The organism is Chitinophagales bacterium, from assembly GCA_017303835.1.
Taxonomy (GTDB): Bacteria; Bacteroidota; Bacteroidia; order Chitinophagales; family Chitinophagaceae; genus JAFLBI01.
The window spans coordinates 2,132,605-2,593,977 of sequence record JAFLBI010000001.1; the positions used below are offsets into that span (position 1 = coordinate 2,132,605).

433 protein-coding genes and 4 tRNA genes (2 of these 437 cut by a window edge) are annotated in these 461,373 nt (G+C 42.8%); 187 read left to right on the top strand and 250 right to left on the bottom strand.

Annotated features, from left to right (window positions below; genetic code table 11):
• The 15 genes from J0L83_09550 to J0L83_09620 form a co-directional block, all read right to left on the bottom strand.
• A protein-coding gene (locus J0L83_09550) for a hypothetical protein (GenBank protein MBN8664808.1) crosses the window boundary here: on the bottom strand, positions 1–342 show its 5' portion. It extends 108 nt beyond the left edge of the window; the window shows 342 of its 450 coding nt (coding positions 1–342); it begins with the start codon at positions 340–342; its stop codon lies beyond the left edge, outside the window.
• Position 343: 1 nt separating this feature from the next.
• A complete protein-coding gene (locus tag J0L83_09555) occupies positions 344–886 on the bottom strand; it encodes a DUF420 domain-containing protein (GenBank protein MBN8664809.1) in 543 nt (180 codons plus the stop codon).
• A gap of 42 nt (positions 887–928) precedes the next feature.
• Complete coding sequence (locus J0L83_09560) at positions 929–1,747, bottom strand: SCO family protein (GenBank protein ID MBN8664810.1); 819 nt, start codon at positions 1,745–1,747, stop codon at positions 929–931.
• 73 nt (positions 1,748–1,820) lie between these two features.
• Positions 1,821–2,273, bottom strand: a complete 453-nt coding sequence (locus J0L83_09565) for a cytochrome C oxidase subunit IV family protein (protein ID MBN8664811.1) — start codon at positions 2,271–2,273, stop codon at positions 1,821–1,823.
• Positions 2,274–2,295: 22 nt separating this feature from the next.
• Positions 2,296–2,976 carry a cytochrome c oxidase subunit 3 gene (locus J0L83_09570; protein MBN8664812.1) on the bottom strand — a complete coding sequence of 227 codons (681 nt, stop codon included), beginning with the start codon at positions 2,974–2,976 and terminating at the stop codon, positions 2,296–2,298.
• A 77-nt stretch (positions 2,977–3,053) separates the two neighbouring features.
• Positions 3,054–3,632, bottom strand: coding sequence for a cytochrome c oxidase subunit 3 (locus tag J0L83_09575; protein MBN8664813.1), 579 nt, complete (start codon positions 3,630–3,632; stop codon positions 3,054–3,056).
• Positions 3,633–3,646: 14 nt separating this feature from the next.
• Positions 3,647–4,555, bottom strand: coding sequence for a heme o synthase (gene cyoE / locus J0L83_09580; protein ID MBN8664814.1), 909 nt, complete (start codon positions 4,553–4,555; stop codon positions 3,647–3,649).
• 95 nt (positions 4,556–4,650) lie between these two features.
• Positions 4,651–6,465: a cbb3-type cytochrome c oxidase subunit I gene (locus tag J0L83_09585; protein ID MBN8664815.1), complete on the bottom strand. Its 1,815-nt coding sequence runs from the start codon at positions 6,463–6,465 to the stop codon at positions 4,651–4,653.
• A gap of 61 nt (positions 6,466–6,526) precedes the next feature.
• Complete coding sequence (locus tag J0L83_09590; GenBank protein ID MBN8664816.1) at positions 6,527–7,579, bottom strand: cytochrome c oxidase subunit II; 1,053 nt, start codon at positions 7,577–7,579, stop codon at positions 6,527–6,529.
• A 59-nt stretch (positions 7,580–7,638) separates the two neighbouring features.
• On the bottom strand, positions 7,639–8,868 hold the full coding sequence (locus tag J0L83_09595; protein ID MBN8664817.1) for a quinol:cytochrome C oxidoreductase: 1,230 nt from the start codon (positions 8,866–8,868) through the stop codon (positions 7,639–7,641).
• 33 nt (positions 8,869–8,901) lie between these two features.
• Entirely contained in the window at positions 8,902–9,558 is a 657-nt protein-coding gene (locus J0L83_09600) for a cytochrome c (protein MBN8664818.1), read from the bottom strand.
• Between the two features lie 18 nt (positions 9,559–9,576).
• On the bottom strand, positions 9,577–10,164 hold the full coding sequence (locus J0L83_09605) for a DUF3341 domain-containing protein (GenBank protein MBN8664819.1): 588 nt from the start codon (positions 10,162–10,164) through the stop codon (positions 9,577–9,579).
• A gap of 46 nt (positions 10,165–10,210) precedes the next feature.
• Entirely contained in the window at positions 10,211–11,653 is a 1,443-nt protein-coding gene (nrfD, locus tag J0L83_09610) for a polysulfide reductase NrfD (GenBank protein MBN8664820.1), read from the bottom strand.
• A gap of 65 nt (positions 11,654–11,718) precedes the next feature.
• A complete protein-coding gene (locus tag J0L83_09615; GenBank protein ID MBN8664821.1) occupies positions 11,719–14,832 on the bottom strand; it encodes a TAT-variant-translocated molybdopterin oxidoreductase in 3,114 nt (1,037 codons plus the stop codon).
• Between the two features lie 59 nt (positions 14,833–14,891).
• Positions 14,892–16,145: a c-type cytochrome gene (locus J0L83_09620; protein ID MBN8664822.1), complete on the bottom strand. Its 1,254-nt coding sequence runs from the start codon at positions 16,143–16,145 to the stop codon at positions 14,892–14,894.
• A gap of 238 nt (positions 16,146–16,383) precedes the next feature.
• On the opposite strand from J0L83_09620, the gene J0L83_09625 reads away from it, so the two are divergent.
• Genes J0L83_09625 through J0L83_09635 form a run of 3 tightly spaced genes read left to right on the top strand, consistent with a single transcriptional unit; the run spans position 16,384 to position 17,953 of the window.
• Positions 16,384–16,671, top strand: a complete 288-nt coding sequence (locus tag J0L83_09625) for a hypothetical protein (protein MBN8664823.1) — start codon at positions 16,384–16,386, stop codon at positions 16,669–16,671.
• Positions 16,668–17,240, top strand: coding sequence for a phosphoribosylglycinamide formyltransferase (purN, locus tag J0L83_09630; protein ID MBN8664824.1), 573 nt, complete (start codon positions 16,668–16,670; stop codon positions 17,238–17,240). The genes J0L83_09625 and purN overlap by 4 nt, the downstream gene beginning before the upstream one ends.
• A gap of 38 nt (positions 17,241–17,278) precedes the next feature.
• Positions 17,279–17,953: a hypothetical protein gene (locus J0L83_09635; protein ID MBN8664825.1), complete on the top strand. Its 675-nt coding sequence runs from the start codon at positions 17,279–17,281 to the stop codon at positions 17,951–17,953.
• A gap of 12 nt (positions 17,954–17,965) precedes the next feature.
• Here the strand turns inward: J0L83_09635 and J0L83_09640 are convergent, their stop codons facing one another.
• The 5 genes from J0L83_09640 to J0L83_09660 all read right to left on the bottom strand — a co-directional run bounded on the left by J0L83_09640 (position 17,966) and on the right by J0L83_09660 (position 23,080).
• On the bottom strand, positions 17,966–18,436 hold the full coding sequence (locus J0L83_09640; protein ID MBN8664826.1) for a DoxX family membrane protein: 471 nt from the start codon (positions 18,434–18,436) through the stop codon (positions 17,966–17,968).
• A 221-nt stretch (positions 18,437–18,657) separates the two neighbouring features.
• Positions 18,658–20,454, bottom strand: coding sequence for a long-chain fatty acid--CoA ligase (locus J0L83_09645; protein MBN8664827.1), 1,797 nt, complete (start codon positions 20,452–20,454; stop codon positions 18,658–18,660).
• A gap of 9 nt (positions 20,455–20,463) precedes the next feature.
• Positions 20,464–20,763: a 2TM domain-containing protein gene (locus J0L83_09650; GenBank protein MBN8664828.1), complete on the bottom strand. Its 300-nt coding sequence runs from the start codon at positions 20,761–20,763 to the stop codon at positions 20,464–20,466.
• Between the two features lie 84 nt (positions 20,764–20,847).
• Positions 20,848–21,843, bottom strand: coding sequence for a hypothetical protein (locus J0L83_09655; GenBank protein ID MBN8664829.1), 996 nt, complete (start codon positions 21,841–21,843; stop codon positions 20,848–20,850).
• A gap of 4 nt (positions 21,844–21,847) precedes the next feature.
• Positions 21,848–23,080, bottom strand: coding sequence for a DUF1015 domain-containing protein (locus J0L83_09660; protein ID MBN8664830.1), 1,233 nt, complete (start codon positions 23,078–23,080; stop codon positions 21,848–21,850).
• A 115-nt stretch (positions 23,081–23,195) separates the two neighbouring features.
• Here J0L83_09660 and J0L83_09665 point away from each other — a divergent pair, with 115 nt between their 5' ends.
• Complete coding sequence (locus J0L83_09665; protein MBN8664831.1) at positions 23,196–23,597, top strand: hypothetical protein; 402 nt, start codon at positions 23,196–23,198, stop codon at positions 23,595–23,597.
• Here J0L83_09665 and serC read toward each other — a convergent pair.
• Positions 23,594–24,670: a 3-phosphoserine/phosphohydroxythreonine transaminase gene (gene serC / locus J0L83_09670; protein MBN8664832.1), complete on the bottom strand. Its 1,077-nt coding sequence runs from the start codon at positions 24,668–24,670 to the stop codon at positions 23,594–23,596. The genes J0L83_09665 and serC overlap by 4 nt on opposite strands.
• Positions 24,671–24,797: 127 nt before the next feature.
• Here serC and gltB point away from each other — a divergent pair, with 127 nt between their 5' ends.
• Positions 24,798–29,315 carry a glutamate synthase large subunit gene (gltB, locus tag J0L83_09675; protein ID MBN8664833.1) on the top strand — a complete coding sequence of 1,506 codons (4,518 nt, stop codon included), beginning with the start codon at positions 24,798–24,800 and terminating at the stop codon, positions 29,313–29,315.
• Between the two features lie 53 nt (positions 29,316–29,368).
• Positions 29,369–30,877, top strand: coding sequence for a glutamate synthase subunit beta (locus tag J0L83_09680; GenBank protein MBN8664834.1), 1,509 nt, complete (start codon positions 29,369–29,371; stop codon positions 30,875–30,877).
• On the opposite strand, the gene J0L83_09685 is transcribed toward J0L83_09680, so the two are convergent.
• Positions 30,874–31,488 (bottom strand): DUF502 domain-containing protein, encoded by a 615-nt coding sequence (locus tag J0L83_09685; GenBank protein ID MBN8664835.1) that lies wholly within the window; start codon positions 31,486–31,488, stop codon positions 30,874–30,876. The genes J0L83_09680 and J0L83_09685 overlap by 4 nt on opposite strands.
• 158 nt (positions 31,489–31,646) lie before the next feature.
• Here J0L83_09685 and J0L83_09690 point away from each other — a divergent pair, with 158 nt between their 5' ends.
• From J0L83_09690 to J0L83_09710, 5 genes are all read left to right on the top strand, one after another.
• Positions 31,647–32,264 (top strand): TetR/AcrR family transcriptional regulator, encoded by a 618-nt coding sequence (locus tag J0L83_09690; GenBank protein MBN8664836.1) that lies wholly within the window; start codon positions 31,647–31,649, stop codon positions 32,262–32,264.
• On the top strand, positions 32,261–33,673 hold the full coding sequence (locus J0L83_09695; protein MBN8664837.1) for a TolC family protein: 1,413 nt from the start codon (positions 32,261–32,263) through the stop codon (positions 33,671–33,673). The genes J0L83_09690 and J0L83_09695 overlap by 4 nt, the downstream gene beginning before the upstream one ends.
• A gap of 23 nt (positions 33,674–33,696) precedes the next feature.
• Positions 33,697–34,893, top strand: coding sequence for an efflux RND transporter periplasmic adaptor subunit (locus tag J0L83_09700; protein ID MBN8664838.1), 1,197 nt, complete (start codon positions 33,697–33,699; stop codon positions 34,891–34,893).
• A 46-nt stretch (positions 34,894–34,939) separates the two neighbouring features.
• Positions 34,940–38,479, top strand: coding sequence for an efflux RND transporter permease subunit (locus tag J0L83_09705; protein MBN8664839.1), 3,540 nt, complete (start codon positions 34,940–34,942; stop codon positions 38,477–38,479).
• Positions 38,480–38,610: 131 nt separating this feature from the next.
• Positions 38,611–39,408, top strand: a complete 798-nt coding sequence (locus J0L83_09710; protein MBN8664840.1) for a TIGR00266 family protein — start codon at positions 38,611–38,613, stop codon at positions 39,406–39,408.
• 35 nt (positions 39,409–39,443) lie between these two features.
• Here J0L83_09710 and J0L83_09715 read toward each other — a convergent pair whose 3' ends face one another.
• Positions 39,444–40,589: an aminotransferase class I/II-fold pyridoxal phosphate-dependent enzyme gene (locus J0L83_09715; GenBank protein ID MBN8664841.1), complete on the bottom strand. Its 1,146-nt coding sequence runs from the start codon at positions 40,587–40,589 to the stop codon at positions 39,444–39,446.
• Positions 40,590–40,748: 159 nt separating this feature from the next.
• On the opposite strand from J0L83_09715, the gene J0L83_09720 reads away from it, so the two are divergent.
• Entirely contained in the window at positions 40,749–40,910 is a 162-nt protein-coding gene (locus J0L83_09720; GenBank protein ID MBN8664842.1) for a hypothetical protein, read from the top strand.
• On the opposite strand, the gene J0L83_09725 is transcribed toward J0L83_09720, so the two are convergent.
• From J0L83_09725 to J0L83_09755, 7 genes are all read right to left on the bottom strand, one after another.
• Entirely contained in the window at positions 40,907–42,205 is a 1,299-nt protein-coding gene (locus J0L83_09725; protein ID MBN8664843.1) for a TolC family protein, read from the bottom strand. The genes J0L83_09720 and J0L83_09725 overlap by 4 nt on opposite strands.
• 58 nt (positions 42,206–42,263) lie before the next feature.
• Entirely contained in the window at positions 42,264–42,980 is a 717-nt protein-coding gene (locus tag J0L83_09730) for a UMP kinase (GenBank protein MBN8664844.1), read from the bottom strand.
• A gap of 107 nt (positions 42,981–43,087) precedes the next feature.
• Positions 43,088–43,927, bottom strand: a complete 840-nt coding sequence (locus J0L83_09735; GenBank protein MBN8664845.1) for an elongation factor Ts — start codon at positions 43,925–43,927, stop codon at positions 43,088–43,090.
• A gap of 100 nt (positions 43,928–44,027) precedes the next feature.
• On the bottom strand, positions 44,028–44,888 hold the full coding sequence (gene rpsB / locus J0L83_09740; GenBank protein ID MBN8664846.1) for a 30S ribosomal protein S2: 861 nt from the start codon (positions 44,886–44,888) through the stop codon (positions 44,028–44,030).
• Positions 44,889–44,978: 90 nt separating this feature from the next.
• Positions 44,979–45,368: a 30S ribosomal protein S9 gene (rpsI, locus tag J0L83_09745; protein ID MBN8664847.1), complete on the bottom strand. Its 390-nt coding sequence runs from the start codon at positions 45,366–45,368 to the stop codon at positions 44,979–44,981.
• Positions 45,369–45,395: 27 nt separating this feature from the next.
• On the bottom strand, positions 45,396–45,839 hold the full coding sequence (rplM, locus tag J0L83_09750) for a 50S ribosomal protein L13 (protein MBN8664848.1): 444 nt from the start codon (positions 45,837–45,839) through the stop codon (positions 45,396–45,398).
• A 169-nt stretch (positions 45,840–46,008) separates the two neighbouring features.
• The gene (locus J0L83_09755; protein MBN8664849.1) at positions 46,009–46,890 is read right to left on the bottom strand and encodes an alpha/beta hydrolase; all 882 of its coding nucleotides are present in this window, start codon (positions 46,888–46,890) and stop codon (positions 46,009–46,011) included.
• A gap of 75 nt (positions 46,891–46,965) precedes the next feature.
• Here J0L83_09755 and J0L83_09760 point away from each other — a divergent pair, with 75 nt between their 5' ends.
• Complete coding sequence (locus J0L83_09760) at positions 46,966–48,108, top strand: amidohydrolase family protein (protein MBN8664850.1); 1,143 nt, start codon at positions 46,966–46,968, stop codon at positions 48,106–48,108.
• On the opposite strand, the gene recO is transcribed toward J0L83_09760, so the two are convergent.
• Both recO and pheS read right to left on the bottom strand, forming a co-directional pair.
• Positions 48,105–48,839: a DNA repair protein RecO gene (recO, locus tag J0L83_09765; GenBank protein MBN8664851.1), complete on the bottom strand. Its 735-nt coding sequence runs from the start codon at positions 48,837–48,839 to the stop codon at positions 48,105–48,107. The two genes, J0L83_09760 and recO, sit on opposite strands and share 4 nt — an antisense overlap.
• 8 nt (positions 48,840–48,847) lie before the next feature.
• Complete coding sequence (pheS, locus tag J0L83_09770) at positions 48,848–49,879, bottom strand: phenylalanine--tRNA ligase subunit alpha (protein ID MBN8664852.1); 1,032 nt, start codon at positions 49,877–49,879, stop codon at positions 48,848–48,850.
• A 79-nt stretch (positions 49,880–49,958) separates the two neighbouring features.
• Between pheS and J0L83_09775 the strand changes: the two genes are divergently transcribed.
• The 8 genes from J0L83_09775 to J0L83_09810 all read left to right on the top strand — a co-directional run bounded on the left by J0L83_09775 (position 49,959) and on the right by J0L83_09810 (position 58,152).
• The gene (locus J0L83_09775) at positions 49,959–50,711 is read left to right on the top strand and encodes a DUF4290 domain-containing protein (GenBank protein ID MBN8664853.1); all 753 of its coding nucleotides are present in this window, start codon (positions 49,959–49,961) and stop codon (positions 50,709–50,711) included.
• 75 nt (positions 50,712–50,786) lie between these two features.
• Entirely contained in the window at positions 50,787–52,091 is a 1,305-nt protein-coding gene (murA, locus tag J0L83_09780; GenBank protein ID MBN8664854.1) for a UDP-N-acetylglucosamine 1-carboxyvinyltransferase, read from the top strand.
• A gap of 28 nt (positions 52,092–52,119) precedes the next feature.
• A complete protein-coding gene (gmk, locus tag J0L83_09785; protein ID MBN8664855.1) occupies positions 52,120–52,695 on the top strand; it encodes a guanylate kinase in 576 nt (191 codons plus the stop codon).
• Positions 52,696–52,736: 41 nt separating this feature from the next.
• On the top strand, positions 52,737–53,555 hold the full coding sequence (locus J0L83_09790; GenBank protein ID MBN8664856.1) for an NAD(P)-dependent oxidoreductase: 819 nt from the start codon (positions 52,737–52,739) through the stop codon (positions 53,553–53,555).
• A gap of 65 nt (positions 53,556–53,620) precedes the next feature.
• On the top strand, positions 53,621–54,271 hold the full coding sequence (locus tag J0L83_09795; protein ID MBN8664857.1) for a DUF2807 domain-containing protein: 651 nt from the start codon (positions 53,621–53,623) through the stop codon (positions 54,269–54,271).
• 90 nt (positions 54,272–54,361) lie between these two features.
• The gene (locus tag J0L83_09800) at positions 54,362–55,585 is read left to right on the top strand and encodes a DNA cytosine methyltransferase (GenBank protein MBN8664858.1); all 1,224 of its coding nucleotides are present in this window, start codon (positions 54,362–54,364) and stop codon (positions 55,583–55,585) included.
• Entirely contained in the window at positions 55,561–56,430 is an 870-nt protein-coding gene (locus J0L83_09805) for a Bpu10I family restriction endonuclease (GenBank protein ID MBN8664859.1), read from the top strand. Before J0L83_09800 ends, J0L83_09805 begins: the two co-directional genes overlap by 25 nt.
• A 267-nt stretch (positions 56,431–56,697) precedes the next feature.
• Positions 56,698–58,152 (top strand): amidohydrolase, encoded by a 1,455-nt coding sequence (locus J0L83_09810; GenBank protein ID MBN8664860.1) that lies wholly within the window; start codon positions 56,698–56,700, stop codon positions 58,150–58,152.
• Positions 58,153–58,219: 67 nt separating this feature from the next.
• On the opposite strand, the gene lysS is transcribed toward J0L83_09810, so the two are convergent.
• Positions 58,220–59,740 carry a lysine--tRNA ligase gene (gene lysS, locus J0L83_09815; GenBank protein MBN8664861.1) on the bottom strand — a complete coding sequence of 507 codons (1,521 nt, stop codon included), beginning with the start codon at positions 59,738–59,740 and terminating at the stop codon, positions 58,220–58,222.
• 58 nt (positions 59,741–59,798) lie between these two features.
• Positions 59,799–60,389, bottom strand: coding sequence for a pseudouridine synthase (locus J0L83_09820; protein ID MBN8664862.1), 591 nt, complete (start codon positions 60,387–60,389; stop codon positions 59,799–59,801).
• A 429-nt stretch (positions 60,390–60,818) separates the two neighbouring features.
• Here J0L83_09820 and J0L83_09825 point away from each other — a divergent pair, with 429 nt between their 5' ends.
• Positions 60,819–61,763, top strand: coding sequence for a UDP-3-O-(3-hydroxymyristoyl)glucosamine N-acyltransferase (locus J0L83_09825; protein ID MBN8664863.1), 945 nt, complete (start codon positions 60,819–60,821; stop codon positions 61,761–61,763).
• Here the strand turns inward: J0L83_09825 and J0L83_09830 are convergent.
• The 5 genes from J0L83_09830 to J0L83_09850 all read right to left on the bottom strand — a co-directional run bounded on the left by J0L83_09830 (position 61,753) and on the right by J0L83_09850 (position 64,787).
• A complete protein-coding gene (locus J0L83_09830; GenBank protein ID MBN8664864.1) occupies positions 61,753–62,304 on the bottom strand; it encodes a hypothetical protein in 552 nt (183 codons plus the stop codon). The genes J0L83_09825 and J0L83_09830 overlap by 11 nt on opposite strands.
• Positions 62,305–62,363: 59 nt before the next feature.
• The gene (locus J0L83_09835; GenBank protein ID MBN8664865.1) at positions 62,364–62,609 is read right to left on the bottom strand and encodes a hypothetical protein; all 246 of its coding nucleotides are present in this window, start codon (positions 62,607–62,609) and stop codon (positions 62,364–62,366) included.
• Positions 62,610–62,699: 90 nt separating this feature from the next.
• A complete protein-coding gene (locus J0L83_09840) occupies positions 62,700–63,677 on the bottom strand; it encodes an NAD-dependent epimerase/dehydratase family protein (protein ID MBN8664866.1) in 978 nt (325 codons plus the stop codon).
• 21 nt (positions 63,678–63,698) lie between these two features.
• On the bottom strand, positions 63,699–64,118 hold the full coding sequence (locus tag J0L83_09845; GenBank protein ID MBN8664867.1) for a transcriptional repressor: 420 nt from the start codon (positions 64,116–64,118) through the stop codon (positions 63,699–63,701).
• 9 nt (positions 64,119–64,127) lie between these two features.
• Complete coding sequence (locus J0L83_09850; GenBank protein MBN8664868.1) at positions 64,128–64,787, bottom strand: SCO family protein; 660 nt, start codon at positions 64,785–64,787, stop codon at positions 64,128–64,130.
• Positions 64,788–64,890: 103 nt separating this feature from the next.
• Here J0L83_09850 and J0L83_09855 point away from each other — a divergent pair, with 103 nt between their 5' ends.
• On the top strand, positions 64,891–65,283 hold the full coding sequence (locus J0L83_09855) for a MerC domain-containing protein (protein ID MBN8664869.1): 393 nt from the start codon (positions 64,891–64,893) through the stop codon (positions 65,281–65,283).
• Between the two features lie 2 nt (positions 65,284–65,285).
• On the opposite strand, the gene J0L83_09860 is transcribed toward J0L83_09855, so the two are convergent.
• The 7 genes from J0L83_09860 to rlmD form a co-directional block, all read right to left on the bottom strand.
• Positions 65,286–66,074, bottom strand: a complete 789-nt coding sequence (locus tag J0L83_09860; GenBank protein MBN8664870.1) for a 5'-nucleotidase, lipoprotein e(P4) family — start codon at positions 66,072–66,074, stop codon at positions 65,286–65,288.
• A 42-nt stretch (positions 66,075–66,116) separates the two neighbouring features.
• The gene (locus tag J0L83_09865; protein ID MBN8664871.1) at positions 66,117–66,431 is read right to left on the bottom strand and encodes a YHS domain-containing protein; all 315 of its coding nucleotides are present in this window, start codon (positions 66,429–66,431) and stop codon (positions 66,117–66,119) included.
• Between the two features lie 10 nt (positions 66,432–66,441).
• Positions 66,442–67,950 carry a cysteine--tRNA ligase gene (locus J0L83_09870; GenBank protein MBN8664872.1) on the bottom strand — a complete coding sequence of 503 codons (1,509 nt, stop codon included), beginning with the start codon at positions 67,948–67,950 and terminating at the stop codon, positions 66,442–66,444.
• Positions 67,951–68,058: 108 nt separating this feature from the next.
• Positions 68,059–69,177 (bottom strand): endonuclease/exonuclease/phosphatase family protein, encoded by a 1,119-nt coding sequence (locus tag J0L83_09875; protein MBN8664873.1) that lies wholly within the window; start codon positions 69,175–69,177, stop codon positions 68,059–68,061.
• Positions 69,178–69,206: 29 nt separating this feature from the next.
• A complete protein-coding gene (locus J0L83_09880) occupies positions 69,207–70,145 on the bottom strand; it encodes a rhomboid family intramembrane serine protease (GenBank protein ID MBN8664874.1) in 939 nt (312 codons plus the stop codon).
• A gap of 10 nt (positions 70,146–70,155) precedes the next feature.
• Complete coding sequence (locus J0L83_09885) at positions 70,156–70,992, bottom strand: rhomboid family intramembrane serine protease (protein MBN8664875.1); 837 nt, start codon at positions 70,990–70,992, stop codon at positions 70,156–70,158.
• A gap of 5 nt (positions 70,993–70,997) precedes the next feature.
• Positions 70,998–72,416 (bottom strand): 23S rRNA (uracil(1939)-C(5))-methyltransferase RlmD, encoded by a 1,419-nt coding sequence (rlmD, locus tag J0L83_09890; GenBank protein ID MBN8664876.1) that lies wholly within the window; start codon positions 72,414–72,416, stop codon positions 70,998–71,000.
• A gap of 92 nt (positions 72,417–72,508) precedes the next feature.
• Between rlmD and J0L83_09895 the strand changes: the two genes are divergently transcribed.
• Positions 72,509–73,939: a DUF5106 domain-containing protein gene (locus J0L83_09895; GenBank protein MBN8664877.1), complete on the top strand. Its 1,431-nt coding sequence runs from the start codon at positions 72,509–72,511 to the stop codon at positions 73,937–73,939.
• Between the two features lie 22 nt (positions 73,940–73,961).
• Here the strand turns inward: J0L83_09895 and J0L83_09900 are convergent, their stop codons facing one another.
• Positions 73,962–74,915: a methylenetetrahydrofolate reductase gene (locus tag J0L83_09900; protein MBN8664878.1), complete on the bottom strand. Its 954-nt coding sequence runs from the start codon at positions 74,913–74,915 to the stop codon at positions 73,962–73,964.
• A gap of 101 nt (positions 74,916–75,016) precedes the next feature.
• Between J0L83_09900 and lptB the strand changes: the two genes are divergently transcribed.
• From lptB to can, 7 genes are all read left to right on the top strand, one after another.
• A complete protein-coding gene (gene lptB / locus J0L83_09905; GenBank protein ID MBN8664879.1) occupies positions 75,017–75,808 on the top strand; it encodes an LPS export ABC transporter ATP-binding protein in 792 nt (263 codons plus the stop codon).
• Between the two features lie 56 nt (positions 75,809–75,864).
• A complete protein-coding gene (locus tag J0L83_09910; protein MBN8664880.1) occupies positions 75,865–77,373 on the top strand; it encodes a GH3 auxin-responsive promoter family protein in 1,509 nt (502 codons plus the stop codon).
• Positions 77,348–78,211 carry a DUF3667 domain-containing protein gene (locus J0L83_09915; GenBank protein MBN8664881.1) on the top strand — a complete coding sequence of 288 codons (864 nt, stop codon included), beginning with the start codon at positions 77,348–77,350 and terminating at the stop codon, positions 78,209–78,211. Before J0L83_09910 ends, J0L83_09915 begins: the two co-directional genes overlap by 26 nt.
• A gap of 42 nt (positions 78,212–78,253) precedes the next feature.
• Positions 78,254–79,009, top strand: coding sequence for a 3-oxoacyl-[acyl-carrier-protein] reductase (gene fabG, locus J0L83_09920; protein ID MBN8664882.1), 756 nt, complete (start codon positions 78,254–78,256; stop codon positions 79,007–79,009).
• A 98-nt stretch (positions 79,010–79,107) separates the two neighbouring features.
• Positions 79,108–79,410: a hypothetical protein gene (locus tag J0L83_09925; GenBank protein MBN8664883.1), complete on the top strand. Its 303-nt coding sequence runs from the start codon at positions 79,108–79,110 to the stop codon at positions 79,408–79,410.
• Between the two features lie 42 nt (positions 79,411–79,452).
• Positions 79,453–81,018 (top strand): SulP family inorganic anion transporter, encoded by a 1,566-nt coding sequence (locus J0L83_09930; GenBank protein ID MBN8664884.1) that lies wholly within the window; start codon positions 79,453–79,455, stop codon positions 81,016–81,018.
• Positions 81,015–81,647 carry a carbonate dehydratase gene (gene can / locus J0L83_09935; GenBank protein MBN8664885.1) on the top strand — a complete coding sequence of 211 codons (633 nt, stop codon included), beginning with the start codon at positions 81,015–81,017 and terminating at the stop codon, positions 81,645–81,647. Before J0L83_09930 ends, can begins: the two co-directional genes overlap by 4 nt.
• Here can and J0L83_09940 read toward each other — a convergent pair whose 3' ends face one another.
• Positions 81,648–82,607, bottom strand: a complete 960-nt coding sequence (locus J0L83_09940; GenBank protein MBN8664886.1) for a sodium-dependent bicarbonate transport family permease — start codon at positions 82,605–82,607, stop codon at positions 81,648–81,650. It abuts the gene before it with no gap.
• A gap of 119 nt (positions 82,608–82,726) precedes the next feature.
• Here J0L83_09940 and J0L83_09945 point away from each other — a divergent pair, with 119 nt between their 5' ends.
• From J0L83_09945 to J0L83_09955, 3 genes are read left to right on the top strand one after another with little or no spacing between them, the layout of a single operon-like run.
• Entirely contained in the window at positions 82,727–84,427 is a 1,701-nt protein-coding gene (locus tag J0L83_09945) for an ABC transporter ATP-binding protein (GenBank protein ID MBN8664887.1), read from the top strand.
• A 4-nt stretch (positions 84,428–84,431) separates the two neighbouring features.
• Positions 84,432–85,793, top strand: coding sequence for an HlyD family efflux transporter periplasmic adaptor subunit (locus J0L83_09950; GenBank protein ID MBN8664888.1), 1,362 nt, complete (start codon positions 84,432–84,434; stop codon positions 85,791–85,793).
• 3 nt (positions 85,794–85,796) lie between these two features.
• Complete coding sequence (locus J0L83_09955) at positions 85,797–87,197, top strand: TolC family protein (GenBank protein ID MBN8664889.1); 1,401 nt, start codon at positions 85,797–85,799, stop codon at positions 87,195–87,197.
• A 2-nt stretch (positions 87,198–87,199) separates the two neighbouring features.
• Here J0L83_09955 and J0L83_09960 read toward each other — a convergent pair whose 3' ends face one another.
• From J0L83_09960 to J0L83_09985, 6 genes are all read right to left on the bottom strand, one after another.
• Positions 87,200–87,958: a DUF2490 domain-containing protein gene (locus J0L83_09960; GenBank protein ID MBN8664890.1), complete on the bottom strand. Its 759-nt coding sequence runs from the start codon at positions 87,956–87,958 to the stop codon at positions 87,200–87,202.
• Positions 87,959–88,002: 44 nt separating this feature from the next.
• Positions 88,003–88,764: an enoyl-CoA hydratase/isomerase family protein gene (locus tag J0L83_09965; protein ID MBN8664891.1), complete on the bottom strand. Its 762-nt coding sequence runs from the start codon at positions 88,762–88,764 to the stop codon at positions 88,003–88,005.
• 10 nt (positions 88,765–88,774) lie between these two features.
• Positions 88,775–90,823 (bottom strand): phenylacetic acid degradation bifunctional protein PaaZ, encoded by a 2,049-nt coding sequence (paaZ, locus tag J0L83_09970; GenBank protein ID MBN8664892.1) that lies wholly within the window; start codon positions 90,821–90,823, stop codon positions 88,775–88,777.
• Complete coding sequence (locus tag J0L83_09975) at positions 90,824–91,912, bottom strand: lipase family protein (GenBank protein MBN8664893.1); 1,089 nt, start codon at positions 91,910–91,912, stop codon at positions 90,824–90,826. It abuts the gene before it with no gap.
• Positions 91,905–92,381 carry a hypothetical protein gene (locus tag J0L83_09980; protein MBN8664894.1) on the bottom strand — a complete coding sequence of 159 codons (477 nt, stop codon included), beginning with the start codon at positions 92,379–92,381 and terminating at the stop codon, positions 91,905–91,907. The genes J0L83_09975 and J0L83_09980 overlap by 8 nt, the downstream gene beginning before the upstream one ends.
• Positions 92,382–92,488: 107 nt before the next feature.
• Positions 92,489–93,067 carry an adenylate kinase gene (locus J0L83_09985; protein ID MBN8664895.1) on the bottom strand — a complete coding sequence of 193 codons (579 nt, stop codon included), beginning with the start codon at positions 93,065–93,067 and terminating at the stop codon, positions 92,489–92,491.
• A 172-nt stretch (positions 93,068–93,239) separates the two neighbouring features.
• On the opposite strand from J0L83_09985, the gene msrB reads away from it, so the two are divergent.
• Positions 93,240–93,800 carry a peptide-methionine (R)-S-oxide reductase MsrB gene (msrB, locus tag J0L83_09990; protein ID MBN8664896.1) on the top strand — a complete coding sequence of 187 codons (561 nt, stop codon included), beginning with the start codon at positions 93,240–93,242 and terminating at the stop codon, positions 93,798–93,800.
• A gap of 188 nt (positions 93,801–93,988) precedes the next feature.
• Here msrB and J0L83_09995 read toward each other — a convergent pair whose 3' ends face one another.
• From J0L83_09995 to J0L83_10015, 5 genes are all read right to left on the bottom strand, one after another.
• The gene (locus J0L83_09995) at positions 93,989–95,194 is read right to left on the bottom strand and encodes a hypothetical protein (GenBank protein MBN8664897.1); all 1,206 of its coding nucleotides are present in this window, start codon (positions 95,192–95,194) and stop codon (positions 93,989–93,991) included.
• A gap of 179 nt (positions 95,195–95,373) precedes the next feature.
• Positions 95,374–95,970 (bottom strand): hypothetical protein, encoded by a 597-nt coding sequence (locus J0L83_10000; GenBank protein MBN8664898.1) that lies wholly within the window; start codon positions 95,968–95,970, stop codon positions 95,374–95,376.
• Positions 95,971–95,975: 5 nt separating this feature from the next.
• Entirely contained in the window at positions 95,976–96,632 is a 657-nt protein-coding gene (locus J0L83_10005) for a hypothetical protein (GenBank protein ID MBN8664899.1), read from the bottom strand.
• Between the two features lie 242 nt (positions 96,633–96,874).
• Complete coding sequence (locus tag J0L83_10010) at positions 96,875–97,303, bottom strand: hypothetical protein (GenBank protein MBN8664900.1); 429 nt, start codon at positions 97,301–97,303, stop codon at positions 96,875–96,877.
• Between the two features lie 143 nt (positions 97,304–97,446).
• Positions 97,447–97,995: a hypothetical protein gene (locus J0L83_10015; protein MBN8664901.1), complete on the bottom strand. Its 549-nt coding sequence runs from the start codon at positions 97,993–97,995 to the stop codon at positions 97,447–97,449.
• A gap of 9 nt (positions 97,996–98,004) precedes the next feature.
• Between J0L83_10015 and J0L83_10020 the strand changes: the two genes are divergently transcribed.
• The 6 genes from J0L83_10020 to J0L83_10045 all read left to right on the top strand — a co-directional run bounded on the left by J0L83_10020 (position 98,005) and on the right by J0L83_10045 (position 105,146).
• Entirely contained in the window at positions 98,005–98,469 is a 465-nt protein-coding gene (locus J0L83_10020; GenBank protein MBN8664902.1) for a nuclear transport factor 2 family protein, read from the top strand.
• Positions 98,470–98,654: 185 nt separating this feature from the next.
• On the top strand, positions 98,655–99,533 hold the full coding sequence (locus J0L83_10025; protein MBN8664903.1) for a ChaN family lipoprotein: 879 nt from the start codon (positions 98,655–98,657) through the stop codon (positions 99,531–99,533).
• Positions 99,533–100,111, top strand: a complete 579-nt coding sequence (locus J0L83_10030) for a pentapeptide repeat-containing protein (GenBank protein MBN8664904.1) — start codon at positions 99,533–99,535, stop codon at positions 100,109–100,111. Before J0L83_10025 ends, J0L83_10030 begins: the two co-directional genes overlap by 1 nt.
• A 343-nt stretch (positions 100,112–100,454) precedes the next feature.
• The gene (locus tag J0L83_10035; GenBank protein MBN8664905.1) at positions 100,455–103,823 is read left to right on the top strand and encodes a hypothetical protein; all 3,369 of its coding nucleotides are present in this window, start codon (positions 100,455–100,457) and stop codon (positions 103,821–103,823) included.
• Between the two features lie 157 nt (positions 103,824–103,980).
• Entirely contained in the window at positions 103,981–104,382 is a 402-nt protein-coding gene (locus tag J0L83_10040; GenBank protein ID MBN8664906.1) for an META domain-containing protein, read from the top strand.
• Between the two features lie 179 nt (positions 104,383–104,561).
• Positions 104,562–105,146, top strand: a complete 585-nt coding sequence (locus tag J0L83_10045; GenBank protein MBN8664907.1) for a DUF4136 domain-containing protein — start codon at positions 104,562–104,564, stop codon at positions 105,144–105,146.
• A 56-nt stretch (positions 105,147–105,202) separates the two neighbouring features.
• Here J0L83_10045 and J0L83_10050 read toward each other — a convergent pair whose 3' ends face one another.
• Complete coding sequence (locus J0L83_10050; GenBank protein MBN8664908.1) at positions 105,203–106,333, bottom strand: hypothetical protein; 1,131 nt, start codon at positions 106,331–106,333, stop codon at positions 105,203–105,205.
• A gap of 139 nt (positions 106,334–106,472) precedes the next feature.
• Here J0L83_10050 and J0L83_10055 point away from each other — a divergent pair, with 139 nt between their 5' ends.
• Positions 106,473–107,738, top strand: a complete 1,266-nt coding sequence (locus J0L83_10055; GenBank protein ID MBN8664909.1) for an aminotransferase class I/II-fold pyridoxal phosphate-dependent enzyme — start codon at positions 106,473–106,475, stop codon at positions 107,736–107,738.
• Here the strand turns inward: J0L83_10055 and J0L83_10060 are convergent, their stop codons facing one another.
• Complete coding sequence (locus J0L83_10060; GenBank protein ID MBN8664910.1) at positions 107,739–107,996, bottom strand: hypothetical protein; 258 nt, start codon at positions 107,994–107,996, stop codon at positions 107,739–107,741.
• A gap of 197 nt (positions 107,997–108,193) precedes the next feature.
• Here J0L83_10060 and J0L83_10065 point away from each other — a divergent pair, with 197 nt between their 5' ends.
• Together J0L83_10065 and J0L83_10070 are read left to right on the top strand one after the other, a co-directional pair.
• Entirely contained in the window at positions 108,194–109,291 is a 1,098-nt protein-coding gene (locus J0L83_10065) for a glycosyl transferase family 28 (GenBank protein MBN8664911.1), read from the top strand.
• Positions 109,292–109,300: 9 nt separating this feature from the next.
• Positions 109,301–110,215: a DMT family transporter gene (locus J0L83_10070; protein ID MBN8664912.1), complete on the top strand. Its 915-nt coding sequence runs from the start codon at positions 109,301–109,303 to the stop codon at positions 110,213–110,215.
• On the opposite strand, the gene J0L83_10075 is transcribed toward J0L83_10070, so the two are convergent.
• Positions 110,186–110,671: a histidine phosphatase family protein gene (locus J0L83_10075; protein MBN8664913.1), complete on the bottom strand. Its 486-nt coding sequence runs from the start codon at positions 110,669–110,671 to the stop codon at positions 110,186–110,188. The genes J0L83_10070 and J0L83_10075 overlap by 30 nt on opposite strands.
• Positions 110,672–110,709: 38 nt before the next feature.
• Here J0L83_10075 and mnmH point away from each other — a divergent pair, with 38 nt between their 5' ends.
• Both mnmH and J0L83_10085 read left to right on the top strand, forming a co-directional pair.
• Positions 110,710–111,756: a tRNA 2-selenouridine(34) synthase MnmH gene (gene mnmH, locus J0L83_10080; GenBank protein MBN8664914.1), complete on the top strand. Its 1,047-nt coding sequence runs from the start codon at positions 110,710–110,712 to the stop codon at positions 111,754–111,756.
• 331 nt (positions 111,757–112,087) lie between these two features.
• Complete coding sequence (locus J0L83_10085) at positions 112,088–112,597, top strand: transposase (GenBank protein MBN8664915.1); 510 nt, start codon at positions 112,088–112,090, stop codon at positions 112,595–112,597.
• 222 nt (positions 112,598–112,819) lie between these two features.
• Here the strand turns inward: J0L83_10085 and J0L83_10090 are convergent, their stop codons facing one another.
• From J0L83_10090 to pxpB, 4 genes are read right to left on the bottom strand one after another with little or no spacing between them, the layout of a single operon-like run.
• Positions 112,820–113,947, bottom strand: coding sequence for a divalent metal cation transporter (locus J0L83_10090; GenBank protein ID MBN8664916.1), 1,128 nt, complete (start codon positions 113,945–113,947; stop codon positions 112,820–112,822).
• Positions 113,948–113,990: 43 nt separating this feature from the next.
• The gene (locus J0L83_10095; GenBank protein ID MBN8664917.1) at positions 113,991–114,731 is read right to left on the bottom strand and encodes a LamB/YcsF family protein; all 741 of its coding nucleotides are present in this window, start codon (positions 114,729–114,731) and stop codon (positions 113,991–113,993) included.
• A complete protein-coding gene (locus J0L83_10100) occupies positions 114,719–115,639 on the bottom strand; it encodes a biotin-dependent carboxyltransferase family protein (protein MBN8664918.1) in 921 nt (306 codons plus the stop codon). Before J0L83_10100 ends, J0L83_10095 begins: the two co-directional genes overlap by 13 nt.
• Positions 115,636–116,361, bottom strand: a complete 726-nt coding sequence (gene pxpB / locus J0L83_10105) for a 5-oxoprolinase subunit PxpB (protein ID MBN8664919.1) — start codon at positions 116,359–116,361, stop codon at positions 115,636–115,638. Before pxpB ends, J0L83_10100 begins: the two co-directional genes overlap by 4 nt.
• An 89-nt stretch (positions 116,362–116,450) precedes the next feature.
• Between pxpB and J0L83_10110 the strand changes: the two genes are divergently transcribed.
• Positions 116,451–119,648: a PD40 domain-containing protein gene (locus tag J0L83_10110; GenBank protein ID MBN8664920.1), complete on the top strand. Its 3,198-nt coding sequence runs from the start codon at positions 116,451–116,453 to the stop codon at positions 119,646–119,648.
• A gap of 43 nt (positions 119,649–119,691) precedes the next feature.
• Here J0L83_10110 and J0L83_10115 read toward each other — a convergent pair whose 3' ends face one another.
• The 8 genes from J0L83_10115 to uvrB form a co-directional block, all read right to left on the bottom strand.
• Positions 119,692–120,144: a hypothetical protein gene (locus J0L83_10115; protein MBN8664921.1), complete on the bottom strand. Its 453-nt coding sequence runs from the start codon at positions 120,142–120,144 to the stop codon at positions 119,692–119,694.
• Between the two features lie 107 nt (positions 120,145–120,251).
• The gene (locus tag J0L83_10120) at positions 120,252–120,632 is read right to left on the bottom strand and encodes a hypothetical protein (GenBank protein ID MBN8664922.1); all 381 of its coding nucleotides are present in this window, start codon (positions 120,630–120,632) and stop codon (positions 120,252–120,254) included.
• A 17-nt stretch (positions 120,633–120,649) separates the two neighbouring features.
• Positions 120,650–124,171, bottom strand: coding sequence for a T9SS type A sorting domain-containing protein (locus tag J0L83_10125; GenBank protein ID MBN8664923.1), 3,522 nt, complete (start codon positions 124,169–124,171; stop codon positions 120,650–120,652).
• Positions 124,172–124,241: 70 nt separating this feature from the next.
• Positions 124,242–124,856 (bottom strand): response regulator transcription factor, encoded by a 615-nt coding sequence (locus J0L83_10130; GenBank protein MBN8664924.1) that lies wholly within the window; start codon positions 124,854–124,856, stop codon positions 124,242–124,244.
• Entirely contained in the window at positions 124,853–126,640 is a 1,788-nt protein-coding gene (locus J0L83_10135) for a tetratricopeptide repeat protein (protein MBN8664925.1), read from the bottom strand. The genes J0L83_10130 and J0L83_10135 overlap by 4 nt, the downstream gene beginning before the upstream one ends.
• The gene (locus tag J0L83_10140; protein ID MBN8664926.1) at positions 126,637–128,778 is read right to left on the bottom strand and encodes a tetratricopeptide repeat protein; all 2,142 of its coding nucleotides are present in this window, start codon (positions 128,776–128,778) and stop codon (positions 126,637–126,639) included. Before J0L83_10140 ends, J0L83_10135 begins: the two co-directional genes overlap by 4 nt.
• A 69-nt stretch (positions 128,779–128,847) precedes the next feature.
• A complete protein-coding gene (locus J0L83_10145; protein ID MBN8664927.1) occupies positions 128,848–129,240 on the bottom strand; it encodes a hypothetical protein in 393 nt (130 codons plus the stop codon).
• 87 nt (positions 129,241–129,327) lie between these two features.
• Positions 129,328–131,364, bottom strand: a complete 2,037-nt coding sequence (uvrB, locus tag J0L83_10150; GenBank protein MBN8664928.1) for an excinuclease ABC subunit UvrB — start codon at positions 131,362–131,364, stop codon at positions 129,328–129,330.
• A gap of 73 nt (positions 131,365–131,437) precedes the next feature.
• Between uvrB and J0L83_10155 the strand changes: the two genes are divergently transcribed.
• Positions 131,438–132,604, top strand: a complete 1,167-nt coding sequence (locus J0L83_10155) for a glycosyl hydrolase 53 family protein (GenBank protein MBN8664929.1) — start codon at positions 131,438–131,440, stop codon at positions 132,602–132,604.
• Here J0L83_10155 and J0L83_10160 read toward each other — a convergent pair whose 3' ends face one another.
• From J0L83_10160 to J0L83_10170, 3 genes are all read right to left on the bottom strand, one after another.
• The gene (locus tag J0L83_10160; GenBank protein MBN8664930.1) at positions 132,605–133,720 is read right to left on the bottom strand and encodes an esterase-like activity of phytase family protein; all 1,116 of its coding nucleotides are present in this window, start codon (positions 133,718–133,720) and stop codon (positions 132,605–132,607) included. It abuts the gene before it with no gap.
• Positions 133,721–133,725: 5 nt separating this feature from the next.
• Positions 133,726–135,927 carry a M28 family peptidase gene (locus J0L83_10165; GenBank protein ID MBN8664931.1) on the bottom strand — a complete coding sequence of 734 codons (2,202 nt, stop codon included), beginning with the start codon at positions 135,925–135,927 and terminating at the stop codon, positions 133,726–133,728.
• Positions 135,928–136,009: 82 nt separating this feature from the next.
• Entirely contained in the window at positions 136,010–136,513 is a 504-nt protein-coding gene (locus J0L83_10170) for a hypothetical protein (protein MBN8664932.1), read from the bottom strand.
• A 143-nt stretch (positions 136,514–136,656) separates the two neighbouring features.
• On the opposite strand from J0L83_10170, the gene J0L83_10175 reads away from it, so the two are divergent.
• Entirely contained in the window at positions 136,657–137,799 is a 1,143-nt protein-coding gene (locus J0L83_10175) for a serine hydrolase (GenBank protein MBN8664933.1), read from the top strand.
• Between the two features lie 42 nt (positions 137,800–137,841).
• Here J0L83_10175 and J0L83_10180 read toward each other — a convergent pair whose 3' ends face one another.
• The 12 genes from J0L83_10180 to recA all read right to left on the bottom strand — a co-directional run bounded on the left by J0L83_10180 (position 137,842) and on the right by recA (position 154,628).
• Positions 137,842–139,497 (bottom strand): amidase, encoded by a 1,656-nt coding sequence (locus tag J0L83_10180; protein MBN8664934.1) that lies wholly within the window; start codon positions 139,495–139,497, stop codon positions 137,842–137,844.
• Between the two features lie 10 nt (positions 139,498–139,507).
• The gene (locus J0L83_10185) at positions 139,508–140,011 is read right to left on the bottom strand and encodes a GNAT family N-acetyltransferase (protein ID MBN8664935.1); all 504 of its coding nucleotides are present in this window, start codon (positions 140,009–140,011) and stop codon (positions 139,508–139,510) included.
• Positions 140,012–140,029: 18 nt separating this feature from the next.
• A complete protein-coding gene (locus J0L83_10190; protein ID MBN8664936.1) occupies positions 140,030–140,929 on the bottom strand; it encodes a 1-acyl-sn-glycerol-3-phosphate acyltransferase in 900 nt (299 codons plus the stop codon).
• Between the two features lie 48 nt (positions 140,930–140,977).
• Positions 140,978–141,820, bottom strand: a complete 843-nt coding sequence (locus tag J0L83_10195) for a hypothetical protein (protein MBN8664937.1) — start codon at positions 141,818–141,820, stop codon at positions 140,978–140,980.
• Between the two features lie 73 nt (positions 141,821–141,893).
• Complete coding sequence (locus J0L83_10200; protein MBN8664938.1) at positions 141,894–142,712, bottom strand: hypothetical protein; 819 nt, start codon at positions 142,710–142,712, stop codon at positions 141,894–141,896.
• Positions 142,713–142,715: 3 nt separating this feature from the next.
• Positions 142,716–144,443: an acetylxylan esterase gene (locus J0L83_10205; GenBank protein ID MBN8664939.1), complete on the bottom strand. Its 1,728-nt coding sequence runs from the start codon at positions 144,441–144,443 to the stop codon at positions 142,716–142,718.
• Positions 144,443–145,648: an acyltransferase gene (locus tag J0L83_10210; protein ID MBN8664940.1), complete on the bottom strand. Its 1,206-nt coding sequence runs from the start codon at positions 145,646–145,648 to the stop codon at positions 144,443–144,445. The genes J0L83_10205 and J0L83_10210 overlap by 1 nt, the downstream gene beginning before the upstream one ends.
• A 127-nt stretch (positions 145,649–145,775) precedes the next feature.
• Positions 145,776–146,603 (bottom strand): hypothetical protein, encoded by an 828-nt coding sequence (locus J0L83_10215; GenBank protein MBN8664941.1) that lies wholly within the window; start codon positions 146,601–146,603, stop codon positions 145,776–145,778.
• Between the two features lie 3 nt (positions 146,604–146,606).
• Complete coding sequence (locus J0L83_10220; protein ID MBN8664942.1) at positions 146,607–148,355, bottom strand: acetylxylan esterase; 1,749 nt, start codon at positions 148,353–148,355, stop codon at positions 146,607–146,609.
• A 227-nt stretch (positions 148,356–148,582) separates the two neighbouring features.
• Positions 148,583–151,981, bottom strand: coding sequence for a glycosyltransferase (locus J0L83_10225; GenBank protein MBN8664943.1), 3,399 nt, complete (start codon positions 151,979–151,981; stop codon positions 148,583–148,585).
• A 78-nt stretch (positions 151,982–152,059) separates the two neighbouring features.
• Positions 152,060–153,388 carry an acetylxylan esterase gene (locus J0L83_10230; GenBank protein MBN8664944.1) on the bottom strand — a complete coding sequence of 443 codons (1,329 nt, stop codon included), beginning with the start codon at positions 153,386–153,388 and terminating at the stop codon, positions 152,060–152,062.
• A 220-nt stretch (positions 153,389–153,608) separates the two neighbouring features.
• Positions 153,609–154,628, bottom strand: a complete 1,020-nt coding sequence (gene recA, locus J0L83_10235; protein ID MBN8664945.1) for a recombinase RecA — start codon at positions 154,626–154,628, stop codon at positions 153,609–153,611.
• 426 nt (positions 154,629–155,054) lie between these two features.
• Here recA and ric point away from each other — a divergent pair, with 426 nt between their 5' ends.
• Positions 155,055–155,789 carry an iron-sulfur cluster repair di-iron protein gene (gene ric / locus J0L83_10240; protein MBN8664946.1) on the top strand — a complete coding sequence of 245 codons (735 nt, stop codon included), beginning with the start codon at positions 155,055–155,057 and terminating at the stop codon, positions 155,787–155,789.
• Positions 155,790–156,002: 213 nt separating this feature from the next.
• A complete protein-coding gene (locus tag J0L83_10245; protein MBN8664947.1) occupies positions 156,003–156,425 on the top strand; it encodes an SRPBCC family protein in 423 nt (140 codons plus the stop codon).
• Between the two features lie 68 nt (positions 156,426–156,493).
• On the opposite strand, the gene J0L83_10250 is transcribed toward J0L83_10245, so the two are convergent.
• Together J0L83_10250 and J0L83_10255 are read right to left on the bottom strand one after the other, a co-directional pair.
• A complete protein-coding gene (locus J0L83_10250) occupies positions 156,494–156,751 on the bottom strand; it encodes a hypothetical protein (protein ID MBN8664948.1) in 258 nt (85 codons plus the stop codon).
• Between the two features lie 77 nt (positions 156,752–156,828).
• On the bottom strand, positions 156,829–158,967 hold the full coding sequence (locus J0L83_10255; protein ID MBN8664949.1) for a hypothetical protein: 2,139 nt from the start codon (positions 158,965–158,967) through the stop codon (positions 156,829–156,831).
• A 110-nt stretch (positions 158,968–159,077) separates the two neighbouring features.
• On the opposite strand from J0L83_10255, the gene J0L83_10260 reads away from it, so the two are divergent.
• From J0L83_10260 to J0L83_10310, 11 genes are all read left to right on the top strand, one after another.
• A complete protein-coding gene (locus tag J0L83_10260) occupies positions 159,078–160,187 on the top strand; it encodes an acyltransferase (GenBank protein ID MBN8664950.1) in 1,110 nt (369 codons plus the stop codon).
• A gap of 10 nt (positions 160,188–160,197) precedes the next feature.
• A complete protein-coding gene (locus J0L83_10265; GenBank protein MBN8664951.1) occupies positions 160,198–160,896 on the top strand; it encodes a hypothetical protein in 699 nt (232 codons plus the stop codon).
• Between the two features lie 70 nt (positions 160,897–160,966).
• On the top strand, positions 160,967–161,512 hold the full coding sequence (locus tag J0L83_10270; protein MBN8664952.1) for a hypothetical protein: 546 nt from the start codon (positions 160,967–160,969) through the stop codon (positions 161,510–161,512).
• 100 nt (positions 161,513–161,612) lie between these two features.
• Positions 161,613–162,200: a hypothetical protein gene (locus J0L83_10275; protein ID MBN8664953.1), complete on the top strand. Its 588-nt coding sequence runs from the start codon at positions 161,613–161,615 to the stop codon at positions 162,198–162,200.
• A 9-nt stretch (positions 162,201–162,209) separates the two neighbouring features.
• Positions 162,210–162,647: a RidA family protein gene (locus J0L83_10280; GenBank protein MBN8664954.1), complete on the top strand. Its 438-nt coding sequence runs from the start codon at positions 162,210–162,212 to the stop codon at positions 162,645–162,647.
• A 2-nt stretch (positions 162,648–162,649) separates the two neighbouring features.
• Complete coding sequence (locus tag J0L83_10285; GenBank protein MBN8664955.1) at positions 162,650–163,363, top strand: hypothetical protein; 714 nt, start codon at positions 162,650–162,652, stop codon at positions 163,361–163,363.
• Between the two features lie 99 nt (positions 163,364–163,462).
• Positions 163,463–164,893 carry a hypothetical protein gene (locus J0L83_10290; GenBank protein ID MBN8664956.1) on the top strand — a complete coding sequence of 477 codons (1,431 nt, stop codon included), beginning with the start codon at positions 163,463–163,465 and terminating at the stop codon, positions 164,891–164,893.
• A 76-nt stretch (positions 164,894–164,969) separates the two neighbouring features.
• Entirely contained in the window at positions 164,970–165,503 is a 534-nt protein-coding gene (locus J0L83_10295; GenBank protein MBN8664957.1) for a DUF3575 domain-containing protein, read from the top strand.
• Between the two features lie 57 nt (positions 165,504–165,560).
• Positions 165,561–166,118 carry a c-type cytochrome gene (locus tag J0L83_10300; GenBank protein MBN8664958.1) on the top strand — a complete coding sequence of 186 codons (558 nt, stop codon included), beginning with the start codon at positions 165,561–165,563 and terminating at the stop codon, positions 166,116–166,118.
• Positions 166,119–166,140: 22 nt separating this feature from the next.
• Positions 166,141–166,671 carry a dihydrofolate reductase gene (locus tag J0L83_10305; protein MBN8664959.1) on the top strand — a complete coding sequence of 177 codons (531 nt, stop codon included), beginning with the start codon at positions 166,141–166,143 and terminating at the stop codon, positions 166,669–166,671.
• Between the two features lies 1 nt (position 166,672).
• A complete protein-coding gene (locus tag J0L83_10310) occupies positions 166,673–167,563 on the top strand; it encodes a carbohydrate kinase family protein (GenBank protein MBN8664960.1) in 891 nt (296 codons plus the stop codon).
• A gap of 5 nt (positions 167,564–167,568) precedes the next feature.
• Here the strand turns inward: J0L83_10310 and J0L83_10315 are convergent, their stop codons facing one another.
• The 5 genes from J0L83_10315 to J0L83_10335 form a co-directional block, all read right to left on the bottom strand.
• Positions 167,569–167,976, bottom strand: coding sequence for a hypothetical protein (locus J0L83_10315; GenBank protein MBN8664961.1), 408 nt, complete (start codon positions 167,974–167,976; stop codon positions 167,569–167,571).
• Between the two features lie 249 nt (positions 167,977–168,225).
• Positions 168,226–168,663, bottom strand: a complete 438-nt coding sequence (locus J0L83_10320; GenBank protein MBN8664962.1) for a VOC family protein — start codon at positions 168,661–168,663, stop codon at positions 168,226–168,228.
• Positions 168,664–168,758: 95 nt separating this feature from the next.
• The gene (locus J0L83_10325; protein MBN8664963.1) at positions 168,759–169,547 is read right to left on the bottom strand and encodes a hypothetical protein; all 789 of its coding nucleotides are present in this window, start codon (positions 169,545–169,547) and stop codon (positions 168,759–168,761) included.
• Between the two features lie 57 nt (positions 169,548–169,604).
• Positions 169,605–170,141 carry a GrpB family protein gene (locus tag J0L83_10330; GenBank protein ID MBN8664964.1) on the bottom strand — a complete coding sequence of 179 codons (537 nt, stop codon included), beginning with the start codon at positions 170,139–170,141 and terminating at the stop codon, positions 169,605–169,607.
• An 11-nt stretch (positions 170,142–170,152) separates the two neighbouring features.
• Positions 170,153–172,519: a UvrD-helicase domain-containing protein gene (locus tag J0L83_10335; protein MBN8664965.1), complete on the bottom strand. Its 2,367-nt coding sequence runs from the start codon at positions 172,517–172,519 to the stop codon at positions 170,153–170,155.
• Between the two features lie 53 nt (positions 172,520–172,572).
• On the opposite strand from J0L83_10335, the gene J0L83_10340 reads away from it, so the two are divergent.
• From J0L83_10340 to J0L83_10355, 4 genes are all read left to right on the top strand, one after another.
• Complete coding sequence (locus J0L83_10340; protein ID MBN8664966.1) at positions 172,573–173,286, top strand: DUF92 domain-containing protein; 714 nt, start codon at positions 172,573–172,575, stop codon at positions 173,284–173,286.
• A gap of 17 nt (positions 173,287–173,303) precedes the next feature.
• The gene (locus tag J0L83_10345; GenBank protein ID MBN8664967.1) at positions 173,304–173,879 is read left to right on the top strand and encodes a peptidylprolyl isomerase; all 576 of its coding nucleotides are present in this window, start codon (positions 173,304–173,306) and stop codon (positions 173,877–173,879) included.
• Entirely contained in the window at positions 173,876–174,394 is a 519-nt protein-coding gene (locus J0L83_10350; protein MBN8664968.1) for a GNAT family N-acetyltransferase, read from the top strand. Before J0L83_10345 ends, J0L83_10350 begins: the two co-directional genes overlap by 4 nt.
• A gap of 320 nt (positions 174,395–174,714) precedes the next feature.
• Complete coding sequence (locus tag J0L83_10355; protein MBN8664969.1) at positions 174,715–176,265, top strand: hypothetical protein; 1,551 nt, start codon at positions 174,715–174,717, stop codon at positions 176,263–176,265.
• Here J0L83_10355 and J0L83_10360 read toward each other — a convergent pair.
• The 3 genes from J0L83_10360 to J0L83_10370 are packed head-to-tail and all read right to left on the bottom strand — an operon-like array spanning position 176,262 to position 179,442.
• Positions 176,262–177,308, bottom strand: a complete 1,047-nt coding sequence (locus J0L83_10360; GenBank protein MBN8664970.1) for an agmatine deiminase family protein — start codon at positions 177,306–177,308, stop codon at positions 176,262–176,264. The genes J0L83_10355 and J0L83_10360 overlap by 4 nt on opposite strands.
• A 26-nt stretch (positions 177,309–177,334) precedes the next feature.
• On the bottom strand, positions 177,335–178,210 hold the full coding sequence (locus J0L83_10365; protein ID MBN8664971.1) for a carbon-nitrogen hydrolase: 876 nt from the start codon (positions 178,208–178,210) through the stop codon (positions 177,335–177,337).
• 47 nt (positions 178,211–178,257) lie between these two features.
• Positions 178,258–179,442 carry an alpha/beta hydrolase gene (locus tag J0L83_10370; protein MBN8664972.1) on the bottom strand — a complete coding sequence of 395 codons (1,185 nt, stop codon included), beginning with the start codon at positions 179,440–179,442 and terminating at the stop codon, positions 178,258–178,260.
• Positions 179,443–179,536: 94 nt separating this feature from the next.
• Between J0L83_10370 and trxA the strand changes: the two genes are divergently transcribed.
• The gene (trxA, locus tag J0L83_10375; GenBank protein MBN8664973.1) at positions 179,537–179,917 is read left to right on the top strand and encodes a thioredoxin; all 381 of its coding nucleotides are present in this window, start codon (positions 179,537–179,539) and stop codon (positions 179,915–179,917) included.
• Positions 179,918–180,115: 198 nt separating this feature from the next.
• Positions 180,116–183,661, top strand: coding sequence for a pyruvate:ferredoxin (flavodoxin) oxidoreductase (nifJ, locus tag J0L83_10380; protein MBN8664974.1), 3,546 nt, complete (start codon positions 180,116–180,118; stop codon positions 183,659–183,661).
• Positions 183,662–183,719: 58 nt separating this feature from the next.
• On the opposite strand, the gene J0L83_10385 is transcribed toward nifJ, so the two are convergent.
• From J0L83_10385 to J0L83_10395, 3 genes are read right to left on the bottom strand one after another with little or no spacing between them, the layout of a single operon-like run.
• A complete protein-coding gene (locus tag J0L83_10385) occupies positions 183,720–184,328 on the bottom strand; it encodes a DUF3267 domain-containing protein (GenBank protein ID MBN8664975.1) in 609 nt (202 codons plus the stop codon).
• Positions 184,325–184,960 carry a hypothetical protein gene (locus tag J0L83_10390; GenBank protein MBN8664976.1) on the bottom strand — a complete coding sequence of 212 codons (636 nt, stop codon included), beginning with the start codon at positions 184,958–184,960 and terminating at the stop codon, positions 184,325–184,327. The genes J0L83_10385 and J0L83_10390 overlap by 4 nt, the downstream gene beginning before the upstream one ends.
• Positions 184,957–185,439, bottom strand: coding sequence for a sigma-70 family RNA polymerase sigma factor (locus J0L83_10395; protein ID MBN8664977.1), 483 nt, complete (start codon positions 185,437–185,439; stop codon positions 184,957–184,959). The genes J0L83_10390 and J0L83_10395 overlap by 4 nt, the downstream gene beginning before the upstream one ends.
• Positions 185,440–185,654: 215 nt before the next feature.
• On the opposite strand from J0L83_10395, the gene J0L83_10400 reads away from it, so the two are divergent.
• Both J0L83_10400 and J0L83_10405 read left to right on the top strand, forming a co-directional pair.
• Complete coding sequence (locus J0L83_10400) at positions 185,655–187,484, top strand: hypothetical protein (GenBank protein ID MBN8664978.1); 1,830 nt, start codon at positions 185,655–185,657, stop codon at positions 187,482–187,484.
• Entirely contained in the window at positions 187,481–188,080 is a 600-nt protein-coding gene (locus tag J0L83_10405; protein ID MBN8664979.1) for a response regulator transcription factor, read from the top strand. The genes J0L83_10400 and J0L83_10405 overlap by 4 nt, the downstream gene beginning before the upstream one ends.
• Here J0L83_10405 and J0L83_10410 read toward each other — a convergent pair.
• From J0L83_10410 to J0L83_10480, 15 genes are all read right to left on the bottom strand, one after another.
• On the bottom strand, positions 188,077–188,469 hold the full coding sequence (locus J0L83_10410) for a hypothetical protein (GenBank protein ID MBN8664980.1): 393 nt from the start codon (positions 188,467–188,469) through the stop codon (positions 188,077–188,079). The two genes, J0L83_10405 and J0L83_10410, sit on opposite strands and share 4 nt — an antisense overlap.
• 83 nt (positions 188,470–188,552) lie before the next feature.
• Complete coding sequence (locus J0L83_10415) at positions 188,553–188,867, bottom strand: DUF3784 domain-containing protein (protein MBN8664981.1); 315 nt, start codon at positions 188,865–188,867, stop codon at positions 188,553–188,555.
• 5 nt (positions 188,868–188,872) lie between these two features.
• The gene (locus J0L83_10420) at positions 188,873–189,235 is read right to left on the bottom strand and encodes a hypothetical protein (protein ID MBN8664982.1); all 363 of its coding nucleotides are present in this window, start codon (positions 189,233–189,235) and stop codon (positions 188,873–188,875) included.
• Between the two features lie 9 nt (positions 189,236–189,244).
• Positions 189,245–190,645: an NADH-quinone oxidoreductase subunit N gene (locus J0L83_10425; protein MBN8664983.1), complete on the bottom strand. Its 1,401-nt coding sequence runs from the start codon at positions 190,643–190,645 to the stop codon at positions 189,245–189,247.
• Positions 190,642–192,126 (bottom strand): NADH-quinone oxidoreductase subunit M, encoded by a 1,485-nt coding sequence (locus J0L83_10430; protein MBN8664984.1) that lies wholly within the window; start codon positions 192,124–192,126, stop codon positions 190,642–190,644. Before J0L83_10430 ends, J0L83_10425 begins: the two co-directional genes overlap by 4 nt.
• A gap of 10 nt (positions 192,127–192,136) precedes the next feature.
• A complete protein-coding gene (nuoL, locus tag J0L83_10435; protein ID MBN8664985.1) occupies positions 192,137–194,056 on the bottom strand; it encodes an NADH-quinone oxidoreductase subunit L in 1,920 nt (639 codons plus the stop codon).
• Between the two features lie 9 nt (positions 194,057–194,065).
• A complete protein-coding gene (gene nuoK / locus J0L83_10440; protein MBN8664986.1) occupies positions 194,066–194,374 on the bottom strand; it encodes an NADH-quinone oxidoreductase subunit NuoK in 309 nt (102 codons plus the stop codon).
• A 1-nt stretch (position 194,375) separates the two neighbouring features.
• A complete protein-coding gene (locus J0L83_10445) occupies positions 194,376–194,879 on the bottom strand; it encodes an NADH-quinone oxidoreductase subunit J (protein ID MBN8664987.1) in 504 nt (167 codons plus the stop codon).
• 26 nt (positions 194,880–194,905) lie between these two features.
• Positions 194,906–195,382: a 4Fe-4S binding protein gene (locus J0L83_10450; GenBank protein ID MBN8664988.1), complete on the bottom strand. Its 477-nt coding sequence runs from the start codon at positions 195,380–195,382 to the stop codon at positions 194,906–194,908.
• A gap of 9 nt (positions 195,383–195,391) precedes the next feature.
• A complete protein-coding gene (nuoH, locus tag J0L83_10455) occupies positions 195,392–196,468 on the bottom strand; it encodes an NADH-quinone oxidoreductase subunit NuoH (protein ID MBN8664989.1) in 1,077 nt (358 codons plus the stop codon).
• Between the two features lie 25 nt (positions 196,469–196,493).
• Positions 196,494–197,630 carry an NADH-quinone oxidoreductase subunit D gene (locus tag J0L83_10460; protein ID MBN8664990.1) on the bottom strand — a complete coding sequence of 379 codons (1,137 nt, stop codon included), beginning with the start codon at positions 197,628–197,630 and terminating at the stop codon, positions 196,494–196,496.
• A gap of 21 nt (positions 197,631–197,651) precedes the next feature.
• Positions 197,652–198,104 (bottom strand): NADH-quinone oxidoreductase subunit C, encoded by a 453-nt coding sequence (locus J0L83_10465; GenBank protein MBN8664991.1) that lies wholly within the window; start codon positions 198,102–198,104, stop codon positions 197,652–197,654.
• Between the two features lies 1 nt (position 198,105).
• Positions 198,106–198,663, bottom strand: a complete 558-nt coding sequence (locus J0L83_10470) for an NADH-quinone oxidoreductase subunit B (protein MBN8664992.1) — start codon at positions 198,661–198,663, stop codon at positions 198,106–198,108.
• 13 nt (positions 198,664–198,676) lie between these two features.
• Positions 198,677–199,027: an NADH-quinone oxidoreductase subunit A gene (locus tag J0L83_10475; GenBank protein MBN8664993.1), complete on the bottom strand. Its 351-nt coding sequence runs from the start codon at positions 199,025–199,027 to the stop codon at positions 198,677–198,679.
• Between the two features lie 160 nt (positions 199,028–199,187).
• Entirely contained in the window at positions 199,188–200,081 is an 894-nt protein-coding gene (locus tag J0L83_10480; protein ID MBN8664994.1) for an OmpA family protein, read from the bottom strand.
• A gap of 250 nt (positions 200,082–200,331) precedes the next feature.
• Here J0L83_10480 and J0L83_10485 point away from each other — a divergent pair, with 250 nt between their 5' ends.
• Positions 200,332–202,188 carry a phosphoenolpyruvate carboxykinase (GTP) gene (locus J0L83_10485; protein MBN8664995.1) on the top strand — a complete coding sequence of 619 codons (1,857 nt, stop codon included), beginning with the start codon at positions 200,332–200,334 and terminating at the stop codon, positions 202,186–202,188.
• 61 nt (positions 202,189–202,249) lie between these two features.
• Here J0L83_10485 and J0L83_10490 read toward each other — a convergent pair whose 3' ends face one another.
• Together J0L83_10490 and J0L83_10495 are read right to left on the bottom strand one after the other, a co-directional pair.
• Positions 202,250–202,804 (bottom strand): 1-acyl-sn-glycerol-3-phosphate acyltransferase, encoded by a 555-nt coding sequence (locus tag J0L83_10490; GenBank protein MBN8664996.1) that lies wholly within the window; start codon positions 202,802–202,804, stop codon positions 202,250–202,252.
• Between the two features lie 24 nt (positions 202,805–202,828).
• Entirely contained in the window at positions 202,829–205,228 is a 2,400-nt protein-coding gene (locus J0L83_10495) for a response regulator (protein ID MBN8664997.1), read from the bottom strand.
• Between the two features lie 259 nt (positions 205,229–205,487).
• Between J0L83_10495 and J0L83_10500 the strand changes: the two genes are divergently transcribed.
• Positions 205,488–206,750: a glycoside hydrolase family 5 protein gene (locus tag J0L83_10500; GenBank protein MBN8664998.1), complete on the top strand. Its 1,263-nt coding sequence runs from the start codon at positions 205,488–205,490 to the stop codon at positions 206,748–206,750.
• Between the two features lie 249 nt (positions 206,751–206,999).
• Positions 207,000–208,472, top strand: a complete 1,473-nt coding sequence (locus J0L83_10505; GenBank protein ID MBN8664999.1) for a glycoside hydrolase family 5 protein — start codon at positions 207,000–207,002, stop codon at positions 208,470–208,472.
• A gap of 1 nt (position 208,473) precedes the next feature.
• On the opposite strand, the gene J0L83_10510 is transcribed toward J0L83_10505, so the two are convergent.
• Positions 208,474–208,995: a RidA family protein gene (locus J0L83_10510; protein ID MBN8665000.1), complete on the bottom strand. Its 522-nt coding sequence runs from the start codon at positions 208,993–208,995 to the stop codon at positions 208,474–208,476.
• 67 nt (positions 208,996–209,062) lie between these two features.
• Between J0L83_10510 and J0L83_10515 the strand changes: the two genes are divergently transcribed.
• Complete coding sequence (locus tag J0L83_10515; protein MBN8665001.1) at positions 209,063–210,277, top strand: TlpA family protein disulfide reductase; 1,215 nt, start codon at positions 209,063–209,065, stop codon at positions 210,275–210,277.
• Here the strand turns inward: J0L83_10515 and J0L83_10520 are convergent, their stop codons facing one another.
• Positions 210,278–210,769, bottom strand: coding sequence for an asparaginase (locus J0L83_10520; protein MBN8665002.1), 492 nt, complete (start codon positions 210,767–210,769; stop codon positions 210,278–210,280).
• 109 nt (positions 210,770–210,878) lie between these two features.
• Here J0L83_10520 and J0L83_10525 point away from each other — a divergent pair, with 109 nt between their 5' ends.
• Entirely contained in the window at positions 210,879–211,970 is a 1,092-nt protein-coding gene (locus J0L83_10525) for a class I SAM-dependent methyltransferase (protein MBN8665003.1), read from the top strand.
• Here J0L83_10525 and J0L83_10530 read toward each other — a convergent pair whose 3' ends face one another.
• From J0L83_10530 to J0L83_10550, 5 genes are all read right to left on the bottom strand, one after another.
• Positions 211,971–212,468 carry a dCMP deaminase family protein gene (locus J0L83_10530; protein ID MBN8665004.1) on the bottom strand — a complete coding sequence of 166 codons (498 nt, stop codon included), beginning with the start codon at positions 212,466–212,468 and terminating at the stop codon, positions 211,971–211,973.
• Positions 212,469–212,530: 62 nt separating this feature from the next.
• Positions 212,531–213,394, bottom strand: coding sequence for a ChbG/HpnK family deacetylase (locus tag J0L83_10535; protein ID MBN8665005.1), 864 nt, complete (start codon positions 213,392–213,394; stop codon positions 212,531–212,533).
• Positions 213,395–213,441: 47 nt separating this feature from the next.
• On the bottom strand, positions 213,442–214,185 hold the full coding sequence (locus J0L83_10540) for a hypothetical protein (GenBank protein MBN8665006.1): 744 nt from the start codon (positions 214,183–214,185) through the stop codon (positions 213,442–213,444).
• A gap of 47 nt (positions 214,186–214,232) precedes the next feature.
• Positions 214,233–214,556, bottom strand: coding sequence for a hypothetical protein (locus J0L83_10545; protein ID MBN8665007.1), 324 nt, complete (start codon positions 214,554–214,556; stop codon positions 214,233–214,235).
• Positions 214,557–214,614: 58 nt separating this feature from the next.
• Complete coding sequence (locus J0L83_10550) at positions 214,615–215,340, bottom strand: polysaccharide deacetylase family protein (protein MBN8665008.1); 726 nt, start codon at positions 215,338–215,340, stop codon at positions 214,615–214,617.
• Positions 215,341–215,445: 105 nt separating this feature from the next.
• On the opposite strand from J0L83_10550, the gene J0L83_10555 reads away from it, so the two are divergent.
• The gene (locus tag J0L83_10555; protein MBN8665009.1) at positions 215,446–215,877 is read left to right on the top strand and encodes a hypothetical protein; all 432 of its coding nucleotides are present in this window, start codon (positions 215,446–215,448) and stop codon (positions 215,875–215,877) included.
• A gap of 5 nt (positions 215,878–215,882) precedes the next feature.
• On the opposite strand, the gene J0L83_10560 is transcribed toward J0L83_10555, so the two are convergent.
• Complete coding sequence (locus J0L83_10560) at positions 215,883–216,818, bottom strand: LysR family transcriptional regulator (protein MBN8665010.1); 936 nt, start codon at positions 216,816–216,818, stop codon at positions 215,883–215,885.
• Positions 216,819–216,979: 161 nt separating this feature from the next.
• On the opposite strand from J0L83_10560, the gene katG reads away from it, so the two are divergent.
• Entirely contained in the window at positions 216,980–219,178 is a 2,199-nt protein-coding gene (katG, locus tag J0L83_10565) for a catalase/peroxidase HPI (protein ID MBN8665011.1), read from the top strand.
• Between the two features lie 54 nt (positions 219,179–219,232).
• Here the strand turns inward: katG and J0L83_10570 are convergent, their stop codons facing one another.
• The 25 genes from J0L83_10570 to nadA form a co-directional block, all read right to left on the bottom strand.
• Positions 219,233–219,772 carry a hypothetical protein gene (locus J0L83_10570; GenBank protein MBN8665012.1) on the bottom strand — a complete coding sequence of 180 codons (540 nt, stop codon included), beginning with the start codon at positions 219,770–219,772 and terminating at the stop codon, positions 219,233–219,235.
• A 153-nt stretch (positions 219,773–219,925) separates the two neighbouring features.
• Positions 219,926–221,032, bottom strand: coding sequence for a linear amide C-N hydrolase (locus J0L83_10575; GenBank protein MBN8665013.1), 1,107 nt, complete (start codon positions 221,030–221,032; stop codon positions 219,926–219,928).
• Positions 221,033–221,054: 22 nt separating this feature from the next.
• The gene (locus tag J0L83_10580; GenBank protein ID MBN8665014.1) at positions 221,055–222,779 is read right to left on the bottom strand and encodes an amidohydrolase; all 1,725 of its coding nucleotides are present in this window, start codon (positions 222,777–222,779) and stop codon (positions 221,055–221,057) included.
• Positions 222,780–222,920: 141 nt separating this feature from the next.
• Positions 222,921–224,123 (bottom strand): AraC family transcriptional regulator, encoded by a 1,203-nt coding sequence (locus J0L83_10585; GenBank protein ID MBN8665015.1) that lies wholly within the window; start codon positions 224,121–224,123, stop codon positions 222,921–222,923.
• Positions 224,124–224,199: 76 nt separating this feature from the next.
• Positions 224,200–224,754, bottom strand: coding sequence for a DUF4256 domain-containing protein (locus tag J0L83_10590; GenBank protein MBN8665016.1), 555 nt, complete (start codon positions 224,752–224,754; stop codon positions 224,200–224,202).
• A gap of 11 nt (positions 224,755–224,765) precedes the next feature.
• Entirely contained in the window at positions 224,766–225,155 is a 390-nt protein-coding gene (locus J0L83_10595; GenBank protein MBN8665017.1) for a DUF1801 domain-containing protein, read from the bottom strand.
• Between the two features lie 96 nt (positions 225,156–225,251).
• On the bottom strand, positions 225,252–225,869 hold the full coding sequence (locus J0L83_10600) for an NAD(P)-binding domain-containing protein (GenBank protein ID MBN8665018.1): 618 nt from the start codon (positions 225,867–225,869) through the stop codon (positions 225,252–225,254).
• Positions 225,870–226,074: 205 nt separating this feature from the next.
• On the bottom strand, positions 226,075–226,578 hold the full coding sequence (locus J0L83_10605; GenBank protein ID MBN8665019.1) for a 2'-5' RNA ligase family protein: 504 nt from the start codon (positions 226,576–226,578) through the stop codon (positions 226,075–226,077).
• Positions 226,579–226,589: 11 nt separating this feature from the next.
• The gene (locus J0L83_10610) at positions 226,590–227,270 is read right to left on the bottom strand and encodes a DUF4386 domain-containing protein (protein MBN8665020.1); all 681 of its coding nucleotides are present in this window, start codon (positions 227,268–227,270) and stop codon (positions 226,590–226,592) included.
• Positions 227,271–227,343: 73 nt separating this feature from the next.
• A complete protein-coding gene (locus J0L83_10615) occupies positions 227,344–228,585 on the bottom strand; it encodes a hypothetical protein (GenBank protein ID MBN8665021.1) in 1,242 nt (413 codons plus the stop codon).
• Positions 228,586–228,635: 50 nt separating this feature from the next.
• On the bottom strand, positions 228,636–228,935 hold the full coding sequence (locus tag J0L83_10620) for a transcriptional regulator (GenBank protein ID MBN8665022.1): 300 nt from the start codon (positions 228,933–228,935) through the stop codon (positions 228,636–228,638).
• A complete protein-coding gene (locus J0L83_10625; GenBank protein ID MBN8665023.1) occupies positions 228,935–229,543 on the bottom strand; it encodes a hypothetical protein in 609 nt (202 codons plus the stop codon). The genes J0L83_10620 and J0L83_10625 overlap by 1 nt, the downstream gene beginning before the upstream one ends.
• A 164-nt stretch (positions 229,544–229,707) precedes the next feature.
• The gene (locus J0L83_10630) at positions 229,708–230,373 is read right to left on the bottom strand and encodes a fibrobacter succinogenes major paralogous domain-containing protein (protein MBN8665024.1); all 666 of its coding nucleotides are present in this window, start codon (positions 230,371–230,373) and stop codon (positions 229,708–229,710) included.
• A 192-nt stretch (positions 230,374–230,565) separates the two neighbouring features.
• Entirely contained in the window at positions 230,566–230,865 is a 300-nt protein-coding gene (locus J0L83_10635; GenBank protein ID MBN8665025.1) for a type II toxin-antitoxin system RelE/ParE family toxin, read from the bottom strand.
• Positions 230,858–231,109, bottom strand: a complete 252-nt coding sequence (locus J0L83_10640) for a type II toxin-antitoxin system ParD family antitoxin (GenBank protein MBN8665026.1) — start codon at positions 231,107–231,109, stop codon at positions 230,858–230,860. Before J0L83_10640 ends, J0L83_10635 begins: the two co-directional genes overlap by 8 nt.
• A gap of 278 nt (positions 231,110–231,387) precedes the next feature.
• Complete coding sequence (locus J0L83_10645) at positions 231,388–231,969, bottom strand: hypothetical protein (GenBank protein ID MBN8665027.1); 582 nt, start codon at positions 231,967–231,969, stop codon at positions 231,388–231,390.
• Between the two features lie 153 nt (positions 231,970–232,122).
• Entirely contained in the window at positions 232,123–233,535 is a 1,413-nt protein-coding gene (locus J0L83_10650) for a hypothetical protein (protein ID MBN8665028.1), read from the bottom strand.
• Positions 233,536–233,786: 251 nt separating this feature from the next.
• Complete coding sequence (locus J0L83_10655; GenBank protein MBN8665029.1) at positions 233,787–234,323, bottom strand: hypothetical protein; 537 nt, start codon at positions 234,321–234,323, stop codon at positions 233,787–233,789.
• A gap of 177 nt (positions 234,324–234,500) precedes the next feature.
• Entirely contained in the window at positions 234,501–234,857 is a 357-nt protein-coding gene (locus J0L83_10660) for a hypothetical protein (GenBank protein ID MBN8665030.1), read from the bottom strand.
• 453 nt (positions 234,858–235,310) lie between these two features.
• Positions 235,311–235,829, bottom strand: coding sequence for a helix-turn-helix transcriptional regulator (locus tag J0L83_10665; protein ID MBN8665031.1), 519 nt, complete (start codon positions 235,827–235,829; stop codon positions 235,311–235,313).
• On the bottom strand, positions 235,826–236,071 hold the full coding sequence (locus J0L83_10670; protein ID MBN8665032.1) for a DUF4160 domain-containing protein: 246 nt from the start codon (positions 236,069–236,071) through the stop codon (positions 235,826–235,828). The genes J0L83_10665 and J0L83_10670 overlap by 4 nt, the downstream gene beginning before the upstream one ends.
• A 1-nt stretch (position 236,072) precedes the next feature.
• On the bottom strand, positions 236,073–237,206 hold the full coding sequence (locus J0L83_10675; protein ID MBN8665033.1) for a tyrosine-type recombinase/integrase: 1,134 nt from the start codon (positions 237,204–237,206) through the stop codon (positions 236,073–236,075).
• Between the two features lie 106 nt (positions 237,207–237,312).
• Positions 237,313–237,612 (bottom strand): type II toxin-antitoxin system RelE/ParE family toxin, encoded by a 300-nt coding sequence (locus tag J0L83_10680; protein ID MBN8665034.1) that lies wholly within the window; start codon positions 237,610–237,612, stop codon positions 237,313–237,315.
• The gene (locus J0L83_10685; protein ID MBN8665035.1) at positions 237,596–237,856 is read right to left on the bottom strand and encodes a type II toxin-antitoxin system ParD family antitoxin; all 261 of its coding nucleotides are present in this window, start codon (positions 237,854–237,856) and stop codon (positions 237,596–237,598) included. The genes J0L83_10680 and J0L83_10685 overlap by 17 nt, the downstream gene beginning before the upstream one ends.
• A gap of 86 nt (positions 237,857–237,942) precedes the next feature.
• Positions 237,943–238,950, bottom strand: coding sequence for a quinolinate synthase NadA (nadA, locus tag J0L83_10690; protein ID MBN8665036.1), 1,008 nt, complete (start codon positions 238,948–238,950; stop codon positions 237,943–237,945).
• 591 nt (positions 238,951–239,541) lie between these two features.
• Between nadA and J0L83_10695 the strand changes: the two genes are divergently transcribed.
• From J0L83_10695 to J0L83_10715, 5 genes are all read left to right on the top strand, one after another.
• Positions 239,542–241,641, top strand: a complete 2,100-nt coding sequence (locus J0L83_10695) for a SurA N-terminal domain-containing protein (protein ID MBN8665037.1) — start codon at positions 239,542–239,544, stop codon at positions 241,639–241,641.
• Positions 241,642–241,752: 111 nt separating this feature from the next.
• Positions 241,753–242,274, top strand: a complete 522-nt coding sequence (locus tag J0L83_10700) for a DUF2480 family protein (protein ID MBN8665038.1) — start codon at positions 241,753–241,755, stop codon at positions 242,272–242,274.
• 107 nt (positions 242,275–242,381) lie between these two features.
• On the top strand, positions 242,382–242,777 hold the full coding sequence (locus J0L83_10705) for a hypothetical protein (GenBank protein MBN8665039.1): 396 nt from the start codon (positions 242,382–242,384) through the stop codon (positions 242,775–242,777).
• Positions 242,778–242,812: 35 nt separating this feature from the next.
• Positions 242,813–243,400 carry a penicillin-binding protein activator LpoB gene (locus J0L83_10710; protein ID MBN8665040.1) on the top strand — a complete coding sequence of 196 codons (588 nt, stop codon included), beginning with the start codon at positions 242,813–242,815 and terminating at the stop codon, positions 243,398–243,400.
• Positions 243,401–243,460: 60 nt separating this feature from the next.
• Complete coding sequence (locus tag J0L83_10715) at positions 243,461–244,873, top strand: hypothetical protein (protein ID MBN8665041.1); 1,413 nt, start codon at positions 243,461–243,463, stop codon at positions 244,871–244,873.
• On the opposite strand, the gene J0L83_10720 is transcribed toward J0L83_10715, so the two are convergent.
• Genes J0L83_10720 through polA form a run of 3 tightly spaced genes read right to left on the bottom strand, consistent with a single transcriptional unit; the run spans position 244,844 to position 248,936 of the window.
• Positions 244,844–245,623 carry a sterol desaturase family protein gene (locus tag J0L83_10720; GenBank protein MBN8665042.1) on the bottom strand — a complete coding sequence of 260 codons (780 nt, stop codon included), beginning with the start codon at positions 245,621–245,623 and terminating at the stop codon, positions 244,844–244,846. The two genes, J0L83_10715 and J0L83_10720, sit on opposite strands and share 30 nt — an antisense overlap.
• Before the next feature lies 1 nt (position 245,624).
• Complete coding sequence (locus tag J0L83_10725; protein ID MBN8665043.1) at positions 245,625–246,101, bottom strand: nuclear transport factor 2 family protein; 477 nt, start codon at positions 246,099–246,101, stop codon at positions 245,625–245,627.
• A gap of 9 nt (positions 246,102–246,110) precedes the next feature.
• Entirely contained in the window at positions 246,111–248,936 is a 2,826-nt protein-coding gene (gene polA, locus J0L83_10730) for a DNA polymerase I (GenBank protein MBN8665044.1), read from the bottom strand.
• Positions 248,937–249,082: 146 nt separating this feature from the next.
• Between polA and J0L83_10735 the strand changes: the two genes are divergently transcribed.
• Positions 249,083–249,682, top strand: a complete 600-nt coding sequence (locus J0L83_10735) for a NifU family protein (protein ID MBN8665045.1) — start codon at positions 249,083–249,085, stop codon at positions 249,680–249,682.
• Between the two features lie 71 nt (positions 249,683–249,753).
• On the opposite strand, the gene J0L83_10740 is transcribed toward J0L83_10735, so the two are convergent.
• The 4 genes from J0L83_10740 to J0L83_10755 are packed head-to-tail and all read right to left on the bottom strand — an operon-like array spanning position 249,754 to position 253,062.
• Entirely contained in the window at positions 249,754–250,164 is a 411-nt protein-coding gene (locus J0L83_10740) for an OsmC family protein (protein ID MBN8665046.1), read from the bottom strand.
• On the bottom strand, positions 250,161–250,775 hold the full coding sequence (locus J0L83_10745; protein MBN8665047.1) for a DUF1211 domain-containing protein: 615 nt from the start codon (positions 250,773–250,775) through the stop codon (positions 250,161–250,163). The genes J0L83_10740 and J0L83_10745 overlap by 4 nt, the downstream gene beginning before the upstream one ends.
• A complete protein-coding gene (locus tag J0L83_10750) occupies positions 250,747–251,544 on the bottom strand; it encodes a DUF481 domain-containing protein (protein MBN8665048.1) in 798 nt (265 codons plus the stop codon). The genes J0L83_10745 and J0L83_10750 overlap by 29 nt, the downstream gene beginning before the upstream one ends.
• A gap of 6 nt (positions 251,545–251,550) precedes the next feature.
• A complete protein-coding gene (locus J0L83_10755) occupies positions 251,551–253,062 on the bottom strand; it encodes an alpha/beta fold hydrolase (GenBank protein MBN8665049.1) in 1,512 nt (503 codons plus the stop codon).
• Between the two features lie 108 nt (positions 253,063–253,170).
• Here J0L83_10755 and J0L83_10760 point away from each other — a divergent pair, with 108 nt between their 5' ends.
• From J0L83_10760 to J0L83_10775, 4 genes are read left to right on the top strand one after another with little or no spacing between them, the layout of a single operon-like run.
• Positions 253,171–253,563, top strand: coding sequence for a helix-turn-helix transcriptional regulator (locus J0L83_10760; protein MBN8665050.1), 393 nt, complete (start codon positions 253,171–253,173; stop codon positions 253,561–253,563).
• Positions 253,560–254,189, top strand: a complete 630-nt coding sequence (locus tag J0L83_10765; protein MBN8665051.1) for a nicotinamide mononucleotide transporter — start codon at positions 253,560–253,562, stop codon at positions 254,187–254,189. The genes J0L83_10760 and J0L83_10765 overlap by 4 nt, the downstream gene beginning before the upstream one ends.
• Complete coding sequence (locus J0L83_10770) at positions 254,186–254,743, top strand: DNA-3-methyladenine glycosylase I (GenBank protein ID MBN8665052.1); 558 nt, start codon at positions 254,186–254,188, stop codon at positions 254,741–254,743. The genes J0L83_10765 and J0L83_10770 overlap by 4 nt, the downstream gene beginning before the upstream one ends.
• Positions 254,719–255,279 (top strand): ATP-binding protein, encoded by a 561-nt coding sequence (locus J0L83_10775; protein ID MBN8665053.1) that lies wholly within the window; start codon positions 254,719–254,721, stop codon positions 255,277–255,279. Before J0L83_10770 ends, J0L83_10775 begins: the two co-directional genes overlap by 25 nt.
• Here J0L83_10775 and mtgA read toward each other — a convergent pair.
• The 10 genes from mtgA to ybeY all read right to left on the bottom strand — a co-directional run bounded on the left by mtgA (position 255,263) and on the right by ybeY (position 266,630).
• Entirely contained in the window at positions 255,263–255,964 is a 702-nt protein-coding gene (gene mtgA / locus J0L83_10780) for a monofunctional biosynthetic peptidoglycan transglycosylase (protein MBN8665054.1), read from the bottom strand. The genes J0L83_10775 and mtgA overlap by 17 nt on opposite strands.
• A gap of 11 nt (positions 255,965–255,975) precedes the next feature.
• Entirely contained in the window at positions 255,976–256,524 is a 549-nt protein-coding gene (locus J0L83_10785) for a hypothetical protein (GenBank protein ID MBN8665055.1), read from the bottom strand.
• Between the two features lie 42 nt (positions 256,525–256,566).
• The gene (locus J0L83_10790; GenBank protein ID MBN8665056.1) at positions 256,567–257,202 is read right to left on the bottom strand and encodes a LysE family transporter; all 636 of its coding nucleotides are present in this window, start codon (positions 257,200–257,202) and stop codon (positions 256,567–256,569) included.
• A gap of 88 nt (positions 257,203–257,290) precedes the next feature.
• Positions 257,291–258,613 (bottom strand): amidohydrolase family protein, encoded by a 1,323-nt coding sequence (locus J0L83_10795; GenBank protein MBN8665057.1) that lies wholly within the window; start codon positions 258,611–258,613, stop codon positions 257,291–257,293.
• A 10-nt stretch (positions 258,614–258,623) separates the two neighbouring features.
• A complete protein-coding gene (locus J0L83_10800; protein ID MBN8665058.1) occupies positions 258,624–261,755 on the bottom strand; it encodes an amidohydrolase family protein in 3,132 nt (1,043 codons plus the stop codon).
• 76 nt (positions 261,756–261,831) lie between these two features.
• On the bottom strand, positions 261,832–262,854 hold the full coding sequence (locus J0L83_10805) for a proline iminopeptidase-family hydrolase (protein ID MBN8665059.1): 1,023 nt from the start codon (positions 262,852–262,854) through the stop codon (positions 261,832–261,834).
• Between the two features lie 58 nt (positions 262,855–262,912).
• Positions 262,913–264,781 carry a tRNA uridine-5-carboxymethylaminomethyl(34) synthesis enzyme MnmG gene (mnmG, locus tag J0L83_10810; GenBank protein MBN8665060.1) on the bottom strand — a complete coding sequence of 623 codons (1,869 nt, stop codon included), beginning with the start codon at positions 264,779–264,781 and terminating at the stop codon, positions 262,913–262,915.
• 41 nt (positions 264,782–264,822) lie between these two features.
• Positions 264,823–265,428 carry a hypothetical protein gene (locus tag J0L83_10815; protein ID MBN8665061.1) on the bottom strand — a complete coding sequence of 202 codons (606 nt, stop codon included), beginning with the start codon at positions 265,426–265,428 and terminating at the stop codon, positions 264,823–264,825.
• A gap of 111 nt (positions 265,429–265,539) precedes the next feature.
• On the bottom strand, positions 265,540–266,202 hold the full coding sequence (locus J0L83_10820) for a CAP domain-containing protein (GenBank protein MBN8665062.1): 663 nt from the start codon (positions 266,200–266,202) through the stop codon (positions 265,540–265,542).
• Complete coding sequence (ybeY, locus tag J0L83_10825) at positions 266,199–266,630, bottom strand: rRNA maturation RNase YbeY (protein MBN8665063.1); 432 nt, start codon at positions 266,628–266,630, stop codon at positions 266,199–266,201. Before ybeY ends, J0L83_10820 begins: the two co-directional genes overlap by 4 nt.
• Positions 266,631–266,708: 78 nt before the next feature.
• Between ybeY and J0L83_10830 the strand changes: the two genes are divergently transcribed.
• Positions 266,709–266,936 carry a ferrous iron transport protein A gene (locus tag J0L83_10830; GenBank protein MBN8665064.1) on the top strand — a complete coding sequence of 76 codons (228 nt, stop codon included), beginning with the start codon at positions 266,709–266,711 and terminating at the stop codon, positions 266,934–266,936.
• A 23-nt stretch (positions 266,937–266,959) separates the two neighbouring features.
• Positions 266,960–267,526, top strand: coding sequence for a nicotinate-nucleotide adenylyltransferase (locus tag J0L83_10835; GenBank protein MBN8665065.1), 567 nt, complete (start codon positions 266,960–266,962; stop codon positions 267,524–267,526).
• Between the two features lie 4 nt (positions 267,527–267,530).
• Here the strand turns inward: J0L83_10835 and bcp are convergent, their stop codons facing one another.
• On the bottom strand, positions 267,531–268,004 hold the full coding sequence (bcp, locus tag J0L83_10840) for a thioredoxin-dependent thiol peroxidase (GenBank protein MBN8665066.1): 474 nt from the start codon (positions 268,002–268,004) through the stop codon (positions 267,531–267,533).
• Between the two features lie 112 nt (positions 268,005–268,116).
• Between bcp and carB the strand changes: the two genes are divergently transcribed.
• From carB to J0L83_10855, 3 genes are all read left to right on the top strand, one after another.
• Positions 268,117–269,763: a carbamoyl-phosphate synthase large subunit gene (carB, locus tag J0L83_10845; GenBank protein MBN8665067.1), complete on the top strand. Its 1,647-nt coding sequence runs from the start codon at positions 268,117–268,119 to the stop codon at positions 269,761–269,763.
• A gap of 120 nt (positions 269,764–269,883) precedes the next feature.
• On the top strand, positions 269,884–272,727 hold the full coding sequence (locus J0L83_10850) for a tail fiber domain-containing protein (protein ID MBN8665068.1): 2,844 nt from the start codon (positions 269,884–269,886) through the stop codon (positions 272,725–272,727).
• Positions 272,728–272,817: 90 nt separating this feature from the next.
• Positions 272,818–273,798: a c-type cytochrome gene (locus J0L83_10855; protein ID MBN8665069.1), complete on the top strand. Its 981-nt coding sequence runs from the start codon at positions 272,818–272,820 to the stop codon at positions 273,796–273,798.
• A gap of 6 nt (positions 273,799–273,804) precedes the next feature.
• Here the strand turns inward: J0L83_10855 and J0L83_10860 are convergent, their stop codons facing one another.
• The 5 genes from J0L83_10860 to J0L83_10880 all read right to left on the bottom strand — a co-directional run bounded on the left by J0L83_10860 (position 273,805) and on the right by J0L83_10880 (position 281,285).
• Positions 273,805–274,962, bottom strand: a complete 1,158-nt coding sequence (locus tag J0L83_10860) for a PDZ domain-containing protein (GenBank protein MBN8665070.1) — start codon at positions 274,960–274,962, stop codon at positions 273,805–273,807.
• A gap of 28 nt (positions 274,963–274,990) precedes the next feature.
• Positions 274,991–275,815 (bottom strand): hypothetical protein, encoded by an 825-nt coding sequence (locus tag J0L83_10865; protein MBN8665071.1) that lies wholly within the window; start codon positions 275,813–275,815, stop codon positions 274,991–274,993.
• A gap of 7 nt (positions 275,816–275,822) precedes the next feature.
• The gene (locus J0L83_10870; protein MBN8665072.1) at positions 275,823–277,973 is read right to left on the bottom strand and encodes a hypothetical protein; all 2,151 of its coding nucleotides are present in this window, start codon (positions 277,971–277,973) and stop codon (positions 275,823–275,825) included.
• A 105-nt stretch (positions 277,974–278,078) separates the two neighbouring features.
• The gene (locus J0L83_10875; GenBank protein ID MBN8665073.1) at positions 278,079–279,608 is read right to left on the bottom strand and encodes a GH3 auxin-responsive promoter family protein; all 1,530 of its coding nucleotides are present in this window, start codon (positions 279,606–279,608) and stop codon (positions 278,079–278,081) included.
• Between the two features lie 111 nt (positions 279,609–279,719).
• Positions 279,720–281,285, bottom strand: coding sequence for a glycosyltransferase (locus J0L83_10880; GenBank protein ID MBN8665074.1), 1,566 nt, complete (start codon positions 281,283–281,285; stop codon positions 279,720–279,722).
• Between the two features lie 40 nt (positions 281,286–281,325).
• Between J0L83_10880 and J0L83_10885 the strand changes: the two genes are divergently transcribed.
• A complete protein-coding gene (locus tag J0L83_10885) occupies positions 281,326–282,105 on the top strand; it encodes an inositol monophosphatase (protein ID MBN8665075.1) in 780 nt (259 codons plus the stop codon).
• Complete coding sequence (gene thiL / locus J0L83_10890; protein MBN8665076.1) at positions 282,102–283,136, top strand: thiamine-phosphate kinase; 1,035 nt, start codon at positions 282,102–282,104, stop codon at positions 283,134–283,136. The genes J0L83_10885 and thiL overlap by 4 nt, the downstream gene beginning before the upstream one ends.
• A gap of 25 nt (positions 283,137–283,161) precedes the next feature.
• On the opposite strand, the gene J0L83_10895 is transcribed toward thiL, so the two are convergent.
• Complete coding sequence (locus tag J0L83_10895; protein MBN8665077.1) at positions 283,162–283,413, bottom strand: hypothetical protein; 252 nt, start codon at positions 283,411–283,413, stop codon at positions 283,162–283,164.
• A 156-nt stretch (positions 283,414–283,569) separates the two neighbouring features.
• On the opposite strand from J0L83_10895, the gene J0L83_10900 reads away from it, so the two are divergent.
• A complete protein-coding gene (locus tag J0L83_10900) occupies positions 283,570–285,036 on the top strand; it encodes a hypothetical protein (protein ID MBN8665078.1) in 1,467 nt (488 codons plus the stop codon).
• On the opposite strand, the gene nagA is transcribed toward J0L83_10900, so the two are convergent.
• From nagA to J0L83_10920, 4 genes are read right to left on the bottom strand one after another with little or no spacing between them, the layout of a single operon-like run.
• Positions 285,026–286,096: an N-acetylglucosamine-6-phosphate deacetylase gene (nagA, locus tag J0L83_10905; GenBank protein ID MBN8665079.1), complete on the bottom strand. Its 1,071-nt coding sequence runs from the start codon at positions 286,094–286,096 to the stop codon at positions 285,026–285,028. The two genes, J0L83_10900 and nagA, sit on opposite strands and share 11 nt — an antisense overlap.
• Positions 286,089–286,880, bottom strand: a complete 792-nt coding sequence (locus J0L83_10910) for an amidohydrolase (protein ID MBN8665080.1) — start codon at positions 286,878–286,880, stop codon at positions 286,089–286,091. The genes nagA and J0L83_10910 overlap by 8 nt, the downstream gene beginning before the upstream one ends.
• Before the next feature lie 19 nt (positions 286,881–286,899).
• A complete protein-coding gene (locus J0L83_10915) occupies positions 286,900–287,850 on the bottom strand; it encodes a lipid A deacylase LpxR family protein (GenBank protein ID MBN8665081.1) in 951 nt (316 codons plus the stop codon).
• A gap of 14 nt (positions 287,851–287,864) precedes the next feature.
• On the bottom strand, positions 287,865–288,353 hold the full coding sequence (locus tag J0L83_10920) for a RecX family transcriptional regulator (GenBank protein ID MBN8665082.1): 489 nt from the start codon (positions 288,351–288,353) through the stop codon (positions 287,865–287,867).
• A gap of 68 nt (positions 288,354–288,421) precedes the next feature.
• Here J0L83_10920 and J0L83_10925 point away from each other — a divergent pair, with 68 nt between their 5' ends.
• The 4 genes from J0L83_10925 to kdsB all read left to right on the top strand — a co-directional run bounded on the left by J0L83_10925 (position 288,422) and on the right by kdsB (position 291,892).
• Complete coding sequence (locus J0L83_10925) at positions 288,422–288,874, top strand: response regulator (protein ID MBN8665083.1); 453 nt, start codon at positions 288,422–288,424, stop codon at positions 288,872–288,874.
• A gap of 112 nt (positions 288,875–288,986) precedes the next feature.
• Positions 288,987–290,102, top strand: coding sequence for a DNA polymerase III subunit beta (gene dnaN / locus J0L83_10930; protein MBN8665084.1), 1,116 nt, complete (start codon positions 288,987–288,989; stop codon positions 290,100–290,102).
• A gap of 198 nt (positions 290,103–290,300) precedes the next feature.
• A complete protein-coding gene (locus J0L83_10935) occupies positions 290,301–291,140 on the top strand; it encodes a sterol desaturase family protein (GenBank protein MBN8665085.1) in 840 nt (279 codons plus the stop codon).
• 26 nt (positions 291,141–291,166) lie between these two features.
• Positions 291,167–291,892, top strand: coding sequence for a 3-deoxy-manno-octulosonate cytidylyltransferase (kdsB, locus tag J0L83_10940; protein MBN8665086.1), 726 nt, complete (start codon positions 291,167–291,169; stop codon positions 291,890–291,892).
• A gap of 717 nt (positions 291,893–292,609) precedes the next feature.
• Here kdsB and asnS read toward each other — a convergent pair.
• On the bottom strand, positions 292,610–294,061 hold the full coding sequence (gene asnS / locus J0L83_10945) for an asparagine--tRNA ligase (GenBank protein MBN8665087.1): 1,452 nt from the start codon (positions 294,059–294,061) through the stop codon (positions 292,610–292,612).
• Between the two features lie 280 nt (positions 294,062–294,341).
• Between asnS and rho the strand changes: the two genes are divergently transcribed.
• The 4 genes from rho (at position 294,342) to pdxH (ending at position 300,999) form a co-directional block, all read left to right on the top strand.
• Positions 294,342–295,943 carry a transcription termination factor Rho gene (gene rho, locus J0L83_10950; protein ID MBN8665088.1) on the top strand — a complete coding sequence of 534 codons (1,602 nt, stop codon included), beginning with the start codon at positions 294,342–294,344 and terminating at the stop codon, positions 295,941–295,943.
• Between the two features lie 179 nt (positions 295,944–296,122).
• Positions 296,123–297,139 (top strand): efflux RND transporter periplasmic adaptor subunit, encoded by a 1,017-nt coding sequence (locus tag J0L83_10955; GenBank protein ID MBN8665089.1) that lies wholly within the window; start codon positions 296,123–296,125, stop codon positions 297,137–297,139.
• A 20-nt stretch (positions 297,140–297,159) separates the two neighbouring features.
• Entirely contained in the window at positions 297,160–300,228 is a 3,069-nt protein-coding gene (locus J0L83_10960) for an efflux RND transporter permease subunit (protein ID MBN8665090.1), read from the top strand.
• A gap of 120 nt (positions 300,229–300,348) precedes the next feature.
• On the top strand, positions 300,349–300,999 hold the full coding sequence (pdxH, locus tag J0L83_10965; protein ID MBN8665091.1) for a pyridoxamine 5'-phosphate oxidase: 651 nt from the start codon (positions 300,349–300,351) through the stop codon (positions 300,997–300,999).
• A gap of 37 nt (positions 301,000–301,036) precedes the next feature.
• Here the strand turns inward: pdxH and J0L83_10970 are convergent, their stop codons facing one another.
• The 3 genes from J0L83_10970 to J0L83_10980 form a co-directional block, all read right to left on the bottom strand.
• Positions 301,037–302,002 (bottom strand): transketolase family protein, encoded by a 966-nt coding sequence (locus J0L83_10970; GenBank protein MBN8665092.1) that lies wholly within the window; start codon positions 302,000–302,002, stop codon positions 301,037–301,039.
• 71 nt (positions 302,003–302,073) lie between these two features.
• Positions 302,074–303,519 (bottom strand): SLC13/DASS family transporter, encoded by a 1,446-nt coding sequence (locus tag J0L83_10975; GenBank protein ID MBN8665093.1) that lies wholly within the window; start codon positions 303,517–303,519, stop codon positions 302,074–302,076.
• A 64-nt stretch (positions 303,520–303,583) separates the two neighbouring features.
• Positions 303,584–304,657 (bottom strand): iron-containing alcohol dehydrogenase, encoded by a 1,074-nt coding sequence (locus tag J0L83_10980; GenBank protein ID MBN8665094.1) that lies wholly within the window; start codon positions 304,655–304,657, stop codon positions 303,584–303,586.
• Positions 304,658–305,224: 567 nt separating this feature from the next.
• On the opposite strand from J0L83_10980, the gene J0L83_10985 reads away from it, so the two are divergent.
• The 4 genes from J0L83_10985 (at position 305,225) to J0L83_11000 (ending at position 307,582) form a co-directional block, all read left to right on the top strand.
• Positions 305,225–306,013: a DUF3050 domain-containing protein gene (locus tag J0L83_10985; protein ID MBN8665095.1), complete on the top strand. Its 789-nt coding sequence runs from the start codon at positions 305,225–305,227 to the stop codon at positions 306,011–306,013.
• A gap of 231 nt (positions 306,014–306,244) precedes the next feature.
• Positions 306,245–306,317: transfer RNA gene (locus J0L83_10990), tRNA-Phe, on the top strand.
• A 219-nt stretch (positions 306,318–306,536) separates the two neighbouring features.
• Positions 306,537–306,995, top strand: coding sequence for a mobile mystery protein A (locus tag J0L83_10995; protein ID MBN8665096.1), 459 nt, complete (start codon positions 306,537–306,539; stop codon positions 306,993–306,995).
• On the top strand, positions 306,986–307,582 hold the full coding sequence (locus tag J0L83_11000) for a mobile mystery protein B (GenBank protein MBN8665097.1): 597 nt from the start codon (positions 306,986–306,988) through the stop codon (positions 307,580–307,582). Before J0L83_10995 ends, J0L83_11000 begins: the two co-directional genes overlap by 10 nt.
• Positions 307,583–307,661: 79 nt before the next feature.
• On the opposite strand, the gene J0L83_11005 is transcribed toward J0L83_11000, so the two are convergent.
• On the bottom strand, positions 307,662–309,869 hold the full coding sequence (locus J0L83_11005) for a DUF2075 domain-containing protein (GenBank protein MBN8665098.1): 2,208 nt from the start codon (positions 309,867–309,869) through the stop codon (positions 307,662–307,664).
• Entirely contained in the window at positions 309,866–310,186 is a 321-nt protein-coding gene (locus tag J0L83_11010; protein MBN8665099.1) for a nucleotide pyrophosphohydrolase, read from the bottom strand. The genes J0L83_11005 and J0L83_11010 overlap by 4 nt, the downstream gene beginning before the upstream one ends.
• A 311-nt stretch (positions 310,187–310,497) precedes the next feature.
• On the opposite strand from J0L83_11010, the gene J0L83_11015 reads away from it, so the two are divergent.
• The 5 genes from J0L83_11015 (at position 310,498) to J0L83_11035 (ending at position 319,073) form a co-directional block, all read left to right on the top strand.
• Positions 310,498–311,739, top strand: a complete 1,242-nt coding sequence (locus J0L83_11015) for a DUF418 domain-containing protein (protein MBN8665100.1) — start codon at positions 310,498–310,500, stop codon at positions 311,737–311,739.
• A gap of 1,418 nt (positions 311,740–313,157) precedes the next feature.
• Entirely contained in the window at positions 313,158–315,059 is a 1,902-nt protein-coding gene (locus J0L83_11020) for an FAD-dependent oxidoreductase (protein ID MBN8665101.1), read from the top strand.
• Positions 315,060–315,530: 471 nt separating this feature from the next.
• Positions 315,531–316,994 (top strand): calcineurin-like phosphoesterase C-terminal domain-containing protein, encoded by a 1,464-nt coding sequence (locus tag J0L83_11025; protein ID MBN8665102.1) that lies wholly within the window; start codon positions 315,531–315,533, stop codon positions 316,992–316,994.
• Positions 316,995–317,493: 499 nt separating this feature from the next.
• Complete coding sequence (locus J0L83_11030) at positions 317,494–318,396, top strand: tetratricopeptide repeat protein (GenBank protein ID MBN8665103.1); 903 nt, start codon at positions 317,494–317,496, stop codon at positions 318,394–318,396.
• Positions 318,393–319,073, top strand: a complete 681-nt coding sequence (locus tag J0L83_11035) for a DUF4918 family protein (GenBank protein MBN8665104.1) — start codon at positions 318,393–318,395, stop codon at positions 319,071–319,073. Before J0L83_11030 ends, J0L83_11035 begins: the two co-directional genes overlap by 4 nt.
• Here J0L83_11035 and J0L83_11040 read toward each other — a convergent pair.
• The 4 genes from J0L83_11040 to J0L83_11055 form a co-directional block, all read right to left on the bottom strand.
• Positions 319,060–319,707: a response regulator transcription factor gene (locus J0L83_11040; protein MBN8665105.1), complete on the bottom strand. Its 648-nt coding sequence runs from the start codon at positions 319,705–319,707 to the stop codon at positions 319,060–319,062. The genes J0L83_11035 and J0L83_11040 overlap by 14 nt on opposite strands.
• A 156-nt stretch (positions 319,708–319,863) precedes the next feature.
• Entirely contained in the window at positions 319,864–322,128 is a 2,265-nt protein-coding gene (locus tag J0L83_11045) for a tetratricopeptide repeat protein (GenBank protein ID MBN8665106.1), read from the bottom strand.
• A gap of 110 nt (positions 322,129–322,238) precedes the next feature.
• On the bottom strand, positions 322,239–322,466 hold the full coding sequence (locus tag J0L83_11050; protein MBN8665107.1) for a hypothetical protein: 228 nt from the start codon (positions 322,464–322,466) through the stop codon (positions 322,239–322,241).
• Between the two features lie 20 nt (positions 322,467–322,486).
• The gene (locus tag J0L83_11055) at positions 322,487–323,767 is read right to left on the bottom strand and encodes a M20/M25/M40 family metallo-hydrolase (GenBank protein MBN8665108.1); all 1,281 of its coding nucleotides are present in this window, start codon (positions 323,765–323,767) and stop codon (positions 322,487–322,489) included.
• A 101-nt stretch (positions 323,768–323,868) separates the two neighbouring features.
• Between J0L83_11055 and J0L83_11060 the strand changes: the two genes are divergently transcribed.
• The 4 genes from J0L83_11060 to J0L83_11075 all read left to right on the top strand — a co-directional run bounded on the left by J0L83_11060 (position 323,869) and on the right by J0L83_11075 (position 327,795).
• Positions 323,869–324,414 (top strand): hypothetical protein, encoded by a 546-nt coding sequence (locus J0L83_11060; GenBank protein ID MBN8665109.1) that lies wholly within the window; start codon positions 323,869–323,871, stop codon positions 324,412–324,414.
• Between the two features lie 115 nt (positions 324,415–324,529).
• The gene (locus J0L83_11065; protein ID MBN8665110.1) at positions 324,530–325,084 is read left to right on the top strand and encodes a hypothetical protein; all 555 of its coding nucleotides are present in this window, start codon (positions 324,530–324,532) and stop codon (positions 325,082–325,084) included.
• Positions 325,085–325,121: 37 nt separating this feature from the next.
• A complete protein-coding gene (locus J0L83_11070) occupies positions 325,122–326,159 on the top strand; it encodes an alkaline phosphatase family protein (protein MBN8665111.1) in 1,038 nt (345 codons plus the stop codon).
• A 226-nt stretch (positions 326,160–326,385) separates the two neighbouring features.
• Complete coding sequence (locus J0L83_11075) at positions 326,386–327,795, top strand: MATE family efflux transporter (GenBank protein MBN8665112.1); 1,410 nt, start codon at positions 326,386–326,388, stop codon at positions 327,793–327,795.
• On the opposite strand, the gene J0L83_11080 is transcribed toward J0L83_11075, so the two are convergent.
• Positions 327,796–328,173 (bottom strand): hypothetical protein, encoded by a 378-nt coding sequence (locus tag J0L83_11080; GenBank protein ID MBN8665113.1) that lies wholly within the window; start codon positions 328,171–328,173, stop codon positions 327,796–327,798.
• A 207-nt stretch (positions 328,174–328,380) separates the two neighbouring features.
• On the opposite strand from J0L83_11080, the gene J0L83_11085 reads away from it, so the two are divergent.
• The 3 genes from J0L83_11085 to J0L83_11095 all read left to right on the top strand — a co-directional run bounded on the left by J0L83_11085 (position 328,381) and on the right by J0L83_11095 (position 330,550).
• Complete coding sequence (locus J0L83_11085) at positions 328,381–328,725, top strand: single-stranded DNA-binding protein (GenBank protein ID MBN8665114.1); 345 nt, start codon at positions 328,381–328,383, stop codon at positions 328,723–328,725.
• A gap of 179 nt (positions 328,726–328,904) precedes the next feature.
• Positions 328,905–329,414 (top strand): SET domain-containing protein, encoded by a 510-nt coding sequence (locus tag J0L83_11090; GenBank protein ID MBN8665115.1) that lies wholly within the window; start codon positions 328,905–328,907, stop codon positions 329,412–329,414.
• Complete coding sequence (locus J0L83_11095; protein MBN8665116.1) at positions 329,396–330,550, top strand: hypothetical protein; 1,155 nt, start codon at positions 329,396–329,398, stop codon at positions 330,548–330,550. The genes J0L83_11090 and J0L83_11095 overlap by 19 nt, the downstream gene beginning before the upstream one ends.
• On the opposite strand, the gene J0L83_11100 is transcribed toward J0L83_11095, so the two are convergent.
• Positions 330,538–331,494, bottom strand: coding sequence for an ABC transporter ATP-binding protein (locus J0L83_11100; protein MBN8665117.1), 957 nt, complete (start codon positions 331,492–331,494; stop codon positions 330,538–330,540). The two genes, J0L83_11095 and J0L83_11100, sit on opposite strands and share 13 nt — an antisense overlap.
• Positions 331,495–331,565: 71 nt before the next feature.
• Here J0L83_11100 and J0L83_11105 point away from each other — a divergent pair, with 71 nt between their 5' ends.
• A complete protein-coding gene (locus J0L83_11105) occupies positions 331,566–332,999 on the top strand; it encodes an SET domain-containing protein-lysine N-methyltransferase (GenBank protein MBN8665118.1) in 1,434 nt (477 codons plus the stop codon).
• Here J0L83_11105 and J0L83_11110 read toward each other — a convergent pair.
• The 3 genes from J0L83_11110 to J0L83_11120 are packed head-to-tail and all read right to left on the bottom strand — an operon-like array spanning position 332,989 to position 338,781.
• Positions 332,989–336,924, bottom strand: coding sequence for a PAS domain S-box protein (locus tag J0L83_11110; protein ID MBN8665119.1), 3,936 nt, complete (start codon positions 336,922–336,924; stop codon positions 332,989–332,991). The genes J0L83_11105 and J0L83_11110 overlap by 11 nt on opposite strands.
• Positions 336,924–337,466 carry a heme NO-binding domain-containing protein gene (locus tag J0L83_11115; protein ID MBN8665120.1) on the bottom strand — a complete coding sequence of 181 codons (543 nt, stop codon included), beginning with the start codon at positions 337,464–337,466 and terminating at the stop codon, positions 336,924–336,926. The genes J0L83_11110 and J0L83_11115 overlap by 1 nt, the downstream gene beginning before the upstream one ends.
• Before the next feature lie 10 nt (positions 337,467–337,476).
• Positions 337,477–338,781, bottom strand: a complete 1,305-nt coding sequence (locus J0L83_11120; GenBank protein MBN8665121.1) for a sigma-54-dependent Fis family transcriptional regulator — start codon at positions 338,779–338,781, stop codon at positions 337,477–337,479.
• Between the two features lie 401 nt (positions 338,782–339,182).
• Here J0L83_11120 and J0L83_11125 point away from each other — a divergent pair, with 401 nt between their 5' ends.
• Positions 339,183–342,386, top strand: a complete 3,204-nt coding sequence (locus tag J0L83_11125; GenBank protein ID MBN8665122.1) for a hypothetical protein — start codon at positions 339,183–339,185, stop codon at positions 342,384–342,386.
• Positions 342,387–342,434: 48 nt separating this feature from the next.
• On the opposite strand, the gene J0L83_11130 is transcribed toward J0L83_11125, so the two are convergent.
• The 4 genes from J0L83_11130 to J0L83_11145 form a co-directional block, all read right to left on the bottom strand.
• Positions 342,435–343,208, bottom strand: coding sequence for a hypothetical protein (locus tag J0L83_11130; protein MBN8665123.1), 774 nt, complete (start codon positions 343,206–343,208; stop codon positions 342,435–342,437).
• Between the two features lie 91 nt (positions 343,209–343,299).
• Entirely contained in the window at positions 343,300–344,031 is a 732-nt protein-coding gene (locus J0L83_11135; GenBank protein MBN8665124.1) for an esterase, read from the bottom strand.
• A 69-nt stretch (positions 344,032–344,100) separates the two neighbouring features.
• Positions 344,101–344,844: an AAA family ATPase gene (locus J0L83_11140; GenBank protein MBN8665125.1), complete on the bottom strand. Its 744-nt coding sequence runs from the start codon at positions 344,842–344,844 to the stop codon at positions 344,101–344,103.
• A 30-nt stretch (positions 344,845–344,874) separates the two neighbouring features.
• Positions 344,875–345,378 (bottom strand): DinB family protein, encoded by a 504-nt coding sequence (locus J0L83_11145; protein ID MBN8665126.1) that lies wholly within the window; start codon positions 345,376–345,378, stop codon positions 344,875–344,877.
• 93 nt (positions 345,379–345,471) lie between these two features.
• On the opposite strand from J0L83_11145, the gene corA reads away from it, so the two are divergent.
• From corA to J0L83_11185, 8 genes are all read left to right on the top strand, one after another.
• Positions 345,472–346,578 carry a magnesium/cobalt transporter CorA gene (gene corA / locus J0L83_11150; protein ID MBN8665127.1) on the top strand — a complete coding sequence of 369 codons (1,107 nt, stop codon included), beginning with the start codon at positions 345,472–345,474 and terminating at the stop codon, positions 346,576–346,578.
• 10 nt (positions 346,579–346,588) lie between these two features.
• Complete coding sequence (locus J0L83_11155; GenBank protein MBN8665128.1) at positions 346,589–347,368, top strand: hypothetical protein; 780 nt, start codon at positions 346,589–346,591, stop codon at positions 347,366–347,368.
• Positions 347,369–347,399: 31 nt separating this feature from the next.
• The gene (locus J0L83_11160) at positions 347,400–347,771 is read left to right on the top strand and encodes a hypothetical protein (GenBank protein ID MBN8665129.1); all 372 of its coding nucleotides are present in this window, start codon (positions 347,400–347,402) and stop codon (positions 347,769–347,771) included.
• A gap of 83 nt (positions 347,772–347,854) precedes the next feature.
• Positions 347,855–348,172 (top strand): hypothetical protein, encoded by a 318-nt coding sequence (locus J0L83_11165; GenBank protein ID MBN8665130.1) that lies wholly within the window; start codon positions 347,855–347,857, stop codon positions 348,170–348,172.
• Positions 348,173–348,229: 57 nt separating this feature from the next.
• Entirely contained in the window at positions 348,230–348,619 is a 390-nt protein-coding gene (locus J0L83_11170) for a hypothetical protein (GenBank protein MBN8665131.1), read from the top strand.
• A 152-nt stretch (positions 348,620–348,771) separates the two neighbouring features.
• A complete protein-coding gene (locus tag J0L83_11175; GenBank protein MBN8665132.1) occupies positions 348,772–348,957 on the top strand; it encodes a hypothetical protein in 186 nt (61 codons plus the stop codon).
• A complete protein-coding gene (locus J0L83_11180; protein MBN8665133.1) occupies positions 348,938–349,633 on the top strand; it encodes an endonuclease/exonuclease/phosphatase family protein in 696 nt (231 codons plus the stop codon). The genes J0L83_11175 and J0L83_11180 overlap by 20 nt, the downstream gene beginning before the upstream one ends.
• 4 nt (positions 349,634–349,637) lie before the next feature.
• Positions 349,638–350,165, top strand: a complete 528-nt coding sequence (locus J0L83_11185) for a GNAT family N-acetyltransferase (GenBank protein MBN8665134.1) — start codon at positions 349,638–349,640, stop codon at positions 350,163–350,165.
• On the opposite strand, the gene J0L83_11190 is transcribed toward J0L83_11185, so the two are convergent.
• Positions 350,143–350,730 carry an MFS transporter gene (locus tag J0L83_11190; protein MBN8665135.1) on the bottom strand — a complete coding sequence of 196 codons (588 nt, stop codon included), beginning with the start codon at positions 350,728–350,730 and terminating at the stop codon, positions 350,143–350,145. The two genes, J0L83_11185 and J0L83_11190, sit on opposite strands and share 23 nt — an antisense overlap.
• A 75-nt stretch (positions 350,731–350,805) precedes the next feature.
• On the opposite strand from J0L83_11190, the gene J0L83_11195 reads away from it, so the two are divergent.
• Both J0L83_11195 and J0L83_11200 read left to right on the top strand, forming a co-directional pair.
• Positions 350,806–352,869, top strand: coding sequence for a glycoside hydrolase family 97 protein (locus tag J0L83_11195; GenBank protein ID MBN8665136.1), 2,064 nt, complete (start codon positions 350,806–350,808; stop codon positions 352,867–352,869).
• Positions 352,870–352,967: 98 nt separating this feature from the next.
• Positions 352,968–353,387 carry a hypothetical protein gene (locus J0L83_11200; protein ID MBN8665137.1) on the top strand — a complete coding sequence of 140 codons (420 nt, stop codon included), beginning with the start codon at positions 352,968–352,970 and terminating at the stop codon, positions 353,385–353,387.
• 6 nt (positions 353,388–353,393) lie between these two features.
• Here the strand turns inward: J0L83_11200 and J0L83_11205 are convergent, their stop codons facing one another.
• The 8 genes from J0L83_11205 to J0L83_11240 form a co-directional block, all read right to left on the bottom strand.
• Positions 353,394–353,807, bottom strand: a complete 414-nt coding sequence (locus J0L83_11205) for an arsenate reductase ArsC (protein ID MBN8665138.1) — start codon at positions 353,805–353,807, stop codon at positions 353,394–353,396.
• 4 nt (positions 353,808–353,811) lie between these two features.
• A complete protein-coding gene (gene arsB, locus J0L83_11210) occupies positions 353,812–354,879 on the bottom strand; it encodes an ACR3 family arsenite efflux transporter (protein ID MBN8665139.1) in 1,068 nt (355 codons plus the stop codon).
• A 10-nt stretch (positions 354,880–354,889) separates the two neighbouring features.
• Entirely contained in the window at positions 354,890–355,741 is an 852-nt protein-coding gene (locus J0L83_11215) for an arsenite methyltransferase (protein MBN8665140.1), read from the bottom strand.
• A 53-nt stretch (positions 355,742–355,794) separates the two neighbouring features.
• On the bottom strand, positions 355,795–356,127 hold the full coding sequence (locus J0L83_11220; protein ID MBN8665141.1) for a winged helix-turn-helix transcriptional regulator: 333 nt from the start codon (positions 356,125–356,127) through the stop codon (positions 355,795–355,797).
• A 111-nt stretch (positions 356,128–356,238) separates the two neighbouring features.
• Positions 356,239–356,312 (bottom strand) — tRNA-Asn (locus J0L83_11225).
• Between the two features lie 150 nt (positions 356,313–356,462).
• Positions 356,463–356,813, bottom strand: coding sequence for a nitrite reductase (NAD(P)H) small subunit (locus tag J0L83_11230; protein ID MBN8665142.1), 351 nt, complete (start codon positions 356,811–356,813; stop codon positions 356,463–356,465).
• Complete coding sequence (gene hflX, locus J0L83_11235) at positions 356,813–358,000, bottom strand: GTPase HflX (protein MBN8665143.1); 1,188 nt, start codon at positions 357,998–358,000, stop codon at positions 356,813–356,815. Before hflX ends, J0L83_11230 begins: the two co-directional genes overlap by 1 nt.
• Before the next feature lie 102 nt (positions 358,001–358,102).
• Entirely contained in the window at positions 358,103–358,846 is a 744-nt protein-coding gene (locus J0L83_11240; protein MBN8665144.1) for an outer membrane beta-barrel protein, read from the bottom strand.
• 225 nt (positions 358,847–359,071) lie between these two features.
• On the opposite strand from J0L83_11240, the gene J0L83_11245 reads away from it, so the two are divergent.
• The 3 genes from J0L83_11245 (at position 359,072) to J0L83_11255 (ending at position 361,452) form a co-directional block, all read left to right on the top strand.
• Positions 359,072–359,893, top strand: coding sequence for a response regulator (locus tag J0L83_11245; protein ID MBN8665145.1), 822 nt, complete (start codon positions 359,072–359,074; stop codon positions 359,891–359,893).
• Between the two features lie 71 nt (positions 359,894–359,964).
• Positions 359,965–360,038, top strand: a tRNA-Ile gene (locus tag J0L83_11250).
• Positions 360,039–360,156: 118 nt separating this feature from the next.
• Positions 360,157–361,452 (top strand): DUF2029 domain-containing protein, encoded by a 1,296-nt coding sequence (locus tag J0L83_11255; GenBank protein ID MBN8665146.1) that lies wholly within the window; start codon positions 360,157–360,159, stop codon positions 361,450–361,452.
• Here J0L83_11255 and J0L83_11260 read toward each other — a convergent pair.
• Genes J0L83_11260 through J0L83_11270 form a run of 3 tightly spaced genes read right to left on the bottom strand, consistent with a single transcriptional unit; the run spans position 361,437 to position 364,074 of the window.
• Positions 361,437–362,048 carry a haloacid dehalogenase-like hydrolase gene (locus J0L83_11260; protein ID MBN8665147.1) on the bottom strand — a complete coding sequence of 204 codons (612 nt, stop codon included), beginning with the start codon at positions 362,046–362,048 and terminating at the stop codon, positions 361,437–361,439. The genes J0L83_11255 and J0L83_11260 overlap by 16 nt on opposite strands.
• The gene (locus J0L83_11265; GenBank protein MBN8665148.1) at positions 362,048–363,205 is read right to left on the bottom strand and encodes a hypothetical protein; all 1,158 of its coding nucleotides are present in this window, start codon (positions 363,203–363,205) and stop codon (positions 362,048–362,050) included. The genes J0L83_11260 and J0L83_11265 overlap by 1 nt, the downstream gene beginning before the upstream one ends.
• Positions 363,202–364,074: a UbiA prenyltransferase family protein gene (locus J0L83_11270; protein MBN8665149.1), complete on the bottom strand. Its 873-nt coding sequence runs from the start codon at positions 364,072–364,074 to the stop codon at positions 363,202–363,204. The genes J0L83_11265 and J0L83_11270 overlap by 4 nt, the downstream gene beginning before the upstream one ends.
• Before the next feature lie 109 nt (positions 364,075–364,183).
• Here J0L83_11270 and J0L83_11275 point away from each other — a divergent pair, with 109 nt between their 5' ends.
• A complete protein-coding gene (locus J0L83_11275) occupies positions 364,184–365,329 on the top strand; it encodes a hypothetical protein (protein MBN8665150.1) in 1,146 nt (381 codons plus the stop codon).
• Between the two features lie 30 nt (positions 365,330–365,359).
• On the opposite strand, the gene J0L83_11280 is transcribed toward J0L83_11275, so the two are convergent.
• Entirely contained in the window at positions 365,360–365,767 is a 408-nt protein-coding gene (locus tag J0L83_11280) for an META domain-containing protein (protein ID MBN8665151.1), read from the bottom strand.
• Between the two features lie 95 nt (positions 365,768–365,862).
• Here J0L83_11280 and J0L83_11285 point away from each other — a divergent pair, with 95 nt between their 5' ends.
• The 3 genes from J0L83_11285 to J0L83_11295 all read left to right on the top strand — a co-directional run bounded on the left by J0L83_11285 (position 365,863) and on the right by J0L83_11295 (position 368,563).
• Complete coding sequence (locus tag J0L83_11285; protein ID MBN8665152.1) at positions 365,863–367,152, top strand: TIGR00341 family protein; 1,290 nt, start codon at positions 365,863–365,865, stop codon at positions 367,150–367,152.
• Positions 367,153–367,466: 314 nt separating this feature from the next.
• Positions 367,467–368,081: an HAD family phosphatase gene (locus J0L83_11290; GenBank protein MBN8665153.1), complete on the top strand. Its 615-nt coding sequence runs from the start codon at positions 367,467–367,469 to the stop codon at positions 368,079–368,081.
• A gap of 173 nt (positions 368,082–368,254) precedes the next feature.
• Complete coding sequence (locus tag J0L83_11295; protein ID MBN8665154.1) at positions 368,255–368,563, top strand: hypothetical protein; 309 nt, start codon at positions 368,255–368,257, stop codon at positions 368,561–368,563.
• A gap of 116 nt (positions 368,564–368,679) precedes the next feature.
• Here the strand turns inward: J0L83_11295 and J0L83_11300 are convergent, their stop codons facing one another.
• The gene (locus J0L83_11300) at positions 368,680–368,925 is read right to left on the bottom strand and encodes a hypothetical protein (GenBank protein MBN8665155.1); all 246 of its coding nucleotides are present in this window, start codon (positions 368,923–368,925) and stop codon (positions 368,680–368,682) included.
• A gap of 166 nt (positions 368,926–369,091) precedes the next feature.
• On the opposite strand from J0L83_11300, the gene J0L83_11305 reads away from it, so the two are divergent.
• The 13 genes from J0L83_11305 (at position 369,092) to J0L83_11365 (ending at position 382,729) form a co-directional block, all read left to right on the top strand.
• Complete coding sequence (locus tag J0L83_11305; protein MBN8665156.1) at positions 369,092–369,562, top strand: ribosome maturation factor; 471 nt, start codon at positions 369,092–369,094, stop codon at positions 369,560–369,562.
• 38 nt (positions 369,563–369,600) lie between these two features.
• Positions 369,601–370,848, top strand: a complete 1,248-nt coding sequence (nusA, locus tag J0L83_11310) for a transcription termination/antitermination protein NusA (GenBank protein ID MBN8665157.1) — start codon at positions 369,601–369,603, stop codon at positions 370,846–370,848.
• 85 nt (positions 370,849–370,933) lie between these two features.
• The gene (infB, locus tag J0L83_11315) at positions 370,934–373,822 is read left to right on the top strand and encodes a translation initiation factor IF-2 (GenBank protein MBN8665158.1); all 2,889 of its coding nucleotides are present in this window, start codon (positions 370,934–370,936) and stop codon (positions 373,820–373,822) included.
• A 137-nt stretch (positions 373,823–373,959) separates the two neighbouring features.
• Positions 373,960–375,336 carry a peptidylprolyl isomerase gene (locus J0L83_11320; GenBank protein MBN8665159.1) on the top strand — a complete coding sequence of 459 codons (1,377 nt, stop codon included), beginning with the start codon at positions 373,960–373,962 and terminating at the stop codon, positions 375,334–375,336.
• Between the two features lie 80 nt (positions 375,337–375,416).
• Positions 375,417–375,872, top strand: coding sequence for a MarR family transcriptional regulator (locus tag J0L83_11325; GenBank protein MBN8665160.1), 456 nt, complete (start codon positions 375,417–375,419; stop codon positions 375,870–375,872).
• 46 nt (positions 375,873–375,918) lie between these two features.
• Positions 375,919–376,635: a pirin family protein gene (locus J0L83_11330; GenBank protein ID MBN8665161.1), complete on the top strand. Its 717-nt coding sequence runs from the start codon at positions 375,919–375,921 to the stop codon at positions 376,633–376,635.
• A 10-nt stretch (positions 376,636–376,645) separates the two neighbouring features.
• Complete coding sequence (locus tag J0L83_11335) at positions 376,646–377,512, top strand: pirin family protein (protein MBN8665162.1); 867 nt, start codon at positions 376,646–376,648, stop codon at positions 377,510–377,512.
• 43 nt (positions 377,513–377,555) lie between these two features.
• Entirely contained in the window at positions 377,556–378,083 is a 528-nt protein-coding gene (locus J0L83_11340; GenBank protein ID MBN8665163.1) for a YceI family protein, read from the top strand.
• 14 nt (positions 378,084–378,097) lie between these two features.
• The gene (locus J0L83_11345) at positions 378,098–378,478 is read left to right on the top strand and encodes an OsmC family protein (protein MBN8665164.1); all 381 of its coding nucleotides are present in this window, start codon (positions 378,098–378,100) and stop codon (positions 378,476–378,478) included.
• A 1-nt stretch (position 378,479) separates the two neighbouring features.
• Complete coding sequence (locus J0L83_11350; protein ID MBN8665165.1) at positions 378,480–379,190, top strand: pirin family protein; 711 nt, start codon at positions 378,480–378,482, stop codon at positions 379,188–379,190.
• 23 nt (positions 379,191–379,213) lie between these two features.
• The gene (locus tag J0L83_11355; protein MBN8665166.1) at positions 379,214–379,771 is read left to right on the top strand and encodes an NAD(P)H-dependent oxidoreductase; all 558 of its coding nucleotides are present in this window, start codon (positions 379,214–379,216) and stop codon (positions 379,769–379,771) included.
• A 52-nt stretch (positions 379,772–379,823) separates the two neighbouring features.
• A complete protein-coding gene (locus J0L83_11360) occupies positions 379,824–381,671 on the top strand; it encodes an amidophosphoribosyltransferase (protein MBN8665167.1) in 1,848 nt (615 codons plus the stop codon).
• A 32-nt stretch (positions 381,672–381,703) separates the two neighbouring features.
• Complete coding sequence (locus tag J0L83_11365) at positions 381,704–382,729, top strand: ATP-binding protein (GenBank protein ID MBN8665168.1); 1,026 nt, start codon at positions 381,704–381,706, stop codon at positions 382,727–382,729.
• On the opposite strand, the gene J0L83_11370 is transcribed toward J0L83_11365, so the two are convergent.
• Complete coding sequence (locus tag J0L83_11370; GenBank protein ID MBN8665169.1) at positions 382,730–383,464, bottom strand: helix-turn-helix domain-containing protein; 735 nt, start codon at positions 383,462–383,464, stop codon at positions 382,730–382,732.
• A 367-nt stretch (positions 383,465–383,831) separates the two neighbouring features.
• On the opposite strand from J0L83_11370, the gene J0L83_11375 reads away from it, so the two are divergent.
• Complete coding sequence (locus tag J0L83_11375; GenBank protein ID MBN8665170.1) at positions 383,832–385,112, top strand: hypothetical protein; 1,281 nt, start codon at positions 383,832–383,834, stop codon at positions 385,110–385,112.
• Positions 385,113–385,216: 104 nt separating this feature from the next.
• Here J0L83_11375 and J0L83_11380 read toward each other — a convergent pair whose 3' ends face one another.
• The 5 genes from J0L83_11380 to J0L83_11400 all read right to left on the bottom strand — a co-directional run bounded on the left by J0L83_11380 (position 385,217) and on the right by J0L83_11400 (position 388,188).
• Positions 385,217–385,420, bottom strand: a complete 204-nt coding sequence (locus tag J0L83_11380; GenBank protein MBN8665171.1) for a DUF2892 domain-containing protein — start codon at positions 385,418–385,420, stop codon at positions 385,217–385,219.
• A 173-nt stretch (positions 385,421–385,593) separates the two neighbouring features.
• The gene (locus J0L83_11385; GenBank protein MBN8665172.1) at positions 385,594–386,220 is read right to left on the bottom strand and encodes a Crp/Fnr family transcriptional regulator; all 627 of its coding nucleotides are present in this window, start codon (positions 386,218–386,220) and stop codon (positions 385,594–385,596) included.
• Positions 386,221–386,253: 33 nt separating this feature from the next.
• Positions 386,254–386,724 (bottom strand): GNAT family N-acetyltransferase, encoded by a 471-nt coding sequence (locus J0L83_11390; protein MBN8665173.1) that lies wholly within the window; start codon positions 386,722–386,724, stop codon positions 386,254–386,256.
• Positions 386,724–387,386 (bottom strand): hypothetical protein, encoded by a 663-nt coding sequence (locus J0L83_11395; protein MBN8665174.1) that lies wholly within the window; start codon positions 387,384–387,386, stop codon positions 386,724–386,726. The genes J0L83_11390 and J0L83_11395 overlap by 1 nt, the downstream gene beginning before the upstream one ends.
• Positions 387,387–387,417: 31 nt before the next feature.
• Positions 387,418–388,188: a 3-hydroxybutyrate dehydrogenase gene (locus J0L83_11400; protein ID MBN8665175.1), complete on the bottom strand. Its 771-nt coding sequence runs from the start codon at positions 388,186–388,188 to the stop codon at positions 387,418–387,420.
• A 121-nt stretch (positions 388,189–388,309) separates the two neighbouring features.
• On the opposite strand from J0L83_11400, the gene J0L83_11405 reads away from it, so the two are divergent.
• Positions 388,310–388,381: transfer RNA gene (locus tag J0L83_11405), tRNA-Arg, on the top strand.
• Positions 388,382–389,216: 835 nt separating this feature from the next.
• Here the strand turns inward: J0L83_11405 and J0L83_11410 are convergent.
• A complete protein-coding gene (locus tag J0L83_11410; GenBank protein MBN8665176.1) occupies positions 389,217–390,611 on the bottom strand; it encodes a hypothetical protein in 1,395 nt (464 codons plus the stop codon).
• 228 nt (positions 390,612–390,839) lie between these two features.
• Between J0L83_11410 and J0L83_11415 the strand changes: the two genes are divergently transcribed.
• Positions 390,840–391,859, top strand: coding sequence for a LamG domain-containing protein (locus tag J0L83_11415; GenBank protein MBN8665177.1), 1,020 nt, complete (start codon positions 390,840–390,842; stop codon positions 391,857–391,859).
• A 73-nt stretch (positions 391,860–391,932) separates the two neighbouring features.
• Positions 391,933–392,970 carry a hypothetical protein gene (locus J0L83_11420; GenBank protein ID MBN8665178.1) on the top strand — a complete coding sequence of 346 codons (1,038 nt, stop codon included), beginning with the start codon at positions 391,933–391,935 and terminating at the stop codon, positions 392,968–392,970.
• A 214-nt stretch (positions 392,971–393,184) separates the two neighbouring features.
• On the opposite strand, the gene J0L83_11425 is transcribed toward J0L83_11420, so the two are convergent.
• From J0L83_11425 to J0L83_11435, 3 genes are read right to left on the bottom strand one after another with little or no spacing between them, the layout of a single operon-like run.
• A complete protein-coding gene (locus J0L83_11425; protein ID MBN8665179.1) occupies positions 393,185–394,084 on the bottom strand; it encodes a Brp/Blh family beta-carotene 15,15'-dioxygenase in 900 nt (299 codons plus the stop codon).
• A 41-nt stretch (positions 394,085–394,125) separates the two neighbouring features.
• The gene (locus J0L83_11430) at positions 394,126–395,265 is read right to left on the bottom strand and encodes a hypothetical protein (protein MBN8665180.1); all 1,140 of its coding nucleotides are present in this window, start codon (positions 395,263–395,265) and stop codon (positions 394,126–394,128) included.
• Between the two features lie 59 nt (positions 395,266–395,324).
• Positions 395,325–396,068 (bottom strand): bacteriorhodopsin, encoded by a 744-nt coding sequence (locus J0L83_11435; protein ID MBN8665181.1) that lies wholly within the window; start codon positions 396,066–396,068, stop codon positions 395,325–395,327.
• A gap of 406 nt (positions 396,069–396,474) precedes the next feature.
• On the opposite strand from J0L83_11435, the gene J0L83_11440 reads away from it, so the two are divergent.
• The 4 genes from J0L83_11440 to J0L83_11455 are packed head-to-tail and all read left to right on the top strand — an operon-like array spanning position 396,475 to position 399,152.
• Positions 396,475–397,710, top strand: a complete 1,236-nt coding sequence (locus tag J0L83_11440) for a prolyl oligopeptidase family serine peptidase (GenBank protein ID MBN8665182.1) — start codon at positions 396,475–396,477, stop codon at positions 397,708–397,710.
• 40 nt (positions 397,711–397,750) lie between these two features.
• Positions 397,751–398,158 carry a phosphate-starvation-inducible PsiE family protein gene (locus tag J0L83_11445; GenBank protein MBN8665183.1) on the top strand — a complete coding sequence of 136 codons (408 nt, stop codon included), beginning with the start codon at positions 397,751–397,753 and terminating at the stop codon, positions 398,156–398,158.
• Positions 398,151–398,708, top strand: coding sequence for a hypothetical protein (locus tag J0L83_11450; protein ID MBN8665184.1), 558 nt, complete (start codon positions 398,151–398,153; stop codon positions 398,706–398,708). The genes J0L83_11445 and J0L83_11450 overlap by 8 nt, the downstream gene beginning before the upstream one ends.
• Positions 398,709–398,765: 57 nt before the next feature.
• Complete coding sequence (locus J0L83_11455) at positions 398,766–399,152, top strand: hypothetical protein (GenBank protein ID MBN8665185.1); 387 nt, start codon at positions 398,766–398,768, stop codon at positions 399,150–399,152.
• A 147-nt stretch (positions 399,153–399,299) separates the two neighbouring features.
• Here the strand turns inward: J0L83_11455 and J0L83_11460 are convergent, their stop codons facing one another.
• A complete protein-coding gene (locus J0L83_11460) occupies positions 399,300–400,460 on the bottom strand; it encodes an exo-alpha-sialidase (protein MBN8665186.1) in 1,161 nt (386 codons plus the stop codon).
• 126 nt (positions 400,461–400,586) lie between these two features.
• Here J0L83_11460 and J0L83_11465 point away from each other — a divergent pair, with 126 nt between their 5' ends.
• The gene (locus tag J0L83_11465; GenBank protein ID MBN8665187.1) at positions 400,587–401,363 is read left to right on the top strand and encodes a hypothetical protein; all 777 of its coding nucleotides are present in this window, start codon (positions 400,587–400,589) and stop codon (positions 401,361–401,363) included.
• A gap of 61 nt (positions 401,364–401,424) precedes the next feature.
• On the opposite strand, the gene J0L83_11470 is transcribed toward J0L83_11465, so the two are convergent.
• The 5 genes from J0L83_11470 to J0L83_11490 form a co-directional block, all read right to left on the bottom strand.
• A complete protein-coding gene (locus J0L83_11470; GenBank protein MBN8665188.1) occupies positions 401,425–402,846 on the bottom strand; it encodes an efflux transporter outer membrane subunit in 1,422 nt (473 codons plus the stop codon).
• Between the two features lies 1 nt (position 402,847).
• Entirely contained in the window at positions 402,848–406,012 is a 3,165-nt protein-coding gene (locus tag J0L83_11475) for an efflux RND transporter permease subunit (protein MBN8665189.1), read from the bottom strand.
• Between the two features lie 6 nt (positions 406,013–406,018).
• Positions 406,019–407,152, bottom strand: a complete 1,134-nt coding sequence (locus J0L83_11480; protein ID MBN8665190.1) for an efflux RND transporter periplasmic adaptor subunit — start codon at positions 407,150–407,152, stop codon at positions 406,019–406,021.
• Positions 407,153–407,223: 71 nt separating this feature from the next.
• A complete protein-coding gene (locus J0L83_11485; GenBank protein MBN8665191.1) occupies positions 407,224–407,571 on the bottom strand; it encodes a hypothetical protein in 348 nt (115 codons plus the stop codon).
• 133 nt (positions 407,572–407,704) lie between these two features.
• Positions 407,705–408,412: a hypothetical protein gene (locus J0L83_11490; GenBank protein MBN8665192.1), complete on the bottom strand. Its 708-nt coding sequence runs from the start codon at positions 408,410–408,412 to the stop codon at positions 407,705–407,707.
• Between the two features lie 215 nt (positions 408,413–408,627).
• On the opposite strand from J0L83_11490, the gene J0L83_11495 reads away from it, so the two are divergent.
• Both J0L83_11495 and J0L83_11500 read left to right on the top strand, forming a co-directional pair.
• Positions 408,628–409,935, top strand: coding sequence for an alpha-L-fucosidase (locus J0L83_11495; protein ID MBN8665193.1), 1,308 nt, complete (start codon positions 408,628–408,630; stop codon positions 409,933–409,935).
• Between the two features lie 67 nt (positions 409,936–410,002).
• Positions 410,003–411,376, top strand: coding sequence for an aminotransferase class V-fold PLP-dependent enzyme (locus J0L83_11500; protein MBN8665194.1), 1,374 nt, complete (start codon positions 410,003–410,005; stop codon positions 411,374–411,376).
• Between the two features lie 20 nt (positions 411,377–411,396).
• Here the strand turns inward: J0L83_11500 and J0L83_11505 are convergent, their stop codons facing one another.
• Positions 411,397–412,122, bottom strand: a complete 726-nt coding sequence (locus tag J0L83_11505; GenBank protein MBN8665195.1) for a DUF547 domain-containing protein — start codon at positions 412,120–412,122, stop codon at positions 411,397–411,399.
• 94 nt (positions 412,123–412,216) lie between these two features.
• Between J0L83_11505 and J0L83_11510 the strand changes: the two genes are divergently transcribed.
• Positions 412,217–413,797 carry an amidohydrolase family protein gene (locus J0L83_11510; GenBank protein ID MBN8665196.1) on the top strand — a complete coding sequence of 527 codons (1,581 nt, stop codon included), beginning with the start codon at positions 412,217–412,219 and terminating at the stop codon, positions 413,795–413,797.
• A gap of 619 nt (positions 413,798–414,416) precedes the next feature.
• Here J0L83_11510 and J0L83_11515 read toward each other — a convergent pair.
• Entirely contained in the window at positions 414,417–414,929 is a 513-nt protein-coding gene (locus J0L83_11515; GenBank protein ID MBN8665197.1) for a DUF2807 domain-containing protein, read from the bottom strand.
• A gap of 258 nt (positions 414,930–415,187) precedes the next feature.
• Between J0L83_11515 and J0L83_11520 the strand changes: the two genes are divergently transcribed.
• The 4 genes from J0L83_11520 to J0L83_11535 all read left to right on the top strand — a co-directional run bounded on the left by J0L83_11520 (position 415,188) and on the right by J0L83_11535 (position 420,425).
• Positions 415,188–418,235: a hypothetical protein gene (locus J0L83_11520; protein MBN8665198.1), complete on the top strand. Its 3,048-nt coding sequence runs from the start codon at positions 415,188–415,190 to the stop codon at positions 418,233–418,235.
• A gap of 69 nt (positions 418,236–418,304) precedes the next feature.
• Positions 418,305–418,937 (top strand): response regulator transcription factor, encoded by a 633-nt coding sequence (locus J0L83_11525; protein MBN8665199.1) that lies wholly within the window; start codon positions 418,305–418,307, stop codon positions 418,935–418,937.
• A 5-nt stretch (positions 418,938–418,942) separates the two neighbouring features.
• Complete coding sequence (locus J0L83_11530) at positions 418,943–420,055, top strand: acyltransferase family protein (GenBank protein MBN8665200.1); 1,113 nt, start codon at positions 418,943–418,945, stop codon at positions 420,053–420,055.
• A 223-nt stretch (positions 420,056–420,278) separates the two neighbouring features.
• Entirely contained in the window at positions 420,279–420,425 is a 147-nt protein-coding gene (locus tag J0L83_11535; GenBank protein ID MBN8665201.1) for a hypothetical protein, read from the top strand.
• Here J0L83_11535 and J0L83_11540 read toward each other — a convergent pair whose 3' ends face one another.
• The 3 genes from J0L83_11540 to J0L83_11550 all read right to left on the bottom strand — a co-directional run bounded on the left by J0L83_11540 (position 420,426) and on the right by J0L83_11550 (position 423,699).
• On the bottom strand, positions 420,426–421,499 hold the full coding sequence (locus J0L83_11540; protein ID MBN8665202.1) for a ketoacyl-ACP synthase III: 1,074 nt from the start codon (positions 421,497–421,499) through the stop codon (positions 420,426–420,428).
• Between the two features lie 98 nt (positions 421,500–421,597).
• The gene (locus J0L83_11545; GenBank protein MBN8665203.1) at positions 421,598–422,680 is read right to left on the bottom strand and encodes an NTP transferase domain-containing protein; all 1,083 of its coding nucleotides are present in this window, start codon (positions 422,678–422,680) and stop codon (positions 421,598–421,600) included.
• A 59-nt stretch (positions 422,681–422,739) separates the two neighbouring features.
• Positions 422,740–423,699 (bottom strand): KpsF/GutQ family sugar-phosphate isomerase, encoded by a 960-nt coding sequence (locus tag J0L83_11550; GenBank protein ID MBN8665204.1) that lies wholly within the window; start codon positions 423,697–423,699, stop codon positions 422,740–422,742.
• A 238-nt stretch (positions 423,700–423,937) separates the two neighbouring features.
• Between J0L83_11550 and recQ the strand changes: the two genes are divergently transcribed.
• On the top strand, positions 423,938–426,238 hold the full coding sequence (gene recQ, locus J0L83_11555; GenBank protein ID MBN8665205.1) for a DNA helicase RecQ: 2,301 nt from the start codon (positions 423,938–423,940) through the stop codon (positions 426,236–426,238).
• A gap of 69 nt (positions 426,239–426,307) precedes the next feature.
• Here the strand turns inward: recQ and J0L83_11560 are convergent, their stop codons facing one another.
• The 4 genes from J0L83_11560 to J0L83_11575 are packed head-to-tail and all read right to left on the bottom strand — an operon-like array spanning position 426,308 to position 430,444.
• On the bottom strand, positions 426,308–426,811 hold the full coding sequence (locus J0L83_11560; GenBank protein MBN8665206.1) for a hydrogenase maturation protease: 504 nt from the start codon (positions 426,809–426,811) through the stop codon (positions 426,308–426,310).
• Positions 426,811–427,545, bottom strand: coding sequence for a Ni/Fe-hydrogenase, b-type cytochrome subunit (gene cybH, locus J0L83_11565; protein ID MBN8665207.1), 735 nt, complete (start codon positions 427,543–427,545; stop codon positions 426,811–426,813). The genes J0L83_11560 and cybH overlap by 1 nt, the downstream gene beginning before the upstream one ends.
• A 21-nt stretch (positions 427,546–427,566) precedes the next feature.
• Complete coding sequence (locus J0L83_11570) at positions 427,567–429,291, bottom strand: nickel-dependent hydrogenase large subunit (protein MBN8665208.1); 1,725 nt, start codon at positions 429,289–429,291, stop codon at positions 427,567–427,569.
• Between the two features lie 22 nt (positions 429,292–429,313).
• Positions 429,314–430,444: a hydrogenase small subunit gene (locus J0L83_11575; protein ID MBN8665209.1), complete on the bottom strand. Its 1,131-nt coding sequence runs from the start codon at positions 430,442–430,444 to the stop codon at positions 429,314–429,316.
• A gap of 157 nt (positions 430,445–430,601) precedes the next feature.
• Between J0L83_11575 and J0L83_11580 the strand changes: the two genes are divergently transcribed.
• From J0L83_11580 to hypE, 8 genes are all read left to right on the top strand, one after another.
• Positions 430,602–430,796, top strand: coding sequence for a hypothetical protein (locus tag J0L83_11580; GenBank protein ID MBN8665210.1), 195 nt, complete (start codon positions 430,602–430,604; stop codon positions 430,794–430,796).
• Positions 430,797–430,798: 2 nt separating this feature from the next.
• Positions 430,799–431,152, top strand: a complete 354-nt coding sequence (locus tag J0L83_11585) for a hydrogenase maturation nickel metallochaperone HypA (GenBank protein ID MBN8665211.1) — start codon at positions 430,799–430,801, stop codon at positions 431,150–431,152.
• 16 nt (positions 431,153–431,168) lie between these two features.
• A complete protein-coding gene (hypB, locus tag J0L83_11590; protein ID MBN8665212.1) occupies positions 431,169–431,897 on the top strand; it encodes a hydrogenase nickel incorporation protein HypB in 729 nt (242 codons plus the stop codon).
• A 3-nt stretch (positions 431,898–431,900) separates the two neighbouring features.
• A complete protein-coding gene (gene hypF / locus J0L83_11595; GenBank protein ID MBN8665213.1) occupies positions 431,901–434,261 on the top strand; it encodes a carbamoyltransferase HypF in 2,361 nt (786 codons plus the stop codon).
• Positions 434,230–434,478, top strand: coding sequence for a HypC/HybG/HupF family hydrogenase formation chaperone (locus J0L83_11600; protein ID MBN8665214.1), 249 nt, complete (start codon positions 434,230–434,232; stop codon positions 434,476–434,478). The genes hypF and J0L83_11600 overlap by 32 nt, the downstream gene beginning before the upstream one ends.
• Positions 434,479–434,607: 129 nt before the next feature.
• Positions 434,608–434,988, top strand: a complete 381-nt coding sequence (locus tag J0L83_11605; protein ID MBN8665215.1) for a four helix bundle protein — start codon at positions 434,608–434,610, stop codon at positions 434,986–434,988.
• Positions 434,989–435,057: 69 nt separating this feature from the next.
• Complete coding sequence (gene hypD, locus J0L83_11610) at positions 435,058–436,167, top strand: hydrogenase formation protein HypD (GenBank protein ID MBN8665216.1); 1,110 nt, start codon at positions 435,058–435,060, stop codon at positions 436,165–436,167.
• A 7-nt stretch (positions 436,168–436,174) separates the two neighbouring features.
• Positions 436,175–437,212, top strand: a complete 1,038-nt coding sequence (gene hypE, locus J0L83_11615; GenBank protein ID MBN8665217.1) for a hydrogenase expression/formation protein HypE — start codon at positions 436,175–436,177, stop codon at positions 437,210–437,212.
• Here the strand turns inward: hypE and J0L83_11620 are convergent, their stop codons facing one another.
• Both J0L83_11620 and J0L83_11625 read right to left on the bottom strand, forming a co-directional pair.
• Entirely contained in the window at positions 437,213–438,466 is a 1,254-nt protein-coding gene (locus J0L83_11620) for an alkaline phosphatase family protein (protein ID MBN8665218.1), read from the bottom strand. It lies immediately after the preceding gene.
• A gap of 144 nt (positions 438,467–438,610) precedes the next feature.
• Positions 438,611–439,633, bottom strand: a complete 1,023-nt coding sequence (locus J0L83_11625) for a DUF3089 domain-containing protein (GenBank protein MBN8665219.1) — start codon at positions 439,631–439,633, stop codon at positions 438,611–438,613.
• A 148-nt stretch (positions 439,634–439,781) separates the two neighbouring features.
• Between J0L83_11625 and J0L83_11630 the strand changes: the two genes are divergently transcribed.
• Positions 439,782–440,726, top strand: coding sequence for an isopenicillin N synthase family oxygenase (locus J0L83_11630; GenBank protein ID MBN8665220.1), 945 nt, complete (start codon positions 439,782–439,784; stop codon positions 440,724–440,726).
• A gap of 1 nt (position 440,727) precedes the next feature.
• Here the strand turns inward: J0L83_11630 and J0L83_11635 are convergent, their stop codons facing one another.
• The 8 genes from J0L83_11635 to J0L83_11670 form a co-directional block, all read right to left on the bottom strand.
• Positions 440,728–441,114, bottom strand: coding sequence for a group III truncated hemoglobin (locus tag J0L83_11635; GenBank protein ID MBN8665221.1), 387 nt, complete (start codon positions 441,112–441,114; stop codon positions 440,728–440,730).
• A gap of 18 nt (positions 441,115–441,132) precedes the next feature.
• Positions 441,133–441,900: an ABC transporter permease subunit gene (locus tag J0L83_11640; GenBank protein ID MBN8665222.1), complete on the bottom strand. Its 768-nt coding sequence runs from the start codon at positions 441,898–441,900 to the stop codon at positions 441,133–441,135.
• A 2-nt stretch (positions 441,901–441,902) separates the two neighbouring features.
• A complete protein-coding gene (locus tag J0L83_11645) occupies positions 441,903–442,607 on the bottom strand; it encodes an ABC transporter ATP-binding protein (GenBank protein ID MBN8665223.1) in 705 nt (234 codons plus the stop codon).
• On the bottom strand, positions 442,604–443,836 hold the full coding sequence (locus J0L83_11650) for a nitrous oxide reductase family maturation protein NosD (GenBank protein ID MBN8665224.1): 1,233 nt from the start codon (positions 443,834–443,836) through the stop codon (positions 442,604–442,606). The genes J0L83_11645 and J0L83_11650 overlap by 4 nt, the downstream gene beginning before the upstream one ends.
• Positions 443,837–443,838: 2 nt before the next feature.
• The gene (locus tag J0L83_11655; GenBank protein MBN8665225.1) at positions 443,839–444,822 is read right to left on the bottom strand and encodes a nitrous oxide reductase accessory protein NosL; all 984 of its coding nucleotides are present in this window, start codon (positions 444,820–444,822) and stop codon (positions 443,839–443,841) included.
• 16 nt (positions 444,823–444,838) lie between these two features.
• Positions 444,839–445,393, bottom strand: coding sequence for a fasciclin domain-containing protein (locus tag J0L83_11660; protein MBN8665226.1), 555 nt, complete (start codon positions 445,391–445,393; stop codon positions 444,839–444,841).
• 87 nt (positions 445,394–445,480) lie between these two features.
• Positions 445,481–447,469 carry a Sec-dependent nitrous-oxide reductase gene (gene nosZ / locus J0L83_11665; protein MBN8665227.1) on the bottom strand — a complete coding sequence of 663 codons (1,989 nt, stop codon included), beginning with the start codon at positions 447,467–447,469 and terminating at the stop codon, positions 445,481–445,483.
• 31 nt (positions 447,470–447,500) lie between these two features.
• Complete coding sequence (locus J0L83_11670) at positions 447,501–447,977, bottom strand: cytochrome c (GenBank protein ID MBN8665228.1); 477 nt, start codon at positions 447,975–447,977, stop codon at positions 447,501–447,503.
• Positions 447,978–448,212: 235 nt separating this feature from the next.
• On the opposite strand from J0L83_11670, the gene J0L83_11675 reads away from it, so the two are divergent.
• The 3 genes from J0L83_11675 to chrA are packed head-to-tail and all read left to right on the top strand — an operon-like array spanning position 448,213 to position 451,365.
• A complete protein-coding gene (locus tag J0L83_11675; protein ID MBN8665229.1) occupies positions 448,213–448,845 on the top strand; it encodes a Crp/Fnr family transcriptional regulator in 633 nt (210 codons plus the stop codon).
• Between the two features lie 11 nt (positions 448,846–448,856).
• Complete coding sequence (locus J0L83_11680; protein ID MBN8665230.1) at positions 448,857–450,068, top strand: hypothetical protein; 1,212 nt, start codon at positions 448,857–448,859, stop codon at positions 450,066–450,068.
• A 31-nt stretch (positions 450,069–450,099) separates the two neighbouring features.
• Entirely contained in the window at positions 450,100–451,365 is a 1,266-nt protein-coding gene (gene chrA / locus J0L83_11685) for a chromate efflux transporter (protein ID MBN8665231.1), read from the top strand.
• A 3-nt stretch (positions 451,366–451,368) separates the two neighbouring features.
• Here chrA and J0L83_11690 read toward each other — a convergent pair whose 3' ends face one another.
• A complete protein-coding gene (locus J0L83_11690) occupies positions 451,369–452,979 on the bottom strand; it encodes a hypothetical protein (GenBank protein ID MBN8665232.1) in 1,611 nt (536 codons plus the stop codon).
• Between the two features lie 170 nt (positions 452,980–453,149).
• Between J0L83_11690 and J0L83_11695 the strand changes: the two genes are divergently transcribed.
• The 3 genes from J0L83_11695 (at position 453,150) to J0L83_11705 (ending at position 456,359) form a co-directional block, all read left to right on the top strand.
• Positions 453,150–454,355, top strand: a complete 1,206-nt coding sequence (locus J0L83_11695) for a GAF domain-containing sensor histidine kinase (protein MBN8665233.1) — start codon at positions 453,150–453,152, stop codon at positions 454,353–454,355.
• Positions 454,356–454,389: 34 nt separating this feature from the next.
• Positions 454,390–455,250, top strand: coding sequence for a serine hydrolase (locus J0L83_11700; GenBank protein ID MBN8665234.1), 861 nt, complete (start codon positions 454,390–454,392; stop codon positions 455,248–455,250).
• Positions 455,251–455,648: 398 nt separating this feature from the next.
• A complete protein-coding gene (locus J0L83_11705) occupies positions 455,649–456,359 on the top strand; it encodes an IPT/TIG domain-containing protein (protein ID MBN8665235.1) in 711 nt (236 codons plus the stop codon).
• Positions 456,360–456,592: 233 nt separating this feature from the next.
• Here J0L83_11705 and feoB read toward each other — a convergent pair whose 3' ends face one another.
• Entirely contained in the window at positions 456,593–458,710 is a 2,118-nt protein-coding gene (gene feoB / locus J0L83_11710; protein ID MBN8665236.1) for a ferrous iron transport protein B, read from the bottom strand.
• A gap of 132 nt (positions 458,711–458,842) precedes the next feature.
• Here feoB and J0L83_11715 point away from each other — a divergent pair, with 132 nt between their 5' ends.
• The 4 genes from J0L83_11715 to J0L83_11730 form a co-directional block, all read left to right on the top strand.
• Positions 458,843–460,492, top strand: coding sequence for a M28 family peptidase (locus J0L83_11715; protein ID MBN8665237.1), 1,650 nt, complete (start codon positions 458,843–458,845; stop codon positions 460,490–460,492).
• Position 460,493: 1 nt separating this feature from the next.
• Positions 460,494–460,937, top strand: coding sequence for an IPExxxVDY family protein (locus J0L83_11720; GenBank protein ID MBN8665238.1), 444 nt, complete (start codon positions 460,494–460,496; stop codon positions 460,935–460,937).
• Positions 460,938–461,046: 109 nt separating this feature from the next.
• A complete protein-coding gene (locus J0L83_11725; GenBank protein MBN8665239.1) occupies positions 461,047–461,280 on the top strand; it encodes a 4a-hydroxytetrahydrobiopterin dehydratase in 234 nt (77 codons plus the stop codon).
• Positions 461,280–461,373 carry the 5' portion of a class I SAM-dependent methyltransferase gene (locus J0L83_11730; GenBank protein MBN8665240.1) on the top strand. The gene runs 584 nt beyond the window's last position, so 94 of the gene's 678 nt are visible here — the first part of the coding sequence; it begins with the start codon at positions 461,280–461,282; its stop codon lies beyond the right edge, outside the window. The genes J0L83_11725 and J0L83_11730 overlap by 1 nt, the downstream gene beginning before the upstream one ends.

Sequence of the window (461,373 nt, forward strand, 5' to 3'; positions counted from 1 at the left end):
TACCCAATTGCCTGTAAGCTGAAACCCAAGCAGGCCGGCCACTGCGGGCAATAATAGAAACAACAATTTATTTCTGTAGAGTGCAGCATATTCATCGATTAACACTGCTACTTCTAATTCAGCAGCTACTAAGGCTTGCAGCTTCTTACGAAACTGCATAAAGCCAAAATAATATGCTGCCAGTGCAGCAATCAATAATACTATTTGCAAAACTTGAAAAACACTGAAATCAACCGGCTGTGTACGTGCCGTGAAATACACCAATATCAATCCACCCAGCATTGTCCATAGTAAAATGGTATGCAGTGTCAGCAACTGCCTAAGCGCTTTCTTAAACTGCATCTTATTGGTAGTAAGGGCTAATCATCCAATACACAACGGGACCGGTAATTGCTACATACAACCACAGAGGCCATGTGTATTTGGCCAGCTTTTTATGTGTAGCGAATTCGGCGGTTAAAGCACGGTATGCAGTGAAAAGAATGAAGGGTAAGATAATAGCAGCGAGGAAAATATGTGTAATCAGAATGATGTAATACACAGTTCGAATTGCACCCTCACCACCAAACTTAGTATCGCCAGCCAGCAAATGGTGGGCAATATAAGAGACCAGGAATAATACTGATAAAAGTAGTGCCGTCATCATCATCTGCTTATGCAACAGATATTTTTTGGCTTTCACTGCCCATAAAGCAGCTAGCAGCAAAAGAGCAATAATAGAATTGATGACTGCATTAATGGTTGCAAATATGTGTACATCAAACCCCAGATCAACCTCTAGCTTTACACGACCTAGAATAACCACGGCGGCAAATACTACGAAGGAGAAAATACCAATCAGCCACTTGGCTTTGGGATCATTCTTTTGGATAGATGCTTGTAACATAGCAATTAGATTGATGTGATAACAACTACTTAGCAGATTAGTTTATCTAGCTTCCTCCGCTTTTTGCTTGGATCGGAAGAATAGCACAAAACCAGTAACCAAAACAACAATAACCAGCCAGAGCCAGCTCAGGTCAATGATTTGTGTGAACACCGTACTCTTCTTGGTTCTATCTTTTTCCAAAAGCAGTAAGCCAATATCTCTCGCTAATTTCTTCAATGAAGCAGAGTCCAATCCATTATAATAACCGCGAACATGGTATTGCTTATCAATCAAGACAAAGCGATTGGTATGCACAAAATCAGGACTTACCGGCCCTTCAGCAAACTTATCAACCTTTAATTCATTGAAGGCAAAATTATAAATACTATCCCGGCTACCGGTCAGCATCCACCAGTTATCATGATTGACACCCATTTTATCTGCGTATTTTTTCAGCACCTGAGCAGAATCCCTTTCGGGGTCAATGGTAAATGATACAAACTGCACAATTGAGGTATCAATCTTTTTCCTGGTATTACCACCCTTAATAAATGACTGCTGCAGTTTAGACATGTTTTTTGTCATCACAGGGCAAATACCGCCACAACTGGTAAAGAAAAAATCCATCACCATAATCTTCCCGGGTTTATCATATAGATTAACCGTATCACCCAGTTGATTTTTTAGACGAATATTGGCCACTTTATGCCAAACCGTATCTGTTTCCATTTTTCCATCCACCACTTTTGTCAATACTGTATCCGGGAGATACTTCTTAGGCATCACCACTGCATCTGTGCTGTAAAAGCGCACCAACAGGTAACTTATTACCGGAATCATTAGTGCGACCAGCAGGGCCAGAATTGCTTTCTTATTCATGCTGCAAAAGTAGGGTAACAAAAAACCATCGCCGCAGGGCGATGGTAATATCTTTTGTGAAATTCAGGCAGATTTAGTGCTTTTCTTCAGCTTTGTGCTCGCCTTCCTTGTGTTCAGCAGCACCGTGCTCTTTCTTTTCACCTTTTACAGTGCTGGCTTCTTTATGATGTGGATCATAGGTATTGCGCAGGTTTTTGTATGAGTTGCCATCGTACAAGAAGGCAATAATGAACCAGATAAAGAGCGCCAAGGGCACTACGATAGTCATGATCATATTGCGGATCTCATGCTTCAAGTGCATGAAATAAGCAACGATGTAGAAAGCTTTTGCCATCATCAGGATCACAATCACACCTTTCAGTGCAAGGCGTAAGCTTTCCTGATCCAATGGGATTTTAATCATCCAGAAACCAATGGCCAGTTCTACGATAGTCAGAACAGTCAGAATCCAGGTTACGCGCCAAATTTCCTTGGTACCGCCGCCGTGATTCTCTGCGTGTTGTGCGTGAATATTTACAGGCTCCATGAGCTATTACTTATAAGGTTAGTTAAATAAGATAGAAACAAGTGAATACGAATACCCATACCAGATCTACAAAGTGCCAGTACAAACCAGCTTTCTCGATCATCAGGTAATGGCCTCTTCTGTCGAATACACCATTCAAGGTCATGATCAACATGATGATGTTAATCACCACACCACTCAATACGTGGAAACCATGGAAACCTGTGATGGTAAAGAAGAAGTTGGTGAAGTTTGTAGAAATAGCTACAGAACCATCATGGTTCAGGAAAGGATTGCTACCCCACCATGCACCTTCATGATACAGGTGTGTCCATTCCCAAGCCTGACAACCTAAGAACGCTGCACCACCAATGATGGTGAGGATCAGGTTTCTTACCACGCCTTTGCGATCCATGTTATGACCAGCATGCACTGCCAACACCATGGTTACAGAACTGATGATCAGGATAAAGGTCATGATACTTACAAACACCAGCGGTGCGTGTACGCCTTCCGGAGCGAAGGGGAAGCTCTTGAATACTTCGTTGGGGTCAGGCCATCCGTTAGTTGAAAAACGGGTAGTTCCGTAAGCGATCAGGAATGCACCAAAAGTGAAAGCATCGCTCATGAGGAAATACCACATCATGAGTTTGCCATACTCTACGTTGAAGGGGCTTTTACCACCACTCCACCACTTCGTGGTTGCTGTTGTTGTACTTGCCATTCAGGTTTAAATTTCAGGTTCACAAAAATATTGGCTGAGGCTTAAAAAAGCTGCACAAAGCAAGACTTTTTTATTGCTTATCCAACCCAGTTATAAAAAATAAATAGATATATCCAAAGCAGGTCTACAAAATGCCAGTAAGTAGCTGCAATCTCCAGCGGAACAGCGCTATACTGCTTCACTGAAGTACGAAATGCACGGAAAAAGATCACCAACAGTGCAATTACCCCACCCAGCACGTGTACCATGTGCAAACCTGTAATCACCAGCAAGAAGCTGGCTGCAGGGTTACTCTTGGCACCCACGAGGCTGATTCCGGCTTTTTCCAGAGCCTGAAAACCCAGATACTGCAACACAGTAAACAAGACACCCAGTATAGCAGTAACCGTAATCAAGCTGCGGTAACGCTGCATTTCTCTTGCTTTGAAAGATTTCAAAGCCAAATGCATGGTTACGCTACTAATAATAATTACGGCTGTTGAATACCAGAATACCAGCGGCAATTGAAACTCCAACCAGTTACTTTGGTTCTTCTTCACAATATAGGCACTCGTTAATCCGGCAAATGCCATAATAATACTGGCCATGGCCACCCAAAGCGTGAACTTATGTGGGTGAATACGACCGGAGTCTTTCTTGGTTACACTTGTTGCCATCATCACAAACAATTTTATCGCACCTTATCAGCCAGCAATGCTAATAAGACAATCGGTAAATAGATATAACTACTGAACATCACCCTTCTTGCGGAGGGTACATCCATGTTTTGATACAAACGTAAACTCTGCACTACCATGAACAAATTCGCCACCAATACAATCCATAAGCTAATCTTCCCTGACAGGCCAAAGTAGTAAGGTAAAATACCCATGGGTATCATCAGCACGCTATACATCACAGCTTGCATAGCAGTGAACTTAGTGGGGCCTTTATCGCTGGGCAATAATTTGAATCCCACCTTACTGTAATCCTGATGTGCTACCCAAGCAATGGCCCAGAAATGCGGGAACTGCCACAGAAACTGGATGCCAAACAAGATCCAACCACCCGCAGAAAAATCATCATTACCAGCTACCCAACCAATCAAACAAGGAAAAGCACCGGGAAATGCGCCCACCAAAACTGCAATAGAATTGATCTTTTTGAGCGGTGTATAGATATATGCGTAAACGAATAAGCTGAATGCAGAGAGTAAAGCAGAAGACAAGTTGAAGAAATACCACATCATCAGTACACCCACCACTCCGGCAATGAATGCAAACATGTAAGCTTCTTGCTGACTCATTCTACCATCAGCCACAGGTCTTTTACCTGTGCGCTTCATGCGTGCATCAGTATCTTTTTCAACTGCTTGATTGATGGCATTGGCGCTACCGGTTACCAGCATACCCGCAACAAATAGTATGATGATCATCCACCAATCATAGTTCACCACCTTGGGTGCCAAGAGGTAGCAGATCACACAGGAGAATACTACGGTAAAGCTGAGCGTGAATTTGATCAGCTGGTAGTAATCTCTTGCTTTTGCTGCAAGTGAGAAACCGTTAGAAGATGTTGTTACCTGTTCTGCCATAATCATTCGCACCATTCAGTCAGAAAAACAATGCCCTGAATCCTCAGGGCATTGCATTGATATCAGCAGCAGCAGTGCTCACGCACCACTACGCAGTAATATTAGTGATGACTACTTTCATCTGCCCCAATCGGTGTGGTCTGAGGAATGAATTCCTTACCATCCTTACCGTAGTCGTAAGCCCAACGGTGTACTTCAGGAATCTCGCCTTCCCAGTTACCATGACCAGGGTTAATTGGTGTAGTCCACTCCAATGTGTTTGCATTGTAAGGGTTCTGCTCTCTTACTTTTCTACCTTTCCAAATACTGTAGAAGAAGTTGAACAGGAATAATAACTGTACTGCGAATACAATCATCGCAACAGTACTGATGAATCTGTTCAGCTCAGCAAACTGCTTAAAGCTTTCCCAGATGCTATAATCGTAGTAACGACGAGGCATACCAGCCAGACCTTCATAGTGCATTGGCCAGAAGATCAGGTAAGCACCAGCCAGGGTTGCCCAGAAGTGGATATAACCCATGGTGTTGTTCAGGTGGCGACCATACATCTTTGGATACCAATGGTAGATACCCGCGAACATACCGAACATAGAAGCGACACCCATTACAATATGGAAGTGCGCAATTACAAAGTATGTATCGTGCAGGTGAATATCCAATGCAGAGTTACCCAACCAGATACCTGTTAAACCACCAGAGATGAAGAGGCTCACGAAACCAATCGCGAACAACATCGCAGGTGTGAAACGAATATTACCGCGCCACAGGGTAGTTAACCAGTTAAATACTTTGATGGCTGATGGTACTGCGATCAACAAAGTCAACAATACGAAGATTGATCCGAGGAATGGGTTCAAACCGGTTACGAACATGTGGTGTGCCCAAACCAAGAAGGCGAGGATAGCAATCGCAAACAATGAACCAATCATGGCCATATAACCGAAGATAGGTTTACGTGAGTTTACAGAGAGTATCTCTGATACCATACCCATGGCAGGTAACAAGATGATGTATACTTCAGGGTGACCTAAGAACCAGAACAAGTGCTGGTACAAGATGGCGCTACCACCTTCGTTTGGCAGTGCTTTTTCTACACCAGCCAGATAAATATCAGACAGGTAGAAGCTGGTACCGAAGTTTCTATCGAAGATCAAGAGGATGAAACCAGAGAACAATACAGGGAATGACAATACACCCAGGATAGCTGTGAAGAACAGTGCCCAGATTGTCAAAGGCATACGTGTCATGCTCATACCCTTGGTACGCATGTTCAATACAGTAGCGATATAGTTCAGACCACCCAGCAGTGAAGACACTACGAAGAGCGCCATGGAGATCAACCACAAATCCATACCAGTTTTAGAACCAGGTGAAGCATCACCTAAGGCACTCAAAGGAGGATAAGCAGTCCAACCACCACTGAAAGGACCAGTTTCAACGAAGAGTGAAGACAGCATCACGATACTTGCGGCCAGGAAGAACCAGTAGCTCAGCATGTTCATGAAAGGTGATGCCATATCGCGTGCACCAATCTGCAAAGGAATCAGGAAGTTGGCGAAAGTACCACTCAGACCTGCAGTCAAAACGAAGAATACGAGTACAGTACCGTGTGTAGTTACCAATGCATAATATGCAGCAGGTGTAATACGGCCACCTTCAGCCCATTTACCCAAGAGGTCTTCCAACCAAGGGTATGTTGCTTCAGGATAACCCAGCTGAAAACGGAAAAGCACAGACATCAGACCACCGAGTACGGCCCAAACCATACCAGTGATCAGGAATTGCTTCGCGATCATTTTATGATCCTGGCTGAAAACATACTTGGTGATGAATGTTTCATGATGGTGATGCTCATGATGATGGTCTCCATGAACATCGTGTGTAGCGTGTGCTTGCAGAACTGCTTCAGTCGCCATATTGAGATTTCTTTAATACTTACTTAATTACAATCAATTAGGTCAGTCGGTTGACTGATTTTTACATTTTTGCTACAGGGGCAGCGATTTTTGTGCTGTCGGCAGCTGGTTTAGCTGGTGCGTTAGCCGGATCCTTATCAGGGAAAGCTACCAGATAGCTGGCTTTCTTACCTGCCATCCATGCATCGAACTCTTCCTGCGTAACCACTTCAATCACACCCTTCATAGAGTAGTGACCGTTTCCGCACATCTGATCACAACTGATCTCGTAAGCGAAATTTGGATTACCAGTCATCTCCTTCATTTCCTTTGTAGTGTACTTAGGTGTAAACCACATAGTTGTTGGGGTACCAGGTACGGCATCCATTTTCAAACGGAAATGTGACAAACCAACATCATGGATTACATCGCGTGAGCCGATGATCAGCTTTACAGGTTTATCCTTCACGATGTACATAGTACCTTCCAGCACCACATCATCCTGACCGGCTTTGTCATCCCAAAGCAGACCCAATGCGTTGGTACCATCAATATTCTTAAAGTATTTCTTACCGAAAGTTTTGTCTTTACCTGGGTATCGATAAATCCAGCCAAACTGCTTACCCACTACTTCTACTTCCATCGCGCCTTTTGGTGCATCGCTGGTAAACAGGAACCAGTTACGCAAACCAATTACTACCAGCACAGCCAGTACGATAGCTGGCACAACTGTCCAGATAACTTCCAACTTGTTGTTGTGGGGCAGGTAGAAAGGCTTACGCTTATCGCTCTCCTGATATTTGTAAGCAAACCAGAACAGCAGAATCTGTGTAATGATGAACACAGCGCCTGTTACAGCCAGTGTTACCCACAGCATTTCGTCTACTTTCTCACCTTCTTTGCTGGCAGATGGATAAGGCAGCAGGGTTTTACCATAGTACAGCTCATTGCAGTACCATACACCTATCAGACCGAGTACCAGAAACGCGATCATTAGGAAACCATTGATCTTGTTGTTCTGCTTACGGCTGGCTTCTGCACCTTTCAATACCGCAACATATTCGCTGGCTTTTGAGATCTGGAAGATCACAATGAAGATCAGCGTAACGACTGCAATGATCAGAAACATACTCATAATACTATCCGTGTTTTCTTTTCTCTAATCTGTTTAATTAACCGAATACCTTTCATTCATTATGTATGGTGAATGATACTTTCCTTGAGGAAAGGATGGTATTTCGGAATCAGCGGCTTGCTGGCTAATGCACGACCAGTTTGGAAGATCATCACACCAACAAAGAAGCTCAGTATACCAAAGTCCATCCAGCCCAGTGTCACATGCTCCTTGCTGATACTACCCATCACCATCTGATAGAAATCAATCCAGTGACCGAAGATGATGAGTACGGCCATGAAAGTAACCAGTGTATAGTTACGCTTGGCAGCACGCTTCATCAGTATTAACAATGGACACAAGAAATTGATGATCAAATTCAGGAAGAAAATTCCTTTGTAAGGGCCCTGAACGCGGTGCTTGAAGTAAACGGTCTCTTCAGGAATGTTCGCGTACCAGATCAACATGTACTGACTGAACCAGAGATAAGTCCAGAATACAGAGAATGCAAACATGAACTTACCAATATCGTGCAGGTGTTCTTGGTTGGTATATTCCAAGTAACCTTTGTTCTTCAGATAAATTACCCAAAGGGCGATCAAGCTCATACCACTTACAAAAGAACTTGCGAAAGTGTACCAGCTATACATGGTGCTGTACCAGTGTGCATCCAAACTCATCATCCACAACCAAGGGATGGTAGAACCTACAGTTAATGCAAACCATACTACGAACATCGCAGCACGTACCGTATTTCTCCAGATGAAAGAATGACCAGTTTCATGATTCATCGCTGCTTCATCTGCTTCGCTGCTCAGCTGGCGCATTCTCCAACCAAGGATGCTCCAGAAACCGATGGTGAGTGTTGACCAGATCAGGAAGAAAGTAGGATTCAAGAATCCTTTCTTACCATTCAGGATGGGATCAGCAGCAACTGCTTCAGCATCTACCCAATGATAGATGTGGTGCTTGTGGCTGAATACTACATAAATCAGTACAGCAAAAGTGATGCTGCCGAAAATAGGTACCAGTGTAGAAATGGCTTCAGGCACACGACGGAAAGACTGTTGCCAGCCACCCATTGCCAAGGTAGTTACGCAAATGAAGAACATTGCTGCGTTTGTAACCAGTGTCCAGAAGATGGTATTATACATCAGCGTACCCCAGAATACAGCCTGCTCATGTTCGTCGCTGCTGAAACCCTTGGTAAAAAGGCCGATCAGTAATGCGGCAAGACCTACACCCATCAGTGCAAATGACCAGGTGCGCATTTTACCGGGAATCTCGAATTGCATTTTTACAGAAGCCATTATCAGTCGTTTATATCAGTTAGTCGATCTAAATTATTTTTTTGCAGTTGCTGAACTATCCATTGCAGCTGGTGCTTCATCAGCCAGTGGCAGTTTACCACCTTTTGCTTCAGCCTGTTTCATCTTGATGTAGTGTACAATCTGCCAGCGCTGTTTGCGGTTAAGCTGAGATGCATAGCTACCCATGGTGTTCTTACCATAAGTCAATGAATACATCATCTGGCCTTCAGGCATATTGCCCACGATTGGATCGTTGATCAGGTTTTTTGGTGCTGCAGGATACGGACCTTCACCATCTTTCCACAGCGGACCGTTACCATCCAACTTAGTACCATGACAGATACCGCAGTTAATCAGGTATTGACGCTCAGCTTCTTTGTATTCAGCTGCAGTTAAAGCTGCAACAGGATTAGGCACTTTCTTAGAAGCTACATAGTTTACTGTATCTCCAGGCTTGTCCATTTCAATCGGAAAGGGCGCTTCCTCACCACGAGCAATGGTTCCGGCAACAGGCATGCTGGTATAGTTGATACCCTGCTCTTTCAGGTTGCTGTGATCAGCATAGGTTTCATAAGCACGGCTGTAAGCCATATCAGGCATATAGATGCTACCGGGCTTACGCTTTACATCACTGCAGCTCACGATAACAGCACCTGCAGCAAGAACAGCTATGATGGATAATTTTTTCATCTTCTTTAATTCTATTAATTAAGCAGCAACGGTTTTATTCTCAAACATCATTTCGTCTTTGTCGTAACGACCCAACCACCAGCCGTCTTCAGCAACCTGTACATCTGTTTCAACAGCACCTGCATTGCTTAAGAAAGCCTTCAGATCATCGGTATTGGTTTTATCGCTACACTCAATCACCATCACAAACAGATCATCTGTTGCACGTGCATGGAAATGGTGCTTCTTCACAAAAGGAGCCAACTGACACAGGTAGCAGAAAGTCAATACCATACCTACTGCAGCAAACAGTACGGTTAATTCGAACATGATGGGCACCCATGCAGGTAATGCAAAGTGCGGCTTACCACCAATGTTCAAAGGCCAATCCTTTGTAAAGATCCAGCTGATACCACTGATTGCAGTTGTTGTACCGGTGATACCGTAGATAAAACCAGCAGTGTGCAGACTTGTGTCACGCAGACCAAGGGCCTTATCCAAACCGTGTACAGGATAGGGCGTGTACACATCATGGATTTTGTAACCCGCTGTACGCACTTTCTTTACTGCAGCAAAGAGTGTATCCTCTTCATCAAAACATCCTACAGTGAATTTCTTTTTTGCCATACTGTTTATTTATTCCTGGGCTTTCGCTCAAGTAATGTTTTATTGATTAGTGTGCATGCGCTGCGTGTGCAAACTCATCCACCTCTTTGTTTTCGTATTTATCCATTTTGGTTTTGTAGCTCTCACCTGTTGTCTTCAACACATACTTGATTTCGGCAATCGCGATGGTTGGGAAGTACTTCGCAAAGAGGAAGAAGCAAGTAAAGAACAAACCGAATGTTCCGAGATAGAAACCAATTTCCCAGATAGATGGGCTGTAGTATACAGACCAGCTAGATGGCAGGTAATCGCGGTAGAGAGAAGTAACGATGATTACGAAACGCTCGAACCACATACCGATGTTTACGATCACACTCATGAAGAAAGTAACGAAGAGGTTTCTTCTCATTTTGCGGAACCAGAAGATCTGTGGGCTCAATACGTTACATGCCATCATACCCCAGTAGCTCCAGCCATAAGGACTGAACAAGTTGGCACGGCTGTACCAGAAAGTGTAACCTTCATATTTGTTCTGGCTATACCAACCCATGAAGAGCTCTGTTAAGTAAGCAACACCTACGATTGAACCAGTCAATACAATCACCTTGTTCATCGCTTCGATGTGACCCATGGTGATATAATCTTCCAGACCGAATACTTTTCTTACGACTACCATCAGGGTTTGTACCATGGCGAAACCAGAGAAGATCGCACCCGCAACGAAGTATGGCGGGAAGATCGTGGTGTGCCATCCTGGAATTACTGAAGTGGCGAAGTCGAATGATACGATTGTGTGTACAGAGAGTACCAGTGGTGTACTTAAGCCAGCCAGTACGAGTGATAAACTTTCATGACGCTGCCAGTGCTTGGTAGAACCTGTCCAACCAAAAGCGGCAATACCATACAAACGCTTACGCAGTTTGGTAAAAGCACGGTCACGAACAGTTGCAAAGTCAGGCAACAGACCAGAATACCAGAAAAGGAGTGATACAGTAAAGTAAGTAGAGATCGCGAATACGTCCCACAACAGTGGTGAGTTGAAGTTCACCCACAAAGGACCGCGTGTGTTAGGATAAGGCAGTACGAAGAAGGCCATCCATACACGACCCATGTGGAAGATAGGGAACTGTCCGGCGCACATTACCGCAAAGATGGTCATCGCTTCTGCTGCACGGTTTACACCAGTTCTCCAACCCTGACGGAACAACAAGAGGATGGCAGAGATCAATGTACCGGCGTGACCGATACCAACCCACCATACGAAGTTGGTGATGTCCCAACCCCAACCGATGGTTTTGTTTAGGTTCCACTGACCGATACCATAGGTTACTTCACGGTATACACTGTACACACCGAAGAGCAGCAATGCTACCGCGATGTAGAAACCGATATACCACAATTTTGATGGCTTGGCTTCAATGGGGCGTACAATGTCTTCTGTTACCTGGTGGTAGGTTTTGTCACCATACACCAATGGTTCGCGTAACTGTGATTCGTACTTTACACTCATCTGGTCTTATTTATTGCCTGCAGTTTTCACTGCAGAATTTTATTCAATCAGCTTTTCGTTCTCAATTAAGCGTGTGCTCCTTCTTTCTTTTCTGCGCCATGACCTTCATGTGCCATTTCATCTGTGTTGCGCACCTTAGCCAGGTAACTTACGTTAGGCAGAACGTGCAGCATTTCGAGTGAATAGAACTGACGGTTAGGATTATCCATGCGTACCATGGTGATCGCACTTTCATGGCTGTTTGCGTTACCGAATGTGATGGCGTTAGTAGGACAAGCCTGCTGACAAGCCACTTTCACATCGCTGTCGGTGAGCGGACGGCTTTCTTTCTTCGCCTTCAGCTTACCTTCCTGCAGACGCTGTACGCAGAAAGAACATTTTTCAATCACACCACGGCTACGTACAGTAACATCTGGGTTCAGTACCATGCGGGTAAGATCATCGTTCATCATCATTACCACATCATTCACTTTACCTTCCTGATTATCTGGGAAGCTATCAGCACCAGTATAATCAGCCCAGTTGAAACGACGTACTTTGAACGGACAGTTGTTAGCGCAGTAACGTGTACCAATACAACGGTTATACGTCATCTGGTTCAAACCTTCACTGCTGTGGTTAGTAGCAGCAACCGGACAAACGTTTTCGCAAGGTGCGTTGTCGCAATGCTGACACATCAGCGGCTGGAATACCACTTTCGGGTTATCCATATCACCACTGTAATATTTATCAATACGCAACCAATGCATTTCATGGCCGCGCATTACTTCAGGCTTACCAACGATAGGTACGTTGTTTTCTGCGTTACATGCAACCACGCAAGCACCACAACCAGTACATGTGTTGAGGTCAACATTCATACCCCACTTCACACCTGGTCTGTCGAAAACAGGATAGATCGTACCCTGAGATTCGAACTTCTCCAAACCACCCCAAGGCTTCAGTTCTTTTTCACGCTCATCGCGGATTTCCGTTGGGTGCTTCTTGAATTGAGCTAAGCTCAGTTCCTTCATCACTTCAGTACGGTTACCTTGTGCAGTATCGTAACGGAAGTGTGTTTGCGTTAACGCAACCGGATATTTTTCACCAGTTGCTTCAATGCTAGCATCAGCAACAACAAACTGAACAGCTGTGCCATTGAATGATGCTAACGGATAAGCATTCTTACCAGTTCCTACTACAGCCTTACCCAGCTTTTCGCTGCGGCCGTAACCAACAGCAATAGCGATGGTGTTGGCTTCTGTACCAGGCACAATCAAAGCAGGCAGTTCAACAGTTGTTTTACCAACAGTAACTTTCACTACTTTCTTAGGCGGATTCACTTCATAAGCATCAGCTTCACCACCATCATTCAAATCAATATCCAGCAATGTCTTCGCCATTGCAGGAGAAACAATCACATAGTTATCCCAAGTGGCGCGTGTCACTGGATCTGGTAATTCCTGCAACCATGGGTTAGCAGCACCCTGACCCTGACCGATACCTACTTTTTCATACAATACTACTTCTACCTTACCAGCTTTTTTCACGCCGGCAGCTGCAACAGCACCTGCAACAGCAGCACCGTTGAATGATGCACCACCAATGGTTTCAGCAGCAGGGCTGATCACACCATCTTGTAATGCTTTGTTCCATCCGCTTTCGCCACCCAGCTTGGTGCTCCAGTAACCTTTCAGGAAACCGAGATAATCTGTAGTAGCACCAGACCACTTCAACAAGCTATCCTGCCACTGACGTGTTTTGAACAGCGGATAAATGGTTGGCTGAATGAAAGAATAATAACCAGCCTGAGGCTCAGCATCACCCCAGCTCTCGAGGAAGTGGTTATCAGGAATCACATATTTACACAGCTCAGTGGTTTCATCCACTTTCGCGTTCAATGAAATCGTTGCTTTTGCTTTTTTCAGACCAGCTTTGAACTTGTCTGCATCATACCAGCTGTACGCAGGGTTAGCACCATACACCACCAGTGCACCTACGCTACCAGCATTCAGGTCGTCTACCAACTTCGCGAAGTCGGCATCCACACCTTTTCTGTAATTAACAGGAGCAGCCCAGTTAATGGTTTGTCCGTTTGCACCAACAGCTTCGTTGATGGCGTTTACAATGATCTGAACATTTACATCATTGCTGCCGGCAACTACCAGTGCAGCACCTTTGTTTTCGTTCAGGGTTTTAGCCGCTTTTTCGATACCAGCTTTCAGCTTGGCATCAGCGATATTGATCGCCTGACCATTTACAGCTGATAACAATGCCGCAGCAATTGCAGCTGTTTCAGATGGACGGTGCAGGAATTTCTCATCAGCGTTAGAACCAGTTACAGAAGGCACAGATTCAAAGTGAATGTGCTTGCTCATGCTTGGGTTCTTCTCGTCTAATTTCTTACCTGTTGCATATTGCTTTGCAAATTCAACAGGACTAATCCATGTACCAAGGAAATCAGCAGCCAGACTTACAATGGCTTTTGCTTTATCGAACCGGTAAGCAGGAATTGCACGCTTACCATAAGTAGCTTCATTAGCCAGCAACATACCTGTATAAGAAACCGCATCGTATGTTACATGACGGCTGCCAGGATATTTTGCCAAGAACTGATTAATCACTTCCTGAGAAGAAGGAGATACAACTGTACTAGTCAGCAACACAACTGGTGCGCCATTCAAACCAGCCATTGCATCAGCAACAGCTTTATCAACAGCTTCCATTGTTACTTCCTTACCATCAATGGTAGGGAAACGAAGACGTGCACCATCGTACAGGTCTAATACAGCAGCTTGTACACGGGCAGAAGTACCACCTTTGGTTAAAGGCGATAAATCGTTACCCTCTAATTTAATGGGGCGACCATCACGTACTTTGGCAATCACACTCACTGCATCACCATCCTGTACATAAGTAGTTGCGTAGTAATTCGCAACACCGGGCACAATTCCTTCAGGCTTGTTAGCGAAAGGAATGGCTTTCTTTACAGGCATTTCGCAGCTTGCTGCAACAGCAGCTGCAGCAGTGCTGAAGCCGAGGTATTTCAAGAAGTCTCTGCGGGGTGTTTTTGCATCCAGCAGGCCTTTGTCATCCGCTTCAAATGGTAATTCTTCTTTGAACTCGTCCTGCACATCTTTCTTATATGCATCTGACTGATTCAGCTCTCCGAAACTTGACCAGTACTTTTGTTGCTCCATTATATCAGTTTGACAATTAGTAAAATTTCAGGACAGACGGGCTGTCGATCATACATATATTAATAGTGACACTTCTGACACTCTGTTCCACCGATTTTCTCTACAGTAATACCCTTGGTGCTGTCGATCTTTCCGCTCTTCAGATCATTGTGGTATTTCTCGTAGATGCTATAGAAACCATTGTCTTTGAACTGCACTTTGGTTTCGCGGTGACAGTTGATACACCAGCCCATGCTCAGATCGCTGAACTGCTTCACTTCATCCATTTTCTGAATTTCACCGTGGCAGGTTTGACAAGCCACTTTACCAGCTTTTACGTGCTGACTGTGGTTGAAGTATACGTGATCAGGCAGGTTGTGAATCTTAACCCATTCAATTGGCTTGGCCTTAGAAGGATCCCATGCAGCAGCATTGGCAGGATCGAAGCCAGCATATTTATATAATTTCTGAATTTCTGCAGTACCATCAACCTCGTTACCTTCTTCATCATAGAGCTTAGGTCCTTTTACATACTCATTGATGGCTTTGTGACAGTTCATACACACATTCACAGAAGGAATGTTGGCATGCTTGCCTTGCTCAGCACCACCATGGCAATACAGACAGTTTACTTGGTTAGCTCCTGCGTGTACTTTATGTGAGTAAAAGATAGGTTGTGTAGGTGTGTAGTCTTTAGAACGACCCAGTGCCATGGCACCTTTAGAAGTAAGGTAACCACCAACGCAGAACAGGATTACTGTTAAGGTAGCGATATAGGCTTTGTTTCTCCAGAACGGTACTGGCTCAACAACAGGCTCGCCTGCTTTCTCGTCAGCCATTTTCTTCAGGCTGGCATTTACTTGCAGCAAGGTGAAAGAGATCACGGCCAAAATCAGGGTAAGGATACCGAAGAGCAGGGTGTTATCACCTTCTTCGGCAGGCGCACCTGCAGCAGCAGCTGTTGGCTTAGCCTCAGGCTTCCAGGCTTTGATATAACCGAGGATAGCATCGATCTGTGCATCACTCAGGGTTCCTTCAAACACAGTCATAGAGCTTGGGCTCCAGTCTTTGATCTTCACTGCATACGCATCACCTGAAGCAACGGCTTTGTTCCAGTTCTTGATCCAGAGTGCCAACAACTTATCGTTGTTCCAACGGTCGTGCACACCCATCAGGGCCGGACCTGTCAGGTCCTTGTCCATCTTATGACAAGAAGCACAGTTCGCATTGAACAATGCCTTGCCATCCTGGGCTGTTACCTTATTGGCAAAAGAAATACTGAGGAAAAAAATACCTGCTAGGAGGATGCGTGAGATTCTTCTAAACGTTGTCATATTCACAAGCGGTGATTCTGGTGTGGAAAAATATCCGCGAACGGCTGCAAAAATAGGGTAGTAAGCTTACGAAAGAGCAGTTCGTTTAAAAAAAATTTAGCCTTATCTGGCTTGCATTTCAGCGCATTCAGAGCTATGCTCTATAAAATCTGTCATGATTTAGTAAACTGTATTTTTTTGTTGAAGGGTTTTATCGATTTATTGTGTTGAAGCAAGATTTTTTTTCGTCCTTTGCGCCATGCTCCAAAAATTGAAAGCAAAATGGGGCGTGAGCTGGTCGCAGTTCACCCTAATTTTTACCACGTTTGCATTGGGTGGAAGTGCCTGCGGCTGGCTGGGTCGTCAAGTATTACAATACTTCGATATAGACAATGCGGCTATACGTATTCCGCTGTATATCATTATAGTAACCTTGCTTTGGCCCCTCTGCGTACTGGCCATCAGCATTCCACTTGGGCAGTTTCGTTTTTTCAAAAATTACATCAGCAGAATTGGCCGAAAGATGGCCGGCAAAAAAGACGCATGATCAAACTGGCCATTTTTGCTTCCGGATCAGGTACCAATGCACAGGCACTGGTGGAGCATTTCCGCCAAACAGGTTCTGCGGAGGTTTCCTTAATTCTATGCAATAAGGCCGATGCCTATGTATTGGAACGTGCGAAAAACCTAGGTATCCCCTCCTTATTAATTGATAAAGAACGGTTTAGAAACGGAGATGCCCATATGTCTGAGCTGAAAACAGCAGGCATTGAGCTAATTGTGCTGGCCGGATTTCTCTGGAAAATACCCCAGGCCCTGATAGAAGCCTATCCCCAGCGCATCATCAATATCCACCCTGCCCTACTCCCAAAATATGGCGGCAAGGGCATGTATGGCCACCATGTACACCAAGCTGTTATTGAGGCCAAAGAGCAGGAAAGCGGCATCACCATTCATTTAGTGGATGAAGAATACGACCATGGTCGCCACCTCGCCCAGTTCACCTGCCCCGTTTTACCCGATGACACGCCTGATAGCCTTGCAGCACGCATCCATGGTTTAGAGCACCAACATTTTCCTAAAGTGGTGGAAGCTTATTTACAGGAATTAGCCTAATACATTATGGAAATACCTGATATCAGCATCTCAGGTATATGAAACAAGTACTGATACTGCTGCTGGTGACTACAAGTGTGGCTTGTAGGCAAGTCGAACAAGATACAAATACAGTTACCTATGTTTTGAGTGAAAAACAGTTGCCATCATTACGCAACCAATATCTATACCTCATGAATGAGGACAAGCACGTGGTGATTGATTCGCAACTGGTAAGTGATGCAAAAATTGTTTTTCATTATAGCATACATCCAGATTCACCGGCGATTTTTTGCAGCATCCGTTATGTTGATTCAACGAATGCATATAAAAGACCTATGGGGTTTTTGAATACCAAAACACCCAATGCTGTTTTCTCCTTCTTTTATGTGGATCAAAGGCCAACAGTTTTTCAACCCAATACACCAACAGATGAATTCCCCAGCTGGGTAAGTGGCAGTAAAGTGAACGATGCAGATTTCAGTATGGCGCAATTGTATTATTCTAAAGATGCCATTAAACAGGTTGCATTACTAAAGAAGAATATTCAAACCATCAAATCCTATCCAAATTCGATAGGCCTGCTAAAACAATTGTTTTATATTAAAGGCGATTTCAACGCAGCAGAAGCTACTACCATGCTGGAAGCTTTTAACCATACTGTACAAAAGCATCCTATTGGTGAACGCATTCGTCAGTATTACCTTACCGGCAAAGCTGACGACACTTTATAATAGACAAACAGATTATTCGCGCGACAAAGCCATTTCGCTGAAATGCTGATTGGCTTCTTTCTCTCTTTCGGTTTTCCAAAGCACAATACCCGCTGCTACAATGATGATATTCTTCATGATGTATTGCCCAACTAGTGTTAGGCCGTAAGGCATGTAGTGAAAAGTTTCTTTGGGAAAGAAAATGAAAGGTGTGAACGTACATACCATATGCAAAAACAGTAGGATCAGTGTTGGACGAATGTATTTACCAATAATCAGCAATGCCCCAACAATACATTCCCAACCAGCCAGCATGATCAAGTTTACTTTATTATCAATCAACCCAAACGTTAGTTCATGAATGGTATTCATGGCGAGTTGCTCTGCCGGACTCAAGCCATCAAAAAATTTCAATGCACCAAACCACAGGTAAACAATACCTACACTGATGCGCAGTAATGACATGGCGGATAAACGGGAAGCTTGTTCTCTGGGTGTCTGCATGGCAATCGTTTGAGGCTTCAAAACTAAAACCCGCATCCTCCGCAAACACTGACATTGGTCATGCTTATAAAAGGTGATCGCCATTAGTTCGGGTGCGGACACCCGAACGGGCCATCTGCCACAAGCCGGTGTCCTCACCGGCGATAAAGGACATTTACAAATACTCGGGTGTGGACACCCAAGTAGGCAACACAAAAAAGCCGGTCATTGACCGGCTTTACTTAAGAACCTTCATAAATACGCTCTATGGAGGCTTTGTATTTTTCGTTAATTACTTTTCGCTTCAGCTTTAAGGTGGGCGTTAATTCGCCTGTATCCACCGTCCACTCATGAGCCAACAATTCAAACTTCTTGATCTGTTCCACATGGTTGAAAAACTTATTGAAGCTCTCTACCAACTCACGGTAGAGTTCCAATATACGTGGATGATTGATGGCCGCTTCCGGTGTGGTAAATTGAATTTGCTTTTCCTTCATCCACTCACGCAGTGTAGGAAAAGAAGGTACAATTAATGCACCAACGAATTTTCTTTCAGCACCTACCACCATGACTTGCTCTACAAAAAGACTTTCTTTCAAACGGTTTTCAATAGGCTGAGGTGCCACATATTTACCGCCACTGGTCTTGAACAATTCCTTCTTACGATCTGTGATCTTTAGGTATTTGCCTTCATCCCAGATTCCAATATCGCCAGTATGCAACCAACCATCGATCACCGTTTCAGCAGTAATCTCGGGACGCTTGTAATAACCCTTCATAACACTGGGACCTTTCACCAATATCTCACCATCCTCAGCAATCTTCACTTCCTGCCCAACAATGGGTAAACCTACAGAGCCATACTTACAACCGCCGGGTGTTTTTCTGTTTACGGTAATCACCGGACTATTTTCAGTTGGACCATAGCCTTCATACACTGGAATTTGTGCGCCGTTGAAAATGCGTAAAAGTTTTTCCTGACAAGCAGCACCACCTGTAATGATGAATTCAATATTGCCGCCCAATGCTTCGCGCCACTTATTGAAGATGATTTTATTGGCCATGGACAATTGCACATTGTACCACATGCCACCACTCACATTGTTGTCATATTTTTCTGCTAAGCCAACTGCCCAGAAAAATAATTTTCTTTTAGTGCCTTCCAACTCATTACCCTTCGTCATGATTTTTTCAAACACTTTCTCCAACAAACGCGGCACAGTGGAGAAGCCCATCGGCTTTACTTCCTTCAGGTTGTCGCCAATGGTCTCCAAACTCTCTGCATAATAAATACTGATACCACTAAAGAGATAGATATAAGTAATCACTTTTTCAAAAATGTGGTTCAGTGGCAGAAAGCTCAGTGCTTTACCATCGGGCCTATCCTCAAAAGGAAAACTTTCTTTTGAATGAAAGACATTACTTACAATATTCTCATGCGTTAACATCACACCCTTGGGTGTACCCGTTGTACCTGAGGTATAAATAATGGTTGCAAGATTGGATGTTGGTATTTGCGCGCTGATAGCTGCTACCTGAGACAGGCTTTCTGCATCGGCCAGATGTAATAATTCAGACCAATGTGCAGCACCTTCTACTTTATCGAATGTATATACCTGTTGGAGTGTGGGCACATGATCTTTGATGCTCATCACTTTATCCCACAAATTGGCATCGCCGGCAAAAACATATTTCACCTCTGCTTCATTCAGGATGAATTGTAATTCCAGCGGATTGGTGGTTGGATAAATAGGCGTGAGTACTGCACCCGTTTGTTGCACAGCCAGGTCTGTAAAAATCCATTCAGGTCTGTTGGCACTAATCAGTGCTACTTTCTGCGCACCTTCAGGTGAATAATCTCCACCATTGATACCCAGTTTCAGCAAACCTGCCGCAAACCTGATGGCGATATCATTCACTTCCTTTGTACTATACGCTCTCCACTGTCCGTTCTCTTTTGCATTCAGCATATCTGGTTTTGGAAACTTCTCCAGCTGAAACTGCAATACATCAAACAATCGATAATTGGGAAAACTCATGATGAATGATTATAGTGATGTTGATTGATCTTTCTTTTCCTGCTTCAGTTTTTCATACTCCCTTTCTACCAGATCATCCTGATTACCGGCATAGGCTTCGTAATACTGGAAGGCAATTCCAATACCCCAACCAAGCGTTACCCAGATGGGCCATGCAGAAGCTTTGAACTCGAAGCCTTCATACCCGTGGGTAATCCAGTAAATGGTCCACAGAAAAATATTGACCACTACATAGGCAAATGCGCTTTTCTTGAAGTTGGCGCGTTTCTTGGCGATACGCCAGAGTTTATCATTGTCGGGAGTTTGCATGGCAAGCTGTTGAGGGGAACAAATTAGGCAAAACAGCAGAAACAGCAAAGCAGGGCTTCATTGCCACCGGCTATAAGCAGTTTTTTAACGGTAATACTGCCCAGCGGGGATTTTGAACAGATTGCTGCGTTGGTATTTTTTGAACTTTTCTACCTCGGTATCATGGTTATTCAGCCAGATCTGGTAGGCTGATGGACTAGCCACCATACCAAATAACCACTGATGATAGGCATCGAAATGGCCTTCGCGCAGGAGCTGATTCAGGTGTTGAAAGTGTTCAAAAGGGAATTGCTTGTTCAAATCGGACTGCATCCAGGACAATAAGAAACGGGTTCTGATGGCAGTAAGTACCTCGGGGGTAACACCTTCTCGGATCATAGACCCAAACTTGTTGAAATTACCCAGTACTGCTTTTTCAAATGCAGTAGGCTTTCTGCTGGCAGGTATGGCCTGCAGCATATCTGACAATGCAAAGATGCGCTTACATGATTCGTATAAAAGATTCTTAATCTCTGTTGTTCTCTGCGAGAAGCTTTCTAGATTCAAAAAAAGTTCACCGTACAGCATAACAGGAAACCAATCCTCTGCAAGTGCATAATGTTTTACTGCGAAGAAATAATTCGCAGGATAATTAGGATCTGTGGCAATACCCTTTTCCCACTGCACAATAGCCTCTGCTTTTTTACCTGCTGCTTGCAGCATCGCACCATAGTCGGCATACAACACCCCACTGGTTGGAAAACGCTGAATGCCTTTTATGTATAGTTTTTCTGCTTCTTTATAATCAGCGATGGCAGCATAAGTAAGCCCTAATTGTTGAAACACTTGAAAATCAGCATCGTTGCGTTCAATCAGTTGCTTACCCAATTCAATAGCACCGGCAAAATCGCGCTGAAGAAATTGTAAAAAGAGTTTGTCTTTCAGTAAACCCAAATCATTGGGTGCAGCAGCCAAAGCTTTTTCCAACTGTGTTGTTGCAGCTGCATATTCTCCCTGCATGATTAGTTTTTTATGCTCAGGCTGCTGCGCCATCACGCGCAGGCCGAAAAAAACACCAATCAAGAGTAGAGCAACACGCATATGATTAATGAATCAGGTGAGTTAACAAACCATCGCGTAGCTTTGGTTCAAACCAAGTACTCTTCGGTGGCATTACATTACCACTATCGGCAATATCAAACAATTGCTCAATGGTAACAGGATAGAGACTGAATGCCAACTGCATATCACCACTGTTCACGCGCTTTTCCAATTCACCCAAACCGCGGATTCCACCTACAAAATCAATACGCTTATCCGTACGCTGGTCTTTGATATTAAGCAATGGATCAAGAATGTTTTCCTGCAGAATGGTAACATCCAACACACCAATGGGATCGTTTCGATAAACACCAGGTTTTGCTGTAAGGCGATACCATTCTTTATCGATATACATACCAAACTCATGCAGTACAGCAGGCTTTACTGCGGTACTACCATTCAATTCAACGGTGAAATCAGCCGATAAGCGTTCTAATAAATCAGCTTTACTTAACCCATTCAAATCCTTCACCACACGGTTATAATCCAGAATAGCTAGCTGACTGGCAGGGAATAAGGTTGTTAGAAAATAATCTGCTGATTGTGTTGCTGTATTACCCAGCGCAGCGCGCACTTTAGCAGCTGAAGCGGCACGGTGGTGGCCGTCTGCGATATAGGTACAAGGCACTTTAGCTACAAAAAGATCGGTGATCTGCTTACACACATCGCTATCGCTGATGATCCAGATGGTATGCTGAATACCATCATCCGCTTTAAAATCATAAACCGGTGAACGGGCAGTCATCCACTTATCAATGAGTGCATCTACTTCTGCCACATTTCTATATGCCAGAAATACATTACCTGTTTGTGCACCTGTTGTTTTGATATGATTGATTCTGTCCTGCTCTTTTTCCGGACGTGTAAACTCGTGCTTCTTAATGATGTCTTCATTGTAATCATCCACACTGCTTACACAAACCAAACCAGTCTGGCTTCTACCATCCATGATGAGGCGATAGATATAATAGCAGTCTTTGTCTTCCCGAAACAGGATGTCGCGCTTGATGAATGCATCCAGGTTTTCTTTGGCCTTTTCATACACAGGCATGCTATGAATATCTGTCTGCTCTGGCAGATCAATTTCACTTTTGGTGATATGCAGGAAAGAATTGGGATTGCCTTGTGCTTCTACACGTGCTTCTGCACTATTCAATACATCGTAAGGTCTGCTGGCCACTTGTGCAGCAAAAGGTGCGTGCGGACGAAGGGCCTTGAAGGGTTGGATATTTGCCATAATCTGGGCCGCAAGATAATTATTGCAGGTTGATATTCCTGTCGGTGCTATAATATCGGCATGATTTAACAGAATCCTCTATTGTTTTCGCTTAATTTGATCAAAATTCAGTCCCATGTCGCAGCAGGTGAAAGCCATCACAGAAGATGATTTGATTGAATACATTCTCAGACACTTGTACAGCCATCTGGATAAGAATGAGTTACATCTGGAGAGAGATATTCTAGCGCCAGCTCAAGTACAGTTGGATGAACGTCAGCTAGAACATGTACGTGAGATTCTCATGAGTACACAACTCGTAAAAGCTTCCGTAGGTTTTGGAAAAAATGGATTTGTCTATTTAACCGGTACTGGCATTCAAGTGATGAAACAATACAAATCCTACCACAATTTTCTGCAAGCTACACAGGGCTTTACAGCACAACAAACTTTACAAGCTGCAGCACCTGCGCATACACCGGAAGAAAAACCTGCATCGGATCAACCTCATGTGAATTACGATGATATGGCGCATTAGCCATGGCGCTGTGCAAAATCTTTCATCAGATGACAAATCGTTTCTACGCTCTGCATAGACAGTGCATTGTACATGCTTACACGTAAACCACCTACGGTACGGTAACCTTTTACGCCCACCATACCATTGGCTTTACACTCATCCAGAAACTTGTTTTGTAATACTTCATCATTGATAAAGAAAACAGCATTCATCTGACTGCGGTCTTCTTTACGCACTTTACAACTAAATAATGGTAAGCTGTCAATGGTGTTGTATAAGAGATCCGACTTTGCAGTAGCATGTTCAGCCATTACACTTAAACCACCTTGCTGAATAATCCAGCGCAGCGTTAACATGGCTACATATACAGCAAATACAGGCGGCGTATTCATCAGTGAGCCTGCTTCGATATGCTTGCGATAATCCATAATGGTAGGAATCGCTCGGCTGGTTTTACCCAATACATCTTTTCTCACTACCACGAGGTTGACACCTGCTGCACCCATATTCTTCTGTGCACCTGCATAAATGAGTGCAAATTTTTTGAAATCAACTGGTCTGCTGAAAATATCACTACTCATATCACCAATCAGTGGCACATCCACTTCAGGGTATTGGTGCCACTGTGTTCCTTCTACAGTATTATTGGTAGTGATATGCAGATAAGCATAAGCTGGATCAACACTGAAATCCTTGGGTATATAAGTATGTGACTGATCCGCGGAAGAAGCTACCACATCCACCTTACCAAACAGTTTGGCTTCTTTCAAAGCCTTATTACCCCAAATGCCATTGTCGCAATAAGCAGCTGTTGCATTCGCATCCAGCAAATTCATCGGTACCTGCATGAACTGCGTAGTAGCACCACCATGTAAAAACAATACTTCATATGCATCATCCAAGCCCATTAATTGCTTTACAGCATTGCGCGCTTCGTCCAGCACTTCTTGAAACAATGGTGTGCGGTGCCCGATTTCCAGAATGGATAAACCACTGCCATTGAAATCATGGATAGCATTTGCTGCTGCTTCCAGTACTGGTTGCGGTAAAACAGAGGGACCTGAATTGAAATTGTGTTTTTGCTGACTCATACGGCTTGCAAAGTACGTAGAAATCAAGCCCAACAGAAACTCACGCTTGTTAGTGTTATGGTTTTACAAAACGCATTCAGTATATTGGGCATTGCCTGCCATTCACCCTAAAACGGACTGAAAGAATATGTCTATGCATCTTGGTGGCGGGCTTTACGATCCCCGGTTTGAACACGACTCCTGTGGCATCGGTTTTGTTGCCAGCATTAAAGGGAAAAAATCACATCAACATATTTCAGATGCGTTAACCGTGTTGGAAAACATGGAACACCGCGGTGCATGTGGATGTGAAAACAATACAGGTGATGGCGCCGGCATCATGATTCAAACACCACATGCTTTTTTCTTTGAAGCATGTTTGCAACTAGGTATACAATTGCCGGCATATGGTAAGTACGGCGTAGGTGTGCTCTTCTTTCCAAAAGATGTGCAACGCAGAGAAGAATGCCGCGATATTTTCAACAGAGCCACAGAGAAACTGGGGATGGAATTATTGGGTTATCGCAAAGTGCCCGTAAATCCTGCAGATATTGGCCCAACCGCTTTAAGCGTAGAACCAGAAATGGAGCAAGTGTTTGTGCGTTGCCCTGATCAAGTGCATAACCCTGAAGACTTTGAACGCAAGCTCTTTGTATTGCGCAACTATGTAACACATCTTGTCAATAATACTGTACAAAAAGATGCCATTGGTTTTTACATCGCATCGCTGAGTTATAAAACAGTGGTATATAAGGGACAGCTCACCAGTTTACAGGTGCGTAACTATTTCCCTGATCTCAGTGATAAATCCATGGTGAGTGCGTTTGGTCTGGTACACTCTCGCTTTGCTACAAACACTTTTCCTTCCTGGAAACTGGCACAGCCCTTCCGTTACATCGCACACAATGGAGAGATCAATACACTGCAGGGTAATCTCAACTGGTTAAAGACAAGTGAGCAAGGTTTTACTTCTAAATATTTCAGCAAGGAAGAAATGGATATGTTGCTGCCCATAGTGGGCGAAGGGCAGTCTGATTCTGCCTGTCTGGATAATATGATTGAATTGCTTACACTCACCGGCAGATCATTACCACATGTGATGATGATGCTGATTCCGGAAGCATGGGATGGCAATGAGCAGATGGATCCTGTGAAAAAAGCTTTCTATGAATACCATGCATCTATGATGGAGCCTTGGGATGGACCAGCATCTATTTCATTCACCGATGGAAAAATTATTGGTGCAACGCTCGACAGAAATGGCTTAAGACCATCGCGCTATTGCGTTACCACAGATGAGCGTGTGATCATGGCTTCTGAAACAGGTGCTTTACCTGTAGATCCAGCTATCATCAAAGAGAAGGGCAGATTGCAGCCGGGTAAAATGTTTGTAGTGGATATGGAACAGGGGCGAATCATCAGTGATGAAGAGTTGAAAACGAACATCTGCACACAACAACCCTATGGCGATTGGTTGAATAAATACAAGATTCGATTAGAAGAATTACCAGAGCCAAGAGTAATGTTCACCCATTTAGAACATGATCAGGTATTTAAATACCAGAAAGCATTTGGCTATTCCAAAGAAGATTTGGAAACCATTATTCAACCAATGGCTTTGGAAGTTAAAGAACCCATCGGTTCCATGGGTACCGATACGCCACTTGCAGTATTGAGTGATGAACCGCAACACCTCAGCAGTTATTTCAAACAATTGTTTGCGCAGGTAACCAATCCGCCGATTGACCCGATTCGTGAACGCATGGTGATGTCGCTCTCTACATTCGTGGGTAATGTAGGCAACCTGCTGGAAGAAGATCCGCTGGCTTGTCATACCGTTGCACTTAAACATCCTATCCTTACCAATTTTGAGTTAGAGAAAATTCGCAGTATTGATACAGGCATTTTCCAAGCCAAAACATTACAATGCTATTTCAGAGCAGATCAACAACCCGGCTCATTAAAAGCTGGTTTAGATAGAATTTGTCGCTACGCCGTAGATGCGGCGCAGGATGGATTTGAAGTGATCATCCTGCAAGACCGTGCGATAGACTCAGACCATGCGCCTATTCCATCTTTACTTGCTACCGCTGCTGTACACCACCACCTCATTAGAAAAGGACTGCGTGGTAAAGTGGGCATCATCGTTGAAGCAGGCGATGTTTGGGAAGTGCATCATTTTGCTTGTTTGCTGGGTTTTGGTGCTACAGCCATCAATCCTTATCTGGCTTTGTCTTCTATCAGAGTTATGAAGGAGACAGGCATCATGAAAACAGATTTATCAGAAGAACAACTGAAGAAGCATTATATCAAAGCAGTGAATGATGGTTTGCTGAAAGTCTTCAGCAAGATGGGTATCTCTACGCTGCAATCTTATCAAGGCGCGCAGATATTTGAAATCATTGGTATTAATAAAGCCGTGGTGAATCAATATTTCACCGGTGCAACTTCCCGAATCGAAGGCATGGGTCTGGATGAGCTGGCACGTGAAACATTGGCGAAACATTTCTTCGCTTTCAGCAGAAAGGAAATTCCCACAGATCGGTTACCGGTGGGTGGTATCTATCAATGGAAACGCAAAGGAGAGTTTCATTTATTCAATCCGCAAACCATTCATCTCTTACAGCATGCTACCCGCACGAATGATTATGCAACATTTAAGAAATACACCAAGCTGGTGAACGACCAGAGTGAGAAAGCTTGTACGCTGCGTAGTCTATTTGCATTTAAACAAACCAAGCCTTCTATTTCTATTGACGAAGTAGAACCTGCAGAAAATATCTACAAACGTTTTGCCACAGGTGCTATGAGCTTTGGTTCCATTTCATGGGAAGCACATACTACACTAGCTATTGCGATGAACCGTTTGGGCGGTAAGAGTAATACCGGAGAAGGTGGTGAAGATGAAATACGTTATGCACCATTACCCAATGGTGATTCGATGCGCAGTGCGATTAAACAAGTAGCTTCTGCACGATTTGGTGTAACGAGTTTATACCTCACTGAAGCAGATGAGTTGCAAATCAAAATGGCACAGGGTGCCAAGCCTGGCGAGGGCGGACAATTACCCGGTCATAAAGTAGATGAGTGGATTGGTAAAACAAGACATGCCACACCCGGTGTAGGTTTGATTTCGCCACCACCGCATCATGATATTTATTCTATTGAAGATCTGGCGCAGTTAATCTTTGATTTGAAGAATGCCAACAGAGCTGCACGCATCAACGTAAAGTTGGTGAGTAAAGCAGGTGTGGGCACCATTGCTGCCGGTGTTACCAAAGCAAAAGCAGATGTGGTGTTGATCTCTGGTCACGATGGTGGCACAGGTGCATCCCCGCTGAGTTCTATCAAGCATGCTGGTTTACCTTGGGAATTGGGTTTGGCGGAAACACATCAAACCTTGGTGCGGAACAAACTGCGTAGTCGCGTAGTGGTGCAAGCAGACGGACAAATGAAGACCGGTCGCGATATCGCTATTGCTGCATTATTGGGTGCAGAAGAATGGGGTGTGGCCACTGCTGCATTGATTGTAGAAGGTTGTATCATGATGCGCAAGTGTCATCTGAATACTTGTCCCGTTGGTGTTGCCACACAGGATCCAGAGTTGAGAAAAAGATTTACCGGTAATCCGGATCATGTGGTGAATTTCTTCCGCTTCATTGTACAAGAGTTGCGTGAGATCATGGCAGAGTTGGGTTTCAGAAGCGTACATGAAATGGTGGGTCAGGTAGAACATTTACAAATGCGCGAGAACATTCAGCATTGGAAATATAGTAAGCTGGACCTATCTGCTGTCTTGTACAAAGCACCTGCAGATTCTAGTACAGGATTATATCAACAAGAAGCACAGGATCATGGATTGGCCAATGTACTGGATTGGCAATTGTTGCAAGCAGCACAGCCAGCAATTGAGAAACAACAAACAGTTCGTGCTGCATTTCCCATTAAAAATATTGACAGAACAGTTGGCACCATTGTTTCCAATGAAATCACCAAACGCTACAAAGCAGCTGGTTTACCTGATGATACCATTCATTTTCGTTTTGAAGGAACTGCGGGACAAAGCTTCGGTGCATTCAATACCAGAGGTATTACACTGGAGTTAGAAGGTGATGCCAACGATTATTTTGGCAAGGGCTTGAGCGGTGCAAAATTAATTGTGTATCCACCAAAGCAGGCCGCGTACACAGCAGAAGACAATATTATCATTGGTAATACAGCTTTCTATGGTGCTACTTCCGGTAAGGCGTTTATCAGAGGTATGGCTGGTGAACGCTTTGCAGTGAGAAACTCAGGCGTAACAGCTGTTGTAGAAGGTGTAGGCGATCATGGTTGTGAGTACATGACAGGCGGTGTTGTTGTTGTATTAGGCAATACAGGTAGAAACTTTGCAGCAGGCATGAGTGGTGGCATTGCCTATATCTATGATGTACGCAAAAACTTCCAGCAACAATGCAATGCTGAAATGGTAGACCTTGATCCATTGGATGATTTAGATGCGCAACAATTGCATGCATTGCTGACAGAACATGTTGCAAGCACGGGTAGTACTGTTGCCAAATTCATTCTCGGTGACTTTGAGCAGCAGCTGCGCAATTTCGTGAAAGTCTTTCCGAGAGATTACAAACAAGTATTGAAACAACAACTCAGCAAAGCCATTCACTAATCATCCATTCATTCTATCATTCAATCATTCTATCATTCAATCATTCTTCATATATGGGCAAACCAACAGGATTCATTGAGTTTACAAGAGCCACACCGGATAAGCGTCCGGTAGAAGCCAGATTGCAAGACTACAAAGAGTTTGTACAGCCTTTTACAGGACAGCAGTTGCATGAGCAATCTGCGCGCTGTATGAATTGCGGTGTACCTTTTTGTCATTCCGGTTGTCCGCTCGGTAATATCATTCCTGAATTCAACGACGCAGTCTATCGTGAGAAATGGCAGGAAGCTTATGAGATACTCAGTTCTACCAATAATTTTCCTGAGTTCACTGGAAGAATTTGTCCGGCACCATGCGAATCAGCTTGCGTGTTAGGTATTAATCAACCACCTGTTGCTATTGAAGAAATTGAGAAGCATATTATTGAGATTGCTTTCAATAAAGGATTTGTACAGCCTCGTGCGCCACATGTACGCAGTGGTAAAAAAGTAGCCGTGATTGGTTCGGGTCCCGCAGGGTTGGCAGCAGCTGCACAATTGAATAGTGTAGGACATAATGTTACCGTGTTTGAAAGAGATGAAGCGCCTGGTGGTTTGTTGCGCTATGGTATTCCTGATTTTAAATTGGAGAAATGGGTGGTTGACAGACGTATTGATTTGATGAAAGCATCGGGTATTGAATTTCGTTGTCATGCACATGTGGGCGTGAATGTGCCGGTAACAGATTTGTTGCGCGAATACCATGCGACTGTATTAGCGGGTGGATCCACACAACCAAGAGATTTACCAGTGCCCGGCAGAGAATTGAAAGGCGTTTATTTCGCTATGCAGTTCCTAAAACAACAGAACAAAAGAGTTGCTGGTAAAGATCCCTTAGCGAATCTTGAAATTGAAAGTAATATCCTTGATGAAAATTTGACTGCAACGGGTAAACATGTAGTAGTGATTGGTGGTGGCGATACGGGCAGCGATTGTGTGGGTACTTCTAACCGACAAGGTGCTGCATCAGTAACACAGTTTGAATTATTACCGCAGCCACCCAAGAGCAGAACAGAATATATGCCCTGGCCTAGCTATCCAATGTTGCTGAAAACAACAACTTCTCATGAAGAAGGCGCGAATAGATTATGGGCTGTAGCCACCAAAGCATTTATTGGCGATGAACAAGGACAATTACAAGCGATTCAATTGGTAGATCTGGAATGGAGTGTTGGTGCGGATGGCAAACCTGCCAGCTTTGAAGAAGTAGCGGGTAGCGAAAGAACCATTCCTTGTCAGCTAGCTTTACTGGCCATGGGCTTTATCCATCCACAAAAGAAAGGTTTGTTAGAGCAATTAGATATTGAATTGGATGAACGCGGCAATGTAAGGGCCAATGAACAACACTATCAAACCAATATGGCTAAAGTATTTGCAGCAGGCGATATGCGCCGCGGACAAAGCTTAGTCGTTTGGGCCATCAGTGAGGGCAGAGAATGTGCAAGAAAAGTAGATGAATACTTAACAGGAAGCAGCAGACTGGAAACCAAGGACCATAATCTGGTGAACAAAGTATTTATTTAGTCTTCCACATCGGTAACACCACCGCTTACCACAAACTTCATCGCATCAGTACTGCTGACATTAGGTACAGCACGAATTTTTTCTTTAGGAACTATGTATGTAATACCTGAGATCGCATAACTGTGCGGTACATAGACCGTCATATGTTCTGCTAATCCAAACTGGTGTGCATCTTCCTGAGTAATAAAACCGATACGCCATACATCGGGCCCATCCACATTCACCAATACCGGATGGTTGAATTTTTTCTTACTTCCTGCAAATGCTTCAAAAAAGTCTTTGACAGAGGAATAAATGAATTTGATACCCGGCGTTTTCTCCAGCAAGCTGTCGAACATATCAATCAGCCTTTGGGCAAAGAAATTAGAGCTCACAAAACCAATCAGGATCAGCGCAGCTACAATCATCAGAATACCTAGTCCATAATTTCTTGGTATACTATTCCCGTTGATGTCTTTAACCTCGAATATGGGAATCAGGTTGTCGATGGTGGTAACCATCCAATAAATCAAATAACCAGTAATCACCACAGGTGCTACAATCAGCAATCCCTGCAGAAAATACTGAAACAACTTGCGCCAGTGAAAAATGCCTAAGGGATTGGTTGCCATTCTTTGTATTTGTGTGAAGTAAGCAAAAATACGGGCTTGACCCTGCTTTCCTTTCATCGCCTTATGGCGCCACTTAACAAATAATTAATGAAAAAAAACTGCGGAAACTTTTGTTACGATTTAAGTTTCCATAGTTTTGCCCTCCTTTTTACAGGTATATGGAAACCAAGGACAGAATCGCCACCAAAGCCCACGAGCTATTTCTCCGCTATGGCATCCGCAGCATTAGCATGGATGAAATTGCCGCACATCTGGGCATCAGCAAAAAGACCATTTACCAGTTTTACGAGGATAAAGACAGCCTGGTAGAAGCGGTCATAGATATTGAAATTCAAATGAATATGAAAGATTGCTCCCTTTGTCTGGAGCAATCAGACAATGCCATTCACGAAGTATTTCTGGCGGTGGATATGGTTCAGGAAATGCTGAAGGGTATGAACCCCTCCATCATTTTCGATCTGGAGAAATACCACCCCAAGGCTTTCCGGAAGATGAATGAGCACAAAAACGACTCTTTCAGCAGAATCACCAAGGAGAACATCGAAAGAGGTATGCGAGAAGGCTTGTATCGCTCAGATATCAATGCTGATATCATGAGCCGCTTCCGTGTGGGTACCATGTTCATGATTCTCGCACCGGACATGCTGCTGTCTAAATACAATCCGGCAGTGATCCTGCGCGAAATGACCGAAAACTTTCTTTTCGGTATGGCTACACCTAAAGGCACAGAACTGATTCAACAATACAAACAACAAAGACTAAAAGCAACACAATGAGAGCAAGCAACCTGAGATTCATCCTCTGCATGGCCCCGCTGCTGTTGTTTCTTCAGACCGAAGCACAGACCAAAAGAACTGTATCGGCGAAAGAAGCGGTAGAGCTGGCTTTGCAGCAGGTGAACGATTTAAAAAACCTGAAGCTGGACTATGAGGCCCAGCGCGCCAAAAACAAGGAGATTGAAGGATCTGCTTATCCGCAGATCAGTGGTACCCTCAGTACCCAGCATTTCTTTGCAATCCCTACCCAGGTATTACCAGATTTCATTTCACCTTCTGTGTATGGTGTGTTAACCAAAGAAGGCGTGAAAGATGGCAATGGTAATCCTATTCAGATGCCCGGTTCATTCGGTACCATTCCCGCACAATTTGGTGTGCCCTGGCAGGCCAGTGCAGGATTTACTGTACAGCAATTGCTGTTCCAGGCTGATGTATTCGTGGGTTTGAAAGCCAGAAAAACTGCCATGGATTACGCCAGCGCGAACGTACGTGTAGGTGAAGACAAAGTGCGTGAGAATGTGTACACTGCCTATTACGCAATTCTGATTGCACAAAAGCAACAGTATTATGTAAATGAAAGCAAGAAGCGATTGGAAAAGTTGTTGTACGACATGACAGAAATGTACAAGAACGGCTTTGTAGAGAAACTGGATATTGAAAAAACACAGGTATCGCTGAATAACCTGACCACAACTAAAGCCCAACTGGACAACCTATTACAGATTGGCTATGCCAACCTGAAATTACAAATGGGTATTCCACAAGCAGACACGCTGGAACTCACTACGCCGCTGAGCCCAACAGAAGTGAAGCAGGATATTCTTTCTGATGAAAATTTCCGCTACGAAGACCGAAACGAAGTACAAGCTTTACTGAAAGTGAAGAAACTACTTGAACTGGATGTACAACGCAATCAGCTGGGTAGAATTCCAACAGTTGCTGCATACTGGAACTACAGTCAGAATGCCTTGCGTCAGGATTTCAATTTCTTCAAACGCGGTAGTGCTTATCCCTGGTTTCCTACTTCAATCGTTGGAGTGAATATCAACGTACCAATCTTCTCAGGCTTTGCCAGAGATCAAAAGATCAAGCAAGCAAAGATTGCTTTGGAAAAGCATAACAATACCATCAACACAGTTGAACAGGGCATCGACCTGCAGAAATTAGCAGCTAAGAAAAACTTCATCACCAATATTGAGCAGATGGATGCTGCTGAGAAAAATATGCAACTGGCCCAGAATGTGTACAATACCACCAAGAAAAAATATGAGCAAGGTATTGGCAGCAGTTTTGAAGTGCTTACCGCCGATACGGAGCTACAAACTGCACAGAGTAATTATTTCAACGCACTCTACAATGCGGTGCTTGCAAAGATTACTTACTTCAAGGCTTTAGGAAAACTTAATTAAACCAACACTCAACACAGATTTATATGATACGTAATTATACCATCGCAATCGCAACAACAGCTGCAGTACTGTTCAGTGCCTGTGGCGGCGATAAAGCCACCGGCGGACTGGAGGCTAAAAAAGATCAGTTGGCAAAACTGAAGAAAGAGCACGATGCACTCAACACACAGATATTGAAACTGGAAGCTGAGATTGCACAGGCTGATACCTCAAAAGCAAATGCGAATGCAAAACTCGTTGCTGCTGCTACTCTGAATGCAGAGCAGTTTGTTCACTATATCGATCTACAAGCAAGAGTAGATGCTGATGATATTTCTTATATCGCTCCACGCGGCATGGGTGGTGTGGTAAAACAACTGCTGGTGAAAAAAGGTGATTTCGTGAAGAAAGGCCAGTTGGTAGTGGTACTGGATGATGCCATCATGAAGCAGAACGTAGCTGCTGCCAAGCAAAGTCTGGAAACCATTAAAGTACAATTGGATTTTGCCAAGAATCTTTTCCAGCGTCAGAAAAATCTCTGGGATCAGAATATTGGTACAGAAGTACAATTGCTTTCTGCCAAGAACAATGTTGAATCATTAGAGAAAAACCTGAAAGCTGCACAAGAGCAAGTGAAAGTAGCAGAAGAACAACTGAAGACAAGTCTGGTGTATAGTGATGTGAGCGGTGTTGCTGATGAAGTGAATGTACGCATTGGTGAAGCATTCGTTGGTGCTACTGCATTGGGTCCGCAAATCAAAATCGTAAATACCAACAGCCTGAAAGTGATTGCTGATGTTCCGGAGAATTATCTCGGTAAAGTAAAGCAAGGTACTCAGGTGAAGATTGTGTTACCCGATCTCAGCAAAGAATACAACTCAACCGTTTCCTTAGCTGGCAGAACCATTAGTGCTACTACCCGTGCATTTGAAGTGGAAGCCAAGATTCCGTTTGATGCCAATATCAGACCTAATCAGTTGGCCAATATCAAGATTCAGGATTATGCTGCAAATAATGCCATCGCTATTCCGGTAAATACTGTACAAACAGATGAGAAAGGCAAGTTTGTCTATGTAGCAGAAAAAGAAAATGGCAAACTGGTCGCTAGAAAGAAAGCCATTACGGTTGGTGAACTCTACGGTACCAGAATTGAAGTGAAGTCTGGTTTAGCTGTAGGCGTACAATTGATCACAGAAGGCTATCAGGATTTGTATGATGGTCAGGTGATTGAAATCAAATGATGAATCGCCTTCAGGCAGCATTACCTGAAGGACCAAAACACTTATTATGAGCGTATTAAAAGATATCACGCAAAAATTCAAAGAGTTCAAGCCTACCAGCTGGGCGGTGGATAATCGTACAGCCATGTACATTATCACCATCATCATTACCCTGATGGGCTTGCGCACTTTCAATACCTTACCAAAAGAACAGTTCCCTGATATCGTGGTACCCACGATCAGTGTGTCTACTATTTACTTTGGTACTTCTCCTAAAGACATGGAGAATCTGGTTACCAGACCCATCGAAAAACAAATCAAGGGCTTAACCGGTGCCAAGATCAAAAAAGTAAACTCAATCTCTCAGCAAGACTTCAGCTTAATCACTGTAGAATTTGAAACCGATGTAAATGTTGACATCGCCAAAGACAAAGTGAAGAATGCTGTTGATCGTGCAAAGACAGACTTACCTACCGACCTCACTGTTCAGCCAAACGTACAGGAATTTACATTTAGTGAACTGCCTATCATGTTTGTAAACGTGAGTGGTGATTACGATGCGGTTAAACTGAAAGAGTATGCAGACAAGCTGCAGGATCGCTTTGAAGAATTACCCATGATCAGTAAAGCAGAGATCGTTGGTGCACCTGAAAGAGAAATCCAGATTAATGTTGACAAAACCAAAATGGAAGTCTCCAAGGTTTCTTTCAACGATATCGCGCAAGCCATCGCCAATGAAAACAGAGATGTGAGTGGTGGTCTGGTAGAAGTAGGTAATATGAATCGTTCACTGCGTGTGAAAGGTCAGTTTGTTTCTGCCATGGAAATGCAGAACATTATTGTCAAGAATATCTACGGCCAAGCGATTTACCTGAAAGACATTGCACAGGTAATTGATACGGTAAAAGAAAAAGAAAGCTATAGCCGTCTTGATAGAAAGAATGTAGTTACAGTCAATATCGTGAAGCGTGCTGGTGAGAACCTGATTGAAACTGCAGACAAGGTAAAAGAGATTGTAGCAGAAATGTATAAGGCTAAGGAATTACCACAGAGCCTGAAAGTAAGTTTCACAGGTGATCAGAGCAAGCAGACCAAAACTTCATTCAATGAACTGGTGAATACCATCATCATTGGTTTTGTGCTGGTATTGGTAATTCTGATGTTCTTCATGGGTGTAACCAATGCCTTCTTCGTGGCATTGAGTGTGCCACTCTCTGTATTTGTTGCCTTCTTATTCTTACCACTGGGTGATTATATCGCAGGCACTTCTATCACGTTGAACTTTATTGTACTCTTTGCCTTACTCTTTGGCTTGGGTATCATTGTGGATGATGCGATTGTGGTGATTGAAAATACACACCGTATCTACGCCAATGGCCGTGTACCTGTTGTACGCGCCGCCAAAGAAGCAGCCGGTGAAGTATTCATTCCTGTATTAGCTGGTACAGTAACTACACTGGCACCCTTCTTCCCGCTATTGCTTTGGGAAGGTATCATTGGTAAGTTCATGATTTATCTACCAACGATGCTGATCCTGACATTGTCGGCATCCTTGATTGTGGCCTTCATTTTCAACCCTGTTTTTGCAGTATCAACCATGAAGCCGGAAGGACATGAGTTTGATGAACCAAAGAATGCCATCTTCAAAAAATGGTATTGGTGGTTGTTTATTGCATTGGGCTTATTGCTACATCTTGCCGGATGGCATGGTTTTGCCAACTTCCTTTTATTGCTCGCTATCCTGGCAGTAATCAATAACTATGTACTGAAAGCTGCGATTTATAAATTCCAGCACAATTTCCTGCCGCGCTTGATGGATCGTTATGAGAAATTATTGCGCTGGGCATTACAGGGTACCAGACCCGCATGGTCTGTTGCCTTCCTCTTCCTGCTCTTCCCTGTATCATTGATGCTGGTGGTATTGCGCGGACCAGATATTCAGTTCTTCCCAAGCGGTGATCCGAATATCATCTATGCCTACTTGAAAATGCCGGTTGGTACCAAGACAGCTTACACAGATAGCGTGACAGCCGTGTTGGAAAAGCGGGTATTTGATGTGTTGGGCGAAAACAACCCCATCGTAGAAAGCGTAATCAGCAACGTAGCTGTTGGTGCAACCGATCCTAACGATCCGAATAAGAGCACACAAAGCAACCTGGGTCGTATTCAGATTTCTTTTGTGGAATTTGAAAAACGTCATGGCCAAAAAACCATGCCTTACCTGGATTCTATCCGCGCTGCGGTGAAAGGTATTCCTGGTGCGTTGATTACTGTTGACCAAGAACAAGGCGGACCTCCCACCCAGCCTCCTGTAAACATTGAAGTGATTGGTGAGGATTTCGAAGCCATTGCCAGTACGGCAACATCATTAAAGAACTATCTCGATACGGTTCGTGTTGAAGGTATTGAAAACCTGAAACTGGATATTGATCTCAGCAACCCTGAAATCAGTGTGAATGTGGATCGTGAAAAAGCTTTATTGGTTGGTTTGAGCACAGGACAAATCGGTTTTGAATTGCGTACGGCCATCTTTGGACGTGAAGCCAGCAAATTGAAGATTGATGAAGATGAATACAAGATTCAGATTCGCTACAACGATTTGCAGCGTAACAATATCACTGATCTGATGAACATGAAGATCACTTATCGTGATTTCACAACTGGTCAGATTAAGCAAGTACCATTGGGTGCTGTTGCAACCGTTGATTATACAAACACTGCAGGCGGTATCCGTCGTAAAAACTACAAGCGTGTCATTACACTCTATAGTAACGTAACTGGTGGTTACACACCATTTGATGTGAACGAAAGACTCAAACCTGTATTGAACGAGTTCAATGATAAATACAAACCAGCCGGTGTTAGCATCAAACAAACCGGTGAGGGTGAAGAGCAGGCTGAAACCATTTCTTTCTTAGGCTGGGCCATGGCCATTGCCCTTGGTTTGATCTTTATGACATTGGTACTGCAGTTTAACTCGCTCAGTAAACCATTCATCGTATTGAACGAAATCTTCTTCAGTATCATTGGTGTACTCCTCGGTATTGCAGTAACCAAGATGAATGTACCAACCATCATGGTGGGTGTAGGTGTGGTAGGTTTGGCAGGTATTGTGGTGAAGAACGCCATCCTATTGATTGAGTTTACAGATGAACTCCGCGGGCGTGGCATGCGTTTACGTGAAGCAGCGATTCAGGCTGGTAGAATTCGTATCATTCCTGTATTGTTAACTGCTTTGGCAACCATGCTGGGTCTGATACCACTAGCAGTTGGTTTCAATATCGATTTCGTATCACTGTTCCAGCATTTGAATCCGCATATCTTCTTTGGTGGTGATAGTGTGGTGTTCTGGGGACCATTGAGCTGGACCATAATCTATGGTCTGATCCTGGCCTTCTTCTTAACACTTACCATGGTACCAAGTATGTATATCATTGCTGAAAGATTGAAGCGTCCGATGGAAAGATTCTATGGTACCAAGTTTATCGCCTTACTTGGTTTCTTAGGTCCCTTCTTCTTCATCTTCGTTGGACTAATGTTCCTCGTGAGAAGAATCCAAGGCAAAAAAGTATGGATGGGTCAGCTGAAACCAGCCCCTTCCAAATAAACAGCAGTTGGCTTTGATGAGCATATAGCCGTTCCTCCGGGAGCGGCTTTTTTTATACTGTTGGTGAACCGACTGTAATAATTTGTAGCAAGGCACTACTTACAGCTTGCTAATTTTATCAAAACAAGAATATGAGAAGCAATCACGAAATAGACTACCGCATCTTCGGTGAAGAAATGCAGTATGTAGAAGTAGAACTGGATCCGAACGAAACAGCTATTGCTGAACCCGGTGCGTTCATGATGATGGACGATGGTATTCAGATGCAAACCATCTTTGGTGATGGTAGCCAGCAACAACAAGGTGGCTTACTTGGCAAATTATTTAGTGCCGGTAAAAGAATGCTGGTAGGTGAAAACTTATTCATGACTGCATTCACCAATACCGTGCAAGGCAAGAAACGCATCAGTTTTGCCTCCCCTTATCCCGGTAAAATTGTTCCCCTGGATTTGCAAGCGCTTGGTGGCCGAATCATTTGTCAGAAAGATGCTTTTCTCTGTGCTGCTAAGGGTGTGAGCATCGGCATTGAGTTTCAGCGTAAGTTGGGTACAGGCTTATTTGGCGGTGAAGGTTTTATCATGGAAAAACTGGAAGGTGATGGCATGGCTTTCTTACACGCCAGCGGCTTTGTGCAAGAGAAAACTTTACAGCCCGGCGAATTGCTGAAAATTGATACCGGTTGTATCGTTGGCTTCACTGCCGGTGTAGATTATGATATCCAATTTGTAGGGGGCATTAAGAACACCTTATTTGGTGGAGAAGGCTTGTTCTTTGCTACACTGCGTGGCCCTGGTAAAGTGTGGATACAAAGTTTACCTATCAGCAGATTGGCCGGCAGAATTCTTGCCTATGGTACGTATCAACGAAAAGAAGAAGGTTCAATCCTCGGCGGCATCGGCAATATGCTCGATGGCGATGGATGGAGATAAGATAAAAAAGTCCCGAGTGCATCGGGGCTTTTTATTTATAACCGAATCAATTGTTCTACTGCTTTATCCAAAGTCTCTTCCCGCTTCGCGAAGCAGAAGCGAATCACCTGATCATCTTTACCATCTTTATAAAACGCTGAGACAGGAATGGTGGCAATACCAAACTCCTTTGTTAAACGCACTGCGAAGTCTTTATCATTTTCATCGCTGATGCCAGCATAACTGTAGCACTCAAAATAACTGCCGTGCGATGGAATGCATTGCAATCTGGTTAATGCCATCAGCTTGCGGAAATAATCGCGCTTTTGCTGCAGCATGCTTCCTAATGTGAGATAGGCTTCTTTGTTTTGAATATATTCAGCCAATGCTATCTGCTTGGGTGTGTCGCAACAGAAACCATTAAACTGATGCACTTTTCTGTATTCCTTCATCAATGCAGGGCTGCTTATGCAATAACCCAATTTCCATCCGGTACAGTGATAGGTTTTGCCGAAGGAGAAACACACAAAACTTCTGTGCAGTAATTCAGGGTAGCGTAGGATGCTTTGGTGTGGAATACCATCGAAGATCAAGTGCTCATAGACTTCATCACTCAAGATCAGGATTTGTGTATTGCGCACAAGCTCCATTAACTGCAACATGTCCGACTCACTCAACACCGCACCGGTTGGATTATGTGGTGAGTTGATCATGATCATGCGCGTCTTTGGATTGATGGATTCCTTCACTTTATCCCATGGAATAGAATAGTTCGGATAGTTCAGTGGAATGCGCACAGCTATGCCGCCATTGATTTCAATATTGGGAATATAACTATCGTAAGCAGGTTCAAACACAATTACTTCATCTCCCGGTTGCAGCACGGTAGTCAAAGCTGTGTAAATCGCATAAGTACCGCCAGGAGTAATCGTGATATCTGTATCGGGATGTATTTCTGTTCCATACAACATGGCCACTTTGGCTGCAATACGTTCGCGCAGCAGAGGCAATCCGGCCATATGCGTGTATTGATTGAAATTATCGCGCATGGCTTTGGCTACTAAATCAGTCAGATCGCTACTCATCGGAAAATCTGGAAAGCCCTGACCGAGGTTCACAGCACCGTGTTCAAGGGCCAATTGGCTCATCACCGTAAAGATGGTAGTACCAACGGTTGGCAGTTTAGACTGAATCAAAGACATCAGGTTGATTTTACTGCAATATAGTTGATGTAATGCAGGATAGATAAGGATTTCAGCCAATTGTTAAGGAAGTTCGAAAAAGACTTTTCACATCTTTATGTGATGATGAACGGTGTAACGAAATGCTTCATTTGCCGTCAAATATGCAAACAAAACAAAATGAAAAAGATCAATTTTATCAGTTACGCTTTTATCATCCTGATGGTACCAATGGTCATGGTTGCTTATCTCTCTGGCAGTACACCTGCAGCTAAACAATCTGTGCAAACAGAACAGGAAACAGCAGTAAAATCTGTGAAACCAGCGGGTAGCCAGGCTTAATCCTTGAGCAGGGTACTGGACAAACGCTTGAGTTCTATTTCAGCCACTTTGGCTGCATAACTCAGGTTAACCAGTCTGTAACCGGCATCTTCAAAGCTCTTTTGCGCTTCACGCACATCAAGGATTGTTGCTTGATTCAGCTTATAACGCTCCATGATTAAATCAAGCAGGGTTTGTGCAGTTGCATAGTTCTTTAGTTCTGCATCACGTTGCTGCAAGGCATTGCGATAGCCCTGATAAGTTCTTACTGCTCCGGCTTCCAAAGCATTTACGAGATTGTCTCTTTGTAAAGTGGCGTTCTTCACATCAATGCGGGCTGTTTTCTCCTGACGCTTGAGAATACCACCATTGTACAATGGCATTTGCAGGTTGATACCGGCAAATGGACCATAGCTTTGGTTGAGTATGAATAAACCAGCCTGACTATAGTTACGGCTGTAATTAAACCCTGTATTGAAACGAATGGCCGGATAACGCTGTGCCTGAATTTCCTTTTCTGCTTGTTCGCTCACACGAATCATCTGATTGGCAGATAATAATTGTGGATTCAATGGAATCATCTTCATCACACTATCCAGTACGATAGATTTATCAACCAGAATCGTATCCTGAATATCAATTTTCAGATCCGGCTTCAGGTTCATGATGTTCAGCAAATCTGTCTTTGCCTGATCCAGGATTAATTGCTGTGTTTGCAGTTCCTGCTTACGCGCATTCAAATCAACCTCAGCCTGATAAATTTCTACATTATTGGATAAGCCGGCTTCTTTCTTGGCTTGCAAAATTTCTAAGCGCTTTGCAGATAGTTCAATGGATTCACGGATGGTTCTGAAATAACTCTGCTGGCGAACGATATCATAATACTTCACCATGGCTTCTGCCACCACATTCTGAATCTGTGCATTCAGTTGTTCCTTACTCATCAGCTCCAATTCCTGCAAACGCTTTTGCGTTGCTTTTACCCGAAAACCATTGAAGAGTAAAATACTGGCCTGCACATTGGGTGTTAAGGTATTGGCACGCGCACCTGCACGCTCAATAGTATTACCGTTGTTCAGTTTTTGGTTAACGCTGGTAGAGTTCTCGTTATAGTTGGCATTCAGGTTAACAGTAGGTAATCCGCCGGCATTCCCAATATTGTTGTTAATGCTGTTGATCTCCAGATTGTTTTTCGCAATCTCGATATCCAGCGAATTTTTAAGGGTTGTGTTCACCACATCTGTGAGTGTGAACTTTTGCTGGGAATATGCTGCAAAACTGAGCAGCATTGCGGATAGGAATAGTATACGCCTCATGTTGGAGTGAAGTTAGGATGCCCTCCCCTTGCCGGAAAAAAAATTACGTCAGCGGTAATCAGCAAACCAAGGTGCCTACATTCATACCCTGCACCACACTCATGAGGTTACCGGGCTTATTCATGTCAAATACAATGATAGGCAGTTTGTTTTCCATACAAAGTGTGAAAGCGGTCATATCCATCACTTTCAGGTTTTTGCTGATACAATCCTGAAAGCTGATTTTTTCAAATCTTGTTGCAGTAGGATCTTTCTCGGGATCTGCCGTATAGATTCCATCTACACGCGTTCCTTTCAGAATCACATCTGCTTTCATTTCAATCGCACGCAGTGAACCTGCAGTGTCTGTTGTAAAATAAGGGTTACCTGTACCAGCACCAAAGATCACAACACGACCTTTTTCCAGATGGCGCATTGCCTTACGGCGGATATAGGGTTCTGCAACCTGCTCCATATTGATAGCGCTCTGTAAACGGGTATACACACCAATCTTTTCCAGCATGGCCTGCATAGCCATACCATTGATGACAGTAGCCAGCATACCCATATAATCGCCATGTGCACGTTCAATACCACTTTCTGCTTCATTCATACCACGGTAGATATTACCCCCACCAATTACAATCGCCACCTGTACACCCAGATTGATGACTTCTTTGATATCCTGAGCGTATTGCTCAATAATCTTTGGATTAAATGGATCGCCGTTACGCTGATCTCCTAAAAGGGCTTCACCGGATAATTTAAGCAGAATGCGTTTGTACCTGGGTAACATGTTGTGCAGTTGTTTCGCTGCAAAGAACCTGTTTTTTTGAAAGAATGCCAAACGAAAAAGGGACGCAGTTGCGTCCCTTTTCTATATGCCGATATACTTGTATCGAATTAACCCAGTGCTACACGCTTGAAAGCGGTTACTGTTACGTCGCCCGCAGACTTCAAGTAAGCTTCTACTGTAATGCCACCATCCTTCACGAAAGGCTGCGCCAGCAAAGTGTTCTCTTTGAAGAAAGCATTCAGTTTACCTTCAGCAATCTTAGAAAGCATTTCATCAGGCTTACCAGCCATCTTAGGATCAGCTTTCATTGTTTCAATAACAATGGCTCTTTCTCTTTCGATGGTTTCAGCAGGGATGCTGTTGGCATCTACAGCCAGCGGATTCATCGCAGCAATTTGCATCGCTACATCCTTACCAGCTTCAGCTGCTTCTTTATTCAAAGCAACCAATACGCCCATTCTGTATGCACCGTGGATATAAGAAGCCACGTAAGGTGCTTCTACACGCTCAAACTTAGCAACACCGATCTTTTCACCGATTGCAGCCAGCTTGTCGTTGATCATATCAGCAACCTTAGCACCATTGATGGTTACTTCGTTCAGTTCTTCAACGCTCTTCACATCGTTGGCAACAGCTGCGTCTGCAATGCTCTGTGCAAATGCAACGAAATCAGCATTCTTGCTCACGAAATCAGTTTCGCAACTGATACATACAACGAAACCAGTTTTGTTATCTGCAGAAGTCTTAGCAATTACCACACCTTCTTTTGCTTCACGATCGCTACGCTTAGCGGCAACTTTCTGACCCTGCTTACGCAACCAGTCGATAGCTGCTTCAAAATCACCATTGGTTTCTGTTAATGCTTTACGACAATCCATCATACCGGCACCTGTGGCCTGACGGAGCTTGTTGATATCAGCGGCTGTAATAGCTACGGCTGTACTCATAATAATTATGTTTAAGATGTTATGTAGAGATATATGCGAATTGGGTCAGTAATCAAACAGTGTACTGAATGACTAATGACCCAATCACTATCTGATGCAATTATTTACCAGCTGGTCTGCGTGTAGCAGGAACGCGACGCTTAGGTGCGTTACCACCACGACCCTTACCACCACGGCCTGATTCTGCTTCAGCTTCAGCCAAGAGACGCGCAGCTTTACGCTCGTTCTCATTGGTATCATCAGAAGAATCATCATCATCTTTTGAAGCCTGACGCTCAGCCAGACCTTCAGCGATTGCTGCAGTGATGTAGTTGGTGATGATTGCGATACTCTTGGTAGCATCGTCATTCGCAGGAATAGCGAAGTCTACTTTATTAGGATCGCAGTTTGTATCAACCATACCGAAGGTTGTAACACCCAGGCGCTTGGCTTCAGCCAAAGCGATGTGCTCGTGACCGATGTCAACGATGAACAAAGCTGCTGGCAGACGACCCAGCTGAGCGATACCACCCAGTACTTTTTCCATTTTGTCTTTATCGCGGCTCAGTGTCAGACGCTCTTTCTTGGTCAGGCTTTCAGCGCTGCCATCATTCAGCATCTTCTCAATGCTCTGCATCTTCTTCACGCTCTTACGAACTGTGTTGAAGTTTGTGAGCATACCACCCAACCAACGCTCAGTAGCGTAAGGCATGTTTACACGCTTAGCGCACTCGCTCACGATTTCTTTGGCCTGCTTCTTCGTAGCTACAAACATGATCTTCTTACCGCTCTTCGCAATTTGCTTCAGGGCAGCTGCAGCTTCCTGCAGGTGATCAACAGTTTTGTTCAGGTCAATGATGTGAATACCTTTCTTCTCAGCGAAGATGTAAGGCAACATCTTGGGGTTCCACTTCTTACGCAGGTGACCAAAGTGTACACCGGCTTCGAGTAATTGCTGTTGCAATGAAGTGTTATTTTCCATTGTATGATTTGTATAAAAGTTTCAAAATTAGTTTGTCGATAGTCTCGCGAACCATGGACCATCGACAATGGACCATGGACACTGCTGCGATTAACGCTTGCTGAACTGGAAGCTTCTGCGGGCCTTTTTGTGACCGAACTTCTTACGCTCAACACCACGCGGATCACGCTTCAGGTAACCGGCTGCTTTCAAAGCAGGACGGAACTCTGGGTTGATCTCGAGCAATGCACGGGCAATACCCAATTTTGCAGCTTCAGCTTGACCTTTCAGACCACCACCGGCAGCGTTGATGAGTACATCAAACTTACCTACCACATCGGCAGTCTTTAAAGGCGCTTCTACCTGATTCTGCAGGTATACCAGCGGAAAATATTCTTTATAGTCCTTGTCGTTTACAGTGATCTTACCGTCACCCTTGCTGATGAACACACGGGTAACCGCTTCTTTACGACGACCAACTGCGTTTTTTTGTTTTTCCATTTATCTGTATTTGGAATGTTGTTGGAATTAGAATTTCAGCTCTTTGGGATTCTGTGCAGTGTGCGCATGGCTGCTACCTGCATATACAAACAGCTTCTTGTACATCTTACGGCCCAAACGGTTCTTAGGCAACATACCTTTTACCGCTCTTTCGATTACCGCTTCAGGACGACGCTTCAGCAAATCCTTTGCGATTTCTTCTTTCAGACCGCCTGGATAACCAGAGAAGTTCTGATACACTTTGTCTTCAAACTTGTTACCAGTGAAAACAACTTTATCGGCATTAATCACAATTACATAATCGCCGCAATCAACGTGTGGCGTGTAATAGGCTTTGTTCTTACCACGGAGAACAGCCGCAATCTTAGAACACATACGACCCACGGTTTGATTAGTACCATCTACAACGTACCAATTGCGTTGCACGGTAGCCGCATTCGCATGCTTGGTGGTGAAATGAAGTTTACTCATATTAAAAACATTTTAGGTGAACCGGCGCTAACCCACCGGATTACTTCCGAAAAATTTCGGACGGCAAAGGTAGGCACCACCAGACCGTTTCACCAAAGAAAACAGGGATTATTTTTTAGCGCATCTTTACAACTAATTGATTTTCAATAAAATTTTAGCGCAATAAAAATTATTTCCTTGTAAAACCCTGATTTTGCAGCCATTCCCAGAACCTTTCTATCCAAGAATCGCTGGGTAATTGTTGCTTCTTAACGCCAAATCCATGTCCGCCGCTGGCATAAGCATGCAATTCCACCGGCTTTTTGGCGGTATTCCATTTAGTATATAATGCCACAGAATGGCCCTGTAGGTTTAATTGATCGTTGGAAGCCACAGTCAGAAACAGTGGTGGGGCATCGGCAGCAACAGTGCCTAGCATGTCAGGAGGCAAGAAAGCATAAATGGGTGCAGCAAAATCAGGCTTGTTCTCAGGGGTATAACCAAATAAGGCGCTGCCAGCCACAGTACCGCCAGCAGAAAAACCCATAATACCAATTCGTTTTGGATCAATACCAAAATCCGCTGCATGCGAACGCACATAGGCAATTGCTGCTTTTCCATCAGCAATACCCAGCGGCATGGATGCCTGTTGCCTGCTTTGAATGGCTTTATCTGTAAAAGAAGCTGTAAAATCCTTGAGGGGGTCATTACCCGATGCTTTGGCCAAACGATACTTGAGCACAAAACAGGTAACTCCTTTTTCGGCCAACCAGCGCGCTGCGCCAAATCCTTCGCTCTCAATAGAGAGTGCCAAAAAACCGCCACCGGGACAAATCACCACTGCCGCACCATTAGCTTTAGCTGCTGCCGGTTTGAAAACAGTTAATGTGGGATCTGATACATTATAGACAATGGGCGTATTCCAGGCATTTTTCTCTAAGTATTGTTCAGACCAATTCCAATCTTCTGAACCGGGTGCTTTACCTGGATAGAGTTTAATCACTTCCTGTGCTTGCACAAAAACAGTAACAAGTAGGAATAAGCAGAGCAATTTTAGATAATGCGTACGCATACACAAAGTTTTTCAGAAAGTTACACGAATTCAGGTTGCACGAAATAGCTTTGATCAATAATTGATAAGGATCAAATGAAACTAACAGCCACGAGCATTTTTGACGGACAACATTTCATCAATGATCCTATGGTGATTGTAACAGATAATGCAGGTAAGATTCTTGACCTCGTTTCTGCTGCAGAAGCCGGCGACGATGTACAATTTTTCCAAGGCACTATCTGCCCTGGATTCATCAATGCACATTGCCACTTGGAACTAAGCCATATGCAAAACATCCTACCTGAGAAAACAGGTTTGGTGGATTTTCTCATTGGCGTGTTTCAACAAAGACATTTTCCCGAAGCAACCATTGCCTCTGCTATTTCAGCAGCAGATGCAGCCATGCATAATGCCGGTATTGTAGCCGTGGGCGATATCAGCAATACGCCATTTACCATCGAAACAAAAACACAAAGTCAGCTTCGCTATAGAAATTTTATTGAAGTAACAGGCTATGTTCCGGGTATTGCGGCACAGCGCTTCGCGAATATTGAGCAAGTGTATCAAGCATTCACTGATGCTTTACCAAATGTTTCCATCGTGCCACATGCACCTTACTCGGTTTCACCTGAATTGTTTGGGATGATCAATACGCACAGCAAAGGAAAAATCATTAGCATCCACAATCAAGAGACCGCTGCAGAAGATGCACTGTATCAAGATGCCAGTGGCGATTTCTTCCGCTTATACGAGACATTGGGTGTTGATATCAGTTTCACCAAGCCTTATCACCAAAGCAGTGTGCAAACTTATTTGCCTTGGTTGCGCGATACCGCAGCCACATTGTTGGTGCACAACACCTGCATCAGCGAAGCAGATCTGCAGTTCATCAAAGCGCAGCAACAAGCGATTCATTACTGCTGCTGCATAAACGCCAATTTATATATTGAAAACAAAGTGCCGCCAATTGAGCTATTGCGCAAGCATGAGGCGCAAATCTGTTTGGGTACGGACAGTCTCGCCAGTAATCATCAACTCAGTATTGCTTCAGAAATCAAGACTATTTGTGATCAATTCCCACAAATACCTTTCGCTGAAGTATTACAATGGGCTACCTACAACGGCGCAGTGGCTTTGGGTTTTGATGATACACTCGGCAGTATTGAAAAAGGCAAGCAACCTGGATTACTCTTGATTGAAGATGCAAATACGATGGCAGTAAAAAGATTGATCTAACCCAATACTTCCTGCAATACCGGCCAACTTCTGAGTTCGCCAAAATCAGGAATATGCAATGCCATAAAAGTCTGATAGGCTTGTAAGATTTCTCTTCGCTGTACTCTATTAGAAGTGATTACACCCAATTGTGAAACACTATTTGCTTGAATGATAGCTGCTGTGGTTGAAGCGGCCGCACCATCAACATAATACGGATGATCTGGTAAGGTATGGGTAAAACAGCCCTCTTTCAAGTCGAACACAGTTCCGCTCAAATCGCCTGCAATCTGAAATCCCAGCTCTGCACAAAGCTTTAAAGTAAAGTACAAAGGCAGGTTTGCTGCAACACCATCCTCAGCGATATCCAACTCCTGCAAGCTTTCCGCAATCAAGGCAAACATTTCAGGATTGGCCTCTGGCTGTTTCAAACTATGCTGCAACAATTCTATCATATACATAGCTACAGCATGTTTTACCACATCGGTAAACAATTGGCGATACACGTAAGCCCATTGGTATTCTTTGACAAATTGTAATTGCTTGAAATCGCTATGATACACTTCCATATCCAAAATGGAACCGGGCTGAAAATACATAGCGCGACCTGCAGACTTTTTACTGCTTTGTCGAACCCCCTTAATGAGGTAACTCTGAATACCGAATAATTCTGTGTAAGCGGATACAATTAAACTGGTATCTCCATACTTGGTTTGCCTAAGCACTACTGCCCTTGTATGAAATACCTGCATATGCTTGTTTAAACCGCGCCGGTAAACTGCTTGAGGAAGCGCACATCATTTTGTGAGTACAAACGCAGATCGTTCACTCGATACTTTAATTGACAAATACGCTCCATGCCCATACCAAAAGCGAAGCCTGTGTATTTATTGCTATCAATACCGAAGTTTTCTAACACGTTTGGATGCACCATACCACTACCTAAGATTTCTACCCAACCAGTGTGCTTACAAACATTACAGCCCTTGCCTTCACAAATCAAACAACTAATATCCATTTCAGCACTAGGCTCTGTAAAAGGGAAATAGCTTGGGCGGAAACGCACTTTCACATCCTTACCAAACATCTCCTTCACGAAGAAGTACAAGGTCTGTTTCAAATCAGCGAAACTTACATTTTCATCAATATATAAACCTTCTACCTGATGGAAGAAGCAATGCGCGCGTGCGCTGATGGTTTCATTGCGATACACACGACCAGGACATATTACCCGAATCGGTGGTTTCTGGGTTTCCATCACCCTTGCCTGTACACTACTGGTATGTGTGCGCAGCAGCCAGGATGGGTTTTGATGGATATAAAAAGTATCCTGCATATCACGCGCAGGATGATCTTCCGGCAAATTCATGGAACCGAAATTGTGCCAATCATCTTCGATCTCAGGGCCTTCTGCCAAAGCAAAGCCCAGTCTGCCGAAAATATCAATGATCTGCTTGCGCACGATACTCAAAGGATGTCTTGTACCAACAGCAATCGGATCGCCCGGCAATGACCAATCACCTTGAAAACCAGCAGCATCTGCACTGCTTTCTACGGCTGACTTCAATGTTTCATAGCGTGTTTCAGCAAAACCCTTGAACTCATTCAATATCTGACCAAATTGTTTTTTCTGCTCATTGGGCACGTTTTTCATTTCGCCCATGATGGCCTTTACAATACCCTTGGTACCTAAAAAACGAATACGGAATGCCTCAACTGCATCAGCATTTGCAGCTTCAAAAGCCTGCATTTCCTGCTTGTATCCTTCTATCTGATTGATCAATGCGTCCATGCCGCGAAGATAACGAAAGCCCCGGCCTCAACGCCACTGAAGCCAAAATCCTTACATTTGTCTGCACTAAGTAGATTTCATGGAATACAATACAACGAGGAACCACCTCGGTATGCGTGAATATGGCCGTCATATTCAGAAAATGGTTGACTTTCTCCTTACTATAGAAGACAGGGACAAAAGAAACGAACAAGCCAAGGTGGTAGTGGAACTTATGGGTTTTCTAAACCCCCACTTAAAAAACGTAGAAGATTTTCGCCATATGTTATGGGATCACCTCTTTGTGATGAGTGATTTCAAATTGGACGTAGACTGTCCATACCCTATACCTCAACGCGAAACATACAAGGCCAAGCCCGATCCATTGCCTTATCCTAAGCGTCATCCGAAATACTCACACCTGGGTAAGAATTTGGAAACCGTGATCAATAAAGCATTGGAAGAAACCGATCAGGAGAAGAAAGATGGCTTTGCACATACCATTGCTTATTACATGAAGCTGGCTTACAGCACATGGCATAAAGAGTTGGTGCATGATGATACCATCCGTGCAGAACTCAACAGCCTCACCGGCGGTGCATTGGAATTCAGCAATACACCATTTATCAAACACCGCAACCAGATCGAAAGAGATGATTATGGTCGCGGACCACGCAGACAGCAAAACTTTGGCGGTCGCGGTAGAGACAATCGCGGTGGCGGTAGAGACAATCGCGGTGGCGGTGGTGGTAACAGAAACAACCGCAACGGCGGTGGTGGTGGCAATCGCGATAACAGAATGGGCGGCGGTGGCGGCAATAACCGCAACGGCGGTTTCAAAAAACGCTATTGATATAACTAAACCGTGTATAAAAAGAGCGCTGCAATCCGCGGCGCTCTTTTATTTTTAGGCGCTAATTGTTTTGCTATGAGCAGTTTTGAAGTCAGAGGCGGAAAAAAACTCAGCGGTACCATTGTACCTCAGGGTGCCAAGAATGAAGCATTGCAGGTATTGAGTGCTGTCTTATTAACCGATGCACCCGTTACCATCAACAATATTCCAGACATATTAGATGTAAATCTACTGATTGAGTTATTGGAAGATATTGGCGTGCGTGTAACTCGCCACAACAGACATAGCTGCACTTTTCGGGCAGATCAGGTTGATGTGGATTATCTGGCTTCAGATGCATTTCGTAAAAAAGGTGGTCGACTGCGTGGTAGTGTAATGGTAGCCGGTCCAATGCTGGCGCGATTTCGCAAAGCCTATATTCCCAAACCTGGTGGCGATAAAATTGGTAGACGAAGATTAGACACCCATATCATTGGCTTTGAACAACTAGGTGCTGCTTTTTATTACGATGAAGACCATGGCTATTTTCGATTGGATGCGCCACAACTTCGTGGTGCCAATCTTTTGTTGGATGAACCATCTGTAACAGGTACCGCCAATATTGTAATGGCTGCTGTTTTAGCAGAAGGCAGAACAACCATTTACAATGCAGCTTGCGAACCTTATGTACAGCAGCTCTGCACCATGCTGAATCAGATGGGTGCTAAGATTAGCGGCGTGGGCAGTAATCTCTTAATCATTGATGGTGTATCGCAATTAGGTGGAACTGTACATACCATACTGCCTGATATGATTGAAGTGGGCAGCTTTATTGGTTTAGCAGCGATGACACAAAGTGCTATCACTATTGAAGGTGCAGGTGTTGCCCATCTTGGTTTGATTCCGGATAAATTCAGACAGCTGGGTATTGATGTACAAATTCAAGGTGACAATATTTTCATTCCTGAACAAGAGACTTACGAAATACAAACTTTTCTTGACGGTGGAATCCTCACCATTTACGATCATCCCTGGCCTGGATTTACGCCCGACTTGCTGAGTATCGTCTTAGTGGTAGCTACCCAAGCCAGAGGCAGTGTATTGATTCATCAGAAAATGTTTGAGAGCCGGCTCTTCTTCACCGATAAACTCATCGACATGGGCGCGCAGATTATTCTCTGCGATCCGCATCGTGCCACAGTTATCGGCCTTGGCCGAAAACAAGCATTGCGCGGCATCACCATGAGCAGCCCGGATATTCGTGCCGGTGTTGCCTTGCTGATAGCAGCCCTAAGTGCAGAAGGTAAGAGTGTGATTCAGAATATTGAGCAGATCGACAGGGGCTATCAATACATTGATCAGCGATTACAGGCTTTGGGTGCAGATATCAAACGCGTGTAAGCGAAGCGGATTTTTCCGTTCTTTGCGCATGGCTTCACTCAATAAAAAGATCGTCATCATTGCTGCGCCATCCGGCTCAGGCAAAACCTCCATTACCCGATACCTGCTGGGTAAGTACCCCAAACTTGCTTTTTCTATCTCTGCTGCTACACGTCAGCCACGTGGCGCTGAAGTGCATGGCAAGGATTATTATTTCATGAGTGTGGCTGAATTTCAGCAAAAGATTCAGGACAATGCATTTGTAGAATGGGAAATGGTCTACGAAGGCAAATATTATGGCACTTTAAAAGAAGAGCTCGAGCGCATGTGGGCTGCAGGACAAGTGCCTGTACTGGATATTGATGTGAAGGGTGCGCTGCATGTAAAAAAACAGTTTCCCGACCAAACCCTCATCATCTTTATTGAACCACCTTCCGTGGAAGAATTAGAAAAGCGTTTGCGTAACCGCGGTACGGAAACGGAAGAAAGTCTGGCAGCCAGGGTGAACAAAGCCAGTTATGAACTCACCTTCAAAAACCAGTTTGATAAAGTCATCCTCAATGATGTACTGGAACAAGCCTGTGCAGCAACAGAAAAAACAATCAGTGAATTCTTAGGCTGGTAAACGGCTTTTGCAGATATTTAGTCTCCACAAAAACGATTGGTATGTCCATGCAAAACAAAACTGTGTTTATAACTGGTGCCAGTAGAGGTATTGGTAAAGCGATGGCACTTCGCCTCGCCAAGGAAGGTGCGAATATTGTGATTGCAGCAAAAAGCGTGGAAGAAGATCCACGATTGGGCGGCACCATCTATTCTGCTGCGGAAGAAGTAGAAGCTGCTGGCGGTAAAGCATTGGCTATTCAGCTGGACATCCGTTTTGAAGACCAGATTCAATCAGCCGTACACAAAGCGATGGATACTTTTGGCAGCATTGATGTGCTTATCAACAATGCTTCTGCTATTCAACTCACCAATACAGAAAATACAGAAGCCAAACGTTTCGATCTGATGCATAGCATCAACGTACGTGGTACATTCCTCATGACCAAGCATTGTATTCCTCACTTGAAGCGTGGTAAAAACCCGCATATCATCACACTATCACCCCCCATTAATATTACACCCAAGTGGCTGGGACCACATGTAGCTTATACCATGACCAAGTTCAACATGAGTATGATGGCTTTGGGCTGGGCAGCAGAATTAAAAGAAGATGGTGTAGCCTCCAATGCACTTTGGCCAAGAACCACCATTGACACAGCTGCTGTGCGTAATCTCTTAGGCGGTGAAATGCTGGCAAAGATGAGCCGTACGCCAGATATTCTTGCTGATGCTGTTTACCATATTGTCACCAAGACCAATCTGGCTTACACAGGTAATACATTCATTGACGAAGAAGTTTTGGCTAAGGAAGGCATTACTGATTTGTCGCATTACTCTGTTGTACCCGGTGCGCAGTTGTATCAGGACTTATTTGTCTAGTTTCACATAGTTATGTGATTGCATCCACTTATTGCTGAACATAGGTTTGCACAAAACAAGCAACTATGTTTAGAAGTATTGTATTAACTGTAATGGCAGTTGTTTTCTTGTCGTGCAACAAAGAAGCTATCAGAGGAAGTGGAAATACGATTGAACAAACCAGAACAGTAGCAGCTTTTGATGCAATTGAAACCCATTACGATATCAAAGCAGTGATTACCTATGGCACTACGCAAAATCTTCGCGTACGTGGCTATGAAAATTTGTTGGGTATTCTGGAAACAGAAGTAGTGAATGGAGTATTAAAACTCAAATACAATCAGCAGTACAATACCATTCGCAATAGTAATGTGATTGCATATATTCAAATCCCCGCTATCAAAAAAGCCAGCATCCATGGCAGTGGTTATATCGATATCTCGGGCTTTCAGCAGGGACAGGAAATAGAAGCACGCATTCACGGCAGTGCAGACATCAAAATTGCCAACTCAGCTTATCAAAAAGCTTATCTGAATATTTATGGTAGTGGTGATATTGATGCCCAATCTTTATGGGCCAAAGAAGCGGAAGTGAATGTGCATGGCAGTGGTTACTCCTACATAACAGCAGGCGATAAGCTGAAGGCCAATATCTATGGCAGCGGCAATATTTATTATTGGGGAAGTCCGGTTACAGAGGTTAATATCAATGGTAGTGGCAGGGTAATCAAACGTTGATGCAATTGCGCAAAGCAATTCGCTACCTGCAAGCCTAAAGCGACACACCGCTAATATTTTTAGCTTTTATTTTTTATTATCTTTGACTACATGAAAGTTTTAGACACATTTGCTGGTGCAGGCGGTTTCAGTTTAGGGTTTGACCTGACAGGCAATTTCAATATTATTGGTGCAATTGAATTTGACAAATGGGCTGCTGAAACATTTCAGTATAACCATCCTCATGCAACTACTTTGGTCGGGAACATTCAACAATTTGACAAAGAATTTCTTTTAGATAAGTTTCAAGAAAAACCTGACATAATTTTAGGAGGCCCGCCTTGCCAAGGTTTCTCAATTGCAAATAGAAAAGCTGGCGACGCTTCAGACCCAAGAAACTCGCTATTCAAAGAATTTATCCGTTTAGGAGAAATCTTTGAGCCAGAAGTTATGATTATGGAAAATGTTCCTAATCTAATAAAAGCGAAGACTCATTCAAATGAATTTGTTATTGATATTATTGTAAAGGAACTAGAAAACTTAGGCTACAATGTTGACCATACTATTTTATCTGCAACGGATTTTGGAGTACCTCAAATCCGAAAAAGATTGGTTGTAATAGCTTCAAAACAAAAATTAGATAATCCTTTTCCTCAAGCGACACATTCAATAGAAAACGGCTCTTACTCCCTGTTTGGAAATAATTTAATTAAAACTCCTACTCTTTGGGACGCTATTTCAGACCTTCCTCAAATTGAAGCTTGTCAAGGTGGAGAGGAAATGGAATACACTACGTCTCCTAAAAATGATTTTCAAAAATATCTTAGAGGGAAGTCTAATAAAGTTTATAATCATGTTGCAATGAAGCATTCAAAAAGAATGGTAGAACGTTTTGCTTCCATGTCATGGGGACACTCTGTTTCTGATGTTCCTGAACATTTAAAACCAATTAAGCGAAACGGAAAAGGTGAAATTTCCGAAAAAGTATATGACCAAAATAATAGAAGAATGTTTCCTGACAAACCTTGTCACACAATTGCAGCATCTTTCTATGCAAATTTTGTTCATCCTTACATAAATAGAAACTTTACACCAAGAGAAGGTGCAAGAATTCAAACATTTCCTGATTGGTACGTTTTTAAAGGAAAGCCAACTGTTGTAAGTCATAAACTATTACAAAGGGAAGGACGAGATGAAGAAAAATATCTTTGTCAATACAACCAAATTGGTAATGCAGTTCCTCCTTTTTTAGCCAAGGCAATTGCAGAAAATTTATATTCACAGCTATCATATATCAAAACTGACAAAGAATGCTTGTTCACGGAGACAATTTAACTCAAAAGGAAAACCATACTGAGAAATACACTGATAAGGAGGCGAAAAGATTTCTAAAGGAAATCCGCGCAGAATATACCAAATGGCATAAAGCTAATACTAAATTAAAAGGTCCATTTTCTTCTGCATCTGATAGAGATTTACAAATTATTCAGCAACGAGTACAGTTATTTTCCGATTACAAAGAATTTATTGACCAACAAAAATATGCTGAAAAATTTGATTCCCGCTCCAATCTTCATTCATCAGTTTTAGAAGAATTCATTTTCTATTTATTCCGTGATTTAGTTTTTGAATTCTCAAAATCGGCCGTTTTGGGAAAAGCTCATACGTTTAAAGACATCTTCTTCAATTCGGCTTCTTACAAAGAAATGGTATCAAAACCGAACGCAAAAGTTGAAAAGAAAGACCATGACTTTGTAATTGGCGTAAATATTCAAACCAAAATGAACTGTGAAGGGAATGAGGAAGTTGAAGAACATTCATGGCAAATTCCAGCAGTTGCAATTGAATGTAAAACATACCTTGACAAGACAATGCTTGAAGGCTCTTCAACAGCCGCAGAACAATTGAAACACAGAAATCCTAACGCTATTTATATTGTTGTTGCCGAATGGTTAAAGCTGACAGAGCAGGTCAACTTAAAGAAGTTTAAAGTTGACCAAATTTATATCTTAAGGAAACAAAAGAATACGGATAGAGAATATAGATATGCGGCTACCTATAAAAAGAACCCAATTTATGTTGACGTTGTTCAACACCTCTTTGACACAGTAAGAAAACACTTAACTACTGATTGGGAAGGTGGAATCGGCTTTGGATTACAAAAAGGGTATTTGCTTTGACAACGAAGGCCATGCAGGTAACATGGGTATTGCCAAAATGCAGGCTGACGGAAGCCATGTTTCAACTGTAGTAATTCTGTTCAGCCACATATCTAGCTTGACTTTATCTATTTAGATATGTGCATATCATCATCTTTTTTATCTTTACTAAGCAGCGGTCAGCCAGGATCGAGGTAATTCTATTCCTGCACATCGGCAATACCTGACCCTTTTCTTTCAATTGGAGACAAAGCAATTGGCTACATTCGTTTCCTGAATGTAAGACCCATGAGAAAAATGCTACTGCTCTGTGCTTCCTTTGGTTTTCTGGTTCAAGTAAATGCGCAGAAAAAGAAAGCCGAGATCAATCCGGCTGAGAAAATGAAAACAGCTGCCAGCACAGCGCTGGATGCCGCTTATCCCCGCTACAAAGACATTGCACTCAAGATTTGGGACTATGCAGAAGTAGGCTACAAAGAAGTGAGGAGCTCAGCCTTGCATCAAGAAACATTGAAAACAGCAGGCTTCCAGGTGGAAACGGGTGTTGCAGGTATTCCTACTGCTTTTGTTGCCACTTATGGTTCAGGCAAGCCGGTGATTGGTATTCTTGCAGAGTTTGATGCTTTGCCGGGTATTTCTCAGCAGGCCGTTCCGGAAAAAGCCAGCGCAGGTAAGGATGCAGGCCATGCTTGCGGACACCACTTGTTTGGTACCGCTTCTGTTGCAGCAGGCATTGCCATTAAAGATTTGATTGATAGCAAGCAATTCTCCGGAACCATCAAAGTATTCGGTACACCGGCTGAAGAAGGTGGTAGCGGCAAAGTATATATGGTGCGTGAAGGCTTATTCAATGATGTAGATGCGGTGATACACTGGCATCCCGATTCAGAGAATTCCATCACCATGACAAGTGCGCTGGCTAATAAATCAGCCAAGTTTCGTTTTCGTGGTATTTCCGCGCATGCGGCGATGGCACCAGAGCGTGGCCGCTCTGCTTTAGATGCTGTTGAGTCGATGAACTATATGGTGAACATGATGCGTGAGCATATTCCGCAGGAAACCAGGATTCACTATGTGATTACTAACGGCGGAAAAGCACCCAATGTGATTCCTGATTTTGCAGAAGTATATTATTATGTGCGTCACCCTAAACGCGATGTGGTTAAATCTATTTTCGATCGCGTAGCCAAAGCCGCAGAAGGTGCTGCAATAGGAACAGATACGAAGATGGAATTTGAAATCATTGGTGGCACACATGATTTACTATTGAACAAAACACTTGCAGAAGCCATGCAGGCGAATCTGGAAAAAGTAGGTGGTTTTACCTATACAGAAACAGAAAAAGCTTTTGGTCAGAAAATACAAGCCAGTTTCGGCACCAAAGCACCAGCTCTTGAATCTGCCGCAACTGTAAAACCTTTAAAACTTGATATGGATGCCGGCGGTGGTAGTACCGATGTAGGCGATGTAAGCTATGCCGTACCTACCGTTGGTTTGCGTGCTGCTACATGGGTACCCGGCACAGCCGCACATAGCTGGCAGGCTGTTGCTGCAGGCGGAACAGAAATTGGTACCAAGGGCATGCTGGTAGCTGCTAAGACCATGGCACTCACAGCGATTGATCTTTTCACCAATAAGGAGCTGATTCAAAAAGCTACTGAAGAACTCAAGAAAGCCAAAGGCGACTATCAGTATGAAGCATTACTTGGTAACAGAAAGCCGGCTTTGTATTATCGCGATTAATCATCGTATCTCATATAGCAAAAAGGATCGCCGTGGCGATCCTTTTTTATTTATTAAAGCTTTCCAATTAATCCATTTTCTCGGGACGCATCTGTGGAAAGAGCAACACATCCTGAATAGATACCTGGTTTAGCATCATCATACACAAACGATCGATACCAATACCAATACCGGATGTTGGTGGCATGCCATATTCCAAAGCACGCAGAAAATCATGGTCAATAAACATGGCTTCATCATCACCACGCTCCATGAGTTTTACCTGCTCTTCAAAACGCTCGCGCTGATCCACAGGATCATTCAACTCACTATACGCGTTGGCTACTTCCTTACCGTTTACCATCAACTCAAAACGCTCTACCAATCCGGCTTTACTACGGTGCTTCTTGGTCAGCGGACTCATCTCCACCGGATAATCAATAATGAACGTAGGCTGTATATAATTGTGTTCGCTGGTAGCGCCAAAGATTTCATCAATCAGCTTACCCTTACCAATATTACCGGGCACATCAATATGTAATTGCTTGCACACATCACGCAGTCCGGCTTCATCCATAGCAGAAATATCGATGCCGGTGTTTTCCTTAATCGCATCAAAAATGCTGATACGCTTGAATGGTGCTTTATAGCTGATCATCTTATCACCCAACTGCACGTCGGTAGTGCCATGTAAGGCAATCGCTACACGCTCCAACAGCTGCTCGGTGATTTCCATCATCCAGAAATAATCCTTGTAAGCGGTATACCATTCCAAAATGGTGAACTCAGGATTATGCGTTCTATCCATACCCTCATTTCGGAAATTACGGCTGAACTCATATACCCAATCAAAACCACCCACGATCAAACGCTTCAGGTACAACTCATTGGCAATACGCAAGTAAAAAGGTACATCCAATGCATTGTGGTGCGTAATAAATGGTCGGGCAGCAGCACCACCGGGAATAGATTGCAACACAGGCGTATCTACTTCCAATGCACCTTTCTCATTCAGGAACTGGCGAATGGTATTCACCAGTAATGTGCGCTTGGCAAATACTTCTTTTACTTCAGGGTTAATGATCAGATCAGCATAGCGCTGGCGATAACGAAACTCAGGATCGGTTACCGCATCAAACACATTACCTTCTTCATCACGCTTTACCACAGGCAGTGGCTTCAGTGATTTGGTGAGCAGGGTTAAAGTCTGTGCATGCACAGATGTTTCGCCTGTTTTAGTAATGAACACAAAACCGGTAACACCGATGATATCACCCAGATCCAATCCATGCTTCACTAGGTTATCCCAGTATGATTTATCCTCTTCTGGGCAGATATCGTCTCTACGCACATAGAGCTGGATAATCCCCTTGCTATCCTGAATCTTGATGAAGAATACCTTTCCCTTATCGTTGATGCTCATGATACGGCCTGCTACGCAGACATTGGCATAAGCTTCTTTGTTTTCCTCTGTAAAGCCTGCTTTGATATCAGCAGAGTATTGGTTCACCGGATACAAGGGTGCGGGATAGGGTTCGATGCCTGCCTCGCGCAATTTGGCCAGCTTTTCTCTGCGGATGATCTCCTGTTCACTCAGATGTTGACTCATAATGATGTTTTCAAGGCGGCAAAATTAGCGGATTTCGCCTATGCAGTGGGCAAAGGGCTCAGGACTGGCCAAACAGACTGTGGTACAAGGCTTTTTGCTCCATTTCTATGCAATCGCCGGGCTGCATGCCCTCGATGGTGAGACTGCCAATACGATAACGAACCAACCTGAGTGTTGGAAAACCTACTGCTGCAGTCATGCGCCTCACCTGTCTGTTCTTCCCTTCTCGTATGGTGATGCTGATCCATGGTGCGGGAATAGATTTACGAAAACGAATGGGTGGATGACGATCAGGTAATGCAGGATCGGTTGTAAATTTTTTTACTGTCGCGGGTAATGTGCGATGTTGTTTTCCATTCACTTGTATCTGCACACCTTTTTGTAATTGTATGATTGCATCATCAGTAATTGCACCATCTACCTGTATCCAATATTCTTTTTCCTGATGTTGTTTGGGATGCAATAATTTTTGATTCAATGCTGCATCATTACTCAAAATCAATAAGCCTTCACTATCATGATCGAGTCTTCCAACAGGATACACATCTTTCGGTACAGACAAAATATCACGCAAGGTGCGCTGATCACCTTCTGGTGAAAATTGCGATAAGACGAGATAAGGTTTGTATATAATGAAGTAACGATGCATGACGAATGCTGTAAAACAAAAGTCCCGCAGAAGCGGGACTTTGTATATGGATGGGTTAGTAAGTACCGGGAAATAAATTTCCCTACACAATATTAAATATTGTTTTATCCAAAGCAAAAAATTTTTCAAACAATTTTATTCACATTTTTTGGCGCTTTGTGAATTAACCCCATTATCTAAACAGTGATTTGAAGCATTGTATTACTTCATAAATGATGATGCAACATTGCATACAAAAAAATACATCGCTGCAAACATTGATGTAGTAAGCGTTTCAGCTGATGCAATTTTTTTCTCTTTGATTGATGTTTGTATCGCGCGCATCATACACACACATAAACTTGCCTTGATTCTGGCTTGAAAAAGCCAGGAAAAAAAATTTCTGCAGAAAGCCGTCTGCCTACCTTTGAGCGGTCAAAAAACACTGTTATGCAATTTCCCACACCCGTTACCACTTCCTGGCTTGCTGCATTGATCGGTGCAGAACTCATCGGTAATCCTGCACAGGAAGTGTATGGACTGAATGAAATCAATCGCGTAGAAAATGGTGATGTGGTGTTTGTGGATCATCCTAAGTACTACGATAAGTGTTTACACAGTGTTGCTGGTTGCATCATCATCAACAGTAAAGAAGTAACTGTACCAGAAGGAAAAACCATTCTGGTTGTTGATCAACCTTTTGAATCTTATCTCACTATCGCAACACATTTTCGTCCTTTCACACCTGCAGCAACACCCATTAGTACATCTGCTGTGATTGGTGAAGGAACAGTGATCATGCCCAATGTTTTTATCGGTAATCATGTAGTGATTGGTAAGCATTGTGTGATTCATCCCAACGTGGTCATTCATGACCATACCATCATTGGTGATCAAGTAGTGATTCAGGCAGGAACGATTATTGGTAGTGATGCGTTTTATTACAACAGCAAGAAAAACCGCGATGTCTGGTTCCGCAGAATGAAAAGCTGTGGCCATGTGGAGATTGCCAACAATGTAGAAATTGGCGCTAATTGCACCATTGATCGTGGCGTAACCGCAGTAACCAAAATTGGGCAGGGTACCATCATGGATAACCTGGTACATATCGGTCACGACGTACATATCGGCAAAAATTGCCTGTTTGCCGCACAAGTGGGTGTGGCCGGTGCCACCAATATTGAAGACGGTGTTACGCTTTGGGGACAGGTTGGCGTGAGCAAGACCCTAACTATTGGTGCCAATGCGGTGGTTTTGGCACAAAGTGGTGTACCATCCTCGCTGGAGGGTGGCAAAACCTATTTTGGCTATCCCGCAGAAGATGCTGCACAAAAAAGAAGAGAGCTGGTATGGATCAAACGCATACCCGCTCTCTGGAAAAAAGTTATGGAATAGACCCCTCTCGGATAATCTTCCATAGATCTGCTTCTAAAGAAATGGTTGGTGTTTCAATGATTCTTCCAACTTCCTTTTCTCCTTTTCGGATTATAAAAGTGGGCACACGCAGGATATTCTTTCCTGCTTCTTCGTGCTGCGGACTCTTTTTATAGTGTTCTGGGCGACCATCTACAAAAATCAATTCCAGTCTGGTTGAATCCCATCCACAACTATCAAGCACTTTAAGCATGCGCGGCACTTCGCGCCTACTATCACCACACCAGGTGCCTAAGAAAATTTGCATGGTATACTGATGCTGTTGCTCTTTAAGTCCAAGTAAAATGATGCTATCAGGTTTGTATTGCTGGTATTGATACTGATACCAAACCCGAAAAGGTTGTTGTAATAAACTGGCTCGGGGAGATTTGCCAATGATTACCGGCTGACCATTGTCAGCAGTATAAGTATTCATCGCAGATTGCGCATAAGTGCTGGTCATAGAAATATAGCAGAGGCAAGACCACAATAGGGCCTTACCTGTATTAGACAGGTGTTTCATACTAAAAATTGAAGAATGAGGAAATACACCGATTCACTATCGGTGATACATGCAGTTGATTATATCCATACTGCATCAGGCGGTTGAATAGGCTGCTCAGGGAAACCAGCACAGATAGACTGATCTACATGGGGGAAGAAAAACACAAGTGATAATGCGGGTAACTGTTCAGATGTTGAAGTCTGTGTGCAGCATTCCCAATCAAGCTTTAGTTGATCAGGTTTGGCGGGTAAAGCTGCAGTAACCGGAAGACCTGCGTTATACGGTGTTAAACGACACTCGCAATTATCTGCAGCGGCAATCATACAGGAGGTGTAGGAAGCCCACTTCCAGAGTTCCGGTAAACTGATGATTAAAAATAGTAGTATGGTTGCGACTGATTTCAGCAGCAGTGTTTAGTTCAAGTTATGCTTTTTTGCTAACTCGCCGCAAATGCGCTGAATACTTTCTTCTAAGGGTGTGTACTGGAAATCGGGAAACTGTTTCAGCAATTTACTATTGTCAAAACGAACCACCGCCTGTGCTGTATGCGCTGTTTCCTTCGTGAGTAAAGGGTCTTTACCAGTTATCCTACCTTTGATAGCTTCTAAACGCCAAACGATTTCAGCGAGCAAAGGTGTAACCTTTCTGTGTGGTGGTTTTTTGCCAAAGCCTTTGGCGATCATGGTGAATATATCGCGATAGTACCTGTTCTCTCCACTGATGATGAATCTTTGTCCAGACACAGGCGCTTCCATCAACAATACCGCAGCTTTTACAACATCCAGTACATCCACAAAACCACTCATGCCACTGGTATACCAAGGGAATTCATTATAAGCTGAATGAAAAATTTCTGAGGACCCTTTATTCCAATCGCCTGCACCCAGAATAATCACCGGATTAATCATCACTGCTTGTAGGCCTTCACCGATACCGCGCCATACTTCCATCTCTGCGAGAAACTTGGTCTTGCCATATTCGCTATTGCTGGTTTCTTCGCTCCAGTTCATGCTTTCATCCACCATCCCAGATTCTCTGATGCGGCCCAATGCTGCAACAGAGCTTACAAACAAGAGTTTTTGTACGCCGGCTGTTAAACAGGCATTCACCACATTGGCTGTGCCTTCAATATTGGTTTGATGTAATGCAGCTTTTTGTTTGGGACTGAATGAGACAATTGCTGCACAATGGTACACATGGGTAACACCTTGCATGGCAGTTTCTAAAGCAACCACATCCAGGATATCTGCTTGTATCCATGTTACCTGATCGGCACCGGGTATTTGCGGAATAGATTTTCTGTATAAAGCTTTCACCGGTTTACCGGCAGTGGTTAATGTCTGAATCAGGTGTGAACCAACAAGGCCCGTAGCGCCGGTAACAAGTATCATGTAGTTGTTGCTTTAAGGGTATCAGGATTGGCAGTTCTTGCAGACGCCACTCACCACCACATCGGTTTGTTTTGCCTCAAAGCCATTCGGCATATTGAGTTTGGGTACTGTTACATGATCCAGACAATAAGTTACATCACACTGATCACAGATAAAATGTACGTGGTTATCATGGTGATGACCCGCAGAGCATTCATCCTTACACAAAGCATAGCGCACAGAATTGTCCGATGTGGGAATGGTATGAATGATGCCCTTATCAACAAAGGTTTGTAAAGTGCGGTAAATGGTTACACGATCAAAATGCTCGGCAGAACTTTTCTCAATATCTGCATGCGCCAATGCGCCCTTGGATTGATGAAAGAGTTCTAATATCTTTCTTCTGCTCTCAGTAACACTGAGCTGATTGCGTTTGAGTATATCGGTAATCAGTTCCTGCATGGCTCAAATTTACTGGGGATTGTTATTGAAAATACCATTCACGAATCCGCTTTTCCCTGCTTTTTCTTTCAATAACTCACGAACGGTGTTCTTCAGCTCATCAAGCTCCTTTTGTTTCAAGCCGTCATAGATCTGGCCGCGTACTTGTCCGTTCTTATCAACCACCGCAAAAAACTGTGTATGGATAAACTGGTCTTCAATTTTTTCTACACTGTTCTTTGGATCATCCAAGAGATAGCTGTTACGGGCCATATTATAGAGACTATCTTTTCTACCAGTTACCAAGATCCATTTCTTGGTATCAATCTGCATAGAATCTGCGTAGTGCTTCAGGCGAGGCACTGAATCTGTTTCAGGCATACAAGTATGTGCCAGAATTTGAAAGTCAGGCTCATCTTTGAAATCTGCATACACGGTTTTCATGTTGCTGTTCATGCGCGGACAAATACCTTTACAGGTAGTAAAGAAGTACTCTACAACTGTCACTTTTCCCAACAACTGCTGGTCTGTTACAGGCAGTCCGTCCTGGTTGATGAACTGGAACGGCTTTACATAACTGATCACGGGCTTTTTGGCCTTCCACATATCAGTTCCCTGGAACAGGAAATACCAAAAAGCAATTACCAACACAACGAAAAACAGAATATAGCCTATGAGTTTCTTTGACATGGTGCAAATGTACTGCCCAAATGCGGCGGGCAGTGAGCCTGTTCAAGTGAATTACAATCTTTTTGCAACAAAGTTGCGAAATATTGTATATTTGCGGTCCACTATGGGATTTAAGATCAATTGGGACGCTTTAGGTATTAGTGCTTCTTTGGCCTGTGCTATTCACTGCGCAGTACTGCCGCTGGTGATGAGCAGCTTGCCAATATTTGGTATGAACATCATTGACAATATTCGATTTGAATATTTCATGATCTTTCTGGCACTGGGTGTAGGTGTATACTCTTTATACCATGGCTGGAAAAAACATCACCACAGTTTTTTACCAATTGGATTATTTGTTGCAGGTATCGCATTGTTGTTTGCAAAGCAAATCTGGCACCAATGGCAGCTTTGGTTTTTGATACCGGCTGTTGTATTAATTGTACTTGCGCATTACATCAATTATCAGGCATGCAGGGTACATGACCATGCGCATGCAGACGATTGCAATCACTAATATCAATAGCCTTTCAGTTGTGCTTTGTATGCAGAATCTTTCTGTGCATTGTTTAAACCACGCTTATATTGAATCAATGCATTTTCCCATTCGCCATAAATGGCATTGGGTAATACAATGAACTTCTTGCCCCATTCTGCCTGCACTGCATCGGTTTCAGCAAAACGATCCGCAATATTTTTTTTCTCGAATACCTTAGCGAAATCATTGAGGTTATCACCCAACAGCATTACAATATCATACTGTTCAGCCACTTTTTGTCTGCGTGCCTCCTTAGAAGATTCGTTAGACAAGAATAAGAGATGCTCAGCAGTAGCATCAGGGAATTGATATGCTTGCAGGTTCTTCAATGTGGTACTTACTTCAGCTGTATCTCTGTTGGAGATATAAAAAACATGAAAGCCCATTTGCTTGGCTTTCTGAAAAAAAGCAACAGCACCGGGTAAGGGTGTTGCGGCAGCTTTGCTGGTCCAGTTTTTCCAATTCGCAGGATTGTATTCTGCATTTGTTTTGATGGACTGTGCTTCGCTATAGCTATTATCCAAAGCAGTTTCATCAATATCGGTGATGATGGCAAGAGGACGTTTATGCTTTTTTACTTTGATAGAAGCCAGACGCATTTCCGCCAAATTGAATGCCTGATAACAGAGTGCACGATATTCAGCTGCATGCTGATGCCACAAAACCGGCAAAAGCTTATTAGGTGCAGCTGTATGTTGAGCCTGCATGTTTTGAGCAGAAAGCTGCTGTAGCAATAACAGTAAGGCAAAGCTGAAAAGTAGTTTCTTCATATTGAATGTATAGACAAAGAGGCCCGAAGGCCTCCTCATTGATTATTGCTCTTTATTTTCTTTTTCAATCTGCGCAACCATCTCATCTGCATGTGCTAAAAAGTCTTGCTTGCAGCCTTCAGCACAAAAACCATACACTTTCCCTTTGTAGTGTGCTGTATCGCTGATACCTGCAGTAACAGGCATGCCGCAAGAAGGGTCTTTCTTGTTGTAGACCATCGCTGGCGTAAATCTTGCTGTTTCAACAGCAGCACTATCTGTTGAAGCTGGACTCATGGCTTCAGCAGATTCTTTTTTCTCTCCATTCTTACAGGCCACCGCAAGCGCCAATAAGCAAAGCACACTGATCTTTTTCATATTGATGGTTTTAATTGTTGATACTCCAACTCACACTTCCGTCTTTCTCGTCTTTGAGTTGTATCCCCAAAGTTGCCAATTCATTTCGGATTTTATCACTGGTCACATAATCTTTTCTACTCTTAGCATCTTTCCGGATATCAATCAGCAATTGCAATACACCACCCAGCTTGTTATCATCATCCGCCTGCTCTGCTTTTAATCCAAAAATCTCTTCCAGAAACAGGTGAAAGTATTGCTGCATTTTTGCAATCGTACTTCCCGCTACAGCATTGGCAGCTGTTTGTCCATGACGAATGCTATTGATAATCGGTGCCAGCTCAAACAAATTCGCCAAGACCTTCGCTGTATTCAAGTCATCATTCATGAATTCATACAACTCAGCGAGTAATTGCTGTACTTTCTGATCCAATGCTTCATCAGCTGCATTGGCATTATCCGTACTCAACTTCTGGAGGTTCTCATACGCTTCCCACAAACGCTTCATCCCTTTTTCTGCAGACTGCAGTGCCTCATTACTAAAGTCAAGCGTACTTCTGTAATGCGACTGCAGAATAAAGAAGCGAATCGTCATAGGATGATAAGCCTGCTCCAATATTGGGTGTGTGCCTGCAAACAGCTCACTCAGCTTGATCACATTGTTATAACTCTTTCCCATCTTCTTACCGTTGATGGTAATCATGTTGTTATGCAACCAATAGCGCGCTGGTGTTTTGTGGTTGCAAACCGTACTCTGTGCAATCTCACATTCATGGTGCGGAAACTGCAAATCCATACCCCCACCATGGATATCAAATTCTTCGCCCAAATATTTTGTACTCATCGCAGAGCACTCAATATGCCAGCCGGGGAAACCTTCGCCCCAAGGGCTAGCCCAACGCATGATGTGTTCTGGCGGTGCATTTTTCCATAAGGCGAAATCGCTTTTATTACGCTTCTCCTCCTGATTGTCCAGTTCACGCGTGGTATCTAATTGTTCATCCAAATTACGACCACTGAGCATACCATAAGGCATACCCTTGGCACTATAATCGCGGTGATATTTCTCTACATCGAAATACACAGAGCCATTTGCTTCATATGCATAACCATCTTCAATGATCTTTTTGATCATCTCAATCTGCTCTACTATATGTCCCGTTGCAGTTGGCTCAATGCTTGGCGGCAGGTTATTGAACTGTGCCATGGCCCAATGATAGAGATTGGTGTACTTCTGTACCAACTCCATGGGCTCCAATCTTTCTACTGCTGCTTTTTTGCTGATTTTGTCTTCTGCCTCACGACCTTCTTCTTCAAAGTGACCAGCATCAGTAATGTTTCTTACATAGCGCACTTTGTAGCCAAGGTGCATCAGATAACGATACACCACATCAAAAGTGATGAAGGGACGTGCATGACCCAGATGACTTTCGCCACTTACTGTTGGACCGCAGACATACATGCCCACATGACCTTCGGTGATGGGTGTAAATACTTCTTTCTGACGGGTTAGTGAATTATAGACTTTTAATGACATGATGTACTAATTGAACGTTGATGCAATAGAATAATACAGCGGGTTGCGGGAATCAGCAACAACAACAACAAACTATGGACAACTGTATTGGCATCGAGGCTCGAAATTACATCATTTTCGCACACGCAGGTCGGCAATCAGCATCTGGTGATCGCTGAGGCCTTCGTCAACCAGATCGCATTGCAGTACTTCCAGCTGCTTATCGGGCAGGATATAATCGATACGCAGGGTTGGCGCCAAAGAATTATAAGTTCTGCCGATGCCAAAATCCTTTTTCAGAAAAACATCCTGTCTATCACCTTTCACGCGGAAATATGTATATGAACCGGGCACATCATTGAAGTCGCCACATATAAATGAAGGCAAACGATTCTGCATCAACACTTCTTGTATCATATCCGCTTGCGTGCCACGATAACGGAAAGCCTCGCGCATTTTCCGCAGAATAGGTCGCGACGAACTCAATGGATCTGCTTCACCCTCTTTCAGGTCATACATATTGGCATAATCTTCCACACCAAAATTGAAAGATTGCAAGTGAGTTGTATAGACGCGAATAGTATCCTTACCCTTTACCACATCTGCCCAGATCAGGTGTTCTCCGTTGGCATAGCGAATCTTACCTGTATCTACAATGGGCAGTTTGGAAAAAAGTATGGTGCCCGCTTGGTAATGATCACTGAAAGCATAATCGTGCGAGAAATAGTAGTATGGAAATGCTTTTTGAAACAAACCAATATTGTCTGAACGCACTTCCATCTTAGTACTATGGTTAAATTCTTGCAGACAAATCACATCAGCGCCAGATTCATCGATGGTTTTGAATATCTCTTCGCGGATTAGGCGCAGGGTTGACTTAGTACCACTCAATCCATTAAACCCATGGATATTCCAAGTAATGACACGAATGGCATCCGGTGCTTTTGCTATTTGAAACCTTTCTGTAGGATGGAAGGCAAAAATGGATAGAACCTGTTGATAGCCTGCCAGTAATACTATAATTGGAAAAATGGCGACGATGGGACGCATGATCAACCAGAACAAAACAAAAAATAGCAATGTGATGATCAAGTAAGGCATCACCAGCGATACAAAGCCTGATGGCCAGAAATCAACAGGATTCAGTATTGGGGAAAAACATCCCAACACAAAAATTAGTGCTACAATAAGATTGATGATAAGGAAGAAAAGCCTGAAATAATATTTAAAGCCTGAAGCCTTGGTTGCCATGCATTAAAAGTACTAAATCAGTCGTATTCTTACAGCTCTTCTTCGGATGCTCTTTTCAAAAATGCTTTCTCTTCTTCAGTGAGCATTTCATACCCATGCTGATTGATCTTATCCAAAATGGCATCCAGTTTTTGTTGCGTAAGCAAAGGTGTTTTGGTATAAGGCTTTTTATTGGAGCGATAATACAATTGTTCTTTGCGCTTATCTGAGCGATGCTTTTTCTCCGGATTAAACAAATCATCTATCCACTGCACCAAACTGGTCATCCATGCACCAATATCTCTACCCTTACGTAGTTGATGGATATAGATAAAACCAATTGCTGCACCAGTTAAATGTGCGAGCGCAATGCCACCATTGGCACTGGCGATGAAAGCAAAATCAATGGCAACGAAAATCAAGGTAAGCACCCACAAAGGAATACCACCATTGAGCAAAGGAAAGATTCTGTAGTCAGGTGTCAATGTCGTTGTTGCAACAGCAATGGCCATTACTGCAGCACCGGCACCCATGAGATTGGGCATAAACTCGAGGTTGCGTTGAAAAGCAGGAACCAAGTTTACGCTGAGTAAAAAAACCAAACCGCCGATAAACCCACCATATAGATAAACAGGAATAAGCTTATTGTTTCCGGAGAGATCCTGCAGGATATAACCAAATGCCCAAAGCCAAAGCATATTAGACAGAAAAGCCCAGATCTGCATATGCGTAAACATATAGGTAAGCAAAGTCCAGGGTCTCGTAAAAAACATATCCGGATCGGAAGGCAGCACAAACCAATTCAGTATCTGCTTACGGAAGAATAATTCTGCCGTAGCATTATCATCATAAGAAAGAAAATAAGTGATCTTCAGAAAGTTCAACAGGATGAACATAATGCCGTTGATGGCAAAAAGCAATACAAGGCCGTTATTATCCTGCCCCAGCAATAATTGTCTGCCCGATCTTGAATAAGCGCTTGTTTGCACGGCTGTTTTTTTAATAAAACGTTTTTTTATTCTTTTTGTTCCAAGTGAGTACGATGAGGAAGCCTACAATTGCTCCACCAATATGCGCCCAACGGGCTACATTGTCACCGGCTGAATTACGTAAGGCAAACAGCACTTCATACCCGAAATACAACAAACCCAACCATTTGGCCTTGATGGGCACCAAAAAGTACAAATAAATATAGGTGTTGGGGAAGAGATAAATAAATGCGGCCAATACACCAAACACCGCACCGCTGGCGCCGATGGTTGCATTGTTGACGGCAGATTTATATGCTTTGGTAATGCTTTGGAAAAGCAGGTCCACTGATTGATTGTCCTGCGGATTTTCTCTAATAAACTCCAGCGACTGTGCAGGAAAGCCCACATGGTATTTATTGATGAAGTCAATCATGGCATTCACTAAGGCCTGATTACCAGCATCCTGCTTATTGAATACATATTGATAGTCTCGAGCTAACTCAGCGAATTCATAATTCAAGAACAACAAATGAATAAATGCTGCCCCCAAGCCACAAACCAGGTAGAAAGTGAGAAAGCGTTTTGGTCCCCATAGATTTTCCAGAATAGAACCAAACATCCAGAGCGCAAACATATTCCCGAAGATGTGGCCGAAATCGCCGTGCAAAAACATGTGCGTGATTAATTGCCAAGGACGGAACAGCTCACTCTGCCAGGCGTGCAAGGCCAGATTATCTTCAAAAGAGAAACTAGTGGTTGGACCGCTGAAAGTTATCTGCGCCAAAAACATCAGCCCATTAATGATGAGCAGGTTCTTGACGATGAGTGGCAATATTTCAAATCGCGTGGGTCTGAATTCAGTCATGGTAATTAGCGCAATTTCAATTGTACAACATTTTCAATGTGGTGGGTATGCGGAAACATATCCACCGGCTGCATTCTGGTAACTGCGTATTTTTCATCCAGTAAAGCCAGGTCTCTGGCTTGTGTGGCTGGGTTACAGCTTACATACACCACTGTGGGTGCGCTGATCTCCAGCAATTTATTGACGAGTTTTTCATGCATACCGGCTCTTGGCGGGTCAGTAATCAATACATCCGGTTTGCCATGCGTAGCAAAAAATGCGTCATCACAGATATTGATTACATCACCAGCCGTGAAATAAGAGTGCTGAATGCCGTTGAATGCTGCATTGAGTTTGGCATCTTCTATCGCGTCAGCAATCAATTCCACCCCAACAATCTTGGCAGCGCCCTTGCTGCAGAAAATACCAATACTACCTGTACCGCAATACAAATCGTATAAGACTTCTTTTCCCGTTAGGGCCGCGAACGCTCTGGTAACCTGATAGAGTTTTTCTGCCTGACGGGTATTGGTTTGGAAGAAAGACTTGGGACTGATTTTAAAACGAAAATCTTCCAGCTGTTCAATGATATAACCCGGGCCATGATAGACTTCCGGTTTCAAATCATGAATACTATCGTTATGCTTGCTGTTGATTGTATATAGTAACGTGGTAATCTGTGGAAACAACTGCAGCAAATGATCGAGCAGCTGCTCACGCAATGAACGCTGTTCATAGCCCAATACCAGATTCACCATCAGCTCACCAGTAGTCGCAATACGGATGATGATATTACGTAACCAACCTTGGTGCTGGCGGATATCGTAAAATGGTGCATGATGTTGTTCTGCAAAAGCCACAATCGCTTTACGAATGGCGTTGGTAGGTTCTTCCTGTAGATGACAGGTATCAATCTCTACTACTTTATCAAAAAAGCCACGCGCATGAAAGCCGGCTACTTTATCGCTCTCGGGGAATGTACCCGATTCCTTCATCTTGCGAAACTCATCAGTAGGGATATAGCGCTGCGTAGCAAACGTGTATTCAATTTTATTGCGATAGCCTTGCGTTACATCAGCCCCAATAATGGGCGGCATCTCCGGTAAAGCAACTTTACCAATGCGGGTGAGATTATCCAGCACTTGCTGCTGCTTGTATCCCAACTGTTTGGCATAAGGCAGGTGTTGCCACTGGCAGCCACCACATACACCAAAATGTGTACAGAAAGGATTGACCCTATCGGGCGAATATTGATGAAAGCGAATGGGGCGCCCCTCTGCCCAATCTTTTTTACTCTTACCCAGTTGAACATCTACAATATCTCCGGGTACAGTATGTTCCAGAAAAATCACTTTCCCATTAACCCGGGCAAGCGATTTACCCTCGGCAGCATAATCTTCTACCAATACTTTTTCCAGAATAACGGGCGGTTTCTGCTTTCTCACGGCGCAAAAGTAAGGCTTGCCGAATCGAATCTGCTGTGTATTAACAAAAAGCAAGAAGCCAATCCTGTAATTTTAACGCCAGAATGATGCGTATGAAAAGATTGGTACTGAGTCTATTGCTTATCTGGGCGGGCATAGCTATGGCCCAAACGCCTGCGGGCAGAAATATCCAGATTACCCTTAAGCCATTGAAGAACTGTAAAGTGTATTTGGGCAGTTATTACGGTAAAACCAGGGTTCTGGCAGATTCCTGTATATTGAATGCCAATAGTCAGGGTGCTTTCCGAGGCAAAACCAAACTAACCGGCGGTATCTATTTTGTGGTATCGCCAGATTATGTAATTCAGTTTGAATTACTGATGGACAAAGCCCAGCAGTTCAGCATTGTGGCTGATACGGCACAGAAAGACAAAGCCATTATCACCGGCTCGCCTGATAATGATCTTTTCCGGAAATACTCACAATTCTCTGCCAATAAGGGCATGCAGTTGCAAGCCCTGGAACAGCAATTGCAACAAGCACGCACTGCAGCGGATTCATCTCGCTTACAATCACTCATAAATGCGGCTAGTAACGATTTACAGGTATATCGCAAGAACATCATGCAGCAGCAACCAAGATCGATGCTGAGTATGTTGTTCAGAGTGATGCAAACGCCTGCTGCGCCTGCTATCCCCATCGTCAATGGTAAGCCTGATTCGGCTTTTCCATATCGTTATGTAAAAGAACATTTCTGGGACGATGTAATCTTCAACGATGATCGCTTATTGCGTACACCCTTCTTCGAACCCAAGCTGGATGATTATTTCAAATATTATGTTTCACCTGATCCAGATTCTGTGATTCAGGAAGTACAATACTTGCTCCTGTCCGCACGAGGCACCAAGGAATTATATCCTTACCTCTTAACCAAGTTCACCAATAAATACATGAACCCTGAGTACATGGGTCAGGATAAAGTATTTGTGTACTTATTTGAACAACATTACCTCAAAGGTGATACCACTTATCTGAACGCTGCATCGCGCAAAACCATTTTCGACCGTGGCTATAGCATGATCGCGAATCAGCTGGGTCAACCTGCCCCAGTATTGGATTTGACAGATACTACCGGTAAACCGCAGGCTTTGTATGCTATCAAAGCGCCTTTCACTTTTGTGAGCTTTTGGGATCCCCATTGCGGCCACTGCAAGGAAACCATGCCAAGAGTGGATTCTATTTATCGCGCTAAGTGGAAAAATCTGGGTGTAGCACAATATGCTGTGAATGTGGATGAGAAAATTCTTGATGACTGGAAAAAGTTTATTCAGGATAACAAGCTGGAAGGTTGGACGCATGTGTATCAAACCAGAGCAGCAAGACAATTGGAAGAAAAAGCAGGCCTGCCTAATTTCAGGCAGTTGTATGATGTGAAAGTGACGCCAACTTTTTATTTATTGGACAAAGACAAACGCATCATCGCCAAACAGCTTACCATAGAACAGTTTGATGAATTGATCACCGAAAGGTTGAAGAAAAAATAAAGGGGCAAGTGCCCCTTTTTATTTAGATGATTTCTTTTACCACATTCCAAATCACTTTGGGTTTACCCAAAGTATAGTAGTGCAATACAGGTACGCCGAATTTCTTTAATTCGCGGCTCTGATGAATCAGCCATTCTGTACCCACTTTCTCGCATTCCTCGTCAGTCTTACATTTCATAATAGCGTTGCTGAGCTCTGTAGGAATATCTACATGGAAAATTCGCGGCAAAACGCTTAACTGCTTCTTATTGGTAATTGGTTTCAAGCCCGGAATGATGGGTACATTGATACCCATATCACGACAAGCTTTTACATAATCAAAGAATTTCTGATTATCGAAGAACATCTGTGTCATGATATAATCTGCACCAGCATCAACTTTGTCTTTGAGCCTTTGCAGATCAATCTCCAAATTGGGCGCTTCAAAGTGTTTCTCTGGATAACCGGCAGTACCAATACAGAAATCAGTTTTACCACCGTTGCGGATATCGTCGTCCAAATAAATACCACTATTTAGGTTAACTACTTGTCGCTGCAAATCAATCGCGTAACGGTGTCCATCCGCTTCTGGCTCAAAAGAAGCTTCGTTCTTGGCTGCATCACCACGCAACACCAATACATTATCAATACCTAAGAAGTTCAGGTCAATCAGCGCATCTTCACTTTCGCGCTTATTAAAACCACCGCAAATAAAATGTGGCACCGTATCCACTTGATAGTGGTTCATGATGGCCGCACAAATACCCACCGTACCGGGACGCTTGCGCACTTCTACTTTTTCAAAAGTGCCATCAGTCTTCTTTTTAAAAGCCGTTTCACTTCTGTGATAAGTAACATTGATCCAAGATGGTTTAAACTCCATCAATGGATCCAGATGATCATATAAACTTTGGATAGTCTTGCCCTTGAGTGGTGGCAATACCTCAAATGAAATCAGGGTGTCTTTGGCCTGTTGGATGTGCTCGGTTACTTTCATGCTGCTAAATTGCTGCAATATACAGTACAAAATCACTGTTAATGATTGTTGTACAGGGATTATCCTGTTCAATTCACCCTATTTTTGCGCAAATCATTCGTTTGAACCTGACCATCCATACCAAAGACCTGATTAAGACTTACGGCGGCAGAACCGTGGTAAAACAAGTTTCTGTAAACGTAAATCAGGGTGAAATTGTGGGTTTGTTAGGGCCTAATGGTGCCGGCAAAACAACTACTTTCTATATGGTGGTTGGCCTGATTAAGCCAGACCAGGGCCATGTTTACCTGAATGATCAGGACATTACCAAACTGCCAATGTATAAGCGAGCCCAAATGGGCATTGGTTACTTACCACAGGAAGCCAGCGTGTTTCGTAAGCTGAGTGTGGAAGACAATATCATGGCGGTATTGGAAATGACCAAACTCACCAAGGGCGAAAGGCAACACAAATTGGAGACCTTATTGGATGAATTTAACCTGCACCATGTACGCAAAAACAATGGTGATAGCCTGAGTGGTGGCGAACGCAGAAGAACAGAGATTGCACGCGCATTGGCAGTAGACCCAAAATTTATTCTACTAGATGAACCCTTTGCTGGTGTGGATCCGATTGCAGTTGAGGATATTCAAACAGTGGTTGCAAAGCTGAAGTACAAAAACATTGGTATTCTAATTACAGACCACAACGTAAATGAAACCCTGTCTATCTGCGACCGGGCCTATCTCTTGATTGAAGGAAAAATCTTCCAGCATGGTACTGCTGAAGAGCTTGCCGATAATGAGCAAGTACGCAGACTTTATTTGGGTACCAATTTTGAGCTACGCAGAAAAGACTGGATCATTGAAATGGAAAGAGACAATGCTGCCAGACAAAATGCAGAAAACCAATAACTAAACATTCTTCTATTGCTGTTTTTGCCGGGCATTGATTATTTTGCCAACACCGCATGAAGCTGCTCAGCCCCGCCATATCCCGACTGGCCCGTTTACGCTATGCCAATATTGAGCATTGGGTACATGATCCTGTGCACGCACAGCGCGATGTGCTTCAAGACCTTGTTACCCATGGCCAGTACACAGAGATTGGTAGAAAGTATGGCATGAACAAGTTGTTCAAAGTGCGCGACTTTAAACAAGCTGTACCGATTCACGAATACAACGACCTGAAGCCCTATATCGAAAGATTGATGCAGGGGGAGGAAAACCTGCTCTGGAATACGCCAGTTGAATGGTTTGCCAAGAGCAGTGGTACCACAAGCGATAAAAGTAAATTCATCCCAGTGACGGAAGAGAGTTTACAAGATGGCCATTTCAGTGCATCCAAAGATGTACTAACCATGTATTATCACTTCAATCCGGATAGTGATTTATTAACCGGTAAAGGATTGGTAATCGGCGGCAGCCATCAAATTAATAAACTGAATGATAGTCAGCATTACGGCGATTTAAGTGCTGTCTTGTTACAAAACACGCCTTTCTGGGGACAATGGTTGCGTACGCCTGAATTATCCATTGCATTGATGGATGAATGGGAGACTAAAATTGAGCAATTGGCTCAATCAACCATTTACGAAAATGTAACATCAATTGCAGGTGTACCTACCTGGACACTTGTCTTAATTAGACGCATTCTGGAAATTACCGGAAAGCGCACGCTGAAAGAAGTATGGCCGGGACTGGAATTATACATTCATGGCGGTGTTTCCTTTACACCGTATAGGGAACAGTTTGCCAAGTTGATTGGTGCAGATATTCATTACCTCGAAATCTATAATGCGAGCGAAGGTTTCTTTGCGGCACAGGCCAGTCCAGAAGACGATGGTATGCTACTCTTCTTGAATCATGGCATTTTTTATGAGTTCATGCCGCTGGAAGAATACGGTAAAGCAAATCCGGAAACCATTGGTTTGAATAAAGTAGAATTGGGCAAACAATACGCATTGGTTATTTCAACCAATGGCGGTCTTTGGCGCTATTTAGTTGGTGATACTGTTCAGTTTACTTCCTTAAAGCCATACAGAATCAAAGTAAGTGGCAGGATCAAACACTATATCAATGCATTTGGCGAGGAAGTGATTGCAGATAATGCAGACAATGCGATTGCTGCAGCCTGCGCGCAGACTGGCGCTGTGGTGAATGATTATACCGCTGCACCGGTTTACTTCAGTGATCATGGTAATGGTGCACACGAATGGCTGATAGAATTTGAACAGGTACCCGCTGATATGGCCACCTTCACCAAAGCACTGGATGAAGCCCTGAAAGCCGTAAACAGTGATTACGAAGCCAAAAGGCATAAAGACATTGCGCTGGGTATGCCCATTGTACAATCCATTCAAAAAGGTAGCTTTAAGGAATGGTTACGCAGCAAGGGTAAGCTTGGCGGCCAGCATAAAGTTCCAAGACTCAGCAACGACAGAACCTATATTGATGAAATCAAGCAACACCTATCATAACCACGAGGTGATCTGCAAAAACTGTGGCCACACTTTCACAGGTCATTACTGTAATAACTGTGGCGAGAAAGTCTATTCATCACACGATAAATCATTGCTGCATATAGCAGAAGAGTTTCTGCACTTTCTCACACACTTCGAAGGAGCTTTTCTTACTACACTAAGAACAATTATTACCACACCCGGTAAGTTCTCTCTTGATTATTGCAACGGTATTCGTAAAAAGTATTTCAAGCCAGTTTCACTTTTTCTGCTGCTGGTTATTCTATACCTGCTGTTCCCGAAATACCAGGGGTTGAATATGAAACTGAACACCTATGCAAATGATGAGTATGAATACACCTGGTTTTCGGTTCCGTTAATTAAAAATAAGATGCAAAAAGAAGCAGTAACTTATCGAACAATCGCAGATCGTTACGATAAAAAATCACCTGCTGTTTCTAAAATAACTTTGTTTTCCCTCATTCCCTTATCAGCATTGTTTCTAGCTGCTTTGTTCTTTTACAGAAAGAGATTATTATTTGATCATTTCATCATTGCGATTGAGTTGAGTGCATTCTTTATTGCATTACATTTTTTGATCGTTCCATTTATTGCCTTTGTTGTAACAGCTATACACCAACCTTGGGAACGCTTTTTCTGGGATGGTAATTATTGGGTTGAATATCCAGTTTTACTAATGGATACGCTTTACATTACTTTTGCTTTCAGAAGATTCTATGACACCAAATGGTTACTGACAATACCATCTGCAATTGTTTTTCTTTATGTGTATGGTGAGTGGATATTTTACTTATATAAGATAATGGTACTCTACTTCACACTACAACTGTGCTGATGCGTATTATTTGCCTACTTTTACGCTGTTCAAAACCCTTTTATGAAACTACTTGAAGGAAAACTATCCATTGTAACCGGCGCAGCCAGAGGTATTGGCGCGGCCATAGCGCTTAAGCTGGCAGAACATGGCAGTAATATTGCATTTACCTATGTTAGCGACAGCAGTGCAGAAAAAGCTGCTGCACTGGAAGCACAAATTAAAGCCCTTGGTGTAAATGCCAAAGCATACAAAAGCAATGCAGCAGATTTTGCGCAGTGCGAAACCTTTGTCAACGATGTTGTAAAAGAGTTTGGCACCGTAGATGTGTGCGTGAATAATGCCGGTATCAGCAAAGACAATTTATTGCTGCGCATGAGCAAAGAACAATGGGATGAGGTGATTGATGTAAACCTGAGCAGTGTGTTCAATATGACCAAGCAGGTTATTCGCCCTATGATGAAGGCTAAAAAAGGCTCTATCATCAATATGAGTTCCATTATTGGTATTCGCGGTAATGCGGGCCAGGGTAGTTATGCTGCATCCAAAGCAGGTATTATCGGCTTTACCAAGTCTGTGGCACATGAATTGGGTAGCAGAAATATTCGTTGTAATGCCATTGCGCCAGGCTTTATTGAAACAGATATGACGCATTACCTCAAAGAAGGTGCTGCAGCTGAAGAATTCCTGAAAAAGATTCCCTTGGGCAGATTTGGTAAGGCAGAGGAAATTGCAGACACCACTCTTTTCCTGGCCAGCGACATGAGTGCCTATATCACCGGTCAGGTTATCAGCGCCTGCGGCGGATTGAATATTTAATTTTTCAAGCGATAGAAATGATAGAAGTGTGGCAATGCCACACTTTTTTTTGCTCGTTCTTAAAAAAAGTTAGCTTTATGCAACCCTAAACACCCGGCTTGAAGAAACCCTTAATCGCCATATTATTGCTGCATGTACTGTTCATCCAGCTGCTACCTTTTGAGCAAATCGGCAAAGCGCTCATCAGTAATCAGTGGACGGAAGAAATACCTTGTGCAGAAGTACATGAATATGGCACGTTCAAGTCAAGCTTATTGTATTCAGATGAGCTGGGTATATTTCTCTCCGCGAAGAATATCAATGCAACATTAATCAACTGGACGATTGTCGCATTCAAAGAAACCCTGCCACAAAACCATGCTGCCGAAATACTGGTTCCCCCTCCAAATGTTTGTTGTTAAATGTATCCTACAACAAGCTCCTTTTCAAGAACCAGTTAAATCATGAAAAAAAACCATTTGCAGCATCTTGCTGCTGACTTTCCCGCATCTATCGTTGTGCTCTTAGTAGCGATACCGCTTTGTCTTGGTATTGCACTGGGTAGTGGAGCACCTTTATTCTCGGGTATCATCGCAGGTATAATTGGTGGTATCGTTATTGGAATACTGAGTGGATCGCATTTGAGTGTAAGCGGGCCCGCAGCAGGTCTTACTGTTATTGTTGCTGCTGCCATCACAAAACTCCAGGTATTTGATGCATTTCTTTTGGCCGTAGTGTTAGCCGGCTTGTTTCAGATTGTGTTTGGTTACCTGAAAGCAGGTGTGATTGGTGATTATGTACCAAATGCAGTTATCAAGGGTATGCTTGCAGCGATTGGTCTGATCTTAATCCTCAAGCAGCTGCCACACTTGGTTGGTTATGACGCAGACTTTGAGGGTGACATGTCATTTAAACAAGCCGATAATCAGAATACACTCACAGAAATATTGGCTTCCTTCGAACAGTTTTCGCCAGCAGCAATACTCATTGGTTTATTGAGTTTAAGCATACTCACATTATGGGAAACAAAGTTTTTCAAAAAAACCAAATGGTTGCAACTCATCCCTGGTCCACTTGTGGTGGTACTCACGGCCATTGCTTTACACACATGGATTCAGACAAGCTTTCCCGAACTGTCTTTGCAAAAAGAGCATATGGTTAATTTACCTGTTGCTATAGATACCCAACATTTTCTCTCGTTTTTTACTTTTCCTGATTTCAGCCAAATCATCAATCCTGCTGTTTGGTCAGCAGCACTCACCATTGCACTGGTAGCCAGTCTGGAAACTTTACTTGGCATTGAAGCGGTTGACAAACTTGACCCACTAAAAAGAATCAGTCCGTCTAACCTGGAATTAAAAGCACAAGGCGTTGGTAATATAGTTTCCGGATTATTGGGTGGCTTGCCAATGACTTCTGTTGTAGTACGCAGCTCAGCAAATGTTGCTGCAGGAGGAAAAACAAAAATGAGTACCATACTACACGGCATACTGATGTTGTTGTGTGTGGCCTTCATACCAAAATTATTAAACCTGATACCGCTCAGTGCACTAGCTGCTGTATTGATTTTTACCGGATACAAACTGGCTAAGCTTTCTATATTCAAAGAATTCTATTCAAAGGGATGGGACCAGTTTGGTCCTTTCTTAATCACGATCCTGGCAATACTTTTTACCGATTTATTAGTTGGTATCTGTATTGGTATTATTGCTGGTTTGTTCTTTCTGGTGAGAAGTAATTTCCGCAGCAGCGTGCTGATGGTGAATGACAATAATCACTATCTGGTTAGGCTGAGAAAGGATGTATCTTTTCTGAACAAGCCTGTTATCAAAAAGCTATTGGAAGAAATTCCAGAAAATGCATTTGTGATTGTAGATGCAACAAGAGCAGATTTTATTGATAAAGATGTGATTGAAGAAATCAACATTTTTATTCAGCATGCACATTTAAAAAACATCCGTTTCAGCATCAAGAAAAGTCAGCATAAACCAAACCATCTTTTGTTCCTTTCAAATACCCAAGCATCATGAAAGCTTATCAACGTTTACTCTTAGAGAACAAAGCCTGGTCTAAAGAAAAATTACAGGACGATCCTGATTTTTTCTCCAGACTAGAACACATACAAACACCCGAATTTCTCTGGATTGGTTGTAGCGATAGTCGCGTACCCGCAAATGAAATTACCGGTACTCAACCGGGAGAAATCTTTGTACACAGAAATATTGCCAATTTGGTTGTGCATACCGACTTGAATCTACTCAGCGTATTACAATATGCAGTGGAAGTCTTGAAAGTGCACCACATCATTGTTTGCGGACACTATGGTTGTGGCGGTGTGAAAGCATCCATGACGCACCATAATCTGGGTATCATCAATAAATGGTTACGCAATATCAAGGATGTATATCGCATACACCGGGATGAGATCGACACACTTGAAGATGAGGAAGCACGCGTGAATAAGCTGGTTGAATTCAATATTCAAGAACAGGTCATGAATCTGGCCAAGACCTCTATTGTCCAAAAAGCCTGGAAACATGAACATATACCGCATTTACACGGATGGGTATACGATTTAAAAGATGGCATCATCAAACCAGTATGTGAAATTCCTGCTGGCACCCATATTGATCCGCTGTACGAGTTTGATGATCTCTAATCAACCCTGTATCAACCACCAGTAAAAAGGAATACCCACGGTGATGTTGAAAGGGAAGGTTACACCCAAAGCCATTGGAATGTACAAACCCGGGTCGGCCTTGGGGGCTGCCAAACGCATGGCAGCGGGTACGGCGATATAAGAAGCGCTGGAAGCAAGGATGGCCATCATGAGTCTGTCGCCCGCTGAAATATTCCCAAAAGTTGTAAGACCGATGGCTAATAGACCATTAACAGGTGGAATAATTAGGGCTGCAGCGATTGCAAACCAGCCATAATGGCGAAAAGCCTTGAATCTTTTGGCGGCCACCATGCCCATTTCCAGCAGAAAAACAGCTAAAAATCCCTTGAAAATGTCCGAAGTAAAGGGTTTAATGCCCTCTGCCTGCTTGGAATCGGCTATCAGACCAATCAGCAAACTACCCACAATCATGAGTACTGAACCGTTGGTTAATGCATCATGTACTATGGTTCTGAAACGGTGTTGACCCGCAGATTCTTTATCAAATTTGCGCATCAAACCAACGCCCACCACAATAGCCGGTGCTTCCATTAAGGCCATCGCTGCCACCATATGCCCACCATAATGCACCTGGCTTGCTTCCAGAAAGCTGGCTGCTGATACAAAAGTAACCGCACTGACCGAGCCATATGCAGACGCCACGGCGCCTGCGTCGGAAACAGCCATCCTCGTTCGCATGAGGAAAAACACATAAAAAGGCACAATTACAGCCAATAACATGGCCAGTAAAAGCGTTAATCCAACTGTTGCATCCATGCCGCTGTGTGACAATTCCTGCCCACCTCTGAAACCGATAGAAAAAAGTAAATACAAGGAGATGAAGCGGGAGCTGGAAGCGGGTATTTCTAAATCGCTCTTCACGAGTGCAGCCAGAATACCCAGCAGGAAGAACAGCAATACCGGATTCGTCAGATTACTGATGATGATATTTCCGGTCATAAATGTTAATGATTTTTAAGTGTTTCAAGGCGCAACATAGAACAAACTGGCACTATCATTGTAAAGTGAATAGCACTTTTCGTTATTAATTTATATATCGACCTGATTTTTAACAACTTATGGCAAGCACCCCAGTATCTCCTTCGGGAGCGCTAAAGCGATTATTCCAGATACTCAGACTGGACAAAAAAGACATTTCTGCCATTTACATATTTGCCATCTTATCGGGTCTGGTTCAGCTGGCTATGCCACTGGGTATTCAGACCATCATCAGTTTCGTGATGGCCGGCTCTGTTTCAACCTCTATCATCATCCTGATTTTCCTGGTGGTTTTAGCAGTTTTTCTGAACGGACTATTGCAGGTAAGACAAATGCAGATTACAGAAAAAGTACAGCAGAAAATATTTGTACGCTATTCGTTTGAGTTCGCAGACAGGTTACCCAGACTCAATATTGAAAAGTTAGACAATTACTATCTGCCTGAACTGGTAAACCGATATTTCGATGCAGTTACCCTGCAAAAGGGTATCGAAAAATTGCTCTTGGAAATTCCACTGGCTGTTATTCAAATCACTTTTGGTTTGGTCTTACTGGCATTTTACCACCCTGTATTCATTGGCTTTGGCGCAGTATTGATCTTCATCGTTTTCCTGATCATCAAATACACTTCTGCCAAAGGATTTGAAACCAGTTTAAAAGCAAGTGACTATAAATACAGTTTAGCAGCTTGGCTGGAAGAATTGGCACGAGTGATTAAATCTTTCAAATACTCACGCGGCACAGACTTACACATGCAACGAGCCGATAAAATTCTAAGCGGTTACCTCCATTCGAGAACAGAACATTTCAGAATTCTGTTGACGCAGTACTGGAGTCTGGTGAGTTTTAAAATTTTAATCACAGCAGCCATGCTGATTGTGGGTGCATTGTTATTGGTGGATCAGCAAATCAATATTGGTCAGTTTATCGCAGCTGAGATTGTAATTCTTACCGTGATTGGTTCAGTAGAAAAGTTGATCATGAATCTGGACAAAGTATATGATGTGCTTACTTCTGTTCAGAAACTGAATAAAGTAACTGAAAGCGAAACAGAAGTAGAAGGCACAGCATTGATGTCTGATACAGGTAAGGGTGTTTCCATCGACTTCCACAACGTAAACTTCCAATATCAGGATGGCATACAGGCGCTGAAGGGCATGGACCTGCACGTTACACCAGGTCAGAAAGTATGTATCATGGGCGAAAGCGGCGCTGGTAAATCAACCATTCTTCGCTTGTTAACAGGAGCATTCACCAATTTCGAAGGTTCGGTACTCGTAGATAATGTACCTATCGCGAACTATAACCTTACATCGCTGCGTGCGAATACAGGTATTCTATTGAGTCAGCAGGATATTTTCCATGGCACTTTGTATGAGAACATCACCATGGGCAATAAATCAATTCAACTGAAAGACATTACCGAGCTGGCAGAAAGATGCGGACTGGTAAACTTTATTCAATCGCAACCCAAAGGTTTTGATACTGAACTTGATCCAACCGGTAAACGTTTGCCAAGTAAAATCAGGCAGGATATTTTATTGATGCGTGCGCTTCTTGGCAAACGCAGGCTACTCTTATTGGAAGAGCCTTTCCAGCATATGGAGAAACCATATCAGAACCACATTATGGATTACCTGAATGCAGACAGAGAAGCAACTGTATTGATTACAACAGAAGATGCTGAAATAGCAAAAGCTTGTGATATTTTATTGTACGTAGAAAATGGAGCCATCACTTTCCAGGGCAACTGGCAGCAATGGCAGGCAAAAAACAGCTAATCACATGAGCAGATATATTGATATAGAAATTGAATCACAAGTGGATGATCCAAAACTTGGTTCATTCAAAAAAATCTACGAGGTACACAAAACCAGTCAGGTTAGAAAATGGTTGTGGGGAAGCCTCATTGTTTTATTCGTTGTGCTTTTTCTGCCTTGGACGCAGAATATCCGTGCACGCGGCTCAGTAACCACACTATTACAGGAACAAAGACCACAGGAACTGAATAGCATCATTGCCGGTAGAATTGTCAACTGGTATTACAAGGAAGGTGATTTTGTGAAGAAGGGTGACACTATTCTGCAACTGGGTGAAGTAAAAGTTGACTACTTCGATCCCAAACTTCTTGAAAGAACCAAACAACAAATTGACGCTAAAAAAATTGCTATAGACGGTTATCGCAGCAAAGCGCAAACAGCTGCCATACAGGTACAGGCTTTGCAGGAGCAAAGAGATGCCAAGCTGAGAGAGCTGGCCATCAAACTGCAACAACAGGATTTGAAAGTGCAGGGCGATAGTATGGATGTACGTGCGGTAGATAATGAGTTGATGGTAACCAAAAGACAGATTGAAGCTGCCAAGCTCATGTTGGACTCAGGTGTAATTTCTCTGGTAGATTATGAAAGAAGAAAAGTGAGTTTTCAAAATGCTTTGGCCAAAAGAACAGTTGCAGAAAATAAATACCTGCAATCACTGCAGGAGATACAGCGCATTCGCGCGGAACGTGCAGGAACGATTCAGGAGTATATTGATAAGATCAATAAAGCTGAAGGAGAAAGATTCTCTTCTTTATCCAATGCAGCTACCGGTGATGCAGATGTGGCAAAGATGGAGAACCTCTATGCCAATTACGATTACCGTAATCAATTATACTATGTAACTGCACCTCAGGACGGACAGATTGCCAAAGCACGGAAAGCGGGTATTGGTGAAATGGTGAAGGAAGGTGATATGCTGGTGGAGATTATTCCTGACAAGATCAAGTATGCAGTAGAAATGTTTGTATCGCCGATGGATTTGCCTTTGATCTCTAAGGGACAAAAAGTACGATTCATCTTTGATGGTTTTCCGGTAATTGTATTCTCCGGCTGGCCACAAGCATCCTATGGTACTTTTGGTGGTGTGGTCTATGCTGTTGAAAAATCAGTGAGCAGTAACGGCAAGTTTCGTGTTCTCGTTGTAGAAGATCCCAAAGACAAACCATGGCCGCCGCAATTGCGCATGGGTGGTGGCGCCAATGGTATCGCATTGCTGAAAGACGTATTTATCTGGTACGAACTGTGGCGAAACATCAACGGATTCCCGCCTGAATATTATAAAGCATCAGAAGACAGCAAGGATAAAAGTGCAGAAAAGAAAAAATAAGTCATGAAACAGGCGTTGTTCTTCATTCTTTCTTTCATCAATATCAGTTCAGTGGCGGCACAACAAACCCGCAGCACTGAGTTAATGCCTGTTGATCTATACATTGCGCAGGTAAAGCAGAATCACCCGGTTGCCAAACAAGCATCTTTACAGGTAGCTATTGCCGAAGCTGCATTACTGGCTGCTAGAGGTAATTTTGATCCTGCTTTGCAAGGTGAATTCGAAAGAAAAACTTTCGATGCAAAAAACTATTATAACTACTGGAATCCGGAATTAAAAATCCCTACCTGGATTGGTGCCGAAGTAAAGTATGGTATTGAAAGCAATAGCGGCACATTCCTGAATAGCGAAACCACTTCAGGCAATACCAGCTATTTTGGTATTGAAATGCCTGTTGCACGTGGCCTGCTTATGGATAAGCGGCGCGCTGCTGTATTGCAGGCCAAGCAATACCGCAACATGAGCGAGCAAGAACGACTGAAGATGCTTAACGACTTGCTTTTTGATGCATATGTAAGTTATTATAGCTGGGCAGGCAGCTACCAGTTGTTCAATACGTATAACCGCTTTCTGCAGATTGCAAATGAACGCTTGCGCTTTGTACGTATCGCTTGGCAAAACGGTGATCGCTCACCCATGGATACACTGGAAGCATGGACCCAGGTACAAACATTTCGCGCCAGACAAGCAGAAGCTTTCATGCGTTTGAACACATCTCGCTTAGATATTTCTGCATTTCTCTGGATAGATCAGGATAGTGCTGTACTATTATCAGACAGATTCTACCCTGATACAACAAAGTTCAATCAATATGCTCAGGCAGAGCCGATGGAAAGTTTGATCACGCAAGCAATGATTGGTAATCCATCACTGCGTGCCTACGATTTTAAACTGAATAGTCTGGAAATTGAAAGAAAATTGAAGTTTCAAAGCTTCCTACCTTATGTTGACCTGAAATATAATCTACTCAATAAGGATTATTATGCATTCAAAAACTTTGGCGGCAATCTCTTAGAGAACAACTACAAATACGGATTAGATTTCAAAATACCCCTCTTCCTGCGAGAAGGACGAGGTGATTACAGAAAAGCAAAATTGAAAATTCAGGAGACCAAACTGGAACTGAATAATAAGCGCTGGGAAACCGAATTGAAAGTACGTAATTATTATAACGAAACATTTCAGCTGCAAAATCAGCTGGACCAGTACCAGCAAAACTATGTTGCTTTCAACACCTTGTTACGTAATGAAGAGCTTCGCTTTAGCAATGGTGAGAGCTCCTTATTCATGATCAACAGCCGTGAGAACAAAGTAATGGAGACTCAGGAAAAACTGGTTGAGTTGCGCATCAAATACTTCAAATCTTATTACGCCATTCAGTGGTCTGCAGGGTTACTGCGTTAATCCTAATTACCATCATGCAGGTTCGTCACCGGTGCATGTTTCTTACGCCAGTCAGCATTATAATAAAAGAAGAGACGCATGGTATGATTCAGGTCGTACACATTGCCAGATAATCTTTGCTGATATACTTGCATATAGCCAATATCGAAACTCCATTCTTTTGACAAAGCTTGTCGCATTCCAAAGAATAAGCGATTCTGGTCAAAACTATTATACACGATTTCCTTACCGTGCTGCACCAACAGTTCATCGGCCAATACAAGCGATGGTGTAAACGGCTTTTTACTGATGGGATAACTGAAACTCCATAATAAACGCAGGCGATTGGTGAATCTGGTTTGTCCCGTGCGCACATCATTCACCACTTTCTCCTGCCAGCGCTGTTCCAATCTTACTCTCTGTACAATCTGTAGTTTGCCCCATTTGCTATTGTACTGAATCTGTTCATGTAGTCGGTTCTCATTCACAAAATTCTGTCTGCCTGCAACACCTGGCGCCAGCCACATATGCCCATAACCCGCAGATAAAATGGTTTGCTGATTCAACCAGTGATAGGCACCAACACGTATAAAATAAAAGCCCGGATCAGCGATGAAATTATTTCTGCGCATGTGTACATCCGCCATCAAGCCCCAACGATCACTGAAGCGAATTGTGCTGTTCACGGAAGTCCAAAACATGTGTTCCTGATTCACCGTTTTTTGTGCTGTAACAATTCCCCAACAAAAAATGGATAGCATCAGCAGCTGAACCTGTTTCATACTGCGAATGTATCCATCTGTTGAAATAAAAAGACTGAGAAAACTCAGGCTTTCTTCTTAAAAGCAGCAATAAAGTTTTTACTGAACTCGCTTAGGATGAGTCGGCCACTGATGGCAGCGCGCTCCAGCAGTAGCGTATCCCAGTCTTCGGTACCCTTCCAGAATACCTGTTTCATTTCCTGCATAGCAGCAGGATGACTCTTCGCCAAAGTTGTTGCCAATCGGTTGATAGAATCATCCATACCCTCAGCAGTATCATGCAATTCAGCAAACAATCCTTTCTGTTTAGCCCATTCCGCCGGGCGCCACATGGATGCATCTATCGCCAACTGTGAAAAAGCAGATACACCCAACTTCCGTTCTACTGCCGGACCCACCACGAAGGGACCAATACCTACAGCCAATTCGCTCAGTTTCACATCAGCACCTTGCACAGCAATCGCATAGTCAGCAGCAGCAGCAACACCCACACCACCACCTACACATTTACCATGGATACGGGCAATGATGAACTGAGGTACGGTGCGCATCGCATTGATCACTTCTGCAAAACCGCTGAAGAAACGCAGACCCTGTGCTTCATTTTCAATGGCGATTAATTCATCAAAAGAAGCGCCGGAGCAAAATACTTTCTCACCACCTGAACGCAACACAATCACTTTCGTATTAGCATCAGCACCTGCTTTTTGAATGGTAGCCGCTAACTCGCGTAGTAAATCGCCGGGTAGGGAATTTTTCTGTGGATGATAAAACTCAATCGTAGCAATACCATCTACCGTTGTATGATGTACATATGCTTCTTGCATAAAATAATGTTTAAGCTTGTTTCATTTTAACCATAGTGAGAATGGTGGCTACACCCACATGCTCATTGGTTTCATCAATCATTTCTACATACCACTTCACAATACCTTTTGGAATATCATTCGCTTCTTTTTGCTCCTGTGGCACTTTCTCTTTACAAGTAAAACGAATATGAATTTCTGCGCCTGGGTAGACGGGCTTGGTGAAGCGCAATTCATCAATACCATAATTCAGCAATACCGGGCCTAATTCAGAACCATCCACAAATAAGCCCGCAGCAGCACTCATCACAAAATAACCATGTGCTACCTGACGCTCAAACATAGTACCGCTGAAATCAGTATTGACTTTATGCGCGTAGAAATGATCTCCGCTCAAAGCAGCAAAACGATCAATGTCTTCACTAGTAATCAACCGCTTTTCTGTAATCAACTGATCACCGATACGCAATTCTTCAAAATGTTTTCTGAATGGATGTACCCCATCGTGCAGACCCGTTGCATAAGGCTGGTACTGATTGCTGATGGCAGTAATCATATCCGGTGTTCCCTGAATAGCGACACGCTGCATATAATGTTTTACACCACGTGCACCACCCATTTCTTCTCCGCCACCTGCACGGCCCGGACCACCATGCACCAGCAAAGGCAAAGGTGAACCATGACCCGTGCTCTCTTTTGCACAGGCATTATTCAATACCACAATTCTGCCGTGATATGATGCGGCACCCAATACAAATGTTTTCGCAATCTGTGTATCGCTCGTCACCACACTACACACCAACGAGCCCTTACCCATTTTGGCCAACGTTACAGCATCATCGATATGTTGATATGGCATCAAAGTACTTACGGGACCAAACGCTTCTACTTCATGCACGGCTGCACTGTTGAAGGGATTGGTGTTGCACAATAAAAGTGGACTGATAAACGCACCACTCTTTGCGTCAGCATCCATCACTTCTACACTATCCAATGAACCATAAATGAGTTGAGAAGAGGCGAGCAATTTCTGCACCTGCTCTTTCACTTCGTTACGTTGTGTTTGTCCGGCCAAAGCACCCATGCGTACTTTCTCATTCAGTGGATTACCGATGGTGGTTTGTGCCAGAGCCTTACCCAATGCAATCTGTACATCTTCCATTTTATCTTCCGGCACAAAAATTCTTCTGATGGCCGTACATTTTTGTCCGCACTTAACCGTCATCTCTTTGCGCACTTCTTTGATAAACACATCCCAATCGGCACTACCCGGCTCCACATCCTTGCCCAGCACAATACAGTTCAAGGAATCTGCTTCCATGTTGAAGGGTACGGATTCACTCAGAATTTTTGGATGTGATTTCAACATTAGACCTGTAGAAGCAGAACCGGTGAAAGTGACTACATCCTGCGACTGCACATGATCCAACAAATCACCCGCAGAACCGCAGAGTAATTGCAATGTACCATCTGGCAGAATACCCGAGTTGGCAATCTCACGCACCACTGCTTCCGTTAAAAAGGATGTTACCGTTGCTGGCTTCACTACAGCAGGTACGCCTGCAAGTAAGTTCACGGCAATTTTTTCCAACATACCCCACACCGGAAAATTGAATGCATTGATATGAATGGCCACACCTTCTTTCGGCACCAAGAGGTGGTGACCCATAAACGTATTTTGCTTACCCAGCATATGTCCCTCACCATCCAAGGCAAAAGATTCATTCGGGAATTTTCTGCGCAGCGATGCGTTAGCGAACAAATTACCAATACCGCCTTCAATATCAATCCAGCTATCTGCTTTGGTAGCACCAGTCTTGTAACTGATTTGATAAAATTTATCTAGATGATTACGCAAGTGCAAAGCCAGTGCACGCAGCATGAGGCCGCGCTCCTGGAAGCTCATCTTGCGCAATGCCTCACCACCCTTGGTTCTACCGTACTGCAGTACATCTGCAAAATTCAATCCCTTAGTACTAGCGGCTGCAATGGTTTCGCCTGTAACAGCGTGATAGAGTGGCTGACCATCACCATCGCCCGTAATCCATTTTCCGAGTATGTAATTCTCTAGTTTCATCATTTATTTTTTTGCAGGATAATAGATGCGTAATACATCCAGATATGGTTGATACATGTGATGGATGAATAGATTCTTTCCATCAAAAGGATATTTATCTAAATAGGTTTTGTTCGCCATCAAAATCACCGGCGTGCCGGCTGTCATGAATTGCGAGCTGTACACAAACTCCTGCTTACGCAATTGCGGCAGGGTTATGTTGATCTGCGGATAAATCAAATTACCCAGATACTTTCTGTTAATACGTGTGGCTTTGGAAGTGCCTTTGCGCATTCTGTTGAACGCATAGTTCAATCCTACACGCGTAAAGAAAGGTACATTACCCAGCAGGTTGGTGATATTGGCAAAAGGATTCACTGCATTCATGTCTTCTACTTTCTGAATCGTGAATGGTGTTTCCGGCACCCAGTCGGCACTATTCACTACACGAAAACCCCAACCATCGCGGGTGATGTGTTCCAGATCATACGCATATACTTGATTACCCGGTTTGGGTGCTGCACTGAAATAAGCTTTGAAATGATAGGACTGTTGTTGCTGCTTAAAATAATAATGCAGATAAGAAGTCATGAGAAATGCCAATGCGCCACCCTGACTATGCCCCATGATGATCCACTCCTTCATGGGTTGTTGCGCCATTTGTTGTAACACGATGGGTGCGAGATGCGCGAGACCAATCATCCAGCCCGCATGCACATACGCATTGCTATCTGCTGCCAATTGGTATTTAAATACGGTTGAATCATTGATTTGCCAACTGCCATTGGCGCGAATCATGGCTGCATGAAAATTCTCTAACCAGCTTTCGGTTTTCATCACTGTGCCGCGTAGGCTGATGATACCTACACCATCACTACGCTTGAATAGCTCTACTCGATTGTATAATCCTACTTCAGGTGATTGATACAATTTTCTGTAACTGCCTTTCAGCATAGTGGTGTCTTTACCCACATAAGCAGTTTTGTTCATCATGTAGAAATTCATGAAGAGCAGGTCGGCATATTCATCTGCATCAAAGCCGGGCTTAAGCAGCTGTTGTGCTTGTGCAGTAGTTACAAAAAAGAGTAGAATCCAAACAAAATATTTACGCATGGGTCTTTAATCCGAATTGGTGTAAATGATGGGTAACATGTTTGTATAGCAACGCTACTTGTTGGTGAAAGTTCAGTTTACCAAATACCGGATTCAGTATCTCTAACGCAGGGTTGGCTTCGTAAACTGCAAATACGGCTTTGAGTTCTTCTTCCAATTTATCAATAGCCGTTGAAAGACTATCGAATCTTTTGGGCAGCGGCTCATCCGGTAAAGCTGGTGACTTGGTGTTCTCGCGGAAGGGTTTATCCGTCATGATGAAAGCCTGCAGTTTTTCCAAGTGTGCGGTATCGGTGGTTATCATCTCAGTCACTTGAAACTTGCCATTGGCTACTTTGAATGCATTGCGCAGGTGTTCCACCATTTGCTGGGCATCCATTTTACCCCAAGCCGGTTGGGCATTGGGTTGAAGCTGGCGCAGCAGGGGCACAAACTCCTCCTTGAGGAAAAGTATTTTGTCTTCCATCATATGGCAGGCATGAGCTGCGAAGTTAGGCGGCTGAAATGAAAAACCCCCGCAGTATTGCAGGGGCTTAACAACTAGTATTGGTTGAAAAAACTAAAGGATCAATAATATTAAGACAGTCTTGCTTCAATTTCGCTGCACAGGCTATTGAATATTTCATCAATGCTGCCTTCGCCGGGTACTTTTACTACTTTATCGAAGCGGCTGTAGTAATCTGCCACGGCAGAAGTCTTCTTATGGTATTCAGCAATACGGGCGCGAATCACCGATTCATTGGTATCATCGCTGCGGCCGCTGGTGAGTCCGCGGTTGAGTAATCGCTTCACCAATTCTTCTTCACTCACTTCCAAAGCCAGTACCACCAGGATTTCTGTCTGCTTCAGTTTCAGCAGTTTATCCAATGCTTCGCTCTGTGCTTCTGTACGAGGGAAACCATCGAATAAGAAACCCTTGGCTTGGGGATTGTTTTCCAGTGCCGTGCTGATCATACCAATCACCACTTCATCGGGTACCAGTTGGCCTTTGTCCATGAGGTTTTTGGCTTCCATACCCAATGGGGTCTGGGCGGCTATTTCGCTGCGTAGCAAATCGCCGGTGGAGAGATGTTTCAGCCCATATTTTTCAATGAGTCGCTCGCTTTGTGTTCCCTTTCCGCTGCCGGGGGGGCCAAACAGAATGATATTCAGCATCTACTAACTAACCTTGAGTGAGGAACAAATATAACGACTGGATTTTAATAAACCTTTCACAAAACCGGTCAGGCCTTGAAAATGAGGGTGTTTTGACCGATTTTGTTCCGGCAAACTTCCACAAAATCAAACCAAGGCCATTGTTTGCGCGTATATTTCGGGTAACAAATCAATGAAGATGAAAACCATCATCTGTACAGCACTGGCAACCATCCTGTTCAGCAGCTGTTATTCTCAAAGCAATACCAACAAGAAAATGAGCGAGTCAAAACAAAACAACCCCGTATACTCCAGAACAGATAGCAGTAAAGTGGTGCTGAGTGATGATCAGTGGAAGAAAATGCTCTCTCCTGAAGTGTATTATATCGCCCGACAGAAAGGCACTGAAAGACCCTGGACCAGCAAGTTTGAAAACTTCAAGGAAGTAGGCACTTACTATTGTGCTGCCTGCGGCAATCCTTTGTTCAAGAGCGATACCAAGTTCGACAGCGGTTGCGGCTGGCCCAGCTTTTACGAACCCATCAGCAAGGGTGCCATTATTTATACGCCGGATAATAGCCACGGCATGGTGCGCACAGAAACACAATGCGGCCGATGCAAAGCGCATTTAGGTCATGTATTTGAAGATGGTCCACCACCAACAGGTTTGCGTTATTGCATCAATGGTGTGGTGTTGGATTTTGAAAAAGCCAAGGAAGCAGAGAAGAAATATCAGGAGCAGAAGAAAGGATAATTGAAAACGGTCTTTGGCGACTAGTCTTTAGCCTTTGGTTCATTATGAACTGATGCATGTAAGCATTGATGTCATAGGTTTCACCGCAAAGACACAAGGACGCGAGGTTTCGCAAAGAATAGTTTTGTATTTACTTGTAAAAGATTCGCAAATGCTTAGCGCAACTTTGCGTCTTAGCGACTTTGCGGTTAAGGCTTTATAAAACCTAATTCTTGCTTTCCATGTTTGCGCACAAAATAAATAGTCGCAAATAAAGTAATCGCTACACCTGCGATACTTAGAATTTGAACCGACTGTGCAAAGAAGTTAACCCAGTTGAGTTGCACGCGGAACAGTTCCTTGCTCATCAGCACACCCACACTGCCGAGATAGCCGAAGGAATCTGCCACATAAATTAGAAAGCCCACATTCCCGCTGAAGCGGAAAGCCGCAATCATGCGTTCAAAATAAATAGAGTTGAAAGGAATATACACCATGTAAAGTCCCAACCCCACCAGTGTCATCCAAGCAATGGGCGATAATTGCTGATGCAGAAACAACCAAGTGCTACTACCCGCGATGATAAAACCCAATGCAATGATGCCATGCGTGATGAGAAAAGCGCGATAACTGTTTTGCAAGAAGACCATACTGCCAATCAATGCCAGCACAGCTAAAGTGATGGGCAGTTCTGTTCTGGTGAAGATGGCAGGCTGGTTGAGGTAACCCATTTCCTTCCACATGTCTGCACTGAAATTATCGCGGATATCGCGGAAGATCGTGGCAAACAAATAAATAGCTACTGCTGCAATGATGCCCGGCAGAAAGCGACGGATCAATGCTCTTCTTTCTGCACTGCTCATGGGTACACGCTCCATGCGCGCAGCTGCATCTGCATCGGATGGTGCTGGTATTTGTTCCATCATCCATACAAACAATAATAAAGGCAAAGCAAAAACAAGACCTGTACAAAATGGCACCCAAAACTCGCTAATCTGCAGGTGCAGCAAGAGCCAACCACCAACAGTTTTTACAAAGCCGGAGGAAAAGATAAAACTCACTGCTAAAGCTGCACCAATAAAATCAGTACTCTTTCTACCTTCTACATAACTGAAGACCACACCCCAGAGCATACCGAGAGGAAAACCATTCAGAAAAAGAAAGACAATATTGTAGGGTGCAGGCGTAATGGCAAACAATAGCCAAGCCAGCCAGGCAATGCCTACGAGTAAGAGAATGGTTTTGTTGCGGCCCATTCTTTTGAGTTCTGCAATAAAACGGATACCGTAAAACTTGGCGCACATATAACCCAGCACTTGTGCAATCACCAACAAGGTTTTATAGCCTAGTCCCCAGAACCGAAGTCCGTCAAATGTGCAAACGGTAAATGATTTACGAAACCCAAAGATGAGCATGTAGGTTAGGAATGCAGCTACTGCTGCATACACAGCAACAGCAGCGGGTTTCTTGAAAATAGGGTTAGGCAAGGAATGCTTTTGTTTGAAGATACAGGTTTTGGAGAAGCTTACTTCTTGCGTCTAGAACAATCAAGCTTATTTCTTTGGTAAAGATTATAATAAAATTATAGAGACAGTCAACGCTTATTCAGCCATATACCAAAGTTTAGGAAGCCTCCAAATGATACTTTATCAGCAACAGTATATCTAACACCACTCCAAACAGGCCCGGAAAGGATGGCGTCTTGTTTAAATCGATAAATAAGGCCAGCGCCCATGTCTATATAGAATCGCTTTTTGAAGTTTCTTTGAATCCCATAATACAATGCAACATTATTTTCAGGTCTTCTAACCTTGTCGTAGAGATTAGTAGGCAAACTCAGTCGATAACCACCAGCCAAGTAATTTCCACTATTTAAAAAAGTACTTCTATTGAGGGCGGAACGACGTTTCATGTTGTAATACCATCTGTATTGTAAACCAACTGAAGGCGTAAAGGGGTAAGCAAATTGATAGCCAAGACTACTACTATAGCTAAAGTTTATTTGATCAAAAAGATTGATGCTGCCATGAATAGTCTGATTACGCCCAATTGTATGCTCGTAATTAACACCCCAAAAAACAAACTGTGCCCTAAGTACATTTACCGTTTGCTGCTGATAGCTGCTATCTTGTGCCTTGAGCAGATTACAAGTAAAAGAAACGACCGTTAAGAAGACAAATAACTGTTTCATATTGTTTATTTAGATGGGCCAAATACATAGCCAAGACTTAGCCAAGATTGAACGGGAACTAAATAAGCATCTTTTTTTGTGAGATTCACGCGGTACGGACTTACCCCTATTGACCAATTAAAAGATAGGTTTCCAAATTGTTTTTGAAATCCTGTATTGATATAGAAAGCGGTTTTCGCATCAAGTGCTTTTGCTTCCTCAATATTCTGTAGTAATATGGGTGGTGATAATAGATTTTGTTCGGCACTTAAATAAAAGCCCGAATAATTAGCTATTTTTCTTTTTGCAGCAATTCGGCTTCTCATCAAAAAGAAATAGCGTGCTTCAACTGAAGCAAATGCATAATAACCTATTTCTGTTTTAGTTCTTAAGCTTGAAGACCTATTGATATTCGCAAGTTGAAAACATAGTCCGGCTCTGGTGTTAAGAGATATATCTCTGGAAATGCGTGTTTCATAGTTTCCTAAAAGCTGAATATCCCCATAGCCAGGAATAATAAAAGCACTAGATAACTGTATTCGAAAGATGTTTTTACCAATTACAAGCTTAATTGAGTCTGATTGATAGTTATTATTCCAACTACGAACTTGTCCATCTACTTCAAAAGAAATAAGTAAAAACGTAAAAGTAGGTGCTAAAATTTTCACCACAGAATCACTCATTTTAATTAGAGAACAAACTTAACATATTTGATATTACAGGGTTAATACTATGTAGCTTTTTGTGTATAAGCAGAAGTCCTATATAATCCAGATAAGCTCTTCTTGAATAATACGCCACCTATCTACTTCTTTCTTTACCAAGAGTAAAATGTTCTTTTGTGCATTATCTAAAGGCTTACCTATGACAAGGAAATTAACACAAAGAAAATTGGTAAATACCATAAGAAATAAATTTTTGTGCTCTACATATACTTCTTTCTGAGATCTTTTGCAATTCTTAATGCAATTTGATCAACATCTTTACTGTTTCTATATTCCAAACATAAGTTTATTATGACTCTTTTATTTTCAATATGCCAATTCATTTCAGGTCTTTTAGAAAAAACTGATGCTAAGCTATCAATAAGGTGTAAGGTTTGAGCATCATAACCGAGATGCTCTTTATTTGCCGCAGTTGAACCATCAAGAGAGTCTAACGTTACTAATTCTTTCGCATATATCTTCCGCAAACACTGGATAAAAACCTCATTCTTAAAATTAGTACAAATAAATCCTTCATGAATTCTTACTCTTTTTATTTGTTTAGAATCAATACTATAATTATTTCTAAAGCTAGGATTGCATGAAGCAGCAAAACTAAGTAGAATAAGATATTTTAATAATGTTTTCAAGATTTGCTTTTTAAAGTTATAAAACTATATTTTAGTTCAGCTTCCATACATCTATGTATTTTGTAGGTCCATCAAAATGGCAACCACCATCACAAGTTATATTAGATTTTAGTATATCAGCATGCACAGGTTTTGGATAAGCCTTAACCTATCCAGACAAGCTCTTCTTGAATAATACGCCAGCTGTCTGCCTCCTTCTTTACCAAGAGCAAAATGTTCTTTTGTGACTTTGTACCCGGCTTTCCTATGACAACAATATTGATACAGTACTCATCCAGACGTCCATTAACCGCATAAATTCCATTAAGCACAATGCCACCCAGATATTGCTTGATGGGCTTGTAAGGGTTTGCAGCTGTGTCTAATTGACCAGTTTGAATTTTATTAGCACAAGCAATAAATATTGATTGAGGTGATATTGACAGTTGAGTTGCTTGAAAACCGAATGCATTGTTGATGATAGTGGTCATTCCTGTATCTGTTACTAAGTTTATCTGAAAAGCAATACAAGCTTTTACATTTTTGTCGGCAATTTCTCCAGGATAAGGTCTGAGATTACCTGTTTTCAGAAAAAGAGAATCAGTTAAATAGGTATTTAACACGCCAACTACTGCATCTGCTGCCGGATGCGTTTTTGGATGACAGGCAAAAATGAGCCCGAATAAAAAGCATATGCAAATCCGTTTTTTCATATTACTGAGATGCTAAAATTAATATCATCCATAAATCATCCTTATTCTTCATTAATTTCAATTAAGATTTATCAACACATCCACTCACCCTATCATTCAATCATTCTATCATTGACTACTCCCAAACAAGTTTTACAACAATGGGTTGATGCATTCAACCGCTACGATGCGAATGCGTTGGCTGATTTGTATCATGAAGATGCCATCAATCATCAGGTGAATACAGATCCATTGGTGGGCAGGGCTGCTATTCAAGCCATGTTTGAACAGGAGTTTGCTCAGGCAGAAATGGTGTGCATCGTTGAAAACATGTTTGAGGATGGCGACTGGGCCATCATGGAATGGAAGGATCCTAAGGGCTTACGCGGTTGCGGCTTCTTTCAGATCATCGAAGGGAAGATTCGCTTTCAGCGAGGGTATTGGGATAGGCTGAGTTTTCTGCGCCAGCAGGGATTACCGATTCCAACGCATTAAGCAAAGAGCAATAAGCGTTGTCCTCACCGTGCTGAACACGACTAACCAGCAACTAAAAACTAGTACTAGTCTTGTTGGTCGGGCGACCAACAAGGGCATGAGCGGCCAAAGCAGACCGGAAGCAGGGACGAGGCCCAGCGGCCTGAGCGATTGAAATAAACAGTACTTTCACGAAAAGAATTTTCATGCGCGCATTCATCATCACCATACTCTGTCTTACAGGTTTTGCTGCTATTGCACAAACAGATATGCAACAGCACTACAAGATTTATGATACTAGAACAAAACAAATCATCGGTATTGAACAGATTGTTATAGCGATGGCTGATGCAGACGTATTGTTCTTTGGTGAAGAGCATAACGACAGCGCAGGCCATTATCTAGAAGCAACAATCTTCAAAGCATTGCATTCAGTTTATGGCAATAAAATCAGTCTGAGCTTGGAAATGTTTGAAACAGACGGACAATTGGTATTGAATGAATACTTAGCCGGATTGATTGATGAATCGCGAATGAGTAAGGACCTGCGTTTATGGAGTAATTACAGAGATTATCGACCCATGATTGAGTTTGCAAAAGCCAATCAATTAAAAGTGGTTGCTGCTAATCCGCCACGCAGATATGTAACCATGGTAAGCCGTAAAGGCATGGCTTCACTGGATGTATTACCCAAAGAGTCTAGAAAACTCTTACCGCCATTGCCTTATGATACATTAACCGGTCGTTATCGTGAAAAGTTTATGGATATTATGAAAGGTAGTCCGGGCAGTAGCAGTAATAGTATTTACCACAGCCAGAGTCTGTGGGATGCAGGCATGAGTTATAGTATCCATCGTTTTCTAAAAGAAAATCGCGGACAAAAAGTATTGCATTGCGTGGGTAAGTTTCACTCAGATGAAAAATTGGGCACAGCAGCACAATTACAATTGCGCAACAAGAAGCTGCGCATCCTCAATATCAGTTGCTTCTCAGACAAAAGCTTTGTCAATCCAAATTGGGAAAGTTTCAGTCAGCTGGGCGATTTTGTCATTCTGACCAATCCTGAATTGAAACGCACGTATTAATGGCTGAACAATATTTCACAGACCAAACTTTTACGCAAGCTGAGTACACCAAGCAGGGATTAGCAAAAGGCGAGTATGAAAACTGCGTATTCAAGCAGATTGATTTATCTGGCGCTGATCTTTCGCATAGTCACTTTATTGATTGTCGATTTGAACATTGTCAGCTCAGCAATGCCAAGCTGTTTAAAACAGTGTTGCGGGATGTGGTCTTCAACGATTGTAAACTAACCGGACTGGTCTTTAGCGATTGCGATGGATTTCTCTTCAGTGCGCAGTATATCCAATGTCAATTGCAATATGCCAGCTTTCAACAAATGAAGCTGAAGCAGCATGTTTTTCAGAATTGTCAGTTACAAGATGCAGATTTTACTGAAGCCGATTGCAGCGGCGTTGATTTCAGTGGTGCTGATTTAAGCAGAACCATTTTCCATCAAACCAATTTGGAAGGCGCCAATTTCAGCACAGCCCTACACTTTAGCATTGATCCGGAACAAAACAGATTGAAGAAAGCTGTTTTCTCTCCTGATAATTTAGAAGGATTACTGGATAAGTATCAATTGAAGATGAAGCGGGGGTAGAACACAGCCGTCATCAAGTAGTGTCCTCATCGCGCTTGTCACTACTAACCAGAAACCTAAAAAACCATCAACCCCCCTGTTGGTCAGGAGACCAACAGGGGCAAGCAGACCGGAAGCAGGGACGAGGCTCAGCGGCCTGAGCGTTAACAAGCAAGCGCCACTGCGTAGCATATGTTTATAGATCAAACAATGAATACGCGGAGCACTACCAACCAGCAACAAAAAACCAGTAACATCCTTGTTGGTCAGAAGACCAACAAGGGCAAGCAGGTAGCCACTCATCCATGAAATTTTGGCGGGGGCTGTATTATTTCAGAACTTACCGATCCCAAAAATTTTCTGCATGAGAAAACTGATCGGATTAGCAGCTGCAGCACTCTGTTGTCAGCTGGCACAGGCGCAAACAGTTGACCTGAACAAGCATTTCAAAACATGGAAACCCCGCAATATCGGCCCAGCCGGTATGAGTGGTCGTATTACTGCGATTGATGTAGTAGTGAAAGATCCCAATACCATTTGGCTGGGTGCAGCATCGGGCGGTGTATGGAAAACCACCAATGCCGGCAATAGCTGGACACCCGTGTTTGATGAACAACCCATTCAAAACATCGGCGCACTAGCCGTACAGCAATCCAACCCAAGCGTGGTTTGGGTAGGTACCGGTGAGGGTAACCCGCGTAACTCCATCAATATTGGTGAAGGCATTTTCAAAACACTGGATGGTGGTAAATCTTGGAAGCGTATGGGACTGGAGAAAACCAGAAACATCCATCGCATCATCGTTGATCCAAACAATCCAAATACAGTATATGCCGGCGCTATTGGTAATCCTTATGCGCAATATCCTGATAAGGGTTTGTTCAAAACAACCGATGGTGGCGAAACCTGGAACAAGATTCTCTACACCAACGACACATCTGGTGTAGCTGATATGATCATGGATCCATCCAATCCCAATAAATTATTCGTTGCCATGTGGCATCACTACCGCACACCTTACAGTTTGCAGAGTGGTGGCAAGGGCAGCGGCTTATACATGACAGTGGATGGTGGTAAATCATTCACCAAACTGGGTAAGGAACACGGCTTACCTGATGGCAATTATGGTCGTATTGGTCTGGCCATCAGCCGCAGCAATCCCAATCGCGTTTATGCATTGATTGAAGCCACCAAGAATGGTTTGTATAAGAGTGATGATGGTGGCTACAAGTGGGAGTTGGTAACTGCTGATCCTGCTATCGTTACCAATCGTCCTTTCTATTTTCAGGATATCATCTGTGATCCCAAGAACGAAAACAAATTGTGGATGATTCATCAGACTGTAACAGTAAGTATTGATGGTGGTAAGAATTACACAACGGTGATTCCTTACAGTGGTATTCACCCAGATCACCATGCATTCTGGATTCACCCCGATGATCCCAACTTCATTGTAGATGGTAATGATGGTGGTATTGGTATTACGCGCGATGGCGGTAAAGTTTGGATGTTTGATGAGAAATTACCTGTTGGTCAGTTCTACCATATCAATGTAGATAATGAAACACCCTATAACGTTATGGGTGGTATGCAGGATAATGGTAGTTGGCGCGGACCAGCATACACATGGATCAGTGGTGGTATCAAAAACTACTATTGGGAAAGTCTTTGGGGTGGTGATGGTTTTGATGTAATGCCAGATGCTGAAGATGCCAATTGGGTATATGCGATGAGCCAGGGCGGTAATGTTGGCCGTTACAATGTACAAACCGGTGAGCAGTGGCAGATTCGTCCGCCAGCACCTGATGCAAAAACACGTTTGCGTTTTAACTGGAATGCAGCGATTGCACAAGATCCTTTTGATAAGAAAACCATTTACTATGGTAGCCAGCATGTACACAAAAGCACCAACAAAGGCGCTAGCTGGTCAGTAATATCTTCTGATCTTTCAACCAACGACAGCGCTAAGATTGATCAGCGTAACAATGGTGGTCTGAGTGTAGACATCACTGGTGCTGAAAACCATTGTACCATTATTGCTATTGAGCCTTCTGCAAAACAGCAGGGTGTGATTTGGGTTGGTACAGATGATGGCAATGTACAATTGACAACAGACGGTGGTAAAACATGGACCAATTTCCGTGGAAAGATTCCTGGATTGCCTGCAGGTGCATGGGTACCACAGATTCGTGCATCGCGCCACAATGCTGGCGAGGCATTGGTTGTTGTGAATGATTATCGTCGCGGTGATTTCAAACCTTATATTTTCCGCACAACTGATTTTGGTAAAACTTGGACCAGACTGGTAGATGAAAAGAAAGTTACCGGTTATGCTTTGTGTGCATTGCAAGATCCAACAGAACCCAATTTAATTTTTGTAGGTACTGAGCAAGGTCTGTGGATCAGCTTGGATAATGGTGCCACATTCCAGCAATGGAAGAATGGTTATCCTGCAGTATCTACTTATGATTTAGCGATTCAGGAAAGAGAAGCGGATCTGGCTATCGCCACATTTGGCCGCAGCTTGTGGGTGTTGGATGATATTCGTCCGCTGCGCAAACTGGCTGCTACAAAAGGTATTCCTGCAAGAAACTTTATTGTATCTGCACCTGCTGAAGCCATTCAAGCATCATACAAAAATGCACCGGGTTATGAGTGGAGCACTTGGGGCGTATGGGATGCTGAGAACAGACGCAGAGGTTTCCCTGTTTCTTTCTATGTGAAAGAACTGGCTAAAAAAGAAGTAAAGAAAGATGCAGACAATAAAGGTGGAACTGATGAGCGCGTAACACAACTCATCAATATGGCCACTAGTATGGGCATGCCTGTACCACCCGAGATGAAGACGATGAGCTTTGATGAAATCATGAGCAAATATGGTGCGATGATTCCAGCCCAGTTCCGTTCTCAGATTGACGCCATGTCTGGCGGCGGTGGCGGCGATACTGTAATGGTGCGCATCTACAACGATAAGAATGAAATCATCCGCAACCTGCGTTGGAAAGCAGATAGTGGCTTGAACAGACAATACTGGGGATTAGAAGAACGTGGATTCCGTGCACCCGGTGCACCACGTGCCGGCGGCGGCGGTGGTGGTCGCGGTGGTGGCCGCTTTGGCGGCGGCGGAGGCGGCGGCTTTGAGCCGGGCGGTGCGCAAGTATTATCTGGTACGTATAAAATGGTGCTGAGTTTCGGTAAGGAAAAAGATTCGCTGTTTGTTACTGTAAAAGATGATCCACGTATCGGCAATATGAACAGTGTGAAGCTGGCGCAAAAAGCTTTGTATGATCGCTTACGCAAGAGCGGTGATAAACTGAACGCAGCCATGGATCGTTTGCAGGAAACAGATGATGTGATCGCGAAAGTGAATGCATTACTGAAGGATGCCAATGGACGTGATGCGGATACTGTACGTAAAGCAACAACCAAGATTACAGAGGCCATCAAGGAGATCCGTGAGTTTGTGAATGGTAAAACATCAGACAGACAAGGTTATGGTCAGGTACCGCAAGTAACGGTGATGACAGTCGTACGTACAGCACAACAATACATCAGCGGTAAATCTGTTGCGCCGGGTGAACAGGAAGAAAGACTGGTTGCTGAAGCAGAAGAAGTGATTAAGCAAACAGTAGATAAAGTGAACGATTTCTTCACCAATAAATGGACGGGGTACCGACAACTGGTGGAAAGCAAACCACTCAAGTTTTTCCGAGATTATCAACCCATTCAATAAAGAGCAAAACCCACCGAATTCGGTGGGTTTTTGTTTGGGTTTAATCAAGTTTACACAATTAACCCTGTTTAACAGATTTCGTTAATCTGCTGTTACCAATTGAGCGATTCAACTTTGTGGCATAAGCTTTGGCGTGCTTATCATTAAAGTAAATACAATGAAAAAGCTTACTACAATTTTCTTGCTCTCAATACTTAGTTACACAGGCTGGACGCAAAAGAGCCCAACAGGTAAATGGGAACTATCTGAACTCACAGGTGCAGCAAAACCATTGAAAGAAATTTTTCGCAATAAAATGCCCACACTGATGATAGATGCAGCAAACAAACATTTCAGTGGCAATAATGGGTGTAACCAAATTCATGGTAATCTGCGCATCAAAAAAGATACACTCCGTTTTGATAGTAATATGGCATCTACCATGATGGCTTGTCCCGGACGTGGAGAGCAATATTTTAACGCCACACTATTTGATGTAAATCGATATGTCATCAGTAATCATGAATTGATTTTCTATAAGGACCAGAAAGAATTAATGCGCTTTCGCAGTATTAAATAAGCTTTAAAACGGTCATGTCATTGTCAAGGCTCCTAAACGGGACCTTTTCTATTTTATTCATTATCAAGCATCTTAACAGTGTATTGAGATTTCTTTAGGCTCTTTTTAGTAAGCATCGGCACACAGTTTGAATCTGATAGTATGTAAGCACATGATTAATGAACATAAACAAATGCATTATGAAAAAGCAATTCACATGGATCACAGGATTATTTAGTCTGATATTTTTACTTAGCAGTTGTGGCACTATTGCCAAAGTGCAGAAAGATGAAACCGCCAATATCGCTTCTATACAAACTTATGCATGGGCAGAAAAAAATCACGAACAACAAAAGGGTATCAGTGATTTAACAGATAGAAATATCAAACACTCTATCAATAATAAATTGCAAGAGATGGGTTTGCGGGAAGTGAAGTCGAACCCAGATGTATTGGTTACATATGATGTATTACTGCAAAAAGAGCAGCGACAGGATCAGAATGCAATGTATTCTCAACCTTTCACCAATTGGGTATATAGCCCTTTCAACAGAAGATGGGTCCCTATATTTTATCCTTCACAGTTCATGGGATACCAACAGGTAAACAGAACAGTAAATGAAGGTACACTTACAATATCCCTGATTGATGCTTCTACAGATAAAACCATCTGGCAGGGTTGGGCTAGTGACGAAGTCAATAGTAAAAAAATTACCGATAAAGATGTTCAGCCGGTAGTCAATGCGATCATTAAAAAACTTGAAAAAGAAAAAGCCGGCAAATAAAATACAGTGAGGTTTGATGACTGTTTCAACAATGGATCCCGAAATTTCGGGATTCATTATTTCCAGACACCATCGAATCCGGTATAGCCTCTTAAGCGGAATGAATACCTCGGTAAATTCATATCTCCATACCGACCACGCTTTGTGTATATGGCTATTGCTCCTGCAAAACCTGTTGTCATACTGTAATTAAAGGGTGGGTTAAATACTTTGAGCAATGCGATTTCTCTTGGCATAATAGTTTGATGCTCACCTGCCATCATCAGTTGCTCATCAATGAAAATATTACAAATCTCACCCCGCCACTTGAATACTTCGTTATCTGCTGAATCTGTTTCGATAGTGAGTCCCGGAACTTTTTGCTGAAGAAACCAACCCAGAGATGGGGCTTTGGCCAACTCATCAGAATCTATGCCATCAAAAGTCTTGGCTTCACTGCTTTTGAAAAAGGCAGATGTATATTCTTCTTCAAATAGCTGTGCTTTTGTTTTTGTCTTGGCAAAAACCGTTACATCAGGCAATAACTGTGATGCTTCAGGATCTTCCACACTGAACTGATAGGTTTGTGCAGCATAGCCTGCTGCTGGAATATCGCCAACCCGGATAAATCTGGTTGCAGATAGTACAGGCTCAAAAGTTGAATCAATAGGCGTTCTTATGGTTACTGCCAGGTAATTCTCCTTTGATTTGACAGCAGGAGAAAAAATAAAACGGGCAGTATCTTGAAACAACATCGGTTTCATGACAAAGTCACCATTTTTATTCACCGACACTCTGTCAATCAATGAACGTTTGTTACCAGTTTGCATCACATAATTGATAACAGAATCTTTTCTACTGTAATCTGGAATACTTCCATAAATACGATAAAAGCCAGATTGTACTAGAAAATTGATGGCATAATTACCGGTAGGTATGGCATCGCTCACCTGCAAAGCAGCACTAACTTCTCCATTAACGAAAGGATAGCGAAATTTCCAACGCCTTTTAGTTTTTAAATCATCAATCCAAACATGCAGTGTTGCAGCTTTTAGCTTACTCATTTGGCTAGCGGGCAGCTGACAATACAGCTCAAGCGAATCACCATTTTTATAGCTTGTTGAAGAAAGCGCTACAGTTAAACTATCCTGCGCAAAGGATTTAGCACACAAAAAAAATACCATCACCAGGATCGCCAGCTTACGCATCTTTATTCTTTCATTAAAAGTAAGAAAGCTGTAGTGATTCACTGAAAACCATGTTGTTATTTTTACCAAATCAAGTTCAGACAGAACAATGACACGCTATTGCTGCTGAAAACGTAGTTTTGCGACTCAAACAAAAGTCATGGGCAATACCAAACTCAGCAATCTGGCTGAAACACTGATAGGTAGTGAAATTGTTAAACTGGGCAACGCTATCAGTGAGCGTATTCGTAACGGAGAGAAGATCTACAACTTTACGATAGGAGACTTTGATCCGAAAGTATTTCCCATTCCCCAAGAATTAGAAGCAGCCATTATTGAAGCCTATCAACAACACTATACCAACTATCCAACTGCTGATGGTATTCTTGAGCTGCGCCAGGCTGTTTGTGCATTCATCAAAAAATGGGAAGGCATTGATTATGCACCCAACGAAGTGCAGATTGCATCAGGCGGCCGCCCTTTGATCTATACCTTATTCAAGACAATTGTTGATAAAGGCGATAAAGTGATCTATGCTGTTCCTTCCTGGAACAATAACCACTACGTACATCTTACCCAAGGTGAGCATTGTGTGATTGAGTGTAAAGTGGACAATCACTTCATGCCAACAGTAGAACAGATCAAAGAACATATCAAAGGCGCTACCCTGCTTTGCTTGTGTACACCTCAAAACCCAACAGGTACTACACTAAGCAAGGATTCACTTGAAGCGATTTGTGATTTGATCTTAGAAGAAAATGAGCGTAGAGGTGATTATGATAAAAAACTCTACCTCATGTTCGATCAGATGTACTGGACCCTTACTTATGGTGAGACGGTGCATTACAATCCTGTTAGCCTGCGTCCACGCATGAAGGAATACACCATTTTCATTGATGGTATTTCCAAAGTATTTGCCTCAACAGGTGTGCGTGTGGGCTGGGCTTTAGGGCCAACAGAAGTAATTGCCAAGATGAAAGCCATCCTCAGTCACGTAGGCGCATGGGCACCAATGGCTGAACAGAAAGCTGTGGCCAAATACTTGGTACAAAACGAAGCCATTGAACGTTACCTGCAAGATTTCAAAGCCGAGATTGAAGAAAGACTACGCCGTATCCACCGTGGCTTTATGCAACTCAAGGCCAAGGGCTATCAGGTTGATTGTGTAGCGCCGCAAGCTGCTATTTATTTAACCGTTCAACTGGATTTAGCTGGTAAGAAAACTGCCGAGGGCGTATTGCTAGAATCGCAGGCTGACGTGACCTCTTATATTCTTGCTGAAGCAAAAATTGCTGTTGTACCCTTCCATGCATTTGGTGCGGGTAGTACCAGTCCTTGGTATCGCTTAAGCGTAGGTACTTGTAAGAAAGAAGAAATCGATACCATGTTGGGACAGCTGGAAGCAGCTTTGGCCAAACTGCAGTAATCAGTTTCGGCAACAGATAAACACAAAAGGCTTTCTGCCCCTGTCGGCAATTACCTGCTGCACTTTGTGCGGCTTGGTAATTACTTTGAACCGATTTACATCAATCACTTCATGCACGGAACAGAAATGCAGGTGAGATTCTATCGGAAAAAGAATCTTGTGTAACTGCGCAGCTGTGTACTCCAGTTCTTCGGGACTGAGTTCACCAGTTCTAGAAAGTAACAGCAGGTCTCTGTTATTATTGTGTAGTCCGGACATGTGTGTATATGATCAGGGCTTGCGCATGGCTTTCTGATTAGGACAATTACAACCACCCTTATTGGAGCGATTGAAAATGCCACAGGAAGCCGCCATGACAGCTATAATAAACAGCAAAAAAATGATTTGGTTGAACGAGCGTTTCATAACCAAAACTAAAATAGTATTTTCCTACCGTAAAGCATTGATTCTATTGGATGAACGGGAATTTTAACATACCCAGGAAAGTACTCATCGCCCCACTGGATTGGGGACTTGGGCATGCAACCCGCTGCATTCCACTGATTCATGCATTCCTTGACCTAGGTAGCGAAGTTGTATTGGCTGCATCCGGCCCTCAGGCACAGATACTGAAACAGGAGTTTCCCCAACTTAGCTTACTACCCCTCCCCGGCTATGCAGTTCGGTACAGCAAGAAAGGGTCAACCCTGGCTTTACGCTTATTACTACAGGCGCCACGCATCTTGAAAACCATTCGTGAAGAATATCTCTGGTTAAAGCAAGTGCAGAAAACATATCAGTTCAACCTGATTATTGCTGATAACCGCTTTGGTCTATGGCACAGAGCTGTACCTTCTATCTTCATCACCCATCAGTTACAGATTCAGGTACCCAATAGCTGGCTGGAAACAAGAATACAGCGCATCAATTACCGGTATATTCAACACTTCAAGCAATGCTGGGTGCCCGATGATACTACGCAAGCACTGGCAGGTAAATTATCTCATCCACAAATACTGCCCGATATTCCTGTGCAGTACATGGGCCTGCTTTCGCGAATGCGAAAAACGGATACTCCTCTACAATACAAGTATTGTTTTCTGCTATCAGGACCCGAACCTCAACGCACTATACTTGAAAAACACATACTTGAACAAGTAGCGCAACTTGAAACAACTTGCATACTCATCCGTGGTTTACCCGGTGCACAACTAACACTACCTGCAACAAAAAACTGCACCATTATTCAGCATGCTTCAACCAATGAACTGATGCAATTACTCGCTTCCAGCGAATACATCATTTGCAGAAGCGGCTATACTTCTTTGATGGAGCTGATGGCCATGCAGCGAAAGATGATTCTGATTCCAACACCGGGACAAACAGAGCAACAATACCTGGCCGACTATTTTATGCAAAAGGGTTGGGCCTATGCTGCTTCCCAAGATGCACTTGATTTGCGCTACATATTCGCTGATGCAGATAAGTATATGTATCAATTTCCAGACTTGGAATATTTCAACAAATCACGTTTGCTGGAATTATTATCGGCTATTTCCTGGCATCGCCATTAATTTTGCCCGATGCAGTCCAACAAACTCAAAGCACATGCAGCGGTACTGAGTGCCAATTTCTTTTTTGGCGCAGCCGTTTCTGCAGTCAAACATTTGAGTCCGGCTGTGATGGCGCCATATGCTATTAATGGTGTACGCGTACTAACTGCACTGCCCTTATTCTGGTTACTGTATGCAATCAAGCCCGGCAGGGCGGGTATTGATAGAAGCGATATTGTTCGATTTATTGGCTGTGCGTTGTCGGGCGTTGTGGTGAATCAATTATTTTTTATCAAAGGTGTTTCACTAACCAGTCCAATTCATGCTTCATTGCTGGCATTAACTACACCAGTAATGATCACCATTCTTGCTGTCTGGATTCTTCATGAAAAACTTACACTCAATAAAACACTGGGCTTAACGCTGGGCATTGCCGGTGCAGTTGTATTGATATTGAGCAAAGATTTATCAGGTTCGGCCAGCAATCAATTACTAGGCGATAGCTTTATCATCGTAAATGCCATTGCCTACTCGTTTTACTTAGTTTGGGTTAGACCCCTGATGTTGCGCTACAGTCCGGTGCATGTGATTCGATGGGTATTTACTTTCGGCACTGTGATGATGCTACCCTTTTGCTGGCAGCCCATGATGGCAACAGATTGGTCGGCTTTTAACAACACACACTACTTTGCTCTAGCCTTTGCAGCATTGGGTGCTACGTTTTTTGCTTATCTCTTCAATGTATATGGCATCGCGATATTGGGTTCATCTGTAGTTGGTGCTTATATCTACACACAACCTGTTTTCGCCACGATTGTGGCCATGGTATTGATGGGTGAGCAACTCAGCCTTATCAAACTACTCGCAGCAGGATTAATTTTTGCCGGTGTATATTTTGTGAACCGAAAGCCTGTGTCAGATCGCCTTGGGGTAGTCGAAGAATAAAAATTCTTTCTGCGCTGAAGCAAATTCCTTCCATTGATGGCAATGCGCTTTTACCGCGAAAATGCCGCAGGTAGGCATATTATCTAATCGGGCAATGCCCAATTCATTGATATATTCAGTGATACCGGGATTGTGTGAAAACAAGGCAATGCTTGCATACTGTTCATCTGCAGAAGCAATAACAGCGGCGAAGGTTTCCGGTGGAGCATGATAGAGTGCAGGCACGGGAATAATCTTGCTTTTGGCCTCGAAAGTTTCAGCAAAAAATTGGCAAGTAGTGAATGCTCTCTTCGCTGTACTACTAATGAATGCATCAATATGAATTTTACGCTTTAATACACGCTTGGCCATTTCGGGTGCATCGCGCAAGCCACGTTGATTTAATGGCCGATCGAAATCATCTACCCCATAGGGCCAGTCGCTCTTTGCATGCCGAATCAGCAATACTGTTTTCATGCGTAAAAGTTACGCAAACTGAATTACTTTGTGCTTCCATGGCTATTACCCGCCTCAATACCAACGAGTTTCTTGCAATGGCTGCGCAGCATCCTGTATTAGATGTACGCAGTCCGGGCGAATACACCCATGCACATATACCAGGTGCTTATAGCTTTCCGTTATTTAACGACGAAGAGCGCAAAGAAATTGGTACTGCCTACAAACAGCAGAGTCAGCAAATCGCCATCAAGATTGGTTTAGGTTATTTCGGTGGACGCATGGTTGAGATGGTAGAGACTGCTGATAAAATCTTGGCAGCACATAAGAATGCGGATTCAAAAAATAAAACGGTATTAGTGCACTGCTGGCGGGGTGGCATGCGTAGTGCAGGCGTGGCTTGGTTATTAGATCTCTATGGGTTTAAAGTGTACACGCTTGTTGGTGGGTATAAAGCTTATCGAAATCATGTTATCAATATCCTGAGTCAGGATTATCCCATCCGCATCATTGGTGGCTATACAGGTTCTGCAAAAACTGAATTATTACATGCCCTACAGCAAAAAGGAGAACAAATCATTGATCTGGAAGCCCTTGCTGCACATAAGGGTTCTGCTTTTGGTAACTTGGGCATGCCGGCACAACCAACGCAGGAAATGTTTGACAACTTATTGGCCGAAGCGGTTCGCAAGTTGGATTCTAACAAAACCATTTGGTTGGAAGATGAGAGTCAGCGCATTGGTCACGTGAATATTGATTTTCGATTCTTTCGCATGATGCGCACCAAGCCTGTCTTATTTTTGGATATTCCTTTTGAAGCAAGATTGCAACATATCATCAAGGGGTATGGACAGTTTGAAAAAGAGAAATTGCTTACCACCATTGTACGCATCAAGAAAAGATTGGGCGGGTTAGAAACCAAAAATGCGGTGAACTTTTTGCTGGAAGATGATATTGCCAATTGCTTCCGCATTTTGCTGAAGTACTATGATAAATTCTACGAGAAGAGCACTTTTAATCCGGAGGAAAAAAGACAGATACAAAAAATTGCAGTGGAGACAACTGATGCTTTGTTGAATTCATCAATAGTATTAGCGTCAAAATAATGCGCCAGTTAGGACACCGGCTTATGGCAGCATAGAACAACTCAAAATGTAAGATGGGCCAGAACATATTTGAATGCTTCATTCCTCCCGCCAGTCAAGACAGCGGACTTGGGAATATAGAATAACTGTGCCCGTTCGGGTGTCCTCACCCGAACCATTCAATAGCGCTTCTTATTACGCTGGTGAGGACACCAGCTTGTGGCGCGATGATCTAATCGCCAGTTCGGCGTGTCCCCACCCAAACATCTTGAACAAAACTCACTAAATAAGAAGGATATCTTTTGTAAGGTTAATCAGTATTCAGATACTAAGCATATGATCAATAGATGCCATGAAAGATGACTTTTCACTAGAGTTTACTTCAGTAAGTATTTATCAGAGGATAAATCTCTTACATGACAACCTTTTCAAAGAAGTGCTGATCAATAGTTTTAAATGCCTATCTGCCCAACAGAAGATAAAAGTGTACGGATTTGTAATTATGCCGAACCATTTTCATGTATTATGGCAATTGAATAGTAATTATTCCAGATTATCATCTCAGGGCGCCTTTTTTAGACACTGCAGTCGTCAATTTTTACATTATTTAGAAAAAGACAGAAGGCTACAAATGTTCAAAGTATTGAAACATGATAGACAACATCAGTTCTGGGAAAAAGCATATACTAAAATATGCTTTACAAGAAGCTATACCTTACAGAAACTAGCCTATATCCATAACAACCCATGTCAACCGCATTGGCAATTAGCAGATGCTGCTTATCTGTATCCGTGGTCATCTGCTTCATTTTATGAATTAGGTGATAAGAAGTATCATTGGTTGGTTCACATCGATGAGTAATGCAAAAGCGCCGGTGAGGACACCGGCTTGTGGTAAAACTCAACAACTCCACCCGTTCGTGTATTCACACCCGAACAATAATACCTTCTCCTCATTGCGCCGGTGAGGACACCGGCTTGTGGCAAAACTCAACAACCCCGCCCGTTCGGGTGTCCTCACCCGAACTCATTTGCAACAATCATCCTTAATGTTCTTGAATATCCATGCTTGTAGCAATTTGATTTACCACCCTTCCATCATTGCTTTAACGGCCATCCAACCAATTACTATTACTACGAGCCAGCCAGATAACTGCATCCATATTGGATGTTGATAGTTATTCATCAAATGCTTGCGTGTAACAGCAACCAACACAACTGCCAATGCAAAAGGCAAGACCATACCATTGATTAAACCGGCCGCCAATAAGAGTTGTACAGGTTTACCGATTAATACAAAAAGCGTGGTACATATCACAATAAAGCCTGAGATCACCCATCGCTCATAGCGAATAAATGCCGGATGAAAGGTTTTGAAGAAAGATACAGATGTATAAGAAGCACCAACTACAGATGAAATAGCTGCGCTCCACAAGACCACACCAAAAATGCGCAAACCAATATTGCCTGCAGCAAATCCGAATACACTAGCAGGCGGATTACTACTATCCAATACTGCACCTTGTGCCAACACACCAAATGTGGCGAGAAACAATACAAAGCGCATGATGCTGGAAATTACTATACCACTAATCGCACTTCTATTTACTTCGGGAATAGCTGCTTTGCCTTTGATGCCTGCATCCAATAAACGATGCGCACCTGAAAAGGTGAGGTAACCCCCAACAGTTCCGCCTACTATCGTCACAATTGCAGCTGCACTAATTTTCTCCGGCACAAATGTATGGTACACAGCTTCTGCCAATGGTGGATGGGCATTGTATGCAATGAATAGTGTGAGCAGAATCTTGATTGTACCCAAAATCTTGGTGAAACCATCCAGCATGCTACCGATCTCTTTGATCCAAAACAAGAGTAAAGCAACGCCGCCGCTGATGATGGCACCCTGCTCGTAACTCAGGCCAAATAAGACATTTAGACCTAATCCGCACCCAGCTACGTTACCTATGTTAAATGCAAATCCACCTAACACAACTAAAAAAGCGAGCACATAGCCCAAGCCGGGTAATAATTTATTAGCCAAATCTTGTGCGCGCAATTCGCTGATCGACAGAATACGCCAGGTATTCAACTGCGCCCCGATATCTAATAAAGAAGACAACAGGATCACAAAACCAAAGCTTGCCATCAACTCTTTGGTGAAGACAGTGGTCTGCGTAAGAAAGCCCGGACCAATGGATGAGTTGGCCATCAAGAAAGCAGCGCCCAAACCGACGCCACCAAGCGAGCTAATATTAAAGCGGCCTGATGCCAATACCTGCTGTTGTTAAGTAGTGATGAATGTTTTGCGCAAATTCCACTGCATGTGCGCCATCTCCGTGAATACAAATCGTATCTGCAGGAAGGGAAATCATTTTACCTGAAACAGTTTGTACCGTTTTCTCCTGAATCAACTGCATCACTTGTTGCATGGACTGTGCTGCATCAGTGATCAATGCATTGGCTGCATTTCTGGGTGTCAATAAACCATCATCCTGATAGGTTCTGTCGGCAAACACTTCTGCGCCAACACGCAGTCCAGCAGCTTTGGCTTCGCTGATGAGGTGACTGTTACTCAATCCATACAACACAATATTGCTATCGAGTTCTTTGATTACTTCTGCAATGATGCGACTCATCGTTGCATCCTTTGCCGCCATATTATACAGTGCACCATGTGGTTTCACATGATGAATGCGGGTGCCCATTTCAAAACAGATATCCTGTAGTGTCTGCAACTGTTCTGCCACCAAATCATACAAAGCACAATCAGATAATTGTTGATTGGTTCTGCCAAAGTTCGCTCGATCATCAAAACCCGGATGGGCACCAATAGCAACACCATGTTCCAGCGCCCAGTCGATGGTTTGCTGCATGGTTTCCACATCGCCTGCATGTTTGCCACAGGCAATATTGGCGCTGCTGATGAAGGGCATGATGGCTTCATCGGTATCCATCCCTTCACCCATATCACAATTGAGATCTATATACTGCATAAGTATTCCTGTAAGCGGAAGTTACATGCTTGTTGCAGGATGCGCAAATCCCTTTCTTGTTCTTGCAAAGCCTGTAATGCTTCTGGCATATCCATCCATTCAAATTGGAAGGTCTCGCCAATATTGTATTGCGCTGCCAGTGGTTGATCTGCCTGTATCAATACAGCTGGTCTCGGATAGCCACCCGTGGTCTGATGATCCGCCATGAGTAAGATCATTTGTCCGTCTGGCAACAACTGCAACACACCTCTTGACACTGCAGTAGAGATCAGTTCTTGCTGATGCAGTTTCTCCAATGCGATTCCTTGTAAACGATAGCCCATTCGGTTAGATGCAGGCGCGACGGTAAATGCATGTTGTACGAGTGCTTGTTGCGCATCCAATGTTAACCAATCCAATTCCGGCCCTTTCATCAAACGCAATACATGTCTGGGTAAAAGCGCGCAAGCGCGCCAAGGTAATAGCTTGATGTCTGAAGTGTGTTGGAACGGATGGTATGCAAGTGAAATGCCTTTCTGCAAAGGCTTTTGCAATTGATCTGCTCCTATCCACCCACCTTTTACCGCTAAGTATACGCGCGCACCTTTGATTTGCTTAGTGAAAAGTAGTGTGGTGCCTGCGGGAACCAAAGCGGCGGTATTGAATGACCAATCCATATCATCCAGCTTGGCACTAAAATCAGCGCCCGCAATGGCAATCAATGCTGGCTTATCAAAACGAATAGCAGCGGCAGGAAAATGTACTTCTAATACAGCAGTTGCTCTTGGATTTCCTACCAAGCAGTTAGCCACCTGCATTGAATAGGTATCCATGGCACCACCGGGTGTTACACCCCAGTGCTGAGCACCCTTTCGACCAAGATCAACCAGTTGATCCAATAATCCTGCTTTGATAATGACTGCACTCATGAAGGAAAGAATTTTGGTGTAGCCTTCGATAAAAGAGCGAATTCATCTGCATCAATCGCATAGAATTGTACGCGATCGCCTGCTTGCAACAAACATGGCTGCTCTTGCGCAGGATCAAACAAATGATACGGTGTTCTGCCAATGATATTCCATCCACCGGGAGAATCCTGCGGATAAATCCCTGTTTGTTGTCCCGCAATACCTACTGAACCAGCTGCAACCTTGGTTCTAGGTACAGACAAGCGCGGCATTTGTATTGCTTCAGTCACATTACCCATATATGGAAAGCCTGGCATAAACCCGATCATGTATACATGATACACCGTTCTTGTATGCAGGGTAATCACTCCATCTACCGACAAATTCTTTGCTGCAGCCAGTGCAGTAATATCCGGCGCAAAATCTGCCGCATAACAAACCGGTATTTTTTTGATAGGATGTTCAACCTGCTGTTCTGCCGACCATCGCCAAGTATGCAGTTGCGCTCGCAGCCATTGCTCAGGAATTTGGTCAGGATATTGTTGCAAAAAAGCCATTGGGTCAATCACCACACTTACGCCTGTATATGCTGGAATAATATCCTCTACAAAGGGAAAAGCCGCATCATCTAGGTGTCTAGCCAAAGCCATCACTTCTCTATGTGCTTCCGGACTAATGCTATCAGTCAGCTGAATGGTCAGGACAGATTCCCCACAAGCATATATACGTAATGGTTGGTGCATTGCATCACTAAAGTACTGCCTTCCTTTTATCCATTTTCTGAATTTTCAGCCTCACAAGTTCTGTATCTTTCCCTCTTATAATGCTGTTTATGAAAAAATCCTTTTTTACATCATTTTTAGTGTTGGCTGCTTTTATAGGTAAGGCACAAAATGAACCTACCTGGTTACGTCATTCCGCCATTTCACCAGATGGCAAAACCATTGTCTTTACCTATAAAGGCGACTTGTACAAAGTGCCCGCCTCAGGCGGTGATGCCGTTGCACTCACCATGCATGAAGCACATGACTACATGCCCGTATGGAGCCATGATGGCAAGACCATTGCTTTTGCCAGTGACCGCTATGGCAATTTCGACGTCTTCACCATTTCCATCAATGGAGGTGAAGCCAAACGCATTACTTATCATTCTGCAGCAGAATATCCCTATGATTTCTCTCCAGATGATAAGCAAATCTTATTCGGTTCTGCAAGAATGGATATGGCCAGCAACCGTCAGTTCCCAACAGGTTCCATGCCCGAACTCTATACTGTGGGTGTAGGCGGTGGCCGACCAGTGCAAGTATTGACCACTCCTGCTGAGCATGCCAAGTACAGTAAGGATGGTAGCAAGATTATCTATCACGATAAAAAAGGTGGCGAAAACGAATGGCGTAAACACCACACTTCTTCTATCGCTCGTGATATCTGGATTTATGATAGCAAAGCAGATAAGCATACTAAGTTGACTGCTTTTAATGGAGAAGATCGTTCACCCATTTTGACTGATGGTGAAAAAGCGATGTTCTACCTAAGTGAAGAAAGCGGCAGTTTCAACGTACATAAGATGGCATTGACTGGCGGCAAGAGCGAGCAACTTACTTCTTTCAAGAAACATCCAGTTCGTTTTCTAAGTGCTGCCAACGACGGAACACTCTGCTTTAGCTATGATGGCCAGCTCTACACCTTGAAAGCAGGCAGCAAAGCACAACAAGTGAATGTGCGTATTTCAGCTGATGCACGCAGAAATGATGAGCAATTGGTACGCGTGAACAGCGGTAGTGGTATTTCTGTATCTCCTAATGGAAAAGAAATTGCTTTCATCTTCCGTGGTGAGGTATTTGTTAGCAGTGTGGAGGGTGGAATCACCAAACGTATTACCAATACACCGGTTCAGGAAACCAGCGTAGGTTTTGCACCAGATGGCAAATCCATCATTTATGCATCTGAAAGAAACAATAAATGGAGTATCTACGAAACCAAGATGGTGCGTACAGATGAGCTCTATTTCTATGCTTCTACCCTTTTGAAGGAAACAGCTGTGATTGAAAACAATAATGACAATACACAGCCCCTCTATTCTCCTGATGGAAAAGAGATTGCTTTTGTTGAAAATAGAAACTATCTGAAAGTATACAACATCGCTTCTAAGCAAAGCAGAAGCGTGCTGAATACAGAACAAATCTTTGCTTTTGTAGAGAATGATCAATACTTCCAGTGGAGTCCAGACAGCAAATGGTTGTTGTTTGATTATGCTGTACCCGGAAGCGCAGTGAGCGAAGTGGGCCTGGTGAGCAACGATGGTAAGAAAGTCGTTAACCTAACCGAAAGTGGTTTTAACGATTACAGACCTAAGTGGGTAATGGGCGGTAAAGCCATGCTTTGGCAAAGTAACCGTGATGGCCTGCGTGCAGCAGCCATGAGTGGCGGTGCACAAAGCGATGCTTATATGATGTTCTTTACTAAAGAAAGCTTCGATCGCTTTAAACTTAGTAAAGAAGAAATAGCACTGTTGAAAGAAATCGAAGACAATAAAGCAAAAGCCGATACCAGCAAGAAAAAGACGCCTGCTAAAGACAGCGTGGTAATTGACTGGGATGGACTTTCTCAACGCAAAGCCAAGGTAACCATTCACTCTTCTTCAATGGGTGATGCATTGGTAAGTAAGGATGGAGAAACACTCTATTACCTCGCACGCTTTGAAAGAGGCATGAACTTGTGGAGCACTAACCTGCGTACACGTGAAACCAAGATGCTGGTTCCTTTGAACGCTGGATTTGCAGCCATGAGCTGGGATAAGGATCAGAAAAATATCTTCATTTCAACAGATGGTAGTGTTATCAGATTAGATCCCGCATCATCCAAGCAAGATCGTGTAAGCATCAATGGCGAGATGATGGTGAACACGACTGCAGAAAGACAAGCTATGTTTGATCATGTGTGGAGAAGAACTAAGAAAACCTTCTATACCAAAACCTTCCATGGCATTGATTGGGATAGTTATAAGCCCGACTACGATAAATACATCCCTTCTATAGGCAATAACTACGAATTCAGTGAAATGCTGAGTGAATTACTCGGTGAGCTAAATGTAAGCCATAGCGGTAGCGGTTACAGTGGATTCAATCCTTCCGGTGATGCCACTGCATCTCTGGGCGCATTCTACGATGCAGCACACAAGGGTAATGGTGTGAGAATTGCGGAAGTCATCAAAGATGGTCCGCTAGACAAAGCCGGTTTGAATGTTCAGGCTGGAATGATTATCGAATCTATTGATGGCGAAATCATCACTGCTGATAAAGACCTGGCACAATACCTAAACAGAAAATCAGGTAAGCTAACATTACTGACCATCATTGATGGTACCACTAAGAAAGAGGTTACTGTAAAACCCATCTCTACAGGCGAAGAAAACGGATTACTTTACAGACGTTGGGTGAAGCGTAATGCCGACGAAGTAGAAAAGCTCAGCGGTGGTGCTTTGGGCTATGTACATATCCCAGGTATGAATGATGGTGCGTTCAGAACTACTTATGAAGAAATCATGGGTAAGTATTTCCACAAAAAAGGAATTGTAGTAGATACCCGTAATAATGGTGGTGGCGATTTGGTTGCTGATCTTGCTACATTCTTAAGTGGTAAGAAATTCATGGAATATGGTAATGATATTCGTAGCAATGGTTACGAACCTAATTTCCGCTGGACCAAGCCGAGTATTTCTATCGCCAATGAAGCCAACTATAGCGATGGTCACTGCTATGCATATATGGTGAAGGAAATCAATGTAGGTAAACTGGTTGGTATGCCTGTGCCCGGCACCTGTACTTTCGCCGGATGGGAAGGTCTGATGGATACCGGTATTCGTTGGGGTGCACCTCCTGTTGGTGTAAAAGCCAATAATGGTCGCTACTTAGAGAACTGGCAAACAGAACCAGATATCAAAGTGATGAATGAATACGAGCAAGTGAAGAAAGGTGTTGACCAACAGTTAGAAGCCGCTGTAAAAGAATTGATGAAAGATTTAAAATAAAAGAGGTTTCAAAACAAAATCCCCGCAATACTGCGGGGATTTTTTATTTAGCACAGTTTCTACCAACGGCATAGTCTGGCTTTAGTTCTTTGTACACTTCCGCATATTCTTTATTGCCTGCCGACATTCCATTCTTAGAGTGGTGGAAATAAGCTTTGGTTTGTTTCATGATTTCATTACCCAGCATATGTTTGGTGTCTTCCACTTGCTGCCTTACTTTTTCCAATTCTTCTAAAATCTCACTGTATTGTTCATACAAATGCATACAGGTGTTGCAGTGCTGTACATCTACATAAGCCGGTACAGTAGAGGGGTATCTTTTCATAAAGTTCAGGGCCTTACGCACAAAATCAATCCGCTTGGTATTGAGCTTGAACATACTACGACGTTCATGTGGTTTCAGTTCAGTACGTGTGGGTAATGATTGGCGGATACCTGCAATGTTCTGCAAAATGGTTATCAGCTCAGAAGCCATGAGGCTACGGAAAACGGCCATAGGATGTGATTGTAAGCTAATAACGATTTAAAAATAGAAAAATTGTAAAAAAGGGGCCCGCGTACGCAGTGCCCCCTTGCTAATCCCCCTCAAAAAAAAGCGTTTGTCTATTTCCACAATACCCTGAACGAGCCAGCCCAGGTATTAGACGGTGTATTTAGTGAAACAGCAGATATATTGGCCACACAGTAAGTCTGACCAGCAGGCAAACCGGTAATGGTAACATCCGTACTTGCTTGTGTGGCTGTGTACTTCAAACTATACACCTGCGCATTATTATCTTCCCGCTTTACATCAACAGTAATTTCTACGCCGGAAGCAGGCAATTTGCTGGTGATTTCAATCTTAAAAGCATGGCTATTGCTTGTAGATTTTGCCGGGTTATCGGTAACCAGTTTCAAGGCCAGCTGTGCTTCTTTATCTGCTTTCTTACAAGAAAACTGTACGATGCTTAAAAACAGCAGGCCTAAGAGAAATAGCTTTTTCATATTGGTGATTTAGGATGTTATAATTTGATGAATCGCATGATTGAAGTGGTTCCATTCTTCTCAGTAATGCGGAGGAAATAGATACCTGCGGGTAATTGATTTAGCTCCATCTGATCATTACTATTGATCTGTTTTTCAGACTGTACCCTTCCATTCTGCAAGAGAATCTGTGCACTAGCTTTACCAGTTGCAGTAGTTCTTCTACTGATGAATAAAGTATTACCAACTACTGGGTTTGGATACAATTTCCATTCTTTGCCAGTTACATCAATATTGCTCAAAGCGGTGATCACAACAGGGAAGCTGGCTGAAACCTCACTCTTACAACCAAGAGTATTGGTTACCTGTAAAGTATAGGTTCCACTATTCATGATTTTATACTTCTGATTGGTTGCACCACTGATGGCAGCTGTATTGAGATACCACTGATTACCTGAGCTAGCACTGCTGATCAATGTATCTGCCTGCTGACTGATGGTTGGCTTAGGCACAACCGAAGCAAGCACTGTTGTTGATGCAGAGGTAGTGGAACAACTGTTGCTATTGGTTACACGCAATGTATATGCGCCAGATTCTGATGCAGTATAGCTTGCATTGGTAGCACCGCTGACAGCACTATTGTCCTTTAACCACTGATAAGTTAAACCGGTACCAGTATTGCCATTCAATACTACAGAACCCGGTGCGCAAAAGCTGGTGGCACTAGCAGCAGTGATTGTTGCTGTGGGACTGGCTTTCACCGTTACAGTAGTTGCAGCAGATGTATCAACACAACTATTCCCATCTTGCACTCGCACGCGATATGCGCCTCCGGAGGTAGCTGTATAAGCAGCATTGGTGGCGCCACTAACAGCACTATTGTCTTTCAACCACTGATACACATAACCTGTTCCTGATGCAGCAGTGAGTGTAACGCTACCCGGATCGCAGAAGCTAGTGCTGCCGCCTGCAGTTACCGTAGTGGTAGGCAGACTATTCACCTGAACAGTAATGGGTGAGGATACAGTTGTACAACCATTTGATCCGGTAGCACCTACTGTATAACTACCACTACTTGTAGCAGTGTATGAAGCAGCTGTAGCACCTGAGATATTACTGTTGTCTTTCATCCATTGATAAGCAGTGGCTGTAGCTGTGGCAGTGAGTGTAACACTACCACCCTGACAGAAGGTAACGGCTGAACCTGCAGCTGTGGAAAGCGTTGGTCCGCTATTCACCGTAACAATCACTTCATCTGAAGAACCTTGCAAGCCATTGCTTGCAGTAATCACTGCCACATAAGTACCCGCTTGCGTAACACTTAAACTGGCGCTATTTGCTCCCGGGATCAATACACTATCCCGATACCATTTATACGTACCTGTTACATTACTGGTGGCGTTGATACTACCTGTTCCGCCGGAACAGATGGCCACACCAACAATTGGCACGGAAACCCTGGGCAATTCACCAATCGGATTGAACGCATAAAAACCAGTAGAGCCGCCTGCAACCAAAGCATCATAGTATAGGTGATTGGTATATGTTCCTACCGCCAATTGCGAATAATCTTTCAGCACCATAGTACCTTTTGTAATCAATGAATAGGCAATCTTATTATCCTGACTAAGGAACACAGTATCCTTTCCAAGACAGCCCGCATTAATAGAGGTGAGTGATAAGCTACTTGTGTTGACATTAATCTTATACCACTTGTTATCACTGCTGATGATTTTGAAAAAACCATTACCAGAGCCTGCACTACCGCTGGTACCCACAAACAAAACCGTATCGCCGGAAACGCTTACATCCAGATCGCGCACATTGAATGGAAGTGAGATGCCGTCTCCTGAATTAGCCAATGTTGTGTTTTGTGTCAATGTCCACGTACTGGTGCCATCAAATTCTGCTCTGTAAACACCATTATGCGATACCGTATATTCTACACCGATATAAGCTACAATCTTTCCACTCTCTTGTGTAAAGACAATATCGTTCACATCAATATCCGGACCGTCCACACTCGCTTTAATGCGCAACTGTGTCCAGCTAGTACCACCATTCAGTGAGTAAAAACATCCGCCATCACCATTATTCTGAGAATAACCAACCATCACAATATTGGTATTGTATTTGCAAACCTCAATTGCTTCGGCTACGGCACTGCTTGTAAAATTGTAAGGCGCTGTTTCAGGTGTGAAAACCTGATTCCAAGTAGTACCATTATTAAGTGTTTTATATATCCGCACATTACCCACATAAGCCTGATTGGTATTGTCTGCAATCATTTCAGCAGAATAATAAGGTGAACCGTCTCCATTTGGAAACATCGCTGAAGACCAGGTTTTCGCACCGCTATTATAATTGGAAACCCAACGAACACCTGCTTTACTGGCCAGCCAACCATGCGTTTTAGCAGTGTTCATATCAAAATCATTTACCTGCACCGCCTCAATACCATCATTAATTTCTACCGTATTGGCACCGCCATTTCTACTCCATGCCAAACCCTGATCACTTGTCATAGTGACAATACTACCCGAAAGACCGTCTTTGATGTAATACACTACACCATCATTAGGGTGTGTTTGTGAACCTGCATGGCCAAAATTTCGCCAGGTACCGGCAACACCTTTGTTGTTGCTGTAAACAGCTGCGCAATACACATAATAGTTACCAAAAAAGCTGTTATCAAAATCAATATTGGGTCCTATCCCTCCTGCAATACCTGTTGCTACCTCAGTAAACGCCGTTTCATGATAATCTTTATAAGCAAAGACTTTTGTATTCCCAGTACCAGTAGCACCAAGAAATATTCTTCCATCTGGTGCCACGCCCATAACAGACCAGTTATTTGTTGCACCTATTGTGTGTGTTATTGTTGTAGTGGTGGTGGTTGAGAAATTGAGACTGTTGTTAAACTTTGCGTTCACGCGTACAATCTGCGGCCTACTGCCAGGTCCGAGCAAATAAATGGTATCACCATTTTTTGAAATAACCACTTTAGCACCGGGTGTAGTCCATGAATTGATATTCAGACTAGATCCGAGTGTAAAATTACCGCTGGCATCCAGATTGCCTTCTGTGAGTGTGAGTCTGCTGGCAGCAGCATCATAGACTGTATAGAGTAACTTATTGCCTTTAATTTTTAGATCAAGGGTTTGAACACCATTGATGGCTTTTGTTGCTGTAGTAGCTGTTTCAGTAGCAGAATAAATAGCCCCATTATGCCCCCAAAAAATCCTTCTTGAATTAGCATGGTATGCCAATTGCTCTATTCCACTTCCGAATCCTGCAGCACTATTGGCTGCGGGAAGTACTTTAAATGCACCGACAGAGGGTGTTCCCAAACCTGTAACATTGGCGTAAAAAATGGAATTGGCGCTTTCTGTTGCTATAACCAGTTTAAAGCTATCAGCAGTTAGTGCATCGCCGGTAATAGCACGAATTGTTCCACCGTAAATAGCTTCAACATCAGCTACGAAAGCCTGTCCGGAGACAAAACCATGTGAAATGAAGAGTAGCGTGCTGAGCAGCAATGAGCGTAGTAATTTTTTCATGTGATCTTTATTTAAGGCTCCACTAAAGTAGACCACCTTGACGCTCAGCTACTCACCCCAAAGTATGAAATCAGAGACGCCTGATTTTGGCTATGGCTTCTGTTCTGGAAGACACATCCAGCTTGGTATACAGGCTATAAACATGGGTTTTGATCGTATTCACAGATACATAAAACAGCTCCGCCAGCTGCTGGTTGGTTTTGCCCTCATAGAGGGCCTCCAGAATCTCAAATTCCCGCTGACTAAGCGGGTTCTTGAGCACCTTATTAATCGCGATAATTGAAAGCTTCGGCTGTTGTGCATTCTGCAACATGGCGTAATTGTACATGGCTATGTCTAAGCCGGCAAGCAAATCACGCTCATCAAATGGTTTTACGATATATCCTGCGGGTTGCACTTTTTTAGCTCTGGCAATGGTCTGCTTATCTGCATAAGAGGTCAGGAATATGAAGGGTATCTTAATATGTTCCTGAATGAAAGACGCAATGTCCACCCCATCTTTTTCTTCCCCAAGATTCACATCCAGCAGGGCAGCATCAGGCGTGCGGTTTTTTAATTCATCAATCGCATCTGCATAATTGTATACCACCGCAGATACTGCATAATCAATACTGTTCAAACACTGTTCAATATCAGCCGCAATCAAGGGATCGTCTTCAACAATCAAAATGCGAATTTCACTCATGAGGAAAAATTATAAGGGATGATCATTTTAGCCAAAGTGCCATTATTACCTTCTATTGAAATGGTGGCTTTCAGTTTCTGGGTTAATGACTTGATGAGTTGATAGCCCATCGATGCAGGCTTATCCATATTCCAGCTTTCAGGCAAGCCCTTTCCATTGTCTTGTACCTGTAACACCAATTGGTCAAACTCTCTTGTGAGTGAAACTCGCAGCATTCCCCCTTGCTCCACTTGCTCAAATGCGTATTTCAAGGCATTACTAATTAGCTCATTCAAAATCAGCCCTAATGGCACAACAACATCCACATCCAATTGCAGTTCATCAATATGGGTAGTCAAGTGAACCCGATCCTTATTGATATTGTACGAATAAAACAAACTCTGCGTTAGCTTATCAATATAATCACGCACATCAACGCTGGTTAAGTCATCATCCCTGTATAAATTCTGATGAATCAGGGCCATACTTTTTACACGATCTCTTCCATCTCGAATGGCAGCCAATGCATTCTCATCAATGATATTTTTGCTTTGCAGGTTGAGTAAACTACTGATCACCTGCAGGTTATTCTTAACCCGATGGTGAATCTCTTTCAGCAATACTTCTTTCTCCTGAAGCGCTTTACCAATAATATCATTCTTCTCTGCAAGCATACGATTGGAGGCCTGCTTCTGCCTGTAGTAAAAGAGCAGTACTAGGACCAGACCTGTTAGTAAGAGTAAGCCTGTAACATATAAGATCTGTTCAATCTTTTTCTGCTGGATTACAGCATCCTGTGCTTTTAGCTGCGCTTCTTTAATATCCAGCTCATATTTCTTGATGGTTTCCAGCATACGCTGGTCCTTCTCCTGATTGAACAAGCTGTCTTTGATTCGAATAAATTCATGCTGATATTGAAAGGCCAGCCGAAAATCGCCTTTTGCCTCATAGAGCTCGGTTAATGAAGCAAGAACTTGCTTTGTATAATCCAATTGCTCCATTTTTCTGAAGAGTGCATAGCTATTTAAGAGATATTTTTCTGCAGCGCCATATTGCTTCATCGCCAGATAAGTTTCACCCATTCCTGATGCAACTGCACCAAGCATAATATGATCATCTGTTTCTTTCAGCAATTCATACGCCTGTGAGAAATAGCCAAGCGCTTCAGCATAATTTTTCTGTAAGAGTCTGATATTACCTAACTCGTTCAGACACCTAACGATAAACGTTTCATTATTGGTTCTTGAAAAATACTGATAAGCTGTTTTGATATGTGTTTCTGCAGAGTCCAGCTCTTTCAGGTCAATCTGAACTATCCCCAGATTAAATGCAACATTGGCTATCCAGTCTTCCTGCTTTACTTGTCTGAATAGCTGTAATGCTTTCAAGTAAAATATTTCTGTCTCTTTTGGTTTTTCCCTTAAGCGATAGGCGCTGGCAATATTATTCAGGGTTCTTCCTTGATAAAAGACATTACCAGATTGTTCAAACAAGCGCAGGGCTTTTGTAAAAGCAGCAATAGCCGCTTCCGCATCATTGCGGAAGTATTGTACAAGTCCCTGCATCAAAACAGCCCGGCCCTGATAAAATACGTGCGGAATATTTTTGGCGATGGAATCTGCCATATGCGCCATTTGTGCAGCTTTGTCAATATCATTGGCTGCATACTGATTCAGCGCAAGGGAAAGGTTCACAATTTTACTGGTATCCGGAATCTTTGAAAATACAGTTGCAGCAAGGCTATCTGCCTGCTGTGCCTGCAGTATACACGGAAACAGGGTACATATAATCAGTTTTCGAATCATGCTTTTGCTATCAACATTTGCACCTTGGTGCCTTGTTCGTTAACAATATTCAACTCTGCCTTCAGTTTAGCCGCAAAAGATCGTATGAGTTGAAAGCCCATGGAAGATGCAGTTTCCGGCTGAAAACCTGCCGGAAGCCCTTTGCCATTATCCTGCACTTCAAGAAGCAGCCCTCTTGTGTTTTCCTTAAGTATAACACCAATCTTTCCCTGCGCTGTTCCTTCAGGAAATGCATATTTCAATGCATTTGTGATCAGCTCATTTAGAATCAGTCCAAGTGGGATAATGGTATCCACATCCAACTTGATAGGATCCACTTCTGTTATCAGTTCTATTTTTCCCGGTTCTATATTATAAGAATGAAACAAGCTTTCAGATAGTTTTTCGATGTAGTCTTTAACATCTACACTCACCAGGTTTTCATCTGTATATAAGTTCTGGTGAATCAACGCCATACTTCTCACCCGATTACTGCCTTCTTTCAGTGCTTCCAATGCTGCATTATCGCTGATGCTTTTGCTTTGCAGCTTTAGTAAACTACTAATGACCTGCAGGTTATTCTTAACCCGATGGTGAATTTCTTTCAGCAGGGTTTCTTTTTCATTCAAGGCTTTGGAGATAATGGCATTTTTCTCAGCCAACTGCTCATTGGTCTTTTGCTTATTACTGTATAAATAAAAAGCACCACCCGCCAATAGCGTTGTTAAAGCAATACCAAGTGTGTACAGCAGCTTTTGCTTCTTATTATCCCTGATTTCAAGATCTTTTAATTTGGCTTGTTGCTTTAATAACAACAGTTCTTGAGTAGACTGTTTGTTTTGTGCCTGAGAGAGCAATAAGGTTTTTTGCTGCTCTTTAATAGACAGATCCTTTAACTCATTGTCTTTATTCAACAAAATCAATTCCTGTTCTCTTTGCTGAGATTTAGCCGCAAGCAACAGCACTTCATTTCGCTGTCTTTGCAGATCAATCTCTTTCAGCTGATTCTCTTTATTCAATAAAGCAATTTGCTGTTCCTTCTGTGTTGCTTTGTATTTCGCATCCAACTCTTCCAGCATCGCCGTACGGCTATTATTCATCAAAGAGTCGCTATAGCCTTTCAATTGTTCATAATACACCAACGCCTGCTCATAATGCCCCTGTTCTTTTTCTGCCATATACAACAGATTGGTAATAGCAGCTAGTGTTTGAAACTTTGTATTCTTGAAACGCAGCGTGAGGCATTGCTGGAGAATTGGAATGGCTTTGGCATAATCTTTTGTGCCGTAGTAGGCCTGACCTAAACCATAGAGTACTGCATTATTTAAATCTTCGATTTGCTTTACCCTCGGGTCTTTGGAAAGTTCCAGAAAAACAGGCAAAGCTTCTGCATACTTGTATTGGTAGTTTAAGCCCAATGCAATATTGACCTTGGCTGAAAACATGAGATTGGGATCCTTATATCCCTCAGCCAGTTGATATACCCTGTTGAAAACAGCTGTTGCACTATCGTAGCGCTTTTGTAGATTGTACAAAGTAGCAATATTCATCATCACAGAGAGCATACGGCGATCACCGGCTTTTTCATAAATACTCAATGCTTCTGTATAATATTCTCTGGAGGAGCTGATATTGTTGCGCATTCTTTGCACCAACCCTAGGCCATTTAAAGTAACTGCAGCAGATAAGCTATTACCTGCCTGCTTTTTTTCTTCCAAGGCTTTATAATAGTATAACATGGTACTATCGTACACATTCTGCTCATAATAAGCGTATCCCAGGTCGTGATGGATGATGCCTCGTTGCAGTAAGTTGTTGGTAGCCTGATTCAGTTCTAATGCTCTTCGAAAAAACCATACAGCACTATCATATTTACGCAGATTGGTATAGCAAACGCCATATTGATGCAATACCTCTTCCTGTACAAGTTTATTCGCTTTAAGATCTGCACGCTCCCGCAATGGTTTTAGTATATCTAAAAAATCTCTTGGTTTATTTCTTGCAAGAATGCTATTAAGTCGGTCTATCGTTTGTAAGAGGGTAGTTTCATTGGATGCGCTATTCAACTGCTGCTTCAACGCATTCAAATCCTGCTGAGCAACAGCAGTTTGAAACATCAGCAAGAGCATCAGGGTTGTAAAGGGGTAAGCGATTTTCATATGCCTTAAGTTAGGCAAATTCCAAATCTTTCATCCAGCGCAGCTCACCCAAAAGGGTGATTTCCTGATTTACTTCATGATCAGAAAGCCGGTCGTTCCGTATTGGGTCATGACATGATCAATAAAAACAATGTAGTTTCCTACGGGTAACTCCTTCATGTCAATTTCAATTGCATTTAGTCCGGATACAATCGTAACTGGCTTACTGTAAACAACTCCTCTGTCTACACGCTTTAAGTAAATAGTAGAGTTGAACTGCCTAGATGCTTTAAAATGAAAGATTGTTTGCTGTTGATCCTTCTTTCTTTCCAAATGAATCTGGTCAATAATAACCGTATCTGCATATACACTATACGCATCCTCATTGTGGGAAATTGGATGATGAGAAACTGCAGCAGATAACCGAATACTAGCCAAAAACAAGAGGAAGAAAGACAACAGGGAAGTTGTCTTGCTACTCATGTACATTAGGGGTTTCCGTGAAATTGCACAATTTTCGGCAGAACTGCTTAATACTTTAGTACGATTTTATACTCTATGGGTTTTGTTTTACTTCTGCAGGGTTTTTAGCTCTTTTTCATAAGCAAACAACATATCCCGCAGACGGGCAGCTTCCATAAAATCCAGATCGCGTGCGGCTTTTTCCATCTCTTTCCGGGTTTTGGCAATCACTTTTTCCAGCTGAGGAATGGTCTTATACTCATACTGCTCTTCTGCCGCAGCATTAACCACACCCTCATCCACCATCGCATAGGGGTTTTTCTCATCATAACCCTTAATATCCAGTACGCTGGTCTGCTTCATGATCTGCTCAATACTCTTCTTCACTGTCTTGGGTGTGATGCCGTGTTCAATATTGTAAGCGATCTGCTTCTCTCTTCTTCGGTTTGTCTCATCAATGGTGCGCTGCATACTCTCTGTCATGGTATCAGCATAGAATATCACAAGGCCTTCTACATTTCGCGCAGCCCGGCCCGCAGTCTGCGTCAGCGATTTTTCATTGCGCAGAAAACCTTCTTTATCTGCATCCAGAATAGCTACGAGCGAAACTTCCGGCAAATCCAACCCTTCCCGCAATAAGTTTACACCTACCAACACATCAATCTCGCCCAATCTTAATTGACGCAGTATCTCTACACGTTCCAGTGTATCCACATCGCTATGGATGTACTTACTCTTGATGCGAATACGACCCAGGTATTTATCCATCTCCTCGGCCATTCGTTTCGTCAGCGTAGTCACCAATACACGATCACCCTTCTTCACGCGTTTATCAATCTCATCCAGTAAATCATCAATCTGGTTCACACTCGGCCTGATCTCAATTGGCGGATCTAACAAGCCGGTTGGTCTTACGACTTGTTCTACCACAACACCACCTGTTTTCTCTAATTCATAATCACCGGGTGTGGCACTTACAAAAACCGTTTGCCCAATCAGGTTTTCAAATTCATGAAAATTAAGCGGACGGTTATCCAATGCAGAAGGTAGTCTGAATCCATAATCCACCAGCACCATCTTTCTGCTTCTATCACCACCATACATACCCGCTACTTGCGGTATGGTTTGGTGACTCTCATCAATAATGCAGAGAAAATCTTTGGGGAAATAATCCAATAAACAGAATGGTCTGGTGCCCGGTCTTCTCCTATCGAAGAAACGCGAATAGTTTTCAATACCATTGCAATAACCCAGCTCTCGCATCATCTCTAAATCATACTCCACTCTTTCTTTTAAGCGCTGCGCTTCTATAACCTTTCCATTGTTCTTGAAGTATTCCACCTGCAGCATCATCTCATCCTGAATCTCATGCATGATTTGCTGCATCATGTCTTTCGGTGCCAGGTATAAGTTTGCGGGGAAGATGGCTGCATTGTCCATTGTACCGATTCGCTTAGCCGTAGTCTTCTCAATACTTTCAATTTCTTCAATCTCATCACCAAAGAATGTAATGCGATAGCCATAATCTACATAAGGCAGATTGATGTCAACCGTATCACCTTTTACGCGGAAAGTACCACGGTTAAAATCACCTTGGCTCCTGCTGTACAAACTACCCACCAATGCATGCAGAAAACCTTGGCGAGAAATAACCTGACCTTTGTGAATACGAATGATACCATTTTCAAACTCAGTAGGGTTACCCATACCATAAATACAACTCACACTCGCCACTACAATAATGTCTCTTCTGCCACTCAGTAATTCAGAAGTTGCTTGTAATCGCAGCTTATCCAATTCTTCATTAATGCTAAGGTCTTTTTCAATATAGGTATCGCTCACCGGCATATAGGCTTCCGGCTGATAGTAATCGTAATAGCTCACGAAATAGCCCACTGCATTGTTAGGAAAGAATTGCTTGAACTCTCCGTATAGCTGCGCTACTAGCGTCTTGTTGTGTGTTAGCACCAGTGTGGGGCGTTGTACGTTTTGAATCACATTGGCCATGGTAAAAGTTTTACCACTCCCGGTTACCCCCAGCAGGGTTTGGAATTGTTCACCTTCCAGAATTGTATCTGTAAGCTGACGAATCGCGCTAGGTTGATCGCCTGAAGGCTGATAGGGTGCATGTAATTCAAAAGGCATGGAACGAAGTTAGCACCTTCAGCAATCTGATATTCATCATTCTCCAACCTGAATTAATTGGTAATTTCATTGCATGAAAAAGATGCTTTGGCTGATTGTCCCTGCTGCCCTCCTGATGAGCTCCTGTGCCAAATCGCAAACAGCCCCACAAACCGATAGTAACTATACCTGGAACCAGTTTTCCATGGGTGTTGATCTATCTTATGTGAATGCAATTGAAGATGCTGGTGGTAAATATTTTCAAAGTAGTGTAGCCAAAGATCCTTTTGCCATTATGCAGTCGATGGGTGCAAATACAGTACGTGTGCGTATCTGGCATAACCCACAATGGCTGGCAGCATTAAACAACAATCGTTTTTACAGCGATCTATATGATGCAGAAAAAACCATTCGCAGAGCCAAGACTTTGGGTATGGCGGTGAACTTAGATTTTCATTATTCTGATGATTGGGCCGATCCTGCACACCAAAATATTCCAGCTGCATGGCAAAACGCCAATTTAGCCGTACTCAAAGATTCTGTGTATCAATACACTTTGCGCGTACTGAATTATCTCGCTGCAAAAAACCTAACACCTGAGATGGTACAAGTGGGCAATGAAACCAATGGTGGTATGCTCTGGCCTATTGGGAGAATTAACAATGATCAGAACTGGTCTTCCTTTGGTCAGCTCATCAATAGCGGCGTGAAAGCGGTACGCAATTTCTCAGCTTCCAGTAGTATTAAGCCTAAGATTATTCTGCATGTTGCACAAATTCAAAATACAAGGGGATGGATACAATCGCTCCAGCAAAAGGGTAATGTTGCTGATTATGATATTCTCGGCGTCTCACACTATTATAAGTGGAGCGATGTGAACAACATGAACAGTATCAGCGATTCAGTACGCAGCCTGCGCAACTACACCGGAAAAGATGTAATGATTGTGGAAACAGCTTTCCCCTGGACCAACGATAATGCAGACAATTACAACAATATGTTGTATCAAACCACGAGTGAAGTAGCCGGCTATGCGATTAGTCCTGCCGGACAAGCAGCTTATCTGCGCGACCTCACACAAGCTGTCATCACAGGTGGCGGAAAAGGTGTGATGTATTGGGAACCTGCATGGATCACTTCCAATCTGCGCGATCCTTGGGGCGTAGGCAGTACTTGGGAGAATGCCACTTATTTCGATTTCAGAGGCAATCTGCTCACAGGTATTGATTACATGAAACGCAAATACATATTTCCTCGTTGATCAATCCACTTCAAACAAAAAAAACTGTGTCTGCTGTAAGGGGGAGAAATTATTATCCGCTACAAAAATCAAACTGCGTTTTCCATTGGGTAGTTTGGGACCCCAGCAAACACCTTCAATATTGTCTATAAATACGCCCAGACTATCCATATTCAACAACAACTTTTTCGTTGCTGGTGTGAATTGACTGTTTGCTGATAAAGATGTTATGTTACGGATATCTGTGGCCTTACTGAAATCAGCCAGAAATACTTTGATCGTACATTGTACACGACCGGTAGAAAATGAACGTTCAATCACCAGAAACTGTCCGTTACCTAAGGAAAAGATATCTGGTATGCCGTTAACGCGAAACGCATTGGCTGGTGTAGGAATAGTTGCTACGGGATCAAGTTGATAGGCATACTCTCCCTGGAACTTTTTGGTTGCCCAGTTGATATCGTAAAAACGCACATAGGCAGTAGTATCGCGCAGATCAGCTCGCGGACCGTCTTCATATCTCGGCTCTTCCAAACTCACGAATAAATGATGTCCATTGGGATGAAAACTCATACCCTCTAACACACCGTTTTGTCTAGGACCAGCTTCAGTAACACGCATGCGTAAATTATCCGGCAGAGCAATCTTGCTTTTATAACCACCTTGCCGATCCACCACATAAATCGCAGGATCAGACAGAATGGTATCTCTTACATTCACAGTTCGTTCACCCTCACTGCTCCACACCAGTAGATTGTCTTTGTGCGCAATACGCATCGCTTCCGGATCAGGCACGTTGAATTTGTCCTGCTTGTTATTGGGGAAGTTTTGTCCAGCCGCATCTTTCAGAAAGAAAACATCTTTGATCAAAACAGTATCAATGCCTTTGTTACTGAGTTTGATAGAGGCCGTATAAAATCGTGCAGGATTGATAGCACTTCTGTCGTCACAAATCAAATAATACAGATCTTGTTTGGCATCGTAATCAATACCAGATAGGCCGCCCACCAATGTCTGCTGCACATTGGTATTGTAAGGCAATACAAACATACCCTTATAGCGCATGCTAAAAGGCGACTGCGCCTTCGCCAGAAGCAAAGACGCAGTCAACAATATGCTGAAACAAATTCTTTTCAAGTCGGTTATTTTATAGCTGCAAGATAGTTTGCTAAATCTTGAATCGCAGCTGCAGTTATCTTGATTTGCTCCTGTGCTTCTTTCCACTCGCGCTGCTCAATGGCTTCGCGAATGCCGGGTAAGGTTTTCACACCATAGCCGGTATAAAAACCCGGCGCATAAATGGTATGACGATACCAAGCCCTGCGTGGTAAACCATTGGGTGATAACAATACTTGCTCAGCTTTGTACAAAGCCTGATTCAATGATGCACTGCCCTGTTGTTTGGCAATAGCAGTAGCATTGCTGTTAGCCGCTTTCTCCAAAGCAGCCAATGCATTTTGCAAAGAAGAAAAGTCTAAATATGGAACAGGTTCCTTAGCAGTGGGTGCATGGTATACTTCAGTTGGATCAGCAGCCAGCACATATTTCTTTTCAGCGATCAATTGATTTTCTACTGCAGTAGTTTCACGCAGCTGATCGGTCAATGCCATCACTTCACCAGCATATCCCTGAATGGTTTTGTGCAAGCTTCTAAAATCAAATGGCACTATATCTGCATTGGCCATACGCAATGCAGCGCGACCAGTCGTTTTTGCCAATGCATGGCAATATGCAAAACCCGGATCTTTAAATCGTGCATAGTGATCGTAAGAATCATAAATAGAATGGTAAGAACCACCTTCGCCTTCACCACCATAACCAATATTCAAAGAGGGAATACCCAAGTGTTGAAAGAAAGGCGAGTAATCAGAACCAGAACCCAGTGCACCCAATTTCAATCCCTTGCTGCTAAGTGCTGCTTTCTTCGCTGCAACAGAACCTGCTCTTGCTGCTTCCTGTGCTTTCTTGCGCTCCAGTACACTCACTTTGGTTTGTGGATCTTCTATATCACGTGCTACTTCTGTAACAAAAGTTTCCAATGCATGTGATCCACCTGCACCCAAGAAACCGCGACTATTTCCATCAGAGTTGATATACACAACTGTTTTCTCTTGCAATTCTTTCGCATGATCTTCCACCCATTCTGTAGAGCCCAACAAACCGGGCTCTTCCGCATCCCAACCGCAGAACACCATGGTACGCTTGGGTCTCCAGCCGGTCTTCATCAGTTCACCCACCGCATACGCTTCTTCTAACAAAGCGGCCATACCACTGATGGGATCATCCGCACCATTCACCCATGCATCGTGATGGTTACCACGAATCACCCACTGATCAGGATACTGTGCACCTTTCACCATCGCAATCACATTATGTGCGGGACGAATCTGCCAATCGAATTCCAGTTTCAAATGCACTTTGGCTTTGCCCGGACCAGCATGATAGGTAATCGGTAATGCACCGCGCCATTCTTCCGGCACAACCGGCCCCTCTAATGCAGACAACAAAGGCAATGCATCTTTATACCCAATTGGCAATACCGGAATCTTCAATAAGTTGGTGGCTTCTTCGCGCTTCAATCTTTTGGCATCAGCTGTAGCGCCCACATTCGGCGTAAGCGGATCACCGGGATAGATCACCATATCCATCACCGAACCACGCTGTGCACCATATTCATTTTTCCATGCACCCTTGGGATATACATCACCTTGGTAATAGCCATCTTCTTTGGGATCAGAATAAATGATACAACCCACTGCACCATGTTCCTGTGCTACTTTGGGCTTAATGCCCCTCCAGGAGCGACCATAACGTGCAATCACAATTTTACCCTTCACATCAATACCCATGCTAGCGAGTTTCTCATAATCTTCAGGCAGACCAAAGTTTACATACACCAGTTCGCCACTCACATCTCCATCGGCACTCCAACAATTGTAAATATCAAGTTGCTCTTTTGTTTGTGCGCTTGTAGCATCTTCCTTCAATGCTGGTTCTTTCAGAATGGCTTTATAAGTAGTAGGGCCTGTCATTTCCAACACCCTTGTCTTAGGTGTAGGAAACAATACCTGATAGGTTTCAATACGTGCATCTAATCCAAATGATTTGAACTTGCTCAACAAGTATTGTGCAACCGCTTCGCCACCGGGTGAACCCACATGGTGTGGTCTGGAGCTCATGTCTTTGATGTACTGACCAATGCGCTGTGCACTTAATTGAGCGTCAAACTTTGCTTCCAATGCGGCTTGCTCTTGTGCTGCTTTGGCTGAAAAGCCGGTAATGGGTTGTTGGGCGAATGCCGATGCGGCCAATAACAATGCCGCACTGAACAAAGATTTTCTCATGTAATTGCTTTATGGGTAATAAATGTAAAAAGAAAAAAGCAGCCCCGATGAGGCTGCTCAAAAAACGATGGATTGATTTTGATCAAATAAACAATAGGACCAAGGTAAGTACAATACCCGCAATGGTGAAATACATACCCTTACGGAAAATGGTGGTACCGGGTAAAAACATCCAAAATGCTGATATCACAAAGAAGAGCAGTGAAACACCAAAGAATACATTCAAGAAGAAAAGCGGCTCAGCCGATTTGGCTTTATGCAACTTGGTTATCTTATTCAGCATCTTAGGTAATTCCTTCACCACATAACTAGCTTCGCCCGTTTGTTTATTGTAGGTGCCATTTTCAAATGCAATTGTAGTTGCATCTTCCTGTTTCACTTTCAACTGCTTGATGCCAATTAACTGTCCCAACTCCTCACCGGTCGCATTAGGCTTTACTGTTTTTTGAATTGTCTTTTCCTGCTTTAAAAAATCAGTGTCTCTAAAAATCAATAGCATACCGCTCAAAGCATAGACTGCCATGATGCCTGCAAGAAAATAACCGAGATAACGATGCCAAATGCGAAACTGCGTACTAGTGTTCATGTTGCTGAAAGGTTTTCTTTTAGACCGGCAATTTGCTTGTTTGTAACATACCATTCATCAAAAACCAGGAAAAAAATCTCCGCAATCGGGAAAAAACAGATTCTCTTGTACTGATTGTGATAATTTTAAACCAAATCAAGCACATGAGCCATCGTTTGCGCATTCTCTTACTGGCATTACTGCCCTTAGCTGTTCTAGCACAAAAGAAGTATTATCCCGATGCCGACTGGCAAACAAAAACGCCTGCCGAGTTGGGCATGAATACACAACTGGTAGATAGTGCCATTCGCCTCGCCATCAATAGTGAAACCAAAATGGATGTAGACCTAAGGCTTGCCAATTACAAAGCCTATGTGCGTGAGCCGGGCTATCAGATATTGGGACCGATGAAAGATCGCGGGAAGCCTGCCGGACTCATCATCAAGAATGGTTATATCATTGGCCAGTGGGGCGATGTGCAGCGTGTGGATATGACTTTCAGCGTAGCGAAAAGCTATTTATCTACTGTTGCTGGTCTGGCTGCAGATGCAAAACTGATTCGCTCTGTAGATGAACCTGTACGCAACTACGTATGGAACGAATATTTTGAAGGTCCACACAACAGCAAAGTCACCTGGCGCCATTTACTAACGCAATCTTCTGATTGGTCGGGCTGTTTGTTTGGTGTATGCGATTGGGCCGACAGGCCGCCACGCGAAGGCAGTATTGATGATTGGCGCAATAGAAAATTGATAGAACCCGGAACCGTGTTTGAATACAATGATGTGCGTGTGAACCTGTTGGCGTATAGCTTACTGCAGGTATTCCGCAAACCATTGCCAACTGTGTTCAAAGAAAAAATCATGGACCCAATTGGTGCATCCACAACCTGGCGCTGGTATGGATATGAGAATTCGTATGTGCCCATGGACGGACTGATGGTGCAATCCATCAGCGGTGGTGGGCATTTTGGTGGAGGTCTTTTCATCAACACAGTGGATCATGCAAGATTTGGTTTGCTCTTTGCACGTCATGGTATGTGGAAGGAACAACAATTGATTTCCAAATCATGGATTGATGCAGCACATCAACCATCCGCTGCCAACAAAGCCTATGGTTATCTCTGGTGGACTAATGAAGATGATCGCCTCAAAGGTTTTCCTAAGCAATTGTTCTATGCGAATGGATTTGGTGGCAACTACATCGTTATTGATCAGGAAAAAGATCTGGTGATTGTGGCCAGATGGTTGGATGATAGTAAACTAAGTGATCTGGTGAATTTGGTTGAGAAAGCCATCACCAAATAAAAAAGCAGAAACAAAAATCCCCACAGTTTTGTGGGGATTTTTTTATTGAAACATCGGTGGATGTACATCATCCCACGAAGTTGCTTGTTGTAAAGCTTTCGCTGCAGTCAGCATTGCTGCTTCTCCATATAATTTACCCAAAAGCGTAATGCTAGTAGGCGTGTTGAAACGCTTATCAAAACCCGTTGGCATACAAATAGCCGGATGACCAGTAAGATTGGTGATGGCACTTTGGCTACCACTTCCGCGTGTAGGACAAATCAGCACATCAATATCTTTCAAAGCAGCATTTACTTGTTGCATGAGTAAATAGCGGTGACGGTTGGCATTGATGTATTCCACAGCAGGAATCAGTCGGGATACACGAAAACTATTTGGCCAATCGAATTTGTTCTGCCAGGTCATTTGATCATCCAAACCGGTTCTGGTAAAATCATCAAAAGCGGCAGCACATTCAGCGCTGATCACAATATCCATCACATTGAAATTGTACACACCACTATCCGGAAAAACTATAGGAACCAATTCTACACCCATTTTACGATAAGCATCCAATACCTTCCATTCATTACGGCTGGTATCGGTGATGCGATCGAAATAATTTTTTGCGTAGCCTACTTTCAGTTTTTTGATATCGCCTTTAGGCTGATAATTGAAAGGTATGCTTACTGCACTCAGGTCTTTATTATCTGCACCATGAATAAACGAAAACACCAAAGCTGCATCTTCTGCACTGCGGGTGATGGGACCCACTTTGTCGAGACTCCAACTTAAAGTCATGCCACCTGCTCTGCTCACGCGACCAAATGTTGGACGAAAACCTGTTGCACCACAAGTTGATGATGGTGATATGATAGAGCCCCAGGTTTCTGTACCGATGGCAAAGGGCACGAGACCGGCAACAGTTGCTGAAGCAGAACCTGCAGAAGAGCCTGATGAACCGTAGCGCAGGTTCCATGGGTTATTGGTGCGGCCACCATACCAACGATCGCCCATGGCCAAAGCACCTAAAGTGAATTTAGCCACCAACACCGCACCTGCATCGCGCAGTTTATTGTACACAGTGGCGTCTTCGTCAATGATTTGATCTTTATACGGTGCTGCGCCCCAGGTAGTCTTGGTGCCTTTAACGGCAAACAAATCTTTCAAGCCATAAGGAATACCATGCAGCGGGCCCTTGTACTTGCCTTTTGCAATCAGTGCATCTGCTTCTTTGGCTTGTTGCATGGCAATCTCTTCTGTTACAGAAATCACACACTGCAGGGTATCGCCATATTTTCTAATACGCTCAATGAAGAACTTAGTCAGCTCAACAGAACTAATCTTTTTGTTCTTGATCAGTGAAGCCAATTGCATAACTGAATAAAAAGCCAATTCATTTCTATTCGCAGGCAGCGATACGTTCGCAGGTATTTCCCAATTGATGGGTTGTTGCTTCAAATCGAATTGCATACCTGCTACAACCGGACTTTGCCACATGCTCATGGGCGTGCTATTATTGAGCGGGTATTTGTGCATCTTCCGAATCTCAAATACATTCTCTTTTACGCCATCAAACATAGAGTCGATTTCCTGTTGCGTAAAGCTGAGGTCGGCAAACTTCGCAACAACAGGAATCTCCGATTTACGAATCGTGTCCTGAGCCTGTAGCTGAGCGGTTGTTGCGCACAATACAAATAAGCATAGTAGTTTTCTCATTGCAGTTTTGTTATTTGATCAATTTCACCCAAACATAATCATCCATGATCACTCCGTTTTTGATCACGGCTTTTCTGCGGATGCCTTCTAAATAAAATCCATTCTTTTGTAACACACGCATACTGGCTTTGTTTGTTTCAAAGACTTCCGCATAAATGCGCACTATAGTAAACTCCTTTTCGATATACTCTACCAATAAGCGCGTAGCTTCCGTTGCAATACCCTTTCCCCAGAATTCTTCACCGATAAAATATCCGATCTCTACACTCATTCTATATACATCATCCTTAGGTACAATGCCAATATTACCGGCAATTCTACCCTGAAACAAAATAGCAAAATTGAGAATGGGTCTTGTTTTTCGAATGCTCTCCAACCAGTTCATGGCATCCAGTACCGTGTAAGGTGTTGGAAAATAATCGCGCACATTATCCCACACTTTTCTATTATTCGCAATAGCCGCCAAAGCCTGTGCGTCTTCCTGTTGCCAGGGGCGCAAAATAATCTTGCTCATGCCTTAAAATTATTGCATTTATGGCTTGTTGCCATAAACTGCTGAGCGAGAAAAATAGGCAGTTAGCGGAAATAATACAACAATAATAATCGCTGAGATAAACGGTATTCCCAACCACAATAAGAGCCCCAAAATCAGCAAGAGATACCATGGGTAAAGCAACAATAAAGCGCCAAAGAGTACTGAATCATAAAATACTGTGCCTTTGGTTTTTTGTCGGATAAACTGACTGATGGGATAATAGACAGGCGCATGTAGCAACCTCGTCAATAGCAATAAAAAAGTATTTGTGTTTGTCTGTACAGGCACACGGCTTTTCATCAGCTGATTGATTTGCGCATACAAGACATCATTGAAAGTCTTGAGTTGCCGGGGCAATACTGTTTCCTTTGGAAAATCATCTCTACTCAATACCGGACCCGTGATAATCTGCAAGGATTTACCTACACCATGCAAGGTTTCATAATACAAGCCCACCGGCAATACTTTGGTAGGCACGCCTTCATCCCAGCTGCCCTGCACAATTCGGGCAGTGCCTTTTTTGAAAGGCTGTAGTTCGTGACTCAGCACACAAATGCCTTCTATAAAAATGATGACAATGCCTTTGTTGCGCAGAATAGCTTTACAGGCATTAAAAGTTTCTTCGTTCTCATGCAAATGATCTTTTCCTTCACTGAGGCGGTGAACAGGTATCACATGCAGGCTGGAAAGAATTTTTTTATACAAAGGCTTCTTCCGAAACACATCGCCTCTGGCCAGAAAATAAGCGGGTGATGCACACTGTGTAGCGATGGCGATACCATCTAAGAAAGAATCGGGGTGGTTTGCCACGATCATCAATGGCCCTTTCAACTGATTCAACCCTGTTTGACCAGATACACGGATGTCTGAAAAGAATATCCTCAGACAAGATTGCACAAGGGGTTTGACGAGTGGATACAGCAAGCTTCAGAATTGTAGAAGCACCTACCGCGTTCCAAATTTGATGATGCCTGTGACGGCAGCACCTGTACCGCGACCGATATTCTTACCGGAAAGATCAGCAAACACACTGAAGTTTATCGAAGTGGTTTCGTTGATTTTTCTGGACAATGCCGGAGTAATGCGGAAGGTTGAATAATAGCGGTTGATGAAGGGGTTATTGGGATCGAAATCGCGATTACGGCTGGTAGAGTTGTTGCTGCTCAGCGTTACGGTAAGTTTCCAGCTTTCATCTAATGGCATACCAAACAAGGCGTCAAAGAATACTTGCGTAGGACCAACTGAATCGAAGAACTGTCGGATACCTGCAGAGATATCCCAATAGGTATTCTTCAATCTGGTTCTGTTGGTACCGGAGAAACCCAGCTTCACCTCTGCACCAGGCTTGGCATAACCAATGGTTGGCAGTTTGCCAGCGCTGTTGTTATACAAAGGAATAATGAGTGAGCCCGTTACACTTAAGAACTTATAGTAGTCAAAATCATTGAGTAGATAAGAAATGCCCACACTTGCATCACCCAGACTTGAATTGGTTTGTGTTAAACCTGTTTCCTGATAGCTGGAAATCACAAAGGGTACATTGAATACTAAATCCGCTTTATCAGAAATACCTGTACCGCCGTAAAATCCAAAATAATGAGACGTGAACTTACCACTATTGCTATAGCCGGAATACTGACGGCCTTTGTCCCAATAGCCCTTGGCATTATACAAATTATAGGAAGGTGCGAGAAGCCAGCGGTTTTTACCGATGGGAAACCCTGCAAAGCTGGCAGTAGCCATCAGCATCAGGCAGGTAAGAAGAACCGATTTGGTAAATGCTTGCATGTACGGATAGATTGGGTGAATCCGGAAATCAAGTCTATAACGCTTTTTCCGTTAAAAAATTTCGTTGCTTAACCTAGAAAGGCATTTTGGTAATGAGCGATAAGCCCAAACCCCAGCCTACACCTGAATTTTTGCCATAAACCGTATAAAAACCCTGCAGGTATGGTGTTACTGTTCTGCTGATTTTACGGCCAATACCAACGGTTACCTTACCATAGGAGAAGTCCTTGTTTTCAGGAAGATTGGTACTAAAGGTTTTATCCGCACTCGCAGACTGCATATGGGTAAAATTGGCCGTTGCCATATAGTAATCATTAAAGTTGACGCCCCAGGTAATGGCACCACTGAATTGATTGGGGCCTGTACCATCTTCTGCAAAGAAGCGATTGTGCGTGACCTCAAATATGGAGAACTGCTGATTACCCGGATTAAAGGAGTAGTTGGCAACTACCTGCATACCCTTTGCACCAAAACCCAAAAATGGTGTAGTAGTATTGGTATAAGTAGGTAATAATGCGGCTATTCTTGTGGTGAAGTGTGTGCGCTTAGATTCTGAGGGAATATGAAAAGCCAAGCCAAGTGCCACATCCGCAAGACCTGCTCTTGTTGTTTTAACGCCAAATGAAACCTGATTCTGCTGGATATACGGAACATTGGTAAATATGTCCAGATTGCGCGCCAGGCCATGCGTAATACCTACACCAAAATAATACGAGGAGAAGGAATTGTCTTTGCCCTGAGGAATTCTGCTACCATTTTTATCAAAAAAGCCGGCAGTTGAGAAATAGTTAAAGCCAGGCAGCACCACAAAGCGTCCTTTACCAACAGGCCAATCAGCGCTTGCGGTTAGGACCAAACTGAATACACAAAATATCAATAAGCGAAATTTCATAGGCTAGTTTCCGGGTTGTCTGATACTTCTGGCTAATTTTTCAAAGAACCAGGTGCTTTTAAAATTATTATAACTCTCAGGCACTTCGTGACCAAGATCATGGAATACATATAATTCGCTGCCCTTGCGCACTTTTTCATTCAGGCGATTGTAGGTAGGAATGGTACATCCGGGTGGCGCTAGATCATCTAACAATGTAGCAGCATACAAAACAGAGCAATCAATATCAGGTACAAAATTCTTGATGGCGAAATATTTCAGGTTCTTCAGTATCTGCTCCTTGCTGGCTGTCTTTGTTTCATTCATGTATTTAACAATATAGCCAATAGGGAATGGTGGCATTTCTTTAGCCTTCTCAGCAATAGAAAGGTTTACATCAAAATCACAGAATACAGGTGTATCGGCCATACAAGTGTTCACACGCTTGCCTGTACGTTTGATCAGTGAAGAAACCACAAGCGCCAAAGAGCCACCCTGACTACCACCGAAAACACCAACCCTGCTTAAATCAAACTTGAATAAGTGCGAATTGGAAAAGAAAAAATCAACTGCTCTTAAGCAGTCCATATAAATACCTCGATAGACAAATTTGTCTTTGTCTTCAATACCCAGTGTAATTAACTCCTGATTGGTAGGGTTCACTTTCTTCTCATAATCACCCACACCTCGTGGCAACATAGACAAAACCGCAAAGTCGGGGAAGTAAATTGGATCTAATAGTTTTCGATAACCGCCAAAAGCCACTAATACGGGATAACGCCCCCTCAGCTTGGGCACGGATAACCATCCATAGACCTTTACTTTGTCCAAAGACATAAACTCCACACGGTAAACGTGATGGGTGGAAATATCTTTATCTGCTGCCGGAATCACTTCATACTCCGGATCAATCAATTCCAGCTCCTTGATGGTACGATCCCAGAAATCATCAAAATCTTCCGGCTTGTTCTCTTCTGATTGCACCTGATCCAGTTCATAGATAAATGCATGCTGGGTAGTGTCATCATAATAAGACAGGTTCAGTCGCAAAGAAACTTTGTAAATACCAGGCTTCTTAATATCTGGAATATCGAAGTTGTATTGACGAATTGTCTTTTTAGGTAAACTTACCGGCAGATTGTATTCACAAACCCATTCGCCGGTTTCTGTGGTAATCTGATAATTGATTTTGCCCTCTTGCTTTACATTGTATTTGTTATGTAAGACAAGATTATAGCGCACAGGATTCTTTGAAGAAAACAACGCATTCTTTACCAGTGGTCTTAATGTGGTAACGATTTCTGCATTCTCATCTTCCAGCGCTTCTTCTACCTTTTTCTGTTCTTCTTCTTGTTTTTTCTCCTCTTTTATCTGCTTACTCTCATAGGTAAATGGCTGCACATACGCTTCATTAAAATCAGTCAGGTTAACACGGATTGTCAGCTCATAACTACCGCTGGTTTCTACTGACGGGCGTATTGCCTGAACAGAAGAGCCACCTGCTTTGATATTCATCTCAATATTACCTTCCAACACATAAGCGCCAGATGAGTTCGTAAGCACATAGTTAACTACACCTGATTGCGGTGTCTTACCTGTATTCTCAACCTTGATTGTAAACTGAACAGGCTGTTTATGATTAAAAGCTGCATCTTTTGCAGCAGGTGTAATGGTTACCTGCACAGGCTGCTGTGCCAGCAGACTGATGGGTGCTATCAGCAATAAGAATAATATGGATCTCAGGTAATACATCAGCTATTAACAACAGGTTTTACTTTTTTCTCAAGGAGTGAAGACTTTCTGATATAGTGATTCATGGGCTCCTCAATCAGTTTGTACAGAATAATTGATACAATATTCAGCAGTATGAATACAATGCCAATACTTACCACTGCATAAGGAATATGCTCAGATAGCCAGTAATACTCATGAGCATCTAACCATGCGTAAAAAGCATCTGTCCAGATTTCACTGTAATGATGCGAAATAGTAGCAATAAACCCAATATGCACCAGATAATAGATATAAGAACTTTTACCGAGTAAATCCATCAACTTGGTGGAAAGTATCCATCGTACAATGGAACGCTCCATGATGGCACCATAGAAGAACAAAATCACACCGATAGGCAAAAGTGCATTATTAGAAAAAATACCCCAAGGGTGATAGAGACCGAAGGGCATGGTTTCTGTAAGCGGAATTGAAGTCATGATGGCCATGGCACCACAGATTACCACAAAGCCCAATAGTGTTACCCAAGGGAATTTGTACTTAGGCGAATCTTTTTGCTTCAGCATATACAAGGCCAGATACATACCAATAAAAAATTCAGTACAACGCCCGGTAAACGTGTAAAGAAAATTAAAGCGATAATTACCATAAAAGCCCCACCAATTGAAATGACTGAATATCGCTACAAGCAACAAACCAATACCTAAAACCAATAAGGGCAGATAGATCAATGCTCTTTTGTCTTTCTTAATCTGACGGAAAAAGAAAGGAGCTGAGAAATAAAAACACTCTTCCACTGTGAGCGACCATCCCTGTGCCACCCCGGTAAACTTTAAATCATCAAAAAAGCCACGAAAGAAAAATATGTTCATGAGTAATACACCCCAATGCCAGGTAAAGCCATTGTAGATGCTTTCATCATTTGTATACCATGCATAGGCAAACGTGGCCAAAGTAAGTACCACATACATCGGATAGATACGGGCAATCCTGTTCTTAAGGTATTTCCGGAACCAGACACCGGTAATTTCACAAGTATCATAGTATCGGAGGCAAATCAAAAAGCCACTCAATACAAAGAATATGGTAACACCAATATGAAACTCATTCAGCACACGAAACAGGGGAAAGGGGAATTCAGCCTGATTGGCATGGTGAAAAAACACCAGAAATGCCGCAATGGCTCTAACCCCAGTAAGCGCAGGGATATATGCGTTTGCTTTCATAGTTACGTGTGTAATATTAGTGAACCGTAAGGGCACAGCCCGACAGAAGGCTAGTTTTTCCCACTTATATACTGTTCCTTAACGAAATTTTGACCAAAAAATTATATCTAACGCCGATAACACAGCTCTAAAGTGGCAGCTTGGAAATAATTGAGAAACTGGCTCCATAACTCGCACCCGCATTTCTGCCATATGGTGTGTAGTATACCTGGAAAAATGGCATCATCATTCTACTTGCCCGTCTACCGTAACCCAGCGTTATTCTCCCAGTTGTAAAATCCCGGTTTTGAGGTAAATCAAAAGAAAAGTTCTTGTTGACACTTTTTGAGTCAGTATGTGTCAACCCAATAGTAAACAAATGGAATACATTAAATGATTTTCCAAATGTTATGTTGTATGAGGTAACATTGGGACCAGAACCATCATCAGCAAAATATCTGATATGGGTAAGGTCTGCAATACAAAAACCATCCTTATATGGACTAAATGAATAATTCGCACCGAGACTTAGTCCATTATTGCCATAACCAAGACTCGGCGTTACCGAACCCGCATACATTGGAACATAGAGCCCCGTTCTAAGGGTAAAATAGTTTTTCAGGTCTTCGGAAGGAATGTGATAAGACAAACTAAAAAATGCATCTCCAAAACCAGCATTCGTTAATTTTCCACTTGCACTTTTTAATACCTGATTTGCAAATGGAATATTTGCAGAAAAATCCAGATTCCTACCAATGCCATATCCAAAAAAGAGCGCAAAAGATGTGGAAGAAAAACCAGCACCCTGCCCCATGGAAACAACGCTTCCATTTCGATCGTAGTTGCGCTGTGCACTACTAAAAGAAAATGATGGAAATAAGATTTTCCTTCCCTTGCCAAAAGGAAAATCCGCTCTGGCATTTATTACAAGGGAAACAATAAAAAATGTACCTATAACGCGCTTTGCTATCATCATTATTTACTTCATTACGCTCGCTAGTTTTTCATAATACCAGGAGCCGGTAAATACATTGTGTCTTGGAGTTACTTCGTGACCCAGATCTGCAAAAATGAATAATTCAGATTTGTCTTTCGTCTCTTTTGGCATCTTATTATATGCACTCAAGACACTACCAGGTGGCGCGTAAGGATCCATTAAACTACATGCGAATAAAACAGGGCAGTTTATTTCAGACATAAAGTTCTGCACCTCATAATATTTCCATACATCTAAAACAGCCTGCTTTGTCATGCCTTTTGTTCCTTCGATGTAATTATTAAAATCACTGATTGGAAACTTGATTTCATCATTTGCTGCCGCTACATCAAACATTTGATGAATATCTGTTAACACAGGATTGTTAGCCACACAAGCACCAAAGCGGTAACCTCTCTTTCTGCCTAATGCAATTGCCACTAATGATTTTGATGCTCCTTCACTACCGCCAAAAACCATTACACGACTAAGATCAAAATTGAAACCATGCGGGCCTTTGAATAAGAAATCTGTAGCCCTTAAGCAGTCCATGTATAAGCCACGATACACATACTTATCCCGATCATTCAAGTGCAAAGACACAAAGGTTTCATTCTTCGGATTGATCACCTTCATGCTTTCGCCAATACCACGCACATTCATGGTAAACACTGCAAAATCTGGGAAGTAAAGTGGGAAGACTTCAATTTTATGTCCGCCAAAACCCAGCACCAACGGAAACTTGCCCTTCAGTTTGGGAATGGTTAACCAACCAAACACGCGCACATTTCCCCAGGAGGTAAAATCTACTCGATACGTTCTGTGTGAAACATTACTTTTTGAAGGATCGTATACGATGGAATAACGTGGATCTATTTTATCCAATTCCTTAATTGTCTGATCCCAGAAATCATCAAAATCATCTGGCTTATGCAATTCCGTATTCACCTTTTCTGCATTAAAAACAAAAGCATGACGGGTTGTATCATCGTACGTGCTTAGGTTCAAACAGAATTTGAAATTATACACGCCAGATCCTTTTAACACTGGCACATCAAAGCTGAACTGCTTACTATATTTTTTTGGAATAACTACCGGCACTCTATTCTCATACACAGACTCACCTGTTTCGGTAGTAACATAATAACTAAACGAACCTTCTTGCTTTACTTTATACTTATTGTGCAGCACAACAGTATATTTCACCGGCTTGTACATGCCAAACATAGCATCCTTTGCTGCAGGCTTTAACACTGTTACGATCTCGCCCTCATCTTCTTCAGCACCTTCTTCACCATGGCCTTCATCGTGTCCATAATCTTCATGTGTTACCGACTTCACACCGGCTTGAGGGAAATTGATATCTGTTACAGGAGCGGGTTCCGGTGCTTTTTTCTTTACCTTATTGAGATCTGTATATCCAAATTGCTTAGAAATTGATTCAACCACATCTCCCATTTCTGCACGCACAATGATTTCATAATAACCCTCGCCATCAATCATGGGCAGGTCAACTGGAATGTCCAGATTTTTTCCTGCACCAACAGCTGCAGGCATGGAAGCATCCGTGATATAGACAGATTTCACAGTGGTTACCGTATAAGAAATACTACCCTTGAGATCTGATTTACTTTTATTCGCAACCTGTAGGCGAAACTTCACCGGACTCTTTGTACTAAAAAATCCAGCTTTGGTAATGGGGTCAAGTGTTAAGATAATATCAGCCTGCGCTACTGCAAAGAGCGGAAGCATGAAGGCAAAAAGAATTGCCAACCGAAACGGGATGTAGCTTTTTCTGAAATGCTTGATCATAAACTGTGGACGAACGTCTACAAATATGTATCATAGGAGGGGGATTCAGCTGCCGATTTTAGTACAACCCTTGGGATAGTTATGTGACCAAAGACAGCCGGTTGTACTGCAAGATAAAGGCTGGGGCAGGGGCAGCCAAGCAAGCGGGATAATAAAAACCTTAAAAATCACTCTGAAACATTGATTTGCAAGTCTTTAACGTTGCCAGTACGCTTCAAAACACCCCAATGTTGCAACTCGCCTTTTACCGCTCTGAGCAAGGATTGGAAAAGCACTACCAGCATTAACCACCTGTAAATCAAGCGTTGAGGTATTAATAATATCAGTTGATAGAGTTTTTCTCCTTCCAATAAGAAGGCAAATGCTGCAATGCCGGTATCCACCAAAAGGAAGAGCAGGTAATAATCCAGCATTTGATTATCCGACGAAGAAACACCGGCGGTGAGACTCAGCAATGCAATCACATCGGCCAATGGTGTAAAGGCCGGAATCACGTACTTGAATATGATGATATCAGGTATGGCAATCCAACTCAATGCCTTATTACTACCACCCAATGCAATATCCTTGTGCTTCCAGATGGTTTGCAAAACACCAAAAGTCCATCTAACACGCTGCTTCATGAACTGAGCAACAGTTTCCGGTGCTTCAGTATAAGCGATGGCCCTGCTTTCATTGGCTACTATATAACCACAACGCAATATTCTTATCGTTACATCACAATCCTCTGCTAAAGTATCTGTTGTAAACAAACCGGCTTCTTCTATAGCTGTTCTTCTGAATGCACCAATCGCACCCGGAACCACAGTGATAGCGTTGATTACCGCAAATGCTTTTCTATCGAAGTTCTGGCTGGTCACATACTCCAAATGTTGCCAGCGTGTCATCAGGTTTACCTGATTACCCACTTTCACGGTACCGGCTACAGCACCAATGGATGCATCGCGCAGCATATGTTCCATCATCATGCGCACTGCATCTGGTTTTAATTTGGTATCTGCATCAATACACACCAGATAATCTGCATTACTGCAACGAATACCTTCATTCAAAGCAGAAGCTTTACCGCCATTGATTTTTGAAATGATTGTAACCTGATCTGAATTGGCAAATACTTCTTTAACCCGAAGCAGGGTATTATCCTTACTACCATCATCCACCAGAATCACATCAAAGTTTGGATAGTCGCACTGAAGCAGATTCATGATAGTAGCCACAATATTCACTTCCTCGTTATAGGCAGGAACAATGATGGATACCTTAGGATACACTGGCAATGCAGTTTGCTGATTGAGTAATTGCTTTTCTTTTTTGCGCTGCTTCAAAGCCAACCAGGCTAAGGCAATTATTCGAAGTGTGCCAAGTATTAAGAAAAGCAGGAATAAAGAAAACAGAAAATGGCCAACATAATATGCAATGGTGAAAATGTAAAGATTCAACTGCAATAAAGCATAGCCTCTGCCCTTAGGCACTTCCGGCATAATATCATCTCTTGTCTTTCCCAACAAGTCTGCAATGGTGGTGAATTGGTATCCCTGTGCCTGAAAATGACGAATGATTTTTCCCGTTGCTTCAACTGTTGCTGATCGATCGCCGCCGGCATCATGTAGTAAAATCACATTACCCATATCCACATGGCGTACAACCCGATTGAAAATAGAATCTCCATTCAAGCTTGGGTTCTCTTCTTTTTCCCAATCAAGCGGATCAATATTTTCATTCACCGTAATATAGCCACGCTCTTTACTGATGGCTACCGGCAACAATTCTTCCATGGTCTCTGGCTGACTATCCGCATTGTATGGTGCACGAAACATGGTCGTGCTTCTGCCTGTAATACATTCAATCAGCAATTGTGTAAGATCCATTTCCAATATGGCTCTGTTTCTACTCGCTGTTGCCATATTGGTGTGTGTGAATGTATGGTTGCCGATCTCATGCCCTTCACGATAGATACGCTTAACGAGGGGAATATTATTCTCTGCTTCCAAACCTACCACAAAGAACACTGCAGGCACTTTGTATTTGGCTAGCGTATCTAGAATCTGCTTGGTGTACTTAGGGTCTGGTCCGTCATCAAATGTCAACACCAGTTTCTTAGCTTCTGTCTTACCCCATTTACGCACAACAAACATGGATGGCAATACTTCATATCGCTGCTCACTAATCAATAATTCATTGCTATCAATTTCATGAACGATATGCCCTTTGGTTGGCTTCGATAAGACTTCCAGAATTTCTCCTTCGCCGATATAATCAACATCATCCGAGCTTTCTACTACTGTTAAAGCATTAAAATCAAAGTTCTTTAAAGCAGCTCTGTGAACAGAACGATTATAAAAATCCCAAACCCTACTGTCCTCACTACCCATACGCCAGATAGCTGTACCCGCTAAGCCATATTCCGTTGCAAAACGCAGGGTATTGAAATTTGTAGCAGCATCAGTAAAATGTACCTGATGCGTTTGGTTGTTCTCATCATTATATGTGTAATACAGATTATAAGTATGGTTATCATAAGTAACCTTGGCCTGACTTTCTCTTGCTAAGGTCAGCGCCTGCTGATAGGTAACCGTTTCTGTTTTGCCATTTGCGCCCCAATCATACCCATAAGAAGCCATTGCAAGAATGATTTTCTCAGATGGGATGTCTTTGGCGATATAATCAACAGCCGCTTCAATCCATTTCTGACTACTCACCGGGCCGGGCTTGGAATGATCAGCATGCTGATCGTAAGCCATTAGGATGAGATAGTCATTATACTTGTATAACTCTTTGTGGTTATAGTCTTCATTGAACGGTGCTACATCCTGTGTAACCATGAGTCCCTGCATTTTCATGCGGGCATAGAGTTCTTTCTGAAAGTTGACCAGAATCATATTGTCTTCTTCCAATAGCTCTTCAAAATCTATATTGACACCAATGAATTTATTTTTTCTGACTTCTCTGATAAGCGCGCTAATCAGTTTTTCTTTCTTGACTGAATCATGTAGTACCCGATGCAAAATATCGCCCCTGAATACGCCATTCACATTATTCGTGAGCATGGGCATCACCTTCACCTTTGAATTACCAATGATTTCCTTGCCTCTTCTGTCCATGCGCACTACCAATGTATCTGCAACAGGATCGAAGAAAAACCATTCTGGTATCACCAGATTCAGCTTATCAATATTTCTGCGAAGAGAGAAAAATGACTGTGCATCCCATGCTACATAGAATGCCGCCCTGATACCTAAACTATCTGGAAACAAAGCGCTATTGCTATTAACAACAGCATTTTGCTTAGCACTGTCTTTATTCAGGTATTTGGCATCAATAAATTTTCTAAAGCCTCGATATTTTTCAATCAGTTCACTTTCCTTGTAAACAGGTAAATCTTCTGATAATATTTTTTTAGTAACCCTTGTTTCAACTGGGAGGTCTGGCTGGAATAGTGTGCGTAATGCAATTACAATCGCTACAGTAATAATCAGGAGAATCAGTACCAAAATACGAGAACCCCATTTGAAACGCTGCCAGCGCGTGGGGTTGTGTGCCTGAAATACCTGTTTACCTGTAGCCATGAGAGAGATTGCAGCAGTTTTAAGCAAATTTCATGCTAATGCAGCAAATAACTACTGCGATAACAATCTCCTAACAAATTAAGGAAGTCTCAGCACTTTTTTGATCCAAAGATTCTGGTAAGCGTAATACACATAGTCCATGGTATTTCCGGAACATACATACATCTCCTTTACATCTCCTTTCAACTGGTTGTAAATAGAGAATGCTGTCTGGGGTGGTGCAGAGCTGTTGATCAAGGGCAGTGCAAACAGCACCTTACACTTAATATTGCTCATGAAGTTTACGGGATCAAAGAAATCCCAGTTCTCATAGAAGCGCTGCTTATTGATTCCACCTTCGCCGCTGTTGATATAATCATTGAATGCAGAAACCGGCCAAGGCAATACAGGGTTATCCTGATTCATTTCGAACAAACCACGCAGATCACCATAAACTGGTCTTACCATGATACAGCATTTTGGTCTTTGATCCAAAGCGCAGGTAATACCTGCCAGCGTACCGCCCTGCCCTTCACCATATACCACAACACGATCTGCATCCAGATTCAGTTGATTGGCATATTTATAGATAAAATCAAGACCGCGCAGGCAATCCATATAAATGCCTTTGTAGATATATTTATCTCTGTCGTAGAGATTCAGTGTGTTGAGTGTATTATAATCTGAATAGACTTTGTCTGCGCTATTGCCATGTCCGCGAACATTCAAGCGGAATACCGCTACATCACTTCTGTTAGAATCCGGGCGCTGGTCTTCGTAGTAATCAGGTAATTGATAAATCACCGGAAACTTGCCACCACCTTTTGGAATGGTTAACCAGCCACGTACTACCACATCATCTACAGATTGAAACTCTACCTGATATACATTCACATATTTGGTACTGGAGTTACCACGACTGATAACGCGGAAGCGAGGCTCTTTTCTCAGCATCTCTCTTCTGGCTTCAGACCAAAATTCTTCAAAGTCTTCCGGCTTATTGATATCTGTAAAGATTTTGTCCGGATCTAAACCAAATACATAACGCAATGTATCTGCTGCATTATTGGTGCTTACTATAATATTGACATCATAAAATCCTGCTGTAAGCTTGGCATAATCCAGATTCAGGTCTGTTGCAAATGTTTTTCTTGAATCAGTAAAAAAACTAACTGTTTGATTGAACACTGATGCGCCCTTTGCATCAAACACATCAACATGCATGGAACCGCGCTGCTTAGTATAGGTAGAGTTTTTTAAACGAACATCATAGCCCACTTTATCGTCTTCACGGAAAAGACCATTCTTTTTAAATGGACGGATATCATACTCCAATCCTGTTCTGGTACCCGGACCAGAAGGGGGCTGGGCCATTGCATCAGACAACGCCACACAAAACATCCAAACAAACACAATATGCTTCATCATACGTCCCGAAATAAGTGATTGCAAAAATATAGTAACCAAAATTGTGCCGTTAAGGTAGTACAGGATGGCATGCTGGCAACGAATTCTAGTTTCTTTTTAAGGATATTTTGAGCTTTGAAACCCTTGTCTACGTTGAATATCCCTAGTTTAAGGGGGATGCGATAGCAACAAAAAAGCCACGCCGGGAACGGCATGGCTGTATTACTAACCCATCAAAACTTTATTCTTCTGCGGCAACGGCTGGTGCAGTTTGTGTGCTTACCGCTGCGCGGATCTTGCCTTCAATTTCACCAGACAATTCCGGATTATCAAGCAATAATTGCTTCACTGCTTCGCGGCCCTGACCTAATTTATTGCCTTCATAACTGAACCAACTACCACTCTTTTGAATGATACTCAGTTCAACACCCATATCAATGATTTCACCAACCTTGCTGATACCTTCGCCGAAAACGATATCAAATTCTGCAGCACGGAAAGGAGGTGCTACTTTGTTTTTCACCACTTTCACTTTTACACGGTTACCTACAGCTGTATCGCCATCTTTAATCTGACTCATTCTTCTGATATCCAAACGCACAGAAGCATAGAACTTCAGCGCATTACCACCTGTGGTGGTTTCAGGGTTACCAAACATTACACCAATTTTCTCACGCAACTGGTTGATGAAAATGCAAATTGTATTGGTCTTATTAATTGTTGCAGTCAGCTTACGCAGGGCCTGGCTCATCAATCGGGCTTGCAAACCCATTTTGCTATCACCCATTTCACCTTCCAGTTCTCCCTTCGGCACCAATGCAGCTACTGAGTCAATCACCACCACATCCAATGCACCGGAAAGAATCAAACGATCAGCAATTTCCAAAGCCTGCTCACCATAATCAGGTTGAGAGATCAGCAGATTATCTACATCCACACCTAATTTCTGCGCATATGCACTATCAAAAGCATGTTCCGCATCAATGATGGCACACATACCACCTTTTTTCTGTGCTTCTGCAATTGCATGAATAGCAATAGTTGTTTTACCAGAAGATTCAGGACCATAGATCTCAATGATTCTTCCCTTAGGAAAGCCGCCTACACCAAGCGCAGTGTCTAATCCGATAGAACCGGTGGATACAACTTCCATGGCTTGTTCGGCCTTATCACTCATCATCATCACACTACCCTTACCAAAATCTTTGTCAATCTTGTCAATCGTCAGTTTCAGGGCCTTTAATTTTTCTGCATTACTCATTTTATTCAGTTTTTATGGGTGTTTTGGGCAGTTGCAGTGCAACCGGAACAAAATTAATACGGGTGTGAAGTTAGGGTATTTTACTTATCAACACTAATTTTTTTAGTATTTTTTGCTAAACCAGTTGTCAAGCATTTTTCTTGGTTTTGAAGGGATATGATGACGAAACAAGACATAATCGGTTGATTTTCAATAACAATTAGTTTAACAGCGCAATGCAAACATATCAGTTGGAAAGTGAGGGGTTGCGCTTACCTGATTCGCGATGGCACTGCTACATGAAACGATTGCGCGCATAAAAAGCATGGAAGTTTCTTCAAACTAATGATGCACGACCTAAACAATAATGATGCACTCATCAACAGAATATGCGCAGCATCATAGTAAGAAAAAAATTGTCGATTGAGCTTTGCTGAAAACACTATTATGGATATTTCAGCACACTCTACCATTGGATCTGTTGTGAGCAGGTATTATCAAACAGCATCTGTATTTGAGTCTTTCCATCTTGATTTTTGCTGCGGCGGAAAAAGAACCATCGAAGAAGCCTGTGCCAAAAAGCAATTAGATACAATGCCCGTATTAGCAGCTTTGGCAAAAGTGATTGATCAGCCGTTGCAAAATGGTCAGATGCCTTTTCACGAAATGTCTGCGCAGGAACTCATCAGTTATATTCTCACGAATCACCATTATTATATCAAGGAGCAGGGGCCAGTAATATTGGGCCATCTAGAAAAAGTAGCGATGAAGCATGGTGGTCGCTTTCCTTATATGCGCGAAACAGCTTTGTTGTTTGATGCATTATTATCTGAGCTATTGGCGCACATGCAGAAAGAAGAAAATGTTTTGTTTCCACTGATCAGAAAAATGGCGGTGCTGGAAGAAAGCCATATGGATACAGCTGAGCTGGCTGAAGTGATCACACACCCTATCGCTGTAATGGAAGCAGAACACGATGTAGCGGGCGACTATCTTCATCGTATTCATGCGCTTACCAATGGCTTTACCATTCCACCAGATGCTTGTACCACTTTTCGCATCAGTCTGCAAGAGTTACAGACTTTTGAATCACGTATGTTTGAACACGTGCACCTAGAGAACAACTTACTATTTCCTATGATGACTAATGCTGCTCAAAGTGCAACTGAAAGCGCTAGCTAACCACTAACATAAAATTTTCGGCATTCCGGATAGATAAAGCTATTTTTAAGTAACCTAAACAACCAATATGGCGTTCACCCACAACAGCCTGAGCCATTTTATGCGGGTAGCAGTACAATCAAATTTATCTGGTCAAGAACCAGATCAGTTTTTGTTAGCAGTGGATGCCTTATTCAATCACTTCGATTTAATTCACTTTAGCAACAACCCCCAATGACAACACTGATTTCTGTTGAAGTAACTATTAACGCAAACGTTGAGACCGTATGGGAGAAGTTTACAAAGCCCGAACATATTGTACAGTGGAATGCGGCATCTCCTGATTGGCATACACCCCGCGCTACAAATGAGCTTATACCAGGCGGTAGATTTACCTACCGCATGGAAGCCAGAGACGGTAGTATGGGTTTTGATCTTGGTGGCGTGTACGAGGTGGTAATTCCCAACGACCGCTTACGCTATCGTTTAGATGACGGCAGGCTGGTACATGTTTTACTGGTGGCTGAAGCCAATGAAACCCAGACAAGATTGGTTGAACTTTTCGAAACCGAAACCATGAACCCACCCGAGTTGCAAAAGCAGGGTTGGCAGGCAATTTTGAATAATTTCAAGCAGTATGTAGAGGGCCATTCTTAGCAAAACGGGAAAATCGTTCCCATTACGGGAATAAATTTACATGAACGAATTTTGAAACACCCTGATTATCAGCTTTTTAAAAAATAAAAATCTATTGGCACGGAATTGGCGTATATAGTATTGAATCCAATACTGCTGAAAAGCATATCCAATCCAAATCCATGAATCCCGCAGGGACGCCTGCGCAAAAAATTAACCCCTACCAACGCGTAGGGGTATTTTTTTGCCGATTCCTTATCACTAATTGCAGATTCTTTGGAAAGAAGCGGGGCAATCAGCCAATACTTTAGCAGCTGTATATAGGCAGTAGTCTTACTGCTTTGCATATTGTCTTTTTTTGTTTGTATTCAGCTGCAGCAGGCTGAATGAACCCCGGAGCGGCTTTTGCCATTCCGGTTTTTTTTTATGATGTTTCGTCCAGCTTATGCAAGCGAAGTAGAATGATACCCATGTTTTGATAAGGTGGTATATAATCTTTAAAATATCCTGCTGCTTTAGGATCCTTGGCTAATCTATTACCCAGGTTTTGCCAGAATGGCTTCCAATGCACCCCTGTTCCAAAAAGCATGGCATCATTGAACATGCGTAGCAGTGGCTCATTCACCAATTTAGATCCAATTTGTTTTGTAGCGATTACCTGCGCGTCAGGACTACGATAGATCACCTCACTCAGGTTTTTATGACCGCCACATGAACCAAGTATCGCAAGTCTGGTTGCACTAGTAATTCTGTCAATAGTGTGTTCCACATGATAACTATGTCCACGATGAATCAAAATATGTGGTTGCACACCTTGTTGATCTAAGAACCTTCCTAGTGAATCAATGGCCTGAAGATCTTTGCCATCATCGTTGTTCAAAGGCAGATTGGCATAAATGATTACAGGAGATCCTGTTAATGATTTCAATGTTACCCACAGCCCATTTTGTTCTTGCTTCCACTGCTTGGTATCTCTGAAGCCACTCATGAAATTATCGAAGGAAGATTTTCCATCTTCATCGCCATAAAAAAATACTTGTTGCACTACCTGTTGATTCTTTTGTTCCACCTCCTTTCTGGTTAGATGAAGATATGGCGACAACATTGGCGCATTTCTTCCCGCTTTATCATCAGCTACAGTAGTATAGATTTGTTGTAATAGACCATATACATAGGTGCCGTAGTAATTATTTGTTCTTCTGCAGTAAGCTTTATTGGTTTTCAATAACCCATCCAGATCATCGGCCAGAGCAGCATTATTCATGATGCCTGGTATGGCTTCTGCAACATCCATTGCCTCGCTGAGTTTATAATCAGTACTGCTTTCAATACCTGTAACAAAGCGCTTCAACAACACTTTCGCAGTGTCAGCCGGCATATTGTTTAGTAATGAGGTGAAGTTGTTGTAATAAACAGTTGTTTGAATAAATTTTCTGAATACGGTATTGTTAACACGATTGAAAAGCTCATGCGCATTTTTCTTCTGATAAAATGACATCAGCTTATTGTACGTAAACAAATAACTGGAAGTGTAAAAAGCAGCATCGCCACCAACAATAATGAAATACAAATCTTCAGGTCGTAAACCCTCCAAACTAAAAAAACGATTCTTGTCAGTCTGCTCATGCAGTTGATTCATCTGACTTACATAGAAGTCTACAGCATACTTACGAACATAATACCGAAGCGCACCGGCATAATAAATTTTCCTTCCGGCCACCACTTCGTTACGCAAATACAAAACCTCGTCTACTAGTGCGGCAAAATAAGCAGAAGGTGTCTGACGCAATGCATCAATCTTCTCTCGAGTGATTTCTCCACGCAATAGCTTATAAGCAAACGGCAGATAGTTTTTCTTATTCGGCAGTTGTGAGAGCTCTGCAACCATTCTCACCAACGGATGCTTGTGCTGCAATAGATATTGCTGTGCTTCTTTTTTTGATGACTGTTCAAACAAGTGTACAATAATCTCCGGGTTTTCATCTGCCACCATAAATGCCAGCGTATCTATGTATGGAAACTGCCGGTGTTCAATGGCATAGCTGGCAATTTTATCCGGATCACGTTGTAGTTTTTTGAGCATTGCAATATCCTTGATCTTAGGATACTGCGGAAAATCACTGAATGCCAAAAGCATCACCTCTGTCTTAGGAATACCAAAACTGGTAAAAAATTGCTGCCAATCACCATCATGCAGCAGATTATGCCAAATAAGTGGAAACTTTTTCATCGCATCAGGCACAAGAAAAACTTCATAGCGCTTGGCTTTCAGATCTGCACGAATACGCTTGAGAAACAAAGCCATGCTTTGAGATGCAACCGCTTTACTTGCATCAGATAAACTGTTGTCCTTTTCCAATACTTGTTGCAAACTGTCAACAGTTAAGCGGGAAAACCGCAACAAAGCTGGTTTTATATCTGCCTGAATTGAAGACTCCAAGACAAATTTTCTAAAAGCATTCTGTTCTGCTTCAACATTTCCAACACTAGCACGATAGCTGTATTGGGCTTGTGCAATCAATGTGCAGATGCATAGGAGCAGGAACAGGAACGATTTTCTCATGATGCAATGTTTCTAGTAAAATACACAATATTTTACACAAAAGGCTTAACCACATGATTGTGTGATTGCCCGCGTAAATGAATCTGGTTTACTTTGTATAAACTAACGGCATGCAAACATTCACAGGAACAAAATTCAGGTTCTATGCTTTTCTCAGCATGCTCTTATTGGTTTTTGTACATGGGTATAATTTGCAAAACACCTATCTACAACCCTTTACAATTGTTGAAGAACCACTTCGCCTAACCACATTTACCGAGTATTTTCTTGCAAATGGCTTGTTTCGGTTTCGAATTCCCATGCTGTTTGTCATTTCCGGATACCTGTTTGCCATGCATGATCATACACCCTGGAAACAACGAATGGGTAAACGTCTTAGAACATTAGGACTGCCTTATTTAATCTGGAGTGCAGTGGGTATGCTCATTACCTTAATATGGCAATACTTCCCATTTACTATGCAGTTTGTGCAACAAGCACAATTAGACCAGTTGGGCAATAACAGTCCTTACTGGGAGATGAACTGGAAGCAGTTATTGGAAAGATGGACACTAGCACCCATTGCATTCCAACTCTGGTTTATCCGTGTACTGCTGATCTATAATGCCCTATATCCTTTCCTGAAATGGGTAACACGAAAAGGTGCATTGATCTGGTTTTTGATCATCGGCTTTTTTTGGTTGGTTACCGCGAATGTCTATTTTCTGGAAGCTGAAGGCCTGTTCTTTTTCAGCCTTGGCATTTGGCTGCAAAAGAAACACAACTGGGTAGAAGTAAAACCCAAATGGATTTACCCGCCTGCGGTTTGGGTGGTGTTTATAGGAAGCACCATCGCCAAAAGCGTCATAGCCTTCAAATTGTCTGGCATGTCCGAAAGTAGTTTTTGGATACTGTCAGTACTGCATAAGACATCTGTGTTAACGGGGCTGATAGCAGTTTGGTATGGACTGGATAATTGGGTGCGCTGGTTTCAGCAACAACCCTGGCTGGTTTGGATGAGTGGTTTCTCTTTCATCATTTACGCACTACACAATCCGTTGGTAAATTACCTGATGCGGATGAGTACACAGTTTACCCAATCTTTTGCCTATCACAGACTGTTTAACTTTCTGGTTGTGCCTACCATTGTAATACTCATTTGTGTTGCAGTAGGTGCGATTTTCAGAAACTTACTACCTAAGTGGTATGCCGTCTCTACCGGCGACCGCGGATTACAATAAACTTGCAACCATGCTGGAAGATCAAAAGAAATCATTGCTCTTTGCTAGTTTATTATTATTGATACCTGCACTCACTGTGTACTATGGACAAACTTTGTCCTCCACTGCAGCAGGACTAAGACTATGGAATTGGTCGAACATATTGTGGCTATTACCACTGATTCCGTTCACCGCACTTCAATCAAAAGCAGGACTACCCCCAATTATTAGCAATCAAGCACCAACTTTATCCGTTTATAAGCAAGTATTGATTTTTGGTATTGCTTTTGGCTTGGCTGATTTGCTAATCATTAAAGCGATCATGCATCCGGAACCATACACCAGCTTGCCTCCATTCCTGCAACCCTTTCCTTACAGTATTTTCCTGTATTGTTCCGGCGCACTTGAAATAGAACTTTGGTATCGAATGATTCCCATCACCCTGCTACTACTGATCGGTAAGCAATGGGTTCCACAGAAATGGCAAGCACAATTCTTTATGCTTGTTGCTGTACTTACCGCATTAAGAGAACCACTGGAACAATGGCCTGATGGTGATTGGTGGTTTATTGTTTATGCTTTCTCCAGCGGCTTTGCCATGAACTTCTTGCAAGCTTGGTACTATAAAAAAGCCGGCTTTCTGGCTTCCCTGTTGCTTCGCCTGGGACATTATCTGGTCTGGCACATATTGCTGGGCATCTATGTAGAACAGTTTGAATTAATTCATTAAATCACATTTTCATGTGATTGCATAAACGCCTGCACCAATATTTTTTTGCGTAAACAATAAAACAATGATTATGAAAAAAATATTCACCATTCTATTTGGAGCAGTGTTGTTAGCCAGTTGCGAAAAAGATGCGCAAAAAAGCCCCGAGCCTGATTTTGAACTAAGGCTCGCAAAAAATGATGATGCAGGTGTTACCCGTGCACTAATTGTTGACAGAGCCATTAATAGCACCGGTACTGCTGTATCCACGCCACGCTATAGCGTGAAACAAGGCAGCATTGAGTTAAATATGGGTCTGATACCAACAACTACAATTGTACCCAAGCTTAAAAGCACCATTATCTTCAAACAGACTGCGAACCCATCCGCAGCAGTAGGCACATATCGTTTACCTGATGACGCAGCTAAAATTCATTTCAGTCTTGCTGAGTCCATGGATGCACAGACCATTATCAGAGACCTCGCAGTATCTGGTACGATTGAAGTAAGCTATGATGCCAACAGCAAAACATTCAGTGGTAGATTAATCAATATCAAATACAACGCTCCACTAGGTAGTGCGCATAAAGAATACATCTTGAACGGCTGGTTTAACCATGCAGCTATTACTCAATAAGCAATTATACTTAATACCCTTGAAAGGCCGCAATTGCGGCCTTTCACATATTCATGCGGTTGTATATGCGATCAATAGCAAGCATGTTTGCACAAAAAATATGCGCTACTATTTATTCCTCTGCCTCTGTACACTATTATTGTTGTCTTGCAGAAAGGAAAACAAACCACCAGAAATACCGGCTTTGCCAACTGATATATCTTACCACAATTTAAAAGACACCGTATTGAAATGGGGCGCAGATCCTATTGCTTATGATCTGGACCTCAATCAGCGCTTTGATCTGGTCTTTTACACTGAGCTGGTTGGCGATTTTATCAATAAAACGGATAAAAGAAAATACCTCGTACTCAGCAGTATTACAACGCTCTTACCGGTAAGTCCAGACGAAACAGTACCCGCACTACAAAAAAATACGTCGATTGGTGCAACTCTTACAGGGCATGAATGGTATGCGTTTTCAGAAGTTGCCTTGATGGAAAGACATGAACACGAATCTGGTACAATACAATGGTTTGGTAATTGGCTGAATCAAAGCAAAAAATACTTGCCCTTTCAATTGGTAAAAGCACAACAAGTACACTATGGGTGGGTAGAGATTAGTACCAATATCCATAATGGTACAATTACACTGCATCGTGCAGCATGGCGTACAACACCTAATCAGCCTTTACTGGCAGGACAATAAATAAGCAGTATGAAAAAAATAGTAGTTCTCATGTTAGCATTATTTCTGGGTGCTGTAACATATGCACAAACGCATCCGTATAAAGAAAAGTTTCACTTTTCGCTGGGGCAACAAGATACTGTAGGTGGCTATACACAGGTAATCAGAACCGGTAATACCATCTATGTATCTGGAACAGTGGCTGTGAATATCACAGAAAAAGATGTGGCATACGTCTATAAAGTGATTGAGAAAAGCCTGCAGCATTTTGGTGCATCGCTACAAAACGTCATGAAAGAAACCATCTATACAACAGATATTGAAGCGATGAAAGCTTTGAACCATGTGCGAAAGCGTGCGTATGGTGGTGATTATCCCACTTCTACCTGGGTACAGATTAACAGGTTATTCATGCCAGAAGCAAAACTGGAAATTGAAGTAGTTGCAGTCTTACCAGAAAACAAATAAACATGCATACAGAAATTAGTCAACTCAAAAAACAAATACGCTTATTAAGCCTTGGCCTTCTCAGCTGTAGTATCTTAATCACATTCCTCATAGTGAGCAGCTTTACCAGAAACGAGTCTGCGCGGCTAATACGAACCAAGGGAATCATCATTGAAGACAGCCTGGGCAGAGACAGAATTCTGATTGGCGCACCTATTCCCTCATCTAGATACAGAGTAAGAACTGACACCGCCTTAGTGAGAAAATATTGGTCCAAAAATTATGATGATCCTAATCAATACATGGAATGGTATAAAAATTACTACCACAGTACTTATGGAATGGTTGTTATGAATGAACAGGGCTTTGATCGGGTGCTGCTGGGTGATAAACTGGCAGACCCCAACAGTGGCAAAAGAATGTTTGAAGCATCCGGATTAATGTGGAACAACAAGGAGGGTTGGGAAATGGGTGGCCTAGGTGTGAACACTACAAAGGATGGCAAAGCCAGGAGTGTGATTGGTGTGGATGATGGCGAAGGTGAAGCCGTGCATGTAATCGCATTGGAAGATGGCACCAAGGGCTTGGTGATTGGTGGCGAAAATGGTCGATTGCTCATTGGCATGTCAAAACCAAATGGAGCTTGGTTTCAAAATAAAGATGCGTTTACCGGCATCAAGTTCTTTAACAATAAAGGACAATTGGTTTGGGAGCAGTCGATGTCTGCACACAAATAAATATGTGATTGCCATCAACAGCTAATAGCACATATTCACATTATCATGTGATTTTTATAGTGCAGCTCCTCATATTGTTTTGCATTCAAATCAAAACATATGGAGAAGCTGCATTTTTCTTTGAAGACATGTATTGCTATAGTAGCAGCAATATTATTACTGACCGCTTGTAATAAAAAGGATACACCGATACCAGATCGTTCACAGCAATTGTTGCCTATCAAAGCAGGATTTGTACAAGATGTAATTCATGTTACCGAATCAGGGACAGAAACCACTACCCAAATTCAATTATCCGCCTCTAGCAATAAAGAAGAAAAGCTGGTCTTAAAACTGAATCCTCAAACCGCACAGTATGGGATAGATTTTACAACCAATCCTGTGGCAGTAGATGGATTTATTGAAATTCCTATAGCCCGGGGTAGCAGAGAAGCTGCACTTCAAATTATCCCAATCAACAATCAAATTAAGAATGGAGAACGACTTGTTGTAGTAGAAATTGATGCGCAAAAAAGCAGCGTTGCTCTAGACAATAGACATAGTGTAAGGCTTCAGCTCTTAGATGATGAAACTGTTGCAGTAATCGGCTTTGCACAAAATGACAGTAAGGTAAATGAAGCCAGCAACCATCACAAAGAAGTTGTTCTCAATATCAATCCTCTTGCCATTTCAGATGGCTATGTAGATATTGCCTTTAATACTACCCTTGGTGGATATGGTACACATTTTACCACGACTCCTGAATTGAATAATGGAAAAATTCGTGTACCTGTAAGAATGGGAGAAACAAGCATTCGCTTTTATGTAAAGCCGGTAAACGATCAACAGATTCAACCCAACAGAAAAATTCGTTTCAGCGTTGTACATACACAAGGTGCATTTGAAGTTGGTATAAGTAATCTTCACACATTAACCATAGAAGAAGACGATAAACAAGCTATTGCAAACACCAAAATTGCCAGTCTGAGGAATAATTACTCCGGCACACCCATGTATCTCTTTGCGCCGATTACCATTGGCGGCGTCATCACATCTGTTAAAGACAATATAGAATCAAGCGTTGCATATGTTGAAGACGAAACCGGAGGTATTGCAATTCACTTCAATCAATCACATAACCTTCGTGCGGGTGAACTTGTAACAATACAGCTGCAACAAGGCAGTGAATTAAGAGAGCGAAATGGCGCTTTGGAAATGAGTGGGGTTAGCACAACCGATGCGCAAGTAATTGGCTGGGATCTTAAATTGGTGAAGAGCTATACTTTAAGTGAATTGTATCAAGGACCTAATAAAGAAGGTCAGCTGGTTACCATCACAGATGTACGTTTTCCTGAAGCCAATGGCCAGTTGAGTTTCTATGGTGATAGAACCATCAGCGATGGCAGCAAAACAGCAATTGTAAGAACACATGCATTTGCAAGTTTTCGTAACCAGATTATTCCAACACATAAAGTTTATGTAACCGGTATCCTCATCTATGATCAGGGTAACTACATCATTATGCCATTAAACAGCAGTTCTATTCGGTAATCATGTTCAGATTCACACATTCATGTGATGCTGAAAGACTACTCACGAAAATAGCTTCGCACAAAATAATAAAACCATGAAACAATTATTGATTGCAGGTGCGCTGCTGGTAAGCCTGGTTGCAAGCGCACAAGACGGAGAGAAAAAGAATTTGGTTAAGGTGAATATGCTGAGTCCCTTAGTAAGAACAGGTTCATTTTTCTATGAAAGAAAAATTGGCACTAACAGCTCGTTACAACTCGGTGTTTTTTATACCGGCAGCAAATTCGATGAACTTAAACTCAGAGGCTTTGGTATTACGCCCGAGTTTCGCTACTACGCATCAGAGAAGGGCGCCATGGAAGGATTTTATCTGGCACCTTTTCTACGCTATCAGCACTATGAAATCACTGAGCTGATGAACAAAGGAACCCTCAATACTTTTGGTGGTGGTTTACTGATTGGTAAGCAATGGATTTTTACTAAAGGTATCAGTGTAGACATGTTTGCCGGTCCTTCTTACAACACGGGCTCTGTTAAGGTAATTGACGGCACAGATAATTTTGATTTACCCGGTGGTGTAAATGGCTTTGGTGTAAGAGCCGGTTTAACTGTAGGTATCGCATTTTAATTTTTTAATTCATCAACAATGCCCGTGATGGGCATTGTTTGTTTTATCCAGACTAACATGAAAAAGATCTTATTCGCAGCAGGATTCTTATCAATGATTGCCTGCCAACAAACAACAAAGCAAACAGCGGACTTGCCACTAACGGATACTGCTCTGATTAATCAAGGGAAATACCTGGTGAGTGTTACAGGTTGTAATGATTGCCATACTTCTAAAATTATGACCGATAAAGGCCCGGCTTTAGATAGTAATTTGCTACTTGCTGGTCACCCGGCAGCATTGAGTTTACCCGCCGCAGATCCAATGACTTCCAGAAACTGGGCGCTATTCCATTTTAATGGTACGGCAGTAAAAGGACCATGGGGAACGTCCTTCGCAGCCAATCTAACACGAGATTCTACCGGTATTGGTATGTGGACTGAAGCGCAGTTTATTCGCGCATTTCAGCATGGCGATGCAAAAGGATTAGCAGGCAACAGAAAATTATTGCCACCCATGCCCTGGCAGGCTTATCAGGCAATGAAGCCGGAAGATGTGCGCGCAATTTTTGCTTATCTGAAAAGTATTCCTCCGGTAAAAAACGTAGTACCTGAACCCATTGCACCTCAGCCCTAAGCTGTAACTTTAAAAACGATTCATGCGAGAACTGATTGTCTATATCGCCATGAGTGTTGATGGCTTTATTGCCGGAAACAATGATGATCTCAGCTTTCTGCAACAAGTAGAACAGGAAGGTGAGGACTATGGCTATGCTGATTTTATTCAAACCATCGATACGGTTATTATCGGCAGAAGAACCTTTGATACAGTCATGCGATTGACAGATCAGTTTCCGCATGCAGATAAAACCTGTTATATCATTTCATCAAAAGCGCAGGAACCAAAAGGCAACCTGCGCTTTTATACTGGCGACTTGAAAGCACTGGTCGCATTGCTGAAAGAGATCAAAAGCGACAAGCATATTTTCTGCGATGGTGGCGCCAGTATTGTTCAGCAATTACTTCGATTACAGCTGGTAGATCGATTGATTGTTTCCATCATTCCTGTAGTGCTGGGCGATGGCATTCGTTTGTTTGGTGATAACACCATACAACAAAATCTACAACTTGTACATAGCAAGTCCTATCCAAAAGGACTAGTACAGCTTCATTATCAATTCAAACACTGATATGCAGCAAGTATTTGTTATAGGTGGAACTACTTTTGATCACATTGTGCATCTTGAACAATTACCTGCGCCTATACCAACCACTATTCACCAGGCGCCTTTTCATGAAGGCTGTGGCTCAACCGGAGCAGGCAAAGCGCTAGCTTTAACTAAACTGGGCGTACCGAATACCTTGTACAGTGTACTTGGTGATGATGCATACGGGAAAAAAATTGTTGATTTTCTGCAAGCCAATGGTGTTGACCTGATATATGATATAGATCCTGCCGGTACAGAGCGACATATCAATATCATGGATGCGCAAGGTGGACGGATATCTATGTTTATCACGCAATCGTCTGAACAGATTGCGTATAACCTCACTGCCATCAATCAGGCAATTGCTGCAGCAGATATTATTGTCTTGAATATTATCAACTATTGCAGACAGCTCATTCCACTATTAAAGAATGATGCAAAACCAATCTGGACGGACCTGCATGATTATGATGGGCAAAATCCTTATCACCAGGATTTTATTGATGCTGCACAATACATCCACTTAAGCTCTGACAATCTACAAGATTATCGGTTAGTGATGCAGCACTTAATCGATCAAGGAAAAGAGTTGGTCATATGTACACATGGAAAACAAGGCGCAAGCCTCCTTACGAAGCAGGGAGAATGGATAGAACAAGTGGCTTATCCTGTTGATAGAATTGTAGATAGCAATGGCGCTGGTGATAGTTTTTTTGCCGGCTTTCTATTTGGTTGGATGCAGCAGCTAGCCTTATCTACATGTATGCAATATGGCGCCATCTGTGGGGCCTTGGCTGTGGAAGACCAGCAATTAGTCAACGCTGAATTAACTGCCTTCCAATTGAGTTCGAGGCAAACACAATGGCTTCAGTAATTGCATTATTGCTTTGAAGCAAGTACCTCCAGATATGCTTGAGGAGAAAGTAAGTCGGAAGTGCTCACTTCATCAGACAAAATCATACCCAGCCAGTTGTCGGGCACACGAATCGACTTGAAATCGAGATTCTGCTTAGTCAATAGTTGTCTGTTTACCTGTACCAACTTTCCGCTTACAGGCATATTGATATCAATAGAGAGCTCGCCGCAGCGAACTTTACCATAAGCAGCGCCTTCGTGCTTATAAGTAAAAACGCCACTCATTTCAAATGCAGGCCCCTCCTTACAGGGCGCACATTTGTATTCAGTAATACCGATGTACGCAACTCTTCCATCCAAAAAAACCCACTCATGGTTTTTGGTGAAATAGAGCCTATCCTCAAGTTGGGGGTCGTCCAACAGATAGTTCATGTTCATTAAATTACTTGCCTTTCATTTTTAACAATTGGGGGGTAGTCTTTAGGCAAGGATGCTTGGATTGCAATCGATTGCAATTTATGGCTTTTCACTATTCAATGCTGAAAAATTTTGGTATTTGCACTTGATTTTCAGCATATTACAACAATTATGAATGCATGAAAAAAACTTATATGTGGAACTTATTTTTAATCAATTATAATAATGATTAAACAAAAATCGCTTATAAATTTTGATGCATTCTTATTGCTCATCGTTGATCTCAACCCAGTACCCATCCGGATCCTGCAACCAAATCTGATGTACGCCGTCTACACGGGTCGTAAACCTACCCTTCTTGCCCTGCACATCTTCAAAACCAATCTTCCAGTTGATCAGCTTTTCAATAAATAAATGTAGACTCGATACACTGAAACAAGTATGCTGATTCTTATAATATTCGCGTTTTTGGATGGCGCCTTCAATAATATGCAAGGAAGTTTTTTCACCTGTCTTAAACCAAGCATGCTTACCATCACGAAACGGTTCGGCAATGGTATCTAGCCCTATCACTTCTCTGTAAAAATCTGCCGAAGCCTTCAGATTGGTTACATAGATAGCCGTATGATTCATACGCACTTTGGATTGTGCAGAAATCAATTCACAAATACAGAGCAAACAAATGAGTACTAAAAATCGCATACAATTGTTTTGAGGAAGTTACAAAACAAAAGTGACGCATTACTGCGCCACTTCCTATCTGTCAAATCATCCCCGAATATGTACAGACAACTCAACTATAAAGTGAAAAAGATGCCAGCACTGAGGTCTATTCGCGTTGCACGATCCTTTTGCGCACCCGCATCAAACAATTGATTGATGCGCACTCCACCATACCATTTACTTGTTGTGTACACATCTGCACCTAATACAAAATGTTTAGGCAAAGGATAGCCCTTTACTTCCTGATAGCCGCTGGTAGGCTTGGCCGCCTTGGTTACATTGATGTCCACATTCGCATAAGCATCTACCCAAGTTGTTTTGTTGATGAGAAAACTACCTAACACTGCAGGTCCAACATAAAAATAATAGCCCGCAGGTTCCTGAATACGAATAGGTGTTCCACTCCATGCGCGTTTGCTGCCAAAAATATAATCACCATAACTCAGCCCCACACTGATGATTTTTCTCGGCTGCGCGATGATATTCCAATAGGTACGATGCCAGCCCATCCAGCCGCTGCTGAAATTTTGTTCCGTTTTAGTCGTTGGTGGTAAACGATCATTCAAAATAGCAGAACCATCTCGCGCTATCACAAAAAGAAAATCACCCACAAGTGGATGCTCAAATCGGTAGCGTCTTTGTCCTTTCTTTAATCGGTCTTTCTTTAGAAAGAGATTACCTGTTAAACCAGAATAAGGTTCTGTATATTTTCCATCAAGCGTAGTAAAGCGCGCGTAAATGCCAAAAAAGCCATCCGTAAAAGCCTGCTTACCTCTTTTTGTTTTTAGCTCAGCAAAGCTTTGTGCTTGAATAGTATGACAAAGCACAAAAGTGATAATACCCAATAAGGTGATTTTTTTCATGCCGGGTTTTTGGTAAAACTCCAACATGAGTAGAGGCTTTGCAATAATCCATTTGCATTATTTCGATGCACCAAAATCGCCACGAAGAATGGCTTCTACCAGTTCAGCACCTCGCGCTTCCTTTAATGCTGCGTACAATTTTCGATCTTGCCCAGCAAGCTCAGCTAATTCCAATTTCAGTTGCTCGTAAGCCCATCTTGCTGCTGCACTTGCCTTTAGTGCATCGCGAAAACGAAGGTGTCTGTCTAGCTCAACACTATTTTCCGGACATACATATAAATGATGCACAATACTATCGAATACAGGATGCACAACAGTATTGAGTCTTTTGAAAACTTCTCTGTCAATGATTCCTTGATTGCCGTTGTGGTAATAACCTGTAGCTTCTAGTTTGGTGCGAACAGCATCAAAACTGATTCCTTGCGGAAACACAATATCCATATCAATAATTGGCTTGGCAGCCAAACCAACTACCGATGTGCTGCCTACATGCTCAATGCGAATAGGTAAGTCCGCCAATGCCGCTTGCAAATGTTCTGCTAGTAGCTGAAAATCTTCAGCCCATTTTGTCTGATATGGTTGGATGAGGGACAAAGTATGATTCGCTATTCCTCTACAATCCGCAGCTTGGCATAATTCAGCATGATCTTCTTCTCGCCATTCAACTCAAATTGAATATTGGCAATCGGATTATGTGCACTGCCTTCCACTTTCACCACTACACCAAAACCAAATTTCTGGTGCTCTACTTTTTGTCCCGCTTGCAGATTACTCGTATCGCTCGCTACAAAATCTGCCGATGGTTTATGCTCTACTACTTTGGGTGCGGGTGGTTGTACCGGTAAATAACTTGGCTTAGATGGTGCTGCAGGCTTTTTGCTTGGTGGCGGACCGTATCTCTTTTCTGCATCTCTAACATCGTTATAATCATTGCCACCAAAACCTCTTTGCATGCGTTCAAATGCAGAACCCATATTGCTAAAGCCGCTATTGCGTGCCCCACCGCCTGCATACGACTTATCCAAAAATTCTTCCGGCATTTCTTCTAAGAAACGACTTGGCTCATTTTGTACCAGACTACCAAAACGATAACGCGCATTGGCATAGGTTAACCAAAGTCTATGCTTGGCGCGTGTAACTGCTACATAAAACAAACGTCTTTCTTCTTCCAGTTCTTCTCTGGTATTGATACTCATGCCGCTGGGGAAAATGGTTTCTTCCACACCAGCTACAAATACTACAGGAAACTCCAAACCCTTGGCTGCGTGAATCGTCATCAGCTTCACTACATCACTATTCTCTTCTTCATTATCAGCATCGGTTAACAAAGTAATCTGTTGTAGATAAGCGCCTAATGATTTGCTGCCAACTTCACCATCTTCGTTATCAGGACTCTCCGTCCATTCTTTAATGGAGTTCAGCAATTCCTGAATATTCTCGTATCGTGCCAAACCTTCAGTGGTCTTATCGTTGAAGAGCTCTTTAACCAGATTCGTATGCTTACCTACCTGAACAGCTACATCATACGCATTCTTATCTGTGAGCAGGCTCTGGAAATAACGCATCATGGTCACGAAATTGCTCAGTGATTCCAGCGTACCCGCTTTAAAACCAAATTCAGCAGCGCGCGTCAATACTTCCCAGAAAGTGATGTTCTGCTCGTAAGCAATAATGCCGATTTTTTCAATCGTAGTTTTACCAATCCCTCTTACCGGATAATTAATGATTCGTTTCAAACTCTCTTCATCCTTGGTATTCACAATGATGCGGAGATAAGCCAAGAAGTCTTTGATTTCTTTGCGCTGATAGAAACTTACACCACCATAAATGCGGTAAGCAATACCCATGCGACGCAGACTTTCTTCAAATGCACGGCTCTGTGCATTGGTACGATAGAGAATCGCAAAATCTCTATTGTTATAATGATTGCGCAGTTTTTGTTCTTGAATGGTATCAGATACAAACTTGCCTTCTTCATTATCTGTCATGGTGCGCACGAGACGAATTTTTTCACCATGATCATTATCTGTCCAAAGTTCTTTGGGTATTTGTCCCTTGTTATTCGCAATCACATGATTGGCTACATGTAAAATACTTTTGGTACTGCGGTAGTTCTGCTCCAGCTTTACCACTTTCACATCTTCATAATCTTTCTGGAACTGCAGAATATTTTCAATGGTGGCACCACGGAAACTATAGATACTCTGCGCATCATCGCCCACCACACAAATATTCTCATGTACTGCTGCCAGCAACTTGGTGATCTGATACTGCACCGGATTGGTATCCTGATACTCATCAATTAAGATGTACTGAAACTTGTGCTGGTACTTATGCAATACTTCCGGAAAATCTTTCAGCAATTCATACATCTTCAGCAATAGATCATCAAAATCCATGGCGCCATTCTTGAAGCAACGTGCTGCATAAGCCTGATAAATCTGTGCAATGGCCGGACGGTTGGCGCGCATATCTTCCTGCTGAATATAATAGTCAGTTACATATTCGGCAGGACCCACTAATGCGTTTTTAGCCTGAGAAATACGGTTGTGCACTACATTGGGTTTGTAATGCTTATCGTCTAAATTCAGTTCATTGATGACAGTCTTGAGTACAGAGCGACTATCATCTGTATCATAAATCGTAAAGTTGTTAGGATAGCCGATGCGGTTTGCTTCCCCACGCAGGATGCGTGCAAACACACTGTGAAAAGTACCAATGTATAAATTACGTGCATCATTATTGCCGAGAATGCGTTCAATACGTTCTTTCATTTCGGCGGCGGCTTTGTTTGTAAAAGTCAAAGCCAGAATACGAAAAGCATCCACGCCTTGGGCCATCAGATGGGCAATTCGTGTAGTGAGCACCTTGGTTTTACCGCTGCCTGCGCCTGCCACAATCATCAGCGGTCCGTTCATATGCAGAACGGCTTCGCGCTGCGGTTCATTCAATCCCTGTAAAATGTTCTGCATGGGCGCAAGTTAAGGTGGCAGCTCAGGTAAAAACCATATCGTGAATAAGTTTTATGCCTGAACTTAGTGCCATGCAATGGTTCATCTATGGCGGAATAATTGCATTGGCATTGCTCGCATGGTACCAGCGAGCAGTTACGCTTGCCGGAGCAGCAACCGGTGTATTTGTGGCTGCGGGTTTATACTATTCAGCCGGACATACCGGATTGGTATTATTGGCAGTATTTTTTGTTTCAGGCACATTGGTTACTCGCTATCGCGGGAAGGAAAAACAAAAATTCAGTTCCGGCACAACAGAAAAAAATGGAAGAAATGCCACACAAGTCTTGGCCAATAGTGGTGCAGCATTGTTGTGTGCGCTTGGTTTACTTGTTGTACCCGAACAAAAGGATGCATGGATTTTAGGAATGGGTGCTGCATTTGCTGCAGCAACTGCCGATACCTGGTCGTCTGAACTTGGTATGATCTGGGGTAAGCGCATGTTCAGACCGTTTGGAAACAGCAACGCGCGTGCAGGCGATAATGGCGTTATTTCATTTGAAGGCACCATTGCCGGAATACTAGGTAATCTCTTCATTGCGCTTGTGTTCCACTGGCTGGCTTTTCCTGCATATAGCCTTCTACTGATAGCGGGTACCATCGGCAATCTTGCAGATACTTGGCTAGGTGAGTTTGCAGAAAACAAAGGCCGGCTTGGTAATAATGCTGTCAATTTTCTAAGTACATTGATCGCATCGCTACTGGCATTGTTGATACACATGTTTTGATATCCTAACTTCACCTTATGTGGCGCTATCTATTCATCATTATTTGTTTTTGGAATTGCAGGCCGGCTTACGAGAACCCGCATATTGAAATCGAAACCGAGCATGGAACGATAGAACTGGAATTGTATCCTAAACAAGCACCTAAGACTGTTGCTGCTTTCCTGCGCTTTGTAGATTCCAATTACTACGAAAACAGTTCTTTCTATCGGGTATTGAATGATGAAAACCAACCCAGCAATGCACCCAAGGCCAATCTGATACAAGGTGGTATTTGGAAAAGTAATAACAAACTGGCTGCTGCCATTCCGGGCATTCCACATGAAACCACACAGCAGAGCGGACTCAAACACCTGAATGGCACCATCTCTCTGGCACGCGAAGCTATTGGCACAGCAGGCACAGAGTTTTTTATTTGTGTGGATGACCAACCCGGTTTTGATTTTGGCGGTGAGAATAATGCAGACGGACAAGGCTATGCTGCATTTGGCAAAGTGGTTAGCGGTATGGATATCGTGCGCAAGATTTATCGTTCGAATGAATATGATCAACGTTTTGATCCGCCAGTAGCTATTTATAGAATCAAACAATTATGATGCAGATCATTCCTGCCACACAAGCAGATATTCCGGTATTAAAAAAGCTCGTCAACAATGCTTATCGCGGCGAAGCCAGCAAACAAGGCTGGACCACAGAAGCAGATATCATTGAAGGTGAGATAAGAACCGATGAAACCCAATTAGCATCTTTATTACAAGATGCATCTGGTGTAATCCTTACCTGCCGCAATGTAGAAAACGAAATACTCGGTTGTGTGTACCTCCAGCAACAAAGCAACAGAATCTACCTTGGTATGCTGAGTGTATGGCCAGAGCAACAAGGCTTTGGTATTGGTAAGCAATTATTAAATGCTGCCGATGCTTATGCAAAAGAAAAACAGTGTTCGGCTGTTTTTATGCGGGTAATTAACCTGCGCACAGAACTGATTGCATGGTACCAACGCAATGGCTATTTATTTGAAGGGGTGACTGAGCCTTTTCCTGATTTTGGTATCTATGGCCAACCGAAAGTGCCAATGGTTTTCTGGGTTTTGGAAAAGAAATTTTCCTGAGCTGAAATAGATATATAAACTTCTCGTAATTTCGGCAACGCTTGCCCAAAACAAAAAAGGTCTTTCCGTAGAAACGGAACGACCCTCTAACGATTGCTTGCCATATGAAAAAAAGATAGATCGAATTTGTGCACCTTTCGGTGAGCAGTTCATCTTGGGCCCTTTAACGATTACCAGACCTCTAACGATTGCTGCTATGTGAAAGTAGTACCGAACACTGGGCCGTACAAACCAGATTCGGTGGTTTTTCATCATGGCAAAAGGGGTATGAAAACATCAAAACCCTTGTTGCCATTGAATTGTACGGGAAAAAACTCATTATGTCCAACCGCGTTTCTGACATACTTTTTCAGCTTATCCAGACCCTGGAAAAATCAGAAAAACGCCATTTTAAGCTCTATATCAAGCGCAGCTCCTCCAAAGAAGACCTGCGTATCGTGCAGCTGTTCGACGCTGTTGACGCCATGAAGGACTATGATGAGAAGGTTTTGTTGAAGAAACTGGCGCCAATCACCAAGACTCAGTTATACAACCTTAAATCACACCTCTATAAAGAATTACTGGCCAGTCTGCGTCTCCTCAAAAGCACCGAAAACATCGATTTGCAACTGAGTGAGCACTTGGATTATGCCCGATTGCTCTATAACAAAGGACTAAAACAACAAAGCCTCAAGATTCTGGAGAAAGCCAAGGAACTAGCACGTGCCAATCAAAAGATCAACGCACTTGCACAGGTTACTTCGCTGGAAAAGAAGATTGAGATTCTACACATCACGCGGAGTACACCAGCCAAAACAAGTGAACTAGCTGCAGAATCTTCTGCTGTAAGCGGACATATTGATCGCGTTACTAAACTCAGTAACCTTACCCTGTTGTTATACCAGTGGTTTGTGATGCATGGCCACAGCAGAAACACAGAAGATGAAAAAGATATCCGTGCTTTCTTCAAAAGCAACTTGCCTGATTTAAACGATATCAATTTCTTTTACGAATATCTCTATCTCTATCAGAGTTATTGTTGGTATGCGTTTATCCGTCAGGATTTTTTACAGTACTATCGTTACAGTCAAAAATGGGTTGATTTGTTTAAAGCATCGCCTCACATGATTGCGATTGAAACGGGTCACTACATCAAAGGCATGCATACTTTATTGAATGCACATTTCGATCTACGGAACTACAAAGCATTTGATGAAACACTTCGCGAGTTTGAAGCATTCGCTGCCACCAATGAAGCATCGCGTCACGATAATTTCCGCACACATACCTCCATCTATATCAACAGCGCCCGCATCAACGGACATTTGATGAAGGGCTCATTTGAAGAAGGCTTGCAACTGGTACAGGAAATTGAAAGCAAGCTGGAAGAATATGCTATGTATGTTGACAGACACCGCATCCTAGTGTTCAACTACAAAATTGCCATGCTCTATTTTGGTGCAGGACAATACGAGCGTTCTATTGATTATTTGATGCGCATTATCAACGGACCGGTTGATCTACGTATTGATCTACAATCTTACGCGCGACTCTTACACATGATGGCACACTATGAGTTAGGTAATTTCGATATCATGGACTCACTCATTAAGTCAGTGTATCGCTTCATGTCCAAAATGAAAAACCTGAACGTAGTAGAAGAAGAGATCTTCCGTTTTGTGAAACATAGTTTCGCTGTATCGCCTCGTCAGCTACAACCGGAGTTGGAAAAACTCTTGCAGAAAATTAAGCACCTGGAGAAAAACCGTCACCAGACCAGATCATTTGCTTACATGGATATTATCTCCTGGCTGGAAAGCAAAGTGCATCACCGCAGCATGAGTAGTATCATTCGCGAGAAATACTTGAATAGCCGCAAGCACCGCATTTAAACGGCCGGCTCTTGCTGACTCAAACAATGAAAGCTACCCAACCCCCAAATAATTTCTGTTGAATCAATACCCACCACTGTGCGCTCAGGGAAACATTGCTGAATAATGGACAAAGCCTGATCATCTTTATCGCATCGGAACGTAGGCACTATCACGTGTTGATTGGAAATATAGAAATTGGCGTATGATGCAGGTAGTCGCTGGTCTTCATACACCACGGCATCCGGCATAGGCAATTCAACAATATTCAGCTGCTTGCCATTCAGCAAACGCATTTGCTGCAATTGTTTCAGGTTGTGTTGCAAGATGGCGTGGTTCTCATCCTGCTTATTGGGTTCAACAACCGTTAACACCGTATCTGCATTCACAAAGCGAACGGTATCATCAATATGTCCATCGGTATCATCACCTACAATGCCTTCGTCTATCCAAAGAATTTGTTCCACCCCATAATAGTTTCGCAGATATCCTTCAATCTGCTCCTGATTCAAATGCGGGTTTCTGTTAGGATTCAACAAACAAGCAGTTGAAGTAAGCAGTGTTCCTGCACCATTGAATTCAACTGATCCGCCTTCCATGATGATGCCGGGATAATAGACTGGCAAACCATAGTGTTCTGCAATGCGCGTTGGGATCACATCATCCAAATCATAGGGCGGATATTTATCGCCCCATGCATTGTAATTCCAATCGACAACTACTTTCTTATTTGCAGCATTCGGATTGATCAGAAAAGCCGGACCATGGTCTCTGCACCATGCATCGTTGGTTGGATGCAGAAAGAATTCCACCTTATCCATCGGCACACCCGCTTTCAGTAGATGCGCTGTTGCAAAATCTTGCATCGCCGCATCTACAACATTGATGCGCACCAATTCACTTTCCGTCAGCACTTTTACAAACTGTGCATAGTAAGGATAGATGGTATGAATTTTTCCTGGCCAGGAAGCTTCTTTATGCGGCCAGCTTAACCAAGTGGCAACATGTGGTGAGAATTCTGCAGGAAAATAATAACCCTGTGCTTGCGGTGTAGGATGCGTCATGCTGTTCGGAATGCTTTCTGAGAAAATTAATCTTCGTCGATATACCTTTTCACAATGGGACTGTAGGAATCAATTCTTCTGTCGCGCAGAAAAGGCCAATGTGTTCTGTAACGATCTGTTTTGGTCAAATCTAATTCCTGCACATGCACTTCTTCTTTGTCGTGCGAAGCGAGGTATAATAAAGAACCAAAGGGATTTGAAATGAAGGAACCACCCCAGAATTGCATCGCACCATTTTGTTCCAGTCCCACACGATTCACACTCACCACATGCACGCCATTTGCTACAGCATGACTGCGCTGAATGGTTTGCCATGCATTGTATTGTTCTGTATTGGTGGCTGCATCTTGAGATGTTGCCCAACCGATGGCTGTTGGATAGAATAAGATTTCAGCACCCATCAAAGCAGTAATACGTGCTGCTTCAGGATACCACTGATCCCAGCAGATGAGGATACCGATGGTGGCAAATTTTGTTTTGAATACTTTATAGCCCAGATCACCAGGTGTGAAATAGAATTTCTCGTAATACGCAGGATCATCGGGGATATGCATCTTGCGATACTTACCCAAATAACTACCATCTGCATCTAAAACCGCAGTAGTGTTATGATAAATACCTTGTGTGCGTTTTTCAAACAAAGAAGCAATGATGACCACGCCTAATTCTTTGGCTACTGCACTTAGGCTTTCGGTAGAGGGACCAGGAATGGGTTCTGCCAATTGGAAATTATCGTAGTCTTCTACATCGCAGAAATACAAGGATGTGAACAGTTCCTGCAGGCAAACAATTTGTGCGCCCTTGGCCGCAGCTTCGCGTACTTTCTCAATGGCTTTCTGCAGGTTCTCCGCTTTATTGGCGGTACAGCTCATTTGTACCAGACCTACCTGTACTTTACTCATTCGGTTGATTTGTGCGCAAAAATAACAAAGCCAGCAGGAAATAGAGATTAATTAAACAGGGCATTCAGGAATTCGGGGAAATGTACGTTTTGCTGGTAAAACAGTATAGCATGCTCGCTTTGGCGCAACTTGCGCAGGGTTTTTCTGGGAAGGGTATCTTTTCCCAGCTTTACACTGTAGGAGAAATCAATAGACTTGCACAAGATCTCTTTCGACTGTTGCTGAATGGTATCAAAGGTTTTCTTCACTTCATTTGCTGCATCAGCACCCAGTGCGGTATTACCAAATGCTTTGGCCATAAATCCGCCCTTGGTTACAGCATAATCATAGTGATTATAGCCCACCACAATTTTTTTCAGTCTTGGTTTCTTCTCACGTGGTACCGTATTCAATACATCATCAAAAACTTGTGTTCCGGAAATAGCAGGTGCCAGCATACCCAGTTGTATGGTCTGACAAACCGGTGTGGGTATACTACCCGATTGGTATTCTACTTCTAACTTCTCTTGAAACTCGGTTGGCCATTTTACCGGATTGAATAAAGTATGTGCAGCAACACTGGCACCAAGACTGTGTGTGATGATGGTTAACTGAACGCCGGGATCCAGTCCGTTCAGCACCTGCCGTAAACCCAAACCTACTTTTGCTGAGTTAATTCGGGCCTTTCCCCAAATGCCTGCAACTGCCGGATTAAATCCCAGAGAAGTGAGTCCGTCCCAATAGACTTCCACAAAAGTGGGATTGAATTTCAGGTGTTCAGCGATGGCTCTGCGTAAAGAGAAATAATAAGCATCAGGCGAAGGGTCATTAAAACCATGTATGAGCACGACTACTTGCTTACTGCCTGATTGTTGAACACTGTTGTTGATGCGATTCAATACATTTCTGCGCAAACTATTCTGTAGTCTGATAAAGAAACGAACACTGTCTGTTCCTTGTAACCCATATCGTTGGCGGATGAATGCTGTGGTTAAAGAGTCATTCTTCTTCAACGCATATTCAATGGTGGCAAACTCAGGATTATTCTGGTTATGCTTAACGCCACGCTGATGTTGTAAGTAAAAATAGTGTGGTGTTACATGTGCTTCTGGCGGATAGAGATAGCCTTCTCTGTCGAGATACAGTTTCACCACCGCAGGTTCATCTAAACGAGGTACCATCAACACATTCCTTGTTTTGAAAGTGCAGGCTGCCAGGCTAATGATCAGACAGATACTTAAAAAGATGCGCATCTATATCAAATCTATTCAAAAACCCTGTACAAAACCCTTGTGACCAAAATCACCAAGACCGCTGAAGCAAAAACCTAATTTTGTGCTTCAAATCATGACCATGAACACAGTACAACTTACCACCGAAGCATTCAAGCAAGATATCTTCGACTATACACAGGAAAAAGAATGGAAATACAAAGGCACCAAGCCTGCAATCATTGATTTCTATGCAGACTGGTGTGGTCCCTGTAAAATGGTAGCCCCTGTTCTGGAAGAGCTGGCTGGCGAATTCAAAGACAGCCTCACGATCTATAAAGTAGATACAGAAGTAGAACAGGAATTGGCTGCAGTATTTGGTATTCAGAGCATTCCTACTTTCCTCTTTATACCAATGGAAGGTTTGCCCATGCTACAGCCTGGTGCTTTGCCTAAGAAGGCATTTCAGCAAGTAATTGCCGAGCATTTACTGCCCAGCGAAGCTGCTGCCGAGTAATCAACCCAACAAATAACCCCTGATGGCCCTGTTCAACCGATTGGTTAACAGGGTTTTTTGTTGCCCATCACTTACCTGACGAAAATCATATTCCCTGCTGATGTATATCAGCTAATAGGCTTGGCGATCTGTCTACCTTGAGCATGGTTAGCAGTCTGTCTGCGGGCTGCTGCTTTGTCCAACCTAAAACAACAAGTAATGGAAACGAAACATCAGAAGCACCCCGACCTCGAGATCATGGATGGTAACGAGGCCGCGGCCTATATTGCTTACAAGACCAGTGAAGTCTGTGCGATATACCCCATCACACCATCTTCTACCATGGGCGAATGGGCAGATGAATGGAGTGCCAAGAACATGAAAAACATTTTCGGTGCTGTTCCCCGCGTGATGGAAATGCAAAGTGAAGCCGGCGCTGCTGGTGCAATTCACGGCGCTTTACAAGGTGGTGCACTCGCATCAACCTTTACTGCCTCTCAGGGCTTACTCCTGATGATACCCAATATGTACAAGATTGCCGGTGAGCTTACGCCCACCGTTTTTCATATTGCAGCAAGAAGTTTGGCTACGCATGCGCTCTCTATTTTTGGGGATCATAGTGATGTAATGGCTGTGCGCTCAACAGGATTCTCCATGTTGTTTGGCAGCAATCCGCAAGAAGTAATGGATATGGCCATGATTGCAACTGCATCCACACTCCCTTCGCGCGTACCCTTCCTCAACATCTTTGATGGTTTCCGCACTTCTCATGAATTGAATGAAGTGCAGGTATTACCAGATGCAGTGATTGAAGCCATGTTGGATAAAGACGCCATCCATGCACACCGAGATCGTGCATTGAACCCCGATAATCCTTTTATCCGTGGTACTGCACAGAATCCTGATGTTTATTTCCAAAACAGAGAAGCAGCCAATCCATATTTTCTGCAAGTGCCTGCTATCGTGAAAGAAAAAATGGCACAGCTGAAAGCATTAACCGGTCGCGCCTATGAATTGTATGAATACTATGGTGCTGCTGATGCAGATCGTATCATCATCATTATGGGTTCCGGTACTGGTGCGGTTCAGGAAACAGTTGACTACCTGAATGCACGTGGCGAAAAAACCGGTGTGCTGCAGATTCGTCTGTTCAGACCATTTGCACTGGAAGATTTTATTCAAGCCATTCCTGCAACAGTGAAGCAGATTGCTGTGTTGGATCGTTGTAAAGAACCTAATAGCATTGGTGAGCCTTTGTACATGGATGTGGTGAATGCTTTTAACGAAGCATGGAACGGCGCACACCCAAGAATCATTGGTGGTAGATATGGTTTGTCATCTAAAGAATTTACCCCAGGCATGGTGATGGCTGTGTATGAAGAACTCAGCAAAGCAAAACCCAAGAATCACTTTACTGTTGGTATTGATGATGATGTTACACATACCAGTCTTACTTACGATAAACAGTTCTCTCTGGAATCTCAACACCTGTTCCGCGGTTTGTTCTTCGGTCTAGGCGCAGATGGTACCGTGAGTGCCAACAAAAACTCTATCAAAATCATTGGCGATAAAACCAATGACCATGTGCAGGGATACTTTGTATATGACTCCAAGAAATCTGGTTCATTAACTGTTTCACATTTACGTTTTGGTGAAAAACCCATTCGTTCCACCTACCTGATTAACTCTGCCAATTTCGTGGCTTGTCACCACTTCAATTACCTCACCAAATACGATCTGCTGAAAGATGCAGAACCCGGTGCTACTTTCTTACTGAATGCACCTTATGAAAAAGATCAAGTATGGGGTAAGCTACCCAGAAAAATTCAGGAAGAGATTGTACACAAAAAATTAAAGTTCTACGCCATCAATGCCTACACCGTTGCTAAAGCAACAGGCATGGGCAACCGCATTAATACCATTCTGCAAACTTGTTTCTTCGCCATCAGCAATGTATTGCCACGTGAAGAAGCGATAGCCAAGATTAAGGAAGCGATTTATGAAACCTATTGGAAGAAGGGCGATGCAGTGGTACAGAAAAACTACGAAGCAGTAGATCAAACATTGGCGAACCTGTATGAAATAGATTATAGTCAGTTTACCATTGGCGATAATCCAATTGGTGAACATGTCTCTGAAGATGCACCCGATTTTGTGAAAGATGTATTGGCCAAGATCATGGCTGGTGAAGGTGATGAATTACCGGTGAGTGCATTCCCTGTGGATGGCACTTATCCTTCAGCTACAACCAAGTGGGAGAAACGCAGTATTGCCGATGCCGTGCCCGTTTGGGATCCTAATCTATGTACACAATGCGGTAAGTGTTTTATGATTTGTCCGCACGCAGCCATTCGTCCGAAAGTATATGACAAATCATTACTAGCCGATGCACCGGAAACATTCAAGCATGTTGACCCTATCGGTAAAGAATGGAATAAAGAAACCGAAGCTTACACTTTACAAGTGTCTACTGAAGATTGCACCGGATGTACTTTATGCGTAGAGTTTTGTCCGATTACCAGCAAAGCTGATCCCGGCCACAAAGCCATCAACATGCAAGACAAGATGGACATTGTGGATGCAGAGAAAACCAACTGGGATTTCTTCCTGGAATTGCCAGAAGTAGATAGAGCACGCGTAAATAAAAATACCGTGAAAGGCTCTCAGTTCTTCCAGCCATTGTTCGAGTTCAGTGGTGCTTGTGCCGGTTGTGGTGAAACACCTTATATCAAGCTGCTGACACAATTGTTTGGTGAAAGAATGATTGTAGCTAACGCTACTGGTTGTTCATCCATCTTTGGTGGCAACCTGCCTACTACTCCATGGAGCACCAATAAGCAAGGCGTAGGACCAGCTTGGGCCAACAGCTTGTTCGAGGATAATGCTGAGTTTGGTTTGGGTATCAAGATGGCCAATGAAAAGAAAAAAGAAATGGCCCTCTTCTTACTGGATCAGTTAAGACCAGAGTTGGGTGATAATATGGTAGATCAACTAACCCATGCTACCGAAACCAATGAAGCCGAGATCAAATTCAAACATGATTTGATTGGTGCATTAAAAGAAAGATTGAAAGGTATTGGTGGTAGTACAGCCAATAATTTGTATCACTTGGCCGACTTCCTCGCAGAGAAATCTTTGTGGATCATTGGCGGTGATGGTTGGGCTTATGATATTGGTTATGGTGGCTTGGATCACGTGCTGTCTACCGGTGAGAATGTGAACATACTCGTATTAGATACTGAAGTGTATAGCAATACAGGCGGGCAAAAATCCAAATCAACCCCAATTGGTAGCTCTGCCAAATTCTCTGTGAACGGTAAGACAACAGGTAAAAAAGACCTGGCTATGCAAGCCATTGCACACGGTACCGCTTATGTAGCACAGATTGCCATGGGTGGTAATGATATGCATACCATCAGAACCATTCTGGAAGCAGAAGCTTATCCTGGTCCATCCCTCATCATTGCTTATAGCCATTGTATTGCACACGGCATTGATATGAGCCATGGCGCAGAAGAGCAAGATTTCGCTGTGAAAAGTGGTTACTGGCCTTTATTCCATTACAATCCGCTCAAAGAACAAGGACAGCGTTTTGTCATTGACTCTAAGGAGCCAAGTATGCCATTGGCAGATTTCATGTATCATGAAAACCGTTTCAACGTCATCAAGGCAAAAGATCCTGAGCTGGCTGAAAGATTCTTGCATGAAGCAGAAGCCATGCGCAATGATAAATGGCATAGACTCACTACACTGAAGGGCTTATAAAATAGCGACGCCTCTAACAACCATATGATGCATCCCGCCTTTTTCAGGCGGGATTTTTTTATCGCCCCAAAAAATAAGAACGGCCCGCAGCTTTGTCATCGTAAGTAACCATTTCCTTATCGCGATGCACTTCCAAATAACTCAGCAAACCAAAATCACCTGAGCACATCGAAGTGTGTGTAAGCATGCCTCCTGCAACAGTTACCATCCATACGCCGGGAACAATGAATAGCAGGATTATAAATATGGCGGTAATAGTCAGAAAAGGTGCCAATGCTACTACCTGAAACTCTTTTCTGCTGGCCACAAACTGATCAGCCATAGCCATAAAATAGAACTTGCGTAGGTTGGCATCATAGGAAGTCTGTTTAGCACCTTGTGCTTTATAAGCCAACGCGTGAATGTATTCATGCAATGGTATCAGCAAGAAAGCCAGACCAATACCATACGAAAAATGTGCAAATGCATCTGCAAAACCTGCTTTGCCAAAACGAATCAGTAAGCCTACAGCCAGCCCCATCATCAGTATATTGGCTGCATAATACAGGATAGTCGCTTTGGTTTTATACTTAATATATCGCTGAATAAAAGGCAAGAGATCCTGATGCTCCAGTTCATCCATCAAAACAAAACCTTCTTGTGTTAATTCTTTTGGCTGCAGTTTCATGGTGCTTCATTTAACTGTTGCTGTTCTGCTTCCAACGCGTCAATATTCTCTTTGAGCTGACTAAGATGCTTACCAAATGCTATTTTATTCAACCATTTACCCAAGTAATGACCCCCTGTTGCAATCAATGGTACAATGATGAGCATGGATATCCAGATAACCGGCTTACTCAAAAAAACTTCAATAGATTTTCCGGAACCAATCATGCCACCTAACATAAATCCGCCAGCACCTGCAAATGGGTATATAATGAGAAAGTAAAGTTCTTGTTGCTTTATCACTTTAGAAATGGAATCATACTGCGCTTTCATCTCCTGTAATAAAGGCGCTTTGGATGAAACAGAACGATGGAGCGAACGATACAAACCAATACCCTGAACAATTGCAACCAAACCTGCAATAAATACCAAACCAATTGTGATGAATAATTGCCAGAGCGGATAAGCCCAAAGCAAGACAATATATCCGGAGTTGATGATAATACCCCAGACGATATTCATCAGAAAATTTTTGCGCAGCTGCTCTAAAGGATGTCTGCTTTGCAAATCATTTAGTTTGATCTGATTCAACAATTTACTCAGATCAGCATCTTCCGGTTCAGGTATTTGTTTCCAAATTGTTTCTGTACTCATAGTCCCTGATTTAAACGGTCAGCCAATTGTTGTTTGATGCGATGCAGCTTTACCCCAACATTGTTATTGGTAATACCAATCATGGCAGCAATTTCACCATTATCATATCCATCCAGGTGCAAACTGATAATGGCCCTGTCTGTTTCTGCCAGTGAACGGATGGCTTGCCGCAATCTATCCACTTCCATCTGTCGCTCTGAAACCGGTGCTACTTTGGGTGCATACAAATCCAGCGATTCTTTGTAATCAACTCTTTGCGGCTTTCTTTTCTGGGTAAGAATGGTATTGAGTGAAATTCTGTACAACCAGGTACTGAATTTGGCTTCACCCCTGAAAGCCGGCCAGGCCCGCCAGGCTTGAAGTAAGATCTCCTGATAGAGGTCTTTCTTTTCTTCCTGATCGGCTGCATATAGCCCAACCAGTTTATACAGAATGCCCTGGTTGGCTTTGACCATCTCTAAAAAAGCTGATTCGCTCAAACTTGCTTGTTTACATGGGATTGGTTGCAGTAAACAGGCTTTTATTACAATGGTTTAAAAAAAGAGGTCGCAGTTTATGCGACCCCGCCGGCAATATTACCCCCCCGGTAAACTGCCGGATTCTTTCCGTGCGACTAAACACATGAGATGACTTTTCAAAGTTGCCTGTAAACAAAGATTGAATCAATACCTGTTTTTGAGTATTTTACCGGCAGATGCTTCGCCCCCTTTTGTTTGTTCTGCTGCTGAGCTGGCTTTGTGTGCCCGAAATTAGCCAAGCAGCCGAAAGAACCCCTGCTCGGTATACTATCCTCGCTGATAGTAGTGCTGCTCTGTCTCCAGAGCAAGCAGCTTTGCGTTTACAACAAATTGGCCAAATAGTAGAAGGGGTATATAACCCTGGTTTTACAGAAACCATTTGGTGGGTGTCTTTACAAATGCCTAAAGGCTTCACCAATCGCTGGGTACAGATTGCCAACGGGCATATCAATGAAATGGATGTGTATCTGCTTGATCAGTTTAATAAGATCAAAGACCAGTTTCAGTTGGGTGATTTTTATCCCTTTCCGCAAAGAAAGGTTCAGCATACAGATTTTTGGATTCCGCCAGCAGGCGACAGCATCACCACCATACTCTTGCGAATTGATAAACGCAATGAATCTTTACAAATCCCTATTTTCTATACAGATGCTGATGGTTTTCAGCAAACCGTTCAACAACAGAATATGGCGAGGGGATTATTCATTGGTTGGTTATTGCTTCTCCTCATCACCAACTTGTTTTTGGCTATCTCACTGAAAGAAAAACTACACTTGGCTTATATGGCTTACCTGATTGCAGGCGCTTTATGGCTTATGTCGCAATGGGGTTTAGGCTTTCAATGGCTTTGGCCAAATACCACTTCCTTTCCAAGTGTAGCAAGGCCTTTCTTTGCAGGCTTATCTTTTTTAGCCGGACTTGAGCTGATGGTACAGTTTTTCCAGAGCAGCCAACAAAAAGCATCTAAAGCCAATAAATGGATGCGCTTCGCAGAATTCTTACTCATCATACAGCTGGCCTATATCCTTATCTATGATTACCGTAGTCTGGAGCCGCTGAATAAAATCAGTTATCTACGTGCTGCCAGCATGGTTTGGTTAATTGCCGCTATTACTGCCTTATGGTATTTGTATCGCATGCTGCGTGAAAAAAGACCGCTTGCCGTATTCTATACTGTTGCGCAAACCATTCTCATAGTTTTTGCAGGTATCAATGTGGCATTTGAATTTGGGGGCAATGATGGCTGGCAATATTTCTTCAGAGACAATAGCAGCGCCATAGGTTTATTATTCGAAAGCACGGTACTATCTTTTGGTATTGCCCAGCGTTACAACTACTACAGAAAGGAAAAAATTGCTGCAGAGAAAGCTTTGGAAATGGAAAAAGCAGAAGCTGCTGTAAAGATTATGCAGATACAGGAAGACGAAAGACAAAGATTAGCAAGAGAACTGCATGATGGATTAGGCGGTACACTGGCCAGCATAAAAATGGCGGCATCCAGAAAGCTACAAGAATCACCGGAAACATCCGGCAACTGGCTGAACACACAGTTGGGCCAGGCCATTGATGAGCTGCGCACCATTTCGCATAATATGCTGCCTCATACCCTGCAGGAGTCTGGCCTTAAGCTTGCGTTGGATGGTTTGATACAAAGATGGAAAGATGGTGCTGCTTACGAATTGTATTACCACAATAACCTTACGCAAAGATTCAGCGATCTTGCTGAAATATCCATCTACAGAATTGTTGCAGAGCTGATGCAAAATATCCATAAGCATGCAAAAGCAAAACAAGTATCTATACAGATTTGGATAGAAAATAATTCCTTGATGCTTTCTGTAGAAGATGATGGCATAGGCATACAGACAAACGAATTCTCAGGCATAGGCATGCGTAATATTCGCTATCGAACGGAATACTTTGGCGGAAACTTACACACAGATACGAGCGCAAAAGGAACAACCATTATTTTGTCTATTCCTCTTCAAAACATTGCCCCCAAATGAATACCATCATTATAGCAGATGACCATAAGATTTTTGCTGAAAGCCTTGCGAATATGTTGCAGGAGCAAAATCGCTTTCAGGTAATCACCATCACACATTCCATTGCAGCTACCAAAGTTGCTTTGTTGGAATACAATGCGGATCTACTTTTACTCGACTACCATTTTCCTGATGGAAAGGGTATTGATGTAGCAGGATTTGTTCATGAGGAACAATTACCTGTAAAGACAATCATGCTCAGTATGGAAAATGATTTTCCAGTTATGCAGCAAGCTGAACAATTGGGCGTAAATGCCTATCTTATTAAGAATCTTTCTTCTGCAGAACTAATTGAAGCCATGGAGCAAGTGCTTGCAGGTGAAAAAGTGTTTATGTGGCCCGAGCAAAGAGCCGAACAGCCCGCTGAAGTACAGTTACTGAGTCCGAGAGAACAGGAGATTGTACAACTGGTAAGACAAGGACTTACCAGTCAGGAAATTGCTGCACAACTCTTTCTCAGTAACTATACTGTTGAGACACACCGCAGAAACATCTTACGTAAACTGAATATGAAGAATACGGCGATGTTGGTACAATGGGCAGAAAAGTTTCTTTAGTTCTTGGTATAAGTATTGCCAAAGGTTAGTGAACTGCCACTGCAATTGTATGCCTGATTACCTCCGGTTGGCAATGTACCTTCCTGGCCATTAATTGCAAAGTAAGTATACGTTAGTCTTAGTGTGCCGTTACCGTTGTCTGTCCAGTTAAATCGGAATGTTCTTGTCCAGCCAAGATTACAATCTCGGTCTGATAGTGAGCCAGTGCCAGATGAACCTGAGCCATTTAAGGTAAGATAAGCTGTGTAGCTGCCGCCGCAGATAGAGCGTTTCCAGCTACCAGTAAAACATTTGCCGCTCTCTTCTTCTTTTTCGCCTAATAATTCGCAGGAAGAAAAACTTGTTACAAGGAGGCAAAGTAAGGCCCCCAGCAATTTTTTTGTTTGCATGTCAGTTGATTTTGGTGATGATGGGGGGAACAATACAAACCTACACTGGCTGTAGCAAAGCAGCAATACCAACAAACAGGTAATTATTCCTTAAGTCTTCTGGGCGGAATGATTTCATTCAAACGAATGATGAGTAATGGCGTAACAAAAAAGATGGAGATGGATGTAGCAAAAGGTTGTATTGCATACCAGTTAAACCACGCAAAAACATAATGCAAAACTATACCAGTTGAACCCATCAGCACTAGCATATTGCGCAGCATGCTGGTTAGCTTATTTACATCAATCTTTTGACGTTTAGCTTCTGGCAGTTGTTTATACCCTGCAATCAGATTGGGCCATTGCTTTACTGCAAAACCAAGTAAAATGAGGAATACGCCAATGATCCACGCAACCATGCTAATTATTTCGCTGCAAGATAATACGGTGTTGTATCATCATTTACGGGTGTTTCCTGATTCCAGTAAGACCAGGTAACAAAATTTCCATTACCATCTTTCAGCAGTCTGCCAAATATGGCGTTGATGGTATTGAATGTATAGTCCGTAACACCAATAGTGAAGCTGCTAGGCGCTGGTGGTATTTCTCCTTCAGCTGGTGCGGGTGCTCCTTTTGGTGGTGGCGATGGAGCAATCATCACTTCATAACCATTCAACTCCAGCAAAGCACGGAGAAATGTGCAACGTGCTTCAGATGCATTACGCTCTACAATGCCACATTTCACACCGTTCAATTCTTCAAATTCATGGTTCTTGTTGATGGCCATACAAAACAATTATCGGTTCAGCATTGCGATATAATCATAAATCCAACCTGCAATACCTGTAATTAAAATACCCGCTACACAGAGATACAATCCCAACTTCACGGTTACAGGTATGGTTATTGTTGGTTGGGCTGTTTCTGTATTAAACATATTTCTTACCACACGTAAATAGTAATACAAAGACACCATCATATTCAGTGCAGCAATAATCACCAACCAGAAATCTGCTCTTACTGCACCGGCAGTCAGTAAGAAAAACTTACCAAAGAATCCCGCCGTAGGCGGAATACCCGCTAATGAAAATAATGCCAATGCCATCACCCAAGTGAGCAATTTATTCTTGGTATAGAGCCCCTTGTAATCGCTGATTTGTTCTGAGCCTGTTTGCGCAGCAATGACTGCGGCCACACCAAATGCAGCAATATTTGAAAAGACATAGATCAGTACAAAATAAATCACAGAAGCAAGTCCTGCGGGGCTATTCGCGCTGATACCAATCAACACAAAACCCACTTGCGCAATAGAAGAGAAAGCCAGCATACGCTTGATATTGTCCTGCCGAATGGCGAAGAGATTACCAATGATGATGGTGATTAACCCAATAATTACAAGTAGTTGATACCATGTTTCAAACATGGGTTGGAATGCACGATAGAATGTGCTGGTGAGCACAAAAGCTACTGCGCCCTTTGATACCACAGATAAAAATGCGGTCACTGGCATGGGTGAACCTTCGTACACATCGGCTGTCCATAAATGAAAAGGCACAGCAGACAGTTTGAATGCAAAAGCAGCGAAGATCATCACAAGCGATAATAACTGTAGTCCATTATCCGCTTTTAGTGCTTGAGGCAAGGCTTCAAAGCCGATGGTTCCTGTTGCTCCATAGAGCAAAGAAATACCCATGAGCAATATGCCAGATGAAAGTGCTGAAGACAATATCATCTTCATTGCAGCTTCAGAAGAACGTTTCTTATCCAAATCAAAATTTGCCATGGCTGCAACAGGAATCGTAGCAAGCTCTAAAGAGAGATATAACATTAAGAAATTACCAGCCGAAATCATGGTCTGCATACCCAACAAAGCGCTTAGCATCAATACCAGAAACTCTGGTAAGTGTTCCTGCTTTTCCAACCATTGATGGTTGACCAATACCAATAAATAGACACCTGCAATTAAAATGGCTTTTTCAAAACCAAACAGCTGTGAGGTTTGAAACATATTGCCGAATAAGAAACCATTGCCATTCCACCCAAACGCAAGTGCCAGATTCACCAACAATAGTAACTGCGTGATTTGTAACAGGCTACCATTACGCATGCCCTTACCTAATTTGATCAGCAGTAAAACCACGATGATCAATGTGGTAAATAGTTCTGATTTCAATCCTATGATCCAGTCGTAATTCATTTGGCAGCCAGTTTATCCATGATGAATTGAGTAGATGGCTGAATCAATTCATTCAACCATTGTGGTGCTATGCCCATGGCCAGCATACCTGCAATCAAGACCACCGCAGCCATTTTCTCATACCATGCCACATCCTGTAGAGATGCAAAGTTTTCTTTTATAGGACCCATCGCCACCTGACCAATCGCACGAAGAATATAGACTGCAGTAACCACTATCGACATACAGGCAATCACTGTTGCGGCACGATGATAGACATCCTGATGCTCCCATCCACCCACAAAGACCGTCATCTCTGCCACAAAACCACTGAGACCGGGCAATCCAAGTGAAGCAAGTCCAGCGATGAACAAAGCTGTTACAGCAAAAGGCATCACTTTTAATAAACCACCCATTTCAGCAATGGTACGTGTATGTGTTCTTTCGTAAATCATGCCAATCACAGCGAAGAAAAGGGCTGTCATCAAACCATGTGACACCATTTGTAAGACTGCACCATTGAATGCAGTTTTCGTGAGCATGCCAATACCGAGTAACACAAACCCACAGTGACTAATGGATGAATATGCATTCATATACTTGAGATCTTTCTGCATGAGCGTAGCAAAAGCACCATACAGAATGGCAATAGCAGAAAGTGCAATCACCAGATCAGCATAAACCTTAGCGCCTTCTGGCAATAAGAGTGTAGCTACTTTCAAACAACCATAACCACCTAGTTTCATAGAAATACCTGCGAGAAACATCGAACCCGCTGTTGGTGCAGAAGAGTGACCATCAGGCACCCAGGTGTGAAATGGAAACAATGCAGAGAACACACCAAATCCACCAAACAATAAGGGATAGATAATCTTCTGTGAACCTGCACCCAATTGTTGGTTAGCCAATTGCAGGATATCAAAACTGCGCTGATCGGCAGGCGTTGCGTAGAAAATACCGAGTATGCCTACAAAGATGAGTGCAGAGCCGCCCATCAACATCAAAGCCAGTTTATTGGCGCTATAGTTTTTATTACCTGAACCCCAAACTGCAATGAGCAGGTATTTAGGAATCACGGCTATTTCTAAGAAGAAGAATAAAAGCAACAGGTCTTGCGACATGAAAAAGCCATACGCACCAAATGACAAGAGTAATAGCAAGAAATAATACTCTTTTACCATGCGCTGTACGTTCCATGAAACCAATACACCCGCCAGTACCACAAAAGCTGTGAGCAACATCATGGCAATCGACATACCATCCACGCCAATATGGAAATGAATATTCCACACACTAAACCAAGCATAGTTTTGCTCAAAGAAAGCAGCCATCGCATATCCCATCGCGCGTTGTTGCTGATAGGCAATGAATAACCAAACCACCATCCCCAATTGCAGCAATGCACCATAGAGTGCTGTGCGCCTGATCCAGTCGGGCGAACGCATCACCAACAGCAGCAGTGCTGTTAGTAATGGAATGCCTAATATGTAGAGTAAGTTCATGTTCTTGCTTTTACCAGATATATAATACCAAAACAGCCAGCGCCACTACACCACCTAAGAAATACAATCCGTAATCCTGCACCTTACCCGATTGCCAGGTTTTGATATTGCTAGAAATTTTTTGTGTGATGGATGCTGAACCATTCACTGCTGCATTGATGATGTGTTGATCAATCCATGCTGCGGGTTTAGCAATCAGAGCAAATACAACAGATTTGGTCAGGAAGAGATACAACTCATCGATATACAATTTGTGGTATACCGCTTGAAACAAGCCACCCAAACTGTTTTGAATACTTGCAGGCTTGGCATTCTCCTTGCCATACAACCATGCGGCTATCAAGATACCCAACACACCCAGCGCTACCGGCGCAATAGAGAAGCTGAGGTGCAATTCACTGTGTAATGCTTTGCCATCGCTACTCACCAATTCACCGAAGGGAATCAACCCCGCAAATGCAGCACCACCTGCCAACAGTACCAATGGTAACCACATGATCGCACTTGCTTCATGTGCATGACCAGTATGTGGTTTGTTCCAGAAGATGCGGAAATACAAACGGAACATATAAAAAGCAGTAAGACCAGAAGTGATCAAAGCAATCCAATAAATCGGTGTATTGTTTTGATAAGCGGCTAACAAGATTTCTTCTTTGCTGAAGAAGCCGGATAGTGGTGGTACACCAGCAATTGCCAAACAAGCAATCAAGAAACTAATGTGCGTGATGGGCATTTGCTTTCTGAGTCCGCCCATATCATGCATTTCATTGCTATGTACTGCGTGAATCACTGCACCCGCACCCAAGAACAACAATGCTTTGAACAATGCGTGTGTGAAGAGATGGAACATAGAAGCCGTGAAACCCAATCCGGCTTCACCGCCATAACCTGATACACCCAAGGCAAACATCATGTAACCAATCTGGCTCATCGTAGAGTATGCCAATACTCTTTTGATATCTGTTTGTGTACAAGCGATGAGTGCTGCAATCACCGCAGAGATAGCACCCACCCATCCAATAGCTGCTAATAATTCAGGTGCACTGATGGCATAGATGGGAAACAATCTTGCTACTAAGTAAACACCCGCTACCACCATCGTTGCCGCGTGGATCAAAGCCGATACCGGTGTGGGACCTTCCATCGCATCGGGCAACCAAATATGCAATGGGAATAATGCGCTTTTACCTGCACCGCCGATGAATACAAGCGATAAGCCCCAGGTTAAAGCAGATACGCCTAAGAAGCTTGCTTTGTTAACTGCATCCAGTGCTGGTGTATGTGGGGTGGTTAGTTGTTGTATCAATGTTTGGAAATCTAAAGAACCGCCATAATAACTCAAGACCAGAATACCAATTAGAAAACCCAAATCCGCAAATCGTGTAACGATGAAGGCTTTTTTAGAAGCCGCAACCGCAGAGGGTTTATCATAGTAATAACCAATCAATAGAAAAGAGGATACACCTACCAGCTCCCAGAAGAAATAGGTTTGAAAAATATTGGTAGCCAGCACCAGTCCCAACATGGAAAAAGTAAAGAGTTGCAGATAAGCAAAATAGGTAGCGAAACGTTTTTCACCATGCATATAACTATTGCTATAGATATGCACCATCAAGCTAATTAAGGTAACTACCACCAACATCATTACAGAAATAGGATCTAATAACAAACCCATCTGAATGGACAGTTGATTATTAAAGCGCAACCATTCAATGTTCAATGGAATGATTGTTTGGTAAACATCATTCACCCGACCGTTGGCAAAAAAATAGGTCCAAGCAGCACCGCCCGCCAGAACTGCTGAAACGAGGATCAACGCTGTAGCGAGTATTCCTGCAAAAGGTTTGAGTTGTTTGCCAAAGAGGCCCAGCAAAACAAAGCCAAGCAATGGCAGTAAAGGAATCAGGGCTATATTGGTTGCACTCAGCATAGGGTTTATTTAATACTTCAGCTCTTCGGCGGTGTCTACCAGAATGGAGCGGTGTGTTTTATATAAGTTGATGATGATGGCAATGGCCACAGCTGCTTCAGCTGCTGCAATCGCAATCACAAAAACCGTGAAGAAAACACCATCCATTCCCGAAGGCCAGACATACTTATGAAAAGCAATGAAGTTTAGGTTTACGCTATTCAGTACGAGCTCTACACTCATCAACATGGTGATGAGGTTTCTTCTAGTAAGAAATCCATAAATACCCAAGAAGAACAAAGCTGTACTGATGAATAATATGTGTTCGAGTCCGATCATGTTATGATTCTATTGCAGATGATTCATTACTTGGTTTGCGCATCGCAATTACAATACAGCCAATCATGGCTGCTAGCAACAACACACTCACCAATTCAAATGGAAAAGCCATGCCACCTTCGCCGGTGCTTAGCATCAATCGACCAATACGGTCTACCTCTGCCGTGCCCGTTTGTGTAACTTCTGTGAAACCATATTGTAGTACTTGTACCAACACCAATGCAAACCCACAGAATGCTGCTAATGCGGCAAACAGTTGTTGCGTCCACTTTGGTTTAGGTAAATCCTCACCCGCTTGCTGTGTTAGAAAAATGGAGAAGATAATTAAGACCACAATACCACCTACATATACCACAATTTGTACTGCAGCAATGAATGCATAATCCAGCCAGAAATAAATACCGGCAATGCCAATCAGTGAAAACAACAAATAAATAGCCGAGCGAAATATCTGTCTGCTGGTAACCGCCAACAAAGCACTACCCAGTGTCATTGCGGCTAACAAATAAAATATGATGGTTGCTGCATCCATTATTCTACACCTTCCATGATTTTAGAGCCGGGGTTATTCAATACTTTGGTTAGCTGATTACGATCGAACACGCTATGCTCAAATGTCTGCGCCATTTTAATCGCATCAGAGGGACAAGCTTCCACGCATAGATTACACATGGTGCAGAGCTCCAGGTGATAGACCAGTTTATCAATCGCTTTTTTCTTTTTGCCTTCCGGCGTTACATCAAACTTGGTGATGACTTTGATGGTTCCATTGGGACAAGCCAGTTCGCAAGCTGTACAACCTGTACAACGATGTTCATTGTGCTCATTGTGCGGCATCACTACTTCACCCTTGAATCGTTCGGGCAATTCCAGCGTATCTCTGTTATCCGGATATTGCTGGGTAATGATTTCTTTATGATGGGTGAAATAATAACCCGTCATGCGCATACCGGTTACCAGCGACTTCAATCCGCCTGCGATATTCCTGATGTACTCTTTTAAGAACATAGTCTGCGTTTAAAAATGCCAGCCCATGATGGCGATAAGGGTTACCAATAAAATATTCACCATGCCTATCGGCAATAAGTATTTCCATTCCAGGTTCAGCAACTGATCAATCCGCAAACGCGGAAAGGTCCAGCGAAACCACATCATCACGAAAATCAGGAAGAAGGTTTTGCCAAAGAACCAAATGCTGGATGGAATATAATCCATGATGGTATTGAAGCCAGTCCAGCCACCAATATGGAAAGGCATCCAGCCACCTAAGAACAGTGTAGCACCCATCGCACATACAATGAATACATTGATGTATTCTGCAAGGAAGAATAGCGCGAACTTCATACCAGAGTACTCTGTGTGAAAGCCCGCCGTTAGTTCTGATTCTGCTTCTGCCAAATCAAAAGGTGCACGATTGGTTTCTGCAGTAGCTGCAATAATGAAAATGATAAAAGCAATGATGGCAGGAATATGCCCTTTGAAAATCCACCAACCATTTTCCTGCGCCATAATAATATCAGACACACGCAAACTACCAGTCAAGACCACGATGGTAAGAATAGATAAGCCTGCAGATAATTCATAGCTCACAATCTGTGCGCCACTGCGCATGGCGCCGAGCAAAGAATATTTATTATTACTACTCCAACCCGCCATCAACACACTGATAACTGAGATAGAGGAAATAGCAGCAACATAGAGTACGCCTATATTTAAATCCCAAATATGCAGGTTACGTGCAAAGCCAATAGGTGCCAACAACAGCATAGCAGCAATCATGGCAATAAACGGTGCAAGGTTGAATAAGAATTTATCCGAACCACTTGGTGTAAGTCCCTCTTTCACCAACAATTTCACCGTATCAGCTAATGATTGCAACAAACCTTTTGGACCAACACGGTTAGGTCCCAAACGAATCTGCATCCATGCAGACACTTTACGCTCCATGATCACCAATACCAAGCCCAATCCTGCAAACAAGCCAATCGCTGCAACACCAATGATCACACCCTCAATCAACAAGGCAATGGTTGGATCAAACTGTGCGTTGAGCCAGCTGTCTATTTGGGTTGCTATGTCTGAAAAAGAAATCACAAGTTGGTTTTTGGTTAATGGTTTATTACCTATCTATATCTGGTATTACTAAATCTAATGTCCCCATCGCTGCAACCAGATCGCCAATCTTACTGCCGCGTGTCATATGATCGAGAATAGAGAGATTAGAAAATCCGGGTGAGCGAAACTTAATACGATAAGGTGTTGTGCCTCCTTCGCTCACGATGTACACACCCAATTCTCCACGTGCTGTTTCTACACGCTGATAAAACTCTCCCTTCGGTAATTTCAACACCGCTTTGGTCTTGGCCTGAAAATCACCTTCCGGAATATTGTCAATCAACTGCTCTACGATGCGCACCGACTGATGCATTTCTTTCACACGCACCAAATAGCGTGCAAATGAATCGCCTGCTGTTTCCAGCACTTCATCAAACTGTAGTTTGTCGTAAATCTCATAAGGAAAATGCTTGCGCACATCGCAACTCACGCCACTACCTCTGGCAACAGGACCAGAGCATCCATAAGAGATGGCATCTTCTGGTGAGATATACCCAACCCCCTTCATTCGGTTTTGGAAAATAATATTGCCTGTAACCAACTCATCGTATTCATGAATCTTCTGCTTATAGAGTTGCAGAAAATCCTTCACTCTTTTCTGAAAGTTGGGATGAATATCATGCATCACACCACCGGGCACCATATAGTTCATGGTTAATCTGGCACCGCAGGTTTCTTCCATGATATCATTAATCGTTTCTCTTTCGCGAAATGCGTGGAAGAACGGTGTAAACGCACCAAGATCCATGGCCATCGCACCCCACCACAATTCATGTGAGGCAATGCGTGTCAGTTCATCCATCAACACACGTATCACCTGCGCACGTTCTGGTACTTCTACCTGCAAACCTTTTTCAACGCACAAAGCACAGGCGTGGTTATTGATGTGAGATGAGAGATAATCCATCCGGCTCGTTACATAAATGAACTGTCTATAAGTAAGACTCTCACACATTTTCTCAATGGAGCGATGGATATAGCCCAAGAGTGGTTCTACTTTCTGAATCGTTTCTCCATTCAATGTAATCACCAAGTGCAACACACCATGCGTTGCCGGGTGTTGAGGACCTACATTGATCACCATCTGACCCATGGGGTCATTGTGGGTTTCGTTCACCAGTATGTCGGTAGTTTGATACATAGTTCCGCTTACGCGGGATGTTTATAGTTTGATCATGTTTACAGGATCATCAAAATCTTTCCGCAATGGATTTTTGCCTTCCCATCCATCCGGAAGAATCAGCAAACGCAAATCAGGATGATGCAGAAAATCCACTCCAAACAACTCATACACTTCACGCTCATGAAATTCTGCAGTACGCCATAAATCACACACCGTGTGTATTTGTGGTTGCTGTGTATCCAAATTCACTTTCACCACCAAATGATGTCCTTCCTGTGTTGAACGCAGGTGATACACCATAGTCAAATGTGTTTTCCAATCCACACAAGTGAGGCAGAACAGAAAATTGAACTGTAATTCTTTCTTCAACTTTTCTGTGAGCGGGCGAAACGCTGCAACGCTTACTTGAACATTGAGCCATTCACCACTAGTGTCAAAAGTGGCGTCAGGAACTTGTTCAGTAAGATATGCATGCAGGGCTTCGTTGTTCATATTAGCTGTTTGATCCTTGTCTGATTTGTTCTCTTGTATATCCTTTCTTGATTTTTTCCTGCAGCGTTATCAATGCATGCAGTAAAGCTTCTGGTCTGGGCGGACAACCTGCGATGTATACATCTACAGGAATAATATGGTCTGCTCCTTTGATCACTGAATACGTATTGTAAAAGAAAGGACCACCACTGATGGCACAGGCACCCATCGCAATCACGTATTTGGGATCGGCCATTTGATCATACAATCGCTTCAATACTGGTGCCATCTTATTCACGATGGTACCTGCGATGATGATCACATCGGCCTGACGGGGAGAAGCGCGCGCCACTTCAAAACCAAAACGGGAAAAATCATATTTAGCAGAAGCTACGGCCATCATCTCAATACCGCAGCAACTGGTAGCAAAAGTCAAAGGCCACAAAGAGTTGGAACGCGCCCAGTTGATGAGGTCGTCTAGCTTGCTGAGCACGACGCCACCACCGGGTGTTTCATGCACCTCGCCGGGAAATCCGGCCTGTTTGGCTGCTGAAGAAGAGATCGGTTGCAAGCAGAACAATTTTTAAGTTAACTCATACCCATTTCAATGCGCCTTTTTTGTGCGCATATAAAAAGCCCATGAAGAGTATGAATAAAAAAATGATGATTTCAACTAATGCCAGCCAACCAGTGGCTTTGGCTACCACAGCCCAGGGATAGAGAAAAACCAACTCTACATCAAAAATCAAAAAGATGAGTGCAAACAAATAATACCCCACATTAAACTGTACCCAGGTTTTACCCTGTGTAGGAATACCGCACTCATATGCTTCTCCTTTCTGGGGATTTTTCGTGGCTTTCAATAATGCTTTTGAAATAAGTACCGCAAAACCTGAGAAGGCCAAAGCTGCAAGAATCAAAACAATCATGGAGGCGGCACCCATATTGCGAATCGCATTTAGTGTACGGACAAGTTAGCGAAAAAAAATTCCCGTAAAAAATGACATTTCGCATATGCCATAATTTTTTTTGATGTATAAGCTATAATAAAACAGCCCCGTATACACGGGGCTGTTGATTCAAAACTCAGTTAAGGACTTATTATTATCGCTTTGGCTCCAACAATTTGAAGAACTGATCCAGTTGTGGCAATACCACGATGCGTGTTCTTCTGTTGGCTGCACGACCATTCTCTGTTGTATTATCTGCAACAGGTACATATTGTGCGCGGCCAGCCGCTGTCATACGCTTAGGCTCAATACCATATTTCTTCTGCAACATGCGTACTACAGATGTTGCACGCTTCACACTCAGATCCCAGTTGTCTAACAACAAAGTGTTACCCTTGAAATCAACAGAGTCGGTATGGCCTTCTACCATGAACTCGATTTCAGGCTGGTTAGCCAATACCTTGGCAACTTTACCCAGTACATCTGTTGCACGGTCAGTGATATCGAAGCTACCGCTCTTAAACAGCAGTTTGTCTGAGATATCTATATATACAACACCTTTATCTACTTTAATATTGATGTCTTTGTCATCCAGGTTACCGATAGCACCCTTCAGGTTCATTACCAAAGCCATGTTCAAAGAGTCTTTTCTAGAGATCGCACCCTGCAAATCCTGGATATATGCATCCTTCATACCAATGCTTTCCAAAGACTTCTTGATACTTTCTGCCTGAGAGCTGCTGATAACAGACAGATCTTTCAGCTGACCCAGCACCTGATTGTTGTTCTGCTTCAAGAAATCGATCTGCTTGTTCAGGTTGCTCACATTGTCTTCCAACAAACCACGCTGGCGCATCAATTCAGCATTCTTATCAGTAAGATTGCGCAGGTTGGCTTCACAATCACGCAATTTGGCCTGTTGCTCCAGATAAGAGCCATTCAACTGGGCATATTTGGCTTCTGCAGCCTGGAATTGCTTCTTCGATACACAAGAAAACAGGAACAGCGACGCTGTCAAAACTTTGGCTAAGGCGTAGATTTTTTTCATGATTATTCAATAATTGTGGTCATAATTAGCAATAACTGCACCAACCGAAGTTGATGGCAGCAAAATTAACAGTTGCAAAACGATTTACACTAAAACGAAAAATTAATGTTTGCATTGTCTTACAACTGTCATTTTAACAAAGCCGCTGATAATTGTCATTTTTAAATTCCTGTTCAAAATCGTCCTTTGGATAGCAAAAATTTGTCAAGCAACCGTTAACACCTAATTTCAATTAATAAATTTTTCTACTATGTTCGAAACCAAAACATTTGCCTCAAACAGCACATTTGCTGCGCCATTGGGGCTGCAGGAATGGATTGGCATTATGGAGAAACATTTTACTCCTGATGCAGTTCATTGGTGCGATGGCAGCGATGCAGAATACAATGCGTTATGTCAGCAGTTAGTAGACAAGGGTACATTCATCAAACTCAACCCTGAAAAGCGTCCGAATAGTTTTGCCTGCTTCAGCGACCCCAGCGATGTGGCTCGCGTAGAAGACAGAACTTATATCTGCAGCCGCAGAAAAGAAGATGCTGGTCCAACCAACAACTGGATGGAGCCCAAGGAAATGAAAAAACTACTGGAAGACCTCACAGCTGGTTCTATGAAAGGCCGTACCATGTATGTGATTCCTTTCTGTATGGGTCCGGTAGGTTCTCCGCTTTCCCGTTATGGTGTGCAGATTACAGACAGTGAGTATGTGGTGATCAATATGAAGATCATGACCCGCATGGGTGCACAGATCATGCCTTATCTGCAATCCAACGAATGGGTAAAATGTATCCATACCGTTGGTGCACCATTGCAAGCAGGCCAGGCAGATGCCAAATGGCCTTGTAACCCAACTGTAAAATATATCACACATTTCCCTGAAGAAAGATTGATTATCTCTTATGGTAGTGGTTATGGTGGTAATGCTTTACTGGGTAAAAAATGTTTCGCTTTACGTATTGCCAGTGTAATGGGCCGCGATGAAGGTTGGCTGGCAGAACACATGCTGATTCTGGGTGTGGAATCTCCTGATGGAGAGAAAACCTATATCGGCGGCGCTTTCCCAAGTGCTTGTGGTAAAACCAATTTCGCCATGCTGATTCCACCATCAGGACTGGATGGCTGGAAGATTACCACCATCGGTGATGATATTGCTTGGATTCATAAAGATGAAACTGGTCGCCTACGCGCCATTAACCCCGAAGCAGGTTATTTCGGTGTAGCCCCAGGTACCAATACCAAAACCAATCCAAACGCGATGGCTTCCATCGCTGCCAATACCATTTTCACCAATGTGGCCATCACACCTGATGGTGATGTATGGTGGGAAGGCATGACAAAGGAAGTACCCGATGGGTTGATCGATTGGCACGGACAACCTTACGATAAGAACAGCGGTAAACCTGCTGCACACCCCAACGCCCGCTTTACAGCGCCGGCTTATCAAAACCCGGTAATTGATAAAGATTGGGATAATCCAGAAGGTGTGCCCATGCATGCATTTGTATTTGGTGGTCGCAGAAGTACCGCCGTACCATTGGTATACCAATCATTCAACTGGTCATTTGGTGTATACCTTGCTGCTACCATGGGTAGTGAAATGACTGCTGCAGCATTTGGTGAAATTGGTAAAGTAAGGCGCGATCCATTTGCGATGTTGCCATTCCTTGGCTACCATATGGCCGATTATTTCAACCATTGGTTACAGTTTGGTCGCGACCTGCCTAACCCGCCACGCATTTTTGGTGTGAACTGGTTCCGCAAGGACGATCAAGGCAATTTCATTTGGCCGGGCTTTGGTGAAAACATGCGCGTGCTGAAATGGATTGTGGGCCGCATTCGCGGAAAAGGTGCCGGTGTGGAAAGTCCAATTGGTTGGGTACCACGTTACAGAGATGTTGACTGGACCGAAAGCGGCTTTACCAAAGAAGACTTTGATAAAGTAATGACCATTGACAGAGAACCATGGAAGAAAGAATTGCTTGGTCATGAAGAACTGTTCGCACAGCTGTACGACAGACTGCCTAAAGAGTTCTTCTATATGCGTGAGTTATTGTTGTCTTCACTCTGGAGAAGCCCCGAACATTGGGGTCTGGCTCCGGAAAGACATTAATGCCATATGAAAGGTAAATAGGGTAATCCCGGTTCTCAAAAAGAGCCGGGATTTTTATTGCTTACAATAAATGTGCAACACCGTTTTCCGGAATTTTTCCATCAACTGATGCAAAAAATGTGATGATGCGTTTGAAATCTGCAGCTTCATCATCTGAAGGATAAAAATGATCACCAACCACGCATTGCTTATTACCAAAATCAAGCCCTACCATAACAATCGGCACACCTGCACCTTTGGCAATATGATAAAACCCACTGCGCAATTTGTCTACTTTTTTTCTCGTGCCTTCCGGCGATAAAGCAAGCATAAAATCATCCTTACCGCGAAACATATCTATTGCTTGTTCTACCATGTTTTTTCTGCTAAACCGATCAACGGGCGTACCACCCAAACTTTTGAACCACCAGCCAAATGGCCCTTGAAACAATTCTTGCTTACCGAGAAAATGAGAATGTTTCAGCTTCATGGTGTTTCTGAAACCAAGACCAATGATGAAGTCCCAGGCACTTGTGTGTGGACCAACAATAATCACACACTTACGCAGATGATAAGGAAACTCACCGCGCTGTGACCAACCGTTAATACGTAAATATGTTTTCCAGAATAATGACAAGCAATTAAAAGTACGGGGATTTAGTTAATTCCCAATCGTATGGTGATAGACCATATTGTACAGATCGCGCGGATTAAATGGCTTTACAATAATTCCATTAAAATAAGTAGAGAATGTTTTGCTTTCTATCTCACTTGGAACTGTTGCGGTTAATGCAACAATGGGCAGGTTATCGCCGCGTTCGCGGATGATCTTAGTAGCTTCATAGCCATCCATCACCGGCATGTGCATATCCATTAAGATCAGTTTGTGTCTGTCTGTATCCAGCTTTTGGATAGCTTCTTCACCATTTCTTGCCACCTCAACTTTTGCGCCCCATTTCTTCAGGAAGGATTCCGTAACAAGGATATTCATTTCATTATCCTCTACCAGCAAAATATCTACACCATTCAGGGTATTGTCCTGATTATTGCTCTGTGTGGATTTCTGCATTTCTGCATGAATGCTGCTGGCTTCTTTATCACTCAGCGGATATGTAAGGGTGAAATAGAAAGTTGAACCCTTACCTGCTTCGCTTTGTAACTGAAGCATCGCTCCTTGTCTTTCCAATATCAATCTGCTGATGGCCAAGCCTAGACCGGTGCCGCCAAATCTTCTAGATGTAGAAGAATCTGCTTGTGTAAACCTTTCGAAAATGAATCGCTGTTTTTGTTCTTCAATACCAATACCGGTGTCTTCTACCATCACTTTTACCGTTACATCATTCTCGGTTTGTTCTTCTACCAGAATACTTAAACACACCCAACCCTCTTGTGTAAACTTAATGGCATTGTGTACCAGGTTCGTGAACACTTGCGCAACACGCGTGGGATCTGCCATTACCTTATTGGTTAATTTATCATCCAAACGCATCCGCAGTTCAATGCCTTTTTCTTTCGCATAGGCACGCATGCCCAACATCACATTCCGCGCGATGGATAAGAGATCAACCTCTTCCGGATAAAAATCAATCTTTCCTGCTTCAATCTTATTGTAATCCAAAATACTGTTCACAATAGACAAAAGGTTGTCAGCTGAAAACAACAACACATTCAATTGCTCTTTCTGATCTTCTCTCGGATTATTCTTCAACATCAAATGCGTCATGCCAATGACTGAATTAAGCGGAGTACGAATCTCGTGCGACATCACCGATAAAAACTCAGACTTCGCACGAAGACCGCTTTCAGCAAGTGTCTTGGCTTTATTGAGTTCATAAGAGAAACGATACGCCAGAATCAAACACTGTAAAAAGAAGAACACCACATAGCCCATGGTTTCCAGCACGCGGCTATCCCTGGTAATACCAAAATGCTGCAGGTTTACATTGATCAAGATCATCAATAAAACGAGCAGACTCACAACAATATACCCCGATGCTAAACGCTTCAGATAAATTGCCCGGAAGAAAACATATGTTCCATAGGCAATGAATAGAAAAGTAGTAATCAGGAAATAGTTAATGGTTCTGGTGAACAGTGTTGTTGGCAGAAATAACCCACCAGCAAAAAAGACCAGACAAAAACCAATCATCCATCTTACAATCTGTCTGTTCGCATCTTCTGGATAGAGATGACTGATGTATTGAATCAGGAAAATAACTGAAGCAAACAATGTGAGGTATTCCAACCGAATGTTCACATACCAGCTCACATCTGGAAAAACATTGTGTAAAGCATAACCACCGCTACCAACTATACGATAGCTATAAGCAATACAAAACAGCGCGAAGTAGAGAATAGATTTATCGTGTCTGCCAAAAAGGTATAAACCAAAAAAGAACAAGCCACCCAAAAGCAAACCGCCCGACAAGAGAAAATCAACTGCATTACTTTTTTGCTGCTGACCCATCAACTTTACCGCATCGCCAATGCGCATTTCTTCATAAGGCCCGCCTGTGGCGTGTGAGAAATTGGCGATCTGCAGAATAAGGTGAAGTGTATCACTTTGGGGAAGTACAAGGGTTTCTTTTTTCCATTTGGGGATGTATCCTGCCTCGCTGGTATCTGGCCTGCCGTGTTCAGTCAGTATTCTTCCGTTCACAAAAATCCGCTGGGAGGAATAGACGTCTGGTACGGTGATGGCTAATGGCTTGTGCCCCGGTGGAAGGTAGACACGCAACTGATAAGTTGCATAGTCCATGGACGATAAGTCCACCCCGTTTAATGCTAACTTATTCCAAATCAGCGGAAAGCGAACCCCTGTACCCGCTGCAGTGTCTCCCGGATAAAGGAGCCGGTGCGGATGAATCAGCCATTCGCCGTTCAGAGAATAGGTGTTTTTGGTAAAATCGGCTTTTTGAAGGTCTATTACCCCCTGTTGTGCCGTAATTCTGTGCAGTTTGGGACCGGGTCTGCAGGCAGCAAATAAAAGCATACCAAAGAGCACCAATGAGCAGATACTCAATAGCAAAGGAGTGCTTTTATCAACCGCACTTTGCCTCATTAGATTAATCTTGGTTGCATGATTGGTAACACAAACAATATTAGCACATTATAAACGAAGAAACCGGCGCTTTCTTGCATCCGGATACTATAAATAAAACAGGATAATCCGGTTAGAACAAACAATCGGCGCCCTTTAAGGCCTTTTTAAACAGCGTTGGCTGCAGGCTTTGCTATTTTCGGTGTAGCAATCTTTCGGCAAACCTGCTTCGTAAGTGTTACTGAAAGGGTGCTTATCCAAATCCAAAATCTGATTTTCTATGCAAAAGCCGCTACTCGCTGTGCTCATATGGGCATTCGTCCATACTACATTACAAGCACAAAAATCGCCTGTTCAATATGGCATCAACATGTGTGGCGGTGAATTTGGTGAGAGCCATTTACCGGGTACCCTTAATCTTCATTATAGTTATCCCACCAATGCAGAAATTGATTATTTCTATAAGAAAGGTTTTCGCCTGATTGATCTGCCTTTCAAATGGGAACGCGTACAACGCAGTCTGGGTGGGCAATTAGACAATGCTGAAATGAATGAGATCAGACGGATTGTAGCACATTGCCAAAATCTGGGCATTGGCGTTATTCTCAGTATGCACAATTTCGGTCGCTATACAATGGGTGGTAAGGAGTTCATCATTGGTGGATCACGTGTAAGTAAAGAGCATTTAGGTGATTTCTGGAGAAAGATGGCTTCAGAGATGCGTCATTATAAAAACATTTATGCTTACGATATCATGAATGAGCCACATCATATGGGTTCATTCAAATGGTTTGAAACTGCACAGACGGTGATTTATGCAATCAGACAGGAAGATGCGGTTAACCAGATCATGATTGCTGGCGATAACTATGCGCGCATTGAGCAGTGGGTGCAATACAGCGATGTACTGAAGGACCTGAAAGATCCCTCCGGAAAGATTATATATGATGCGCATTGTTATTTCGACATCGACTATTCCGGCAGATACAAAATGGGCTATGACGAAAACGGCATTGATGAATATATTGGCGTGCGCAGAGCAAAACCATTTCTCGATTGGTTGAAGGCCAACAATAAAAAAGGGTTTATTGGTGAGTTTGGTGTTCCTGATAACGATCCAAGATGGTTAAAAGCCCTGGATGTGTTTATGCGCTATATCAGCGAAAGCGGCATTTCAGGTAATTATTGGGCTGGCGGACATATGTGGGATAATGATTATACCCTTGCGCTAACACCCAGAAAAGGGAAAGATCGTCCGCAAATGAGCGTGATGAGCAGGTATACCAATGTTCGCCCTGTTAGTTCCAGCGTATATGTTGCAACAATGAATGCGATGATCGCGGGTCCTCAGAATAATACAGCAATCGTTAATACTGTTGCAGTTGCTACTCAAACACAGACAGCCAAACCAGCTGTTTCTTCAGCTACACCTGCCAATACCGCATCTGCGGTGTATCTGCCTGGCACTACTATTCTGCCGGCCAACCAAACTCAAACAAACACAAGAAATACCACAAGTGCAGAGTTGCGCTTGAGAAAATAAGTTTATAGTGGGGTGCTTCATAAAGAGAAAAACCGGCAGTTAATGCCGGTTTTCTTATTGTATGGCCGATTTTTTATTGTTTTTTAATGATTTTGTTGCTTTTTATTGTGTTGCTTTGAAGTCCAAGATCCTCGGAAAACCTCCATCCATTTCCTCCTCTAACCACAAGCTGATCCAAATCCTGATTCGGAAGACCCGAGATCAATCCACTTATTTTTTATCCTGGAAGAACCGGTTAAAACACTGTTTATGCAGCAACCGGTACGCCATATTTGTTTCACTTTTTTGCTTAGCGCTTTATTGGCCCTGGGGTCGTTTGGCCAAACCCTGCCCTTCGGTATTAATATGTGCGGCGGCGAGTTTGGTGAAAAAGAATTTCCCGGTACTTATGGTGTTACCTATCAATACCCCTCTAATACTGATATTGAGTACTTCTATAAGAAAGGTTTCCGTTTGATTGATTTGCCCTTTAAATGGGAGCGCGTTCAACCCAAACTGGGCGAAGAGCTGGACGCTTTTCAACTGAAGGAAATGAAACGAGTTGTTGCCTTTTGCGAGAGCAGGGGCATCAAAGTTATTCTGGGCATGCACAATTTTGGCCGCTATCGCATCAACAATCGCGATATCGTAATTGGCAGTCCCTATGTTACACGTGCTGATTACAATGATGTTTGGAAAAGATTGGCCAAAGAGTTCAAGGGTTTCAAAAACATCTATGGCTTCGACATCATGAACGAGCCTCACCACATGGGCGCTTACAGCTGGAGCGAAACTGCTCAACAGGTAATCATGGCCATCCGCTCTGTGGATGCGCGCAATGCCATCATCGTTCCTGGTGAAAACTATTCCAATCCAGACACCTGGGTTAAGTACAACGATGGTCTTCGCAAACTGAAAGACCCTTCTGATAACCTGATTTTTGATGCACATTGCTATTTCGACCGCGACTATACCGGAAAGTATTTGTTGCCATATGAGTTAAACCAGGTAGATGAGTATGTTGGCGTGAGACGCATCAAGCCTTTTGTAGATTGGCTGGAGAAGAACAATTTAAAAGGTATGGTTGGTGAGTTTGGCGTACCCGGTAATGATCCCCGCTGGTTAAAAGCTTTAGATGTATTCATGCGCTATATCAGTGATCTGGGTATGAATGGTTGCTACTGGGCTGCTGGTCCGTTGTGGTCTGATGATTATGCTTTGTCTGTTAACCCAATTGCAGACAATATTGATAAGCCACAAATGAAGATCCTGAAGCAATACCCTTATGCTGTTGCCGATGAAGCAAGTTTATTTGTGAAAAACGCGAATGATAAAATCAAGTATTCTGTTCAAAGAAGAGAATTTGCCTTAGAGAACACCAAAACCTTCTACAGCAGCGCTTACGATTATCGCTATTACCATGCGGTAGCTTCTCAGCAGTACAAGACTAAAACAATAGATCCGGTAAAAAAGATAACAACCCCGGTTCAAACAGATAACAAAAAAGATTCGGCTTCTCCCATCAGCACTAAAGCTGTTGCCGTAACCAATACAAACAAACCGGCCACAGCGCCATCAAACACCAACTATGAAAAACTGGTTACAGAAACTGCAGCACTGGTTGAAAAGACAACGCAGCCAGCAACCATCTTATTACCCGGCTCCAGTCTTATGCCCGGTAAGGAATCAACGATGATGCTTCCTGCTGAAAAGAAAACAGATGCGCCTAAACTGCGCAAATAGTTTACTCTACTTCAACAACCATTTCTATTTCAACGCACATATTTCCTGCGGGTAATGCATTCATACCCACAGCACTTCTTGCATGACGGCCTTTATCACCAAAAACTGCTACCAGTAAGTCTGAGCAGCCATTGATTACTTTGGGCTGATCTGAAAACTCGGGTATTGAGTTCACCATACCCAAGACTTTTACGATACGCTTTACCTTATTCAAATCGCCAACTGCATCTTTTAATGAAGCTAATAATTGTATGGCTGTTAAGCGCGCTGCATCATATCCCTGCTCAATACTGATGTCTTTTCCAAGTTTGCCCGTGATATAGGTTCCATCTGGTTTTTGCGGACCATGGCCTGACAAAAAAATCAGGTTACCCGTTCTTACCCATTTCACATAATTCGCAATTGGCTTACCCACAGCAGGTAATTGAATATTCAACTCTTTCAGCTTGGCCTCGGCTTGCTGGGCTTTTGTGCATAGTGCCAGGCAGATGAAACAGCCTATCAAAAAAAACTTATGGTGCATGGTGCTTGTTTTGTTAAAGATATTGCTTCGTTGTGATCAGTTGCATCAATTCAAGTAATCTTGCGGTATGAAAAGAAACTGGTTCCTGGTATTGCTATCCTGTATTCCCACTTTCATCTTCGCACAAACCGTGCGTCAAGAATATGCTGCTGTATTAACGCTACCAGATGGCGTGCAAATTCCTTTTCGTTTTGAACAGGTTCGCGAACAAAATAAATTACGCTGGTTCATTCTTAACGCCTCTGAACGTTTACTGGTAGATGATTTTCAGCATGCTGGTGATAGCTTACTGGTTCAAATGCCCTTTTTTGAATCTGCATTTAAAGTCTATGTAGAGAAAGACGGACATATGCGCGGCCGATGGATGAAAAAAACAGCCACAGAACCTTTTTCCATTCCCTTTGAAGCAAAGCCTTTACAGGCTATATCTGCAAGCAAAAGCAGTCAGGATATTCAAGGCCGTTGGCGTGTCTCTTTTCAAAGAAGCAATGGCAGCTGGCGTCCATCAGTTGGCTTATTTGAGCAAAAAGATACCCGCATAACCGGTACGTTTCTGAACCCTTCTGGTGATTATCGTTTCCTCGAAGGTTTTATTCAGAACCAACAATTACAGCTTGCTTGTTTCGATGGTTCGCATGCATATCTATTCACGGCTAAGGTTTTGAACGATTCTACAATTGCAGAAGGTGTATTCTACGCCGGACTCGCCGGTAAAGAAAACTGGAAGGCCACTAAAGATGCTAAAGCTAGTTTACCAGATGCGCCACTTGTCTTTGCCATGAAACCAGGAGAAAACAAATTGAATTTTCGTTTTCCTTCGATTGATGGAGATACGGTTTCACTTAGTGATGCGCGTTTTAGAAACAAACCTGTTATCATTCAAATCATGGGGTCCTGGTGTCCCAATTGTATGGATGAAACAGCAATGCTGAGTACATTTTATAAACAGTATCGCAACAAGGGCATAGAAGTGTTGGCGCTTGCTTATGAATACTCTACTGACTTTGAGCGTTCACGCAAAAGCATTGATCGATTCAGAAAACGTTTTGATGTGCAATACCCAATGTTGGTAACAGGTGTTACAGTAACCGATGAAAAGCGTGCCGAGAAAACATTGCCTCAGTTAACGGGTATTCACTATTTCCCTTCAACCATATTTATAGGAAAAGACGGCACCGTTCGATACTTACATCAGGGCTATGCAGGACCCGCAACAGGTAAGGAGCATGAGGCCTTTATGGCTGATTTTTATAGAAAAGTGCAGTCGCTGCTCGCGGAATAATTACTTGCTCAACTCTTCAAATTCGCCAGTCTGCTTATTCTTGCGCACATTGTGCCAATGAAAATAGCGGCCATTCATGGCTACATATACGCCCGGTGGCAAAGTTTGTACGAAGGCAAGTGCACTGCCTAGATTGAATAAACCATCAGAGCTACCAAACTTATAAGGAATCATGGCGCCTGTAAGCACAATTGTCTTGTCTTGAATGTGTTCAGCAATTACCCTTGCTGTTTCTGCCATCGTATCAGTACCATGTGTAATGATGATCTGATGCTCCTCCGTATTCTCACACTGCCTAACAATAAGTTCCCTGTCGGCATCTGTCATCTCCAGGCTATCAATCATCATCAAGGTGCGCACATCCAGTTCTAACCTGCAACGACCCAGCTTCAGCATTTCAGGCAGATGGGTGTCTTTGAAAAAGAGTTGTCCATTGAGTTCGTTGTACTCTTTATCGAATGTTCCGCCTGTGATGAATATTCTGATGGCCATAATCGTAGTATAAGACACAAAAATACAGTCAAAGCTGATTGTACATTTTTTTAATCTTCACACAAAACTTCAAGTATAAATAAACCGTACTTTTATTTCGCTAATCCTAATGATCAATAACTGGATCCACATCCTTAAATGCCCTATAACGGGCAAACCTTTACGCCTGCTGCATTTGGAAGAGATTACCGATCTCAACCATAAAGCCGCACGCCTCCAATTGTGGCATGCCAATGGTACCACTTTCAATACGGCCGTAGTAGATGCACTTATTTCTGAAGACAATCAATATGTCTATCCAGTTATCGATGGAATCGTGTTGCTGTTAAAAGATCTTGCTGTAGTAGACGCTCCGCATAAATTATTACAAGAAGACCTGAACAGCGATAAACAACTGGTACGCAACTTTTATGATCAGCAAGGCTGGGTCAGTAATGCAGAAGGAGATTATACAGATGCTGTTATTTATGAAGACCTCAGACCTGTTTCTGCCGAATATATTCAACGCTGCCATGAGCGTGTAAAGACCAATCTGCTGCCTTCTGGTGAATTTTTATTGGATGCTGCTTCTGGCGCCATACAGTTTGATATTTACCATAGCTATGCTGAGCAATACACGTATCGTGTTTGTGTTGACTTTTCATTTCGTGCATTGAAAGAAGCCAAACAAAAAATTGGGCGCAAGGGCATCTTCTTGTTATGCGATATTGCTAACCTGCCGCTGCGCGACAATACAATGGATGGCTTTATTTCACTGAATACCATTTACCACATTCCTGCAGATGAGCAGATTCATGCCGTGCATGAATTATATCGTTCACTAAAGCCCGGCGGTAAAGGTGTACTCGTGTATGAATGGTTCAAATATTCCAGTTGGATGAATTTGTCACTACTGCCTTTCCGCGGTATCAACTGGTTAAAGAATCGATTTGTTGATGGTTTATCCAATATGTTTTTCCATCATAAAGCACCCAGAAAGTTATATTATTTTATACATCCGCCTGCCAGCTTTCTTACGGCCCTGCCTAAACATGAGTTAAAGGTATGGCGTAGTTTAAGTGTGCCCTTTATGCGCTATTATATACACGATTGGCTGGGCGGCAAAACGATACTCAACTGGATTTATCAAAAAGAAGAGCGCAGTCCGGCAGAATGTGGTAGAAAAGGTGAATACCCTATGATGGTATTCACCAAACAGTAACTATACTTTGTGTGCCTGAAATGAAAGCACCAATTCTTCAATATTGGTTTGAACCTGTCTGCAAGCAACACCGGCACTCTCTAACATTTTTCTCGAAGCTTTGAATACATCTTCACCAGCATATTTGTCTGATAGATAAACCACTTCTTTTATGCCCGATTGTATAATGGCTTTAGTGCATTCATTACAAGGAAACAAAGCCGTATAGATTTTACAACCATGCAAGTCCATACCAATATTATTGAGAATGGCATTGAGTTCTGCATGACAGACATAAGGGTACTTGGTGTTCAGAAAATCGCCTTCTCTGCTCCATGGAAAAATGTCATCACTGCAGCCCATGGGTAGTCCATTATACCCTGCACCCACAATTTTGTTTTGCTGGTTCACAATACAGGCTCCTACCTGTGTACCGGGATCTTTGCTGCGCTTTGCTGACAGCAAGGCAACACCCATAAAATATTCATCCCAGGAAATATAGTCTTGTCGCTTTTGCACAGTTATGATTTTGATGCTCGTACAAATATCTTGTTTTGAAGCGTTTCGGTGAATTGGTTTCTTTACATTGGTCTTTTCATCTTCGTGATACCAATTTGTTGGTTAAGCATTGCATAATTCACCAGCTTAATCCTGTTTTTCTGCAAGGCCTTCCTCAGCTCTGGCGAAATCAATGCATTCAACTCAGCTTGTCTGTGTTTACTCATTGCTGCCGGCGCGCCAGGATTTAGATCATCCATAGCCGCAAGCTCATCGTTATCAATACCCACGTGTGTTACCAAAAGCTGAACTGCACCTGATTTAAGCGCATTTACTTGTTCTATCAATTGTGCTTTCTTATCGGCTGGCGCCGCGAAATACATACCTGTCATATCTTTTTCGCCGTAATAACGGGATATACTTAGGCCAAATTCGTTCGCAAGTTTTTCTACAATTGCTCTGGTCTCCAATGTTTGCATGGCTGCGCCCATATGATAGTCGAGATAGCTAATCGCTAATCCCGCACGTTTCGCTTTTTCAATTTGCGCGCGCAACTCGAATTCTATTTCGTGTAAAGCTGGATTATTAGCAAACAGTTTTGTCCGGGATGGGAAAAAATTACCCATCGAATCTACGAGTGAGGGTACCATGTGTTTGCCTGATACCGGCCCCCACCGATATTGTTTCCATTCGCTGTTAAGGGTGAGGTGAATGCCCACTGCAACATGCGGGTATTGTTTCAGGAGGGCTACTGCGTCTTCAAACCAGGGGCAGGGAACCATAACCGACATCGAAACAGGTAAACCCGTTTCCAATACTTTCTTAGCAGCCATATTCACGCTACGGCTCATACCAATATCATCACACCTTATTAATAAGGCCACACTGTCTTGTGCTCGTGCAGACAATTGCAGAAACAAAATTAGTAGTATAGAAAAGCAGCGCATGGTTAGGTTTTTACTAAAGATACCAATTAGCTGCGCTGATTCTTAGATTAAGATGTAAGCTTGTACGCCTCACGTAATAGCTGCATGAGTGAAACGGCTTCTTGTTGCAAGGTTTGCATACGTGTATATGCTCTTTTGCGGATAGATCTGTACACTTTGATTTTATTGTAGTACTGACCAAGGGTAGCCGCATCGCTACGTAACAAGTAGTTTTTGTTACCCTGCTCCATTGCTTCAATACCGATAGCAGCTTTGTCCTTGTCTGCATGAAGGTTGTCGTGTAAATCCTGATGCAGATCGTAAAACTTCAGGAAGATTTCTTCCAGGTTGTTTTGTGTTTTCTCGTGCTCTTTTAATCTGGTATCATAGAGCGTGATTCCATCAGCAGCTTTCTTATTGCGGATTAATCTTAATCCGCCCGCATTCTTCAACTGTTGCAGGGTTTTATCCGTTGGAAAAAAATCGCGATAGCCAATAATCAGGCCCAGACTATTGCGCAACTGATGATCATAGCCTTTAGTAAGTAAATCGAAACGATTAATAATGGTATCAAAATGCGGATCCTGTGAATCAAACGCAATCATGGATAAGCGTAGTTTGGCTGTATCTTGCTGCAGGTCTTCAATCATGGATTTAACATACGCATATTCCCTATCGCGTTCGATCTTGTGCTCCAGTTGATATTCTGCCATTGATCCGCAGAATACGGCCAGAAACAACATCAGAAATTCCCAGAAATAGGCTTTCCAATTTTTCTTACCATGATGATGAGCATGATGATGTACTTCCATAGCAGCAGACTTGTTGCCGACAAAATACAGTTTTTATCTATAATTATTTATTGGAGCCAGCGTTCTGCTTCGGCATAATCTGTAGTAACCAATATTTGACCGCCGTGGTTGCGAACAACATTTTCGTAGAATTTACCGTCTTCCATATAACGCGGTTGAATCACAATGGCAACTTTCTTTAAAAACTCAGTGAGGGTGGCTGTTTCTTTACCCAACTCCAACAACAGCAGGATAGATACTTTATAATCTAGATTTCTTTCATCGCAGAGCACTTTGTAGACATTAGCCGCTTCGGCTTGAGCATTCATTTCGCGCACAAAGGCAAATAGCTGCTCAGCAGATTCGTTGATGCCAGATGCCTCAACAATCATGCATTGGTTGGTAAGGGTATAAGTAGCGTGAATGGACATGGCCAGCAGTCGATTCAGGCTATAAATGTCGGGGATATTGCGGTCTTCGGCCGATTATTTTGCTGAGTGGTACAATGCGGAATCCCTTCTCGTGAATGGCTTTGCAGACCGCATTCAGGTCTTGTACGGAGACAATATCATGAAACAGGATGACGCTGCCCCTGTCTAAGTCCTTCATTGTGTGCTTAATAAGTGTGTCGCCCTTGAGGCCATTCCAGTCTTGAGACTCTGCCGACCATAAAACGCCCTTCCAGTTTCGCCGCTTGATTTCGCGAGCAATGGTGGTATCAATCACCCCATAGGCCGGTCGATAATATGGAAATCGGTCTATAACACCGAGCTCCTTCAAGCGTCGTTCGCAGGAGTCCATATCAGCAATTTTTTGTGCTTCTGTAAGTTCCCGAAAATCATCATGCTTCCAGCTGTGGATACCCAACTCAAACTGTGGCGCATCAAATAGTTGAAGATTGGTTGCATTAACGGAACGCATGATGAGAAAGAAGGTAGCGGGTATATTGTTTGCTTTCAGGTAGTTGACCAAGTTGGGTGTGTTTTCAATAACCCCATCATCAAATGTGAGTGCTACTTCTTTCTTCTTTGTTTCAGCTTTGTAAAAAAACTGCTTTACCACACTGTCCTGATGGCTTTCCAAAAAGTTCACAAAATATGGGTTCAGATTCCAACCAGGTTTTTGTGCAAGCATGCCAATTGGGCAAATAAGCAATAACAGAAGCATCCTTTTCATTGCAACAAGATACAACAAGTAACTTTGGATCAAATTTGTTAAACAATTGCATAGATGCAACGCTTGAGTACAATTTTTCGTCAGGCTGATAGATAATCTTGTTTTATGCGTAGAAAAATACTTGGCGCCTTTCTGGGTTTGACATTATTTGTACTTGCTTGCAGCAAGCCAATTGACATTGGTGGTGATTGCGCGAATAATGCACCGAGCATTGGCGAGCAAAATAATAAAACCGCTGATGAGGCTGTCTTGAAATCCTTGTATGATGAATTAATCATCTTGTCACAAAGCAATAACTGCACTGGTGATAAAACCTGGCGCATTACACCTTATGGCGCCAAAGCTTGTGGCGGACCCATCGGCTTTTTGCCCTACAGAACAGATATTGATACCGCCTGCTTTCTGCAAAAAGTGTATCATTTTACACAGCAGCAACAACTATTCAATACGCGCTATGGTATTGCTTCAGATTGCAGTGTTCCGCCCACGCCCAAATCTGTGCGATGCAATAACGGTAAGGCTGAGTTAGTGTATTAATCAGTTTAATCGCTGATCTCCACCACTTTTTTATTCTTGAGTTGTTGCATGGGTGCGGGCACAATTTGCAGCACTTCTGCTTTTAGTGTCTCGATCAGTTTTGTTTTGAGGTGATCTCTGTGTGTCACCAAACTCACTTCTCTCGCCGGTCTCGGTTCCTTGATCTGCTTCACCAGCTTCAGCTGGTTTTTATTGAACTCCATTACAGCAAGTTCCGGTAGAATGGTGAGACCATCGCTCTTATCTACCATGCGTTTCAAGGTTTCAATATTGCCTGTCTCGTATCTAAAATGATCGTCCTTAGATCTGCGCAGTTCGCATAAGTTCAGTATCTGCGACCTGAAGCAATGCCCCTCTTCTAATAACCACAATTTATCCGGATCAATCTCGCTAGGCAAAACATAGCGCTTATCGTACAAAGCATTCTTGCGCGAAACATACACAAACAACTCCTCGTAAAACAAAACCGATTCTTTAATGGCCGCATCTTTCAAAGGCGTTACCACCAAGCCACAATCCAGTCGGTTCTGCTTTAACTCATGTACAATCTCTTCCGTAATCGTTTCGCGGATGATGAGGTTGAGTTGGGGATATTTCTCGCGCATGCGTTTAAACAGCGGTGGCAGCAGATATGGCGCTAGTGTTGGAATGATACCCACGCGTAATTCGCCCGTCATTACATCCTTCTCTTCATCAATCAATTGCTGAATCCTTCCTGCTTCGCGCAGCACCAGTCTGGCCTGTGCAATAATGCGCTCACCCATCGCTGTTGGCATCACCGGCTGTTTGGTTCGGTCAAAAATCTTCACACCCAATTCTTCTTCCAGTTTCTGCACTTGCATGCTCAAAGTTGGCTGGGTGACAAAACATTTTTCCGAGGCCAACACAAAGTGGCGGTGGGTATCCAATGCAACGATATATTCCAATTGGGTTAGTGTCATAGACAAAAACTATATAATCATAAAAATAATCAATTTGATTTATCAACGAATCACGTGTAATCTTGCTCAGTGTTTTAGGCTGCTGCCTTGAACAAAACGCCTCATTCAAGCATTTACATTTTCAACGAAATAAATCAAGTCATATGGCAGACAATCATGCAATGTCGGGCGATATCAGCAAATGCCCTTTCCACAACGGTACCATGAAGAAGGGTACTGCAGGTTCTGCGCCAACCAATCGCGATTGGTGGCCTAATCAAATCAAACTGAACATCCTGCGTCAGCATTCCAACCTCAGCAATCCCATGGACCCCGGCTTCAACTACGCCGAAGCTTTCAAAACCCTGGACCTCGCTGCGGTGAAAAAAGACCTGACCGATCTGATGACCACTTCACAAGACTGGTGGCCAGCCGATTACGGTCATTATGGTCCTTTCATGATTCGTATGGCATGGCATAGCGCCGGTACTTACCGTATTGCCGATGGTCGCGGTGGAGCCGGAAGCGGTACACAGCGTTTTGCGCCATTAAACAGCTGGCCTGATAATACCAACCTAGACAAAGCCCGTTTGCTCCTGTGGCCTGTGAAACAGAAATATGGCAACAAGCTGTCTTGGGCAGATTTGATGATCCTGGCGGGTAACGTAGCATTGGAGAGTATGGGCTTCAAGACTTTTGGCTTTGCCGGTGGACGTGAAGATGTGTGGGAACCAGAAGAAGATATCTATTGGGGTTCTGAAACAGAGTGGTTAGGTGACAAGCGTTATTCTGGCGATCGCGATCTGGAAAACCCATTGGGTGCAGTTCAGATGGGTTTGATCTATGTAAACCCTGAAGGACCTAACGGTAATCCTGATCCAGTAGCTGCTGCTCGCGATATCCGCGAAACATTTGCCCGCATGGCAATGAATGATGAAGAAACAGTAGCCCTTATTGCCGGTGGTCACACTTTCGGTAAAACACACGGTGCTGCTGATCCTTCTAAATATGTTGGCCGCGAACCAGCCGCTGCACCAATTCAGGAAATGAGCATGGGTTGGAACAACACATTTGGTAAGGGTCATTCAGAAGATACGATCACCAGTGGTTTGGAAGGCGCTTGGACAAGCACACCAGCTAAGTGGGGACATGAATATTTCAAGAACCTGTTTGAATATGAGTGGGAATTAACCAAGAGCCCGGCAGGTGCACACCAGTGGGTGGCCAAAAATGCCGAAGCAACCATTCCTGATGCACACGTGGCTGGCAAATTCCACAAGCCATTCATGCTAACAACAGATTTATCACTTCGTTTCGATCCGGCATACGAGAAAGTATCTCGTCATTTTTATGAAAACCCCGCCGCGTTTGAAGATGCATTCGCACGCGCTTGGTTCAAGCTCACACACAGAGATATGGGCCCTCGCGCTCGTTACCTCGGTGCAGAAGTGCCTGCTGAAGAATTGATTTGGCAAGATCCTGTTCCTGCAGTTGATTTTGAATTGATCAATGAAGCAGATATCGCTTCACTGAAGCAGCAAATTCTGAACACCGGTTTATCTGTAGGTGAATTAGCAAGCACAGCTTGGGCTTCTGCATCTACTTTCCGTAACAGCGATAAGCGTGGTGGTGCAAACGGTGCACGTGTTCGTTTAGCTCCGCAGAAATTCTGGGAAGTCAACAATCCTGCACAATTGTCTAAAGTATTGAGCGCTTTGGAAGCAATTCAACAAAGCTTCAATGCGAATGGTGGTAAGAAGAAAGTATCGCTGGCCGACTTGATCGTATTGGCTGGTGTTGCTGCTGTTGAAAAAGCTGCTAAGGATGCTGGTGTCAACATCACCGTTCCTTTCACACCTGGTCGTACTGATGCTAGTCAGGAGCAAACTGATACTGCTTCATTCGCAGTACTAGAACCAAAAGCTGATGGCTTCCGCAACTATGCAAAAGGACATCGTGCTGCTGCAATGGCAGAAGATATGCTGGTTGATAAAGCACAACTCTTAACACTGACTGCACCTGAAATGACTGCATTGGTGGGCGGTATGCGTGTACTGGGTACCAACTGGGATGGTTCTGCAAATGGCGTATTCACCAAGCGCGTTGGTGTATTGAGCAATGATTTCTTTGTGAACCTGCTCGATTTCAGCATCAGTTGGAGCGCAACTTCTGAAACAGAAGATTTGTTCGAAGGCCGCGATCGCAAAACAGGTAATGTACAATGGACGGGCACACGTGCCGACCTGATCTTTGGTAGCAATACTGAACTGCGCGCTATCGCAGAAGTATATGGCTGCGCTGATGGTCACGAGAAATTTGTACGCGATTTTGTTGCAGCTTGGAATAAAGTAATGCAACTCGATCGTTTTGATCTCGCATAATGAAAACCCCACCATAAAAAAACCCCGACGATTTTGTCGGGGTTTTTCTTTTTATCAATGTTTTGTCCAGAGCTTGCCTACCGTAAAAGCAATACCCCAACTATTGTAGTAATTCCATTTATTGTCCCACACCAACGCAACGCCCACTTCGGTATGCTTAGGTAGATGCACGCCATACTCTGCACCCAATCTGGTGAGGCCCAAATTGTGGCCATGAGAAAATTCAAGGCCCGCACCAAAGACAGCTGTCCAGTGACCAGAAAGTTTGTACATGCCAACGGGTATAACTGCGATAGGGTTTTTTCTTTCTATTACCGAACCGCTTTTTTGTTTCACCACAAATGTTTCAAGAATCCAATCGTTCTGCAAACCAATAGCCCATTTATTATTGAGCCAATAATCATAGTTCAAACTCCACGATGCAAGAGGCAGCCATTGTGTTTGTCCGTTTTGTCTGCCTTCTGAAATACTGGTATGGCCCAAACCAAAACTGAGTCGATGGCTGGATTTGATATTCTTTGTTGTATCCTGCGCATTTGTTTGTATAGCAATCAGCAAAATCAACAAAGTGAACAAATTTGTACGTTGGTGCATTTGTTCCTATTAATTTGTGTGAACACAGTTTTGACCATCTCTGCTTATCTGCATCACCTTACTAGTATTTGGTTTCATCAAATCATGCTTGTGTATTTATAATCCGGCTTCAACAACAAATTCAGATAGCTGCTACTCTTTTCTTAATTCAAATTAACCGACAAGTTTATGGGTGATATCATCGATATCTTGTTCTTTCTTAACATCAAGGGCAAGCCTTAAAATTGACTTAGCATTAAAATTCAATTCTTTGAAATTGATCTGCCTCAATCTTCTGTTGTGCAGTGTGTGGAAATACATCACTTTGTTCTTTGTATCGTAGCAGGTAGTCCAGTTGGTAGCGCTTCTGAGATTGGCATTATCAATTACACCGCCACCTTCTGCTGCTTTTCCTACCGGAAGATTGAAATTGTCTAAAATTCGAAATGCCTCATACATAGTTTCTTTTCCATCTGGGGTAACGCGAGCGAGACTTGCGTTAGCAGCAACGCGCAGCAAGCGAGAAGGAGAGGTAAGGTCACCGGGTATACCAAAGAATTTATTTCCGCCACCAAATTTTACATCAGACAATTTTTCAATTTTACGATGCGATAAAGCTGTGTCTAACTGTACATAGTTTAAAAAGTTCTCCATATGCCAGTCATACGTTGGTCCATTGGTAATTACACCAAGTGGCGCGTCGTGTACTACTGTCTGTCCATTAATAAATTCAATGACAATCGTGTTGCCACTTGAGTCTGTAACACCAAAATGTAACGGTGGTGCCATACCAATGGCGGGTTCCACAACACCGATTACATTGATTTTTTTCATGGTTTCTTTTACATCAGCTACTGAAGCACAATTCGTGAGCAAATAGGGTGCAAAGCCCAATACAGAAATGGTTGAGCTGGCCTTCTTGGAGTCATAAGTAGGATATACCGAATACCCTTCATGGTAAAACGCATTTACCGTAAGTCCCTTTTCATTCATACCATCTATGAGTACATCTTTTTGTAAAGCATCAATACCCACAGCGCCGTATTTGGTTTTCCATCCCAAAATTTTATCACCATTTCCTGCTTTGTCTTGCAAAGAGAAATTTCTTGGAATAACTACTACTCTTGATCGAAGATCAAATGTGCCCCACTCCATGGTTCTGGCAAAAATTACTGCACCATCTTTGGCGACTAATCTTAAACCCGTACAAGTAAATGCGAGCTGAATATTCAGCACTAACAACAAGAAGAGCGCTGTTAGTTTTTTATAAATATGTTTCATTGGACCTGTTTGGGTTGACTAATTATCGTTTTGTATAAATGGTTTTACCTTCTTTTATTGTCTGCATCACTTGAATGTCTTTGAGTTTCATCGGATCAATCTTGAGTGGGTTCTGATCGAGTATCACCAGATCAGCCATTTTGCCTGCTTTCAGACTACCTTTTGTTGCTTCTTCGCGATGCTGCCATGCGCCCCAACTGGTAATACACTGCAATGCCTGATAGGGTGTTAATCTTTCTCCTTCACCCATGATTGTACCGCTTCTACTTACACGATTCACTGTTGTCCAGAGAATCATCATCAGGTTTGGAAATGCCACCGGTGCATCGGTGTGGCTGGTTACATGCAACCCTTTTTTCAAGGCGCTATTGATGGGGCTGATTTGTTTTGCTTTTTCAGGACCAATAATGCGCTTATACCAGTCGCCCCAGTAAAAAGTATGCATGGGAAATAAGGATGCTACCACATCATATTTCTTCAAACTATCTAATTGATCCATACGAATCAATTGCCCGTGAATCAGCACAGTTCTTCTGTCTGTATTACCATATTTATTTGCACCATAAGCCAAAGCGCGGAATAATTGATCGCCGGCCGCATCTCCATTCGCATGCACCAGCATTTGGTAATTGTTGGCAAATGCGGTGTCGATTACTTTAAATACATCTGCATCATTTGGAATAACCGGGTAACCAGCATAGTTCTTGGGCTGACCATCAGGTGGTAATAAATAGGGTTGTGTTCTCCACGCCGTTCTGCCCTGAGGTGATCCATCCAGTGTAAGCTTGATGCCCGCAATACGGTAATGATTTTGATACTTGCTTCCATACCATTTGGTACGGAAGAGTTGTGGTTCAGTATAATCGATATAGGTAGCTATATCCAGCTTGAGCTGACCGCTCTCCGCAAAACCGGCAATGGCATTATGTTGTGGCGACATCGCACGACCTTCTTGCACAGTAGTGTGACCAAAGCTTGCAGCAAGCTCCTGGCCCTTAGATAAAAAGAATACGGCGTTTTCTTTGGAACTAGGTGCCAATACTTTCGTCATCAAGGGAATTGCTGCCAATTCTTCCAGCACACCATCTGGTGTTTTACCGTCTTTTTCTCTTCGGATTAGCCCACCCTCAGGATTGGGTGTTGCTGCCGTAATGCCCATTTTTTCCAGCCCCTTCGTATTCATCACACAGAAATGCGCGGAAATATGGACAACGATTATTGGCGTGTCTTTGGATACTTGATCCAAATCTGCTCTGGTTGGGAAACGATTTTCTTTCAGTACTGCATCATCAAAACCCATACCCGCAATCCAACCTTTGGTCTTGCTGAGGTCCGCTGTTTTGGTCCATTTTTTCAATTCCTGAATTAAAGTCGACATGTCGTTACAATTACCATCCGGACTGGCGAGCAAATTGGCGGTTACCGCCTGTGCGCCAAACCCAAAGAAGTGGGCATGTCCATCAATAAAACCGGGCAGAAGGGTTTTTCCCTTCAAGTCAACCATGTCATGGTTGTCTCCAGCGGCTTTCATGGCTTCCTCCTTTCCACCCACAAACAAAATCTTACCATCTTTCTCCACCAAGGCTTCAGCATATTGGGCACTATCGCCTTCCATGGTAATGATGTCGCCACCAAAGTACATGGTCGCATTGCTGTCTTTTGCTTCGGAAACAGCCGGGTTACCTTGGCAGGAAAAAAGCGCCAACAAGAGCATCCAGGCAGAAAGCCTAGTAATAAAATGTTTCATATTGATGTTATTTGAGAATGCGGTGCACCGAATGGTACTCCTTGAAATAATAATAAATCAAAATATGATTTTTGATAGAAAAGCAGCCTTACCAGCCGATTTTGTCTGTTTCAAAAAAGAAAATGAAACAAAAAAGCGAATTTATTCTGCTGATTGGGGCTGATTCTGTCTGTCGAGATACTCCCCCGGTGTCATGCCTTGTTCCTTTTTAAAGGCGCGAATAAATGTGGCCCTGCTTTGAAAACCACATTCCTGAGCAATGGCTTCGAGGGTTTTGTTGGACCACTCGCCAGAATCTAGTTTCTTAATCACAGCATCAATACGAAGACGGTTGAGGTAATCGTTGAAATGCAGGCCATATTCCTGATGAATAAAAGCAGATAATTTGTGTGCCGATAGGCCGGTATCATCAGACAGCTGTCTAAGGGTGTATCGGTGTTGGTTGAAGGGTTGAGCCCGCTGCATCAATTCAGTAAGCACCGGTTTCATTTCGGCAACTTCCTCGGCGCTCAGTCGTTTCTCAACTATTTTGGCATCATCATCAGGCTTTTCTTGATCCATTGTTTTGGGCCCCAATTTAGCCTCTTGCTGAAAAGTATCGGTATAAAGAATCTCGGGGTGTAGCAGGAGGTAAAAACACTGAACAACCATAGCACCGGCGGCAGATGCAGAAAAGATAACCACTTCCAGGTGGCTGTTTCTAAGCGTGATGCCCAATACGGGCAGCAGAAATGTGATTGCTTGGGTATATAAGAATATGTGTAACCATTTCCAGGTATAGGGGGAGTTTACACGAAGCGGATGATCGGGATGTTTGTTCCATTTGCGTAGCAGCAGCCATTGTAATACCCAGTACACCAACATTTGCACAGTTCTGATGATCAGATAACCATAGGTTGGCATCCATTTACCCTGACTTAAGCCGAGTCTGTACTCGACGGCCGTCATTTGCTGATAAATATGCCATTTTTCCAGAGCCGAGAGTGCAAAAAATGGGGCAAGGTCTACCATATACATCAGCACAGGCAAGAGGTGTAGGGTATCTTTCCAAGCCCATGGCTTGGGATCCAGGCATTGTCGCAAGTAAAAAAAAGCCAGTGGTGGCATCAACAAGATGGCGATATAGCCGGTTCTCAGGGTGTGCGCAAACATGGCACCCTCTCCATACACAAAAAGATAAGTAATGCCAATGAGGTAGAGATACGAAAGAAAATAGCCCAATAATAGGCGGCCGGCAATCAGATCACCCTGCTTTCTTCTAAAGAGTAATTGCAATACCATTATCGATAACAAACAAATCGATGTCAGGTATAAAAATGCGTTATCGAGATTGGTGAACTTCATCTGTTGGCCTTAAATCCTGCTTTTGATAAAACCAAAATAAGCAATCAGGCTAACAAAATCGGCAATTGTGGAATGTTCAAATCATGAACTGTGCTCTAAACCCCCTGGCCGCATAATAAGACTGGGCACCGTTATGGTATACAAACACATGATCATATCGTCTGTCGCCAAAAAGCGCACCACCTAATTGGCGAATGGGCGCCGGCGTCAATATCCAGCTGGATGTTTTGAGATCAAATTCGCCAAGGGTTTGCAGAAAACGATATTGCGCTTCGTCTAATATTTGTGTGCCCATTGCAGCGGCCATGTCCATGGCATTGGTGGCGGGTGCGTGTTCTTTGCGCGATAGCAATCCCGCTTGGTCATAGCAACAGCTTCTTCTACCTGCGGGACTTTCGGGCGAGCAATCCATAAAAGTATAGCTGTCTTTCTTCGCATCATAATGCACTACATTGGGCATGCCGCCGCTTACTTCCATTTGTTGTAAAGTAAGGATATGTTTGGCTTGCAGTTTAGCTGCTAGTTTTTCCCACTGTAGTTCGGCAATACCATAACTATTCTTTCGGATACGTTGTTCTAGAATCGATAGTATTTCCTCGTTTTGTTTCGTCTTACTTGTTGATTTTGACATGATCGAATTAATTATGCAAGTCTTTCCAAAACACCTTTGCGCATCACCAGGTTTTTATAGTCCCACTGTATTTGCACAGACTTAACCAGCCAATTGGTCAATTCGGCCAGATCAATCTCCTTGGCATCAGCATATACTTTCTCTGCTGCTTTGAATTTACCCACACCAAATAAGCCCGGTTCATCAAATGATTGTCCGCTCCAAAAAAGTAATTGAATGCCTTGCTTTTGTTTGCTATAGCCAACAATGGGATTGTCATCCATAAACCATACCGGATGACCATGCCAGACCTTAGCAGTAGCTGATGCTAATTGTTTTTTGATTTGTGCAGCAAGACACAGACAAACATGTCTGTCATGAGCGGAGAGTGCTGCATGGTAGTTGTCGATATCGGGTTGCATGAAGGCGGTTGGTTGTTGATCAAATCCGCTTAGTCCTTTGCACGATTAAAACTACAAATTATGTGCGCAGCAAACGAATGGATATTGAATAAGCGCTTATCGCTTCAGCAACTTAAATCCAATTTCCCGTCCCAATCCCTGAAACATTGCAAGGTTAATCCAGAAAAAAGCAAACTGCTCCATTAAATTAAATCTGTCATTCCCGCCCACATCATAGCATTCTGCAAATCCGGCATCTTTTGCCAATTGTATGGCTGCTTCTTTTCCGCGAACACTATCTCCCGCAACAAATGCATCCAGCGCAACACCATTGTAATTGGGGTTTTCCATATTATTGAAGCCTGTAGTATTGAAGCATTTCACTACATCTTTTGTAGACGTATTGGCCAATATCGCATCCGCTGTGTTACTAAATCCCTGCGGGCCCCTGTTCATCACAATATTCATGGCATCAATGATTATCTTGCCGCTAGTATCGCCCAGTGATTGCGCAACAGCAATGGCTGCGGGCGCTGGGGTTGCCAGCAAAATAAGCTCCGCCTTTTGTACAGCTTCGGCAATGGTATGAACAGAAGTGTTGGGATTACTCAATAAGTGCTTGCCTTTAAAAGCGTCGGCATCTTGGGTGCCCAATAAAATCGTGTGGCCCGCATTGGCCCATTTAGTTGCTAAAGCGCCGCCAACATTGCCCGTTCCAATAATGGCTATCTGCATAAAGAAAGATTGTGGTGATCAATATTTTCAAAACTCCAACAATCTTCTTACGCCAACAAACGCCAGATCTAATTTGCTTACACACTTTTTGGTAAGTATGTTATGTAGGGTTGCGACATTTATGCGCCTTGCGCTTCTGTTTTTCCTTGAATGAGCTTTGCTGTTTTGAACAGAAGCTCATTGGAGGGGTTGCCAATTTTGTACTTTAGTAGATCGGAAATTCCTGTAAAACCGACCATTTTCCACCATCAATTTGTTCTATCAGGCTTATTTGAGTAAAAGCAATTTTAGAGGGAAAATTTTGCTTTTGAATTTCCTCAAATATTTCATCTGTGCAGCTTGAATTTCTTGGATGCATTAAAGTAATATGTGGCTCAGGTTTGCGAATGGTTTCCACCACGCCGGTTAAAATCTTCGAACGCAGTTGATGAAAAGATTCATTATCACCATAAGCCGGCAACATCACCCCTTTACCTTGTTCAAATCTTGTTACCCGTCCGAAGCTGATGGATATTGCCGGCGCTTCTAATTTTTTCAGATTGGCGATGATCGCATCAAGATTTTCTAGCTCATCTTCTCTGCAAAGTGTAACATGACAGGCGATTAATGCCTGTTGCATTGGATTGAATCGTTTGCGTACAGCTTCTATTTCCTGTGCGTCTGTAGGATTGACAAATAATGTAAGCTGTCGCCTGATTTGTTGATTCAATGGATAAATATTTATGCTGTTGCTTTTACCGGCCGTATACCCCAAATAAGCAAATACACAATCATCCACAATTCACCAATGGTTGCGGGCATTACCAATAATCCCAGATAGCTGTTTTGATAGCCGGCAGACTTTAGGAATGTTTGTAGAAGATAACCCAGTCCTCCAAGCAACAGTGTGTAGCCAAGCCAAGTGGGCATTGTTTTGTGTTTGATCACCATATAGCCCATGGGTAAGAGCCAGAGACCGAAGAAAAGTCCGCCAACTGACCAGACTTGGCTAATGATATTACTCAAAACTTGTATCAGTGGTCGTTTTTCTTGAAGCGTCATAGTGCCGGTTTGGGCAATATCAGCAGCGACGCTCATCGTTACAGCACTGATGGAAATCAGCACCGCATTCACGGTGCCCCAAATCAACAAAGCAAGTGCTGCGCTGGCATCTCGGTTAACGAATAGTTTATAAAAATAGAAAGCCGCAAGCGACTGCGATACGATAATGATCAATTCCAATACCAGTCTTGTGCTTGCAACAGATTCTTTTTGTATCAGGTTGTTCAGCGTTTGTGCGGCATTGTCTTTCACAAAGACTTGTCCATGAAACAATAAAAAGCCGAGCATGCCCGAAATAGCGAGCAGTAAATAGCATAAGCCCGCAAGTCTCGCTGTTTGAATTGCCTGTTTTTGTTCCATGTGTTGTTTTTGTACTTTCTTAAAAATACAAAAGAGCCCCAATGATGGGGCTCCTTTATGATAAGCGTCATTATTAAAATACAAGAGGGAAAATAAAACAAACAATTGCTACCCACACCGCATAAACAGGCAAAAAAGAAACAATGGTTTTTAGCAATGTTTGCTGTGAGCCCGTTTCGCGCAACTGACGATACAGCTGCTCACAGATCATAATCAGGTGGATGAGCAATAAGAGATTTGCACCCAACACCGCTAAACGATTTGCACTAAAACCCCATTGGCTAATTCTGAAAACAATTGCGGACAGCGCAATGGTGTTGACCAATATGGTTGTAGTGGCCAACAGGGTTAATAACCAAGCATTCCATTTTTTTAATTGAGCAGTATTGTTCTCTGCAGCAATAAAAAAGATGATCAGCATCACGCCCAATAAAACAACATTAAAGAGTAGTAAGAACTCGCGATCGTTATAAGGATCTTTTCCAACAAACAACATACTACCTATATATAACCAAAGAATCAATAATACAACAGGCCCAAACAGATTAGCCAATACCGGCGTAATCTTTCCTGCGAGGTTGGGATTGTTTTCATTCAGGTAGGCTGCAATAATGGGCACAGCAGGCAAACCAAATGGCAGTATGTTTTGAAAATACCAATCACCAATTTTAATACCCAGTAATTCAAACAGACCAACTGTAACACCGGTAACCATTCCGCCAGCTATCAGGATTAATCCGGATAAGAGCAGCAAGTTTCCATTCAAACGTAAATAAGCCAAGCGGTCTGCGCGACCATCCTGTCTGAATACAAAAGCAAGCAATAACCAAAGTAATATGGGCAAGTGAATACTGATGAGTATTTGTGTCTGGCTATTCTTGGTTACCCATTCATTCAATACAAAAGCAAAGAGATATGCGCCGCCAACCAATAACCATTGTTGTTTTGGTATGGATTGCTTGTAAGCAAAATAGGCCAACAAAAAAGGAAAGACCAGAAAGCCAATATGCTGTTGGTACCATTCCGGCTGTTGGTCGCCAATTAACCAAAACAAGGGTAATCTTGCTGCAAAGCCCGCCAGCATACTTAATGCCAAGACCAATATCCATTCTGATTTCTGCCCAAATGTAATCAAGCTTTCCTTGGTATACTGCAATCTTGCTTGCCAAAATGCTGCAGCACTTGTTTGTGCGATGGAGGGATACATTGTTTGGAATGCATTTGTAAATTGTTTTGGGGAGTCGCGATACAATTGCTCCAGCTTCTCAGGCTGATCAATATTTGCGCGTATCTCTTGTGTGAGTTGTTGTTCCATAATGTTTATTTAAAAGAACTTTGAATTACAAAGTATTTGGGTAAAAAAATTTATTGTTGTGTTTTAATGAGTTTTTCCAAGGCCTTCAGGTGTAGCTCAAATGCTTTTCTGCCGGCGCGGGTTACTTCATATTTAGTATTTGGTTTTTTATCAATGAATGATTTTTTTGCCACGATGTATTGTTCTCTTTCTAATGCTTTAATATGACTGGCCAGGTTTCCATCGGTTAAGTTGAGCAATGTCTTCAATGAATTAAAATCCAACGCATCATTTACAGACAGTGCACTCATGATACCCAATCGGATACGATGATCAAAAGCCTTATATAATCCGTCAATAGAAATCTCCATTACTTGTGCCGAATATGCATATAGATGCCGTAAATAATATGTAATACGCCAAAGCCTATTGCCCAGAATATGAGTGCGGAAGGAATCCAATACAATCCCAATAAGCCCAACAGTATTTGTAAAAGGCCCAAGCTCTTCACTTCTGCATAGGTGTATTTTCCCGCCATAAACAAGGCAATACCGTAGAAGATTTGTGTAATGGGCGCTAATAAACCAATCCAGCCTTTATCCAAGGCAATCAAGGCAAACAAACCACCCGCAACCAAAGGCACCGCCATCTGCATCACCAATTGTTTGGCTGCCGGTGTAAAAAAGGGTTCGCCATTTCTGGTTGCTTTCTGCAAGGAAAAATAGACTGCCGTTGCAATGGCCAACAATAAAACCAGCACCGCTACAAGCAATAGCGCTCCTGTATTTGTTTGTGCATCTGTATCTGTAATTGCCTTGGGCGCAAAACCCAATAATTGATGCACAATATAGACACCGGCTAATGCATAGACACCAGCCAGCGCACCGGTTCCTCCGGAGAGGGAAAGGAATTTGGAAGACCTTTCCATCATGGATCGGATCTCGGCAATATCCCTGAGTGCGTCCTTTTCTTCCTTCATTAAGTACTTTTAAATTCAAAGTAAGTGTATCTTTTTGTATTGGCCAAGTTTTATTGAGCTGTTGCGCGTAAAATGGATGAGTGGGAAATTGGGTTTACGGCTTTATGTTCATGTGGGTTTTTCGGCCGCACGCAACTCTGTAATCAATTCATTATGATGAAAGCCTACTCCTTTATACAACGAACAGCATAACCATCGCTGGCAAATGTTTCCCAAAAGGTTGACACCTTATCACTTTTAAAATTCAATGAGTATGCAATCAACTCGAATGACCGAGCAATTCTGGTGCTGCTCCACCATACACAGATGCTACCGTTTCTTGAAAAGCCATTGTTTGTAGTAATCATGGCAAATTCACGGGACCCGCTGGGTAACGCATTAAACCCATTATAATTAGTGCCATTTCCATTATCTCTCCATCCATTGGTGCTTTTAAGTTTAACACCGGCAACTTGCTTTCCGCCCAAGGTTTTAAAGAGCTGTTCCCAATCATCAGAACTGGGTATCTTCCAATTTTTTGGCGCCAGTCCTCTCGGGTCGCGTATAGCATAATAATTATACAATTTACCATACGTTGAGTCATAGCCCTTGTCGTTATTAAAATAGCACCACGCGGGTTGTTTTTTACCAAGAAAAGCCTTCCACTCACTTATCGTTTTAGCCTCTGGTATTGTGTCGCCATTTTTGAATGTGCTGACATGTAGGTTTTCACTCATCCATGTTTGATTACCAATAACTACTTCCTTATAGGAAGCAGTTTCGTCATGATGCATCCACGAGGTTAACATCAGAGAAACAATAATGACGGAACTTATAATCAGTTCTTTCATTTTATTTTTTTTCTTGTTTACCGGAAATAACCAGCGTTTGCGTTGGTTGGATAATCCTTTTGCCCACTGCTGGCTTGGCCACTAAAGCCCCGATTGGTTAAAGCCAAATTACTGAAGTTGATTAGTTCAACCAAGGCTGATGAGCCAGTGCCGAAAGCCAAACAGGCGTAAAGCCTATCGTTAACTGTGGTTTTACTCTTGTATCCTGTTTTTCAAATCCATTTGTGCATGCAAGATTCTAGCTATTTCAACTTTACCCGGGCTCAGCTTTCTATAGAAAAGTATGTGCTGCCCGGCTTTAAATCCTACAATTTCTGCACTTATCTCTGGATAATTTTTGCCTAAAACCTTACCATCAGCTATGTCTTGACAAGAATCTAATAACATGAAATAATATTTGTCAGCTTGTCTCTCTGACCAGGTATCAACTGTATATTCCCAAATTGATGATAAATCTTGAACTGCTTTATTTGTTAAAGAGTAACTACCCATTTTTTTTTCTAGCAGCTTTTAATTTTTCAAGATGCTTTTTAGGGTCGAAACTTCTAGCCACACCACTTTCAATACCATCTGTTATCGCTTTTTTGAGTGCTTGAATTTTTGATTCTTCCTCTTCTAAAAGCCTAAGACCCGCTCTTATTACTTCACTAGCATTCTTAAATCTTCCTGTTGAAACTTTGTCATCAACGAAATCTTCAAAGTGATCCCCTAATGAAATGGATGTATTGCGTCCCATTAATGCATGTTTAAGCTAATGTACCAAAATTTGGTAACATTTCGCATTTCAGTGGGGTTAAAAAATTACAGCTAACGAGCAGGTATTGCCGATGGTGGGGCTACTGCGTTTCGTCATGCTTGAACTGATTTTAAATATAGTTACTAATGTTGATTGTGATTACAAAAGATGAGCAGCGTTCTGTCGAGCTGGTGACGAAAGGAAAATAGTAGTACAAATGTTGAGATTTATTCTGTCAACCCCCAATATTGCCAAACCTTTTGTTGTAGGCAGGCTTTTTAATCTAAATACATCTCTATTTCTTCTTTGATACGTCTTCTCAATCTTTCTGTCCCGCCAAAGTCAATAAAACCGCCATCTGTACTTCCATGTCCTTGCACACTAAAACAAACTTGTTTTTCGTCATAATACAAGTGAATGTCAAAACTTGACAACCAAAAGCTTTTTTGGTAGCGAAATAAGTAGTAATTGTCATTAAAGCCATAAGGTGTCGAGCCAAAGTTTACAATTGTATTTTTCAGTGCTTCTTTTTTGTCGTCTAAAGATTTTAAACTGTCAATAGTGATGATTTTAAAACGATTAGGTAATTTATAGAGTCCATATGTACCCATCAAAAACAAAAAAGTGAAGCAGGAATAATGAAATGTATGGTTTCCCTTGAATTTGTCTGGCTTTGTAATTAAGAAGAAAAGTAAAGTAAGACTTAAAGCGATTGTTAGAATACAAAGTCCGAAATACCAGTATCTGTCAAACCAGTTTTTCTTTTTTATTCGCTCTTCAAATTTTTGGTATGTCATTTTAAGCTTGCCTACAACGAGCAGGGCTTTATGCAGGTTGGGAATTGTTATCCGTCCGCCCACAACCGCTGCTGATTAAAAATATAAAGTTGAATTTAAGAACTAAAGTTGAGATTTATTCGTCCAGCCCGAACCACAGCCTGGGTTTGCAATTTGCTGATGTTTGCTGGTCATGCCCAACTTGCATAAAACCCAATGTTGGTGGCAGTTTTTCACTCACCATACATAAAGTTTTGAATAAATTTTGGGTCCTGTCCCAATGTGCATAAAGTTTTTACTGTCTGCCAAATACTGGTCGTTTACTAAGAACTTGTATGTGTTTTCGCCCTTTGGTAAAGTAACTTCACAAGTCCAATAACCATTTTCCTTTTTCATTTTGATTGGATGCTTTGTCCATTCTGTAAAGTCACCCATTACTGAAACTTGTTGTGCATCTTCAAAATCTGCCAACTTAAAAATAACTTTTTGATTTTCTTGTCTGCCCCAAAGGGTGGCTAAATAGTCATTTGGTTTTTGCTCTAAAACATTTGAAAAATATTTATTGCTTTCGTTAATGTTGTTAGCCTTTCTGTTTGCCACGCCTAACCAAGAGAAAATATTGGTATTATTTGGGTCAAATTCTTTTAGACATTCTAATAGCTTTATTGCATCATGGGGTTGTCCTTTCTCAATCCAACTTATTGCAAGGTTTATTGCATCGTCATTCTTAAAATTGTATTTGTCAAAAGATGTTTTTCGTAATGTCTTGTACTGTTCAATAGCTGAGTTGATGCCATTGCTTTTATATGTTTTTTCAAGGATGTTGGTAATACTTGCAGGAAAATAATATTGAATGTCTTTGTGATGTTTTCCTTTTTTTAGTTCTTCTGATAATGCTAAGGTTGAAACTGTTGTAAAATCATTTTTGTAGTATAAATAAATTGTGCTTGTCTTTAAATTAACTGCCATTGAATAATTTGAGATTAAATTATTAGGAAGTTTTTGAGTTGATTTTTCTAAAATATTTGTGATGTCATTTAATTGAAAACTTGTAGTTGAATTTAAGTAATGAGTGGCTACATCTCTTCTATGGCAGGCTTCTTTGTGTCCATTATTGATGCAGTAATTTGTCAATGCAAAATTGTTGTCTGTCTTCCGAACAATGTAACCACCTGTAACAGTTGCATAATTTCCACTTGCATCACCTATGAATAATTGTACATTTAGAAGTTTTATCAAGTTGTATTTGTTCAGGTATAATAATGCGTCTTCAACTGTCTTACAATTTATAAGCAAGTCGGTTACTACTTGCTTTTTCCTGTCTTTCTTTTGTTCGTCCTTTACTGCTGTAATTTCATCTATTGCAGTATAATCTAAAAAAAGTCCAAATTCATTTAATCCTCCTTGTGGATTTAGTTTATTTAGGAATTTTATTTTTATGTTTAAGTCTGTCCAAATTGTGTAGCCATAACTATTTTTTTGTGCAGGATAATACCACATTCTATACTTTGTATTTTGAAGTTCATCTTCATTGTTTCCAATCCAAACGTTCTTTCCATCATTCGCCATAAAAATGGTACAGGCATTTACAATAAATGTATTTGTCAACACAAAGCATAGCAAAACTGTCTTAAAGATTTTATATATCATTTTATGTCTGTTGAATTTGTGTAGGGTACTCAATAAAATTGCCACCAACGGTTCAGCGTTTGCGATGGGCTGGCAATAGCGATTGGTCAGCCTGGTACAAATGCTTAATTGAAAAACTAAAAGTTGAAAATATAAAACATAAGCCGAATAGCAAAGGTCAAGCTGGAACAACTATTGATGCTTGCAAAAATGCTGAGAACTTAATGTCGAGCCAGCCTATTGCAAACGCACCTGTTAGCTGTACACCCAAGTCAGGCATGAGGAGGTGTCCTTTTAATTGTACTCAGAACTTTGTACCAGCCGTTGCCTAAGCTGTCAACCGAAACTGTTTCTTCATCTGTCACAAGTGTTTGGCAATCGCAAACACAATTGTCATTGTAAACCAAGATTAAAGTCTGCCATTTGTTTACAAGAAAATAATTATTAAATGAATGTTTTAGTATAAAACGAATACACTTTGGTCGGTCAATGTCTATTTGGATTACTTGACCTTTTGAAAATAGGCTTTTGATTTTTTCTCTTTCAGCATTTGTCAAAAAAGAAAATAAACTGTCAACAGCATTTGCATTCATATAACCATAAGCGTCAATTTTTGCTAAAGGTGAAAATACAGTTGTACTGTCTTGCGGAATTTTGTCTTTATTGTTTGTCAAAATTTGCTGAACAGATTTAATGTCTGCGAAGGTGTCTTTATTAATAGTTGTGTCGCTTATTGACGTTGGGAATCCAATGACAACAATTGCGATAATGACTGCAATTGCAATAGTTGTCCATAAGAATATTTTCAAACCTTTTTCAAATATTAAGATGTGTCAAAATGGGTTACAGCTAACGTTTTCGGGCTTTGCGTTCGGGCGGGTTTCGGAGCACAAAGTTTCAAATTATTACTAAAGTTCATTAGAGGCACAAAGCCCCAAGTTTGCACGTCAGCCCGCCTGACGCAAAACCCGTGTTAGCGGTTGTTTTTATTCTTTCAATTCTGCTGTCCACTTAATTTGTCCACCTTTTTCACTACAAATTTCAAGTCCACCCATACCATAATCATAGCCCAATGAATATTCAACTTGTCGATATTTGATAAAGTCTGAAAGCTCTTGAGAAACAGCAATCATCTTATTGAATAAATCCTTTGTTTCGTTAAGTTCTGCTAGAGCTTTGTCCTTTGATAAATTTTTTAACTCATTGCAAACTGTCCAGCCTGTTACAGTAAAATGTTTGCCGTCTTTGCACCCAAAAGTCAAGTCACCAACTTTGAAAGGGTGTCCGTCTTGCAGTAAAACAATAGCATTTTTTATGCGATGAATTAGTTCTTCTTCGTTCATTGTCTGTCAATAATTTCTGTGTCCAACAACATTAGGGATTGTTGCAATCCTTCGTCAACCAGATTTCCTCTAACAGTTATTTCTAATTTGTCCGAAAGCATTTTCTCGTCAGACTTGTTTTTGAACAAGGCTGTAATCTGTCTCGTAACACCATTATACTCAATCTCAGTTGAAATGTAATGATGTCCACCGTCAGCACCAGTCGATAATACGTTATAATTTGTCAGTTTGAGTGTCGTCATAAAATAACCGCTAACTCTAAAATATGCGAAAGTTTTGAGATAATAAAGACTTGTGCAATCTGCCAGAAACAGCAAAAAATCAACGCCTTATAAAAAAGTGTGGGTGTTTTATGGCAGTAGCGCAATTGCAACCGATTAAATTTATTTAAACGTTTATAAGCGTTTAAAATCGGTTACTATTTCGTTATGATATCCAATTCAGTTTCCTGATTTATACAATCTTTAACGCGATCTTTCTAGATAAACCCAATTCCACAATTTTATACAGTGTATGCAACTCGGGCTCAATCAAATCATTTTCCACCCGAGAAATATAGGCCTTACTGGTGCCGCTCTTTTGCGCCAGTGCATCCTGCGATAAACCCTGTGCCTTTCTTGCCCTTCGTATGGCCGCGCCTAATAAAAACCGCTTTTGTGCAATTGGCTCACTATGCTCAAACAATACTACCGGGTCTATCGCATATGGTTTTTGCATTTCATTTCCACCCATATCTGTAATCCTTAACAAAATATTCGGCCAACTCAGGGTTTGCTCAATTAGCTTTAACCGTTTAAACTGTTGCACATCCAGCAATGGATATTCAGGATCTGTTTTCTTTATCCGCCATTGTTTGAAGAGCCGCGCAAAATCAATGCGCCTGGTTTCTCCATTGTTAAACACACAAACCACCTCAAACCCCTTTACAGAAACCAGTTTTAAGATGCGTGGTATTTTATTGGCTCTTTTCATTTTTTTAAACCCGGGTTTAGCTCATAAAAATTCTGTAACAACCATGCCGTTCTACCATCTTCTTTCATCCACTTTCTGCATTTCCGTAGTACCGAAACCGGAAGATGTCCGGCAAGGATAGCACCTGATTGTATTTCCAACAGCGCTTCATCTCCACCATACCGTAGATGTATATGTGGCGGTAAATGATCACGACTGTATACCTCCACTTTAATTCCCTCAAACAAATGCAAGGTAGGCATTTTAGTAATTTTTGTTGCCGAATTTGGTAACAAAATTCAGGTGTAGATCATCCAGCGGACTAACCACTTTCAATAAATCCTTATTGGTGGTATGGAGATAACGTAAGGTGGTCTTGATATCCTGATGGCCAAGCAGCTTTTGAATGATGCTGATATCTGTGCCCTTATCCAGCAAGTGTGTGGCAAAACTATGCCTCAATGCATGTATTGACCCGTCCTTACATATACCTGCTTTCCGCTTTGCCTCCTGTAAAACAATTTGCAGCGATCTGGTACTATAGGGTGTGCCCGGCTCCTGCCCAGCAAACAAATACCCTTGTTTATCTGGGCGGTACTGTCTGGCATACGCACGCAAAATCACCAATAGTACCGGACTTAATTGAACCAATCTGTCTTTCTTTCCTTTGGCTCTTTCTACCAATATACACCTGCGGTCTGGCATAATATTGGCCGTCTTTATACTCACCACTTCACTCACCCGCATACCGGTACTATAACAAAGCATCAGCATGGCCTTATGTTTGATGTTTTGTACCACCTGTATAATGCGCACCACTTCATCTTGAGAAAAAAAACGCGGAATCTGTAGTGGTTTTTTTGGCCTCGGTATCTCCCATAAAAATCTTGGTCTATGCAATACCTGCTCAAAATAAAATTTGATCGCATTAAGCCGGCTGTGTAAGGTGTTTTCAGAAAGGCCCAATTCAACGGCGCAATAAAGCATATACCTGCGCAAGTGTTCTGGCTGCAAGTCTTCCACCGGTACATCACCCAACTTCATGAGTAACTGGGTAAACTCATTTCGGTATGTCGTAATCGTGGATCTGGAATATTTTTTTAAAATCAACTGCTCTACTATCCGCTTCAACTGCAACAAATTTTTCTCGCTAATCCTTGTTCGTTGTTGCGGCAATGCCCGTATTGTTGGTTCTGCTGTTGTTTCAGCATCCGGCATTAACCCAACCATTCGGCGGTTCTCCGGCGTATCCGGAATATGCCAAGCACCATGGGTTTTACTCCACCGAGCATCCGCTATACCGCGAATACGTTTATTCCAGCTACTCTTTGTTGAAAAGCGCAACAAGATTCTGTGTGCGCCCCTGTGTTCAATAATTTGTGCAATAGTTTCCTCCATAAGCAAGGTTTTGCTTCATCAGAGGTTACTGATACGAATATACTAAACCGGCTTAGTTATATAATTCAGATAGACATGTTTTACCCAATTAACACCGCCGCCCGATTCAATCATTCAACCGATTTTCAATATCCATGCTTTGGTGTAAAATCCTGATGACTTCAATTTCAGTTTTACTGTCTATTGCTCGGTAAAAAATAACATGCGACTTTACTTTAGCAGAGCGATAGTTTTTTCGAATATGGCTGCAATCCTTTCCTGATGCAGGATGGTTTGCCAGGTATTCAATTTCGTCGATGATCAAATTAATATATCTATCCGCCTGTGCTAATGACCAGTTCTCAACAGTGTACAACCAAATCTGCTCAATATCTTCAGCAGCTTTAACACTAAGTTGATAACCCATTGGTCAAATGTTGATCATGCAAGTTTTTGAGGAATTTTTTTCGGTCAAAGTTTTGTACAAAACCCGACTGCTCACCCTTTTTCAATTCCTTGATTAAGGCATTTTTTTGATTTTCTTCTTGTTCAAAAAGACGTAAAGCTGCGCGTACAACTTCACTAGCAGAAGAGAAACGGCCACTTTGTACCTGATGGTTGATAAAATTATCAAAGTAATCTCCCAATAAAATGGAGGTGTTCTTAGCCATAACTACAACTTTGATCGAATATACCAATTCTTGGTATATACAACAAGTTTACAGCAGCGTTTTCCTGTGTTTAACTTTTTAAATATCTACCCAATCAACCCCGCCGCCTTACTAATCTCCAGCATTCGGTCCATAGGTTTCTTGGCAGCTAATCTGAGTGATTCATCCATGATAATCTCCGGCAGCTCATATTCCATGCACAGATAGATTTTCTCCAAGGTGTTGAGCTTCATGTGCGGACAGTCATTACAAGCACAATTGTTATTGGGTGGGGCGGGTATAAAAGTCTTGTTCGGACTTTCCTGTTGCATCTGGTGCAGAATACCCGTTTCAGTAGCCACAATAAAGCTCGTGGCTTCGTTGATCTGGGTATACTTGAGTAATTGGGTGGTGCTGCCAATGAAGTCGGCCTGGGCCAGCACAGCCTCCTCACACTCGGGGTGGGCAATAAATTTCGCTTCCGGGTGACGGATTTTCAGCTTGGTGATCTTTTCCAGACTAAAAATCTCATGGACCATACAAGCGCCATTCCAGAGCAACATATTGCGGCCGGTAACCTTATTCAGCCAGGCACCCAGGTTTTTATCCGGCGCGAAAATGATGGGTTGATCGGCTGGCAGACTGTCGATAATGGCTTTTGCATTGCTGCTGGTGCAGATAATATCGCTTTCCGCCTTAATATCGGCTGTACAGTTGATATAGCTTACCACCAAATGATCAGGGTGTTTGGCCTTGAATGCCCGAAATTGGTCAACCGGTGCTGAATCTGCCAAAGAACAGCCGGCTTTCAGGTCGGGCAGGAGTACTTTTTTGGTTGGGTTTACAATCTTGGCGGTCTCAGCCATAAAGTGCACGCCGGCAAACACAATAATATCCGCATCGGTCTGGGCCGCTTTCTGGGCAAGGCCCAGGCTATCGCCGATATAATCGGCCACATCCTGGATATCAGGCTCCTGGTAATAGTGCGCCAGCAGAATCGCATTTTTTTCTTTTTTCAGACGCTCAATCTCGGCAAATAAATCCAATCGAACATCAATATCCTGATCTAAAAATCCTTTTGTTGCTAATGCCTGCTTCGCTGCCAAAATGTTCATAACCAACGTAATATATTTATATTAATACCTTATTTATATAAAACCAATACTACTATTACAGCTGTGGATATCGGGATAAATCATTTATACACAAGAGGCAAAGTTAATAAGCTGGGTACTTGTACACCGGAATCCACTGTTAATTAACACAGACAAATCCTTATCTGTTCTGTATTTAATTGGTTTATACACAGTTGTGGATCATCTGAACCTAGAAAACCCACATACCTAAGTCCACATTTTAGACACTGTGTATTCCTGTGAACTGCAGTCGGATAAAAACCAGTACTAGGGATTTTCGGTGATTCAACCGGCCCTAGTTTTCCCTTTTTCATACACCAAAGTTTGGGGCAAAAACCGGGTTTATCCACCCAAAAAGGGGCTTATCCACGAGCGTATGTGTATAGGTTTTCTCAGCTTGGCGGTAAGGTTGGAACCGACCGGTTTCTTTTTCAGGTTTTCCACGTGGTACAAGCCCTTGTTTTTCGGGCATTTATCAGGGTTTTCCACAGTTTGTTCTAACGGTCAATTACCCTATTTTTGCCACCCGCCAATGTGCGGGCATTTTTATTCAAGACCAACAAATCGATTATGTCTGTTATTCAAAGTATTCGTGACAAGGGAGCGTGGATCATTTTTGCTATCATCGCTTTAGCCCTGATTGCATTTATTCTGCAGGATGCTTCATTTCAGCGTGGCAGTATTTTCTCTAATACCACAACGCTGGGTAAAGTGAATGGAAACAATATTGAGCGTGCTGAATTTGAAGAGAAGCTGGCGATGCAACAACAGATGTATGGTGCACAAGCACAGCGTGATCAACTGATTGGTATGTTGTGGAACCAGGAAATTGATAACCTGTTATTACAGGATGAATACAATAAACTGGGTTTACAAGTAACCAGCAGTGAATTAACAGATATCCTTTTTGGCGATAACTCTCCATTCAGAAATGAATTTACTGATCCTAAAACTGGTGAGTTTAAAGTAGATGATGCTAAGCGAACACTGGCTCAAATTAAGAAAAGCAAAAACGCAGAGCAGCTGAAGATGATCAATGATATCTACATCAAGCCTGCTATTGAGCAAACATTGCGTTATAAATATCAGTCTTTGGTTCAGCAAGGTATGTATGTACCAAAGTGGATGGTAGAAAAAACCATTGCTGATAACAATGCTATTGCAAACGTATCGTATATCTACGCACCTTATGCAAGCGTATCTGATAGCGCAGTGAAAGTAAATGATCAGGATATTCAGGCATATATCAGCAAGCACGCATCTGAGTTTAAGCGTGAAGAAGAAGGTCGCAATATTTCCTATATCAGTTTTGATGCATTCCCTTCTGCACAGGATACTGCAACAGTATTGAATCAAGTACAAAGTCAGCAGGCCGAATTCAGCACAACGGCTGATGTAAAAGCGTTTTTAAGTCGCGTAGAAACAGAGCAGCCTTATTTGGATGCGTATGTGATGAAAGAAAAAATTCAGGTACCCAATGCAGAGCTGATTAAGAATCTGCCTGTTGGTGGTACTTATGGTCCTTATATGGATGCAGGAAATATTGTAGTTGCACGCATGGTTGCGAAGCGCAGCATGCCGGATTCAATTAAGTGCAGACACATTCTCGTGAAGATTGGTACTGCTGCGGAGCCTGGCCTTTCTGATTCTGCTGCACGCAAGCGTATTGATAGTGTTGCTGCATTAGCGAAGAGTGGTGCTGATTTCAATGAACTGGTACAGAAATACAGCGATGATCAGGGTAGCAAGGGTACTAAGGGAGAATACGAATTTGCTTCTATTCAGTTCCCTAACCTCAGCAAAGAATTTGCAGAAGCTGTTTTCTACGGAACAACAGGCGATAAGAAAATCGTGAAAGTTGAAAACGAAAGTTATACCGGTTACCACTACATTGAAGTGTTGAACCAGCGCAAGGTTGGTGAAGCTGTGAAGATTGCTTACCTGAGCAAGAAGATTGTTGCCAGCAACGAAACCATTGCTGCTGCCAGCACTGCTGCTGCACAATTTGCAGCGACCAGCAAGAATAGAAAAGCATTTGAAGACAACGCGAAGAAGTTGAACAAGTTTCCATTGTTAGCCAGTGATGTAAAAGAGAATGATTTCAGCATCATGGGTCTTGGTGAAACACGTTCTTTGGTTCGTTGGATTTATGAACACAAAGAAGGCGAAGTGAGCGAACCAACAGAAGTTGCCGATCGCTACATTGTTGCTACCATCACCGCTATTCATAAGCCCGGTACATTAACTGTTGCAGAAGCAAGACCACAGGTAGAAGGATTTGTGCGTAACGAAAAGAAAGCACAGCAAATGATTGCCAAGTTTACCGGTAACACACTGGAAGCAATGGCTACTGCGTCCGGTAACGTAGTAATGCGTGCAGACAGCATCACCTTTGCGAATGCATTTATTCCAAATATTGGTAATGAAGCCAAGGTTGTTGGTGCAGCTTTTAATAAGTCTTTACAGGGTAAAGCAAGTGCACCCATTGCAGGTGTTGGTGGAGTGTATGCGCTGCGTGTAGAAAGCATTGGTGCAAAAGCCAACCTGGCTACAGATGCAGAAACCGTGAAGCAGGGTCTGGTTCAAGCCATGCGCATGGCTGCTTTCAGAAGTGCTGAAGCTTTGCGTAAAGGCGCAGTAATTAAAGATTACCGCTTTAAGTTCTATTAATCGATCAAGCGTTATATAATAAGGCCCCCGACAGTATCGTCGGGGGTTTTTTATTACCCGCATTTTCCGCTATCGAAAACCAAAACCCGGTAACAATTGTACTTTTACTGTATGGAACCCATCGTAAACAAAGTAGCAGAAAGCGGACTCATCACCCTGGATCTGGAACAATTCTATCCAAAAGGCGAGATCAAAACCTTCGACCTGAAGGGCTATTTGTTTATGGAGCTGATCCTGAAAGAGAAGGATTTTCGTGCCGCATTGCAGAATACCGATTGGGAAGCCTATAGAGATGCATTCGTAGCGGTTACCTGTTCGGCAGATGCCATAATCCCCGTATGGGCCTATATGCTGGTTGCCAGTTACCTGCAACCGGTTGCCAAAGAAGTGGTTTTCGGTACAGAGCAAGAATTGATCAATACCATACTGCAGCGTAATATTCAATCAATGAATGCTGCAGAATATACTGATCAGCGAATCGTGGTTAAAGGATGTGGTGATATCCATATTCCCGAAACAGCGTATGTAGCGGCTACCCAAAAACTGCGCCCTTATGCCAAAAGCATTATGTATGGAGAGCCTTGCAGCACTGTTCCTATCTTTAAGAAAGCACCGGCCAATAAGCCCGCATAAACACCATTGGTGTAACAAATCGGCCTTCAACCACGTTTTTCAAGTACAAAAAATGCCCCGCTGAAAGTTTGGCATTAGCTTTGAAGTAGTTATTCAAAACGTGGTATATGAAACAGTTCATCACCCTTTTGCTTTTATCCTTTGGACTGAGTGTTCAAGCGCAGGAATTACTGCCTGATCAGAATCCTAATTTTCAGCTCAGCAGAACCAAATACATGCAGCAAAAAGATTCGCTGGGCATGTATATGAACACGACCATACAGAATACTTATAAGGCTTATGACTGGTATGAAGCCAGATTAGAAAGACGTCAGGCCCGATTCGATAACCGCATGCAGCGCAGACTATGGAATGCCCAGAATACTTATTGGGTTAATGATTCCTGGAACTGGGGCTGGAATAATTGGAACGGTTGGTATGGCGGCAATGATTGGCGTTGGCGCAATCGTTGGGCCAGACCCACAATCGGCTTCCGCACTGGTAACTGGTGGTTTGCTTTTTAAAGAGAACAAGTATTTTTCAATCAATAACCCGAAGCATGTTTAAGTTTACACGCATTACCCTTTTTGCAGCCATCATATTTTTTGCTGCAGCTTGTGCCAACAGACAAGTTACCCGAATCGATCCCGCAGAAACACCAGATATCAGCGGTAAATGGAATAATACTGATAGTCGCCTCACGGCAGATGAAATGATTGGCGACGTTTTGACTGCAAAGTGGATCAACAATCACCTCACCACAAAAGGTAAAAAGCCCGTTGTGATTGTGGGTATGGTAAGCAACAAAAGCCACGAGCATATTGAAGCAGAGACCTTCATGAAAGATTTAGAGCGCAGCTTTATCCGCACAGATAAAGTGGGCTTGGTACAAAGCGGCAAAAAGCGCGAAGAACTGCGTGCTGAAAAAGCAGACCAGCAAACCAATGCATCACAAAGCACCATGAAAAAGTTTGGATTGGAGAATGGTGCTGATTATATTCTGCAAGGCTCAATTAATTCTATCGTTGATGCCTATAAGCGCAAGAAAACGGTTACCTATCAGGTGAATCTGGAGCTCACCAATATTGAAACCAATGAAGTGGTTTGGATAGGCGATAAAAAAATTGCGAAGTACGTAAAGAACTAAGCAGCTAAACAGCTTCACATGAATGGCTTTTCCAAACGGGTATGGATAGGGCTCCTATGTATACCCGTTTTATTTTCCTGTGCTACCTATCAGCGCAAACTGTCTGCATACTATCAACAAGTAGATGCTGGACATTATGAGCGTGCAGATGCTTTGCTTAGCCGGAATAGCTATATGCAACGCGACAGAAACCAGTTGCTCTATTTTATGGAAAAGGGAAAACTGTTTCATCTTCGTGGTTTGTATGATAGTAGTAATCTTTACTTGAATAAAGCAGATGCACTCATTGAAGAAAAGCGTAAGTCTGCAGGAGATGTTGTGCTTGGCGCGAGCGTTAACCCCATGCTGCAAACCTATCTGGGCGAAGACCATGAGCGTTTTCTCGTGCATTATTACAAAGCCCTGAACTACCTGCAGTTGGGTAATATTGATGGAGCGCGTGTTGAAGCAAGAAGAATTCAGCTTAGTGAAGATGCGCTGAACGATAAAACGCGCAAAGAGAATAAATACCAGCAAGATGCTTTTGCGCTGATTTTGCAAGGACTCATTTATGAAACAACAGGCGAGGTTAACAATGCTTTTATCAGCTATCGTAACGCTGTTGATTTATACTTGAAAAACGGCGGCAATTATTACGGTGTAAGTCTGCCGGAACAACTCAAGCAAGACCTCATCAGAACCGCACATGCATCAGGATTTACTGATGAGGCTACACGTTATGCCAAAGCAACCAATCCTAAGCCCGATTCAATACAAAATCCCGCGGGTGGTTGGTTGGTCTTGTTCATTGAATCTGGGGCCGCACCCGCAAAAGAGGAAATCCGTTTTTCCATCACACAGGGCGTCAACGGATTTTATTTTATCGGAACTGACGGTATTCGACAAGATGTTTTTATTGATGCAAACAGGTGGAACGACTATCAACTGAGTCAGATCCGAAATACAACCGTAGCAATTCCTTATTATCAGGCAAGAAGTTATCATACGCCAACACTGAGTATCAGCGCCAATGGCCGTAACTATCGCGCAGAAGATGTAGAAAATTTGAATGCGCTTTGTGCAAGACTGATGCAAGAGCGCATGGGCAAAGAAATTGCCAATGCTTTAATCAGACAGCTGGTAAAAAAACTGGCTGAGAGGGGTTCAGAAGCAGTAGCTACCGCAGCAGCACAAAAGAGCGACACAAAAAAAGATGGCACCAAAAAAACGGATGCGGAAAAAAGAAAAGATGCTGAAAATGCGGAAGCTATTGGTGCAGCAGTTGGCCTGTTGGTGAACATGGTCAATAGCGCTACTGAAAAAGCAGACACCCGTAACTGGCAAAGTCTGCCAGCATTTATTCAATATGTACGCATTCCATTACAGGCAGGAACCAATACGATTTCATTGTCAGCAGGAAATCAGCAAAGAACCGTTACTGTACAAGGCAATGGCGGCATACAATTACAGAACTGGATTGTGCGCGGGCGTTGATGCGGTTCTGTTCTTTACCTCATCAAATCTTTCTTCATAATCCGGACGGATAGTACCCATCCATCGGTCCCACCACAAAAAATACAAACCATAATTCCCTTTAAAATATTGGTGGTGCATATTGTGGTTCACCGATGTGTTGATCCATTTACCGATTAGGCTGCGCTGAAACCCCTTCGGATATAATTCATAGCCTAGGTGACCATATACATTATAGACGATCGATAATAAAAAGAATATAGCCACTTGCGTGATGTGAATGGGTACAGTGAAAAAGAAAACAGCAACGATGCCATTTTCTACCAAGGCTTCCAGCGGATGAAAAGCATAGGCTGCCCAGGGTGATGGGTTAGTGGATTTATGATGCACCAGATGAAACCATTTGAACAAGGCCGGATGATGCATGGCGCGATGGGTCCAGTAGAAATAAGCATCATGCAATACAAACAAAACCGGAAACAAAGCGAAATAGTAGAACCAGCCATATTCGTGGATATCTGTGTAGCGTGTGGTGTGTGGAGCAATGGTGGGATGTGTTAGCACCAACATATAGACCGGAAAGATAGCAATTGACAAAAGTGAAAATCCGGCTTCTCTTAGGAAGTCGCTATTCTTGGGGAAACGCAGCTGTATTTTCTTATACGCAATTTGTTTGCGCAGCAATACATAGAAAACCAGAAAAGCAAGGCCCGCTACCACAAAATAGCGACTGCCAATCTTTTCAATAATCATCCAATAATCTGGGCGCATATTAATGAGCTGCTTGTTGCATGAATTGTGATAATCCTCTTAACGCTTTTCGGCGAACGCTGTTGTGTAGAAACCCGCTCCAGCCAAAGATCCAGCCAATGGGACCAAGGGCTTGCTTGCACCAACGATACAAAGAAAAAGCATCAGAATGTTCTGTGATGATGCCATTCTGAATGCGCACGTGCGCAGTAATCTTATTCACCACTTTTCTGCCCGTTGCGCCGAATGTGTAAGTAGCTGTCCAGTTACAAGTAGCATACTCCTCATCCAAACATTGAATATTGCCAAACTCCAATGAGAAATCCTTGGCTCTTGCACAAAGCATCTGCCACATCGCACGAACGGCATCACCCTGCATCATACCAAAGACCGGGTCGCTGAATACGATATCATCGGCATAGCAACTATTCATTGTGGCAGCATCTTTCTGCTGAAACGCTGTATAAAATTTCGTGATGATGGCTTCTTGTTGGTTCATGTGTTTGGTTTAATGTGCTTCCAGCCAATTATCGCCCGCGCCCACTTCGGCTTCAACAGGCACATTGTTGGGTAAAGGCAATGCGGCACGCATATTTTCTAAGATGAGCGCCTTCAGTGTATCTACTTCGCTCTTGTGTGCATCAAAGACCAATTCATCATGCACTTGCAGAATCATTTTGCTGCGCAGCTTTTCTTGCCGCATGGCTTTGTGAATACGAATCATCGCCAGCTTGATCATATCAGCAGCAGTTCCCTGTATCGGTGAGTTGATGGCGTTGCGTTCTGCAAAGCCACGCACCGTGAAATTGGACGAGTTGATGTCACGCAACCAACGCTTACGGCCCATCACGGTTTGCACATAGCCGTTTTCTTTGGCGAAGTTCACCGTGTCATCCATGTATTTCTGGATGCCGGCAAATTCTCTTTTATAGTTATCAATAATTTCCTTGGCTTCGGTTCTGCTAATGCCCAGATTATCCGCCAAACCAAAAGCACCTTGTCCATAGATGATACCAAAGTTTACACTCTTGGCTTTGTAACGCATTTCCTTGGTCACATCTGCTTCAGCCACACCATAGACTTTTGCTGCGGTTGCGGTGTGGATGTCTTTGCCCAAACGAAACGCTTCACACATATTTGGATCACCACTAATGGCGGCAACAATGCGTAATTCAATCTGCGAATAATCCGCGCTCAATAAAATATGTTCTTTATCTCTCGGCACAAATGCTTTTCTGATTTCTCTGCCGCGTGCTGTTCTAATTGGAATATTCTGCAGGTTTGGATTATTGCTGCTCAATCTCCCTGTAACCGCAACGGCCTGTGCATAGGAAGTGTGCACCCGTCCCGTACGCGGATGAATCATTTCTGGCAACGCGTCTACATAAGTTGATTTGAGTTTGGTGAGTTCTCTGAAGGCCAGAATATCATCTACAATTTTGTGACCCTTCACCGCAAGTTTATTCAACACATCTTCCCCGGTTTGGTACTGACCCGTCTTGGTTTTTTTCGCAGAAGGATCTAATTGCAGTTTATCAAACAACACTTCACCCAATTGTTTAGGCGATGCCAAATTGAATTTCACACCCGCTTGTTCATACACTGATTTTTCTGCTTGACGCGCTTCTTCATCCAACAACCTACTATACTCATGTAAAAAACCTTCATCTACACGCACACCCTCAAACTCCATATCGGTGAGTACGCGTACCAAAGGCGTTTCCACCTCATCAAATACACGTTGCACTTCTTTCTGTTGCAATTGTGGTGTGAAGACTTGTTTTAGTTGTAATGTTATGTCTGCGTCTTCTGCTGCATATTCTTTCACCTTTTCTACATCCACATCGCGCATGGTGCCCTGGTTCTTACCTTTCTTACCAATGAGTTCATCAATATGCACGGGCTCATAGCCGAGATATTGCGCACTCAGCAAATCCATGCTGCGTCTACCTTCCGGCTCAATGAGGTAATGCGCCAACATCGTATCAAACAATGAGCCCGAAGGAACAACACCATAATTTTTCAACACCAATAAATCATACTTGATGTTTTGTCCCACCCAACGCTTGTTGGCATCGTTGAATAATGGGGCGAGTTGTGTAAGAATTGTTTCGGTTGCTTTTCTATCGGCCGGACAAGGAATATAATATCCTTCACCTGCTTTATACGAAAAGCTAATGCCCACCAATTCTGCGAGCATTGGATCAATATGTGTTGTCTCTGTATCGAAACAAATTTCTTCTATGCCTTGCAGTTCTTTCACCAATGCATCAATCGCTGCAGCATCGTTCACCAACAAATAGTTATGCGGTGTGTTATGGATATTGCGCGTGGCGCTGAGTCCCGCTTCTGCGGCGGGCGCGGGATCAATTAGTTTTTCCGTTTTCTTCTCCGGTTGTTCTACCACATTGCCAAACAAATCCGTCTGCACACCAACCGGTGGCGTTGCAAATGCGTTGAAGCTTTCACCTAGAATACGCTTACCAAGTGTTTTGAATTCTAACTCAGTAAATACTTCGGTTAGGGCTTCTGTATTCCATTCTTTTAAACGAAAATCTTCTTCATGAAAATCCACCGGCACATTGGTGATGATGGTTGCCAGCTTTTTACTCATCACGGCGAGTTCCTTACCGTTGCGTACTTTTTCACCCAATGCACCTTTGATGGCTTCTGCATTGGCCAACACGTTTTCCAGCGTATTGTATTCTTTCAAGAGCTTTGCTGCTGTTTTCTCACCCACACCGGGTATGCCGGGTATATTGTCCACCGCATCGCCCATCAAACCTAGGATATCAATCACCTGGTCTACGCGTTCAATATTCCACTTCGTACAAACTTCCGCAGGGCCCATGATCTCCACATCACCACCCTGATAGCCGGGCTTGTATATATAGACACCATCGCGCACGAGCTGGCCATAATCTTTATCGGGCGTAACCATATAGACTTCATAACCCGCATCATGGGCTTGCCAGGCGAGCGTGCCGATCACATCATCGGCTTCATAGCCCTCTACACCAATCACCGGAATATTGAAACCGCGGATAATGCGTTGGATATCCGGAACAGATTCCAACAAGTCTTCAGGTGCTTCTTGTCTATTGGCTTTATAATCAGCGAAATCTGTATGGCGTTCTGTTTTGCCCTCCACATCAAAACATACAGCTAGGTGGGTGGGCTTTTCTTTATTAATGAGGTCGAAAAGTGTATTGGTAAAGCCAAACTGGGCATTGGTGTTTCTGCCCGTAGAGGTGATGCGCGGATTGCGGATCAGGGCATAATAAGCCCGGAAAATCAAGGCAAAGGCATCGAGCAGAAAGAGTTTCTTTTGCATGCGACTAAGGTAACAAATGCCCACATAGCCTGCGCGGTCTTTCGATAAACGAAAAAACACCCGTCGCTTTCGGCAAAAAGGGTCGGATCGGCCGTGCTGCCCGCCCGAAACCCGTTATTTTTGTACCCGACCTTAAAATCATTCGTATGATCAAGACAGGCAATCCCGTGATCAGCATCTATACAGAGATGACGCCCAACCCGGAAACCATGAAGTTTGTCGCCAACAAACTCCTGTATCCCGGTAAAAGCATCGATATCGCTGATGAAAGTGCTGCGGGCCCTTCGCCTTTGGCTAAGGAATTGTTCAGCTTTCCTTTTATCAAGAGCGTTTTCATCGCCAGCAATTTTATCACGCTGACCAAAACAGCGGATACAGAAGATTGGCAGGATGTGATCCCAACCATTAAGGAGTTCCTGAAAGATTATCTGGAGAATGGCGGCGTGGTGGTGAATGAAGATGAAGTGGTGAAGATGAAGCAGGAGGCTACCAACACCGTACATGCAGATGACGATGATATCGTGAAGCGCATCAAGGAATTGTTGGAGAATTATGTGAAGCCAGCAGTTGAAATGGATGGCGGTGCTATTCAGTTCAAGAGTTACAATGAAGGCGTGGTGAACCTGATGTTGCAGGGAAGCTGCAGCGGTTGTCCTTCTTCTATGATCACGCTGAAAGCTGGCATTGAAGGCATGATGAAGCGCATGATTCCTGAAGTGAAGGAAGTGGTTGCAGAAGCAGAATAATTAAGATCGAGCTATATTTAATAAAAACCCCGACAGTATCGTCGGGGTTTTGTTTTTAGCAAGGGAATGATCTATACCAATGCAGCATCCGATGAGATGGCAGTGTTGTACAATTTACTGATGGGACAATTGGCTTCTGCATCTTTTACGCAAGCCTGAAATTGTTCCTCGCCGATGCCGGGCACTTTGGCTTTTACAATTAAGTGCGATTTGGTGATGGCGCCATCGCGCAATTCAATCTCACAAGTTGTTTCCAATGCTTCCGGTGTAAAGCCCGCTGCGCCTAGCACAAAGCTCAGCTTCATGGTAAAGCAACCCGCATGTGCGGCGGCCACCAATTCTTCCGGATTGGTACCAATGCCATCAGCAAAGCGCGAGTTGAATGAATATTGTGTTTTGTTGAGTACGGTGCTTTGTGTGGTAAGGTGACCGTTGCCTTCTTTTCCTGAGCCGTTCCATACGGCAGATGCGGTGCGTATCATGTTGTCTTGTTTTGTTGTTGAATATGTTTGGGTCTGAAAAAATACAAAGGAACGGCGATAAAAAATAACCAAGCAGCAGGCGCGTAGACAATCGCGGCCAATAATCCGCAGGCGTAAAGAGACGGACCAACTAGCGAACGCCGAATCAGGGATCTCTTTTGTTGATTGTCAACGGCTTCTGTCATCAGTTCGCCTTTATACATCGCATGTCTGCTCATTAAGGTAAAAGACAAAGCCGCACAAAGCATTACAAAAGCATAACCCATATTGGCGGCATTACTGAAGGGGTGTTCGCCAATAAAAGCTGTTGGCAAAGGAATCAGGCTGAGCCAGAAAAGTAAATGGTTGTTGTGCCAGAGCAGGCCAGCGTCCGAATGTGTAAGGTGATGAAAGAAATTGTGGTGGTTAACCCAGAAAATTGCAATTACTAGAAAACTGAATGCATAAGCAATGAGTTTAGGCGCCAGCTCTTTAAGCGCGTGCATCAATGCTTGTTGTGTAAACTGTTCGGCGAGTTGCGGCACATGTAATTCTAAAACAAGAATAGTGATGATGATGGCCATGACACCATCACTAAAGGCTTCAATTCTTGTGGTTGAAGGTATTTTCATCTTTTCGTTTTTTCAGTTGATAATTCAATCCGAAAGAGAACAATGCATCACGCTGTTGCACACCACTCACCACCACTTGCTCATAGAGATTGGTGTAGAGCATTGTGAAACCCAATCCTTTGTGTATAGGACAATCCAAGCCGGCTTCACCGGAAACCCGGTAATTATTTTGTCCGTCTAAACCCGGCTGATAATAAATAGTGTAATGCAAGCGAAGCCCGTTTTCATTGAATCGATGTTGCCCAGCTAACCAGGATGTTGCACGCCACAAACGAATTTGGTTTTGTCCGGTGTAGTGGGTGTTATTGAATTGCCTGCGCGAGAAATAGGTTTGTTCATACACCATCGAAGCAGATAGTTTGATGTTGCTCTTAGATAATTTGATCATTTGCCAGGTAGCGCCTCCGCCAACAAACACACGTGTATTGATTTTGAGACGATAATTGCTGGCCACAAAGCCCATCACAAAAGGATAGACAGGCTGTTGTGGACGATAATAGAGAAAGTTTCTGCTGAAGAGATCTGCATCGGCCTTGGTTTTAAAAAAGGATTGATACAAACCATTGTTCTGCGTTTTGAATACGAATTTTTTTCCCGCGGCAGACAGTTCTATTCTTCCACGCAGTGCAAACAATTGCACATTGCCTGCTTGGTAATTACTGGTGATACTGCTACGCAATTGTACACGTGCAGTATCACTTTCGTTGATCTGCGCCTGAACAAATATTGGCAGACAAATCACTAGCAGCAATATGCAGATTTGCTTCATGGTTGTTTATTTGCTGAATTGCCAAATGTTTTGCAGAAATTCTTGTGGTTTTACTACAAACGGAAGGTGTGATGTTTCCATTTCTACCACTTGTTTGATCTGACCATTTGCTTTGATCATTTTTTGTTGTAATGCATAGGGTACTGCATTATCATTCTTGGTACTGATATAGTATTTGGGTATGGCTTTGAAATTATTGCCCAGCTTCACCACATCATTAAAGCCTTTGGTGGGTTCTGCTCTGTGATACTTTACAATTGTTTCTTTCATATAGTCTGGGCAGTCGGCACACACAACCGTTGGTAACGCTTCTTTTTCAACCGAGACAAGGGAGTAATCTTGATTGAAAGAGAATATCTCAATTGGTTTGTTACCATAGAAACTGGTATTGATGCCTTGTACAGACTCTCCATTCTTCGGCAGATACGCGGCTACATAAATCAAGCGGTCAATTTTACCGGGCATGTTTTCTGCCACTTGTGAAATGATTGCGCCAGCCATGGAGTGGCCCACCAATATCACCCTACCGCTTACCGCGTTAATAGCATCACTTACCGTTTTAACATAGTTTGCGAGTCCAACCCCTGCACCATAAGTGTTGTCTGCTCCATGGGCGGGTAGGTTTACGACAACAACATTGGCCTTTTGAGCAAGCTCATTGCGTACGAAGCCCCAGGCACTTTCGTCTGCCCATGCACCATGTACCAGCACATATGTTGGATAACGTTTTTTATCTTCTTCCAGCGCCTTGAGCACTAGTTCTGCTGCTGCTGCGCCTGAGTTTTGTTGTTGGCCTGTAATTAGATTCCCATATTTTACTGCGTGCGCATCAAACATGTGTGCTACTTCAAAGCGACTATTGGGCATTTTGCGTGCTTCGTCTTCAATGCGGAATGGTTGAATCTTCATACCTACATAAGCATCCGCATAGTTTTCTTCACTGTTAGCAAAACCCGTCCAACGTTTTCCTTCAACAAGGTATTTGCCATTAGGCAGCTTTGCTTCTAAGAGTACAGCGGTGCCATGGCAAATAGCGGCAGCGGGTTTACCCGTTTGATAGAAATTAGAAAAGAAAGTGGCTATTTCAGGATTGTTGCGCCAAGTAAACATCGGTCCCTGACCACCGCAAAGGAAAATGGCTTTGTAATCTGCAGGATTAATGTTGGACAGTTTGAGGGTGTTTTTAGTAAGTGCCATTTTCGCCGGATCTTTTTTAAAGCCCAAGGACACATAATCAAAAGCTGCATATTTACTGGCATCTTCCGGATCACTAAATCCATCAAATTGTATTTCACCGCCATTGAGGCTGGCAATGTCTACCTGATAACCAGCTTCACTGAAAGCCCAATAAGGATGTGTTAATTCTGCATACCATACACCAATAGGCCATCCGGTTGTTTTAGATATAGATGGGTTGCTAACCACCATCAGGATCTTACCATTATTACCGGCATTGTGTTGCGCTACGGCAACATCAAACAAGAAGAGCGTTGCGAGCATTGTTAATAACTGTTTCATGTTAACTGTATTTGTAACATAAAAGTGAATGCATTAAGGCCCCCAACCATGTACAACACTAATATGACCGTTACGCACCTTTTGGTAGGGAATGCCTAATTTTAGTCCATGCCCGATGTAATCATCAATAAAGAAATCTTTTATAACCCGGTTGATTTTGTGCTGAAGAAGCTAGGAGGCACTTGGAAGATTCCGGTGTTATGGCGTTTACGCAAAAAAACATGGCGCTATACTGAGCTGCAGAAAGATATTGAACATATCAGCCAGAAAATGCTTTCACAAACATTAAAGCAACTGGAAACTGAAGGTTTTGTACAAAAGAAAACCTATGCGGAAGTGCCGCCACGAACCGAGTATTCTCTTACGGAAAAAGGAAAGCGTGCGGTTGAAGTAATCGAATATTTGCGCAATTACGGACTGGAGCTGATGAAGGAAGACGGCATTGATTATGAAGCCATGATGCGTGAAGAAGCACACAGAAAAAAACAAGCGGGCGCATGAACACGATTCTGGAACAATTCATCAGCGGCTTAAAAGCAACGACCTTCTTAGAGTTCATCGCTGTTTTCGCGGGTATTGGCAGTGTATGGTTCAGTAGGAAGGAGCACATACTGGTTTATCCTGTCGGACTCATCAATACCACGATTTATATCTACCTCAGCCTGAAAGCAAACCTCTTCGGTGAAGCCAGCGTGAACCTGTATTATACTATCATGAGTATTTATGGCTGGATACTCTGGAGCAAGAAAGATGCCGTGAAGCACGAAGCCGTATTACACATTCAATTCAGTACAAAGCAAGCGTGGTTGCATCAGTTATTATTCTTTGCTGGATTTTATACAGCGATTTACGCAGCACTGAGTTGGCTGCAAACCTCCTTTGCACCGGAAGCCATTCCTTGGGCAGATGCTTTTGCTTCGGCAACCGCCTTTACGGGCATGTGGCTGATGGCCAGAAAAAAAGTTGAGAGCTGGATCTGGTGGATAGCAACCAATATTGCATCCATACCCCTGTACTTCGTGAAAGGCTTTGTGTTTACGAGTGTACAATACCTCGTATTACTCATCCTGGCGGTATTTGGCTTCATCAGCTGGATGCAGAAAGCCAGACAAAATACACACGCATGAGTTATTGCAGCGCGATAGCACAAATGAAGCCGGAGGACGCGGCAATGCATCAAGCCTATCATGATAAGGCCTATGGTTTTCCTATTGAAACCGATGATGAATTATTCTGCCGATTGATTTTAGAAATCAATCAGGCTGGTTTAAGCTGGACAACCATTCTACGCAAGGAAGCGAGTTTTCGCAAAGCCTATCATCAGTTTAAGATTAAGAAGGTTGCGGCCTATACCGATGCAGATATAGAACGCTTGATGAATGATGCGGGCGTTATCAGAAACCGCTTGAAGATTCTGGCTGCTATAGAGAACGCAAAGACTATTCTTACAATACAAAAATCGCATGGCTCTTTTCGAAATTGGTTAGATGCACATCATCCACTAACAAAACAGGATTGGGTTAAACTATTTCGGAAAACTTTTCGTTTTACCGGAGGTGAGATTGTGAATGAGTTTCTGATGAGTGCCGGCTTTCTGCCGGGCGCACATGAAGCAACCTGTCCGATCTATAAAAAAGTACTGAAGCAAAAACCCGCATGGAGCAAAGCCTCAAAAAAATAGTGATTATCGGACCCGAGAGTACGGGTAAAAGCACACTTTGCGAAGAGCTGGCACAGCATTATCAAACAGAATGGTGTCCAGAGTTTGCACGTGAGTATTTGCTCACCAATGGCACCAATTATGATATGGATGATTTGGAACTGATTGCCAAGGGACAATTAGCGCTGGAAGATGAATACGCGTCACTGGTATGCAAGAATCAATCGGATAATCCAAGTCCACTATTGTTTGTGGATACAGACATGTATGTGATGAAAGTGTGGTGCGAATACGTGTTTGGGAAATGCCATCAATTCATTCTCGACGAGATCATTACGCGCAAATACGATCTCTATTTGCTTTGTAATATTGATTTACCCTGGACCAAAGATGAATTACGCGAATATCCAGATGAAGGTCCGCGCAAAGAGTTGTTTCACATTTATCAAGATATACTGATTAATCAGTCTGTTCCTTGGGCATTGATCAGCGGAGAAGATGAAGCGCGTTTCGCTTCAGCGAAAGCAGCAATAGACCGATTTATTTTTTCAAAATAGCTTCCAGATCTTCATCGCCTTCCAGCTGATTCATCTGACGCATAATCCACTGCTGTTTCCAACCAACAAATCTGGATGCTGGTTTCACGGTAAATCTTTTTGGATTGGGTAAGCAAGCGATGATGGATGCCGCTTCAGCGCGAGACAAATCTTTGGCATGTTTACCATAATAATATTGAGCAGCCGCTTCAATACCAAATATGCCCGGCCCCATTTCAATTACATTCAGGTAGACTTCCAGAATGCGTTGTTTGCCCCATATCCATTCAATCAATAAAGTAAAATACGCTTCGGGTAACTTGCGTACATAACGAATGGGGCCGCTGCCCTGCCAGAGAAAGACATTCTTAGCGGTTTGTTGTGTAATGGTACTGGCGCCGGCGCCAAGTGGTAATTTCTTTTTCTTGTTCTTCTTTTTTGGGTTGAGGCTTTTCTGAATGGCATTCAAATCAAATCCATTGTGATCAGGAAAGGTTTGGTCCTCGCTTGCAATAACTGCCAATTTCACATTGCGTGATATCTGGCTCCAAGGTACATAATCTCGTTTGAGTCCATAAGAAAAGCTATCGCCGAGCTGTGTGATGGTGATAGGCGGAAACAGAAACCGACAAACCAATAAATACACCAGTGAGCTGATGAAGCAGAAGAGAAATGCTTTTTTGAAGAAGCTCCAGATTTTTTTCATGCTGGCTAAAATTACAATTCCAGCATTTCAACCCGATATTTTTTTCCCATAACCATGCGGTCCTTCTCCAGCTTTTGTAAGACCAAGCCCACCACAAATACGCCAGCTGTTATACCCAATCTGGTACCATTACCATCGGAAAACAATGGAATACCTCTGGTAATTGAGTTCAGCAGATTGATACCGCCATATGCTGCAGCACCCAACTGCAAGAGACTTCCCGGGCTTTTCCAGATAGAGGTAAAGCGCGCGTCTTTAGGAATTGCTGCAACGTCTTTGATAGAAAACACATCAAACCCTTGTCTTACTGTATCAATCTTAGTACCCATTCCGGCTTTTACAAGACCCATATAGCCCAGCATCAGGTGAATACTATCGTTTTTGTTTTTTCTAATCCAGCCCTGCACCAATCCGCCACCAGGATGATAGAATTGAAGGAAAGCGCCTTCGTAATAGCGCGTAACAGTGGTTTCACCTTTTTTAACAATCAGCACACCTCTCTGAGCAAAAGCAACCGATGTGCACAAGAGTACAATAAGTAGCAGTAGTGTTTTATGCATTGGCTGCAAGTTAAGTGGAGGTATATAGTTAAATCGTTAAGACTATGATAAACAATCACCAAAAGCCAGTGTGCCCCAGATCAGCGCAATACCAAAGCCAATCAGAATAAGGCCCGAAAGGATATTGATGTAATGAATGTTTTTTGGTGTCAGTTTTTTGCGCAGTGCACCTGCCAGAAAAACCTTGGCCAAATCTGTCAGCAAAACCACGAATAAGCAGGTACCAAATAAAACAACTCGGTGCGAAAAACTAAGGCCCACTACAGATGTTGCAATGATGAGCCAGAATGCAATCACGCTGGGGTTGAGGATATTCATGAAATAACCAGATAGAAATACCCGAACAATATCGCGCTTGCGCAATTGAATTATCTGCTCACCTTCCTCATTTACCATTACTTTTTTAAAGAACAAAACATACACACCAATGATGATCAGTAGTATGCTTCCGCCCACACCAATTTCTTTTTTATAATCAATGAGTGTGCGGAATAACTCTGTAAACAACTGACTGAAGAGCACCAGACTGATATCACTTGCGCTAACGCCAGCAACAAAGGCAAATCCACCTTTGTGTCCGTTATTGATGCTTTGCTTGATGATAGAAAAAATAACCGGCCCAACTGAAATGCTGAGCAGTAAGCCCAGCAATAGTCCCTTGATAATGGCAGCGGTCATACCCTAAAGGTCTTTATCTGATTTCGTACCACAAAAAAATCCCCTCACGATTTCGTGAAGGGATTGAATCTATTCAAAACCACTAGGTTTATTTGATACCGTATTTGTGCTTATAGCGCTCGTACAATTGGCTATGCTTATTGTCCAGGCTCACATGACGGCCCTGTATAAACGCATGGCTGATTTTGCTGCTGCGCATATCCAGGATATCACCTTCGCTGATGACGATATTGGCATCTTTACCTACTTCAATAGAACCGGTTCTATTCGCAATACCCAGAATCTTTGCTGTATTCAGTGTCATAGCACTAATGGCGGCCTCTTTATCCAAGCCATAAGCTACGGCAGTACCTGCATTGAAAGGCATGTTACGACCACGATTCTGTGAATCATCATCAGTAATAGCAAATAGTACACCGGCTTTTTGTAAAGCAGCAGGTGTTTTGAATGGCTGATCAATATCATCATCATCCAATGTTGGCAGGTTGTGCATTTGAGATAAGATCACAGGCACATTGTTCTGCTTCAGCAGATCAGCAATCTGCCAGCTTTCAGAACCACCTACAATCACCACATCAAACCCAAACTCTTTTACAAAATCAAGTGCGAGCAACATTTGCTTTACCTGATCGCAGTGTACAAAGAGTTTTTGTTTTTTCTCAAACAATGGTCTTGCTGCTTCAAACTTGATATTGATACTGGTCTTAGCATCTTTTTGATAATAAGCTTTTGCATCGCGGAAGAATTCTTTCACCGCTTCAATTCTATCCAAAGCCTGCTTAACAGGATCTGTTTGAATTTGTCCGCCAAAGGCAGCAAATAATCTGCCGAAGCGGCCACCGGGACCAGCGAGCAAACTGGGCATATATAAGTTCATGCCATTGTCCGGTGCATAGGCAGCATCTTCATAATTCCAGGCATCCAGCTGTACTACTGATGAAACACCACCCACGAGCGAACCTTGCGGAATGATGTGTGCCAGTAAAATACCATTGGCTTTTACCGTGTTGATGATTTTAGAATCAGCATTGTATGCTGCAAGTGCGCGTACACCAGCATTTACATCACCAATTTCACGATAGTCGTTGCTACCACGAACGGCATTACCTCCAATCTCCTGAATACCCAGAGTGGATGTTGGCAGAATCAGGCCCGGGTAAACATGCTTACCCTTGGCGTCATATACTTTTACATCATCTGCAGGAATGGCAATATTGCTGCCCACTTTGGTGATCTTACCATCTCTTACTTCAATGGTGGCATTTTCAATTACCTGACCATTACCAACGTGAACGGTACCATTCTTGATAAAGAGTAAACCTTTTTGTTCTTTGGCCGGATACACAGTTTCCTGTGCGGTTGCTACGCTGAGCGACAACCAGGCGGCGCATATAAAGAGTGTCTTTTTCATGTGTCTCAGTTTAGTGGTTATCATGTTCATCAGCATCTTCTGCTTCAATTTCCAGCATACCCAGTTTATGACCATGGTCTAAACAAGTGTGGATATACTTATAGCTCGGTTGTGCCGGAATGGTTGGGCGGCCCTGTGCTTTTTCGCCCACCATTTTGCTGATCAGGCGAAGGCGCTCTGCTTTAACGTCTTTACGCATTTGCAGATCTTTTTCACGATCAAAATAAATGGTACCGTCTACCATGGTGTAGAGTGATTTGGCATAAATGCTCAGTGGATTGTCGCTCCACAATACCAGATCAGCATCCTTACCGGCTTTGATGCTACCTACTTTATCATCTACGTGCAGCATCTTGGCAGGATTGATGGTAACCATTTTCCAGGCATCTTCTTCGCTTACACCACCATACTTCACACTCTTAGCAGCTTCCTGATTCAGGCGACGCGCCATTTCTGCATCATCAGAATTGATGGCCACGTTCAGTCCAACCGCATTCATGATCGCAGCATTCTGCGGAATGGCATCTTGTACTTCCAACTTGTAAGCCCACCAATCAGAGAAGGTAGAAGCAGCTGCACCATGTTCTTTCATTTTATCTGCTACTTTATATCCTTCCAAAATATGCGTGAACGTATTTACGCGGAAGCCGAACTTTTCTGCTACGCGCATGGTTGAAGTGATTTCACTTGCTACATAAGAGTGACAAGTGATGAAGCGCTTTTTGTTCATGATTTCTACCAACGCATCCAGTTCCAAATCTCTGCGGAAGATCATGGGCGTTGCACCTTTCTTTTTATTGTTGGCCTCAACTGCTTTCATGTTGGCTTCATAATCCTTGGCACGCTGGAAAGCATCTGTCAATACTTGTTCCACACCCATGCGCGTGTCGGGGAATCGGTTATTGCCAGTAGCTGCTGATGTACGCTTTACGTTTTCACCCAATGCAAACTTGATGAAAGGATCAGCACCTTGGAACTTCAAACCCTCATCGTTGGTACCCCAACGCAGCTTGATCAATTGTGTTTGTCCGCCAATGGTGTTTGCAGAACCATGCAGGATATGCGAAGATGTTACACCACCACTTAACTGACGATAGATATTGATATCATCCGGATCGAGGTTGTCTTGTATGCGCACTTCAGAAGTTACAGTTTGTCCACCCTCGTTGGTTGAAGCAGAAGCAATATGTGAGTGTTCATCAATCACACCTGCGGTGAGGTGTTTGCCTGTTGCATCAATTACACGAGCGCCATCTGCAGAAAGATTCTTACCTACTTTATCAATCTTACCATTCTTTACCAAAACATCTGTATTCTGAAGAATGCCTTGTTTATCACTGGTCCAAACGGTAGCGTTTTTAAACAAAACGGTTTCTTGTTTAGGCTGGTTGTTCTCTCCAACACCAAATGCGGTGAATGGATATATAACCTCTCCAACTTTTGGTGCAGGTTTTGGTGCTGGCGCTTCTGCAGCTTTGGCTGTTGCTGGTGTTGTTAAAGTAGCCGACCAGTTTACTGCGTTGCCCAATGAATCAACACCGGTACCCTGCCAGTAATCGCCATTGCTTACGCCGGTGAGTTTGGTTGCATTCGCGGGAAGTGGTGACGCAGGTGCTTGGAAGTTACCACCACCAAAACCAGCAGGTCTTCTGCGCTGTGTAGCAGGAGCAAAACTGATTTTCACCATCTTGCCATCAAAGCTAAAGCGTGTGTTCAAAGTGTCTTTACCAACAGCGGTAGCGTTGCTGTTGCCTTTTACATCTAATGTGTAATTGGTGTTGCTACCATCAGCATTGATGACAGTAATATTATAGAGACCGTTGATGCTGTTCCAGCTGTCTTCTTTGATACCAAATTTCTTACCCTGTACCCAGTTGTGCAGAATGGTTGTTCTTTCTGCGAATACAGGACCGTTGGTGATAACGAAGTTGGCCCACTTGCCTGCATCGAGGCTACCAACTTGATCATACACACCAAGCATGGTTGCCGGATTTTTCGTCAAGGCTTCCATCGCAGCTTTTTCGCTGAGACCATATTCCATTGCTTTGCGTAGGTTGGCCATGAACGTGCGTACATCGCGGGTGTCTGACGGGGTTAAGCAGAAAGGGATACCCGCTTTTTCAATAGCAGCAGGATTGGATGGTGCCAATTCCCAATGCTTCATATCCGCAAGTGAAACGAGTCTTGTATCGTTGGGATCTTCTACATCTTGTGCAGCAGGAAAGTTCAACCCAACAATTAATGGTGCTTTGGTAGCAGCCACTTCTTTGATGCGCTGATATTCTTTACCTGTTGCTTTAAGAATGTACTGTACACCAAACTCATCACCGATGCGGTCTGCGCGCATTAGGTTCCACAAATCTGAGAGACGATCACTTGGATCGAAAATTTGCGGTAAGCCCTGTACATCGTTCCATGCTTTTAGTGTAATGTTTACGCCTTCGGCGGAAGGATTTGATTTATACCATTGTGCGTCTAAATAGGTTTGACGCAACAATGCAATATTACCCATCATGGATGAGGGATAAGATTGTTGGCTGCTTCCCTTACTAAAAGAATAATGCGCAGTCGCTTTTTCTTTCAGGATCATCAGGTTCTCACGCTCACTGCCTAAAGCAACAACAGTACCTGTTCCGCGTGCAATACCATCTTTGTTGTGTGTGAGCACTACGCCGAAGCCGCCTTCGCGCAGAGATTTTGCGCGCGCTTCATCAGCAGCAAATAATTTGTGTGCTTCTACATCTGCTTTCAACGCTTGGTTCCAACCATAAGCGCCTTTCTGGTTGCTGAACAATTGGGGGGGTGCGTTGAAGTTGAATGGTGCAGCCTGACGGTTTTGCTGCGGCATGCCATAATCACTATAAATATCAATGAAAGAGGGATAAATAAATTTATCCTTACAATCAATGACTGTTGCATCCTTCGGTATGGCAAGGCCATTACCTACTGCAATAATTTTTCCTTCACGAATGACCATGGTGGCATTCTGTAATGTGGTGTTTGCATCTTTCACGATGGTGGCATTGGTGAAAGCATAAGTGCCGTCACGTTTGTCTGCCACGCCATTGACGAAGAATGTTTCCTGCGCTTGCGATACAACACATGCAAGCAGTGCAGAAAACAATAGCCAGCGTTTTCTCATATGCGGTTGGTTTGTGAATGTGAAGCATTAAAGCTAAACATTTCAAACATCAACCGCGAAACCGTCTATCCAAAAATTATTTAGCTGCTTTGTCTGTTTTGTGAATGAACTGAATCACACCATTCATGAAGGTTTGCTGATCATCCCACATAGCTAGGTGACTTCCATTAGGGCAATAGAGATATTCACCCTTGGGCATTTGTTTGCTCATCCATTCCATATGCTCGGGATCCATGGTATCGTGCTTGGCGCCGATGGTGAGTGTGGGAACCGAAATTTCTTTCAGTCTTGATTTGATATCCCAATTGGCTAATCTGCCGCTGATGCCAAATTCAGATGGGCCCTGCATCATGGTGTAGATGGTCATATTGGCATGCTTAAATGAACGCTGAACAGGATCAGGATTAGGCGTGATGCGGCAAAGGTGTTCATCATAATAACCTTGCAAGAGTTGCATAAATCTTGGATCGCTCGTTTTTCCTTGATTCTGTAAAAGCATGATGCTGTCGATGGTATTTTTATCCATTTGCGCCTGCAGCTTCAGATTATAGAGTGCATAGTCTGGCGCACTTGCCATCATGTTGGCAATAATTAAGCCCTTGAGATTTTGTTGATACTTGAGTGCATATTCCATAGCAAGAATACCGCCCCAGGAATTTCCGAGTAGAAAAAAATTATCTTTTGTCAGTCCGAGTGCTTTGCGCACTTGTTCAACCTCCTCTACAAATCGCCCTGTTGTCCATAAACTGGAATCGGTAGGTTGATCTGAGTAATAAGAGCCGAGTTGATCATATTCTATGAATTCAATTCCCTCTTTTGGAAAAAAGCTTTCGAAACATTCCATGTATTCATGCGTCATTGCCGGACCGCCATGCAGAAGCAATACTTTAATGCGTGGATTATTGCCGATACGCTTTGTCCAAACCTTGAATTTACCCACGGGCGTTTCAATGGGGATCATCTTTATGCCGGCTGATTGTACCCCCGAATCTTGGGCTGCATGGTATTCGGCCACAGAAGGCGTTTCGGTCTTTTGGTTCTTACATGCTGCAAAGAGGACAGTGCAACAGGCACAAATAATGGGCAAAGCAATACGCATATTGAGTGTTTATGTATTAATAATTAGAAAAAAACTAATTAATAACTCTTTATATCAGTTATCGACCCATATACACCATCAATATCTGCACATCACTCGGATTGACGCCTGAAATCCTGGAAGCTTGTCCCAAAGTCCTCGGACGAATCTTATTAAACTTTTGTAAAGCCTCATTGGACAATGCTGCCACTTTATGATAATCAAAGCTTTCGGGAATAACCAGAGATTCCATCTGCTGCATGCGCGTAGCAATTTCTTGTTCCTTTTCTATATAGCGCTCATATTTCACTTGCACTTCTGCCTGCTCTAAATGATCCGTTTTATAGGCAGATAAGGTTTCTTGCAGACGTGGAATGGCATTGGTTAAATCCGTCAATCCCACATTGGGACGAAGTACCAATTTGGAAGCTTTTTGTTTTTCGCTCAATTCGGCAGAGCCGATGGATTGAAAATGGGGATTGATTTCCTCCGGTTCTACAGAGAATTGTTGGAGCGTTTTTTTGATTTCCGCCACTGCGTTCTGTTTTGCCAAAACCTTTTCCATTCTTTCCTGAGAAGCCAGGCCGAGGCGGAAACTTTTTTCGGTCAGACGTAGATCGGCATTGTCTTGGCGCAGCAGGGTTCTGTATTCTGCTCTACTGGTGAACATGCGGTATGGTTCATCCGTACCCTTGCTGATCAAGTCGTCAATCAACACACCAATATAGGCTTCGCTTCTTTCCAGAATTACTGGCTCCAGCTGATTGGCTTTCTGGTGGGCATTGATGCCGGCCATCAAACCCTGACAAGCCGCTTCTTCATATCCGGTGGTACCATTGATTTGTCCCGCAAAGAACAGATTATCAATGAGTTTGGTTTCTAATGAATGCTTGAGCTGTGTGGGTGGGAAGTAGTCATATTCAATCGCATAGCCAGGTCTAAAGACACGAACATGTTCAAAACCAGGAATAGTACGAAGTGCCTCGTATTGCACTTCTTCTGGTAATGATGTAGAGAAGCCGTTTACATAGATTTCAACGGTATTCCACCCTTCCGGCTCTACGAAGATTTGGTGACGATCACGATCTGCGAAACGGTTGATCTTGTCTTCGATGCTTGGGCAATAGCGCGGACCAACACCTTCAATCCTGCCTTGGTACATCGGACTTCTATCGAAACCCGTTTTCAAGATGTCGTGTACTTGGGGATTAGTATAAGTTATAAAGCAAGAGCGCTGTTGCTCGGGACGAATGCGCGGTATATCCAGATAGGAGAATCCGGTAATGATATCGTCACCTTTCTGCTCTTCCATTTTAGTATAGTCAAGTGATCGACCATCCACTCTTGGCGGTGTACCCGTTTTCAGACGGTCGCTTTCAAATCCATATTCAACCAATTGCTCTGTGATACCAGTGGCTGCTTTCTCCGAAATTCTTCCTCCACCCAATTGCTTTTCGCCGATATGGATCACACCGTTCAGGAAGGTACCACTGGTTACGACAACGGACTTGGCTTTCACTTCGTGGCCTAGACCAGTAATCACCCCACAGGCTTTGCCATCTTTGATGATGATGGAGCGTACCATGTCCTGGTAGAAATCTACATTGGGTGTTTGTTCCAGCATTTCGCGCCACACTGCGGCAAAGAGCATACGGTCGTTCTGTGTTCGGGGACTCCACATAGCCGGACCCTTACTGCGGTTCAGCATGCGGAATTGGATCATACTCTTGTCGGTAACGATACCGCTATAGCCACCCATGGCATCTATCTCACGCACAATCTGCCCCTTGGCAATACCACCCATGGCGGGATTGCAACTCATTTGGGCAATGGTCTGCATATTCATGGTGATCAGCAAAACCTTACTGCCCAAGTTGGCGGCAGCTGCGGCAGCTTCACAACCGGCGTGGCCGGCACCCACTACTATCACATCGTAAACTGGAAACATGGTGCAAAGATAGTTGTGTAACGTTGGAGCCCGGTTTTGGATTACCCGAACTTCTTCAATATTTCCTTTTCTAATAAGAGATCTGCTATGCTGCTACCCTCGTGCAGGCGAAGGAAATCTGCCTGATCAAAACTGCGGGCGGCTTCCAGAGCTGTCAAATTATTTTGCAGAAACTGCTTTTGCCCCTCACTGATGGTAATAGGTTGATCAGGTATCTGTGCAATTCTCTCTATCATGGCAGCACAAACAGAGAATCCGGATACTTGCTGCAGGGTTTCAAAGTATTGCCTGATTTGTTGGAGGCCGGGTCTTTCTCTGGGAAGGTCAATTCTTTCCGGTCTGATATTGATGAAATGCCAGCCCAATCTCAGGTCGGCTTCATCAGATAGGTTCAAATAAGCCAGGGGTAGCACATGTTCAAACTGCCAAAGCTTGCCAAAGTTCTCCCAGTGCATGTCCGCATCAAACTGTGCTTCCAGCCAGGCGCGAATACCCTTGCTATCCAATCCGAAATAAGGCGCATACTCTGTACTAGGGGATCCTTCCAGTACAAATCGGCGAAAGCCAAGCTGCCACTTCTTTTTTTCTTTCGATAGCAAATCGGCTTCTGTCAGGTTGGTTTGTGGTGTCCATTGCTTTCTTGCCATAATCAAATGTACATGTTCCGGGGTGAAACCGTGATTCGTGGAACAATTCAAGTTTCGATAAAGAATCTCAGTAAAGCCTCGTTTCTCCTTGAAACTGTGCTACGTGGAACCTTATTGTGTGCAAGCAAACTCTTGTACAGCCACCCATTGGTCTTTTTTATTGGCCTTAGCATAACCAATACCGATGGTAGTGAAGTTGGGGTTCATCAGGGTTTTTCGGTGGCCTAGGCTGGGCAGGTCTTTGTCCAGATATAATAATAGTAGATCCAAAAGCACATCAGCATGGCCCATACTGATATTCTCCCCTGCACAGTAGCGGATGCCTGCGTTTTTGACCCTTTGCTCAAAGCTTTCTCCATCACGGGCTGTATGGGTGGGCGCATCCGGGTTTTGTGCATTGTCATTGGCATGGGTGCGCGCTACTTTGATCAGGGTTTCATTGAGTTTGAGAAAAGGCTGGGGTTGTGCATTGTACAGGGTCTCCTTCAGGCTATTGGCATAACTACCCTTTAATGATGGATACACCACCAGGAGGGGAACAAACAAACTATCCCACAAGGCTTTGGGATTGAGGCGAGCATAGTTGGTCCAATAATAGAGCTCCTGCTCCATTGGGTTCAACTTGGTGTACAGGGGTTGGTCGATAAGTTGTTGTTGCAGCTGTAGGTCGCGGGTATGCGAGGGTCTGAAAGCCTTATTGGGCAGAATTACCTGAGAGCGTTGTGCATGGGCAAAAGAGACAAGGAAAACAAATACGAGCGTCAGCCATTTCATGATCGGGTGCGTTTTTGGTATAAACGCAAATACTGGTCCTCTTTTTGTCTCATGAGGGCAATATCTTTTTTGGTCTTGTCTTTATAGCCACACAAATGCAGTGCACCATGGAAAATCACACGCAGTTGTTCTTCCCGAACGGTAACGCCCAGGGACTTGGCATTGTCCTTTACCCTGTCCAGGCTAATGTAAATTTCTCCAGTGATGGGTTCGCCTTTGGCGGATAAGCCGAAGGTGATGATATCGGTGTAATAATCATGCTGGAGGAAATCCCGGTTCATTTGGAGCAGAAATTCATCAGAACAAAAGATATAAGCTAATTGGGATAAAGCTTTTTGCTCTTTTTTGAAGAGAAAAGCGATGAAATCCTGGAGTTCGCGCTTGCCGCGGAAATGAAATGCTTTATCGGCCTGATGGAAATAGATCATGGGTGATGATATAGAGAACTCCAAAATTCGACATAAAAACCGATGTGGCAGCATTACTTTTGTGCCACAAACGGAAACATGAAAAGGCTCTCAGAAATTGGCGTAGGTAGAAGGGTAAAGATCAGCTCAATAGAAAATGATGATAACCTGATCAAGTTGATGGAAATGGGCTGTGTGCCCGGCGAAGTGGTGCAGGTAGAGCAGATTGCTCCGCTTGGTGACCCGATTTCGATTTCCGTTGCCGGCTATAGCCTGAGCCTGCGTATCAGCGAAGCGGAGAGTATTCTTGTAGAGGATTTTGTATAATTAATTGATTATCAATCTATTAAATGAAAATTGGCCTGTATTTCGGTTCTTTTAACCCCATTCACACGGGCCATTTAATCATTGCGGCACATGTAGCCAACCATACAGATGTGCAACAGGTTTGGCTGGTGGTGTCTCCTCAAAATCCGCTGAAGCAGGGCGGACTCCTCAACGAATATGATCGCTTGCACTTGGTGCAATTGGGAATTGAAGAAGATCCGCAACTGCGTGCGAGCGATGCAGAATTCAAACTGCCCCGCCCCTCTTATACCATCGATACACTCACTTATTTACAAGAGAAATATCCGCAGCATGAATTTGCGGTGATCATGGGTGGCGATAGTTTTCAGAACATCCATCGCTGGAAAAATTACCAAGCACTGTTGCGCGACTATCCTATTTATATATACAACAGACCCGGCTTCGCGATTACAGAAACACATGGTGCACGTATCACCATTTTAGATGCGCCGCTTTTGGAAATTTCTGCAACACAAATTCGCGACTATATCAAAGCGGGTAAAAGTATTCGCTACCTCGTGCCGGATAAAGTGCGCGAGGAAATTGAGCGAAGTCATTATTATCGTTGATGCATCAGGCTTTCAGCGCATCCCATGCAGCAATGATTTCTGCAGCATGCTCCTTACTCTTTGGTTTGTGAAAGATTTTTCGAATCACGCCCTTCTCATCAATCACAAATGTGGTGCGCAACAAACCCATGTATTTGCGACCATATAGTTGCTTCTCGCCCCACACACCGTATTGCTCAATAATCTTGCGTTCTGGATCTGCCAACAAGACAAATGGCAGTTGATGTTTGTCTTCAAATTTTTTGTGCTTGGCCACATCGTCCGGACTAACGCCCACAACTTCAAAACCGTGCTTGCGTAAGAGCGCATGATTGTCGCGCAAATTGCAAGCTTGCACTGTGCAAGTAGGTGTGCCATCTTCAGGATAGAAATAGAGTACCACTTTCTTACCTTTCCAATCAGCCAGTTTGTGCTTCTTGCCGTTCTGGTCAACACCGGTAAACGCCGGTGCTTTTTGTCCTTCAGTTAGATGTGTCATACAAAGCCTTTACGCAATAACTCCGGCGGGGCGCCATTGTTCGTGCAAAAAGACAAAAAATTAAAACACCATCTTGTGCGATAGCAGTACATTTGCACAATTTGTTTTTACCATGCCCAAAGACCCTTCCATTAAATCGGTATTGATCGTTGGTTCAGGACCCATCATTATTGGCCAGGCTTGTGAGTTCGATTACTCTGGCTCCCAAGCTGCACGCAGTTTGCGTGAAGAAGGCATTGAAGTGATCCTGATCAACAGCAATCCGGCAACCATCATGACAGACCCGATGATGGCCGACAAGGTTTACTTGTTGCCATTAACGGTGGAGAGCATTGAAAAAATTCTGCAGGAAAATCAGATTGATGCGGTGCTGCCTACCATGGGCGGACAAACAGCATTGAACCTGTGTAAAGAAGCAGATGAGCTCGGTATCTGGAAACAGTACAATTGCCGCATGATTGGTGTGGATGTGGCCGCTATTGATACAGCTGAAGACCGCGAACAGTTTCGCCAGTTGATGGTGAAGATTGGTGTAAAGGTTGCACCAAGTAGAGTTGCCAATAGTTTTCTGGAAGGTAAAGAGTTTGCACAGGAAATCGGTTTTCCATTGGTGATTCGTCCATCATTTACCTTGGGTGGAACAGGTGGTGGTTTCGTGCATAGCAAAGAAGATTTGGATGCAGCATTGCAACGTGGTTTGGAAGCATCGCCTATTCACGAAGTGCTGGTGGAAAAAGCCGTATTGGGTTGGAAAGAATATGAATTGGAATTGCTGCGCGATAAGAATGATAATGTGGTCATCATCTGTACGGTTGAAAACCTGGATCCGATGGGTGTGCACACAGGTGATTCTATTACTGTGGCGCCCGCGATGACATTAAGTGATACGGCATTTCAGGACATGCGTAACCAGGCGATGTTGATGATGCGCAGTCTCGGCAATTTTGCCGGTGGTTGTAATGTGCAGTTTGCATTGAATCCTGCAAACGAAGAAATTATTGCTGTTGAAATTAATCCGCGCGTGAGTCGTTCTTCTGCATTGGCATCCAAAGCAACGGGATATCCTATTGCCAAGATTGCTGCGAAGTTGGCGATTGGTTATTCATTGGATGAATTGAAAAACCAAATCACACAAACTACTTCTGCTTACTTTGAACCAACACTGGATTATGTGATTGTAAAAGTGCCACGTTGGAACTTCGATAAGTTCAAGGGCGCGAACGATACACTAGGCTTGCAAATGAAGAGCGTGGGTGAGGTGATGGCCATTGGCCGCAGCTTTACAGAAGCGATTCAGAAAGCTTGTCAGAGTTTAGAAAATGAAGCGGTTGGTTTGGGTTATTACGGTAAGAGCCTGATGAAGAGTGAGGAGATTGTAGAGTATATCAAGACGCCAAAATGGGATCGCATCTTCCGTATTAAGGATGCTTTGATGCAGGGCACAACAGTGAAGACCATTGCACAAGCAACCGGTATTGATCGTTGGTTCTTGTACCAAATTCAAGAGATCTGCAATATTGAAAAGCAACTGGCAGAACAAAGTCTGGAGAGCATTTCAGAAGACTTGTTGAAGACGGCGAAAAAGAACGGCTTCAGTGATGAGCAGATTGCACGTATTCTGAATGGCAACGCCACAGAAGAACAGGTATATGAAAAGCGCAAGGCCTTGGGTATTACCCGTGTGTACAAAATGGTAGACACTTGCGCGGCAGAGTTTGAAGCAAAGACGCCTTATTTCTATAGCACGTTTGAAGGATAATCAATTCAGACGCAGAAAGAAAATCGCCTTGTTGTAAAAGACAAGGCGATTTTTTTATAGGACTTTAAGTCAGGAGCAAAGGTTCTGCACAGTAACTTTAGCGGAATAAATTGCCCCCACATGAGAAAAGGATTTGGCCGGCTCCTGCTATTGGCCCTGCTTGCCCTTGGTTTCCATCAAGTAAATGCCCAAACAACGGGCACTATCGGTTTTCAAGGTGTTGCTTTAGATAGTCTGAACAAGTACATCAGCAATAAACCTATTGCGATTAAATTGTCTATTCTAGATAGCGCAGCTACAACGATCTATCAAGAAACCCATTCGCTAACAACAGATCTTTTTGGTCAGTTTAGTTTGGGTATTGGATCAGGAACTGTCGTGAGCGGTCAGTATACAACACTCAATTGGGCGGATAAGAAAATGAGCCTGCGTGTGGAAATGGATGCAAACGCAACTGGGAGTTTCAAGTTGATATCAACGCAACCATTTGGTTTTGTGCCTTATGCTAAGTATGCTGATCAAACCAGTGGTTTAAGAATCATGTACGATTCTACAGGTGTATTCCCTCTGGGATTGTCAGTTGGTGTTAACCTGCTATCATCGCCAACAAAGAAAAGAGGCAATGATAATTTGGCATTTGGCTGGCGCGTCTTAGATTCCTTAACAACAGGTAGTGGCAATATTGCTATTGGTAGCGGATCTCAAATCAGTAATAGAACCGGATCGATCAATACTGCTGTTGGTTTTGGCTCAATGTCTAAAAACAATTCGGGTTACTACAATGTGGCTGTAGGTAATAGCACGCTGTCTGGTAACATTACTGCTATTCAGAATAATGCGTTTGGTGTATTTGCGCTAAACAAAACAGATTCATGCTGTAATAATGCTTTTGGATTTAATGCACTGCTAGAGAACACAAAGGGAACGCGTAATTCAGCTTTTGGCAATTTCACCATGCGCGATAACACAACAGGAAGTTATAACTCGGCATTCGGCAGAAATGCGTTGATGGGAAATATTACCGGAAGCGATAATACAGCGGTGGGTAACAGAACACTAGTAAGTAATACAACCGGTTCTCAAAATATTGGTGTTGGTAGTTATGCGGGAGGTAGATTGCAAACAGGTAACAATAACGTCTTTATTGGTTATGGCGCCGCCAATAATAGCGCCTTTACAAATCTCAGCAATCGGCTGATTATTCATAGCGGCGATTCTGCAACAACCAATCCGCTGATTTATGGAGAGTTCGATAATAGGAAAATTAAAATCAATGGTGATTTAGAAATAACTGGAGTTTTTGCAAATGGATTAATCAAGGTTCAAACCAATAATATTTTTTCTTCTGAAAGCTTTGCCAGGCAGAATGTAACTGCGGTTAACAATAATGGATATGGTAGTGAAGCCTTACACAATATCGCTTCAGGTAATGATAACGTGGCTGTTGGTTTCAGATCTGCTAAAGAAATGCGTACGGGAGCAGCCAACGTAGCCGTGGGTACTTTCTCATTAGAGAAAGCAAAAACAACCAGCGGTAGTGTGGCCATTGGTCAGGCTGCTATGCAGTATGATTCAGTTACTAATGGTAACGTAGCGGTGGGTAATTATGCTTTGAGTGTAAATAACAGCAATGGTCAGGTTGCTGTTGGTAACAATGCTTTGCGTAACAATACATCTGGTGTCAGCAATACTGCGCTGGGCTATAATGTTATGCAAAACAACACGAGTGGCGCATACAATACTGCAGTAGGTGCTTATGTGATGAACGATCACACTACCGGAAGCGGCAACACTGTTGTTGGTCATTTTGCGATGCACAAGAGTACCACCGGTGGACAGAATGCGGCACTGGGTGTTGATGCATTACGCAATAGCACCACTGCTTCTGGTAACACGGCGCTGGGTGCGTCTGCATTAAGAAGTAATACAACGGGCGGAAGCAATGTGGCCGTTGGTCAGGGCGCAATGGAACTCAGTACAACAGCGGTTAACTTAACTGCTGTGGGTTGGATGGCATTAAGGAATAACACAACTGGCACCGAAAACACAGCTGTTGGTTCAGAAGCGCTGCAAAACAACACAACCGGTTGGTGGAATATTGCCGTAGGTACAAATGCATTAGGGTCTGTTACCACAGGTAATGAAAACACTGCGGTGGGTAGAAGAACCATGAATAATTTGCAAACGGGCACTTTCAATACGGCTATGGGTCAGGCTGCTTTATATGGAAACATCTCAGGCAGTGATAATACAGCAATGGGGCGTGTTGCATTAAATAAGGTAACCAGAAGCTTCAATACGGGTATTGGTTCTGCAGCAATGAATAATATTACGACAGGCCAATTCAACACTGGATTAGGTGAGGCTGTTATGCAAACCAATGTTACCGGTGATAACAACACAGCACTTGGCGCAAGAGCTGATCTAACAGCAGATGGCATTTCTAATGCAACAGTTATTGGATACAATGCAAGGGTTGCCGCATCCAATACTGTAGCCATTGGTAATTCAAATGTTACCAAGTGGGTTTTTGGCATTAGCAATACAACAGATAATGGCTATGCTTTGCAAGTGGGCAGTTCCACCAGCAATGGTAATGGTGCTTATCTGACAACAGGTGGTGTTTGGACCAACGCTTCCAGCAGATTCTTCAAGGAGAATTTTCAGCCTATTGATGATCAGGAAGTATTAGAAAAGCTCAGCAATTTGTCCATCACCAAGTGGAATTATAAGGGTACTGATGAACTACATGTTGGTCCGGTTGCAGAGGATTTTAAACAAGCATTTGGTCTTGGCGTAAAAGGTGATGCAGCACACATCAGTACAATTGATGCTTCTGGAATTGCGCTGAAGGCAGCGCAGGCCCTACAGAAAAAACTGGATGAAAAAGAGGCAAAAATTGACCAGTTAGAAAAACGCCTCAAACAACTAGAAGATAAGCTCAATACACTACTGAAAAACTAAGTATAAATAACCCCGGATTATCCGGGGTTTTTCTTTTCGCAAAATTGTATCTTAGGGAGCAAGCTACCCCGAACAACCAAAACAAAGACAATGAAAAAAGCCTTCAAAGTGCTAGGCTATCTCCTGCTTGGCATTATCGTACTGCTTGCTGCTGCTTTAACTTATGTAAAATTGGCTCTACCCAATGTGGGTGAAGCACCACAACTAACCGTACAAGCCACGCCTGAAAAAATTGCCAGGGGCGAGTACCTCGCCAATCACGTAACAGTTTGCATGGACTGTCATTCCAAGCGAGATTGGACAAAGTTTTCCGGTCCGGTTACACCAGGAACTTTAGGTATGGGTGGCGATCGCTTCGACGAATCCGTTGGCATGCCCGGTGTTTTTTATGCAAAGAATGTTACGCCCGCCGGCATCAATCGCTATAGTGATGGTGAATTGTTTCGCTTGATCACCACAGGTGTTACCAAAGAAGGTCGGGCCATGTTTCCTTTGATGCCCTATCCTTATTATGGCAAAATGGATGCGGAAGATGTGGAAGCTATTATTGCGTATTTGAGATCTATTCCCTCTATAAAAAATGATGTGCCCGATTCCAAGCCAAGCTTCCCGATGAACTTCATCATCAATACCATTCCGCAAAAAGCTACGCTTAGCAAGCGTCCTGATACAACAGATATACTTGCATACGGTGGTTATCTCACCAATGCTGCGGGTTGTGTGGAATGTCATACCCCCGTTGAGCAGGGTAGAATCATTTCGGAAAAATCTTTCGGAGGCGGAAGGGTCTTTTTGTTTCCTGATGGATCTGAACTGCGTTCATCTAATATTAGTCCACACAAAACTGGCATCGGCAGCTGGACCGAAGCCATGTTTGTACAACGATTCAAAGCATATGCTGATTCAAACTATACGCCACCTGCGGTAAAGCAAGGCGAGTTCAACAGCATCATGCCCTGGACTATGTATGCGGGTATGAAAGAATCAGATCTGAAAGCGATTTATTCCTACTTGAAAACAGTACAGCCACAAGAGAACATGGTGGAGAAATTTGTTGTTGCCAAAAAATAGACAAAACTATCCTCTTCCGATTGCTGCTTGCTTTTCAAGGAAGACTTTCACTTCCATTGGCGACTCATTGCGAATTAGTTGGATTGTCATTTCCTTACTAACCAAAAAACGTTCTTTCAGCTGGTTGATGGTTTTTGGGGAGTTTGCAATTTCATTGTTGATGGTTACTATGATATCATTTACCTTGATATCGGCTTTAGCCGCCGGGCTACCTGGCGTTACAGAAGTAACTAAGAGTGTGATACTAACGGACTGAGTGGTAATGCCAATGAATGATAAACTGTTTGGGGCAAGGTAAATAGATTGACTACTTGCCGAAGCGGTTTTACTGGCAGCAGCAACAGAACCTACTAAACCAAATGCATCGGAGGAGCGGTTATTGGTAACAACTCTGTTCTCTCCTGGCTTTAGTTTTTCAAAGTATTCTTTAGCCTTTTCCTTGGTAATGGTTACCACATCCAAATCTCCATTCCACTTATTGTAATCAACCTCCAAAAAAACAGGCGTTTCTGGTAACACATCAATTTCTGTAAGCTCGGTTTTTCTTTTAATCTCAGTACTTCTGCCATCCTGAGCACCAAAGCTATGCCTGCCTGGTAAAACATCAAATGATAAGTATTCTTTATTACTAATGCGCCCAACTACCTGACCATCTTGGAAAACTTGAAAACCCACAGCGCTTGCTGCAAAGCCTGTAGACCTAAAGAGATATACTTTGACAGTAGCGTTCTTTCTGGCTAATTCCCTTTTTGCTTCTTCTTCTGCATTTTTTTCAGCAACAAGCTTCTGGTATTCCTCCATGGTTTTGGGGTATTTGGCATAAGACTCCTGTATTTTATACACCTGACGATATTTTTCTTCAATGCCTTCCATGGTTTCATAGTCAATCAAAAACTGCTCACAATTTTTGCGCAGGTTGGCGAGCATGGAAAAGTCAAGCTTTTTCTGCAAAAGCTTATCCTGAGAAACAATGCGTAAATGCAAAATGGGCACATTGATTTTACCAAACAACTTCTCAGCATCTTCTAACTTAGAGAGTGTTGTGGTATAGTCGCCTTTGTTGAAAGCTTCTTCAGCGTCTTCAAACTTGAGGCGCGCAATGGCTGCCTGACCAGATACTTCGATAGCGAACAATACGGTAAAAAGGAGGTAGATTATGCGCATAGTTTTTGTCAAATTACTCGTGAACAGATTACATTGGTTGAATATTGAAGATAGCAATCGCTTTAAGCTTACAGTCTTTATACAAGCGACTTTTCTCTTTTTCTTTAACTGGAATAACTGAGATCTCGTCTCCTTTTCTTCCTTCAACATCCAGCTTAAATTCTGCTGGCAATCCGTTAGAAATAAAGACAGGATATTGTTTTGTGCTTAGGGCTAGTGTTTTTGCTTGCGGGTTCTGTGTGTCTTCAAGTTGAAAAGCAAACTGATAAGTGCCAGATGGAATATGGAAAGCCAAATAGGTGTCGTTTTCAAGCGAACTAACATATTTCCCATTAATAAAAAACGCGAAGTTTTTTGATGCACTTGAGCGGTCAGTATTTCGAAAAATGCTGATAAAGACAAGTTTTTTAAATTCCGCTTCAGTTTTTTTTCTTTGCTCTTCTGCCTTTTTCTGAGCGACTATTTTCTCATATTCAGCAGCCGTTGCGGGGTGTTTTGCATTCGCTTCCAATACCTTGTATACCTGTCGGTATTTATCCTCAATACCTTCCACATTTTCATAATCCTTTAAAAACTGATTGCAATTATTACGCAAAGATGTCAGTAGTCCAAATTCAAGATTTTTTTGTAAGAGTTTGTCTTGAGCCAGAATGCGAAGATGAAGAATGGGCAAATTGATTTTACCAAACAGCTTTTCTGCGTCTTCCAGTTTGGAGAGTGTGGTGGCGTAATCACCTTTATTGTATGCTTCTTCTGCGTCTTCAAATTTGAGCCGAGCAACAGCGGCCTGACCTGAAGTGCCTTGAACAATGAGCAGTAGCGAAAGTAAACAAAGCAAAAAATACTTTTTCATGTAGGGCTTATTTATTCAACAAACTCAATACCTCATCCATTGTCGGGTCGTTGATGTTCTTCGATAAGAATGTAACAAAGTCTTCTCGAATCTTGTATTCCCATGGCAGACTAAGAGAGGCAATCATCTTTTTTCTATTGGCAGTATAGATTTGTTTTGCTTGCTCTGTTTGTTTGTTCAGCAATAAAGCATGTGCCATCAGCAGCTGATATTCCAAGTTATCCGGCTCCTGAGCAGTGATTGCTTGTATGCGGGTGAGCGCTTGTGAAAAGGACTTATCTAAAAGTAAATTCCAAACAGAATCTGCGCCGGCTTTAAGCGCTTGTTTGTTGATGGTGGTTTTTGAAACAGTAGCAGGCGCTTCGCTCCAAAAGGTTTCATCATTCTTTTTGACTGGGGCAGGAGGCGGCTCATCTAGTTTTTGTTTCTTTTCCATCGCAGGCTCAGCCCAGAAGCTGTCATCTTTTTTGGGTGCAGGAGCCACTATAGTGTCGCGCTTAACTGGTTTGGGTACATCGCTATTATCCCAGAACTTATCCTTTGTTTTTTTGGGTTTTGGTTGAGGATCTGTTGCAAACTGATCATTTTCTCTTTCTACGGGTGTGCCTGACCAAAAATCATTGCCCCACTTGCTATTACTGTTACCTTGTTTTTTACGTTGATAGTTGATGCTATTGATGGAAACCTGGCTCATGCGCAGCATTTCCTCTAAGCTGTTTTTAGACAGCTCGGCTTCTTCTTCAGAGTAGTAGTAGCCGTGAAAAACTTCTTGTAATGGTGTCAGGGGTTGAATCTCTTCTTGAATCGTACGCAGGTAGGGCCAAGTACCATCGCCGAAGCGGGCAATTTCAACGATAGGACTCAAGTAAAAAACCATATTGCCCTCTTCAATCTTGGATGGATCATAAGCATAGACGAAATAATACAGCTTATCTGCTTCTATTTTGGTTGTAGATGTAGGGATGGTACCGGGTTTGAAATTTGCAATAGCAGCAGTTCTGGATTCGCGTCTAAAAGCTTTTTCCTGAGCAATTTTCTGCAGACGCATTTCTTCTTGTCGTTGTGCTTCAAGCTGTCTTTGTCTTTCACGCTCTTTCTTTGCTTTGGCATCGCTAATCAGTCCGCCAATAAAACTTCCAATCTGCACCACAGCATCTGCTGTTTGGTTTGCCAGCTGAGTTATCTGTTGATCCCTGATTCTGTTGGCCTCTTGCTGCTTGCGCATTTTCGCATTGAAATCATCCATCATCTGCTTTTGCTGCTGTTGTTGCATCTGCATGCGTTGCGTAGCTTCTCTGTCGCGCTGTTGTATTTCTAATTTTCGTTGAGAGGCCGCATCAATGATATGTACCTTGCCATTTTTATCAGTTACATCATAAAGACCGTCGGCTCGTTTAACGCCCGGTCCAACAGGATAAATTAACCCAGGTGAATTGTCAAACTTCCCGGCTCCAGCATTACTGCCTTTGGCATCATACCCGTTTTGGTTGGGTGAGGGTGTTTTATTGACCTGATTATTGGAAGAATAGTTCTGATTGGCTGGCCGTTGTGTGTTGTAATTGTTGTTGTATGTGTTATTGGTTTTCTGACTATTATAATTACTCCCACCCCAAGGATCTTTATTTTGCTGCTGCGCTTCCTGTTGTTTTTTCGCATCTTCTGCTTGCCTTTTTGCAGATTCTAGTTCATCAATTTTACTTTTTAAATCATTGATGCCAGTTGTGCCTGTAATTCTATTGACAGTCATGCTGCCATTTATTTGCGCCCCCTTTTTGATACCACAAAGCGCATTGCCCTTCGTTTCACCCTCACTCCAAGAGCCGCTTATGGAAGTGGTATGATCGCACAAGGTTCCTTCTACCCTAATGGTTATATCAACTCTTGTAACCCGAATCTGATTAAAGTAGTGTTGCAGCTGACCTCCAAAATCACTGTAGCCATAATTTCTACCCCTATAGTTAATGCCATTACCTACACTAACCGAGGCATTAAATGATTGAACGGTGGCCATTGGATAGTCGCCAGCAGCTCCAGATTTCACTCCCAAATTGTAGTGAGGGCTTAAGTAAATTGTAACACCTTCAACGGTAAAAGTTTGCGACAAGGCAGAACTATAGAATAGAAAAATAGCCGTTACCAATAGGCAAATTCTTCTCATGTGCAAGAAATTAGAGGTGCAGCAGATTGCTAACTTAAAAGTACAAGGAAAAAAGAGTACGCAAAAAATCTACAAGGAAATACGCAGAATTGTGTAACAGACTTATTAATGCATAAATGTACCGTTCAAAAAACGCTGCCAGTCTTCCAGCATCTGGCCCTTAAGCACGCGTGGAAATTTGTGTTGTCCGCCCACTTTTCCTTTGGCGGCCATAAAGTCAAGGAATTGTTGCTCTGTCAAAACATCCAGAAAAACTTCTTTTAATGCACTCTTGCGTTCCACTGCGTAATCGTCATTGAGTTCTTTGAGCTTTTCATCGATGGCAATTCTTAATTGCTCTGCATCTACCGTATCGTTGCAAGCAACATACCAGTGGTGGGCAAAGAAATTGCCGTGTGGCACACCCGCTACGGTAAACTCGGGAATAGAAACATTCAGCTTTTCACCTACCAGCTGAATGGCTTTGTTCATATTGTCAACACTCAGGTGCTCACCTACAAGACTGAGAAAATGTTTGGTTCTGCCGGTGATGATGATCTCACAGTTTTCTTTATCTACAAAACGAACTGTATCACCAATCAGGTAACGCCAGGCACCCGCAGCAGTACTGATCAAGACAGCATAATCCTTGTGCTCTTCCACTTCATGAATCATCAACACTTCCGGATTGGCCACCATCTCGCAATCGGGCGTAAAGTTTTTCTCATCAAATGGCACAAACTCAAAATAGATATGCTCATTGGTAACCAGTCGCATACCCTTTGGAAACTGTCTGTCCTGATAAGCCAGAAAACCTTCGCTGGCCAGATAGGTTTCAATATAGGTGAGCGGCTTGCCCAATAATTTTTCGAAGCCTTTTTTATAAGGCTCGAAGCTTACGCCGCCATGTACAAAGAAGGCCAGGTTGGGCCAGATATCGTGTATAGTATTCAGCTTATAGCGCTCAATGATTTGCTCCATGCAGAGTTGAATCCATGCAGGCACACCTACAATGAATCCAATATCCCATTCAGGTGCTTTGGCAACAATCTCTTCCAGCTTGCGGTTCCAATCGCGCTGTTTGGCAATTTTTTTACCCGGCTTATAAAAAGGCTGAAACCAGAATGGTGCTTTTTTGGCGGTGATGCCGCTTAGATCTCCGGCATAATAACCGGGGCCTTTTTGCAGATCGGTACTACCGCCCAGTGTTAACCAACCTCTGCCGAGTGAGGAGTATGGAATATCCTCATAATGCCTGAGACTAAACAGCTGTTTAATCATGGCATTCTTATTGCCCTTCAGCAAATCATTTGTAATGGGTATGTATTTGCTGGCAGCTCCGCTAGTGCCACTACTCAGCGCATAATATTTGATCTTACCCGGCCAGCACACATCCAAATGGCCTTCCAGGGTTTTGTGCCACCACTCACGATAGATGCGATCATAATCATAAGTGGGTACGAGTTCCTGAAATTTTTTGCCAGGATGTTTACTCAAGAGAATGCTATCGAAACCATATTGTTGACCGAACTCGGTAAACTGTGCTTTGCGTAAGAGCTTTTTCAACACCCTTATCTGCTGCCTGCGCACGTTGTTCTTCGGCAAGCGAAGCACCTTTGCAATCGAGTTAGGCAATGTAATGTCGAATATGGGCATCGATAACAGCGGGGTTCAAAAACACGAAGCTAATTAAAAGCCAGTATTGTGTTGCGAATATCCGGGCTTTGTGTATAAGAATGCTGTTAAAATCAATGCATTGTGTAAAACTTATTTGCTCAATGTGTAGCCGCTGCTGTCCTTAGAATCGCTGCCTATAATACTCCTGCTGCCCGCATGATGAAAGCGAAGGGCGGTCTTTCCTTTGAGCTTATCCGCAAAAGCAATCAACTGATGCATAGAGAGGTGGCCGGATACCAGTATTGTTTCATGTGCCTGATTTGCGACCACTGCCTGCTCACAATCAGACTCATTGTTACACCACTGCACCACACGCGTATCCAGTTGCATGGATTGGAAGAAGGATTGTGCTGCTGCTTGGTCATGCGCATGAACCAGAACCACAGCCCGGTCAATGACCTGGCCCGTTGCATCTGGTTTCAGCCAGCGAATGCGTAAGAGCCACCATCGGAATAACCAAAGCCCAAGACCAGCACCAACACTACCCAGCAAGATAACGGCGCGCGAAAAACGCCAGCCCTCTGGTAATAATGCATAAACGGCCAATGTGCTTATCAGCGCCAGCGATAATGCCGATCCAATTTTCTTAGGCGCATAAATACGTTTGTATAAACCAGAAGCTGTAGCTGCTAACCAATACACCAATACAAATGCAGGAAGTAGAATGCTGATTTGTGCTCTCTCAAAAGGAAACTGCTTGATATAGGTTTCCCAATAGGATTTGCTGATCCAGAATAAAAGAAAGATGATGCCACCATCAATGATGGGCATGCCAATGCTGGTTACAAATCGCTTGATCAATGAAACACCTGCACGCAGCAAAATGCCTAATTGCAAACCTTGTACAATCAATGCAGACCTACTACCGCTGTAATGCTTGCGTACAAACTGTTGCATGGCTTTGTAAAACAATTGTACATAATTGCTACTGCCTTTTCTTGTACTCTCGCCTTTGAAATGAATGATGCTGGTGTCTGCACAATACCAGTTTTGGTAACCCGACTGCCGGATACGATAACTCAAATCAATATCTTCTCCATACATAAAGAACTGCTCATCAAAACCGCCAAGTTGCTCAAATAAATCCCGGCGTACCAACATACAGGCGCCGGCCAATACATCCACCGGATGATTGCTTTTTTCATTCAAATGCCCCAATGCATAAGCATTCAACACCGCAGAAAGAGGAAATAATCTCGCCAATCCTGTTAGTTTAAAGAAAGCTGGCATCAGTGCAGGGAAAGCCCTTTTACTTTCCGGCAGAAATTGTCCCGCCCCATCCAACATGCGTACACCCACGGCACCGGCATCAGGACCTGTTTGTAAACAAGCCAGCATTTTATGCAAAGTGTCTTCTGCGATCAGGGTATCTGGATTAAGAAAAAGCAGGTAATCGCCCTTGGCCAATCTTGCAGCATGGTTATTGGCTTTGGCAAAGCCGAGATTTTCCTGGTGCGCAATGAATTGTACCTGAGGAAATAATGGTTTCAAGTATTCCAGGCTGCCATCGGCGGAAGCATTATCAGCTACGATCACTTCCGCATCCAATTCGGCAATAGCCCTATATACAGCATGCAGGCATTGCTCCAGAAAATGGCGCACATTGTAGTTTACGATGATGATGGAAACCTGCAAGTACAATAATTGAAACAGCAAATTAGCAAATTGCAAGCGCTACAAACAACTACCTTTGCGCATGCTTAAAGAAACACTGATTCAAGCCACGGAAAAAGGGGCTGCTGTGTTGAAAGAATATTTCGACAAACCCTTTACGATTTCCAATAAAGAGGGCATGAATAACCTCGTTACCGAAGTAGATCATAAGAGCGAGGCAATCATCATGGCCACCATCCGCGAAGTTTTTCCGGATCATTTTATCCTGAGTGAAGAAGCCGGTGAAATGGCCCAGTCATCATCGTATAAGTGGATTATCGATCCTATTGATGGTACGGTAAATTATGCCAATGGTATTCCCATTTGCTGTGTAAGCATTGGTGTAGAGAAAGACGGACAAATGGTCCTTGGTGCGGTGTATAATCCTTTCATGAATGAATTCTTTTTAGCCGAGCGGGGTCAGGGTGCAAGCCTGAATGGCAAGCCCATCCGCGTAAGCGAAAAAACGGAAGTGATTCATAGTTGCATGGTAACCGGATTTCCATACACCTATTTAGATATGCCTAACGGTCCGCTGGAAGTGTTTGAGCGTTTTATCAGGAAAGGCATTCCGGTTAGAAGATTGGGTAGTGCGGCGATTGATTTGTGTTGGGTAGCTGCAGGAAGATTTGATGCATTCTACGAACACAAATTGCAGGCATGGGATAGCGCTGCCGGATTTTTAATGGTGGAAGAAGCGGGTGGTAAAGTGACTGATTTTACCGGCGCGTATTATTCACCCTATCAGCCACACCTGGTGGCTTCTAATGGAAAAATTCACGACGAATTATTGGCTGTTATCAATAATCAGAAAACATTATGAGCGAGAACAGAACTGAAATAGCTTCATTAGGCGAGTTTGGTTTGATTGAACAACTCACCAAGAATATTGAATTGCAAAATGCTTCTTCCATTCTGGGCGTAGGCGATGATGCAGCGGTGATTGATCACTTCGGCAAACAAACGGTAATCACTACAGACCTTTTGTTAGAGGGTATTCACTTTGATTTGATGTACACACCACTCAAACACCTCGGTTATAAATCGGTGGTGGTAAACCTGAGTGATATCTATGCGATGAATGCAGAGCCCACGCAGATTACGCTCAGCATCGGCATCAGCAATCGCTTTAGTGTAGAAGCATTGAATGAGTTTTATGAAGGCGTTTACGCAGCTTGCGAAAAATATGGTGTTGACTTAATCGGCGGCGATACATCTGCATCACAAAAAGGATTGGTGATTTCTGTAACCGCTATTGGAGAAGTGGCGCCTGATAAATTTGTGAAGCGCAGTACGGCACAAAAAGGTGATTTGATTTGTGTGAGTGGTAATCTTGGTGGCGCATTTCTGGGCCTCACTTTGATGGAGCGCGAAAAACGAATTTATCTGGAGAACCCACAATTACAGCCTGATCTGGAGAATGAATCTTATATCGTTGGTCGCTTACTGAAACCAGAAGCACGCAAAGACATCATTGCATTTTTTGCTGAGAATGAGATTGTACCCACATCTATGATGGACATCAGTGATGGCCTGAGCAGTGAAGTGCTGCACCTGTGCAAGCAGAGTGGTTTGGGCTGCAGAATTTATGAAGAAAAGCTGCCTCTTGCTGATGAAGCAAGAAAAGCAGCTTTCAAATTCGGTTTAGATCCCACCGTATGTGCTCTGAATGGTGGGGAGGATTACGAACTGATCTTTACCCTGAAGCAAGAAGACTACGACAGGATTACGTTGAACGAAGAGATCAGCGTTGTCGGCTATATGACCGACGCGCATGAAGGAACTAAACTGCTCTCCAGAGGGGGGAATAGTTTTGACCTCACCGCGCAGGGCTGGCAAGCTTTCCATGGTTGAGGATTGTAGCGTTAGAAAATGGCGATTACTCGATGATGATGGTCATCGGCATATTGGCGCGCTCTTTCTGCTGCATTTTCACTTTTGAAAGACGCATATCTTTCAAAACGGAGAAATACATCACAACTGCTGTTGCAATAGCTGCTAAGCCGCAAACAATTGATGTAACCATGTCGCTTTTGGAAATTGCCGTGCTGAGGTCTGAAATCATCAGAAAAAATACAGCACCAAAGAAAAGTGCGAAGACAAGCTTCAGTGTGAAGGTTCGGTAATTCATAAACATTGGATATTAGATTTTACACCCTTTAGAGGTGTTTTGGATATTGTGACATAAAAGTATACGGATTTGCGCAAAAAAAAGATGATGCAGAAAGCAAAAAACCCGTTTCAAGGTCTTTTTAAGGCGCTTCGAAACTGGCTGCTTTTTGTTGTAATGATCTCATTATTAGTATCTTGCGCTACAACAGCCAAGCGTGCAAGCCAACCGGAAACACGGCTCTCACCTGAAATACTTAAGGAGGATTTAAGCCTGTTGAAACGCATTTTGGAGGCGAATCACCCCTCTTTATACTGGTATACCAGTAAAGACAGCCTTGATGCACAGTATGCGCGCACGTTTTCAGCCATCAAAGACTCGATGAATCTGGTATCATACAAGAATTTACTGGCACAATGGGTGGCGCAAATACAATGTGGACATACGCGTGTGTTGTTTCCAACCAATTTTTCGCGCAGTGCAGACAGGTTTCGTTTTCCATCATTTCCGCTCACACTAAAAGTGTGGAATGACACTGCTGTTGTGACGGGTAATTTTGATCGCAATGATTCCATCTTGCGCAGAGGCACACAGCTCCTGTCAATTAATGATCGCAGTATTGCCAATATCACCGCAACCATGTATATATACATGAGTACGGATGGTAATGCGTTAAACCATAAAGCACAAAACATTAGTAGCAACTTCCCGGCATGGTATAGAACTGTGTTTGGTGCGGATACACTGTATCGTTTTGTGTATAGAACAAAAGAAGGAAGCATTGATACTGTGCTGCGCAAAGCATTTACACCCATACGTATTACTTCTGCAGCAAGAGTAGATAGTAGCAGCAGTACGGCTCCTGCATTGAGTAGGCGAAAAATCAGGTTATTATCAAAGCGTGTGTTGATGGTGGATACAGTAAATCGTTTTGCAGTGATGCGCTTGAATACTTTCAGTAATGGAGCGATGAAAAAGTTTTTCCGTTCATCGTTTCGCACTTTGAAGAAATTGGGCATCAATGATCTGGCGATTGATCTGCGAGAGAATGGTGGCGGTAGAGTCAATAATTATATTCGCTTAACACGTTATCTCGCACAACAACCATTTAAAGTGGGCGATACTGTTGCAGCAACTACCAGAAATATTCAATACAAAAGATACATCAAGCCTGCGTGGCCTTTCTGGATAGCCATGCAATTCAGCGCAAAGAAAATGGAGGATGGTAAATACCATTATCGACGTTATGAGCGACATTATTTTCAGCCATACAAATCCGATAAATCCTATAATGGAAACCTCTATTTGATTCAAGCGGGCGCTACGTTCTCCGCAGCATCCATGTTTACTGCAACATTAAAGGGTCAGTCCAATGTCTTGATTGTTGGTGAGGAAAGTGGTGGTGGTTATTATGGCAATTCTGCCATGCATATTCCGGAGATCGTATTACCAAATACGCGCGTTCGCGTTACGCTGCCATTGTATCGTTTGGTGATGGATAAAAACAGAGCAAAAGGAAGAGGTGTTATGCCTGATGTAGTGGTGCCTCCCAATGCATCGATGATTGCAAAAGGTATTGATCCGAAATTGCTTTATATCAGCAACCTGATTGCAGCTCGCAAGCAAGCAGCTGTTAAGGAATAAGCGCTAAGTGCTCGTCAACAAAACAAAAGTTTGCTGCATAGCCCGGTTCAATTTTGCCCAATACATCTTCCATGCGTAAAACAGCAGCCGGATATAAACTACACATGCGAATGGCTTCATCTTCGGGTACGCCTACATGATGAATTAAATTCAACATACACTGGTGCATGGTTAAAGCAGAACCACTGAGAATACCATTGCTTTCATATTTATCGCCAGCAGGCTGATGCGGATAAAAACCTTCGGTGGTAGTTGTAACCGCATCTGTAATGGCAAATAATCTACTACCCATGATTTTCTTTGCAATCCTCACAGCAGCATAATCTACATGATGTCCATCAGGAATAATACTGGCGCGAACAGTTGGGTGATTGAAGACAGCACCAACTAAGCCCGGTGCGCGGTGTTGAAGCGGACTCATAGCATTATACAAATGCGTAACCGTACTGATGCCTCCATCAAAAGCTTTGGTGGCGGTAGCATAATCTGCATCACTATGCCCGGCAGAAACAATGATGCCTTCGCTTTGAATAAAGTTGATGATGGCTGGATCGCAAACTTCGGGTGCCAGTGTAATCATTTTGATGGCCCCCTTTCCATAAGCCAATAATGATTGCACTTCTTCCATGTTAGGTGCATGAATGAGTGACTCAATATGTGCACCTCTGCGTTTGGGGTGTAACCATGGTCCTTCAATATGTAAACCGATACAACCTTCACCACCTTCTAGCCAATAGGCGCGCACCGCATCAATGCATTGCCTGATGACTGTGTCGTGATTAGTAGCAACGGTCGGCAAGAAAAATCCGGCACCACCGGCTTTGCAATAAGCATGAATTGCATGAATCGTGGCTGCATCAGGATAAACGGCCAGTAATCTGTCGTGTGCGCCATAGAGTTGAATATCTATCAACGCAGGCAATACCGTGTGTGTATCGTAGTGATTGTCCTGATTCGGTTCTATTGCAACAATGTGTTTATCGGCAATCACCACAGTATGATCGTACAACCAATGATTGCCGGTAAAAAGCCGTGCAGTTTTAATGCGTTGTTCAGCCATGGTGAATGGTAAAGGGGTCTGCGTCTTTTAAGAAAGGAAGTTTGTTGCGGATATCGTCCAGCGGTTGTTTTTCCAGTGTGATGGTGTGTACATCATCGCCATGGGCTTTTTCATACAGTATAGTACCCATCGCATCAACTACCATGCTATCACCACTGTGGTAAATATCATTACCGTCTCTGCCTACACGGTTCACACCAATCACATAACACTGATTCTCGATGGCTCTTGCCTGCAACAGTGTTTTCCATGCATGATTTCTTCTTTCGGGCCAATTCGCAACATAGAGCAGCACATCGTATTCGGGTCCATCATGTTGTTGTTGTCTGGCCCAAACGGGGAAACGCAAGTCGTAGCAGATTTGCAGATTGATGCGCCATCCTTTCACCGATGCAATCAAACGCTTGCTGCCCGGTGTATAATGCTTGTCCTCGCCTGCATAGCCAAAACAATGTTTCTTATCGTAATAACCATATTCGCCGTTAGGCAGCATCCAGATTAATCGGTTGTGGTATTGACCATTCTCTTCAATCATCAGACTGCCGGTTAGAATGATTTTTTTCTCCGCAGCTGTGTTGCGCATCCAGGTGACTGTTGGACCGTCCATCTTTTCTGCAAAGATTTCCGGGCGCATGCTGAAACCGGTAGAGAACATTTCCGGCAATACCACTACTTCAGTGTGTTCATGGATGTTGTGGATGATGGAACTAAAGTGCTGGATATTGGCTGTCTTGTCCTCCCAAACCAAAGCTTGTTGCAAAAGGGTAAATGTTAGGGTTGACATACACTGATTTTTGATAAAGTTACTGAGCTCGTTGAAAGCGGTAGGCAAAACCTATTACGCCATAATTCTGATTATTGGTTTGTGAAGTAGCTTCCTTACCCTGGTGCACAACTTCAACACGTAGTGTGGTTCTGTTCTTTGCATAGCAGAAACCAAAGCGGTGTTCAGGTAAAAAATTGCTGGGACTTGCCGTTACCACGGGTGCGCCGGGTTTATTGCCCATGGGGCCCTGTATGGTAGCATTATACCATTGCCAGGTAATAGATGGGTAATAATAAACAAAGACCTCTTCTTTATGCTGCCACTTTGCTTGTCCCTTGTGGATGCGGTTATTGAACAAAGCAGTTTGTTGCATGGCTTCAGCCTTACCTAAAACAAAATATGCGCCCGCCCGCAGATTACTGAAGGTGGTACCCAAGTTCAACTGTGCTGTTGGATAAATACGTGCTAAGCCATTTTTTTCCGGTTGAATATCAGCGGTGTATTGTACACTTGCATCAAGTGCAAAATGATTGGGAATCTGTTTTTCCCATCCTGGAAAGAAAGCATAGTTCATCAGGTTGTGATACCACTCTTGAAATCCTGCTGCCCCGGCTGCTGGTCCTACAACACCCAAAGCCCCAGTCCATTCTAATTGCTGTGCTTTTGGCAAGATGGTTTTCTGCGCGTATTTCAGATAGAGATAACCCGCATAAGGTCTGTCGATAATATTGTTATAAGCATAAGCCTTGTTACGTGGCGTATACATCTGCTGTCCTAATTCAAGGGTTTGAATCTGCTTCAAGCCTTTCTTGGTATTGTTTGCAGCGGCATAGCGCAGATATAATCCGCTGGAATAATAGCCATCTCTTATTTTCAATAAAAAAGCATCATTATCGATTTGTACCGATAACTCTTTTGCATAACTGCTTGTTTGTGCGAAAAGATTGTTTATGCAGCAGCAACTCAGAATAAAAAACAAATAACGCATGCAGGAAAGATACATTAATCAGTGTTTTTGTTGCTGCAGGTTTTGATGGCCTGCTGAATCAAGGGTAATTCAAATCCTTTTTGCATCAGGTATTGTGTAGTCTTGGCTTGTTTACTGATTGTCTTTTCACCTTTCAGGCTGTTCCACTTTAGCTTAGCCTGTTTTTCCAATGTGCGCAGATAATCGTCCTCATCAATACTTTTCATCGCTTTGCGGATACTGTAATCACTCACTTTCTTTTGTTTCAAAGCATACTGAATTCTTACACGTCCCCATTGTTTGATGCGGAACTTACCACCCGCAAATTGTTCGGCAAAGCGTTCTTCGTTCAGGTAGTCTTCTTCAATCAACTGTGCAAGAATGGTCTCCACTTCTGTTTTGTATAAACCATATCCATAGAGCTTCTCACGCACTTCTGCATGACAGCGCTCCTGATAAGCACAGTAGTGCCGAATTTTTTGTAAGGCCTGGTCTTTATTAACGATTCTTTGCCGCATTTTCAGGTCATTTTAAGCAACACCGCATACAACAAAGGTATCTTTGCCTCGTTAATCCGTACAAACCTTTTGCTATGACGATGATTGATGAAATGGCGGCCCTGGCGGCAAAAGACAATTTCGATGTTTGTCTCATCGATGATGATCATATCTATCAGTTCACAGCCAGAAAAATGCTGGAATCAACGGGACTGGCGAGACAGATCTACTCTTTCTACGATGGTGAAGCAGCAATCAGGTATCTCAGCAATGAGGATACGATCAGCCAGAACAAAGTACCGGATGTAATCTTTCTTGATATCAATATGCCCATCATGGATGGCTGGCAGTTTCTGGAAGAATACAAGAGTGTAGCAGCTAAAATGCCCAGACCTGTAACCGTGTATATGGTGAGTTCTTCAGTAGATATCTTCGATATCCAGCGGGCACAGCAAATGGCTGAAGTGAGCGATTACCTGATCAAGCCTATGCCACGCGAAAAATATCGCCAGCTCATTGACGGCCTGAAGCGCCTCTCGGCAAATTAAGCGCCTATTCACAACTCATTCACATCTGTTTTCCAACCGCTTAGGCGGCCCAATTCGCTTTTGACGGATAGCGAGTTTTACAGTAGGTTTGTTGCTATCTAAAAGTAGACGAATGAAGTTTATTGTTTCCTCCTCCTCCCTGCTGAAACACCTGCAACAAATCAGCGGTGTAATCAACTCCAATACTGTTTTGCCGATTCTGGAAGATTTTCTGTTCGAAATTCAGGATAAGAAACTCAGCGTTACCGCCACCGATCTGGAAACCGTGATGCGTGTGCAGATGGATGTGGAAAGCAAGACAAATGGCAAAGTGTGTATTCCTGCCAAGATCCTGATGGATTCTTTGAAGAATATCGCTGATCAGCCACTGACATTCAACATCGATAAAAACTTTGGCGTAGAAATCACCAGCGATAACGGTAAGTATAAGGTGATGGGCGAAAACCCGGATAATTTCCCTAAAGAACCTACTGCTGATGATACCAATGGTTTCACCATGAGCAGTAGTGCTTTGGTGACAGCCATCAACAAAACCCTGTTTGCGGTAAGCAATGACGATTTGCGTCCTGCCATGACAGGTGTGTTCTTCGAATTGCTGAAAGATGGCGTACAGTTTGTGGCCACCGATGCACACAGATTGGTTCGTTACAAGCGTACTGATGCGAAAGCACCTAAGACAGATTCATTCATCGTTCCTAAAAAACCTTTGACCCTCTTAAAGAATGCTTTGCCTGATAACGATGATGAACTGCAAGTGAGCTATAATAGCAACCACCTGTTTGTAAACCATGGCGAAACACAATTGATCTGTCGATTGATTGATGCCCGCTTCCCAGATTACAAAGTGGTGATTCCTGCCGACAATCCGTATAAGCTTACTGTAAACAAAGCCGATTTCCAAAGTGCCCTGCGCCGTGTAAGTGTATTCTCTAACAAGAGCACCAATCAAGTTGCCCTGAACATTACCGGCAGCGAATTGCAGATGGCTGCACAGGATGTTGACTTCAGCTTTGAAGGTAATGAGCGCATGGGTTGCCAATACGATGGCGAAGACCTGCAGATTGCTTTCAACGCACGTTTCCTGATTGAAATGCTGAACGCAGCGGATACAGATGAGGTGAATGTAGAACTGTCAACACCCACCAAAGCCGGCTTAATCAAGCCAACAGAGCAGGCAGCCAATGAAGACCTGCTGATGCTGGTAATGCCGCTGATGCTGAACAACTAAGTTGTATCAACCTCTTTCATAAAAAACCCCTTGCGCAAGCAAGGGGTTTTGTTTTTGTATGGTTCGGTGGTGAGGACACCACAGAGGGCCACTGTGCCTCACCGCAAGCACACAATCGCTTATGTTGAAACCGAAAAAGCTTCTTGTCAAACAATCCAATCAGATAATTTGTACTTTCATCTGTAAGAATTGTTTGCCATGACAGATGCCATTATTCAGTATTTCTCCAATCTGGAGCAAAGACCATTAGAAAGACTCGCCATTCTTGTAGGCGGATTGTTGTTTTTCTGGATTATAGAAGGTTCTATTCCTCTTATGCCGCTGCGCTATAAACAAAACAAATGGCGTCATGCAGCAGTGAATTTTGGTTTCACCTTGATTCATTTGATCATCCATACTTTTCTGGCCCTTATCATCATTCGCATTAGCGATTGGTGTAAGACCAATGAGTTTGGTTTGGTCTATTGGTTGAATGCAGGTATCTGGACAACCGTGCTGATCGCATTCCTCACTTTAGATTTCTTTGGCGGCTGGTTGGTGCACATGACTGAACACAAAGTGCCTGTGCTCTGGCGCTTCCACGTCGTGCATCATGCAGATAACAATGTTGATGTCACCACAGGCTTGCGCCACCATCCGGTGGAGAGCATTTTGCGCGGACTGTTTTTCTTCATGGGCATTATTGTTTCCGGCGCGCCTATGTTTGCCGTTATGATTTTTCAAACCATCTTAATTGTGGCTACTGCGTTTACACATGCCAATATTCGTTTACCCAAACAGTTGGATGCCGCATTGAGCTGGGTACTCGTGTCGCCCAATATGCACAAAGTGCATCATCATTGGAAACAACCCTATACCGATAGCAATTATGGTGCAGTATTGTCAATCTGGGACAGATTGCTAGGCACTTTCATGAAATTGGATGCGGCTCAAATTCGATATGGGTTAGATCGCTACTATCCTAACGAGAAAGATGAGCAGTTTGGAGAACTACTCACAAAGCCTTTTGGGCATATGGACAAGACGCCTGTTGCCTGATGGCATTCAGCGGTTAACTTTGCGCCATGAAGCAAATCGCCATGATTCCGGCCCGTTATGCGGCCACGCGTTTTCCCGCTAAGTTGATGCAACAGCTCGGCAACAAAACGGTGATAAGGCATACTTACGATAATACCATCGCCACAGGTCTGTTCGATGAAGTGGTAGTGGTTACCGATAGCGATATCATCTTCCATGAAATTACCCAGCATGGCGGCAAAGCCGTGATGAGCAAACGCACACACGAGAGTGGCAGCGATCGCATTGCAGAAGCTGCTGCAGATATGGACGTAGATATTATCGTGAATGTACAGGGCGATGAACCCTTTGTGAAGAAAGCGCCACTCGAAAAGTTATTGCAAGTATTTCAAGGCGAAGACGGCGCGCAAGTACTAGTAGCATCTTTGATGCAGGAGTTAAAGGACGAAGCATTGATCAAAGATCCCAACTATGTAAAAGTTGCTGTAGATAGAAATATGAATGCACTGTTCTTTTCCAGAAGTGTGATTCCTTATCCAAGAGATGCAGCAGCGGCGAAACTATATTACGAACATATTGGTGTGTATGCTTTTCGCAAACAGGCTTTGTTGAATTTTACTTCCTGGCCCATGACACCATTAGAAGCTGCAGAAAAAATTGAATGTCTCCGCTACCTCGAATATGGTGTGTCCATTAAAATGGTGGTAACAGATTATATGGGTGTAGAAATTGATACACCGGAAGACTTGGCAAAAGCGGCGAAGTTGTTGTAATGTAAGTGGTAGTTGTTATTTAAAATTTTCTCCAAAAAGTTTTACCGCAGAGTCGTACAGTCAAGAGAGTTTGCGCAGAGAAAATCAATTTGAGATTTATTATTTGAGATTTGATATTGAAGCGGATTTTTTACTTAACCGCAAAGGCGCTAGGACACAAAGATTCGCGAGGAAATCTATTTGACATAGTCTTAGCGACACATCGCGGCATAGCGTTTATCTTCCGAAGCTTCAGCGGTTTACCATCCATAGCTTTAGCGATTTACCAACCAAAGCCATGGCGTAGGTTGGAGGATGGAGGTAGGCCTTGGCGGTGAAGTTTTTAGAGAACAGAAGAACAAGGAACGGAGAATGCTCAGAATGTATAAGCCAGCAGCTAGCTTTTCTCGCAAAGCGCGCAAACACTTTTTTAGCACGCAAGGTGATTACCAAGAGCATTGTGTGCCTAATATCCTGGCGAGCTTAGCGTGTAACTTTTTACCGTAGAGAAATCAATTTGAGATTTCGCTAGATGGTTTTACCGCAGAGAACAAGAGTTAAGAGAGTTGGCGCTGAGGGTTAACTATAAAAAACTCTGCGCAACCTCAGCGATCTCTGCTGCTCCGCGGTTAAATGAATAACCAGTAGTCAATAACCACAAACTAATAACCAGCAATCACAAACTATCAACTATGGTCCATCAACCATGAGCCATAAGCTAAAGCCAAAAGACCATTTTTAGAATTCGCAATTCTTGGGCGTACGTGCAAACGCAATTACATCGCGGATATTCGTCATGCCGGTTACGAATTGTACCATACGTTCAAAACCCAATCCGAAGCCTGCATGCGGTACCGTACCAAAACGGCGTGTATCCAAATACCAATCCATTTCTGCTGCAGGAATATGGAATTCTTCCATGCGCTTGAGCAGGTTCTCTAATCTTTCTTCACGCTGACTACCACCCACAATTTCACCAATGCCTGGTGCCAGAATATCCATGGCTGCAACGGTTTGTTTGCCTTCCTCACAGCCATCATTCAAACGCATGTAGAATGCCTTGATGGCTGCAGGATAATTGGTCACAATCACCGGCTTCTTGAAATGCTTTTCTACGAGGTAGCGCTCATGCTCACTCTGCAGATCAATGCCCCATTTTACTTCGTACTGGAATTTCTTTTTCTTGTACGCAGGGCTGTTCAATAAAATATCAATGGCTTCTGTGTAAGTAATTCTTTCAAATGCATTGTTCAGTACAAACTCTAACTTTTCAATCAAGCCCAACTCGCTGCGCTTGTCTTGTGGCAATGCTTTTTCTTCTTCGGCCAAACGCTGTGCTAAGAACTCCAGATCATCTCGGTTGTTATCCATCGCAAAGCGAATGATATACTTGATGAATTCCTCTGCGAGGTTCATATTGTCTTCAATATCATAGAAAGCCATTTCCGGTTCGATCATCCAAAACTCAGCAAGGTGACGGGTTGTGTTAGAGTTCTCTGCACGGAATGTTGGTCCAAATGTATAGATCTCACTAAAAGCCATGGCACCCAATTCGCCTTCGAGCTGTCCGCTTACAGTAAGGTTGGTGCTCTTGCCAAAGAAATCTTCTTTGTAGTTGATAGAACCATCTTCATTGCGTGGTGCCGTTCCATCCATCGGTAAAGTAGTAACGCGGAACATTTCACCTGCACCTTCTGCATCACTTGCAGTGATGATGGGTGTGTGCAAGTACACAAATCCTTTCTGGTGAAAGAATTGGTGAATGGCAAATGCCAATGAATGTCTTACGCGGAATACTGCGCCGAATGTATTGGTACGAAAACGTAAATGTGCTTTTTCGCGCAGAAATTCAAGACTGTGTTTTTTGGGCTGCAAAGGATAAGCTTCCGCATCGCTATCGCCCAACACTTCCAGCGACTTGGCCTTCAGTTCAACAGTTTGTCCCTTTCCTAAGGAAGCCACCAGCTCACCGGTAATCTTGAGGGATGCACCTGTGGTGATGCGCTTCAGGGTAGCATCATCGAGTAGGCCCAATTCTACCACTACCTGCAGGTTATTATTGGTGCTACCATCATTGAGCGCAATAAACTGGTTGTTACGGAAGGTGCGCACCCATCCCATTACGGTAATTTCCTGATTAGCCGGCTCCATCGCCAGCAAAGCCTTGATCCTGGTTCTGTTGTTAAACATGATTGCTTGCTTTCGGGCGGCAAAGATAACCAAACTCGCCGCCGCACAAGGGTTTGCCCATCGCCATTGGCATAAAAAGCCGTGAAAAATGGTTTTTTTCTCAAAAAACTGCCTAACATTGCAACGGAAACCAGCTGAGCCTCCGAATATCCCTCGGCAAACATCAGTGATTCTTCCCCGGTTGCCCCGGCAACTCGTCTCAAACAAAAATCTGTTTTATCTCCACCTTCCTTACGTAAATGCATTATAGGCAGGTATTGATTTCATTTGAATATTGATTATGTACGACATTTTACAACTGAACGACATGCTGCTGCCCGAGCTGCTGGACATAGCCGAGCAACTGCAGATTGCTAACGCCAAGAAACTCAACAAGCAAGACCTGATCTACAAAATCCTTGATAGTCAGGCCGTTCAATCTAGCGACGCCAAAGATGATGGCAAGAAAAAACGTGGTCGCAAACCAGCTACCGTGGTGGCTTCAACCGGAAACGGTAGCGAAGAAGCCGAGGTAATGGGCGAAGAAGCTGCAGCCGAAGAGCTGAAAGGTCGCCGCGGCCGCAAGCCACGCATTGAGAAAATAGCGCCTGCTGCAGAAGCGGCTGCGCCCAATGCCAATAGCACTTCAGAAGAAAGCGCTGAAAAGCCTGCTGACAATATCAGTTCTTTGGCCGAAGCGATGCTGGCTGCCACAGAAGACCAACCTGCACCACAACCCGCTGTGAGACCACAGTTCAACAGAAAAGAACCTGCATTCAATGTGGAGTTTGATGGCATGATTCAGGGTGAAGGTGTATTGGAAATGATGCCTGATGGTTATGGTTTCCTGCGTTCTTCAGACTACAACTATCTCTCTTCTCCGGATGATGTATATGTATCTCCTTCTCAGATCAAGTTGTTTGGTTTGAAGACAGGTGATACCGTGGTAGGTTATGTGCGTCCGCCGAAAGAAGGTGAAAAATATTTTGCCCTGCTGAAGGTTGACAGCATCAATGGTAAGCGTCCGGATGAAGTACGCGATCGTGTACCATTCGATTACCTCACGCCATTATTCCCATACGAGAAACTGAATCTCTTTACAACGCCAAGTAATTTCAGCACACGTATCATGGACCTCTTTACCCCTATTGGTAAGGGCCAGCGTGGTTTGATTGTAGCTCAACCGAAAGTGGGTAAGACCATGTTGCTGAAAGAAGTGGCCAACGCCATTGCAGCCAATCACCCTGAGGTTTACCTGATGGTGGTGCTGATTGATGAGCGTCCGGAAGAAGTTACCGATATGGAGCGCAGCGTACGTGCAGAAGTATTGGCTTCTACTTTCGATGAGCCAGCTGAAAAGCACGTGAAAGTATCCACCATCGCGCTGCAGAAAGCTAAGCGTTTGGTAGAATGTGGCCACGATGTGGTGATCCTGCTGGATTCTATCACGCGTCTGGCGCGTGCCCACAACACCGTAGCACCAGCATCTGGTAAGGTATTGTCTGGTGGTGTGGAAGCAAATGCCATGCAAAAGCCCAAGCAGTTCTTTGGTGCTGCGCGTAAGATCGAGAACGGTGGTTCACTCACTATCCTGGCAACGGCCCTGATTGATACAGGTTCTAAGATGGATGAAGTGATCTTCGAAGAATTCAAGGGTACCGGTAATATGGAATTGCAGCTGGATCGTCGTTTGGCGAACAAGCGCATCTTCCCTGCGATTGACCTGGTGGCTTCATCTACCAGACGTGATGATCTCTTGCTGGAAAAAGATGTGTTGGGCCGCATGAATATCCTCCGACTGTATATCAACGATATGAATACCGAAGAAGCGATGAGCGAACTGCTCAAGCGCATGCGTGGTACCAAGAGCAATGAAGAGTTCCTGGCCAGCATGAACGGTTAATCAATCTAAATACTTCTGTCAAAGGCGATGCAATTACTGTATCGCCTTTTTTGTTGCGTCTCTAGCGCAGCCATTCATCCAATCTCTTGCATAAAAGCGGGGCTGAATACGTTAATTTTACGACTCCTAAAGCTTCAACATTGATCAGACATTCCTTATTATGCGCAGGTTTAGCCGTATTGCTGCTCAGCATCGGCTGTAAAGAGAAAAAGAAAGAAGCGCCCAAACAACAGGGCCCCAATGCAACGATTGTAGATGTGATCATTGCCAGTACTCAGGCAGTATCCAATACAGTAGAGGCCAATGGTACCGTGATACCGGCAGAATCCATTGAAATCAGACCAGAAGTAAGTGGCCGACTCACTTTCCTGAATATTCCTGAAGGCGCCAGAGTAGCAAAGGGCACTGTGCTCGCACGCATCAACGATGCAGACCTGCAGGCACAACTCAGCAAAACCAAATCTCAATTAGATCTGGCTGAGAAGAATGAGGCGCGCTTGCGCAAACTGGTAGCCATAAACGGTATCAATCAGGCAGATTATGATGCAGTGCTTACACAAGTAAACAACCTGAAAGCAGATATCGATTTTTACAAAGCACAGATTGAGAAGACGTATATCAAAGCACCATTCGATGGTTTGCTGGGTCTGCGACAAGTGAGTCCCGGTGCTTATGTAACACCTGCGAATATTTTCGCAACCCTGCAACAGGTAGATCGTTCCAAAGTAGATTTTACGGTACCCGAGCGTTATGCTGATTATATCAGAAAGGGTGCTACGATTCAAATCACCGCAGGTGCGCAAAACAATAAACGTAGTGCTACAATCATTGCAACAGAACCAGAGATCAACGCTACTACGCGTAACCTGAAAGTGCGTGCAACGGTGAATGGTGCACCCATTCAACCAGGTAGTTTCGTGAAAGTGTATCTGAATGCAGGTGGCAGCAATAGCAGTATTCTGGTGCCCACCAATAGCATTATTCCGGATGCGCGTTCTAAGCAAGTAGCTGTGGTAAAAGATGGAAAGGGGTTGATTGTAAACGTTGAGACGGGTTTACGCAGCAGCGGATTTGTAGAAGTAACCAAGGGTTTGAGCGTGGGCGATAGTGTGGTGGTAACAGGTGTACTCTTTGTGCGCCCCAACAGCAATGTAAAAGTGCGTAGCGTAAAGCAACTGAAAGACATTCTTCAATAAAGAAACTGGAGTAGAAGGGTATGAATATTTCTGAATTAGCATTGCGCAGGCCGGTACTGGCCACCGTGATGAACTTACTCATCATTTTATTTGGTGCGGTAGGTTATACATTTCTGGCTGTGCGCGAATATCCGGCAGTGGATCCGCCCATTATTAACGTGCGTACTTCTTATGCCGGTGCCAACTCTGATATCATCGAAAGCCAGATTACTGAGCCTTTGGAGAAATCCATCAATGGTATTCAAGGTATTCGCAATATTTCTTCTTCCAGCTCTGTAGGTAGCAGTAATATCACTGTTGAGTTTAACCTAGATGCAGATCTCGAAGCAGCTGCGAATGATGTGCGCGATAAAGTGAGTCAGGCCATACGTAGTCTGCCACAAGATTTGGATGCGCCACCCGTAGTAAGTAAATCGGATGTAGGTGGCGACTTCATCATTCTCCTTGCCGTGCAAAGTGCGAGCAAGAGTTTATTGGAGCTGAGTGATTACACAGAGAATGTTTTACAGCAACGTTTTCAAACCATTCCAGAAGTAAGTGCGGTAAACATATTCGGACAGAAGCGCCCAAGTATGCGTATCTGGTTTGATCCGGACAAACTAAATGCCTACAACGTTACCTTCAGCGATGTGCGTAATGTGCTGAACAGAGAGAACGTAGAAATTCCTTCCGGAAAAATTTATGGTGATAAGACAGAGATGGTCATTCGCGCCATCGGTCGATTGAGTACAGAAAAAGATTTCAGTGATCTCATCATTCGCGAAGATGCCAATGGCATTGTTCGTTTGAGTGATGTAGCAAAGGTGGAGATTGGTCCTGAGAATGAAGAGTTTAGCTGGCGCTTGAATGGGGTGAATGCAGTGGGTATTGCCATCATTCCGCAGCCGGGGGCTAACTATATCAAAATTGCTGATGAGTTTTATAAGCGATTAGAAGATCTGAAGCGCACACAGAAAAGTGATGTGCAGATGACTACCTTGATTGATACAACGCAGAATGTTCGTCGCTCCATCCAAGAAGTAGAAGAAACCTTGCTGATTGCATTCAGTCTGGTGGTCTTGGTAATCTTGTTCTTCTTCAGAAACTTCATGATTGCTATTCGTCCGCTGATTGATATTCCCATTTCATTGGTGGCTACTTTCTTCATCATGTATATCGCCGGCTTCTCGGTGAATGTATTAACGCTGTTGGGTATTGTACTGGCAACCGGTCTGGTGGTGGATGATGGTATTGTGGTAACAGAAAACATCTTCCGAAAAATGGAGATGGGCTTGCCGATCAAGAAAGCAGCATTGGAAGGCAGTAAGGAAATCTTCTTCGCGGTTATCTCTACTTCTATCACACTGGCAGTGGTGTTCATGCCCGTAATCTTCTTACAAGGTTTTGTAGGTAGTTTGTTCCGCGAGTTTGGTGTAGTGGTTGCTGGTGCGGTATTGGTATCTGCATTTGTATCATTGACTATTACGCCAGTATTGAACGTATTGCTCACACGTAAGAAAGGGCATGGTAAGTTTTACGAGAAAACTGAATTCATTTTCCGTGGTATGGAAAATGGCTACAAGAATATGCTGGCAAGTTTTCTGCGTGTACGTTGGATGGCTTGGGTGATTGTGGCTTTGTGTGGTGCAATGATCTTTTATGTAGGAAAGAATCTGCAAAGTGAGATTGCACCATTAGAAGATAGAAGCAGTATTCGTTTTCAGTTAAGCGGTCCCGAAGGTGCGAGTTATGGTTATATGGTGGAGACGGGCGATCGACTGATCAGCTATTTGTCTGATTCTATCAAAGAGAAATCATTTGTGTTTGCTGCTGTGCCCGGTTTTGGTAGTAGCGGTGTAAATAGTGGTACTGCGCGTTTGAAACTGGTAGAACCAGAAGAGCGCGATAAAACACAAAGCGAGATTGCACGTGAGTTGAGTAAGAAGCTGGCACGTTTCAACAATGTGCGCATCTTCCCCGTTGAAGAACAAACCATCTCTATTGGTTTGGGTTCACGCGGTTCATTGCCGGTGCAGTTTATCGTACAGAATCTTGATTTCAATAAAATTAAAGAAGTGGTGCCCAAGTTTTTGGATGAAGCAAGAAAAGACAAAACCTTCCAAAACGTTGATGCGAATTTGAAATTCAATAAGCCGGAACTGCAATTAACCATCGATCGTATCAAAGCGCGCGATCTGGGTTTGAATATTGCTGATGTGGCCGATGTGGTATCCAGCGCATTCAGCGGCCGACGTATTGCTTACTATGTAAGTAATGGCATGCAGTATCAGGTAATCGCACAGGTGGAACTGGCTGATAGAAAAGATCCTGCATCTATTGAAAAGTTGTATGTGCGCAATAGTCGCGGTGAAAATATTCCCATCACTTCTGTGATCAAGATGGAAGAGAATTCAAATCCGCCTACACTCTATCACTTCAATCGTTTTAAATCAGCTACTATCTCCGCATCATTGGCTGAGGGCAAGACCATTGGTGATGGAGTAAAAGCCATGCAGGCCATTGCAGATAAATTATTGGATGAAAGTTTCTCAACAGACTTAAGTGGTCCGTCACGCGATTTCCGCGAGAGTTCATCGAATACCAGTTTTGCCTTTGGTTTGGCATTGATTCTGATTTACCTCGTATTGGCTGCGCAGTTCGAAAGTTTCAAAGATCCATTTACCATCATGTTAACGGTACCGCTTGCGATGGCTGGTGCTTTAATCAGTCTGTGGTTGTTCGATCAAACACTGAACATCTTCTCACAGATCGGTATGATTATGCTGATTGGTCTGGTAACCAAGAATGGTATCCTGATTGTGGAGTTCGCCAATAAGAAGCGTGAATCCGGTTTAGGTAAAACGGAAGCTGTGCTGGAAGCATCCACACAACGTTTACGCCCGATTCTGATGACGAGCTTAGCAACTGCGCTCGGGGCTTTGCCAATTGCTTTGAGTTTAGGTGCAGCCGCAACCAGCCGTATGCCATTAGGTATTGTGGTGGTAGGTGGTCTCTTATTCTCACTGGTATTGACTTTGTTTGTGATTCCTGCGGTATATACCTATATCAGCTCCAAACACGGAACCAAGCACACCACGATTTCAGAATAAAGAAATGATTGATACTTAGCAGGGGTTGTTGAACAAACAACCCCTTTTTTATGCGCTACTGATAATTGTCAGACTTAGGCAGGGCAATCATTGCGTAATTTCGCTGTTCAATCCCGGGTTATGCATACACATCAAGAAATTGCCGATTTACGCAGAGACTATAAACTGAAAGCACTGAATGAAGCCGATGTGGCGAAAGATCCGTTTGCACAGTTCGGCCATTGGTGGCACGATGTGATGGATAGCAAGATTGATGAACCCAATGCCATGACAGTAGCAACTGCTAACGCACAAGGCATACCCGCTGCACGTATTTGTTTGCTAAAAGGATATGATACCAATGGTTTTGTATTCTTCACGAACTACAATAGTCATAAGGGACAAGACCTCGCTGCCAATCCACATGCATCATTGGTGTTTTTCTGGAAGGAGTTGGAAAGACAAGTCTGCATTGAAGGCCGCGTAGAAAAACTATCCGATGCAGACAATGATGCGTATTTCTTCTCCCGCCCTGCGGGCAGCAGAATTGGTGCATGGAGTTCGCCACAGAGTCAGGTGATCGAAAGCAGAAAAGTAATTGAACAAAACTATTTGCAATACGAAGAGCAATACGGAACAGATAATATTCCGCGTCCGCCACATTGGGGTGGATTTGTGGTGAAGCCACACACGGTAGAGTTTTGGCAGGGACGTAGTAGTCGCATGCACGATCGTATTCGTTACACCTTGCAAGCAGATGGTAGTTGGAAAGTTGAAAGACTAGCACCTTAAAATAAAAATCCCCCCGCAATACTGCGGGGGGATTTTTTTATGCTTTTCTGCTCATTACTTTTTCTGCAGCAGCTACAATATTCGGTGTATCTAAGCCGTACTTCACGAGTAATTGATTGGGTGTACCACTTTCACCAAAGGTATCGTTGGTGCCGATATACTCAATAGGAATGGGACAATGACGTGCTGCCACTTGCGCAATGCTATCACCCAAACCGCCTAATACATTATGCTCTTCGCAGGTAACAGCACATTTGGTTTTGCTGATAGAGCGAATAATGGCTTCTTCGTCCAATGGCTTAATGGTGTGAATATTGATCACTTCAACACTGTACCCTTTTGCTTCTAATTGCTTACCTGCTTCAACTGCCTTCCACACAAGGTGACCGCAAGCGAAAATGCTCACGTCTTTTCCTTCGCTCAGTTGTTGTGCTTTACCAATCACGAAATCGCTACCATCTTCTTTGGTGAAGTTGGCCCATTTTGGTCGGCCGAAACGCAGATAAACCGGACCTTCATAATTCGCGATGGCTTTGGTAGCGGCTTTGGTCTGGTTGAAATCGCAAGGCACAATCACCGTCATACCGGGCAACATCTTCATCAAACCGATATCTTCCAGAATCTGGTGGGTAGCACCATCTTCGCCCAAAGTCAGACCTGCATGTGATGCACAAATCTTTACATTCTTACCGCTATAAGCAATGCTCTGGCGAATCTGGTCGTACACGCGACCGGTAGAGAAATTCGCGAAAGTAGTGGTGTATGGAATTTTACCGCCGATGGTTAAACCGGCTGCAATGCCCATCATATTGGCTTCGGCAATACCGCACTGCACAAAACGATTGGGGAATTCCTTCATGAAGGGTCCCAGCTTGAGTGAACCGGCTAAATCTGCAGTAAGTACCACTACATTTTCATTGGCTTTTCCGGCTTCATATACACCCTCGCCAAAACCGGCGCGGGTTTCTTTTTCGTTGAGCAGTTGAATATCAGCGCATTTCATATTGATCGGGCTTTAATGGCGCTGCAAAGAAAAGGAATTTGCCCTTGTGCCTGTATGAAATCTCGATCCGATTAACGAATCGTGTGCACCAATACAGGAATTAAGTAATACGAAAACAGGGTGATGAGTACTGTGGCAATTAGGTTCATCACCAAACCCGTTTTCAGCATATCGTTCAGTTTCAATCGGCCGCTGGCGAATACGATGGCGTTGGGCGGTGTGCCCATGGGTAGCATGCTGGCGCAACTGGCCGCCAAAGTCATGGGGATACCTAAATAGAGTGGATCAATCTTGAGTGCATCGGCAATGCCTGCCATCACAGGTGCAAACACAATTACCTGTGCCACATTGCTCATTACTTCGCTGATGAAAATGGAGAGAATGGTGGTGGCGAAAATGAGCAAGAGCAGATTACTGCCCGAATAGCTGGCGATGAAATTACCCAGCTGCTGAATCAATCCTGCTTTCTCCAACTGATTGGCCAAACTGATACCGCCCCCGAATAACAACAAAATACCCCAGGCCATTTTTTGTGTATCGTGCCACTCCAGCAATTGCTTGCTCTCCGGCACTTGGGTATGACTTGGCACCAGAAATAGTGTAATGGCACCAGCCATGGCAATCATGGTATCATCCAATTTCACCACAGTTTGTGCGGCATTGATGAGGTCTTTGGTGATCCACAGTAAAGCAGTACCTGCAAAAATGATGAGCACTCTTTTTTCGGGGCCGGAGATTTTACCCATCTGCTGCAATTCTGTTTTAATGAGTGCTGCAGTAGCTGTATCATGTGCAATGCCATTGCGGAAGAGCCAACGCGTCATGGTCCAGTACAGCGTTATCATCAGCAAAGCGGCAATGGGTAAACAGAGCAGCATCCAGTCCACAAACTGAAATGTGTATTGGTATTTCTTTTCTAAGAAACCCACAAAAGCCACATTGGGTGGTGTACCGATAATGGTGGCAATGCCGCCGAAATTAGATGCATACGCTATCGACAACAATAAACAGATAGCCATATTGCCAATCTTGCCTTCACCCTTGTGGTTTTCTTCCATCACACTTACTACGCTCATGGCAATAGGATACATCATCATCGTGGTTGCAGTATTGCTCAACCACATGCTGAGAAAACCTGTGGCCAAAATAAAACCCAACACAATTCTGTTGCCACTGGTTCCGGTGATGCGCACAATATTCAATGCAATGCGTTTGTGCAGATGCCATTTCTCAATCGCCAAACCTATCATGAATCCACCCATAAACAAAAACACCACGCTGTTAGCATAAGGTGTTGCTGCATCTTCCATTTTACTAATGCCCATCAATGGAAACAACACCAATGGTATCAAGGCAACTACAGGCATAGCTGCTGCTTCGGTAATCCACCAGGTAATCATCAGCGCAGCAACAGCCAATACTTTTGCAGCTTTGGGCTCAAAGCCAAACGGATTAAAAAGCATGAAGGTAAAAAGCAGGATGCCCGCCAAAAAAGAAAGCTGTTGTTTGTTGCGCATGGACGAAAGATAAAAAACCCCCACGGTACCGTAGGGGTTTTTGCTATTTTTTATTGTAGCGCGATTACAATTTCTCGTAGAGTGCGCGCAGCTTTTCTCTAGTCATGATTTTTTCCCAATCCTTACCCAGTGCGTTTTCCCAAAGTGGCTTCATGCCCAGGCTTACATTGATCATGGTATCAAACTGCTCATCGGTTAAGCCGGCACAAATACCTGTTGGAATAGTATATCCACCTTTCTCCACCATGCGTTTGAATTCGGCTGTGCCCGCAGGATAATATTCTTCCAGGTGATTCATCACAATACAATTACCAATACCATGCTTGGTGCCTAACAAAAAGCTGAGACCATAACTCACGGCGTGTGCAACACCAACCTGACTATAGGCAATGCTCATACCACCTGCATAAGAAGCCATCATCAGTTTATCATCGCACTCATCATCCCACTGGTCTTTTTCTAAGAATACATTGCGACATAATTCCAATGCTTTCTCGCCGTATGATTTACTGAACTCGTTGAGGTAAGTACCTTCTAAACTTTCGATGCAGTGGATATAACAATCCATGCCTGTATAGAAACGTTGGTTGGCAGGTGCGTCTTTGGTGAGTTCTGGATCGAGTACGATTTGATCGAAAGGTGTGAAATCAGAATTCATACCCAGCTTGCGCGTTGGTCCGGTTAAAACCGTTGTTCTACTCACTTCTGCGCCGGTACCGCTGAGGGTAGGAATCCCTACTTTATAGACACCGGCTTGTTTCACCAGATCCCAGCCTTGATAGTCTGCAGATGAGCCGGGGTTATTCATCATGAGTGAAACCGCTTTGGCTAAGTCCATGGCAGAGCCTCCACCGATACCGATGATACCGCTAACGGTGCCGAAACTTTCTTTCAGTTCTTTGGCGAGCGAATCCACATAAGTGGTCTTTGGTTCATATGTAACGTCTACAAAAATGATTTTGTCTTTTCCGCGCAGCGGGATGCGGTTCACGAGGGGCTTGCCTTCAAAGAAATGGTCAACCAGAAACACCATGGGTGCATCGCCCTTGCGTTGTGGGGCGAGTATTTCGTCTAACTGATTGAAAGCACCACGGCCATACACCACATAACCCACCATTTTGAAATTGCGGAACTGCATAGAAAAATTTTGGCAAAGTTCTGTAATTCTGGTGATAGTTGATGGTCAATAGACCATGGTTTAAAGTTGATGGTTACTGGTTTATGGTTTTTAGTTTTCACCGCCAAGTCGCAAAGTCACGAAGTGGCGCAAAGACAATGTCAAATCTCAAATAATAAATCTCAAATTGATTTTCTCTGCGCTAACTCTGTTGACGCTGCCTCTCTGCGGTAAAATCTTCCTAGAGAAATGTCAAATAATCATCCTCGCGAACCTTAGCGTCTTTGTGCTTGTCCACCGAAGCTTTAGCGCAGGTGGGCCTTTGCGGTTAAGTAAAAAATCTGCTTCAATTTCAAATCTCAAATAATAAATCTCAAATTGATTTTCTCTGCGCTAACTCTGTTGACTCTGCCCCTCTGAGGTAAAATCTTCTCGAGCAATTTCAAATGGTCTTCCTCGCGAAACCTTGCGCCTTAGCGCCTTTGCGGTTAAGCAAAAAACCTGCGTCAATGTCAAATCTTGCATTGATTTTCCCCGCAAACCCCCAACTTTGCCGCCCATTATTTGTTTTACCTCAAAACTGATATCATGCAAAACCCCCGAATACTTGCATTACAGGAAGCCATTGCGCCTTACAGAGCCGAGATTGTGCACCACCCTTTATACGCGCAGATGCGCGAACTGTCTCATGTTCAATTATTTACAGAAGCCCATGTCTTTGCCGTATGGGATTTCATGAGCTTGCTCAAGAGTTTACAGCAGCAGCTCACATGCACCACTACGCCTTGGGTGCCCAAGGGTGATGCGGCTACGCGCTTCCTCATCAATGAAATTGTGACCGGCGAAGAAAGCGATGTAGATGCGGCAGGCAATAGACTCAGTCATTTCGAATTATACCTGCAAGCCATGCAGGAGCTGGGCGCCAATACCGATGTGATGGGCCAGTTTATTCATTATGTACAGAGTGGTATTCCGGTACATGAAGCCATGCAGAAACTGCACCTGCCCGATGCTATTCAGCAATTTGTAAACTATACGTTTCATGTAATCATGAACCAGCCTGCCCATGTGCAGGCCGCGGTGTTTACATTTGGCCGCGAAGACCTGATACCCGATATGTTCCATGCCCTGGTAACCGATTTGAACCAGCGTTTTGGTGGCAGACTCAAGACTTTCCAATACTATTTAGAGCGACATATTGAAGTAGATGGCGACCACCACAGCCAGTTGGCTTTGCAGATGGTAGAGCGCCTTTGTGGCGATGATGCCATTAAGTGGGCCGAAGCTACCCAGGCGGCTATCAAGGCTTTGCAGCGCAGAACCGCATTGTGGAACCTGGTACTGGAGCGCATGCAGACCCCTGTTTTCAGAAATTAAATGGGGGAAAACTTGTTCATTGTGTGTTCAGCCCCTATTTTTGCTGCCCGCTAGCAAATAGCATGCGAAGGTGCGGCCTGTGTGCCGAAGTTCTAACGCAGGCACATAGCTCAGTCTCCCGAAAAATCGGGATAAAGTCCGAGCAAAGGAGTTGAAAGAAATAAAGTGCATTTTTGCACGATAGATAAAAAAAACGCTTTTGGTGCGCCTGCGCACCGAAGCTTTAGCGAAGGTGCGGTAGCTCAGTCGGTAGAGCAAAGGACTGAAAATCCTTGTGTCGGCGGTTCGATCCCGCCCCACACCACAACAACCCCGAATTATCGGGGTTTTTTGTTGCCCATAACCCTCAACTAGCAACTACCAACCACAAACCATTAACTATTGTCCATTAACCATCAGCTAAATATCATTAATAACCAATAAGTTAAATATTTTTGTCAGGCTATACCCTGATTTTTTAATCTGTATTGTCAGGTTATACCCTTACATTTGATCAAAATTTGTCAAGTTATACCCTTACACAATGCGCAAAAAATCATTACAGATACAACAGTTGGGCCGTAAAATGCAGGCCTATGCGCAACTGCAAACCCTGGTGCCACCACCTACGGGATGGATTAAAGCGGTGCGTACCGCTATTGGTATGAGCATGCAACAATTGGGTAACCGCTTGTCTATAACCCGGCAGAGTGCGCAGGAAATAGAACAGCGCGAGCAGGATGGCTCTATCACGCTCAAGTCTTTGCGCGAAGCAGCCCATGCCATGGATATGGAATTGGTTTACGGTTTTGTACCCAAGGATGGCAGTATTGATCAGTTGATAGAACGTAGAGCAAAAGCGCTGGCAAAGGAAATTGTGTTGCGCACATCCCATTCTATGCGATTGGAAGATCAGGAAAACAGCCAAGAGCGCATACAGCAAGCCATTGAAGAAAGGGCAATGATGATTCAACAAGAATTACCAAAAGCTTTATGGGATTAGACCTTGACTATATAGATGGACAAACGCCGATTGAGGAAGATGAAAAAGAGGGGCTGCTGATCTCTACCATTACCACTCGTGGCGAGTTAGATGAATTTGAGCAGCAAAACATAGAGCAGGCCGTGCAATGGAGTCTGGGCAGAAATATTAAGCCCGAACAATTGTTCTCTGAAGAATTTATCAAGGCATTGCATAAACGTATGTATGGCCAAGTGTGGCAATGGGCCGGAGAATTTAGAAAAACGAATAAAAACTTGGGTGTAGACAAATGGCAGATAGCACCGGCGTTGCGTGGTTTGCTGGATGATGCACAATACTGGTACGCGCACCAAGCTTATGCGCCGGATGAACTGGTGTTGCGGTTCAAGCACCGCTTGGTAAGCATTCATTGTTTTCCCAACGGCAATGGTAGGCACAGCCGCTTGATGGCAGATATCATGATTGAAAAATTATACCAAATGCCTGTCTATACTTGGGGAGCTGTTGGTATGCATAAAAAAAATGATCAAAGAGCTGAATATCTTCAAGCGATGCGAGATGCAGATACAGGAGACTTTATTCGCTTGATCACATTTGCTCGTAAGTGAACAAGAAAATAATGATTACCGATTTTCTTGATATCAAGAAACTATTGTAATCAACGTTGGAAATTGAAAGTTCAAAAACCTAATCAAGTATTCTCTCAAAGATTCCTAAGACTCTAAAGTTTAGTAGGTCGTCTTCATTTAAATAGATATCTGTATAGTTTTCAGACGTCGAAAGAGGTTTTAATGTTATCGTTTCATGTTTCCATCCGTCTTCAGACACGCTTTTTTTACTGTGATATTCCTTAACTGTGTAACCAGACCCAAAATCAGCATCATGAATATTTGTTGCTTCAACTAAAACAATTTTTCCTTCTCTTGAGCCACCTTCATATTTCTTAAATAAACAAAATGAGCCATTTGGAATCAATTTATTCATAGATTCTCCAAGCACCTGACATACAAAGTATTCTTTTTTTGCTGTTATATTTTTGGGTAATTCAATCCACTTTATCTCTTCTTGTTTTTGAAGCTCACTAAATTGACCAGCAGCAACTTTAATGTCTATTAATGGAACAGCATTTACAAAAGGCTTAACCTTGTCAAAAGGAAGTATTCGAAAAGAAAGCGCTGGTTTATATGATTGAATATGACGTTTTAAATATGAGCTCATATTCGTATTACAAGCATAAATGTAAGTGCCTCTTATTCCTCTATACATTATTGTCTTATAGACATTTATAATGTATTTCTTCAACTCATCTTCGTTTGCGCCGATTTTGCCGTATTTATCAAAATATTTTTTTGGATCAATTACAATCTTGTTAAGCAGAGGATCATAATCAATTTCTGATCCAAAGATGATGCCTGCATAGTTAAGATCATATCCTTGAGTTGTATGAATACATCCTATTTCATTAAAGGCATTAGCGGAATTTACCCAATCTATATTTGTAGAGTTCCATTTAAACTTCAGCCCGTCAAAATCAAAATCTGTAACATCGGGCGTAGGTTTAGGTTTTCGCTTGGGATCAGAAAGCCACTCCCAAGCATAACCTGCAATCATTCTACATAAGCCATATTCGTTTTCCTTTTCACTTAGTTTCGCATGCATTTCTTTAAAAGAGTCAAAAACATAAAGGTCATATCCTCTGGGAGAAAAAATATTTGTTTTTGCTCTTGTGTGTAAAAGGTCATCTACGAAAGATATGTAATTATTGCTATCATCACCTTTAACCCTCATCTGAGATGTTAGCTGAATCTTTAAGCTTTTATGATTAGATAAAAGCTTCATAAAATCCTTTTCATTAACATCCGAAGGCTTAACAGATTGCGTTTTATCATAAAAGAATATTTGATTTTTACTATTTGCAAGTATCCAATCAAGTTCGGTGCCATTATCTCCCAAGCCAAGCTTTTTATTGTTATTCTTAAATGCACCGCGCCATGAAATATTTTTATATTGCCTAAGCCTGTGCGCTTCATCTACTATTAGTAAATCGTATTTCTCCTTTTGTTTAAATGTTTCAGCCGGACTAATAACCATTGAGGCCTTTAATCCTGGAATGTTACTAAAAACGTTTTGTAGAGTGGTTCTTAGTGAGGACATTGCAATAACTAATGCTATCCGTGCCTTAGGATATTTCTTACGAAATAGCTTAACGTAATTAAGTTCGAGTAGTTCTTTCTCGTTTGTGTCATCATTGTTTTCTTCAGGGTCTGAGCTTAATAATTTAATTAAGTATGAAGCAAGAATTGTTTTACCAGTTCCAGCGCTACCACTAATAAATATTTGATTTGTATCTCTTTTTGTCAATCCCTTAAGTATTTCTAAGGCTGAATTATACTGGTCCTCATTCAGTGTCTTATAAGGTGAGTATTTAAACAACTCGCTGTTCTCTATTTCAGCTAAAGTTTTACTTACAACTCTTTTTTGCAATAGCTTCTTCCAAACTTCTTTGAATAGGCTCTGGTATAAGTCTTGTTGATAGTAATTATGGTTAATTAACCCATGGTTTCCATTTTGTAATTTATAGGTTCCTTCTGCTGTTAGATATTGTATAAGACTTGATTCTAAATCAAGTGTTGCTGACTTATTAAACTTATCTGAGCTAATAATTGAAACCTTGTTTAGTTTGAGGCGCTGAGGGTTTGATAAATGATTCTTGAATCGACTAGAAGCATTGGTAGATTCACCTACATATGCAATTTTTTCACCTCGGTTTTGAATGAAATAAACTAGCGGCCACTGATTTTTTACCCAAGGATTTTGTTCGATTTTGGCTAGGCCCGAAATACTAAAATCATATTCCTCTGATATTTCTACAGCAAGATCAAAGCTGATACTCATAGCTCGTTGTATTTTTTCGCTGTACCTTTTGCTTTTTCAATAGGATATTTTTCTGAATTCTTTTTAATCTTTTCAAGAATTATTTCTTTAACATCAAACTTATATTTTTCTGCCAAAAGAAAAGCAAAAGCAAAAATATCTGCTAGCTCTTCTTTTACCTTTTCGGCATTTGCATCATATGGACTTTTCCATAAAAATAGTTCTAAAAGCTCACCGGCCTCTATATTAATAGCGATTGCAAGATCTTTTGGATTGTGAAACTGTTCCCAATCCCTTTCGTTTCTAAACCTTATTAAATTATCAATTATCTCCTTCATGATTTACAATTTAAACTCTTCAATAGAGAAATTAACTGAATTAAATGGACGTTATTAAAAGTACCGAAATTAATTTTTAACCTTCCTCACAATTACTAAAAGTTTTATCCGTAGCTCGTCCAAATAGGTTAAATAATTACTCTGAATCACTTTGTGTTATTGTAATTAGAATTCAAATCACTAAATTCATCCATCAGCTGCTGCGCCCGTCTTGTGATCAAGAATGCTGTAACGTGTTTCTCACCAAAAACACTGCTATGTAAACAGCATCGGGCTTACAGCCCACCACCAACACCGCGCGTATTGGCGCCATGGATACCATTCGAGGTATCGCCTTGTTTGGCATTCTCTTAATGAACATTATTGGTTTTGGTTTATACAAAGCCTATTTCGACCCCACCAATAACGGTGGTTCCACCGGCTGGAGTCTCAACGTATGGTGGATGAATATGCTGTTTTTTGAAGGCACCATGCGTGGCATGTTTTCCATGTTATTCGGTGCAGGTATTCTCTTGTTTACCGGCAGGGCCACCGGCGGCACACAGGAATCTGTAACCGATACCTTTTTTCGCCGCCTGCTCTGGATGATTCTGTTTGGCGTGATCCATTGTTACCTCTTACTCTGGGATGGGGAGATTCTCTATACCTATGGCATCGTAGGTATGTTTGCCTTTAGTTTTCGTCACCTGAAACCGGGTAAACTCATCGTGGGTGCGGCTTGTATATTGATGGTGTCAACATCTTTCAGCGTAGTAGATTATGTTGATCATAAAGAAGCATACACGCAAGGAACAGCAGCGCGCGCCAAACGTGCCAAGGGTTTGGTATTGAATACAAAAGACACAGAAGCCATTGCCAAATGGAATGGCATAGAGAAACAAGAAAAATATTCACCGCAGCAAGTACAGGAGGAGATCAAGGCACGCAGTAAAGATTACTGGAGCATTGTACAACACAAGCTGCCGGAAAATGTATACATGCAAACACATTTTCTATACTTCATCAATTTCTGGGATACGCTTGCTATGATGTTGTGGGGCATGGCCTTTTTTAAATGGGGCATATTGAAAGCGGAGAAATCGCGCCGCTTTTACTTGCTCATGGCATTATTCGGTTATGGTATTGGCATAACGATTAACTATTTCGAAACTGCGCATATTGTAGAACAACAATTCAGCATCTTGTCTTTCTACAGAAGTTTTATGAGCTATCAGTTTGGTCGCGTGCCTACTACTTGCGGACATATTGCCTTGATCATGCTCTTTGTGCAATCCGGCATATTGCCCTGGCTGCGCAAAGCTTTAGCGGCAGTGGGACAAATGGCTTTCAGTAATTACATCATGCATTCGCTGATCTGCAATTTTATTTTTCTGGGTTATGGTTTGTCGATGTACGGCAAGCTGCAGCGTTATGAATTGTATTATATCGTAGCGGGTATCTGGTTGTTTCAACTAATTGCAAGTCCTATCTGGTTGCATTATTTCAGGTTTGGTCCGCTGGAATGGATGTGGCGTAGTTTAACCTATTGGCAGCGCCAGCCGTTTAGGAAGTGAATAATTATTGTTGATTTTCAATTGTCAATTGGTTATTTGAGATTGCTGATTTGAGATTTGACATTGAAGCTGATTTTTTGCTTAAACGCAAAGGCCCACCTACGCTAAAGCTTCGGTGGACAAGCACAAAGACGCAAAGGTTCGCGAGGAGGATTATTTGGTATTGCGAATTTGAGATTTGACATTTCTCTAGAAAGAATTTACCGCAGAGCGGCAGAGTCAAAAGAGTTGGCGCAGAGAATAATCATTCGAGATTTCAAATTTGAGATTTGACATTGGCTTCGCACTGCTTTATGTTCTCTGCTTTAAGCACATACGACACACTTGTGAATGCTTGCAATCGCTCAGGCCGCAGGGACTGGTATTCATTGGAGAAGTATAATAAAATCTCTAACTGCTAATCAACCTCTGAGAGCTTGGAACAGCCGAGTTTTATACTGTTGCCGTTCACCACAGTAGTAGCGCTGCTGATAGCAAGGTCCACTTCGCTGGCCGTACATCAGCGAAGTGTCTCCTTCTTTGGTACTTTCTTGGAGAAGCAAGAAAGTACAGATAAACAGCAAGCGCCAGCCGTTTAGGAAGTGATTGATGATTGACTATTGTTAATTGGTTATTTGAGATTTCGAATTTGAAATTTCTATATAATATTTTACCGCAGAGGGGCAGAGTCAAAAGAGTTGGCGCAGAGTGTGTCTTGAAGTAGCTCTGCGTAGCCTCAGCGCTCGCTGCGTCTCCGCAGTGAAATCAATAACCATCAACCATGGTCTATCAGCCTATTCCTCCAAAGACTAAAGGCAAAAGACCAAAGACCTATTAGCCTTGTATCCAGTCTTAGACGAGGTGAAACCTTTAGAGAACAGAGGAACAATAGAACAGAGGAACAAGGAACGCTCAGCATATAGAAGTTAGAAGCTAGTAGCCAGCTTTTCTCGCAAGGCGCGCAAGGATTTTTTTTAGCACGCAAGTTTTTTATGAAGATCATTGCGTGCCTGATATCCTGGCGAGCTTAGCGTGAAACACCTATAGAGCAAAGGAATAATAGAACAGGGAACAGAAGAAGGAGTAATGAAAGCCGAGAATAGAAAACGAATAATTTCAGTAACCATCAACTAGTAGCTAATAGCCATCAACCATGGTCTATTAGCCTTGAACTATATGCCCTTTGCAGTAATCCTACTACAAGCTATCCAAGCATTCTACCACAAGTCTTTCTTTTGGAATAGAGGAGTTTTGAGTATTCAATATCATCAAAAACCAGTTGTATGAAAAACCTAGTATTTGTTGTGTTGGTAGCACTGCTATTTGCCTCTTGTACTTCCAGCAGGCTGAGTTGCCCAACCATCAATAAACATTATTGGGCCAAGAATGGCTAATATGGTCGGCAGTAATTGTTTCAGTAATTTGCTGAAAACAATCGCTTGAAGAAGATATTGCTATTACTGTGTCTGCTGGTGTCAGCAGCGTCTATCCATGCACAAGTTCGTTTGCAGACCGAGGTTTTGGTCATAGGTGGTGGCACCGGTGGAACAGCTGCGGGTGTTCAGGCTGCACGCATGGGTGCAAAAACCATTATTACAGAGCCAACAGTTTGGTTGGGCGGTATGATGACCGCCGCAGGTGTTTCTGCTATCGATGGTAACCACAATCTACCTTCCGGTTTATGGGCTGAATTTCGAAGCGCATTATACAAACATTATGGTGGCGCCAATAAAGTGGCAACAGGATGGGTAAGTAATACCTTGTTTGAACCGCATGTGGGTGATAGTATCTGGAAAGCTTTTTGCAAAGGAGAGCAAACATTATCGGTTCTTTTTCAACATCGATTTATTCGTGTCATCAAAAAAGATAAGCAGGTAACAGGTGCTGTATTTATGGATATGCAATCCGGTAAAACAGTCACCATTCAAGCTAAGCAAGTAATTGATGCAACTGAGCTGGGTGATGTATTTGCCAATGCAGGTGTGTTGTTTGATGTGGGTATGGAAGCGAGTAAGCTTACCGGCGAGAAAGTAAATATTGCTGCATCAAATGATATTATACAGGATCTAACTTATGTAGGTGTGCTGAAGGATTATGGTCCCGGTGTGGATTGTACCATTGTGCAACCCAAGGGATTTGATCCGGCTGAGTTTGATGGTGCTTGTACGGATTATTATCAAAACACAGCTCGTGTAAAACCAAGCTGGGATGCAGCTAAGATGTTGAATTACGGAAAGCTGCCAAATAAAAAGTACATGCTTAATTGGCCTGCTTATGGTAATGACTATTACTTGAATTTGATTCATGTGCAGGATACGGCGCGTGAGCGAATGCTGGATGCCGCCAAACAACAAACCCTGCGGTTTATTTATTTCATTCAGCACACACTTGGTTATAAGCATCTCGGTTTGGCTGATGATGAGTTTCCTACAAAAGATAGGTTGGCACTAATACCCTATCATCGGGAGGGTAGGCGAGTTAAGGGACAAATACGATTTACCTTAAACGAATTAGCCGATCCTTATGGCGGCAAAGCTTTGTATAGAACTGCTGTTTCGGTAGGCGATTATCCTGTTGATCAGCATCACCGGAAAAATCCGGATGCGCCACAACATTTGTCTTTTTATCCTGTGCCATCGTTTAGCGTGCCACTTGGTGCATTAATTCCTGAAGGTGTAAAGGGTTTAATTGTAGCGGAGAAAGGCATCAGTGTAAGTAATGCGGTAAATGGTGCTACCAGATTACAGCCATGTGTCTTGTTAACTGGTCAGGCGGCGGGTGTATTGGCTGCATTGGCGGTGAAACAGCAAAAAGATGCAGCCGGTGTTGCTGTGCGCGATGTGCAGGAGGCACTTATTAAAGCAAAAGCATATTTGTTGCCCTTCTATGATATCAAGCCCGATCATCCGCATTTTGCCGCTGCGCAAAGAATAGGTGTAACGGGAATCCTGCGTGGGAAGGGCATTCCCAATGCTTGGGCTAATCAAACCTGGTTATATCCGGATTCATTGGTACATGTACAGCGTTTGTTGGCATACATGAAACCCTTTACCGGCAATATTGCTGTGCCACAAGGGGAGTACTTAACTTGTAATGATGCTTTATCGATCATCAAAATCATCGCCCTCAGACATCTGAAACAAATGCGCAATAGCGAATGGCGTTTTGTGGATGATGCGCAATTACAACAGCAGTTAAACAAAGCTTGGTCAGACTGGGGCTTTGGTGTTTGGCAGGGACAAAATGCAATTACGAGAATACAGATGGCCAAGCTCCTGGATGCAACGGTAGATCCATTTCATTTAAAAGCAGTGAATCATTTAGGTGAGTGGATTGATTAGTGCTTGGATGCATCTGCGATGATACAAGTGCTTGGAATTTTTAGCTAAAGCGGAAATTATTTGAGATTTTGTATTTGTGATTTGAGATTGGCTTCGCACTGCTTTGGTTTCTCTGCTTTGAACACTTAAGACGTAATTGTGCATGCTTGTTATCGCTCAGGCCGCTAGGCCTCGTCCCTGCTTCCGGTCTGCTTTGGCTGCTACCAACACCGCTTCGCGTTGTTTGGTTGACAATGCTGCGCTTGTCACCGCACCCAAAAAAGGCCCGTCCGCAGGGACTGGTATTAGACAGAAGATTTCAAATTATTTGACACTAACTAGTAACATATAACTATAAACCATGGTCTATGGACCATCAACCATCAACCACCAACCAGAATTCAGTACATTCAATCTGCCATTGCTAACAATGAAATAATCTATTCACCTGCTTGTTCAGTTTAAATTGCAGAAACCCTAATCAACCCCCATATGAAAAGAAGAGTTTTTCTAAAGAACTTCAGCCTTAGTGCATTTTTATTTGGTGTGCCCGCGCTTGGTCAGGCACAGATTTCAGCAAGTAGTCAAAGAAAAATCAGCGGACGCGTACACGAGAATGGCAAAGGCATTGCTGGTGTAGCAGTTACAGACGGGTTCACTGTTGTAGTAACAGATGCACGTGGGCGATATGCGCTGGAAGCGCATCCACATGCGGAGTTTGTGTATATCAGCACGCCTGCAGGTTATCATTTTCCGCAACAAAATCTGGTTGCACTATTTTACCGGGCTTTGAGTGAGGGCATCACAACTGCAGATTTTGCTTTGGAAAAATTAGCAGTGGATGATACCAAACATCAGTTTGTGGTTTGGGCAGATACACAGATGATTTCGCAATCAGATTGTGATCAGCTGAAAGCTACCACCGCGCCTGATCTTAAGAATCTGGTGGCGGGTTATCCTGCAGGTAGTTTGTTTCATGGTATTGGATGTGGTGATCTGGTTTGGGATAAGTTTGAATATTTCAAAGACTATAAAGAAGCGATTGCCGCAACAGGAGTTACATTCTTTAATGTGATTGGTAACCATGATATGGATACTGATACCCGCACGGATGATACTTCTGCCAAAACCTTTAAGCAAGAATTTGGTCCAACGTATTATTCCTTCAATCGTGGGCAAATACATTATGTGGTGCTGGATGATGTGTTCTTTGTTGGTAATGCGAAGAAATACATCGGTTATATCACAGAACAACAATTGCGCTGGTTGGAGCAAGATCTGCAGCAAGTGAAACCGGGAACTACGGTGGTGGTGAGCCTCCATATTCCCACCAATACCGGCGCAGCCAAAAGAGCAAAGCGCGAAGAAGATATGGGTGCTGTGGTTACCAACAGAAAGCAGTTGTACAATTTATTGGCAAAGTATAAAGTGCATATCATGTCGGGCCACACGCATTTCAATGAAACCTGGGAAGAGGCCAATATGATGGAGCACAATCATGGAACGGTCTGTGGCGCTTGGTGGACGGGTCCGATCTGTGGAGATGGAACACCCATGGGTTATGGTGTGTATGAAGTAAATGGCAGCAATATTACCTGGTATTATAAACCAACTGGTAAATCCAAAGACCATCAATTGCGTGTGTATGCAAAGGGACGTTTAAAAGAAGCGCCTGATGAAATTGTTGCCAATGTGTGGAACTGGGATAAAGCATGGAAAGTAGAGTGGTGGGAAGATGGTGTGGCCAAGGGGCCGATGCAACAACGTGCAGGAAAAGATCCGTGGGCAATTGAATTGTATGCTGGTCCAGAACTTCCGGTGAAGCATAAGTTTGTTGAGCCGATGTTGACAGATCATTTGTTCTTTGCCAAGCCTTCGGCTGATGCCAAACAGATTATTGTAAAAGCAACCGATCGATTTGGTCAGGTGTATACAGAAACGGTACAGATAAGCTGAGCTTGAATAATAAGGATTACTGGGTCCTCATGCAAAATCATTCTTTTGTATGAGGACTTCTTGTATCTAGGTGTATTACTTTGTATACAGCAGTTAGGCACAAATAATTGATGTGCACACAATATGTTTTCACAGGATGGACTTTTGACACAGGGGCGCAAAGCCCCTTTTTTCATGCACAACAATCAGAAAATCAACCTTTTGTATGAATCTGCACTGCGGAGAAATTGCTTTTTTGCATGCAGTAATCTTACTACATGCAATTGGGCAATCAACCACAATAAACCCTTGATAGAAGCGGGAAATTTGATTGTTCAATACCATCAAAAACCACAAGCATGAAAAAGTTAGTATTTGTTGTATTGGTTGCATTGTTATTTGCTTCTTGTACATCCAGCCGACTGAGTTGTCCAACTGTCAACAAGCACTATTTTGCTAGACAGGGTTAAGTGGCACTTGGGATAATTGTGTAATTTGATGAGGCAATTATTGTTGTCTCATGCACAAGCCCAGGTTTATTAAAATCAGTTTTGTTTTACTGCTTATTGTGAGCAGTTGTTTTGTACAAGCGCAACTCACTTGCACAAATGATGCGCCTGCATCGCTTCGCACTACGAACAAAACCTTGTTGGCAAAACTCGATACAGCGCGCAAACAGTACCTGCAAGACAGCACCAATGCTGATAAGCTGATTTGGTTAGGCAGAAGATTGGCTTATGTGGGTCGCTACCAGGAAGCAATTGCTGTTTTTACCAAAGGGATTGAACGTTTTCCAAAAGATGCACGCATGTTGCGGCATCGTGGTCATCGCTACCTCAGCCTGCGTTGCGTAGATAAAGCCATTGCAGATTTTGAAGCTGCTGCTAAACTAGTTAAGGGTAAACCCGATGAAGTTGAGCCGGATGGTTTGCCCAATGCACAGAATATTCCTACCAGTACTTTACAGACCAATATTTATTATCATCTTGGACTAGCGCACTATCTGCAAAAAAATTATGCGGCTGCAGAGAAAGCGTATCAGCAATGTCTGAAACTGTCTAAGAACCCGGACATGTATGTGGCTACTGCTTATTGGCAATACCTCACATTGCGACATCAGCAGAAAGACAAAGCAGCAGCCAAACTGCTCAATACCATCAAACCCAATATGCCCCTCATAGAGAATGAGGATTACTATGCACTGCTGCAACTCTTTCAGCAAAAGCCTTTGATCAAAGATCCTGCCGATATGCTGGAACAAAAAAAGGAACTGAGCCTGGTTTCTTATGGCTATGGTTTGGGTGAGTACTGCTGGCTGAGCGGACAAACAGATTTTGCCAAAGCAGTTTGGCAAACTGTATTACAAAGCAGTCAATGGAGTGCATTTGGTTATCTGGCTGCTACTGTGGCGCTAACGCGATGAGTAAATATCTATCCGAACAAATACTTGCTTTCTACACGAATCTTCGGGTACCGGAACGTTTACCTAGAGGTGTGGAAGTACTATACCCCTTTGCAGATGCAGCTGTACAAGCAGTGATGCAGCAGTTTTATGCGCAATACTTTCATGATACAAAAGAGCGGACCCTAATCTTTGGCATCAATCCAGGTAGGCATGGTGCCGGCATTACCGGCATCAATTTTACTGCACCCAGACAGTTGTTGCATGATTGCGGTATTCAACACACATTCGGAGATTCATCAGAATTATCTGCTGAGTTCATCTATGCCATGATACAAGCTTATGGTGGTGCGGAAAAATTCTATCAAACGTTCTTCATCAGTGCTGTGAGTCCGCTGGGTTATGTATTGAAAGGCAAGAACCTGAATTATTATGATACGCCCCTGCTGCAGAGAAGACTCAAGCCTTTTATTGTGGATTGTATCATGCAACAAATACAATGGCCTGTCAACAGGAAAAGATGCATTTGTATTGGAGGCGATAAAAACCTGCGCTATCTCTCAGATTTGAACGACCAATACCAATGGTTTCAGGAGATTGATGTGCTACCGCATCCGCGCTTCATCATGCAGTATAAACGAAAATATCTGCAAGACTACATTGCGCAGTATCTGGATGTGCTCACTAAGATTGAATAAGCTTGTGCTGATAAGCGTATTTAATCAAACCCAAAACGCTACCTGCATTAGTCTTACGGAAAATATTCTTGCGATGGGTTTCAACAGTGCGTTCGCTGATGAAGAGTTTTTCTGCGATGGCTTTGTTTGATAGCTCTTTTTCTATCAGTCGTATAATTTCTATTTCGCGTGCAGTTAATTGTACTGTTTCGTTTTCTTTCGCTACCTGATCAAATCGCGCCAGCTCATTTAATACTTCCTCACTAAAATAAATACCACCGGCTGCAACTTTTTCAATGGCGGCAATCAAATCTTGCTTGCTGATATTCTTCAATACATAGCCGGCAATATCTGCTTCATTGATCATCTCGTTTACGATATCGCCCTGACCACTCATGCTCAAAGCCAGTATTCTGGTTTCAGGAAATGCTTGTTTTACTGCTTTGGCTAGTTCTTGTCCCGTCATTTCAGGCATCATGATATCGGTGAGTAAGACATCGACCGGTGCATTTTTCAGCAGTTCCAGCATGGTCTTGCCGGATGTAGCAATATGTGCAATGCGAATATGGGGGTGACCTTGTAAAAGTGCGGTGATACCGTCAATCACGATCTGGTGATCGTCTGTTATAGCCACGCTGATTGTTTTCCTGCTCATCGGGGCCGAATATACAAAACCCTATTGAGCATGTATCAGTATCCAGAAAGATCCGGATAAGTCTGCCCCCCGACGATGACTTTCTCCGGAATCTTCCATGGAATTTATGTAAAGCTATCTTATAGCAAGTGGTGCGCTATACCCTGTATTGGGTATTTATGCTGCAGGCACATGAATGGCGATCAAAGTGCCGCGGCCCGGGGCTGCATCCCATTCCACACTGCCTTTGAGATAGCTGATACGTGTTTGAATATTCTTTAGACCGATACCGTTTCGCTTGTTGGCATCATTCAAATCAAAGCCCTTGCCATTGTCTTCAATGGTTGCGGCAATACCATCCGCATCGCGGATAATAGAAATATCCAGTTGATTCGCGCCAGCATGTTTGATCACATTATTCACGCATTCCTGAATTACTCGGTATAAAACAGCTTCGGTGTTTTTATCCAAATGCTCTTGTAAACCTTCTGTATATAAATTCACTTTCAATACGCGGGCATCTATCTGGTTGATGAATTCCCTTACAGCGGCAGCCAAACCATTTTTCAGCAAGGCATTGGGCATCATGTTGTGCGATACGCTACGCACTTCTTTACAGCTATCATCAATTAAGGCCAGTACTTTATCGAAAGCTGCTTTCTGTGCAGGATCATTGAAGGATAATTCACTTTCCATGGCAGAGAGATTCATCTTGGCAGCACTCATCATCTGACCAACACCATCATGCAAATCTGAAGCAATACGCTTGCGTTCGTTTTCTTCTGCTTCCATCACGGCTTTGGTTGCCAGGTCTTCTTTTCTGCGTAAAGCTTCCTGCATAGCCGCCGCCTGCTTCAATTGTTTTCTGCGGTGGAAGGAGTAAGCGAGTAAAGCACCCATGGCAGAAAGCGCAATGACAACAAAAAGAATGGTATTCTTTCTGGCGATTTCCAGTTCTTGTTTTTCCAGCTCCAACGCTTTGATGCGATTTTGTTTATCGAGTTCAGTAATCTGCTTGGCCTTGGTGGCTGAATCCAATTGTTGTTGCAGAATGATTTCTCGCTGCTTATTCAGGTCAAGTTCATTCTTAGTTATGGTGAGATTGGCTTCGCTTAGCTGCAAAGCATTTTTAGTGAGTGATAATTGCTGTTGATCAATCAATAGCGCTTTGATGGAATTATCCTTACTCAACAGCTCAATCTGATGGGCTTTCTTTTCCGTATCGTATTTGGTTTGCAGCTCGTTCACCTGACGTGCTACTTTTTCGTTCAATAATTTATCGCTGATCTGCTGATATTTCGATTTGTAGAAATAAGCACTTTGAAAATTGCCCAGCGCAGAATCCAATTGAGATCTGTGCAGGTAGATCTCTCCGAATGTATATTGATCCGTACCCAGCTTAGCGGTTTCTTCTGCTTTATTTAACCACTCCAAAGCAGGCGCATATTTCCCCATCAGGGTATAAGCATAGCCGATATTCTGTTCAATGAGTGCTACGCCGGAATAGCTTTTACTTTCTCTGGCAATGCCCAATGCTTGTTGTAGTGGTGGAATAGCTTGTTCATATTTACCTTGGCGTATATAGAGCGCACCGATATTGTTGGCACAAGCTTGTACACCGCGTTTGAAATTACCCTTTTCAAAACTGGTTCTGGCTGCATCTAAATACTCAATGCCTTTTGTGTAATCCACTTCTGTAATAAAGACATTGGCCATATTCAGCTGTGCTTTTCCGGCATCGATATAATTGCCTTCTGCCAGGCAGGAGCGGATACTTCTGTTGAGATAATTCTTCGCTTCCGAATAATTGCGAATCTCAAAAAAAAGTTTACCTAAGTTGTTTTCAATCACACCTACATTCTTGTCGTTACGCTGCTCACTGATGCGCAAAGCATCCAGCATATAGGTAATGGCTTTGTCTTTCTCGCCTTTGTCCTGATAAGCAATCGACATATTGCTGTACACCGTACCTAGGCCGGCGAGGTTATTTCTTTTCTGATACAACTTCTCCGCTTTTTCATAATTGTTCAGTGCTTCCTGATACTTTGATTGTAAATAATAAATCTTACCAATCTGATCTACCGTGTTGGCGTAATCGTCTTCTTTCTTTTGTTGTAGGTAGATTTCACCTGCTTGCTGAAACAGCTGCAAAGCTTGTTGCAGGTGATTGCGAAACTGCTGCGCTGTACCCTGTGCCAACCATGCATCAGCCAAACCTATTTTATAGTTGAGCTTATTGGCTAAGCTGATGGCTTGCAGGCTGTATTGATATGCATTAGCTGAATCGCCCTGTGCATAGGCATTCGCAATACGATTGAGCAAATTGATTCTTGCAGTATCTGTACGGATTGTATTCAGTTGCTCTTTCAGCGAAGCAATCTTGGTTGCGTTTTGTGCGAATGCAATAGATAATAGTAAGGACAGCAGCAAAAACAGTCTCATGTAGTGAAGGGTTAATAGCAGACTTAAAGATAGTTGGCAGTTTGTTCACAACGAAGCTATACCCTTGTTTTTTGAAGCAGATACCCTGACTCGGGTATTTTTGTACTTGCTTAATTCCATTTGATGCAATGGGCATAGTATAATTCTTGCTTCAGCAAGGCTGTAAAAATTAAATAAGCACCTGCGAAATCAGGCTCCCATTCCATCCGGCGCATGATTTCTTCCGGGCCCGGTCTTGGTTCGGTAATACCGCTCAATACTTGTTGCGCAAGCTGTAAAAAGAATGCTTGTTCGGCTTCTAAAAAAACAAGATCAGTATATGCGGTATTATACACCATACTTCATCAGTCTTTGTATTTTATCTCGTTAATCTATACAAGAACACAGCTGTTCTTTGAATCAATAAAGGGTACTCTTTTAGATTGATTGTTTCACCTGGTGCATGTGCGCCTCGGCCCGATGCACCCAATCCATCCAAACAGTCTAGATACTGTGCTACATAAGAAATATCACCTGCGCCCCTGCTGCCGGGATTACCCGGATTTACTTTACCCAAACCCATGGCTTCGCTGACTGCACTTAATTGAACAGCGAGCTTTGCGTTACCTTCCGTGGGCGACATGGCAGGAATACCATCACTGAATTGAATACTGGCTTTGGTGCGGGGCAGTGATTGGCCAACAATCTGTCGCATGGTATTGCGTGCATTTTCTTTTTGCGTTTCAGAGATAAATCGCAAATCACCAATCACGACTGTTTTGGGAGAAATGATATTGGTCTTTCCAGATACCGTACCACTTTGTGCATTTTCCTGATAGTTTAATTCAGAACCACCCATGAATAATCCCGGATTGAATGTGAGGTATTGTTCCTTACTCAATGTCTCACGAAAGCTGTTCACAATACGTGCAGCTTCATAAATCGCACCATAACCAGCAGCGCCAAAAACACCGGAAGAATGTGCTTGTTTGCCTTCTACTTCCAAATGCCAGCCGCTAGCGCCACGGCGTGCAGTAGCAACTGTATTCAGATTGGTAGCAGTTTCAAAAGCCAAAGCAATATTATGTTCTTTCGCACGCGCGATAAAATCACCTCTGGATATTTCTCTAGGATGACCTGCATTTTCTTCATCACCAGTCATGTACACCGTGATATTGGTTTCATCCAACATACGCAATTGATGCATGGCTTTCAATGCAGCAATGATGAGTACATCTCCGCCCTTCATATCATTCACACCCTGACCAGTTGCTGTACTGTCATTCAACATAGTAAATGGATTGGCAGGCATGTCTGGTTCAAATACGGTGTCTAAATGACCAATCAGAAAAAGTTTTTTTCCCTTCTTACCCTTTCTGTAAGCAACCAAGTGTCCTGCACGTTTCAACGAATCAGGCATCGCAATCCACTCTACCGTAAAACCCAAAGCCCTTAATTCTTTTGCATATAATTCGCCAACGGCTTTTACACCATTGATGTTGAATGTGCCACTATTGATATTTACTGATTGCTTCAAGAGCTCAATGGTTTGCGGCATTGCTTGTTTAATCAGATGTGTCAGCTGTTGCTCCTGACTGCTCAGTTGGGCATGTGCAAAGAGATTCAGGAATAGGCACAAGGCGAGTAAGGGCTTTCTCATTAACAAGGGTTTGTATGAAGATAGGCAATGGATAAAATCATTAATTGAAATGACTGACGAAAATCATGGTATGCGATACGAAAACCGATTAGTTTGCTGTCATGAAAATGATATGGGTACTCCTCTTTTGTGCAATTGCTTCGCAATTGTCGGCACAGGATAGTGCAAAACACCGCTGGCAGGGTGGTGCTGAGTTGGATGTATTGCCTTATGCACTCGGCGGCTATTTTGCTGCAGGATGGGTGGGTAAAAATCAAACCCGCATCAGACTGCTTACGGCAGATGTGCGCAAACCAGATATCACTACCACCAAGGGTTTCACCAAACATCGTATTCATGCATATGCTTTGGTGGCGGATTATTTTTTCAAACCAAATTGGACCGGCTTTTGGATTGGCGGTGGTGCAGTCTTGTGGAATAGCAACATTCAGGAAAAAAGTTCAAGCAAGTCTGCTAGTTTCAGTAACTACCTTTTGAATGGGAGCGCAGGTTATCACTATCGTTTTGGAAAACGATACTATCTCTCGCCATGGGCGGGCATTAGTCTTCGGGTAGCTGGCGATAAAAACATACTGGTAGGCAGTTCGCGCTACACTTTGCCCTTATTAAATCCGGAAGCTTCTCTCAAACTGGGCATAGTTTTCTAAAAAATATGTGATAGGGTATCACATATTTTCTTACCAATAATCATGTACAATAACCGATACGGTATTTTGGCTTTTGTGCTTTTTCTTGCGCACGCATTTTCGTTGCAAAAAAAGTATGATGCGTAGTTTTTTAAGTGTATGTACTGGTATTGTTTGTTTATTAACAGCATGTACCAAACCTGTTCCCTTTGTACCGGATACCAAAGCTGCTTTAACCATCACGACTCATTTTTTAAATGGTAGCTCAACCAGTGTGCAGTTAGATGCGGTAGAATTAAGGGCGAATAGTTATATCAGCAAAGTGAACAACGGTGGTGGCGATCTGCCCTTCCTAAGTATCACCGGCGTGAATCAAGAAGATGGTAAAGAGTATGTATTCACGTTTACTGGAAAGCAGGCAGGCTCACATGAATTGATTTCCGCTGTACACAACTTCCCTTCAGCCAATCAGCTAGTGCGACCATTATTGGGTATTGTGTTAAGTCCCAATTCAACACAGTATAGTCTGGAGCCGGCTGCTGGTACAGTTGCACTGCGTTATAGTGCGGTGAACAAAATCATGACTGGTGAAATTGTGAATCTGCGTTTTAATCAAGGTATGACCGACCCACTGCAGCGTTCGCATATTATTGTGAACGGTAATTTTCAGGATTTGCCCTACCGTCAATAAAAATTGCGCCTTTGCGTATCTTGGAAAAAATTCTAGTATGCAAAGGCGTATTTTATTTTGTCTCCTCGTGTTGGTGCAAGCAGTATATGCACAAAAGCCAATATCCAAAATTGCTTTTGGTTCCTGCGGGCATGAAGACCACCCTTTGCCGGTATTTCGCACCGTTGTGCAACACAAACCTGATCTCTTTATTTTTCTGGGCGATAATATCTATGCCGATACAGATGATATGCAGGTGATGCGCCGCAAGTATGCACAGCTGGCTGCTAACAAGGGTTTTCAGGCATTGCGTGCATCTACACCCATCATTGCCACTTGGGATGATCATGATTTTGGTCGTAACGATGCGGGTAGACATTATCCATATAAAGATTCATCTAAGCAAATCTTTTTAGAATTTTTCAAAGAGCCTGCAACATCTGCGCGTAGACAACATGCAGGTATCTATACTTCGTATTATTATCAGCAGTATGGTAAAACATTGCAGATTATTCTGCTTGATAACAGAACCTTTCGAGATAATCTATTGCCTTATCGTGGCGAAGTGAAAAATGATCCGCGTTATAAATACGAATTGGATTATGCGCCACATACCAGCAAGGATTCTACTTTATTAGGTGAAGCGCAATGGCAATGGCTGGAGCAGGAATTGCGTAAGCCGGCTGATTTGCGCATCATTGGTTCCAGTACACAGTTTTCTATTGAGTTCAATGGCTATGAAGCTTGGGCCAATTTTCCGCATGAGCAAGAGCGCATGTTGAACTTGATTAAAGAGACAAAAGCCAATGGTGTGTTGTTCTTGTCTGGCGATGTACACTATGCAGAATTATCAAAACTGCAGTATCCGGGTTTGTATCCCATCTATGATTTAACATCAAGCGGATTGTCTTCTACCTGGGATTTTGCTACGCCCAATCGCAATCGTATCAAGGGTCCCGTAATGGAGAATCATTTTGGAATGGTGACCATTGATTGGCAAAAAGCTGATCCGCTCATCCAACTGGAGATTAAAGACGTGCCGGGCAAACAAAGAATTCTACATCAACTGAAACTGAGCGAATTACAATTGAAATAAGCAGTAAGCATCATTGTGTAATCGCCTTTCATCCAAAAATTTTTTCTGCTTCCGAAAAAATCTAGCAGTTTTGCACTGCTTCAAGTTTACGAATATGAACAACTAATCATGTTCCGCGAGCGCGGAACAGCTTTTTCAAATCTCTGGCAGCACTGCTGCATTTCCTGTTTACATTGTATTCATTGACCTTGCGTATACAAACTCGTGTACGTACTAAAACAACTGTATGCTTACGCATAAATTCAAACATTTTATACAACTCGTTCGTCAGTCGCTGCGCGGCGATGAACATGATTATACTTCGGGTAGTATCCGACAAGCCATTGTGCTCTTAGCCATTCCCATGATTCTGGAACTGAGTCTGGAGAGTGTGTTTGCGGTAGTAGATATGTATTTCGTTGGACATATGGCCAATGCAGAAGTAGCGGTAGCTACTGTGGGTTTAACAGAATCCATGATCACCATTATTTATTCCATTGCTATCGGTTTAAGTACGGCAGCAACCGCTATGGTATCGCGCCGTATCGGCGAAAAAGATCCGGAAGCTGCTGCAAGAGCCGGTGTGCAGTCCATCATCATTGCTGTAGTAGCGTCATTGGTCATCAGTGCTATTGGTCTTTTCTTCGCACCTGAATTATTGGGTATGATGGGTGCCCAGCCGGAAGTAATGGCAGAGGGTGCATCTTTTACACGCATTATGCTGGGTGGTTCAACAGTGATTGTATTGTTATTCCTCATCAATGGTATTTTCCGCGGTGCGGGTGATGCAGCGATCGCCATGCGCAGCTTATGGCTAGCCAGCGGATTGAACATTGTGCTTTGTCCGCTCTTCATTTATGGCATTGGCGATTGGGAAGGTTGGGGACTAAAAGGCGCAGCCATTGCCACCACCATTGGTAGAGGAAGTGGTGTATTGTATCAATGCTGGCATTTGTTTAAAGGGGATCACATGATTCGCTTTAAGCGGAAGTATCTGCAGATTGATATGAAGCTCATTCGTTCGCTGATTGGTATTGCTTGGCCGGCAACATTGCAGTTTATTATTACATCAGGTAGTTGGATTGTGCTGGCTTGGATTGTATCTACCACGGGTGGTACAACTGCTTCGGCAGGATATCAAATCGCGATTCGGAATGTGGTCTTTTTCATCTTACCCGCATGGGGTTTGAGTAATGCAGCTGCTACTTTGGTGGGACAAAACCTGGGTGCACAAAGACCAGACCGTGCGAAGCAAAGTGTGTTTCTGGCTGCACAGTACAATGCCATCTTCATGGCTTTTGTGATGCTGCTCTTTGTATTTTTTCCGCAACCCATCATTGGCATCTTCACGCGTGATGCGGCTGTGCAGGAAGTAGGTGTGCGTGCGTTGCGCATTATTGGCTATGGCTATATCTTTTATGGTATTGGTATGGTGATGATGCAGGCATTGAATGGTGCGGGCGATACAAAATCGCCTACATGGATCAGCCTGATTTGTTTCTGGGGCTTTCAAGTACCATTGGCCTATCTGTTGGCCAAGACAGGTGGGATGGGTCCCACCGGTGCCTTTATTGCCGTACCAGCAGCAGAAACTTTGATTGCTTTACTTACTTGGTGGTGGTTCCGCCGAGGTAAGTGGAGTAAGGTAGTGGTGTAATTACTGCTGATCGTTTTTTCTGCGCACCAGTAATAACCATTCCTGATCCAGCGGTAGCCAGCCCTGATCGTAACAAAAGAAATAGGTATTGCCTTTTTGGTTGGTATAGGTATGGGTGTGGTATTGAAAATGAAAACCCATGGATACCAACCGGGCTTTGGGAATTTTTTGCATGGACTGATCCTGTGGCAATAATTGCTGCAGGATCTTTCTGTTTTTCTGTAATACCTGATTGATCTGTTTGATATAGGCGATGTTCGCCTCCTGCTGTTTGCGCAGGTTGTTGAACGTGTTGCGACAGCCATCGTCGCAGAATTTTTTGTCGGCCCGCCCTCTGATGGTTCTTCCGCAGGAAAGGCAGTTTCTTGTTTCAGTCATAGTTTGCTGATTTAGAAATGCTTTCACTGGAGGCTATTGCAATTTATTAAACCGATTTGAAATTTTCAAACGCTTATACACGGATAGAAACGCTTAAATACCGACTAAGGCTTTTCGTCAAACCCATTTTTGTGTTGTCAGCCGAGGGCCCAGGCTGAATGAAATAACAACATTCATCACTACCCGCAAGGGTAAAAATTAACGATCATGAACACATTAAAAAACAGCGTAAGACTAGCAGGTAATCTGGGTAATGCACCCGAAATCAAGACAACAGAAGGTGGCAAGAAAATGGCGCGTTTTGCTTTAGCTACCAATGAATCTTATCGAAATGCCAAAGGTGAAAAAGTAACCGAAACACAATGGCACAATCTGGTTGCCTGGGGTAAAGTGGCAGAAATTGCAGAGAAGCTATTGCAAAAGGGTACTGAAGTAACCGTAGATGGCAAACTGGTGAACAGAACCTACACAGATAAGCAGGGCGAGAAAAAGTATATCACTGAAGTGGTGGTAAGCGAGTTGTTGGTAACAGGCAACAAGCCCAAAGCTTAATAAGAACCCTTTCTTCCATTCCATATATCGGGGCCGCCGCAGGCGGCCCCATCTTTTTATCCCATGCATGATTGAATTAGAGATGTTAAGCTTGAATTATACACATTACGCAAATCGCCTATATCAAAATTTTATTCAAGCAGATTAAACATTTAAATTGTTGAGCATTCTGACACTACATGCTAACCCAGTCAGCAGCTGCGCAAAGCTGCACCATCATCAGTGCCCATGGCAATACCGCTGTCTGGGAAGATTCAGCTAATGGACAACGCTCTTTGCATGCAGCAATAGCTATTGAAGCTGGTTCAAGTATTGCTGATTTTCAAGCGGCCGCTATCATGCATACCCCATCTTATCTTACTGTGCAGAAAGATGATGATGAGCATATTCATCTAACGCCTGCACACTTGCAATATGTGAACCATAGCTGTGCACCTAATGCGTTTTTCGATACAACGTATATGTCATTGATTGCACTGAAAGCTATAGCTGCTGGTGAAGAGATCACTTTTTTCTATCCTTCATCTGAATGGGATATGGCGCAAAGCTTTTCTTGCCGTTGCGGTAGTGAACAATGTTTGGGTGAGATCAAAGGTGCAGCCCATCTGCCCGCTGATGTGTTGATCCGTTATCACCTCACTGATTATATCAACCGAAAAATTCAGGAAAATTGCTCGGAGCGCCGGTAAAACCATCAGGGAAAAAGCAAACCAATCAGACCACACTTGCACCAGATCAGTGCATGATTTGGGTATTGGCACCGCATCTGGAATCGGAAGATCCCAATATCAGTTACTACTACGATTTTACGCAAAGTATTGCTGAATACACAACGGTTTTTACCGAGCTGAATATGATTTGGCGCTGGCAGCCGGTAACCATGCAGAACTTCGCTGTCATTATCAATGATATTCAAAAAGAAAGTGGCGATCTCTTTCCTTTTGTACTCAATCTCTGCGATGGAGATGAAATCAACGGAGTACCTGGTGTATCGGTGATTAATGCATTGGAAGCGGCCGGACTCTGTTATTCCGGTGCAGATCAGCATTTTTACCGCATCACTACTTCTAAACTTCCAATGAAAGTGGCTTTTGATCAAGCAGGGGTGCCTACGCCGGCTTGGAAAGCCATTCATCAACCAACAGATAATATAGATACCGTCTTTGATACCATGGGTAGTCCGCTCATTATTAAGCCAGCCATCTCTGGCGGCAGTATGGGCGTGGGAACAAGGAATGTGGTGCACCATCTTGCTGAACTACAAACACAGGTTGCACAGATGTTTCAGGGTTATCGGGGTTGGGATCTGGCTGGTGATGGGCTCTTACTGGAAGCATTTATCAAAGGCCGAGAGTTCACCACATTTATTGTTGGCGATGCAGCTTATCCAAAAGATTGTTTGGTGTATCCCGCTATAGAAAGAGTGTTTCATGCGTCGTTACCCGAAGAAGAACGTTTCCTTTCTTTTGATCGATTGTGGGAAATCTATGAAGACGAAACGCCCATGCCCAATGAAGAAAATTTCTATGAATACGCAGCTGCGCCAGCATCCTTACAAGCATTATTGCAACAATTAACACTCGATGCCTATATCGCTGTTGGAGGTAAAGGTTATGCGCGTTTAGACATTCGTATGGATGCAGCAGGCAATTGTTATGTACTGGAAGTAAACGCGCAATGCGGAATAAGTGCAGATGAAAACTATACTTCTATTGGTGCGATCCTGCGCTTTGCGCAATCTTCTTTTACAGTATTGATACAGGAAATTATACAGCGAACCTTGTTAGCAAATGATATTCGTTTGCTCACTGCTTACGCAGATTGAATACGGATATTCACGGTGCTGCCTTTTTCAAAACCATGATGGGGACTGTGCATCAGAATTTGTCCGGCTGAAGTATCCAAGGTATAAGCCGTAAAGCTGCCACAATATTGTGCATCCATCACCATTGCAGGTATGCCTGTTGCTGCTGATTGCACCTGCTCAGGTCTGATGAAGGCGTATTGCTGATCTACTTGAAAGAGCGAACGAAGGGCATCATTGAGTGTAATAAATTCACCCAGCAAGCCGGCTGCATATGCATTCACCGGATACTGATACACTTGTTGGGCACTGCCTGATTGAATCAACTTACCCGCTTCAAGCACCATCACTTTATTGGCCCAGGGTAATACATCCAGCGGATCATGTGATACCATGATACAAGTTATCTGCAATTGATTGCTAATGCCGTTGACAATATCGCGAATCGTCTGTCGGTGCGGCATATCCAAATTAGAAAAAGGTTCATCCAACAAGAGCAAACTTGGCTTGGTGAGCAAAAGCTTTGCTAAAGCAATACGTTGTCTTTCTCCACCGGAGAGCGTATCGTTCTTGCGTTTGAGTAAATGCCCGATCTGGCAGAGTTCAATCAGTTCCTGCATCATTGCCGGATTGAGTTTGTTGCCATATTCCAGCAATTCTTCCATGCGGTAATTATTGCGCAGTTCAAAATGCTGAGAGAGATACGCAATGCCGGGATGGCCTGGCAATAAAACCTCTTCCGGTCCTTTTACGCGTTTGCCCTGAAACAAGACTTGTCCGCTATCTGCGCTTGCTAAACCGCCAATCATCTTGAGCAAACTACTCTTGCCGGAGCCTGATTCCCCTATAATGGCCAGTCTTTGCCCGGCGTTCAGCTGAAAGGAGATGGATTGCAATGACATACTGTCTAACTGTTTTTGAACAGCCTGCACATCCAATAAAATGTTATCCTTGAACTCAGACATGGTGCTGCGAAAGTAACCATTCTGCCACCGTTGCAAAATGCATGGATTAATTTGTTATTCTTGTAAGCGAAATGCCCCTGAAAGTCTGCGTACTACAGCCCGATTATGCTACCAGCGGTGTGGATTATCAATATTATGATCCACCAAGAAACTTGTCGCATCTACTACCTGATGCAACAGTAGATCATGTGCTCTTGAATAAACTCACCACGTACAAGCAATTAAAAGCTTTACAGCACAAGGGTTATGATGTGTTTGTGAATTTATGTGAAGGCTATCTGGAATGGGAAGTGCCATCCATCGATGTCATTTATACACTGGAATTATTGAACCTGCCTTTTACAGGTCCAACCACCAAATTATATGATCCGCCTAAACCACTGATGAAGTATGTGGCTTATTGTGCGGGTGTGGCTACGCCGAATTATGTATTGGTGCATACGCTTGCGGATATTGATGCCATTGCACATTTGCAATATCCACTCTTTGTAAAGCCTGCGAAAGCAGGCGATAGTCTGGGTGTGGATGAGGCTTCGCTGGTACAAAACAAAGCAGCATTACAACAGAAGGTGCGCAATTTGCTGGAGGAGTATGATGAACTCTTGGTAGAAGAATATATTGATGGCAGAGAGTTTACGGTATTGGTGGCAGCGAATCCTGATGGTAAAACTTGCAGGGTGTTTAAACCGGTGGAATATGTGTTTCCGGAAGGACGTGCTTTCAAAACCTATGCATTAAAAACTTCTGAGCTGCATCCGGATTGTAATCATCCTTGCAGTGATCCGGTAACGGAAGCAGCGTTGCGCGAAGCAGCTGCAGCCATCTTTAAAGGGTTCAGCGGTGTAGGTTATGCTCGTTTGGATTTCAGACAAAAGCCGGATGGTAGTTTGTATTTTTTAGAAATCAATTTTACTTGTTCTGTTTTTTATACAGATGGCTACGAAGGCTCGGCAGATTTTATTCTGCAGTTTGATGGGATTGGTCAGCAGGGCTTTTTGCAACACATTATTGCTGAAGGGATGGCGCGTCATCAACGCAAACAGCCTTTGTATGAAATGAAAGGCAATGCTATTGCCGGCTATGGTATTTATGCCGCAAGACCCATCAGTAAGGGAGAAGTAGTTTTCAAAGGAGAGGGTCGCGCGCAAAGAATCATTACCAAACCTTACGTAGATAAAAACTGGACAGATGCCGAGAAGCAAGTCTTTGCACATTATGCTTATCCGGTAAGCGGCCAGGTTTATATTCTCTGGGATGATGATCCTACGCAGTGGGCACCACAAAACCATAGCTGTGATCCGAATACGGCTTATCAAGGATTAGACCTTGTTGCGATTAAAGCGATAGCTGCAGGCGAAGAAATTACTGCTGATTATGCAGCATTGTTGAATGATACTGCAGAAACTTTTCATTGCAAATGTGGAGCAGCGAATTGCAGGGGCGTTGTTGCAGGCAGTAACGGTAATTCAGTACAGGCAAGAATTGAGGGCTCAGTTACGCATTGAATTGCTCCCTTAATTGCTTATATACTTTCTCCAGTACTTTCTCTGTTTCCATAATCATGGTTGCTATTTCTTCAGAGAGATTTTTTTCTCTACCCAATATTTCAATGCGCCTGATTACTTCTTTCAAAGGCTGAATGCCCATTGTGTCAATTGTGGGTTTCATACGATGCGCAGTTCTGTAAACGGTATCCGCATCTCTTTTTTCCAAAGCCTGTTTAAGCAACTGCATGTCTTCGGGCATAGTTTTCAAGAACAGTAAAACCATTTTTGTGCGGAACTCAGTTCCTGGTCCTGCAATACCATTGAACATGCTTAAGTCAAACAAATTGATGTTTTCTTTCGCTGCTTTTGTATTTGCTTTGGCCTTGCCCTCTTTCTTCTTCTTATTTGTACTGAAGATTTTTTGAATGGCTGAGTAAAGTTCTTCTTCTGTATAAGGTTTTGTTACAGCTGCGTTTACGCCGGCTTTCAGGTATTTCTCCTGATCTTTTTTAAATGCATTTGCGGTAAGTGCAATGATTGGAATGCGTGCTTTCTCAGCATCATCCATATTTCTGATGAGGTCTGTAGCTTCTAATCCATCCATATCCGGCATGAGGATATCCATAAGGATCAGGTCAAATTCTTGTTTTGAAACCAGATCAACAGCCTCTTTACCATTCACGGCTACAACTACATCCATACCCCAATATTCCAGCATATGACGGGCAATCATTCTATTCAGTTCCACATCTTCTGCCAGTAATACTTTTTTACCCTTGAGGAGATTGGTTTCCTGAATGGTTTCAGTCGTTGTTGCAACCAACTCTGAATTGACTTTGATATATGGAATGTAGAAACTGAATTTGGTTCCTTTATTCACAACACTATTCACGCTGAGTTGACCACCCTGTAGTTCTACCAGGTTCTTACAAATACCCAAGCCCAAACCGGTACCACCATATTTTCTGGAGATATCCGTACTGGCTTGTACAAATGGGTCGAAGATGGTTTGTATTTTTTCTTCCGGAATACCGATGCCGGTATCTTCCACATCAAACTGTAACAGAATTTTTTCTGCTGTTTCCCGGATTGGCTGAAGGGTAACAGTAATCCTTCCTTGTTGAGTGAATTTCAAAGCATTGCTCAGCAGGTTGTTCAGTATTTGTCCAAGTCGGTAAGGATCTCCACTAACAGTAAAGCTTTGTTTATCTGGAACAATTAATGCCAGCTGAAGTCCTTTCTCCTCTGCTTTAAACTGAAACGACTGTACAGCAACGTTTACTTTATCAAGTACATCAAACGGCACTTGTTCCAGTTCCAGTTTACCTGCAGTAATTTTTTCAATCTCTAAAACATCATTTACAATTACCAGAAGATTTCTTGCAGATTCGGTAATCAGGTGGAGATAATTCTTTTGTTGTTCGCTGAGTTTTGTTTTTCCAAGCATGGCTGCCACACCTATAATACCATTCATGGGTGTGCGTATTTCATGGCTCATATTGGCCAGGAAAATCTGTTTGGCTTCAGCTGCTTTTTCAGTGAGGTCTTTAGCGAGTAGCAACTCTCTTTCAGCATTTACCCTGTCTGTAATATCCTGAGCAAAGCCGATGATATAAGGATTGCTGCTTTCCTCCACCATCATATAATTCTGGAAAAGCAGGTTGAGTTGTCTTCCTTTTTTATGCTGTACTGTAAATACGCCTTTCGCACTGCCTTCCATGGCAATTTCCTGCAGATAGCCTGTTCTCAACTCATCCATATCGGCATCCGGCATAAAATCAATCAGGTTTTTACCGATCAATTCATGCTCATCATAGCCAAGCGTCTGACAAATAGCCGGGTTAACAGAAAGCAATCTGCCTTGCAAATCGTGCGTGCAGATGAGTGCCTGACTAAATCTGAATAAATCTTTGAAACGTTTTTCACTGATGGCAACCTGTTCTTCAATTTGCTTACGCTGGGTAATGTCTAAGCCATAACCAATCACCAGAATAACATCGCCCTGTTCGTTGAGTACAGGAAACATATTCCTTAGGTGGTGTTGCGTACTTCCGTCAGCGTTTACCAAAGTTTCTTCCCAGGAGTGCAGTGTCTTTGAATTAACAACTGCATGAAACTTTTCTCTCCTCGCAACAGCAATCGACATTGGTTTATTCCTCAGCTTGCAATAGTCTTCATCTTTCTTACCAATCATCCATTTACGCAATTCCGGATCTTTAATTGCAATTGGGTTCAGGTAGAGATATGTATGCGCTGCATCAAAAACAGCAATATCCGCAGGGATATTATCCATAATCTGCTCATAGAACTTTTGCTGTTCCTGAAGTCTTTGGCGATAGCTGAATGCCGTGGTTACATCCCGGTAGTTCCAGAGATGGCCATGGTATTTTTCATCTATAAAAATGGGTATGTAATCCCTTTCCAATACCCTGCCGTCTGCCATTTGAAGAACTTCATTCAGTATGGGTTGCTGTTGTTTTAAAATCTCCTCAACACCAACAACAAAGGCATCCGGATCTGCAAAGAAAGATTTGCTCTGCTCGGCAGACTGTGAACAATCTGCACCTATTAGCATATCAGGTGGTGCAGGAATGTTGAACATATCGCAGAAATGCTGATTAGAGAGAACGATTCTTCTTTGATCGTCTTCTACCATGATGGCACTGTTCATATTACCAATCAGGGTCGTTAATCTTTTACTGGTTCTGGATAGTTCAGTTTCAATTTCTTTCTGCGCTGTGATATCGGTATGGATACCGATCATTTTTTGGGGTCGGCCTTCTGCATCTTTCTCAATCACCATGCCCCTGTCTAAAATCCAGATATAGCTGCCGTCTTTTTTGCGCATCCGGTAACTGCGGTTATGCATCATTCTTTCACCAGATGCATACTCCTGATCCATTTCATTGATCATCAAAACATCATCCGGATGGATCAGTTTTTTCCAAGAGTATTCCTCATCAGTAAACTCTTCAGGACTATAGCCAAGCATCCGCTTGTACTGATCTGAATAAAATGGTTTTCGAGCAGTGAAGTCAAATTCCCAGATACCATCACCTGCACCCTCTAATGCAAACTTCCAGCGCAGCTCACTATCTTTTAGTCTGGTGTCAGCTTCTTTTTCTTCAGTAATATCTTCTTCTACTGCAAAATATCCGGTAAGGTTGTTTTGCTTATCGAATAAGGGCTGTCCGTTAATTCTTACCCAATAGGGCTTACCTAATTTGTGGTAATTGAGTATTTCGCATACAAAGGGTAAGCGTTTGCGTATTTGATCAGAAAGAAAAACAGCTGTTTCCTTATTGGTTTCTTTGCCTTGTAAAAAATGACCTGGCTTTTTGCCTTTAACTTCTGATAAGGTGTAGCCGGTAATTTTAGTAAAGCCCTTGTTTACCCAATCTATTTTGCCATCCTTGTCAGCGATGATTACTGCATTTACTGTTTCTTCTGCAACCAAGGAAAGTCGCTTCAGATCATTTCTTTGTTGCTGAATGGTGTGTAGTAGTTGCTTAACCTCTTCATTTACAATTTCCTGAGTCTTTAGTACATGCAGCAAATCAATCAAAGGATCATGATAGGCAAAATCGTGGATACTGAGTGAGTTGCTTTTTATCTGTTCCATCGACTCAAACCAAGGCGAGCCTACAAACAATAATTGATTGGTTTCTGGTAAAAATTCAATTTGCCCGCGTAGCGCGATTGGGGTTTCTCCAATCGTTTCAAGAACAATTAGTTTATTCACTTCAGCTTTTAGCGCTTCGAAACTTTGTGTTGCTAGTTCTGGGCGCTTTACTACAAACTGTGTGAAAAAGGGTTGTTGTATTACCTGTGCGTATATTTTGGTTAGGCTTTGTCCAGCAGCAGCAATAGTTAATGACTCTCCAATCAATATGTGAAAGGGGAAGAGTCGATTAAACTGTTCGCTGTTAAAGCCAATATACATTACCAACTCACTTTAAACGTTTCATGATCTGCGCCTTGGTCTCTGCTGCTGATCAATTTAACCGTTACAGCTGTTTGATACATTTTGCCGAGACCATGCAATAAGCCCATTACAAAATCCTGCAGTCCCAATCGCTTAGAGAAATAGTGAACATGAATACTACTTTCTTCAATATGGCTTACTTTAAACTCAGGGGGCGTGAGTTTGGGATAAATCAACATTACCCGATTATGGAATACAGGTAGGTTAACCAGAAACTCTTTTAAATTATGGCCACCAGCTTCCATCAGGCCGCCATATTTTTCTTTTCCGGTTTTTAGTACCCAGTATTCGCCAAAAGCCATGAGCACTTCTCTTAATGATAAGTCGGTTTCTTCAGCAACAGCGCTGGCCAATTGATAAGTAATGGCATCATCATAGGGTTCATTACTGATAAAGAATTCCACATCTACGCCACTGCGGACTTTGATGCGTTCCCATTTTTCTTCACCAAAATTTTCTTTGACTAGCTCTTCGATAGCTTTGTTTACGATACCGTACATAGCAGGGTGTTTATTTCTTCAGGATGATTTCTCCAGCTTGTACCATGCGGTATAAGGTGGACTTGCCAATATCCAGTTTTTTCGCCACAAGCAGTATATCATAATCGTATTTCTCCAGGTAATGCTGAATTATTTTTCTTTCATAATCGCGCAAAGTCATTTCCTCCTGAAGCAGGTCTGCTTCTTTGTTGTTGTTAAACAGGGTCAGGTTATCTGCTTCAATATTGCTTCCATCTGCCATAACAGCTGCGAGTTCTACAATTGACTTCAATTCACGAACATTACCGGGAAAACTATAGTTACGCAGTTTATCAAAAGCAGCGGTACTGCAGGTTTTCTCAGGCAATTGATTGTCTTTGCAGAATTGCTGCAAAAAGTGTTTTGCCAGTACTATAATATCATTGCCTCTTTCTCTTAATGGTGGAATGCTGATTGGTAAACCCAGAAGTCTGTAATACAAATCCTCACGAAAACGTTTGGCTTTTACTTCTTCTGTTAAATTGCGGTGCGTTGCTACAATGATGCGAACATCAATGGGAACAACTGTATTACTGCCTATTCTGGTGATCTCTCTTTCCTGTAGTACGCGCAAGAGTTTTGCCTGGAGTGTAAGATCCATCTCGCCAATCTCATCTAAGAATAATGTGCCTTTGTGTGCTTCTTCAAACTTGCCGAGGCGTTTGCCCGTTGCGCCGGTAAATGCACCTTTCTCATGACCGAATAATTCACTCTCTAATAAGTCTCTAGGAATGGCAGCCACATTCAATGCTACAAATGGATATTGTTGTCGCGAAGAGTTGTGGTGAATGGCTTTAGCAACCATTTCCTTACCTGTACCCGTTTCACCGGTAATGGAAACCGTGATATTGGTTTGTGCTGCTTTTTCAATTAATTGAAACACTTTTTGCATCGCATCACTCTGTCCGATAATCATTTTATTGATATCGTATCGGTGCTTGAGCTGGCTCTTCAATTCACTAACTTCTGTTTTTAGTGATTTGATTTGCTGAAGCCGGATGATCACATTCCAGAGAATATCCTTGGTGTCTTCATTCTTTACAATATAATCAGCTGCCCCTGCCTGCAATAGACTTACGGCAGTACCCACATCTTCTTGCCCTGAAACCACCAATACATCTGTATCGGGTGAATCATGCTTGATTTTTTTTAGTACTTCTTCGCCCGTTTGTTTTGGTAATGAATAATCCAGCGTTACCACATCAGGCTTGTTATGTAGCTGCGCAAAAAAACTTTGCTCATCGTTGAAAACCGTTACCTCATAGTCAGGATTCAAGGATAAATAATGATGCAGCATGGTAGCATACCAAGGATCGTCATCCAGAATATATATGCGTAAGAGCTTTTTCACAGTGTTCAATTAAGATGTGAACGGGAAAAAATCCAATAATTAGAATAAAGTTCCCAAAAAGGGAAATAGCAGACAATTAAATTTTCATAATTAATTGATAATCAATATCAAAAATTTTGGCATCATTCTTCGTATACAGTGCTATCCAAACACATCCAATAGTCCTTTTTTAAAAATCCAATACCTATGAACCAACCACATATCCTATAGATCTCCTCTTTTGCTAAGGTCAATACCTGCATCCCCCGGCAGGGTTGATAAACCTGATACCAACAAGCGCACCCATGTAACCCATGGGTGTTTGTTTTATGCCATTTTGCAGTACTTTTCTGTTTCATCTTTTGTACATGAAAAAAATGCTTCTCCCGGCTTTACTTGCCTTTGCAGTATTGCCTTTGTCTGCTCAGAAAAAATCAACCGCAAAACAAGCCAACCCTGTTGCTGCTAAAGAATCACAGCCCGTTTGGGATAGTCTTTTTAAAACAGCAAGATTTCGCAATATTGGTCCGTTCAGAGGCGGACGTTCTGTAACAGCAACAGGTGTACCAAATCAGCCTTTGGTTTATTATATGGGTACCACAGGTGGTGGCGTTTGGAAAACAATGGATGCAGGACAAACTTGGAACAATATTTCTGATGGTTATTTTAAAACGGGTTCTGTTGGCGCAGTAGCAGTAGCTCCGAGTGATGTAAATGTGGTCTATGTAGGCATGGGCGAGCATGCGCCGCGTGGCGTGATGACGAGTTATGGTGATGGCGTGTACAAATCAACCGATGCTGGTAAAACCTGGACCCATCTTGGTCTGGCGCTTACGCGGCATATTTCATGGATACGTATTCATCCGCAAAATCCTGATGTGGTGTACGTGGCTGCGCAGGGTGCATTACATGGTCCTAATGAAGAACGCGGTGTCTATAAATCTGTAGATGGCGGTAAGAACTGGAAAAAAGTTTTGTATGTAGATAATAATACTGGTTGTGCCGATCTGGATTTGGATGCGAACAACCCACGTATACTCTATGCTGCTATGTGGGATTATCGTCGCCTGCCTTGGGAAGTACGCAGTGGTGGAAAGGGCAGTGGTTTGTATAAGAGTACAGATGGTGGCGACACCTGGGTGAAAATGCAGAAAGGCCTGCCCACTGAAATGGGTAAGATGAGTGTTAGTGTTTCTCGTGCCAACAGTGAAACTGTGTACGCGTTGATTGAAAGCGATACAGAAAAAGAAACCGGCGGTTTATTTGCCAGCCATGATGCAGGTAAGAATTGGAGCAGGGTAAGTGATGATCATCGCCTAACACAAAGAGCTTGGTATTATATTGAAGTGTTTGCAGATCCACAGGAAGAGCAAACAGTGTACGTGTTGAATTCGCCGGGACTCAAATCAACGGATGGTGGTAAAACTTGGAACTATCTCAGTGGTACACATGGCGATTATCACCAGCTATGGATCAACCCAAGCAATAACAAGAACATGATCATCGCCAATGATGGTGGTGCAGCTATTACGTTTAATGGCGGTAAAGTTTGGAGCACACAAGACAATCAGCCAACAGCACAGTTTTACAGAGTGAATGCGGACAATTTGTTTCCATACAATATCTACGGCGGACAGCAGGACAATAGCTCTGTGAAAATTCAATCACGCAATCCGGGTGGGTGGTCTATTGGTGAACGTAACTGGACCTATTCTGCAGGAGGCGAAAGTGCTTTTCTTGCTTTCAATCCCGATGATCCAAAATATGTAGTGGGTGGTAGTTATCAGGGCACGATTGAAATTCAAGATGCAGCAAGTGGTGAAGGCAAATACATCATGCCTGCGCCTATTCAATATCAGGCTTTGCAGCCTAAAGACATGAAGTATCGTTTTAACTGGAATGCACCTATTGTGTGGAGTAAGCATGAACCCAATACATTTTATCATGCAGGTAATGTCTTGTTTAAAACCAAGGATTTTGGAAAAAGCTGGGAGGCCATTTCACCAGACCTCACCACGCACGATACCAGCAAAATGGGCATTAGTGGTACACCTTATACCAATGAAGGTGCTGGCGGTGAAAATTATTGCACCATTGCTTATGTAACAGAAACAACTGTGCCAGGGGTTATCTGGACAGGTAGTGATGATGGTGTGTTGAGTTTGACAAAAGATGGTGGTAAAACTTGGGCACGTGTTGGTCCGGCAGATTTAGGTGAAGCACTGATTAATTGCATTGAGGTATCACCACATGATCCGGCAACAGTATTCATTGCTGCAACCAAGTACAAGTTCAACGATTTTCAACCGCTCTTGTATGTAACCAATGATGAAGGAAAAACCTGGCGCAAGATTACCAATGGTATTCCTTATGGTGCATATACCAGATGTATTCGTGAAGATGCTGAAAGAAAGGGTTTGCTGTTTGCAGGTACCGAAACTGGTTTGTATATATCAATTGATGGTGGAGCACAATGGCAACAAACACAATTGGGTTTACCGATTACACCTATCACTGATCTGAAAGTGCATCAGGGCGATCTGCTGGCATCTACCATGGGTCGCTCCTTCTGGATTTTGGATGACCTGCATTTGCTGAGACAATACAATACTGCTAAGCAAAATCAATTTGTATTGTTTACACCGGAAAACGCCTATCGTGTTTCAGGTGGTAGTTATCTCGATAGGAATCTACCCGAAGAAGCATATGAAACACCTTGGCAGGGAAGAACGGGTTTGAATCCTGCATCAGGGATTGTTCTGCACTATCAATTACCGGATACAGTGAAATCAGATGCAACATTGACATTAACCATCAGAGATGCCAAAGGTGAAGTGGTAAGAACCTATAGCACATCGCCAGACAAAAACTTTATTGGCGATTATCCGGGTGGTCCATCATCTGATCCTTTGTTGAGTACAAAACCCGGCATCAATCGTTTTGTATGGGATTTGCGTTATCCAACAGTGAACGGTGTGGATGGTGTATTCATTGAAGGTATGTATGAAGGGCATAGGGCCATACCCGGACAGTACAGCGCTGTACTCACTTACGGCAATCAATCTGCTACAACTAGTTTTCAGCTGAAAGCCGATCCGCGTATCAAAGCGAGTGAAGCAGACTATCAAGCGCAACATCAACTGGCCAGTAAAGTAGAAGCTTCTGTAAATACCATTCATGCCAGCATCACGCAAATGCGTAAAGTGCGTAATCAATTAACGCAATTACAGGAGCAAACCAAGGAACAGCATCAGTATGGCGATTTGCATCAGGAAATTGCATCGTTGATCAAGGATATTAATCTGTGGGAAGCAGAACTTGTACAAACCAAAGCCAAATCCAATGATGATATCATCAATTATGTAAATAAGCTTACAGCAGATTATATCTTCCTCAAAGGTGAGATGGATGCCAATATTCCTTATGTAACCAAGGGACAAGAAACCCGTTATCAGGAGTTGGATACTATTTGGCAAAAACATGCCAATGTGCTTAATGAACTGAAATCTCGTGTGAAGAAATTGAATGAACGATGTGCTGCTTTACAGGTGCCTGTGGTAGCGATACAGTAATTGAATTTCAAAATAGTTAGTACTGAAGGGGTGATGGATTGTACGCAATCAATCATCCCTTCTTCGCATAGGATTGTACGCTCTGCGGCGGTTCATCTTGAATGTTTCGTAGCATTTCTGGATATAGTAGCCTAATTCCAAATCATTCATGATTTGTACCATTTCATAATCGGGGCGAAAGCGTAGCATGAAAGTATCCAGTTCGGGAGATTGAAGCTTGGTGATCTTACGAACAAACTGTTTACTAAAGCGATAGTTTACATATTTCTCATGCTCCTGTTCCACCAATCTTTTTTGCAGTGCTTCTAATCTTCTTGTTCTGTCGAAACGAAACACATTGATCAGTTCTGCTAAGTCAAAACCCATACCTGCTCCGCCACTGAGCGGAGATGCATTGGTCACACGTAAGCCGGGTTTTCTGAAATCAAAATATTTCGCGTAGTCCTGCCGGTTCTGTATAGAATCGTACCTGTAATAATTGTTTCTTACCCTTACCGCAGGCAATTCAGTGGCGCGTACATAGACAGACACATTAAAATTGTCGTAGTTGGTAATGGTATCTACTGCATACTTTTTGGTGGATTTGCCAATCAGCTGAAACCAGATAGAATCATTTTCTGGCACATTGATACAATACTGACCCAAAGAATCGGTGATGGTACCCCTGCCCGATTTAGCAATTACGGCAACAGCTTCGATTGGATTTCTTGCAGTAATATCATATACAGTGCCGCAAATACGAACCAATTTTTGCGCAAACAGGGTTTGTGCAGAGCAAAAAATGATGCAAGCAATTAAGAAGCTTCGTAGCAGTGTACTCAAATCCGGCATTTAAAGCTGTAATATTAAGTCAGCCCCGGCAAATGGCAGGGGCTGATTGGTTGTATTAACGGCTTTTTTGCAAATATGTTGGCTAGAATTTTGTGCCGATGATATAGGGTAGCATGGCCAGCCAGGTTGGCCAGTCGTGTTTGATATCAGCGCCCCATACATCCAGATCGCACCAGATGCCTTTGGCGCCAAGGATATCTGCAATTCTGCGCGATGCATTTGGGTCTTCATAATCTCCACTGCCGCTATAAATATGGATATGGTGTGATGATTTGATCTTATCCAGATACCAGGGGTCCGACAAATGCGGAATATAATGCTCTGGGCTATTGTAATAGACTTGCTCATCCCAGAAACCCTTTGTGTATTCAGTAAGTGCATATACACCGCTCATACTGATACAACCGTTGAGAATATCTGGTCTTTTCAGGAAGAGGTTCATGGCATGTAGTGCACCAAAGGAAGCGCCGCAGGTATAGACCATGGTGTCATTGCTGCTGCTATTGCGGATAAAAGGCACTACTTCATTGAATACATATTCATTGAACTGGTTGTGGCGAATGGCTTTGTGCGCTGGTTCCATTTCATTATTCAGCCAGCTTTCCTTATTCATGCTGTTGATACTGTACACTTTCATCTTTCCGCTGTTGATGAAGGGTGCCAATGCATCAATCATTTGAAAGCGCTCATATTCCAGATAATCTGCAGCAGCAGTTGGAATCAACAAAAGGGCAAAGCCATAATGGCCATATGTGACAATCGGCATTTCCGTACCTAATGCCGGACTATACCAGGAAGTGATGGATTTGTGCATGGTTGCTTGGTTTTTGTTTGTATGCAGGTTTCGCTGCAGCTATCTTCTAAATACTTGGTTCTGTCTTCTTTACTGAATACAATGCTTGCTAATTTCTTTCCAGAGATCGCGGTAGCAGGCAGCAGCATAACTACTGGCAGCAAAGGTTTCCAGTGGTGCCTGATGTGTTCCCATCTTTTCTACATCACTCAAATAAGGCACATAGTTCTTAAAGAATACTTTGTCTTTATAAAAACTTTGCATGGTTTCGTGGTGCAGATTTTTGCGATGATCCACCATGCTGAAAAAGCATTTCAGTTTACTGAGGTCTAAACCATTCTCTTTAAAATAATCAGCAACAGTTTCGTAAGAGCGAATAGATAAAGTGGTTGGAATATTCGGCATCAATACCCAATCGCAGCCATGAAAAATGTTTTCATGCAAGAGTGAGATGCCGGGTGGACAATCCAATATCACTACATCATAATCTTTCTTGAGCGTTTGTAAGAGTTGTCCAATACGTTTTTTGGATTGCTTCAGTTCACTTAGCAGCACATCTGCATTTCTCGCGGATAAATCTGCAGGAATAACAGAAAGATTTGGATAGGCAGTCGGTATGGCAGCTTCAGTCAATGAAAGCTCATTGCTCAACAGTTTCTTTGATTCATTCTTCATCTGCGCTTCGGCACCCAAATAAAATGAGGCAGATCCCTGCGGATCAAGGTCCCACACAAGGGTATTGTAACCAGCTTTAGCCGACAGGTAGGCCAGATTTATGGTGGAAGCAGTTTTGCCAACACCACCTTTGAGGTTGTAGAATGCGAGTGTAACCATAGGACAATAAATATATCAAAAACCACCGGCTTAACTGGCACGTTTTTCGTCTGCACTAGGTCCATATGCACCCGGAACAGGAATATCCAGCAGGCGCAAGTATACGCTCAGTTGGGCTCTGTGGTGGTAGAGGTGGTTCAGGCAATTGTTTCTGATCACTGCCGCTTTGGGCAGGGTGAAAGTGATGTGCTCGCCCCGGCGTAAAGTCCACAAATCCATGAATGCCTCGTTGCTGGTTGCTAAGAATAGTTTGTTTGCTTCCTGAACCGCTGCACTAAATGCATTGATTAATGCTGTATTGTCCCGATAATTCCAACGCGTGAACTTGAATTGATCAAAATCAAGCTCAGTGCTGTTGAGGGTAATGGGTATCCATGCAGGCATTTCAGCAATATGGTTGGCTAATTGGCCGATCGACATACTTTTTTCGTGCGGTGCCCAGTCAAAACGATCCAAAGGCACTCTTTCAAGAAATTTGATGGTAATACCTGCTTCATATTCCAGCTCTGTGGCAAACGATTGGGCAAGTTTCATATAAGGCTTTTCACTAAAATACTGTAGGGTGCCGGTACAAACAATAACCAAAGTCATGCTTTTGAATCTGTTACAAAGATTTAACTTCATGCTATGTCAAATCTTGCTGCAGGCAGATACCTGAAATACCTTAATCCGCTCAGTGCTTTTAACACAAAGCGAACCCGGGATATCTTTCATGTGAATCCAACCATTCCGCCTGTTCGGCAGGAAGCCAAAGAGGTTCAGGTGATGATCTATGATTACAATGGTGATCATTTTCATGAACAGCAAACAGATTCAGTAGCTACCTGTTTTCCTTTCAGAGACAATAACAATATTACCTGGATCAATATTGACGGCATCCGCAAAACAGATGTTGAGACGGTTTGCCAGCATTTCGGGATTCACTACCTGATTGTAGAGGATATCATCAGTGTTGGGCAAAGACCTAAGATGGATGAAATTGACAATGTACTCTTTTGTTTATTGAATATGCTCTATTTCAACGAGCAGCGCGGTGCAGTTGAAGTGGAGCAAATCAGTGTTGTGCTGGGAAAGGATTTTGTGATCTCTTTTCAAGAGGATGCGAGTAGGGATGTGTTTAACGGACTTCGCGAAAAGCTCCGAATTGCGAATAGCAAACTCAGACAGAGCAAAGCAGATTATCTCTGTTATATGATGCTGGATATGATTGTGGATCATTACTTCCTGGTGATGGAGCAATTAAGTGAGCGCATTGAGGTATTGGAAGAGAAAATCATTCGCCATAGTAATACCAGATCCTTGGCCGAGATCAACAACCTGCGTAAAGAATTGATTGTATTAAAGCGAAATGTAGGTCCAGTAAGAGATTTGGTGAATGGTTTTATCCGCAGCGAAAGTGAGTTGCTGGAAGATAGAACCACAAAATATTTTAAAGATATCTATGACCACATTGTACAGGCATCTGAATTGGTAGAGAGCTATCGCGATATGATGATGAACTTGCAGGATCTTTACCTGAGTAATGTTAACCTGCGAATGAATGAAGTGATGAAAGTAATGGCGATAGTAACCTGCTTACTTGCGCCTGCAACGGTGATTGGTGGTATTTTCGGTATGAACTTCGATCGTATTCCTTACCTGCATCATCAATATGGCTTTTTTATTGCCGTAGGTTTGATGCTGATTGTGCCTGGCTGGATGCTTTGGGTTTTTAAAAGAAGAGGCTGGTTTTAAAACTGCACACATGCGTATACTCATTAACTGGTTATTGTTGATACTGGTATTGACGGTGAATACCCTGGCCAATGTGCTGCCCATCAATGGTATGAATACCGGACAGATATCCGGTTTGTATCCAAACTATTTTGTGCCTGCTGGTTTTACGTTCAGTATTTGGTCGGTGATTTATTTACTCATCATTGGTTATACCACTCAGGTAACTTTGTATGAAATACGTTACCAAACAGATGCTGCAACAAAGGCCTATATCAATACAGTAAATCCATATTTCCAACTCACCTGTATCTGGAATGCAGGATGGATTCTGGCTTGGCACTACCTGCAAATGACCATTTCTTTATTGATCATGTTGGCTTTTCTGGTTACACTCATTGTTTTATTCATCAAAGCCTATCCGCTTGCGCGGGATATGCAAGGCAGAAAACAATTTTGGTTGTGGACACCCTTTACAGTATACCTGGGTTGGATATCTGTGGCCACTATCGCCAATGTGACGGCCCTGCTTGTTAAACTGCGTTGGGATGGTGCTGGTATTGCATCCTATCAGTGGAGTGCAATCATGATCATCATAGCCATCATATTGGCTTTCTTCTTTGTTTTCGGCAAGCGAACAATTGCACCGGCATTGGTGATTGCCTGGGCCCTATGGGGTATTCACGCTTCGCAGGGTCCAAGACTCGCCCTCTTGGAAAAACTTACCACATTGGGCGTTGTATTGGTATTGCTTGCAATAGCATTTGTATGGATCAATAGCTATAGATTAGGTAGACAAAATTCCCGCTGATTCCCGAAATTGCCTGCTCAAATCGATTTGTATGAGAAAACTATTGCTGTTTGTTTTTGTATGCTTTCTGGGTCTGGCTGCTAAAGCACAGGAAACTATCAGTATCGATGATATCGCCAAATATGTTGGTAAGGAAGTAAAAGTGTGTGATAAAGTATATAGTGCCCGATTCCTGGACAATTCAGCACGTCAATTAACCCTGATCAACCTGGGTGGAAAATACCCTAATCAGAAAATGACTGTAGTCATTGACGGAGATAGCCGAAAAAATTTTACTTGGAAGCCGGAAGAATTTTTACTCAATAAAGAGATCTGTGTCAAAGGGAAAGTGAAGGAGTACAAGGGTGGTTATCAGATAGATGTAACCAAGCCCGAAGATTTGGAAGTGAAATCGGGTCAGTAAAATGCCGGGCAGGCATGGTTTGTATAAATTGTTTTTTAGACCTGCACAATAAGTTGGTATAAAGTTTGTTTCTTTAATTAGTCATGTTTAACGGGAGAAGATATCCATTGCTTTGCCTGATTGGTGCTTTCTTGGTACTGATGAGCATGACTATGCAAATGGGTATAGCAGTTTTTCCGCAGGAGCAAGCTTCTATTGCCTGCATGGCCACAATGCCCGATGATCAGGAGTTGCCAGATGGCCCCGAAAAAGATGGTGATGATCAATCAGATGTTTTTATGACAGCAATTCAGCATGCTGAATTTGTTACAGCAGAAACACAATTGCCGCAGCATCAGTATCCTTTCGATACAACATTACCGGAAGATCCGCTTTCCCTGCCTTTTCAGCCGCCTGTATGAGCTTTGCACTTTGTAGTGTAGCAAGGCAAAATTCTTTTTTTATTCATCAGGCATTTCATGTTTCAATTAGCAGCATATAAACATTGGATATTACACAGACTCTGGGTGAGTCTGGCCTGTTTTCTGCTGCTCAATAGTGTAAGCTTTAATGATCCAGGTTCACCAGATCTGGGTGTGAGTAAAGAAGGTATTTACCGTGAAAATTTACTTACCCTGCTGGTAGGGCTGGTTTCAGATTCTATTACTGATAAGGAAAAGCAACATGGCCAAAGTAGTGCCAACCTGATTCCTGATTTTTCTAAAGACAGTGTTTGCGATGAGCAATTGCATTGTCATGTGCAATGCAGTCAGTTAGCTGAACCATTGGCTGCATTTAATGATGCAGAACAGTTTGCAGCTGAAAAAGTATTCAAAAAAGTTCCTACGCCTCCTCCCCAGTTATCGTGAATGGTTGAACATTTTTATTCACGATAAACTCTTTACATGGAAACGGAAAATAATACCCGTGACAGACGCCTCATGTGGGCGCAGCTGGTTGCTGCAATTTGTCTGATAGCGGTTATCATAGCGTTATACCTGATCAAAGGGTATACGCATGGATGATGCAAGCCAGTGTTTTGGTTTGTTTAGGTGCCCTGCTCTGCTTTTGCGGAGCGGGGTTTTTTATGCAACAGATGTTTATCTTAGATGTACATGCTGAATCAAAGAATTACTACACTGTTAGTTTTTATGCTTTTGAGCTGCTCAGTCTTGCAGGCGCAAAAGGTGCAAGCTCTTTCTTATAATATTCATATCGCACAGGATGCGCAGAACAAAGATCAGTTGAAGCCAATGGCTGAATGGATCAAATCATCAGGTGCGGGTTTAATTGGTTTGCAGGAAGTTGATAGTGTTTGTAACAGATCTGGTAAAGTGGATCAGCTGGAGCAACTGAAACAGATAACCGGAATGCATGGTATTTTCAGCAGGCATTTTGCATTTGATGGTGGTGCGTATGGCTTGGCGGTTTTATCCAGATATCCCATCGACTCTGTACATCATGATAGAATTTCGCTGCAGAGTATGGGTAAACAGGAGACCAGGGCCTTGCTTACAGTATTTGTTACCATTAATAAGCGTGCAGTTGCATTCTCAACAGTACATCTGGATTATCGGGATGCAGCATCCAGAAAACAACAAGCGCAGGAATTGGTGCATACATTTCAGCAATACACAATGCCTGTAATCCTTACAGGTGATATGAATGCAGAGCCGGGAACGGGTGCCATAGAGTTACTGACAACTGCTTTTCAGGATTGTACCAATACGCAAGCGTATACTTATCCGGTAGAAAAACCTACTAAAAAAATTGATTATGTGTTTGTGCAAAAACATGCAGTCAAGAAAATACACAGTGCAGCAGTGCTCCCTCAAATATTTTCAGATCATTTACCGGTGGTAGCAACTATCCGATTAAAATAAATTTATGCAACCCAATTGGCAACCAAATCTTTCAAATGAATTAGTGCATTTATGCCCATTGCAGGCAGCTGATTTTGAAGCCTTGTATGCAGTAGCAGCTGATCCATTGATTTGGGAACAACATCCCAATCCGGACAGATACAAGCGAGAAGTGTTCACCAATTATTTCACAGGTGCCATGGAATCAAAAGGTGCGCTATTAATTACCGATGCGGCAACAGGTGCTGTTATTGGGTGCAGTAGATTTTATGATTATCTGCCTGAGCAACGTGAAGTAAAAATTGGGTATACTTTTTTCAGTAGGTCTTGCTGGGGAAAGCCTTATAATCGAACCGTCAAGCATTTAATGATTACACATGCATTGCAATATGCAGATACCATCATCTTCCATGTTGGTGCCAATAATATTCGTTCCAGAAAAGCCATGGAAAAATTGGGAGCTCGTTTCATAGGCGAGGAAGAAGTGGCGTATTACGGAGAAGCAAGTCGTTTGAATGTGGTTTATGCTATTACAAGCCAGGATTGGCAGTAATTGTATGGCTTTTGCCAAATGCGGTCCTTGCCTGAATAATGGTTGCCAGGAATTGAATGCTACCCATTAATATGAAAAGCGCATCAAAGGAGATATAATTCGCAATCAATCCTCCAATCGCAATCGCAATGCCTGATACAAAAAAGGATTGTCCGTTGGCGATACCCCACAGAAAAGTATCATTCGTGTCCTCGAGCTCAGATGCAAAAGAAGCATCCCATGCAGGTGTGGAAACTGCTTCGGCTAGGCCAAGTCCAACCTGCACCAGCAATAGATCAATAGTATTATCTACAAGTAAATAAGCGAAGGTAAATAGGGTGTTCAAAGCATAACCAATCACAATGAGTTTTGATTTCCATTTGGTTCTGTTGAATAGTTTGCCAATAGCCACATAAGCAATACCTGTTACAATCAGGTATAAAGACCATGCCCAGGTAATATCCATGATATCACCGCCCACTTTCTCAGCAAATACTGCGAAGAGTGGACCAAACAGGCCTTCTCCAAAATACCATAAGCTAGAGGCGAGTAAAAGAATCTTTGCTGATTTACTGAGTGGCGGCATAGAGGTTTGACTGTCTTATGCTGCATAGGTTTACTCGTTTGAATGCAGTACATTCATTGTAGTGAATTCCTGTATATGCAAAGAATCATCTTATTGCTGTTGATCAGCATATTAGCTGTTAATGTAAGTGCACAAAAAATTACTATCAGTAAACAGTTTGTACAGTTAAGCACCGAAGTAAAGCCTGATGGAGTGGTTACATACGCTGTTCAGTTTAAGGGTAAGCAGGTTGTATTACCCTCCAGCTTTTCATTTAAAATCAATAAGCCGGCTACAGTGCTGAATCGATTCAAATTACTGGGAGTTGATACAAGTAGATTTGATGAGCGATGGCAACCCATTTGGGGTGAGGAAGATGCCATTCTCAATAGCCATGCGCAGTTGGTGCTGCATCTGCAACAAATACATACCCCATTCCTGAAAATAGATATTCAGTTTCGAGTGTTTGCAGATGGTGTTGGTTTTCGATATGTGTTTCCACAGCAGAATGGCATAGATTATTTTGTTGTTCAGGATGAGCAAACACAATTTCGACTAACGGGTGATCATACTGCTTTCTGGATTCCCGGCGATTATGATACCAATGAATACGCTTATGAGCAAACCAAGCTTTCTGCAATTGATGCGTTCAAAGCCGGCGCAAAAGAGAAAGATATTCTGGTAACAACGCGGTTTAGTAAAACAGGGGTACAAACCCCTTTGCAGATGAAGTCCGCAGATGGTTTGTACATTAATATCCATGAAGCGGCTTTGGTGAATTATCCTGCCATGCAGTTATTGTATCAGCCTGCTGCAAAAACATTTGTTTCACAACTAGTGCCGGATGCCGTTGGTAACAAAGCCTATGTGCATGCACCTTTTTCAACCCCATGGCGTACTGTATTGGTGAGTGATCGTGCTGCAGACTTATTACTGTCTAGAACTATTCTGAACTTAAACGAGCCCAATGCATTACCGCAAACCGATTTTATTCGTCCCCAAAAATTTCTGGGTATGTGGTGGGAGATGCATATTGGTAAAGCAACCTGGCAATTGGCAGGAGGTAAGCATGGTGCCAATACAGCTAATGTGAAGCGTTACATCGACTTTGCAGCACAGCATGGTTTTGATGGGGTGTTGATTGAGGGGTGGAACATAGGTTGGGAAGATTGGATTGGCCACTGGAAAGAAAATGTGTTTGATTTTATTACGCCCTATCCTGATTATGATATCAATCACTTGGTGGCTTATGCCAAAGAAAAGAATGTGCAAATCATCATGCATCACGAAACATCAGGTGCCGCTACTAACTATGAACGATGGATGGATACAGCTTATCGGTTTATGATTAACCACAATATGCGTTCGGTGAAAACTGGTTATGTTGGGCAAATCATTCCACGCGGAGAACACCATGATGGTCAATGGATGGTGAATCACTATAATCGCGTTATTCAGAAAGCCGCGAAATATGGCATCATGATTGATGCACATGAACCAGTAAGGCCAACGGGCTTGCACAGAACATATCCAAATTTCATGGCTGCAGAAGCTTCCCGCGGAGCGGAGTTCAACAATGCACCAACTTTGGGTATTACGCCTGCGCACAATACCATTCTGCCTTTTACGCGGTTAATGGGTGGCCCCATGGATTATACACCCGGTTTGTTTCATATGCAGTTGAATCAGTTTGTGCCGGCTCGAAAACAAAGAGTACGATCTACTTTAGCCAAACAGCTGGCCTTGTATGTTACGATGTATAGTCCTATGCAGATGGCTGCTGATCTTCCTGAGAATTACGAACAACATTTAGATGCGTTTCAATTTATCAAGGATGTACCCGTGAATTGGTCTGAGACGAAAGTGCTGTTTGCTGAGCCTGGTGATTACATTACCATCGCCCGAAGGGCAAAAGCAAAATCGGATTGGTTTATTGGCGGTATAACCGATGAGCAATCGCGTCAGCAGGAAATAGTCTTAGATTTTTTGGAGACGGGCAAAACATATCGTGCAAGTATTTATCGGGATGCTGCTGATGCCGATTATGCCAAGAACCCTGAAGCCTATACAATTGAACAGCGTATAGTGCAAAAAGACGATAAGTTGTTGTTGCGTATGGCAGCCGGTGGTGGTTTTGCCATTAGTTTGATTGCGCAGTAAGCGAGAAAATTTTGTTGAGATACTTGTTGGTGAAGCTGACACAAAAGCGCAGTTGCGTTTGGGCTTGTTGTACCTTATGGTAACCAAACCCCTATATCATGCGTTTAGATCTAAGCAAATACCATGTGGTATCCCGTATCGCCATTTATCTGTTGGCCATCGTTTTGATCTGCATTGGTAGTTATCACCTCATGAAACCCAACGATCTTTTAGTTTATGTGCCCTTCTTTTTACCGGGTGGCATTAAATGGGCTTATCTCGTTGGTATCTGTTTTATACTGGTAGGCTTCTCATTTATCTTCAATTATTATGTGAAGCTGGCCAGCTATTTATTGGCTGGTTTTCTCTTCTTCTTCATACTCACCGTGCACCTGCCTAATTACCTCAATGCAGGTATGGAAGAGATGAAGGTGTTTGCCCTCATCAATGTATTGAAGGATACAGCCATCGCCAGTTTTGCCTTGCACCTCGCAGCAGGCGCACATCACCAGCACCTGCATTTTGAGGACAACGATTAAGTGGTACTACAGATTGGCTGCTACAAAATCTGCGCAATAGGTCTTGATCATATCGCGCACGCTACGGAACTGTGCCATGATTTCCTCTTCTGTACCCGTTGCTTTTGCTGGGTCAGGGAAATTGTAATGGAATTTTTGTGCTGCACTTGGAAAGACCGGGCAACGTTCTTTGGCGTTATCACAAACTGTGATGACAAAGTCAACGGGCAGTCCCTGATATTCCAACACATTATTGGAAGTGTGGTGCGAAATATCAACCCCATCTTCTTGCATGGTGGCAATGGCTCTTGGGTTAACACCATGTGTTTCCACACCAGCACTGAGAATCTGGGCTTTGTTGCCTGCAAACTTTGCTAAATAACCATGGGCAATCTGGCTTCTGCAGCTATTGCCTGTACAGAGTACAAGAATTGTTTTCATACATTTATTTTGAACGATAGAATTGATCTCTTAACCAGAATGCAACTTTTACCAGAATAATCAGCGCTGGCACTTCTACCAGCGGACCGATAACGCCAGCAAATGCTTGTCCGCTCTGAATACCAAATACACCAATAGCAACCGCGATAGCCAACTCGAAATTGTTGCCTGCTGCAGTAAATGCAATGGAAGTATTGGTTGCATAATCTGCGCCTAGTTTTTTGCCAATCAGGAAACTCACGAAGAACATGATGGCGAAATAAATAATTAGCGGAAGCGCAATGCGCAAAACATCCATCGGAATCTGTACAATGGCTTTCCCTTTCAGGCTGAACATGACTACTATAGTGAAAAGCAGGGCAATCAATGTAATCGGACTGATCTTCGGAATGAATACTTCATTGAGCCAGTTTTCACCTTTTGCTTTTATCAGCAACCAACGTGTGAGATAGCCTGCAGCAAAGGGAATACCGAGGTAGATAGCAACCGTCTGCGCAATTTCACCGATTGTGATTGCTACAACTGCACCGGTAAATCCAAAAAGCGGTGGTAGTAGGGTGATGAATACATAAGCGTAGACGCTATACAGCAAAACTTGGAAGATGCTATTGAGTGCTACCAAGCCGGCTGCATATTCGCGACTGCCTTCAGCCAGTTCGTTCCATACAATCACCATGGCGATACAACGTGCCAGACCAATCAGAATTAATCCCGTCATGTATTCAGGATAATCCTGCAAAAAGAAAATAGCCAGTACAAACATGAGTATGGGGCCAATAATCCAGTTCAGGAAAAGTGAAGCGCCCAGCACTTTGGTATTGCGGAACACTTCACCTAATAAATGATAACGCACTTTCACAAAAGGCGGATACATCATCAGGATCAAACCAATGGCTAATGGAATATTGGTGGTGCCTGAGGAAAGTGTTTTTACATAATCGGATGATTCAGGCATGTAATAGCCGATGCCTACCCCGGCCAACATGGCCAGAAAAATCCATAGTGTCAGGTATCTGTCCAGAAACCCGAGTTGTTTTCTTTCGTGTGCAGGTGCGCAGTTATTGGCCGACATAGTCTTTTGTTTAGCAGCAACCAGATCCTGGTGTGCAGCAGTTGGTTTTTTCGGTTGATGGTTTTTGTGCAAAAACGGTGATGCTGAAAATACCAAGCTCACTTGATTTGAATTGAGCCAATTGTTCAGCGTTCAGGTATTGCTGTAAGATATCATCAGGGATGATGATGGGTTTTTCTTTCTGAATGGTAACTTGCTCAAATCCATTGATACGAATCAGTTCCAGATACACATCTTTCTGAATGGCGCCTGATACACAGCCCGCGTACATTTCAGCGGCTTGTTGTAATGCTGCAGGCAGATTGCCTACCAGTACCACATCACTAATGCTGAAGTGGCCGCCGGGTTTCAAAACGCGATAGATTTCTTTGAATACGCCATCTTTATTGGGTACAAGATTCAATACGCAATTGCTCACAATCACATCAGCCATATTTGCACTTACGGGCATTTGCTCAATATCACCTTGTCTGAACTCAACGTTATTGTAGCCGAGTTTTTCTGCATTGGCGCGGGCTTTCTCCACCATGGCAGGTGTAAAATCGATACCAATTACTTTGCCACTCACACCAGTTTCATGACGTGCCACAAAGCAATCATTACCTGCGCCACTGCCCAAATCAATCACAGTATCGCCGGGTTTGATTTGTGCAAACTGAGTAGGCATTCCGCAACCCAGACCCAAATCTGCTGCTTCGGTATAACCATTTAAATTGCTGTAATCATCCGACATGATATTGTAGACTTCTGTAGAGCAACCGCCTGCGCCGCAACAGGAAGACATATTGGTAGCTTTGTCTTGCAGTGCTATCTCACTATACTTTTCACGTACAAGGGCTTTCAGTTCAGCATCTGTTTTCATATTGATTGTTTTAAGGTTAATCGTAATAATGCGATGAATTAGTGTAAAAAAAATCAGCAGCAGCTTTGTTGTAAAATCGGTTGTTTACCCAGCAGGCCACTTAACAGGCTTACGGCTTTGTTCCAGGCTTTGTCATCAATGCAATAGCAGGTAGCAACACCTTCAATATTGCCTTTGATGAGGCCTGCATCTTTCAGTTCTTTCAAGTGTTGTGATACGGTTGATTGCGCAATGGGTAGCTCGTCTACAATATCGCCGCACACACATGCCTGCTTTTTCAGGAGTAATTGCAGAATAGCCACACGCGCCGGGTGCGCTAATGCCTTGGCATAGCGGGCTATTTCCAGTTCCTGTTTGCTGTAGTCTATTGTCTTAGTAATGCCCATTTCATCGCAATATTACGATGAATATGATTATGGACAAATTATTTTTAAGTGTTGTATTCGCAAGTCTCAATCAAAAAACAAAACCCCCAACAATTGCTTGTCGGGGGTTTGCTCCTCAGACTGGACTTGAACCAGTGACCCTCTGATTAACAGTCAGATGCTCTAACCAACTGAGCTACTGAGGAATATTTTCCGTCCCTTTGACTCCTCTGATTAATCCCGAAGTTTCGGGACTCTAACCAACTGAGCTACTAAGGAATCCTACCTTATCCGTTTGGATTCGGGGCAGCAAAAATAGGGAAAAATGATTGTCAGCAAAATCTAAGGCCATTTTTTTAGCTCCAGCCAAACAAGCCTTTTTGTTCCCGGCCCAGAAATACCCCATCTTCCCTGATTTCTACAGTATACGTGCGCAGGTAATAGCCTTCACCGGTGGTATTACGGCCATTACGCAGATCGAACCGGTAGCGGTGGAGCGGACAAACCACCTGCCCCCTTGCATCAATAAACCCATCGGCCATGATGCCGCTGGCATGTGGGCACTTGTGTGCACAGGCAAAAACCTGGTCCTGAAAACGCGCCATTGTAAAGACCTGACCTTCCGCTTCTACGATGGCCAGATTGCGCTCATTCCAGCGAATCTCCGCCAGACTTTCAGCCACTTTGGTCCAGACCAACTTACTCATTAGAAATACACTGTTTTATAAGGGTACCGCACTTGATACATGGCGCGTACTTTTTCCATGATGGAGGTACGTAAAGCTTCAATATTGCTTCGCTCTAATGCAGACACAAATACGCAATTATTATCGGTGATATGCGCCCATTTTTCGCGCAGCTCACGTAGAATTTCTATGCGTACATCATCGGGCAACCATTCGTCGAAATTCTTGCTTTCATACAAATCCATCTTATTAAAAACGGTGAGGATGGGTTTGTCAAAAGCTTTCAATTCCTGTAATGTCTTATTCACTACACCAATCTGGTCTTCATGCTGCGGATGAGAAATATCTACTACATGCAAAAGAATATCCGCTTCGCGTACTTCATCCAGTGTGCTCTTGAAACTTTCTACCAAGTGGTGTGGCAGCTTACGGATAAAACCTACGGTATCACTCAACAAGAATGGTGTGTTCTCAAAAACCACTTTACGTGTAGTGGTGTCCAGCGTTGCGAAGAGTTTGTTTTCTGCAAATACTTCACTCTTGCTGAGCAGGTTCATCAGTGTACTCTTACCTACGTTGGTATAACCAACGAGTGATACACGGATGAATTCACCACGGTCTTTGCGTTGAGTGAAGGATTGCTTATCAATCTCAGCCAAACGCTTGCGCAGCAAGGCAATTTTATCTTTTACAATACGACGGTCTGTTTCAATTTCAGTTTCACCGGGGCCGCGTGTACCAATACCACCTCCTTGTCTTTCCAAGTGTTGCCACATACCTTTTAACCTTGGTAAGAGGTATTGGTATTGAGCCAATTCCACTTGTACTTTGGCTTGCGCTGTTCTGGCCCTGCGGGCGAAAATGTCCAAGATCAAATCACTTCTATCGATGGTTTTAACCTTGAGCTCTTTTTCAATATTGGTGATCTGTGATCCGGTTAGTTCATCATCAAAAATGATGAGGTCTATATTTCTACCTAACACATAATCACGTATCTCCTCCAGCTTGCCCTTGCCTACAAATGTGCGGCTGTCTGGATGCTGCATTTTCTGTGTGAAGCGTTTAACAGATGTTGCTCCGGCAGTATCGGCAAGGAATGCGAGTTCATCCAGATATTCTTCAACCTGTGCATAGGTCTGGTCTTTCTGCACTAATCCTACTAGTACGGCTCTCTCTTCTCCCTTAATCTTATGTTGTTTCTCAATCAAGCTGATTGGTTTTGCGGCAAAGGTAAATGAATTGATTTCGGGCCATGCCGAAATAAAAAACCATTCCCTTGGGAATGGTTCAAAAAATCTTGTGTGTCTTGCTTATAATCCGCTGATGGTTAAACCAATAGACAGCGGCCTTACTTCAGGGCCAAGGCCTTCTTTGAATACAGTACTTACCTGATAAGTGGCATGCAGCGACAAAATTCCATAACCGATTCTTCCAGAGAGGGCAATCTTGGTGCCATTCAGGAAACGGCGACTAACTTCTTTTTCAACAAAGCGGTTATCATAGATAGATACGCCGTTTTTGGTAACATAATCCTTGCCCTTGGTGTGTGCGCGTAAAATGGTACCAATACGTACGCCCAATGCTGCTTTCCAGGATTTGTTGGGGTTTGCTGGATTGCTGAAGTAGCGCAGTTCAACAGGAATCTCACCATAGATAGTGGTGAGCTTGTATTTATTGAAATGATTGGTGTCTGCCACATTGCGAATAGGCAAACGCGTTGTAGCTGCTTTCAGATCAAAATTCATTTTATCAAAAAAGATATTGCTGCTGCCGATACCAGCACCGAGGCCTACGCTAAAGCGTGGATCAGTCTTAAATGGCTTATCAACCATAAAGTACATATTGAAATGTCTGCTGAAACCCTTGGTACGAATGGAATCAGGTCCACCAGTCCAGCTGTCAGAACCATATTGCAGCATAAAATGATCGGCTGAACGATTGCTAAAGTCAAGCTTTGACCAATCTTTTTTTGTTTTTTCTTTCTTGCTTGCTGTTTTTTGGGCAAAGCCAACCGTGCAGGAAACAAGACTAAGCAGTAGTACGATTTTTTTCATCTTCGTGTTTTTCGGGTGCTACGCACCAGCTAATAGTTGTGGCGGGGGCAAAAATAATAGAATTGCGGGCACGGAAAGGGTTAAAAATACGCCAAATCAATGCCTTAGCTTTTGCTTAAGATGTAAAAAAACATGCCTGAAATGGGTCATTAGTTTTAATTTACGCATTGAAAATAACCTGATATGCAGGCCTAAATCAGCTGCTTCAGGGGTAAAATCTTGTACATGAACAACCCAATGCTGCAGGGCAAGAAAATTCTGGTGGTGGAAGACGATTTTGTGAACCAGATGCTGATCAAGCATTCTCTTGCCGACACCGGCGCCCTGCTGGATATTGCCGGAAACGGAATAGAATCCATCCAACTGCTGAAAGAAAAGAGCTACGACATCATTTTGATGGATATCAATATGCCAGAAATGGATGGCTTTACAGCAACACGCATCATCCGAGCAGAGTTGCAGTTAAAGACTCCAATCATCGCCATGACAGGCTGGAGCAGCAAAGAAGAGGGCGATAAGTTTGCTGAAGCCGGGATGGATGGCTGTTTGGCCAAGCCATTTGGGCTGGATGCATTTTATGCAACCCTGAACGAAGTATTCAGCAAACGCGAAGAAATTCCTGCAGCTGTGGCTGAAGTACCTGTAGCACCTGTGCCCGAGATTGTGGTAGAAGCGCCAAAGGCTGCGCCTGTTTCTAGCGGAGATGTTCAGGTTGACCTTTCTATGTTGTATGAACTGGCTGGTGACGATAAAGACTATAAGGTAACCATCATTAATATGTTTTTGCAAAGCATGCCTGAGACCATTGCAAAGATTGAGCAAGCCATTGCCATGCAGGATTGGGATCAGGTACAGAAATCTGCACACTATGCAAAATCCTCGGTTTCTGTGGTGCAGGTGCCAGATTTGTTTCATTTATCGCACCAGATAGAATTGGCTGCCAAAAACAGAACCAATCTGGATGCTATTCCGGATGATCTCGTGGTGTTGCGGAAGAAATATGCATCGGTTGAGCAGTTTTTGAAAGCAGAGTTGTTGCGACTTTAATCCAACAGCTATCATTTTTAGCCTGATTTCTCTATTTTTGCCGCCTTGCGAGTAACCTTTATTGGTTCTCAGGGCCTATAGCTCAGTTGGTTAGAGCATCTGACTCATAATCAGAGGGTCACTGGTTCAAGCCCAGTTGGGCCCACAGCAATTCATCAGCAGTTATGCAGATTCAATGCATAGCTGCTTTTTTGTTTTATATATTGCCAGAAATGAGGCGCAATTAATATTAGGCCTCCTCGTTTATACCTGAAAATTTCTATATGCCGGCGGAACGATCTGTTTTTTTGAAAAGGCTTTTTCTTTTTGCTTTGTTATCCGTTTTTGGCGTTGAACTGCTGATTGATGTAGCGGCATATTTTTCTGATACGTATCAAACTACCGTCACAGATGATTTGCGCAAATTTACCCTATTCCGTTCCGGCGATGATTCCTGGATGCCAATGAGCAAAGCGCTGGATATACTCTTGCAAAGCAAGACGCCTGTTTATGAACAGCTATTCTTTATTGAAAAAGTAAAGTTTCAATATCCCCTCACATCATTGATTCCATTGTATGCGTTGCGCATGCTCTTGCAATCGCCTGAAAAGATTTTGTTTGTCTTGCATCTATTATCCTGGCTGGCTATTCCTGCCACCATCTATTTTGCAATACGTATCGCTCTCAAAGCGATTTTGGATAATGGGATTGTGCTTACGAAGCAAGACAAGAATGGCTTTATTGTATTGGGTAGTTTGATGATCCTGCATTTTTATCCGGTGATGAAAGGATTCACGCTGGGGCAGCTGCAAGTGATGATCAATCTTTTGGTAACTGCAGCACTATGGAACTGGATGCAGCAAAAGAAAGCAAGTGCCGGATGGTTAATTGGGCTTGCTGTTTTGTGTAAACCGCAATATGGTTTGTTGTTGTTCTGGGCTGCTCTGCGCAAAGAATGGCGCTTTGCCATTAACATGTTTGTTGTGCTTGCAATAGGAGGATTTACTGCTTTGTATTTATTCGGACTGGAACAAAACCTGGCTTATCTGAAAGTACTAAGCCATATTTCCAAAATTGGTGAAGGCTTTTATGCCAATCAGTCAATGAATGGATTGCTGAACCGATGGTTGTTCAATGGTAATAATTTATACTGGGATGCAAAAGGCTTTGCACCTTTTCATCCTGTGGTGTATTATGGAAGTTTACTGGTTACTGTTTTGCTATTACTGGGTGCTTTCATTTTGCCTGTACGTGCTGGCGCTAAAGCTAGTTACTGGGATATCGGCATCATGATATTATCAGCAACAGCCGCATCACCCGTAGCCTGGGAGCATCACTATGGGGTTGTAATTGGTTTATTTGCTGCGGCACTACCCTTGATTTGGGTAAGAGAACCAAAAGCAGTTTGGATATTGGCCTTGTCTTATCTGCTGGTGAGCAATTGCTTCACCATTACCAATGCGCTTGCAGAATATCCGTTCATTAACGCAGCACAATCTTATTTGTATGCAGGTATTATGCTTTTCCTGTATCTCTTATACAGAATCATCTATCTGCCAAAGCATCAGAAAACCTTGTAGAATGGTTTTGTGGCCATTTGCAAGAGTGCATGATCACCCTTGCTGTCGCCATAAGCATATATCTCTTGATATTCATTGAGGTTATCGATAGTAGCGCGAATTCTGCGTACTTTCTCCTCACCATAACAATTGGGTGTAGCAAATTTTCCGGTGATGATTTGCTGATCGATGGCTGCTTCGGTAGCGATGAGGTCCAATTGATGTGTAGCTGCAAAAGGTTGTATCAGCCAACTAAAATTCGCACTCACAATCACCACACGATGTGCTGCTGATTGGTGCCATTGAATTTTCTCCAAAGCTGCCGGCCTGATGCGATTGGTAAAAACTGTCTGGTAATAATCCTGCACCATATTTTGAAAAACAGCGAGCTGCTCACCGCGAAATAAACTGCCAAAGATTTTTTCTTTGGCGGTTTCATTGTCCAACATTCTGAGTAGATAAGCAGCCAGTACAGGCAGGGCCTGAATCATTTTCCAAATAGGCAGTCCTTTACGAAGTCTGTAGAAAATAAAATCGAAAAAAATATCTCTGTCGGTGATGGTGCCGTCAAAGTCAAAGAATGCAATACTGTTTGATATGGGTTGTTGATCCTGCATCAGGTGTTAAACTGGGTAATTAGAAATTCAATTTCCTGCCACCAACGTGGTGAAAGTTCGGTATGTCTTACCCAATAACCAATAGGCGCGTTGATAAAGAGTAACAAAATCCAGATATGGTATTGCTGTATAGTGAATTTCGGTAAGCGTACTATCCATTTGCCAATCATTGGTGCTGAAATAGTTTTGAGCGTAGTTTCAGCTTTCTCAGCCAAGCCGCTGGTTTGTAAAAAGAGGTAGAGAAAGAACAAGTGATAGAAGTAGCGGCCGTAGTCAATGGTCATAATGAAAAACAGCGCGTTCACGCCCAGATAAAACAAAGTAGTGTACGGAAGCCATTGTTTTCTGTTTAGGCAACTAAAGCTATATGCCAGAAAGAGCAATATGCCTGGTAAGGCATACAGTGTTTCTATGTTCAATAAAAGAATACTGCCGTGGTTACGTAATAAAGCAGAAACGGGCATTCCGCCGAAAGTGTAGAGATAGGTTTGTGTGAGACCGGTTACGCCTTGTGTTGGCCAAAAGCTCAGCTCCAACGTATTGGTGATATGTTCTTTGATGCCAAAAAGGATAATTAAAGCAGTAAGTATACTACCGATAGCAAGTGTCCTCTGGATTTTTTTGAGCGGACTTGTTTTCAGAAACAATGCAGCGATAAATGGTAGATAGAACAACAAAGCAATTTCATGAATAAAGAGAATCACTGCAATGATGAGATAGAAAACAAGATCTGTTTGTTTGCGATAGTAAAACCAAACAAGCGGCAATAGAATAAACAGCTCTCTGTCAATACCCATATTCATCACAAAAGGTGTGAGCAAGAGCAGATAGCGCTCTGTGAGTGGTAATGTCTGTAATAAGCGGAAGAAAATTTTACCATATACGATTACATAAGCAAGTAGCAATAAGGCAGTAAATACAATAATGCTATTGATGCCATTACGCTGCAGCAGGTATAAAAACTCTCCAATGAGTCCTCTTCTGATATGTCCGCTGCTGAAACTGAAAAAATCATCATCCCGGAATGCATAGGGCAATACTTTTACTAGTACGGGTTGCATTAGCAGTGACCAGGTTCTGGCCAGCATATAGGTAATCGCGAGTACAAATAAAAAAGGGTAAGCTTTTTCTGCAAGCCTGCGTTGTGCATTGCTCATGGCAAACTGTATTTAAGCAGATAGGCGAATGAAAGTATCCAAACTAGAATCGTGAACTTGATGAAATGATCCTTGATCAGAATTTTCACGGGTGATGCGCTCTGGCTGTGAACATAGCAGAGCTGTAGGTAACGAAACAAGCCCAACAAAACCGGTAAAGCTGTATAGTAGGCATCAGTACCCAGACGCGCTTCAATTTCCGGCGAAGTGATGTACATGAGATAACAAACAAACAAGACAGCACTCAAAATAGAGATGCCAATACGCAGAAACTCTAAGCTGTAACCATCAACGGATTTGCGAACAATTACCTGACTGTCGGTGTTCATTACCACATCATCCATACGTTTGGCCAGGGCCTGAAACATGGAGAGCAGGAATACCATCATCATCAGCCATTTACTGATTTCAATACCCGTAGCAGCACTGCCTGCTTCAATACGCAGAATGAAACCAATACTGATGATGGCAATATCAATAATGGCAAAATGCTTTAGCTTAATAGAGTAGAAAATATTAATCAGTAGATAAGCGCCGATGATATAGGTTAAAGATGCTTCGAGATAATAAGCAATACCTAATGATGCCATAGCCAGTAAACCCATGAGCAGGTAAGCCTGGGTTTTGCTGATCAGACCGGAAGGGATGGGTCTGAATTTTTTTTCCGGATGCAATTTGTCTTCTTCGATATCCATCAAATCATTGAGGATGTAAATGGCACTGGCCATCAGCGAAAAAGCTGCAAAAGCGATGCAACTGTTGATAAAAACGGACTGTTCAAGCAGCCTTCCTGAGAAAAATGCCGGCATAAATATGTAGCCATTCTTCAGGTAATTGGAAATGCGGAGCAGTTGCAGGTATTTTTTCATGAGTTTGCTTAATGCGCTTAGGCTTTAACACAACGTTTTTTTCAGGTTTTTATTGCAGTTTTTTAGGAGGTATTTGTAAAAGCGCTACCTTAATCAAAAGCAATTGTGCATGAAAAAAATGATTCTTTTTTCCGGCTTGCTATTCTTGTTGTTAACAGCGGGCGCACAGGAAAAAACAGACTCTCTTGGCTTACCTGGAGACAACCTGAATCTGTATGCTGTATTGAATATTTTTCAGCAGTCACCCACACTGGAAGCATTTGAACAAAAGCTCAATGAAGAGAATAATCGGGTGAATAATCTTGACTTGAATAAAGATGATCAAATTGATTATATCAAGGTTGTGGCAGAGCAATCTGGGAATAACCATACCATCATCTTGCAAGTGTATGTAACAGAGAAAGAGATTCAGGATTTGGCTGTAATTGAAGTGAGTAAGGATAAAAAGGGTAAAATTATTATTCAGCTAATCGGTAATGAAGAGTTATATGGCAAAGACTATATTATTGAGCCTGCTGATCTTGATGAAAAGAATACAAGTACACCTAATCCCGGTTATCAGCCTAAGCAAGACCAAGTTGTAAAACAAGATAAGCCGGAACAAGAACAAGCAAAAAGCAGTACTGGTGGTGGCAGCAATATTCAAATCAGGATAAACTTATGGCCCATGTGGGGCTATCTCTATGCACCGGGTTATGTGGTTTATCGCTCACCATGGTATTGGGGGTATTACCCCGGTTGGTGGAGCCCATGGCGTCCATGGTACTGGCATGATTACTACTACCATCACTACCATTATCATTGGCACTGGTCAAGTCATTATCGCAGAAGCAATTATTACCGTCTACAGCAGCAACACTGGCAGTATAGAAACCGGGTAAATAATGCTTCGTTGGTGCAGCAATACAAAAGAGATCATCGCTTTAGAGATAGTTATACAAGACCTGGAGATAGAGTAGGTCCGGTTTTGCCAGCAGATAAAAGACGGCCGGTAATGCCACAAAGACCTGCAGTGAGCAGACCTGTAACACTACCTAGTTCCGGCTTTGAAAGACCACGGCCATCCAAACCCGCAGTCTATCCGGAAAGGCCAATGAGCCGACCCGCACAAAGACCAACATTTGAACAAAGACCAATGCCAGCCAGACCACAGGTAAGACCTGCGCCTGCTGGTGGCGGCATGTCAAGGCCAGCAACACGCCCTGCAATGAAGCCGGCCGGACAAAGCGGACAAAAGAGATCTGGAAACGACTAAATAAAAAGCCCCTCGTATGGGGCTTTTTATTTATTTTAATTTGATGACAATTTCATCTCCCTTCCTCAGCAGTAGTACGCCATTATCAATACTAAATCTATCAACTGAAGCAAGCGTATTCAGGAAGCTACTTTCAAATGCTAAATCTGGGCAAGCCATTCTTGTAACGGCAGGACTGGAGAATGTGATGCGATCCTTTTTTTCAAGAGTATAAGTACCAGATATGCGATTGCAACCACCTGTGCCGGCATATCTTTTATCTCCAGGCATAAATACCAAATGTGCATCTTTGTCTGTACCACTTGTCTGCACAGGTACACCTCTGATTTCAGCAACAACCCATTTTTTATCATTACCCCAGTTCGTATCAGGATATACTTTGCTGCCACAGCTGATGCATATGCCAAGGATTACCAAAAAAGAAAACATTTTTTTCATGTGCTTGATTTTTGACATAATTTATGCAAATTCTTATTTATTAATTGTTTCTTAGGACGAAGTTTCTTTTTGTTTGGACAAAAGCAATCTCATTTATGCATTTGAAACATATCATATCAGACTTATTTGAATTGCATACAGATAAGGCGCCGGAAAACGAAGTGATTGAAGCTGTGAAGAAGGGGGTTATTTTCCGTGGAACCAATTTATGGCTACTTGTCTTTGCCATTTTTGTGGCTAGCATTGGTTTAAATACCAATTCAACAGCAGTGATCATAGGCGCGATGTTAATCTCTCCTTTGATGGGTCCAATAGTGGGTGCAGGTATGGCTTTGGCCATCAATGATTTTGCCCTACTCAAAAAAGCTTTGAAGAATTTGTTGATTGCCACACTGATTGCCATGACGGTGTCAACGATTTATTTTTTCATCACGCCACTTCGTGATGCACAATCAGAATTGCTGGCAAGAACCTCTCCAAACATATTTGATGTCTTGATTGCTTTGTTTGGTGGATTGGCAGGCATTGTGGGTGTATCCAGAAAAGAAAAGTCCAATGTGATTCCCGGTGTTGCTATTGCTACTGCCTTGATGCCACCCTTGTGTACTGCTGGATATGGTATTGCTACCGCACAATTACAATATATGTTGGGTGCTTTTTATCTCTACCTCATCAATTGCACCTTTATCTGTATTGCCACTTTTTTAATGGTGAAATACCTGCGCTTTCAACCAGTGCAGTATGTGGATAAGCAGCAGGCCATCCGCATTCGCAGTATTATGAGTACGGCTGTAGCCATCATGGTATTACCGGCTATCTTTTTTGCCTGGCAGGTGGTAGAAGAAAACCGATTGCGTAAAAAAGCCAATCGTTTTATTGAAGAACAGTTTGTTGCAAAAGAACATATCGTGCTGAGTAAAAAAATTATTGCCAGCGTGCCTGCAGGTATTGAATTGGTTGTACTCGATAAAACATTCAGTCAGCAGGAATTAGATTCTTTGCAAACGCTTGTTAGAACCGAGTACCAAATGCCCAATACTATTCTGCGCATTAGGCAGGATCGGCAAAAACTTACTAAGTCTGATTTCAGCAATCTGGTAGAGCAACAAGCTGCCAATGCGTTACGCTTGGTGAATGTTGAATCAGCCCTCAATCGCATGCACGAAAACAACACACCAGATGCTACCCAATTGTTAAGAGAAGTACAGCAAATAGATAGCAGTATCGTTGCATTACATTGTGGCTGGCTGGTGAATGCTGTGGGGGATAGTGTGTTTCAGGTGAAGTTGAATTATGGTGATGCCAAACCTAAGCAGGGCAGAGAGCTTACTGATTATCTAAAAGCAAGAATGACAGGGAAGATGGTGTTGGTGAATGGTTGGTAAGAGAAAAGGTCAAAAGGTAAAATTCAAAAGTAAAAAGTAAAGAAGAAAAATTCAAAGAGCAATCAGCTTATTTCAAAGAAGTTTTCAATACACCATCCTAGCGATCCTTAGCGCCTTTGCGCCTTTGCGGTTAAGTAGTACATCACAAGTCAAACGGTAAAATTCAAAAATAAAAGGTTCACCTATGCCGAGGCTTCGGTGAGCAAGCCAAAGACTCACCTCCACCCTTCGCTAAAGCTTCGGATGGTAAAGTGCCAAGGCTTCGGTGAGTAGACAAAAGACTTAATATCCTTTCTCTTCAGTAATCTTGCAGCATGCAAGGCATTCGTAATATTATTTTTGATTTGGGTGGGGTTTTTCTCAACCTCAATTATCAGTTAACGGAAGACGCATTTGTTGCTGCAGGTGTAACAGACTTTCATACTTACTTCACGCAGCATTTTTCCAATCCATTATTTGAGCAATTAGAAACCGGTAAGATTAGTGAGCAAGATTTTTATCAGGGCTTTCGCGAGCAAACAGGCACAAGCATCAATGATGAAACTATTCGCGATGCGTGGAATGCTATGCTGCTGGACTTTCCTGCAACTAGACTACAATGGTTAGAAGAAGTGAGTAAACGTTACCGCATTTTTTTGTTCTCCAACACCAATCAGATCCATTACGATGCTTTCATGGCGCGCTTTACACAAGATCATCCGGGTGTTGATTTCAACAGTTATTTCATCAAAGCTTACTACTCACAATACATGGGCTTGCGTAAGCCCTATCCGGAAGCGTTTCAATTTATTCTGGATGAACAGCAACTGAATCCTGCTGAAACCTTGTTCATTGATGATACGCCTAAGAATATTACAGGTGCACAAGCGGTAGGATTGCAAACCATTTATCTGGAAAAGGGAATGGAGATCACGGAGATTAAGTTATAAGCTTGCCTGCGCCGAGGCTTCGGCAAGCAGGTCAAAAGTGAAAAGCAAAAAGTGGAGCTTGCTTTTGCCAACTATAGAAGGTCGCGAGCATTCAACAGTAAGGAATTTGCGATTAATGTAATTTGTGTTTTAAATTGATTCAAGAAGACGTAATCAGTGTGTAAATTTTCAGCATGAGAGTATTCTTGCTTTTATTCCTTTTAGCATTGCTTTCCTGTACATCAAAAAAATATGAAGTTGATATAAAAGATGTTGGAAGGGATACTGTTTTTTATTCCGAAGACTATGATGCAAATAGAACTTGCATATTTCTGAAAATAACGGGTAATATTGATGATACTGCTTTTGTGTATGGAATTGCACTTCCACCTGGAACAGTTAATTTTTTCGGTAATCCTGATTACTATAATACTGACTCGCTAATTGTTTCATATAAGGCATATCGTGCAACCAAAGGCACTTTGCGTATCGAGTATCATTAAATCTGGAATCTTTAGCAGGCAATTCATTTCAACCTGAACAGCAGCGCCTTCAGGGTGGTTAGAAAAATCAACAGGAATTAAATTGCTTTCAGCTCTTAGCTCTCCGCATTCAGCGATCAATCCTTCACTTCTTCAAATTCAATATAGTCGCCACCAGCTTTTTTGGGCTGAGGTTGTGCTTGTGGCCGAGCAGTCTGTTGTTGATACTGCTCTTGCTTGCGCAGAAAAGCTTCCTGTTGCTCCTGCATTTCCTTTACTTTCTTTCTAACCTGTCCTGCTGTTTTGCCAACCGGAATCAAGAATTCAAAAATGAATCGATACAAAAAATAGAACAACAGGGTATATAATACAATGCGTAACATGGCGTAAAGGTAGGGTGCGGTAAAAACGCAGAATCGTTAAAATGGGAACAGTGGTTTCAATTCAAATTTGGCTTGTATGGCTATTAAGCACTACATTTGCCTTGGAAAATGAAGCAAAAGAAGGGAACGGACACCGTTCCCTTCTCTTTTGTACCTATGTCAGCTTATGGCTATTGAGACCCAAATTCAGCAAATAGAAGCACTGGCCAACCAGTTGCTGGCCGAAGAAACGGCTTACTTTTTGGTAAGTATCCGAATCAAACCCACGAACAATATTCGTGTGTATATGGATGGAGATCAAGGACTTACGATCGAAAAATGCGTACAGTTCAACCGAAAACTCTACAAAATGATTGAAGATTCGGGCATGTTTCCTCCGGGTGAATACTCGCTGGAAGTTTCTTCTCCTGGTGTAGATGAGCCCCTGAAACTGCATCGTCAATACACCAAGAATATTGGTCGCGTTGTAGAAGTGGTGTTTGTAGATGGTACCAAGAAAGAAGGTAAACTGCTGGAAGTGGCCGAAGCGGATATTCTGCTGGAACATACCAGCGGTAAGGGCAAAAAAGCTGTTACCCAACAAGTGCTTATTCCTTTTCAACAGATAAAATCAACAACCGTTCAAATCAAATTCTAACGTAAGTCCCGCCATGCGGGCCGAAAAAACAAGGTAATATGGCAAGTATCAACTTAATCGACGCGTTCCAGGAGTTCAAAGATGCCGAGAACATCGACCGTCCAACCATGATGAAAGTCGTAGAAGACGTTTTCAAAACCTTGCTGCGCAAGAAATATGGTGCTGATGATAATTTCGACGTAATCGTGAACGCGGAGAAGGGTGACCTCGAGATCATTCGCCGCAGAATGATTGTGGAAGATGGTGAAGTGATGGATCCGCTCGCAGAAATCGGCTATAGCGATGCAGTGAAGATTGAGCCCGATTTCGAAGTGGGTGAAGAACTCTATGAGGAAGTGAATATCTATGATTTCGGTCGCCGCGCTATCCTTGCTGCCAAGCAAACCCTGGCCAGCCGTATCAGCGATTTGAAGAAGAACGTACTCGTAAAAAAATACTCAGATCGTATTGGAGATATTATCAGTGCAGAAGTATATCAGGTATGGAAGAAAGAAGTGTTGTTGCTAGATGAAGAAGGCAATGAACTGATTCTGCCAAAAGCAGAGCAGATTCCACAGGACTACTTCAAGAAGGGTGAAAATATCCGTGCTGTTGTAGCGCGTGTTGATATGAAGAATAATTCACCTGTGATTATCCTGTCAAGAACAAGTCCGCTCTTCCTCGCCAAATTGTTGGAAATTGAAGTGCCTGAAATTTTTGACGGTTTGATCGCTATTAAGAAAATCGTTCGCGACCCAGGTGAGAGAGCTAAAGTGGCTGTAGAATCTTACGATGATCGTATTGATCCGGTAGGTGCCTGCGTGGGTATGAAGGGTAGCCGTATTCACGGTATTGTACGTGAATTGAAGAACGAAAACATTGATGTGATCAATTTCACTACCAATATTCAACTCTTGATCCAGCGTTCATTAACGCCGGCTAAGATCAGCTACATGAATATCGATCAGGAGAAGAAGCAAGCGGATGTATTCTTGAAAGCAGATCAGGTATCACTGGCCATAGGTCGCCGTGGTGTGAACATCAAGTTGGCTTGTGAGCTTACTGGTTATGAGATTGATGTATACAGAGAAGACGAAGAAGTAACAGACGACTTTGATATTGATCTGGATGAATTCAGTGATGAAATTGATACCTGGATCATTGATGAATTCAAGCGTGTAGGTTGCGATACAGCTCGTTCTGTATTGAAGCTGACACCTGAAGAACTGGAAAGAAGAACCGATCTGGAAAAAGAAACCATTGCAGATGTTATTCGCATCCTGCAGGAAGAAATGGATAAAGAGTAATTGATGAACCGCAGCAAATGCTGCAACAAAGCAACTAAACCGGTCTTACTGCGGTCTTAAACAGCAGTAGCCTATTAAGAGTAATATGTCAGAACTGAAATTACCAAGACTGTTAGCAGCCGCCAAGGAGTTCAATATTGGGCAGGATACGCTCATTGAATTTCTGGTGAAGAAAGGATTCGACCGCGAAGAGTTGAAACCCACGGCCAAACTGACCGAGGATATGTATCGCTCTTTGCAAAGCGAGTTCCAAAGCGATAAAGTGGCTAAAAACAAGGCCGATCAGGTAGAAATACCCAGAGGCATGCAGGGCGATGCGAAGAAGAAGAAGGATGAGGAAGAAATCTCTTTCCGTAAGGATGAGAAGAAAGTGGAAACACCAGCGCCAGCTCCCGCACCAGTAGTGGAAGCGCCTGCGCCTGTTGTTGAGAAAGCACCCGAGCCTGCACCAGTAGTGGAAGCACCTGCGCCCGCACCGGTTGCTGAGGAACCTGCTGTAGTAAAAATTGATGCACCTGAGTTAGAAGGCCCCAAGATCATCAACAAGATTGATCTGGATGCATTAGATACTTCTACCCGTCCTAAGAAAACAGCGAAGAAAGCAGCTCCACCTGCAGAAGCACCAGCGCCAGCTCCCGCACCGGTAGAAGAAGCGCCTGCGCCTGTTGTTGAGAAAGCACCTGCGCCTGCACCGGTGGTGGAAACACCAGCACCTGCAGAAGAAGCGCCTGCGATCATGAATATTGAAGTAGAGAAGCTGACGGGTCCTAAGATTCTGGGTAAGATTGAACTACCAGTTGACAGTGATACCAGACCCAAACCTGCTGCAAAGGATGAGAAGCGCAAACGCAAGCGTATCCCTATCGAGAAAAAAGGTCCCGGTGCCGGTAGTGATCAACCACAGCAACAACAGAGTTCTGGTGGTGGCAGTAATTTCAGCATCAGACGTGGTCCCGATGGTAAGCCAAGCTTTACGCGTCCCGGCGGTCCTCAGGGTGGCGGACAAAATCGCGGTGGTGGTAACAGAGACAGACATCGCGATAAGCGCGAAGACAAAGAAATCGACGCAAAAGAAATTCAAGATAAGATTCGTGAAACACAGGCTAAGCTTGCCGGCCAGACTGGTCGCGGTAAGAGCCTGAAAGCCAAACTGCGCCGTGAAAAGCGTCAGGAAATGGCAGATTCCATGGGCGATGATTCAATGGACAACAAGCTGCAGGTAACAGAATTCGTTACGGTGAGTGAGTTGGCCAACCTGATGGATGTAAGTTTTGCTGAAGTTATCAGTAAGTGTATGGGCCTCGGCATCATGGTATCTATCAACCAGCGTTTGGATGCTGAAGTAATTGAACTGGTATCCAGCGAATTTGGCTTTGAAGTGGAGTTCATGGGTGTGGATGATGTAGAAGAAGAGGAAGAAGAATACGAAGATGGCGAAGAAGAACTGCAACCAAGAGCACCAATTGTGACCATCATGGGTCACGTTGACCATGGTAAGACTTCATTGCTTGACTATATCCGTAATGCCAGTGTGGTAGCGGGTGAAGCGGGTGGTATCACTCAGCACATTGGTGCGTATGAAGTGAGCCTGCCTAATGGAAAGAAAATCGCATTCTTAGATACACCTGGTCACGAAGCGTTTACCGCCATGCGTGCACGTGGTGCGAAGGTGACAGATATTGCGGTGATTGTGGTAGCAGCCGATGACGCAGTGATGCCACAAACCAAAGAAGCCATCAGCCACGCACAAGCTGCAGGTGTGCCGATGATCTTTGCCGTGAACAAGATTGATAAGGAAGGTGCTAACCCCACCAAGATTTACGAGCAGTTATCTCAGATGAATTTGCTGGTAGAATCATGGGGTGGTAAATACCAGAGCCAGGAACTCTCTGCGAAGAAGGGTCTGAATGTTGATCTCTTGCTGGAGAAGATTTTGCTGGAAGCAGAAATGCTGGATCTGAAAGCCAATCCGGAAAGAGAAGCAACAGGTACCATCATTGAAGCATCGTTGGATAAGGGTCGTGGTTATGTAGCAACGATTCTGGTACAGAATGGTACACTGCGTCAGGGTGATTTGATCGTTTCTGGTCAGCACTATGGTCGCGTAAAAGCCATGTTCAACGAACGTAATCAGCGTGTACAGGAAGCGCCACCATCTACACCGGTAGTGATACTGGGTCTGAATGGTGCACCTCAGGCTGGTGAGAAATTCAAAGTATACGAAGACGAAGCAGAAGCAAAAGAAGTGGCTACCAAGCGTGCACAGATTTTGCGTGAGCAGGGTCTGCGTGCGAGAAAACATATCACACTGGATGAAATCGGTCGCCGTCTGGCACTGGGTAACTTCAAGGAATTGAATGTGATCATCAAAGGTGACGTGGATGGTTCTGTAGAAGCATTGAGTGATTCTTTGCAAAAACTCTCTACCGATGAAATTGCTGTACGCGTAGTACACAAAGCAGTTGGTCAGATCTCAGAAAGTGATGTATTGCTGGCAACAGCATCTGATGCGGTAGTAGTGGGCTTTAACGTACGTCCTTCTGCACAAGCCAATAAACTGGCAGAAACTGAAGGTGTTCAGATCAAGATGTACTCGATCATCTACACTGCTATTGAAGAAATCAAGAGTGCAATGGAGGGTATGTTGGAACCTAAAGTGGAAGAGAAAGAAGTGGCAACTGTGGAAATCCGCGAAGTGTTCAAGTTTGATAAGGTTACCATTGCCGGTTCTTATGTTACGGAAGGTAAGATCAAGCGTGATCATAAGATCCGCATCTTCCGCGACGGTGTATTGTTGTATCCGAGAACAGAAGGTGCTTATGCAGAACTGGGCAGCCTGAAGCGATTCAAGGATGATGTGAAGGAAGTAGCGACCAATTATGAGTGCGGCTTAACCATCAAGAACTTCTCAGACATCTCAGTAGGTGATACTGTGGTGGCTTACGAAGAGCTGGAAGTAAAGCGTACACTCTGATTTGTAGAATAGAACGATAAAACCGGATGAGCTTCAGGTTGGCACTTGGTGTGGCCCGGAGCTCATTTTTTTGTTAAAAAGATTGATCAGGACAAGCTTAGCTAACTGATTGGTTATTTTTGGAACAGGAGACATTTATGAAAAGACTGTTTGTAATTCTTGCTGTAATGATGAGTCTGGGCTTGCAAGCTCAGGTGAAAAAAGTTGTAGCCGATAAAATTGTGGCGCAGGTGGGTGATAAATTCATCCTGAAATCTGATATCATCAATGCAATTGCTGATTTCAAAAGACAGACACAGGGACAAGAAGGTGTGATCATTCCCACTGAGTGCCAGGTGCTGGAAGGTCAGTTGATTCGTAAAGCGCTTTATTTACAAGCGCAGAAAGATTCACTGAAAGTAAGTGAGGAAGAAATTGAAGCCCAGCTGGATAATCGTATCAGAAGTTTTATTGGTGCTTATGGCTCTAAGGAAACATTGGAAGAAATTGCCGGTAAAACTGTTTACCAGATTAAAGATGATTTTCGCGAGCCGCTGAAGGAGAAAGAATTGTCTGAGCAAATGGAGCGTAAGATTGTAGAGAATATCAAGATTACGCCTAATGAAGTAAAAGCTTATTACGAGCGTATTCCAAAAGATAGTCTGGCATTTTATGAGAGCGAATTAGAGATAAGTCAGTTGGTTCTAATACCTAAGCCCAACAAGGATGTGGAAGAATATGTATCGAAGCAGTTGTACGACTTACGCAGACAGGTTGAGTTTGGTGGTAAGAAGTTCGAGCAGCTGGCAAAACTGTATTCTGAAGATCCGGGTAGCAGAGACAATGGTGGTCAGTATAGTTTGAACAGAAATGAGCGTAACTGGGATCCTGCGTTTTTGTCTGCTTCATTTCGTTTGAAGGATGGACAAATTTCTCCGGTAATCAAGTCAAAGTTTGGATTACACATTATTCAGTTGGTTGCCCGTCAGGGTGATGATGCTGTTGTTCGACATATCCTCAAGATTCCACCAGTAACTGAGGATGAAATCAAAGAGTCGATAGATAAGTTGGATTCTTTGCGTAAGCAGATCCTAGATAATAAAATTTCTTTCGGCGAAGCAGTGAACAAGTTTAGTGATGATGATAATAGTAAGTTCAATGCTGGTGCTTTAACTGGTCGTGATGGTTCAACCATGGTGAACATCGATCAGTTGGATGCCGATATGGTTACTGCAATCAAAGCCATGAAGCCGGGTGAAATTTCCAAGCCCCGCCTCTATACCGATGAGCGTCAGCGTAAGGCTGTTCGTATTATTTATTTGAAGACAAGGACTGAACCACACCGCGAGAACCTGAAAGAAGACTATAACCGTATCGCGCAGCGCGCACTGGAAGAAAAGAAGCAAGCAGCTATCGAAAAATGGTTCCGTGAGAAGATCCCAACTTTTTATGTGAGCATCGATAAGGAGTACACTACTTGTAAGGAAGTGACTCTTTGGAGTAAGACTGCACAGGGCTTTACTGGTAATCAATAATCTGATAATCAACATTTTAGCTTTTAGGGAAAAGAAAAATTTGGAAATTACATGTACATACATGTAAATTTGTGTCGTCAATGAAATTGGAAGAAGCAATACAGAGTAATAAATTCAGAAACGACGTGCACAAAGCCAGTCTGAACATACTGTACACCGCTTGGTGGCTGAAGACAGTGCTTAGTCGCGAGTTGAAGGAATACGGGTTAACGCACGAGCAATACAATGTCATGCGCATTCTGAAGGGTAAGCACCCCGAGCAAATGTGTGTACGTGATATTGCCAGTAGAATGATTGAGAAGAATTCGAATGTGCCAAGAATCATTGACCGATTGGTGGCTAAGAAGCTGGTGAAGCGTGCTACATCTGAAGTGGATAGAAGAGAAACAGTGATTTCTTTAACCCAGAGCGGATTGAGCTTATTAGACAATTCTACAACCAGTATCAATCATGCCATGGAAGAGCAGGTGAGTATCGGCCAGCAAGAAGCACAAGTACTCAATCAATTATTGGAGAAAGTGAGAACGAAAGAGTAAATTTTTTTAAACAAATACATGTATGTACATGTAATAAGGAGCGCATATGAAAACGATTATCCATAAAGCAGCAGAAAGAGGTCATGCCAACCATGGTTGGTTGGATAGTTACCACAGTTTCAGTTTTGCAGGCTTTTATAATCCTGCGAAAATTCACTTCGGTGCATTGCGTGTGCTGAATGATGATACGGTAGCGCCTGGTTATGGTTTTGGCAGACACCCACACGATAATATGGAGATAGTATCCATACCATTGTCGGGAGATCTTCATCATAAAGACAGCACAGGCAGGGATAAAATCATCCGTCAGGGTGATGTGCAAATCATGAGTGCAGGCACTGGCATTGAACACAGCGAGCAAAATGCCAACCATGATAAGGAAGTAAAGTTTCTGCAGATCTGGGTTTTTCCAAAAGAGAAAAACATTGAGCCACGCTACGAGCAGAAAACCTTTTTGCCAGAAACCAGACAAAACCAATGGCAAACAGTTGTTGCACCAGACAATTCCGATGCATTGTGGATTAATCAGGATGCCTGGTTTACCATGGGTAGATTTGATCAGGGTAAGAATACCACTTACACAATGCACAATAGCAATAGCGGCGTCTATGCATTTATCATCAGCGGTAAAGCAACCATTAACGGTCAGGCATTGGATACGCGCGACGCTATTGGTGTATATGAAACCAACACCCTTGAAGTAAGTGCCGATGCTGATGCAGAAATTTTATTGATTGAAGTGCCCATGCAGTTCAAAGCATAAAATCATCCAAATGTCAACGAAAACAATACAACGCATACTCAAAGGTAGACCAATCAATGTTGGTAGTATCCGCGTGCAGGAATTATTACCTGCACCTGATAGCTACATGGATCCTTTTCTGGTCTTTCACCATGGTATTGCACCGTACGAAAAGAATATTCCGGTAAAGCATCAGGGTGTTGGTCCGCACCCGCACAGAGGTTTTTCGGCCATCAGCTTTATTTATCGCGGTGGTATTCATCATCGCGATAGCAGAGGCAATGATCATGTGGTCTATGCTGGTGGTACGCAATGGATTCATGCAGGCAGAGGTATCATTCACAGCGAGAGACCACCTGAAGATATTCATGATCTGGGTGGTGAGGCTGAACTCTTACAGGTTTGGGTGAATAGTCCTGCTGCAAACAAAATGGATCAGCCACATTATCATCCTGCAACAGCAGAAGATACGCCTACCATTGTTAGTGAAGATGGCTTAACCATCGTGCGCGTACCTGCAGGTGAATTTATGGGTAAGAAAGGCATCATCCCCACATTCACCAAAGTGAATACGCTGATGAGCGAGATGAAAACAGGTGGTTCTTTCACCTTCCCGATTCCGCAACACCACAACACTTTATTGTATGTATTGAGTGGTTCGGTTCGTGTGAATGGTGAGCAAACAGTACTGGCCAAAGAAATGGTACAGTTCAACCAGGATGGTGATGCATTTACAGTGGAAGCGATTACAGACACCATGTTGTTTGTAGGAAGCGGCGAACCTTTGAATGAACCCATTGCAGCACATGGTCCCTTTGTAATGAACACCGAAACAGAAATCATGGAAGCTTTCCGCGATTATCAAATGGGTAAGATGGGCGTATTAATTGAAAACTAAATAACAATCAACAATAATCAATCAACAATCAAACAATAGCAAAATGGCAACCTACAAAATCGACGCTGCACACAGCGAAATCAACTTCAAGGTAAAACACCTGATGATCACCAATGTAACGGGTAATTTCACGCAGTTTGATGCTACAATGGAAGCAGCTGCTGATGATTTCAGCGATGCAAAAATCAGCTTCGAAGCTGATGTGAACAGCATCAACACCAATAACGAACAGCGTGATGGTCACCTGAAGAGTGATGATTTCTTCAACGCTGAGCAGTTTCCTAAACTGACTTTCGTTTCAAGCGGTCTGCAGAAAAAATCTGACAGTGAGTATGCACTTACTGGCGACCTGACCATTCGTAACATTACCAAGACTGTTACATTGGATGTTGAGTTTGGTGGTACAATGACAGATCCCTGGGGTCAGCAGAAAGCAGGTTTTGAAATCAATGGTAAAATCAACCGTAAGGATTTCGATCTGAAGTGGACAGCAACAACAGAAGCCGGTGGTATTGTAGTAAGCGATGAAGTGAAGCTGCAACTGGCTGTACAGATGATCAAGCAAGCATAAATACACACACTGATATGACTACCGCACACATTCAGCAAACGCATTACCGCTTAAGCTTAGACAATGGCAGGCATGAATTCTTTGCAGATGAGCCGCTGGATGTGGGCGGTACAGACAGTGCACCCAGCCCTGATGAACTACTAGAAGCAGCACTGGCTTCTTGTACGGCTATCACATTACGTATGTATGCCGACAGAAAGCAATGGCCACTTCAGCAAATTGATGTTGCAGTAAAAGTGGAGCGAGTGGATGGCAAAACCATCATCACACGAAATATTTCTTTTGAGGGGCAAATCGGCGAAGCAGAAAAAGAAAGACTGCTACAGATTGCGAAAGCTTGTCCCGTAAGTAAAACCTTATCTGGTACTATTGAACTCAACAGCAGCATCCAATAATATGCAACACATTATCCATCGCGCAGCAGACAGAGGCATAAAAGATATTGGCTGGTTGAAAAGTCAGTTTTCATTCAGCTTCTCCAATTATTATCATCCCGGTAAACAGGGCTTTGGTTTGCTGAAAGTGTTTAATGATGATGTGGTACAAGCTGGTGGAGGTTTTGGCCTGCATCCACACATGAATATGGAAATCATTTCGGTGATGTTGCAGGGTAAGATGAACCACAAGGATACCATGGGCTATAGTGAGGAAGTAACCGAAGATTGGGTACAGATCATGAGTGCAGGAACCGGACTGCGTCACGAAGAGCACAATATTGGTGAGGATGAGGTAAAGTTTCTGCAAATCTGGATCGAACCCAAGTTACAGAACATACAACCGCGTTATCAGCGCAGGTATTTTCCCAAGGCCAAGCGCAGGAATCAATTGGTTACCATTGTGAATAATGAAGAGGGTCAGGCACATTGTTGGATTAACCAGAATGCAAAACTGTCTCTGGGGCTATTTGATAAAGGTCAGCAATTGAGTTATGCATTTACACCCTTGAATAAATGTGTGTATTTGTTTGTCATCAGCGGAGTAGTTTCCATTGCTGGCGAAGCCCTGCAGGAAAAAGATGCTATCGGTATCTGGGATACCGGTTCGTTTAATGTTCATGTTGAACAGGATGCATCTTTTATTGTTATAGAAGTGCCGGTGAATCATTGATCGCCGGAATAAATAAGCAAGTCATGAAAATTGAAATAATATCCGGCTCTCCAAGGGCCAACAGCATTACAAAAAGAATTGCCCTGCATTTGCAGAAGCACTTAAGTGCCAATACCGAGCATGAAGTGGGTTTGATAGATGTACGTGAATGGAATCTGGGTCTGCTGGATCAGGTATTCAGCTCTGTAGAGAATACGCCTGATCAGTTCAAGCCATTGGCCCAGCGTGTATTTGGTGCAGATGCCTTTATTCTGGTAACACCGGAATACAACGGTGGCTATTCTCCCGCTTTGCAAAACTTATTAGACCATTTTCCCAAGCAAAGCCGCAAAGCATTTGGTCTGGTAACAGGTTCTACCGGTGCATTGGGTGGCATGCGCAGTTCTCAGCAGTTGTTGTTGCTGGTACCTGCTTTGTTTGGCATTGCCTCACCCCATATGCTGATTACCCCGCTGATGGACAAGAAGTTCGATGAAGCGGGTAATTTGATTGATCCGGGCTTCCAGAAGAATATCGACAATTTTGTGCGCGAATTCCTCTGGCTGGCAGAGACGTTGAAGCCGGAACCGGTCTTGAATTAATATGTAAAACAGTGGCGGAGTTGTACCTTCGCCACTTTCATTTTATACCCTTATGAGCGACGAGATCAAACACGAATGCGGCCTGGCTTTTATCCGCCTGCGTAAGCCTTTTTCCTGGTATCAGCAGCAATATGGTTCTGTGCTGTACGGTTTGAACAAACTCTACCTGCTCATGGAGAAGCAACACAACCGCGGTCAGGATGGCGCTGGTGTGGCTTCAGTAAAATTGCATGTTGAACCGGGTTATCCTTTTTTAGCCAGAACGCGTAGCAATGCACCTCAACCCATCGCAGATCTTTTCTTCAAAATTGGTCAGGAAGTTGCAGAGCTGGAAAAATACCAGCCGGATATCAAACAACATCCCGGTTTATTGAAAGGGCACCTGCCTTTTTTGGGCGAATTGTTGTTGGGTCATTTGCGTTATGGAACACAGGGTAAGAACAATGTTGAATTTTGTCACCCCTTTATTAAGCGCAACCTCATTCCCGGCAGAAACCTCGCCTTGGCGGGTAATTTCAATCTGGTCAACACAGAGGAGTTGTTTGATTTGGTCAATGTAAATCCCGGTGAGTTTCAGAAGCAAAGTGATCTGGCCGCGATGATGGAAGTGATTCACCATTTTCTGGTGAAGGAAGATGAAATCAGTCCGAATGCCCCCGATCTCAATAAGGTATTACGCAAAGCAGCGCCATTATTTGATGGCGGTTTTCATATTGGTGGCTTAATTGGTAATGGCCACAGTTTTGTGCTGCGCGATGCACATGGTATTCGTCCGGCTTATTATTATATCAACGAAGAAGTGATTGTTGCGGCCAGTGAAAGAGCAGCCATCAGAACCACATTCAATGTGGGCGAGAATGAAGTATTGGAATTGATGCCGGGTCAGGCACTGATTGTAGATGATGCAGGTAAATACCGTATTGAACAGATATTGGAGCCCAAGGAAAGAAGGGCTTGTTCTTTTGAACGCATTTATTTCAGCAGAGGTAGTGATGAAAAAATCTACCGCGAGCGTATTGCACTCGGTCATCACTTAAGCAGAACAGTATTAGATAATATCAACCACGATTTAAAGAATACCATTTTCTCTTATATACCCAATACTGCCGAAGTAGCTTTTTTCGGATTGGTAAAGGGTATGGAGGAATACCTCAATAAGATTAAGGTAGAACGAATCCTCAGCTGGGGCAAGGATTTTACGCCTGAGAAGCTGGAGGAGATGGTGAACAGAAAAATTCGCCAGGAAAAAATTGCCATCAAGGATGTAAAGCTGCGCACTTTTATTACAGAAGATGCTAGCAGAAATGAGATGGTGCAGCACGTGTATGATATTACGTATGGTACAGTGCGCAGAGGAGAAGATACTTTGGTGGTGATTGATGATAGCATTGTACGTGGTACTACTTTGAAGCAGAGTATTGTACGTATGCTGGCGCGATTGCAGCCCAAAAAAATCATCGTGGTTTCTTCAGCACCGCAAATCCGTTATCCGGATTGTTATGGTATTGATATGAGTAAGCTGGGTGACTTCATCGCCTTCCGCGCAGCAGTGGAATTGCTGAAGGAGCGCAATATGGAGGATGTACTCACGAAAGCACATGAAGAAATCAAGGAACTACAAAGAACCAATCAATTGCATACACGCAATGTGGTAAGAGATATTTATCATCCGTTTACGCCGGAAGATATTTCCAATAAGATTGCACAGCTGATAACACCTGCAGAAGTGGATGTGCCTGTTCAGGTGATTTATCAAACCATTGAAGACTTGCATGATAGCTGTCCTACCAATACAGGCGACTGGTATTTCACGGGTAATTATCCCACCCCTGGTGGAAACCGCGTGTGCAACAAAGCTTTCCTGAACTATATGGAAGGCAGGAATGTGCGCGGGTATTAAAATATGATGCATGTCTTTTGGTAAATTGTAGTATGAAAACTGCTGCAATTTCTTCTCAGCGCATTCGTATGCAGCTGAAATACGATCTCATTGGAAAAGACTCATATCGTGGTGTAACACTCAGCTATGCTTTTCTGGCCAATCAACTTGGTCATTTTGCTTTAGGATTTATTCCGGCTTATATCCTGTTTTGTTTCTGGCCACTCAATTATTTTCCGGTTTCAGATCCCGCTTTTAGTGCTGCTTGTGTAATTGCAGCATGTTGGTTTTTATTTGAGTGCTATAATTTTCTAAAACCCCTCTTGGGTGATAAGGATAAGTATGTATTTCAGCCAGATTGGTGGAATGTGGGTATCGATACATTTATCGATGTTTGTTTTTTTGTGAGCGGTGCATTTATGGTAGCAGGCATTGCTTCTCATAAAGTGTATCTATGGATTTTTCCGGTAGTACTTTTATTGGTGTTATTGTATTTCGCGCGTAGCTGGTATATCACCAAGATATGTCAGCAAACGGCCGAGTATCCATTTCAGTTTCGACTTAGTCAGTGGCAGTTTCGAATTGATCCCGCAAATCAGCAAGCGGTTTTGGCTATACAGGCTACACAGTTTACAGGTGTGCATGTACTCATGATTGGTCCGAAAGGCAGTGGTAAAACCAGTCTGGCTGTGGCCATGGCCAATGAACGATCTATTGACCGACAAAAATGTGTGTATGCAACTGCCAGTAAATGGTTGACGCAGCTGCATGATGCCGATGATGATTTGCTAAAGGGTAATCCGTATGCATTGGCTACTTGGCGGAAAGCCGATTGGTTGGTAGTAGATGATTTGCATCCAGGGGATCCGGTATTGGGAGATTTTATCACACCGGCAATTGTGCAACAGCATTTGCAATCAAGACCCGAGAATATCCATGCTTTGGTGAGCCGCAATGTAATCTGGGTGCTGGGCAGTGATGCACCGGGCACACATCATCAGCTCAGAAACTGGCAACAGTGGTTACAACAGATTGGCGTACAAGAAGCAGACATGCGTATACTGGATTTATCTGCCTGATTAAGGAAGAATAAAATTTTCGTACGCAAAACTGATGAGGTGTGGTAAGCCTTTTACATCAAAGCGTTTGTAGAGTGGCAGAATTCTTTTTTCTACTGCACTCGTGGAGATATCCAGTTGGTCGGCGATTTCCTTGAAGGAAAGACCTTTTGATACCAAGGACAATGCTTCTTTTTCCTTTGCTGAAATAGCTGAATACTGGAATAATTCCTTGTTTAGGATTTCTTCGAACTCATTTTTGAAAGGACCGTTTGCGCCATAGCGTAACACCTTGCCAAAGCGCAGGGTATGATTCACCTGAAAACGACCGATGACTTCATCCACATGGTCGTTCTTGGTACTGAATACACGGATATGGATAGACATGGGCACCAATGAGCCGTCTTTATGGATCTTTCGGCCTTCAAAAAAATAGCTGTACTGATCCAGGTCTTTTCTTGGGCTCATCAGAAACTGTACAGCTTTATTGTTTAGTTCAAACGCAAAAGGTGCTTGTGCGGGATCTGTTGCCTGCATGATGATGTGCATGGTGATTTCATCATCACGGTAGCCCATGGTTTTTTCCCAGCCTGCCGCATAGAGTAATCGGTTTTGCTGAAAAGAGTAGACATACACTGCTTCATTCGGAAACAGTGGGATACTATTACGATAATGCTCGTATTGAGGATGTGCTTTGTCTACAGGTGCACCTGAAACCTGGGTTAGTGCGAAATAAGAGGTATTTGCTTGGGGCATAGTTGTTGATTTTGGGTGCCAACCTGCGGAAAAACACAGTTGACTTCATGATTTAGCCCCTGTATTTTTGGTTTCGCAAGTATGGTGATTCAAGCACCAGTGCTTCAACAGCCTGCAAAAATAATGCATTTGTGAAATGAGTGCAGGCGCCCCGTTTTAAACCTATCCGTGAAAGCCACGGCATTGAAATGAACGGGCTTTGAATCAAGGAACTATTGGGGGATAGTTAATAAGGTCGCCTGCATTTAGCAGGTGACCTCCGCTTCGGCGGGCTAAACAAGTCTATTGGGGGTTTTCTCATAATTGGGTACCGGGAGCGGTGCCCTTTTTTTATTTTATGTAATAACTTCCGTTAAATAGTTTTCCCATGCGCACGATACTCGCAACGATTGCATTCGTTACTGCCTTCGCCTGTAACCAACCATCCGGCAACCGAAACTTTACCATTACCAATACAGATACGGTACTCTTTCATTCTTTTGTAGACTGCAATATGGCTGAAGCCTGGATTGGTGATACATTCCGCATCTTTCCTGGTAAGTATGGAGAAGATACCGTCTGGGGTGCGGCGCGCGATTTGCGATTTGCCGATGGCAAGCATGCGCCTGCTGCTTTTAGCGCTGATTCATCTGCGTTTCGTCAGCCGCAATTGCCACCCATCGCGCCGATAGGCGCACCCGGCCTGCATGGTGCTGTTTGGTTTGAAACAGTGTATCAAAGCAGCGATGACCCTTCCGGTAAAACTTTGTATGCGGTATATCATAATGAAAACTATCCGCAGAATTTACCTTATGATGCTGCAACCGGACAAGGTTATATCAATCACTTATGGCCACAAGGTTTGCAGGGGCCAACATCACCCGCTGCTGTTTGCAGAATTGGTATCATGAAGTCTGTGAATGGTGGACATAGCTGGGAGAACAAAGGTTTGTTCATAGAAGACCTGCAACCCAGGATGATTTTGAAACCTTACAACACATCCAACACTTTTGCAGGTGGTGTAGGCGATCCTTCTGCTGTGCGCTCGGGTGATTATCTCTATTTGTTTTATGGTGAGTATAGTTATCCGCAAGCTTATGATTCTGCAAGCTATCATAAAGACAAAGAGTGGAGTGGACAATGCATTAGTGTAGCACGTATTGCGTTGAAAGATCTGGACAATCCGCAAGGCAAGGCCCAACGTTGGAATGGTATTGCTTTCGAAGCTGCATGGAACGATGCAGGTAAACCCATTGCTTCATTGCAAATTCCGCGCAAAGAAGGCGGTAGTGCGGCTTCTTCACCTGAAGGCGGTTTTCATTGGGGCCCATCAGTTAGCTGGAATGAATACTTACAATGTTGGGTAATGCTGATGGGTAAAGTAACGGGTCCATCATGGGCAGGTAGTAGTATTTATATTTCTTTCAATCAACAAAAAGATTTGAGCAAGGGTGATGCAGCCCAGCAATGGAGCAAGCCGCAATTGTTGTTAGACAAGCCGGGCTATTTTCTCTGGTATCCTTCTTTACAACCATTAGATACGGAAGAAGACATCAAACAAAAACATACTTGTATGCGCTTGGGGAAGAAAGCGCGCTTGTATGTGAAATACATTAAGCCTGATAGAAGCATTTATGCTTCAGCGCACATTATTGATTTTGAAAAATAAACTCAAGCCAGAATTATAAGGCAATAAAACACCCCTCTCTTTTGGAGAGGGGTAAGGGGTTTATCATACGAAGCTTTAGTGCAGTATGATGAGGTCAAATTATCTTAATCCTTTTTACAAGTATTGATACCAAAGGGCAGGTAGAGCGGACAAAAACTCACCACACTTGTAGCAAGAAATACACCGCCTAATACAACCAATACCAGGCCCCATGTACCAGCTACAGTACCTGTAAAATACAATGCGGCAAAAACAATTGCCAGGATTACGCGGATAATGCGGTCTGCACCGCCCATGTTCTTTTTCATGTGTTGTTGATTTAGTGTTTAAGGATGTTTTGTATGAGTGTTATTCCGCCATATACCAATGCAATACAAAGCAAACACACCAGTATCAGTTTTTTCCATTGGCCCATACGGCAGGTTGATGATGTAAAAATATAGGCATTCTTTGGCCTGGGCTGGTGACTCCAATCACCGGCTTACATGATTTTGATCAGTCCGTCTTGCTGTTGAATACGCCCCTCTTGTTCCAAACGCTTCATCACCCTGGTTACCACTTCTCTGGCTGTGCCCAGTTCCTGGGCGATTTGCCGGTGGCGGATATTCAGTTGTGTTTCGTTTTTGACACGACTTTTTTCCAGCAGGTATTGATACACTCTTTCGTCCAGTCGGTTAAATAAAAGGTGATTGATGGTATCAATCAGTTCTGCATAGCGTTGGTTGTATTGCTGGAAAAAGAGTTGGTTAAGGGAGGGGTATTCCTTCACCCAGCGCTGTACTTTATCCGCAGGCAGCAGCAATACTTCGCTGTCTTCTTCCGTAATGGCCATGATTCTGCTGGGCTGATTGTATTGACAGGCTGCAAAAGACATGATGCAGCTTTCAGATGCTTGAATGTAATAGAGTAGTAAATCTTTTTCCTCGAATGAACTGAAAACTTTGATGGCGCCTTGCAGTACAACGGGGATTAGTTTTACGTACTGACCTTCTCGCACTAGCGTAGTATTTGCAGGAAATGATTGGAGTACTGCATGTTGTTCTAATTCGTTCAACAATGCTGTGCCTAGAAAATGTAAACGGGTTTGCCAGTTTGTGGAATTGTCCATGTGCAGCTTAAGTTACAACAGCTGCGGCAAAAATCAACAAGTTCTTTGCATATACACCACACCTTCCAGCGGGTTGGCGTAATAGGCGGATGCATCGGTAAAGCCAAAGGCTTTATACAGTTGGATAGCAGGCTGCAATCGATCCAGCGTATCCAGTTTCATGATGTGATAACCCAAGGCTTTTGCATCATCCAGAATGGCTTGTACTAGTTTTCTGCCGATACCAAATTTGCGAAAGCTGGGCACTACATACAGTCGCTTCATCTCACACACACCAGCTTCAGGTAAGGGCTGCAGTGCTATACATCCTGCTGGTTGATCTTGGTAATAGGCCAATAGTAAACTACCGGTGGGCGGTCCGTATTTTTTAAGTGGGTCTTTCAGCTCTGCTTCAAAACTTTGGAAACAGAGATCTGCATTCAACTCTTGCTGGTAATCCAAAAAAAGCTGCCGAACTGTTTCGAGTCCGGCATTGGCTTCAGTAATATGTTCGAGGCGAGTCATTAGCCTGGAATGCGTGAGATATACTTTTCAATTTCTTTGATCTGATCCACTACCTGCTTTGTTGTTGGTTTGCAGGCTTTGGCTTTGCGGAAAAAATCTTTTGCTGCGCGAAGTGAATTGCGATCCGCTTTATTCATAAATATCTGACACATGCTTAAATAAGCAACCGCTTCACTTTCTTTATCGGGGATGCCGGCGCGGATAGCAGCACGGATATAGCCTTCAGCTTGTTTGATATCGCCCTTCTGCATGGCCATCATACCCAATTGCAATTTGTTGGCGCCTTCTGCTTCTGGCATAGGTGCACCCAGCGAAGAACTTTTCTTCAGGTGTTTTTCGGCTGCATCAAAATCTTGCTGCATCATCGCCAGATTACCCTTGATGGTATAGTAAGTAGAGCGGATGGGTGTGTAGAGGAGATTTGGAAACCAAACCGAGTTCAGAATTTTTTCCACCTTATCTACTTCGCCTTTTTCCATGGGGTCCTGAATCAGTCGCAATGGGCCAATGAAGAAATGGGTGAATATGGCAATAACGGCGATAAAATAGAGTGGAAAGCTGGGCCAGAAGCCGGTTCCGGTGAGGTTTAGCACCACGGCACCGATCAATACCACACAGCCGATCCAGAAACGGTAACGAATGAGTAAATTATAGAATTGCATACTTGCGCTTTTGAGAGCGGCAAAGATAGCGTTACTGGGCGTACCAGCCACCATCTACCGGAAGGGCAGTTCCGGTAAGGGTTTTGGCCCCATCAGATGCCAGGAAAACGGCTAGATCCCCAAGGGTTTCCACGGGAACAAACTCTTTTACAGCCTGTTTCAGCAACATTACTTTACTCACCACCTCTTCCTCGCTTAGGTTATGTACCCGGGCTTGGTCGGCAATCTGTTTTTCTACCAAAGGCGTTTTCACATAGCCGGGACAAATAGCATTGCAGGTAATATTATGAGGTGCACCTTCGAGTGCTGCCACTTTGGTGAATCCTACAAGGCCATGTTTGGCAGCTACATAGGCCGATTTGAATTCAGAAGCCATGAGGCCATGGGCCGATGCGATATGGATGATGCGTCCAAAACCTTGCTGGCGCATGTGTGGCCAAACTGCTTTAGTAAGGTGGAAGGCTGCGCTGAGGTTGATGGAGAGGATGGCGTCCCATTTGTCTTCAGGAAAATCTGCAATAGGGCTCACGTGTTGTATGCCTGCATTGCAGATAAGCACTTCAATACTGCCGAATTTGGCAACCGCTTCAGTTACCATGGCACGAAGTGCAGCGGCATCCAGCATATTTGCCGGGGAGAAATGTGTTTGAATTTGATAAGTGCTGGCTATATCCGCAGCAATAGCCGGGCCATCTGGTTCAAGACCATTTAAGACGAGATTGTAACCGGCTTTGGCAAACTGACGGGCAATACCCAGACCAATACCGCTGGTACTGCCGGTGATGAGTGCTGTTTTAGGCATAGCAAGCAAATTGTGGTTTAAAGCTACGCAAGCCTGCTGGCAGCAGCCTGATTTTCTTGTGAAAGCCTTGTTTCAGCAAGTGAAAGACCTGTATTTTTGTTGCCCTCGCTGCAAAGCGGTTGGCCCGGTAGTTCAATGGATAGAATAGGAGTTTCCTAAACTCTAGATACAAGTTCGATTCTTGTCCGGGCTACTAATGTTATTATTCCTGATACATTTAATAAATATTATACAAGCCCCGACGCTACGGTCGGGATGCTGACAGGATCGTCAGCATTCGATTCTTGTCCGGGCTACAATTTGAAAATTGTTTCCTTGATATTATAGTTTTATAATACAAGTCCCGACGCTACGGTCGGGATGCTGACAGCATCGTCAGCATTCGATTCTTGTCCGGGCTACAATTTGAAAATTGTTTCCTTGATATTATAGTTTTATGATACAAGCCCCGACGCTACGGTCGGGATGCTGACAGCATCGTCAGCATTCGATTCTTGTCCGGGCTACCCAATGAGAATTGCGGCTCAATTTTTTTGATGAGTCGCGGTTCTTCTACCCCAAAACTTTGATAATCCTTCTATTGCTCTGAAGGCATTTTAGATTTTAGAAAAAGTGCCGCAGTGAAAAGGAAAAGAGATTGATTATTCGAAAAAGCAATTAAGAAACTATAGGGGATTGGAGTTAAAAATTAGGAATCTTGAGAGGTTGGTTAAAGAACTTCAGAAATAGCTATCTCAACAATCACCATATTGTTTGTTTGTGCTTCTTGGAAGGCGGATGATGTTTTCTAATAATGAATATGTATTATGTGTTAGTTACAGTACATTAATTGAATAGAATCGATTTTATTGTTTACGCCTTTTAATATGAAATCATAGTTATAACTTATAACAAGTACTTTTTTGTAACGTTTTTACTATGTGAGAAGGGGGGCTACAAGCTAACACTAGGGGGGAGCATGTGTGTCTTCCTTCTCCATTGTTAACTAAGCGCTTGTATGATCCCACAACTAAAATCCTGTCATACACCTAAGCGTCATTTTTTCTGATAATGATTTTATTAATATAGCGCTCGTTAATGTGGTAAGTAAAAAAGCGTTTATCAAAGTCGGATCGCTTTCTTGCAATTAGCTCATCCCTGGTATTTGTAAAATCATTGAATTTTTTGTTGATCAGCTTTAATGCGTCAGCTCTTAAATTGTTTTGAATTTTATAGGGTCGTTTGTCAATACCAAGTAGTTTATTGATTTCATCAATAGAAGTGTTTTCGCCTGACTTACTATTCAGCCAGATCTTTTCAACAACAACAATTTCTACTTCATCAAGTAAGTCTGTAAATTGTTTGTGTTGGTTAGTTTGTGTCTGGTCAATGGTATTTGATGTTTTAGTCTTTTTTCTATAATGGTTGAATAGTAAAATAGTACCTATTAGTAATAGCAGTGCGTTTAATGCAATAGAGAATATGTTAATTAATTTATTTTGTTCCGGTTTATTGTTTGAAGTATCCGTTTTGTAGAAACTTGCTATTTTTTCGGAGCGATACGCTTTGGTATCTATCTGTTGGAATTGTGTATCTGATAAATTGCCAATAAGAATACTTGTACCCTTCGATTTTGTTACCCAGGCATTTTTTTGACCAGTTATTGAATACAGTTTATTTAAAAAGTCATCTGCCAGATGATAGTATTGGTTCTGTGTAAAATCAAGTTCAATGGTGTGGGTGTTGAGTCTTGTATGTATGATTAATGAATAGTCTGTGTTTGCAATTGCACGTATATCTGATATTTCATTTATTAAGTCAGATGAAATAGCATATGTAAGCTCATTCCATTTCTTTGATGCAATATCAAAAATAGCTATAGACACCCCCTTGCTCTTGACTGATGATTGTAGCAAGTATTCGTCAGGATAGTTGCTGAAAAGAACAAACACCCTACCTTGCTCAGGGATAAAATGGAAATAAGCATTGATGCCTAAGGCAGCAGGAATATGCTTATTACTTAGTACTGCAGTCCAATCTTTAGTATCCCAATCAAACCGCCTAACAGCACCAGTAACTCGCCAAAATCCATACCCACCTATACTATAGAGTGTATCATTGAAAACAAACTCAAAGGCGCCAAATCTATCTCCACCATATTTTGTTGCGTCAATTCTTGATATTATGCCCGTACTATCAATCATTAAAATTCGGCCTGTACCTTTTTCTGTTAGTAACAGCCGATTTTTTACAACATGTATCTTGTTTAATTGAAAATCATTCGGCAAACTCAACTGCGCTGATAAAGATGATAAAGCTTGTGCTGAGTAGTTGGTGACGCTTAGCAAGCGTAGATTTTCACTAAGTAAATTTTGTGTGGTTGATTGTTGGCTTAAAGTGTGGAACCAAGTAAAAGAGAGGAATAGCAAGCAATAGAATCTCATAGAGCGAAAGTAAATATTAATACGCTAGAAAGCTGTTTTATTGCATTTATAGTAAACATATTCATTATGTGTAATTAATTATAAAACATGTTCTAATTGAATGTTTTTAGCGAACATCTCAATAAACCTACATAAGCCAATTTTAAGTTGAACTCTTTGGATACTCAATTTATTGTATGGTAGGAAAAAGTACTAAATGCTTGAGATAATTATTAATAAATCTACACTATGAAGCGGGTATTTATGATTGTTCATTGTTGCTTAGCAGTGATAATTTTTTCTTGTCAAAAAAAGGAAGCTAGTCCACAGCCATCACCGCCGCCAACTAATTCATCGGTAGTTTCTGTGAGTACTACACCGATAAGCGATACCGCATTGACGTACTGTACATCTGGTGCCACTGTTGCTATCAGTTCGGGTACAGCACAAATTAATAATAGAGGCTTGGTATGGAGCACAAGCAGAAACCCGGATATTTCTTTGAGTACTAAAACAGAGGAATCAAACAACTCTTTCACAAGAAGAATTGTAGGCTTACTGCCAAATACAACTTACTATATACGTGCATATGCCACCACTTCAGTTGGTGTAGTATATGGTAATGAGTTAACATGTACTACAAAAAATGCGCCCGTTACAAATGGACTTATAGCCTATTACCCATTCAATGGTAATGCAAAAAATTGGGTGGATACTGCCAATAATGGAGAAATTACAAATGCTACTTTAATTGCAGATCGAAGAAATAACGCAAACGCGGCATACAATTTTAATGGAACCAGCGCTTTTATTGACTTTGGAATTAATAACAACATAGGCCCCACTACTAAAACGCCTATTTCAATTAGCTTATGGCTAAGCGCAGGTGCTACTGGGAATGTGATCTCTAAATATCTTAATCTCGATGCAAGCAGATCCTACTTTTATTTTGGTAGAAGTAATAGCAATATTAGTTGGATTGGTAATGGAACAAATCCATACATCAGTTTATCAACAACCCCTGATACAGAGTGGACGCACTATGTTTTACTCGCAGAAGCTGGTGCCAATAATGCAAAAGTGTATAGAAATGGCAAGTTGATAGGTACTGGTACCCTTGCTATGAATGCTAGCATGTCGAACACATCATTAGTCATTGGTAAAGTATCGGGAGCTTTCCCCGGTTTTTTGAAAGGAAGTGTTGATGATGTATCCATTTTTAACAGGATACTTACTGAATCTGAGATAACAGCATTGTACAATAATTAAGCAACAACATAAAACGGTATACCCTTTAGTATTCAGAATACTTATATAATCCTCATTTTAAAACCCCAATAATATGTTTCAAAGACTATTAACTATTGCAAGTGTTTTGTTAGTACTTCAATCCTGTAAAAAAGATGATGCGGCTGCCAAAGAGCCTCCCGTAGTGTATGTTGTTGGTAGCGAAGAAATAGCTACACCTTCAACTTATTCAATTGCTAAGCTTTGGAAAAATGGACAAGCTACCAATCTTACAACTTCAAATAATTATGCGGAAGCATACGCTGTATTTGTAAGTGGCTCAGATGTTTATGTAGCTGGCTATGAAACGCAAGGCGTAAATAATGTTGCCAAACTATGGAAGAATGGTGTTGCTACAAGCATTACCAATGGCACGCGAGACGCCCAATTGGGGTCTGTATTTGTAAGTGGCTCAGATGTGTATGTTTCTGGTTATGAGTCAAATGGAAATTACGATGCAGCTAAGATTTGGAAAAATGGCGTTGCTACTACTTTAGCTGGAGGTGTTAGTACAGATGCTTACTCTGCCGGCGTAGTTGTTTCTGGAGCTGATGTCTATGCATTAATTCAAGAGTATGGTGCTATCAATGGGGTAATTAAGGTTTGGAAGAATGGAACAGCAACAACTATATCGTCTGCGAATGTTGATGCCTATGCAAATTCTATAGCTGTTTCAGGTAGCGATGTTTATGTTGCCGGTAGTGAGCAAGTTGGAAATACATATAAGCCTTTCATGTGGAAAAATGGACAGCGTATAGCTATTAATACCACTAGTGGCGTTACCTATTCGGAGGCGGGATTTATTACTGTTGCTAACAATGATGTTTATATAATCTTATATGAATCTGACAGTAATAGTAATGAGTATTATCGAATTGTAAAGAACGGAACTGTGATTGCAACTTTAAATGGAGCAGCAAATACTTCAATTGAAGCCAATTCATTATTCGTTTCTGGTAATGACATATATGTTTCCGGAGCTGAAAACGTAAATGGCAAATGGTCTCCTGTCTACTGGAAAAACAATACAATCGTTCGCTTAACAGCATCCTCCGCAAGTAATGGACACGCCTATTCAATATTTGTAAAATAGCCTAAAAGAATAGATACATAAATATTATTGTAAGTATCTAATAAAACGGAATTCTACTTCAAAAAGAATTACTTAAGCATAAATATTAGTTTTCCGGAAGAACAATTAAGCCGCGGTATTTCACTGCGGCTTTTTAGTATGTTGATGAAACAGTTGTTGTGAAGAATTATAAAGTTGCGATACCATGGTTTGTGCGTATACAAATTTGCTGTAGTTATTTACTTGTGTATCTGTTTAGCATACTTGACATCACGCCCACATGTGGCAATGTTAGAATTGATATACTGATGAATAAGATGGATAAAATGTTATGGGGCTGATTAGATTGTAGCAAAGTAAATAAGACAAATACAATTCCAAACCAAGTAAGTAGAATAAATGGAGCACCATTTTTGATGATATTCCATAATTGTTTTTTTTGCCCATATTCATTCGTAAGGAAATAGGTGATATCGTTAATTGTGTTTATGGCATGCCAACAACTAAAGTACAATGCAAATCCAAGCGGCAAGGGTAATAAACTGATTGTTAGAATGATAATGAGGTAGGTTGCGAGATAATAAATCGTGTTTATCTTGTTACTGCTGTAAAAAACAAGTGCTATTAAACAATTGACCGCGCAAAGACTATAGGTATAAGGTTTAACTTGATAGAAAACTGCACTAGAGCTATCATAATTGATGATGTTATCTATAATGGGGATAGTAGTTTCAGGATTAGATGTAATTAACACTAACAAAATACTTCCACCGTGAATTAATTTATGCAGCTCTTTAAAAATTTTTCTTTCAGTTGAATAATAAACCAAGTCTGATTCCCCAAAATGATATGCTGATAGAAGTAGAAAGACCATTAAGGATGCTATAGGGAAAAGATACCATCCTATGGCATAAGCAATCATACTTATTAGATAGTTAGAGTAGAACCTGGGTATTGAAAAGATTTTGTGATCTTTTTTAGCTTGATGTTTGGCAACTAAATAGTCAAATGCGCCATGTGGCAGACCCGTGAGCATCATTGTAATGCCAAAAAAGATCCACTGCCAATTTTCTGGAATTGAGTAAAGGTATTTATGTACGATTAGCGTGAAGAGTGAAATGCTGATGATAATCAAACTTTGAAGATGCCTCTTCGATATGATTGTGCCATTCATCATTAGATAATTGAAGGTATTAGTTTGATGAAATCGGACTTGGGTAGTTGCAAGAAAAGTGCTATTTCGTCTTGTATGGTACTATCTTCATCTAAAAACTTCAATATTTTATTCATTGGTACTTTTCTAAATAAACATTGTAAAATCTCGCTTGCTTTTCTCGGATTTAGTTCAATTAATTTTAGTAGTAGTTTGTCATAAAAGAAGAAGCGTTCTTTGTGATGCGTATAGTTGGCATTAGTGTAGTAAGCGTTGCTTAATAGTTTACTATGGCGATAGATTCTGTTAAATGCATATCCCGTAGAAGGTTTCATCATGCCTGCTGCAATTCCAATAGGGATGATATTGTTTGAGCAAGTTTTGGAAAATTGATAATCGGTCATTGGTAATATGCCCGACTCTCTACTGGTTATTTGAAAGTTGGTTTTATAATGTGTTTTAATGTAATCAGCAAGAATAGCCTCGTCAGCCTCTTGTCTGATATTTAAGTTGCTCGTGAATCTGGTTATTTCGAAAAGTGCTTTTTTGGGCGTGAATGGCAATACATACATAAATGTTACTGCTTTGTCTTGACTTCCAATAAAGTCCATTAGTACTGCAGTTTCCGTATCGAATACATTATTTTCGGTTTCAATAAACAGTCCATGAAATTGTTGATGTATATAGCTCTTGGAGTTCTGAGCAATATCTGTATTGTTATAAATACTGCTATATAGTTTTGTGCAAGTGAATCTTGATTTCTCAGTGAATACAGTTACGCCATTAGGCTCATGATGGATATTCGTAACCCGATCTATGTGTAACTGTATAGATTGATGCTGCTCTATGAAGTTATAATGATAATCGAAAAAGGTTTGGCTGTTGATGTATGTATAGGAATAAGGAGCTATTGATCTTGTTCTTTTACTGCCATTATTGCCAATGCTAAGTGCGTTCCATCTTTTACTGATTAGGCTATTGTAATCATAATGATCAGATTGTATCCACGAGCACCAGGATTTTTTTTGATGCATTGAATTACCATCATCTATGATTAGTATGCGCTCTTTATTAAAAGAAGCATGATTGGCCATTGCATAGGCTAGTTGCATGCCGGCACATCCTCCGCCTAATATGATAATATCGTAGTCGGGTTGTTTCATAAAAGCGGATTGCAGCTATAATGCTGCAATCCGTATCATTCGCTGTTATACTAAATGGGTTAGCTATTACTGTCTTTTCTGCTAAGCGAATAGATGACTAGACCAAAACCAATTTTATTTACTGCGTCACCAATGTTATAAATGATATCCATTGAAGCTTGTGCTGCCTTAGGATCTGCTACCAACTGAATACCAAACAGACCTCCGTTTGTGCCCAGTATATATCCCAATGGATAGATTGCCCAACCAACGAGTACAAACCAGGCAAGTGTTTTGTTAGCTGCAGCTACCGCCGGGCTTGAAGCAGCAGCGAGTTTCGCCACATCGCCTACCCAAACGAGGTACACAATATAGAAATAGGCTGCACCGCTTATAGCACCCCACAACCAGCTTTGTTTTTCCTGACCATAAATTGCTTCACCAACATAGCCAGTAATAAGCATAACCAGAGAAGCAAATATTAATTTCCAGAGTAATTGCTGTGTGGCACCAACTTTACGTGTGATCAAGTAGAATTCAACACACATAAGGGGTACTGTTAAAATCCAATCAACGTAACGGAAGAAAGTTGGAGATTGTCCAGTCTCTAAATTGTAACCACGCATGTAGTAATAGTGTACTGCAGCAATGAAGGTTATCAGACCCGAAACAAGCAATGAAGTACGCCACTTTTTATCTGTATTATTTAACTCAAAGAAAAAGAATACAGAAGCAGCCATCATAGCCATCGTACCGATAAAGAATGTGAATGCGGTATAATTGTCGGATGCAATTGTACCCACGTTGAGAAGTAATTTCAGCATAGCAATAGTTTTGGTGATTAAATATGTACATGCGAAGACAAGCTGAGATTTAGATTGTTTGTTGAATGCTGAAAGCCAAGTCTGGAAAGTCTTCTGCTAAATAATCTTCTAACTCATTTTTGATCAATAAATTATAAACGCATAAATTTCGTTTCGCTCTTTATAGTTGCTTATTTATTTATAAAGAATGAAGAATTATTGCACGTTTATTTTTTGTGTTAATGAATTGATGTAAAGTGCGAGTTAGAAAATAATTTGAAACTCAGATTTTCTTGATAATGGGTTTATTTGCTTTCGTGATTGACGGAATATTTATAGCATACGCCTATTATTAATAGTTGGTTGTCTTTTTGCTGTTATAGCTTTAGCCAAATTGTTTAAGCATTTATTTTTAAAAACAATCAGCATGCTTCACAGATGCCTTCTGGTACTGCTATCACATTTTTTTCTTGTTACACTTTTAGCCCAATCTCCTAAGGTAGTTGTACCAGCTGGTGTAGAATACCAGTGGCTTAATACTTATGGTTTTGATAAATTAGGCAGTATTGTAAGTGCAGAGTTAGATACTTTCTTATATGGTTCTCCTATGCCAGCAAATGAGTTTAAGGGTAAGTTTGAAAAGCCTCAGTTTGCTGTTAAGCTCTATAAGGTTAAGTATTTAACGCGCGTACCAGAATGGGGGCAACAGCCTATAACTGTTACAGGGTTAATTGCAATTCCAGATAATGGGAAAGACTCAATGCCAATAATTTCTTATCAGCATGGAACTGTTTTTTCTAAAACAGCAGTGCCATCTTTCCCTGAAGAGTGTATGGAATATAAGTTGATGGTTGCGCAATATGCTTCTAATGGTTATGTGGTTATTGGTGCCGACTATATTGGGTTGGGTGAGTCTGATTTACCAAATGGTTATCTGATAAAAGAAAGTACGGAGCAGGCATGTGTGGATATGATATTGGCAGCTAAAGATGTGCTTAAGTCTATGAATATTAAGCCAGGATCATTATTTCTCCATGGTTGGTCACAAGGCGGATGGAATACAATGACATTGTTAAGAAAACTCGAGGAAATTCATATGCCTGTCACAGCCGCTACAACTGCTGCAGCTCCAGTAGATGTAGCAGTTACAATTAATAGGTGGATGAATAATTATCAACCGGGTGATGCTATTTGGTTAACAGCTTGTGCTTCTAATTTGATTTTTGCCTTCGAACGATACTATAAAATGCCAGGCTTATCAAAAAATGTGATTCGTCCTGAGTATTATACGGCAGCAGAAAATTTCGCTGATTTTAAAATTGATTGGCCTACTTTTTCTAAACAAGTGCCGTCAACAATTCAGGCATATTTTAATCCAGCGTTTATGCAATCAGGCAATATTGCAACATCTGGTTTTTGGAAGATATTAGAAGCATCTCAAGCTTATCGTTGGCGCTGTCAAACCCCACTTAGAAACTATTATGGAGAACAAGATGAAGTAATTCCTGTATTTATCGCTACGCTCCCACAAGGCTTTCACACTTTAATGGGTGGGGCTAATACAAAGTCTATATCGGCCGGTGCTAAGGCTGATCATCGAGCAACCCATGTGTTTTCTGTTATTGATGGGAAAAAATGGTTTGATAGTTACCTAAAACGTTAGTTGAATTTAGTCTATGTTATATCAGAAACCAATTCACTTCTTGAAGTCCGTAGCTAAGTATGTTTTGTTTGCGGTTTTGTGTATGATTGTCTTAAGTATGGTTTTGGGAACCCTACATCTGATCGTCATGTTTGTTCAAAAATTACTCTCTCCAGATCCATATTATTTAGTAATTAGTATTGAAGATTTATATGTACTATTTACAATAATGTTGATCATTTTCGTTGGGTATGAATTATTCAAATCATTACTACTTGTTATTCATCATGATTCAATACCTGTTAGATCAATATTAAAAATTACAGCTATTGCAATTTGTAATGAGATTATCACGCTTGAAATGCATAAGGTGAGTTTTCAGCAAATGGCTGGTATTGCCTTATTAATAGTAAGTACTGGTGCGGCCTTCTACATGTTTAATAAGGATAATTTGCATCAGGATGAATAGTGGCGTGTATAAAATGCAATATTTAATCAGTACTGTTTGTATCTATATACTTGTTTTAACTTCTTATATGCTTTCGGCTCAAACAGAACAAATCTATTTGCACAACGGCACTTGCATGAATGTAAAGGTAATTCGTTCTGATGCTTATACATATACTGTTCGATTAATCAATAAGGGTAGCGTTGAGGCTCAACTAAGTAAGTATGCCATTCACACAATCAGGTATGATAATGGTATAGTGGATACCATTAGTAAAAAAGTGGAAATTATATCTGAGGAGGATTGGCAGAAAGTGATTATGGTAGAAGATAAATCAGCCTTATCAGGATTTACGAAAGCTGGCGATGTTTTTGGACATACTGCATTCTTGAATCTTCATACTCCAACAAGTGCTAATAATAAGGCAGTTGAAAAATTAAAAAGGGCAGCGGCTAGAATGGCTGCACCCTTTGTCTTATTGGTATTTGATCGGGAAAGTACTTTGTTGCCGGTTTTAAGAGGGCTTGGTGGATTTCAATGTCAGAAAAGTGGCGTTGCATACCGGTATTAAAATGATTGTATAATCCTGCATGTAAAATGACTTTATTGTAAACTATTAATCCTAAATATGAAAAAAAATCTATTGCCGCTATTATTGTTTAGTGTTTTTATTTCTTGTGCAAAAAAAGAAACGCCTGCGGTTGAGAAAACCTATACAGTTCAGTATAAAATAGAAATGACTGCTGTTGCTAATACCGTTTTAACTGGTACAGTTACATATGTTTCTAAGTCATCCATTGCAGCTACTACAAACTTAGCTACTCCGGGTTGGACTTTTACAGAAAGTAATTGGGCCCTTAAGAGTGGTGATAGAATTGGGTTTTCAACAACTATCTCAAATTTGGCTGCATATAAAGCATTCCTTATTATAGATGGAGGTGTAAAGACATATAATGCCGAATCATCAACTGCACCACTTAACGGCAAAATTGATTTACATTATGTAATGCCTTAGCGCTTTTATACGTTTCACTTTTTGAGAACTTAATATGATCCTAAATGCCAAGTACACAGGCTTTTTTACTAAGTATAATTCTTACGTTGTGATTTATTTCTGAGAAGTTAATGAACATCGAATAGGAAATAAAATTCAACTGCAATTTTATTTCCATTTCAATGCCCTGAATATTATTTCCTGATATTTATTTCTCTCATAAATAATACCAATTGAATTGTTATTAATGATTACAAGATCACTGTATGCAGAATAGTCTCCTTTAAAGGCCGCCGGTGCATGATCAATCAGCCATTGTTTAGTCCAGGTTTTACCTTCGTCCATACTGATGCGTAGCGTTAAAGAGTCTCTGTTATTTACACTGGCTGCATTACAAAATGCCAATATAGCCTTGCCTTTGTGATATCCAAGATTGAGAAGTGTACCCTGGTTCACCGGATCAGGTAATTGTGCGTCATAATAACTGGTATCCCATGTTTGTCCGCCATTGCTACTAATGGAAACAATGCGTGTACGGATATCGCCTTGTTGGTTCCTGCTATTCAGCATCAGTTTACCCTTGCTGAGCTCTGCTGCAGTAGATTCATTGCTTCCTTTCATATTCACAGTGGCGGCCAGTTGAAAGGTTTTGCCATGATCATCCGTATAGAATCCATGTGCTGCATAATCTTCAAACTTGTTTTGTGGAGGCCCGCTTGAATGATTGGCTGCTATATAAATTCTTCCTCTGTAGGGCTTTTGCGCTAATTGGATGGCATGACCTGGCGTATTGGCATAACTTCTCCAGTCCTCTGCAAATCGGTAATTGCTGTCTGATCCTGGTTGATTAGGTTTATGCACTTGTTTTGTAATGTTTACAGGTGTACTCCAGTTGCGTCCATTATCTGTTGAGGAGATATACCAAACCTGTCTCAATCCATTACCCCTGCGTACTTCGTATTCATGATTGTTGCCTGTATTAAAGAATAAGAAAATTCTTCCATCGGGATATTGTGGATCCAGCATATCTACTACAGGCGCAGGATTACCTGCCTGCATATTTCCGCCATTAACGACTATTTGAATCGTTGACCAAGTTTGACCATTATTGATACTTCTGCGTAATACAATATCAATTTTCCCGAAATCTCCTGATCCGTCTCTTCTTGCTTCACAAAATGCCAGCAGGGCATTATCCGGTGCACGTACAATAGCCGGAATGCGAAAAGTGTGGTAATCTGCTTCCCCTGCACGAAAAACCATGGTCTGCGCGTGCAGCGTATAATTCATACCCACGAACAGGAAGAAAAAAAATAAGGATTGTTTCATTGGCTCAATTCAACAGAAAATTACACAAAGTTGCTGCTGTAAACTGTTTTTGCCGATTTTTTAGTAAGGCATGCGTAAATTCAGAAACCGTTTCTGAATTATAGTTGGCAATTTAAATTTAAAAATATGTTCAGACTCTTTTTATACGCTTTATGCTTACTCCCGCTTAGTATCCATGCACAAAAAGATTATAGTGGTGTATATTATCTCGGTGGACTCAATAAAGTAACGCCCGCAAAGCCGTACGGACGTATTCAGGTACTTCAATTGGCAGATCAGCGAGCATTTGTTCGGTTGTATTATATGAATGGATTACAATCATCGAATTCTGCTGCATTTAGTGAAGTGATTCAGCTAGATCAGGGGCGTTTAGTATATACTACAAAAGAAGATCCTTCTTGTACAGTAATCCTCACATTTACCGATACGGCACTAGTGGTTACCCAATCATCAACCGCGTTTTCGTTTGCGTGTGGTTTTGGTAGAAATGTTGCAGTAGATGGGATTTATCAAAAGAGTAAAGAGTCGGCTATTGCGCCCATTCGTATTGGGCAACATCGATTGAGTTTGCAGTGGATTGATGCAGCAAGTATTGGCAGTGCAACTATAAGACCTAGTGTCAAGGGAGGCGGATTCCCGATTCAAGGTCGACAGGTGTTGTCAGGGTATTTGAATAAAGATTCTTTATCAATCAAAGGAATAATCTATCCATTGTCTGATAAAGAGCTGGTGTTTGATGGCACCATTGTGTCGCAAACTACAATGGTTAATGGAGGTCAACCCTGTATTCGTAAAGGCGTATTCACATTCAAATCAACGCAGGGAAGAAAATACTGGCGCTTGCAGCAAATGCAAAATTGCGAAGGAGGAATGGTTGTGGATTATATAGATATCTTCTTCTAAAATAGAGGGCCAGGTAGAAACCCGGCCCGATGCACATGAAAAAAAGGAAAACCCTGAAAATTTATCGCCAACCACCGCCAAGTGATTTGTAAACATTAACGGTGGTGATGAGTTGATTTTTTCTTGCAGTGATCAGTTCTACCCTGGCTTTTAATGCTTGCTGCTGTGCAATCAGTACTTCGAGGTAATTGGCTCTGCCATAGCGAAACAGATCAGCTGAAATGTCTACAGCACTATTGAGTGCCACGCTTTCTTTTTGTTTTATTTCTACAATGGCTGCAAGATTATTTGTTCTCGCAACTTCATTGTATACTTCTATATAAGCCCTTACAACCGATTGCTGGTATTGATAAAGCTTATCCATTTGTTTTGCAGTGGCATTATTAAATTCAGCCTTGATTGCTGCTCTATTGATCATCGGCATCGTCAGTCCGCCAACCAAGGAATAAGCAATTGACTCTGGTGTTGTAAACAGTAGTCCGGGACGAAACGCTTGAAATCCTAAATTACCCGTGATATTCAAGCTTGGTAGAAAAGCTTTTCTGGCAACCGATAAATCAGTTCTGGACGCGAGTAGTTCCAGTTCTGCCTGACGAATATCTGGTCTGTTCTGTAAGAGTTCTGCAGGTATGCCGGCACTGATTTTTTCAGGCAAAGCTGGAAACTGAGCAGCCCTTTCTACGCGTGTAGGTGTTCTGCCGCAAAGAAAATTTATGCGGTTCTCTGTTTCTGTGATGATCTGTTGTAACTCTAACCTGAATCCATTGAGATTGAGTAATTGTGCTTCAAACTGCTTTACGGCAAGTTCTGTTGAGGCTGCAGCTTCTTTTTGCACTTTTACAATATCAAGGACCTTAGTTTGAACTGCAATGGTTTCATCAATGATCTTGATTTCTTGATCTAAAGCAATTAACTGATAATAGGCATTTGCGACTTCTGTAATCAGATTGGTGATCATCAGATTTCTGCCTTCAGCACTTGCCAATAGTCTTTGTGTTGCTGCCAGTTTTTTGTTTTTCAACTTGCCCCAGATATCTGCTTCCCATTTCGCCTGAAAGCCGGTGTAGAGATCGGGCAGGTTAATGGGTACCAGTTTGCCCGGCTCGATATCAGTAACAATATTACCGGCACCATCCATGGTATATAAACCAAAACGGCGCATGCTCGGTGCAAGCAATGGATCAACTGTTGGCTTTAATGCCTGTGTGGTTTGTAATACATCTGCTCTGGCTTGTTCTATTCTTTGCAGCATAGACTGCAGATCCCAGTTACGCACGAGTGCTGTATCAATCAATTGCACCAGTAAAGGATCTTTGAAATAGTTGCGCCAGGAAATATTGGCCAGATTATTACTGGTATCTGTTTGCTGAATAAAATTCTCTGGCAGTTTTACTTGCTGATCAATGCTTTTAATTTCCGGCACTTTACAAGCACTTATCCAAAGTATTGCGCCATAAATCCAGTATCGGGATAGTTTCATCATCTTAAATTGTTTCTGTAAATGGTTTCTCTTCCTTTCTGTTTGGTTTTCTCCATTTGTCTGATATGCTGGCAAACACTACGTATAATCCAGGTATCAGGATAACACCGAAGATGGTGCCGAACAACATACCACCAGCTGCTGCTGCACCAATCGTTTTGTTACCGATTGCACCCGCACCGCTGGCTAGCAATAATGGAATCAAGCCGGCAATAAAGGCGAATGAAGTCATCAGGATTGGACGTAGACGAATTGCCGCACCTTCAACTGCAGCTTTAAACGGCGTCATACCTTCTCTGTGTTTCATCGCTGCAAACTCAATGATCAGGATGGCATTCTTACCAAGAATACCAATCAACATAATCATCGCAATCTGCGCATAGATATTGTTCTCCAAGCCCATTGCCATCAGCAAAAAGAATGCGCCAAATACACCTGTTGGTAGTGAGAGAATTACCGGCATCGGTAAAAGGAAGTTTTCATACTGTGCTGCTAAGAGTAAATACACGAAAAGCAGACAGATGATGAAAATGTATACAGCTTGGTTACCTGCATTGGCCTGATCTCTGGAAGAGCCCGCCCAGTCATATCCAAATCCCTTGGGTAGTTTCTGTGCAGCAATTTCTTTAATAGCTGCAATGGCTTGTCCGCTACTATATCCTGTTTCCGGTGCTCCATTGATCATGGCCGACAAATACATATTGTATCTGGTCACCTGTTCTGGCCCGTACACTTTTTCAACACGCATAAAAGATGAGTAAGGAACCATTTCACCCTGATCGTTTTTGATATAGAGTTTCATCAAATCATCCGGATGTGCACGGTAATTAGGCAGTGATTGCACCATCACGCGGTAGAGCTGACCAAAGCGAATGAAGTTCGTGGCATATTCACTACCAATCAAGGTTTGCAAGGTGCTCATCGCATTATCTGCTGTCACTCCTTTCTGTGCGGCTTTGTCTCCATCAATATGTAATAAGAACTGAGGAAAGCCTGCGTTGAATGTGGTGAATGTGTTTCTGATCTCCGGTCTTTCATTCAATGCTGCGGTAAACTCCTTTGCTACTTTTTGTAATTGCTGCAGGTTACCACTACCGGTTTTGTCTAGAAGCCTTAATTCAAAACCGCTGGAATTACCATAGCCTGGTACAGGCGGTGGTGTAAAAAATTCGATCTTGGCATCTTTGATATGTTTGGTCTTGTCTATTAGTGAATCAATCAGCTGTTTATCTGTTGCGTTACGCTGATCCCACTTCTTCAAGCTAATCAAGTTCATACCATATACAGCACCAGTACCTTCCGATAATACACTATAACCGGCAAGCGATGAAACACCTTGCACAGAAGATAAGCCAGCTGCAATGCGTTGCACCTCATCTACTACTTTTTCTGTTCTAGCCAGAGTAGCACCAGTTTGTGTGGTAATATTGGCATAAATAGCACCCTGATCTTCTTCAGGAATAAAGCCGGTTGCAACAAAACGGGTTAACAAGCCTGTACCGAAGCAAAATCCAAGTAAGGCAATAAATGTAACCAGCCTTCTGTTAGCAATTACGCTAATGAGTTGTTTGTACTTATCAGAGAGACCTTCATACCAGCGGTTAAAGCCACTGAAAAATCTTTGTAAGAAAGATTCCTTCAAACCATGTTTATGACCCTGATGGGTGTTCTTCATAAAAAGCATACACAATGCCGGTGTTAATGTCAATGCGGTTACACCTGAAAGCACAATTGATACAGCCATCGTGAGTGAAAACTGGCGATAGAAGATACCAGTTGGTCCGTCTAAGAATGCTACCGGAATAAATACAGCCGACATAACCAAAGTGATGGCGATAATCGCACCACTGATTTCATGCATAGCTTGTTCGGTTGCTTTTTTAGGACCGATACCGGAGTGTTCCATTTTTGCGTGTACTGCTTCTACTACTACAATGGCGTTATCAACCACAATACCAATAGCCAATACCAGTGCGAACAAAGTGATGAGGTTGAGCGAAAAGCCCATCAATTGCATAAAGAAGAATGTACCAATGAGTGAAACAGGTACAGCTAAAACGGGGATAATGGTGGAACGGAAATCCTGAAGGAAAATGAAAACAACCAATGCTACCAGAATAAATGCTTCAACCAATGTCTTAATAACTTCATCAATAGAAGCATCCAAAAAAGCAGATACATCATAGCTGATGGTATAATCCACGCCAGGAGGGAATGATGCCTGCTTAATCTCCTGCATACGCAATTTGATATTCTCAATTACCTTTTTGGCATTGGTTCCAGGGCGCTGTTTAAGTAGAATGGCGGCAGATGGTCTGCCATTTTCTTTAGAGATTACATCGTAATCCTGAGAATCAAAATCTACTTCAGCAATATCCTTCAAGCGCAGCAATTCACCGCTAACAGTACTTTTTAAAACAATATTCTCATAGGCTTCTTTTGTATTGAACTTGCCTGTGTATTTCAATACATATTGGAGTGATTGTGGTATTCTGCCTGAGCCTTCTCCAATCTTTCCGGGTGCAGCTTCTACGTTTTGTGCACGTAAAGTGCTGATCACTTCATTGGCAGAGATATTGTACATCAGCATGCGATCAGGCTTTAGCCAGATACGCATGGCATATTCTCTGGAACCAAGGATATCGGCAAAGCCCACACCTTCAATACGCTTCAGTTCGGGAAGAATATTGATGTCGGTATAGTTATACAGGAATTTTTCATCCAGCTGCGGATTGTCTGCAAAAATGTTGAGGTACATCAGCATGCTGTTCTGCACCTTTTCTACAATCACGCCTGCTTTGATAACTTCTTCTGGAAGTTCGTTCACAACTGCTGCAACACGGTTTTGAACGTTTACAGATGCAATCTCTGGGTCGGTACCTGCCTTAAATACAATTTGTATTACACTGCTTCCATCATTACCAGAAACAGATGACATATAAGCCATACCTGGAACGCCATTGATGGCTCTTTCAAGTGGGGTTACAACTGCTTTTACACAAGCTTCCGCGTTAGCGCCGGTATAGCGTGTGGTTACGGTTACTTCAGGTGGTGCAATATCAGGATACTGTGTTACTGGCAATTGCGTCATAGCCAGTAAACCCAGCAAGGTGATGATTACCGATATAACGATGGATAGAACGGGTCGGTGTATAAATTTATCTGTCATGTACGCTTATTTGTTTGTTGCCAGGCCTTCAGCAATGCTATTCTTAATAATCTCTGGTTGAATGCGGTCTCCGTTTCTAAGGTTTTCGGCTCCTTCCAACAGAATGTATTCATTGGCATTAATGCCACTCTTGAGGATGAAATAGTCTGTGATACGCATAGCAGGCTTGATGAGACGCTGCTGCAATTGATTATTCTTATCTAATACATATACAAACAGCTTATCCTGAATTTCAAAAGTTGACTTCTGCGGTATCAACAGTGCATTCTTGACTGTATTGGTGATTACGATTTTACCATTGGCCCCGTGTTTTAAAATATTACCAGGGTTGGTAAACCTTGCACGAAATGCAATATTGCCTGTGGCTTTATCAAACTCGCTCTCTGATACTTCTACGCGACCAGGATGACCATATAAGGTATTATTGGCCAGCATCAGGTTTACACGGTTATTATCTAAATCTTTTTTGCTGCTGATCAGGTTCAAGTAATCTGATTCTGCCACATGGAAATAAGCATATACTTCTCTATTATCAGATAGTGTAGTTAACAAAGCGTCTTCTTCAACCAAGCTTCCTTTTTTATTGGGGATTCTGTTGATATAGCCACTGAACGGCGCTTTAACATCAGTGTAGGAGATGTGTAATTCTGCTAAAGCAATGGCTGATCTTGCTTCGTCAATCTTTGCCTGAATCATTTCCTGCTTGGCTTTTAGCATTTCCAACTCAGATTTGGAAACGATTCCCTTATCCACCAGTAATTGGGTATTCTTGATTTCTACACCTGCGTATTTGTATTCTGCCTGTGCGCTTTTTAACTGCGACTTAGCTTTCAGTAACTCTTCCTGAAAAATTCTGCTACTTAACTTGAAAAGAATTTGTCCCTCTTTTACATAGCTACCTTCATCAACCAATATTTGTTGAATATAGCCACGTACTCTCGAGCGGATTTCAATATTCTGTACGGATTGAATTTCTGCTACATATTCAGTTTGATAAGTAGTATCGGTAACAAATGGTTGTGTAACCTTGTGTTTACCGGCACTGTTCTCTGTGTTTGTGGTTTTTTGCTTACAGGCTACTACGGTCATCAATCCTGTATATAACAGGGTTTTCCAGATAACATTGGGGATCTTGCTCATATGTTTCACGTATAAATAAATAAGTAATACAGCGCAATAGCGCTGATAAAAAAAAATCAATAAAGCAAAGCTTAGGCCTTAGGAGGAGGTGCTAACACGTCTTCTGACTGAGACGGGAAAAATTGACAATCGCGGTAATAACGGATATCATGCGATTGCAGATACATAGGTTGAACAACCCAGATTGCTTGTGCATGGTAAATGAAATTACCAGACTCTTCGGTGTTGCCGGAAGATTCTTGTTCCTGATCTTCACCTGGGTATTGATCCAGTGGCATATCATTGTCTGCATCATTGCAGTTCATGGCATGCAGTTCTGTTTGTGACTGCTGTTGGCCCGCAGCAATAGATAGCTGGGGAATCAGCAGTGAACAGCTCATGTGCAGCACAAGAAATAATATGCCCGTCAGGGTTTTCATGCGCCGCGAAAATAGAGAAAACAAATGTTGCTACATCTATTGTTGGATGAATGGCAGTTTTTCAGCCTAGCTTCTTAACAAATCTGTAACGGATTTAAGCGCTGAAACGATGAAATAAAAATTTACTGGCTTATTAATTATCAAATGCATCCCAACTGAGTAGGTTGATTTCCAGTACCAAACCCTGTGGTTTAGGGCTATTGATATTGGGTATCTGCCATCCTGCGCAGAGTTGTATTCTTTTGTTTAAGTTATACATAGCGCCAAGTACCGCAACAGATGTTTCATTATCGCCACTGATCCAATCGCCCATCAGATACCAACGATCATTCAGTTGTATTTCATATCCGGCAATGATCCCATAAAGCCTGCCATCACCTACAAAAAACTCATTCGTGGCATACAAACCAGATACGAGTTTAATACCCTTATGGTGATAGGTTGCCAGTCCATACGTAAAATGATTCAAGGTCTTATTCCTTAATTGATTGCTCAAGTTTATGCCCATTTGCGTTCCGACATTCATTGACCAATGTTTGTTGAGATGAAATTGCTTTTGTGCTGTACCCATCAGAATGGGGTAAAGTGCACCCTTACCGGGATTATCATTGTGCAGTACACGCCACTGCGGTCCGTAAAAAAATCCCTTGCCAACTAGATTGGCGCCAATTTCCCATCCTTTCCCAAGTCCATAGACAAAATGTCCCTTTGATTCCAGTTTGTTACTATACACATTGAACTGGTTCTGATAGAATATTTTTCCTTTCTGTGTAATATCTCCTGAAGGGATGTTGAAGAGGTTCTGCTGTGCATGAACCAATTGGCCAATCATAACTAACAAAGCAAGCAGAAAAAAATTTCGGGGGGATTGTTTTCGATGCATCATCATCATTGTTTGGAGCGCAAAACTATTTCGCAGCAACATGCGATGTAAAAGTGGTTTATAGCGTGTAACTAAAAGAAAATCAATTGTATGTGAGTTGATTCAGCAAAAACTATTAATACACCTTAACAAGCTGACTGCAATCAATTAAATTGAACAAAGAATTAACCACCATGAAACAATTGCTTACATTATTCTTCTTAATTGTTGGCGCTGTTGCTACAGCACAGCAGTATCAACCAAGTACCACTCAGCTTGCATCGCGTACTTTTTTTCAAGACAATAAGTTTGGTTTATTCATTCACTGGGGTGCATCCAGTGTATTGGGTGACGGCGAATGGGTCATGGAAAATAAAGGTATTCCTTTTCGCGACTATCAAAAGCTGCAGCATATTTTCAATCCGGCTCAGTTTAATGCAGATGCATGGGTACGCATGGCCAAGCAAGCCGGTATGAAATACATCGTATTCATCACACGCCATCATGATGGATTTTCAAACTGGGACACGAAGTTTTCTGATTGGAAGATTACCAATACACCTTATCAAAAAGATGTGCTGAAGCAATTGGCTGCAGCATGCAAACAGCATGGTATACAACTGGGTTTGTATTATTCTACATTGGATTGGTCGCGTAATGATTATCCTTATGAAACAGGCAGAACAGGGCAAAAAGCAGGCAGAACTGAAAAGAGTAATTATGATAGTTATCTGCAATTCATGAAAAATCAATTGACTGAACTATTGAGCAATTATGGACCCATCTCCTGTATCTGGTTAGATGGGCATTGGGATCAAACCAATCCTGAGGGTGCTGCCGATAGAAGCTCCCGTATTAACTGGAAATACGATGAATTGTATGGATTGATTCATCGCCTGCAGCCACAATGTATGATTGGGAATAATCATCACCTTGATCCAATACCAGGCGAAGACTTTCAAATGTTTGAACAGGACTTGCCCGGAGAAAATAAAGCCGGGTTAAATTATCAATCTGCATCTGCGCTGCCGCTGGAATCTTGTATCACGATGAATGATCCTTGGGGCTTTCGTATTACAGACAGAAATTATAAATCTGTTCAGCAGATTATTCATACCCTGGTTGGTGCAGCAGGCAGAAACAGCAATCTCTTACTCAATGTAGGCCCCATGCCCAATGGTGTTGTACAACAGGAGTTTCAGGATACTTTAAAAGCAGTTGGCGCATGGATGCAACAGTATGGACAAAGTATTTATGGTACACGCGGCGGCCCGGTAAAACCTCAACCATGGGTAGTGAGTACTGAGAATGGTAAAACAGTATTTATACATGTATTACAAAAACCAGCAGCTGACTTATTGATTCCGGGCAACTATAGCAGTGTAACCAGTTTTGATGGAAAGCCAATAGCTTTTGAGCAAACAGGCAATGGTATCCGAATTAGTCAGCAGCATATTCCAGTGCTTGTACCAGTTAGTATTCTGGTTATAACAAAAAAATAGGCCATTGTGCTTTAAGTCATAGTTGTATAAAAGGGAAAGCCCTATTTTCCCGCTCACAATGATTGCTATGTCTTATGCTGATTTCTTAAGCAGTTACCCTGATTATGCTGCTACCACAAATATTGATGCTATCCGTGCTAAAGAATATTCTTTACTGGATACACAAGACCAAGTGTACTTGGATTATACCGGTGCCAATCTATTTGCGCAAGCGCAGGTAAAAGCACACATGGATGTATTGCAGGCACATGTATTTGGTAATCCGCATTCTACCAATCCTACTTCTTTACAAGCAACGCAGCTGGTTGAAACAACACGCAGGGCAGTGTTGGACTATTTCCACGCATCAAAAGATTATTACTGTGTGTTTACATCCAACGCAACACAGTCGCTTAAAATCATTGGTGAATCTTATCCCTTCGATCATCATGCACATTTTTTGCTCTTGTTCGATAACCACAATTCAGTTAACGGTATTCGTGAATATGCGAGAAGGCATGGCGCTACATTTGAATATGCACCTGTGTACATGGAGGATTTACGGATTGATGAAAAAGTATTACAACAAAAACTACAAGCGCATCCACACAAGAAGCACAAGCTATTTGCATTTCCTGCACAATCCAATGTCTCAGGCGTAAAGCATGATTTGGGCTGGATTGCTAAAGCCAAACAACAAGGCTGGGATGTATTACTGGATGCAGCAGCTTATGTGCCCTCCAGCGAATTGGATCTAAGTATGGTACAACCAGATTATGTGAGCCTTTCTTTTTATAAAATGTTTGGATATCCAACGGGCATAGGTGCATTGCTGATTAAGAAAACAGCTTTTGAAAAATTAGACAAACCCTGGTTTGCTGGTGGAACAGTGTCTTATGTGTCTGTTACCGTGCCTGAATTTTTCTTGGTAGATAATCAAGAAAGGTTTGAAGAAGGCACGGTGAATTTTCTCTCTATCCCTGCTGTTAAAATTGGGTTAGACTGGATGCAAGAGCTGAACATGCAGCAAGTAAGAACCAGATTGCATGCATTAACAGATTACCTGATTCAATCACTGCTCTCGCTGAAACACCAAACGGGACAACCATTGATTCATGTGTTCGGTCCGCACAATATGGAAGCGCGTGGTTATACCATCATCATCAATTTCTTTGGTGCCAAAGGAGAAAAGCTGGATGTGTCAACCATTGAGCAGGCAGCTAATCATCAGCGTATATCGATACGTATGGGTTGTTTCTGTAATCCAGGTATTGATGAGATTAACAATTGCATTACCTCAGAAGAATTGTCTTTGTTTTATTCTTCTAGAACAGATACGCATTATGATAAAGTGCATTTCTTGGGTAAGATGCGCGGTGCTATACGGGTATCACTGGGCTTGATGAGCAATTATGCAGACTGCGAAAAGTTTATTGCTTTTTGCCGACAGTTTTTACAGTGATGCTTTTAATGCACAGCTAATTATTCTTGAAAATACAATAGCTGTCTTGTCCAGTCATAAGGTGCAAACTTTAGTCGGTAACCACTTAGGTCTTTGCCAGTGATTGTAGAAAGCAATTCCAGTACTTTTTTTCGGCCACCAAAATCGCCGATAAACCATTGAATGATCTTTGTGGTAGTTACGGTTCTGGAAGCGTCATCAATGACAGTTTCCTGTTGTAGGAAAACTTTTGTAGCCAATACCAGCTGTTGGTCAATTTTTTCTGGAGTGTAAAAAGCAATGGCCGGACAACTTTTCGCACCACAATTCAGCGCAAAATGTATGCGATAATCAATGCTTGCAACAGCAGATTGCCGGATATGCTTTGGTGTAAACAGACTTGGAAAATAACCGAGACTGTACTTCCATCGATACTTACGGAGAATACCATGCTCAATCTGATCTAGCGAATAGAGCCTCCCTGCAATCTGAATTTGCTTCATGCGGAAGATCTTTTTTCCTGCCTTTGGATACTGAACAGCTAATAACTGATACCAAGCGTTGTACATATTCAGCCAGAAAGTTTTTTTCGAGGCATCGTCCTTGAGTGACTGCTGTAAAGTATCTGGGTTGAGTTGCGCAATTTGCAATACCAATGATTCGGCAGGCTTGTTGGTCTTTACTGCATACAATAATTGGGCGCTGATTGTTTGTGCCAGACTATCGTTTTGATGTGTGGGTGTTGCAGTTGTCAGTAGTATACTCATCAACCAGTGAATCATAATGTAAACTAAGAAACAGCAGGTTTAGCAGATTGTTTATTCTGTTCAGTTTTGTACATTCAGGCTCAAAACAACCAACATGCGTACACTGCTTAGCTGTATCACAGCATTGTTATTGCCTATTTTTTTATTTGCGCAGATTCCTTCATCTCCTGAGCGAAAAGAAGGAGAAGGCCCTTATACGCAATTGATTCTCCGTGGTGCTACTTTAATCAATGGTACGGGTGCGCCGGCTTTTGGTCCGGTAGATATTGTTGTTGAGGGCAATCGTATTGTGCAGATCAGCTCAGTGGGCAATCCAGGTGCGCCAATCAATCCCAATAGAAGACCTGCACTAAAAGCAGGCGGTAAAGAAATCAACTGCGAAGGCAAGTTTGTATTGCCCGGATTGATTGATATGCATGGTCATATTGGTGGAACAGAGCAAGGCACGCCTGCAGAGTACGTATTCAAACTTTGGATGGCACATGGTATTACTACGATTCGTGATCCATCTTGTGGTAATGGGTTGGAATGGGTATTAGAACACAAGCGGAAAAGCGCTGCTAATCAGATTACAGCACCGCGTATCTATGCCTATACAGCCTTTGGTCAAGGAAGTAAAAGTGCTATTGCTAACGCCGAACAAGCACGTGCCTGGGTGAATGACAATGCGAAAAAAGGTGCAGACGGGATTAAGTTTTTTGGTGCTTCTCCTGAAGTGATGGATGCAGCTTTGCGCGAAAACAAAAAGCTGGGCTTACGTTCTGCTTGCCACCACGCACAATTAGATGTAGCCAGATGGAATGTGCTGAATTCGGCTAAAGCCGGACTCACTTCTATGGAGCATTGGTATGGATTACCTGAAGCATTGTTTACAGATAAAACCATTCAGCAATATCCTGCAGGCTATAATTATAACAATGAGCAAAATAGATTTGAAGAAGCGGGTAAGCTTTGGAAGCAGGCAGCTGCGCCTTATAGCGAGCATTGGAATAAAGTAATGAATGAGTTGATCAATCTGGACTTTACACTTGACCCTACTTTCAATATTTACGATGCCAACCGCGATCTGATGCGTGCCCGAAGAGCAGAGTGGCACGAAGACTATACCCTGCCTTCTTTGTGGAAGTTTTATGCGCCTAGCAGAACATCACATGGTTCTTACTGGCATAGTTGGGGTACAGAACAAGAAGTAGAATGGAAAAAGAATTATCAGCTGTGGATGACCTTCATCAATGAGTATAAAAACAGAGGTGGCCGTGTTACAGCAGGTTCAGATAATGGTTTTATTTATCAGCTCTACGGGTTTGGTTATATCCGTGAATTGGAATTGCTGCGTGAAGCAGGCTTTCATCCTCTCGAAGTAATTCGCTCTGCTACCTTATATGGTGCACAAGCTTTGGGCGCTGAAAAAGAATTGGGTTCTGTTGAAGTGGGTAAGCTGGCTGATCTGGTGATTGTGGAAGCAAACCCTTTACAGAATCTGCAAACCCTGTATGGTACAGGTGCTATTGAATTGGCTGCAGACAATAGTGTTGTCCGCAGAGGTGGTGTTCAGTACACCATTAAAGATGGTATTGTTTATGATGCCAAGAAATTATTGGCAGATGTGAAAGCCCTGGTAGATGCTGAAAAGAAAAAGCAAAACTGGCAATTGAAGCAACCCGGAATGAAGTAGGTCTAAAAAAAGGCAAGGTCCCGGGGGTGGGACCTATTGGGGGACATTGTTAAACATAACAATGGTTATTTGAAATTACTGAAAATCAAAAAATCCCGCCTTGTTTTGGCGGGATTTTTTTACAGAAGGTGGTGGATATTGCATCCACGGTCGTTTGTTTTCAGCAGATAACTCAGAATCGTGAGTTGGTCTGAAATACAGTAGATGATGTTTTTCATACGTTGCTTTTGCTCTTTAAACCGGGTATCCGGCTGTATATATGACCAATATTGATACCAAAAAGTTGCCTTTAGCAGAAAAAAAAATGCTAAAAAAACCAGAACAGGATTCCGGTTTTTAGATATATCGAGTGAGAATTGTCGGGTTACTTTTTGACCGAAAGCACAGCGATGATCAGTGCGCTCGTGATGTATTTACCTTTCATATTGAATGAGTTGTATTTGATGAATTTGTTGACAGTGCAAATATCTATCAAGGCGCAAGGGGGTGCAATCGCATGATTGGGTGAATTCAACAGCAGATACCGGCATTAAAGCAGTTTTTGTGAAAGATGAATCACATATTCAGGGCAAAAAAATCCCCGCCATTTGGCGGGGATCATCGGTTGCTTCATGAAATACTAATTGTTTCTTACATAAACAGCCCCAATAGCATTGGTGACCTCCATATCGGTATCAGGTGTTCTTTTCAGCTCAATAGCACCCCTATTCTGGATAGTTACCTTGCAATCGCCATTAATGGTTACACTGATACCGGGTGATTGCAGGTAACCGATTGAGTGAACTGCAGAGGCGCCATTAACAACCAGCTGTCTTAGTTTATTGACAGCGAGTGTAATCTTCACTTTGTCTTTTAATGAATGCGCGTTGCTGCTCAAATACAAAACACCTTCTTTGATTTTCCAGTTTACATCCTGATGTGTATTACCCTTAGCCAGTATGCTCATGTCTTTGGCACTGGATTCAACAAGGGCCAGATCAATATCATCGTCAACTACGATTTTATAATAATCTGAACCAATTTTTACCTCTTTTGCTACTGAGGCGTTTTCTTTTTTTGAATCGCCGAGCGGACTGGCAATCACCGCTCCGGAAAACAGCACAGCTGCTACACCTACCATTATTCTTTTCATAGTTCTTTGTTTTTTGCCACAGGGTGGCGGTGATGAATGATTTACGATTCAAATGTCATCATGATTAAAGGGCAGAACAACCGCACAACTGTGTGAAAATGGGCAATAAGTAATTTTGCTGTATTAGCCGGAGAGCCTTACTGTTATTGATAAACTTGGTTTGAAAATTTCAGGTTGGAAACTTAGGTACCACATAAAGATGTGGTTTTAGCTTTGAGGTGCAGGTTGCTCCAAATAAGCTTATTAGATTTGTTCTGCATGAGAATATTCCTCACCATCATTACCTGCTGGGTTGTTCTGCCAGTTTTTGGGCAGAAGAGTTATACCTACCAGCGCATAGGTAAAGACGATGGTTTGGGGCTTGCATCAGATGTGGTTTTTGCTACGTATCAGGATGCCCGTGGTTTTATTTGGGTTGGTACGGCCAATGGATTACAGAGATTTGATGGCAATAAGTTTATCAGTTTTGGAACAACTTCAAGCAGTCAGCATGAACTGCCTATTGGAGACCTTACACAGATTGTTCCTTTCAGGGATGGCCGTTTAATCTTGTTTTTTAGTGCGCGCAGAGAATTTGGCATTTTTGATCCAGTACACTTACGGTATGAACGTATTGGTGTACATGCCAAGGGCGAATTGCCGGTACGTGCTGCTTATCGAATGATGCCTGCTGCAAACGGCAGCATGTATTTATTCATCACGAAATATGGGGTTCTCAGTTTTGATGAAAAGCGAAATGCATTCATTGATAATAATCCCTTTCAATTACCAGCAGGCTGGACGCCCACTATTTCAGCTTATGAAGACACACTGAAAAAGCAATGGTGGATTCCTTGTCCTGATAGCGGACTTGTCTTATTCGATATCCCTACAAAGCGAGCATATAATTCTAGGCAGCATGCAGCCAAACATCCAGTACTGGCTATTCGTGAAATAAACCCGGGCTTATCAGAATTGGCAATTGATCAGAAGCGTAGATTCTGGTTGTTCTCGTGGCAGAAAAAGCACGAAAGAAGGTGTTACGATGAACAGGGTCGTCCTTTAAAAGATACATTTGGTCTTGCTGAAAACAGGGGTTATCAGGAAATGCGCTATATCACAGAAACCAAGCGCGGTGTAATCTGGATGTATGGTGCAAATGCCCTGTATGTATTGGATGCTTTTACCAACAAGTTTGTATTTACACATGCGGAAACATCCAATAACCAGATCCAATACGCCTATGTACATCAGGTAATGCAGGATAAAGATGGCGGTGTATGGATCAGTACGGATAACGGATTGTACTATACGCTGGAGACCAATAGCTCAATGGACGTGGTGAATTTTATTTTTAAACCACGATCAAGTAACGAGCCATACGAGTTTACAGATATTCTTGAGCTTAAAACCGGACAGTATTGGTTGAGTACATGGGGTAAGGGTGTACAAACACTCACCAATCGTTTTCAGCAATATGAGGCAAATATTTACAAAGCGATGCCGGCTTTGGATCCAGTGAGTGTGATTCAGTATCGACAAACCTGGACACTCTATCAGCATACGGATGGAAAAATATGGATTGGCTGTCAGGGGGGTAGATACATGGTTTATGATCCAGCAACACAAAAAACATCGTTTCAAGTTTGTGCTGTTGCGGATAATGCAACCATCCGATATATCACCTGTGATCAACAAGGAAATATCTGGATGGGTACACAGCGCGGACATATTATTAAGTATGATGGTAAGTCATTCAGTCTGCAGCAACAGTTCAAAAGTATTATCCGGAAAATTTTGATTGATAAGCAAGGTGCTATCTGGGTGAATACAGAGCAGGAAGGTTTGTATGAGCTATCGCCCAATGGATCCAAAGTGGTGCGTTATTTCAATACACAATCACCCTACGGTAAATTGTTTCAGGATATTTCTACGGATATGGATGAGCTAAACGATAGTGTTTTAGTGTATGCTGCTGGTCCATTGAACTTTATCAATAAGCGTACAGGAAAAGTAACTTGGTTAACAGTAGAAAATGGATTACCAAGCAATTCAGTGCTGCGCATCAGAAAAGATCATTTAGGCTATTTGTGGATCAATACCAGAAATGGTCTTTGCAGGTACAATCCTGTAAACAAACGATTTACCACCTATGGTAAGCGTGATGGCATTACTTCTGCCGGTCTTACCATTGAAGCAGATTATCTCTGTAGTGAAAACTATGTGATGTTTGCAGGCAGTAACGCTTTGTTGTTTTTCCGTCCAACCGTATTTGAAACAAAGCAGAGGCCGCCGGATGTAGTGATTACCGATATCCGCTTGTTCAACAAGTTTGTTCCGGTAGATTCTTTGGCAAGCTTACCCAGGGTTTATTTCAAGCACAATCAGAATAGCTTTGTCTTTTACTTCTCTTCTTTAAGTTATCAGCAAAAAGATAAACTCACTTACTATTATCATTTATCAGGCATTGATGCGGAATGGGTAGAAGCTGTAAACCGACAAGGGCAAGTCAATTATAATTTATTACCTCCGGGCAAGTATGTATTTAGTGTATATGCAGAAAATATCGATGGCGTAAAATCTGTGAATGTCACCAAATTCAGTTTTGAGATTAAGCCTCCGTTTTGGCTAACAAAGTGGTTTATCAGTTTTATACTATTCCTGTTTTTACTGGTCTTGTATTTTATTCACAGGCTTCGGGTAAACAAATTACTTGCGGTTGAAAAATTGCGCAACCGAGTGGCTAGAGACTTGCATGATGATATGGGTAGTACGCTCAGTACCATCAATATCCTGAGCTCGATGGCTAAGACAAAGATTGGGACGGATATTGCCAAGGCCAATGAATACATTAGTAAGATTAGCGATAATAGCCAGCGGATGATGGATGCGATGGACGATATTGTCTGGAGCATTAAGCCTTCTAACGATAGTATGGCCAAAATTGTAGCCAGGATGCGGGAGTTTGCTACCAATGTGTTGGAAGCCAAAGACATAGAAATAGATTTTCAGATAGATGATGCAGTTTATGATGTAGCGCTGAATATGGAAGCCAGAAGAGATTTTTACCTGGTATTCAAAGAAGCAATCAATAATGCGGCAAAGTATTCAGGTGCTGCAACTGTTAAGCTAATCCTCAGTGTAGAACAGCGATTGCTGCTGATGCAGGTTTGTGATGATGGTAAGGGCTTTGACCCTGCATTGGCAGATAGTGGGAATGGATTGGGTAATATGCAGAAAAGGGCCGATGCCATGCATGCTGCTTTTAAGATTAAAAGCAAACCCGGAGCAGGCACAACAGTGGAAATGCGCATCCCCACTGCATAATGCACATGTTTATGCGGTTTATGCTGGTGTGCGCATGGTGTAGTTTTGTAAATATTGAAACATTGTCATATGACTAAAGTATTGATCTACGAAGACAATCCACAGCTCAGAGAAGGGCTTACCATGTTGATTGATGGTAGTGATGGGTTTAGTGTAGTAGCTGCTTTTAAGAACTGCAATAATGTGCAGGATGAAGTGGCAGCTTTCAAACCGGATATTGTGCTGATGGATATTGATATGCCCGGCACCAATGGTATTGAGGGCCTGAAGAAAATACGCGAACAACATGCAGATGTTAAAGTACTCATGCTAACCGTCTTTGATGATAACAAAAATGTATTCGAAGCCATTCGTAGCGGTGCAAACGGATATATTCTCAAGAAAACACCGCCGGCAAGACTGCTGGAATATATTGCTGAAGCGGCCAGCGGTGGCGCACCCATGACGGCAAGTATTGCTACGCAGGTGCTGAAGATGTTTTCTAGTTTACATAATGAGAAAGGAGAAGATTATAATCTCTCAGAAAGAGAAAAACAGGTATTACAGTTTCTGGTGAATGGATACAGTTATAAAATGATTGCAGCAGAAATGTTTATTGCTATTGATACGGTTCGTTCACATATCAAGAAGATATATGAAAAGCTTCACGTGAATAGTAAAAGCGAAGCAGTAGCCAAAGCTTTCAAGGATAAAATTGTATAGCAATTATGCAAATCAGCCGCGTTCTCAGCCAGAAGTTCCGCTTTTACACTTTTGTATGTATTGTATTACTGCTATTTGTGCATGGGTATAATCTGCAGGAGACCTACCTTACACCTTTTTCTACGGTTAAGGAGCCGCTGACTTTTACTGCTTTTTTTGAATACCTGGTCTCTAATGGTTTGCTGCGCTTTAGAATTCCACTCCTCTTCATGATCTCAGGCTATATCTATGCTTTGCAGGATAACAAACCTTATTGGGAGAGAACTAGGAAGCGAGTGATGACACTTCTTGTGCCCTATCTGCTGTGGAGTGCTTTAGGTTTGTTGTTGACATTTGTACTGCAGCGAAGCACATATACCTATCAATTTGTACTGGCGGCTCAGCTTGATCAAATGAATGATAATAGACTGTATGAGCAAATTGGCTGGTGGGGCGTTATGGAGAGATGGCTCTTAGCACCTATTTCATTTCAGCTCTGGTTTATTATCGCCTTATTCATGTATAACCTCATGTATCCATTGATCAGATGGATGGTAGTAAGGTATCCATGGATTTGGATTGGCATTACTGCTTTTTTGTGGTTGAGTTATTTCAATTTTATTTTTATTGGTGGACAGGGGCTTTTCTTTTTCTCGCTGGGTGTTTATCTCCAAAAAGCAAACTTCAATATTGAACGCAAGCCCAGGTGGCTGAGTTTATACATCTGTTTTCTAGTATATGTAGCTAGTTCTGTAATTAAAAGCTTTATGGCTTTTGAACTGGATCCTGAATCAATGAACACATTTATTGCTTTGCATATGCTGCATAGTATTACCATTGTTTCAGGTATTGTTGCTATTTGGTATGGAGCAGATGTGGTGGTGAAGTGGTGTATACAGCAGCAATGGTTTATCTGGTTGTCAGGATTTGCTTTCTTTATTTATGGTTTTCATGCACCCATGATTTCATTTCTCACCCGTTGGCTGTTTTCTATATTGGATGGATTTACCTATTACAGATTACTGACTTATTTTCTGACGCCGCTTCTTGTATTAGCAATCTGTATCGGTGTTGGGCTCTTGCTTAAAAAAATCTCGCCTTCCATATTCCGTTTGCTAACAGGTGGCAGAGGACTTTGATTTTTCACATATTTATGCGATTGTGCAGGGCTATTCTAGTGGATAGATTTGTTGTGCAATTAGATTCATATAGCAGTTTGGTTAAGGTAAGAGAGGGGTTCCTGTAAGGACCTCTCTTTTTTAATGCTTTCACATATTTATGTGATTGACTGAACTGCTGTAAATAGTGAGCTTTGGTACTGCAATCATGACTACTTACCTGAAAATAGCGATTTTGATCAGCATGCTGGTACTACAGGTTCCCGCTGAACCATACCATACACCCGTGATGCCCGTTACAGATTTGGCTACCGTTCAGGAAATGCTATCAGCTTGTAGCAAGGAATCACTCAGCCCTGATGTCTTTAGTACTGCCTTGGCCGAATACTGATCAGTAGCGATAACAAACCGCATTGATGTTCATGCCGGCACCTACAGAGGCAAACATTACCACATCACCTGCGTTTAACTTGTGTTCATCCAGGATACCTCTTTTTACCAGATCAAATAAAGTAGGTACGGTAGCCACAGAACTATTGCCCAGCTTATGAATGCTCATCGGCATAATATCTGCCGGAATCTCTTTCATGCCATATAAACGGTAGAGGGCTTTGATAAAACCTTCATCCATTTTCTCATTGGCCTGGTGCAGGAAGAATTTCTTTACTTGACCAACTTCCACACCTGCTTTTTCAATACAGGCTTTCATGGCTGCAGGTACATGCTTCATAGCGTATTCATACACTTTTCTGCCCTTCATTTTAATATAACGAACACGAGGGTCAGAATCCGGGAAATTGGATTTACCCATGTACAAATAGAAGGCTTCATCAATACAATGACTCATCACACTGGAAGCCAGAATACCGGGCCCATCTTCTTCAACTTCCTTGTACTCCAGAATGGTTGCACCTGCTCCATCAGAAAAAATCATACTGTCACGATCATAAATATCAATCACACGGCTGAGTGTTTCTGTGCCAATCACCAAAGCACGCTTGGCCATGCCTGCTTTGAAAAAAGCATCAGCTTGAATCACACCTTGTATCCAACCCGGACAGCCAAATAAGATGTCATAAGCTACACAAGCAGGATTCTGGATATTCAGTTCGTGTTTTACACGTGAAGCCAATGCGGGCAGCACATCTGTTTGGATGGTATGCTTTACTACATTACCAAAATTGTGAGCAACAATGATTTGATCAATCGTTTCAGGATCAATACCTGCATCTTCAATCGCATGTTTGGCTGCAATCGTAGCCATGTCTGATGCATTGAATTCATTTCCGGCATAACGTCTTTCTTCAATACCGGTAATGTCGCGGAATTTTTCAACGATATCAGTAGGTGCTGCATGAATGCGCTCATGCGCTTCATCATAGAAATCATGTACAGTAAAGTCTCTGTTCGTCTTGATATGCGGCGGAATATAGGCTCCGCTGCCTGTGATCACTGTTCTAAGCATGTGCAGGAAATGATTGTCCCCAAATTAGTTGATGATCAGCAGATTGCAATAAAAAAGTCCTGCTTTGGCAGGACTTTTACACTAACAGTCTTTAGTTTTTACAGGTATTTATCGCCCTTGCTGCGTTTTACTTCAGCAACATATTCCTTGATGGCCTGCTCTTTCTCTTTTCTGCAGATGAGCAATACATCTTTGGTGTCAACCACAATAAAATCATCCAATCCCTGTAATACCAGTAATCTGTCCGGAGAAGAATTCACCATACAATTGCTGGCATCAATCACTATCACATTATTGCTGGCTACGGCGTTGCCGAGATAGTCTTTCTCCATATTCTCGTAAGCGCTGTTCCAGGTGCCAAGATCGCTCCAGCCAAAGGAAGATGGAATCACATACACATTATCTGCTTTCTCCATGATGGCATAGTCAATAGACACATTGGTACACAATGGATAGATGCGGTTGATAGCAGCATGCTCTTCTGCAGTATTGAAATGGCCTTTTTCGTTTTCAAATAATTCAGCCATTTCCGGCTGATACATTTCGAAAGCTTTTACCACATTCTTCACCTGCCAAACAAAAATGCCGGCATTCCAGAGAAAATCGCCACTGGCCAGGAAGGTCTTAGCAATTTCCAGACTAGGTTTTTCTGTGAAGGTTTTTACTTTGAAAATATTCTCAGCTACAGCTGCTGTATCATACTGGATATAGCCATAACCAGTATTGGGATGTGTTGGCTTGATACCCAGGGTTACGAGTGATTTGATGTGAGATACAAAATCCAATGCCTTGGTAGCAATGTTTCTGTAAGTCTCGCCATCCAGAATCATGTGATCGCTTGGTGCTACAATCAGCGCAGCTTCCGGATCTTTCTGCAGCAACTTGTATGAGATATATGCCACACAAGGGGCTGTATTTTTTCTGCTGGGTTCAGCAAGTATGTTTTCTACCGGTATATCTGGTAATTGATCTTTTACAATAGATACATACTCGTCAGAAGTAACCACATAGATGTTCTCCTTGGGAATAAAAGATGCATAACGCTCGAACGTCCATTGAATGAGGGTTTTGCCGGTATTCAGAATGTCGAGAAATTGTTTGGGATAGGCTGTGCGACTCTTAGGCCAGAAGCGGCTTCCGATACCGCCGGCCATAATGGCCACATAATGGTGTTTGTTCATTGGTGCTGTTTTGGTTTTGGATTTGGATTATATAACGTTTGGAGTGCCAAATTATGTTATTAAACGATACCTTCTTTTACTAAGTCGTGCAAATGCAATACACCCAAATACTTTCCGTCAGATGCAACCAGTAATTGTGTGATATCGTTGTTGCGCATGCGGTCCAGTGCGTCTACTGCAAGCACTTCAGGTGCAATGGTTTTGGGGTTAGGCGACATGATGCTCGCTGCAGTGATATTTTCCAGTGAATGGGTTTTTTCCAGCATGCGGCGTAAATCACCATCGGTAATAATGCCAAGGATTTGCTTATGGCTATCCACAACTGCCGTTACACCCAGTCTTTTCTCGGTAATCTCTACAATCACCGCTTTCAGTGAAGCATCAGCTGTAACCATGGGTGCAGCATTGTGCACATAAAGGTCGGCCACTCGTAAAAAGAGTCGCTTACCCAGATTGCCACCGGGGTGGAAACGGGCAAAATCGTTACCGGTAAATCCGTTCAGGTGCATGAGGCATACCGCTAACACATCGCCCATGACCATTTGCGCAGTGGTACTGCTGGTTGGGGCCAGATTATTAGGGCAAGCTTCCTGTGTAACTGTTGTATTGATCACATGATCGGCTGAAATGGCCAGATAACTGTCCACATTACCCACCATCGCAATCAAAGTATTGCCAAAATTTTTGATCAGTGGAACCAGTACTTTGATCTCTGGACTTTCTCCACTCTTGCTGATAATCAATACGATATCTTCCTTTTGCACCATGCCCAGATCGCCATGGATGGCATCTGCTGCGTGCATAAAAAGGGATGGGGTACCGGTAGAATTGAGGGTGGCTACAATCTTTTGGGCTATGATGGCACTTTTGCCAATACCGCTGATCACCAGCCTACCCTTGGCATCATGGATATGTTGCACAATGGCTTCGAAAGAAGCATCGGTAAATGATTGAAGACCAGCAACTGAGCTAGCTTCTAATTCAATGGTTTTCAGTGCGATATCTAGTATCTGACTCATGACGCTTCGCAAAGGTAAACTTTAACAATACAGCCCGCTAATTCCCTGTCAACTTTATTAACTTCGCCGTCCTTCAAAAAATTGCGGGTTTTTGCAACGAAAAACTCCGTTTTGTGTTTAGATATCCGTCAGGTCCGGCGGAGTTTCGCTCAACAAAATAGTAGCGCCTTCTTCCGGAAAATGACGTAACTTATAATAATTGTTCATGACCCCCGTAGAGGCGAAACTGATTTGATTGATGACAACGACGACGAAGAAGGCGACAACGAAAAAACCCAAAACAACCACAGTAAGAACAGCAAGAACGACAAAAGTTGTGCGTGCAGCCTTGCCTAAGAGCACTGTGGAATATGATATTTATGCTGGTTTACAGGAATATTTCGGGTTTTCTGAATTTAAAGGCAGACAGGAAGAAGCCATTCAAAGCTTGCTTTCCGGACAGGATACATTCGTGATCATGCCCACTGGTGGCGGCAAAAGCCTTTGCTACCAGCTACCAGCCATGCTGATGCCAGGCTGTGCGATCATTGTATCGCCCCTGATAGCCCTGATGAAAAACCAGGTAGATCTGGTACGCAGCTATTCCGAAAAAGATGATGTGGCGCATTTCCTGAACTCATCTCTTACAAAGAGCCAGATTAAAACTGTGAAGGAAGACCTGATTAGTGGCACAACCAAATTGTTATACGTAGCACCAGAAACATTAACCAAGCAGGAAAACTTAGAACTGTTTGCTGACCTCACCATTTCCTTCTTTGCAGTGGATGAAGCACACTGTATTTCAGAGTGGGGCCACGATTTCAGACCTGAATACCGCCGCTTGCGCGAGATGATGGATACCATCAACCCCGATATTCCGGTGATTGCTTTAACTGCAACTGCTACACCTAAAGTGCAGAGTGATATTGTGAAGAATCTGGATCTGCGTAATCCCAATATTTTCATTTCCTCTTTCAATCGTACCAATCTCTACTACGAGATTCAGCCAAAGATTAAGAAAGAGCAAACGGTGAAGAGTATTGTGAAATACATATCGCAGCATAAAGGCAAGAGCGGTATCATCTATACACTCAACAGAAAGACGACAGAAGAACTGGCAGAAGTACTGGTGGCGAATAATATCAAAGCTGTTGCTTACCACGCTGGTTTAGATCAAAAGCTGCGTGCAGAAAGACAAGATCAATTCTTGAATGAAGATGTACAGGTGATTGTGGCTACTATCGCATTCGGTATGGGCATCGATAAACCCGATATCCGCTTTGTGATTCACTACAATATCCCAAAGTCGATTGAAAATTATTATCAGGAAACCGGTCGTGCCGGACGTGATGGATTAGAAGGCAATTGTATTCTGTACTACTCGCATAAAGATGTAGCTAAGCTCGAACATTTAATGCGTGATAAGCCTTTGAGTGAAAGAGAAGTAGGTGCGCAGTTGATTAATGAAACAGTCGCTTACGCAGAGAGCAGTGTTTGTAGAAGAAAAATATTGTTGCACTATTTCGGTGAGGACTGGAATGTGCAGAATTGTGGCAACTGCGATAACTGTAAACATCCGAAAGAAAAGATTGAAGCCAAACAGGAAGTAGTGAAAGTGCTGAAAGTGGTGAAGGCTTTGGATGAAAGATTTACCACTGAATATGTGATCAATGTGGTGATGGGTAAAAACACCCCGCAGATCACCATGTTCCGTCACGAAGGCTTGCCAGAGTTTGGTATTGGTAAAGAACAAGAAAGTCATTTCTGGAATAGTCTGGTTAGACAAATGCTGCTGGAAAACCTGATCAGAAAAGATATTGAGGAATACGGCTTGCTGAAGCTGACAGATAAGGGTACTCAATTCATCAAAAAGCCTGCATCTTTCAAGATTGTGCTGAACAATTTATTTGAAGATGCGAATGAAGACGATGATGAAACAGAAAATGCTACTCAGCCTGGAGCAGCTGCAGACAATGCACTATTTGAAATGTTGAAAGAGCTGCGTCAGAAAGAAGCCAAGCGCAAGAGTCTGCCGCCGTTTGTGATCTTCCTCGAAACTTCTTTGCAGGATATGGCAACGCTTTATCCAACCACTTTGGCTGAATTGGAAAAATGCCAGGGTGTGAGTAAGGGTAAGGCTTTGAAGTATGGTAAGCCTTTTGTAGAGTTGGTGGCTAAGTATGTTGAAGAGAATGATATTGTGAAGCCGGATGATTTTGTAATGAAGAGTGTGGCCAACAAAAGCAGCAATAAGATCTACATCATTCAAAACGTTGATAAGAAGATTCCATTAGAAACCATTGCCAAAAACAAAAGTCTTCGTTTAGATGAATTGTTAGAGGAGATGGAAACTATCGCGGCAAGTGGTACCAAGTTGAATCTGGATTATGCTATTGAAGAATGGTTAGACGATAATGATCAGGAAGAAATCATTGAATACTTCAAGAGCTGTGAAACATCCTCTCTGCAAATTGCCCAGCAGGAGTTAAGCGAATTCGACTTTACCTGGGAGCAGCTGAAGATCATGCGTATTAAGTTCCTGAGTGTATATGGAAACTAAATAAAGAACCCCGCTAGACAACGGGGTTTTCTCTTCTTTGTTCTGCTATGAAGTAATGGAAGAGGAAGTTTATGTAGCGGTAGCAATCTCATCTACCGTTTCCTTGTATTGAAGTTTATGGGTTAGTCGCAGTATTTGCTGTAACAACAAAGGCATCACCCTTTCTATTTCAGGTGTGAGTGTGATACCTTGTTGCTGAATGGTTTCAATGCTGACTACAAAGAGATAGATATGCGGCATTTTATCCAGCAGCTGTAATGCATTCACCATATCGCGTAAGCCAATATCATGGGTGCTCATGGCGCGCGGAAAATCTGAGGCAAATCTAGGCTCTATTAAGCGAATGGTGCCGGGTGGGCGTTCGTCCAGTGTGGCATCAATCAGGATTACTGTCTCGTAAGACTCAAAGTACTCCAACAGATGAAAGCCACCAGTGCCGCCATCCAATACTTCTACATCAACTGGCAATTCCATTTGCTGTAAATGTCTTGCAGCCTGAACGCCTACACCTTCATCGCCCATCAGGTAATTCCCGATGCCCATGATCAGTATATGTGGATTGCGTGTTTGCATCATGATTTCTTTTCTACAATATTTGGCGTGTGGTGCTCTTCATTTTCAAAAACTTCTTCTTCAATAAATTTCCAGCCACCGCCCATGCTGCTGATTTCACCGCGACCTTCTACATAATCATGGTAGAATACCAGATATACGTGAATCACAGCAAACAGGATGAAGAACCACATGGCCCAATGGTGAATTTGTCTGGTCATGATATCGCCACCAAACATGGCAGGCACCCATGCAAAGAGTTTGGGTAACCACCAGGTGCCCATAGATGCGTAGAGGCCAAAGCCTGTTAAGCATTGAATGAGAAAAGCCCAGAATGTGAGGAAGTAAATGAATCCCGCCATGGCGTTGTGGCCAATACTGATATGTTCTTTGCCACGCATCATGAGGATATCGATTTTGAAGACAGTCCACATTTCTTTGAAGAATTTCTTCGATGTAGGAATGAACTGTTTCCAGTTGGCATATTTATTACCTACAAATCCCCAGTATAAACGGAATAAGAAATTGAAGAAAAAGATATAGGCTGCGAAGAAGTGAATAGCACGTACCCAACCCATGAGAAAACGGTTGGAAGCTTCTTCCTTGCTTTGCAATGCAAGCGGGTCACCAATAAAAAAACCGGTAATGATGAGTACGATAATGGCACCTGCATTCAGCCAGTGATAATAGCGTACGGGTAATTCCCATACATACACACGACGCAGGCGGTGCACATGTAAATATTTCGTTTTCATGTTTGGCATGTTTCGTGTGAATTAATCGCCCAATACCTGAATGCGGCTTACGGTTGTACCATGTTCATCATAGAGGTGTACGCTGCAGGCCATACATGGATCGAAGCTGTGAATGGTTCTGATAATTTCCAGTGGCAGTTTTTCATCTGCAACCGGAGTGTCAATCAGGGATGATTCATAAGCCGACATCTGACCCTTACCATCTCTTGGTGATGCATTCCAGGTAGTAGGAACCACTAATTGATAGTTTGCAATCTTCGTATCCTCGATATTGATCCAGTGTGCGAGTGCTCCACGAGGTGCTTCTCCGTAACCAACACCTATGGCTTGCTTAGGCCAAGTAGATGGATCGAACTTGCTGGTATCAGCCATTCTGGTATCACCATTTTTGATATTGGTGATCAGTTGATTGAAGAAATCCATACCCCATCTCGCTGCCAGCTGACATTCTAAACCACGCGCTGCTGTTCTACCCAATGTGCTGAACAAGGCTGTAACAGGTACATTCAAATCAGTCAAAGCTTTGTCAACAACTTCTTTGAACTCTTCTCTGCCTCTTGCATAACCAATCAGCACGCGTGCGAGCGGACCAACTTCCATCGCATGTCCCTTCCAACGTGGTGTTTTCAGGTAGCTATATTTCTGTGTGGTATCTAAGTGTTCAAATGGTGGTTTTGGTCCGGTGTAGTTAATCACACTTTCACCTTTCCATGGGTGCAGCCCTACATTATCGCCACCTTTGTAAGAATACCAAGAGTGATTGATGAATTCCTGAATCTCGTCTTCTTTGCGCAGATCTACATCATGCACTTTGCTGATGTCTTTATTCAGAATGGCACCTGAAGGAAACTTATATGAAGCCGTATCACCAAATCCATTCCAAGGCAAATCGCCATAGGCCAAATAATTACCTAAGCCACCACCAATAGCGCCCCAATCTTTATAAAAAGAAGCAATGGCCATCAAATCTGGAATATAGACTTGCTCAATAAAGCGCTGACCTTCTTCCATCAGGTGTTGCACATAAGCCAGTCTTTCTGCATTGATACCACTTACATCATCGATACCAATCGCGCAAGCCATACCACCTACCAAGTAATTAGGGTGGGGGTTCTTACCTCCGAAGATGGCATGCACTTTCACAATTTCCTTCTGCCACTCTAAGGCTTCCAGATAGTGTGCTAAAGCAAGCAAGTTTACTTCTGCAGGAAGTTTGTATGCTGGGTGTCCCCAATAACCATTTGCGAAAATGCCGAGCTGTCCGCTCTCAACAAATTTCTTAACGCGGTTTTGTACATCAGAGAAATAACCAACAGAGCTTTTAGGCCATTTGGAAATACTTTGTGCAAGCTCAGATGTTTTTTTCGGATCTGCTTTCAGTGCATTCACCACATCTACCCAGTCCATTGCGTGCAGGTGATAGAAGTGCACTACGTGATCGTGCATGTACAAAGCACAATACATAATATTACGTACTAGCTCTGCATTAGGTGGTACTTTAATGCCCAAAGCATCTTCTACTGTTCTCACTGAAACGAGCGAGTGGATAGACGTACACACGCCGCACACACGGCCTACAAAAGCCCAGGCGTCTCTGGGATCGCGGCCACGCAATATTTCTTCCAGCAGGCGTACCATGGTACCGCTGCTATAGGCATCTTTGATCTTACCATTTTCGATATCTGCTTCTACGCGCAAATGGCCTTCAATCCTCGTAATGGGATCTACTACAATTCTTTTACTCATATGGCTGTGAATGAAGGGTTAATCAGGATTTGAGTTCTTGTTCACTTTGCTTACCCTCGTCTTCAAGGGTGCGAATCAATTTCTTCTTGCGCACATTGGTCATCACTGCATGGCCTGCCATTGCAGCAGCAGTAACACCCAGTGCTACTTTACCAAATGTGTCTGCATTGGCTTCAATACCAAAACCTGCAAAAGAAGATGCGCGGTCGTAGAGGCGACCATTATCCCAATAGTTTTCTTCACTGCAGCCAATACAGCCGTGGCCCGACTGAATAGGGAAGCTGGTACCGTTGTTCCACTTCATCACGCCGCAGGCATTATAGGTAGATGGCCCTTTACAACCCACTTTGTACAAGCAGTAACCCTTTTTCGCATTCTCATCATCAAAACTTTCTACGTACAGACCTGCATCATAGAATGGACGGCGATAGCAAGTATCGTGTACACGCTTGCTATAGAAGGCTTTTGGTCGGCCAAGTGAATCCAGTTCAGGAATACGATCGAAGGTGATGAGGTGCACAATCACACCAGCCATTACTTCGCCAATGGGCGGACAACCAGGCACTTTGATCACGGGCTTGCCCTTCACTAATTTATGTATCGGTGTAGCTGAAGTAGGGTTTGGCTTGGCAGCTTGTACGCAACCATTGCTGGCGCAACTACCCCAAGCAATTACTGCTTTGGCATTCTCAGCAGCTTCTTCCAGAATCTGTAAAGATGTTTTACCACCAATCATGCAATAGACACCATCTGCTTTAGTAGGTACACTGCCTTCCACACAAAGAATGTATTCTCCTTTGTATTTCTTCATGGTATTGTGCATGGCTTCTTCTGCTTGAAAACCAGATGCAGCCATTAGTGTCTCTGTATAATCGAGTGAGATTTTATCTAATAATATATCTGCAACGATGGGGTGAGAAGAGCGGATAAAGCTCTCACTGCAACAGGTGCATTCCTGAAAATGCAACCAGATAACAGGCACACGCGGTTTGGTTTCCATGGCTTTGGCTACCTGACCAATGGCGTTACTTTCCAGACCGATGAACGCAGCCATCATACTCGCAAACTGCAGAAAGTCGCGGCGGCTATATCCTTTGTTTTGCACCTCTTCATAATAAGTAGGTGGCTTTCGAGTGGCAATCTCGTTAGACATGTTGGTTGTTTTAAGGGATAAAAAGGGTATTGTAAAGTAGACATCTCTTTTACGATAGTGTATGAGCATTATCATTGTTCAAAGTGATTTTTATCATGTTTCCCGCTACAGAATATTTCTACTTTGAATAACCAATCATAGTTAAAACAGCTATCATATGAAGCGATTGCTTGCCCTTACAACAGCCGTCCTGCCTTTGTTCGCAATGGCACATCCCGGACATGGTGAACATGATGGTTATACCATCATTCACTATTTCATTGAACCACAACATGCTATCATTACACTAGGCGTGATGACTGCAGCGATTGTGTTGATTATGCGTGAGCGTAGAAAAAAGAGAACAGTATAAATATGCATGAACTCTCTATTGTGATGAGCATTGTGCAGATCGCTACCAAAGAAGCGAATCGCAATGGTGCGTCCATAGTAGATGAAATTGAATTGGATATAGGTGTACTTAGTAATGTGGAAATGGATTCTTTTGATTTTGCCTGGCAACAAGGCGTAAAGAATACAGTACTGCAACATGCAGTGCGTCAGGTAAATCGCATTCCGGGCAAGGGAAGATGTCTGGATTGTGCTACTGAGTTCCCCATGCAACAGTTATATGATGCTTGCCCTGCTTGCGATAGCCAGCTGGTAGACATACTGAGTGGAAAGGAATTGAGTGTAAAAACCTTATTGGTGCCTGATACGGCATCGTGATCTTAAATGTTCTGTTATGTGTGCAACCTGTGGATGCGGTCCTGAATCGCATCATCATCATGGGCATGATCATACTCATGCATCCGGTAAAAAAATTGTGGAGGTGGAGAAGGATATTCTTCACGAGAACAATCTATTGGCCCAGCGTAACCGCGGATTTTTTGAGGGCCGCAATATTCTTGCATTGAATCTGGTGAGTTCACCGGGTTCAGGTAAAACCAGCTTATTAGAGCGAACGCTTACAGATATGAAAGGTGAGCTCAGCTTCGCTGTGATTGAGGGCGATCAGCAAACAACCAATGATGCAGATCGTATTCATGCAACAGGTACCAAAGTAACACAAATCAATACCGGCAAGGGTTGTCACCTGGATGCGCATATGGTACTGCATGCGGTGCAGGGTATGAAGCTGGAAGCAGATTCTGTTTTATTTATTGAGAATGTGGGCAATCTGGTTTGCCCGGCCATGTTTGATCTTGGCGAAGCAGAACGTGTAGTGGTGATTAGTGTAACTGAAGGTGAGGATAAGCCGCTGAAATATCCGGATATGTTTCACTCCTCTACGCTTTGCATCATCAATAAAATTGATCTGCTGCCCTATGTACGCTTTGATGTGGATAAGGCAAAGCAGTATGCCCGACAAGTAAATCCATCATTAGAAATCATTGAACTGAGTTGTATGAGTGGGGAAGGAATGACAGCCTGGTATGAATGGCTGAAAAGTAAAGTATTGCAACCCGCATAATGTATGCAGACCTATCATATCCATATCACCGGTCAGGTACAAGGCGTAGGCTTTCGCCCGCATGTGCATCGTTTGGCGGTACAACTGGGTGTTAGTGGTACTGTCTGTAATGGTTCAGACGGGGTGCATATTGATTGTATGGGTGATGAGGATACGGTACATGCTTTTTTTCATGAATTGGTTTTGCATCCACCTGCAATGGCGCTGATTACAGATGCTGCTATGCAGCAAACCAATCTGCCTTTAAATGAAGGTTTTTACATTATTGAGAGTCATGCCGGGGCAGCAACAGATATATTGATTACACCTGATATCGCACCTTGTGCTGCTTGCAAGCGAGAACTTCGCGATACGGATAACAGGCGTTATCAATATGCTTTTACTACCTGTGTGCATTGCGGTCCGCGTTATTCTATTATTCAATCTGTTCCTTACGATCGTGCTGCTACAACGATGGCATCATTGGATACCTGCATGGCCTGTGATGAGGAATACAACAGCCTGCATAATAGAAGGTATCATAGTCAAACCAATTCTTGTCCCAATTGTGCCATTCAGCTGCATTTTTATCACGCAGATGGAAGTGAAGCCAGCTTGGAACAGGAATCAGTTCCTGAAGCTGTGATTGATGCACTGAAAGCAGGCAAGATACTAGCAGTTAAAGGTGTAGGTGGTTATCTCTTATTGTGTGATGCCACCAATGAGTTGGTAATTAACCGACTTCGACAGCGTAAGCAAAGACCCGCTAAACCTTTTGCGTTGTTGTATGCAGACATCAATATGCTGCAGGCCGATGTGCAACTCAAGCCCTATGAAGTAAATGCATTGCAGGATAAAGCAGCACCAATTGTGTTGTGTCATATAAAAACAAACCCTGAAAACAACCTTGCTATAGCAGCTATTGCGCCAGGACTGCCATCCATCGGCGCGATGCTGCCTCCATCGCCACTGCTTCAATTGATTGCAGATGGCTTTGGTAAACCGCTGGTGGCCACCAGTGCCAATCTCAGCGGCTCTCCGATTGTGTATGATGATGTACAGGCCCGAAACTGGCTGGGGAGTTTTGCGGATGCCATCATCAGCTATGACCGTATGATTACGGCACCACAGGATGATAGTGTACTGCAGTTCACGGATCACGGACAGAAAATTTTGTTGAGAAGAAGTCGTGGATTAGCACCCAACTATCATCCTGTTCCTTTTGATGCACAGCAAGCAATTTTGGCAACCGGTGCAGAATTAAAAAGTGCTTTTGCCATCACGAAGAATAGCCGATTATTTGTAAGTCAGTTTCTGGGCGATCAATCAAGCGTGGAAGCGCAGGATAGTTTTGCGCATACCTATCAGCAAATAGCTGATTTGCTTCAGTTTAAACCAACACTTATACTGGCCGATGCACATCCTGGTTATAGCGTGCAACTGCTTGCCAGAGAACTCGCTACGAATCAGCATGTACCCATTGAATTGGTGCAACATCATGAAGCACATTTTGCCGCAGTATTGGCAGAAAATAATTTATTGAATAAAGCGAATCCGGTACTTGGTTTTATCTGGGATGGAACTGGTTACGGGCATGATCAACAAATATGGGGCGGCGAATTGTTCTTGTATGAGCGGGGTAGTATGGAGCGCATCGCGCAGTTGGATTATTTCCCGCAGTTGATGGGTGATAAGATGAGTAAAGAACCTCGCTTGAGTGCTTTGAGTTTATTAGCTGCATTGCCCGTAAAACAACATTGGTTGAAATCCTTGTTTACGGAAACGGAGTGGCATTATTATCAACAGCAATTACAGCAACCCGGATTATTGCAAACTAGCAGTATGGGTAGATTGATTGATGCGGTTTCCTGTATGTTGGGTGTATGCACGAAGAATACTTATGAAGGCGAAGCTGCCATGAAACTGGAAGCATTAGCGAAACAATATGATCAGCAAGGCTATGATTATTACAGTATGCCTTTGATAGATGGTAAATGGTATTGGCAGCAGTTATTGGAAGAACTGATTGAAGATTGGTTACAAAAAGAAATGCCTGCAGCTATTGCCTGGAAGTTTTTTAATTCATTGGTAAAAGCTATTGCAGAAGCAGCACATCAGCTGAGTATTGATGATCTGGCTTTTAGTGGTGGTGTATTTCAAAATGCTTTACTGACAGATTTAATTGTTCAGCAGTTGCAATACAAGCGCAGACTGCATTTTCATCAACAGTTAAGCCCAAATGACGAATGTATTGGATTTGGGCAATTGGCTTGGTGGCAGGCGATTGGTAAACAGCAGCATGCAAAGGCGATGCAAATGAGTGCTTACACAAAAAACTATAAACAATCCAACTATGTGTCTGGCAATACCTGGGAAATTGATTGAGATCACTGCACAGCTGGATGAGCTGTTCCGCAAAGGAAAAGTGTCTTTTGGTGGTATCATCAAGGAAGTGAATTTGTATATGGTTCCTGAAGCCAAGCCTGGCGACTATGTATTGGTGCATGTTGGTGCAGCCATTAGTGTGGTAGATGAAGCTGAGGCGAAGAAGACGTTTGATTATCTAAAGCAAATGGGGGAAGTCGAAGAGTTGGAACAATGAGTGAATGAGTGAATGAGTGAATGATAGGATGATAGAGTGATAGAATGATAGAATGATAAGATGGGTGGTAGTTTTATAGCAGCTGGTTTTGATCATCATTTGTATACTTTTTCTGTTCGAAGTAGATTGATGGAAAAAGTGATGGAAGCCAAAAGTTCTTTCATAGAAGTATTAAAGGACAGAACAAAGCAATTGTCGATACAGGTTATTCAGCTCTATGGGCAATTGAATAAGACAGATGAGGGACGTATTATGGGCAGGCAGTTGTTGCGAAGTGCCAGCTCTGCTGCGGCAAACTATCGCGCTACTTGCAGGGCTAGATCAAAAGCTGAGTTTTATGCCAAATTGAGCATTGTTATTGAAGAAATGGATGAAACCTTGTTTTGGCTAGAACTATTGGAGGAATCGGGTATACATCAGTCAGCGGGTTTAAAAATAATAAAAGATGAAGCGGATTCTTTGGTTCGGATATTGTCAAAAGCTCGGAAAACCGCATCAATAAACAAATAACATTCAGTCATTCTTAATTCATCACTCACCCATCCACTCATTCTATCATTCATTCATCCAATCATTGTTATGAAGTTCTTATCTGAATATAGAGATCCCGAAATGGTGCATGCTTATACAGCTGAGCTGCATCGCATCACATCACGTCCTTGGACCTTGATGGAAATTTGTGGCGGACAAACCCATAGTCTCGTAAAGAATGGCTTGTTGGATATGTTGCCTAAGCAAATCACCATGGTGCATGGTCCCGGTTGCCCAGTATGTGTAACCAGTGTTAGTGTGATTGATGAAGCAATTTGGCTAGCACAGCAACCAAACGTGATTTTGTGCTCTTTCGGTGATATGCTGCGTGTGCCTGGTAGTACTATCAGCTTATTGGAAGCCAAAGCACAGGGTGCAGATGTGCGTATTTTGTATTCACCTTTGGAAGCAGTGGAATTAGCACAACAGCATCCCGATAAGCAAGTGGTATTTTTTGCTGTAGGTTTTGAAACTACTGCACCTGCCAATGCATTGAGTGTGGTACACGCGGCCGAATTGGGCTTACATAATTACAGCATTCTTGCATCGCATGTATTGGTACCACCCGCCATGGAAGCCATCTTAGGTGATCCTGAAAATAAGATTGATGCTTTTCTTGCTGCCGGACATGTTTGCACCATCATGGGTACAGAAGAGTATGATCCTATTGCAGAGAAATACCAAACACCAATTGTGGTAACAGGTTTTGAACCGGTGGATTTGCTGCAAGGCATCTTAATGGCTGTACAACAGCTAGAGAAAGGCGAATGGAAAGTAGAAAATCAATATGCGCGCAGTGTACAGCGTGAGGGTAATCGCATGGCGCAGGATACCATTCAGCAAGTATTTGCAGTGAGTGATCGAGTATGGAGAGGTATTGGCAATATCCCGCAAAGCGGCTATGAAGTAAATACCCGTTACCAGAAATACAATGCACGATTAAAATTCAATATTGATTTGGTAGCAGCAGAGGAGAATAAGGATTGTATTAGCGGAGATATTATGAAGGGACTGAAAAAGCCTTTTCAATGTCCCAACTTTGGAACTCGTTGCAAACCCGAGCATCCACTCGGTGCACCTATGGTGAGTAGCGAAGGCGCTTGTGCGGCTTATTATCAGTATAGCGGACAGGTAAGTGAAATAATTGAAACCGTTTAGTATGGCAATGAATCTCTCTTGTCCCATGCCCAAATTTGATTTCGATGTCATCACGATGGGGCATGGTGGTGGCGGTTTGCTGACGCACCGATTATTGCAATCAGGTGTATTCGATGTGTTGAAGAACGATTTATTAGATCAACAACATGATGGTGCCAGTTTTGAATTAAATGGCAAACTGGCTTTTAGTACCGATAGTTATGTGATCTCTCCCATCTTTTTTCCTGGAGGTAATATTGGTGAATTGGCGGTGAATGGAACCGTGAATGATCTCGCGATGTGTGGCGCTGTACCTAAATACCTATCACTTGCTTTTATTATTGAAGAGGGTATGCGCATGGAAGCGCTCTGGGAAGTGTTGGTTAGTATCAAAAATGCAGCAGCTAAAGCAGGCGTACAGATTGTTACCGGCGATACCAAAGTTGTTGAGAAGGGAAAGGGTGATCAAATTTTCATCAATACTTCAGGAATTGGTGTAGTACATCCTAAGGCAGCGATTCACCACAATCGGGTGAAGGAAGGCGATGTAATAATCGTGAGCGGACAATTAGCGCAACATGGTATTGCCATCATGAGCAAAAGACAGGGCCTGAGTTTTGAAACAGATATTGTAAGTGATACCACGAATCTGAATCATACCATTCTGCAGTTAATTGAACAGTTTGGTGATGCCATCAAATTTCTGCGCGATCCAACACGCGGTGGTTTGGCATCAGTATTAAATGAATTGGCAGAACAAACCAATCTGGGTTATCTCATTGAACAAGAACAACTGCCGATTGATGAACAGGTGGAAGGTGCTTGTGAAATGTTGGGATTAGATCCCCTCTATGTGGCCAATGAAGGTTTGTTCGTGTTGGTAGTAGATGCTGCTGTTGCTGAAAGTGTACTGAAACAACTACAGCAAGATGCCAATGGTCAATCAGCACGTATCATTGGGAAAGTAGTGAATACACATCCCGGCAAAGTGATGCTCAAAAGCCGTATTGGTGGCCACCGGGTAGTAGGTTATCTCACCGGCGAACAGTTGCCGCGTATTTGTTGATTACTTCAGTATTTGCTCCAACACTTCTGGTTTGCCATCTATTTTGTGCTGATAATTGAGTCCGAGAATCCTTGCCATCAAAGGATAGACGTGTACGTTTTCGAAACTATCAATCACCAACCCCTTTTTGAAAGCAGGTCCCCATGCATAGAAACTTGCATGCATCTGCGGCATAGCCGGATCATAACCATGTGCGCCCGGAGAGATTCTTCTGCCTGCGCCTGTTAAGGTGAGGGGATATTTAGGCGCAATGAAAATATCACCAATGCGGTTGAACACATCGTCTGCAGCACCATAATGCCAACTGGCAGGTGCTTCATTTTTCAAATACACATAATAATCTTTTGCATTCGCCTTGAGTTGTGCATACATCGGCTGAATGAAAGAGGGGTCTTTTGCATACAAATGCAAACTCGTACCGCCACCTCTAATGATGAATTGTGCGGTGTCAATTTGCTTGTACAAGTCAATTCTGTTTACAGTATCTACCGCAGCCATGCCATGGTCTGCAAGAAAAATAAAGTTAACGGGCAGATTCAGCTTGCTTACTTCAGCATGGAGTTTGGCAACAGCATCATTCACAAATTGAGTGGCTTCTTCGGTTTCTTTTGCATCGGGCCCATACATATGACCTGCATGGTCTGTATTACTCATGTAAAAACTGATGATATGTGGTCTTTCTGTTTCCGGTAGTTGCAACCAGTCAACCACACGTTTGATGCGTTGCTCAATGGGAATTTTATCATTAAACTTATACCAGTAAGTGGGTAATACGCCTTGTATCGGTGCTTCAGTACCTACGAAATGGTAGGAGGCACTCAGCATACCTTGTTGCTCGGCCAATACCCAAATAGGTATACCGCCATACCAACTGCCATCTTCCACTGCTTTGCGATCACCCATATTGTAAGTGGCTTTGCGATTTCTGTCGTAAAACTGGTTATACACCAATCCATGATGTGATGGATACAAGCCTGTAGCAACAGTATAGTGGTTAGGGAAAGTCACACTAGGGTAAGAAGGCAACATACTCTTTGCTGCTACACCAGATTTGGCTAATGTCTGGAGGTCTTTTGCATTGTATTTAGCCGCATAATCGTATCGAAAGCCATCTGCTGATATTAGAATGAGGTAGGGCTTTTGCATTTGTGCAGCTTGGTTCTTTCTGCCTGTTACCAATTGTTGTGTGGTGTCTTGCGCATGCAATATGGTGATCAGACAAAAGCTGTACACAAAAAGCAAGAGATATCTCATGTGGGTTGTTTTCGCAAAGGTATAGACCTGAAATGCATTCCTGAAGACTTAACAGAAAAGAAATATCTGCGCTTTTGTTCTATTTGTTACTTTGCTGCAAATGCGGGGGCATTGAACAAAAGTACCTGGTCTTGGCCGGGTCTTTTATTTCCAGAAAGCGCTCAGTCTTTGTTGTACGTTCTCGCGGATATTGAGGTAGTAGAGGTTTAAGTCGCCGGGATGATAATTCTTACTAGTATAGAAAATACTACCAAAAAATTTAGGCTTGTCAATCCAAAGAATTTGATCCCGTACATGTGCATTGGCAATCTTTGGAATCACTTTATTGAAATTGGTGAGCACTGCACCCTTATTCAATGTACGTGGTATGTTAGTGGCAACTGTATCCCAGCTAAGCGGATTGGTGACAACAGCTTTGAATGATTCTTTGGTGATATGCGGAGGTATATGGCCTTCTTTATAAGTACGCCAGCTAACAATACATCCTGTTTGATTAGGATTGGTGCAAACCGGAATCTTGCTGAAATAATTGGTTTCAACAGGAATGCCGATGATATAAGCTGCAACCAATTTGTTTTGTAGCAGCTTACCATCAAAAAACTCTTTCAATAATCTTTTGGCATGGGTGGTTCCCTGACTATGTGATGCAATGATGATGGGTCTTCCTTGATTGTACTGTTGTAAGTAGGTAAGAAAAGCTGCGCGAATATCTGCATACGCAGTATCGAAAGCGTTCAGCGCGGCTGTGCTATCATCACTGGAAATAGGAAAATAGGCACTGATATGTGCTTGTCGGTATCGGGGCGCAAACACCCTACCCGCTGCATTGAAAATACTTGCTTGTAAAAGGATGGTGGTATAATCTGTCTTAGCATTGGTGTAGGCGTCAGCGATGGCAGCATTCATGCCATGCAATTTCAGTGGCTCTGTATAAGTAGTGGGATGTAAGAAGAAGACATCGGCAGTGCTGTCTGCCCGATAATCGTTGCGTAAAGGTTTGGGTACACTGTCGGCAGGATCATTTTTCCATGGATGTGCTGCCCAGTAGTGGAGGTCTTTATAATTAGGCATGCCATCTGCTGATTGAAACTGATACCTGCCCGTCATTTTTTTCCATGTGGGCGTACAGCTACTGATAAGCAGAAAGAGCAGAACAAGACGAACCATGTTTCAAACCTACAAGATTCTGCTATTATTTTTCTTTAAAACCTGTTAAGACTCAAAGCCTAAGCAGGTTTGGTGCGGAATGGGCACAATAGCAGCAGGATTTCGGCGTTTTGATGGTTGCTTATTGAAACACTTAAAACGATTGATTATGTCTATTCCCGTTGTTGATCTCGCGCAATTTACCGGTGGTGATGCTGCAGCCAAGCAGGCTTTTGTTCAAGCGCTGGGTAAAGCGTATGAAGAAGTTGGATTTGTAGCGGTAAAAAATCATGGTATTCCCGATGAATTGATTCGTCAGCAATATGAATATGTGCAGCAGTTTTTTTCATTACCACTGGAGAAGAAATTGCAATATGAAATAGCCGGTTTGGCAGGCCAACGCGGTTATACCAGTTTTGGTCGCGAACATGCAAAGGGTAGTGATGCGCCGGATCTGAAAGAGTTTTTCCAGTTTGGTCAGATGGTGGATGCTAACCATCCGTTGAAATGGGAGTATCCGGATAATGTACAGGTAAACGAAATTGCTGCATTTAATCCCACACTCGAAAGCGCATATCGTCATTTTGAACAAAGTGGTCGCTCTTTATTGCAGGCTATTGCTTTGTACTTGGAGTTAGATGAGCATTATTTTGATGAACATATTGAAGATGGTAATTCCATCCTGCGTTGTATCCATTATCCGCCTATCACTAAAGAACCTAAGAGTGCGATTCGTGCAGAGCAACATGAAGACATCAACCTGATTACTTTATTGGTAGGTGCATCTGCAGATGGTTTGGAAATTCTAACCAAACAGGGCGAGTGGGTGCCCGTTACTTCGCTCCCTGAGCAGATTGTGGTGAATGTGGGCGATATGCTACAACGCTTAACCAATAATAAATTACGCAGCACCACTCACCGTGTGGTGAATCCAAAAAGAGAATTGTGGCATACCAGTCGCTTCTCCATGCCTTTCTTCCTGCATCCTAAGAGCGCGATGAGTTTGGCTTGTCTGGAAAGCTGTATTGATGCGGAACATCCTAAAGCCTATCCGGATGCAACCGCAGGTGAATATTTGGATGAGCGTTTAAGAGAGATTGGGTTGAAGAAATAAATTAGTAGTGCGACTGTTGTTGCATTTCTAAAATCTTGATCTGCATCACAGTCGCAATATTTCTGGCTTTCTGCTTAGCTAGGTTGGCGACTTCGCCTTCAAATAAATCATTTACTGTCGCTTCAAATAATTGTAGCCAGGTATCAAAATGTGTGCTGTCTAACTTTTTGATATGATGTATGTGGCGATGTATTTCCATAGGATTACCCTGATAGTTCCCTGTAAAAAACAAAGCGTTCTCCCAAAAGCGCACCATGGTTTGCATATGTGCATCCCAAGATGTTTCGGTAAAAAAGTGATTGATAGCCGGCGCTTTGGCTACGCGGGTGTAAAAGCTTGTAACCAATAATTCAATATCTCTGCTTCCTGTAATATCATGTTTGGCCATAGAGTAGTATTGTGGTAGTTACAAATCTTTTTTACTGAATTTATGGAGGGATATGCCAACGGGAATGAGTATCCATAACATCAAAGCAACAAAGGAAAGCGTCATGCCTGTCGCTGTTCCAAAAAAGTCCTGAAAAATCGCACCCGTATAACCCATGAGTGCAGAAATGTCCAGTTTCAACAGAATGAGAATGCGTGATAAATCAATTGGGTTTAAACTGCTGATAATGATCATAGCCTTCTCGATAGGATAGTCTGATAATTGAAAGAGGCCGAATAAAACTAATCCGTCAAATAGGACGGTGAAGTATAACCACATCAACACGGCAGTGCCAATTCCCTTGGCTTTGTCTCTGGTGAATACAACTGCTAACATAGCAATGGCTGCAAATATCACAGATAGTAAAGCGCCACTGGCAACGAGTAATAATCCAGTCAAGCTTCTTTCAAACAACAATACAGGAATACCAATGCCAACTAAGAAAGCAAGGCCAAGTGATAGTGATAGCCCGTAAAATATGCTTAGCCATATTTTCTTTCTCTGGATGGGCTGACTTAACAAAAGTTCAATAAACTCATTGCTATTATATACATAGATGGTGGCAAATACAATGCTAACAAGTGGTACGATGAGTAAGACAATATTCAACACGCTTAAGATAGCTTTAGCGCTTGTGTCTTCTAAGCTGAAAATACTGCCGGATGCTAATAATAGCAGAGCGGTATAGGCCAGCATGATTCTGTTACGCAGAATATCCCGAATCACATATTTAAAAATCTTGTACATGGTTAGCGTTTTAGCATGATCTGTGCAATGGCTTTTGATAATCTCTGTTCACCTGTTTCTTGTTGCAGGTCAATAATGTTCTTGTGGAAGACCAATTGCCCTTCTTGCATAAAGATGACTTGTGTAATCATCTCATCCAGTTCGCTCAGAATATGCGAGGTAATTAGAATGACCTTGCCTTTCTCTTTCTCTGCAATAATTTTTTCTTTCAGCACTTCTGTGGCTACGGGGTCTAGTCCTGCAGTAGGTTCATCTAATATCAGCACATCTGGGTTGAATAAGAAAGCCAGACAAGCACTTACTTTCTGACGTGTTCCGCCGGATAGGGTACGCATTTTTTTATCGTACAATTTTTCTAAATCGAAAGCTTGAATCAACTCTTCATCGAGACTCCCTTCGTGATTGCGGATATCTTTCATCATATTGATCACTTGCCCGATACTCATATTATCTGGATAACGACCAATCTGGGGCATATAGCCGATGTATGAACGATAGTTCCAGTCGTGCAGAATGTTTTTGCCATTGAAAGTAATAAAGCCGCTATCTGGTATCACCATACCAAGGATGCTTTTAATCAGCGTGGTTTTACCGCTTCCGTTTGGTCCAATCAAGGCAATGCATTCTCCTTTATTGCAGGTAACGCTGATGTTCTTCAACACCTGTAGTTTGCCAAACTGCTTATGTACATTGGTAGCGATAATCATGATACAACAGGTTTAATGTGCGGGTGATCGTCTTTTAACTGCTCAGGAGTGATGCTGGGAATCAGCTTTTCTGATTTGTCCATCAGCGTAGTGATTAAGCTTCTGAATAAGATCATCGCAACAGGAATTTTTTCTATGATGCCTGCATACATACTTACTGGGCGATAAGGCACATCGCCTTGACGATCCTTGTTCAAGTCGTAGCCTTCGTATTTATCCCAATAATTATTATTGAAATTGTTGAGTACAAGTGAGCCATTGGTGCCAACATCAAAGGTGTTGCCGATAAAGTCATTGTTGTGTAGCTGGATCTCCATGCAGCTGGCTTGAATCTTCAGTGCCCAGCCATTTCCCTTGAACAAGTTTCTGTTCATCTGGATTCTACTGGCACCCTCTATATAAATGCCGCTTGTATTATGTTCAAATCTGTTGCCTTCTATTTCGCTATCAGAGATTTCCTTTAATAGAATACCATAAGAAGCATCGCCCCAATTCTCCCGGAAATAGTTGTTGTACATGTGTACGTGATTGGAGAACATAACAGCCACACCGGCGCCATTATTTTCAAATACATTGGTTACATAGGTATCATGATTAGAGAACATGAAGTGCAGTCCATATCGGAGATTCTTGGAAGAGATATTGCGCCAGATGATAGAGTTGGTAACAAACTCAAAGTATATGCCATCTCTGTGACCTTGAATCTGATTTCCGGTTATTTGTAAACTATCGCTTTTCCAGCAGTGTATGCCATTGCCACTTTCTTGTTCAGTTTTTTTATGCGCACGCAACTGATTATTGCGAATAATACATTTTGTGCCATACTGCACATAAATACCGAAGAAAGCATCTTCAATAATATTTTTTTCTATCCGCACATTGTTGCACTCATATATCTTGATACCTGCATAATCAATAATACTGGATACGCCTGAGTGTTGAATGGTTAGGCCTTCTACTGTAACGTAATTGGCTTTGATAGAGATTATTTCGTATTTATATTGACCATCGAGTATAGGGTTGTCAATGCCGATTAATGATATTGACTTATCAATGATAAGATTACCCTCTTGGTAAAGTCCGGCATGAATTAGGATGCTATCGCCATCAGCTACTACTTGTAGCGCTTGGTGAATAGTTTTGTAAGCTTCTTGCTTACCAACGCGCAGGCTTTTGGCTTGTAGTTGTATTGCTGAAAGAATGATCCATATTATCAAGAGATAACGCATGCTTATTCTTTTGGTAGACTAGTTGCAGCGGCTGATTTTTCTGCTTCGGTTGCAAATGCGGCGGTATTACCACCCATGGGACTTCTAAGCGCCGCATTCATTAATAATTGAGCAGTATTTTCAGGTATGTATTGATCAGGCTTATTGAAATTGCTGTAATACACTTGTTTGATTTCGTTTTGATCGAGAAAGCCAGACTTTCTAAAATCATCGAGACACTGTTTGTCGTCAAACTTCAGTGTGCGTCCCTTGTTGGTAAGAATCACTGCAGCAAACTTGGGATCGCTAAGTTGCATTTTGCAAAAGTGGCATTGGTCTTTACCTGCCTGAATGGGATCAGGTTTTTGTGTGCAGGAGCTAAGACTAAATAAAAAAGGTAGTATCAATACAGAAATAGGTGCTGTCATTTTCTTAACGGCTTTCCACTCAAACCATTGTGCAACCAGTAAGAGTATGCCTGCACCGATAAAAATCCATCCACCAAGATCAGGAATGGAATATGCACCAAAGTTCAATAACTGTTTAAAGCCAATTAGCGGAGGCTGATATGCCATACCCGGCACTTTAATGGCAGCGTTGGGATCTAGGTTATGGCCGTAATCGTATTCCCATCTCCAAAAATCGATCATGGCGAGAACACCAAAAGCAATAAAGAGGAGGGTGCTTGTATGTAGCACCTTCCTCTTGTTGAGTATTGCAGTTAACAGAAATAAGGCTGCAAAAAAAATAATACAGTAAGGCAATACAGTAAACTCAATGAAGTCTTCCTTGTGCAGTGTGCGCATACCGATGTAGTGATTTAAACCATTGATGATGTCTACATCACCTTTGATATCGCTGGCATGAATCTGCAAAGCCAATCCTTCAGGATATTGCGGCGCATCTAATTCAATACGCCAGATAGGCAGTATTAATACAAATGGTAGGGCTACTGCCGCAATCGTCAAAAGAATTCTTGAGCCTGTCTGTAAAGCCTTGTTTTTCATAAAATGTTTTTATCAATTATTGCTTGGCGGGAGGGAGTAATACGCCATCTATCACATGTACAATACCATTAGCTGCAGGAACAGAAGCCACAATCATAGCGCTATTGTTGAGCCAAACCTTACCGTCTTTGACGCTTACTGTAATATTATCACCGTTGACCATGCCGAGTGTTTGGCCGTCTTGCAGGCTCTCTGCTTTAATAGCAGATACAGTAACATGGTATTGAAGAATGTTTTGTAGGTCGGCTTTCTTCTCGTCAGTCATTAAAGCGTCTAACGTGGCTTTATCTACTTTGCCGAAAGCTGCATCAGTGGGTGCGAATACTGTAAAAGGACCGGCGTTAGAGAGTGATGTTACCAAGTCGGCTTGCTTTAATGCAGCAACCAATGTGGTATGATCTTTAGAGCCTACGGCAACTTTCACTACATCTTTTTGTGAATCGTTGTCTTGAACATTTTCTTGTCCGCCTGCTACTGCAGTAGTAGTACTGCTTGTGTCAGCAGGAGTTTCAGTGTTGTTACAGGCTATTGTAAGCATACATGCAATAGCCAGGATGCCATACTTTTTCATATCTGTTGTTTTTGAGGTTAACAGGTGAGTAACCGTTGTGCTGAATCACTTACAATGAGTTGCTACAACGGTTACTCCATGAGCCTGTTATTTTTTTGGGGCTGATTCTTTTGGTTGAGTTTTTCCTGTGCTGAAGGTGAGTGGCACATTACTACCAGCAGGAGAAACGCGTACATATCCTTGCATTTCTTGGTGTAGTGCACTACAGAAATCAGTACAATAAATAGGATACATGCCAGACTTCTCAGGAACCCACTTCAATGTTTGTGTTTCGCCAGGCATAATCAATAGTTCTGCGTTTGAAGCGCCTTTCACAGCGAATCCATGCGGCACATCCCAGTCTTGTTCCAGATTGGTTACATGGAAGTATACTTCATCACCTACCCGAACACCTTCAATATTGTCTGGAGAGAAGTGCGAGCGTACTGAAGTCATGTACACATGAACTTTATTGCCTTCACGAACCACTTTGCTGTTGGCCTCACCTTTTGCTACATAAGGGTGAGCGTTTTCTTCAATCTTGAAGAATTTCACAGAACGATTCTTAATTACATCTGCTGCAACCGCTTGTGCATAGTGTGGTTCACCAATAGTTGGGAAATCAAGAATTAATTGCATTTTATCACCACTGATATCATAGAGCTGTGCACTTTGTGCTAGTTCTGGTCCGGTTGGTAAGTAACGATCTTTGGTAATTTTATTATAGGCAATGACATACTTGGCATTGGGCTTCTTGCTGTCGCCACCAGGAATACAGAGGTGACCAACAGAATAGAAAGTAGGTGCGCGGTCTACTACTTTCAGGTCTTTGATATTCCACTTCACTACTTCACTTGATACGAAGAAAGTGGTATAGGCATTACCCTTGCCATCAAACTCTGTATGCAATGGTCCAAGGCCAGGCTTCTGTACTTCGCCATGCAATGCGGCATCATATTTCACAACAGGAATGCCTTCATAATCACCTTCAAATTGTTTGTTGGCAATAGCTTTCTGCAATTTGTCAAAACTGAATACAGGAATCAAGGCTGCCAGCTTACCACTACCTACAATGTATTCGCCAGTAGGATCAACATCGCAACCATGTGGTGATTTAGGACATGGAATAAAGTAGCAGATATCTTTCAGTTCTTTCGCATCCAACACCAATACTTCTGTTTTGATTTCAGACTTGGCAGTATGTGTTTTTTCATCGTAGACATTATGGGCATACTTGGTTGCTACTTTTTTGCCCTTGCCCGCTTTCAGGTATTCTTCGGCCTTCTTCCAGTTTACAGCCAGAATAAAATCCTTATCACGCTGCGAAGCGTTTACTTCTAATAATGTATTGGCTTGTTCAGTATTGTAGCAGCTGAAGAAGAACCAGCCATGTGATTTGCCTTTACCGGCATGGCTCAGGTCAAAGTTTACACCGGGTAATTGCAGCTGAAAAGCAATATCCATTTTGCCATCTTCCTTACCTACACTGATAAAGCTGATATAGCCTTTAAAGTTTTGTTTGTAACTACTGATGGGGATGTCGCCATTCACATTGTCTGGAGGAACACTAAAGCGTGTGCCAGCTACCACATATTCTGTGTTTTCAGTAATGAAAGGCGATGAGTGGTTACCGGCACTGTTTGGTAATTCGATGATTTCATTTGTTCTGAAAGTACCTAAATCAATACGTGCCACACGTGGTGTATTATTGGCATTACCAAATACCCAACGGCCATCTATTTCGCCGTTGGTTTGAGAAAGTTCTGTATGGTGCAAATCATCCCAGGGTACAAAACCATGAGAAGTATTCAGCATGGGCTTGGTTTCTTCACTATAGCCCCAGCCTTTTTCGGGATCAACAGAGAATACAGGAATGACGCGTAGCAAACGGCCGCTAGGTAAGCCGTATACACTCATTTGTCCGCTGAAACCACCGGAAACAAAATTGTAAAACTCGTCGTATTTACCTGGAGCCACATAGGCTTTAGCAGCAGCATCAGCCGTAACCGCATTGTTTGCGTTTTTAGGTTTACAGCCGGTCTGCATGAAAAATGCGGCCGATAGCAAACCTAGTCCGGCCAGATGTAATTTTTTCATGTTGTGTTGTTTTGAGTTGAAGAATGGTTGATTATTTCACGCCGTCATTTTTGCGCATGAACTCATATAAAGAGCGGGCATCTTCGTCGCTAAGGTTCTGATTAGGCATTCTTACCAAACAGATTTCTAACTGAGCCTGTGCTTTAGGATCCTTATTCAGCATTTCATCTGTATTGGTCATAAAATTCATGATCCAGTCCGCTGTATTTCTCTTTGTTACTTCTTTCCAGCCCGGACCAACCAATCTCTCATCGGTAAGCTTATGGCAACTACTACATTTTACGCCATATACTTTTTCGCCCTTGGCAGCCATAGCACCATCAAGTGTGGCAGGTATTTCTACGTTTTTAAACTTGCCTTCACCTCGGTTAGGATCATAAGAAGGATTGCCATTGGCTTCCGTAACTGCAGGAGCCGCAACAGCGCTGTTGTCTTTGGTTTGTTGATTACCACCACCGCAGGCAGCCAGTAATCCGATAATTGATGCTGTGATCAGATATTTTTTCATGTTGTAAAATTTACTCCACAAGATTACTCTGCCCTTTTCCGGGCCATTATGCGCAGAATCATAAATGCTGCTTAGCTGGGAAGAGTAGTACAAAAACATTTTGAGTAGCGAGCTGATTATCATCTATTTAGATACGAAAAAAGTAAAACATGATTTTAATCATGTACCATAGTGACAAGCGTCATGCTGCAAGCTTAGGCTTTCGACTATTTTACTCTCAATTCGTTCTGTTATGATGATAGACATCGACTTACTGTTGGCCTATGGTGCCGCCTATAAAAGATTAGTACCTGGAGAAATTATCTTTAAAGAAGGTACTGCTTGTAGCTTCTATCATCAAGTAGTTAGTGGTCAAGTGCGTTGGGTAAATATCAATGATGAAGGAAAAGAATACTTGCAAACTTTAGTTGAAGTAGGGGAGAGCTTTGGTGAATTGCCACTGTTCGATGGAGAGCCTTATGCAGCAACAGCTATAGCTAACAAAGATGCTGTAGTGATTCGATTGCATCAATCTACATTTCACCAATTATTGAAAGATCATCCGGAAATACATTTTGAATTTTCAAGATTATTGACCAGCAGATTGCGGTTTAAATTTATGCTGGTGAAGGAAGTGGCTATTCATGAACCAGAGAAGCGTATCATGTCTTTACTAAATTACATGAAAGCCAAGTGTGATCATATTTGTCCGCATTGTGCGCAGATCAAACTAACCCGCCAGCAAATTGCTGATATGACTGGTTTGCGTGTTGAAACTGTGATTCGTGTCATGCGTCAATTGCACGAAAAAGGAATAATTCAAATCCAAAAGGGAAAAGTTTACTTCAGTAATATGACTGAGGTCATATCCAAACGCTGTACAGCGTAGTTGTTTTGTACATGGTTTTTTCTAAAGAAGTACAGTATTGGTTTCGTATTGCATTGATCAATCTTGCTGTAGTAGCTGCAGCAGGTATTCTGTTGCGACTAAAAATCGCGTTTAGTATTCCCTGGCTATCACAAAAACATCTGTTGCACGCTCATTCACACTTTGCTTTTTCGGGCTGGCTAAGTTTTGTATCGATGTTACTCATTGCCGCTATCGTGCTTGGTCAACAAGGCTTGGGAAAGCTTACTCAACTACTCAAGTGGCAATTGATAGCAGCTTATGGTATGCTTATTGGTTTCATGTATCAGGGGTATGGGCTCGTATCTATTACTTTCTCAACGGCCTCGATTGTGATAGCTGTTATCTATACAATACAGATGTGGCGTTATTTGAAAAGCACTGATGTAGTGCATCAATTCTTCAAGATGGCCTTGGTTTTGCAATTGCTTTCTGCTTTGGGTACTTTCTTTCTAGCCTACTTGATGATCAACCATATTGTACATCAAAACTGGTATCTGGCAGCAGTCTATTTTTTTCTACACTTTCAATACAATGGTTGGTTTCTGTTTACTGTACTAGGGCTGGGTATTTGGTTATTGCGTTATTATGGAATTGAGTTAGCCAACGCTAGGCGTTGTTTTCAACTCTTTGTTATCGCTGTGTTGCCGGCTTATTTTTTATCAGCTTTGTGGTTACCTATGCCTCAATGGTTGTATGCGTTAGTGGTACTGGCGGCTGCAGTACAATGTGTAGGGTGGATGCTCTTAATAAAAGACTTGGCTCCGGCTTTATCGTTGCTAAAAAAACTACTGCCGCTGATTGTACAGTTTTTGTTAGGTATGTCGGCATTAGCCTTTTCCGTTAAATTGATCTTGCAATTAGTATCTACAGTACCCACACTCAGTGAGTATGCATTTGGTTTCAGGCCGGTAGTAATTGGTTACTTACACTTGGTTTTACTAGGCGTACTTACCCTCTTTATTGTAGGCTTTGGTTATGCCACTGGCTTAATACAGCCAAGGCGGTTGAGTCATGTAGGTACAATCACATTCTTTATAGGCGTTTTACTCAACGAATTCCTCTTAATGGTGCAAGGTTTGTCTTATATGAACTATATATTACTGCCTTATGCCAACTTGTGGTTACTATTTGCAGCAATAGTGATGTTTGCTGGATTACTGCTACAAGCAGCTGCGCAATATCGTGGCCGTATCTCTGCTTGAAGCATTTTCAGTAATTTTCCGCATTATCCCCATGTTCCGGTTGCTGAGACATATACCGTTTCTGCAGGCTGTCTTATTGCACAGCCTTACTGCTTTTGGCGGGCCCCAAGGTCATTTCGGTATGATGCTGAAAACCTTTGTGCACAAACGCAGGGATGTTACAGAAGATGAGCTCTTAGACCTAAATGCCTTCTGTCAGTTATTGCCCGGCGCCTCTTCTACGCAAACTTTAACATTGATCGGATATAAGCGTGGTGGTATTCCCTTGGCCATACTTACCCTGCTTATCTGGATTACACCAGCATCTGTATTGATGGGCGGACTCTCATTCTTACTCAACTTTTATTACGATCAATCTATTTATCAGGGGTTATTTCGTTTTGTACAGCCGATGGCGATTGGCTTTATTGCTTTTGCTACCTATCGCATGTTTGGATTAGCAATACACAATACCATTACGCGTGTCATCTTTTTAATTGCCGCTTTTGCTATTGTGTTGGGATTTAAATCGCCCTGGACTTTTCCTGCTTTGATACTCGCTGCAGGTATTGCTACCAATTTCAGTGATAAACGCATCCCGCAAAAAGGTACACCACCCAAGCAAGTGAAATGGGGTAATCTTTTAATCTTTCTCGTCATCTTCGGCTTGGCGGGTTATTTATCTGAAACAGCTACCAAGCAAAACTGGGAGAACAGAAAAATCTATAACCTCTTTGAGAACAATTATCGTTTCGGTAGTCTGGTATTTGGTGGTGGCGATGTGTTGATGCCGATGATGTATGATCAGTATGTATTGCGCCCAGAATCAAAAGTGATTCAACGTAACGGCCGTGATGTATTGAAAATGACGAATGAGGATTTTTTAACAGGCTATGGTTTGGTGCGCGCTATACCCGGTCCAGTTTTTTCAATTGGCGCTTATACCGGCGGTATGGTGATGCGCAAAGAAGGGGTGACTATGCACTTGGCTGGTTGCATCATCGGTTCCTTTGCCATTTTTTTACCTAGCTTATTGTTGGTCTTGTTCTTCTTTCCTGTTTGGCAGAATCTCAAGAAGTACGCTGTTATTTATCGTTCACTAGAAGGTATTCACGCAGCCGTTGTAGGTATTATGGGAGGTGCCACGCTCTATTTGTTACAATCAGTAAACTTGAATAAAGTAACAACAGGAGAAATGGGTGCACTAATGGACTTAGGTGTTGTGCTACTCACATTTCTCCTGTTGCGATATTCTAAATTACCCTCCCCGGTGATAGTGGTGCTCTGTTTATTACCGGGCTTGTTTCTGTTGGGTTGATTGTTAAAAATCTTCTTCCTCGTCTTCTATTTCAATTTCCTTTCTTACTTCAATGATAATGGAGAAGCCATTGCCATCCTTTGATTTTTCTTTTAGTAAACTCAGGTAAGGGGCACTGTATTTTTTCGCATGCTCGTACATATAATTGTCTCCATTCTGGCTGTAGTGATATTCATTACCCAATACCTGTGTTAGTTTTTGGTGCCATGCAGCCATTTTTGTTTTGATGCTTTGCTCAGGTATGTTTTTCTCCATCACTGCGTAAAACCCAGATCCAAGCATGTCTTCAATGTAATTATCCAGCGCGCCGTTTACTTTAATGGTAGTACCATAGCGGGTTGCCATAAAACCGGCACCATCGATTTTCGCCCCCTTTTTACCATCAAATCTGTTCTCTGCAAATCCAACAGCCTGTATCAAGGACTTTGCAAACTCAGTTGATCTAACTGGTGCATTGGTAATAAAGCGCTTCTCTTTACCGTATTCTGATGGCGCATATATTTTCAATGCAATCATATAAGCGCCAGACGTAAATGGGTCTTCAGCAATAGAGAGGCCATCTCCATTGGTTTTAAAACCGCCATTTGTTTTCTCGCCAATCGATGCTCTTTTAACCTTGCCATTTTCATTCAGATAGATATTGAAGTGGTAGTCTTTCAGACAATCAGACAGCTTTTTTTGAATCTGTGGAAACTGCTCTTGTGCTGCCTGATAAGTAAGTCCACTGGCAAATACAGCTTCCAGATCATGCTTATCCGTTTTTTCAGGGACCCTTATTTTACTGTCTGTACTTACTAATACATATGTTTTCTTAGCACCAGGAAAACTTTGTTTACTAGGAAAACGAAAGTGATAGCCAATAAATCCATCATCTTCAATTGTGTATGAAATACCGCGAATACTGCCAAAGCCCTTACTTGTATTTAACTTTTTTAGGTCGGCAAACGCTTCACAATCGTTGTTGTAGACAACAGGTGGTTGATTTGATTGGGCTAAATCCACTAATTCCAAATCATCAAATTCAACTCTTTGCTTATTGTCTTTTACCAAGCCAATATAATTCCCATATAAAATTTGTGCGGGATAGGTATTCACTTGTTGATCATCGATCAATAACAGCCAATTACTTCCTTGCTTTTTCACTTCCAGCTTTTGCTGAATAAAAGGATCTTTTTTAACGATATCTGTTTTAACCCACTTGATCAGCTCCACAGTTGATCCATTTACCCATTTTGACAGACAGTAATATCCAGAAGCAGCAAGTAAGAATTTATATCCTGAAGTAGGTGAACTGCTATTGGCGCCAAATACAAGTCCGTATCCCCAATCCTTTTCACCGCCCGTGAATGTTGCTTTTACAGAAACACTAAAATCTGTATTGATGTCCAAATCAGTACCAATTTTTTCAATCCTTGCGCCGCTGAAAGAAGGGTCAAAGTCCCAAAGAATACCCTTACCATTATAAATGGCAAATTGATTTTTATCGTTTGTGTACACATTCCACCTGTTGCCGGCAGTACTAAAATCTTCTTTAAATATCGTTACCTGTGCATTTGCAATAATGCAGCTGATCAAAAACAAAGTGACCATCAATAGAGAATGCTTGTTTTTCATGTGTCCTTATTTCAGTTGTAAAACTATTCAGCGGCAAACCGCCGTAAATACCCTGTAATGGGTATTTAAAAGCCCCTTAATCGAGGGGCTGAGGCCAAAATGGCTTGAAAAAAGCCGTAAATTGCAATAACAATATCCTGAACCGCCATTGATTGGCTAACTGACAAACCATGAAAACATCCGAATTACCAGAGGATGATCTCCATCGTTTACGCGAATTGCACCGTTACGGTGTATTAGATTCTGTTTATGAAGACGAGTTTGATGGCGTTGTGCAACTTGCATCGCGCATTTGTCATATGCCCATTGCATTGATCTCGCTTACCGATGCTAACCGACAATGGTTTAAAGCCAGAGTAGGTTTTGCGGCACCGGAAATTCCGCGTGAGGTTTCTTTTTGTACCTATGCCATTGCATCGGGTGCAGATTTGTTTGAAGTGCGGGATGCAGTAAGGGATGATCGCTTTATAAATAATCCATTGGTAACGGGCGCTGAGCAGATTGGTTTTTATGCAGGTGTGCCTTTAATCAATAAAAACGGATTTACCATGGGTACGCTTTGCGTGATGGATCACCAACCCAATCAATTGAATGATGAGCAGATTTTTGCATTAAAGATTTTATCGCAACAGGTCATCAAACTGATGGATCAGCGATTATTGAATAATCAGTTGGAGCAACAAAAGCTGAAAGCGCATCAGCAGATGGAGCAACAGAACAGAATTCTCTCCATCATCGCGCATGATGTGCGCAATCCCATTCATGCAGTAAAATCTATTATCGAACTCAGTAATAAGAAAATGTTGACACAGGAACATGCACAAGACCTGATGCAGATGGCCGGTAAGCAGATTGACGGTACACTGGAATTGCTGAATAACCTGATTGATTGGGGCTCTATGCAGATGAAGGGTCGCGGTTTTGAAACAGAGAAAGTACACTTGCGCACGCTGGTGAGCAATATGTTCAAGTCGTTTGAAGTAGTGGCTTCGCTGAAAGCGAATATCATGGTAAACTTGGTGGATGAAGATCTTTTCCTGAAATCAGATATCAATGCTTTGCGCTTTATCCTGCGCAACCTGATCAATAATGCCAATAAGTTTACCAAAGAAGGGGTGATTACTGTGTATGCACACATGCAAGATGATGCTGTGATGATCTCTATTAGTGATACCGGCGTGGGTATGTCGGCTACTGTACGCGATCAATTATTTGATAGCGAGAAGTACCAAAGCATGACGGGTACGAATAACGAAAAGGGTTCCGGTTTGGGTTTGATTTTGACCAAGGATTTTGTAGAAGCATTCAAGGGAAGCATCAAAGTAGAGAGCGAACCCGGCAAAGGCACTTCTGTGTATTTGAGTTTTCCTGTATAAGTCGCTTGTATTATCTTGTGTGAAATCATTTTCCATGCGTGTTATTGTATTGATCTTGGCCTGCTTCTTAGGCATGCAAGTAACTGCACAAAGAACTGATCATCGGTTAACCAAACAAATTCAGGAACTGATTCAAGGCTTTCGCGGAGAGATCGGCGTGTATGTGCACGACTTGGAGAAGAATAAGGTTGTGGCCATCAATGCTGATTCGGTTTTCCCAACTGCCAGCATGGTGAAAATACCTATTCTGGTTGGGGTGATGGATCAGATCAGCAAGGGGCAATTGCAGTATCACCAGAAACTTACCTATAAAGATTCACTATTGTATGCAGGTGAGGATATCCTGGGTTCTTTTAAATCAGGCGAACAAATTGAGTTAAGCAAAGTGATGATGCTGATGCTAACAACCAGCGACAATACTGCCAGTCTTTGGTTGCAGAGTTTGGGTGGAACCGGTACGCACATCAATTCATTGATGGATAGTTTAGGTCTGCAACAAACACGTGTAAATAGCAGAACACCGGGCAGAGAAGCCAATCGCAATCAATATGGGTGGGGACAAACCACACCTGCTGAAATGGCCAGGTTGATGGAAATGATTGTTAATAAGAAAGTGATTAGCGCTACTGCCAGTGAACAAATGCTGCGTTTATTGGGCAGAAACTATTGGGATGAAGAAGCACTCTCGCAAATTCCGGCCGGCGTTTTTGTGGCGAGCAAAAACGGTGCAGTGAATGCCAGCAGGAGCGAGGTTTTGTATGTAAATGGAGATGATGCCCGCTATATCTTTTGCATTTGCACCAAGAATAATCAAGATCAAAGTTGGGGACCTAATAATGAAGCTTGGGTATTGACGAAGAAGCTGTCGGCTTTGTTATGGAAATATTATAATTGATGTTTGCCCTTGTTGTTCGCCCAACAAATGATAGTTCATTTATCTGAGTTCATTTTCAGGAGACCATACGAGGACTGGGACGCTGAAGGCGTCCAATATATATAGCGACAATAATGGTAAAACGCGGCACAACCCCGAAGGGGTTGAACAATTATGTTTCTTATGCCATTATTGATCACCTATTTATTAAACACTGACGAGTCCGGATTATTATTGAATTAAGTCATGCATACAGGCGTGATTGCGTTTTAAAACTGTGTAACTTCAAGTAAGCGTTTAGAGATAAGTTTCAATTATCATGATGCTTTAATCAATTGCGAGTTTGTATCATCATTTTAGAGAGTGTTTTAATGAAAAACCTAGCAATCATATTATTTTTAGCGGTGTCTTTTTCTTGTATGAAACCTGTTGTTGAGCCTCAGGCAATAGAGATAAAAAGCTTTCTTCCTATTACTGCTACTACTGATGATCCTGTGCGTATTGTTGGCGCAAATTTTTCAAGTGGTATGCAAGTGAGTTTTGGCGGAACTGCAGCCAAGTCGGTTCAGGTAGTGTCAGACTCAGTAATTTTTGCAGTAGTGGGCGCTGGTGCATCCGGTAATCTCACTATTACAAAAGATGGGAAAACTTATACAAAGTCAGGGTTTCAGTTTTATATCCCTAAGATATATCAACTCATTGGCTCTTATGAAAGCCAGCTATCTGTTACTCAGATTAGGGGTGGCGTTCCTGTTGATACTATTTTTCGCACTTATGGTATAGATACTGGTAAGGTTATTTTGATGAAGAATAACCCTTACGATACGGCAAGAAATGCATTTGATATTTTACCAAGTGGTAACAAATACAGTAGTTATGCTAGCGATACATCTTTATACAGAATCAAGGGTATTGTTGATCAAAGTGTAAGCGATGTCAAGCTTGATATGCTGAATGGAAGAGTGTTGTATCTCTCTTTCAAAGACACTTCTTTTACTTGTGTTAATCCACTTGCCTACAAGCGTGTACTACAAACTTTAAATGGCTCACTTTCCAATGGAACACTTCGTGTTCAATATACGGCTCAATATATCAATGCAAAAAAACTTGCTACGCTGGTAAGTAATTAAATGCGACAGCCCTTGTTGTTCATCTGACCAATAATTATTTATTCCCAGAATCACTTTCATGAGCTCCTGCGAAGACTGGGACGCTGAAGGCGTCCAATAGGAATAGCAAAAATTATTACAAAACGCGGCACAACCCCGAAGGGGTTGAACAATTATGTTCTTTTATTGAAAAGACGCGGTGAGGACACCGCTTTATGGCTCAATAATCTGTGTAATCCGCTAAATCCGTGTAATCAACTAAATAAGACATAAGTGCCCCAGCTCAATACATAAGCCAGCACGGTCATGTACACCAATTGAATCACCGGCCATTTCCAGGACCTGGTTTCTCTTTTTACCACGGCCAGCGTACTCATACATTGCATGGCCAATACATAAAAGACCATCAGGGATAAACCTGTTGCCAGTGTATATACTTTGCTACCATCAGAGTAGGTAGCAGATTGTAATTTTTCACGCAGTGAGGTATCATCATCTTCTTCCACACTATAGAGGGTAGCCATCGTGCCAACAAATACTTCTCTTGCAGCAAATGAAGTAATTAATGCAATGCCAATCTTCCAATCATAGCCCAGCGGACGAATTGCCGGCTCAATTGCCTGACCTAATATACCTGCGTAAGAATATTTCAACTGCTCAGCTGATTGTACTTTATTCAAAGAATCTGCTTGTGCAGGCGCATCAGCAATCATGGCTGCATACTTGCTTTCGACTTTTTCCATTTTATCGCCCGGTCCGTAACTACTAAGGAACCACAACAACAAACTGATCAACATAATCACCTTACCGGCATCAAACACAAAAATTCGTGCTTTCTCTACCATAGTAATAGCGGCATTCTTCCAACGTGGTGCACGATAAATAGGCAGTTCGAGAATGAAGAAACTCTTCTCCTGAATCTTGATGAAAAACTTGGCGATATAACTCACAACCAGCGCCATTACCAAACCCAACAAATACAGGCCCATCATCACCAGTCCCTGTAAACTCAGGAAACCAAAATAATAATGGTCGTCAATCACTAACGAAATCAAAATGGTGAAAACGGGCAAACGTGCACTGCAACTCATCAATGGGGTGATGAGAATGGTGAGCAATCTTTCTTTTCTGTTCTCAATATTGCGCGCACTCATGATGGCCGGCACGGCACAGGCAAATCCACTGATCATAGGCATCACACTCTTGCCATTCAAACCCACTTTGCGCATCAACTTATCACTCAGAAAACTGATACGTGCCATATAGCCAGTGTCTTCTAACAAGGTAATTAAGCCAAACAAGATCATGATCTGTGGTACAAACACCAGAATACCACTTAAACCCGCCACCAATCCGTTGATCAATAAATCGCTCCACCAAGCAGTAGGTAAAGTGTTGCCCAATGCAGTACTCACTTGTTGGAAAGCCCACTCAATTCCATCCATGGGATAACTGGCCAACCAGAAAATACTTTGGAACAATAAAAACAACACACCCAATAAGATCAAATAACCCCAGGTACGGTGTAATAAAATATTATCGAGCTTATCTGTAAACAGTTTCTTCTCAAGCGGATCAGGCTCAACCACATTCTTCTGCATGATCTGTCTGATGCGCGAATAACGCTGCATCACTTCTTCGGCCTGTACTTTAGACGGACTAAACTGATGGGCTTCTTCCAGTTTTTCAATCAGACTCTGTTCGCGTTCAGCCAGCGGAAAATTTTCGTGGTTGATGAGGTAATGCAAAGAAGCATATTCACTCAGCTTGGGAAATAATTTCTGCATGCCGGTCACAGCCGCAGGTGCCAATGCTTTGGCATCAATAAAATCGCGCGAAGGTGCTTTGTATTGTTCTGTGCTAATTTGTTGCACCGCTTTTTTCAATGCAGCCAAGCCTTTGTTCTTGCGTGGGTTTACCGGAATCACGGGCACACCCAATTCGGCCTGCAGACCAATCAAGTCAATCTTGATGCCTTTTTGCTGGGCAATATCATTCATGGTGAGGGCCACCACAACAGGCACTTTCAAATCAATGATCTGGCTACAGAAGAGCAGGTTGCGTTTCAGGTTGCTGGCATCGGCCACAAGAATCACTGCATCAGCATGAATCTCGGTGTCGGCATCCATCATCACTTTATAAGCTACCCACTCATCGCCGCGGCGCGGATATAAACTGTAAGTACCGGGTAAATCAATCAAGACAGCTTGTTCCCCATCTTCAAAATCAAGTCCGCCTGTCTTCTTATCAACCGTAACGCCGGGGAAATTGCCCACTTTCTGGTTCAAACCGGTGAGGGCATTGAATAGGGATGTCTTTCCACTATTGGGATTACCCACGAGGGCGATATGTACCGGTTTGGAAGCTGCCATCAAAGTCTGCAAATGTAACCGCACCCTCTAGCGCTTACTTACGAGATTGGGAAACGAATCTGCCGCAATTTTACCTTCCCATTACCGTAATGCGGGGCAGCTTGCTACATTTGTAGCCGCTAAGCAACCGTTATGAAGAAATTAGTGCTCATCCTGCTGCTCATCCCCGTCCTGACTATCGCCCAGAGTAAACGTAAAAAAGCCCGCGAAGCGGCCAAGCAAAGTGCGGCTATTGTTGCCGGACTGAAAACCCACGTACAGTATCTGGCTGATGATAAGCTCGAAGGTCGCCGCACAGGCACCAAGGGTGAGGAAATGGCCATGCAATACCTCGTGCAACAGTACCAGCAAATGGGCATTGCACCCAAGGGCAGCGATGGTTATGTGCAAACTTTTGAGATCAATGAGGGCAAACAAGCAGTGGCACCTACCAAATTGGTGGTAAATGGTCAGGCTATGCAGCTGACAACTGAGTTTTTTCCATTGGCGTATAGTGGTGCAGGTGCAGTGCAGAGTTCAGCCGCTGTATCGCTGAATGAAAAAGACCATCCTTGGTTTAAAGATGTGCGGGATTGGTTGGAGGAGAATAAGAATAATCCGCATTTTGATATAGAAGAAGCCATCAAAAAAGAAGCGCAGCGTGCTGCTTCGCGTGGTGCTTTGGCCTTGATTCTTTGGAATTCAGGTGAGCAGGTGGACAATATTCAATTCAATAAGAATGATAAATCAGCTGCAACCAGCATTCCGGTGCTGTATGTAACCAAAGCGGGTAGTAAAAAATATTTCACTGATCAAACCAGCACTTTACAATTGGATATTGCCGTGAAGTTGGAAGAGAAAAAGCGCAATGGGCATAATGTGATTGCATTCATCGATAATGGCGCACCCAATACCGTGATTCTTGGTGCGCATTATGATCACCTGGGTTTTGGTGAAGATGGCAACCAGACAGATCCGCAAGCGGGTGCTGTGGTGCACAATGGTGCAGATGATAATGCCAGCGGTACAGCAGCTTTGCTGGAACTGGCCAAACTGCTGAAGCAATCAAGTCCTAAGAACAACAATTACCTCTTCATGCATTTCTCTGGTGAAGAGTTAGGCCTGTTTGGTTCTAAGTATTGGTTGGAAAAACCTACAGCCACCATCACACCCAATTACATGATTAATATGGATATGGTGGGCCGTTACGATACTGCCCGCAAATTGGTGATTGGTGGTTATGGTACTTCGCCTTTGTGGGGACAATTATTCTCTTCTATCAGCACGCCTTTATTGGTGAAGTTTGACAGCACGGGCAGCGGACCAAGTGATCATGCGTCTTTCTATAGAAAAGATATTCCGGTGCTTTTCCTGTTTACCGGCAGTCATAGCGATTACCATAAAGCCACCGATGATTGGGATAAGATCAATTACGACGGACAAAAAGACATTGTACGATTGGTGTATGAAGTGATTGCCAAAGCAGATGATAAAGGTAAATTAGCTTTTACCAAAACAGCAGAACCACAAATGGGCCGTGCCACCCGATTTACGGTGAGTTTGGGCGTGGTGCCCGATTACGGCTATAGCGGCACGGGTATGCGCATTGATGGTGCGAGTCCCGGTAAGTTGGCGGATAAGCTGGGCCTGAAAGCAGGTGATGTGTTGATGCAGTTGGGCGATTACAAGTTTGTGGATGTGCAGAGCTATATGCAGAGCTTGTCTAAGTTCAAAAAAGGCGATAAGACAAAATTAAAAGTGAAGCGAGGCAATGAAGAGCTGGAATTCGACGTTGAATTCTAGTATGGCCACGTCTAAGCTGATTCTGGATATTGAAGAACTGAACGAGGATTTTTTTGAAGAAACCCGCCTCTTAGGTATTATGGGTTCTATGAAGAATTACCAGTTCTGCCTGCAGGTGAACAAACTGCTGGGCTTTCAGTTTCGGATGAATCCGGAGATTGAGATTCACTTACGCAAGAAAGACCGCCGCTATTATTTCTCTATTTACGAATCCAAGGAGAAGAACAGTTTTCTTACGCATTATCTGTACCACAACCATTGCGATGGAGAATACTTACTGCCCGAGTTCAGGCATATGGATTTTCTATGGCTCATGAAGGGCGATTGGGTGGATGATGAACGCTGTGGTTGGATCATTCAATCTGTAAAAAGCCTGCAAGGCATTCAGATGGTTACCGAGCTCACCAACGAAATGATCCGCAACAAGGGGAATATGGTGTTTTGATCTAGGTGTACACTGTTGCACAGCATTGCCTAATTTCACTCTACCATTCAATCATTCTAACATCCATTCACTCTATCATTAACTCATTCACTCATTCAATCATTGAATTATGTGGTCCGAAGTCAACAATACACTATATCGAAAATTTGAATTTGCCGATTTCTCTGAAGCATTTGCTTTCATGACCCGCGTGGCGATTGAGGCAGAGAAATTGAATCACCATCCTTTGTGGACCAATGTGTGGAACAAAGTGGAGATCTGGTTGAGCACACATGATGCTGGCAATGTGGTAACAGATCTGGACAGAACATTGGCCAAGCGTATTGATGCTTTAGTGAAATAATGCAAACAGAACAATCCATACTCGATAGCTGGCAGGTGAATGCTGCACCATGGAGCAAAGCCATTGCGGATAAAGCCATTGAAAGCAGGCAAT

What these genes read in the sequence shown, in the direction of transcription:
- J0L83_09555 (MBN8664809.1), bottom strand. Translation starts at nt 886, where the DNA reads ATGTTACAAGCATCTATCCAAAAGAATGATCCCAAAGCCAAGTGGCTG.
- J0L83_09560 (MBN8664810.1), bottom strand. Translation starts at nt 1,747, where the DNA reads ATGAATAAGAAAGCAATTCTGGCCCTGCTGGTCGCACTAATGATTCCG.
- J0L83_09565 (MBN8664811.1), bottom strand. Translation starts at nt 2,273, where the DNA reads ATGGAGCCTGTAAATATTCACGCACAACACGCAGAGAATCACGGCGGC.
- J0L83_09570 (MBN8664812.1), bottom strand. Translation starts at nt 2,976, where the DNA reads ATGGCAAGTACAACAACAGCAACCACGAAGTGGTGGAGTGGTGGTAAA.
- J0L83_09575 (MBN8664813.1), bottom strand. Translation starts at nt 3,632, where the DNA reads ATGGCAACAAGTGTAACCAAGAAAGACTCCGGTCGTATTCACCCACAT.
- cyoE (MBN8664814.1), bottom strand. Translation starts at nt 4,555, where the DNA reads ATGATTATGGCAGAACAGGTAACAACATCTTCTAACGGTTTCTCACTT.
- J0L83_09585 (MBN8664815.1), bottom strand. Translation starts at nt 6,465, where the DNA reads ATGGCGACTGAAGCAGTTCTGCAAGCACACGCTACACACGATGTTCAT.
- J0L83_09590 (MBN8664816.1), bottom strand. Translation starts at nt 7,579, where the DNA reads ATGAGTATGTTTCTGATCATTGCAGTCGTTACGCTGATCTTCATTGTG.
- J0L83_09595 (MBN8664817.1), bottom strand. Translation starts at nt 8,868, where the DNA reads ATGGCTTCTGTAAAAATGCAATTCGAGATTCCCGGTAAAATGCGCACC.
- J0L83_09600 (MBN8664818.1), bottom strand. Translation starts at nt 9,558, where the DNA reads ATGAAAAAATTATCCATCATAGCTGTTCTTGCTGCAGGTGCTGTTATC.
- J0L83_09605 (MBN8664819.1), bottom strand. Translation starts at nt 10,164, where the DNA reads ATGGCAAAAAAGAAATTCACTGTAGGATGTTTTGATGAAGAGGATACA.
- nrfD (MBN8664820.1), bottom strand. Translation starts at nt 11,653, where the DNA reads ATGAGTGTAAAGTACGAATCACAGTTACGCGAACCATTGGTGTATGGT.
- J0L83_09615 (MBN8664821.1), bottom strand. Translation starts at nt 14,832, where the DNA reads ATGGAGCAACAAAAGTACTGGTCAAGTTTCGGAGAGCTGAATCAGTCA.
- J0L83_09620 (MBN8664822.1), bottom strand. Translation starts at nt 16,145, where the DNA reads ATGACAACGTTTAGAAGAATCTCACGCATCCTCCTAGCAGGTATTTTT.
- J0L83_09625 (MBN8664823.1), top strand. Translation starts at nt 16,384, where the DNA reads ATGCTCCAAAAATTGAAAGCAAAATGGGGCGTGAGCTGGTCGCAGTTC.
- purN (MBN8664824.1), top strand. Translation starts at nt 16,668, where the DNA reads ATGATCAAACTGGCCATTTTTGCTTCCGGATCAGGTACCAATGCACAG.
- J0L83_09635 (MBN8664825.1), top strand. Translation starts at nt 17,279, where the DNA reads ATGAAACAAGTACTGATACTGCTGCTGGTGACTACAAGTGTGGCTTGT.
- J0L83_09640 (MBN8664826.1), bottom strand. Translation starts at nt 18,436, where the DNA reads ATGCAGACACCCAGAGAACAAGCTTCCCGTTTATCCGCCATGTCATTA.
- J0L83_09645 (MBN8664827.1), bottom strand. Translation starts at nt 20,454, where the DNA reads ATGAGTTTTCCCAATTATCGATTGTTTGATGTATTGCAGTTTCAGCTG.
- J0L83_09650 (MBN8664828.1), bottom strand. Translation starts at nt 20,763, where the DNA reads ATGCAAACTCCCGACAATGATAAACTCTGGCGTATCGCCAAGAAACGC.
- J0L83_09655 (MBN8664829.1), bottom strand. Translation starts at nt 21,843, where the DNA reads ATGCGTGTTGCTCTACTCTTGATTGGTGTTTTTTTCGGCCTGCGCGTG.
- J0L83_09660 (MBN8664830.1), bottom strand. Translation starts at nt 23,080, where the DNA reads ATGGCAAATATCCAACCCTTCAAGGCCCTTCGTCCGCACGCACCTTTT.
- J0L83_09665 (MBN8664831.1), top strand. Translation starts at nt 23,196, where the DNA reads ATGTCGCAGCAGGTGAAAGCCATCACAGAAGATGATTTGATTGAATAC.
- serC (MBN8664832.1), bottom strand. Translation starts at nt 24,670, where the DNA reads ATGAGTCAGCAAAAACACAATTTCAATTCAGGTCCCTCTGTTTTACCG.
- gltB (MBN8664833.1), top strand. Translation starts at nt 24,798, where the DNA reads ATGTCTATGCATCTTGGTGGCGGGCTTTACGATCCCCGGTTTGAACAC.
- J0L83_09680 (MBN8664834.1), top strand. Translation starts at nt 29,369, where the DNA reads ATGGGCAAACCAACAGGATTCATTGAGTTTACAAGAGCCACACCGGAT.
- J0L83_09685 (MBN8664835.1), bottom strand. Translation starts at nt 31,488, where the DNA reads ATGGCAACCAATCCCTTAGGCATTTTTCACTGGCGCAAGTTGTTTCAG.
- J0L83_09690 (MBN8664836.1), top strand. Translation starts at nt 31,647, where the DNA reads ATGGAAACCAAGGACAGAATCGCCACCAAAGCCCACGAGCTATTTCTC.
- J0L83_09695 (MBN8664837.1), top strand. Translation starts at nt 32,261, where the DNA reads ATGAGAGCAAGCAACCTGAGATTCATCCTCTGCATGGCCCCGCTGCTG.
- J0L83_09700 (MBN8664838.1), top strand. Translation starts at nt 33,697, where the DNA reads ATGATACGTAATTATACCATCGCAATCGCAACAACAGCTGCAGTACTG.
- J0L83_09705 (MBN8664839.1), top strand. Translation starts at nt 34,940, where the DNA reads ATGAGCGTATTAAAAGATATCACGCAAAAATTCAAAGAGTTCAAGCCT.
- J0L83_09710 (MBN8664840.1), top strand. Translation starts at nt 38,611, where the DNA reads ATGAGAAGCAATCACGAAATAGACTACCGCATCTTCGGTGAAGAAATG.
- J0L83_09715 (MBN8664841.1), bottom strand. Translation starts at nt 40,589, where the DNA reads ATGTCTTTGATTCAGTCTAAACTGCCAACCGTTGGTACTACCATCTTT.
- J0L83_09720 (MBN8664842.1), top strand. Translation starts at nt 40,749, where the DNA reads ATGAAAAAGATCAATTTTATCAGTTACGCTTTTATCATCCTGATGGTA.
- J0L83_09725 (MBN8664843.1), bottom strand. Translation starts at nt 42,205, where the DNA reads ATGAGGCGTATACTATTCCTATCCGCAATGCTGCTCAGTTTTGCAGCA.
- J0L83_09730 (MBN8664844.1), bottom strand. Translation starts at nt 42,980, where the DNA reads ATGTTACCCAGGTACAAACGCATTCTGCTTAAATTATCCGGTGAAGCC.
- J0L83_09735 (MBN8664845.1), bottom strand. Translation starts at nt 43,927, where the DNA reads ATGAGTACAGCCGTAGCTATTACAGCCGCTGATATCAACAAGCTCCGT.
- rpsB (MBN8664846.1), bottom strand. Translation starts at nt 44,888, where the DNA reads ATGGAAAATAACACTTCATTGCAACAGCAATTACTCGAAGCCGGTGTA.
- rpsI (MBN8664847.1), bottom strand. Translation starts at nt 45,368, where the DNA reads ATGGAAAAACAAAAAAACGCAGTTGGTCGTCGTAAAGAAGCGGTTACC.
- rplM (MBN8664848.1), bottom strand. Translation starts at nt 45,839, where the DNA reads ATGAGTAAACTTCATTTCACCACCAAGCATGCGAATGCGGCTACCGTG.
- J0L83_09755 (MBN8664849.1), bottom strand. Translation starts at nt 46,890, where the DNA reads ATGCGTACGCATTATCTAAAATTGCTCTGCTTATTCCTACTTGTTACT.
- J0L83_09760 (MBN8664850.1), top strand. Translation starts at nt 46,966, where the DNA reads ATGAAACTAACAGCCACGAGCATTTTTGACGGACAACATTTCATCAAT.
- recO (MBN8664851.1), bottom strand. Translation starts at nt 48,839, where the DNA reads ATGCAGGTATTTCATACAAGGGCAGTAGTGCTTAGGCAAACCAAGTAT.
- pheS (MBN8664852.1), bottom strand. Translation starts at nt 49,879, where the DNA reads ATGGACGCATTGATCAATCAGATAGAAGGATACAAGCAGGAAATGCAG.
- J0L83_09775 (MBN8664853.1), top strand. Translation starts at nt 49,959, where the DNA reads ATGGAATACAATACAACGAGGAACCACCTCGGTATGCGTGAATATGGC.
- murA (MBN8664854.1), top strand. Translation starts at nt 50,787, where the DNA reads ATGAGCAGTTTTGAAGTCAGAGGCGGAAAAAAACTCAGCGGTACCATT.
- gmk (MBN8664855.1), top strand. Translation starts at nt 52,120, where the DNA reads ATGGCTTCACTCAATAAAAAGATCGTCATCATTGCTGCGCCATCCGGC.
- J0L83_09790 (MBN8664856.1), top strand. Translation starts at nt 52,737, where the DNA reads ATGTCCATGCAAAACAAAACTGTGTTTATAACTGGTGCCAGTAGAGGT.
- J0L83_09795 (MBN8664857.1), top strand. Translation starts at nt 53,621, where the DNA reads ATGTTTAGAAGTATTGTATTAACTGTAATGGCAGTTGTTTTCTTGTCG.
- J0L83_09800 (MBN8664858.1), top strand. Translation starts at nt 54,362, where the DNA reads ATGAAAGTTTTAGACACATTTGCTGGTGCAGGCGGTTTCAGTTTAGGG.
- J0L83_09805 (MBN8664859.1), top strand. Translation starts at nt 55,561, where the DNA reads ATGCTTGTTCACGGAGACAATTTAACTCAAAAGGAAAACCATACTGAG.
- J0L83_09810 (MBN8664860.1), top strand. Translation starts at nt 56,698, where the DNA reads ATGAGAAAAATGCTACTGCTCTGTGCTTCCTTTGGTTTTCTGGTTCAA.
- lysS (MBN8664861.1), bottom strand. Translation starts at nt 59,740, where the DNA reads ATGAGTCAACATCTGAGTGAACAGGAGATCATCCGCAGAGAAAAGCTG.
- J0L83_09820 (MBN8664862.1), bottom strand. Translation starts at nt 60,389, where the DNA reads ATGCATCGTTACTTCATTATATACAAACCTTATCTCGTCTTATCGCAA.
- J0L83_09825 (MBN8664863.1), top strand. Translation starts at nt 60,819, where the DNA reads ATGCAATTTCCCACACCCGTTACCACTTCCTGGCTTGCTGCATTGATC.
- J0L83_09830 (MBN8664864.1), bottom strand. Translation starts at nt 62,304, where the DNA reads ATGAAACACCTGTCTAATACAGGTAAGGCCCTATTGTGGTCTTGCCTC.
- J0L83_09835 (MBN8664865.1), bottom strand. Translation starts at nt 62,609, where the DNA reads ATGATTGCCGCTGCAGATAATTGCGAGTGTCGTTTAACACCGTATAAC.
- J0L83_09840 (MBN8664866.1), bottom strand. Translation starts at nt 63,677, where the DNA reads ATGATACTTGTTACCGGCGCTACGGGCCTTGTTGGTTCACACCTGATT.
- J0L83_09845 (MBN8664867.1), bottom strand. Translation starts at nt 64,118, where the DNA reads ATGCAGGAACTGATTACCGATATACTCAAACGCAATCAGCTCAGTGTT.
- J0L83_09850 (MBN8664868.1), bottom strand. Translation starts at nt 64,787, where the DNA reads ATGTCAAAGAAACTCATAGGCTATATTCTGTTTTTCGTTGTGTTGGTA.
- J0L83_09855 (MBN8664869.1), top strand. Translation starts at nt 64,891, where the DNA reads ATGGGATTTAAGATCAATTGGGACGCTTTAGGTATTAGTGCTTCTTTG.
- J0L83_09860 (MBN8664870.1), bottom strand. Translation starts at nt 66,074, where the DNA reads ATGAAGAAACTACTTTTCAGCTTTGCCTTACTGTTATTGCTACAGCAG.
- J0L83_09865 (MBN8664871.1), bottom strand. Translation starts at nt 66,431, where the DNA reads ATGAAAAAGATCAGTGTGCTTTGCTTATTGGCGCTTGCGGTGGCCTGT.
- J0L83_09875 (MBN8664873.1), bottom strand. Translation starts at nt 69,177, where the DNA reads ATGGCAACCAAGGCTTCAGGCTTTAAATATTATTTCAGGCTTTTCTTC.
- J0L83_09885 (MBN8664875.1), bottom strand. Translation starts at nt 70,992, where the DNA reads ATGACTGAATTCAGACCCACGCGATTTGAAATATTGCCACTCATCGTC.
- J0L83_09895 (MBN8664877.1), top strand. Translation starts at nt 72,509, where the DNA reads ATGAAAAGATTGGTACTGAGTCTATTGCTTATCTGGGCGGGCATAGCT.
- J0L83_09900 (MBN8664878.1), bottom strand. Translation starts at nt 74,915, where the DNA reads ATGAAAGTAACCGAGCACATCCAACAGGCCAAAGACACCCTGATTTCA.
- J0L83_09910 (MBN8664880.1), top strand. Translation starts at nt 75,865, where the DNA reads ATGAAGCTGCTCAGCCCCGCCATATCCCGACTGGCCCGTTTACGCTAT.
- J0L83_09915 (MBN8664881.1), top strand. Translation starts at nt 77,348, where the DNA reads ATGAAATCAAGCAACACCTATCATAACCACGAGGTGATCTGCAAAAAC.
- fabG (MBN8664882.1), top strand. Translation starts at nt 78,254, where the DNA reads ATGAAACTACTTGAAGGAAAACTATCCATTGTAACCGGCGCAGCCAGA.
- J0L83_09930 (MBN8664884.1), top strand. Translation starts at nt 79,453, where the DNA reads ATGAAAAAAAACCATTTGCAGCATCTTGCTGCTGACTTTCCCGCATCT.
- can (MBN8664885.1), top strand. Translation starts at nt 81,015, where the DNA reads ATGAAAGCTTATCAACGTTTACTCTTAGAGAACAAAGCCTGGTCTAAA.
- J0L83_09940 (MBN8664886.1), bottom strand. Translation starts at nt 82,607, where the DNA reads ATGACCGGAAATATCATCATCAGTAATCTGACGAATCCGGTATTGCTG.
- J0L83_09945 (MBN8664887.1), top strand. Translation starts at nt 82,727, where the DNA reads ATGGCAAGCACCCCAGTATCTCCTTCGGGAGCGCTAAAGCGATTATTC.
- J0L83_09950 (MBN8664888.1), top strand. Translation starts at nt 84,432, where the DNA reads ATGAGCAGATATATTGATATAGAAATTGAATCACAAGTGGATGATCCA.
- J0L83_09955 (MBN8664889.1), top strand. Translation starts at nt 85,797, where the DNA reads ATGAAACAGGCGTTGTTCTTCATTCTTTCTTTCATCAATATCAGTTCA.
- J0L83_09960 (MBN8664890.1), bottom strand. Translation starts at nt 87,958, where the DNA reads ATGAAACAGGTTCAGCTGCTGATGCTATCCATTTTTTGTTGGGGAATT.
- J0L83_09965 (MBN8664891.1), bottom strand. Translation starts at nt 88,764, where the DNA reads ATGCAAGAAGCATATGTACATCATACAACGGTAGATGGTATTGCTACG.
- paaZ (MBN8664892.1), bottom strand. Translation starts at nt 90,823, where the DNA reads ATGATGAAACTAGAGAATTACATACTCGGAAAATGGATTACGGGCGAT.
- J0L83_09975 (MBN8664893.1), bottom strand. Translation starts at nt 91,912, where the DNA reads ATGCGTAAATATTTTGTTTGGATTCTACTCTTTTTTGTAACTACTGCA.
- J0L83_09980 (MBN8664894.1), bottom strand. Translation starts at nt 92,381, where the DNA reads ATGATGGAAGACAAAATACTTTTCCTCAAGGAGGAGTTTGTGCCCCTG.
- J0L83_09985 (MBN8664895.1), bottom strand. Translation starts at nt 93,067, where the DNA reads ATGCTGAATATCATTCTGTTTGGCCCCCCCGGCAGCGGAAAGGGAACA.
- msrB (MBN8664896.1), top strand. Translation starts at nt 93,240, where the DNA reads ATGAAGATGAAAACCATCATCTGTACAGCACTGGCAACCATCCTGTTC.
- J0L83_09995 (MBN8664897.1), bottom strand. Translation starts at nt 95,194, where the DNA reads ATGCTCATCTTTGGGTTTCGTAAATCATTTACCGTTTGCACATTTGAC.
- J0L83_10000 (MBN8664898.1), bottom strand. Translation starts at nt 95,970, where the DNA reads ATGAAACAGTTATTTGTCTTCTTAACGGTCGTTTCTTTTACTTGTAAT.
- J0L83_10005 (MBN8664899.1), bottom strand. Translation starts at nt 96,632, where the DNA reads ATGAGTGATTCTGTGGTGAAAATTTTAGCACCTACTTTTACGTTTTTA.
- J0L83_10015 (MBN8664901.1), bottom strand. Translation starts at nt 97,995, where the DNA reads ATGAAAAAACGGATTTGCATATGCTTTTTATTCGGGCTCATTTTTGCC.
- J0L83_10020 (MBN8664902.1), top strand. Translation starts at nt 98,005, where the DNA reads ATGCTAAAATTAATATCATCCATAAATCATCCTTATTCTTCATTAATT.
- J0L83_10025 (MBN8664903.1), top strand. Translation starts at nt 98,655, where the DNA reads ATGCGCGCATTCATCATCACCATACTCTGTCTTACAGGTTTTGCTGCT.
- J0L83_10030 (MBN8664904.1), top strand. Translation starts at nt 99,533, where the DNA reads ATGGCTGAACAATATTTCACAGACCAAACTTTTACGCAAGCTGAGTAC.
- J0L83_10035 (MBN8664905.1), top strand. Translation starts at nt 100,455, where the DNA reads ATGAGAAAACTGATCGGATTAGCAGCTGCAGCACTCTGTTGTCAGCTG.
- J0L83_10040 (MBN8664906.1), top strand. Translation starts at nt 103,981, where the DNA reads ATGAAAAAGCTTACTACAATTTTCTTGCTCTCAATACTTAGTTACACA.
- J0L83_10045 (MBN8664907.1), top strand. Translation starts at nt 104,562, where the DNA reads ATGAAAAAGCAATTCACATGGATCACAGGATTATTTAGTCTGATATTT.
- J0L83_10050 (MBN8664908.1), bottom strand. Translation starts at nt 106,333, where the DNA reads ATGCGTAAGCTGGCGATCCTGGTGATGGTATTTTTTTTGTGTGCTAAA.
- J0L83_10055 (MBN8664909.1), top strand. Translation starts at nt 106,473, where the DNA reads ATGGGCAATACCAAACTCAGCAATCTGGCTGAAACACTGATAGGTAGT.
- J0L83_10060 (MBN8664910.1), bottom strand. Translation starts at nt 107,996, where the DNA reads ATGTCCGGACTACACAATAATAACAGAGACCTGCTGTTACTTTCTAGA.
- J0L83_10065 (MBN8664911.1), top strand. Translation starts at nt 108,194, where the DNA reads ATGAACGGGAATTTTAACATACCCAGGAAAGTACTCATCGCCCCACTG.
- J0L83_10070 (MBN8664912.1), top strand. Translation starts at nt 109,301, where the DNA reads ATGCAGTCCAACAAACTCAAAGCACATGCAGCGGTACTGAGTGCCAAT.
- J0L83_10075 (MBN8664913.1), bottom strand. Translation starts at nt 110,671, where the DNA reads ATGAAAACAGTATTGCTGATTCGGCATGCAAAGAGCGACTGGCCCTAT.
- mnmH (MBN8664914.1), top strand. Translation starts at nt 110,710, where the DNA reads ATGGCTATTACCCGCCTCAATACCAACGAGTTTCTTGCAATGGCTGCG.
- J0L83_10085 (MBN8664915.1), top strand. Translation starts at nt 112,088, where the DNA reads ATGAAAGATGACTTTTCACTAGAGTTTACTTCAGTAAGTATTTATCAG.
- J0L83_10090 (MBN8664916.1), bottom strand. Translation starts at nt 113,947, where the DNA reads ATGGCCAACTCATCCATTGGTCCGGGCTTTCTTACGCAGACCACTGTC.
- J0L83_10095 (MBN8664917.1), bottom strand. Translation starts at nt 114,731, where the DNA reads ATGCAGTATATAGATCTCAATTGTGATATGGGTGAAGGGATGGATACC.
- J0L83_10100 (MBN8664918.1), bottom strand. Translation starts at nt 115,639, where the DNA reads ATGAGTGCAGTCATTATCAAAGCAGGATTATTGGATCAACTGGTTGAT.
- pxpB (MBN8664919.1), bottom strand. Translation starts at nt 116,361, where the DNA reads ATGCACCAACCATTACGTATATATGCTTGTGGGGAATCTGTCCTGACC.
- J0L83_10110 (MBN8664920.1), top strand. Translation starts at nt 116,451, where the DNA reads ATGAAAAAATCCTTTTTTACATCATTTTTAGTGTTGGCTGCTTTTATA.
- J0L83_10115 (MBN8664921.1), bottom strand. Translation starts at nt 120,144, where the DNA reads ATGGCCGTTTTCCGTAGCCTCATGGCTTCTGAGCTGATAACCATTTTG.
- J0L83_10120 (MBN8664922.1), bottom strand. Translation starts at nt 120,632, where the DNA reads ATGAAAAAGCTATTTCTCTTAGGCCTGCTGTTTTTAAGCATCGTACAG.
- J0L83_10125 (MBN8664923.1), bottom strand. Translation starts at nt 124,171, where the DNA reads ATGAAAAAATTACTACGCTCATTGCTGCTCAGCACGCTACTCTTCATT.
- J0L83_10130 (MBN8664924.1), bottom strand. Translation starts at nt 124,856, where the DNA reads ATGAGTGAAATTCGCATTTTGATTGTTGAAGACGATCCCTTGATTGCG.
- J0L83_10135 (MBN8664925.1), bottom strand. Translation starts at nt 126,640, where the DNA reads ATGATTCGAAAACTGATTATATGTACCCTGTTTCCGTGTATACTGCAG.
- J0L83_10140 (MBN8664926.1), bottom strand. Translation starts at nt 128,778, where the DNA reads ATGAAAATCGCTTACCCCTTTACAACCCTGATGCTCTTGCTGATGTTT.
- J0L83_10145 (MBN8664927.1), bottom strand. Translation starts at nt 129,240, where the DNA reads ATGAGTAGCAAGACAACTTCCCTGTTGTCTTTCTTCCTCTTGTTTTTG.
- uvrB (MBN8664928.1), bottom strand. Translation starts at nt 131,364, where the DNA reads ATGCCTTTTGAATTACATGCACCCTATCAGCCTTCAGGCGATCAACCT.
- J0L83_10155 (MBN8664929.1), top strand. Translation starts at nt 131,438, where the DNA reads ATGAAAAAGATGCTTTGGCTGATTGTCCCTGCTGCCCTCCTGATGAGC.
- J0L83_10165 (MBN8664931.1), bottom strand. Translation starts at nt 135,927, where the DNA reads ATGAGAAAATCTTTGTTCAGTGCGGCATTGTTATTGGCCGCATCGGCA.
- J0L83_10170 (MBN8664932.1), bottom strand. Translation starts at nt 136,513, where the DNA reads ATGAACACTAGTACGCAGTTTCGCATTTGGCATCGTTATCTCGGTTAT.
- J0L83_10175 (MBN8664933.1), top strand. Translation starts at nt 136,657, where the DNA reads ATGAGCCATCGTTTGCGCATTCTCTTACTGGCATTACTGCCCTTAGCT.
- J0L83_10180 (MBN8664934.1), bottom strand. Translation starts at nt 139,497, where the DNA reads ATGAGAAAACTACTATGCTTATTTGTATTGTGCGCAACAACCGCTCAG.
- J0L83_10185 (MBN8664935.1), bottom strand. Translation starts at nt 140,011, where the DNA reads ATGAGCAAGATTATTTTGCGCCCCTGGCAACAGGAAGACGCACAGGCT.
- J0L83_10195 (MBN8664937.1), bottom strand. Translation starts at nt 141,820, where the DNA reads ATGCAAGCATTTACCAAATCGGTTCTTCTTACCTGCCTGATGCTGATG.
- J0L83_10200 (MBN8664938.1), bottom strand. Translation starts at nt 142,712, where the DNA reads ATGAAATTTCGCTTATTGATATTTTGTGTATTCAGTTTGGTCCTAACC.
- J0L83_10205 (MBN8664939.1), bottom strand. Translation starts at nt 144,443, where the DNA reads ATGTATTACCTGAGATCCATATTATTCTTATTGCTGATAGCACCCATC.
- J0L83_10210 (MBN8664940.1), bottom strand. Translation starts at nt 145,648, where the DNA reads ATGAAAGCAAACGCATATATCCCTGCGCTTACTGGGGTTAGAGCCATT.
- J0L83_10215 (MBN8664941.1), bottom strand. Translation starts at nt 146,603, where the DNA reads ATGATGATAGCAAAGCGCGTTATAGGTACATTTTTTATTGTTTCCCTT.
- J0L83_10220 (MBN8664942.1), bottom strand. Translation starts at nt 148,355, where the DNA reads ATGCTTCCGCTCTTTGCAGTAGCGCAGGCTGATATTATCTTAACACTT.
- J0L83_10225 (MBN8664943.1), bottom strand. Translation starts at nt 151,981, where the DNA reads ATGGCTACAGGTAAACAGGTATTTCAGGCACACAACCCCACGCGCTGG.
- J0L83_10230 (MBN8664944.1), bottom strand. Translation starts at nt 153,388, where the DNA reads ATGATGAAGCATATTGTGTTTGTTTGGATGTTTTGTGTGGCGTTGTCT.
- recA (MBN8664945.1), bottom strand. Translation starts at nt 154,628, where the DNA reads ATGAGTAATGCAGAAAAATTAAAGGCCCTGAAACTGACGATTGACAAG.
- ric (MBN8664946.1), top strand. Translation starts at nt 155,055, where the DNA reads ATGGATATTTCAGCACACTCTACCATTGGATCTGTTGTGAGCAGGTAT.
- J0L83_10245 (MBN8664947.1), top strand. Translation starts at nt 156,003, where the DNA reads ATGACAACACTGATTTCTGTTGAAGTAACTATTAACGCAAACGTTGAG.
- J0L83_10250 (MBN8664948.1), bottom strand. Translation starts at nt 156,751, where the DNA reads ATGCAAAGCAGTAAGACTACTGCCTATATACAGCTGCTAAAGTATTGG.
- J0L83_10255 (MBN8664949.1), bottom strand. Translation starts at nt 158,967, where the DNA reads ATGAGAAAATCGTTCCTGTTCCTGCTCCTATGCATCTGCACATTGATT.
- J0L83_10260 (MBN8664950.1), top strand. Translation starts at nt 159,078, where the DNA reads ATGCAAACATTCACAGGAACAAAATTCAGGTTCTATGCTTTTCTCAGC.
- J0L83_10265 (MBN8664951.1), top strand. Translation starts at nt 160,198, where the DNA reads ATGCTGGAAGATCAAAAGAAATCATTGCTCTTTGCTAGTTTATTATTA.
- J0L83_10270 (MBN8664952.1), top strand. Translation starts at nt 160,967, where the DNA reads ATGAAAAAAATATTCACCATTCTATTTGGAGCAGTGTTGTTAGCCAGT.
- J0L83_10275 (MBN8664953.1), top strand. Translation starts at nt 161,613, where the DNA reads ATGCGCTACTATTTATTCCTCTGCCTCTGTACACTATTATTGTTGTCT.
- J0L83_10280 (MBN8664954.1), top strand. Translation starts at nt 162,210, where the DNA reads ATGAAAAAAATAGTAGTTCTCATGTTAGCATTATTTCTGGGTGCTGTA.
- J0L83_10285 (MBN8664955.1), top strand. Translation starts at nt 162,650, where the DNA reads ATGCATACAGAAATTAGTCAACTCAAAAAACAAATACGCTTATTAAGC.
- J0L83_10290 (MBN8664956.1), top strand. Translation starts at nt 163,463, where the DNA reads ATGGAGAAGCTGCATTTTTCTTTGAAGACATGTATTGCTATAGTAGCA.
- J0L83_10295 (MBN8664957.1), top strand. Translation starts at nt 164,970, where the DNA reads ATGAAACAATTATTGATTGCAGGTGCGCTGCTGGTAAGCCTGGTTGCA.
- J0L83_10300 (MBN8664958.1), top strand. Translation starts at nt 165,561, where the DNA reads ATGAAAAAGATCTTATTCGCAGCAGGATTCTTATCAATGATTGCCTGC.
- J0L83_10305 (MBN8664959.1), top strand. Translation starts at nt 166,141, where the DNA reads ATGCGAGAACTGATTGTCTATATCGCCATGAGTGTTGATGGCTTTATT.
- J0L83_10310 (MBN8664960.1), top strand. Translation starts at nt 166,673, where the DNA reads ATGCAGCAAGTATTTGTTATAGGTGGAACTACTTTTGATCACATTGTG.
- J0L83_10315 (MBN8664961.1), bottom strand. Translation starts at nt 167,976, where the DNA reads ATGAACTATCTGTTGGACGACCCCCAACTTGAGGATAGGCTCTATTTC.
- J0L83_10320 (MBN8664962.1), bottom strand. Translation starts at nt 168,663, where the DNA reads ATGCGATTTTTAGTACTCATTTGTTTGCTCTGTATTTGTGAATTGATT.
- J0L83_10325 (MBN8664963.1), bottom strand. Translation starts at nt 169,547, where the DNA reads ATGAAAAAAATCACCTTATTGGGTATTATCACTTTTGTGCTTTGTCAT.
- J0L83_10335 (MBN8664965.1), bottom strand. Translation starts at nt 172,519, where the DNA reads ATGCAGAACATTTTACAGGGATTGAATGAACCGCAGCGCGAAGCCGTT.
- J0L83_10340 (MBN8664966.1), top strand. Translation starts at nt 172,573, where the DNA reads ATGCCTGAACTTAGTGCCATGCAATGGTTCATCTATGGCGGAATAATT.
- J0L83_10345 (MBN8664967.1), top strand. Translation starts at nt 173,304, where the DNA reads ATGTGGCGCTATCTATTCATCATTATTTGTTTTTGGAATTGCAGGCCG.
- J0L83_10350 (MBN8664968.1), top strand. Translation starts at nt 173,876, where the DNA reads ATGATGCAGATCATTCCTGCCACACAAGCAGATATTCCGGTATTAAAA.
- J0L83_10355 (MBN8664969.1), top strand. Translation starts at nt 174,715, where the DNA reads ATGTCCAACCGCGTTTCTGACATACTTTTTCAGCTTATCCAGACCCTG.
- J0L83_10360 (MBN8664970.1), bottom strand. Translation starts at nt 177,308, where the DNA reads ATGACGCATCCTACACCGCAAGCACAGGGTTATTATTTTCCTGCAGAA.
- J0L83_10365 (MBN8664971.1), bottom strand. Translation starts at nt 178,210, where the DNA reads ATGAGTAAAGTACAGGTAGGTCTGGTACAAATGAGCTGTACCGCCAAT.
- J0L83_10370 (MBN8664972.1), bottom strand. Translation starts at nt 179,442, where the DNA reads ATGCGCATCTTTTTAAGTATCTGTCTGATCATTAGCCTGGCAGCCTGC.
- trxA (MBN8664973.1), top strand. Translation starts at nt 179,537, where the DNA reads ATGACCATGAACACAGTACAACTTACCACCGAAGCATTCAAGCAAGAT.
- nifJ (MBN8664974.1), top strand. Translation starts at nt 180,116, where the DNA reads ATGGAAACGAAACATCAGAAGCACCCCGACCTCGAGATCATGGATGGT.
- J0L83_10385 (MBN8664975.1), bottom strand. Translation starts at nt 184,328, where the DNA reads ATGAAACTGCAGCCAAAAGAATTAACACAAGAAGGTTTTGTTTTGATG.
- J0L83_10390 (MBN8664976.1), bottom strand. Translation starts at nt 184,960, where the DNA reads ATGAGTACAGAAACAATTTGGAAACAAATACCTGAACCGGAAGATGCT.
- J0L83_10400 (MBN8664978.1), top strand. Translation starts at nt 185,655, where the DNA reads ATGCTTCGCCCCCTTTTGTTTGTTCTGCTGCTGAGCTGGCTTTGTGTG.
- J0L83_10405 (MBN8664979.1), top strand. Translation starts at nt 187,481, where the DNA reads ATGAATACCATCATTATAGCAGATGACCATAAGATTTTTGCTGAAAGC.
- J0L83_10410 (MBN8664980.1), bottom strand. Translation starts at nt 188,469, where the DNA reads ATGCAAACAAAAAAATTGCTGGGGGCCTTACTTTGCCTCCTTGTAACA.
- J0L83_10415 (MBN8664981.1), bottom strand. Translation starts at nt 188,867, where the DNA reads ATGGTTGCGTGGATCATTGGCGTATTCCTCATTTTACTTGGTTTTGCA.
- J0L83_10420 (MBN8664982.1), bottom strand. Translation starts at nt 189,235, where the DNA reads ATGGCCATCAACAAGAACCATGAATTTGAAGAATTGAACGGTGTGAAA.
- J0L83_10425 (MBN8664983.1), bottom strand. Translation starts at nt 190,645, where the DNA reads ATGAATTACGACTGGATCATAGGATTGAAATCAGAACTATTTACCACA.
- J0L83_10430 (MBN8664984.1), bottom strand. Translation starts at nt 192,126, where the DNA reads ATGAACTTACTCTACATATTAGGCATTCCATTACTAACAGCACTGCTG.
- nuoL (MBN8664985.1), bottom strand. Translation starts at nt 194,056, where the DNA reads ATGCTGAGTGCAACCAATATAGCCCTGATTCCTTTACTGCCATTGCTT.
- nuoK (MBN8664986.1), bottom strand. Translation starts at nt 194,374, where the DNA reads ATGATCGGACTCGAACACATATTATTCATCAGTACAGCTTTGTTCTTC.
- J0L83_10450 (MBN8664988.1), bottom strand. Translation starts at nt 195,382, where the DNA reads ATGTTCTTAAAAGAGTACATCAGGAATATCGCAGGCGGATTGAAGTCG.
- J0L83_10460 (MBN8664990.1), bottom strand. Translation starts at nt 197,630, where the DNA reads ATGTATCAAACTACCGACATACTGGTGAACGAAACCCACAATGACCCC.
- J0L83_10465 (MBN8664991.1), bottom strand. Translation starts at nt 198,104, where the DNA reads ATGAACAACGAAGCCCTGCATGCATATCTTACTGAACAAGTTCCTGAC.
- J0L83_10475 (MBN8664993.1), bottom strand. Translation starts at nt 199,027, where the DNA reads ATGGGTGCCGCCTCCATGATTGTTTTGATTCTTGCAGCTTTGGCCTTC.
- J0L83_10480 (MBN8664994.1), bottom strand. Translation starts at nt 200,081, where the DNA reads ATGAAAAAAATCTACGCCTTAGCCAAAGTTTTGACAGCGTCGCTGTTC.
- J0L83_10485 (MBN8664995.1), top strand. Translation starts at nt 200,332, where the DNA reads ATGTTCGAAACCAAAACATTTGCCTCAAACAGCACATTTGCTGCGCCA.
- J0L83_10495 (MBN8664997.1), bottom strand. Translation starts at nt 205,228, where the DNA reads ATGAGGCAAAGTGCGGTTGATAAAAGCACTCCTTTGCTATTGAGTATC.
- J0L83_10500 (MBN8664998.1), top strand. Translation starts at nt 205,488, where the DNA reads ATGCAAAAGCCGCTACTCGCTGTGCTCATATGGGCATTCGTCCATACT.
- J0L83_10505 (MBN8664999.1), top strand. Translation starts at nt 207,000, where the DNA reads ATGCAGCAACCGGTACGCCATATTTGTTTCACTTTTTTGCTTAGCGCT.
- J0L83_10510 (MBN8665000.1), bottom strand. Translation starts at nt 208,995, where the DNA reads ATGCACCATAAGTTTTTTTTGATAGGCTGTTTCATCTGCCTGGCACTA.
- J0L83_10515 (MBN8665001.1), top strand. Translation starts at nt 209,063, where the DNA reads ATGAAAAGAAACTGGTTCCTGGTATTGCTATCCTGTATTCCCACTTTC.
- J0L83_10520 (MBN8665002.1), bottom strand. Translation starts at nt 210,769, where the DNA reads ATGGCCATCAGAATATTCATCACAGGCGGAACATTCGATAAAGAGTAC.
- J0L83_10525 (MBN8665003.1), top strand. Translation starts at nt 210,879, where the DNA reads ATGATCAATAACTGGATCCACATCCTTAAATGCCCTATAACGGGCAAA.
- J0L83_10535 (MBN8665005.1), bottom strand. Translation starts at nt 213,394, where the DNA reads ATGCGCTGCTTTTCTATACTACTAATTTTGTTTCTGCAATTGTCTGCA.
- J0L83_10540 (MBN8665006.1), bottom strand. Translation starts at nt 214,185, where the DNA reads ATGGAAGTACATCATCATGCTCATCATCATGGTAAGAAAAATTGGAAA.
- J0L83_10545 (MBN8665007.1), bottom strand. Translation starts at nt 214,556, where the DNA reads ATGATTGTTGAGGCATCTGGCATCAACGAATCTGCTGAGCAGCTATTT.
- J0L83_10550 (MBN8665008.1), bottom strand. Translation starts at nt 215,340, where the DNA reads ATGAAAAGGATGCTTCTGTTATTGCTTATTTGCCCAATTGGCATGCTT.
- J0L83_10555 (MBN8665009.1), top strand. Translation starts at nt 215,446, where the DNA reads ATGCGTAGAAAAATACTTGGCGCCTTTCTGGGTTTGACATTATTTGTA.
- J0L83_10560 (MBN8665010.1), bottom strand. Translation starts at nt 216,818, where the DNA reads ATGACACTAACCCAATTGGAATATATCGTTGCATTGGATACCCACCGC.
- katG (MBN8665011.1), top strand. Translation starts at nt 216,980, where the DNA reads ATGTCGGGCGATATCAGCAAATGCCCTTTCCACAACGGTACCATGAAG.
- J0L83_10570 (MBN8665012.1), bottom strand. Translation starts at nt 219,772, where the DNA reads ATGCACCAACGTACAAATTTGTTCACTTTGTTGATTTTGCTGATTGCT.
- J0L83_10575 (MBN8665013.1), bottom strand. Translation starts at nt 221,032, where the DNA reads ATGAAACATATTTATAAAAAACTAACAGCGCTCTTCTTGTTGTTAGTG.
- J0L83_10580 (MBN8665014.1), bottom strand. Translation starts at nt 222,779, where the DNA reads ATGAAACATTTTATTACTAGGCTTTCTGCCTGGATGCTCTTGTTGGCG.
- J0L83_10585 (MBN8665015.1), bottom strand. Translation starts at nt 224,123, where the DNA reads ATGAAGTTCACCAATCTCGATAACGCATTTTTATACCTGACATCGATT.
- J0L83_10590 (MBN8665016.1), bottom strand. Translation starts at nt 224,754, where the DNA reads ATGTCAAAATCAACAAGTAAGACGAAACAAAACGAGGAAATACTATCG.
- J0L83_10595 (MBN8665017.1), bottom strand. Translation starts at nt 225,155, where the DNA reads ATGCAACCCGATATCGACAACTACCATGCAGCACTCTCCGCTCATGAC.
- J0L83_10600 (MBN8665018.1), bottom strand. Translation starts at nt 225,869, where the DNA reads ATGCAGATAGCCATTATTGGAACGGGCAATGTTGGCGGCGCTTTAGCA.
- J0L83_10610 (MBN8665020.1), bottom strand. Translation starts at nt 227,270, where the DNA reads ATGGAACAAAAACAGGCAATTCAAACAGCGAGACTTGCGGGCTTATGC.
- J0L83_10615 (MBN8665021.1), bottom strand. Translation starts at nt 228,585, where the DNA reads ATGGAACAACAACTCACACAAGAGATACGCGCAAATATTGATCAGCCT.
- J0L83_10620 (MBN8665022.1), bottom strand. Translation starts at nt 228,935, where the DNA reads ATGGAGATTTCTATTGACGGATTATATAAGGCTTTTGATCATCGTATC.
- J0L83_10625 (MBN8665023.1), bottom strand. Translation starts at nt 229,543, where the DNA reads ATGAAGGAAGAAAAGGACGCACTCAGGGATATTGCCGAGATCCGATCC.
- J0L83_10630 (MBN8665024.1), bottom strand. Translation starts at nt 230,373, where the DNA reads ATGAAAGAACTGATTATAAGTTCCGTCATTATTGTTTCTCTGATGTTA.
- J0L83_10635 (MBN8665025.1), bottom strand. Translation starts at nt 230,865, where the DNA reads ATGGGTAGTTACTCTTTAACAAATAAAGCAGTTCAAGATTTATCATCA.
- J0L83_10640 (MBN8665026.1), bottom strand. Translation starts at nt 231,109, where the DNA reads ATGGGACGCAATACATCCATTTCATTAGGGGATCACTTTGAAGATTTC.
- J0L83_10650 (MBN8665028.1), bottom strand. Translation starts at nt 233,535, where the DNA reads ATGATATATAAAATCTTTAAGACAGTTTTGCTATGCTTTGTGTTGACA.
- J0L83_10660 (MBN8665030.1), bottom strand. Translation starts at nt 234,857, where the DNA reads ATGAACGAAGAAGAACTAATTCATCGCATAAAAAATGCTATTGTTTTA.
- J0L83_10665 (MBN8665031.1), bottom strand. Translation starts at nt 235,829, where the DNA reads ATGAAAAGAGCCAATAAAATACCACGCATCTTAAAACTGGTTTCTGTA.
- J0L83_10670 (MBN8665032.1), bottom strand. Translation starts at nt 236,071, where the DNA reads ATGCCTACCTTGCATTTGTTTGAGGGAATTAAAGTGGAGGTATACAGT.
- J0L83_10675 (MBN8665033.1), bottom strand. Translation starts at nt 237,206, where the DNA reads ATGGAGGAAACTATTGCACAAATTATTGAACACAGGGGCGCACACAGA.
- J0L83_10680 (MBN8665034.1), bottom strand. Translation starts at nt 237,612, where the DNA reads ATGGGTTATCAACTTAGTGTTAAAGCTGCTGAAGATATTGAGCAGATT.
- J0L83_10685 (MBN8665035.1), bottom strand. Translation starts at nt 237,856, where the DNA reads ATGGCTAAGAACACCTCCATTTTATTGGGAGATTACTTTGATAATTTT.
- nadA (MBN8665036.1), bottom strand. Translation starts at nt 238,950, where the DNA reads ATGAACATTTTGGCAGCGAAGCAGGCATTAGCAACAAAAGGATTTTTA.
- J0L83_10695 (MBN8665037.1), top strand. Translation starts at nt 239,542, where the DNA reads ATGTCTGTTATTCAAAGTATTCGTGACAAGGGAGCGTGGATCATTTTT.
- J0L83_10700 (MBN8665038.1), top strand. Translation starts at nt 241,753, where the DNA reads ATGGAACCCATCGTAAACAAAGTAGCAGAAAGCGGACTCATCACCCTG.
- J0L83_10705 (MBN8665039.1), top strand. Translation starts at nt 242,382, where the DNA reads ATGAAACAGTTCATCACCCTTTTGCTTTTATCCTTTGGACTGAGTGTT.
- J0L83_10710 (MBN8665040.1), top strand. Translation starts at nt 242,813, where the DNA reads ATGTTTAAGTTTACACGCATTACCCTTTTTGCAGCCATCATATTTTTT.
- J0L83_10720 (MBN8665042.1), bottom strand. Translation starts at nt 245,623, where the DNA reads ATGCGCCCAGATTATTGGATGATTATTGAAAAGATTGGCAGTCGCTAT.
- J0L83_10725 (MBN8665043.1), bottom strand. Translation starts at nt 246,101, where the DNA reads ATGAACCAACAAGAAGCCATCATCACGAAATTTTATACAGCGTTTCAG.
- polA (MBN8665044.1), bottom strand. Translation starts at nt 248,936, where the DNA reads ATGCAAAAGAAACTCTTTCTGCTCGATGCCTTTGCCTTGATTTTCCGG.
- J0L83_10735 (MBN8665045.1), top strand. Translation starts at nt 249,083, where the DNA reads ATGATCAAGACAGGCAATCCCGTGATCAGCATCTATACAGAGATGACG.
- J0L83_10740 (MBN8665046.1), bottom strand. Translation starts at nt 250,164, where the DNA reads ATGATACGCACCGCATCTGCCGTATGGAACGGCTCAGGAAAAGAAGGC.
- J0L83_10745 (MBN8665047.1), bottom strand. Translation starts at nt 250,775, where the DNA reads ATGAAAATACCTTCAACCACAAGAATTGAAGCCTTTAGTGATGGTGTC.
- J0L83_10750 (MBN8665048.1), bottom strand. Translation starts at nt 251,544, where the DNA reads ATGAAGCAAATCTGCATATTGCTGCTAGTGATTTGTCTGCCAATATTT.
- J0L83_10755 (MBN8665049.1), bottom strand. Translation starts at nt 253,062, where the DNA reads ATGAAACAGTTATTAACAATGCTCGCAACGCTCTTCTTGTTTGATGTT.
- J0L83_10760 (MBN8665050.1), top strand. Translation starts at nt 253,171, where the DNA reads ATGCCCGATGTAATCATCAATAAAGAAATCTTTTATAACCCGGTTGAT.
- J0L83_10765 (MBN8665051.1), top strand. Translation starts at nt 253,560, where the DNA reads ATGAACACGATTCTGGAACAATTCATCAGCGGCTTAAAAGCAACGACC.
- J0L83_10770 (MBN8665052.1), top strand. Translation starts at nt 254,186, where the DNA reads ATGAGTTATTGCAGCGCGATAGCACAAATGAAGCCGGAGGACGCGGCA.
- J0L83_10775 (MBN8665053.1), top strand. Translation starts at nt 254,719, where the DNA reads ATGGAGCAAAGCCTCAAAAAAATAGTGATTATCGGACCCGAGAGTACG.
- mtgA (MBN8665054.1), bottom strand. Translation starts at nt 255,964, where the DNA reads ATGAAAAAAATCTGGAGCTTCTTCAAAAAAGCATTTCTCTTCTGCTTC.
- J0L83_10785 (MBN8665055.1), bottom strand. Translation starts at nt 256,524, where the DNA reads ATGCATAAAACACTACTGCTACTTATTGTACTCTTGTGCACATCGGTT.
- J0L83_10790 (MBN8665056.1), bottom strand. Translation starts at nt 257,202, where the DNA reads ATGACCGCTGCCATTATCAAGGGACTATTGCTGGGCTTACTGCTCAGC.
- J0L83_10795 (MBN8665057.1), bottom strand. Translation starts at nt 258,613, where the DNA reads ATGAAAAAGACACTCTTTATATGCGCCGCCTGGTTGTCGCTCAGCGTA.
- J0L83_10800 (MBN8665058.1), bottom strand. Translation starts at nt 261,755, where the DNA reads ATGAGAAAACGCTGGCTATTGTTTTCTGCACTGCTTGCATGTGTTGTA.
- J0L83_10805 (MBN8665059.1), bottom strand. Translation starts at nt 262,854, where the DNA reads ATGCGTATTGCTTTGCCCATTATTTGTGCCTGTTGCACTGTCCTCTTT.
- mnmG (MBN8665060.1), bottom strand. Translation starts at nt 264,781, where the DNA reads ATGTTTCCAGTTTACGATGTGATAGTAGTGGGTGCCGGCCACGCCGGT.
- J0L83_10815 (MBN8665061.1), bottom strand. Translation starts at nt 265,428, where the DNA reads ATGGCAAGAAAGCAATGGACACCACAAACCAACCTGACAGAAGCCGAT.
- J0L83_10820 (MBN8665062.1), bottom strand. Translation starts at nt 266,202, where the DNA reads ATGAAATGGCTGACGCTCGTATTTGTTTTCCTTGTCTCTTTTGCCCAT.
- ybeY (MBN8665063.1), bottom strand. Translation starts at nt 266,630, where the DNA reads ATGATCTATTTCCATCAGGCCGATAAAGCATTTCATTTCCGCGGCAAG.
- J0L83_10830 (MBN8665064.1), top strand. Translation starts at nt 266,709, where the DNA reads ATGAAAAGGCTCTCAGAAATTGGCGTAGGTAGAAGGGTAAAGATCAGC.
- J0L83_10835 (MBN8665065.1), top strand. Translation starts at nt 266,960, where the DNA reads ATGAAAATTGGCCTGTATTTCGGTTCTTTTAACCCCATTCACACGGGC.
- bcp (MBN8665066.1), bottom strand. Translation starts at nt 268,004, where the DNA reads ATGACACATCTAACTGAAGGACAAAAAGCACCGGCGTTTACCGGTGTT.
- carB (MBN8665067.1), top strand. Translation starts at nt 268,117, where the DNA reads ATGCCCAAAGACCCTTCCATTAAATCGGTATTGATCGTTGGTTCAGGA.
- J0L83_10850 (MBN8665068.1), top strand. Translation starts at nt 269,884, where the DNA reads ATGAGAAAAGGATTTGGCCGGCTCCTGCTATTGGCCCTGCTTGCCCTT.
- J0L83_10855 (MBN8665069.1), top strand. Translation starts at nt 272,818, where the DNA reads ATGAAAAAAGCCTTCAAAGTGCTAGGCTATCTCCTGCTTGGCATTATC.
- J0L83_10860 (MBN8665070.1), bottom strand. Translation starts at nt 274,962, where the DNA reads ATGCGCATAATCTACCTCCTTTTTACCGTATTGTTCGCTATCGAAGTA.
- J0L83_10865 (MBN8665071.1), bottom strand. Translation starts at nt 275,815, where the DNA reads ATGAAAAAGTATTTTTTGCTTTGTTTACTTTCGCTACTGCTCATTGTT.
- J0L83_10870 (MBN8665072.1), bottom strand. Translation starts at nt 277,973, where the DNA reads ATGAGAAGAATTTGCCTATTGGTAACGGCTATTTTTCTATTCTATAGT.
- J0L83_10875 (MBN8665073.1), bottom strand. Translation starts at nt 279,608, where the DNA reads ATGCCCATATTCGACATTACATTGCCTAACTCGATTGCAAAGGTGCTT.
- J0L83_10885 (MBN8665075.1), top strand. Translation starts at nt 281,326, where the DNA reads ATGCTTAAAGAAACACTGATTCAAGCCACGGAAAAAGGGGCTGCTGTG.
- thiL (MBN8665076.1), top strand. Translation starts at nt 282,102, where the DNA reads ATGAGCGAGAACAGAACTGAAATAGCTTCATTAGGCGAGTTTGGTTTG.
- J0L83_10895 (MBN8665077.1), bottom strand. Translation starts at nt 283,413, where the DNA reads ATGAATTACCGAACCTTCACACTGAAGCTTGTCTTCGCACTTTTCTTT.
- J0L83_10900 (MBN8665078.1), top strand. Translation starts at nt 283,570, where the DNA reads ATGATCTCATTATTAGTATCTTGCGCTACAACAGCCAAGCGTGCAAGC.
- nagA (MBN8665079.1), bottom strand. Translation starts at nt 286,096, where the DNA reads ATGGCTGAACAACGCATTAAAACTGCACGGCTTTTTACCGGCAATCAT.
- J0L83_10910 (MBN8665080.1), bottom strand. Translation starts at nt 286,880, where the DNA reads ATGTCAACCCTAACATTTACCCTTTTGCAACAAGCTTTGGTTTGGGAG.
- J0L83_10915 (MBN8665081.1), bottom strand. Translation starts at nt 287,850, where the DNA reads ATGCGTTATTTGTTTTTTATTCTGAGTTGCTGCTGCATAAACAATCTT.
- J0L83_10925 (MBN8665083.1), top strand. Translation starts at nt 288,422, where the DNA reads ATGACGATGATTGATGAAATGGCGGCCCTGGCGGCAAAAGACAATTTC.
- dnaN (MBN8665084.1), top strand. Translation starts at nt 288,987, where the DNA reads ATGAAGTTTATTGTTTCCTCCTCCTCCCTGCTGAAACACCTGCAACAA.
- J0L83_10935 (MBN8665085.1), top strand. Translation starts at nt 290,301, where the DNA reads ATGACAGATGCCATTATTCAGTATTTCTCCAATCTGGAGCAAAGACCA.
- kdsB (MBN8665086.1), top strand. Translation starts at nt 291,167, where the DNA reads ATGAAGCAAATCGCCATGATTCCGGCCCGTTATGCGGCCACGCGTTTT.
- asnS (MBN8665087.1), bottom strand. Translation starts at nt 294,061, where the DNA reads ATGTTTAACAACAGAACCAGGATCAAGGCTTTGCTGGCGATGGAGCCG.
- rho (MBN8665088.1), top strand. Translation starts at nt 294,342, where the DNA reads ATGTACGACATTTTACAACTGAACGACATGCTGCTGCCCGAGCTGCTG.
- J0L83_10960 (MBN8665090.1), top strand. Translation starts at nt 297,160, where the DNA reads ATGAATATTTCTGAATTAGCATTGCGCAGGCCGGTACTGGCCACCGTG.
- pdxH (MBN8665091.1), top strand. Translation starts at nt 300,349, where the DNA reads ATGCATACACATCAAGAAATTGCCGATTTACGCAGAGACTATAAACTG.
- J0L83_10970 (MBN8665092.1), bottom strand. Translation starts at nt 302,002, where the DNA reads ATGAAATGCGCTGATATTCAACTGCTCAACGAAAAAGAAACCCGCGCC.
- J0L83_10975 (MBN8665093.1), bottom strand. Translation starts at nt 303,519, where the DNA reads ATGCGCAACAAACAACAGCTTTCTTTTTTGGCGGGCATCCTGCTTTTT.
- J0L83_10980 (MBN8665094.1), bottom strand. Translation starts at nt 304,657, where the DNA reads ATGCAGTTCCGCAATTTCAAAATGGTGGGTTATGTGGTGTATGGCCGT.
- J0L83_10985 (MBN8665095.1), top strand. Translation starts at nt 305,225, where the DNA reads ATGCAAAACCCCCGAATACTTGCATTACAGGAAGCCATTGCGCCTTAC.
- J0L83_10995 (MBN8665096.1), top strand. Translation starts at nt 306,537, where the DNA reads ATGCGCAAAAAATCATTACAGATACAACAGTTGGGCCGTAAAATGCAG.
- J0L83_11000 (MBN8665097.1), top strand. Translation starts at nt 306,986, where the DNA reads ATGGGATTAGACCTTGACTATATAGATGGACAAACGCCGATTGAGGAA.
- J0L83_11005 (MBN8665098.1), bottom strand. Translation starts at nt 309,869, where the DNA reads ATGAGTATCAGCTTTGATCTTGCTGTAGAAATATCAGAGGAATATGAT.
- J0L83_11010 (MBN8665099.1), bottom strand. Translation starts at nt 310,186, where the DNA reads ATGAAGGAGATAATTGATAATTTAATAAGGTTTAGAAACGAAAGGGAT.
- J0L83_11015 (MBN8665100.1), top strand. Translation starts at nt 310,498, where the DNA reads ATGGATACCATTCGAGGTATCGCCTTGTTTGGCATTCTCTTAATGAAC.
- J0L83_11025 (MBN8665102.1), top strand. Translation starts at nt 315,531, where the DNA reads ATGAAAAGAAGAGTTTTTCTAAAGAACTTCAGCCTTAGTGCATTTTTA.
- J0L83_11030 (MBN8665103.1), top strand. Translation starts at nt 317,494, where the DNA reads ATGCACAAGCCCAGGTTTATTAAAATCAGTTTTGTTTTACTGCTTATT.
- J0L83_11035 (MBN8665104.1), top strand. Translation starts at nt 318,393, where the DNA reads ATGAGTAAATATCTATCCGAACAAATACTTGCTTTCTACACGAATCTT.
- J0L83_11040 (MBN8665105.1), bottom strand. Translation starts at nt 319,707, where the DNA reads ATGAGCAGGAAAACAATCAGCGTGGCTATAACAGACGATCACCAGATC.
- J0L83_11045 (MBN8665106.1), bottom strand. Translation starts at nt 322,128, where the DNA reads ATGAGACTGTTTTTGCTGCTGTCCTTACTATTATCTATTGCATTCGCA.
- J0L83_11050 (MBN8665107.1), bottom strand. Translation starts at nt 322,466, where the DNA reads ATGGTGTATAATACCGCATATACTGATCTTGTTTTTTTAGAAGCCGAA.
- J0L83_11055 (MBN8665108.1), bottom strand. Translation starts at nt 323,767, where the DNA reads ATGAGAAAGCCCTTACTCGCCTTGTGCCTATTCCTGAATCTCTTTGCA.
- J0L83_11060 (MBN8665109.1), top strand. Translation starts at nt 323,869, where the DNA reads ATGAAAATGATATGGGTACTCCTCTTTTGTGCAATTGCTTCGCAATTG.
- J0L83_11065 (MBN8665110.1), top strand. Translation starts at nt 324,530, where the DNA reads ATGATGCGTAGTTTTTTAAGTGTATGTACTGGTATTGTTTGTTTATTA.
- J0L83_11070 (MBN8665111.1), top strand. Translation starts at nt 325,122, where the DNA reads ATGCAAAGGCGTATTTTATTTTGTCTCCTCGTGTTGGTGCAAGCAGTA.
- J0L83_11075 (MBN8665112.1), top strand. Translation starts at nt 326,386, where the DNA reads ATGCTTACGCATAAATTCAAACATTTTATACAACTCGTTCGTCAGTCG.
- J0L83_11080 (MBN8665113.1), bottom strand. Translation starts at nt 328,173, where the DNA reads ATGACTGAAACAAGAAACTGCCTTTCCTGCGGAAGAACCATCAGAGGG.
- J0L83_11085 (MBN8665114.1), top strand. Translation starts at nt 328,381, where the DNA reads ATGAACACATTAAAAAACAGCGTAAGACTAGCAGGTAATCTGGGTAAT.
- J0L83_11090 (MBN8665115.1), top strand. Translation starts at nt 328,905, where the DNA reads ATGCTAACCCAGTCAGCAGCTGCGCAAAGCTGCACCATCATCAGTGCC.
- J0L83_11100 (MBN8665117.1), bottom strand. Translation starts at nt 331,494, where the DNA reads ATGTCTGAGTTCAAGGATAACATTTTATTGGATGTGCAGGCTGTTCAA.
- J0L83_11105 (MBN8665118.1), top strand. Translation starts at nt 331,566, where the DNA reads ATGCCCCTGAAAGTCTGCGTACTACAGCCCGATTATGCTACCAGCGGT.
- J0L83_11110 (MBN8665119.1), bottom strand. Translation starts at nt 336,924, where the DNA reads ATGTATATTGGCTTTAACAGCGAACAGTTTAATCGACTCTTCCCCTTT.
- J0L83_11115 (MBN8665120.1), bottom strand. Translation starts at nt 337,466, where the DNA reads ATGTACGGTATCGTAAACAAAGCTATCGAAGAGCTAGTCAAAGAAAAT.
- J0L83_11120 (MBN8665121.1), bottom strand. Translation starts at nt 338,781, where the DNA reads ATGCTGCATCATTATTTATCCTTGAATCCTGACTATGAGGTAACGGTT.
- J0L83_11125 (MBN8665122.1), top strand. Translation starts at nt 339,183, where the DNA reads ATGAAAAAAATGCTTCTCCCGGCTTTACTTGCCTTTGCAGTATTGCCT.
- J0L83_11135 (MBN8665124.1), bottom strand. Translation starts at nt 344,031, where the DNA reads ATGCACAAATCCATCACTTCCTGGTATAGTCCGGCATTAGGTACGGAA.
- J0L83_11140 (MBN8665125.1), bottom strand. Translation starts at nt 344,844, where the DNA reads ATGGTTACACTCGCATTCTACAACCTCAAAGGTGGTGTTGGCAAAACT.
- J0L83_11145 (MBN8665126.1), bottom strand. Translation starts at nt 345,378, where the DNA reads ATGAAACTTGCCCAATCGTTTGCCACAGAGCTGGAATATGAAGCAGGT.
- corA (MBN8665127.1), top strand. Translation starts at nt 345,472, where the DNA reads ATGTCAAATCTTGCTGCAGGCAGATACCTGAAATACCTTAATCCGCTC.
- J0L83_11155 (MBN8665128.1), top strand. Translation starts at nt 346,589, where the DNA reads ATGCGTATACTCATTAACTGGTTATTGTTGATACTGGTATTGACGGTG.
- J0L83_11160 (MBN8665129.1), top strand. Translation starts at nt 347,400, where the DNA reads ATGAGAAAACTATTGCTGTTTGTTTTTGTATGCTTTCTGGGTCTGGCT.
- J0L83_11165 (MBN8665130.1), top strand. Translation starts at nt 347,855, where the DNA reads ATGTTTAACGGGAGAAGATATCCATTGCTTTGCCTGATTGGTGCTTTC.
- J0L83_11170 (MBN8665131.1), top strand. Translation starts at nt 348,230, where the DNA reads ATGTTTCAATTAGCAGCATATAAACATTGGATATTACACAGACTCTGG.
- J0L83_11175 (MBN8665132.1), top strand. Translation starts at nt 348,772, where the DNA reads ATGATGCAAGCCAGTGTTTTGGTTTGTTTAGGTGCCCTGCTCTGCTTT.
- J0L83_11185 (MBN8665134.1), top strand. Translation starts at nt 349,638, where the DNA reads ATGCAACCCAATTGGCAACCAAATCTTTCAAATGAATTAGTGCATTTA.
- J0L83_11190 (MBN8665135.1), bottom strand. Translation starts at nt 350,730, where the DNA reads ATGCCGCCACTCAGTAAATCAGCAAAGATTCTTTTACTCGCCTCTAGC.
- J0L83_11195 (MBN8665136.1), top strand. Translation starts at nt 350,806, where the DNA reads ATGCAAAGAATCATCTTATTGCTGTTGATCAGCATATTAGCTGTTAAT.
- J0L83_11200 (MBN8665137.1), top strand. Translation starts at nt 352,968, where the DNA reads ATGCGTTTAGATCTAAGCAAATACCATGTGGTATCCCGTATCGCCATT.
- J0L83_11205 (MBN8665138.1), bottom strand. Translation starts at nt 353,807, where the DNA reads ATGAAAACAATTCTTGTACTCTGTACAGGCAATAGCTGCAGAAGCCAG.
- arsB (MBN8665139.1), bottom strand. Translation starts at nt 354,879, where the DNA reads ATGTCGGCCAATAACTGCGCACCTGCACACGAAAGAAAACAACTCGGG.
- J0L83_11215 (MBN8665140.1), bottom strand. Translation starts at nt 355,741, where the DNA reads ATGAAAACAGATGCTGAACTGAAAGCCCTTGTACGTGAAAAGTATAGT.
- J0L83_11220 (MBN8665141.1), bottom strand. Translation starts at nt 356,127, where the DNA reads ATGGGCATTACTAAGACAATAGACTACAGCAAACAGGAACTGGAAATA.
- J0L83_11230 (MBN8665142.1), bottom strand. Translation starts at nt 356,813, where the DNA reads ATGAGTAAGTTGGTCTGGACCAAAGTGGCTGAAAGTCTGGCGGAGATT.
- J0L83_11240 (MBN8665144.1), bottom strand. Translation starts at nt 358,846, where the DNA reads ATGAAAAAAATCGTACTACTGCTTAGTCTTGTTTCCTGCACGGTTGGC.
- J0L83_11245 (MBN8665145.1), top strand. Translation starts at nt 359,072, where the DNA reads ATGAACAACCCAATGCTGCAGGGCAAGAAAATTCTGGTGGTGGAAGAC.
- J0L83_11255 (MBN8665146.1), top strand. Translation starts at nt 360,157, where the DNA reads ATGCCGGCGGAACGATCTGTTTTTTTGAAAAGGCTTTTTCTTTTTGCT.
- J0L83_11260 (MBN8665147.1), bottom strand. Translation starts at nt 362,048, where the DNA reads ATGCAGGATCAACAACCCATATCAAACAGTATTGCATTCTTTGACTTT.
- J0L83_11265 (MBN8665148.1), bottom strand. Translation starts at nt 363,205, where the DNA reads ATGAGCAATGCACAACGCAGGCTTGCAGAAAAAGCTTACCCTTTTTTA.
- J0L83_11270 (MBN8665149.1), bottom strand. Translation starts at nt 364,074, where the DNA reads ATGAAAAAATACCTGCAACTGCTCCGCATTTCCAATTACCTGAAGAAT.
- J0L83_11275 (MBN8665150.1), top strand. Translation starts at nt 364,184, where the DNA reads ATGAAAAAAATGATTCTTTTTTCCGGCTTGCTATTCTTGTTGTTAACA.
- J0L83_11280 (MBN8665151.1), bottom strand. Translation starts at nt 365,767, where the DNA reads ATGAAAAAAATGTTTTCTTTTTTGGTAATCCTTGGCATATGCATCAGC.
- J0L83_11285 (MBN8665152.1), top strand. Translation starts at nt 365,863, where the DNA reads ATGCATTTGAAACATATCATATCAGACTTATTTGAATTGCATACAGAT.
- J0L83_11290 (MBN8665153.1), top strand. Translation starts at nt 367,467, where the DNA reads ATGCAAGGCATTCGTAATATTATTTTTGATTTGGGTGGGGTTTTTCTC.
- J0L83_11295 (MBN8665154.1), top strand. Translation starts at nt 368,255, where the DNA reads ATGAGAGTATTCTTGCTTTTATTCCTTTTAGCATTGCTTTCCTGTACA.
- J0L83_11300 (MBN8665155.1), bottom strand. Translation starts at nt 368,925, where the DNA reads ATGTTACGCATTGTATTATATACCCTGTTGTTCTATTTTTTGTATCGA.
- J0L83_11305 (MBN8665156.1), top strand. Translation starts at nt 369,092, where the DNA reads ATGGCTATTGAGACCCAAATTCAGCAAATAGAAGCACTGGCCAACCAG.
- nusA (MBN8665157.1), top strand. Translation starts at nt 369,601, where the DNA reads ATGGCAAGTATCAACTTAATCGACGCGTTCCAGGAGTTCAAAGATGCC.
- infB (MBN8665158.1), top strand. Translation starts at nt 370,934, where the DNA reads ATGTCAGAACTGAAATTACCAAGACTGTTAGCAGCCGCCAAGGAGTTC.
- J0L83_11320 (MBN8665159.1), top strand. Translation starts at nt 373,960, where the DNA reads ATGAAAAGACTGTTTGTAATTCTTGCTGTAATGATGAGTCTGGGCTTG.
- J0L83_11325 (MBN8665160.1), top strand. Translation starts at nt 375,417, where the DNA reads ATGAAATTGGAAGAAGCAATACAGAGTAATAAATTCAGAAACGACGTG.
- J0L83_11330 (MBN8665161.1), top strand. Translation starts at nt 375,919, where the DNA reads ATGAAAACGATTATCCATAAAGCAGCAGAAAGAGGTCATGCCAACCAT.
- J0L83_11335 (MBN8665162.1), top strand. Translation starts at nt 376,646, where the DNA reads ATGTCAACGAAAACAATACAACGCATACTCAAAGGTAGACCAATCAAT.
- J0L83_11340 (MBN8665163.1), top strand. Translation starts at nt 377,556, where the DNA reads ATGGCAACCTACAAAATCGACGCTGCACACAGCGAAATCAACTTCAAG.
- J0L83_11345 (MBN8665164.1), top strand. Translation starts at nt 378,098, where the DNA reads ATGACTACCGCACACATTCAGCAAACGCATTACCGCTTAAGCTTAGAC.
- J0L83_11350 (MBN8665165.1), top strand. Translation starts at nt 378,480, where the DNA reads ATGCAACACATTATCCATCGCGCAGCAGACAGAGGCATAAAAGATATT.
- J0L83_11355 (MBN8665166.1), top strand. Translation starts at nt 379,214, where the DNA reads ATGAAAATTGAAATAATATCCGGCTCTCCAAGGGCCAACAGCATTACA.
- J0L83_11360 (MBN8665167.1), top strand. Translation starts at nt 379,824, where the DNA reads ATGAGCGACGAGATCAAACACGAATGCGGCCTGGCTTTTATCCGCCTG.
- J0L83_11365 (MBN8665168.1), top strand. Translation starts at nt 381,704, where the DNA reads ATGAAAACTGCTGCAATTTCTTCTCAGCGCATTCGTATGCAGCTGAAA.
- J0L83_11370 (MBN8665169.1), bottom strand. Translation starts at nt 383,464, where the DNA reads ATGCCCCAAGCAAATACCTCTTATTTCGCACTAACCCAGGTTTCAGGT.
- J0L83_11375 (MBN8665170.1), top strand. Translation starts at nt 383,832, where the DNA reads ATGCGCACGATACTCGCAACGATTGCATTCGTTACTGCCTTCGCCTGT.
- J0L83_11380 (MBN8665171.1), bottom strand. Translation starts at nt 385,420, where the DNA reads ATGAAAAAGAACATGGGCGGTGCAGACCGCATTATCCGCGTAATCCTG.
- J0L83_11385 (MBN8665172.1), bottom strand. Translation starts at nt 386,220, where the DNA reads ATGGACAATTCCACAAACTGGCAAACCCGTTTACATTTTCTAGGCACA.
- J0L83_11390 (MBN8665173.1), bottom strand. Translation starts at nt 386,724, where the DNA reads ATGACTCGCCTCGAACATATTACTGAAGCCAATGCCGGACTCGAAACA.
- J0L83_11395 (MBN8665174.1), bottom strand. Translation starts at nt 387,386, where the DNA reads ATGCAATTCTATAATTTACTCATTCGTTACCGTTTCTGGATCGGCTGT.
- J0L83_11400 (MBN8665175.1), bottom strand. Translation starts at nt 388,188, where the DNA reads ATGCCTAAAACAGCACTCATCACCGGCAGTACCAGCGGTATTGGTCTG.
- J0L83_11410 (MBN8665176.1), bottom strand. Translation starts at nt 390,611, where the DNA reads ATGAGATTCTATTGCTTGCTATTCCTCTCTTTTACTTGGTTCCACACT.
- J0L83_11415 (MBN8665177.1), top strand. Translation starts at nt 390,840, where the DNA reads ATGAAGCGGGTATTTATGATTGTTCATTGTTGCTTAGCAGTGATAATT.
- J0L83_11420 (MBN8665178.1), top strand. Translation starts at nt 391,933, where the DNA reads ATGTTTCAAAGACTATTAACTATTGCAAGTGTTTTGTTAGTACTTCAA.
- J0L83_11430 (MBN8665180.1), bottom strand. Translation starts at nt 395,265, where the DNA reads ATGAAACAACCCGACTACGATATTATCATATTAGGCGGAGGATGTGCC.
- J0L83_11435 (MBN8665181.1), bottom strand. Translation starts at nt 396,068, where the DNA reads ATGCTGAAATTACTTCTCAACGTGGGTACAATTGCATCCGACAATTAT.
- J0L83_11440 (MBN8665182.1), top strand. Translation starts at nt 396,475, where the DNA reads ATGCTTCACAGATGCCTTCTGGTACTGCTATCACATTTTTTTCTTGTT.
- J0L83_11450 (MBN8665184.1), top strand. Translation starts at nt 398,151, where the DNA reads ATGAATAGTGGCGTGTATAAAATGCAATATTTAATCAGTACTGTTTGT.
- J0L83_11455 (MBN8665185.1), top strand. Translation starts at nt 398,766, where the DNA reads ATGAAAAAAAATCTATTGCCGCTATTATTGTTTAGTGTTTTTATTTCT.
- J0L83_11460 (MBN8665186.1), bottom strand. Translation starts at nt 400,460, where the DNA reads ATGAAACAATCCTTATTTTTTTTCTTCCTGTTCGTGGGTATGAATTAT.
- J0L83_11465 (MBN8665187.1), top strand. Translation starts at nt 400,587, where the DNA reads ATGTTCAGACTCTTTTTATACGCTTTATGCTTACTCCCGCTTAGTATC.
- J0L83_11470 (MBN8665188.1), bottom strand. Translation starts at nt 402,846, where the DNA reads ATGATGAAACTATCCCGATACTGGATTTATGGCGCAATACTTTGGATA.
- J0L83_11475 (MBN8665189.1), bottom strand. Translation starts at nt 406,012, where the DNA reads ATGACAGATAAATTTATACACCGACCCGTTCTATCCATCGTTATATCG.
- J0L83_11480 (MBN8665190.1), bottom strand. Translation starts at nt 407,152, where the DNA reads ATGAGCAAGATCCCCAATGTTATCTGGAAAACCCTGTTATATACAGGA.
- J0L83_11485 (MBN8665191.1), bottom strand. Translation starts at nt 407,571, where the DNA reads ATGAAAACCCTGACGGGCATATTATTTCTTGTGCTGCACATGAGCTGT.
- J0L83_11495 (MBN8665193.1), top strand. Translation starts at nt 408,628, where the DNA reads ATGAAACAATTGCTTACATTATTCTTCTTAATTGTTGGCGCTGTTGCT.
- J0L83_11500 (MBN8665194.1), top strand. Translation starts at nt 410,003, where the DNA reads ATGTCTTATGCTGATTTCTTAAGCAGTTACCCTGATTATGCTGCTACC.
- J0L83_11505 (MBN8665195.1), bottom strand. Translation starts at nt 412,122, where the DNA reads ATGAGTATACTACTGACAACTGCAACACCCACACATCAAAACGATAGT.
- J0L83_11510 (MBN8665196.1), top strand. Translation starts at nt 412,217, where the DNA reads ATGCGTACACTGCTTAGCTGTATCACAGCATTGTTATTGCCTATTTTT.
- J0L83_11515 (MBN8665197.1), bottom strand. Translation starts at nt 414,929, where the DNA reads ATGAAAAGAATAATGGTAGGTGTAGCAGCTGTGCTGTTTTCCGGAGCG.
- J0L83_11520 (MBN8665198.1), top strand. Translation starts at nt 415,188, where the DNA reads ATGAGAATATTCCTCACCATCATTACCTGCTGGGTTGTTCTGCCAGTT.
- J0L83_11525 (MBN8665199.1), top strand. Translation starts at nt 418,305, where the DNA reads ATGACTAAAGTATTGATCTACGAAGACAATCCACAGCTCAGAGAAGGG.
- J0L83_11530 (MBN8665200.1), top strand. Translation starts at nt 418,943, where the DNA reads ATGCAAATCAGCCGCGTTCTCAGCCAGAAGTTCCGCTTTTACACTTTT.
- J0L83_11535 (MBN8665201.1), top strand. Translation starts at nt 420,279, where the DNA reads ATGCTGGTACTACAGGTTCCCGCTGAACCATACCATACACCCGTGATG.
- J0L83_11540 (MBN8665202.1), bottom strand. Translation starts at nt 421,499, where the DNA reads ATGCTTAGAACAGTGATCACAGGCAGCGGAGCCTATATTCCGCCGCAT.
- J0L83_11545 (MBN8665203.1), bottom strand. Translation starts at nt 422,680, where the DNA reads ATGAACAAACACCATTATGTGGCCATTATGGCCGGCGGTATCGGAAGC.
- J0L83_11550 (MBN8665204.1), bottom strand. Translation starts at nt 423,699, where the DNA reads ATGAGTCAGATACTAGATATCGCACTGAAAACCATTGAATTAGAAGCT.
- recQ (MBN8665205.1), top strand. Translation starts at nt 423,938, where the DNA reads ATGACAACGACGACGAAGAAGGCGACAACGAAAAAACCCAAAACAACC.
- J0L83_11560 (MBN8665206.1), bottom strand. Translation starts at nt 426,811, where the DNA reads ATGCAAACACGCAATCCACATATACTGATCATGGGCATCGGGAATTAC.
- cybH (MBN8665207.1), bottom strand. Translation starts at nt 427,545, where the DNA reads ATGAAAACGAAATATTTACATGTGCACCGCCTGCGTCGTGTGTATGTA.
- J0L83_11570 (MBN8665208.1), bottom strand. Translation starts at nt 429,291, where the DNA reads ATGAGTAAAAGAATTGTAGTAGATCCCATTACGAGGATTGAAGGCCAT.
- J0L83_11575 (MBN8665209.1), bottom strand. Translation starts at nt 430,444, where the DNA reads ATGTCTAACGAGATTGCCACTCGAAAGCCACCTACTTATTATGAAGAG.
- J0L83_11580 (MBN8665210.1), top strand. Translation starts at nt 430,602, where the DNA reads ATGAAGCGATTGCTTGCCCTTACAACAGCCGTCCTGCCTTTGTTCGCA.
- J0L83_11585 (MBN8665211.1), top strand. Translation starts at nt 430,799, where the DNA reads ATGCATGAACTCTCTATTGTGATGAGCATTGTGCAGATCGCTACCAAA.
- hypB (MBN8665212.1), top strand. Translation starts at nt 431,169, where the DNA reads ATGTGTGCAACCTGTGGATGCGGTCCTGAATCGCATCATCATCATGGG.
- hypF (MBN8665213.1), top strand. Translation starts at nt 431,901, where the DNA reads ATGCAGACCTATCATATCCATATCACCGGTCAGGTACAAGGCGTAGGC.
- J0L83_11600 (MBN8665214.1), top strand. Translation starts at nt 434,230, where the DNA reads ATGTGTCTGGCAATACCTGGGAAATTGATTGAGATCACTGCACAGCTG.
- J0L83_11605 (MBN8665215.1), top strand. Translation starts at nt 434,608, where the DNA reads ATGGAAAAAGTGATGGAAGCCAAAAGTTCTTTCATAGAAGTATTAAAG.
- hypD (MBN8665216.1), top strand. Translation starts at nt 435,058, where the DNA reads ATGAAGTTCTTATCTGAATATAGAGATCCCGAAATGGTGCATGCTTAT.
- hypE (MBN8665217.1), top strand. Translation starts at nt 436,175, where the DNA reads ATGAATCTCTCTTGTCCCATGCCCAAATTTGATTTCGATGTCATCACG.
- J0L83_11620 (MBN8665218.1), bottom strand. Translation starts at nt 438,466, where the DNA reads ATGAGATATCTCTTGCTTTTTGTGTACAGCTTTTGTCTGATCACCATA.
- J0L83_11625 (MBN8665219.1), bottom strand. Translation starts at nt 439,633, where the DNA reads ATGGTTCGTCTTGTTCTGCTCTTTCTGCTTATCAGTAGCTGTACGCCC.
- J0L83_11630 (MBN8665220.1), top strand. Translation starts at nt 439,782, where the DNA reads ATGTCTATTCCCGTTGTTGATCTCGCGCAATTTACCGGTGGTGATGCT.
- J0L83_11635 (MBN8665221.1), bottom strand. Translation starts at nt 441,114, where the DNA reads ATGGCCAAACATGATATTACAGGAAGCAGAGATATTGAATTATTGGTT.
- J0L83_11640 (MBN8665222.1), bottom strand. Translation starts at nt 441,900, where the DNA reads ATGTACAAGATTTTTAAATATGTGATTCGGGATATTCTGCGTAACAGA.
- J0L83_11645 (MBN8665223.1), bottom strand. Translation starts at nt 442,607, where the DNA reads ATGATTATCGCTACCAATGTACATAAGCAGTTTGGCAAACTACAGGTG.
- J0L83_11650 (MBN8665224.1), bottom strand. Translation starts at nt 443,836, where the DNA reads ATGCGTTATCTCTTGATAATATGGATCATTCTTTCAGCAATACAACTA.
- J0L83_11655 (MBN8665225.1), bottom strand. Translation starts at nt 444,822, where the DNA reads ATGAAAAACAAGGCTTTACAGACAGGCTCAAGAATTCTTTTGACGATT.
- J0L83_11660 (MBN8665226.1), bottom strand. Translation starts at nt 445,393, where the DNA reads ATGAAAAAGTATGGCATCCTGGCTATTGCATGTATGCTTACAATAGCC.
- nosZ (MBN8665227.1), bottom strand. Translation starts at nt 447,469, where the DNA reads ATGAAAAAATTACATCTGGCCGGACTAGGTTTGCTATCGGCCGCATTT.
- J0L83_11670 (MBN8665228.1), bottom strand. Translation starts at nt 447,977, where the DNA reads ATGAAAAAATATCTGATCACAGCATCAATTATCGGATTACTGGCTGCC.
- J0L83_11675 (MBN8665229.1), top strand. Translation starts at nt 448,213, where the DNA reads ATGATAGACATCGACTTACTGTTGGCCTATGGTGCCGCCTATAAAAGA.
- J0L83_11680 (MBN8665230.1), top strand. Translation starts at nt 448,857, where the DNA reads ATGGTTTTTTCTAAAGAAGTACAGTATTGGTTTCGTATTGCATTGATC.
- chrA (MBN8665231.1), top strand. Translation starts at nt 450,100, where the DNA reads ATGTTCCGGTTGCTGAGACATATACCGTTTCTGCAGGCTGTCTTATTG.
- J0L83_11690 (MBN8665232.1), bottom strand. Translation starts at nt 452,979, where the DNA reads ATGAAAAACAAGCATTCTCTATTGATGGTCACTTTGTTTTTGATCAGC.
- J0L83_11695 (MBN8665233.1), top strand. Translation starts at nt 453,150, where the DNA reads ATGAAAACATCCGAATTACCAGAGGATGATCTCCATCGTTTACGCGAA.
- J0L83_11700 (MBN8665234.1), top strand. Translation starts at nt 454,390, where the DNA reads ATGCGTGTTATTGTATTGATCTTGGCCTGCTTCTTAGGCATGCAAGTA.
- J0L83_11705 (MBN8665235.1), top strand. Translation starts at nt 455,649, where the DNA reads ATGAAACCTGTTGTTGAGCCTCAGGCAATAGAGATAAAAAGCTTTCTT.
- feoB (MBN8665236.1), bottom strand. Translation starts at nt 458,710, where the DNA reads ATGGCAGCTTCCAAACCGGTACATATCGCCCTCGTGGGTAATCCCAAT.
- J0L83_11715 (MBN8665237.1), top strand. Translation starts at nt 458,843, where the DNA reads ATGAAGAAATTAGTGCTCATCCTGCTGCTCATCCCCGTCCTGACTATC.
- J0L83_11720 (MBN8665238.1), top strand. Translation starts at nt 460,494, where the DNA reads ATGGCCACGTCTAAGCTGATTCTGGATATTGAAGAACTGAACGAGGAT.
- J0L83_11725 (MBN8665239.1), top strand. Translation starts at nt 461,047, where the DNA reads ATGTGGTCCGAAGTCAACAATACACTATATCGAAAATTTGAATTTGCC.